404 protein-coding genes, 5 tRNA genes, 1 other RNA gene, 5 pseudogenes and 1 riboswitch (1 of these 416 only partly in view) are annotated in these 461373 nt (G+C 38.8%); of the genes and pseudogenes, 165 read left to right on the top strand and 250 right to left on the bottom strand.

What is annotated here, in order from left to right; translation table 11 throughout:
• Both I6F44_RS02065 and I6F44_RS02060 read left to right on the top strand, forming a co-directional pair.
• Positions 1-607: the 3' portion of a CPBP family intramembrane glutamic endopeptidase gene (locus tag I6F44_RS02065; RefSeq protein ID WP_121954701.1), read on the top strand. Its footprint begins 263 nt before the window's first position; only the last 607 of its 870 coding nucleotides appear in the window; the start codon falls outside the window, past its left edge; its stop codon occupies positions 605-607.
• Positions 608-716: 109 nt separating this feature from the next.
• Entirely contained in the window at positions 717-1112 is a 396-nt protein-coding gene (locus I6F44_RS02060) for a hypothetical protein (RefSeq protein WP_121954706.1), read from the top strand.
• 4 nt (positions 1113-1116) lie between these two features.
• Here the strand turns inward: I6F44_RS02060 and I6F44_RS02055 are convergent, their stop codons facing one another.
• From I6F44_RS02055 to proB, 4 genes are all read right to left on the bottom strand, one after another.
• Positions 1117-1416: a hypothetical protein gene (locus tag I6F44_RS02055; RefSeq protein ID WP_021032137.1), complete on the bottom strand. Its 300-nt coding sequence runs from the start codon at positions 1414-1416 to the stop codon at positions 1117-1119.
• A gap of 157 nt (positions 1417-1573) precedes the next feature.
• Positions 1574-3058 carry a glutamate--tRNA ligase gene (gltX, locus tag I6F44_RS02050; RefSeq protein ID WP_007581594.1) on the bottom strand — a complete coding sequence of 495 codons (1485 nt, stop codon included), beginning with the start codon at positions 3056-3058 and terminating at the stop codon, positions 1574-1576.
• A 39-nt stretch (positions 3059-3097) separates the two neighbouring features.
• Complete coding sequence (locus I6F44_RS02045) at positions 3098-3457, bottom strand: glutaredoxin family protein (protein WP_007581591.1); 360 nt, start codon at positions 3455-3457, stop codon at positions 3098-3100.
• Between the two features lie 116 nt (positions 3458-3573).
• A complete protein-coding gene (proB, locus tag I6F44_RS02040; RefSeq protein WP_197173212.1) occupies positions 3574-4677 on the bottom strand; it encodes a glutamate 5-kinase in 1104 nt (367 codons plus the stop codon).
• 119 nt (positions 4678-4796) lie between these two features.
• Here proB and I6F44_RS02035 point away from each other — a divergent pair, with 119 nt between their 5' ends.
• Positions 4797-5756: a DMT family transporter gene (locus I6F44_RS02035; RefSeq protein WP_197173254.1), complete on the top strand. Its 960-nt coding sequence runs from the start codon at positions 4797-4799 to the stop codon at positions 5754-5756.
• Here the strand turns inward: I6F44_RS02035 and I6F44_RS02030 are convergent.
• From I6F44_RS02030 to pdsO, 3 genes are read right to left on the bottom strand one after another with little or no spacing between them, the layout of a single operon-like run.
• A complete protein-coding gene (locus tag I6F44_RS02030; protein WP_197173211.1) occupies positions 5651-6256 on the bottom strand; it encodes a class GN sortase in 606 nt (201 codons plus the stop codon). The genes I6F44_RS02035 and I6F44_RS02030 overlap by 106 nt on opposite strands.
• A 17-nt stretch (positions 6257-6273) precedes the next feature.
• Positions 6274-8289 carry a marine proteobacterial sortase target protein gene (locus I6F44_RS02025; protein ID WP_197173210.1) on the bottom strand — a complete coding sequence of 672 codons (2016 nt, stop codon included), beginning with the start codon at positions 8287-8289 and terminating at the stop codon, positions 6274-6276.
• Between the two features lie 46 nt (positions 8290-8335).
• Positions 8336-9067, bottom strand: coding sequence for a sortase-associated OmpA-like protein PdsO (pdsO, locus tag I6F44_RS02020; protein ID WP_197173209.1), 732 nt, complete (start codon positions 9065-9067; stop codon positions 8336-8338).
• A gap of 204 nt (positions 9068-9271) precedes the next feature.
• Here pdsO and pdsR point away from each other — a divergent pair, with 204 nt between their 5' ends.
• The 3 genes from pdsR to I6F44_RS02005 all read left to right on the top strand — a co-directional run bounded on the left by pdsR (position 9272) and on the right by I6F44_RS02005 (position 12531).
• On the top strand, positions 9272-9961 hold the full coding sequence (pdsR, locus tag I6F44_RS02015; protein ID WP_197173208.1) for a proteobacterial dedicated sortase system response regulator: 690 nt from the start codon (positions 9272-9274) through the stop codon (positions 9959-9961).
• Positions 9961-12099: a proteobacterial dedicated sortase system histidine kinase gene (gene pdsS, locus I6F44_RS02010; protein WP_197173207.1), complete on the top strand. Its 2139-nt coding sequence runs from the start codon at positions 9961-9963 to the stop codon at positions 12097-12099. Before pdsR ends, pdsS begins: the two co-directional genes overlap by 1 nt.
• Before the next feature lie 267 nt (positions 12100-12366).
• On the top strand, positions 12367-12531 hold the full coding sequence (locus I6F44_RS02005) for a hypothetical protein (protein WP_007581574.1): 165 nt from the start codon (positions 12367-12369) through the stop codon (positions 12529-12531).
• 5 nt (positions 12532-12536) lie between these two features.
• On the opposite strand, the gene I6F44_RS02000 is transcribed toward I6F44_RS02005, so the two are convergent.
• A complete protein-coding gene (locus I6F44_RS02000) occupies positions 12537-13787 on the bottom strand; it encodes a multifunctional CCA addition/repair protein (RefSeq protein ID WP_197173206.1) in 1251 nt (416 codons plus the stop codon).
• A 132-nt stretch (positions 13788-13919) separates the two neighbouring features.
• On the opposite strand from I6F44_RS02000, the gene I6F44_RS01995 reads away from it, so the two are divergent.
• Positions 13920-14147 carry a hypothetical protein gene (locus tag I6F44_RS01995; RefSeq protein WP_007581571.1) on the top strand — a complete coding sequence of 76 codons (228 nt, stop codon included), beginning with the start codon at positions 13920-13922 and terminating at the stop codon, positions 14145-14147.
• Between the two features lie 30 nt (positions 14148-14177).
• On the opposite strand, the gene I6F44_RS01990 is transcribed toward I6F44_RS01995, so the two are convergent.
• Genes I6F44_RS01990 through I6F44_RS01975 form a run of 4 tightly spaced genes read right to left on the bottom strand, consistent with a single transcriptional unit; the run spans position 14178 to position 18043 of the window.
• Positions 14178-14678, bottom strand: a complete 501-nt coding sequence (locus tag I6F44_RS01990) for a DUF1543 domain-containing protein (protein WP_197173205.1) — start codon at positions 14676-14678, stop codon at positions 14178-14180.
• Between the two features lie 8 nt (positions 14679-14686).
• On the bottom strand, positions 14687-16036 hold the full coding sequence (locus tag I6F44_RS01985) for a sigma 54-interacting transcriptional regulator (RefSeq protein ID WP_010553151.1): 1350 nt from the start codon (positions 16034-16036) through the stop codon (positions 14687-14689).
• 2 nt (positions 16037-16038) lie between these two features.
• Positions 16039-16584 (bottom strand): hypothetical protein, encoded by a 546-nt coding sequence (locus tag I6F44_RS01980; RefSeq protein ID WP_197173204.1) that lies wholly within the window; start codon positions 16582-16584, stop codon positions 16039-16041.
• 1 nt (position 16585) lies between these two features.
• Positions 16586-18043 (bottom strand): sensor histidine kinase, encoded by a 1458-nt coding sequence (locus I6F44_RS01975; RefSeq protein WP_197173203.1) that lies wholly within the window; start codon positions 18041-18043, stop codon positions 16586-16588.
• A 330-nt stretch (positions 18044-18373) separates the two neighbouring features.
• Here I6F44_RS01975 and I6F44_RS01970 point away from each other — a divergent pair, with 330 nt between their 5' ends.
• The 6 genes from I6F44_RS01970 (at position 18374) to I6F44_RS01945 (ending at position 22120) form a co-directional block, all read left to right on the top strand.
• Positions 18374-18607: a cag pathogenicity island protein Cag25 gene (locus I6F44_RS01970; protein ID WP_007581561.1), complete on the top strand. Its 234-nt coding sequence runs from the start codon at positions 18374-18376 to the stop codon at positions 18605-18607.
• A gap of 24 nt (positions 18608-18631) precedes the next feature.
• On the top strand, positions 18632-18859 hold the full coding sequence (locus I6F44_RS01965; RefSeq protein ID WP_169044215.1) for a hypothetical protein: 228 nt from the start codon (positions 18632-18634) through the stop codon (positions 18857-18859).
• Between the two features lie 187 nt (positions 18860-19046).
• Positions 19047-19283, top strand: coding sequence for a hypothetical protein (locus tag I6F44_RS01960; RefSeq protein ID WP_007581558.1), 237 nt, complete (start codon positions 19047-19049; stop codon positions 19281-19283).
• A 9-nt stretch (positions 19284-19292) separates the two neighbouring features.
• On the top strand, positions 19293-19529 hold the full coding sequence (locus I6F44_RS01955) for an EF-hand domain-containing protein (RefSeq protein WP_197173202.1): 237 nt from the start codon (positions 19293-19295) through the stop codon (positions 19527-19529).
• A gap of 133 nt (positions 19530-19662) precedes the next feature.
• Positions 19663-21339, top strand: a complete 1677-nt coding sequence (locus I6F44_RS01950; RefSeq protein ID WP_197173201.1) for an amidohydrolase — start codon at positions 19663-19665, stop codon at positions 21337-21339.
• Between the two features lie 103 nt (positions 21340-21442).
• On the top strand, positions 21443-22120 hold the full coding sequence (locus I6F44_RS01945) for a FlgO family outer membrane protein (protein ID WP_121953929.1): 678 nt from the start codon (positions 21443-21445) through the stop codon (positions 22118-22120).
• 54 nt (positions 22121-22174) lie between these two features.
• Here the strand turns inward: I6F44_RS01945 and I6F44_RS01940 are convergent, their stop codons facing one another.
• Complete coding sequence (locus I6F44_RS01940; RefSeq protein ID WP_024590070.1) at positions 22175-23014, bottom strand: HDOD domain-containing protein; 840 nt, start codon at positions 23012-23014, stop codon at positions 22175-22177.
• A gap of 297 nt (positions 23015-23311) precedes the next feature.
• On the opposite strand from I6F44_RS01940, the gene I6F44_RS01935 reads away from it, so the two are divergent.
• Positions 23312-25012, top strand: a complete 1701-nt coding sequence (locus tag I6F44_RS01935) for a dipeptidyl-peptidase 3 family protein (protein WP_197173200.1) — start codon at positions 23312-23314, stop codon at positions 25010-25012.
• Between the two features lie 41 nt (positions 25013-25053).
• Here the strand turns inward: I6F44_RS01935 and I6F44_RS01930 are convergent, their stop codons facing one another.
• Positions 25054-25458, bottom strand: coding sequence for an HIT domain-containing protein (locus I6F44_RS01930; RefSeq protein ID WP_197101171.1), 405 nt, complete (start codon positions 25456-25458; stop codon positions 25054-25056).
• A 111-nt stretch (positions 25459-25569) separates the two neighbouring features.
• Between I6F44_RS01930 and I6F44_RS01925 the strand changes: the two genes are divergently transcribed.
• Positions 25570-27795 (top strand): S9 family peptidase, encoded by a 2226-nt coding sequence (locus I6F44_RS01925; RefSeq protein ID WP_197173199.1) that lies wholly within the window; start codon positions 25570-25572, stop codon positions 27793-27795.
• Positions 27796-27937: 142 nt separating this feature from the next.
• A complete protein-coding gene (locus I6F44_RS01920) occupies positions 27938-29575 on the top strand; it encodes a methyl-accepting chemotaxis protein (protein ID WP_197101175.1) in 1638 nt (545 codons plus the stop codon).
• Positions 29576-29647: 72 nt separating this feature from the next.
• On the opposite strand, the gene I6F44_RS01915 is transcribed toward I6F44_RS01920, so the two are convergent.
• Positions 29648-31168 (bottom strand): M17 family metallopeptidase, encoded by a 1521-nt coding sequence (locus tag I6F44_RS01915; protein ID WP_197112398.1) that lies wholly within the window; start codon positions 31166-31168, stop codon positions 29648-29650.
• A 129-nt stretch (positions 31169-31297) separates the two neighbouring features.
• A complete protein-coding gene (gene dinB, locus I6F44_RS01910; protein WP_024590076.1) occupies positions 31298-32350 on the bottom strand; it encodes a DNA polymerase IV in 1053 nt (350 codons plus the stop codon).
• Between the two features lie 679 nt (positions 32351-33029).
• Here dinB and I6F44_RS01905 point away from each other — a divergent pair.
• The 3 genes from I6F44_RS01905 (at position 33030) to I6F44_RS01895 (ending at position 35566) form a co-directional block, all read left to right on the top strand.
• The gene (locus I6F44_RS01905) at positions 33030-33464 is read left to right on the top strand and encodes an acyl-CoA thioesterase (protein WP_010553137.1); all 435 of its coding nucleotides are present in this window, start codon (positions 33030-33032) and stop codon (positions 33462-33464) included.
• A gap of 9 nt (positions 33465-33473) precedes the next feature.
• Positions 33474-34526, top strand: coding sequence for an aldo/keto reductase (locus I6F44_RS01900; protein WP_197173198.1), 1053 nt, complete (start codon positions 33474-33476; stop codon positions 34524-34526).
• 116 nt (positions 34527-34642) lie between these two features.
• Positions 34643-35566: an ABC transporter substrate-binding protein gene (locus I6F44_RS01895; RefSeq protein ID WP_197173197.1), complete on the top strand. Its 924-nt coding sequence runs from the start codon at positions 34643-34645 to the stop codon at positions 35564-35566.
• Here the strand turns inward: I6F44_RS01895 and I6F44_RS01890 are convergent.
• The 6 genes from I6F44_RS01890 to I6F44_RS01865 form a co-directional block, all read right to left on the bottom strand.
• The gene (locus I6F44_RS01890; protein ID WP_197173196.1) at positions 35517-36137 is read right to left on the bottom strand and encodes a fumarylacetoacetate hydrolase family protein; all 621 of its coding nucleotides are present in this window, start codon (positions 36135-36137) and stop codon (positions 35517-35519) included. The two genes, I6F44_RS01895 and I6F44_RS01890, sit on opposite strands and share 50 nt — an antisense overlap.
• A gap of 332 nt (positions 36138-36469) precedes the next feature.
• Entirely contained in the window at positions 36470-38437 is a 1968-nt protein-coding gene (locus I6F44_RS01885) for a hybrid sensor histidine kinase/response regulator (protein ID WP_121953936.1), read from the bottom strand.
• Between the two features lie 10 nt (positions 38438-38447).
• Complete coding sequence (locus I6F44_RS01880; RefSeq protein WP_002958089.1) at positions 38448-38909, bottom strand: response regulator; 462 nt, start codon at positions 38907-38909, stop codon at positions 38448-38450.
• Positions 38910-40394 (bottom strand): sensor histidine kinase, encoded by a 1485-nt coding sequence (locus tag I6F44_RS01875; protein ID WP_197173195.1) that lies wholly within the window; start codon positions 40392-40394, stop codon positions 38910-38912. It abuts the gene before it with no gap.
• A 38-nt stretch (positions 40395-40432) separates the two neighbouring features.
• Positions 40433-40642: a histidine kinase dimerization/phospho-acceptor domain-containing protein gene (locus I6F44_RS01870; protein WP_007581523.1), complete on the bottom strand. Its 210-nt coding sequence runs from the start codon at positions 40640-40642 to the stop codon at positions 40433-40435.
• Between the two features lie 14 nt (positions 40643-40656).
• Positions 40657-41997 carry a sigma-54-dependent transcriptional regulator gene (locus I6F44_RS01865; protein ID WP_165721092.1) on the bottom strand — a complete coding sequence of 447 codons (1341 nt, stop codon included), beginning with the start codon at positions 41995-41997 and terminating at the stop codon, positions 40657-40659.
• A gap of 231 nt (positions 41998-42228) precedes the next feature.
• Between I6F44_RS01865 and I6F44_RS01860 the strand changes: the two genes are divergently transcribed.
• Positions 42229-42744, top strand: coding sequence for an NUDIX hydrolase (locus I6F44_RS01860; RefSeq protein WP_165721093.1), 516 nt, complete (start codon positions 42229-42231; stop codon positions 42742-42744).
• 218 nt (positions 42745-42962) lie between these two features.
• Positions 42963-44339, top strand: a complete 1377-nt coding sequence (locus I6F44_RS01855) for an NAD-dependent succinate-semialdehyde dehydrogenase (RefSeq protein ID WP_197173194.1) — start codon at positions 42963-42965, stop codon at positions 44337-44339.
• A gap of 367 nt (positions 44340-44706) precedes the next feature.
• On the opposite strand, the gene I6F44_RS01850 is transcribed toward I6F44_RS01855, so the two are convergent.
• Complete coding sequence (locus I6F44_RS01850) at positions 44707-44844, bottom strand: hypothetical protein (RefSeq protein WP_197173193.1); 138 nt, start codon at positions 44842-44844, stop codon at positions 44707-44709.
• A gap of 818 nt (positions 44845-45662) precedes the next feature.
• On the opposite strand from I6F44_RS01850, the gene I6F44_RS01845 reads away from it, so the two are divergent.
• A complete protein-coding gene (locus I6F44_RS01845; protein ID WP_197173192.1) occupies positions 45663-46043 on the top strand; it encodes a VOC family protein in 381 nt (126 codons plus the stop codon).
• Between the two features lie 148 nt (positions 46044-46191).
• Here I6F44_RS01845 and I6F44_RS01840 read toward each other — a convergent pair whose 3' ends face one another.
• From I6F44_RS01840 to I6F44_RS01830, 3 genes are all read right to left on the bottom strand, one after another.
• Positions 46192-47274, bottom strand: a complete 1083-nt coding sequence (locus I6F44_RS01840; protein ID WP_197173191.1) for an endonuclease/exonuclease/phosphatase family protein — start codon at positions 47272-47274, stop codon at positions 46192-46194.
• A 23-nt stretch (positions 47275-47297) separates the two neighbouring features.
• Positions 47298-47660 carry a hypothetical protein gene (locus I6F44_RS01835; RefSeq protein WP_197173190.1) on the bottom strand — a complete coding sequence of 121 codons (363 nt, stop codon included), beginning with the start codon at positions 47658-47660 and terminating at the stop codon, positions 47298-47300.
• Between the two features lie 76 nt (positions 47661-47736).
• A complete protein-coding gene (locus tag I6F44_RS01830) occupies positions 47737-47985 on the bottom strand; it encodes a TIGR03643 family protein (RefSeq protein ID WP_007581511.1) in 249 nt (82 codons plus the stop codon).
• A gap of 123 nt (positions 47986-48108) precedes the next feature.
• Between I6F44_RS01830 and I6F44_RS01825 the strand changes: the two genes are divergently transcribed.
• The 3 genes from I6F44_RS01825 (at position 48109) to I6F44_RS01815 (ending at position 51619) form a co-directional block, all read left to right on the top strand.
• On the top strand, positions 48109-48798 hold the full coding sequence (locus I6F44_RS01825) for a substrate-binding periplasmic protein (RefSeq protein ID WP_197173189.1): 690 nt from the start codon (positions 48109-48111) through the stop codon (positions 48796-48798).
• Positions 48799-48827: 29 nt separating this feature from the next.
• Positions 48828-49484, top strand: coding sequence for a YoaK family protein (locus I6F44_RS01820; protein WP_197173188.1), 657 nt, complete (start codon positions 48828-48830; stop codon positions 49482-49484).
• 74 nt (positions 49485-49558) lie between these two features.
• The gene (locus tag I6F44_RS01815) at positions 49559-51619 is read left to right on the top strand and encodes a TonB-dependent receptor (RefSeq protein ID WP_197173187.1); all 2061 of its coding nucleotides are present in this window, start codon (positions 49559-49561) and stop codon (positions 51617-51619) included.
• 36 nt (positions 51620-51655) lie between these two features.
• On the opposite strand, the gene I6F44_RS01810 is transcribed toward I6F44_RS01815, so the two are convergent.
• Positions 51656-52447, bottom strand: a complete 792-nt coding sequence (locus tag I6F44_RS01810) for an AraC family transcriptional regulator (RefSeq protein WP_007581507.1) — start codon at positions 52445-52447, stop codon at positions 51656-51658.
• Between the two features lie 106 nt (positions 52448-52553).
• On the opposite strand from I6F44_RS01810, the gene I6F44_RS01805 reads away from it, so the two are divergent.
• Complete coding sequence (locus I6F44_RS01805) at positions 52554-53750, top strand: MFS transporter (RefSeq protein WP_165734592.1); 1197 nt, start codon at positions 52554-52556, stop codon at positions 53748-53750.
• Here the strand turns inward: I6F44_RS01805 and I6F44_RS01800 are convergent.
• From I6F44_RS01800 to I6F44_RS01790, 3 genes are all read right to left on the bottom strand, one after another.
• Complete coding sequence (locus tag I6F44_RS01800) at positions 53739-53960, bottom strand: hypothetical protein (protein WP_007581505.1); 222 nt, start codon at positions 53958-53960, stop codon at positions 53739-53741. The genes I6F44_RS01805 and I6F44_RS01800 overlap by 12 nt on opposite strands.
• Positions 53961-54054: 94 nt before the next feature.
• Positions 54055-54468: a GFA family protein gene (locus I6F44_RS01795; RefSeq protein WP_197101205.1), complete on the bottom strand. Its 414-nt coding sequence runs from the start codon at positions 54466-54468 to the stop codon at positions 54055-54057.
• A 305-nt stretch (positions 54469-54773) separates the two neighbouring features.
• Positions 54774-55763, bottom strand: coding sequence for a fatty acid desaturase (locus tag I6F44_RS01790; RefSeq protein ID WP_197173186.1), 990 nt, complete (start codon positions 55761-55763; stop codon positions 54774-54776).
• Between the two features lie 392 nt (positions 55764-56155).
• Between I6F44_RS01790 and I6F44_RS01785 the strand changes: the two genes are divergently transcribed.
• A tRNA-Leu gene (locus I6F44_RS01785) sits at positions 56156-56240 on the top strand.
• 217 nt (positions 56241-56457) lie between these two features.
• On the opposite strand, the gene I6F44_RS01780 is transcribed toward I6F44_RS01785, so the two are convergent.
• The 3 genes from I6F44_RS01780 to I6F44_RS01770 all read right to left on the bottom strand — a co-directional run bounded on the left by I6F44_RS01780 (position 56458) and on the right by I6F44_RS01770 (position 60221).
• Positions 56458-56931, bottom strand: coding sequence for a VOC family protein (locus tag I6F44_RS01780; protein WP_101163910.1), 474 nt, complete (start codon positions 56929-56931; stop codon positions 56458-56460).
• Between the two features lie 140 nt (positions 56932-57071).
• The gene (locus I6F44_RS01775; protein WP_197173185.1) at positions 57072-59144 is read right to left on the bottom strand and encodes a catalase; all 2073 of its coding nucleotides are present in this window, start codon (positions 59142-59144) and stop codon (positions 57072-57074) included.
• A gap of 243 nt (positions 59145-59387) precedes the next feature.
• The gene (locus I6F44_RS01770) at positions 59388-60221 is read right to left on the bottom strand and encodes a mechanosensitive ion channel family protein (RefSeq protein WP_010553100.1); all 834 of its coding nucleotides are present in this window, start codon (positions 60219-60221) and stop codon (positions 59388-59390) included.
• A 378-nt stretch (positions 60222-60599) separates the two neighbouring features.
• Here I6F44_RS01770 and I6F44_RS01765 point away from each other — a divergent pair, with 378 nt between their 5' ends.
• From I6F44_RS01765 to I6F44_RS01730, 8 genes are all read left to right on the top strand, one after another.
• Entirely contained in the window at positions 60600-60986 is a 387-nt protein-coding gene (locus I6F44_RS01765; protein ID WP_197173184.1) for a hypothetical protein, read from the top strand.
• A gap of 332 nt (positions 60987-61318) precedes the next feature.
• Positions 61319-63187, top strand: a complete 1869-nt coding sequence (gene gss, locus I6F44_RS01760) for a bifunctional glutathionylspermidine amidase/synthase (RefSeq protein ID WP_197173183.1) — start codon at positions 61319-61321, stop codon at positions 63185-63187.
• 136 nt (positions 63188-63323) lie between these two features.
• Entirely contained in the window at positions 63324-63692 is a 369-nt protein-coding gene (locus I6F44_RS01755; RefSeq protein WP_121953954.1) for a DUF2237 family protein, read from the top strand.
• Positions 63693-63927: 235 nt separating this feature from the next.
• The gene (gene dps / locus I6F44_RS01750) at positions 63928-64452 is read left to right on the top strand and encodes a DNA starvation/stationary phase protection protein Dps (RefSeq protein WP_010553097.1); all 525 of its coding nucleotides are present in this window, start codon (positions 63928-63930) and stop codon (positions 64450-64452) included.
• A gap of 624 nt (positions 64453-65076) precedes the next feature.
• Positions 65077-68016 carry a TonB-dependent receptor gene (locus I6F44_RS01745; RefSeq protein ID WP_197173182.1) on the top strand — a complete coding sequence of 980 codons (2940 nt, stop codon included), beginning with the start codon at positions 65077-65079 and terminating at the stop codon, positions 68014-68016.
• Positions 68017-68212: 196 nt separating this feature from the next.
• Complete coding sequence (locus I6F44_RS19770; RefSeq protein WP_121955396.1) at positions 68213-68605, top strand: replication initiation protein; 393 nt, start codon at positions 68213-68215, stop codon at positions 68603-68605.
• Positions 68554-69015, top strand: a complete 462-nt coding sequence (locus I6F44_RS19765) for a replication initiation protein (protein ID WP_197173253.1) — start codon at positions 68554-68556, stop codon at positions 69013-69015. The genes I6F44_RS19770 and I6F44_RS19765 overlap by 52 nt, the downstream gene beginning before the upstream one ends.
• Positions 69016-69200: 185 nt before the next feature.
• Positions 69201-70381, top strand: a protein-coding gene (locus I6F44_RS01730) for an IS3 family transposase (protein WP_197173181.1) whose coding sequence is annotated in 2 segments (ribosomal slippage) — positions 69201-69459 and positions 69459-70381 — 1182 coding nt in all. Because the reading frame shifts where the segments join, the coding sequence is not laid out codon by codon here.
• On the opposite strand, the gene I6F44_RS01725 is transcribed toward I6F44_RS01730, so the two are convergent.
• Complete coding sequence (locus I6F44_RS01725; protein WP_442960261.1) at positions 70375-70569, bottom strand: type II toxin-antitoxin system RelE family toxin; 195 nt, start codon at positions 70567-70569, stop codon at positions 70375-70377. The two genes, I6F44_RS01730 and I6F44_RS01725, sit on opposite strands and share 7 nt — an antisense overlap.
• Entirely contained in the window at positions 70559-70801 is a 243-nt protein-coding gene (locus tag I6F44_RS01720; RefSeq protein WP_024605722.1) for a type II toxin-antitoxin system RelB/DinJ family antitoxin, read from the bottom strand. Before I6F44_RS01720 ends, I6F44_RS01725 begins: the two co-directional genes overlap by 11 nt.
• Positions 70802-71077: 276 nt before the next feature.
• On the opposite strand from I6F44_RS01720, the gene I6F44_RS01715 reads away from it, so the two are divergent.
• Positions 71078-71455 (top strand): hypothetical protein, encoded by a 378-nt coding sequence (locus tag I6F44_RS01715; RefSeq protein WP_197173180.1) that lies wholly within the window; start codon positions 71078-71080, stop codon positions 71453-71455.
• 104 nt (positions 71456-71559) lie between these two features.
• Entirely contained in the window at positions 71560-71970 is a 411-nt protein-coding gene (locus tag I6F44_RS01710) for a hypothetical protein (RefSeq protein ID WP_197173179.1), read from the top strand.
• Between the two features lie 24 nt (positions 71971-71994).
• Here the strand turns inward: I6F44_RS01710 and I6F44_RS01705 are convergent, their stop codons facing one another.
• Positions 71995-72501, bottom strand: coding sequence for a DUF4879 domain-containing protein (locus tag I6F44_RS01705; protein ID WP_331459040.1), 507 nt, complete (start codon positions 72499-72501; stop codon positions 71995-71997).
• A gap of 690 nt (positions 72502-73191) precedes the next feature.
• Between I6F44_RS01705 and I6F44_RS01700 the strand changes: the two genes are divergently transcribed.
• Positions 73192-74931: a SulP family inorganic anion transporter gene (locus I6F44_RS01700; protein WP_197173178.1), complete on the top strand. Its 1740-nt coding sequence runs from the start codon at positions 73192-73194 to the stop codon at positions 74929-74931.
• A 53-nt stretch (positions 74932-74984) separates the two neighbouring features.
• On the opposite strand, the gene I6F44_RS01695 is transcribed toward I6F44_RS01700, so the two are convergent.
• Positions 74985-75662 carry a glutathione S-transferase family protein gene (locus I6F44_RS01695; RefSeq protein WP_007581448.1) on the bottom strand — a complete coding sequence of 226 codons (678 nt, stop codon included), beginning with the start codon at positions 75660-75662 and terminating at the stop codon, positions 74985-74987.
• Between the two features lie 177 nt (positions 75663-75839).
• Here I6F44_RS01695 and I6F44_RS01690 point away from each other — a divergent pair, with 177 nt between their 5' ends.
• The 4 genes from I6F44_RS01690 to I6F44_RS01675 all read left to right on the top strand — a co-directional run bounded on the left by I6F44_RS01690 (position 75840) and on the right by I6F44_RS01675 (position 78623).
• Complete coding sequence (locus tag I6F44_RS01690; RefSeq protein ID WP_121955132.1) at positions 75840-76610, top strand: DUF1223 domain-containing protein; 771 nt, start codon at positions 75840-75842, stop codon at positions 76608-76610.
• 306 nt (positions 76611-76916) lie between these two features.
• Complete coding sequence (locus I6F44_RS01685) at positions 76917-77597, top strand: CsgG/HfaB family protein (protein ID WP_007378468.1); 681 nt, start codon at positions 76917-76919, stop codon at positions 77595-77597.
• Entirely contained in the window at positions 77597-77944 is a 348-nt protein-coding gene (locus I6F44_RS01680; protein WP_008165258.1) for a DUF4810 domain-containing protein, read from the top strand. Before I6F44_RS01685 ends, I6F44_RS01680 begins: the two co-directional genes overlap by 1 nt.
• 1 nt (position 77945) lies before the next feature.
• Positions 77946-78623, top strand: coding sequence for a DUF799 domain-containing protein (locus I6F44_RS01675; protein ID WP_008165257.1), 678 nt, complete (start codon positions 77946-77948; stop codon positions 78621-78623).
• A 124-nt stretch (positions 78624-78747) separates the two neighbouring features.
• Here the strand turns inward: I6F44_RS01675 and I6F44_RS01670 are convergent, their stop codons facing one another.
• Positions 78748-79020 carry a hypothetical protein gene (locus I6F44_RS01670; RefSeq protein ID WP_231612769.1) on the bottom strand — a complete coding sequence of 91 codons (273 nt, stop codon included), beginning with the start codon at positions 79018-79020 and terminating at the stop codon, positions 78748-78750.
• A 216-nt stretch (positions 79021-79236) separates the two neighbouring features.
• On the opposite strand from I6F44_RS01670, the gene I6F44_RS01665 reads away from it, so the two are divergent.
• Positions 79237-80595, top strand: a complete 1359-nt coding sequence (locus tag I6F44_RS01665; protein ID WP_197173177.1) for a serine hydrolase domain-containing protein — start codon at positions 79237-79239, stop codon at positions 80593-80595.
• A gap of 205 nt (positions 80596-80800) precedes the next feature.
• On the top strand, positions 80801-82093 hold the full coding sequence (locus tag I6F44_RS01660; protein ID WP_197173176.1) for an alpha/beta hydrolase: 1293 nt from the start codon (positions 80801-80803) through the stop codon (positions 82091-82093).
• Between the two features lie 4 nt (positions 82094-82097).
• On the opposite strand, the gene I6F44_RS01655 is transcribed toward I6F44_RS01660, so the two are convergent.
• Positions 82098-82919 carry an AraC family transcriptional regulator gene (locus tag I6F44_RS01655; protein WP_197101235.1) on the bottom strand — a complete coding sequence of 274 codons (822 nt, stop codon included), beginning with the start codon at positions 82917-82919 and terminating at the stop codon, positions 82098-82100.
• A gap of 126 nt (positions 82920-83045) precedes the next feature.
• Here I6F44_RS01655 and I6F44_RS01650 point away from each other — a divergent pair, with 126 nt between their 5' ends.
• Both I6F44_RS01650 and I6F44_RS01645 read left to right on the top strand, forming a co-directional pair.
• Positions 83046-83516, top strand: coding sequence for a YHS domain-containing (seleno)protein (locus I6F44_RS01650; protein WP_165734603.1), 471 nt, complete (start codon positions 83046-83048; stop codon positions 83514-83516).
• Positions 83517-83617: 101 nt separating this feature from the next.
• A complete protein-coding gene (locus tag I6F44_RS01645) occupies positions 83618-84052 on the top strand; it encodes a nuclear transport factor 2 family protein (protein ID WP_197173175.1) in 435 nt (144 codons plus the stop codon).
• A gap of 68 nt (positions 84053-84120) precedes the next feature.
• Here I6F44_RS01645 and I6F44_RS01640 read toward each other — a convergent pair whose 3' ends face one another.
• The 4 genes from I6F44_RS01640 to I6F44_RS01625 form a co-directional block, all read right to left on the bottom strand.
• Positions 84121-84462 (bottom strand): YajD family HNH nuclease, encoded by a 342-nt coding sequence (locus I6F44_RS01640; RefSeq protein WP_197112360.1) that lies wholly within the window; start codon positions 84460-84462, stop codon positions 84121-84123.
• 37 nt (positions 84463-84499) lie between these two features.
• Positions 84500-85435, bottom strand: coding sequence for a hypothetical protein (locus I6F44_RS01635; RefSeq protein WP_197112359.1), 936 nt, complete (start codon positions 85433-85435; stop codon positions 84500-84502).
• A gap of 85 nt (positions 85436-85520) precedes the next feature.
• A complete protein-coding gene (locus I6F44_RS01630) occupies positions 85521-86135 on the bottom strand; it encodes an acyl carrier protein phosphodiesterase (protein WP_024590241.1) in 615 nt (204 codons plus the stop codon).
• 154 nt (positions 86136-86289) lie between these two features.
• The gene (locus I6F44_RS01625) at positions 86290-86784 is read right to left on the bottom strand and encodes a hypothetical protein (protein ID WP_007378461.1); all 495 of its coding nucleotides are present in this window, start codon (positions 86782-86784) and stop codon (positions 86290-86292) included.
• Between the two features lie 467 nt (positions 86785-87251).
• Between I6F44_RS01625 and I6F44_RS01620 the strand changes: the two genes are divergently transcribed.
• The 4 genes from I6F44_RS01620 to I6F44_RS01605 all read left to right on the top strand — a co-directional run bounded on the left by I6F44_RS01620 (position 87252) and on the right by I6F44_RS01605 (position 90276).
• Positions 87252-87635 carry a hypothetical protein gene (locus I6F44_RS01620; protein WP_197173174.1) on the top strand — a complete coding sequence of 128 codons (384 nt, stop codon included), beginning with the start codon at positions 87252-87254 and terminating at the stop codon, positions 87633-87635.
• 228 nt (positions 87636-87863) lie between these two features.
• Positions 87864-88109 carry a DUF4235 domain-containing protein gene (locus I6F44_RS01615; RefSeq protein ID WP_002958040.1) on the top strand — a complete coding sequence of 82 codons (246 nt, stop codon included), beginning with the start codon at positions 87864-87866 and terminating at the stop codon, positions 88107-88109.
• A 406-nt stretch (positions 88110-88515) separates the two neighbouring features.
• Positions 88516-88824 carry a hypothetical protein gene (locus I6F44_RS01610; RefSeq protein WP_007579961.1) on the top strand — a complete coding sequence of 103 codons (309 nt, stop codon included), beginning with the start codon at positions 88516-88518 and terminating at the stop codon, positions 88822-88824.
• 303 nt (positions 88825-89127) lie between these two features.
• Entirely contained in the window at positions 89128-90276 is a 1149-nt protein-coding gene (locus I6F44_RS01605) for a hypothetical protein (protein WP_197173173.1), read from the top strand.
• A 709-nt stretch (positions 90277-90985) separates the two neighbouring features.
• Here the strand turns inward: I6F44_RS01605 and I6F44_RS01600 are convergent.
• From I6F44_RS01600 to I6F44_RS01580, 5 genes are all read right to left on the bottom strand, one after another.
• The gene (locus I6F44_RS01600) at positions 90986-92296 is read right to left on the bottom strand and encodes a hypothetical protein (RefSeq protein ID WP_121955111.1); all 1311 of its coding nucleotides are present in this window, start codon (positions 92294-92296) and stop codon (positions 90986-90988) included.
• A gap of 711 nt (positions 92297-93007) precedes the next feature.
• On the bottom strand, positions 93008-95899 hold the full coding sequence (gene gcvP, locus I6F44_RS01595) for an aminomethyl-transferring glycine dehydrogenase (protein WP_197173172.1): 2892 nt from the start codon (positions 95897-95899) through the stop codon (positions 93008-93010).
• Positions 95900-96060: 161 nt separating this feature from the next.
• Positions 96061-96450 carry a glycine cleavage system protein GcvH gene (gcvH, locus tag I6F44_RS01590; protein WP_024590231.1) on the bottom strand — a complete coding sequence of 130 codons (390 nt, stop codon included), beginning with the start codon at positions 96448-96450 and terminating at the stop codon, positions 96061-96063.
• A 73-nt stretch (positions 96451-96523) separates the two neighbouring features.
• Complete coding sequence (gene gcvT / locus I6F44_RS01585; RefSeq protein WP_121955113.1) at positions 96524-97606, bottom strand: glycine cleavage system aminomethyltransferase GcvT; 1083 nt, start codon at positions 97604-97606, stop codon at positions 96524-96526.
• Between the two features lie 117 nt (positions 97607-97723).
• Positions 97724-98323, bottom strand: a complete 600-nt coding sequence (locus I6F44_RS01580; protein WP_002958026.1) for a hypothetical protein — start codon at positions 98321-98323, stop codon at positions 97724-97726.
• A gap of 126 nt (positions 98324-98449) precedes the next feature.
• Here I6F44_RS01580 and I6F44_RS01575 point away from each other — a divergent pair, with 126 nt between their 5' ends.
• Together I6F44_RS01575 and I6F44_RS01570 are read left to right on the top strand one after the other, a co-directional pair.
• On the top strand, positions 98450-99301 hold the full coding sequence (locus I6F44_RS01575) for a LysR family transcriptional regulator (RefSeq protein ID WP_024607170.1): 852 nt from the start codon (positions 98450-98452) through the stop codon (positions 99299-99301).
• 188 nt (positions 99302-99489) lie between these two features.
• Entirely contained in the window at positions 99490-101646 is a 2157-nt protein-coding gene (locus tag I6F44_RS01570) for a TonB-dependent receptor family protein (protein WP_197173171.1), read from the top strand.
• A 531-nt stretch (positions 101647-102177) separates the two neighbouring features.
• Here I6F44_RS01570 and rlmB read toward each other — a convergent pair.
• From rlmB to I6F44_RS01545, 5 genes are all read right to left on the bottom strand, one after another.
• The gene (gene rlmB, locus I6F44_RS01565; RefSeq protein WP_007378377.1) at positions 102178-102921 is read right to left on the bottom strand and encodes a 23S rRNA (guanosine(2251)-2'-O)-methyltransferase RlmB; all 744 of its coding nucleotides are present in this window, start codon (positions 102919-102921) and stop codon (positions 102178-102180) included.
• Entirely contained in the window at positions 102918-105413 is a 2496-nt protein-coding gene (rnr, locus tag I6F44_RS01560) for a ribonuclease R (RefSeq protein WP_197173170.1), read from the bottom strand. The genes rlmB and rnr overlap by 4 nt, the downstream gene beginning before the upstream one ends.
• A 409-nt stretch (positions 105414-105822) precedes the next feature.
• Positions 105823-106557, bottom strand: a complete 735-nt coding sequence (locus I6F44_RS01555) for an enoyl-CoA hydratase/isomerase family protein (protein WP_197173169.1) — start codon at positions 106555-106557, stop codon at positions 105823-105825.
• Positions 106558-106657: 100 nt separating this feature from the next.
• On the bottom strand, positions 106658-107272 hold the full coding sequence (locus I6F44_RS01550) for a response regulator transcription factor (RefSeq protein ID WP_058154167.1): 615 nt from the start codon (positions 107270-107272) through the stop codon (positions 106658-106660).
• Positions 107269-108372 (bottom strand): sensor histidine kinase, encoded by a 1104-nt coding sequence (locus I6F44_RS01545; RefSeq protein WP_197112339.1) that lies wholly within the window; start codon positions 108370-108372, stop codon positions 107269-107271. The genes I6F44_RS01550 and I6F44_RS01545 overlap by 4 nt, the downstream gene beginning before the upstream one ends.
• A gap of 326 nt (positions 108373-108698) precedes the next feature.
• Here I6F44_RS01545 and I6F44_RS01540 point away from each other — a divergent pair, with 326 nt between their 5' ends.
• From I6F44_RS01540 to queG, 4 genes are all read left to right on the top strand, one after another.
• Positions 108699-109565, top strand: coding sequence for a DMT family transporter (locus tag I6F44_RS01540; RefSeq protein WP_010554316.1), 867 nt, complete (start codon positions 108699-108701; stop codon positions 109563-109565).
• A complete protein-coding gene (locus I6F44_RS01535) occupies positions 109562-110266 on the top strand; it encodes a glycerophosphodiester phosphodiesterase (RefSeq protein WP_197173168.1) in 705 nt (234 codons plus the stop codon). The genes I6F44_RS01540 and I6F44_RS01535 overlap by 4 nt, the downstream gene beginning before the upstream one ends.
• 45 nt (positions 110267-110311) lie before the next feature.
• Positions 110312-111532: a methyl-accepting chemotaxis protein gene (locus I6F44_RS01530; protein WP_197173167.1), complete on the top strand. Its 1221-nt coding sequence runs from the start codon at positions 110312-110314 to the stop codon at positions 111530-111532.
• 66 nt (positions 111533-111598) lie between these two features.
• Positions 111599-112732, top strand: a complete 1134-nt coding sequence (queG, locus tag I6F44_RS01525; protein WP_197173166.1) for a tRNA epoxyqueuosine(34) reductase QueG — start codon at positions 111599-111601, stop codon at positions 112730-112732.
• A gap of 46 nt (positions 112733-112778) precedes the next feature.
• Here the strand turns inward: queG and I6F44_RS01520 are convergent, their stop codons facing one another.
• The 3 genes from I6F44_RS01520 to I6F44_RS01510 form a co-directional block, all read right to left on the bottom strand.
• Positions 112779-113906: a response regulator gene (locus I6F44_RS01520; protein ID WP_121955308.1), complete on the bottom strand. Its 1128-nt coding sequence runs from the start codon at positions 113904-113906 to the stop codon at positions 112779-112781.
• Between the two features lie 53 nt (positions 113907-113959).
• Positions 113960-115954 (bottom strand): hybrid sensor histidine kinase/response regulator, encoded by a 1995-nt coding sequence (locus I6F44_RS01515; protein WP_024590221.1) that lies wholly within the window; start codon positions 115952-115954, stop codon positions 113960-113962.
• Between the two features lie 118 nt (positions 115955-116072).
• Positions 116073-116561 (bottom strand): GNAT family N-acetyltransferase, encoded by a 489-nt coding sequence (locus tag I6F44_RS01510; RefSeq protein ID WP_007579917.1) that lies wholly within the window; start codon positions 116559-116561, stop codon positions 116073-116075.
• An 81-nt stretch (positions 116562-116642) separates the two neighbouring features.
• Here I6F44_RS01510 and I6F44_RS01505 point away from each other — a divergent pair, with 81 nt between their 5' ends.
• The 6 genes from I6F44_RS01505 (at position 116643) to I6F44_RS01480 (ending at position 122099) form a co-directional block, all read left to right on the top strand.
• The gene (locus I6F44_RS01505) at positions 116643-117218 is read left to right on the top strand and encodes a glutathione peroxidase (protein WP_024590220.1); all 576 of its coding nucleotides are present in this window, start codon (positions 116643-116645) and stop codon (positions 117216-117218) included.
• Positions 117219-117304: 86 nt separating this feature from the next.
• On the top strand, positions 117305-117586 hold the full coding sequence (locus tag I6F44_RS01500; RefSeq protein WP_002958009.1) for a peptidylprolyl isomerase: 282 nt from the start codon (positions 117305-117307) through the stop codon (positions 117584-117586).
• Positions 117587-117650: 64 nt separating this feature from the next.
• Positions 117651-118229 (top strand): glutathione S-transferase family protein, encoded by a 579-nt coding sequence (locus I6F44_RS01495; protein WP_007579913.1) that lies wholly within the window; start codon positions 117651-117653, stop codon positions 118227-118229.
• Between the two features lie 17 nt (positions 118230-118246).
• Positions 118247-118597, top strand: coding sequence for a DUF2750 domain-containing protein (locus I6F44_RS01490; protein WP_165740589.1), 351 nt, complete (start codon positions 118247-118249; stop codon positions 118595-118597).
• Between the two features lie 99 nt (positions 118598-118696).
• Positions 118697-119377: a hypothetical protein gene (locus I6F44_RS01485; RefSeq protein WP_101216878.1), complete on the top strand. Its 681-nt coding sequence runs from the start codon at positions 118697-118699 to the stop codon at positions 119375-119377.
• A gap of 148 nt (positions 119378-119525) precedes the next feature.
• Entirely contained in the window at positions 119526-122099 is a 2574-nt protein-coding gene (locus I6F44_RS01480) for a M1 family metallopeptidase (RefSeq protein WP_101164453.1), read from the top strand.
• Between the two features lie 100 nt (positions 122100-122199).
• Here I6F44_RS01480 and I6F44_RS01475 read toward each other — a convergent pair whose 3' ends face one another.
• Entirely contained in the window at positions 122200-122565 is a 366-nt protein-coding gene (locus I6F44_RS01475) for a hypothetical protein (RefSeq protein ID WP_007579906.1), read from the bottom strand.
• Between the two features lie 75 nt (positions 122566-122640).
• Complete coding sequence (locus I6F44_RS01470; protein ID WP_197173165.1) at positions 122641-123516, bottom strand: hypothetical protein; 876 nt, start codon at positions 123514-123516, stop codon at positions 122641-122643.
• A 157-nt stretch (positions 123517-123673) separates the two neighbouring features.
• Here I6F44_RS01470 and I6F44_RS01465 point away from each other — a divergent pair, with 157 nt between their 5' ends.
• The 3 genes from I6F44_RS01465 to yjjG all read left to right on the top strand — a co-directional run bounded on the left by I6F44_RS01465 (position 123674) and on the right by yjjG (position 125873).
• On the top strand, positions 123674-124573 hold the full coding sequence (locus I6F44_RS01465) for a phosphoribulokinase (RefSeq protein ID WP_007579904.1): 900 nt from the start codon (positions 123674-123676) through the stop codon (positions 124571-124573).
• Between the two features lie 66 nt (positions 124574-124639).
• On the top strand, positions 124640-125185 hold the full coding sequence (yjjX, locus tag I6F44_RS01460) for an inosine/xanthosine triphosphatase (protein WP_197173164.1): 546 nt from the start codon (positions 124640-124642) through the stop codon (positions 125183-125185).
• Between the two features lie 13 nt (positions 125186-125198).
• A complete protein-coding gene (yjjG, locus tag I6F44_RS01455; protein WP_197173163.1) occupies positions 125199-125873 on the top strand; it encodes a pyrimidine 5'-nucleotidase in 675 nt (224 codons plus the stop codon).
• 93 nt (positions 125874-125966) lie between these two features.
• On the opposite strand, the gene lpxC is transcribed toward yjjG, so the two are convergent.
• The 16 genes from lpxC to mraZ form a co-directional block, all read right to left on the bottom strand.
• Positions 125967-126878, bottom strand: coding sequence for a UDP-3-O-acyl-N-acetylglucosamine deacetylase (gene lpxC / locus I6F44_RS01450; RefSeq protein WP_007582940.1), 912 nt, complete (start codon positions 126876-126878; stop codon positions 125967-125969).
• A gap of 106 nt (positions 126879-126984) precedes the next feature.
• Entirely contained in the window at positions 126985-128226 is a 1242-nt protein-coding gene (ftsZ, locus tag I6F44_RS01445; RefSeq protein WP_121954450.1) for a cell division protein FtsZ, read from the bottom strand.
• A gap of 21 nt (positions 128227-128247) precedes the next feature.
• Complete coding sequence (gene ftsA / locus I6F44_RS01440) at positions 128248-129480, bottom strand: cell division protein FtsA (RefSeq protein WP_007582937.1); 1233 nt, start codon at positions 129478-129480, stop codon at positions 128248-128250.
• A complete protein-coding gene (locus I6F44_RS01435) occupies positions 129477-130256 on the bottom strand; it encodes a cell division protein FtsQ/DivIB (RefSeq protein ID WP_007582934.1) in 780 nt (259 codons plus the stop codon). Before I6F44_RS01435 ends, ftsA begins: the two co-directional genes overlap by 4 nt.
• Position 130257: 1 nt before the next feature.
• Positions 130258-131178: a D-alanine--D-alanine ligase gene (locus I6F44_RS01430; RefSeq protein WP_024592944.1), complete on the bottom strand. Its 921-nt coding sequence runs from the start codon at positions 131176-131178 to the stop codon at positions 130258-130260.
• Positions 131175-132626 carry a UDP-N-acetylmuramate--L-alanine ligase gene (gene murC, locus I6F44_RS01425; RefSeq protein ID WP_002957994.1) on the bottom strand — a complete coding sequence of 484 codons (1452 nt, stop codon included), beginning with the start codon at positions 132624-132626 and terminating at the stop codon, positions 131175-131177. Before murC ends, I6F44_RS01430 begins: the two co-directional genes overlap by 4 nt.
• On the bottom strand, positions 132627-133703 hold the full coding sequence (murG, locus tag I6F44_RS01420) for an undecaprenyldiphospho-muramoylpentapeptide beta-N-acetylglucosaminyltransferase (protein WP_007582929.1): 1077 nt from the start codon (positions 133701-133703) through the stop codon (positions 132627-132629). It abuts the gene before it with no gap.
• Positions 133700-134875 (bottom strand): cell division protein FtsW, encoded by a 1176-nt coding sequence (ftsW, locus tag I6F44_RS01415; protein ID WP_197173162.1) that lies wholly within the window; start codon positions 134873-134875, stop codon positions 133700-133702. The genes murG and ftsW overlap by 4 nt, the downstream gene beginning before the upstream one ends.
• Positions 134872-136206 carry a UDP-N-acetylmuramoyl-L-alanine--D-glutamate ligase gene (gene murD, locus I6F44_RS01410; protein WP_197173161.1) on the bottom strand — a complete coding sequence of 445 codons (1335 nt, stop codon included), beginning with the start codon at positions 136204-136206 and terminating at the stop codon, positions 134872-134874. Before murD ends, ftsW begins: the two co-directional genes overlap by 4 nt.
• On the bottom strand, positions 136207-137289 hold the full coding sequence (gene mraY / locus I6F44_RS01405) for a phospho-N-acetylmuramoyl-pentapeptide-transferase (RefSeq protein WP_197173160.1): 1083 nt from the start codon (positions 137287-137289) through the stop codon (positions 136207-136209).
• On the bottom strand, positions 137289-138671 hold the full coding sequence (locus tag I6F44_RS01400; RefSeq protein ID WP_197173159.1) for a UDP-N-acetylmuramoyl-tripeptide--D-alanyl-D-alanine ligase: 1383 nt from the start codon (positions 138669-138671) through the stop codon (positions 137289-137291). Before I6F44_RS01400 ends, mraY begins: the two co-directional genes overlap by 1 nt.
• The gene (gene murE / locus I6F44_RS01395) at positions 138668-140146 is read right to left on the bottom strand and encodes a UDP-N-acetylmuramoyl-L-alanyl-D-glutamate--2,6-diaminopimelate ligase (protein WP_197173158.1); all 1479 of its coding nucleotides are present in this window, start codon (positions 140144-140146) and stop codon (positions 138668-138670) included. The genes I6F44_RS01400 and murE overlap by 4 nt, the downstream gene beginning before the upstream one ends.
• Positions 140139-141956: a peptidoglycan glycosyltransferase FtsI gene (locus tag I6F44_RS01390; protein WP_010554293.1), complete on the bottom strand. Its 1818-nt coding sequence runs from the start codon at positions 141954-141956 to the stop codon at positions 140139-140141. Before I6F44_RS01390 ends, murE begins: the two co-directional genes overlap by 8 nt.
• Positions 141953-142279 (bottom strand): cell division protein FtsL, encoded by a 327-nt coding sequence (gene ftsL, locus I6F44_RS01385; protein WP_007582915.1) that lies wholly within the window; start codon positions 142277-142279, stop codon positions 141953-141955. The genes I6F44_RS01390 and ftsL overlap by 4 nt, the downstream gene beginning before the upstream one ends.
• Positions 142276-143214 carry a 16S rRNA (cytosine(1402)-N(4))-methyltransferase RsmH gene (gene rsmH / locus I6F44_RS01380; RefSeq protein WP_008167099.1) on the bottom strand — a complete coding sequence of 313 codons (939 nt, stop codon included), beginning with the start codon at positions 143212-143214 and terminating at the stop codon, positions 142276-142278. The genes ftsL and rsmH overlap by 4 nt, the downstream gene beginning before the upstream one ends.
• A gap of 28 nt (positions 143215-143242) precedes the next feature.
• Complete coding sequence (mraZ, locus tag I6F44_RS01375) at positions 143243-143701, bottom strand: division/cell wall cluster transcriptional repressor MraZ (protein WP_007582904.1); 459 nt, start codon at positions 143699-143701, stop codon at positions 143243-143245.
• A gap of 496 nt (positions 143702-144197) precedes the next feature.
• On the opposite strand from mraZ, the gene I6F44_RS01370 reads away from it, so the two are divergent.
• From I6F44_RS01370 to I6F44_RS01360, 3 genes are read left to right on the top strand one after another with little or no spacing between them, the layout of a single operon-like run.
• On the top strand, positions 144198-144536 hold the full coding sequence (locus I6F44_RS01370; RefSeq protein ID WP_007582901.1) for a hypothetical protein: 339 nt from the start codon (positions 144198-144200) through the stop codon (positions 144534-144536).
• A gap of 6 nt (positions 144537-144542) precedes the next feature.
• Positions 144543-144989 carry a hypothetical protein gene (locus I6F44_RS01365; RefSeq protein ID WP_007582900.1) on the top strand — a complete coding sequence of 149 codons (447 nt, stop codon included), beginning with the start codon at positions 144543-144545 and terminating at the stop codon, positions 144987-144989.
• 10 nt (positions 144990-144999) lie between these two features.
• The gene (locus tag I6F44_RS01360; RefSeq protein WP_007582895.1) at positions 145000-145242 is read left to right on the top strand and encodes a hypothetical protein; all 243 of its coding nucleotides are present in this window, start codon (positions 145000-145002) and stop codon (positions 145240-145242) included.
• Positions 145243-145245: 3 nt separating this feature from the next.
• Here I6F44_RS01360 and I6F44_RS01355 read toward each other — a convergent pair whose 3' ends face one another.
• A complete protein-coding gene (locus I6F44_RS01355; RefSeq protein WP_197173157.1) occupies positions 145246-146220 on the bottom strand; it encodes a glutathione S-transferase family protein in 975 nt (324 codons plus the stop codon).
• A 21-nt stretch (positions 146221-146241) separates the two neighbouring features.
• Positions 146242-147084 carry a pirin family protein gene (locus I6F44_RS01350; RefSeq protein WP_010554288.1) on the bottom strand — a complete coding sequence of 281 codons (843 nt, stop codon included), beginning with the start codon at positions 147082-147084 and terminating at the stop codon, positions 146242-146244.
• Positions 147085-147285: 201 nt separating this feature from the next.
• Between I6F44_RS01350 and I6F44_RS01345 the strand changes: the two genes are divergently transcribed.
• Both I6F44_RS01345 and I6F44_RS01340 read left to right on the top strand, forming a co-directional pair.
• Complete coding sequence (locus tag I6F44_RS01345; protein ID WP_197173156.1) at positions 147286-150390, top strand: bifunctional diguanylate cyclase/phosphodiesterase; 3105 nt, start codon at positions 147286-147288, stop codon at positions 150388-150390.
• Between the two features lie 89 nt (positions 150391-150479).
• Positions 150480-151367, top strand: coding sequence for a LysR family transcriptional regulator (locus I6F44_RS01340; RefSeq protein WP_010554286.1), 888 nt, complete (start codon positions 150480-150482; stop codon positions 151365-151367).
• Positions 151368-151370: 3 nt separating this feature from the next.
• Here the strand turns inward: I6F44_RS01340 and I6F44_RS01335 are convergent, their stop codons facing one another.
• On the bottom strand, positions 151371-152324 hold the full coding sequence (locus tag I6F44_RS01335) for a YihY/virulence factor BrkB family protein (RefSeq protein ID WP_007582878.1): 954 nt from the start codon (positions 152322-152324) through the stop codon (positions 151371-151373).
• Positions 152325-152441: 117 nt separating this feature from the next.
• Between I6F44_RS01335 and I6F44_RS01330 the strand changes: the two genes are divergently transcribed.
• Entirely contained in the window at positions 152442-153521 is a 1080-nt protein-coding gene (locus I6F44_RS01330; RefSeq protein WP_121954462.1) for a mechanosensitive ion channel family protein, read from the top strand.
• Between the two features lie 75 nt (positions 153522-153596).
• Here the strand turns inward: I6F44_RS01330 and rnpB are convergent.
• Both rnpB and rsmI read right to left on the bottom strand, forming a co-directional pair.
• Positions 153597-153961, bottom strand: an RNA gene (rnpB, locus tag I6F44_RS01325) — RNase P RNA component class A.
• A 42-nt stretch (positions 153962-154003) separates the two neighbouring features.
• Entirely contained in the window at positions 154004-154861 is an 858-nt protein-coding gene (gene rsmI, locus I6F44_RS01320; RefSeq protein WP_010554279.1) for a 16S rRNA (cytidine(1402)-2'-O)-methyltransferase, read from the bottom strand.
• A 61-nt stretch (positions 154862-154922) separates the two neighbouring features.
• Here rsmI and I6F44_RS01315 point away from each other — a divergent pair, with 61 nt between their 5' ends.
• From I6F44_RS01315 to dolP, 4 genes are read left to right on the top strand one after another with little or no spacing between them, the layout of a single operon-like run.
• Positions 154923-156800 (top strand): penicillin-binding protein activator, encoded by a 1878-nt coding sequence (locus I6F44_RS01315; protein ID WP_007582872.1) that lies wholly within the window; start codon positions 154923-154925, stop codon positions 156798-156800.
• Positions 156801-156819: 19 nt separating this feature from the next.
• On the top strand, positions 156820-157191 hold the full coding sequence (locus tag I6F44_RS01310) for a YraN family protein (protein WP_010554278.1): 372 nt from the start codon (positions 156820-156822) through the stop codon (positions 157189-157191).
• A 32-nt stretch (positions 157192-157223) separates the two neighbouring features.
• A complete protein-coding gene (locus I6F44_RS01305) occupies positions 157224-157817 on the top strand; it encodes an SIS domain-containing protein (RefSeq protein ID WP_002957968.1) in 594 nt (197 codons plus the stop codon).
• Positions 157810-158376: a division/outer membrane stress-associated lipid-binding lipoprotein gene (gene dolP / locus I6F44_RS01300; RefSeq protein ID WP_121953723.1), complete on the top strand. Its 567-nt coding sequence runs from the start codon at positions 157810-157812 to the stop codon at positions 158374-158376. Before I6F44_RS01305 ends, dolP begins: the two co-directional genes overlap by 8 nt.
• A 58-nt stretch (positions 158377-158434) precedes the next feature.
• Here dolP and I6F44_RS01295 read toward each other — a convergent pair whose 3' ends face one another.
• The 8 genes from I6F44_RS01295 to zapE (I6F44_RS01260) form a co-directional block, all read right to left on the bottom strand.
• Positions 158435-158872, bottom strand: coding sequence for a ClpXP protease specificity-enhancing factor (locus tag I6F44_RS01295; RefSeq protein ID WP_007580339.1), 438 nt, complete (start codon positions 158870-158872; stop codon positions 158435-158437).
• On the bottom strand, positions 158872-159498 hold the full coding sequence (sspA, locus tag I6F44_RS01290; RefSeq protein WP_002957965.1) for a stringent starvation protein SspA: 627 nt from the start codon (positions 159496-159498) through the stop codon (positions 158872-158874). Before sspA ends, I6F44_RS01295 begins: the two co-directional genes overlap by 1 nt.
• Before the next feature lie 80 nt (positions 159499-159578).
• Positions 159579-160328 carry a cytochrome c1 gene (locus I6F44_RS01285; protein ID WP_007580337.1) on the bottom strand — a complete coding sequence of 250 codons (750 nt, stop codon included), beginning with the start codon at positions 160326-160328 and terminating at the stop codon, positions 159579-159581.
• Positions 160325-161590 (bottom strand): cytochrome b, encoded by a 1266-nt coding sequence (locus tag I6F44_RS01280; protein ID WP_007580335.1) that lies wholly within the window; start codon positions 161588-161590, stop codon positions 160325-160327. Before I6F44_RS01280 ends, I6F44_RS01285 begins: the two co-directional genes overlap by 4 nt.
• Positions 161590-162180: a ubiquinol-cytochrome c reductase iron-sulfur subunit gene (gene petA / locus I6F44_RS01275; RefSeq protein ID WP_007580333.1), complete on the bottom strand. Its 591-nt coding sequence runs from the start codon at positions 162178-162180 to the stop codon at positions 161590-161592. Before petA ends, I6F44_RS01280 begins: the two co-directional genes overlap by 1 nt.
• 580 nt (positions 162181-162760) lie before the next feature.
• Positions 162761-163153 (bottom strand): 30S ribosomal protein S9, encoded by a 393-nt coding sequence (gene rpsI / locus I6F44_RS01270; RefSeq protein WP_024590200.1) that lies wholly within the window; start codon positions 163151-163153, stop codon positions 162761-162763.
• Between the two features lie 8 nt (positions 163154-163161).
• Complete coding sequence (gene rplM, locus I6F44_RS01265) at positions 163162-163590, bottom strand: 50S ribosomal protein L13 (RefSeq protein WP_007378318.1); 429 nt, start codon at positions 163588-163590, stop codon at positions 163162-163164.
• Positions 163591-163875: 285 nt separating this feature from the next.
• On the bottom strand, positions 163876-164964 hold the full coding sequence (gene zapE / locus I6F44_RS01260) for a cell division protein ZapE (protein WP_010554277.1): 1089 nt from the start codon (positions 164962-164964) through the stop codon (positions 163876-163878).
• 134 nt (positions 164965-165098) lie between these two features.
• On the opposite strand from zapE (I6F44_RS01260), the gene I6F44_RS01255 reads away from it, so the two are divergent.
• From I6F44_RS01255 to I6F44_RS01245, 3 genes are all read left to right on the top strand, one after another.
• On the top strand, positions 165099-165542 hold the full coding sequence (locus I6F44_RS01255) for a YhcB family protein (RefSeq protein ID WP_007580324.1): 444 nt from the start codon (positions 165099-165101) through the stop codon (positions 165540-165542).
• Between the two features lie 131 nt (positions 165543-165673).
• Entirely contained in the window at positions 165674-167026 is a 1353-nt protein-coding gene (locus tag I6F44_RS01250) for a Do family serine endopeptidase (RefSeq protein WP_010554276.1), read from the top strand.
• Between the two features lie 102 nt (positions 167027-167128).
• Positions 167129-168211, top strand: coding sequence for a trypsin-like peptidase domain-containing protein (locus I6F44_RS01245; RefSeq protein WP_007580320.1), 1083 nt, complete (start codon positions 167129-167131; stop codon positions 168209-168211).
• Positions 168212-168311: 100 nt separating this feature from the next.
• Here I6F44_RS01245 and murA read toward each other — a convergent pair whose 3' ends face one another.
• From murA to I6F44_RS01210, 7 genes are read right to left on the bottom strand one after another with little or no spacing between them, the layout of a single operon-like run.
• Positions 168312-169571, bottom strand: coding sequence for a UDP-N-acetylglucosamine 1-carboxyvinyltransferase (gene murA / locus I6F44_RS01240; protein WP_007580318.1), 1260 nt, complete (start codon positions 169569-169571; stop codon positions 168312-168314).
• 13 nt (positions 169572-169584) lie between these two features.
• Positions 169585-169842 carry a BolA family protein gene (locus I6F44_RS01235; protein WP_002957953.1) on the bottom strand — a complete coding sequence of 86 codons (258 nt, stop codon included), beginning with the start codon at positions 169840-169842 and terminating at the stop codon, positions 169585-169587.
• Positions 169843-169847: 5 nt separating this feature from the next.
• Positions 169848-170141: an STAS domain-containing protein gene (locus I6F44_RS01230; RefSeq protein ID WP_010554274.1), complete on the bottom strand. Its 294-nt coding sequence runs from the start codon at positions 170139-170141 to the stop codon at positions 169848-169850.
• Positions 170134-170814, bottom strand: a complete 681-nt coding sequence (locus tag I6F44_RS01225) for an MlaC/ttg2D family ABC transporter substrate-binding protein (protein WP_101163629.1) — start codon at positions 170812-170814, stop codon at positions 170134-170136. The genes I6F44_RS01230 and I6F44_RS01225 overlap by 8 nt, the downstream gene beginning before the upstream one ends.
• 5 nt (positions 170815-170819) lie before the next feature.
• The gene (gene mlaD / locus I6F44_RS01220) at positions 170820-171368 is read right to left on the bottom strand and encodes an outer membrane lipid asymmetry maintenance protein MlaD (protein WP_002957950.1); all 549 of its coding nucleotides are present in this window, start codon (positions 171366-171368) and stop codon (positions 170820-170822) included.
• Positions 171369-171381: 13 nt separating this feature from the next.
• Positions 171382-172161: a lipid asymmetry maintenance ABC transporter permease subunit MlaE gene (gene mlaE, locus I6F44_RS01215; protein ID WP_002957949.1), complete on the bottom strand. Its 780-nt coding sequence runs from the start codon at positions 172159-172161 to the stop codon at positions 171382-171384.
• On the bottom strand, positions 172161-172976 hold the full coding sequence (locus tag I6F44_RS01210) for an ATP-binding cassette domain-containing protein (protein WP_076916424.1): 816 nt from the start codon (positions 172974-172976) through the stop codon (positions 172161-172163). Before I6F44_RS01210 ends, mlaE begins: the two co-directional genes overlap by 1 nt.
• A gap of 255 nt (positions 172977-173231) precedes the next feature.
• On the opposite strand from I6F44_RS01210, the gene I6F44_RS01205 reads away from it, so the two are divergent.
• The 13 genes from I6F44_RS01205 (at position 173232) to I6F44_RS01145 (ending at position 183150) form a co-directional block, all read left to right on the top strand.
• On the top strand, positions 173232-174200 hold the full coding sequence (locus I6F44_RS01205; protein ID WP_024607453.1) for a calcium/sodium antiporter: 969 nt from the start codon (positions 173232-173234) through the stop codon (positions 174198-174200).
• Positions 174201-174203: 3 nt separating this feature from the next.
• Positions 174204-175175 (top strand): KpsF/GutQ family sugar-phosphate isomerase, encoded by a 972-nt coding sequence (locus tag I6F44_RS01200; protein WP_197101340.1) that lies wholly within the window; start codon positions 174204-174206, stop codon positions 175173-175175.
• Complete coding sequence (gene kdsC, locus I6F44_RS01195; protein WP_007580311.1) at positions 175176-175727, top strand: 3-deoxy-manno-octulosonate-8-phosphatase KdsC; 552 nt, start codon at positions 175176-175178, stop codon at positions 175725-175727.
• Positions 175724-176278: an LPS export ABC transporter periplasmic protein LptC gene (gene lptC, locus I6F44_RS01190; protein ID WP_007580308.1), complete on the top strand. Its 555-nt coding sequence runs from the start codon at positions 175724-175726 to the stop codon at positions 176276-176278. The genes kdsC and lptC overlap by 4 nt, the downstream gene beginning before the upstream one ends.
• A complete protein-coding gene (lptA, locus tag I6F44_RS01185; RefSeq protein WP_007580307.1) occupies positions 176268-176813 on the top strand; it encodes a lipopolysaccharide transport periplasmic protein LptA in 546 nt (181 codons plus the stop codon). Before lptC ends, lptA begins: the two co-directional genes overlap by 11 nt.
• Positions 176810-177535 (top strand): LPS export ABC transporter ATP-binding protein, encoded by a 726-nt coding sequence (lptB, locus tag I6F44_RS01180; protein ID WP_007580304.1) that lies wholly within the window; start codon positions 176810-176812, stop codon positions 177533-177535. Before lptA ends, lptB begins: the two co-directional genes overlap by 4 nt.
• Before the next feature lie 69 nt (positions 177536-177604).
• Positions 177605-179104, top strand: a complete 1500-nt coding sequence (locus tag I6F44_RS01175; protein ID WP_197173155.1) for an RNA polymerase factor sigma-54 — start codon at positions 177605-177607, stop codon at positions 179102-179104.
• A gap of 25 nt (positions 179105-179129) precedes the next feature.
• Positions 179130-179417, top strand: a complete 288-nt coding sequence (gene hpf / locus I6F44_RS01170) for a ribosome hibernation promoting factor (protein ID WP_197173251.1) — start codon at positions 179130-179132, stop codon at positions 179415-179417.
• 4 nt (positions 179418-179421) lie between these two features.
• Positions 179422-179874 (top strand): PTS IIA-like nitrogen regulatory protein PtsN, encoded by a 453-nt coding sequence (gene ptsN, locus I6F44_RS01165; RefSeq protein WP_024590190.1) that lies wholly within the window; start codon positions 179422-179424, stop codon positions 179872-179874.
• 18 nt (positions 179875-179892) lie between these two features.
• Positions 179893-180738: an RNase adapter RapZ gene (rapZ, locus tag I6F44_RS01160; protein WP_010554269.1), complete on the top strand. Its 846-nt coding sequence runs from the start codon at positions 179893-179895 to the stop codon at positions 180736-180738.
• 42 nt (positions 180739-180780) lie between these two features.
• Positions 180781-181053 (top strand): HPr family phosphocarrier protein, encoded by a 273-nt coding sequence (locus tag I6F44_RS01155; RefSeq protein ID WP_002957937.1) that lies wholly within the window; start codon positions 180781-180783, stop codon positions 181051-181053.
• Positions 181054-181183: 130 nt separating this feature from the next.
• On the top strand, positions 181184-182542 hold the full coding sequence (gene mgtE, locus I6F44_RS01150; RefSeq protein ID WP_010554268.1) for a magnesium transporter: 1359 nt from the start codon (positions 181184-181186) through the stop codon (positions 182540-182542).
• A 56-nt stretch (positions 182543-182598) separates the two neighbouring features.
• Positions 182599-183150: a protein disulfide oxidoreductase gene (locus I6F44_RS01145; protein WP_165721143.1), complete on the top strand. Its 552-nt coding sequence runs from the start codon at positions 182599-182601 to the stop codon at positions 183148-183150.
• Positions 183151-183607: 457 nt separating this feature from the next.
• On the opposite strand, the gene I6F44_RS01140 is transcribed toward I6F44_RS01145, so the two are convergent.
• The gene (locus I6F44_RS01140; RefSeq protein ID WP_007580292.1) at positions 183608-185785 is read right to left on the bottom strand and encodes a YgiQ family radical SAM protein; all 2178 of its coding nucleotides are present in this window, start codon (positions 185783-185785) and stop codon (positions 183608-183610) included.
• A gap of 130 nt (positions 185786-185915) precedes the next feature.
• Positions 185916-188105, bottom strand: coding sequence for a bifunctional diguanylate cyclase/phosphodiesterase (locus I6F44_RS01135; RefSeq protein WP_197173154.1), 2190 nt, complete (start codon positions 188103-188105; stop codon positions 185916-185918).
• A gap of 111 nt (positions 188106-188216) precedes the next feature.
• Between I6F44_RS01135 and I6F44_RS01130 the strand changes: the two genes are divergently transcribed.
• Entirely contained in the window at positions 188217-188798 is a 582-nt protein-coding gene (locus tag I6F44_RS01130) for an SRPBCC family protein (protein WP_007580289.1), read from the top strand.
• Positions 188767-189654, top strand: a complete 888-nt coding sequence (locus tag I6F44_RS01125) for a TIGR03899 family protein (RefSeq protein WP_024594005.1) — start codon at positions 188767-188769, stop codon at positions 189652-189654. The genes I6F44_RS01130 and I6F44_RS01125 overlap by 32 nt, the downstream gene beginning before the upstream one ends.
• Before the next feature lie 33 nt (positions 189655-189687).
• Here I6F44_RS01125 and I6F44_RS01120 read toward each other — a convergent pair whose 3' ends face one another.
• The 8 genes from I6F44_RS01120 to I6F44_RS01085 form a co-directional block, all read right to left on the bottom strand.
• A complete protein-coding gene (locus I6F44_RS01120) occupies positions 189688-190458 on the bottom strand; it encodes a TIGR04219 family outer membrane beta-barrel protein (protein WP_197173153.1) in 771 nt (256 codons plus the stop codon).
• Between the two features lie 3 nt (positions 190459-190461).
• A complete protein-coding gene (locus tag I6F44_RS01115; protein WP_010554262.1) occupies positions 190462-191448 on the bottom strand; it encodes a DUF2333 family protein in 987 nt (328 codons plus the stop codon).
• Positions 191449-191456: 8 nt separating this feature from the next.
• The gene (locus I6F44_RS01110) at positions 191457-191966 is read right to left on the bottom strand and encodes a copper chaperone PCu(A)C (protein WP_442960262.1); all 510 of its coding nucleotides are present in this window, start codon (positions 191964-191966) and stop codon (positions 191457-191459) included.
• A gap of 79 nt (positions 191967-192045) precedes the next feature.
• A complete protein-coding gene (locus I6F44_RS01105; protein ID WP_010554260.1) occupies positions 192046-192372 on the bottom strand; it encodes a hypothetical protein in 327 nt (108 codons plus the stop codon).
• A gap of 171 nt (positions 192373-192543) precedes the next feature.
• Positions 192544-192750: a PspC domain-containing protein gene (locus I6F44_RS01100; protein ID WP_010554259.1), complete on the bottom strand. Its 207-nt coding sequence runs from the start codon at positions 192748-192750 to the stop codon at positions 192544-192546.
• A 9-nt stretch (positions 192751-192759) separates the two neighbouring features.
• Positions 192760-193440: a PspA/IM30 family protein gene (locus I6F44_RS01095; RefSeq protein WP_197173151.1), complete on the bottom strand. Its 681-nt coding sequence runs from the start codon at positions 193438-193440 to the stop codon at positions 192760-192762.
• Positions 193441-193684: 244 nt separating this feature from the next.
• Positions 193685-194617 carry a tRNA dihydrouridine(20/20a) synthase DusA gene (gene dusA / locus I6F44_RS01090; protein WP_231612776.1) on the bottom strand — a complete coding sequence of 311 codons (933 nt, stop codon included), beginning with the start codon at positions 194615-194617 and terminating at the stop codon, positions 193685-193687.
• Positions 194618-194740: 123 nt separating this feature from the next.
• Positions 194741-195361 (bottom strand): MarC family protein, encoded by a 621-nt coding sequence (locus tag I6F44_RS01085; RefSeq protein WP_024589771.1) that lies wholly within the window; start codon positions 195359-195361, stop codon positions 194741-194743.
• Between the two features lie 95 nt (positions 195362-195456).
• Between I6F44_RS01085 and I6F44_RS01080 the strand changes: the two genes are divergently transcribed.
• The 3 genes from I6F44_RS01080 to I6F44_RS01070 all read left to right on the top strand — a co-directional run bounded on the left by I6F44_RS01080 (position 195457) and on the right by I6F44_RS01070 (position 196862).
• Positions 195457-195894 (top strand): transcriptional repressor, encoded by a 438-nt coding sequence (locus tag I6F44_RS01080; RefSeq protein WP_024599240.1) that lies wholly within the window; start codon positions 195457-195459, stop codon positions 195892-195894.
• Between the two features lie 75 nt (positions 195895-195969).
• Complete coding sequence (locus tag I6F44_RS01075) at positions 195970-196437, top strand: chemotaxis protein CheX (protein ID WP_197173150.1); 468 nt, start codon at positions 195970-195972, stop codon at positions 196435-196437.
• Complete coding sequence (locus tag I6F44_RS01070) at positions 196434-196862, top strand: secondary thiamine-phosphate synthase enzyme YjbQ (RefSeq protein ID WP_197173149.1); 429 nt, start codon at positions 196434-196436, stop codon at positions 196860-196862. Before I6F44_RS01075 ends, I6F44_RS01070 begins: the two co-directional genes overlap by 4 nt.
• A gap of 223 nt (positions 196863-197085) precedes the next feature.
• Here the strand turns inward: I6F44_RS01070 and I6F44_RS01065 are convergent.
• The 4 genes from I6F44_RS01065 to orn all read right to left on the bottom strand — a co-directional run bounded on the left by I6F44_RS01065 (position 197086) and on the right by orn (position 198143).
• Positions 197086-197161: transfer RNA gene (locus I6F44_RS01065), tRNA-Gly, on the bottom strand.
• Positions 197162-197204: 43 nt separating this feature from the next.
• Positions 197205-197280 (bottom strand) — tRNA-Gly (locus I6F44_RS01060).
• A 43-nt stretch (positions 197281-197323) separates the two neighbouring features.
• Positions 197324-197399, bottom strand: a tRNA-Gly gene (locus I6F44_RS01055).
• A gap of 198 nt (positions 197400-197597) precedes the next feature.
• Positions 197598-198143, bottom strand: a complete 546-nt coding sequence (orn, locus tag I6F44_RS01050) for an oligoribonuclease (protein WP_004336052.1) — start codon at positions 198141-198143, stop codon at positions 197598-197600.
• A 121-nt stretch (positions 198144-198264) separates the two neighbouring features.
• Between orn and rsgA the strand changes: the two genes are divergently transcribed.
• Positions 198265-199323: a small ribosomal subunit biogenesis GTPase RsgA gene (gene rsgA, locus I6F44_RS01045; protein ID WP_024606370.1), complete on the top strand. Its 1059-nt coding sequence runs from the start codon at positions 198265-198267 to the stop codon at positions 199321-199323.
• Positions 199324-199338: 15 nt separating this feature from the next.
• Positions 199339-200205: an archaetidylserine decarboxylase gene (asd, locus tag I6F44_RS01040; RefSeq protein WP_024606371.1), complete on the top strand. Its 867-nt coding sequence runs from the start codon at positions 199339-199341 to the stop codon at positions 200203-200205.
• Positions 200206-200609: 404 nt separating this feature from the next.
• Here asd and I6F44_RS01035 read toward each other — a convergent pair whose 3' ends face one another.
• The 8 genes from I6F44_RS01035 to I6F44_RS01000 all read right to left on the bottom strand — a co-directional run bounded on the left by I6F44_RS01035 (position 200610) and on the right by I6F44_RS01000 (position 208297).
• Positions 200610-201359, bottom strand: a complete 750-nt coding sequence (locus tag I6F44_RS01035; protein WP_197173148.1) for a HesA/MoeB/ThiF family protein — start codon at positions 201357-201359, stop codon at positions 200610-200612.
• A 35-nt stretch (positions 201360-201394) separates the two neighbouring features.
• A complete protein-coding gene (thiE, locus tag I6F44_RS01030; protein ID WP_197173147.1) occupies positions 201395-202930 on the bottom strand; it encodes a thiamine phosphate synthase in 1536 nt (511 codons plus the stop codon).
• 10 nt (positions 202931-202940) lie between these two features.
• The gene (locus I6F44_RS01025; RefSeq protein WP_197173146.1) at positions 202941-203732 is read right to left on the bottom strand and encodes a thiazole synthase; all 792 of its coding nucleotides are present in this window, start codon (positions 203730-203732) and stop codon (positions 202941-202943) included.
• Positions 203733-203737: 5 nt separating this feature from the next.
• Complete coding sequence (gene thiS, locus I6F44_RS01020) at positions 203738-203932, bottom strand: sulfur carrier protein ThiS (protein ID WP_197173145.1); 195 nt, start codon at positions 203930-203932, stop codon at positions 203738-203740.
• 7 nt (positions 203933-203939) lie between these two features.
• Positions 203940-204953, bottom strand: a complete 1014-nt coding sequence (locus I6F44_RS01015; RefSeq protein ID WP_197173144.1) for an FAD-dependent oxidoreductase — start codon at positions 204951-204953, stop codon at positions 203940-203942.
• Positions 204954-205058: 105 nt separating this feature from the next.
• Entirely contained in the window at positions 205059-207011 is a 1953-nt protein-coding gene (thiC, locus tag I6F44_RS01010; RefSeq protein ID WP_121953670.1) for a phosphomethylpyrimidine synthase ThiC, read from the bottom strand.
• 140 nt (positions 207012-207151) lie between these two features.
• A riboswitch (TPP riboswitch) is annotated at positions 207152-207266 on the bottom strand.
• 107 nt (positions 207267-207373) lie between these two features.
• Entirely contained in the window at positions 207374-207772 is a 399-nt protein-coding gene (locus I6F44_RS01005) for an META domain-containing protein (RefSeq protein WP_306344991.1), read from the bottom strand.
• A 126-nt stretch (positions 207773-207898) separates the two neighbouring features.
• A complete protein-coding gene (locus I6F44_RS01000; protein WP_010555268.1) occupies positions 207899-208297 on the bottom strand; it encodes an acyl-CoA thioesterase in 399 nt (132 codons plus the stop codon).
• An 84-nt stretch (positions 208298-208381) separates the two neighbouring features.
• Here I6F44_RS01000 and I6F44_RS00995 point away from each other — a divergent pair, with 84 nt between their 5' ends.
• The gene (locus I6F44_RS00995; RefSeq protein WP_197173143.1) at positions 208382-210499 is read left to right on the top strand and encodes a TonB-dependent receptor; all 2118 of its coding nucleotides are present in this window, start codon (positions 208382-208384) and stop codon (positions 210497-210499) included.
• Between the two features lie 183 nt (positions 210500-210682).
• Here the strand turns inward: I6F44_RS00995 and epmA are convergent, their stop codons facing one another.
• Both epmA and efp read right to left on the bottom strand, forming a co-directional pair.
• A complete protein-coding gene (gene epmA, locus I6F44_RS00990; RefSeq protein ID WP_197101324.1) occupies positions 210683-211657 on the bottom strand; it encodes an elongation factor P--(R)-beta-lysine ligase in 975 nt (324 codons plus the stop codon).
• 57 nt (positions 211658-211714) lie between these two features.
• On the bottom strand, positions 211715-212281 hold the full coding sequence (gene efp, locus I6F44_RS00985) for an elongation factor P (protein WP_010555265.1): 567 nt from the start codon (positions 212279-212281) through the stop codon (positions 211715-211717).
• Between the two features lie 41 nt (positions 212282-212322).
• Between efp and epmB the strand changes: the two genes are divergently transcribed.
• Complete coding sequence (gene epmB, locus I6F44_RS00980; RefSeq protein WP_197173250.1) at positions 212323-213336, top strand: EF-P beta-lysylation protein EpmB; 1014 nt, start codon at positions 212323-212325, stop codon at positions 213334-213336.
• 8 nt (positions 213337-213344) lie between these two features.
• On the opposite strand, the gene I6F44_RS00975 is transcribed toward epmB, so the two are convergent.
• Positions 213345-213554, bottom strand: coding sequence for a hypothetical protein (locus tag I6F44_RS00975; protein ID WP_002960797.1), 210 nt, complete (start codon positions 213552-213554; stop codon positions 213345-213347).
• A gap of 71 nt (positions 213555-213625) precedes the next feature.
• Between I6F44_RS00975 and I6F44_RS00970 the strand changes: the two genes are divergently transcribed.
• Positions 213626-213916, top strand: coding sequence for a hypothetical protein (locus I6F44_RS00970; protein WP_007585044.1), 291 nt, complete (start codon positions 213626-213628; stop codon positions 213914-213916).
• Between the two features lie 47 nt (positions 213917-213963).
• Here I6F44_RS00970 and I6F44_RS00965 read toward each other — a convergent pair whose 3' ends face one another.
• Positions 213964-214455: a DUF3016 domain-containing protein gene (locus I6F44_RS00965; RefSeq protein ID WP_010555263.1), complete on the bottom strand. Its 492-nt coding sequence runs from the start codon at positions 214453-214455 to the stop codon at positions 213964-213966.
• A 279-nt stretch (positions 214456-214734) separates the two neighbouring features.
• Here I6F44_RS00965 and galE point away from each other — a divergent pair, with 279 nt between their 5' ends.
• Positions 214735-215751: a UDP-glucose 4-epimerase GalE gene (galE, locus tag I6F44_RS00960; protein WP_007585049.1), complete on the top strand. Its 1017-nt coding sequence runs from the start codon at positions 214735-214737 to the stop codon at positions 215749-215751.
• Between the two features lie 176 nt (positions 215752-215927).
• Here the strand turns inward: galE and I6F44_RS00955 are convergent, their stop codons facing one another.
• Positions 215928-216608 (bottom strand): Fe2+-dependent dioxygenase, encoded by a 681-nt coding sequence (locus tag I6F44_RS00955; protein ID WP_007585050.1) that lies wholly within the window; start codon positions 216606-216608, stop codon positions 215928-215930.
• A gap of 77 nt (positions 216609-216685) precedes the next feature.
• Positions 216686-218866, bottom strand: a complete 2181-nt coding sequence (locus I6F44_RS00950) for a TonB-dependent receptor (protein WP_121953668.1) — start codon at positions 218864-218866, stop codon at positions 216686-216688.
• A gap of 217 nt (positions 218867-219083) precedes the next feature.
• Between I6F44_RS00950 and I6F44_RS00945 the strand changes: the two genes are divergently transcribed.
• Genes I6F44_RS00945 through I6F44_RS00920 form a run of 6 tightly spaced genes read left to right on the top strand, consistent with a single transcriptional unit; the run spans position 219084 to position 224078 of the window.
• On the top strand, positions 219084-219857 hold the full coding sequence (locus I6F44_RS00945) for a DUF3450 family protein (RefSeq protein WP_197173142.1): 774 nt from the start codon (positions 219084-219086) through the stop codon (positions 219855-219857).
• Positions 219857-221206 carry a MotA/TolQ/ExbB proton channel family protein gene (locus I6F44_RS00940; RefSeq protein WP_121953666.1) on the top strand — a complete coding sequence of 450 codons (1350 nt, stop codon included), beginning with the start codon at positions 219857-219859 and terminating at the stop codon, positions 221204-221206. The genes I6F44_RS00945 and I6F44_RS00940 overlap by 1 nt, the downstream gene beginning before the upstream one ends.
• Positions 221199-221579 carry a MotA/TolQ/ExbB proton channel family protein gene (locus tag I6F44_RS00935; protein WP_002960812.1) on the top strand — a complete coding sequence of 127 codons (381 nt, stop codon included), beginning with the start codon at positions 221199-221201 and terminating at the stop codon, positions 221577-221579. Before I6F44_RS00940 ends, I6F44_RS00935 begins: the two co-directional genes overlap by 8 nt.
• A 4-nt stretch (positions 221580-221583) precedes the next feature.
• The gene (locus tag I6F44_RS00930) at positions 221584-221988 is read left to right on the top strand and encodes an ExbD/TolR family protein (RefSeq protein WP_036981164.1); all 405 of its coding nucleotides are present in this window, start codon (positions 221584-221586) and stop codon (positions 221986-221988) included.
• Between the two features lies 1 nt (position 221989).
• Entirely contained in the window at positions 221990-222646 is a 657-nt protein-coding gene (locus I6F44_RS00925; RefSeq protein WP_121953665.1) for an energy transducer TonB, read from the top strand.
• Between the two features lie 19 nt (positions 222647-222665).
• Entirely contained in the window at positions 222666-224078 is a 1413-nt protein-coding gene (locus I6F44_RS00920; protein ID WP_121953724.1) for a tetratricopeptide repeat protein, read from the top strand.
• Positions 224079-224322: 244 nt separating this feature from the next.
• Here I6F44_RS00920 and zapE (I6F44_RS00915) read toward each other — a convergent pair whose 3' ends face one another.
• On the bottom strand, positions 224323-225432 hold the full coding sequence (gene zapE, locus I6F44_RS00915) for a cell division protein ZapE (RefSeq protein WP_197173141.1): 1110 nt from the start codon (positions 225430-225432) through the stop codon (positions 224323-224325).
• 59 nt (positions 225433-225491) lie between these two features.
• Here zapE (I6F44_RS00915) and rsuA point away from each other — a divergent pair, with 59 nt between their 5' ends.
• The 3 genes from rsuA to I6F44_RS00900 all read left to right on the top strand — a co-directional run bounded on the left by rsuA (position 225492) and on the right by I6F44_RS00900 (position 228006).
• Positions 225492-226190, top strand: coding sequence for a 16S rRNA pseudouridine(516) synthase RsuA (gene rsuA, locus I6F44_RS00910; RefSeq protein ID WP_121953663.1), 699 nt, complete (start codon positions 225492-225494; stop codon positions 226188-226190).
• Positions 226191-226309: 119 nt separating this feature from the next.
• Positions 226310-226963, top strand: a complete 654-nt coding sequence (gene rluA / locus I6F44_RS00905) for a bifunctional tRNA pseudouridine(32) synthase/23S rRNA pseudouridine(746) synthase RluA (protein ID WP_024589793.1) — start codon at positions 226310-226312, stop codon at positions 226961-226963.
• 92 nt (positions 226964-227055) lie between these two features.
• Positions 227056-228006 (top strand): DUF3530 family protein, encoded by a 951-nt coding sequence (locus I6F44_RS00900; protein ID WP_197173140.1) that lies wholly within the window; start codon positions 227056-227058, stop codon positions 228004-228006.
• On the opposite strand, the gene djlA is transcribed toward I6F44_RS00900, so the two are convergent.
• The 3 genes from djlA to I6F44_RS00885 are packed head-to-tail and all read right to left on the bottom strand — an operon-like array spanning position 227989 to position 230541.
• A complete protein-coding gene (gene djlA / locus I6F44_RS00895) occupies positions 227989-228855 on the bottom strand; it encodes a co-chaperone DjlA (RefSeq protein WP_007585079.1) in 867 nt (288 codons plus the stop codon). The two genes, I6F44_RS00900 and djlA, sit on opposite strands and share 18 nt — an antisense overlap.
• A gap of 31 nt (positions 228856-228886) precedes the next feature.
• The gene (murU, locus tag I6F44_RS00890; protein WP_197173139.1) at positions 228887-229543 is read right to left on the bottom strand and encodes an N-acetylmuramate alpha-1-phosphate uridylyltransferase MurU; all 657 of its coding nucleotides are present in this window, start codon (positions 229541-229543) and stop codon (positions 228887-228889) included.
• Positions 229540-230541 (bottom strand): aminoglycoside phosphotransferase family protein, encoded by a 1002-nt coding sequence (locus I6F44_RS00885; protein WP_197173138.1) that lies wholly within the window; start codon positions 230539-230541, stop codon positions 229540-229542. Before I6F44_RS00885 ends, murU begins: the two co-directional genes overlap by 4 nt.
• A gap of 111 nt (positions 230542-230652) precedes the next feature.
• On the opposite strand from I6F44_RS00885, the gene lptD reads away from it, so the two are divergent.
• The 7 genes from lptD to I6F44_RS00850 all read left to right on the top strand — a co-directional run bounded on the left by lptD (position 230653) and on the right by I6F44_RS00850 (position 239390).
• Positions 230653-232905 carry an LPS assembly protein LptD gene (gene lptD / locus I6F44_RS00880; RefSeq protein ID WP_197173137.1) on the top strand — a complete coding sequence of 751 codons (2253 nt, stop codon included), beginning with the start codon at positions 230653-230655 and terminating at the stop codon, positions 232903-232905.
• Between the two features lie 39 nt (positions 232906-232944).
• On the top strand, positions 232945-234240 hold the full coding sequence (surA, locus tag I6F44_RS00875) for a peptidylprolyl isomerase SurA (protein WP_197173136.1): 1296 nt from the start codon (positions 232945-232947) through the stop codon (positions 234238-234240).
• Between the two features lie 2 nt (positions 234241-234242).
• Entirely contained in the window at positions 234243-235235 is a 993-nt protein-coding gene (gene pdxA, locus I6F44_RS00870; RefSeq protein WP_007585088.1) for a 4-hydroxythreonine-4-phosphate dehydrogenase PdxA, read from the top strand.
• A complete protein-coding gene (gene rsmA, locus I6F44_RS00865; protein WP_007585090.1) occupies positions 235232-236038 on the top strand; it encodes a 16S rRNA (adenine(1518)-N(6)/adenine(1519)-N(6))-dimethyltransferase RsmA in 807 nt (268 codons plus the stop codon). The genes pdxA and rsmA overlap by 4 nt, the downstream gene beginning before the upstream one ends.
• Positions 236022-236411, top strand: coding sequence for a Co2+/Mg2+ efflux protein ApaG (gene apaG / locus I6F44_RS00860; RefSeq protein ID WP_007585091.1), 390 nt, complete (start codon positions 236022-236024; stop codon positions 236409-236411). Before rsmA ends, apaG begins: the two co-directional genes overlap by 17 nt.
• An 8-nt stretch (positions 236412-236419) precedes the next feature.
• Positions 236420-237238: a symmetrical bis(5'-nucleosyl)-tetraphosphatase gene (locus tag I6F44_RS00855; RefSeq protein ID WP_121953656.1), complete on the top strand. Its 819-nt coding sequence runs from the start codon at positions 236420-236422 to the stop codon at positions 237236-237238.
• 136 nt (positions 237239-237374) lie between these two features.
• A complete protein-coding gene (locus tag I6F44_RS00850) occupies positions 237375-239390 on the top strand; it encodes a methyl-accepting chemotaxis protein (protein ID WP_121953655.1) in 2016 nt (671 codons plus the stop codon).
• A gap of 194 nt (positions 239391-239584) precedes the next feature.
• Here I6F44_RS00850 and I6F44_RS00845 read toward each other — a convergent pair whose 3' ends face one another.
• From I6F44_RS00845 to I6F44_RS19570, 9 genes and pseudogenes are all read right to left on the bottom strand, one after another.
• Entirely contained in the window at positions 239585-240751 is a 1167-nt protein-coding gene (locus tag I6F44_RS00845) for a nucleotide sugar dehydrogenase (RefSeq protein WP_121953654.1), read from the bottom strand.
• Positions 240752-241000: 249 nt separating this feature from the next.
• Positions 241001-242590: a hypothetical protein gene (locus I6F44_RS00840; protein ID WP_197173135.1), complete on the bottom strand. Its 1590-nt coding sequence runs from the start codon at positions 242588-242590 to the stop codon at positions 241001-241003.
• Positions 242591-243648: 1058 nt separating this feature from the next.
• Complete coding sequence (locus tag I6F44_RS00835) at positions 243649-245829, bottom strand: YjbH domain-containing protein (RefSeq protein WP_197173134.1); 2181 nt, start codon at positions 245827-245829, stop codon at positions 243649-243651.
• A gap of 876 nt (positions 245830-246705) precedes the next feature.
• Entirely contained in the window at positions 246706-247077 is a 372-nt protein-coding gene (locus I6F44_RS00830) for a hypothetical protein (RefSeq protein WP_197173133.1), read from the bottom strand.
• A 205-nt stretch (positions 247078-247282) separates the two neighbouring features.
• Positions 247283-247660: a hypothetical protein gene (locus tag I6F44_RS00825; protein ID WP_197173132.1), complete on the bottom strand. Its 378-nt coding sequence runs from the start codon at positions 247658-247660 to the stop codon at positions 247283-247285.
• A 175-nt stretch (positions 247661-247835) separates the two neighbouring features.
• Positions 247836-250793 carry an immunoglobulin-like domain-containing protein gene (locus I6F44_RS00820; protein ID WP_197173131.1) on the bottom strand — a complete coding sequence of 986 codons (2958 nt, stop codon included), beginning with the start codon at positions 250791-250793 and terminating at the stop codon, positions 247836-247838.
• A 1452-nt stretch (positions 250794-252245) separates the two neighbouring features.
• A complete protein-coding gene (locus I6F44_RS19715) occupies positions 252246-254525 on the bottom strand; it encodes a bifunctional diguanylate cyclase/phosphodiesterase (RefSeq protein WP_121953648.1) in 2280 nt (759 codons plus the stop codon).
• Between the two features lie 222 nt (positions 254526-254747).
• Positions 254748-254882, bottom strand: coding sequence for a hypothetical protein (locus I6F44_RS19675; RefSeq protein WP_257983176.1), 135 nt, complete (start codon positions 254880-254882; stop codon positions 254748-254750).
• Positions 254883-255167: 285 nt separating this feature from the next.
• A pseudogene (locus tag I6F44_RS19570) lies at positions 255168-255547 on the bottom strand (transposase); the annotation flags it as partial.
• Positions 255548-256099: 552 nt separating this feature from the next.
• Between I6F44_RS19570 and I6F44_RS00805 the strand changes: the two are divergent.
• Complete coding sequence (locus I6F44_RS00805; protein WP_121953647.1) at positions 256100-257299, top strand: RDD family protein; 1200 nt, start codon at positions 256100-256102, stop codon at positions 257297-257299.
• Between the two features lie 4 nt (positions 257300-257303).
• Positions 257304-258575 carry a PrsW family intramembrane metalloprotease gene (locus I6F44_RS00800; protein ID WP_197173130.1) on the top strand — a complete coding sequence of 424 codons (1272 nt, stop codon included), beginning with the start codon at positions 257304-257306 and terminating at the stop codon, positions 258573-258575.
• Between the two features lie 124 nt (positions 258576-258699).
• Here I6F44_RS00800 and I6F44_RS00795 read toward each other — a convergent pair whose 3' ends face one another.
• Positions 258700-260112, bottom strand: coding sequence for a hypothetical protein (locus I6F44_RS00795; protein WP_197173129.1), 1413 nt, complete (start codon positions 260110-260112; stop codon positions 258700-258702).
• A complete protein-coding gene (locus I6F44_RS00790; protein WP_121953644.1) occupies positions 260112-261215 on the bottom strand; it encodes a hypothetical protein in 1104 nt (367 codons plus the stop codon). Before I6F44_RS00790 ends, I6F44_RS00795 begins: the two co-directional genes overlap by 1 nt.
• A 555-nt stretch (positions 261216-261770) precedes the next feature.
• Between I6F44_RS00790 and I6F44_RS00785 the strand changes: the two genes are divergently transcribed.
• The 4 genes and pseudogenes from I6F44_RS00785 to I6F44_RS00770 all read left to right on the top strand — a co-directional run bounded on the left by I6F44_RS00785 (position 261771) and on the right by I6F44_RS00770 (position 268083).
• Positions 261771-265601 (top strand): AAA family ATPase, encoded by a 3831-nt coding sequence (locus tag I6F44_RS00785; RefSeq protein ID WP_197173128.1) that lies wholly within the window; start codon positions 261771-261773, stop codon positions 265599-265601.
• The gene (locus I6F44_RS00780; protein ID WP_121955392.1) at positions 265601-266152 is read left to right on the top strand and encodes a hypothetical protein; all 552 of its coding nucleotides are present in this window, start codon (positions 265601-265603) and stop codon (positions 266150-266152) included. The genes I6F44_RS00785 and I6F44_RS00780 overlap by 1 nt, the downstream gene beginning before the upstream one ends.
• Positions 266153-266191: 39 nt before the next feature.
• A pseudogene (locus tag I6F44_RS00775) lies at positions 266192-266527 on the top strand (MFS transporter); the annotation flags it as partial.
• Between the two features lie 425 nt (positions 266528-266952).
• Positions 266953-268083, top strand: coding sequence for a hypothetical protein (locus tag I6F44_RS00770; RefSeq protein WP_197173127.1), 1131 nt, complete (start codon positions 266953-266955; stop codon positions 268081-268083).
• Between the two features lie 98 nt (positions 268084-268181).
• Here I6F44_RS00770 and I6F44_RS00765 read toward each other — a convergent pair whose 3' ends face one another.
• Positions 268182-269579 (bottom strand): IS4 family transposase, encoded by a 1398-nt coding sequence (locus I6F44_RS00765; RefSeq protein ID WP_197173126.1) that lies wholly within the window; start codon positions 269577-269579, stop codon positions 268182-268184.
• Between the two features lie 401 nt (positions 269580-269980).
• On the opposite strand from I6F44_RS00765, the gene I6F44_RS00760 reads away from it, so the two are divergent.
• Positions 269981-271594, top strand: a complete 1614-nt coding sequence (locus I6F44_RS00760; protein WP_331459036.1) for a sensor domain-containing diguanylate cyclase — start codon at positions 269981-269983, stop codon at positions 271592-271594.
• A 450-nt stretch (positions 271595-272044) separates the two neighbouring features.
• Here the strand turns inward: I6F44_RS00760 and I6F44_RS00755 are convergent, their stop codons facing one another.
• The 4 genes from I6F44_RS00755 to I6F44_RS00740 form a co-directional block, all read right to left on the bottom strand.
• Positions 272045-276214: an AAA family ATPase gene (locus I6F44_RS00755; protein WP_197173124.1), complete on the bottom strand. Its 4170-nt coding sequence runs from the start codon at positions 276212-276214 to the stop codon at positions 272045-272047.
• A gap of 799 nt (positions 276215-277013) precedes the next feature.
• Positions 277014-277256, bottom strand: a complete 243-nt coding sequence (locus tag I6F44_RS00750) for a hypothetical protein (protein WP_197173123.1) — start codon at positions 277254-277256, stop codon at positions 277014-277016.
• Positions 277257-277420: 164 nt separating this feature from the next.
• On the bottom strand, positions 277421-278095 hold the full coding sequence (locus I6F44_RS00745; protein WP_197173122.1) for a cold-shock protein: 675 nt from the start codon (positions 278093-278095) through the stop codon (positions 277421-277423).
• A 550-nt stretch (positions 278096-278645) separates the two neighbouring features.
• Positions 278646-279743, bottom strand: coding sequence for a hypothetical protein (locus I6F44_RS00740; protein WP_197173121.1), 1098 nt, complete (start codon positions 279741-279743; stop codon positions 278646-278648).
• A gap of 578 nt (positions 279744-280321) precedes the next feature.
• Here I6F44_RS00740 and I6F44_RS00735 point away from each other — a divergent pair.
• From I6F44_RS00735 to I6F44_RS00710, 6 genes are all read left to right on the top strand, one after another.
• Positions 280322-280789 carry a hypothetical protein gene (locus I6F44_RS00735; protein WP_197173120.1) on the top strand — a complete coding sequence of 156 codons (468 nt, stop codon included), beginning with the start codon at positions 280322-280324 and terminating at the stop codon, positions 280787-280789.
• Between the two features lie 360 nt (positions 280790-281149).
• Positions 281150-281623, top strand: a complete 474-nt coding sequence (locus tag I6F44_RS00730; RefSeq protein ID WP_197173119.1) for a hypothetical protein — start codon at positions 281150-281152, stop codon at positions 281621-281623.
• A 13-nt stretch (positions 281624-281636) separates the two neighbouring features.
• Positions 281637-283217 carry a hypothetical protein gene (locus I6F44_RS00725; protein ID WP_197173118.1) on the top strand — a complete coding sequence of 527 codons (1581 nt, stop codon included), beginning with the start codon at positions 281637-281639 and terminating at the stop codon, positions 283215-283217.
• Entirely contained in the window at positions 283210-286005 is a 2796-nt protein-coding gene (locus I6F44_RS00720) for a site-specific integrase (protein WP_197173117.1), read from the top strand. The genes I6F44_RS00725 and I6F44_RS00720 overlap by 8 nt, the downstream gene beginning before the upstream one ends.
• Entirely contained in the window at positions 286002-287279 is a 1278-nt protein-coding gene (locus I6F44_RS00715; protein WP_197173116.1) for a hypothetical protein, read from the top strand. Before I6F44_RS00720 ends, I6F44_RS00715 begins: the two co-directional genes overlap by 4 nt.
• 265 nt (positions 287280-287544) lie before the next feature.
• A complete protein-coding gene (locus I6F44_RS00710) occupies positions 287545-288699 on the top strand; it encodes an Arm DNA-binding domain-containing protein (RefSeq protein ID WP_197173115.1) in 1155 nt (384 codons plus the stop codon).
• A 148-nt stretch (positions 288700-288847) separates the two neighbouring features.
• On the opposite strand, the pseudogene glmM reads toward I6F44_RS00710, so the two are convergent.
• From glmM to I6F44_RS00505, 42 genes and pseudogenes are all read right to left on the bottom strand, one after another.
• Positions 288848-290203, bottom strand: a pseudogene (gene glmM, locus I6F44_RS00705) (phosphoglucosamine mutase).
• 383 nt (positions 290204-290586) lie between these two features.
• On the bottom strand, positions 290587-291753 hold the full coding sequence (locus I6F44_RS00700) for a nucleotide sugar dehydrogenase (protein WP_197173114.1): 1167 nt from the start codon (positions 291751-291753) through the stop codon (positions 290587-290589).
• 112 nt (positions 291754-291865) lie between these two features.
• On the bottom strand, positions 291866-293812 hold the full coding sequence (locus I6F44_RS00695; RefSeq protein ID WP_197173113.1) for a polysaccharide biosynthesis protein: 1947 nt from the start codon (positions 293810-293812) through the stop codon (positions 291866-291868).
• Positions 293813-294037: 225 nt separating this feature from the next.
• On the bottom strand, positions 294038-294586 hold the full coding sequence (locus I6F44_RS00690) for a sugar transferase (RefSeq protein WP_197173112.1): 549 nt from the start codon (positions 294584-294586) through the stop codon (positions 294038-294040).
• A gap of 11 nt (positions 294587-294597) precedes the next feature.
• The gene (locus tag I6F44_RS00685) at positions 294598-295554 is read right to left on the bottom strand and encodes a UDP-glucose 4-epimerase family protein (protein WP_231612768.1); all 957 of its coding nucleotides are present in this window, start codon (positions 295552-295554) and stop codon (positions 294598-294600) included.
• Positions 295544-296311, bottom strand: coding sequence for a glycosyltransferase family 2 protein (locus I6F44_RS00680; protein ID WP_197173111.1), 768 nt, complete (start codon positions 296309-296311; stop codon positions 295544-295546). Before I6F44_RS00680 ends, I6F44_RS00685 begins: the two co-directional genes overlap by 11 nt.
• 103 nt (positions 296312-296414) lie before the next feature.
• Positions 296415-297320 (bottom strand): glycosyltransferase family 2 protein, encoded by a 906-nt coding sequence (locus tag I6F44_RS00675; protein ID WP_197173110.1) that lies wholly within the window; start codon positions 297318-297320, stop codon positions 296415-296417.
• Complete coding sequence (locus tag I6F44_RS00670) at positions 297313-298440, bottom strand: EpsG family protein (RefSeq protein ID WP_197173109.1); 1128 nt, start codon at positions 298438-298440, stop codon at positions 297313-297315. The genes I6F44_RS00675 and I6F44_RS00670 overlap by 8 nt, the downstream gene beginning before the upstream one ends.
• On the bottom strand, positions 298440-299261 hold the full coding sequence (locus tag I6F44_RS00665) for a glycosyltransferase family 2 protein (protein WP_197173108.1): 822 nt from the start codon (positions 299259-299261) through the stop codon (positions 298440-298442). Before I6F44_RS00665 ends, I6F44_RS00670 begins: the two co-directional genes overlap by 1 nt.
• Before the next feature lie 21 nt (positions 299262-299282).
• On the bottom strand, positions 299283-300134 hold the full coding sequence (locus tag I6F44_RS00660) for a hypothetical protein (RefSeq protein ID WP_197173107.1): 852 nt from the start codon (positions 300132-300134) through the stop codon (positions 299283-299285).
• 127 nt (positions 300135-300261) lie between these two features.
• A complete protein-coding gene (gene rfbC, locus I6F44_RS00655) occupies positions 300262-300813 on the bottom strand; it encodes a dTDP-4-dehydrorhamnose 3,5-epimerase (protein ID WP_197173106.1) in 552 nt (183 codons plus the stop codon).
• A 13-nt stretch (positions 300814-300826) separates the two neighbouring features.
• The gene (rfbD, locus tag I6F44_RS00650; protein WP_197173105.1) at positions 300827-301702 is read right to left on the bottom strand and encodes a dTDP-4-dehydrorhamnose reductase; all 876 of its coding nucleotides are present in this window, start codon (positions 301700-301702) and stop codon (positions 300827-300829) included.
• A 2-nt stretch (positions 301703-301704) separates the two neighbouring features.
• Positions 301705-302574 carry a glucose-1-phosphate thymidylyltransferase RfbA gene (rfbA, locus tag I6F44_RS00645; protein ID WP_197173104.1) on the bottom strand — a complete coding sequence of 290 codons (870 nt, stop codon included), beginning with the start codon at positions 302572-302574 and terminating at the stop codon, positions 301705-301707.
• Positions 302575-302589: 15 nt separating this feature from the next.
• Positions 302590-303663 (bottom strand): dTDP-glucose 4,6-dehydratase, encoded by a 1074-nt coding sequence (gene rfbB, locus I6F44_RS00640; protein ID WP_197173103.1) that lies wholly within the window; start codon positions 303661-303663, stop codon positions 302590-302592.
• Positions 303664-304393: 730 nt separating this feature from the next.
• Positions 304394-305437, bottom strand: coding sequence for a glycosyltransferase (locus I6F44_RS00635; RefSeq protein WP_197173102.1), 1044 nt, complete (start codon positions 305435-305437; stop codon positions 304394-304396).
• Between the two features lie 185 nt (positions 305438-305622).
• Complete coding sequence (locus tag I6F44_RS00630; protein WP_197173101.1) at positions 305623-307053, bottom strand: lipopolysaccharide biosynthesis protein; 1431 nt, start codon at positions 307051-307053, stop codon at positions 305623-305625.
• 159 nt (positions 307054-307212) lie between these two features.
• The gene (locus I6F44_RS00625) at positions 307213-307836 is read right to left on the bottom strand and encodes a NeuD/PglB/VioB family sugar acetyltransferase (protein ID WP_197173100.1); all 624 of its coding nucleotides are present in this window, start codon (positions 307834-307836) and stop codon (positions 307213-307215) included.
• A gap of 66 nt (positions 307837-307902) precedes the next feature.
• A complete protein-coding gene (locus I6F44_RS00620) occupies positions 307903-308985 on the bottom strand; it encodes a DegT/DnrJ/EryC1/StrS family aminotransferase (protein WP_231612767.1) in 1083 nt (360 codons plus the stop codon).
• Positions 308986-309255: 270 nt separating this feature from the next.
• Positions 309256-311511, bottom strand: coding sequence for a polysaccharide biosynthesis tyrosine autokinase (locus I6F44_RS00615; RefSeq protein WP_121955640.1), 2256 nt, complete (start codon positions 311509-311511; stop codon positions 309256-309258).
• Positions 311512-311526: 15 nt separating this feature from the next.
• Positions 311527-311961 (bottom strand): low molecular weight protein-tyrosine-phosphatase, encoded by a 435-nt coding sequence (locus I6F44_RS00610; protein WP_121955641.1) that lies wholly within the window; start codon positions 311959-311961, stop codon positions 311527-311529.
• An 11-nt stretch (positions 311962-311972) separates the two neighbouring features.
• The gene (locus I6F44_RS00605) at positions 311973-313085 is read right to left on the bottom strand and encodes a polysaccharide export protein (RefSeq protein WP_121955642.1); all 1113 of its coding nucleotides are present in this window, start codon (positions 313083-313085) and stop codon (positions 311973-311975) included.
• A 518-nt stretch (positions 313086-313603) separates the two neighbouring features.
• Positions 313604-314104, bottom strand: a complete 501-nt coding sequence (rfaH, locus tag I6F44_RS00600) for a transcription/translation regulatory transformer protein RfaH (RefSeq protein WP_121955643.1) — start codon at positions 314102-314104, stop codon at positions 313604-313606.
• 317 nt (positions 314105-314421) lie between these two features.
• On the bottom strand, positions 314422-315396 hold the full coding sequence (locus I6F44_RS00595; RefSeq protein ID WP_180961418.1) for an O-antigen ligase family protein: 975 nt from the start codon (positions 315394-315396) through the stop codon (positions 314422-314424).
• Between the two features lie 249 nt (positions 315397-315645).
• Positions 315646-316137 (bottom strand): acyltransferase, encoded by a 492-nt coding sequence (locus tag I6F44_RS00590; RefSeq protein WP_231612766.1) that lies wholly within the window; start codon positions 316135-316137, stop codon positions 315646-315648.
• Positions 316128-317099 carry a hypothetical protein gene (locus tag I6F44_RS00585; RefSeq protein WP_219621672.1) on the bottom strand — a complete coding sequence of 324 codons (972 nt, stop codon included), beginning with the start codon at positions 317097-317099 and terminating at the stop codon, positions 316128-316130. Before I6F44_RS00585 ends, I6F44_RS00590 begins: the two co-directional genes overlap by 10 nt.
• Before the next feature lie 259 nt (positions 317100-317358).
• Positions 317359-318318: a hypothetical protein gene (locus I6F44_RS00580; protein ID WP_121955244.1), complete on the bottom strand. Its 960-nt coding sequence runs from the start codon at positions 318316-318318 to the stop codon at positions 317359-317361.
• Complete coding sequence (locus tag I6F44_RS00575) at positions 318311-319249, bottom strand: gfo/Idh/MocA family oxidoreductase (RefSeq protein ID WP_121955243.1); 939 nt, start codon at positions 319247-319249, stop codon at positions 318311-318313. The genes I6F44_RS00580 and I6F44_RS00575 overlap by 8 nt, the downstream gene beginning before the upstream one ends.
• Positions 319250-319262: 13 nt before the next feature.
• A complete protein-coding gene (locus tag I6F44_RS00570; RefSeq protein WP_197173099.1) occupies positions 319263-320225 on the bottom strand; it encodes a Gfo/Idh/MocA family oxidoreductase in 963 nt (320 codons plus the stop codon).
• The gene (locus tag I6F44_RS00565) at positions 320218-320925 is read right to left on the bottom strand and encodes an acylneuraminate cytidylyltransferase family protein (protein WP_121955241.1); all 708 of its coding nucleotides are present in this window, start codon (positions 320923-320925) and stop codon (positions 320218-320220) included. Before I6F44_RS00565 ends, I6F44_RS00570 begins: the two co-directional genes overlap by 8 nt.
• A complete protein-coding gene (locus tag I6F44_RS00560; protein WP_121955240.1) occupies positions 320925-321983 on the bottom strand; it encodes a nucleotidyltransferase family protein in 1059 nt (352 codons plus the stop codon). The genes I6F44_RS00565 and I6F44_RS00560 overlap by 1 nt, the downstream gene beginning before the upstream one ends.
• Positions 321980-322630, bottom strand: coding sequence for an acetyltransferase (locus I6F44_RS00555; RefSeq protein ID WP_231612765.1), 651 nt, complete (start codon positions 322628-322630; stop codon positions 321980-321982). Before I6F44_RS00555 ends, I6F44_RS00560 begins: the two co-directional genes overlap by 4 nt.
• Complete coding sequence (gene neuB / locus I6F44_RS00550) at positions 322620-323693, bottom strand: N-acetylneuraminate synthase (RefSeq protein WP_197173098.1); 1074 nt, start codon at positions 323691-323693, stop codon at positions 322620-322622. Before neuB ends, I6F44_RS00555 begins: the two co-directional genes overlap by 11 nt.
• Before the next feature lie 8 nt (positions 323694-323701).
• The gene (neuC, locus tag I6F44_RS00545) at positions 323702-324856 is read right to left on the bottom strand and encodes a UDP-N-acetylglucosamine 2-epimerase (protein ID WP_121955238.1); all 1155 of its coding nucleotides are present in this window, start codon (positions 324854-324856) and stop codon (positions 323702-323704) included.
• Positions 324856-326010: a LegC family aminotransferase gene (locus tag I6F44_RS00540; RefSeq protein ID WP_197173097.1), complete on the bottom strand. Its 1155-nt coding sequence runs from the start codon at positions 326008-326010 to the stop codon at positions 324856-324858. The genes neuC and I6F44_RS00540 overlap by 1 nt, the downstream gene beginning before the upstream one ends.
• Before the next feature lie 15 nt (positions 326011-326025).
• Positions 326026-327216, bottom strand: a complete 1191-nt coding sequence (locus I6F44_RS00535; protein WP_121955236.1) for a UDP-N-acetylglucosamine 4,6-dehydratase — start codon at positions 327214-327216, stop codon at positions 326026-326028.
• A gap of 10 nt (positions 327217-327226) precedes the next feature.
• Positions 327227-327973, bottom strand: a complete 747-nt coding sequence (locus I6F44_RS00530) for a glycosyltransferase family 2 protein (protein WP_121955235.1) — start codon at positions 327971-327973, stop codon at positions 327227-327229.
• Positions 327974-328903, bottom strand: coding sequence for an exopolysaccharide biosynthesis polyprenyl glycosylphosphotransferase (locus I6F44_RS00525; protein ID WP_197173096.1), 930 nt, complete (start codon positions 328901-328903; stop codon positions 327974-327976). It abuts the gene before it with no gap.
• Positions 328904-328913: 10 nt separating this feature from the next.
• Complete coding sequence (locus tag I6F44_RS00520) at positions 328914-329897, bottom strand: Wzz/FepE/Etk N-terminal domain-containing protein (protein WP_231612764.1); 984 nt, start codon at positions 329895-329897, stop codon at positions 328914-328916.
• A gap of 90 nt (positions 329898-329987) precedes the next feature.
• Positions 329988-331064: pseudogene (locus I6F44_RS19760) on the bottom strand (SLBB domain-containing protein); the annotation flags it as partial.
• Positions 331065-331159: 95 nt separating this feature from the next.
• A pseudogene (locus I6F44_RS19755) lies at positions 331160-332642 on the bottom strand (SLBB domain-containing protein); the annotation flags it as partial.
• A 122-nt stretch (positions 332643-332764) separates the two neighbouring features.
• Positions 332765-333547 carry a DUF481 domain-containing protein gene (locus I6F44_RS00510; protein ID WP_024593750.1) on the bottom strand — a complete coding sequence of 261 codons (783 nt, stop codon included), beginning with the start codon at positions 333545-333547 and terminating at the stop codon, positions 332765-332767.
• A gap of 184 nt (positions 333548-333731) precedes the next feature.
• Positions 333732-334550 (bottom strand): mechanosensitive ion channel family protein, encoded by an 819-nt coding sequence (locus I6F44_RS00505; protein ID WP_007582322.1) that lies wholly within the window; start codon positions 334548-334550, stop codon positions 333732-333734.
• 284 nt (positions 334551-334834) lie between these two features.
• Between I6F44_RS00505 and I6F44_RS00500 the strand changes: the two genes are divergently transcribed.
• The 7 genes from I6F44_RS00500 to I6F44_RS00470 all read left to right on the top strand — a co-directional run bounded on the left by I6F44_RS00500 (position 334835) and on the right by I6F44_RS00470 (position 348736).
• Positions 334835-334910 (top strand) — tRNA-His (locus tag I6F44_RS00500).
• A gap of 482 nt (positions 334911-335392) precedes the next feature.
• Positions 335393-336718 (top strand): surface lipoprotein assembly modifier, encoded by a 1326-nt coding sequence (locus tag I6F44_RS00495; protein ID WP_197173094.1) that lies wholly within the window; start codon positions 335393-335395, stop codon positions 336716-336718.
• Positions 336719-336730: 12 nt separating this feature from the next.
• Positions 336731-337852: a FecR family protein gene (locus I6F44_RS00490; protein WP_197173093.1), complete on the top strand. Its 1122-nt coding sequence runs from the start codon at positions 336731-336733 to the stop codon at positions 337850-337852.
• A 39-nt stretch (positions 337853-337891) separates the two neighbouring features.
• Positions 337892-344020: an Ig-like domain-containing protein gene (locus I6F44_RS00485; RefSeq protein ID WP_197173092.1), complete on the top strand. Its 6129-nt coding sequence runs from the start codon at positions 337892-337894 to the stop codon at positions 344018-344020.
• A gap of 9 nt (positions 344021-344029) precedes the next feature.
• Positions 344030-344863 (top strand): MBL fold metallo-hydrolase, encoded by an 834-nt coding sequence (locus I6F44_RS00480; RefSeq protein WP_121953546.1) that lies wholly within the window; start codon positions 344030-344032, stop codon positions 344861-344863.
• A 128-nt stretch (positions 344864-344991) separates the two neighbouring features.
• On the top strand, positions 344992-347103 hold the full coding sequence (locus I6F44_RS19710; RefSeq protein ID WP_331459034.1) for a CHASE2 domain-containing protein: 2112 nt from the start codon (positions 344992-344994) through the stop codon (positions 347101-347103).
• Positions 347075-348736, top strand: a complete 1662-nt coding sequence (locus I6F44_RS00470; RefSeq protein ID WP_121953548.1) for an HD domain-containing phosphohydrolase — start codon at positions 347075-347077, stop codon at positions 348734-348736. Before I6F44_RS19710 ends, I6F44_RS00470 begins: the two co-directional genes overlap by 29 nt.
• A 288-nt stretch (positions 348737-349024) precedes the next feature.
• Here I6F44_RS00470 and I6F44_RS00465 read toward each other — a convergent pair whose 3' ends face one another.
• The 13 genes from I6F44_RS00465 to I6F44_RS00405 all read right to left on the bottom strand — a co-directional run bounded on the left by I6F44_RS00465 (position 349025) and on the right by I6F44_RS00405 (position 362110).
• Positions 349025-350452: an NAD-dependent succinate-semialdehyde dehydrogenase gene (locus I6F44_RS00465; protein WP_197173091.1), complete on the bottom strand. Its 1428-nt coding sequence runs from the start codon at positions 350450-350452 to the stop codon at positions 349025-349027.
• 248 nt (positions 350453-350700) lie between these two features.
• A complete protein-coding gene (fdx, locus tag I6F44_RS00460) occupies positions 350701-351039 on the bottom strand; it encodes an ISC system 2Fe-2S type ferredoxin (protein ID WP_007586379.1) in 339 nt (112 codons plus the stop codon).
• 11 nt (positions 351040-351050) lie between these two features.
• Positions 351051-352913: a Fe-S protein assembly chaperone HscA gene (gene hscA, locus I6F44_RS00455; RefSeq protein ID WP_121953550.1), complete on the bottom strand. Its 1863-nt coding sequence runs from the start codon at positions 352911-352913 to the stop codon at positions 351051-351053.
• A 41-nt stretch (positions 352914-352954) separates the two neighbouring features.
• Positions 352955-353482, bottom strand: a complete 528-nt coding sequence (gene hscB, locus I6F44_RS00450) for a co-chaperone HscB (protein WP_007586374.1) — start codon at positions 353480-353482, stop codon at positions 352955-352957.
• Positions 353483-353564: 82 nt separating this feature from the next.
• On the bottom strand, positions 353565-353888 hold the full coding sequence (gene iscA / locus I6F44_RS00445; RefSeq protein ID WP_007377674.1) for an iron-sulfur cluster assembly protein IscA: 324 nt from the start codon (positions 353886-353888) through the stop codon (positions 353565-353567).
• Between the two features lie 12 nt (positions 353889-353900).
• Positions 353901-354284, bottom strand: coding sequence for a Fe-S cluster assembly scaffold IscU (iscU, locus tag I6F44_RS00440; protein ID WP_002958426.1), 384 nt, complete (start codon positions 354282-354284; stop codon positions 353901-353903).
• A gap of 41 nt (positions 354285-354325) precedes the next feature.
• Entirely contained in the window at positions 354326-355543 is a 1218-nt protein-coding gene (locus tag I6F44_RS00435; protein ID WP_002958425.1) for an IscS subfamily cysteine desulfurase, read from the bottom strand.
• Positions 355544-355567: 24 nt separating this feature from the next.
• Positions 355568-356059, bottom strand: coding sequence for a Fe-S cluster assembly transcriptional regulator IscR (gene iscR / locus I6F44_RS00430; protein WP_007586371.1), 492 nt, complete (start codon positions 356057-356059; stop codon positions 355568-355570).
• 236 nt (positions 356060-356295) lie between these two features.
• Complete coding sequence (trmJ, locus tag I6F44_RS00425; protein WP_121953551.1) at positions 356296-357021, bottom strand: tRNA (cytosine(32)/uridine(32)-2'-O)-methyltransferase TrmJ; 726 nt, start codon at positions 357019-357021, stop codon at positions 356296-356298.
• A gap of 157 nt (positions 357022-357178) precedes the next feature.
• A complete protein-coding gene (locus I6F44_RS00420; protein ID WP_010554084.1) occupies positions 357179-357934 on the bottom strand; it encodes a class I SAM-dependent methyltransferase in 756 nt (251 codons plus the stop codon).
• Positions 357935-357991: 57 nt separating this feature from the next.
• On the bottom strand, positions 357992-359170 hold the full coding sequence (locus I6F44_RS00415) for a response regulator transcription factor (protein WP_007586368.1): 1179 nt from the start codon (positions 359168-359170) through the stop codon (positions 357992-357994).
• Positions 359171-359309: 139 nt separating this feature from the next.
• Positions 359310-361349 carry an oligopeptidase A gene (gene prlC / locus I6F44_RS00410; RefSeq protein ID WP_197173090.1) on the bottom strand — a complete coding sequence of 680 codons (2040 nt, stop codon included), beginning with the start codon at positions 361347-361349 and terminating at the stop codon, positions 359310-359312.
• A gap of 86 nt (positions 361350-361435) precedes the next feature.
• Positions 361436-362110 (bottom strand): DUF2461 domain-containing protein, encoded by a 675-nt coding sequence (locus I6F44_RS00405; RefSeq protein ID WP_197173089.1) that lies wholly within the window; start codon positions 362108-362110, stop codon positions 361436-361438.
• Between the two features lie 78 nt (positions 362111-362188).
• On the opposite strand from I6F44_RS00405, the gene gorA reads away from it, so the two are divergent.
• The 3 genes from gorA to I6F44_RS00390 all read left to right on the top strand — a co-directional run bounded on the left by gorA (position 362189) and on the right by I6F44_RS00390 (position 365391).
• Positions 362189-363550: a glutathione-disulfide reductase gene (gorA, locus tag I6F44_RS00400; RefSeq protein WP_024594474.1), complete on the top strand. Its 1362-nt coding sequence runs from the start codon at positions 362189-362191 to the stop codon at positions 363548-363550.
• 264 nt (positions 363551-363814) lie between these two features.
• Complete coding sequence (locus I6F44_RS00395; protein WP_024594473.1) at positions 363815-364447, top strand: hypothetical protein; 633 nt, start codon at positions 363815-363817, stop codon at positions 364445-364447.
• Positions 364448-364554: 107 nt separating this feature from the next.
• The gene (locus tag I6F44_RS00390) at positions 364555-365391 is read left to right on the top strand and encodes a mechanosensitive ion channel family protein (protein ID WP_197173088.1); all 837 of its coding nucleotides are present in this window, start codon (positions 364555-364557) and stop codon (positions 365389-365391) included.
• Between the two features lie 57 nt (positions 365392-365448).
• Here the strand turns inward: I6F44_RS00390 and tldD are convergent, their stop codons facing one another.
• The 25 genes from tldD to I6F44_RS00265 form a co-directional block, all read right to left on the bottom strand.
• Positions 365449-366888 carry a metalloprotease TldD gene (tldD, locus tag I6F44_RS00385; RefSeq protein WP_101163214.1) on the bottom strand — a complete coding sequence of 480 codons (1440 nt, stop codon included), beginning with the start codon at positions 366886-366888 and terminating at the stop codon, positions 365449-365451.
• Positions 366885-367724: a carbon-nitrogen hydrolase family protein gene (locus tag I6F44_RS00380; protein WP_197173087.1), complete on the bottom strand. Its 840-nt coding sequence runs from the start codon at positions 367722-367724 to the stop codon at positions 366885-366887. The genes tldD and I6F44_RS00380 overlap by 4 nt, the downstream gene beginning before the upstream one ends.
• Positions 367721-371578: a YhdP family protein gene (locus tag I6F44_RS00375; protein WP_197173086.1), complete on the bottom strand. Its 3858-nt coding sequence runs from the start codon at positions 371576-371578 to the stop codon at positions 367721-367723. Before I6F44_RS00375 ends, I6F44_RS00380 begins: the two co-directional genes overlap by 4 nt.
• Positions 371578-373050 carry a ribonuclease G gene (gene rng / locus I6F44_RS00370; RefSeq protein WP_007586345.1) on the bottom strand — a complete coding sequence of 491 codons (1473 nt, stop codon included), beginning with the start codon at positions 373048-373050 and terminating at the stop codon, positions 371578-371580. Before rng ends, I6F44_RS00375 begins: the two co-directional genes overlap by 1 nt.
• Position 373051: 1 nt before the next feature.
• Positions 373052-373621 carry a Maf family protein gene (locus I6F44_RS00365; RefSeq protein ID WP_121953558.1) on the bottom strand — a complete coding sequence of 190 codons (570 nt, stop codon included), beginning with the start codon at positions 373619-373621 and terminating at the stop codon, positions 373052-373054.
• Positions 373621-374100, bottom strand: coding sequence for a rod shape-determining protein MreD (mreD, locus tag I6F44_RS00360; RefSeq protein ID WP_007586341.1), 480 nt, complete (start codon positions 374098-374100; stop codon positions 373621-373623). Before mreD ends, I6F44_RS00365 begins: the two co-directional genes overlap by 1 nt.
• Complete coding sequence (gene mreC / locus I6F44_RS00355; protein ID WP_180961366.1) at positions 374093-374935, bottom strand: rod shape-determining protein MreC; 843 nt, start codon at positions 374933-374935, stop codon at positions 374093-374095. The genes mreD and mreC overlap by 8 nt, the downstream gene beginning before the upstream one ends.
• On the bottom strand, positions 374935-375978 hold the full coding sequence (locus I6F44_RS00350) for a rod shape-determining protein (protein ID WP_007586338.1): 1044 nt from the start codon (positions 375976-375978) through the stop codon (positions 374935-374937). The genes mreC and I6F44_RS00350 overlap by 1 nt, the downstream gene beginning before the upstream one ends.
• 134 nt (positions 375979-376112) lie before the next feature.
• On the bottom strand, positions 376113-378161 hold the full coding sequence (locus I6F44_RS00345; RefSeq protein WP_024598044.1) for an SUMF1/EgtB/PvdO family nonheme iron enzyme: 2049 nt from the start codon (positions 378159-378161) through the stop codon (positions 376113-376115).
• Between the two features lie 121 nt (positions 378162-378282).
• Positions 378283-382023, bottom strand: coding sequence for an H-type lectin domain-containing protein (locus I6F44_RS00340; RefSeq protein WP_197173085.1), 3741 nt, complete (start codon positions 382021-382023; stop codon positions 378283-378285).
• Complete coding sequence (locus I6F44_RS00335; protein ID WP_121953560.1) at positions 382020-382511, bottom strand: agglutinin biogenesis protein MshP; 492 nt, start codon at positions 382509-382511, stop codon at positions 382020-382022. The genes I6F44_RS00340 and I6F44_RS00335 overlap by 4 nt, the downstream gene beginning before the upstream one ends.
• Positions 382501-383340: a PulJ/GspJ family protein gene (locus tag I6F44_RS00330; RefSeq protein ID WP_121953561.1), complete on the bottom strand. Its 840-nt coding sequence runs from the start codon at positions 383338-383340 to the stop codon at positions 382501-382503. The genes I6F44_RS00335 and I6F44_RS00330 overlap by 11 nt, the downstream gene beginning before the upstream one ends.
• On the bottom strand, positions 383340-383879 hold the full coding sequence (locus tag I6F44_RS00325; RefSeq protein ID WP_121953562.1) for a type IV pilus modification PilV family protein: 540 nt from the start codon (positions 383877-383879) through the stop codon (positions 383340-383342). Before I6F44_RS00325 ends, I6F44_RS00330 begins: the two co-directional genes overlap by 1 nt.
• Positions 383866-384357 carry a type II secretion system protein gene (locus I6F44_RS00320; protein ID WP_121953563.1) on the bottom strand — a complete coding sequence of 164 codons (492 nt, stop codon included), beginning with the start codon at positions 384355-384357 and terminating at the stop codon, positions 383866-383868. Before I6F44_RS00320 ends, I6F44_RS00325 begins: the two co-directional genes overlap by 14 nt.
• An 8-nt stretch (positions 384358-384365) precedes the next feature.
• Positions 384366-384926: a prepilin-type N-terminal cleavage/methylation domain-containing protein gene (locus I6F44_RS00315; protein WP_121953564.1), complete on the bottom strand. Its 561-nt coding sequence runs from the start codon at positions 384924-384926 to the stop codon at positions 384366-384368.
• 22 nt (positions 384927-384948) lie between these two features.
• Positions 384949-385533 carry a pilus assembly FimT family protein gene (locus I6F44_RS00310; protein WP_121953565.1) on the bottom strand — a complete coding sequence of 195 codons (585 nt, stop codon included), beginning with the start codon at positions 385531-385533 and terminating at the stop codon, positions 384949-384951.
• A gap of 4 nt (positions 385534-385537) precedes the next feature.
• Positions 385538-386758: a type II secretion system F family protein gene (locus I6F44_RS00305; RefSeq protein ID WP_121953566.1), complete on the bottom strand. Its 1221-nt coding sequence runs from the start codon at positions 386756-386758 to the stop codon at positions 385538-385540.
• On the bottom strand, positions 386745-388472 hold the full coding sequence (locus I6F44_RS00300; RefSeq protein WP_197173084.1) for a GspE/PulE family protein: 1728 nt from the start codon (positions 388470-388472) through the stop codon (positions 386745-386747). Before I6F44_RS00300 ends, I6F44_RS00305 begins: the two co-directional genes overlap by 14 nt.
• A complete protein-coding gene (locus tag I6F44_RS00295) occupies positions 388469-389611 on the bottom strand; it encodes a tetratricopeptide repeat protein (RefSeq protein WP_121953568.1) in 1143 nt (380 codons plus the stop codon). The genes I6F44_RS00300 and I6F44_RS00295 overlap by 4 nt, the downstream gene beginning before the upstream one ends.
• Complete coding sequence (locus I6F44_RS00290; RefSeq protein WP_121953569.1) at positions 389608-390510, bottom strand: ExeA family protein; 903 nt, start codon at positions 390508-390510, stop codon at positions 389608-389610. The genes I6F44_RS00295 and I6F44_RS00290 overlap by 4 nt, the downstream gene beginning before the upstream one ends.
• A 2-nt stretch (positions 390511-390512) precedes the next feature.
• Positions 390513-392171: a pilus (MSHA type) biogenesis protein MshL gene (gene mshL / locus I6F44_RS00285; protein WP_121953575.1), complete on the bottom strand. Its 1659-nt coding sequence runs from the start codon at positions 392169-392171 to the stop codon at positions 390513-390515.
• Complete coding sequence (locus I6F44_RS00280) at positions 392155-392481, bottom strand: agglutinin biogenesis protein MshK (protein ID WP_024594540.1); 327 nt, start codon at positions 392479-392481, stop codon at positions 392155-392157. The genes mshL and I6F44_RS00280 overlap by 17 nt, the downstream gene beginning before the upstream one ends.
• Positions 392459-393136, bottom strand: a complete 678-nt coding sequence (locus I6F44_RS00275; protein ID WP_121953570.1) for an agglutinin biogenesis protein MshJ — start codon at positions 393134-393136, stop codon at positions 392459-392461. The genes I6F44_RS00280 and I6F44_RS00275 overlap by 23 nt, the downstream gene beginning before the upstream one ends.
• Positions 393133-393732 carry a PilN domain-containing protein gene (locus tag I6F44_RS00270; RefSeq protein WP_231612761.1) on the bottom strand — a complete coding sequence of 200 codons (600 nt, stop codon included), beginning with the start codon at positions 393730-393732 and terminating at the stop codon, positions 393133-393135. The genes I6F44_RS00275 and I6F44_RS00270 overlap by 4 nt, the downstream gene beginning before the upstream one ends.
• Positions 393729-394652 carry an MSHA biogenesis protein MshI gene (locus I6F44_RS00265; RefSeq protein ID WP_121953571.1) on the bottom strand — a complete coding sequence of 308 codons (924 nt, stop codon included), beginning with the start codon at positions 394650-394652 and terminating at the stop codon, positions 393729-393731. Before I6F44_RS00265 ends, I6F44_RS00270 begins: the two co-directional genes overlap by 4 nt.
• Positions 394653-394729: 77 nt before the next feature.
• Here I6F44_RS00265 and I6F44_RS00260 point away from each other — a divergent pair, with 77 nt between their 5' ends.
• Positions 394730-395638: a 1-aminocyclopropane-1-carboxylate deaminase/D-cysteine desulfhydrase gene (locus I6F44_RS00260; protein ID WP_121953572.1), complete on the top strand. Its 909-nt coding sequence runs from the start codon at positions 394730-394732 to the stop codon at positions 395636-395638.
• On the opposite strand, the gene I6F44_RS00255 is transcribed toward I6F44_RS00260, so the two are convergent.
• The 3 genes from I6F44_RS00255 to I6F44_RS00245 form a co-directional block, all read right to left on the bottom strand.
• The gene (locus tag I6F44_RS00255; protein WP_231612760.1) at positions 395635-397317 is read right to left on the bottom strand and encodes an EAL domain-containing protein; all 1683 of its coding nucleotides are present in this window, start codon (positions 397315-397317) and stop codon (positions 395635-395637) included. The genes I6F44_RS00260 and I6F44_RS00255 overlap by 4 nt on opposite strands.
• A gap of 221 nt (positions 397318-397538) precedes the next feature.
• Positions 397539-398153, bottom strand: a complete 615-nt coding sequence (locus I6F44_RS00250) for a response regulator transcription factor (RefSeq protein ID WP_024589873.1) — start codon at positions 398151-398153, stop codon at positions 397539-397541.
• The gene (locus I6F44_RS00245; protein WP_197173083.1) at positions 398143-400539 is read right to left on the bottom strand and encodes a PAS domain S-box protein; all 2397 of its coding nucleotides are present in this window, start codon (positions 400537-400539) and stop codon (positions 398143-398145) included. Before I6F44_RS00245 ends, I6F44_RS00250 begins: the two co-directional genes overlap by 11 nt.
• Positions 400540-400829: 290 nt before the next feature.
• Here I6F44_RS00245 and I6F44_RS00240 point away from each other — a divergent pair, with 290 nt between their 5' ends.
• The 4 genes from I6F44_RS00240 (at position 400830) to pntB (ending at position 406361) form a co-directional block, all read left to right on the top strand.
• The gene (locus I6F44_RS00240) at positions 400830-402221 is read left to right on the top strand and encodes an NAD-dependent succinate-semialdehyde dehydrogenase (RefSeq protein ID WP_101163341.1); all 1392 of its coding nucleotides are present in this window, start codon (positions 400830-400832) and stop codon (positions 402219-402221) included.
• Positions 402222-402279: 58 nt separating this feature from the next.
• Positions 402280-403299 carry an alcohol dehydrogenase AdhP gene (adhP, locus tag I6F44_RS00235; protein ID WP_197173245.1) on the top strand — a complete coding sequence of 340 codons (1020 nt, stop codon included), beginning with the start codon at positions 402280-402282 and terminating at the stop codon, positions 403297-403299.
• A gap of 118 nt (positions 403300-403417) precedes the next feature.
• Complete coding sequence (locus I6F44_RS00230; RefSeq protein ID WP_121954964.1) at positions 403418-404956, top strand: Re/Si-specific NAD(P)(+) transhydrogenase subunit alpha; 1539 nt, start codon at positions 403418-403420, stop codon at positions 404954-404956.
• A gap of 10 nt (positions 404957-404966) precedes the next feature.
• Positions 404967-406361, top strand: coding sequence for a Re/Si-specific NAD(P)(+) transhydrogenase subunit beta (gene pntB / locus I6F44_RS00225; RefSeq protein ID WP_197173244.1), 1395 nt, complete (start codon positions 404967-404969; stop codon positions 406359-406361).
• 228 nt (positions 406362-406589) lie between these two features.
• On the opposite strand, the gene I6F44_RS00220 is transcribed toward pntB, so the two are convergent.
• The 3 genes from I6F44_RS00220 to I6F44_RS00210 all read right to left on the bottom strand — a co-directional run bounded on the left by I6F44_RS00220 (position 406590) and on the right by I6F44_RS00210 (position 411632).
• Positions 406590-409319, bottom strand: coding sequence for a response regulator (locus I6F44_RS00220; protein ID WP_197173082.1), 2730 nt, complete (start codon positions 409317-409319; stop codon positions 406590-406592).
• A 244-nt stretch (positions 409320-409563) separates the two neighbouring features.
• Entirely contained in the window at positions 409564-410244 is a 681-nt protein-coding gene (gene ssb / locus I6F44_RS00215; RefSeq protein WP_165724866.1) for a single-stranded DNA-binding protein, read from the bottom strand.
• 20 nt (positions 410245-410264) lie between these two features.
• Positions 410265-411632 (bottom strand): MFS transporter, encoded by a 1368-nt coding sequence (locus I6F44_RS00210; RefSeq protein WP_010553785.1) that lies wholly within the window; start codon positions 411630-411632, stop codon positions 410265-410267.
• A 162-nt stretch (positions 411633-411794) separates the two neighbouring features.
• Between I6F44_RS00210 and uvrA the strand changes: the two genes are divergently transcribed.
• The gene (uvrA, locus tag I6F44_RS00205; RefSeq protein WP_121954967.1) at positions 411795-414620 is read left to right on the top strand and encodes an excinuclease ABC subunit UvrA; all 2826 of its coding nucleotides are present in this window, start codon (positions 411795-411797) and stop codon (positions 414618-414620) included.
• Positions 414621-414783: 163 nt separating this feature from the next.
• Here the strand turns inward: uvrA and trpS are convergent, their stop codons facing one another.
• From trpS to rpe, 3 genes are read right to left on the bottom strand one after another with little or no spacing between them, the layout of a single operon-like run.
• A complete protein-coding gene (trpS, locus tag I6F44_RS00200) occupies positions 414784-415788 on the bottom strand; it encodes a tryptophan--tRNA ligase (RefSeq protein WP_024589884.1) in 1005 nt (334 codons plus the stop codon).
• Between the two features lie 32 nt (positions 415789-415820).
• Positions 415821-416486, bottom strand: coding sequence for a phosphoglycolate phosphatase (locus I6F44_RS00195; protein ID WP_024594436.1), 666 nt, complete (start codon positions 416484-416486; stop codon positions 415821-415823).
• Positions 416486-417169 carry a ribulose-phosphate 3-epimerase gene (gene rpe, locus I6F44_RS00190; protein WP_121955548.1) on the bottom strand — a complete coding sequence of 228 codons (684 nt, stop codon included), beginning with the start codon at positions 417167-417169 and terminating at the stop codon, positions 416486-416488. Before rpe ends, I6F44_RS00195 begins: the two co-directional genes overlap by 1 nt.
• A gap of 161 nt (positions 417170-417330) precedes the next feature.
• Between rpe and I6F44_RS00185 the strand changes: the two genes are divergently transcribed.
• Both I6F44_RS00185 and I6F44_RS00180 read left to right on the top strand, forming a co-directional pair.
• A complete protein-coding gene (locus I6F44_RS00185; protein ID WP_197173081.1) occupies positions 417331-417633 on the top strand; it encodes a hypothetical protein in 303 nt (100 codons plus the stop codon).
• A gap of 3 nt (positions 417634-417636) precedes the next feature.
• Positions 417637-417822, top strand: a complete 186-nt coding sequence (locus I6F44_RS00180; protein ID WP_121955549.1) for a DUF2970 domain-containing protein — start codon at positions 417637-417639, stop codon at positions 417820-417822.
• Here I6F44_RS00180 and I6F44_RS00175 read toward each other — a convergent pair.
• The 9 genes from I6F44_RS00175 to I6F44_RS00135 form a co-directional block, all read right to left on the bottom strand.
• On the bottom strand, positions 417779-418636 hold the full coding sequence (locus I6F44_RS00175) for a Dam family site-specific DNA-(adenine-N6)-methyltransferase (protein ID WP_024589888.1): 858 nt from the start codon (positions 418634-418636) through the stop codon (positions 417779-417781). The genes I6F44_RS00180 and I6F44_RS00175 overlap by 44 nt on opposite strands.
• 53 nt (positions 418637-418689) lie before the next feature.
• The gene (locus tag I6F44_RS00170; protein ID WP_024594435.1) at positions 418690-420033 is read right to left on the bottom strand and encodes an AAA family ATPase; all 1344 of its coding nucleotides are present in this window, start codon (positions 420031-420033) and stop codon (positions 418690-418692) included.
• A complete protein-coding gene (gene aroB, locus I6F44_RS00165) occupies positions 420034-421104 on the bottom strand; it encodes a 3-dehydroquinate synthase (RefSeq protein ID WP_010553793.1) in 1071 nt (356 codons plus the stop codon). It abuts the gene before it with no gap.
• Positions 421105-421131: 27 nt separating this feature from the next.
• Entirely contained in the window at positions 421132-421650 is a 519-nt protein-coding gene (aroK, locus tag I6F44_RS00160) for a shikimate kinase AroK (RefSeq protein WP_004589350.1), read from the bottom strand.
• A gap of 184 nt (positions 421651-421834) precedes the next feature.
• Positions 421835-423940, bottom strand: a complete 2106-nt coding sequence (locus I6F44_RS00155; protein WP_101217493.1) for a type IV pilus secretin PilQ — start codon at positions 423938-423940, stop codon at positions 421835-421837.
• Positions 423927-424466: a pilus assembly protein PilP gene (locus tag I6F44_RS00150; protein WP_007586272.1), complete on the bottom strand. Its 540-nt coding sequence runs from the start codon at positions 424464-424466 to the stop codon at positions 423927-423929. Before I6F44_RS00150 ends, I6F44_RS00155 begins: the two co-directional genes overlap by 14 nt.
• Complete coding sequence (locus I6F44_RS00145) at positions 424463-425068, bottom strand: type 4a pilus biogenesis protein PilO (protein ID WP_121955550.1); 606 nt, start codon at positions 425066-425068, stop codon at positions 424463-424465. The genes I6F44_RS00150 and I6F44_RS00145 overlap by 4 nt, the downstream gene beginning before the upstream one ends.
• Positions 425058-425630 (bottom strand): PilN domain-containing protein, encoded by a 573-nt coding sequence (locus tag I6F44_RS00140; protein WP_121955551.1) that lies wholly within the window; start codon positions 425628-425630, stop codon positions 425058-425060. Before I6F44_RS00140 ends, I6F44_RS00145 begins: the two co-directional genes overlap by 11 nt.
• The gene (locus tag I6F44_RS00135) at positions 425618-426697 is read right to left on the bottom strand and encodes a pilus assembly protein PilM (RefSeq protein WP_197173080.1); all 1080 of its coding nucleotides are present in this window, start codon (positions 426695-426697) and stop codon (positions 425618-425620) included. The genes I6F44_RS00140 and I6F44_RS00135 overlap by 13 nt, the downstream gene beginning before the upstream one ends.
• A 130-nt stretch (positions 426698-426827) precedes the next feature.
• On the opposite strand from I6F44_RS00135, the gene I6F44_RS00130 reads away from it, so the two are divergent.
• On the top strand, positions 426828-429320 hold the full coding sequence (locus tag I6F44_RS00130; RefSeq protein ID WP_197173079.1) for a penicillin-binding protein 1A: 2493 nt from the start codon (positions 426828-426830) through the stop codon (positions 429318-429320).
• A gap of 64 nt (positions 429321-429384) precedes the next feature.
• Here I6F44_RS00130 and metL read toward each other — a convergent pair whose 3' ends face one another.
• Complete coding sequence (gene metL / locus I6F44_RS00125) at positions 429385-431730, bottom strand: bifunctional aspartate kinase/homoserine dehydrogenase II (protein WP_121954135.1); 2346 nt, start codon at positions 431728-431730, stop codon at positions 429385-429387.
• 5 nt (positions 431731-431735) lie between these two features.
• Positions 431736-432983, bottom strand: a complete 1248-nt coding sequence (metB, locus tag I6F44_RS00120) for a cystathionine gamma-synthase (protein WP_197173078.1) — start codon at positions 432981-432983, stop codon at positions 431736-431738.
• Positions 432984-433272: 289 nt separating this feature from the next.
• Here metB and metJ point away from each other — a divergent pair, with 289 nt between their 5' ends.
• Positions 433273-433593 carry a met regulon transcriptional regulator MetJ gene (gene metJ, locus I6F44_RS00115; RefSeq protein WP_007586263.1) on the top strand — a complete coding sequence of 107 codons (321 nt, stop codon included), beginning with the start codon at positions 433273-433275 and terminating at the stop codon, positions 433591-433593.
• An 83-nt stretch (positions 433594-433676) separates the two neighbouring features.
• On the opposite strand, the gene I6F44_RS00110 is transcribed toward metJ, so the two are convergent.
• Together I6F44_RS00110 and rpmE are read right to left on the bottom strand one after the other, a co-directional pair.
• Positions 433677-434918, bottom strand: coding sequence for a malic enzyme-like NAD(P)-binding protein (locus I6F44_RS00110; protein ID WP_007582028.1), 1242 nt, complete (start codon positions 434916-434918; stop codon positions 433677-433679).
• 688 nt (positions 434919-435606) lie between these two features.
• Positions 435607-435822 carry a 50S ribosomal protein L31 gene (gene rpmE / locus I6F44_RS00105; protein WP_007582029.1) on the bottom strand — a complete coding sequence of 72 codons (216 nt, stop codon included), beginning with the start codon at positions 435820-435822 and terminating at the stop codon, positions 435607-435609.
• Between the two features lie 230 nt (positions 435823-436052).
• On the opposite strand from rpmE, the gene priA reads away from it, so the two are divergent.
• From priA to I6F44_RS00080, 5 genes are all read left to right on the top strand, one after another.
• Complete coding sequence (gene priA / locus I6F44_RS00100; RefSeq protein ID WP_197173077.1) at positions 436053-438239, top strand: primosomal protein N'; 2187 nt, start codon at positions 436053-436055, stop codon at positions 438237-438239.
• A 20-nt stretch (positions 438240-438259) separates the two neighbouring features.
• Complete coding sequence (locus tag I6F44_RS00095) at positions 438260-438787, top strand: SPOR domain-containing protein (RefSeq protein ID WP_007582031.1); 528 nt, start codon at positions 438260-438262, stop codon at positions 438785-438787.
• Between the two features lie 79 nt (positions 438788-438866).
• Complete coding sequence (hslV, locus tag I6F44_RS00090; protein WP_002958366.1) at positions 438867-439385, top strand: ATP-dependent protease subunit HslV; 519 nt, start codon at positions 438867-438869, stop codon at positions 439383-439385.
• 11 nt (positions 439386-439396) lie between these two features.
• Entirely contained in the window at positions 439397-440725 is a 1329-nt protein-coding gene (gene hslU, locus I6F44_RS00085) for an HslU--HslV peptidase ATPase subunit (RefSeq protein ID WP_197173076.1), read from the top strand.
• Between the two features lie 62 nt (positions 440726-440787).
• Positions 440788-441162: a gamma-butyrobetaine hydroxylase-like domain-containing protein gene (locus I6F44_RS00080; protein ID WP_010553804.1), complete on the top strand. Its 375-nt coding sequence runs from the start codon at positions 440788-440790 to the stop codon at positions 441160-441162.
• Between the two features lie 86 nt (positions 441163-441248).
• Here I6F44_RS00080 and I6F44_RS00075 read toward each other — a convergent pair whose 3' ends face one another.
• The 3 genes from I6F44_RS00075 to I6F44_RS00065 form a co-directional block, all read right to left on the bottom strand.
• Positions 441249-443129 (bottom strand): methyl-accepting chemotaxis protein, encoded by a 1881-nt coding sequence (locus tag I6F44_RS00075; protein ID WP_197173075.1) that lies wholly within the window; start codon positions 443127-443129, stop codon positions 441249-441251.
• A gap of 109 nt (positions 443130-443238) precedes the next feature.
• Complete coding sequence (locus tag I6F44_RS00070) at positions 443239-444270, bottom strand: MJ1255/VC2487 family glycosyltransferase (RefSeq protein ID WP_197173074.1); 1032 nt, start codon at positions 444268-444270, stop codon at positions 443239-443241.
• Positions 444267-444806, bottom strand: a complete 540-nt coding sequence (locus tag I6F44_RS00065) for a phosphatase PAP2 family protein (RefSeq protein ID WP_197173073.1) — start codon at positions 444804-444806, stop codon at positions 444267-444269. Before I6F44_RS00065 ends, I6F44_RS00070 begins: the two co-directional genes overlap by 4 nt.
• 205 nt (positions 444807-445011) lie before the next feature.
• On the opposite strand from I6F44_RS00065, the gene rraA reads away from it, so the two are divergent.
• Both rraA and I6F44_RS00055 read left to right on the top strand, forming a co-directional pair.
• Complete coding sequence (gene rraA, locus I6F44_RS00060; RefSeq protein WP_002959955.1) at positions 445012-445509, top strand: ribonuclease E activity regulator RraA; 498 nt, start codon at positions 445012-445014, stop codon at positions 445507-445509.
• Between the two features lies 1 nt (position 445510).
• Entirely contained in the window at positions 445511-446560 is a 1050-nt protein-coding gene (locus I6F44_RS00055) for a formimidoylglutamase (RefSeq protein WP_197173072.1), read from the top strand.
• On the opposite strand, the gene I6F44_RS00050 is transcribed toward I6F44_RS00055, so the two are convergent.
• Positions 446557-448221 carry a bifunctional diguanylate cyclase/phosphodiesterase gene (locus I6F44_RS00050; RefSeq protein WP_197173243.1) on the bottom strand — a complete coding sequence of 555 codons (1665 nt, stop codon included), beginning with the start codon at positions 448219-448221 and terminating at the stop codon, positions 446557-446559. The two genes, I6F44_RS00055 and I6F44_RS00050, sit on opposite strands and share 4 nt — an antisense overlap.
• Positions 448222-448341: 120 nt before the next feature.
• Entirely contained in the window at positions 448342-449589 is a 1248-nt protein-coding gene (hutI, locus tag I6F44_RS00045; protein ID WP_197173071.1) for an imidazolonepropionase, read from the bottom strand.
• Between the two features lie 119 nt (positions 449590-449708).
• Here hutI and hutC point away from each other — a divergent pair, with 119 nt between their 5' ends.
• The 3 genes from hutC to hutH all read left to right on the top strand — a co-directional run bounded on the left by hutC (position 449709) and on the right by hutH (position 453694).
• Positions 449709-450416, top strand: a complete 708-nt coding sequence (gene hutC / locus I6F44_RS00040) for a histidine utilization repressor (protein WP_007582045.1) — start codon at positions 449709-449711, stop codon at positions 450414-450416.
• A 66-nt stretch (positions 450417-450482) separates the two neighbouring features.
• Positions 450483-452156 carry a urocanate hydratase gene (gene hutU / locus I6F44_RS00035; RefSeq protein WP_197173070.1) on the top strand — a complete coding sequence of 558 codons (1674 nt, stop codon included), beginning with the start codon at positions 450483-450485 and terminating at the stop codon, positions 452154-452156.
• 2 nt (positions 452157-452158) lie between these two features.
• Positions 452159-453694 carry a histidine ammonia-lyase gene (hutH, locus tag I6F44_RS00030; RefSeq protein WP_024589901.1) on the top strand — a complete coding sequence of 512 codons (1536 nt, stop codon included), beginning with the start codon at positions 452159-452161 and terminating at the stop codon, positions 453692-453694.
• Here the strand turns inward: hutH and I6F44_RS00025 are convergent.
• The gene (locus I6F44_RS00025) at positions 453691-454461 is read right to left on the bottom strand and encodes an NADP-binding protein (protein WP_008137681.1); all 771 of its coding nucleotides are present in this window, start codon (positions 454459-454461) and stop codon (positions 453691-453693) included. The two genes, hutH and I6F44_RS00025, sit on opposite strands and share 4 nt — an antisense overlap.
• A 116-nt stretch (positions 454462-454577) precedes the next feature.
• On the opposite strand from I6F44_RS00025, the gene I6F44_RS00020 reads away from it, so the two are divergent.
• The 4 genes from I6F44_RS00020 to I6F44_RS00005 all read left to right on the top strand — a co-directional run bounded on the left by I6F44_RS00020 (position 454578) and on the right by I6F44_RS00005 (position 461249).
• A complete protein-coding gene (locus tag I6F44_RS00020; protein ID WP_197173069.1) occupies positions 454578-456605 on the top strand; it encodes a methyl-accepting chemotaxis protein in 2028 nt (675 codons plus the stop codon).
• A 371-nt stretch (positions 456606-456976) separates the two neighbouring features.
• Entirely contained in the window at positions 456977-459691 is a 2715-nt protein-coding gene (gene secA / locus I6F44_RS00015) for a preprotein translocase subunit SecA (RefSeq protein ID WP_007582061.1), read from the top strand.
• Positions 459692-459759: 68 nt separating this feature from the next.
• Positions 459760-460158 (top strand): 8-oxo-dGTP diphosphatase MutT, encoded by a 399-nt coding sequence (gene mutT / locus I6F44_RS00010; protein WP_010553815.1) that lies wholly within the window; start codon positions 459760-459762, stop codon positions 460156-460158.
• A 23-nt stretch (positions 460159-460181) separates the two neighbouring features.
• A complete protein-coding gene (locus I6F44_RS00005) occupies positions 460182-461249 on the top strand; it encodes a phosphotransferase enzyme family protein (protein WP_197173068.1) in 1068 nt (355 codons plus the stop codon).
• Positions 461250-461373: the final 124 nt, after the last annotated feature.

Genomic DNA, 461373 nt, shown 5'->3' with positions numbered 1-461373 from the left:
TTGGGTACCTGGTTTTAATAACCTCCCCATTGTTATAAACGAGCGTATTTCAAGCGATGCGATTACTTTTACTCTTTATGCTAATTTTGATAAAGCTATGGCGGGGTTATTTCTTTGTGCTTACTTTTATTCGAATAAAAAAACTTTAAAAGCAGACTCTAATAAAGCGGGCCCATTAAACGTTAAACAAGCCAGTTTAATAATTATTGCTACTGTTTTAGCTACGCTCACTGCGGCTTTAATACTTGGACTTGTAAGCTTTAACCCTAAGGTTCCTGGCTTTTGGTTAGCCTTTATTGCTATTAATCTTTTATTTACCTGTGTTGCCGAGGAAGCTTTATTTAGAGGTTTACTACAAACTAAGCTTAACAAAATAATTACACCGACCCGTTTAGCAATACTTGCTCCTGTAATTACTGCAGGTATTTTTGCTTTGGCACATTTTGCTGGAGGAATTAACTATGTATTGGTTTCATTTATTGCAGGCTTGGGGTATGGCTATGTTTTTTATAAAACGCAGCGCTTAGAGTGGGCTATTTTATGCCATTGGTTGGTTAATATTTGCCACTTCTTTTTGTTTACTTACCCTATGCTCAGTAGTATTTAAGTCACTTACAAATACAAACAATTTATTAACCTATTAGCCTTGCATGTATTAAATTAAATGGGTATCTTTATTTCCTAACGAAATTAATAAATTGATGGATCAATTAGATATGCTAAGAGTCACAGCAACCTTAAGTTTACTCATTATTTTAGCTGGTTGTTCTGGAGCTCGCTTCCATACCAATATAACTAAAGATATTTTAGCAGAGCAGGTCAGTACTCGTGTTGCTAGAGGAGATCTTCAACAGTTTTATAGTGATCAAGAGGCGCACGAAAGCGGTGCTAAACTTTTAGGTCGAGTTGAAGGGCAGTTCTGTGTTAGCAACAATCGTGATGCTAAGCCTAATATTAGCTATAACCGCGCTAAGTCTCACGCCATTGACGCACTTAAGAATGATACTATGAATAGAGGCGGAAATGCTTTTACTATCAATTCTTGTGGTGAAACGTCTGTATCGTACTGCGACCTATCTGTTTTATGCACCGGACAGGCCTACGACTATTAATAAATTATATATTAAGCGCAAAGCTCAGTAGTACACGCTTTCCAGACTCGATTTTAGATACGCTGTGTTCGTACTTATCGGGTCTGAATAAATACACGCGATTAAATAAATTTATAATGCATTTTGAGCATTTAAATACCCCACCCGCTTTAGGTTTTTCTAATACAAAGTTGAGCTTGTAATAGCGCCCTTGCTGCACAGGGTCAATATGGTTCATTACGCTATGATTGGTTGGGTAAGTAACAAGGTTTATCGAAAATGTATTACTACTAAAAATAGCTTTGTTTTTAACGGTTGCAATCATACTGCCTCCTATGAGTTTATATGCCGCATTGTAGCATTTAGTAAATTGTGAATGCTTAGGCTAAACAATATCAAAATACGATGTCATATAGCTAAACAGCCTGAAACAAAAAAGCCGAGCTTAATAAAGCTCGGCTTTTAAAAGTACATTTTAGCAATTATGCACTTGGGTATTCGCGGTACGCACGCTCTATATTTTTAGCCTGCTTTTTAGAAATACCTAAATGAGCAAGTGCAACACGTAAACGAGCACGTGATAAGTCAGACCCCAATATTTCCATTGCATCAAGCACTGACGTACTTGACGTTTTGCCAGTAATTGCGACAAATATTGGCTCTAAAAAGTCTTTAATCTTAAGCTCGTGGAATGTTGCAACTTCTTTTGCTATTGCAAAAATAGCGGGCTTTTCAAAGCTACGTAAACCTTCAAGCTGCCATACAAAAAATTGTAGCGCTTGGCGAATCACGTTTTCGTCTGCTTTGCCGGCTGTTAATAGCGCAGGATCGTAAGTTGGAATACCACCTACAAAGTGCCCTGCAAGCTCAACCATATCCGACAGCGTATTAATACGTGTTTTAACTTCTGGTAATATTTTAGCGAGCATTTCGCCATTAAACTTCCAATCAACAAAGCGCTGAATTAACTGCTCGTCGGTTAGATTTTCACGGATCCACATGCCGTTTAACCAGCTTAATTTATCTACGTCGAATACTGGACCACCAAGCGATACGCGCTTCATGTCGAAGTTTTCAATCATCTCGTTTAACGTGAACTTTTCACGCTCATCTGGCATTGACCAACCCATACGGCCTAAGTAGTTAAGCACGGCTTCTGGCAGGTAGCCCATTTCTTTATAGTAATTAATAGACGTTGGGTTTTTACGCTTAGACAGCTTTGATTTATCTGGGTTACGTAGTAATGGTAAGTGACCAAGTACTGGTGCTTCCCAACCAAAATCTTCATACAGTTTTAATAACTTAGGTGCTGAGTTAATCCACTCTTCACCACGGAAAATATGACTAATTTCCATATGGTGGTCGTCAACTACGTTCGCTAAAAAGTACGTTGGAAAGCCATCCGCTTTTAAAAGCACTTGCATGTCTACGTTTTCCCACGGGATCTCAATTTCATCACGTAAGTAGTCGTTAAACTTAAATGTGCCTTCGCTTGGGATTTTCATACGTATAACGTAAGGTTTGCCTTCAGCTAAGTTTGCTTTAATTTCTTCATCTGTATGGTTTAAACCACGACCGTCATATTTAGGGCGTAGGCCTTCTGCCATTTGCTCTTCACGCATTTGATCAAGCTCTTCGCTTGTTGCAAAGCAGTAAAACGCTTTACCATCATCAACTAACTGATGCGCGTATTTTTTATATAAATCGCTACGCTCAGATTGACGGTAAGGACCAAATTCGCCACCCACATCAGGACCATGATCCCACTCAAGCCCTAACCAACGTAGGCTATCCATAATCGCAAGTTCAGACTCTGGCGTGCTACGTACTTGGTCTGTATCTTCTATACGAAGTACAAATTCACCGCCTTGTTGTTTAGCAAAACAGTAGTTAAATAAGGCGATATAAGCGGTGCCAAGATGCGGGTCACCAGTTGGCGACGGGGCAACACGGGTGCGAATTGTCATGGTATATTCTCTTTAAATAAGTGAGATAATAAAAGTGGTCTATGCAGCTACTTTGTTTAAGTAAGCAATAATATCATTTGATTCGTACAGCCATTGTACTTGGCCGTTTTGCTCTATACGCAGGCAAGGCACTTTAACTTTGCCGCCTTGTTCTAGTAGCTCTTGACGATATTGCTCATTGTCTTTTGCATCACGCGTTTCTATGTTTAAGCCTTCGCGTTTAATGGCGCGACGTACTTTTACACAAAACGGGCATGCTTTAAATTGATACAGTTTAAATTGTGAGGTTTGCTGATCAAGCTGTGCTTGCTCGTCGCTTGCACGCTTTTTACTGCGAGGAGTAAATACAAAATTAAAGAATAAGATTATACAACCTAAAAACCAACGAACTAATTTCATGTTCTGTGCTCTGCTTACAACAATTTAAGGAGCCAGATTTTAGCACAAATTTACAATCAAAAAAGTGTAATACTGCGAGAATTACACTCAAGTAATTTAATTTACTAAAAGTGCTTCTATAGCAAGACCATATCATCCCTATGAAGTACTTCTGCGCCACTATCGTAATCGAGTAATTGGCCTATTTGACTAGAGTGCGCACCCTTTATTTTATTTACCTCAACGCTACTAAATCGCGTTAAGCCCCGTGCAATCACTTGATTTTTTGCATCTATTAAATCAATTAAATCACCGCGTTCAAAACGTCCAAATGCATTAGTAACGCCTTTAGCGAGTAAACTTGCGCCTTTATTTTGAAGGGCACCAATAGCACCTGTATCAATAACAATTTGACCGGTACTTTTAGGCCCGGCTAGTAGCCATTTTTTACGGCCATCTTTTGGGGCGGTGAGTTTTAAAAAACGCGTGCCTGGTAACTCGTCACTCATACATTTTAAAATAACGTTTTTACCTGCACCTTTAGCAATAATAACTTCAACGCCTGCGCGCCTTGCAATATCGGCGGCTTGCAGTTTAGTTGCCATACCGCCGGTGCCTAAATTTGTGCCACTGCCACCAGCAAGTTGGCGCAGTTCATCGTTTATATGTGTTACCTCGCCAATGAGGGTGGCATCGGCGTTTGTGCGCGGATCGCTGGTAAATAACCCTTCTTGATCGGTAAGTAGCAGTAACTTATTAGCATTAGCCAAAATAGCGACAAGCGCCGATAAATTATCGTTGTCGCCTACTTTTATTTCACTGGTAGCGACTGCGTCATTTTCGTTAATGATGGGTACAACGTCGTAATTTAATAATGCATTGAGTGTATCGCGGGCATTAAGGTAGCGCTCTCTGTCGTCTACATCAGCGCGAGTAAGCAGCATTTGCCCCACATTTACCCCATATAAAGCAAACAAGCTCTGCCAAATATGAATAAGTTGACCTTGTCCAATTGCAGCAAGCATTTGTTTATCAATTAAGCTTCTGCCACAGGGTTTTAATAGTTGTTCACGCCCAGCAGCTACCGCGCCGCTCGATACTAAAATAACGTGATGCCCCAGCTTTTTAAGCTCGCAGCATTGGCGTACTAATTCAACCATATGCGCTTTATCTAGTTTATCGGTGCCGCCAGTAAGTACGCTTGTACCAAGCTTTACAACTATTACCTGTTCCCTTTGCATGTGCTTTTTACTACTGATTAATTAAAGATGAATTAATTTATACCAGCTCGGTATTTTTGAACAAGTTAAAAATATTCATGCTAGGATCTGATTTTATTAAATTATGTAAATTACTCTCTATGCCTGCCAGTTTATGTTTAATTATTGCCACCTTTTTATGGGGCAGCTCTTTTATAGCGCTTAAATACGCCATTGCCATTTACGACCCTGCATTGGTAATATTTTTACGCATGCTCACTACGTTAGTTTTGTCGCTTTGTTTATGGCGCTACGTTATTCGGTTTGAGTATTTAAAAGGTGACTGGAAGTATTTAGTGGGTATGTCGCTTGCTGAGCCTTGCTTGTACTTTTTATTTGAAGGCCATGCAATGGAATACACGTCAGCCTCGCAGGCCGGTGTTATTGTGTCGTGCTTGCCTATTATTATTGCGCTGCTTGCCTTTTTATTGCTTAAAGAATACATAAGTAAATCCATCGTGGTCGGTTTTACTTTGTGTATTGGCGGCAGTATTTTACTTACGCTTCTTTCACCCAGTTCTGAGCAGGCACCTAATCCGTTGTTGGGTAACTTTTTAGAGCTTATGGCTATGGTGTGCGCTGCATTTTATACCGTAAGTATTAAACATTTAGCTAATCGCTACTCGCCCCTGACTTTAATTGCGTTGCAAGGTATTAGCGGCAGCTTGTTTTTTGCGCCATTTTTGTTTTTTATCGACCTACCAAGCGAAAACCAACACGACTTAACCGCGCTTATGAGCATTTTGTATTTAGGCTCGTGTGTAACTCTTGGCGGGTATGGCATGTACAACTATGCAATTAGTAAAGTATCGGTATTAACCGCTGCTGCGTACTCTAATTTAATTCCTATTTTTACACTTATTTTGTCAGCTATTATTTTGGGCGAAGTGCTCAACGTTTGGCAATGGCTGAGCATATTTGTGGTATTTATTGGTGTAATGGTAAGCCAGCGCCATCAAGAACTTGTGGTTGATATACCGCTTAGTGAATCGGGCGAAGACATTTGCGCAGATACAAGCAATCTTAAATCAGTACCCGAGGCAAGGGAATCAAAAGGGTAACAGGTAAGCAAATACAGCCCAGGTGTTTGTAAAAATGTATTTTGGGATTGATGAATAACCTCAATCCCCGTTACTTTATAATTTTGTATCACCCCACTTTGCAGTTGCAAAGTAAACGCCTCCCCCACTTTGGCGTGTTGTAAAAATGCAAAATGGGTGTCGTTATGCCCTGCTATTAGCGCGCCTTTTTCGTTTCCAAATTCTTTTCCGCCAAGCTCCCCTGCGGGTAAAAATTGGCTCGGCGCAAATGCTAAATTACGACCACTCGCTCCAGCCAATACACTTAATGTTTTATTATGACTTGGCCAATCAAGCTTTGCAGTAACGTAGCTGTCGGCGTAATACCACGGCTTTACTTTAGTACCAGGTGATTTAAGCGCCTCTTGCCATGCTTGTTCAATTAATACTTGAGCAAGCCACGCTTTTGCCTGCATATAAGTACCGTGACCAAATAATCCAAGCCCAGCGATTAGTAAGCCCGCGCTTAGCCACTTTTTCATTTTAAGTCTCTTTTCATTTAGGGATTCGCTCTGTGTTTAAATTTAAGAGCACCAAATCCCAATAATAAAATACAGCCTAATACTATGTGCAGCCTACTTTGCCCATCGGTTTGTGGTAAACGCATTGCCATACCTTGTGGTACTGCATTACTAGCTTGCGCCATTTGCTCTGCCACTTCTTTTATTTGAGTTTGTTCAATTGCTATAAAAGCAGTAAACGGGCTAAGTAATTGATGAGTAAGTGCAAGCTCCTGTACTTCATCTTCAACTGTATTTTGCTCGTTGTATAAAAGTAATGACTTAATTTTTTGGCGCGCCCACAGTTTTGCTATACCTTGAGCGCTTGAGCTATTTTGTGTACTTAATTTAATACTTAAAGGCCCTTGTGCTGTTTGCCCAGCAAGTACCACACTTTTAGCATTATTAAGTTTTATAGCGACCATAATAGGCTCGCCAAAATATAAATCAGGTAGTGGTGATGGCCAAAAATCTAAGTTGTTACCGCTTTCATCGCTTAGTGCCAAATTAGTAATAGCCGGATGTGCAAGCTTATCAAACAACTGCTGCATTTTAGGTTGCACCTCACTTGTGCTGCCTATAAACGTAAATGAGCCCTTACCGACATCTGCCGCTCGACGCATAAAAAAGCTGTTAGGTGCGCTGCCAATACCCACTGTAAATAAGCGGCTATCACCTAATTTACTTTGAATATTTTTAAACAATGCATCCTCATTACTAACGCTACCATCAGTTAAAAATACAACTTGGCGTACAAAACCATCAAACTCGCTGCCATCAAGTACGGCATTAAGGGCACCTTGTATTTCAGTGCCGCCATCGGCTTCGAGGCTATAAATAAATCGCTCTGCACGGCGTAAATTAAAGTCGCTGGCTATAAGTGGTTTATCGCTCATTGGAGTCACTATGTTATCAAAAGCAATAATGTTAAAACTGTCGTCGCTATCGAGTAATGACAGCGCATAAAACAAGGCTTTTTTAGCTTGCTCCATAGATTGCCCGTGCATAGAGCCTGACGTATCAACTACAAATACCATTTCGCGAGGTAAGCGCTGAGTTTGTGTAAAGTGATCCCCCGGTGGCATTAGCATAGCAAGCCCGTATCGGTCACCATTTTCAAACTGCTGAGTAAAAAATGCGGCTTGAGCTTGCTCTTTTTGTAGCGGTTTAAACTCAAGTACAAAGTCGCGATTAACTGCATTTGTCTCATTTAACGCTATTTTATATTGCCCAAATGCTGTGTTTTGTACATCAACATTATGAAATTTAGAATTGATATCCACCAGCTCTAAGCCTACGTCTATATCAATGTTTAAGCTAAATTGGCTGCTTGGTACGTTATCAGTTTGAGTACTATTTTGAGTGATGTTTTGAATGCTGTAAACAGGGCTTAACCATCCCGTTGGGAGCGGATTAACATGCGCTTTATTTTGAGTACTAACCTCAACCTCACCACTAATCGCGTGATAACGCGGTGTAATGGTAGTCGGAAATCTAATAGCAAATGTACCGCTGCTATAATCAATTATTTCTTGATACTCAAGCTCAATTATTACTTGCTCACCAGGGCCAATATTTGCCACATTCGTAATAAACATATTGGCGCGTTGCTGGCGTACAAGGGCCGCTTGCTTACCTGCTTTTTTAGCCTCTTCGTATTTTTTTTCAGCTTCCACTTTTTTATCAATTTGGCCTTTAATGACTCGCTCACCTATACGCATCGTCATGGCATGTACGGCGCTTTCATCTGGCAATGGAAAAACGTAGCGCGCATTAACCGCAAACGGGTTTTTGTTTTGATAGGTTTGCGTTACTACAACATGATTAATTAGGCCGGTTAAGGTCATATTGGCGTCGCTTTTTAATATTATTGCTGGTCCTGCTGGCGCACCATTGCTATCAAAAAGTTCTAACTTGGGTGATTGCGCATGGCTTTTAAAGCTCGCTAACAGCACAATCGCTATGAATATAAAAATGCTTACTTTAGTAAGCATTTTGGTTGGTTTACTCAACATAAAATCACTCCATCGAACGCTTAGCTTTACTTAGATTCAGTTAGTTTTAGTTACTCGCCGTTTGGCCATTTGCTGGGCTCATTGAGCGAGTGGTAAGCGTTACGCGTCTATCAAAAAAGTTATCTTCCACCGTGTTGCTGTTAGCCAATGTTTGCTGCTCGCCAAATGCCTGCGTGCTTAAGCGTTTATGGCTCACACCGTGTTTTATTAAATAGCTTTGCACGGCATTTACACGCGCTTTAGAAAGTAAAAGGTTAGCTTGCTCATCGCCGCGTTGATCGGCAAAGCCACTTAAATCAAGTGCGAGTTGTGATTGGTTGTTTAACAAGGTAACGAGTTGATCTAACTGCAGCGCAAAATGCGGGGCAATAACACTTGAACCTGTTTTAAATTGCACCGTCATCGCCAATAAGTTATTAATTTGAACTTGAGTTAACTGCTCATTTTGATTGGCAAGCACTTCTAGCTGTTGCTCTAACATATTATTGTGGTTAAGCACGTGTTGGTAATCGCTGGTTTTTTCTTTCATAACCGTAATGGCACGCTCTTGCTCTGCAATTTTGTTATCTGCTACTTTTGAATCACCTATTAAACCACCGGCAAATGCCCCAATAAACGCACCTATTGGCCCGCCTACTACGCCGCCAATAATAGCGCCTGCACCTAGCCCAATAGCCGTTTCTTTATGGGCTTCTTTTGATGGCGTGTTAGATGTTGAGGCAATTGCTGGAGTACAAAAACTAGCAATCAGTGTTAACGCAATTAATGTCTTCTTCATGATTTGATCCTTAAACTTACTTTTTAATTTGTGATGTTTTGTTTTGATGGGTGTATTAAAACAAGTTCAAGTGGCAATAAAGGGGAGCAAAAATGGCAAACTGCTGAGCAATTGTGGCAAAAAAATGGCAATTGCCTTTTTAACCTTACTTAGGTTAAGAACTTCGTTATAGTGCACAACAGAGGCAATAGGATAATGATTAGAATGAAAAAAATAGCCATCATTGAAGATGAACCCGCAATCCGCGAAAACTACATAGAAATGCTGAGCTTACAGGGCTACCAAGTGAGTGGCTTTGCAGATCGCGCCAGCGCTGAAGCTGCATTTAAAAATGCCCTGCCCGATTTAGCCATTGTTGATATTGGCCTAGGCCATGAAATAGATGGCGGTTTTTTACTGTGCCAAACATTGCGATCGCTTTCTAAAACACTGCCTATTATTTTTTTAACCGCTCGCGATAGCGAAATAGATACCGTATGCGGCCTGCGCATGGGCGCCGACGACTACCTAACAAAAGACATTAGCTTGACTCACTTGGCTGCACGTATTGGTGCGCTATTTCGCCGAATGGAAGCACTTGAACAACCCGCTGATGCAAATGCACTCATAACACGCGGGCAGTTAACACTCGACACGCAACGTATGCAGGTTTTTTGGCAACAACAATTAGTTGATTTAACCGTAACCGAATTTTGGATGCTGCATTCACTTGCCCAGCGACCAGGCCATGTTAAAAGCCGTAACGAATTAATGAGCGATGCAAAAATTTATGTAGACGACAGCACCATTACTTCACACGTAAAACGTATTCGTAAAAAATTTATAGCACTCGATAGCACCTTTGATTGCATAGATACCGTGTATGGCATGGGCTATCGGTGGGAACAACACTAATGCTACGATTTGGTCTGCGCAGTAAATTTATATTACTTTCATGTTTTTTGTTTTTGCTGCCGTGGCTTGGCTACGAGTACGTATGGGAAATGGAAAAGTTTTTACGCCAAGGCCAAGAAAAAACCCTCGTAGGCACCACTCGTGCTCTTGCTACTGCATTACATGAGCGCCCCGCATTATTTGACGAGCAAACCAACTTTTTAGACCAAGTAGTAAAAGGCCGCGATTTATACGCTTATAATCTTAAAAACCCTATTCAGCTCGACGGTAAACTTAACGATTGGGACAGCTACCAGCCGTTATTTTGGCATTACGACAAACGCTACTTACAAAAAACAGATAACAAACATCAAGCCAGTGACTTATCGTTTGATCATATGGTGGGAAAATTTGATAACTACTTATACGCCGCATTTAAAGTCACCGACAATACCCTTCTTTATCGCGCTAAAAATAGCTTAAGCATTACCAATAACGATTATTTACAAATTGGCCTAAAAACGCCAGACGGTCAGTTTAATACTTACATTATTGCGCCGCGCCAAGATGGTTGGGTTAATGCGTTTGATGCAAATACCAAAGCCCCTTTTACAAAAATTCAGGGCTATTTTGAAAGTACCAAATCAGGATATAACGTAGAGCTGCGCTTTCCTATTAACATGCTGGGCAACAAACTTGGCTTTGCCATTGTTGACATTGATAGTAAAGAGGCATTGTTAGAGCCTAAAATAATGTCCACTTCAAACTTAAATAACCCAAACGATTTAGGCTCGGTATTAGTCCCTTCTCCAGAAATTAGCCGTATTTTAAAAGGCATGGGCCACAGTGGTAGCCGCATTTGGGTGGTTGATAACCATCATCGTGTACTTGCACAATCGGGTACTATTCAAAATGCAGATGGCGTTTGGGCTGATGGACTTGCTAACCAAGCTCCCGAGACGTGGTGGCAGCGCTTTGAGCAAAATTACTTGCACCCAATTTACTATAAAATATTAACGCGCCCCGAAAATGAGTTTTTAGATACCCTGCACGATGTAGCTTCTATGCAGGGCACACATTTAGCGAAAGCATTAAAAGGACAACCAGCATCGTCTTGGCGATTAACACCCGACAGTAAAGCCGTTATTTTATCGGCCGCTTACCCTATTTGGATTCAAGACCAAGTAATTGGCGCAGTAATAGCAGAGGAAACCACAAACGGCGTACGTACGCTGCGTAATAAGTCACTCGAAAAACTCTTTAACGTTATTTTAGCTGTGATGCTAATTGGTACTGTGACTTTATTCTTTTTTGCCTCACGTATATCGAACCGAATTAGGCGGCTGCGCGATACAGCTGAACAAGCAATTGATGCACAAGGGCGTGTTACCGGCAGTATTAATTACAGCGATGCTAACGATGAAATTGGCGATCTGTCTCGTAGTTTTTCAAACATTGTTAGTAGACTTGGTGGCTATACCGATTACTTAGAAAATATGTCGTCGCGGTTGTCACATGAGCTGCGCACGCCTGTTGCCGTAGTGCGCTCGTCACTCGAGAACTTACAAAGCTTGCCACAGAACGAGCTGAGTCAAAAATACCTCGATCGCGCCAGCGAAGGCGTTGAACGCTTAGGTAAAATAATAACCACCATGAGCGAAGCCACTCGCCTTGAGCAAAGCATTCAAAGCAACGAACCTGAACCTTTTGATTTACAAAAAGTAATAAATGGTTGCATGCAAGGCTATCAGCTTACTTACCCAAACCAGTTATTTACGCTTGATGTATGCCAAAACAAATTACCTATGCAAGGTGCTCCGGAGTTTATAGCTCAGCTACTTGATAAGCTTATTAATAACGCGCTGGAGTTTAGTGAAGCCAATACGGCTATTAATGTAGGCCTTAAGCAGAGCGAAAATAAAGCAATATTAACAGTGAGTAACACAGGCCCCGCGTTACCCGAAGGATTAACTGAGCATATTTTTGACTCTATGGTGTCGGTACGTAGCCAGCAAATGCAGCAACAGCCACATTTGGGGTTAGGTCTTTATATTGTAAGGCTGGTGTGCGACTACCATAAAGGCAGTGTAACAGCGCAAAACAACGAACAAGGTGATGGTGTCGTATTTACCGTAACACTGCCGTTAGTTACTGGCTAAGTCTGTATTTTTACCATTATATTTATAGCTACAGCATTATATGTAAATAGTAAGTACGCAATAAATTAAATTCAGCCGTATATTCTTTGTTAAAATAATTTATTTTTATTTACCTTAAATCCATATAAATTAACAATCATATTCTGCTCGTCCCTCAAAACCTGCCGATTACAATTTAGTACAACTTCAAATGTAACTATTCACTTTTAATTCAGTCGAATGACCATACCCTACATCATATTAAAGTATTAAATTGAAGGAATACTCATGAAACCATCACTAGAGCGTGAAGAACTAGACTTTATTTTTGACTTATACAGGCCCTCTAAAAAACCTGAGTCTGAAAATGTAAAACCAAAAAGTACAAACTACAAAGAGCTAAGAAAGCACGACGCGACTAAAAACCAAGGCGTATCGCACTACTTAGTCTAATTTTATTACGCTTGGGACTTCTCATGTTCTAAAAATGCTTTAATGCAGTTTATTTCTGCAAGTTTTACTTCTTCGCCTATTTCAGGGCCTTTTTTGCCATTTTTAAGTGCATCTTGCACTACTTGTTTCTTATCCAATTTTTGCAGTTCAGTATGAATTGCTCGCAGTTTAGCTGCTTGCGGGTATGGCTTATCTACCAGTGTTTCACCACGCCCTTGTGCATCGCATTGGCATGCTTGGGTAAACGCTATAAAACGTTCTGGGTGTACCAACGCATTTAAGTTAGTCACTATTAGCTTGTGAATGGTTTGCGGCCTTAACTGATCAATCGTGTGGCAAAGGGTGTGATTATCACTGGTGAGTACACCAACATCGCGAAAACGGTTAGGCACTTTTAAGCGCTCACAAAACGCCTCAATAACTGCAACACCTTCGCGTTCGTGCCCACGTAGGTTTCCATATTTTTTAAAACTAAGCGCTTTTCCAAAATCATGGGTAAGTGCAGCAAAACGTGCTTCCAAGTTAAAATTTAAATCGGCTGCACGCCTAAGTACCAGCATAGTATGTACAAATACATCACCTTCAGGATGATGGTTTGCCGGTTGCGGTACATTAACCATGCGCTCAAGTTCTGGAAAAATACCTAAGTCTTGCAGTGCTTCAAAATAAAGCTCAGGGTGCTTTTCACCCAGTGCTTTTTCAGTTTCAAGCCACACGCGCTCAGGTACTAAATGATTTAGCTCACCTTTATTTTTAAGCTCGCGCATTAATGCATACGTACTTGGGTGAATACGCCAATCACTGCCATAGCGCGCTAAAAAACGGGCAATACGCAGTACTCGAACAGGGTCTTCTACAAATGCCTCAGTGGTGTGGCGCAGTGTTTTATTTTGTAAGTCAGTTTGGCCATTAAACGGATCAATAATATTACCGTGTTCATCAAGCGCCATTGAATTTATGGTTAAATCACGCCTTGCTAAATCTTCTTCTAGCGTCACTGTTGGGCTGGCATCAACCACAAAGCCAGTATAGCCTTTGCCGCTTTTACGCTCTGTGCGCCCAAGTGCATATTCTTCTTTTGTTTTTGGGTGCAAGTAAACCGGAAAGTCGCTACCTATTGGTACAAAACCGAGCGACTGCATTGTGTCTGGCGTTTCACCAATCACTACATAATCGTTATCTTTTGATTTTATATTTAGCAGTTTGTCGCGCACTGCACCACCAACGAGGTAAACTTTTTTTAAGTTACTTTTCACTTTATTCCCATAAACATTAATAAAATTGTTTGATACTAATCATAACATTAATTAAAAAATTCTGCGGTGTTTGCCAAGCTTAAGTAAGCTCATTACAATGGCGCATTATTTTCAGCTATAGCCTCACAATTAATGAAAAACCATTCATCAAAAAAAGAACTTATGTTACTACCCATTTTATTAGTGGTTATTTTAATGTGTGTGGCGGGTCACTTTTTACTACAAGCAAATTTTCAAGACAGTAATGTGGTTGAATACATGTTAGCAGCACTGCCGTTTGCTATGTTTGGATTGGTTATTGTGGCGTTTAAAATGGCGGCTAAAAGCGAAAAGGATGAACAAAACGAGCAGGACTCTTAATCCTACTCAGTTTTAGCTACTTATTATAATTTAAAGTATGTGATAGCCAAACCAGTCTGGCTTTATAGGCTGCGATATACCGCTGGGCGTGAGCTTAATGTTTAGCTGGCTGTCGAGTAAATCAATGGCAAAGCAATCGTCTACGTCATGTAAATCATCTTTATGAATATGGCTAAGCCCTGCGAGTAAATCGCTTTTAGCTCGCTCTTTAGCTTCATGGCTACTGCTTGCAACATACAGTGCAAAGTCGTGTTGCTCAGCCATAGAATCACTTCTGTAAGCGCCTAAATTTACAAAATATAGTTGTTTATTTTGTTCAACGTACGTATCAACAATCTCTACTTTAAAGCCATCAATATGGTTAATTGCCATGTAACTATCCATGTGAACACTACTTCTGTCGCCTACCCATTGGCTTTTTAACTTTGAATAAGTTTGCTCAATGTTTTGCCCTACAACAAAACGAATATCATGCATTTCAATGTGGCAACCTTGAATCCGGCCACCTAAATACACCATAAATAACTGCATGCTTTTCCTTAACCTAAATTATCAACATCAATATTATGCTTTTTAATCAACTTATAAAAATCTGAGCGATTGCGCTTGGCGAGCTTAGCGCCTTCGGCTACGTTACCACCTGCCATTTTTAAAGTGTTAATTACATAGTCGCGCTCAAACTCTTTTTTAGCGTCGTTTAGTGATAATGGTTCTACGTTTGTTTCGTTACTATTTAGCGCAGCTAATACTAAGTGCTCTGAAATAACATCGCTTGGCGTTAATGCTACAACCTGCTCTACTACGTTTTGTAACTGGCGAATATTACCTGGCCAGTCGTAACGCACAAGCGCATGCATAGCATCGCTTGCAAAGTGTTTTTCAGTTTGCTTCATGCGCTTAGCAATACTTGCACTAAAGTGCTGTGCTAATAAACTTATATCTTCGCGGCGTTCACACAGTGGCGGTAATTTTAAATTAACTACGTTTAAGCGATAGTATAAATCTTCTCTAAATTGCTGGTTTAAAATAGCTTCAGGAAGATTTTTATGTGTTGCCGATACAATACGTACATCAATTGCTATTTCTTCTTGAAAGCCTACGGGGCGAATTGTTTTTTCTTGTAATACGCGCAGTAACTTAACCTGCAAGTTAAGTGGCATATCGCCTATTTCATCTAAAAATAGCGTGCCGCCCTCAGCTTGTTGAAACAAGCCTTGGTGATCTTTAATTGCGCCCGTAAAAGAGCCCTTTTTATGACCAAATAATTCGGACTCTAAAAGCTCCCCTGGTACAGCGCCGCAGTTAATTGCAACGAAAGGGCCACCGCTTACATGACTATGCTGATGAATCGCTTGTGCGAGTAGCTCTTTACCTGTACCACTAGCCCCCGAAATCAATACATTAACTTGCGTTGGCCCAAGTAGTTTTACTTGCTCTAACAAGTGCAGCATTGCACCACTGCGCGTAACTATATTACTTTTAGGTGCTGCTTCATCTGCATTAACACCATGTATTTCTATCGCTTTAGCAAGGCTGTCAAATAGCTCATCTTTATCTACAGGTTTAGTTATAAATGCAAAAATGCCCTGCTTAGTTGCCTCTACGGCATCAGGAATTGAGCCATGCGCTGTCATCATAATGACAGGTAATGCAGGGTAGCGGCTTTGCAACTGACGATGCAGTGCCATGCCATCCATTTCATCCATACGTAGGTCGGTTATTACGGCGTCAAACACTTGGCTTTTAAGTATTTGTAGTGCGGTTAAGCCGCTTTCACAGGTCGTTACTTCGTATCCTTTTGATTCGATACGAATAGCGAGCAGTTTTAATAAGCTAGCGTCGTCGTCAACGAGTAATACTTTTGCACCTTGCACTTTAGTTGCTGCCATAGTTACTGCTCCTTAGTTTCTTCTCGTAGTAAAAGCTGCTGCTCAATAGTTGCTAACGATGAGAGGGTTTCTTGCATTTTATTGTTAAGTGCTTGCTGCTCTTTTTTAGCATTTATTTGCATAGTCACTTGCTGCTTTTGAAGCCATAAATATTGCTTTATATCATCTGGCCAAAAGTAAGCAAGATCGAGTTTTAGCAACTTAGTCATTACCGTATTTGGATCATCATTTATGTTTAAGCACATAAATTTAAAAAAACGTTTAAGATCGTTTTCACCTGTAAAAATATCTTTTTTTGGCACCAATTTAAATCCGCCACACTGATTAGCGTGCCATGCTATAACTTGCTCTGCAGGCGGATAGCTTGGTTCAATTTTTGGTCTGGGTTTTGGACTAGGTTTACTGTTTTTGTCGTTTGCTATTTTGGTATCGACCACAGGTGCAGGTGTAATTGACACACGCTCTTCTTGCCCATTATTAATTTCACAACCTGATATAACCATGCTGCTACTGAGCACACATAAAATAGCGATTAAACGCAAGCGCATGTTAATTAACTCCTAGATTTTTTGTTATGGGAATTTTAATTGAAAACCGGCAACCATGCGGCTCGTTATGCTCAACAGTAAGTGTACCTCTTAGCTGTTCAACAGATTCTTTCACAATAGTTAAGCCAAGCCCACTGCCTTGCAGCGTAACATTTTTACTGTGTTTACCTTGATAAAATGCGCTGAAAATTTGAGTTTTTTCTTGCTCTTTAATACCGCACCCTTTATCAAGCACAGCAATGCAAAGTTGGTTTTGCTCAAGTGCTAAATTAATAGTAACGCTTTGCTTATCTTGTGAAAATTTTAAGCCATTTGAAATAAGCTGAATTAAAATCATCTCAATAAGCTCACTAGGTAAAGCAAGCTGTTTATTAGGTAAGTTATTTTGCCATTGTAGAGCTTGCTGACGCGCACTTAAGCGATGTTCAAAATGGCTATAAATTTTATTAATAAGATAGCTAAACTCAACTTCGCTTAGGCTGTCTTTACTGGTGCGAATAGCATTATAACTCAGCAGGCTGTCAATCATTGTACGAAGGCGCACCATAGATTGGCTAATAAGCTCAAGCACTGCTTTTTGCTCAGCAGTAATTGGGCCTACTATTTCATCAGTTAGTAAATCAGTGCCTTCGACCATTGAAGCAAGCGGCGTTTTCAGCTCATGGGTAACATGTCGTAAAAAGGTATCTTTTTGCTGCTCAAGCATATGAAGTTGCTCTTGCACCCATTGGAGTTTTTCTCCTAGCTCAACTAGCTCAGCGGAGCCTTTCACAGATATTTTTTGCTGCCAATGCCCCTGCCCTAGCTTATCAATAACCGTAGTTAACCCTTTTAGTCGCCCACTTATACGCCATAAAAAACCACCACCAACAATTAAAGTAAGCGGAATGAGTGCCACCAGCCAGTTTATAAATGAAGTTTGTAGGCTTGTAAGCTCATTTTGGTTATTGGTAATTTGCGCTTCATTTTTATCACGTAACCATAAAGTAAGCTCAGCAACTAAATCGCTCACTGGCACAAATAGCTCCGCTTGCTGTTGTTTTTGCTCAACAAGCTCTACATGCGCTGTTTGTAAGGTGACATATAAGCGTTGCCATTGGTGGGTGTAATCTTTATCCGTGTTTACAAATTTAAGTTCATCAATACTTTGCAGGGATGATTGCCATTTATCGACAATGAGCTTATCTAACGATTCGCTTTTTAATACCCAGTTTTGCCTAGTGGCGCGCTCAAGGCTGTTGAGTTCTTGTTTTAGAGTATTAAACGATTTGGTAACTTGGTAGTTGTTACTCACGATACTTTGAGTCACTGCTAATTGCTTGTTAAGCGCATTTAAAAATACAATCACCACTATAGAAAGCGGGAGTAACGAAAGCAGCATACTCATTGCAAATTGCCCAATTAAATTAGGCCGCCAGTTAAGCATTGCATGGTATTTTTTAGCTATGGTTGCTGGCATTTCGTTTAGTCCTTTTAAGTTAAGCGCTCTATTATTAAGTGCTTACCTTATACACTAGCTGAACCAGCAATTATATTTAATACGATTAACAGCCAGCGCTACAAAAACAATGTGTCGCCAAATAGAGACAACGTAAACCATTGATTTTTAAAACCTACCTTTAATCTCACTATATAGTGTTGCAAAAGGCATACAAAAATTACATTAAACCCCGTAAAAACTTCCCACCCCTTTCAAGTTAAAAATATAAACACCTGAAAATTAACAACAATTATTTTTGGCATCATTTTTGTATTAGCAGTAATAACTTTAATCAATAAGGAAATAATTATGAACAAACGCATTTTAGTAATTTCATCATTACTGGCTTTAGGCTTTTTAGGCGCTAACGCACACGCAATGGACGTTCACGCGACTTTTAACGAGCTTGATAAAGACAGTAATGGCACATTAAGTGAAGCCGAAGCAGGTGAAGATGCCGTTCTACACGAGAATTTTTTACAAATTGATACTAATCAAGATGGGCAATTGTCGCTAGATGAATTCAAAAAATTTATTCAATAAACTCATTTAATAAGGAACGTGATTATGAAACAACTTATAGCCGCTTTTTCATTAATGTTTTTAGCAATTAGTGCCACCGTAATTGCATCGCCAACAAGCGTGCGCTTTGCCCATTTAGATAAAGATATGGATGGACAAATATCAATTGTAGAAGCAAAGGAAGACAAAGAAGTAATGAGACAATTTGCCGACTTAGATGAAGACGGTGATGAAAAAGTCTCAAAAAAAGAATTTGAAAGCTTTAAGCCTTAATGAGTAATTACTGATTAAGCTTTACTTAAGCTTGTTACAAGTAAACTGAATTTAAAAGCATTTGCCATAATCCCTGAGGGAGTGTGTAAAAGGATTTAATGTTGGGAGTTAAATTACGGCAAGTGCTTTTTTCCTTTTTACTTTATTTTAGCCACGAACTTTTAATACATCTTTTGGAAGGAAGACCATGAAGATACTTTCCCTTGTTATAAGCATTTTAATGCTATTAAGTTTTGATGCCGCGGCACTTGATGTAAAGCAACGCTTTGATCACCTAGATAGCGACAAAAGTGGCTATTTAACACACGACGAACTTGATCCCCAACCACAACTTTTAAACACCTTTGTAAAATGGGACAAAAACCAAGATAACCAAATTTCGCTAGTCGAATTTAAAAGTTATCTAACTAACAACCTTTACTAAGTGATTTGTATGAAAAGTATTAGCTATATAACGCTGCTGGCGTTTAGTATTTTTAGCACATTTAGTTTTGCCGCAAGTAACGACATTGCAAAGCAATTTAAAAAGCTAGATAGGAATAAAGACGGTTTTTTATCACGTCCAGAAACCGCTATAGACCCGGCTTTGTGGTCACGGTTTTCAAGCTACGATCAAGACAAAGACGGTAAGCTAACGCTAAGTGAATACAGTTTATACACTAGTAAATAAACCTTTTCAAAAGCTAGATATTTTTATGTTCTAGCTTTACTGCTTTTTTCTTCATCATAATTCGTCTCACATATTGGTATTATAAAATTGGGTTTGCTAATGTTAACGCACTAACAATAAAAAATAATGCCTTATGTTGCTCAAAAAAATAATCAAACCTCTCATCCTAGCAAGTCTTTGTGCAAGCTCTAGTTACACTCTCGCACAAACTAAAGTAATTTATAACGCCAATGGTTATACCCCTTTATACCAAGGTGAAGTACAGCAGTTTACTACCCTCGTTATTAAAAATGGCAAGGTAGTAAAACTAGGTAGCGATACACTTAAAGATAGCTACCCGGATGCCAAGCTAATTGACGCGCACGGTAATACCTTATTACCAGGCTTAATTGATGCTCATGGGCACGTTATTGGCCTTGGCGATAATTTATCGCAACTTGATGTACGCGGTGCAAAATCGGTTGATGAAGTAAAAAATAAACTAAAAATATTTGCTGGCAACAAACAAGGTTGGATTATAGGGCGAGGTTGGAACCAAGAGCTTTGGGCTGATACACGATTTCCTACAGCTAAAGATCTAGACAAAGTAGTGAGCGATCAACCTGTGGTGCTTTCGCGGGTTGATAGCCACGCCATTTGGGTTAATTCAAAAGCACTCGAACTTGCTGGTATTACTGCTCAAACAAAAGCGCCTGAAGGCGGTGAAATAATTAAAGACGAATTTGGCAATCCTACAGGTATTTTTGTAGATAAAGCAGAAGCGCTAATTACCCAGCATATGCCAGCCCCTTCAAAGCAAGATATAAGTGACTCGCTAGATGCAGCAGGTAAGCATTTATTAAGTTTAGGCATTACCTCTACTCACGATGCAGGTATTGATAAAACCACATGGGAGGTTTACAAAGAGCGCGGCGACCTCGGTAATTTACCGCTACGTATTGTGGCAATGTTAAGCGGTGCAAGCCCTGATTTAGACACGATGTTAAAGGCAGGCCGATACCACGACAAAAATGATTTTATGGAAATTCGCAGTGTTAAAGTTTACGCCGATGGCGCACTTGGCTCTCGCGGAGCCGCTCTGATTGAAGAATATGCAGACAGACCTGGTCACCATGGTTTAATGCTTGAAACACAAAGAAAACTCGAAGCGCTCTTTACACAAAGCTTTAAAAGCGGCTTTAGCGCAAATACTCACGCAATTGGCGATAAAGCAAATAAAGTAGTACTTGATGCCTATCAAAATGTGTTTAAAAAAACGGGCGGTATATTACTACGTAACCGAATAGAGCACGCACAAATTGTAACGCCTGAGGATATCCCTCGCTTTAAAGCGTTAAAAATAATCCCTTCAATGCAGCCAGTACATGCCACTTCTGATATGCATATGGCAGAGCAACGCTTAACTGAAAAACAATTAACCGGTGCCTACGCTTGGCAAACATTTTTAAAGCAAGGATCGGTTGTTGCAGCAGGCTCTGATTACCCGGTAGAGCTTGCAAATCCATTTGATGGTTTGTATTCAGCCATTACACGCATGGATCATAACAAACTACCTGAAAACGGCTGGCGCGCAAGTGAAGTACTAAGCCGCGAAGATGCATTACGTGCATTTACTCTCGGTGGCGCTTATTCAGCTCATCAAGAATTTAAGGTGGGTAGTTTAGAAAAAGGTAAATGGGCCGACTTTATTTTAATTGATAAAGACTACTTTAAAGTACCTGTTGACGAGATATACAAAACAAACGTACTGCAAACATGGGTAGCAGGTAAGCTTCGCTATAAAAAAGAAGAGGTTACAAAAGCACCATAATCAAAAATAAACAAATTAATTATTAAATTTAATTAAAGTAATCAAAAAGTGTGTCGATAAGGAGGGGTATTTATAAAATCCCCTTATGTTTCAGGAAGAAAACATGTTATCAAAAAAAATAACTCTTACTTTATCGGCACTTTTTACACTATCACTCTCAGCTTGCTCTACCCATCCTGTTTACAATGGACATGCACCACATAACAATATTGGCTATAATAATGCCCATAATCGCTATGCTGAAAATAACCAGCCGCGCGTGAGTAATTGGCAATTTCCAGAAAATAACTACCGCCCAATTAACAGCAGTAAGTTACTAAGTAATTACACAGAGCAATTAGCAATGAAACTAATTGAGAATATGAATTACATAAATAGTAGCACGCCTATCGCTATAACTTCGTTTGTAAATTTAGACGACAACCTGCAAACTACTAATATTTTTGGCAATCATTTAGCTGAAAGCTTTATTACTGAATTACAAGAGTTTGGTTTGTCTGTTGTTGATTATAAGCACACAGGCACAGTGCACGTGACACCGATGGGTGATTTCTCATTTAGCCGTAATGGCAAAGATATTAAAGGCTACCCACATATTGAATACACTTTAACTGGCACGCTTACATACACCAACCGCGGTGTTGTTGTTAATGCTCGTATTATTGGCGCTAAATCTAAAGTAGTGGTGTCATCAGCTAAAGGGTTTATTCCCAGCTTTGTGGTTGAATCGCTATACCCTACTCGCAGAACAGATGGAATAGTACTAGACGCTATTCAATAAAACTAAAAAGGGTTAACGCAAGTTAACCCTTTTTATTTGTGTAATAAAACATGTTTAGCTAAACATGTTTTTCACATCTTTTAGCATATCGTTGTATTCATCACTTGTGAATAATTGCATAGACGGTATTACACCTTTATCTATGTACGTTTGCAGCGCTGCTGACTTATCAGAAACCTGTAATGTTCCCTCTAAAATAGCGCCTACTCGAATAAAGTCTACGTAACTAACTTTATCAGGTTTGTAACTTGGATCTGCCCAGCTTAGAGCTACATCAACAAACTCTTTAGGAAATTCCCACGCTTGCATAATCGACGAGCCAATTTTTCCACTCAGCTTTTGAATTGCGTGCGCTAAAAAGCTTGGGTTGGCAAACACTTCAGGGTGGCGCTCAGCTTCTGTTAAAATTGGTAATACACCAATATTATAAACAAGCGCAGCTAATGTAATTGAATCACGATTTAATGAAGTGTGTTTATTGTTTTTTAAGTAAAACTCCATGAGTGTTATTGAATGGCTAGCAACGGTTAATGTTTTTTGCCAAGCCTTGCCCATGTAGCCTTTAATTAGCTCATTGTTTGATACAAATAATTGCTCCATAGCCATAGCCGTTGCAATATTTTTAATTTGGCGCAACCCAATGCGAGTCACTGCTTGTTGTAAATTAGATACTTTTACAGAACGTCCCATAATCGCACTATTAGCTACTTTTATCATACGAGCTGAAAGCGCTGGGTCTTGTGAGATTACATCTGACATTTGCATTAAATTCACATCAGGGTTATCTGCAGCTTGGCGAACCTTAATCGCTACTTCAGGTAGCGTTGGTAAAACCAACGTATCGTTATTTATTCTATCGACTAGAATCGTTAATAAAGCGTTTTCTGTAGACATAAAGCTGCCGTCCTTTTGTGTTCAGCCTGTAAAGTAACTGCAAACTCAGGCAGTTAATTTTCGTATTAGTAATATAATTAGTATTGTCTAACTTACCGATAAAGTTAAGAAAATTATAGAAGTTTATTTTTATTTATAATGCTTTATCGCTCATGCTTGCCTTACAACGCCAAATACTTGCTATTTACTATTTAGTTTTGCTTTAATGCACTCACAATTAAGGAAGCGTTTGTACATATTTAGTTTTTTAACTAAAGCAGTACAAATTATTAAACTTACTTTTTAACAGGTAATATAATGATCTTAAATAAAATTAGCCAAGCAATTATGCTCTCTGGTGTCGTTTTTCTTAGTGCATGTTCTGAACAAGCGCCGTCTTCTACCGACAACACAGCCACAGAGCTTGCTCAAAAAAGCAGTGCACAATCAGGCCCTGAGCTTATTAATGCAAATAACCAACGTTTAGATATTTACACCGACTTTAGCTTACAAAGTGATTTATCGCACTTAAGCGATAACCAACGAGCAATGGTTGCAAAGCTTATTGATGCTTCAAAAATAATGGACGAGTTATTTTGGAAGCAATCTTTTGGTGAAAATAAAGATGCGTTTTTAGCAAAGTTAGGTGATGAAAAAGTACGTAAATTTGCCGATATTAACTACGGTCCATGGGATCGTTTAAATGGCGATGAAGCGTTTTTATCCAGCTATAAAGAAAAACCTCTTGGCGCACAGTTTTACCCTGCCGATATAACCAAAGAAGAGTTAAACAATGCAGATGTTGAAGACAAAACAGGCCTTTACTCTGTAATTAAGCGTGATGAGCAAGGTAAGCTTTACAGCGTGCCATATTCAAAAGAATACGCTAATGAGCTTGCAAAAGCCGCTGACCTTTTACGCGAAGCAAGTAAACTTGCTGACGATAAAGAGTTTGCTAACTATCTAAACTTGCGTGCTGATGCCCTACAAAAAGATGACTTCCAAGTATCTGACTTTGCTTGGATGGATATGAAAAACAACCCAGTAGATGTGGTTATTGGTCCAATTGAGACTTATGAAGATCAATTATTTGGTTACCGCGCAGCTTATGAATCTTACGTACTTATTAAAGATTTAAAATGGAGCGAACGCTTAGCTAAGTTTGCCGCATTTTTACCAGAGCTTCAAAAAGGCTTACCCGTTGATGCTAAGTATAAACAGGAAGTACCGGGCTCTGACGCCGACTTAAACGCTTATGATGTTGTTTATTACGCAGGTCACTCTAACGCGGGGAGTAAAACAATTGCAATTAACTTACCAAACGATGAGCAAGTACAGCTAGAAAAAGGAACTCGTCGCCTGCAACTTAAAAATGCGATGCGTGCTAAATTTGATAAAATTTTAGTACCAATTTCAAAGCAGTTAATTGTACCTGAGCAGCGTAAACACATTACTTTTGATGCATTTTTTGCCAATACGATGTTCCATGAAGTCGCTCACGGTTTAGGTATTAAAAATACAATCACAGATAAAGGTACTGTTCGTCAATCATTACAAGAACACGCAAGTGCGCTTGAAGAAGGTAAAGCCGACATTTTAGGCCTGTACATGATTGAGCAATTACTTAAAAAGGGCGAAATTACAGAAGGAACTATTGAAGATTATTACACGACCTTCATGGCGGGTATATTCCGCTCAGTTCGTTTTGGAGCATCAAGTGCGCATGGTAAAGCAAATATGATTCGCTTTAACTTTTTTGCTCAAGAAGGCGCTTTTTCTAAAAATGAAGAAGGCCTGTACCGCGTTAATATGGAAAAAATGAGCATTGCAATGGCCAAGCTTTCTCGCTTAATTTTAACCTTACAAGGTGATGGCGATTACGAAAAAGTAGATCAACTAATTGCAACGCATGGCGATATAAAAGAAGAACTTGCTGAAGACTTAGAAAAACTAAGTAAAGCAAATATCCCTGTAGATGTAACGTTTAAACAGGGTAAAGAAGTACTAGGGCTTAAATAAGTTTAGTTAAACTTAGCTAAACCCTAAAAAAGCGTTGCAGCTTAAAACTGCAGCGCTTTTTTTAACGCTGTAATTTGTACATCTGTATACGGCACAGCTGGATACTTACCCCAAATTGGCGCAGGCCAAGCAGCATCAGTAGTAAAGCGTGCAATATGGTGAATATGTAATTGCGGCACCATATTACCCAAAGCCGCTATATTTAACTTATCAGGGCTAAACACATCCATTAATAATTTACTTAGCTTGGCTGACTCTTTTAAATACACAACTTGATCATCCTCAGATAAATCAATTATCTCTTTTAAGTTAGCCTGCCTAGGCACTAATACAAACCACGGATATTGGCTGTCGTTCAATAAAAGTACTTTACACAGTGGCCAATCGGCAAGCTCTATACAGTCGCGTTTAAGTTCTGGCGCTAGTTTAAATTCAGGGTTAGTCATTGTTATGTCCTACTTTGTCTTTAATAATCGCCACTTTATAGCATTTAGTTGCAGTTGCACACGCTTGGCTTTACCATCAAAGCAATATTTATAATAAGCTAAGGCAACCTTGTGCTAAAAAAAATAAAACACCTCTCACTAGCCCTCCCATTAATGGTTGGCGCTATTAGTGTTCAAGCAAAACCTTTATCGTTGGAGCGTATTTTTGACGATCCGAGCCTTTCAGGTAAATCACCTGTACAACTTAAATTTTCGCCTGACGGCAGCCGTGTAACTTATTTACAAGGCAAAAGCGATGACTACAACCGCTACGATTTATGGGAATACAATCTAAAAGATAACACCAACCGTGTGCTAGTTGATTCGGCAAAGTTATTTTCAGGCCCAGAAAACCTATCTGATGAAGAAAAAGCACGCCGCGAACGCCAACGTACTTTTGGTAAAGGCATATTAGAATACAAATGGTCTAAAGACGGTAAAGCACTTTTATTCCCACTTAACGGCGACCTTTACTATTACGATTTAGCCTCTGCTAAAAGTAAAAAACTAACCGACACTGAAACATTTGAAACCGATGCACGCTTTTCACCTAAAGGTAACTACGTATCGTTTATTCGAGAGCAAAACCTATTCGCTTTAGAGCTTGAATCAGGTAAAGAAATTCAGCTTAGTAAAGATGGCGGCGGCGTAATTAAAAACGGCATGGCCGAATTTGTTGCTCAAGAAGAAATGAGCCGCATGACAGGTTACTGGTGGTCAGGTGATGAAACTAAAATTGCCTATACCCGCGTTGACGAAACCCCAGTAAAAGAAGCTATCCGTAACGAAATTTACGCTGATGAAGTTAAATTATTTAACCAACGCTACCCGTTTACAGGTACTGATAACGTAAAAATTCAACTCGGTGTGGTTAAGCTAAATGATCAAAAAGTAGATTGGATTGATTTAGGTAAAAATGAAGACATTTATATCGCGCGTGCTAAGTGGCTAAAAGACGGCAATACACTGTCTTACCAATGGCAAAATCGCTCGCAACATAAATTAGAGCTTCGTTTTTATAACAGCGAAACTAAAGTCCAAAAAGTAGCATTAACCGAAGACAGCGAAACGTGGATTAACTTACATTTTGATCTTGAGTTTTTAAAAGACAAAAAACATTTTGTATGGGCATCTGAGCGCGACGGTTTTAAACACTTATATCTGTATCGCACAAACGGTCAACTTGTACGTCAAATCACCTCTGGTGATTGGGCTGTTGATAGCTTAAAAGGTATTGATGAGAAAAAAGGCATTGTTTACTTTGCCGGTCGAAAAGATACACCGCTTGAAAGCCATTTATACAGCGCGCCTTTATTTAAAAAAGGCGATGCCAAACGTATCACCGAAAAAGGTCAGTACCATAATGTTGTGCTAGCAAAAGACAGCAAAACCTTTATCGATAATAGCTCGTCTGATAATAAACCAAACTCAGCAGCGCTTCGTAAAGTAAACGGCGAATTTATTACATGGCTTGAAGAAAATAAGCTTGATAGTAACCATCCGCTTACTCCTTATTTAAGCGACTTAACAAAACCAGAATACGGCACAATTAAAGCCGAAGATGGCCAAGTTATGCATTACCGTTTATTTAAGCCTAGCAACATTACTGATGGCAAAAAGCACCCTGTTATTGTTAACGTATACGGCGGCCCGCATGCTCAACGAGTGACAAATAGCTGGCGCAGTAAAAACTTGTACTTTCAGTACATGGCACAACAAGGTTACGTCATTTTTCAACTAGATAACCGTGGTTCGTACAACCGTGGTAAAAAGTTTGAAGATGCTATTTATAAAAACCTAGGCGTGGTTGAAGTTGCCGATCAAATTAAAGGCGTAGAGTTTTTACGTACACTTGATTACGTAGACCCACAACGCATCGGTGTTTATGGCCACAGCTACGGCGGCTACATGGCACTTATGACTATGTTTAAAGCAGGCGATTACTTTCAAGCCGGCGTATCGGGTGCTCCTGTAACCGATTGGGCTCTATACGATACGCATTACACAGAGCGTTATTTAGGTCACCCTGATACGAATGCTAAAGGGTATGAAGACAGCGCAGTATTTCCATATGCTGATGGCTTAAAAGGCCCATTAATGATTTATCATGGAATGGCTGACGACAACGTGCTGTTTACTCATTCAACTAAATTGTTTAAACAACTGCAAGATAACGAAAAACAGTTTGAAATGATGACCTACCCAGGCTCTAAGCACAGCCTACGTGGTAAACAAGTGCAAACACACTTACATCAAACAATTACAAACTTCTTTAATCGTCATTTTGATGTTAAATAAGCAAGTAAAGTAATAACAGACTAAAGGCTGATTGATAAATCAGCCTTTTTTTTGCATTAATGGGCGTTAAGCCTAGATTAAACTCTTTTTTTAGCTACGCTTATTCTATGCGCTAAAGCGCACACTTTTTGAGGATAAATGTATGCCTAGTCTACGTAGTTTTAGTATATTCCAACGTTTCTCGCTGCTCATAGCTATTGTTGTATTTGGGCTTATAGCGCTTAGTGTAGCCAGCCTAACTCACCAATATAGCTCTCTTAAAAACGAGCAGTACCTTAAAACACAAAATGTAGTAGAAACTGCGTACAGTATAATCGAGCACTTTTATGACCTTGAGCAAAGTAATTCACTTACTCAACAACAAGCTCAATCGCAAGCACTTAATGCAATAAGAGCTCTGCGCTACGACAAAACCAATTACTTTTGGATTAACAATTACCAGCCAAAAATGGTTATGCATCCTATAAAACCTGCTCTTGAAGGAAAAGATTTAACCAATAATAAAGACCCTGACGGCAAAGCATTGTTTGTTGATATGGTTAATATAGTTAAACGCTCTGGCGAGGGATTTATTCCTTATAAATGGCCAAAACCAGGTAAAGAAAAACCAGTTGAAAAAATCGCATTTGTTAAAGGTTTTAATCAATGGCAATGGATTATTGGCTCAGGTGTTTATCTTGATTCAATTGACGAAGCATTTAGCGAGCAACGTAATCTAATAGTCGTCAGTGCAACAATTATGATTATTGCTGTTATTTTACTTAGCTACTTTATAGGCAAGAGCATTTTAATACCTACTCGTTTAGCAGCCGATATGATGAAAGATATTTCACAAGGTGAAGGCGATTTAACTCGTACATTAAATGAATCCGGTAACGATGAAATATCTGAACTATCACACTCATTTAATTTATTTGTTTTAAAAATGCGAGAGTCTCTTGTTCATGTATCACAAAGTGCAAACGATGTAAGCGAACATGCGCATACAGTTGATGATTCAAGTAGAACAAGCCACTCGTTTATTGAGCTTCAAAACGATAGCTCAACCCAAGTTGCAGCTGCCATGGAGCAAATGACTCACCAAATACATGATGTAAGCCGTAACGCCGAAGCCGCAGAGCAAGCAGCTAAAGATGCAGCACAAAACGCATCAACGGGTAAAAATGTGGTTGCGCAAACAATTACAGCAATAGAAACACTCTCAAGCAACATAGAAACAGTCAGTCGTGTAACAGAAGATTTAGCCAACGAGAGCCATAATATAGGCTCTGTACTTGATGTAATAAGAAGCATCTCGGAGCAAACAAACTTACTGGCATTAAATGCTGCCATTGAGGCTGCTCGCGCAGGAGAGCATGGCCGAGGATTTGCTGTTGTTGCAGATGAAGTAAGAACACTGGCCAGTCGTACAGGCCAAAGTACCGACGAAATTCAAACCATGATCACTAAACTTCAAGAAGGTGCAAAAGCAGCAGTAGAAGCAGTTAAATCAAGCCAAGCACTTTCAGTTTCTACCGTAGATCAGGCGTCATCAGCCAATACTTCACTTAATGAAATAGAACGACTTGTTTCAATTATTACCGAAATGAACAGCCAAATCGCACGCGCCACAGAGCAGCAAACTCAAGCTGCCGACGAGGTTAATTTGCGTATTAATGAGCTATCTCAATCAACTGAGCAATCATTAAATAATACTAAACAGCTTACCGATGCCAGCGATAATCTTAAACAAAGTAGCCAAGAGCTTTCGAGCGTAGTTAATCGTTTTAAATTAGATTAATCGATACCGTTCTCATAAAATGCAAAAAGCCCTGAATTAACAGGGCTTTTTTATTGCATGTAAGTTTTTAGCTTACAAACAGTAACGTGCAAACAAGCTCGTTACTGATGCAGCCGTTGGCTTGCCATGCTGCCAATCACCGCCTTCAACACCGCTTCCTGCAATGTCCATATGCACATAAGGCAAAGGTTGCGCAGAGTCGTTACCGTGCTTATCAAGCCCACCAACAATAGCCATAAACGCCATAGGGAACTGATGTCCACGAGCAGTAACTGCAGATGCCGCATTATTACTAGAGAGTACATCGTCTGCTAGCGTGCGTGGTTTAATAAAGTCGTAATCTTCACGGCGAGAGCGCGATACTTCTGCGCCATCGGCCCACAAATCTCCAAGGTCAGCTATTTGACGTGAAACACCAGCGCTACGAGCTGGACCGTTTTCAACATACGCACCGTAAGGACCCATTGCACGTGCCGCGTGACCCGTTAATGTAGCAACAGTAAACAACGTTGGGTTTATTTCGCCTTTAGCTAAATCTTTCATTTCGCTAAGCAGGTCGCCCATTGCTAAGCGCCCTTCTGCATCGGTATTACCAATGCGTACACGGATACCTTCGCGGCTAGTAATAATTTCATCTGGCACAAAACAATCCGAGCCAATAGAGTTACGAACAACAGCCAAGTACGATACTACTTTAACGCCTTTAGGCTGATAATCCGCAACGGCTTTCATAAAGCCCGCAACAGAAGCTGCGCCACCTTTATCGCGACTCATGCCTGCCATATGACCACCTACTTTTAAATCTGCACCGCCTGTATCGTATACAAGACCCTTACCTACAAACATAAGTGTACGAGTAATTTCGCCCTCTGGTACATATTCAAGCTTAACAACACGTGGGTGATGGCGCTCAACTGCATACGATGCACGAGCAACAGTGCTTAGCATTGGGTAGTTTTTATCAATAGCTGCAATATCATCAATTACGTCAACTGCAATGCTTGAGCCTTTAAATAAATCAACGCAGTAATCAGCAAAACGTGGTGGAGCCATACGCTCAGGTTCGGTGCCACATAAGTCACGCGCGGCATATTGGCCCGCAGCAATTGCATTAACAGCTTTAATTGTTTGCTCGCTTGCGCCAACTAAACCAATTTGAGTAATAGGTTCAATACTTTCACCGTGATATTCACGCGCTTCTAATGGCTGCCATAAGGCTTGGCAAGCGCCTAAATAAGCAACTTCTAAAGCATGCTGATAACGGCTATCGCCATTTAAATTTGGTAAAAATAATGCAGGGTTAACACTACCCGACGCTTTTGCTTCGTTAATTGCTAATTTAGCAGCATCAAAATAACGGCGTACATCGTCGTAATCTCTGTTTAACGGACCTGTTGGCGCAAGTACAACGCGTTTGTTTTCAATCACTAATAAAGTAACTTGTTTACCAATACGAGAATCAACTTTTGCTTGGTCTAAAATAGCATCACGTAATGAGTTATTTGGTAATAGAGAAAAGTCATCACTAATAATAATAAGCGCATCATGAGATGTGCATTCAAGGCTTGCACTAACCGCTTGAGGGTATGCCATAAATAAAGTCCTGTTAGAAAACATAAGCCCCTATTATCGTCGATTTAAATATTGAAGACCAGCAAGGTGCGATGAGCTAATTATACAACTTGCCAATAAATGGCAACTTGGGGTTACAGGCTTTACAGCTTAATCGAGAATACTCAGTTGGAAGTTTTGTTCTGGCTCGCTTTTAATGCCAACGCCTATGCCAAGTAACCTTACAGGTTGTTGTAGCCCTCGTTGATAGGCCTTAGTAAGGAGTTGAATAAATATTTCTGTGTTTAGCTCGTGGTATGCCTGATCGGCTGAGGTCACTACAAAATTTGCAAACTTCACTTTAACACTCAGCTTATTAATACGGTTTTGTAATTGCTGTTTATTAAGCCTTAAAACTAATTCGTCTAACAATTTTGGCAGCTCATCTAAGCACTCTTGCAAACTTGTTTTATTGTATTCGTAGGTATGCTCAACACTCAGCGACTTTCTGATGCGATCTGTTGATACTTTACCAACATATTCACCTGCACATTTTTGATAAAGCGACACACCAAAATTACCCACATGTTGCTGCATCCAGTTAACGCCTTTTTCACGTACATCCTTGCCGGTATATAAGCCTTTTAAATTTAGCTTTTCGAGCGTTACTTTACCCACCCCCGGAATTTTCCCCAGCGGTAATTGCGCTAAAAAGTCATCGACCTCATGAGGCAAAACGACAAATTGACCATTCGGTTTTTTTTCGTCGCTGGCTATTTTGGCAATAAATTTAATCGGTGCAATGCCTGCTGATGCAGTGAGCCCGGTGGCATTGTAAATATCGGCTCTTATTTGCTGTGCAATAAGTGTGGCACTGCCTTTACAAGCGGTGCTGTCTGTTACATCTAGGTAGGCTTCGTCTAAAGAAAGAGGTTCAACTAAATCTGTGTAGCGGCTAAATACTTCACGTATTTGATTTGAAGCTTCTTTGTATACAGCCATGCGCCCAGGGACAATAACTAAATCGGGGCATAATTGTTTAGCATGATAGTTCGACATAGCCGATCGCACGCCATATTCTCTAGCTATATAGTTAGCGGTTGAGAGCACGCCTCGTCGGCTATTGCCTCCAATAGCAAGCGGTACACATGCAAGTTTTGGATTATCTCGCATTTCTACTGCTGCATAAAAGCAATCCATGTCTATGTGAATAAACTTCTTCATCACCACAACAATAACTGGTTATTTATACAGTCATTATTATAGAATCAAATGTGATAAGCAAGCCTAGGGCCTGTTTATCTTTCGAGGTTAAATTTGCAGCAGTATGTTTGGTATTTAGGCAAGGCAGAGCCTATGTAGTGTGGTTATTCCCCATAAATAGGCGATAACGTAGCACAAATGCCAAACATACGCTGCCCGAAGGGTTCTGCCTAGGGGCAATTTACTCTTTGTTGCTCGGTTTTTACTTAGCCCACTAGGTCACAAACCTCGCGCCGCGATTAAATAGCCCCTAGATTGAACAAATTTTAATCCTGAAAGGTCAACAGGCCCTAGTTAGCGATTAAAAAAATCGCTTATTATCTTTTGATTCTTTATAACCGCGCAACCAAAACATAACCTCGAAAAAAAACCCCGCTAACATTAAAATAATAGCGCCTGATTCGTTACCCATTGCGTAACAGGTAAAAGAGGCTATAAATACCAAACAAGCTAAAAACCAATTAATTATATTCTGCATATTTCTACCTCTGTGTGTTTTTGTGTTTGTCTGTGCAATTTAACTGTAGACCTAAAATTAAATAGGTACAATCATCTTATAAAAAAACATGCCATTAATTACCTTGAGCTCGTAACCCCATGTTGATAATCTAAGTACTTTAAAATTAAGGGCCAATAAATAATGCAAACGTTTAAAGATCAGCACCCTATCCATACCGACATCACCGTAGCGTGGGCTGATATGGATGCACTACAACACGTAAATAATGTAGTGTATTTACGTTACTTTGAAATAGCCCGAATCGACTTCTTAAATAAAATAAATCTGTTCGATACAATAAGCCCTAATGGCGTGGGCCCGGTAATAAGCGAAAATAACATTCGTTATAAACGCCCAGTTACATTCCCAGATACGCTTACAGTCGGTGTTACTATTTCTGATATAAAAACAGACCGATTTGTTATGAATTACACCGTATTTAGTCACGCACAAAACGCTATAACAACCACAGGCACTTCAAAAGTGGTTATGTTTGATTTTGAAACAGGCCAAAAAGCCCTCATTGCAGAGCCTCTTTTATCGGCGTTAGTTAGCTACTCTCAAGACGAGCAATAAGGAATTCTCATGCAATACAGCCCACTTGGCAGCAGTGGTATTAACGTTTCAAGAGTATGTTTAGGCAGTATGACTTGGGGTAAACAAAATACTCAAAGCGATGCTGATGAACAAATAGCCTACGCGCTAGAGCAAGGCGTAAACTTTATTGATACAGCCGAAATGTATGCAGTACCGCCCTCTCCAGAGACCTATGGAAAAACTGAGGAAATTATTGGCGATTGGCTATCGCGTAATCAGCAAAAGCGCAGCGATGTGGTACTTGCTACAAAAATTGCAGGCAATGGATTATCGTGGGTACGTGATGGTGGCAATATTACGCGCCAAACGGTAATAGAAGCCGTAGACGATTCACTTAAGCGCCTTAAAACCGACTATATTGATTTATATCAGCTGCATTGGCCAAACCGCTCTACCCCGCACTTTGGCAGACAGTGGCCCGGCACTCTTAAATTTACCGACGTAAATACACAAGAGCAGCAAGCTAGTATGCTTGATATTCTAGAGGGCCTTAATAAATGTGTTAAAGCAGGTAAAATTAAGCACTGCGGTTTATCTGACGATACGCCATGGGGTATAAGCCAGTTTTTAAGTTTGGCCAAAGAGCATAACTTACCGCGTATGGTATCTATTCAAAATGAGTTTAGCTTAGCGCACGCTAAAGACTGGCCGTATTTAATAGAACAATGTGTACACGAAGATATTGCCTACTTACCGTGGTCGCCTTTAGCGGCTGGTTTATTAACGGGTAAATACCTAAACGGTGCTCGCCCAGAAGGATCACGTTGGACCTTCATGCAGCGCAACGGTATTTTTAGAGATACACCCAATGCAGAGCAAGCCACTAAGCAGTATGTTGATCTGGCTCATGCAAACAATATTACTCCAGCACAACTAGCACTCGCATGGTGTAACCAAGTAGATGGCGTAACCTCTTCAATTATTGGTGCAACAAGCATAGCCCAATTAAAAGAAGATATTGATGCATTTAACATCACGTTAAGCGACGAAATTCTTAGTGAGATTAACACTATATTTAGAAACCATCCGATGCCTTATTAAGCATGTATGAGTTAAAGCAGCCTTGAATGAGGTTGCTTTTTAACTAAAATATTTGACCCTACTACAACCAACACTATACTTTTATTAAGTTTTCTTAATTCAACGAACACTTATCAATGCTGAAAAACGGATACTATGCATTTTGCTTATTAATTGTATTTAACGCGCACGCCGTTGAGCAAAGAGTACAGCCTCTAGAAGAAATTATTTGGCTGCAAAGTTACACGCCCCCTTTTCATATAGCTAAAAGCGAAAGTGCACCACAAGGCGGTATTTGCGACAACCTAACCGAGCAACTCATTAGAACCATAACAGATGTAAAACATACCCGCTTAATTGTCCCTCAGCAGCGTATAAATAAATATTTAAGTGAAGGAAAAAACGTATGCTTCCCGTGTGTTATTTATAAAAAGCATAATAACCAACTACTTAACTACTCAAATCCAACAACGGTATATCCCCCATTTTCAATTATCACGACTAAAGAGCTAAAGCCCAAATTAGAAGAAAAGCACGGCTCGCCTATTCACCTTATTAATTTATTAACCGACCCGCAATACGTATACGGGCAAGCTGCTGCACGTAAATTTACAACTAAAATTAATACAATTATTGAAAATACAAAACGAGATAAAGAGTCGTCGTTAAGTTGGAGTAGCGAAAATGAAAGTCAGGCTGTTATAGCACGCTTGAGTCACGGCTTTTTAGACTACTCAATTGATTACCCGTTTATGGCCGATTACTTTAATAAACAAGGAGAATATACGAATATAGAGAGTGTACCAATTGCAGAAAATGACATTCAATTTATACGAGGAGCAATAGGTTGTGCGGCTAACGCACCTAATAATTTTGCACAGCAAGCGCTTAAAAAAATTAACCGCGCACTAAAAAACAATGTACTACAATCGCCTGAGTATCAACAAAGTCAGCATAATTGGCTTAAAACTACCTTTGCCGACTTTGATCAACACTACCAACAGCAAGTTATTAATTTTTACTTACTTTCCACTGATGCTCAAGTAAACACTGATCGTTAGCATAAAGTGCCACAGCAAAAATACTTTTAGCCGTTACCTCACCTACGCCCGAAGGTGTGCCTGTCATTACTACATCACCGTCCTCGAGGCTCATAAATTCACTAACCTCTTGTAAAATCGAGTCAGGATTATGTAGCATAAAATGAGTATCACCTCGCTGAATCACTTCATTATTAATTTTAAGTTCAAACGTAAAGTGTTTCATTGCATCAGTTAGTTCGACAAAGTCACTTAAAATAACAGAGCCATCAAACGCTTTAGCGCGCTCCCATGGAAGTCCTTTATTTTTTAATTTACTTTGCACAGTACGCTTAGTTAAATCAAGGCCGAGTCCAACCCCTACAAATTTTTTATTTTTAACTACAAAACATAGCTCGGTTTCATAATGCAGTGTATCGCCGTTATGAGCCGCAAATAACGTATTTGTAATCGCGCTATTTGGTTTGTTAAATAAAACCATTTGATCTGGTGTTTCGTTGTTTAGCTCTGCAATATGTGCGGTATAGTTTCGACCAACACAGACTACTTTTGATGGTGTTAATTCTTCAGATACTAACTTTATTGAATGCATATAAATAATGTCTCAGTTATTGGACCTGTTGACCTTTCAGGATTAAAATTCGTTCAATCTAGGGGCTATTTAATCGCGGCGCGAGGTTTGTAACCTAGTGGGCTCGATAACTGCTCCTGCGTTATTCTACTGACTTACATCCATGTAAGAATAAGTAAAAACCGAGCAACAAAGAGTAAATAGCCCCTGGGCAGAACCCTTCGGGCAGCGCATGTTTGGCATTTGTGCTACGTTATCGCCTATTTATGGGGAATAACCACACTACACAGGCTCTGCCTTGCCTAAATACCAAACATACTGCTGCAAATTCAACCTCGAAAGATAAACAGGCCCTAGCTAATAAGCGTTTCAAGTAAGCTCAAATTAATAGGTTTAAGTAAAACTCGGTCAATATTTAAATCTTTTATTTCTCTAGGGTCTGGCTCTGCGCCACTTACAATCACCAAGCGTAGCTCTGGATATCGCTCATTAATTTGCTGGCCTAAATCAATGCCACGCCCATCGGGTAAATGCATATCTAGCAATACCTTATTAAATTGCTGGTCGTGATTAAGTATTTGCAAACATTGTGCGCAGCTAGACGCAATGACCGTTTCAACACCTAAGCTTTCTAAAAGTAGCTGCGTAATTTGCGCTGCATCGTGATCGTCCTCAACAAGTAAAAAGCGCTGCTTTTTCTCGGTTAAGCCATTGCTACAATTTATATCTTTAGCTTGCGGTGCATGCTCTGGCGCTACCAAATAATCTTGCAAACTTTGGTATAAAGCCGCGCTATCAACAGGTTTTGGTATTACATCGTTAAAGCCTAGTGCAGCAAGCTCCTCATGTATGCCTTTCATAGTAGCGGCAGTGAGCGCGATTATTGGGCCTTTGTAACCCATTTTTCTAAGCTCTATGGTAGCTTCCTTGCCGCCCATTACAGGCATATGAATATCAATAAAAATAATATCGTAAGGCGCTTTATACGCATCTGCAATACGCACTTTTTCAAGCGCTTGTTGGCCATGTTCGGCATAATCGACGCGCGCACCACAAGTACTGATCATATGACCAACTAGCATGCGTAAATCACGTAAATCATCAACTACTAATACTCGCCCATGCACTTTGCATGGAGCCGATTTACTTTGTAGTTGCGGCGCACTACTAAAATTAAGTACCTGTCGTTCTACTTCGCTAATATCACCTGGGTAAACCGAAATAGTAAACGTAGAGCCTTTGCCAATTTCAGAATGCAAACTAATATCACCGTGCATACGTGCTAACAATTCAGCACATATTGCCAAGCCTAAGCCTGCGCCGCCTACAGAGCGTGATTCTACATCAGCTATTTGTTCAAATGGCTTAAATATCAGTTCTTGTTTTTCAGGGGCAATGCCCATGCCTGAGTCTTTAATGCTAAAAAACAGCATTTCGGTATCATCAACCCATTGCGTCCACGCATTAACAACAATTTCGCCTTTATCGGTAAATTTAACTGCATTGTTTATTAGGTTTATTAAAATTTGGCGAACTCTTGTTGCATCCAGTCGTGCAACCAAAGGCAATGGCTGATGAGATTCAAAGCGCAGCGTAAGGCCCTTATCTAGCACCGATACGCGCATTAGCGTGTATACATCGGCAAGCATGCTATCAAGGTTAACTTCGCTTAGGGTCAGCTCCAGTTTATCGGCTGCTATTTTTGACAAATCGAGCACATCGTTTAACAGGCTCAATAAATGTTTACCGTTTCGATAAATAACACCTAGTTCATTTTCTGCTTGCTGACTGAAGTCGCTCTGCATTAACAGTTCGGTGTAACCTAAAATAGACGATAGAGGAGTACGTAATTCGTGGCTTAGATGAGCTAGAAAGCGGTCTTTTGAGCGATTTTCGGCTTCGGCTTTTAAACGCTCTACTCGCTCACCTTCAACATCTTTACGAGCAAGTGCATAGCGAATAGCGCGCGCAAAGCGGCTCGAACTCATTTCTGTTTTTATTAAATAATCTACTGCACCGGCATCAAGCGCCGCCGAGTCTAACTCGTCGTTTGACTGCCCGGTAAGCATAATAATTGGGCCGCTAAAGCCATTAGCAATGGCTTCTTTTAGTACATCTAAACCATTAGATGCACCCAAGCGGTAATCAAGCAGGCAAATGTCGTGCTCATTTTTGCTAAGCGTTGCAATTGCCTGCTCTGGGGAACTTATCCATTGAATGTTAAACGTGTGTGAATCCAATTGGTCCAGATAGTCGCAGGTGAGTATGTAATCATCTTCATCATCTTCTACAAGCAGCAACTGAGTCACTTTATCTAACATACAATCTCCATTAATCGTTAAATGTTGTCGGTAGCTCTACAAACTCTACCCAGTATTTTCCTAGCGTTTTCATCAAATCAACTAAACCATCAAACGTCACAGGCTTTGTAATATAAGATGCAGCACCTAAGTTATACCCTTTAACCATGTCTTCTTCTTGCTTAGACGTAGTTAAAATAACAACCGGAATTCCCTTTAAGTTAGGGTTCCCTTTTATAGCTTCAAGCGCTTCACGACCATCCATTCTTGGCATGTTTAAATCAAGTAATATCAATCCTGGTCGTGGCGACACTGTTTTGTCTTCAAACTTACCTTTACGTTCTAAATATTCAAGTAACTCAACGCCATCTTCAACAAAATGAAGCTCGTTAAGTACACGGCTTTCGGCAAGGGCATCTTGTGTTAACAAACGATCATCTTCATCATCGTCTGCCATTAAAATAGTAATAGGTTTTACTTTTGAATAGGGCATTTAAGCCTCTCCTTGCAATGTGAAAAGCGCAGCTTCCACAGGTAGTTTTATAATGAAGGTTGCACCTTCACCGTCTTTACTTATTGCTGTAATTGTTCCGCCGTGGCGCTCCACAATACGCCTACATACAGAAAGACCAATACCTGTGCCTTTATATTGTGAGCGACCGTGCAAACGTTGAAACGGTACAAATATTTTATCGGCATAGTCCTGTGAAAAACCAATACCGTTATCTTCTATAGTAATAACTTGAAAGCTCAAATTGGTATTATGATCCTCACTAAAAATATCTTTATCTTGGTAGCTGATTTTTATATGTGGACTTACACCTGGGCGCCTAAATTTAACAGCGTTCGACAACAAGTTTAAAAACAGCTGCTGCATTTGGCTTTTATCAGCCTGAATAACCGGTAAGTCTTCTACATCAATTTGTGCATCTGACTCTTTTATCGCAATTTCTAAATCACTTAATATATCGGTTACTACTTCGTTTAAATTTGTATCATCGAAGTCTTTACCGCGTGTTGTAATACGCGAGAACTCTAATAGGTCATTAATTAAGTTAGACATGCGTTGCGCTGCATTTTTCATGCGGCCAATGTAATCAATCCCTTTTTCACCCAGCTCATCTTTAAACATTGTTTCTAGGCGGTCACTAAAGGCTTGAATTTTTCTAAGCGGTTCTTGTAAGTCATGACTTGCTACAAAAGCAAATTCTTCAAGCTCTCGGTTACTTCGGCTCAGTTCGTCAGAATACAACGTTAATTCTTGCGTACGCTCAGACACTTTAGTTGCTAAAGTCTCGTTTTGTTTCTCAAGCTCAAAACGATACTTAGCTGCATTTCTCAAATTAAGACGTGTCATTACAAACATACCAATAATAAGTAATAAGCTTGTGATTGCTGTAATAGCAAACGTGATTTTAGCTTCATTCTTAATTTGCGCTAACTTTGAAAAATGGCTCACTTTAAAGAGTAATTCACGGTCTTGAATTTCATTAACATACTCTCTAATTTGCTTATAAAGCTCCCGACCTTTATGTGTATTTAACACATAAATTGCACGTCGCTCTTTGTCATCTAAAGCAAGATTAACCGTTTGTTTTAGCTCTTTAATTTTGCTATCAACTAGTACTAACAACTGAGCAATACGCTCAGCTTGGCCGTCAATCTCAGAGTGTAGTGACTTAACATGATCTGTTTGAGCTTCAATTTGTCCAATAGCATCGTAATAAGGCGTTAAATAATCAGTCTCTTCTGTTAATAAATAACCGCGCTGACCCGACTCAGCCTGAACTACTGATAAATGCAGTTGCTCAATTCCCGTTGTCAGCATATTAGTATTGTCTAAACTCTTTTGGGTTTGCGTTAAACCTTGAATCGTATTCAATGCTAAAACTGCGTTACCTACAATAATACTTAACACAACAACTATAAAAGCTGCCCAAGTAACATTCGCTTTACCTTGCTGTTTTTGCTTGCTCATTTAGCTTCCCGAATTAGAGTTTGTACAACACTTACTATTTATTGAGAGTCAGTTATTTTTTGTAAACTTTCACTACACTGTTGGCAATTGTTGATAATTTTATCAAGTGCATCTAGCGCTTTTTCTTTTGGCATATCGTTTTCGAGTACCAACTTAATAAGCTCTGCATTCATCGATATACGATTAAGCGGCGCTCTTGCATCGTGTACTAATTTGTTTAGTTGCTCTGTTTGGTTATCGGATGTCATGCCCTTCCTCAAATCTATTTATATTCGCCAATACCGCCATATGCATTAAGGCGGTTATAAAGTGTTTTGGTGCTAATACCCAGCATTTGTGCAGCAAGCGTTTTATTACCTTGCACCTTATCAAGCGTTGCATGAATAAGTTCTTTTTCAACTTCTTCAATGGTTTGTCCTGCTGATACTGGCTTTTCGGCCGCTTGGTTATTAACGCGCGAAAAAGGCGACTCTAAATTATCAGGTAGAGTAATGTCGCTGGTTTGCGGATCGCTCATAATAAATGCACGGTGTATAGCGTGGCGAAGCTCTCGCACATTACCGGGCCATTCATAGCTTTGCAGTTCTTTGAGCTGCGTTGGCGTCCAACTAAATGGGGTACCGTTTTCATCATTAAGTTGATCTAAAAATGCTTTAGCTAATAAAGGAATATCTTCTTTTCTATCGCGAAGTGGCGGTATATCAATAGGAAAAACAGCCAACCTAAAGTAAATATCTTCACGAATAATATTATTTTGCGCTAAATCGGTAAGCGAGCGGTTAGTGGCTGAAATAACACGACAATTGGTTGGTATTTCTCTGTTACCACCTACGCGTGTTACTTTTTTAGTTTCAAGTACTCGCAGTAAATTTGGCTGCATATCAATTGGCATTTCGGTTACTTCATCTAAAAACAAAGTACCGTTATTTGATTGCTCAAACACACCTTCTTTACGTGCTATTGCGCCTGTAAATGCGCCTTTTTCGTGGCCAAATAACTCACTACCAATTAACTCTTTTGAAAGTGCGCCACAGTTGCTAGCAACTAATGGGCCTTCGCACTGGCTTGCGTTATGAATAGCTTGAGCCACTACTTCTTTACCTGCACCACTTTCACCCATAAGCATCACGTTAGCGTTTGTTTTAGCTACGCGTTCAATCATGTTGTATAGTTTTTGCATTGGCTCAGACTCACCAATTAACCCACCAAAGTGACGTGTAATACCGCTCGACTTGGCTTTTTTAACTGTTTTTTTAGGGCCATTTAAAACGAGTTCTAAATCTTCGCGTTGTAATGGTTTTAATAAATGCCCTACATTTGGCTCACACATTTCAGCTAAAATGCCTTTAACTGAAGGATGACCCGATATAAGTGTAATTTTTGGAGATTGCCCAATCGTTTTTAAATGATCAAGTAAGTGCAAACCGCTACCATCAGGTAACATAAAATCAAGTAGCACATGGTCAAAGGTATTATTTTCAAACCATTGATGTGCTTCTTTTAAACTGGTGGCGGTACTTATATTGTGGCCGAGGAATTCGACTATGTGGCAAACAACGTCACTAAATTCAACGTCATCGTCTACTAAAAGTATGTCTAACATGATAAATCCCTATGCTTTTTTCTTATTCTACGCATCCTAAATATTAATTTAAAGGCACGCCTAGAATCTAATTACTTAAATAGCTAATTAATCCAATGCTATTTATTTTAACAACCTTATATTTACGTATGCTTAAAAAAATCGATCATAAAATATAAAGATAATTAAAATCGTTTCTATTTATAGAATGGTAGCAACTGTTATTATCAAAAACCTAAAAAAGGAGACGAAATGCAGCAATTAAAAACCTTAATTCATTCAGGTATTAATATTGACCACGGTAGTCAGTTTACGCGCTTAACAGCTCGCGCCATTGTTATTAAAAATAATAAAATACTTTTAATGTATACAAACCGCTATGAAGATTACAGCTTACCTGGTGGCGGAGTAGATGAAGGCGAAAGTATTGAACAAGGCTTAATTCGCGAACTAAGCGAAGAAACCGGTGCACAACAAATAAGTGTAGTTAAAGCCTTTGGACTCTATGAAGAGTATCGCCCTTGGTATAAAGAAGACTTTGATATTATTCATATCAAATCGTATTGCTTTGTATGTAATATTGCCGACGAGTTTGGCAAAGCACAGTTAGAGCATTATGAGCAGCAAAATGGCATGACTGCTAAATGGGTTGATATTAACGATGCAATTGCTCATAACGAGCGCACACTTGCTAACAGTGAAAAACAAGGACTCTCCATTTTACGAGAAACCTACCTACTAAAGCGCATTGCTAAAGAACTTCTATAAGTTGAATAAGCATGAGCAGTCAATCTTGTAAATTTTGCATCAATCAGAACTTTTTACTGCTTTGGATAATATATTCATAGTAGTAAAAAGTTATTAGCAGAATAAAAAACCCAAAATAGATACTACATTTCAATAGCTTGAGATTAATTAATACTGTTTTTTTGATATTGGCTTTCGTTTTGCACCCTTATAGATAATTAATTTGTAAGGAGATAGAAATGAGTAACACAGTTAAAACGATTAATCCGGCAACTGAGCAAACCATTAAAACCTATACGCTACTTTCTCAAAAAGAAGCAGAACAGGTAATCGAAAAATCTCACGAAACATATTTAAAATGGCGCTTAACGTCGTTCACTGAACGTGCGAGATATCTTAATAAGTTAGCCTCACTTTTCGAAGAGCAAAAAGAATCTATCGCAAAACTCATGACCGAAGAAATGGGTAAAGTATACGAGCAAGGCTTTCAAGAAGTTGAACTATGTGCAGGAATTTGTCGTTACACAGCCGAACAAGGCCCACAAGTACTTGCTGACGAAGAACGCGATATGGACGGCGGCCGTGCAATTATCAGCTACCAACCAACAGGTGTACTGTTAGGTATTCAACCTTGGAACTTCCCGCTTTATCAGGTAATTCGCTACAGTGCTGCCAACATAATGGCGGGTAACACAACCGTATTAAAACATGCTGGTAACGTATTTGGCATGGCTGAAAAAATTGAAGAGCTATTTAAACAAGCCGGTTTCCCAGAGTACTGTTTCAGCAACTTACTCATCGACGGTAAAACCGCCAGCTCACTCATTGCGCACAAAGCAATTAGCGGCGTAACCTTTACGGGTAGTGATGCCACAGGTAAAAAAGTAGCTGCAGAAGCGGGTAAACACGCTAAAAAAACAGTGTTAGAACTGGGTAGCAACGATGCATACTTAGTACTCGATGACGCTGATTTAGAGCTTGCAGTTAAAACCTGTGTAACAGGTCGCATGATCAATAACGGCGAAACGTGTGTTTCAGCTAAACGTTACGTAGTGGTTGAGTCACTTTACGATGACTTTAAAGCACAAATTAAAGAGCAGTTCGAAGCCATGAAAATGGGCGACCCAATGGCAGATGGCACAGACTTAGGCCCAATGGCTCGTGAAGATTTACGCGACGGCATTCACGACCAAGTAATGGAATCAGTTAAAGCAGGTGCAAACATAGTAACGGGTGGCGAAATACCATCGCAAACAGGTTACTACTACCCACCAACGCTACTTGATAACCTATCACCTGGCATGCCGGCCTACGATGACGAATTATTTGGCCCTGTCGCTTCGCTTATTAAAGCGAAAGATAACGACGATGCTATGCGCATTGCCAACGATTCTCGCTACGGTTTAGGCGGTGGTATTTTCTCAAAAGATGAGAAAAAAGCCATTGAGCTTGCTAAAAAGTACTTCGACACCGGCATGATCAACATTAACGGCTACGGTTTAGCACAACCTAACCTACCATTTGGTGGCGTTAAAGGCAGTGGCTACGGCAGAGAACACGGCGGCTTTGGTATGCGCGAATTCGTAAATGTTAAAAGCATTATGATCGCCAGCTAATTTAGCTTTAAATACTAATACATTAGAAAACCTAAAAGTGGGTAACCGCTTTTAGGTTTTTTTAACTTTAAAATTAGATTATAGAAGAGCTTAGTCTCTACTAAGTTCAAACCGCAAAGCAACTACACAGTAATAACTGTAAATGAGCAGTTTGCTTTTTAATCATTATCAACATAAAAGAATAATATAATAAATTCAGAGGCACTAATTGCAGCTAGCTGCATTATCAGCAAAAACATAATACCTATTCCAGCTTGAGGGTCAGGTTCAATGCCAAAAATGAGAACTGGCGCTAAAATAATAGCAAATAATGCAGCTATGATTCTAATAAGAAAAAGCCGTTTATTTCGGTAGTTATTAGCATTCGCTAAAAAAATAGAAGCAAATAAGGCAACAGCATAAACGCAAAGCCAACCTCAGTTGGCATCCAGTACTTAATAGCAACTGCAACTAAAGATATAACAGCAAGCGCCTTAACTGGGTAGTACATTTTTTTATAATTCACATGCTTTCCTTTGCACGCAGTGCTTTATTAGCACCAAATAAAATATCGCCGAACAACATAAAAACTTTAACTATGCAATGCAATCTATTTCACTAAACTTAACCTGACAGGCAACAATGAGTGATAAGCGGTCATTGAGATGGTAGTCACTAATTTAGTAAGAATAAGAGGAAACTTTCCTCTTTTTTACATGTTCATATAGGCTACAGAAAGTATAATATTTATATCTGGCAATAGTTTACACTATTTGCTATTAATATAAGTACATAAAAAAAAGACGTTTTCGCGCTAAAATAGGAAAGTGTCCTCTGATAAAAGTGTTATACATTTAGAATGAGGTGTAGTGATCCGTGCTCTTAAAATTTTAATTTTTGGACTATTTAGTGGACCAATTCTAGCCGAATTAATCGGTTTCATATCCCCTTTTGTCATGTTACGAAATGAAGAATTAGGTTATCAATTCCAAGATTCAGCTTATTACATCGGAGCATTTTCAAGTGTGTTTTTTTCAGTAGCATTGCTGTTCGCAGCTTTTAACACGTCAAAGATTTCCTATAAAATTGGGAGCTCTGTTATAGCTTTACTTTACATAATTTCCTCGTGTTATGTTTTTCTCGACAGTGAGAGCCGAATGGAAACGATAATCTATAACTTAAATTATTTGTGTAGTGTGGCTAGTTTAACTTTAGGGGCCTTTATCGCCTTACACTGTTTTAAAAACACAACTCACTCTGTATATAAACATGCATAACAACTCAATAAATTCGCTCACTACGTGCCTGCGCCCGTTATTGAAAAGTTATACGCTAGGAGTTTAAATGGAACTTAACCAGGTTACTTTACCAGTAAAAGATATGGATGTTGCTGTTAAATTTTATCTAAAACTCGGCTTCACTCAAATTGTCGATACGCCCCATTACACAAGGTTTTCTTGCCCAGATGGGAATTCTACTTTTTCCTTATCACTCGAATCCAGTGAATTTGAAAACAGTTCTGTGATTTACTTCGAGCATGAAAAACTTGATGAACTGTGTGCTGAGTTGACCAAAGAAGGTTTTCAGTTTGAACAACAGCCGACAGAGCAACGGTACTTGTGGAAAGAAGCAATACTTAAAGATCCGTCTGGTAATAAAATCAAACTTTACTGGGCAGGTGAAAACCGCTTAAATCCTCCTTGGAAAGTTGAGAAACGCGTATAACAAGTGACTAAGGTTATGAGCATCCGCTCTTGGCACTTTCTAGCCACTCGACAACATAAACACGGTAAGTCGGGTTGTTTCTAGCCAATTCATCATTTTTGTCGGATGGCGTGGCTTCGCCACTTATCCGACCTACACTGCCTAATAACTATAACTCTTCCTCAAACCTCGGCACTTTTCGCTTGTCGGCCTTACTCATAGCAAGCTCTTGGATTTCTTCATGCTTTAGATCTTCGGGTTTATCTTCTAGTGACTCCTGATTAGCGTTTTCGTAAGAAAGCTCAGTGAGCAACGCAAAGTGATCTGAGCCATATTTAGCTAAGCGCTTAATACGCTTTACTTTAAAGCCTTTGCTGTGAAATAAATGATCGAGCGGCCAGCGCATAAAAAAGTAGCCTGCATGAAAGGTGTTATAAAAACCACGGCCTTTTCGAGGGTCTAAAAAGCCACTTATTTGCATAAACAAACGGGTGCTGCGCGACCATGCTACGTCGTTTAAATCTCCGGCAACTATGGTAGGTCGTGTAGGGTTTTTAAGTGCTTTAGCCACCATTATTAGCTCTGAGTCACGCGGACGTGATGAATCTTCTTCGGTCGGGCTTGGTGGTGCGGGGTGAATAAAGTGCCCTTGCATTTGTAGGCCTTCATCGTTTTCAAACAAAATATGAATTGAGGGAATATCTTCTTCTATAAGCTCACATATTTGTGCATCGAGTATTTTAAACTTGCTGTATAAGTGCATGCCATAACGATTGTCTTTAGGGCATTCTATGTAATACGGGTAATTTTTTTTAATGACTGATAATTTATTTTCCCACCAGCTATCGCTCTCAAGCGTAATAAGTAGATCGGGTTGATGCTCATCAACAAGACTAATTAACTGCTCACTTTTATGGTTCGACATAAGTACATTTGCCGACATAATTCTTATACTATGATCTATATGCTTAGGTGCGCTTTGCACTTCTTTTTTAGCAAGCCACGTATACGGGTAAATCCATTTACCTTGTAAAATCATTATAAGTAATGAGGTTAAGGCTATAAATACATAGCCTATTGCGCTACTTTGCCATAATAAAAACAACGAAGTAACAGCTACAAAACTGGCAATATAAAATACCTGCAAACGAACAAAGTCGCAGCTACGCACTAAATAATGCTGGCTGTACGACATAGGTAATAAGGTAACCAGTAAAAAAAAGCCAATAATTATAGCCAGCGCAATAAGCATTTTAATATCCTTATAAAGTTAATTTAGCGACTTAAAATTGAAAGTATTTCTCGAGTATCGTGCACCATATGAATAACTGTACGGTCTATTTCTATACTCACTGTACCATTATCTCTAGAGCGTTCAATCACTCTACCTCGTTTGTATAAATCGCGTTCTAAAAAGTCGCCTCGATGATAGCTTTTACTTAGCCCTGGTGGCGTCCAACCTGCGCGAATTAACTGCTTTGCCTCTTTTTTAGAAAGGTAGTCATTGTCATTATGCTTATGTGAATGATGCTTTTTATGGCCGTGTTTATGACCATGCTTATCTTTATGCGGTTTTGCGTCTGCGCTTATTGAACATAAAGCCAATGCTATTAGTGCTGTGTATGTTAGTACTCTCATAAATAATCTCTAGCATAATTAATAGCTAAAGATTAACAAACACGGATGAACATCATATGAAACAACTAACACCTATTTAACGTTGTTTATATTGTGTTTTACAGTGGCTTCGCATAATAGCGGGATCGCGTAATTTTAAATGTTTTGTTTTACGACCTGCATGGCGCTTACGCCACACTTTAAAACTGCCTTTTGAAACATTGTCTCGCATAAAAACCACCAGCTGCGGATACTTTAATCCGTATAGCTGCTCTATAGCCTCGTAGGGGGTTCTATCTTCCCACGCCATTTCGATAATGCGTGACTGCTGCTCTGCGTTAAACATGGTATATCTCACAAAATTTAACTTATACGCTAGGTAAAAATACTTAGATCAATGCAATTAAGCTCAGTAACTGTATAATTGGCGTTCAAGTTATGTACTTTAAAAGATATCGAATTTATATTTATGCGCGCAATATTCCTGTTTTTAGCTTTAACTTTACCTTCGTTATTACTTGCAGCGCCAAGTAAAACCCTGCGCTGCGTAACAACCCACTATCCGCCTTTTACTATATTTGATGAGAAAAGCGATACGTTCACGGGTTTAGATATTGAATATTTAACGTTTATTGAGCGTAATTTAAATCTTAAAATTGACGTAATTCATCTGCCATGGGCGCGCGTTAAAAAAGAAATGGCGCTGGGTTACTACGACTGCTATTTCTCTTTGGCCAATACAGAGGAACGTGCAAAGTATTTAGATTTTACAAGCGTGCCCTTGCATACTACTAAGTATGGTTTATTTACTTTAAACAAAGATAAACTGCTCACAAACAATTTATCAAATACCCCAATAGCGATGCTGCGCGGCGTTGCCTTGCCTGAGGTTATTGCTAAAAAGTATAACCTTGATGAGAATAATCTGCTTCGCTCACTTTCAACTAAAGACACTTTTGAGCTACTAGAAAAAAAACGTGTTGAATACGCAATAACTAACTATCAAGCAGGTTTGTGGTACTCAAAAGAATATAAAAACATTTATGCTCGGCAATTAAATGAGTTTACGTTTCCTACTTACATTGCTTTTAAGCGTGGCGTAATAGATACAAAATTAGTTGATGAGCAAATAAAACGTTTTAAAGCACAAACTCAATAATTAACACTGCACATATTAAGAGATAACCAATGTTTACAAAACTACCAAAATGGGTTGAATATGGCGCGTTTACGCTCGCATTTATAGCGGGCGTAGTAAACGCTGTAGGCTTATTAGGATTTGAGCACCAGGCTATTTCGCATGTATCTGGCTCTGTTACTTTACTTGGTATTAAAGTAATAACTAACCCCAGCACTGCCTTATTGCTACTTTCAATAATTATTAGCTTTATGTTGGGTTCTGCACTGTCGGGATTTTTACTCTCTGGTGGCTCATTAAAACTTGGTCGTCATTACGACACTTTGCTTTTTATTGAAGGGTTGCTACTACTTGCGAGTGCTTATTTACTCAAAAACACATTCGTTTACGGCATTGTTTTAACGTCTGCTGCTTGTGGATTACAAAACGCGCTAGCCACTAATTACAGTGGTGCTGTTATACGTACCACACATTTAACCGGTATTTTTACTGACCTTGGTTTAATGATAGGTAAAGCCCTTAAGGGTGAGCAATTTGATACCCGTAAAGGCGTTATGTTTTTACTCATTGTTGCAGGCTTTTTATTGGGTGGTATAACCGGTTTTGTTTTATTTGAGCATTACTTAGTGCTGGCTTTAGTGTTTCCTGCTGTAGCTTGTTTTGTTTTATCAATTACGTATCGGGTTTATAGGTTACGTACGCTTTAACGCAACGAGTTTAAAAGCACATTAAAACCGCATATTATAGAGGTAATGCAATATAGATTACTTTCAAGGAATGTATGAAACCTTATTTTTTGCCGCTGATATTACCCTTTAGCCACACTGCGTTTGCCGATAATCAAAACAACGATGCAATAGAAACCATAACAACTACGGCATCACGTATTGAAGCGCTATCTACAACACTCCCTTTATCAATAAGCACACTAACGCAAGCGCAGCTAAATAGCATAGCGCCTACCCATATTGAAGAAGCCCTGCAACGTGTAGCAGGTGCTAATATTCAACGCGGAAATGGCCAAGAGTATTTACCCGCGCTGCGCTCACAAGTACTTTCGGGCGCAGGCGCTTGTGGTGGCATATTGACTCTAGAAGATGGTATACCACTGAGAGCCGCTGGGTTTTGTAATATAAACGAGCTATTTGAGGCGCACAGCGAAATGGCGCAGCGCATTGAAGTGCTAAAAGGCCCTGGCTCTGCACTTTATGGCTCAAATGCTGTGCATGGTGTTATTAATGTAATAACGCCCGACACTACTCAAGGCGGTGGTTTAGTTGGTTTAGATTATGGCTCGTACGGTTATACTCGCTACAAATTACGTGCAGGACAAGATTACGGCAACAGCGGCATAGGCATTAACGCAAGTGTTACCGACGATAGCGGTTACCGCGACGACGAAAGCGTAGAGCAACAAAAAGTAAATATTCGCCATCGCTATTCAAATAATAATTTATTACTTACCTCTGGGCTTACTTACACAAATCTTGATCAGCAAACGGCTGGATTTATTACAGGCTTTGAAAGCTATAAAAACGAAGACCTCTCGCAAAAAAACTTTGACCCAGACGCATTTAGAAAAGCACGTGCATTTAGAGCATGGAGCAATGCAACATGGCAATTAAATAACGATGATGTGCTCTCTACTACGTTATATTTTCGCGACCAAAGCATGGACTTTTTTAAGCACTTTTTACCCGGCACACCGCTTGAAAAAAACAGTCAAACTGGTTTTGGCATACAATCGCTTTATCAATATAATTTACAACGTAATATAAAAATAAACCTAGGGCTTGACGGCGAATACACGCAAGCCGACTTTACTCAAAGCCAAAACGAGCCCACTCAAGGTTCTGCTTTTTTAGTTGCTACAGTGCCACAAGGTAAGCATTACGATTACGATGTAAACGCCACGCTTTATGCCCCTTTTGCATCGCTTGATTGGCAATTAAATAAATGGTTACTTACCGCAGGTGTGCGCTACGAGCATATGCAGTACGACTACACCAATAATATGCTAGCAGGTAGAACAAAAGACGACGGCACAGAATGCGGCTTTGGTGGTTGCCGATATAGCCGCCCAGCGAGTGCTAAAAATAGTTTTAGTAATCTATCGCCAAAGCTTGGGGTTAGTTATCAGTACAATACAAATAACACGCTTTATGCAAACTTTTCTCGCGGTTACAGAGCGCCACAAGCGGCTGAGCTATACCAATTGCAACGCGAGCAAACCACTGCAAATTTAAGCGCCGAAATAGCCAATAACGCAGAACTAGGTATTAAAGGGATTTACGAAAAACTACGTTATGGCGTGTCACTTTACGCTATGAGTAAACACAATACGATTTACCGCGATAGCGACTTTTTTACGGTAAATAATGGCAGCTCTCGCCATCGTGGTATTGAGCTTGAACTTGACTACCAGCTCACTAAGTTGCTTGCGCTTAATTTTGCTGGCACATATGCGAAGCATACTTATACTAACAACCAAATACTTAACGGTTTAAATATAAACGGCAACGACATAGATACCGCGCCGCGTAATATTGCTAATCTCGATTTAACATGGCAAGCACTCAGTAATACACAATTTGCTTTGCAGTGGCATCGCGTTGGTAACTACTACACCGACCCAGAAAACTTAAATAAATACCAAGGGCATGATGTTTTAAGCCTGCGCGCTCAGTGGCAAGTTACTAATAACCTTGAAGTGCTTGCCCGCATTATTAATTTAACTAATGAGGCTTATGCGGAGCGCGCCGATTACACCAGTTTTACCGGCGACAGGTACTTTCCTGGCAAACCACGTAATGCCATGCTTTCGGCAACTTATACGTGGTAGTGCTTATTTAAGGACTAAGCTTATTTAAAGACTAAGCTAATTTAACTGATTTAAGTCGCTCATGTATTTCATGGGCGACTTTTTCATTACCTTTTTAAACATAGTAATAAATGCACTCACCGACTCATACCCTAATAACTCCGACACCTGCTGCACACTTTGCTTATCAGAAAGCGCTTTTAAGGCTGTAATTATATGCAATTGCGTACGCCATTTTCCAAATGTCATACCGGTTTCTTTTTTAATTAACCGCGCTAATGTGCGCTCAGTTAATGCAAACTGCTTAGCCCATTGTGGTAATGTTTTTCGATTGTTTGGCATGTTTATAAGCTGATCGCTCATGGTTTGAATTACCTCGTTTTTAGATAATACAAAATCAAGTGGCTGTACAGGCATTTCAATAAGTTGATCAAATAACACCTGCGCCAAACGTGCTGTTTTACTATTTAAAGTATAGTGCTGATTATGCCCAGCCAACTCGCACATTAGCTCTTTAACCAGTGGCGTAATGGCTAATGTACACGTATTTAGCGGCATACCGTTTTTACTACTATCAATAAATAAATGACAGAGCTGCGCGTTATCAGACGCCCTATTACTATGCACTTTTTGTGCGGGGATCCAAATTGCACTGTGCGTAGGCACCATCCACATTTTTGCCGACACTTCACAGGTTACATAACCATGCAGGGCTAAAATTAATTGCCCTTTAGGGTGGGTATGCAGTGGTATTTCGTGACTTGCATGGGCGTGCTCTATTTTGGCTATTATGGGCTGCGCCATAGTTTCAAAATTTTTAATGTCGTCCCAGCCAATTGCATCAAACATAGTTTTGTCTGTTTTTAGTTATTTAATGTCATTATCTCTAAATTATAGTTTTTGCTAAGCCTTTATACTAGCGCCCATTAAGTATTAGCTTTAATGGTCTTCCCTTTTGTTAAATAACACACCTAAATCACGCTTTGCTGGCATATTACTTGTGCTTGGCATATTACTTATTGCCGCAAATTTACGCGCCACATTTACAGGTATTGCACCTGTGCTTGAACAAATTATTAATCACTTTGGGCTTAGCGCATCGCAAGCTGGGTTTTTAACAACATTGCCACTCATTGCCTTTGCGGTTGTATCGCCAATGGCCGCAACTCTTGCTAAAAAGCAGGGGCTAGAGCGCACCTTGTTTGTGGCTTTGTTATTTATACTTGCAGGGGTTGCAGCGCGGGTAATAAATACCTCAGCCATGCTTTTTGTAGGCACCGCTATTATTGGTGTAGGTATTGCCATCGCAAACGTATTATTACCAAGTTTAATTAAGCGCGACTTTCCTGCAAAGGTTGCGTTAATGACCTCAGCCTACGTGCTTACTATGGGCGTGGTATCGGGTGGGTTTTCCACTTTGGTATTTCCGCTTAGTCAGTTAAACGGATTAGGATGGCAACTTGCGCTGGGCTCATCAGCTCTTATTACTCTGGCGAGTATTATTGTATGGATGTCACAATTAAGTAAGCACACAAAACCCGCGAGTATTGCTCAACACGCTGACACGTCAAAAAGTGTATGGCGCTATTTACTAGCATGGCAAATTACCCTACTGCTGGGCTTAAACTCATTCTTAAATTATATAATTATCACGTGGTTACCTAGCATATTAATCGAAACAGGCCAAAGTGCCACGCAAGCAGGTGCTTATCATGGTGCTTTTCAAATAGCGACTGCATTACCGGGTTTAATATTAATTCCGTTACTTGCCAAATTAAAAGATCAAAGCGCGCTTAGCTTTATTTTAGCCATGTTGAGTGCACTCAGTGCTTTGGGGCTGCTTTACATGCCTAGCTTTGCTTTTGTTTGGACCCTAATGCTGGGCTTTTGCTCTGGAGCGTGTTTTATATTGGGGCTGTCGTTTATTAGTTTACGAACCGATGATTCGCAACAAGCAGCGTCGCTTTCAGGTATGTCGCAAAGTGTAGGGTATTTACTCGCGGCGATTGGTCCTATGCTCGCTGGTGCATTACACACGACTACGGGAAGTTGGAGTGCGCCATTATGGCTGTGCGCTATTGCCGGAGTACTGTGTGCATTATGTGGTTTGGGCAGTGGTAAAAACACCACTTTAGCTAAATCAGCTAACTAGCTGCTGTAACCACGAAAATAAACCAGACGAAGTTTTGTTGCTCGTGTGTTTTTGCTCATAGCGTTTATTAGTTGCTTCACGCTGTTCACGGCGCTCTTGTGCTAAATTAGCTTTTGCAGCAAAACGCAAGCGCTGCTCTTGAGTAAGCTCATCATTAAAACTAATGGCTGTTTTTTTAACTGCTCGGCTGCTTTTAGGTGAACTACACATGTTATTCTCCAAATGACTGACTTATAAGTAGACAGTCATTTGGTAAAATAAATTTCAAACCGCTTACTAAAAAAGTGATTTTTTATCAGTATTACTAATTTTGTGGGGTTGTATCAAACGCAGGTACTTCATGTAAGCCGCTCAACCAGCTCAATGTTGATTTAGACCAAATTTGTGCTGTTGGCGTAAACTGATCACGCTGATCAACCGCACCAATACGCAAGCCATATACACGGTCAGCTTTAGCTTCGTTAGTTGCATATAGTGTTGTACCACATGTGCCACAAAAACCTTGCGCACGCTTGTTACCGCTTTGCGCTGTTTTAACAAACTCTTTTGGCTCACCTTGGGTAAACACGACCGAATTTGGCTCTGCAATTATAACGGCTCTAAATGGGCCGCTCGACATACGTTGGCAATCACTACAATGGCAAACAAGTGCGTTGTTATTTTGAGACTTTGCTTGGTATTTAATTTCACCACAGTAACAGCTTCCAGTAATTTCCATTATTTAAATCCTTAATGCTTATGAAGATTGAATCGAGATATAAGACCGGCAGTATCGATTCATTATTTTTAAAATATAAAAAATTGCTCACCGGTTCATTTGTATGCTCGGCTAGATGTTTAATTCTTTAGAGTGATTTTTTCAAAGTTGAGCAAGTGCTACAAACATGATGCGATGTTTTAAATAAAACAGCAATACCACGTTAAGCTAATAGCGTAACGTGGTGCGTCTAAATTATTTTTTATATGTGTTTAGATCATAAAATAAGAATAGCAATGTAGAACCTCCCCTTATGTTGGGGGTAATTATTTAAATGCGTTAGCATTTTTTATGCTGTCAAAATCGTTAAAGCGCACGTTGTGTTGCGCCATTACTTTAAGTATTTTTTCACTTAGCATTTGACGTAAATAAAACGGCTGATTTGGCACAAAATGGTGGATAGTATGCGTTTTACCAAAGTTAAAACAAAACAAGTGAAACGGCATAAATAAACGGCTCGTTAGTACATGAGTTTGCTCAAGCATGTTATTAACGCCGCCATAGTAATGCATGCTTGAGGTAACAAAATTAAGCGAGCTTGAGCGAATAATATTAGGAACAATGAGCACAACCATTAAAAATTCGAACACATTCATTGTACTTAACAACCAGCTAGGCGAATTTAGCGAAAGTGGTATAAATAAATCAACAATATGAAATACAATAACGCTGTATAAAACAGCAAAATACGCAGTCGCTATCGGAAATCCCGCATTAAAAACACTCGAAAAACTAAAGCCATTAATTTCTTTTCTAAAACGTTTAGTAGAAATAACTAACCCTAATAACCCATCTACAATAACTAGCGCACGTAAAAGTGGGTTTTTAATACCATTACCCACCAAGCGTTCTTCTAGGTCTTGTTGTGTGCCTGAGGTTTTGTGATGGTGTAAATGCATTTTACGTCGGTACCATGGGCTAATAGTATTTGGTCGCATTAACCATACTGTTAGCATCATAAAATTATGCATGAACGGCTGATTACTAAAATATTGTTTATGTATAAGGTCGTGTTCTAACTCATGGGAAATAGATGCAGCAATAGCCGCAAGTACTATGCATACCCAAGCAGGTATGATGGCTAAATAATATAAAACACCAACACCAATTAATGCGCTAAGCGATAGCAATAAAATAATTAACCCTAAGGTATTTTGATGTGCAAGTAACGGGTGCTTTTGACGAAGTGATGCTTCCTCTGCCTTAATTGCTTTCACAATCGATTGAATGTTCTGTTTGGCACTTAATTGAGTCATATATAATGTCTTAAAAACCTTGTTGTACAAATAATACCTGAATTGATCGCAACATCGGGATAAAGCAGGAATAATTATTGTAATACGATTAACTATTATCAATAGTTCAATTGCTTATTTATTCAATCGCATAACAAATTTAATAGCACTCATAACCCAAAATATTCGCTTTATATATCAGCCCAAAAAGACTTAAAAAATTTACCTGTGGAGTATCCTTGCTATAAACGATTAATTATCAACCAGTTGTTTATGCAAATAAAAGAAAAGGCTTGCCGCTCCCTCTTTTGTTTGTATAATGCGGATACAGAATAAGAGGTATATAAGTATCCTTTTTATTTTAAGTGGTTTTTCTTTATCTTTTTATACCTAAAAGATTAAAGAAAAATTATGCCAGCGTGATGAAATTGGTAGACATGGGGGATTCAAAATCCCCTTCCGAAAGGAGTGCCGGTTCGAGTCCGGCCGCTGGTACCACTTTTTGAACCTCAGCTAATTATTGGCTGAGGTTTTTTTATGCCTAAAATTTAACTAGTAATTTATACTAATTCGCTTTACTAAGTGAGCTACGTTTAAGTAAGAAAACCATGTCGATAACAAGGTAAAACCTAGTTAAGCTGAAGCAAAAGCTACAAGCCTTTCATTAAAGCCGTCAACGTAATTAGGAAGGGACAAAATCTAATGAGCACGCTAGTTATGCGTCTTGCTCTTGATTTGTTATATCTCCTATTCGATTATTTAACTCTTCGTCACTAACATCTTCTTTGTGTGTACCAATGATCCATATATGACCAAATGGATCCTGTAGCGTGCCGGTCCTATCACCATAAAATTGGTCATGTACGGGTCTTATTTCTGTTGCACCAAGCTCAATTGCTTTTTTAAATACGGTATCAACATCTTCAACATAAAGCATAAGGCTTAGCGCTGTACCACCTAGTTCTTTTGGGCTTTTTAAATGTTCTTCAGAACCAATATCTGAAAGCATAATATGCGAATCACCAATTATTATTTCTGCATGGGCTATTCCACCATCAGGTAAAGGCATTTGCATTACGTGTTCAGCACTAAATGCATCACAATAAAAATCTATCGCTTTTTGTGCGTCATTCATAATTAAATAAGGTGTAACTGAATGAAACCCTTTTGGTATTGCCGAAACTGACATAGTGATCACCTCGCTGTTGAATCCATGTTATTAAAACTGATTTAAATGCTGTCTGTAATAAGCACTAAAGTTTTTAAATAAAGGTCAGATTGACTGACCTTAAAACAATATATAAATTAAATAATAGCTCTAATAAATACTTAGCGCTGCCAAAAACGTAAATTACGTAATGACTCTATAAATGCCTCGCCCGATACGGTAGCTAAATCAATCCAGCCATCATCAGCTTTGTCATCGAGCCCTGCGGCTTTAAATAATGGCTTAGCCTCACTTGTAAAGCCTATGTATTTCAGATGTGCATACGCATCACTTACAAAGTCTTTAGCTTCTGCAATAGCAGCTAATTTTTCGGCTCCATCTTCGGTGGTGAGTACAAGTACCGCATCGTATAAAACCGATGGACCACCATTAATAACCTGATCAGCTTTAAAGTGCTTACCTTTACTGCATTTAGCACCGCCAACTTGTGGGGCAATAATTTCAAAGTTTGCACCTTCACTTTTAAGTGCATTGGTAACCGATTCAAAGATGTCTGCATTAAAGCCATCACTTACTAAAATACCTAATTTACGGCCTTTGAAGGTGTTGGGCGCATTTTTCAAAATACTTAACGCATCAGATACAGGTAAGCCTTTACGTGTTGGCATAGCAGCTTCAGCTGGGTCTGGCATTTCTTGCAAGCCAAGTCCTTCGGCAACTTTATTTGCGAGGGTTTCGTCAATATTTAACAAGTGCGATACCAAACGTTCTCGTATTGGTAAATGCTCAACTTTAGACAGCTCAAACACGTACGCAGATTGTATATGCGCCTGCTCTACCTCTGTTTGGCTTAAGTAAAATTGACGAGCTTGACTGTAGTGATCGCTGAATGTTTCTGAGCGATAACGCAGTTTATCACCGCCGCTTACTTCAGGCTCGCTTGAGCTTTTAAAGCCATGTACCGGGCATTCGCGCGGGTTGTTTTCGCCTGCGCTCCATGAGTTTGGTTCGTAATTAATACGCCCTTTTGGATTGTGCATTGCCATGTGGCCATCTTGCTGAAAATGACGCATTGGACATTTAGGCGCATTGACCGGAATATGCGTAAAGTTAGGACCACCTAAACGCTTAGTTTGAGTATCTAAGTATGAAAAGTTACGACCTTGCAGTAGCGGGTCGGGTGTAAAGTCGAGCCCCGGTACAATGTTTTGAGTACAAAATGCTACTTGCTCTGTTTCTGCAAAAAAGTTGTCTACAACACGGTCAAGCACCATACGGCCAACAATTTGCACTGGTACTTGCTCTTCAGGTATAAGCTTAGTGGCATCAAAAACATCAAATTCAAATTCATCAGCAAATTGCTGATCAAACACCTGTACACCTAGCTCCCACTCAGGGAAGTCGCCGTTGCCAATAGATTCCCACATATCTCTGCGATGAAAATCAGGGTCTGCGCCATTTAGCTTAAGTGCCTCGTTCCACACAACTGATTGCATACCGCCTTTTGGTTTCCAATGAAATTTAACGAATTTCTCTTCACCTTTGGCATTAATGAATTTAAAGGTATGAACGCCAAAACCTTCCATAAAGCGTAAAGAGCGCGGAATAGCTCTATCAGACATTGCCCACATAACCATATGCATTGACTCAGGCGACAAGCTTACAAAATCCCAAAAGTTATCGTGTGCGGTTTGCGCTTGCGGAAAACCTCGGTCGGGCTCTGCTTTAGCCGAATGAACTAAGTCTGGAAACTTCATTGCATCCTGAATAAAGAATACTGGTATATTGTTACCCACTAAATCCCAGTTTCCCTCTTGGGTATAAAACTTAACCGCAAAACCGCGTACATCACGTGCTAAATCTGGTGATCCTTTATTACCTGCAACCGTAGAGAAGCGAGTAAACACAGGCGTTTTTTCACCTTTTCTCTGAAAAATATCTGCACAGGTTAAATCTTCAAGCGTGTCGTAAGTTTCAAAATATCCGTGTGCACCATAACCTCTAGCGTGCACTACTCGCTCAGGAATGCGTTCGTGATCAAAATGAAAGATCTTCTCGCGCATTATATGATCTTCTAATAATCCTGGGCCACGCTTGCCTGCACGTAATGAGTTTTGATCGTCGCTTACAGGGCATCCCTGCGCGGTGGTCATGGTAGGGTGTTCGTCCGACGCCTTTTGATGCAATTCGCCGCCATGCCCTTTATTACCTGAGTATTTAAATGATTCAGCCATGTTTAGTCCTTCATACAGTTTGATTTAATGGGTCAATAGTTTTTATGAGCTTTAAAGCTAAAAGCGACTATGCAAATGCAAAATAAAGACCAGCCATCCAACCTAGTAAAAAAGGGCTGTACAGATAACAATGTAGTATTTGAGGTGGTTTATAAAAGAAAAAGTTACACAGGTATGTAACTTTTTCAGACAAAAAAAGAGCACTTAAAAAGTGCTCTTAGGTTTAAATCGTTTTAAATTTAGTTAATCTTTGCTTTCGTTAACTAAAATAACTTTACGATGTGGGAAAGGTATTTCGATGTTGTTTTCATCCAGTGCTTTTTTAATTAACTCTGGCACCGTGTAAAGAATATCGAAGTAATGCTCGCCCTTACAAAAAGGTCTTACTAAAAAGTCTACTGAGCTGTTGTTAAGAGTTTCTACTTCAACAAAAGGAGCTGGATCTTTTAGTATGTGTGGGTGCGCTGCAAGTACGGCATCTATAACTTTACGTACAGCCGTTGTATCTTCACCGTAAGCAACACCAAAATGCATATCCACACCACGAATTGGATGATGCGAATGGTTTATAATTTGCGCGCCCCAAATTTGACTATTTGGAATAATAACCTGTTGGTTATCGAACGTTTGTAAAATAGTAGTAAACATATCTACTTCTGTTACTTTACCAAAACGCCCTGCTGCCTCAATAAAGTCATTCACTTTATAAGGTCTGAAAACTAGTAGCATAACGCCCGCGGCAAGGTTCGACATTGCACCTTGTAACGCCAAGCCTATAGCAAGCCCCGCAGCACCTAGCAAAGCAATAATAGAGGCTGTTTGTACACCAAAGCGATTTAACACAGCAATAATAACGAACGCTAATATGATGTATCGAGCCATGCTGCCTAAAAAGCGAAAAAGCGTGTCATCAAGATGAGTGTATTTATGGCATAAGCCAATAATTAAATTGCGTACTTTGCCCGCTAACCATAAGCCCGCAAGCAAAATTGCAATCGCTAGTAATATGTTGGTTGCCCACGTAATTGCAGCGGGTAAATATTGATTAATATCAATGTTGTTTATTATGTCTTCCATTGTTTTTCCTGTTTTAAAAACTTTTAGCTAGTTTTAGCTAGTTTTACTATACCAAGCGCAATAGTTTAACAAAAAATTAACTAAAGTACGGCTATAGGAGTAATTTAAAACATAAAGAAAGAGCGTTCCCTCAAAACATGTCATCGCTCACGTAAATCTTTCAACACATAATTTTGCTTTAACCCTTGGTCTACAGCTTAAATAATTCAACTTTAACTTGTTCATAAATAAAGCTAATACCCGAGATAAATCTCGGTTAACTCTCTTAATTTTCTAATTACTGCTGGCACTCATCTATAAATTTACCGATAATCTCACCTAAGCGCGCATATATTGGCGAGACAACACAATTGGATGAAATTAAAACAAAGGATTATTATGAAAAAGTACTCAATTTTACTTACAGCGGCAGCACTTACTGTACTTGCTGGTTGTTCAACATCTGTTGCAGTAAGAGACTTTGAACAAAACCCTATTCCACAAACATCAACAATTACCAACAGTGAAGCTGACGTAGAAAAAGGTATTCTAAAGGCATGTATTCAGCTTGGTTGGAAGTGTACGCCTATGAGTGAAGGTAAAATAAAAGGTGTACTGGATATTCGCACACACCAATTAACTATCGATATTGCGTACGACAAAACGGCATACTCAATCAACTATAAAGACTCTATTAACTTAAACTACAACGGCAAAAAAATTCACCGCCAATATGTTAATTGGGTATCAAACCTAATACGCCATATAGATGCTGAAATGATTTAGCGGCGCGTTAACCTGCTTTACATATTATAAAAATCACTAAATATGAATAATAAAAGTGGAGAAGTTACCTATAGTTTCTCCATTTTTTAGTTGAGATTTAAACAACAACAATCACTTCAAAAAATATTAATAATTTTCAACCAGTTACAAATCAAAAAAGCACCAAACCTAACACTATTAGTAAAAGTACTCTCCCGTATTTTCACTCTTTAATGAATGAGTGATTTTTTACTTATCCCCCTTCGTAAAAACATATTTTATATCTTGCTATAACGCAGTTTCGCTCATATAGTCAGCAAATTATCACACCTTTATTTTGAACATCTTTGTTTATGAAATCTTCTGCTCCTGCTAGTGATTTTGGTACCTTATTAGGTTATGCACCTGGTAATGTTGCTGTGTATTCATCTGATTATGATACGGCTGACGAAAGCATTTATCCTAATCGTAGCGCCTACCGTAGTTACCTTGATGGCATTTACATGGGCTATAAATGGCAATGTGTTGAGTTTGCACGGCGATGGATGTATCTCAACCATAGTTATATTTTTGATGATATTGCTATGGCTTACGATATTTTTGAGCTGCGTTCTGTGCGCGATGTAAATAGCCAAAACAGACTGCCACTAAACGCGTTTAAAAATGGTGCTAAACATCATCCGCAAGTAGGTAGTTTACTTATTTGGGAGGAAGGCGGCGAGTTTGAAGAAACAGGCCATGTTGCTGTCGTTGTTGAAGTGCACGAAGATAAAATACGCCTTGCTGAGCAAAATGTAGGACATCAAATATGGCCAAAAGATCAAAGCTGGTGCCGTGAACTAAAAGCAAAAGTAACTAAAGATGGCGACTATTGGATTGAGTGCTCTTACAGCGACGCCACTATTTTAGGCTGGATGACACAAACTGATGAAACAGAATATGCTGAGCCAACGTCTGAGCTAAACACTGATTTATTTATTATAGAAGCCCATAAAGCAGTAGATACAGGGCAAGCAAACAAGTCATGGTTAAATATTGCGAATGACGATGAAGCTGCCTACGTAGAAATGATGCAAGGCCATAAACTTACATCAGTAGCTGAGGATCAACATAATTACTTTGCGATATCTCAAACGGCGCAGCAAAGCATTGAGCATGCAACAAATGAGCTGCATGGCTTATTTATGCATGCAACCGACTATGTACTGCAGCACCCTGAGTTATTAAAAAAGTTTAATTTACCCGATGTTGTGATTAATAAAATTCGCCAATCGTGGGATAACCGCTTAAACCAATTAATTACCAGTCGGTTTGACTTTGCTTTAACAGCAGCAGGTTTAAAAGTTTACGAATATAATTGCGATTCGGCATCGTGTTACATGGAAAGCGGCAAAGTTCAGGGTAAATGGGCAAAACACTTTGGTGTTAAAACAGGTGTAGATGCAGGCCAAAATTTATTTAAAGATCTCGTAAAAGCATGGCGTAAAAGTGAAGTAAAAGGTCTTGTTCATATTCTGCAAGATGATGAACCAGAAGAGCATTACCACGCATTATTTATGAAAGAAGCCATTGAAGCCGCGGGCTTTGAGTGTAAGTTAGTAATTGGCTTAAGCACACTTCGCTGGAATGAATCAGGCAACATAGTAGATGCAGATGGCGCACAACTGAGTTACGTGTGGAAAACGTGGTCGTGGGAAACCGCACTTGATCAAATTCGTGAAGAATGTGAAGCCGACCAATCATTAGGTGATAACTTTGAACCACAATTCAAAATTGGTGAAACGCCACGCTTAGTCGATGTACTGCTGCGTAAAAACGTGATGGTATTTGAACCACTGTGGACATTAATTCCTAGTAACAAGGCTATTTTACCAATACTGTGGAGTTTATTCCCTAATCATAAATATTTACTTAATACCGCGTTTGAGCTTAACGACGAGTTATTACAAACCGGTTATGTAGTTAAACCAATAGTAGGACGTTGTGGTGCTAATATTCAACTTGTTGATGAACAGCAGCAAGTTATAGAAAAAACAATGGGGCACTTTGCCGAGCAAGACCAAATATACCAACAACTATTTGCACTGCCTAAAGTAGATGACTACTTTGTACAAATATGTAGTTTTACAGCCGCCGGAAAATACTCTGGTGGTGGCGTACGTGTTGATAAAAGCATGATCATAAACGGCCATAGCGATTGTATGGCACTGCGTATTAAATAAATAATACTAAGCCCGCAATTTTGCTGCGGGCTTAAGTTTGTGTAGACCCCCTTCCCTCTTTTAAGTTTTATAGCTATCTCAAGCGAGTTACTCCTGATAGAGTAAATTTATTAAACACCACAAACTAAGGTATTTCATGGCGAATCAATTTAATGTACTTGGCACACGTTTAAAACTATGTTGCGGTAATGGTGGCTACACACGTGAAGGATTTTGTTATGTACCAGAATCAGATCTTGGCAATCACAGTGTGTGTGCAATTATGACTGACGAGTTTTTACAATTTTCAAAATCACAAGGTAACGACTTAATAAGCCCAAACCCTCTTTACGATTTTGAAGGTTTAAAAGCCGGTGATAAATGGTGCTTGTGTGCGCTAAGATGGCTTCATGCTATTTCAGCTAACGTTGCGCCACCAGTGGTACTTGAAGCTACAAATAAAAAATCATTAGAAATAGTGCCGCTCGATGTTTTGAAAGCGCACGAATATATAGCCAAAGTTTAAATACACTTAAGCGTTATTAAATTAAAGTCTGCAGATTTTACAAATGTATGCAGGCTTTTCAAAAATTCAATCACCCCTCCAGCCTCTAAAATCTTAAATAAAAACATAACCACATGTTTTTAAATAACTTTTAAAAACAATCAGCTTACGGCATAACAGTTGCTTCATTAAGTTTAAGTCATGCTCATAACGCAACATATTATATGAGCAACACATTACTTAAGTAGGAGAAATTATGAGTAACAATAACGAATCAAACAAAACAACTAAATTTACCGCGCCAGGTATGAGTGACGAATCAGCTCAAAAAACAATAGCTACGCTAGATAACCGCATGGTTGCATTGATAGATTTACAGCTTACTTTAAAGCATATTCACTGGAACGTAGTGGGACCTAACTTTATTGGCGTACACGAAATGATAGACCCACAAGTAGACATTGTGCGCGAAATGACAGATACAATTGCAGAGCGAATTGCGACTCTTGGTGGAGTGCCCGTTGGTACGCCTAAATCAATTGTAGATCGTCGTACATGGAACGAATACTCAGTAGGTAAAGGTTTAGTAACCGAGCATTTAGCCGCACTTGATAAAGTATACAACGGCGTTAATGGCGATCACCGCAAAGCAATTGAGACTCTTTCTGAATTAGATCCGGTGTCTGAAGATATGATCACCAGCCAACTAGCTGACCTAGAGCAATTTCAGTGGTTTATTAGAGCCCATTTAGAATCATCTACAGGCGAGTTAAAAAGCTAATACATTTAATCTAAGAAAGCCCAGCATTAATATGCTGGGCTTTTTTTTGCGTAAAAATCACTCTATTTATAATCATATATAGATATGTATCAGTAAGCTCTAATACAAAATTCATATAAAAACAATAGAAAATTGGTATTACCAAAATAAATAACCAAAATAAAATTTAATGATTTTATACTCCTTACTATTTCGCAAATTTATAAGCCATACCCAACCTTTAATGAACATCTCATTATTTTAACATCACTTAAAAAACAAACTAAATACGTATAAAAGTACGGCATAAAATTTAAAAACAGCACTAAAAAGTGTATTTAATAGTACAAATAATATAAAAAAACGTCTTTGGTAAACATACTTCAATAAAATTCATTCAAAATATAAAAAATAAAAACACATCATAAGCCATTAAATTTATTAAATATAAGCAAAATAAAAGAACGCTTTGTAATACATATTGTGAATTTTTGGTAAACAAAGGTTGTAATAAAAGCTGAATTGGACTAATTTCAACCACACCACCTGTATGACACGCTACAGGGAAACAGCAGTTAAATTGGTTAACCAAACCAAGTAACAACACACACAATGACGTAAGTCGTACCCAAACGGGAGAGATACATGAAACTCAATCAAATTACTTCAACATTAATTAATAAACATCAAAGAAGTAGCTCTACAACAATCGGTGCAGCAGCCCTTTTACTAATGGCTTCTTCAAATATTGCAGCGCAAGAGGCTCCGGCAGCTTCAGAAACGGCAGCTGCAGATATTGAAGTTATTGAAGTAAAAGGCATGCTAGGTAGTATGAAAGCCGCCGCTATGCTTAAGCGTACTGACGGACGTATTGTAGATGCGATTGTTGCTGAAGACATTGGTAAGTTACCTGATAATAATATTGCAGAAGCACTGCAACGTATTACTGGTGTATCTATTAATACCGATTTTGGTGTGGGTGACAGTGTTTCGATTCGTGGCTTACCTCAAAACCGTGTTGAATTAAACGGTCGCTCTACTATTGGTGACTCTCGTGACGGTATTAGCTTACAAGATTACCCATCAAGTTTCTTAAAAACGGTAGAAGTCGTTAAGTCTCCTACTGCCGATATGATTGAAGGTGCATTAGGCGGAACAGTTAGTCTAAAAACGGTTCGCCCATTAGAGCTAGATAAACTAACTGGTGCTGTTTCATTAGATGGTGAGTACGCTGATAAAACAGAAAAAGTAGCGCCTATTTTTAGCGGTTCACTTGGTAACAATTGGGATTTTGATGAAATGGGTACCTTTGGTGCCATTGCTATGTTTTCGTTTCAAGATCGCGAAATTCGTCAAGATGAAACGTCTAGCCGTGTTAAACCTCAAGACATCGAAATTAATGGCCAAGAAGGTAATACATCAAGTGGCAACGCTATCGTACGAGACGAGCACAGTGTTGAACAATACGTAGAACAACGTAAACGTACTGCTGTAAATTTATCACTTCAGTGGGCACCGCAATCTGGTAATGGCATGGTGTATCTAGATTTAAGTGGCACTAAACGCTCTGGTGAGCAAAGTGGCAACTCTATATTGGGTGTTGCAGGTTCACTATCAACAGATGCAAATACAACTCAAGATGCTAACGGCGTAAATAATTACACGTTAACCAACGAATTTGGTATTCCTAAAACATACAGTGACTTTCGTGAAACCGACTCGTTTTCAAATGCACTTGGTGCAGAGTGGAACCTTACTGACAGTATAAAAATCTCTGGTGAAATTGCGGTAGCATCATCAGAAAGTGTAAGACCAGATTCTGAATTTACACTTCGCCCAATCGAAAAATCAACATTTGAAGCAAGCGGCGGTGTTGATTTAGTAAACCATTTATATGATGGTGCATTTTCTCAAAACGGTAATAAATTACCAAGCATCATTCATTCAGATCCAAATGCATTTACTGACCCACAAAACTTAGCACTACGTACGTTTAAAAGTGAAGATAGAAGAACAGATAATGACGAAACAGCTATTCGTTTTGACGTTGAAATGTTTGAACCTCTCAGCAGCTTGAGCTGGGTGTCTAAAGTAAAAGCAGGTGTACGTGTTACTAACCGTGATTACGAATACGAGCAATACAAAGTAGAAATTAAAGACATTTACAAAAATGCATTTAACGACTCAGATGGTTCATTAGCTACTTTATGGGTTGATGACTACAACGCCGCTTTTTCAAATAGCTTCACAACAGTTAGCCACGACAACTCTTTTGACCAATTAGGTCATTCAGGGCAAAACGACCTACTAACGTTTTTAAGCTACAACGGTTTATCTAACCCTGCAAATACTTACGCTCAACTTCAGCAGTTACTTGCAGGTACTAACCTAGCGTCAACAGGTAGTCTTTCAGATAACCAAGAGTTTCAGGAAAGCGCATACCGTAACGTAGTTGAAGATACAGCTGCCGTGTATATATCAGCGTACTTAGACTTTGATAACATTACTGCGATTGTGGGCGGTCGTTATGTGACTACAGATTTAGAATCAAGCGTGTTTCTTAACGGCGAAAAAGTAACTGGCGACAATGACTATAGCGACTTTTTACCAAGCTTAAACGTTACGTATAACTACTCAGACGAAACATTATTTCGCTTTGCTGCTGCAAAAGTTATGCGACGCGCTGACTTTAGCGAGCTAAGCCCTGCGTTTGACGTTAATAACGACATTACAGGTGCAACGCAAGGCTCTATTGATTTAGAACCATACCGCGCAACACAATACGACTTATCTGTAGAGCATTACTTTGATGAAGGTAACGTACTATCTTTCGCAGTATTTTATAAAGATGTTGAGTCTTTCTTAAGTAACGAAAGCAGCTGTCAGGCTTCTTCAAGTACTTCAACTGGTCAAAACGTAACTCAATGGAACCAAGTATGTCAGCTTGACGTTGCAGGTGTTTCACAAGACAACCTAGTTTACTCTGATGCGACTGACTACCCAGTAGATGCAGATGGCTTTAACCATGTTGCAGGTCTGCGTGATGCAGGACTAACGGGTATCGATACAGTTAAAAATGTAAATGGTGAAAACGGCTCAGTACAAGGTTTTGAAGTGGGCTACCAACAGTTCTTCACAAGTTTACCTGGTGCATTTTCTGGCTTAGGTGTTAATGCAAACTACACGTATGCAGACAGCGAACAACCAAACGGCAACCCACTATTAGACATTTCTAAAAATACATATAACTTACAAGTATTTTGGGAATACGAAGGGTTCTCTACTCGTATCGCTTATAACTACCGTGACAGTTTCTTAGATACTGAAAACGAAAAACGTGTAGAAAATATTAACTCAGACGGCAGCATTTCAGCAGAAGGCACTGTTTACGGTAATAACTACCGTGACGACAGAGGCCAGTTAGATTTCTCTGCAAGCTGGGATATTAACGAAAACGTGACCTTAGTAGGTAATGCGACCAACTTAACGGGTGAGCCTTCAATCTACCTATCTGAACTAGGTGGTACTTGGAAGTACACTGAAGCGGATCGCCGTTACAGCTTTGGTATTCGCGCTAAATTTTAATTTTCCCTAGACACTAAAGCCTGCTTTTATGCAGGCTTTTTTACGCCTATAAAAAAGTAGCTTTATATTATACAAACCTTATTAAAAACATGATTATTCTACCGAGTCTTGTGGATAAAAATATAAAGGTGGTATTAACTAAAAGTAAACCATCCCTTAACTTGTAGGAGGTCGCAAAAAATAAAGAAAATCCCTTATGGAATTAGTAAACACATCTAGTAAAACGAAAGTTCGGCATAAGACCGATATCAACAAAACACTATCTAAGATGCCCTTGTCATCTAGGCGCGTTTTATTTATGGCCATAGCTCAACTGGACTCTAAAAAAATAGTAAAGCAAGGCCAAGTATTCCGAATTTATGCTAGTGAATACGCGAAAATAGCCAAGCTAGAAATGAACACAGCCTATGAGCAACTAAAATCCGCGACTCTGGACTTACAAAAACAAATAATAGGGATTCCGAAAGATCAGCTTTTACCACCCATACCACGCTCTGGAGATAACCCTTGGAGGAAACCTAGCGGCAAAGGTATCGTATACTTAACGTCACTGAATACTGCGACTATGAGGACGGTGGCGGTTACGTAGACATTAACTTTAGCCGTCAAATGAAGCCGTATATTTGCATGATAGAGGGCAAATATACCACCCAAGTTTTAATATCGAGCACACGGCTAAAAGACACAAACGCAAGTAACTTATATCAACTCCTACGCCAGAAAATAAGCGAAAAGAAAGACCGCTATTTTGAAATAGGTGTCGATGAGCTAAAAGACGAACTAGGACTATACACAACAAAAAACAAGGAAAAATTTTACTCATACACTCTATTTAAAGACTTGAATAAACTTGTCATAAAGCGAAGTATAGAGACGATTAAAGACACTACCGAAATAAAGAATACAAGCGTTGAAATCATCGAGAGGAAGCAACGTAAAGCAACTAAGCTAAGGTTCTCTTATCGAGTAGATGACCAAATGAAATTTGAGGGATTTTAGCTAAACTCGTTTCTCTGCATCGTTGTAAGCTTCTGACTTGTTTCTTTTCCCTATAGCCAAAACAAGAATCAAAACCTTTTCATCCTGTACTTGATATATCAAGCGATATGTAGTGGTACAGTGATTTTGGCCACCCATTAAGAAAGAAATGTTATGCTGATAAGCATACAAATTTGGGTGAAAAAATGACGAAATTAAAACGCGCAACGTATTCTGCAGCAATAAAATTAGAAACAGCTCAGCTTGTAGTTGACCAAAGTTATACGCAAGAAGAAGCAGCCAAAGCGATGGGTGTGGGTAAATCAACCGTTAGTAAGTGGGTTACTCAATTAAAGCAAGAGCGTAATGGCCAGCCACCATCGGCTTCGCCAATGACGCCCGAACAAATTGAAATCCGCGAACTTAAAAAGCAAATCCAACGCATCGAATTAGAAAAGGATATATTAAAAAAGGCTACCGCTCTCTTGATGTCCGACTCCCTGAACAATTCTCGTTAATTGAGAAACTAAATCAACGAGAGCGTTACCCAATTAGCGTGCTGTGTAACGTATTCAATGTGCATCGTAGCAGCTATAAATATTGGGCTATAAGGGATACAACGCCGACACCAGAACAAGTAAGGCTAGAGGCTGAAGTTAGAGCAATACATGCAATGAGCGGCGGCTCAGCTGGGGCGCGGACAATCGCGGCAATAGCAACGAACAATGATTTTGAATTGAGTCGTTATCGTGCTGCTAAGCTAATGGTTAAATTAAAGCTTGAAAGCTGCCAAGTACCTCAACATTCATATAAACGCGGCGGTAATGAACACCTTGAAATTCCAAATCTGCTTGATAGACAGTTTGATGTTGTTGAGCCAGATACCGTGTGGTGCGGTGATGTGACGTATATTTGGGTAGGTAATCGCTGGGCTTATTTAGCCGTTGTTATTGATTTATTTGCACGTAAAGTAGTTGGCTGGGCCATGTCGTTGTCGCCAGATACTAATTTAACGCTAAAAGCGCTTGAACTCGCGTATGAAAGCAGAGGAAAACCGACAGGACTGATGTTTCATTCAGACCAGGGTAGTCACTATACCAGTTTAAAATATCGTCAACGTTTATGGCGCTATAAAATCAAACAAAGTATGAGTAGGCGTGGAAACTGTTGGGATAATGCACCAATGGAGCGATTTTTTAGAAGCTTTAAAACGGAATGGATGCCAAAGGTTGGATATGGAAATTTTATAGATGCTAAATATAGCGTTAGTGATTATATCAACGGATATTACAACAACGTTAGGCCGCATCATTATAATGCCGGTTTAGCGCCAAATGAATCTGAGGTTAGATATCAAGATTCTAAAACTGTGGCCAAATTTTATTGACCACTACAATACCCTGCTTTACGCAGCTTAATTTTGTAGCAATCTGGCAGCTCTCTTAGTCGGTTAGCTTCAATCCGAGGGTGCTTTAAGACTTCTGACAACTTATTTTTGAATTGATCACGTACGGTTGCACCTAATTTATGCCACTCCTTGAGCGCTCGAGGGTCAAATTCTAACTCATAGGTCATTTAGCGAAACCTTTACCCCTGTTTTTGGTTCAGCTAAACGGGCTTTTGCAACAGCAATTAGCGCCTCGTCGTCACTAGTTAATAGCACAGATTTGAATGGTAAAGCCTCTCTTTGTGCAACATATTCTAATGTTTGTCTTAATAGTTCAGAGGGAGTTATACCTAACTTTTCTAATGCTGCATAAGAACGCGCTTTCAAATCATCATCAACACGAATATTAATAGTACCCATAGCACACCTGTAATTACAATTGTATATACATTAATTATATTCAACTGAGATAAAAGTGCAAGAGCTATTATTTTTATTCTAATGCTTAAAAGGGGTTGAAGGGGTATCCCCTTTGCACGCGACTGTATTAAGATTACGAAGTAATTGTATACATTCGACAGCGTGCCTACTATCTCATTTTGTCATACACTGTTTTCATCTGAAATAAGCTATTGTGCCTTTAAAAATAGGCGTATACGCTTTGTTTACACCCGTATACAACAGAGGCATTTTAGAATGGCCATTCTAAGCATCCGAATTGACGATAGATTAAAAGAGTCTTTAAATAATGAGGCGCAAAAGCAAGATGTTTCTTTATCTGAATATGTGAAGAAATCACTGGAAAGTAAGAACGTTGATACCCACATACTAGCAACAGAGAGAAATTTAAAAAGCTCTGTTGATAGTATTGAAAGTTTAGCGCACGTCGCTCAGGAAACTGTACGCGAAGTTGAACTAGATATTCAGCGGCTAAATGAATCGTTTAAAAATGCCAATCACCTAAAAGAACTCAAAAAATTAAAATGGATATTAATTTCTATATCTCTCATCTTTGTATCAATCTCGATACCTATATTTCATTTTGATATTACTTATTTAAAAGCCTTATTTTAACTTCAGATCATAAGTTAGAACACTCTAATGTACCTCTTCCCTTTGTAAAGCGGCATATTTATTACTTACTTTATACACTTAAAACTAGCAAAGGGATGTTCATTATGATTATCGGCAATCAAACAGCTATTTACAGTCAATATCAGTCAGTTCAACAACCTAAAGAAAATCAAAAAGACGGCAATGAATTGCCAGCAAATCTTAGTGATAACAAAGCTACGATAGAAGAACCTAAAGGTCTTGATATGAGAAATATATCAAGCGGAGACATTAGGGATTTAGCTAAAGCTACAGGTGATGATCGTGTTTGGCAGTTCATACCTTTTGAAAAGTTTGAATTTGATGGTAGCACTTTAAAAGGTGTTGAAAATAAAGATTATTTGGGTTTTTTAGAAAGAAGAATTGAGTATAAGAAAAGCATGCATGAATCAACAAAAGACTACGAAGAAGTTCTCTCCGCTCTTAAAAGTTACCAAGGATATGTATTACCACCAAAAATAGATATAAAGGCATAGTTTATACTATGCCTTTATACTTTTTTATAAGATGTTTATAGAGTCACTCCAATATCCAAAAGGGGAGGCCACAGAATCTGAAGAAACTGTAAATTGCCCACTTTGAGGGCCATAAAAATCAAAGTAATAAAGGAATCCAGTTACAATTTCACCTGCAGTACATGTGTGCACATCAACACCTAATGTACCGCAAAGCTTTTCCGTTGTTGTAGGTGCCTTGCTTTGGCCTCCAAATGTAGCGTTGTTTACATTGCCGTATCCATACTGAAGAACTGCAACCCTGACTTGGCTACCACCGTGATCATTTGTGGTGCTTACTTGATTATCCGATGGATATTCAAATCCCCCGTAACTAGAAGAACCAACACCAAAGACTTCAAAATATTGAATACCAGTTGCAGGAGATCTTGCAGAAACATTTGTCGATATAGGCTTGCTATAGACTTCCTTTTTTGAATTTATTTGATTGTTCATTAATGAATAATCAATAGGATAATCCGCAGTAAATGAATTATACTCACTAATGTTCACTACACTTTTAACTACACCGGCTTCAACATCAGCGGCTAAAGCGAGACCTTAAAAGGTAGACGTAGATAAAAGAATGGTTGAAAGAAGTGTTGTTTTTAAAGTCATTTAATTTCCCTTTTAATATCAATTGAAAAGCATTTATAGCTCAACACTTTAGAATTATCGAAAAACGAAAGTGTAGTGATAAATAATTAATATTTATTAACTGATAGCAGAAAATAGAACACAAGACCTTCATCCAGCGACTGAGTTTCACCGGTGAAACTTTATTTTAGTCGCTAAAGTTTATTGTTTCCTATTAGGGTGTATCACAGTTACGGTGCAAGCCCCTATCCTGCAATACTCCCCTACCTTAACTCATTAAACTTATAATCAATTGGGTTACAGCAATTAGGGAAGTTAAATTAATAGAAAACTTTCCTTCTACTTTTACCTTTAAAGACTTTATGTATAACTTAAAAGACTTAGGATGTTAGTTAAGCAATTGTAAATTATAAATAATAAATTTGAAAGGTGGTCGCCTACCGAGTTAAAGGTGGTCGTCTACCGAGTTAAATAACCTTCCATCGCTATAGTAAATAACTAATTCAATACAGTGGGTATTACGTAAAAAACACTCCCACCTAGCTATACTTATTTGAATATTAAATTTACTATCAAAACGTTGTAACTATTAGCAAGGATACTGAAGTGCTGTCGCGTTTATATAATTTTATGCCGGGTTTAGATACATTGCTGCACTACGAGCGACAATGGTTTGCTGATGATGTAAGAGCAGCGCTATCGGTAGCTGCCGTAGCTTTACCTGTTGCCATAGCCTATGCGCAACTAACCGGTGTTAACGCCGCCGTCGGGTTATACTCTTGCATACTGCCAATGATGCTATATGCACTTTTTGGCACTTCAAAACAGTTAATAGTCGGTCCTGATGCTGCTACCTGCGCCGTTATTGCCGCCGTAGTAACACCTCTTGCTGCAGGCGACAGCTTTAAGCATTGGCAACTTGTTGTCACCATGACCGCTATGACCGGCTTTTGGTGCTTTATAGCCAGTAAATTTAAGCTAGGTGTATTAGCCGACTTTTTATCTAAACCTATTTTAATGGGGTTACTAAACGGCGTAGCCATCACTATTATTGTGGGTCAGTTTTCTAAAGTATTTGGCTTTACTTTTGACGAGCGCTACTTACTTGAACGCCTAGGTGGTGTGCCCACATATCTAGCGCAAACACATGTTCCCACCTTACTAATGGCTTTGTTTACACTGGCGGTCTATTTTGCCATGAAACGCATAAAACCCACGTGGCCGGCATCAATGTTTGCCATTGCATTTGGTGCGATTTTGGTATGGATTTTTGATTTAAAACAACTTGATATAAAAACTATTGGCACCGTAACTGGCGGGCTTCCCGTTTTTAATACTCCTGTTTTTGATTTAGGAATTATTCGTGAGCTAGTGGTACCCGCACTTAACTTAGCCATCGTGAGCTTTGTAAGTATGATGCTAACTGCCCGCAGCTTTGCTGCTAAAAATGGCTACGACATAGACGCCGATAAGGAATTTAGAGCGCTAGGTATTGCCAATATAGCGTCAGCTCTTTCGCAAGGTTTTGCAGTTAGTGGCGCCGACTCACGCACCGCAGTTAACGATGCCACAGGCGGAAAAACGCAGTTAGTATCAATAATTGCAGCAGCTATTATTGCGGTCATAGCCGTTTTTTTAACAGCCCCGCTTGAGTTTATTCCAAGTGCAGCGCTGGGTGTTGTACTTATTATTGCTTCTGTTCATTTACTCGATTTAAAAGCTGTTTGGCAATTAAAACGAAAAGATAAACAGGCATTTTATCTCGCCTCAGCCACCTTACTTGCGGTGTTATTTATTGGCGTTATACCAGGGATCACACTTGCTGTATTATTGGGGTTATTTCAATTTATTCGCACTGTTATGCGCCCAACCGACAATGTACTCGGCGTAGATGTTAACGGTGTAGTAAGAAGTTTAGACGCCACAGATAAAGCAAAAGCAGTGCAAGGCGTGTTTATCTATCGCTTTAATTCACCTTTAACTTACTTTAATGCCAGCTACTTTAAACGCAGATTACTTGAGCAATACGCAAGGCAAAAAGACGACACCCACTGTGTAATAATTGACGCTGTGCCCTGCTTTACTCACTTAGATTTAAGTGTAATGGCAATGCTTGCCGATCTAGATGTTATATTTAAAAAGCGCGATATAAGGCTTGAACTTGCAGGTAGAAAACGCCAACTACTTTCGTGGTTTGAAATTGCAGGAATGAAGTCGGGAAAAGAAGGTATATATATTCACTCAGACCTATATATCGCCCTAAAAAGAAATAGCGTAAGCCAGCACACAGAGGAAGTTAATTTATTCGTGGCAGATGAAAATAAAGAGGTGCTAACACAGCCATGAAATACTAAACAGCAGATCAGCTAGCTGATCTGCTGTTTAGTATTAAGTACTCTTTATACTTTAGGGTAATTTGAAGGGAAAAACGCTTTTTTAGCGTCTTCATCAAACTCTTTTTTAAAGGCTACATCAGTACCAATTACGCGTGCACGTGCAACCGCTGGGCGGCTATCAATGCTTTCAAACCAACGCTTAAGATTTGGATACGGTGCTAAGCCCTCTTCACCTAATACAACCGGTGCTTTATCAATCCAGCCCCATGCAGATACATCAGCAATGGTATACGTATCACCCACAATAAAGTCACGACCTTCAAGGTGAGTATCAAGTACTTCGTAATGGCGCTGCGCTTCACGTAAATAGCGATTAACCGCGTAATCAAGCCCTTCTGGCGCCATGTGTCTAAAGTGTACACTCTGCCCTGAATACGGACCTAAACCAGATGCGATAAACATTAACCACGACAGCATTTCAGCGCGGTCATCGCCCTTGCCTTCTAGCTTTCCATATTTTTCAGAAAGGTACATTAAAATAGCATTCGAATCGAACACACGAGTTTCACCATCAACAATTGCTGGCGCCTTAGCGTTTGGATTAATTGCTTTAAATTCAGGTGTATGTTGCTCACCTTTTAAAGTATCAAGAGGAACAAGTTCAAACGGTAAGCCTGTTTCTTCTAAAAAGAGTGCAACCTTCATTGGGTTAGGAGTATGGTGAAAATAAAATTTAATCATGTAAAGTTCCTCAATAATTGAGCAACGATTAAAGCACAACTTGAGCGGGTGTTCAAATTAAGTTTTAACTAAGTAAAGTATACAGCGAAAACGTGATTTAATTGTGAGTATTTCGTGATACTTCAATCTTAAAAGTCACTTATGCTAAGGTGAATATCAGCCTTTGTGAGCCACAGCATGCTTTCTAAAACATTATATCGTCCATTCCTTATCGTATTTTTTGGGTTAATAATTTTTTGCTTTCAAAGCCAAGCTGCTGAGCAAGTAACTATTTCCAGTACAGCTAATCCGACTACCTTTTTAGAGCTTTACACATCGCAAGGTTGCAGTAGTTGCCCACCCGCAGAGCGCTGGATTTCAACGTTTACAGATGATGAAAAACTATGGACTGATTTAATCCCTATTAATTTTCATGTTACTTATTGGGATTATTTAGGATGGAAAGACCCGTTTGCCTCTGCTGTTTTTAGTAAAAGACAACGTACTTATAAAGCACTCGGTAAAAGTAGGATTGTAGCAACCCCAGGATTTATGGTTAACGGCAGCGGGTGGCAAGGTTGGTTTTATAAGCAAGCTATTCCTGTAGCTAAAGCCCCTTATTTAGGTAATTTAAAAGCGACTATAAACAACAGTAAAATTAATCTCGAATACGATACTGTTAATACCAAAGATGATACTAACCAAAACTTAATAGCCCATGTAGCTCTGTTAGGCTTTGGCATAGAAACACAAATACACAGCGGCGAAAACGCAGGCCATAAGTTAAAACACGACTTTGTTGTTATTGGTTACGAGCAAAGTAACATGCAAACTAAGCAGCAATTATCATTAACTGATTTAACCCTGCCTAGCGCTAAAAAAATATCGCCAACAAAGCAAGCCTTAGTATTTTGGGTATCTAAAAAAGGCGACCCTACCCCACTACAAGTTGCAGCCGATTGGTTTTAAAAGTTAAGGTTAATTGGAATTAAATTATTAATTAACAACTCAGCGCGTAATAAATGCTCTTTATATAAACTATAGAAAAAAGCTTCTAATAATTTAAAAACTAATGAATTAGCATTATTCCTGTAAAGAATTTATTCTTTTTTATTGTGTGTATCTGTGTAAAACATAAATAACATTGTATTTACATCAACTTTTGTTTATAAAGTAAGTTGAATGGACTCTTGAAATAAGTAATTGACTTATAAGTATAAAAATCAAGCGCCTATCAATAAAAACTTCTGCAATTATCTATATGGACAAAAATTTATGCGAATTAACCAAAGCCACATTAAAACAATTGTAATCGCTGCAATTACAGCTTCGTCTTTAGCTGGGTGTGCTACAACATCATCAAAAGTAATAGAAACACCAACTGTTGCTAGCTATAACACAACCTACTCAGGTACAAAAAGCAAACTAGTCGTAGGTCAGTTTGTAAACCGTTCGAGCTTTCAAAATGGTATATTTTCATCAGGCCAAGACCGTTTAGGCAGCCAAGCAAAAACAACACTAATGAGCCACTTACAACAAACAAATCGCTTTAGTGTGCTTGATCGCGACAATATGGCAGCCCTTGCAGAAGAAGCAAAGTTAACAGGTACAAAACAAGTTCTTAGCGGTGCTAAATTTGTTGTAACTGGTGATGTAACAGAGTTTGGCCGTAAAGCTATTGGCGATCGCCAACTTTTTGGTTTATTGGGTAAAGGTAAATCGCAAATTGCTTACGCTAAAGTAACGCTTAATGTTGTTGATGTTACTACATCAGAAGTTATTTATTCAGTGCAAGGTGCTGGTGAATACAGCTTATCAGAACGTGAAGTTATTGGTTTTGGTAGCACAGCTTCATACGATGCCACATTAAATGGCAAAGTACTTGACCTAGCTATTCGCGAAGTCGTTAACAAGTTAGTTACTGGTCTTGAAGCTGGCCAATGGGGCAATAAATAATGAAAAAGCTAATTACCTTAGCATTTGTTTGTATAGCCCTAACAGGTTGTAACTCAACGAAAGAACCTATTTACTATTACGGTGACTATAGCACTGCCGTATACGCCTATTTAAAAGCAGATGACGTAACAGCTGAAGAGCAAATTAGTATGCTTGAGCAAATTATTGCCGATGCTGCAAACAAAAGTAAGAATGTTGCGCCTGGGCTACATGCTCACCTAGGTATGCTGTACTTTGAAACGGGTAATCCTTCATTAGGCACTACTCACTTCGAAACTGAGAAATCACTTTTCCCAGAATCAGTTCATTACATCGACTTCCTTCTAAAATCTGCGAAAGGCGCTTAATATGCTTAATTTAAAATCATACACAGCGATCGCATTAGTCGCATTACTCGCTGGTTGTGTTTCACCTCCACCAGCACATGACTACACGGCGTTTAAACAAGCAGACCCTCACTCAGTTATTATTTTACCTCCGCTAAATAATACACCTGAAGTAATTGCACCATACAGTGTGATGACTCAAATGGTCGCGCCTATAGCTGAGTCGGGTTTTTATGTTTTTCCTGTTGCTTTAGTTGATCAAACCTTTAAAGGTAATGGCCTCACTGTTGCAAGCGACGTGCACCAAGTACCGGTAAATAAATTACATGAGATTTTTGGTGCAGACTCTGCGCTTTACATCACTATTGAAGAATACGGTACTAGCTATGTTGTAATTTCTAGCGAAACAGCTGTAACTGTGTCAGCCTCATTAGTTGATTTACGCACTGGCGAGCAATTATGGCAAGGCAAAGCTAGAGCCTCTTCAGCTGAACAACAAAGTAATGGCGGTGGTGGCCTTGTAGGCATGCTTGTTATTGCAGCAATTAATCAAATTGCTGAAACAGTCACTGATAAAGGCTTTGAAATCGCAGCAATGACTTCAACACGCTTACTTTCTTCAGATGTTTACAACGGCTTATTATATGGACCTCGTTCACCTAATTATGGCCAACCAGCACCAAGCGAAAAGAAAAAATAACTCTTATTGTTATTAACCTAAAGCTTGAAAAGGCCGAACCATTAAATGGGATTCGGCCTTTTTAATAACAGCTTACTTAGCTAAAAAGCTTAGCAAAGTTACTTTTAAGTATTTAGAGCAGATTTTAAAAACTAAAATTAATAGCAACAGAAAAAATAGTTTTTATAAAAATACTAACTAAAAAAGCCACCATAAAAAACATAGCAAATGCTGAAACAGCCCCTCCACCGGTATACCCTGCTTTAGCTTTTTCCACCATCAATACATAAATTCCCAACCCTACACTCACCTTAAACCATAGCCAGTAATCGTTGCTAAAAAGAGGAATTACAGCAAAACCAATTATGGGCACTAATATTTTGTCCTCTTCGTTTTTGTGTAATAAATAAAAAGCCATAATCGCAATATAAAATAGAGCCGTTACATCAGGCATATAAATAACTTCCTTGTAAAAATAATAAAACCAATAAACGCAGCGATTATACCTATTACTGAACCCCTATAAAATTCAATAATTGTGTTTACTTTTTAGCTGTGCAATATTAATTCACTAATAAGCACAAGGATTGCTAAGCCTATTAACCGGTTTGGTATAAAAACTAAAAGGATGAATATGATTAAGCCATTTTACGCTAGCTGTTTGTTAGCCTTCTTGCTATTGACACCCAGCCTTGTAAAAGCAAACCCGACAGCCTCGCAGTTTCAGGAAATTCTTAACGAGAACCTAGTTGAAAATGAGCCTGGAGTATCGGTAATTATAAGTAAAAATGGCAAAGTCCTTTTTAAAGAAGCGCGAGGGCTTGCCAACCTTGAACATAACATCGCACTTAATGAGCAAAGCGTTTTACGTTTAGGTTCTATTTCAAAACAATTTACTGCAGCTGCAATTATGATGTTGCAAGAGCAAGGTAAGCTAGCGGTTACCGATGATATTCATAAGTATGTTGCAAGCTTTCCAACAGAGGGCAACCTCGTCACAATCGAAAACTTATTAACCCACACCTCAGGCATCGCCAACTACACAGATGACGACGATCTCTTTGATAAAGAAATACAAGTCCCCACCAGCGTTGACGATGCGTTAGCGAGATTTGCCAAACACCCAATGGTGTTTAAACCCGGCGAAACAATGGCTTATTCAAATACCGGTTATTCACTGCTTGGGAAAATAATTGAAGTAGCAAGTGGCCAGTCTTACAAAGACTTTATTGAACAACACATATTTAAAAAACTAAAAATGAATCAGAGTAGTTATGAAGGGCAAGAACTTGTTACCCATCGCGCATCTGGCTATGAGCAAACAGAGCAAGGATTTATCAACACTAGCTACATTAATATGGATTGGCCATATGCCGCAGGTGCGCTTATATCTACCCCAACTGACCTAAGTATTTGGTTTAGTGCGTTATCGTCTGGCAAGCTTATTAGTAAAGCAGGTTATGAAAAGATGGTAAGCCCTTTTAAACTAAATGACGGCAGCTTTTCATCCTATGGTTACGGATTAATTATTAAGCCTTTGAATGAATACACCGTAATTAAACACACTGGCGGAATAAATGGTTTTTTAGCGCATGCACGCTATATTCCAGAGCAAAAGCTATATGTAGCCGTACTGGCTAATTCAAACCACATAAACCCTATTTTTATCAACGAAAAACTCACAGCCAAAGCACTGGGTATTGCACTCCCCGAGTTTAAAAAAGCAGAGGTAACAGAGCTGCAATTAGCGCCCGTATTGGGTGATTACCGTATTGATGAAAACACCTTACGCAGCCTAATTTTTGAAAATGACGTTTTGTATTCAAAGCGCACTGGTGGCGATAAAACAAAACTTATTACCATGTCTAAAAATAGCTTTTACTACCCTAATTCAAACAATTACTTAGTAATAGAAAAAAACAGCCAAGGCCAATTAGTAATGAAGTATTTTAGTGGATTATCAACAACGCCTACTGAGGCGATTAAGATTTAGCTTTATAAGCCTCCCAAAAAACAATGCCCGCAGCTTTCTCTACTTATAAGCTCGGGTATTTTTATTTTGAATCCTCGTTAACGCAACAATAAATTATAAAATTAGTATGTGATGTGTAAAAGGTAATAAATATGTTACTTTTTATATGCTAATTTTATACTTAACCTCTTTAAAATAATTTACAAACCGAAAATAAGGAATAAGCATGCTTTTTCACCCTCACGGTAAATCCTATATTTTCGCCCCTTTGCTCATTATTTTGCTATCTGCTTGTACTTCAAACCCAGCTTTAATGCCTACACCCAATTTATATGTAAGTACGCCTTATTCAGAAGCCCAAGTACCTAAAAACCTACATACTACAAGTATGGAATTACTCTATGTTACAGACCGAGCAGTTTCTGAAAAAGAGGGGGTTATGTATAACGCAAGTCGCTCGCCATCAATTGCATACGGTGTAGCAAAAGTAAATTTTGGCGATAAATCTTTGCAGTGGAGTGAGTTATTAAAGCAAAGTAGTCTTAAAAATCGCTCCGCAAATTTGACTTACGTAATGGAGAAAGCGGATGAATTAGGTCGCTTTCCTTTATCGCCTTATAAATTTAGACGCGTAAAAAACAAACTCCAAATTGACGAAGATATTTTAGAACGAAAGATTTTTCACGAAACCCAGTTAAACAAAAACATTAATCAGCGTTTAAAAAACAGTAATAATAAAGACGTTATTTTGTTTGTGCATGGCTTTAATAATACCTTTAACGAATCAGTATTTACCCTTGCCGGTATATGGCATTTTTTGAACCGACAAGGCGTACCTATTGTTTACTCTTGGCCTGCTGCCGCCACAGGATTAACCGGCTATTTTGAAGATAAAGAGTCTGGTCAATTTACTATTTTTCATTTAAAAGAAACTTTGCGACTGCTTTTCAAAAATCCTGAAATAGAAAACATTCATATTATTGCGCATAGCCGTGGCACAGATGTAGTAACCACAACACTTAGAGAGCTTATAATTGAAAACAGAGCCAGTGGTGGAAATCCCCGCGAAGACCTGCGTATTGAAAACTTAATTTTAGCAGCCCCTGATCTCGATTTTGGTATTATTAAACAAAGGCTAATGGCAGAGCAATTTGGGCCTGCATTTGGACAAATTACCATTTACACCTCTCAAGAAGATAGCGCATTGGGTATTTCACAGTGGCTAACAAACAGCTTAAGTTTTGGTCGATTAAACACCAAAGATGTAAACATAAACGAGCAAGACATATTTACCTCGGTAGGTAACGTAAGCCTAATTAAAGTACCTAAATCTGGCAGCCTAATAGGCCATGACTACTTTCATAGTGATCCGGCAGTAAGTTCTGATCTTATTAATTTGATACTGCATAAGGCATCGCCTGGTTCTAGAAAGCGACCTTTGCAAAAACTCGAAAATAATTTTTGGTCACTCGATTCAAACTACCTAATTACAACGGATGCAGCTAACTTACAAAATTGAACGTTTACTGCTGGCTCAATAACCACTCTTTTGGCGCTTGCCCTGTTTTTTTTCTAAATACACGGGCAAGTGCAGAGCCATTTTCGTAACCAACCTGATTAGCCACTAAATCCATATTTTGATTTTTTAAAATAAGCTTTTTAGCAACCGATAAGCGCCAATCTGCTAAATAATCAGCCGGTGTTTGCTCAATTACACGCTTAAACGTATCGGCAAATTTAGAGCGCGACATACCACATTCCTCAGCCATAGTGCTGAGCGACCAGCTTTGTTCTGGGGTTTGGTGTATTTTTATTAATACCTTAGCCAACTGAGGATGGGCAAGCCCTGCCATCATCCCGCTTTTAATTGTGCCTTCTTCTAGTACTTTACGAAGCACACTAATTAAAAATACATCGCATAAGCGATCTATAATTAAATGCTTACCGCTGGCGTCTTTAAATGCCTCTTCAAAAATCCAAAAAGCACTCTGCGCTAATAATCCATCACCCGTTAATTCGTAATTTAAGCAAAAAGGCAGCGCCTGCAATAAAGGGCTATGCCCTCCACTTTGATAGCTAATTTGTGCACACACTAAATCAGCACCGTCACCCTTATCCGAAAATAAACAGTGCCCTGTAGAGTGAGGAAAAAAAATAACCGAAGGCGTAGACAAAACCACTTCAAAACCACTATTACTGCGCACTTTTAACGTACCAGAACGTAATAAATGTAAATGCCCAACACCTTGATCGTCACTAAAGTCACTCGTACCGCACATGTTCCCACTAAAAAACACATTGGCATTAAGTGAAAAATGACTCAGTACACTCGAAAGTACGTCCATAAACGCCTCTTTGGATTATTGGTATGAAAATACAGACTAATAGACGCATATTAACCAAAAAATAACGATAAAGTACAGTTGAGTTTTAAACAAACACACTAATTAAATTACCCTTTGGAGATACACATGAAATTTTCGACACTGACTAAATCAGCTTTTTTTGCAGCATCAGTCCTTGCAAGTTCACTAAGCTTTGCAGCAGACATAGACGCAAATGCCGACGTTAACGACATTGCAATTAGTGGTTACGATACCGTTGCTTACTTTACCCAAAACAAAGCAGTAACAGGCAGCTCTGAATATACTGCAACACATAAAAATGCCATTTATAAATTCACCTCAGCTAAGCACCGCGACTTATTTAGAGCGAATCCAGAAAAGTACGCACCACAATTTGGTGGCTTTTGTGCGTTTGGTGTATCAATGGAGAAAAAATTTGACGTAGATCCAGAAGCGTTCAAAATTGTTGATAACAAACTTTATTTAAATCTTGATAAATCAGTTCAAAAACAATGGCTAAAAGACGTACCTGGCTTTATTAATTCAGCCGACTCAAACTGGTTTGACATAAAAGACAAAACAGCAAAAGAGCTTTAATAAACAAAGTTTCATTTAAATATAATATTGTGAGGCTGCTTTAGCTTACACCAGCAGCCTTAAATTTAGTGCGTTGTTCATTATTAGCAGTAGAGAGTTTTATGTTGAAATCGTTGTTAGTTATTATAAGTGTTACCTTTTTATCGTTTAGTACATTGGCTGATCGAGCCTCTGATAAAGTAGCGATAAAAGCCGCAGTAAACGACTACTTTCAGGGTCAGGGTGAGGCGAGTAAAGTGCGTTTATTTCGCGCATTTGCAGCAGATCACGCAACAATGGTTGGCGTCGTAAAAAACGACGACGGTAAAGAAGTTATTAAGTCGTATAAAGACATGACCAGTGTACTTAACCAATGGGCATCAAACAAAAATCCAGCAGGTGGAAACCTCGATGGTGAAGTTATCAGTATGAACATTGTTGACGACCGTTTAGCTGTTGTTTTATTTCGCTCTACTAACCGCTTTTACGATGCACTAACATTAGCTAAACTAGATAATGAATGGAAAATAGTCGCTAAAGCTTATATTTTGCAATAACTATTAAACCAATAATCGCTGTTATAAAATTTTAACCTGTTTATTTGACCATTAACGTGGCTCAAATATTACTTTGATTTATTTAACAGCGCTTTTAAATCGGCAAACGGAGAATGCGTTGCAGCCTCTATCTTTCGCTCTGTAGTCGACCCGCCATACATAATATGTTCGTGGTATTTATTGTGCTCATTATCGTGGCAATAAATACACAATAGCTCCCAGTTACTGCCATCTTCAGGATTATTACTGTGGTTGTGATCAACATGATGCACCGTTAACTCACGCAAATTAGAGTACTCAAACTCACGAGCACAACGCCCGCATACCCAAGGGTATAACCTTAAGGCTTTTATTCTATAACCTTCCTCTTGCTTCACATAAGCCTGAGGTACTGCGTTATTATTACTCATAGTATTCCTGGTAAATTCACTATTTCGGTGCTCAATACTAAAAAAACTTAATTACTGACAAATCACCAAAAGAAGTATCTATATGCCGGCCTGTTTGCTCCCACGCACGTAGTACAACCATAAGTTTTTTATTGTCAGAAGTCCAAGAAATTCCACCGCCGTATGCTTCAACTTTTTCACCGCCCGAATCTTTTAACCCCAGCCCAGGGTCTGTATTTCGAATATTTCCCTTACCTACTTTGTACTCAGCAAATACGTGAACATTATGCGGTAACGAAAATGATAAAAGCGAGCCAATACTCGCCCCATACGAATTAGAAATTAACTTAGTGACCTGTGGTGCAGATGAATTTAAAAAATCAGCCTGAAACACAATATTATCTTTATTCTCAAGAGATACATGCTTAAAAGACCACGCGCCAACAATACTTAACGACAAATCAAATTTGCTGCTTAGCTTTGGCCTATTAAGAAAAAAATGCTCAAACAAAGACTCTTTATTATTGAAGGTATAGAAGTTGTGTTGGCCAGATAGCTCAAACTTGGTTGAACGTGTATTTTGCGAGAAAATTTGATCCGTTTGATTGCCGCTTAAATTGCTAGCCGTGCTTTGCAGCCCTTCAAGCGTTTGATAGTTAAATGTGATTTTAGAATTTTTAAATTTTCTATAAGAAAGCAGTATATCTTGTGTTTTTGTTTCAACATCATCTTCGAAAATATCGGCTGAATAACCAATTTCAATGTCGTTAATATCAAAAAACACACCCACACGTTGATTGTTTATGGGCTCTAACGAAAACAGTGTTTTTTGATTACTCCCAGCCAAGTCGTCGTATATTAACGCGTGACTAGTGTTAGGGTTTGAAATAGTGGTTCGTACCGACTTTAAGTCAAAGTCGAAAGCCAATACAGCACCAGATTGAAATGCCGCTAAAACAGCAAAGCTCACAATAACCAAGTAATTGCGATTCATTAAAAACACTCAAAAATTAATTTGTATTAGAGTAGCGTTTTTTTCACCTTAAATTATCACAAAAGGTTAACAATTGATGAAAACTTTAAATAATGCGCTTTATGTCATTTTTTGGGGTGCTTTCAAGGTCAAACTCACTTACATGCTTAATTAGCTCCGGGAAGAACGCTAAAAACACGGCTTCTAATTCGTCGTAGTTACGCGTTATATCATCAGCCGCCCCCGCAAAGTTATTAGTAAAACGGATGCGGTTAGCAATATTATCAAGTGCTACTCCTATTCCCTCAACGGTTTCGTACTCTTTAAACCAATCGTTTTTAGTCATACTTGTTACAACATGCTGCATGCGCGGCGGCATAACAGGTATGCGATTATTCAAAAGCTGATAGCTGGTGTACTTAAAATCACTTAAAGGTTGCTTGCTAAATCGCTGCCAATGCACAATTAAAAAATGATCAAACACCACATCAATAGCCACACCAGCAAAACGTTTACGCTCAGGTGAAAAGTACTGTTTAGCGTGTTTAACTGCGCGGTGGGAGTCGGTAAATTTATCGACTAAATAGTGGTTATCGAGCCCGTTTTTAACCGTATTTGGTAAGTACTCTACATGCCTTTTACCACCAAAGTCGCCCAACAAGTTCCCAAAGTGAGAATCGGCTGTAGGCTGTGCTAAATAAAGGTGAGCTAAATAATTCAAAGTGTTCTCGGGCTTGGTATTAATACAGTTAAAATAATAACTTAATTGTAAGCGCTACTTAAAGTTAGATTTTATGCCTAATCAAAAAAATAGCATAAAAAAGGTGAAACTAAGTTTCACCTTTCATATTAATTTTGAAACTAATTAGCTGGCATTACGCTGTAGAAACGTTACTTGCGCCTGCATTGTTAAGTATTTCTTCAATAGCGTTTTTGTTGTCACTATCGTACTTAATACCAATTAATATAGAGCCTTTTTCAATGGCGTCTTCGTAATACTTAATTTCGTGCTCGGGGATAAACGCACCTACTGCGGCACCTAAAGTACCACCCACTGCAGCGCCTGCGCCACCAGCGGCAAATGCAGCGACTAATGGACCGGCAACTAATAAGCCTGTACCACCTGTTGCTACAGTCCCTACAGCAGTAAATCCACCAATAATTGCAGCAAGAATACCACCTGAAGCCGCGCCTATAATGCCGCCTTCGGCAGCTTTAGTACCTTCGTCTACAGCAAAATCTTCCTTTGCGTATGAGTCGTTGGCTACAATACTAATATCAGCTTCATTAATACCTAAAGCTTCTAATCTATAAATTGCGAGTGTTGCTTGTGATGCACTTTCGAATAACCCAGTAATAACGGTACTCATAATAACTCCTTTATTTATTTAAGAAAATACACTTACTACCAAGCAAAACTCAAACCAAGTAAATTATCATTTAAAATCAACAGCATAAAACAAAACTCCGTACTAACACTCTTATTATTAGAGTAAAAATTGCTAAATTTTGTAAAAAACTCCTATCTACATAAACAAAATTTCTTGCGAAATAAAGAGTGGTTTTTATCACTCTCTTGTTTATGGTTATTACCGTGCTTACCAATAAATTAAAAACACCAACCGAGAATTATTTTTCATGCGATTTGAAGGTTAAAACAAAGACGCTTATCCTCTTCAATTCCCCTACCCAGTTACAATTGTGTTTTATTAATTCAGTAAAGAGTCAGTCTAATTTTGTTATCACTGTGGTTCATTTTTCGGTGCGCATGAATCGTAAAATACTGTGCTAAATCTTCTTTTTATATTGCCCTGCTATCAGCAGATATAGGCCACCCATGGATTACGAAAACAACTTCTTAAGTCAATCAGAACAAGCTGCACTGCAACAAGCGATGGTCAATACCAAGCTTTTAAACAGCTCTTCAATAAATACTAACAACATGCCAACACCTGAACAGCAAGCTTATGGTGTTATTGCTGTCGCGCTTTACCGCTTTAATTTACAAAAAATAAAATGGTCATTATTTTTAAAAACAGCAATAAAATTAACTACTAATGTTTGCCAATGGCTGGCCACCGAACTCACAAGATGCCAGCAAGAATACAAAGCCCAACCTAATGACGCTGTAATAATTGAGCAAAACGCTCTTTTGAATGGTATTTTTAGCGAAGAACTCGCCTATATCTGTGCCTTACTAGGAACTGAAGCACAAGCTTAATAAACCTCCTAAGCGTGAGTAAAATAACCTTTCAGTTAAACGCTCTTACTTTTGTCGTAATCTCACTCAAAGCTCTACGCTTAAATTTGTAAAACTTTGAGTGAGTTTTTTATATAACTGTGCTTATTACCCAGGCGTATATCGGTACGTAAATTGCTGTTATTAATATTCTTACTTAAAGAGTTATACATAAATAACGCTGCCGTTATTTATAAAAAGGAGAACATTATGAGTAATAAACAACTAATTACGACTATCGGTATAGGTCTCGCCGCTGCATCTGCAGGTATGTTAACAAGGAAAACTTTACAAAAATCGTGGGAAAAGGTTACCAACGAACCAGCCCCAAAAGATAGACCAAGCGAAGAAACAGATCTTAAAGAGGCCGTTACATGGGCAGTAGTCTCAGGTATTGGTGCGGGTGTTGCAAGAATGGCCGTACGTTATGTGCTAGACAAGCGCCGATCTAAATAAACCGACCCGATTGATACCTCTTATAAGTATTAAGCGTAATGCGGTGAGGCTCTAAGAGCGGCTTGCGACAGCTACTCCTTAGTTGTTGCAAGCAACCTGGCAAACACCTTGAATAAGGTTTTTTATCATTGAGTTAAAACACGCGTTAAAATTAATATCTAAAAAAGGGTTCTGTGGTGAAATTTAAAATGTCGGATGGCACGGCTGCGCCGCTTATCCAACCTACGTAGGTTGAAAAAGCCAAAGGCGCCTTCCAACAAGACCCCTAGATTTTAAACAGATACACTCTATTGAACATTAACCTATTAAACATTAACTCTCTTTCAAAGTTGTTACCTGCCTACAAGCTTGCGTATAATGCACGCATTCCGGCTGCATTCTTTAGCCGCTAACTTGGATTTTAATAATGAAAAAACTCTCTGCAGTGCAAATAAAACAGCAAGCACTTGTACTTAATACTGCTGAAAAATTAGAAGAACAAGGCCGCGCTGAGCTCCCAGGCATGCTGCAATGCTGGTTTGATGTGGAATATCACTTATTTCCAAGTACACTACTGCTGTGCTTTCAATTTGAAAACGAGCAAGCCTTAGCGGCCGCAGAGCCTGACTTATTAAAGTGGCAAAAACGCTTAAGCGGCGCAATGCTTAAAAAAGGCGTTATTTTAAAAGATATGCGTAAACACTTAGTGTTTACCTTAAAAGGGCCAGATGATTAAAGCGAGGTTTTTAAAGGGGTATAAAGCCTTTTGCTCGTATTGCCAAAGCACATAAAACTATAATGAAAAGCCGCTGCATTACTGCAACGGCTTTTTACTATTATGAGAGCTTAAAGTAGAGCCCATAAAGATCAATTTTGACTCAAGGATTTTTATTAGCCGATGATGCTAATTGGCCAGTTAAACAATACCAATGCTCGGAAAAAGCAAATATCAGTCGATTCAACGTTAATTGGTTGCCCTAAGTTAGCAATAGTAGGATAGTAAATTACACATAAAAAATAGCCTTATATTAGGAATATTATGATCAAAGTATTATTAGCGACCAGCTTAATTGCCTCTTCATTCGCTGCTTTAAGTAATCCTTTAACTGTTGAAGAACAGCGTATCAACAAAGCCCAATCGGCAATGCCAAGTGTTTTAAATGCATTTACCCCACAAGTATCAAGTTTTGAGCAACAATTTAAAGAATTAAACGACTTTAAAAGTGCAAAAACATTAGTACAAAGCTTTAGTTTTGAACTATGGGAAAACGCAAAACAACGCATAGTAAAAACCAATAATTACGACGACCGAGAGCTTTACTGGGCACGCCTGCTTTCAAGCAAAGTAATACGCACAACTTCACCTAAATTTTCAATTACGCAGGCTCAACTAAATACTTTACTAACCCTACTTGAGGAAGGCAGTAGAGGCCGTACCGACCTTGCTTTTTCATCAGGTAGCACTAAAAAAATATTACTTACAGGCTTTGACCCATTTTTACTTGATAGAAATATAAACCAAAGTAACCCCTCAGGTGTTGCGGCGTTATTACTCGACGGGCAAGTTATTAATTACAACGGCGTGAGTGCAGAAATTAACACCGTTATGGTGCCTGTACGCTACGAAGACTTCGATCAAGGTATAATAGAATCACTACTTGCCCCCTACTACGCACTTAATAATGTAGACATGGTAGTAACCGTAAGTATGGGCAGAACAGAATTTGACTTAGAACACTTCCCGGGTAAACGCCGCAGTGTAACCGCCCCAGATAATGCCAATATTGTGTATGGTGGCACGCAAACAAGCCCAGTAATACCAAAGCTTAATGGCAGACCACTCCCGGGCAACGAGTTTGTAAAATTTAGCTTGCCTGTAACTTACATGCAACAAGCCAAAGGGCCTTATAAAGTTATCGACAATCATGAAGTCACCACGCTTGAAAAAACCTATAAAGCGGGTTCGTACGGCGAGCTTAAAAATAGTATTGCGGTAAATGGCGGCGGCGGTGGTTACCTGTCTAACGAAATATCGTACCGAAGTATTCGCATGCGCGATGCGCTTAATTCAAGCATACCTACAGGGCATATTCATACCCCACGTATACAACAATTCGAACCTGAAACAGAAGCTAAAATAGTAAAACAAATAAAAGCAATGCTAGAGCAAAGCTTAGTAGCGCTATAGTTTAGAACAACAGATTTAAGCGCATAAAAAAGGGCAATAACATTGCCCTTTATTTTCTCATGCACTCTCCCACGGTTAATCACATGGTAAACGCATTTTCATATTCTATTCACAGTGGTCTAGACAGAGTAATTAACTCGATGAGCAATAAACTAAAAAGCTAGGTATTTGATGTCTAGTCAAAATTTAGTGCCTTTGGTTCCACTAGAAAGTCGACTTGCTGCACAGTTGTTATGGGGCTTTGGGGATCTGCATGAAAGCTAAATCCTTTTACCATACTATAGAAATAATTAACCCCTCGCAGGGCGCTGAGCTTACGGGTAGCGGGAGGGGTGTTGTTACGGGTAATTATAGGGCTTAAAAGTATAACTTCAAGATATTTGTAGCTTGGCTGATATTGGCACTAAACGATGACTGAGCCGCAAACCAATAGCCTTAATTAAACATCAATGATGCTCAATTAAAACGCTTAAACTCATATGGCGTTCTTTATTCAAGCCATGGTGCATATTCACACTAATCGACGTCATTACTAGGTGCGTAGTCATATTTAAATTGAGTTTAAAAAGTAAGAAAACTTGGTTTTTGAATAAAAAGATCAATAAAACACAGCTACCTGCTTGACCGGAGCTTTCTAATGGGTGACACCTTTGATTTTAATGTATAAGGCCAAAAATGTGGCCTTGTACTACAAAATAAAACGTGACAACTAATACAACTCAGCACCTATGAATATATATACGTAATTACTAAATTCAGGCTTAGTTAAATGCCCGCCTTCAGAAATCGTATCTAATAATTGTGCATAACTGTTTGCATCGGTTGCATTACCAGCATAGCCATAAAGTAATAACGTTAGCTCTTCTAAAATAACTTCATCGGTAGGTTCAGGAAAAATACTACCGAAAGATAAATCAGGAATTTGACCGCTTATGCCACCTCTTATTGTCCAATCGAACCTGCTTTCTGCAGCATCATCAACTAAAAAACTATAACCCCATGTTGTTCGAGCAAACCGGTTATCTACATTGCTAAAGTCAAAGCTTGCATCATTGTTTTCAGTAATCTGAAGTAAACTAAACCCTAAATCATCAGTAATCGTGGGAAGCTCTGTCAGCTGATAATCACCATCAGTTTCTATTGCGCTTCGAGCATAACTGTGGATATCAACTTCAACACCATCTACGTTCATCGGGTCGGACATAAAATCAAACTGCACATAAGAATTGTGCTCAGTTACTGTGGGGAATATAAAAAGAGTGTCTGATATTCCTGAAAAACTATATTGAACAAACTGATAAGTATTTTCAGCTTCAATATAACCTCTAGTACTAGAATAATCAGCATTAAAATCTAATTGAACAGGAACTTCAACACCGTCATGAATAAAATCTTCATCAGTTAGCGTAATAACTGACGAGTTTACCGGTACATCAATAACTGCTGCTTTTGCATCAACTGAATACCTAGACAGCGCTGTTAAATAGAGCTTATTGTCACTAGGACAAATATTTACAGAACCTGAAACCTCATTACCTTGAGATTGGTATATCGTGTAATCAGATGCAATCGTACTTAGCGCTGTTGTATCAACATTATATTCAGTACACCCACAACCTTCGCTAAAGTTATTAAAATAAAACTTGCCTAAATTAGCTCTATTTTCAATATCAAGCTCAGTGAAAATTTGCTTATAACCACCGTCGGTCTCATCAACCACATCGCCCAGTAATGATACATGTCTTGTACCAGAAGGTAGTTCACCTGAGAAATTACCTTGGGCGTCGGTTTTAACAGAGCCTATAGCATCACCATCGTCGTTATGAAAAACAACATCAGTTTGATACGCAGAATCGGTCCCGCACTGGCGAGTTAATGCTTGTAATGAAATAGTTTGAAGCTGAGCAGTACTGCCGCCATTTGATGAGCTTGCAGAATTCCCATCTGATGAAGAGCCACCACATGCGCTGAGCGTTAAAGAAAGTGCAATAGCGAGTGGGGTAAGTATAAATTTATTCATTTTTATTAGTCCATTAAGTTTATTCCGTTTCATTATCTCAACTTAAATAGAGCAACAACAAGTTATTTAGAAACTAAATTGCAATAATTTGTAAACAAAAAACATACAACTCACAAATAAAGCCAACAAATAGCCATACCTGCAAAGTTAAGCATTTATTAAAGCTAAAGTTACTCGCTAAAGTCTAGAATACAGAAAAATGCAAAGGGTCAGGTCTTGTTTCTTGCCAAGGCCAAAACAATTATCACGTTTAACACCTTCCCCCGTCACCACGCCATTAAAATGAGCAATTGATTAGTAATATCGCGTATGGATGCGCGATAAGACGAAGATAGACCAGAGAGGGACCAGCGGCAGCCCCTCTTTGGCTGCTATCGCCAGCGCGACAAAACCTTGAATAAGGTTTCTAATCTTAAAAAAATGCGAAACGTATTCGCGTTATCGGTGATGGTGACCTCAAACACCTATTCAAATACTTATTCAGGCTGCCGCCCGCGCGTCAGCAAGCTTACCGCCTACAATAAATAACACATACTCTTGGCTTTTGAGCGAATAAGTATATTTGGGATTTGCTGGGTTTCGTTTCACTCTTCCCAACCTACGTTCATATGATTAATGGCGAATCACCACACACAAAAAAGCCGCTGCATTGCTGCAACGGCTTTTATAATTTCGATAAATTCCTCTCTACAGTGGAATTTTTTTCAAAAATTAATCGCGATATGTCTCAACCGCTGGGCATGAACATACTAAGTTACGGTCGCCGTATACGTCGTCTATACGTGTAACGGTTGGCCAGAACTTGTTTTTAGCTACTGCAGGCACTGGGAATGCAGCGTAAAAACGGTCGTATGCGCGGTCCCATTCGTTACCTAACACATCGCCTTGTGTATGCGGTGCAAACACTAGCGGGTTGTTTTCGATTGACCATTCGCCAGAAATTACTTTTTCAATTTCGCCTTTAATTGACACCATTGCTTCGATAAAGCGGTCAATCTCACCTTTTGATTCAGACTCTGTTGGCTCAATCATTAATGTGCCAGCTACTGGGAACGACATAGTTGGTGAATGGAAGCCGTAATCTTGCAAGCGCTTAGCTACGTCCATTTCAGTAATGCCTGATAGCTCTTTAAGCGGGCGTAAGTCAACAATACATTCGTGAGCAACACGGTTGTTACGACCACGGTATAAAATTGGGAAGTGCTTGCTTAGCTCATGCGTTAAGTAGTTAGCATTAACAATTGCCATTTCAGTAGCTTGTTTTAAGCCCTCGCTGCCCATCATGGTGATGTAAGCCCATGAAATAGGTAAAATAGCGGCTGAGCCGTAAGGCGCTGCCGATACCGCACCGTTACCGATGTTAGTACCTGGTACGTTAATTACGCTGTGGTTTGGCATAAATGGCGCAAGGTGCGATTTAACACCAATTGGGCCAACACCTGGACCACCGCCACCGTGTGGAATACAAAACGTTTTATGCAAGTTTAAGTGCGATACGTCAGAGCCAATAAAACCTGGGCTTGTTACGCCAACTTGCGCGTTCATGTTTGCGCCGTCCATGTAAACTTGGCCGCCGTGCTCATGAATAATGTCACAAATTTCGCGAATTGTTTCTTCGTATACGCCATGCGTAGACGGGTATGTGATCATGATACACGATAGGTTTTCAGACACTTCCTCAGCTTTCGCTTTTAAATCGGCCATGTCTACGTTACCGTTTTTGTCGCAGTTAACTACCACAATTTTCATGCTCGCCATTTGCGCTGATGCAGGGTTAGTACCGTGCGCAGAGCTTGGGATTAAACATACATTGCGGTGTGCATCGCCGCGTGATTCGTGGTATTTACGAATCGCGATTAAGCCTGCGTATTCACCTTGCGCGCCAGAGTTTGGCTGTAGTGATACTGCATCGTAACCGGTAATGTTTACTAGCCAGTCGTGTAACTCGCCAATCATTATTTGGTAACCCTCTGCTTGATCTAGCGGGCAGAACGGGTGAAGGTTTGCAAACTCAGGCCACGTAATTGGGATCATCTCAGCAGTCGCGTTTAGTTTCATGGTACATGAGCCTAACGAGATCATTGAGTGATTAAGCGATAAGTCTTTGCTTTCTAGTCGCTTAATGTAGCGAAGCATGTCTGTTTCGCTGTGGTAACTGTTAAAGTTTGGATGCGTTAGTACTTCGTCGTCACGTACTAAACTTGCCGGAATTGACTCGCTGCCATTTGCCTCAACGTCGGCTGCAATAGCGTCAACACTTAGGCCATGGCCTTCGCCTAAAATAATATCGAATAACTCAGCGATATCGGCACGTGTTGTTGTCTCTGATACCGAAATTGAGTACTCACCTTCGTGGTTTGTTGCAAAGTTTACGCCTTTTGCAATTGCACATGCTGTTACGTCGTTTTTGCTGTCATCTGCAATTGTTAGCGTATCAAACCACGTGCTGTGCTTAAGTGCGATGCCTTTAGCTTTTAGGCCAGTTGCTAAAATATCAGCAAAGCGATGTATACGCTGCGCGATAGTTTTTAAGCCTTGTGGGCCGTGGTACACCGCGTAAAACGCTGCCATGTTGGCAAGTAATACTTGCGCTGTACAAATGTTTGAGTTGGCTTTGTCGCGGCGAATGTGTTGTTCGCGCGTTTGCATTGCCATACGTAGTGCGTCGTTACCTAAACGGTCTTTAGATACACCAATAATACGACCTGGTAATGAACGTTTGTATGCGTCACGTGTTGCAAAAAATGCAGCATGAGGACCGCCGTAACCCATAGGTACGCCAAAACGTTGAGCCGAACCAAGTACTACGTCTGCGCCTAGTTTACCCGGTGCTTTTAATAGTAATAAGCTCATTATGTCGGCAGCAACACAGGCAATCGCCTTTTTGCTTTGTACGCCAGCAATTAGGTCAGTTATGTCTACCACTTCGCCTGATGTAGTTGGGTATTGGAACAATGCGCCAAAAATGTCGTGGTTTACGGCATCTTCTGCTTTACCTACAATTATTTCAAAACCAAACTGCTCGGCACGCGTTGTTACTACGTCGATTGTTTGTGTGTGTACGTCGTCTGCGATAAAAAAGGCATTGGCTTTTTTAGCTTTTGATACGCGTTTTGCAAGGCCCATAGCCTCTGCAGCGGCTGTTGATTCGTCAAGTAGTGACGCGCTTGCTAAATCAAGACCGGTTAAATCTAGGGTCATAGTTTGGAAGTTTAATAATGATTCTAAACGCCCTTGTGCAATCTCTGGCTGATACGGTGTGTACGCTGTATACCAACCTGGATTTTCTAGTACGTTACGTAAAATTACGTGCGGTACGTTAGTTGGGTGGTAGCCTTGGCCAATGTACGATTTGAAAACTTTATTTTTGCTTGCTACTGATTTTAGGTAGCTTAGTGTTTCAACTTCAGTACGGCTTTCGCCAACTGTTAATGGCTGCTCTAAGCGAATGCTAGCCGGTACAGTTTGGTCAATGAGCTCTTGCACACTCGATACTTCTAAAGCACTTAGCATATCGCTTACTTGTGCTGGGCTTGGCCCAATATGGCGGCGAATAAAATCTTGCTTTTGCTCTAGTTCTTCAAGAGATTTGGCGTTTGACATGAATCCAGATTCCTATGATCCTAAATGCTAATGGGTAACTAGCATTAATTAAAATATTTGACGATTTAACAGCTCACTCAGTATGGGGTTGTGCGCTGTAAAATCATAAAAGCCCCATTTTTATACATTAAACGGGGCTTTTAGTTATCTTCAAAAAATGATTATTCTTCGTCGATAGTGTGCGAGTAACCTTCAGCGTCTAATAAGTTGTCTAGCTCAGACTCGTCAGATGCTTTAATACGGAATAACCAACCGTCGCCGTAAGCGTCGTTGTTTACTGTTTCAGGTGAGTCTTCAAGCTCTTCGTTAATAGCAACAATTTCGCCACTGATAGGTGCGTAAATGTCTGATGCTGCTTTAACTGACTCTGCTACTGCACAGTCTTCGCCAGCGTCTACTTCGTCGCCAACTTCTGGTAATTCAACAAATACCATGTCGCCAAGAAGTTCTTGTGCATGCTCAGAAATACCAACAGTAAATGTACCGTCGCCTTCACTGCGAACCCACTCGTGTGAAGGTGCGTATTTTAACTCGCTAGGAATGTTGCTCATTTTATTTGTCCTTTGGTTTATATTGGGAGGATACCAATCGCAATAATTATTGTGATTGGTATAACCAAATTATTTAAATTATTGATTTACCGTTACGTACAAAGCTAGGCTTTACTACTTTAACGTTTACTAATTTTTTACGCATTTCTACTTGAGCTGTATCCCCTGTTGAACGTGGTACACGTGCAAGGGCTACACTAAAACCAAGTGTTGGTGAAAAAGTACCTGATGTAATGATACCTATCCCACCATCAACAATTACTTTTGAACCGCTACGCAAAACGCCTTTTTCTTCAAACACTAAGCCAACTAGTTTGTCAGTGCTTTTTTCTGCGCGTTGCTTAACAAGTACGTCACGGCCAATAAAGTCGCGATCTTCTGGTTCCCATGCAATGGTCCATGCCATGTTAGCTGCAAGTGGTGATACGCTTTCGTCCATATCTAGGCCGTAAAGGTTCATACCTGCTTCTAAACGTAGCGTGTCGCGTGCACCTAAACCAGCAGGCTTAACACCTGCGTCTAGCAGTTGTTGCCATAAATCGGCTGCTTGGTCGTTCGGTACTACTATTTCGTAACCGTCTTCGCCAGTATAACCCGTTGTGGCAATAAATAAATCACCTACTTGAACACCAAAAAACGGCTTCATACCTTCAACAGCTGCTTGTTGCTCAGCATTTAAAAGAGTGGCTGTTTTTGCTTTAGCGTTAGGGCCTTGTACTGCAATCATTGCAAACTCAGGGCGCTCTGTAACCGTTACGTCAAAGTCGCTCGATACGTTAGCTAAATGCGCTAGGTCTTTTTCGCGTGTTGCTGAGTTAACAACTAGGCGGTAAAACGTTTCGCTAAAGAAATAAATAATTAAGTCGTCTATTACACCGCCTTGCTCGTTAAGCATGCCTGTGTAAAGCGCTTTGCCTGGTACGGTTAATTTTGCAACGTCGTTAGCTACTAGCTTACGTAAAAATGCTTGTGCTTGAGGCCCTTCAATATCAACAATGGTCATGTGTGATACGTCAAACATGCCTGCGTCGGTACGCACGCTATTGTGTTCTTCTATTTGTGAGCCGTAGTTGATTGGCATTTCCCAGCCATGAAAATCAACCATTTTAGCGCCCGCTTCTAGGTGCTTAGCATGTAGTACAGTTTTAGAAGTCATAACATTCCTTCACGTTTAAATTAACCCTGTTTAGGGCGTGGCTTAAATAGACTTTAATTGCTTAATCGCAATTAAAAACAGGCAAACATTGTTATGTTCACCTGTTGTTTGTATTCGTTATGCGGCTTCACTATGCATAAGTGCAAAACCTTGCGCTTGCATGTAGCTTTGCCATTTTTGTAATTCTTGTTGTTTAGCGACTAATACAAAGTGTTGTTCGTCGTTTTTATCAATGGCGGTAATAAATACATCACCACTTTGCGCACCGTAGCATAGTTGCGCGTCAGAAAGGCGCAAACCTGGTGTTAATTTAAAAGCATTTACTAGAGTATCAAACGCGTTGTCGCCACTTAAAATAAAGCTTGCTAGGTCGGTGCGTACTACATAATCAATATCAAAACGTAGTTGTTGCTCGTTTATAAGTGCTTGTAGTTGAAGGCTTGCGTTGTGTGGCAGTACGAATCTAAAGGCGGTTTCGCTAAAGTAATAAACAGCAAAGCTGTAGTCAGAATTATAGTCGCCATCAAGCGTGCCTTTTAAGCCTAAACCGCTGGCGGTAAGCTTAGTTAAATCAAGGCCTAAAATAGTGCTTAAAAATACACTGGTTTCGGTGCCGCTAAAATCCATTACAACGTGATTGTTGTTAGTTTGCAAAGCGTTAGTAACCGCACTACTTGCGTTGCTGTGGCGGGCAAACATTATTGGGTTAAAAGTCATAACAAACACCTGTGTATTTTCGATTACAAAAGTATATTGCCCACGCCTACCAACAACAAATTGTAATTTTTTATCAATTGATAAATAATACTTATATATATAGCTATATAAATTGTAATTTTAAATATGAAAAACATATCAACAGACGGTTTACGTACTTTTGTAATGGTAGTTGAAATAGGTGGCTTTGCTAAAGCAGGCGATTTACTTGGCCTGTCGCAACCTGCTGTTAGTTTGCAAATAAAGCGCCTAGAAGACGTGCTTGGCTATAAACTATTTAAAAAACAAGGACAGCGCCAAGTATTAAACCAGTACGGCGAGCTATTATTGCCTATGGCAAAACAAATGATGCAACACAACGATGCTATTTTGCAGCAGTTCACATCAGAAAACATTGCAGGTAAAGTGCGCTTGGGTATTCCGAGCGAATTTGCAGCGCGTATTTTACCTTCTATTATTGGCGACTTTGTGGCGCTCTACCCTGAGGTGTCGTTAGAAGTTAAGTCGCGTTTAAGTAAACATTTACTTTCGGCTTCTCGCCAAGATCAGTTCGATTTAGTACTGGCGCTAAATGAGCGACTTAACTCTGATAAGTTTCCTATTTTTATGCAAGACGAGTTAGTGTGGGTGGGCGACCTGTCACTTGCGCAAAACGACGTGGTTACGCTAGTTACCGCACCAGAGGGGTGTATTTATCGTCGTCGTGCAATTGATGCATTAAAAAATGCAGGCATAAAATACCGAATTGTATATAGCAACGCCGATTTAACCGGCCTTATTGCTGCATTAAAAGAAGGCTTAGGTATTACGGTACTTGCTAAAAGCACAGTACCGAGTGAGCTTAACTATCAAGTTCAAACCAAACATTTACCCACTCTTGGTAATATTGGTATTAGTTTAATTAAAAGTTCGGGTGAATCGGATCATGCAGTAGATAAGCTCGCGGAGTTTATAGCGCTACGTTTAGGTTATAGCTAATCAAAACTTTATAACGAGTAAAGCAATTACAAACTAATACAAAAGAAACAATTTAGTTAACAAAGTTGCATAAGTAGGTGCTTTTAGTTCTATTAAACTGAATAATTAAATACTTAATAACATTGATTCGTATTCGTTAACGTGTTCAAATTACGCCAATTAAGATAATTGACATGATTAGGAACACAATGAACCCTAAGTTTTTAGTATCTACTTTGGCAACTGCGGTTGCTTTGTCTTTTAGTGCTACTGCAATAGCAAAAGACACCAGCAATAAAGAACAACGCTTTGAACAAATTACCGTTATTGGCTCAGAACAAGCAATTAACGATATTCCTGGTTCGGCTACGTTTATTTCTGATGAAGAACTTCAAAAATTCAAATTTACTGATATTTCTCGCGTTTTAGCGTCTGTTCCGGGCGTTTACGTGCAAGAAGAAGACGGCTACGGCCTTCGTCCTAATATTGGTATGCGCGGCACAGGTACTGGTCGTAACGATAAAATATCAGTAATGGAAGACGGTGTATTAGTTGCACCAGCACCATACTCTGCACCTTCTGCTTACTACTTCCCTACTATGGGTCGTATGGAGTCTATTGAAGTATTAAAAGGCGCGGCATCAGTTAAGTATGGCCCGCGTACTACGGGTGGTGTTTTAAACTTACTTTCGCGCAGCTTACCTACTGAGCCAAATAGCTCAAAAGGTATGGTAGATGCAGCCCTTGGTGGTGATGGTTACTACAAAGGTCACGCTTACTTCGGTAAAGAAAAAAACAACACAGCAGGCTTAATTGAAGTATTTACTTACGGCGCAGACGGTTTTAAAGAGCTGCCAGTAGGCGATGACAACACCGGCTTTGAAAAAACAGATTTACTATTAAAGTTTGGCCATACGTTTGGTCAAAACGATGCGCATAATTTAGAGCTAAAAATTAAGTACTCTGACGAAACATCAGACGAAACATATATGGGCTTAACAGACGAAGACTACCAAAAAAGCCCTTACCGTCGTTATGCAGCATCGCAAAACGATGAAATGAATACTCGCCACAACGCATACCAACTTAACTACGCGTACCGTTTTGGTGATGGCTATGAGTTTTTAGCTACGGCTTACTTAAACGATTTTCATCGTAACTGGTATAAAGCCAGCAAAGTAAGCGAAAGCTACCTTGAGCAATACAGTGAATTTGAAGCAAACCCTACAAGCGAAGGTATTGAAGGTATTGGTATTAAAGCTAATAACCGCGATTACCAAGCTAAAGGTATTCAGTCTGAATTACATATTCCTGCAGGCGATCACTATGTAACTGTTGGCGTACGTTACCACGAAGACGAAATGGATCGTTTTCAATGGGAAGACAAATACACACTTAATCAAGACCTAAGCTTAACGCTTACAGAGCAAGGCGTTCCGGGCTCTGACAGCAACCGTGTAGATAGCGCAGAAGCAAGTACCTTGTTTATTCAAGACGAGTGGACAATTGATGCATTAGTAGTAAGTGCAGGCCTTCGTTATGAAGACATTACTATTACGCGTGAAGAGTGGTCTAAATCAGATCCAACACGCAGCAACGGTTTAACTAAAGATGTGTCGAACGACACTGAAATTTTAGTGCCGTCACTAGGTGCTACTTACACGCTTAACGAAAACGTAACGCTACTTGCGGGCATTCAAAAAGGTTATGCACCAGCAGCACCTGGTAATGCTGACCAAGAAGAAGAAGAAAGTGTAAACATTGAGTTTGGCTCTCGCTTTAATATGGATGGCTTTAGCGGTGAAGTAATTGCGTTTTACTCTGACTACAGCAACATGCACGGTAACTGTACTGCAGCGGTTGGTTGTAGCGACGACAACATTGGCGACCAATACAACTACGGTGAAGTAGAAGTAGCGGGCTTTGAATTTAGTGCAGCACGTACGTTTGCAACTGATACAGCTATGTTCCCAGTTAAATTAACGTATACCTACACAGACTCTGAGTTTAAAAACGATTTTGATTCAGAAATTTGGGGCACGGTAGAAAAAGGTGATGCAATGCCTTACGTACCAGAAAACCAAGTAGCATTATCGTTAGGTGCTGAGTTTTCTGCGTTTGTAGTTAACAGCCAAATACGTTATGTGTCTGATGCGCATGCTAACTTAACGCAGTCGGGCTTAAACGCAATTGATAGCCGCGTAGTATGGGATTTAGCTGCTAAATACTTAATCGATGAAAATCAAAAAGTATACCTAAGCGTTGATAATTTGTTTGATAAAACATACGTTGCTAACCGTTCAAACGGTGGCATTCAACCAGGTAAGCCGCGTACTGTACAGATGGGCTACACTTACTCATTCTAAATTGAAAGCTGGTTAAACGGTTCACTAACAGCGTTGATAATTTTTTATGTAAGAACACTACACATCTAAATTATTGCCTTGTTATTAAACCGTTTACCTGCGCTTTGTATGAGATAAACGGTTCACTAACAGCGTTAATAATTTTTTATGTAAGAACACTACACATCTAAATTATTGCCTTGTTATTAAACCGTTTACCTGCGCTTTGTATAGGAGAAATGGTTCACTAACAGCGTTAATAATTTTTTATGTAAGAACACTACACATCTAAATTATTGCCTTGTTATTAAACCGTTTACCTGCGCTTTGTATAGGAGAAATGGTTCACTAGCTGCGTTAAAAACAACTCATATAAGAACAACTATATTTCGTTATTTTTGCCTTGCTATAGGGTTATTTTCCTATCGCTATGATAGATCATCAATTCAGTACAATTGGTGCAAAGTTAAAAGCGTAAATTACAGACATAAAAAAGCCGAGATTGAATTTCAATCTCGGCTTTTTAATACATAAAACTTATCGTTTTATATATTAGTTATTTGCGTTACGTTGGCGCAATACTTCAAACAAACAAATACCCGTGGCTACCGATACGTTTAAGCTTGAAACAGTACCCGCCATTGGGATTTTAACGAGCATATCGCAATGCTCACGCGTTAAGCGTCGCATGCCCTCGCCTTCTGCGCCCATAACAATCGCCATAGGCCCCGTTAAGCTTGCATCAAATACGTGGTTATCAGTTTCGCCAGCAGTGCCTACAACCCATACGCCTGCATCTTTAATTTCGCGAAGCGTACGTGCAAGGTTAGTCACTTGAATAAGCGGTACTGTTTCGGCTGCGCCACAAGCAACTTTACGTGCTGTGCCGTTAAGCTTGGCAGAGCGATCTTTAGGTACAATTATAGCGTGAACACCTGCAGCGTCTGCACTACGTAGACATGCGCCTAAGTTATGCGGATCGGTAATACCATCAAGTACAAGTAAAAACGGGGTGTCTTCACGAGCGATTATCGCATCAAGATCTTTTTCGTTAAACGTTGGCGCTGCTTTTACGTTGGCAATAATACCTTGATGCTGCTCACCCTTTGATTTGCTATCAAGGGCTTTACGCTGCATAAACTGTACTGAAATACCAAATTTACGTGCTTCATCAATAATCGGAGTTGAGCGTTTGTCGTCACGACCTTTAAGGGCGTAAATTTCTACAAAGCGCTCTGGCTCGCTTTCTAAAATTGCTTCAACAGAGTGAAAGCCAAAAATTAATTCATTACTCACGTATTATCTGCTCCTGGGCTAGTACTTTTACGGGCATTTTTGCCAGCTCTTTTAGGCTTTTTAACTGCCTTCTTCTTCGGCTTTTTCTTTACGGCAGTGTCTGCTGCTTTTTTATCTGCGGGTTTAGTTGCAGACTTATTTGCAGGCTTGCCTTTATCTTTATTTGCTGGCTTTTTTTTACCTTTTGGTTTGTCATCACTGTGCGACTTTTTACCCGGTACTTTGCCTACTTTTAATTGCGAACGCACACTTGCTGGCGCATGCTCAGATTTACCTGAACCTTTTTTTGGCGCACGACGACGTGAGTATCTGTCTTGTGCAACATCGCCTTTAAGCGTTAAGTTGATACGGCGATCGTCTAAACTAACCGACGCAACTTTTACTGTTACTTTATCGCCAAGGCGATAAACTTTGTGAGAGTGCTCACCTATTAAGGTGTGTTTTGCAGCATCATGCGCAAAAAACTCGTCGCCTAAATTAGTAACATGAATAAGCCCATCAATTTGTAAATCGTCTAAACGAATAAACAAACCAAAGTTAGTGACCGATGAAATAACACCGTCAAACTCGTCACCTACGTGATCTTGCATAAACTCACATTTAAGCCAATCTGCAACTTCGCGAGTTGCATCATCGGCGCGGCGCTCTGTGGTAGAACACTGCTCACCAAGTTGATCAACTTCGTCGTCGGTATAAGCGTATTCGCCAGACGTTTGCTGACCTTGTGCTTTTATAACTGCTTTAATAGCACGATGTACTACTAAATCTGGGTAACGACGTATTGGCGATGTAAAGTGCGCGTAAGCCGATAACGCTAAACCAAAGTGACCAATGTTATCTGGCTGATATACAGCTTGTTTCATTGAACGCAGTAGCATAGTTTGAATAAGCTCGGCTTCTGGGCGGTCACCTAGTCGCGCTAATACTTGGGTTATTTCTTTTGGCGTTGGCTCGTCGCTTAATGTACTTTCGATACCTAACTCGCCTAAAAACTTAGTAAAGTTACCTAGTTTTTCGCTGTCTGGTTCGTCATGCACACGATAAAGCGCGCTTGCTTCGTGCTTTTCAAGAATTTTAGCCGCCGATACGTTGGCTAAAATCATACATTCTTCAATCAGTTTGTGCGCGTCGTTACGAATAACAGGCACTATTGATTCTATTTTACGCTGAGCGTTAAATACAAAACGTGTTTCTAGGGTTTCAAACTCAATGGCACCACGGTCTTGGCGTGCAGCTTTAAGTGCCATATACATTTGCTGTAAGTCAGTTAAATGTGGCACTACGGCTGAGTATTCTTCGCGTAGTTTTTCGTCGTTTTGTAAAATGGCATTTACTTTGGTGTAAGTTAAACGTGCATGCGAGTTCATTATCGCTTCGTAAAACTTATAGCCCGAAAGTTTACCCGCGCTCGATACGGTCATTTCGGCAACCATACATAAGCGATCTACTTTTGGATTAAGCGAACATAATCCGTTAGAAAGCACTTTTGGTAGCATCGGAATTACTTGCTCAGGAAAATACACTGAGTTACCACGCAAAATTGCTTCTTTGTTAAGCGGCGTGTTCATTCCTACGTAATGCGACACATCAGCAATGGCAACCCATAAGCGCCAGCCACCCGATTTTTTAGGTTCACAGTATACGGCGTCATCAAAGTCGCGAGCGTCTTCGCCATCAATGGTTACAAGTGGTAAGTCACGTAAATCTACGCGGCCTTTTTTGTCAGCGTCTTCAACAAACTCACCTAGGTGAGCAACTTGTGCTTCAACTTCTTCTGGCCATACATGCGGAATATCGTGATTGCGCAGTGCGACTTCAATTTCCATACCTGGGGCTAAATGCTCACCAAGTACATCAATAATTTTACCTACCGCGTTCATGTTGCGGCTTGGATTTTGAGTGATTTTAACCTGCACCATTTGGTTATGGCGGGCACCGTTTTCGTTGCCTGGTAAAATCATTATATCTTGCGTTATGCGCGGGTCTTCAGCTACCACAACGGCAACACCATGCTCTACAAAGTAACGGCCAACAATTGGCGCGCGCTCGTTAGTAAGCACTTTTATAATACGTGCATCGCATTTTGAGCCAGAGCCACGTTTAGTGCCTTTAGCTAGTACAATGTCGCCATGTAACACCATATTCATTTGGTGCTTAGCAATAAACCAATCTTTACTCTCGCCTTCAACTTCTAAAAAGCCAAAACCGTCTCTGTGGCCTATTACTTTGCCTTTGGTTAAACCGGCTTCGTCAATTAGGGCATAGCATTTAAATTTATTAAAATACAGCTGTCCGTCACGCTCCATAGCGCGAAGGCGGCGTTTAAATGCTATTTGGCGTTCGTCATCGTTTACTGCTAGTTCTTCACATAATTGCGCGTAGTTAGCAGGTTTTGAACGCTCTTGAAGGTGAGTAAGTATAAACTCACGACTAGGGACTGGGTTTTCGTACTTTTCTTGTTCTCGACTGAGATTTGGATCTTGGTTTGACATTCACTATCTTGTTAGTTGGTTATGTAGGTATTTTAACCCATATAGTTATAATGAGACAGGTAAAAGCGATTAAACTTTTAAGAAAGCACTTTTACCTTGCTGTTTATCTTTCTGTATAGTTTAAAAATCTAGCGCAATGGGGCTTAACGACCCCTTAACTGCAAAGTATTTAGTCATATCGTAGCAATGCTAAAACCCTTTCGCGCTATTATAACCTGAGCTCTGGATAATAAATCTATCTCGAGCAGCTATTTTCAGCGCTAACAGCGTTGAATATACTTGCAATAGGCCAGCTATTGACGCGTAAATTCGCCTTGTTTTCACTGAAAATCTCTGGCTAGAGAAAATAAATTTAAATATCACCATGATTCAATCCGTTAGTAAATCTCTTAACCAGAGTTCAGGTTATTTATTTTTTTTGTAGGTTTTTCCAGAGCAGTTTGCTTATATTATCAATAAAGCTTGGGTCTTCTTCTTTCATTGTAAGCAAAATTTGCTTATTCATTTGTGATTTATTTTGAGCGTAAATCCAGCGGTTTTTATTAAACTGCTGGGCAAACTCAAGTACACCTGTTTGTAGTTCATCGTTATTTGCAAACACAGCTTCAACCACTTTATTGTCTAGCAACTGCTGTGCACCAACACGCTCTCCTGACATAGCTAAACGATTAAAGAAGGTTTGCGAAATAGCTTTATTAATTATAGGAAACATCGACGGTACAAACGGCACCATTACGTCCACTTCAGGAAAACAAAAGAAGCCTTTATCTGACTTCATAAATCTAAAATCGCACGCACACGCAAGCACCGAACCATTGCCATAGGTATGCCCGTTTAACGCAGCAATAATAGGCATAGGAAAAGTAACTATGCGCTTAAATAAGTCACTTATTTGAATCATAAAGTCAGAAATTGCAGCAGGTAAAATACTTGGATTGGACATCCATTGAAGGTCGATGCCTAATGACCAGTTTTTGTCACTCGCAGACGTTAAAATAACTGACTTAATATTTTGATCTGCTTCAATGTGGTCAAGATGTAAATTAAACTCAGCCAAAAACGCTGGATTGTGGCGGTTTTCAGCGGTATTCATGGTGAGTATAGCGGTGTTATTTTTAGTTATTAGTTCTATTAGATTTGCCATTAAACCCTCTTTTAATGCTTTTTAAGCTAACTTTAAGCGCTGTTCGTTACTTTTATAAGTAATATAGTAATACTTTGCTTATAATTTATAAACCCACTATTTAAAGCCATCCTTTTTGTTTAGCTATACGTGCAGCATCTATACGGTTAGTGGCGTTTAGCTTAGCAATAGCGTCTGATAAATAATTACGTGTAGTACCTTCGCTTATAAATAACTGCTTGGCTATGTCGCTTGTTTTAAGCCCGTCGCTTGCAAGTTTAAGTGCTTTGCGTTCTTTATCGGTAAGTGGATCTGCGTCGTCTAATGCATTAATAGCAAGCTCTGGGTCTATCACTTTTTGTCCCTGCATTACTTTTTTAAGCGCATTTATTAGCTCTTCACTGGGTGCTTCTTTTAAAATAAAACCTTTAACGCCTGCCGTAAGCGCTCGCCTAATATAACCCGCACGAGAAAATGTAGTCATAATAACCATTTTTATAGCGGGGAACTTAGCGGCTATTTTTTCGCTAAGCTCTATACCATTCATGGTTGGCATTTCTATATCGGTTAAAATTATATCGGGATGTAAATCACTATCAAGCGCCTCAATTGCATTAAGTGCATCTTGCCCGTTACTTGCTTGCCCAATAATCTCAATATTAAAATCGAGCCCTAACAATGCTGCTACTGCGTCGCGCACAAGCGCTTGATCTTCCACTAAATACACTCTGATCATTGTAAATCCTTAGCTGAAATTGGTAGCATTACATTTAAAGTAAAAATATCGCCACAGGTAAATGTTGCACTACCATTGAGTTGTTCTGCTCGCTCTTTAATACCATTTAGGCCATTGCCCGAATTTAATGTGGAGCACGGTGCACGATCAATAACGGTAATGAGTAGCTGCAGCGCTGTTTGTTCTATATTTATTTCGCAATTTTTTGTGCTGCTATGACGTAGCAAATTGGTAACGGCTTCTTTAATTATAAGGCCTGCGATGCCCTCTACTTTAGCGGGTAGAGTATTTAAAACTACATTAAATGAAACGTTAAAGTCTTGTTCTATTAATCTTTGTTTTAACTGTGCTACTTGGCTAACAAGGTTAAGCTGTTTTAAATCACTAACGGCGCTTCTTACATCACTAAGTAACTGCCTTGCAAGATCGGCCACTTGTGCAATTTCGTTATTTGCTTGAGCGTAACGCTCACCTTGGTTTAATTTATTTGCAAGCTCAGCTTTTAAAGCAATTGATGACAGTGAATGGCCTAAAATATCATGCAAGTCGCGGGCTATCCGTTCACGCTCAGCAATTGCTGCTAATTGCTCTAATTGGTTAGCGCTTTCTTGCTCACGTTTTTTGTACAGGCTCTCTCTTTTAGCTGCAATACCGTAACTAAATAAGGCTGCACATAAAATCAAAGCAACGGCTAAAAAGTATTGAACCTTCCCTATATCACCAATATATGCGCTTAATAAAACCGTAGATATAATCGCGAGTGCAGCATAAATTCTTTGATGGTAGTTGTATGCATAGCCTGCTACGTAAGCTGCAAAGCCAAATAAAGTAGGAGTACCTGTGGTGTAAAAAGTGGCGCAAAAACAAATTAATAGCATGGCTACAAACAACTTGGTCACCCCTGCACTTTTGCAGTTTATTGCTTTTACATATAAAAGAATAAAAGCAACATAAAAGGCTAAAGACATCGTTATTTGGTTAGCAGTAAAGCTCGCAAAATTAATTATTAGTGGGAGTAAATAAAAGCCTGTAAAAATTAAATGCCCATATTTCCAAAAACCTTTATCACTTTGTTGAGAAAAGGAGTTAAGCGAGCTCATACTAATACCTCAGGCATATTATTTTTACTTATAGGACTATTTTTATTAATAAATATAAATAACATAAAAATGCATGCCAGCATAAAGCAATCTGCGTACGTAATCGTAAAACTTAACGCCTCTAGCACTTCATTAATAGTTAAGCTGATTAAAATTAAAGAATTCATAATTATCCCCTGTTGAGTAAGGTAACTATGCCAGCGTATAAAAATAATAAGAGTGTGAAGTGTCATCAACTTTTATGACATTTGTCATGCGATAAAAAATTCATCTTAAGAATTTTTAAGCAATGTTAATATGTTCAAAAAGTACAACAAGGAAATTAAATGCAATCTCAGCAGCAAAGTTTAATTTATTTGCACATAGCGGTATTACTTTTTGGCGGAACCGCTCTATTTGCCAAGCTTATTGGTTTAAATGCTTTAGATATTACCGTTTACAGAACTGCAATTGCAGGAATGGCTATTTTAGCCATGCTGTATTTTCAAAAAAAACAAATTAAACTCAATAAACCTAAAGACTACCTTATTGCGTTATTTTTAGGTGTTGCGGTGGGTATTCACTGGGTTACCTATTTTGCTGGTATGCAAATGGCCGGTATAACTATTGGAATGCTGGCATTTTTTAGCTATCCCGTAATGACGGTGTTTTTAGAACCCTTATTTAATAAAAGCAGGCCAAAAGCAAAAGATATAATAAGTGCGGCGGTGGTTGTTTTAGGTATTTACCTGTTAGTACCAAGTGCAAATTTAGGCGACGATGTGACCTTAGGTGTAATAACAGGTGTTATATCGGCATTGTTTTTTTCAATCAGAAACATTACCCATAAGCGCTACTTTAGCCAATATGGTGGCCCGCAAACTATGTTTTATCAAACCTTAGTGGCAAGCATTATGCTGTGCGCATTTATAGAAGTGCCGGTATATGAGGTTAGTCATCACGACCTAATTTTAATTGCCATAGCGGGTGTTATTTTTACAGCTACACCGCACTCGTTATTTGCAGCAAGTTTAAAGCATTTATCAGCGGCAACTGCGGGGTTAATTTCTTGCTTACAACCACTTTATGGCACCATACTGGCTATAGTAATTATTCATGAACGTCCTACTGTTATGACGTTAGTTGGTGGAGCACTTATTGTTAGTGCCGCTTGTTTTGAAACGTGGTCAATCACTAAAAAGGCTCGACAATGAAAGTATTTGCACACCGTGGTGCCAGTGGGGATTTTCCTGAAAACACCAAAAGCGCTATTTTAGAAGCGTTAAAAGTAGGTGTTGATGGTATTGAAGTAGATATTCAAAGTTCCATCGATGATTACATGTTAATACACGACTCATGGCTCGATAGAACCACCAGCGGTAAAGGTAGGGTGAGTAACTTTACGGCACATGAACTCTCTAAACTTGATGCTGGAAATGGTGAAAAAATTCCCACTCTTCAGCAGCTGTTTGATTGGAATAATAATAAATCTTTATTAAATATTGAGCTTAAACATACGTTTGAACTAGAAAGGTTTGTGTCTCAACTAGAACAAAACATTGAAGCTAACAAAATATCGAAAGCGAATATTTTAGTATCATCGTTTGATCATCATCAACTACAGTGGCTTAAAAGCAAGCTACCATGGCTTAAAATAGGCGCCCTTACTTCTTCTATTCCAATTAACTATGCAAAGTTTGCAAGTGATTTAAATGCTTATAGCGTACATGCAGATAAAACCTTTATAAATAAGGCTTTTGCCGATGATGCAAAAAAAAGAGGCTTAAAGATTTATGCTTATACGGTCGATAGAGAACAAGATATAGCGCTAATGCTTGAGTATGGCATAGACGGAATTTTTACAAATTACCCAGCGCGAACCAAAGCTTACTTGTTATCGTTACAAAAAAGCTAACTTACACCTCCCTAACTAAAATAAGAATCGTAGGGCTTAAGCATAATGAGTAGTTTTATGAAAATTTATAACTATATAGAGCAAACATTCTTTTTTACGTTAACGCGTAAAATAGTCGGTAATTTGAGTTTTGTATTATTGTTCCAAGCAATTACGTTATTTTGGCTGCATCAGAGCTTAAGCGAACAACAGCAAAGTACAGGGCTATTTTGGCTACTTACGCTTGTTATTATATCTGGTTTTATTTTTACTCTTTTTTATATGCGTTTTTTAATTGTTCGCCCTGTTACTGCTATGCGCGATACTTTGATAAAAATAAACCAACAAGATGCAAATTTAGCAGCAAAACTTCCCCACTTTTCGTATGACGAATTTAAAGATTTAAGTTCACAATATAATATATTTACTGCCCATTTAAGTGAGTTACTCAGCACAACATATAACAGTGCTCAAGCTAGTGCACACAGTAATATACAAGTCACTGAATCGATGAAAAATACTGAGCAATCAAGTGAGCAACAAATACAGTTAAGCCACAGTATTATTAATGCCAGTATGCAAATAACCCAAAGCTTACAAAACATAGTAAATAATACAGATAGCGTGCATAACGTTAATAATGAACACCTTAACTTTGTAAAACTATCTGCATCAGAGCTCGCTGCTTTAGTAAAGCAGGTTAAACTTATTACTAATATGCTAGGTAGCTTTTCAAATACAATTGCGGGACTGAAAGAGAACAGTGAAAACATTCGTAGTATTTTAAAAATGGTTGAAGAGTTTTCTGATCAAACTAATTTGTTAGCCCTTAACGCCGCAATAGAAGCAGCTAGAGCGGGTGAAGCTGGCAGAGGGTTTGCCGTAGTTGCAGACGAAGTACGCACACTTTCAATAAAGGTAAGTGGCGCAACTAGGCAAATAAGCGACTTTATTACTCAAATGAATGAGCTAGTAAATGAAACAAATAAAGAGTCAGAGCAATTAATGATTCACTCCAATAATGCACAAAGCTCAATTAGTGCAACCTGTGAGGGTTTTACAAAAATGCTTAGTGAGTTTGAGCACAACCAACAGCAACTACAACAAATAGCCAGTGCTGTACATATGCTTGAGGGCACTCAAACTAATACTCACCAATCGGTAGAGCAAATAGTAGCCTTAGGTGAGCAAGCTAAACAGCAAATAGATACGGCATTAGCCGATAGCGAGCAATCTCAACAGTTAAGCTTACAGACCCAACAACAGTTAAAGCGCTTCGTGCGCTAAGAAGCGTTTTCGGGCTCAGAGAAATATGGTAAATTACGCAGCTATTAATTTAAGTGTGTGAAGTGTGTGAGCAACCCTACCCCAGACTATGAAAAATTAGCCCTACAAATAAAAACCTGGGGGCAAGAGCTTGGTTTTAGCGAAGTAGGTATTACTGATATTGACCTATCTAAGCACGAAGCCCAATTGCAACGCTGGCTTGATGCTGGCTACCACGGCTCGATGGATTATATGGCTGCTCACGGCATGAAACGCGCTCGCCCTGCTGAATTAGTACCAGGTACACAGCGTGTTATATCCGTAAAAATGAATTATCTCCCTCCCGATGCTGGCTTTGCAAAAACCTTAAAAAATAAAGAAAAAGCCTATATAAGTCGTTATGCACTGGGTCGTGATTACCATAAATTAATGCGTAATCGTTTAAAAAAACTTGGCCAAAAAATAGAGCAAGAAATTGGCGAATATGGCTTTAGGCCATTTGTAGATTCAGCCCCGGTACTTGAGCGTCAACTTGCAGAAAAAGCCGGTTTAGGGTGGCGTGGTAAGCATTCGTTATTGATTAATCAAGAAGCAGGATCGTGGTTTTTTTTAGGCGAGCTATTTATTGATTTACCTCTACCAATAGATGCAGAGAATACGTTTGAAGGCTGCGGAAAATGTGTTGCTTGTATCACTCTTTGCCCAACAGGTGCAATTGTAGAGCCTTACGTTGTTGATGCACGTAAATGCATATCGTACTTAACGATAGAACACCAAGGCCCCATACCCGAACAATACCGAACTTTATTAGGCAACCGTATATATGGTTGTGATGATTGCCAGTTGGTATGCCCTTGGAATCGTTATGGACAAATAACGGATGAAAATGACTTTCATCCCCGTACTCAATTAAAAAATAAAGATTTACTTGAGCTATTTGCTTGGGATGAGCCTACATTTTTAAAAAATACCGAAGGCAGCCCTATTCGCCGCATAGGTCACGAACGTTGGTTACGTAATATAGCGGTCGGTTTAGGTAATGCAGAGTTTAGCCCGGCTATTATTCATGCCTTACAAGATAAAAGCCAAATATGCAGCGAGCTTGTTTTAGAACATATTGAATGGGCGCTTGCTCAACAAAACGATAAACAACGATTACAAATTAGTAAAACGGCTAGGTTAATCAGAATCGTAGAAAAAGGCTTACCCAGAGATGCATAATGCAGTTGGAGTAAGCCTTAAAGTAACATTATTTGATTAAGTATATTTAGCTCTTTAAAAGCAATGACAGGTCTTGCTCAATTTCAGCAAAAGCTGCTTTTACCTTTTTAACAGACTCCTCTCTGGCCACTGAGTTTTGGATAGTTTCATCTACTTTTTTATAAATAAACACCTCCTGATCTTCATCTAATCCCATTGATGGGATACGTTCTTCGAGCTCTTCTTGTAACTGTTTAAACACTTTTTCGTTGTTTTGACGGTTGTCATTCAATAAGCTAATTAAGCCATGAAACTTACTGTGAACTGTACTTGCTACGGCATTAAGTTTTGCTTGTTGTGATTCAAGCATTTTCTTAGTCATGATGGCGCGTAGCTGCTGCTCGGTAACACTGACAATAAAACATACGTGGTCGCGTATACGCCCGTGCTTATCTGGATCGTGATCAGGCATATTTAAAATAAGTAAGCTAATCAATTCATAGTTAACTAAAATTCGATGCGAAAATTCATGTAAACGCCCTTTGTTTTTAAGCATTTCAAATAGCTCCACCACAATAGGTGAACACACGCCACTTAATGCAAAGTGACTAATTTCATCGTTCTCTCTAAACTCAACATTACTTTGCAAATCAAAAGATTGTAGGCAATCTATAAGCGCTTTACCTAGCTCTTGAGGGTCGTTAATAAAGCCTATGTTTTCAACGTAGTTAACTATCTGCCCCATTTCACTGCTGTTAGCCATGGCATTAAATGCAGTTGATGTAGCATCTTCAACTTGCTTTTCAAGGCTTTGTTTTTCAACAAGTACTTGGTTTAAATTTTTAAGCTTTGACTTAAGTTCATCATGGCCAAAGGGTTTTACAATATAGTCTTCTGCACCAACCGAGTAGCCTTCCATGCGCTCTTCAACTGTGCCTCGAGCAGACACAAACATAACAATAATGTGTGCTGTATTTGGGTTTGCTTTAAGTGCCTTACATACTTCATAGCCGTTCATTTGCGGCATACTTACGTCGAGCAATATAACCTGAGGCATATAGCCCTCAACCATGTTTAAACACTCAGGACCATTCGTTGCTACTTGTAATTCAAAATCAAGATCCTCTAAAATTTCCTCAATAATTTCAAGGTTAAAGGGTTCGTCATCAACGGCAAGTATTTTAGTTAAGGCCATAATTTATCATCCATTCAAATTCTCAAAAAGTTACTTGGCTTGCCAAAAAACAATTAATTACTGTGTTGTATTAATTGATCTTCAGCCAAATGATCATCTAGATTTATTTCTAATGGCACCTGTATAGATATAGTTGCACCACCATTTTCGTTGTTACGTGCAGTGATCTCACCTTGATGTAAAGACACAAACTCTCTACACAATGCAAGGCCCAATCCGGTACCACCGGCACCGCTATTTGTTTTGCTGCTTTGTACAAACTTAGTAAAAATATGTTCCAGCTCATCTTCTGGTATACCGACCCCACTATCGGTAACCTCTATGGTAGCAAATCGACTATCTGACTCTAAATTTATCTGTATTTTACTTTTTGGTTCACTAAATTTGAGTGCATTACCTAATACGTTTCGAAGTAATTGGTTTATTTGCTCTTCATCACACTGCGAAATTACAGGTAGCGGCTGCGCGGTGAATACAACCTCAATTTCTTTTTCCATTGCCGTACCAGATACATCATCAATACTTGTTTTTATAATGTTCGCTAAATTATATGGACGAGGATTAAATGGAAACTTACCCACATCTAGCTTAGATAGGTCGAGTAAATTATTTAGTAACGACAGTAAACGCTCACCACTACTCTCTATTCGCGATAGGTATTTAATTAGTTTCTCTTTTGCAAAATCTCCAGTTTCTAATTTGCTTAAACCAAAACGTGAAAAACTTAAAATCGAATGCATTGGTGTGCGAAGTTCATGCGACATATTTGCTAAAAATTCTGATTTACTTAAATTTGCAGCTTCAGCAATATTTTTTGCATGTTCAAGCTGTGAAGTACGCGCTCTTACTTGCTCTTCAAGGATATCTTTTGCTTCAAGTAGTAAATCTTCTTTTTGCTTAAGGTGGGTTACATTTTTAAATATTACGGCAAGTGCTATTTCGCCATGGTGATCTATCTCATTAAAAGATCCCACTAACGGTATATAGCCCCCTGCAGTTTTAGATAAACGTAAGTCGCAGCTAAATTGGCGATTACTATTTAATGTCGAAATTTTATTTTTAATACCTAACGTTGAATCATCATCTAAAAAGCTAAATACTGATTTACCTTCTAGTTCGTTAAACGGTAAGTTAAATAGTTTTAAACAAGCATCATTAGCTTCTATCACTCTACCGCATTTCTCAAACAACATAATTGCATCGGGCGTATGCTTATAAATAACCTGAAGTAGGCTGTCTTTTTCAATCAGGGCATCAACTGTATCTTGTAGCCTTTCGACAAGTTCTGCGTTATGGCGTTTTAATAGCTCTGTTTGCCACAGTTTATGTATTGATTGTAATAATGAGCTGTCGTTCAATGGCTTAATAAGTACGTCTTCTACACCTTGACGAATAGCTTCAATCATTGAAACTTGATCGGGACGTGAGGTAAATAATAAGCAACGGCAATGTGGTTGCATTATTTTTAAGTTTGAAAAAATTTCTAAACCGGTTCCGTCATCTAAAACAAAATCACTTATTAGTATATCGATTTGCTTTTCTTTCGTAATTTCTAAAGCTTCTGCAGAGGTGGTTGCTGTATGGGTCTCGATATGAGCACCGATCAAGCTGCTTTTCATTTTTTCGAGGCGCTCAGGAACATGATCGACGAGTAAAATAGCGGGTAATTGCAAAATATGATTAGAGCCTAATTCTAGTAGGCTCTCTAAAAGAGAAGTAATTTCTTTATTAGAAAAAAATGGATATATCACGGTTGCGTCAGGCGCAACATGATTTAGCTCACTAAACGCAGTTAGTTGCTCACCACTTTGTGCTTTTGGAGCAAGCAGCATAAAACGCTCTTGCGCTACTTGGCTAACAAGCGGTTTTATAGAATCAACAGGCACACCATGGGCAACAACAACTAAGTCGTAGTCGCCTATATTGGTATACATGTCTAGCATGCTGAAATGAATTAATTCGACTTCACATCCTATTAATTCTAAAAGCACTTTCACACGCATTGCGATGACACTGCTACTATCAACAATTAATATTTTTCGAATCATCAAGCTACACTTCAAATTAATAAACTTAATATGTTAATAGCGTAGACTATTTTTATTTAATTGGCATAAACCCTTCGTCTTATTTTGTAAAAAATATTACAACATTATGAAAAATAATTTATTCCAGATGTTTTCCAAAAATAGTAAGGCTATACGCCTTATCATCCATTATGGCAACGCTTGGCAACTCACCCCATATTGCAAAATCAAAATGCTTAAACAATTTAACACTCGGTAAGTTATGACTAAAAATAAAGCCGAGTAATACTTTAATATTTAATTGCTTAGCTTGTGTTTGAGCAAATATCATTAGCTTTTTACCAAGCCCTTTACCTTGCGCTTTACTGGTAATGTAAATGCTCATTTCTACTGTGCCGTCGTAAGCTGGGCGCCCATAAAACGATTTATAACTTACCCAAGCAAGTACTTGGTTATTTTCGCAGTAAACGTAAATAGGCCTTTTATCGTTGTGGCTATTAAACCAGTCACGCTTTTCGTCAACGCTCACTTCTTGCGTATCTGCAGTTACCATTCGCCCTGCAATAGTTTCGTTGTAAATGGCTACAATTTCATTAAGATCATTAATAGTTGCTAAACGGATTGTCATAGGTCATTAGAGGGTTGATCAATTTGTTCCATATTAGCGTATGATTATCCAATCAAACAATCGTAAAGTTTAGGTAATGTAATGCTTAAAATAATTATAATAGGTTTAACGGCTTTACTTATTAATGCTCCCCTTCAAGCTCAAACACCATCAATCATAAATAAAACCTCTACACAGGACTGCCAAGATTTTACCAATGTAGATATACGAAAGCTTCGCTCAAAAGAATCTATTAACTTGTGCCAATTTAAAAATAAACCTTTGTTAATAGTAAACACGGCAAGTAATTGTGGTTTTACATATCAATTTAAAGGCCTTGAAGCGCTATATCAACAATACAAAGAGCAAGGTTTAGTCGTATTAGGGTTCCCCTCTGATGACTTTTTTCAAGAAGAAGACAATGAAAAAGAAACAGCGAAAGTATGCTTTGTAAATTATGGTGTAACTTTTCCCATGTTTGCCACCAGCAAAGTTCGTGGTAGCGAAGCAAATCCAATTTTTAAATATTTGAATGAGCAAACTAGCTCTCCAAATTGGAACTTTTATAAATACTTAGTGTCTGCTGATCGTAAAACAGTTTTACGATTTAACAGCAAAGTGGCACCTAATTCAGAGCAAATGATTACTGCAATTGAAACTGCGTTTTCTGATAAATAAGTTTATACTGGTACAATTAGTTGAAACTAACTAGAATGATATTTCAATTCGGTTAAAAAAACACCACACTATACTCGGGAGATTTTATGACAGTAGCAAGCGCACGACATATACTTGTAGACAGTGAAGCACAATGCTTAGACTTAAAAACAAAAATTGAGCAAGGCGAAGACTTTGCTGAACTAGCAAAAGCACATTCTAATTGTCCTTCAGGTCAGGATGGCGGTGCTCTTGGTGAGTTTGGCCCTGGTATGATGGTTCCAGAGTTTGATAAAGTTGTGTTTTCTGCGCCAATTAATCAAGTACAAGGCCCTGTGCAAACTCAATTTGGTTATCATTTACTTGAAGTTACTAGCCGTTCAGAATAAATTTAACTGTACTGTAAGTAACATTTGATAAAAGCCGCTTATGCGGCTTTTTTATGGAGTAATTATGCAATTAATTGGTTCTGTACCTTCACCTTACGTGCGCCGCATTAGAATTTGGGCACAACAAAACAGCTGCAAACTAGAGCTTGTAAGTCTCGATATATTTTCTGAGCAAGATCGCCCTACTATGGCCAGTAAAAATCCAGCTCGAAAAATCCCAATCCTGGTAGATGGCGACTTAACACTTAGTGACTCTAATTCTATATTGCGTTATTTACTTGAAAAAACAGGTCAGCCAAAACTAACGTGGCCTCAAGAGCATTTACTTACGACTATAAATGCCTGTAACGATTCGCTAGTAGAAATGGTGTTATGTAAACGCTCTGGATTTGACACTAAAAGTGATAAATTATTTTTTAACCTGCAAAACGAACGTATTGAACAAACATTAAGCTTTTTAAATACCCATTTAAGCGATGAAGAATTTAAAAGCTGTGAATACCTCAACATCAGTTTATACTGCCTGCTTGATTGGATTTGCTTTCGTGAATTAGCTGACTTTAGTCAGCATTCAGCGCTTGTTGCTTTTCATAAGCAATATGACGAGCGCCAAGCAGCAATAGATACCAATCCTCGTCACTAATTTAAAAGGGTAAATACATGAGCGATATCGAAATTGAATCACAACTAGTTAACTTCGTAGAAAAAGTACGTATTAGCGAAGTAATTTGGGCACTTGGTGCAGAAGATAATGGCTTTGTAGTGTGCGATTCTAACCAATTTGATGAAACTGACGTATTACTGCTTTGGGAAAGTGAAGCAGCAGCTAAAGCACAATGTAAAGAAGAATGGAAAGACTACAGCCCAGTAGAAATCAATCTTGATGAGTTTTTAGATGCATGGGTTGAAGACTTAAACGAAGACAACGCACTTGTTGGCATTAACTGGAATGATGACCAAGTATGCACAGAAATTGAACCTACAGGTTTAGCTCGCGCATTGAGTGAATAATACTTTATACGCTTTACTCTAAAAGCGGATAAAACCCGACTAGCATCTACTGCTAGTTGGGTATAAAATAAAACACATCATTATTTTCAAGGTATTACGTTGAAAACCCATCTTGGTCGCCGGCCCTTTTCAGCCATGGAACTGCACACTCTTTATAATGGATATATATACGGTGATTTTAAAGTTGCACGAGAGCAACCAAAACACTGGCATTTTTGGCTCCCTTTAATTGCATATTATAGTGGTGCTTATAGCGATGAGATTGGTTATTTAACGCTTGACGATCTGTCCCTTGAAAAAAACGTCTTATGCTTTAATTTTCATACCCACGGTAAAATAAAACCTCGCTTAGTTCCTGTACATCAAGCACTTATAAATGCTGGATTTAATGAATATATAACGTTCATCAAATCGCAAAACCAACACCGATTAATGTTCGACTTACCCGCTAAAACTGGCAGGTACAGTGAAAAAGTCCGCATTTGGTTTTCAGGCGAAGGTGAGCGAGCCGGTTATCTGCAAAAATGTGATATACCAAACGTAGATCAACTCGGTATGAAAACAGCAATAAGCAGTCTTCGTCTTAACTTTGAGCAACAAGTGCGTATATACGCCCTACAAGCTAATTCTAAAGACGCTTTTAATTACTTGATGGGTTTTAACGAGTATCCATACGATGTGTTTAGCGATACCCACTTATTAAATACCGTTGTCCAACAAATACGTATTATTAACTCACACCTGCATTGGCAGCGTTTTATAACACGCGAAAGCCACTGACAAACTTTGTTACTATTTCCCCTTAAAGTCACCGTTATAATCAATTACTCTATTTAAAAAAACTGTTAGGATATCTAACCCCCTAATTATATGAGCATAAAAAAGCCTATTTAGGGTAGTTTCTAACAACAACAATCTAGGGATCACTATGTTTCTTAAAAGCCTCTTAACAGTGAGCGTTGCTTTAGCAATGGGTGCTGCAAACGCTAACGAATTCGTTATTGAAAAACTCGCAAAACCAAGTTCACAACAGGTGTCGTTAACACTCGACCCGAGCCAAGATACATTCACAGGGATGACTGAGATTTCCCTAGAAGTACTAAAACCAACAAAATACATTGAGTTAAATGGCGTAGCTTACGCTGTTAAAATGGCGCAACTGCTTGGTGATGAAAACTGTGATTTAAACAATGAAATGCTTAAAACAGGTAAAGTAAAATTTAGCTGTGATGAGCAAATTCAACCAGGTAAATACACACTTAAAGTTGATTTTTCAGCGCCATATAACCGTCAAAGTGTTGGTTTATACAAAACATTAGACCAAGGCACTCCTTACTTATTTACTCAATTTGAAATGAGTGATGCACGCCGTGCATTTCCTGTTTTTGACGAGCCAAGTTACAAAATTCCATTTCAGTTAACGATTACTGCGCCTACATCACAAAAAGTATATTCAAATACGCCAGAGTTAAAAACAACAGTTAATGGCGATATGACCACACACTTTTTTGATAAAACACCGCCAATCCCTTCATACCTAGTAGCGATGGCTGTTGGCCCGTTTGAAGAATTAGAAATTAAAGGCATGCCAATTCCTGGTCGTGTAATTACCCCTCAAGGTAAAATTCACTTAGCCCAATACGCAAAAGAAAACATGCCAAAAGTACTGGGTGCACTTGAGGCGTATTTTGGTATCCCTTACGTTTACAAAAAATTAGACTCAGTAGCGGTACCAGAGTTTCCATTTGGCGCAATGGAAAACTCAGGCTTAGTGACCTACAGAGAAGATATTTTATTGGTTGATTTAGCTGCCGCAACACGCAGCAAAAAACAACGTAATGTATCAATTATTGCTCACGAACTTGCTCACCAATGGTACGGTAACTTAGTAACCATGAAATGGTGGAACGACTTATGGTTAAACGAAGCGTTTGCTAGCTGGATGGCAGCTAAAATTACTAAGCAGCTTAACCCTGAGTTTGAATCGCACTTAGACTTACCACAAAACAACGTAATGGCACTTGATGCACGCCTAAGCACCAAGCCTATTCGTAAGCCAATTAAAACCGAAGCCGACATTATGGATGGTTTAGGTCTTGCTTACAGTAAAGGCAGCTCAGTACTTGCTATGGTTGAAAACTGGATTGGCGAAGATGCATTCCAAAAAGGTATTCAAAGCTACTTAAAAGAGTTTTCATATAAAAATGCTGAAGCGGCAGATTTATGGGAAGCACTTGGTAAAGCATCAAATAAAGACGTAGCGAGTGTTTTAAAATCGTTTATTGAACAGTCTTCTTTCCCACTAGTTAAAGTAACTCAACAAGGTAGCAAAGTAACTATTTCACAAAGCCGCTTTGTAAATGCAGGCGTTGATGCGCCAGAGCAGTTATGGAATGTACCGGTTGCAATTAAATATGGTGCTGGCGATAAAGTAAAAACAGCAAATGTATTACTTAATAAACAAAGCCAAACGCTAGACTTAGACTTTGAGCCAGAATGGATTTATCCAGATCAGGGTGCACTAGGCTACTACCGCTGGGTAATGGATGACGCACAATTTAGCGCACTTGTTAAAAAGGCGCCAAGCGTACTGAGTGACCGTGAACGCTTAGCGTTGTTATCGGCTACTGATGCACTACTTGACGCTGGTGTTATATCTGCTGCTAAGTTAATGCAAACACTTGAAGTGTTCGTAAGCGATAGCCATCCTCGCGTAGCAAATACCGCACTAGGTTACTTAGTATCGCAACAACGTACTTTTAAAGACGATAGCAATAAAGACCTATGGCCTGAATTTATTCGCGGTGCAGTAACGCCTGCAGCTAAAAAATATGGTTTAGAAGCTAAAGCGGGAGAAGACGGAGCTATTGCACAACTTCGTGCGGCCGTTGTATCACGCTTAGGTTTTGATGGTGAAGATCAAAACGTAATCAGTAAAGCGAAAGAACAAACACAAGTTTATTTAAATGATCCACAAAAAGTAGACCCTTACTTAGCGGGTACGTACTTAACTCTTGCTGCTTTTCATGGTGACAAAGCGCTGCTTGATCAATTCATGACAACGTTTAAAACAACGAAAGATCCACAAGTACGCACTAACATGCTTGCTGCAATGGGCTTTTTTGGCAAACCTGAATTACAAAAAGCGGTATTAGCTTATAGCTTAACGGATGAAGTAACTGCCTCTGACATGCGTACTATTTTGTCAGGTCAAAGTTATACAGATGAGCGCCAAGCGTTATTTATTGACTGGGTTTACAGTAACTACGATAAAGTAACAGCAAGCTTACCGCCTTTCTTTATTCCTAACTTGCCGTACTTTACAACGGCGAGTTGTAATGCAGAAAGCTTAGCTAAAACAAAGACCTTTTTTAACGAAAAAGTAGCCGATGTAGCCGGTTACGCTCGTACATTAAGTAAGCTTGAAGAAAGCACAAACGATTGTATCGCGCTTAAAACACGTGAACTTGAATCGGTTAATAGCTTCTTAAAAAGTAAGTAACCCTTAGGTTTATTAAGCTATAAAAACACAAAAGCCGCTGAATATAAATTCAGCGGCTTTTTACGTTTATGTTTACGTTTACGTTTACGTTTGTATTTTATTAGTTACCAATAATCATAGTTAGCTTGGCTATAAAGTCTTTTGCTGCTTGCTCAGAGTTTATTTTAAATGCCACACCGTAGTGAATAGGCTGAGCACTTTTAAAAATACGTGTAGGAAAGCGTGTCATCTCGCTGCTATGAAAGTAGCCTTGCGCACGAGTTACGCCATCAATATCACTAAAGTCATCGCTAAACACCTCAAATGCTGGGCGAATTACTATTTTACCCTTGCCGCTTTCGCTGTGGGTATAAAATGCTTCTTTAGAGTTTACTAACATGTACTCTGCAATATTTTTAATCTTAAAATTACTTCTACACTGTAATTTAATGAGCTGTTCTGTCAGCTCGTCTGCACTATAAGCCACGTGTAATCCCTATTAGTTAATTTGCGTATTAGATTAACGCATACACACAATAAAATCTGAATTTATTTGTCTGCTTTACTGCGTTATATCACATACAAAAGCGAGTTTTTCATTGTTGTAACTCATTCTTGTTATATTTGTTTCGCAGTAGGTGCTTAAATTAAGCCATTGCGATACTTCATCACTTCCATCAAGTTTACGCTGATAAACGCGGTTTTTAATAGCATAAGCGATAGTTTCATCATCTTTCAAAATAAAATCTTGAACTTGAGCAGGTAACCTTAGTAGGTCTTCAACTTGTTTATCCTGTGGATTAAAACTCGCTAAAATATGTTGCTCGTTTTTAGTGTAACTAAATAAAAATGCAGCCGTAGAGTTGTTATAAATAAGCGTTCGGCCAATATTACTGGCAGCTATTTTCCCCTTCGCTTGTGCAACAGAAGTATATTGAAGAGTATGAGGTTCACCTAAAATAAACATTACTAAATCATTTTGAACACCCCATGCATGGTACCCAACAGGTTCAATCCAATCAAAAATACGACTTGGCGCATCTTCGCTTTTGAGTGGGTATTGCCACAGTTTTTGCTTACCATCTGCCTCTACAACAATCGCTGATACTGCATCACCACTTGGCATAACCGTTGGTGAATATTCGCTTACGGGAGAGTTACTGATATTAATAACTTTTTTTGATGTTAAATCGTAATAAGCAATATCGGTTTGGCTTTGCTCACCTGCAATCACCTCATGAGTAAAGTATAAACCTGTACTTGTTAAGTGCGGTTGGTTGTTATAACTGTTTTTATCACTCACTATACTAACTTGCACCCCATAAGGCGTATTTAAATCAGCAAGTAATACTTGGCTTTTTGGCATGCTAGCCTGCGCCATAATTGGGCTAATCGCTGCTATAGAAAATATCCCAAGTAATGGTTTAATAAGTTTCATGCTTTCTCTCGTTTTAATTTTAAGCACCTCATGATAACGTTATTTGCTGATGACGTCACTTGAGCTAAGTCAGTCAACTCTTAAGATACCCAAACGGCTTAAAATAATGTTAAGTTTAGTCTGGTTATAAAACCTGGTCCTAAAAAAGAGAATTAACATGTCAGCTAAAAATCCTATTATTGCGATTACGGGTTCGTCTGGTGCGGGTACAACCACCACAACCAATGCAATTAAACATATTTTCCGTAGCCTTAATATTGAAGCGGCTTTTATCGAAGGAGATAGCTTTCATCGTTACACTCGCCCTGAAATGGATAAAAAAGTACGTGAAGCACAACAAGAAAATAAACACATTAGTTACTTTGGCCGAGAAGCAAATGACTTTGGTGCTTTAGAAGCGTTGTTTGAAAACTATAGTGAAACAGGCCAAGGTAAGTTACGCCGATACTTACACACCTTTGATGAAGCCGTCCCATATAATCAATTACCGGGTACATTTACTCCTTGGCAAGACCTTGATAGTAATACTGATATATTGTTTTATGAAGGGTTACACGGCGGCGTAGTTGATCAAGATGTAGACGTTGCAAAGCATGTCGATTTATTAATAGGCATGGTTCCAATTATTAACCTTGAGTGGATTCAAAAATTAATACGCGATACATCCGAACGAGGCCATTCTCGCGAAGCGGTTATGGGCTCTATTGTGCGCAGTATGGATGACTATATAAATCATATTACCCCGCAGTTTTCTCGTACCCATATTAATTTTCAACGAGTGCCTACTGTTGATACATCAAACCCATTTAGCGCCAAAGATATTCCATCTCTTGATGAAAGCTTTGTAGTTATTCGCTTTAGGGGTATTGATGATGTTGATTTTCCTTATTATTTACGCATGATCGAAGGCAGTTTTATGTCTCGTATTAATACGCTTGTAGTACCAGGCGGCAAAATGGGCTTGGCTATGGAGCTTGTGCTTACCCCATTAATTAAAGATATTATTTTGAAAAAGCGTGCACTGGAAAACCTAGCACCACTCGATTTACCTATTTGATTACCGACTCTTTTTTGTTAAAGCTAACTCACGTACACTGCTGATTTTGCTCAAGGTGAGATCAGCATGTCACAACAATTAAAAATTATTGTCGGTTCTAAAAATCCTGTAAAAATAAATGCCGCTAAACATATTTTTACTATGTATTTTCCAGAATGTATCATTGACTGTGAAGGTGTGAATGCTCCCTCAGACGTGCCCGATCAGCCTATTGGCGAAGACGAAACACGTATTGGCGCGCAAAACCGTGTTAATTATTGTAAAGAGCACCACCAAGCTCACTATTACGTTGCAATGGAAGGCGGTGCAGAGCAATTTAGCTATGGTGCAGCAACCTTTGCTTACGTTGTTATTGATAATGCCTTAAATCAAGTTGTAGGGCGTAGCAGCAACCTTCCTCTACCCCAAGTACTTTATAATGCATTACTTAAAGGTGAAGAACTTGGCGATGTAATGGACAAAGCATTTAATACCATCAACGTTAAACAAAAAGGTGGCGCTATTGGTCTACTTACCAACAATCATGCCACGCGCGAAAGTACCTATACACAAGCACTCACTTTAGCTATGGCGCCTTTTTTACACCCTGAGCTATACGGCCAAACAAATTAATTTAGGAAGTTTAATGAAGTACAACTATGTATTGTTTGATGCAGACGAAACCTTATTTAGGTTTGATATTTTAGCGGGCATGACTCGCATGTTTAAAGCTTACAACGTAGATTTTAGCCAAGACGATTATATTCATTATCAAAAAACCAATAAGCAGCTGTGGGTTGATTATCAAAATGGCACTATTAGCGCAGATTACTTACAAGTAACACGCTTTAATGAGTGGGCTTCAAAACTTAATGTGCCAGCAAAAAAGCTAAACGATGCTTTTTTAGATTCTATGGCGCAAATTTGCGAGCCATTACCTGGTGCTATTGAGCTTTTAAATAAACTTAAGCCAAATGCTAGATTAGGTATTATTACTAACGGATTTGCCCGTTTACAAACCGTACGCCTTGAGCATACTGGCTTAAAAGATATGTTTGAATGGTTAGTTATATCTGAACTTGTAGGTATAGCAAAACCGAATAAAGCGATTTTCGAGCACACATTTGAGCTAATGGGTAACCCAGATAAAAGCGAGATACTTATGGTGGGTGATACTGCTGCAAGTGACATACTTGGCGGCAACAATGCTGGTATTGATACTTGCTGGTTACAGCACCCTGGTGAGCAATTAGCCGACGGAATAAAGCCAACCTATACCGTAGCTAGTTTAAATCAGTTACAAGCTCTTTTGGAGTTATAATAAAGTATAGAGCTATTAAATTTCACGCAAAAAAAATGACGCTAATTAGCGTCATTTTTTATAACTGTTTTTCGAGCTGCTCTTTTACTGCTTTTAGGCTGGAGCTAACTCAAGACCGGGTGCAGGCATCGTCACAGGCGTTTCAAATGTTGCCCACTCCCATGCTGACTCTGTAGCCATAATTTTACGAAGTAATTTATTATTTAAATCATGACCCGATTTAAATGCAGTTACTTTACCTAAAAGGTTATGGCCTGTCATAAACATGTCACCAACACAGTCTAATATCTTGTGCTTAACAAACTCGTCGCTATAACGTAAACCGTTAGGATTTAAAACTTTGAACTCATCAAGTACCACAGCACTATCCATGCTACCACCTAGCGCTAGGTTGTTTGCATGCATGTATTCAATATCTTTCATAAATCCAAAAGTACGCGCACGGCTAATTTCTTCAATAAAGCTTTGCGTTGTTATATCCAACCCAATACGTTGGCGACTTTCATTGATAGCTGGGTGGTTAAATGCAATCTCAAAGTCGATATGAAAACCATCATATGGTTCAACTTCAGCCCACTTATCACCTTCTTCAATGCGTACTTTTTCTTTAATACGGATAAAGCGTTTAGCAACGTTTTGCTCTTCAATTCCGCCTTTTTGTAACAGATATATGAATGGTAATGCACTACCATCCATAATCGGCACTTCTGAGCTATCTAATTCTACAATTAGATTATCAATTCCCATTGCAGCAACGGCTGCAATAAGATGCTCAGTAGTCGATAAGCGAACACCATCTTTGTTAATTAAACAGGTACACAACTGCGTATCACCAACGGCTTCAGGTGTTGTTTCAAAATCAACAACCGGATCAAGGTCGACACGACGAAATACAATCCCAGTATTTGCGCTCGCAGGTCGGAGAGTTATTGTGACCTTCTCACCTTTATGAAGTCCAATTCCTATGGCTTTGACTACTTCTGCAATCGTACGCTGTTTAATCATAGGTATGCTCACTTTTAAATCAGTTACAGTTATATGGCGGATTTTAACATAAATCCTTTTGCCTTTCAATATTTGTACATATTTCAAACAAAAGTATTATTAAATGTTAATCAGCCTGCTTACGTAAAAAAGCGGGGATATCAAAATAATCACCACCTTCTGATTTATCCGCTTTTTTACTGTTTTGTGCTGAAGAGCTCGATGCACTGCTTGAACTAGTTGTAGGCGCTTTTTCTTTGCTTTGCGTTTTAGCAGTGTTTTCTTCAGTGTTTGTATCTTGGCTTGCAAAGCTTGGTACGTACATACTGCTCGTTTGGTTTGATGTGCTTGCAACATCAGAACCTGATGCTTTTTTAAAGCCGTTATCAACAATACCAAACTGTGGACGACGATCGCCGCCTAAGCCAGTTGCAACAACCGTCACACGTAGCTCATCAGTCATTTCTGGGTCGATTACCGCACCAACAACAACCGTTGCGTTTTCTGACGCAAGTGCTTTAACGTGATTACCAACAATTTCAAATTCTTCAATCGCAATGTCCATACCTGCGGTGATATTAACTAAGATACCTTTAGCACCTGTTAAATCAACGTCTTCTAGTAGTGGGCTTGAGATAGCGGCTTCTGCTGCTTCTTGTGCACGATCAGGACCTGACGCAGACGCCGTTCCCATCATTGCAGTACCCATTGCAGACATTACAGTTCTAACATCGGCGAAATCCACGTTAATTAAACCAGAACGTGTAATTAGCTCTGCTATACCTTGTACCGCACCAAATAATACGTCATTAGCTTTAGCGAAGGCATCTAGAAGTGTAGTCCCTTTTCCTAAAACTTTAAGCAATTTATTGTTCGGAATTGTAATAAGTGAATCTACAATTTCTGACAATTCGTTAATGCCTTGTTCAGCGGCTGCTGCACGTTTTTTACCTTCAAAATCAAAAGGACGTGTTACAACTGCAACGGTTAAAATACCGAGTTCTTTAGCAATTTTAGCAACTACCGGTGCTGCACCAGTACCTGTACCACCGCCCATACCGGCTGCAATAAATACCATATCGGCGCCTTCAAGACTGGCACGAATTGTATCTGCATCTTCTTCAGCCGACTTACGGCCTACTTCAGGGTTTGCGCCCGCACCCAACCCAGAGGTTATTTGCGTGCCTAGCTGAACTGTAATATCGGCAGCAGAGTTACGTAATGCTTGCGCATCCGTATTGGCGGCTATAAAACGCACGCCTTCTATTTGTTGTTTAACCATGTGCTCAACAGCGTTACCGCCACCACCGCCCACGCCGATTACTTTTATTACAGCTTCTTCGCTGTGTTGTTCCATTATATCAAACATGTTTACTCTCCGACTTGAGTCTTAAAACTCGCCTTGGAACCATTTAGTAATGCGGTTCCACCAATTATTGTTATCCTCTGCTTTCGACTTTTGTGCATTCATCGATTGCATGGTACGCCCGTATTGTAACAAACCAACAGCGGTTGCGTACGAAGGATCATCTACATAGTCTGTCAAACCAACCATCCCGATTGGTTTGCCTATTCTTACTGGCATTTGGAAGATGTCTTCTGCCACTTCCATCGCGCCAGTCATTTTAGCAGTTCCGCCTGTAATAACGAGACCTGCCGCAATTTGGTCTTCTAAGCCTGAACGACGAATTTCTTCCATCGCAAGCTCAAATAATTCTCTAAAACGAGGCTCTACCACCTCAGATAATGTATGGCGCGACATTAACCTTGCTGGTCGTCCGCCTACACTTGGTACTTCAATTGTGTCTTCGCTACTTGCCATTTGGCTACTAGCACATGCATATTGTACTTTGAGTGACTCGGCATGTGATATAGGTGTGCGAAATATTTTTGCAATATCACCAGTAACTTGGTTACCCGCCACTGGAATAACCGCAGAGTGACGAAGTGCGCCATTAATATAAATGGTGATATCCATAGTGCCGCCACCAATATCAAGTACTGCAACACCTAGCTCTTTTTCGTCATCTGTTAGTACAGAATAACATGACGCTAATGCAGTAAAGATAAGTTGATCGACTTCAAGACCACAGCGCTCTACGCATTTCTCGATATTTTTTGCCATATCGTTTGAACACGTAATAATGTGTGCACGCGCTTCCATACGAACACCACTCATACCAAGTGGGTTTTTAATGCCCTCTTGCATGTCGATACTGTATTCTTGCGGCAATGCATGCAGCATTTTACGTTCTGCCGAAATAGGCACAGAACGCGCAATATGAATTACATTTTCAATGTCTTCGTCAGTGACTTCAGTGTTATTAATTGCCACCACGCCACTTTCATTTTGACACTGTATATGTTTGCCAGAAATACCCAAGTACACAGAGCTAATACGACAATCAGCCATTAACTCGGCTTCGTCTATTGCTCGGCGAATAGACTCAGACACTAAGTTTAAATCGTTAACGCCGCCTTTATCCATACCATGAGATACTTGGCTGCCCACACCAACAATGCTGAGCTTGTTATCTGCGGTGATTTCACCTACCGTGGCAACCACTTTCGAGGTGCCAACGTCTAACCCTATTACTAGGTTTCTTTCTGCTGACTTAGTCATGCCTTACTCTTATTTTGTAATTGTTCTTCTTGCACTGGCTTAAAGCTGACTGCAAGGCCGGTATCATACCGTAAATCTATTGTATCTACTTGTGCATCTGCACGTTGTTCCATTCGTGGATAAACGTCTATAAAACGTTGTACACGCTTGGCTTTATCTTTACGTCCTAAATTTAAACGTATTCCGTTATCTAGCCATAGTTGCCACGAAAAACGCTCCGACAATGCCAAACTTGTTAACGTTAAGCCGTTAACTTTTAGCATTTCATCAAATTGCTTAAAAGCAATCCACGCTTCTTCTTCGCTGCCTTCTGGGCCGTATAACTGCGGTAAGTCATCATCTAACTTATCGCTGCTGGCTTGAAATGCTTGACCACTTTGGTTGAGCAATAAGTCGCTATTCCAATGTGCTACTACTTCATGTTCAACAACATATACTTGTATAGTATCAGGCCATTGTTTACGCACCGAAGCGGTAGCAACCCAGGGTAAGTCTTGAACTAGCTGCTGCACATGCTTAACATCAAGTTCAAAAAAACTACTTAAATCGGCTTTTTTAATCGCTTTTATAATTGCCGTTTCATCTGTGTATTTAGGCTGCCCTTGCACTGTAAGGTGCTTAATTTGAGCATCTTTGTTTTCAACTAACCAATCCGATACACCTGTCGTAATTTGCACTAAGCCAATTACAACTATCAGAAAAAAGCTCACACCAAAAATCAGAGACCAATTAAGCTTTAGTTTGATTTCTTGAGCTTTTTCTAAAAGGGGATGCATATTAAAGCGTTTGCTCTAAAATGCGAACAACTAATTGTTCAAAAGTTGCCCCATTCGCTTTTGCCGCCATTGGCACTAACGACTTTTCAGTCATGCCTGGTACTGTATTTACTTCAAGGAGATAAAAGTTACCTTGCTCGTCTTGCATCGCATCAACACGGCCCCAACCACTTGCGCCCACTAAATCAAATGCATCTAGCGATATAGCTTGTAAGTACTTAGTATCTTGCTCTGATAAATCGGCAGGGCAATGATACTGCGTTGTATTTGATTGATACTTAGCTTGGTAATCGTAAAAACCATTAGGTGTCGTCATCTCAATGACTGGTTGTACTTCATCGCCAAGCACTGTAACTGTGAATTCACGTCCCGTGATCCACTGCTCTACAAGCACTTGATTATCAAACTTAAATGCATTAGCTAGTGCGTCTTCAAGTTCTTGTGCTGTACTTGCTTGCGCCATACCGATGCTTGAGCCTTCGTGCGATGGCTTAACCATTACCTTTTTAAACTCACCCATAATAGCTGCAGCATCAAAGCCTTTTTTAGCGTCAACTACGGTATAAGGTGCAGTGCTTAAACCCGCTGATTTAAATAAGTGCTTACAACGTACTTTATCCATAGCAAGTGCTGAACCCAGTACATTACTGCCCGTGTAAGGCAGGTTCATAAATTCAAGCGCACCTTGTACAGTTCCGTCTTCGCCACCACGACCATGCAAAGCAATAAAAACGCGCTCTACATTTAATTCTTTTAACTCCCACAAAGAACGACTTTGCGGGTCAAATGCAATTGCATCAATGCCACTATTTTGCAGCGCATTTAAAACAGCCTGACCCGATCGTAAAGACACTTCACGTTCTGCTGAGTTACCACCTAGCAGTACCGCTACTTTACCAAATTGTGTGTTTACCTGAGTCATACTTCACCTTGCTTAAGTTTTTCTATCGACATACCCGTCGCAGCTAATGTTTTAACTAACTGACCTATATTACCAGCGCCTTGGGTTAATACTAAATCATTATTTTGTAAATTTGCGGCCAAAACGCCTGCAAGCTCTGCATTTGTTGCTACATGCAGCGGCTCTTTGCCACGTTGACGAAGGCTACGGCATAAGCTTTTGCTGTCTGCGCCCACAATAGGATCTTCACCAGCGCTATACACATCAAGCAGTAGCAACTGATCTACATCAGCAAGTACTTTTACAAAATCTTCGTATAAGTCGCGTGTACGGGAAAATCTATGAGGTTGATATACCATTACTAAACGCTTATCAGGCCAACCTTCACGTACTGCTGCAATTGTTGCTGCAACTTCTGAAGGATGATGCCCGTAATCATCAACTAACATCACATTGCCACGCTCGTTTTCAAATTCACCATAGTGTTGAAAACGACGACCAATACCTTCAAACTTCTGCAGCGCTTCTAAAATTGCATGGTTCGCAATGTTTTGATCTTTTGCCACAGCAATTGCAGCGGTTGCATTAAGTGCGTTATGTCTACCTGGCATATTCAACGTGGCAGTTAAACACTCACCTTGCTTGTTAGTTACTGTAAATGTGCATGTATTAGCTGATTGGCTAAAATCGCTCATGCGATAATCAGCATCCTTCGATTCGCCATACGTGATAACTGGGCGACCAAAACGCGGGATAAGTTCAGCAGCAACTTCAGAATCAATACATACAACAGCTAAGCCATAAAACGGCAAGTTATGAATGAAATCGACATACGTGTCTTTCATTTTTTCAAGACTGCCGCCATAAGTATCCATGTGATCTTCTTCAATATTTGTGATCACCGATACCATTGGCTGTAAGTGTAAAAACGACGCATCGCTTTCATCAGCTTCTGCAATTAAAAAATCACTTTTGCCTACTTTTGCGTTACTACCTGCGCTATTTAACAAGCCACCAATAATAAAGGTTGGATCAAGCCCTGCTTGTCCATAAATACTCGCAATTAAGCTTGTTGTCGTTGTTTTACCATGCGTCCCCGCAATGGCTATACCGTGGCGAAAACGCATTAATTCAGCCAACATTTCTGCGCGGCGCACAACGGGGACTCTTGCGGCTTTAGCTGCAATAATTTCAGGATTTGTTTCATCAATCGCACTTGAAACAACGACTACATTGGCATCTTTCACGTTATTTTCATGATGGCCAATAAATACTTCTGCACCGGCTTTAATTAAACGATCTGTCATAGCGCTGTGGGCAATGTCAGAACCCGTAATACGGTAGCCTTCAAAAGCGAGTACTTCAGCAATACCACCCATACCGGCTCCACCAATACCAATAAAGTGGATGGTTTCTATTCGGCGCATTGCGGGGCGTGTGTGTTTTTCTTGTACTGACGTTTCTTTCACTTATTTTCTCTTATTTGTTACTTGCTCACAGTGCGTTGCTACGCTTGCTGTGGCATCTAAAATGGCTTGTTTTTTTGCATTTGTAGCCATTTCAGTAATTAATGAAGGTTGGGCTAAATACGGGCTTAATAGTTCAACAATTGATTGTTTATTAAACTGCCCTTGTGGCATTAATAATGCGCCATTAGCCATCACTAAATATTGTGCGTTCGCTGTTTGATGGTCGTCCACGGCATGTGGAAACGGAACAAAAACGGCCATTTTACCTGCCGCTGCAATTTCGCTAACAGTTAACGCACCAGCACGGCAAACAACAATGTCAGCCCAGCTATACGCTGCGTCCATATCATCAATAAATTCAGCTATTTTTGTATTACTGCCTGTAAAAGCATGCATTTTATAAGCGGCTTCTACGGTAGTTAAATGACCCTTACCTGTTTGATGCCATATACTTATTGGAGCTGTATTATTTAGTACTTTAAATGCTTCTGGTAATGTTTGATTAAGCACTTGTGCACCAAGCGAGCCGCCCACTACTAAAATATTAATAGGGCTTGATACATCGCGTTTGGCTATATTCATAACGCTTTGGCGAACTGGGTTACCTACTAGCTCGGCTTGACCCTGTGCAAAAGCACTTGGAAATGCAGCTAATACTCGTGTAGCCACCTTAGCTAGCAGTTTATTGCTCATACCCGCTACAGCGTTTTGCTCGTGAATAACCAGCGGGATACCTAAACTTTTTGCGGCAATTCCCGTTGGACCCGTAACATAACCGCCCATTGCAAGTACTACATCAGGACGCTGTTCTTTCAATACCTTACGCGCCTGCAATACTGCATTAATTACCATGAATGGGGCTTTAATAAGACGCTTTAATCCGTTACCACGAACACCTTTAACGTTAATAAAATCAATATCTATATTGTGCTTAGGTACAACGCTCGCTTCCATTCGATCTGGTGTGCCGATCCAGCTAACTTGCCAGCCCTGCTGTTTTAAATAATCGGCTACTGCAATACCGGGAAAAATGTGTCCGCCAGTTCCACCAGCCACAACTACTAATTTTTTACTCATCGCTTACCTCCGCGTGAGGTGGCTTGTTTGGTTGCCATTTTGGTTTCAAAATCTACGCGTAATAAAATACCCGTGGCAATCGTCATAATTAATAAGCTTGAGCCGCCATAAGAAATAAACGGCAGGGTTAAACCCTTCGTCGGTAAAATACCCGCGCTCGCACCTACATTCACCATGGTTTGAAATGCAAACCAAATACCAATGGCAAATGAAAAGTAGCCTTCGTATTCCTTGCCGCACTTAAGCGCTTGTTGGCCTATTAATAAGGCTCTAAATACTAAAGTAGCTAATACAGTTAAAATACTTACAACGCCTATTAAGCCAAGTTCTTCACCTATAACGGCAAAAATAAAATCGTTATGTGCTTCAGGTAAATATTGTAGCTTTTGTACACTGTTACCTAAGCCTTGGCCAAACCAACCCCCCTGGCTATATGCCATTAGCGATTGCACCAACTGATAACCCTTTCCAAAAGGATCATCCCAAGGGTCTAAAAAGCCTACAACACGCGCCATACGATATGGTTCAACAATAATAAGTAATACAACCAGACCAACGCCCGTTAAAATAAGTACAAAAAACTGCCATAACTTAGCACCAGCTAAAAACAATAAACCAACCGTTGTTACAAACATAACAACCACTGTGCCTAAATCTGGCTGCAGCAGAATAAGCAGTGCATACACTGCAAATACAGCAATTGGCTTTGCAAAGCCTTTAATATTTTCTTGTACTTCTTCGCGTTTTCTTACCAAATAACCCGCAATATAACTAAAAAAGTACAACTTAGCGGCCTCAGCCACCTGAAAACCAACAGGTCCAATAGGTATCCATCGTTTAGCGCCGTTTACTTCACGCCCAATAATCAATACCGCTATTAATAGCACCATACCTAGTATTAATAGATAAGGGTTTGATCGTTTCCACCACTCCATTGGCACACAAACACTTATCCAAAAAAGCACAAAAGCCATTGCCAAAAACATGCTGTGGCGAATGGTAATATGGTACGGGTCATCAAATAACCGCTCTGCGGTAGGCATTGATGCGCTGGTCACCATGATAAAACCAACACCAATGAGCATTATTACGCAGTACAATAGCGGTACATCGTATAACTGCGCCGAAGGCTTAGGTGTTAATGCGTCTCTTAAATCGGCAAAAGCAATCATAACGCCCCTGTCATTACACACTGAACAAAGTCATCACCGCGTTGCATATAGTTGTTATACATATCAATGCTGGCACATGCGGGTGCTAATAAAACAATATTGCCTGTACTACTAAGTACTTTGGCCAAAGTAACGGCTTCTTCCATATTGTTAGTTAAATAACTCTTATTGGTAATCGCAGCTAAGTCACTTGCATCTTTACCAAAACAAATTAATGCTTTTACATGCTGTTCTATGTAGGGTTTAAGCGCATTTAAATCAGCGCCTTTGGCATCGCCACCAGCAATAACAACCAGATTTTCACCGTCACTAGCTAAACTATCTATTGCAGCTATAGTTGCTCCAACATTGGTAGCCTTTGAATCGTTAAAATACTTTACACCGTTAAGCTCAGCTATAAATTGGCAACGATGAGCTAACCCATTAAATTGACCTAACGCATTTTTATATTGCTCTTTACTTACTTCAAACGGACTTAAGAGCGCCATTACTGCAAGCGTATTTAAATAATTGTGCTTACCCACTACCGCAAGCGTATCAACAGGTAAAAAGGCATCGCCTTTAACCATAAAGTGAGTTTCGCCATTGTGCTGCGCTAAATGGTAATCACCTTGTTGAGCACCAAAGCTAATTAAAGGGGTTGTACCGCGCTCAACTGGATGTGTTTGACTATCGTCTGCATTGACAACAATAAGCTCTGCAAAATTATAAATACTTAGCTTTGAGTCTATATAAGCTTGGTAACTGTCGTAGCGGTCAAGATGATCTTCAGACACATTTAATACCGTTGCACTTACTGGTTTTAAACTCGTTGTGGTATCTAACTGAAAACTCGATAACTCAAGCACATACACATCAAAATCATCATTGAGTAAATCAAGTACCGCTGTGCCAATATTCCCACCTAAAGCAACTTTATAGCCGGCTTCTTTTAACACTTCATAAGCGAGCGTAACCACGGTTGATTTACCGTTAGAGCCCGTTACTGCAACAACAGGTTTTGAATTAATACGTGCAAATAACTCAACGTCGCCAATCACTTCAACACCTACGTTAATTGCACCTGCAACAGCTGGTATTTTTAAGCTAAGCCCAGGGCTTATAATAATCATATCGCTTGAACAAAGCTCTACGTCATCCAAATTACCGAAGTGGGTATCTAGAGTTGGCGCGTGCTCTTTTAACCAATCAATCCCCGGCGGGGTTACTCGGCTATCAACGATCTTTGGTGTTAGGCCATGAGATAATAGAAAACGCACAATGCCCAGACCGGTTACACCGAGTCCGAGCACTGTTATTTGTTTGTTTTTTATCTCGTTTAAATACTGCATTTATCGAATCTTTAAAGTAGCTAAGCCGGCAAGCACTAGCACAACAGAAATAATCCAAAAGCGCACAATAACGCGAGGCTCTGGCCAACCTTTTAATTCATAATGATGATGAATCGGCGCCATTCTAAAAATGCGTTGTCCGCGTAATTTATACGACCCCACTTGTAATATGACCGATAGCGCTTCCATTACAAATACACCGCCCATAATAATAAGCAGTAACTCTTGGCGTACTAAAACAGCAATAATACCTAATGCACCACCAAGTGCTAATGAGCCAACATCGCCCATAAATACTTGTGCTGGGTAAGTGTTAAACCATAAAAAGCCAAGCCCTGCGCCCACAATGGCAGTACATACAACCACAAGCTCACTCGCCAGCGGTAAATGTGGAATATGTAAGTAAGCCGAAAAGTTAATATTACCTGTTAAGTAAGCAATAATTGCCAGTGCTGAAGCCACTAAAATAATTGGCACAATCGCCAAGCCATCTAAACCATCGGTCAGGTTTACCGCGTTTGATGTACCTACTATGGCAAAATACGTAAGCACGATATAAAACAAACCTAATTGCGGTAACACGTCTTTAAAAAATGGAACAACAAGTGATATTTCAGATGCTTGTGCACTGGTAAAGTACAAAGCAGTAGCTACAACTAATGCAATGACCGACTGCCAAAAGTACTTCCACTTAGCAATTAAGCCTTTTGGATCTTTACGAATAACTTTACGGTAATCATCAACAAAGCCAACAATACCTAAAGAGCCAATTACAAACAGTGTTGCCCATACGTATTTATTTGATAAATCGGCCCAAAGTAGCGTGCTGGTAAAAATAGCCGCTAAAATAAGTAAGCCACCCATAGTCGGCGTACCCGACTTAGATAAATGCGATTGCGGACCGTCGTCTCGAACTGTTTGGCCTATTTGCATACGTTGCAAACCACGAATTAACTTAGGCCCTAAATAAAGAGACATAATTAGCGCAGTTAAAATACCTAAAATGGCACGTAGCGTTAAATACGAAAAAACATGAAAACCACTAAAATACTGTGTTAAATACTCTGCCAGCCAAACTAACATTATGATACTCCATTGATGGCTTGTTGCTGGCCATTAACTAAATCGGTTACTAGTAATTCCATGCGAGAACTGCGCGATCCTTTCACTACTATTGTTGTTTTAGTATTCACTTTATTAATACTTTCTTGAATTTTTTGCTGCATCTGTTCGCGGCTCGAAAAGTGGCGATTAGGTAGTTCAAACACATCACTTGCGTATTTACTTAATACACCTAATGTAAATAACTCATCAATACCTTGCTCAAGTGCATACTCGCCAACTTCTTGATGGTACTTACGTGCATCTTCACCTAGCTCACCCATATCTCCGAGTGCTAAAATGCGGTGACCTTGCATATCACTTAACAAGTCAATCGCAGCCTTTACAGACTTAACATTGGCATTATAGGTATCATCAACCACGGTGAGTAAATCAGACACTTCAATTAAATTAACGCGCCCTTTTACATCAGCCATTGTGGCAAGTGCATTGGCTATTTCTTCAAGGGTTACATCAAATTCACTGGTCAGTGCAGCAGCGATAAGTGCATTACTAATATTGTGCTTACCCGGAAGTGCCAAAGTAACAGGTACTTGCTTGTTTTTAGTGCAAAGCGTAAAGCTTGCACGCGCATTGGCATCAAGCGTGATGTTCTCTGCCCAAATATCTAGTTTTTCAGTTGTAGAAAAACGTTTAACATTACGCCCTTCAAGCTTATCTAACCAATATTGACTAAATTCACTATCGCAGTTAACAATCGCAACGCCGTCATCTTTAAGGCCATCAAAAATCTCACCTTTAGCTTTTGCGACGCCCATTAAACTACCAAAACCTTCTAAGTGGGCTGCTGCAACATTACATACAACGGCTACATCTGGTTTTGTCATTGCAGTGGTGTAGGCAATTTCACCTAAGTGATTTGCACCCAGTTCAATAACCGCAAAACGATGTTGAGGCTCTAAGCGCAATAACGTAAGTGGGACGCCAATATCATTATTAAAATTACCTCTAGTAGCTAATACATCACCGTGGACCGACAAAATAGCGGCGCACATTTCTTTTACCGTGGTTTTACCCACACTGCCTGTAATAGCAATTGTTTTAGGCGCCACTTGCGCCATAACAGCAGTACCAATTGCACCTAGTGCAATACGTGTATCGCTTACTATAAATTGTGGAATATCTACATCAACTTTGTGCTGAACAATAACGCCAATAGCGCCTTTTTGTTTAGCCTCAGCTATAAATTTATGCCCATCAAAATTTGGCCCTTTCAGTGCTAAAAACACTTCACCATCGCACACTGTACGAGTATCAGTATTTATATTAAGCACGTGTTGATTATCACCTTGATAATCGGTTGTTAGCACATTAGCTAACCAATCAAAATCCATTGGGATCATTGTGTTATCCCTCTTACTGCTTTTTTTAGTTGTTCTTGTACATATCGGCGATCGCAAAAGTCGATGCGCTTATCGCCTATAATTTGGTAATCTTCGTGGCCTTTACCTGCAATCAAAATAACCTCATCAGCTGTAGCATTTTCTATAGCAAAACGAATTGCAGTTGCTCTATCAGCCTCTAAATGTGCATTTTGAGGATGGGTTAAACCGCCTGCTACATCTGCAATAATGTCATCAGGGTTTTCTGAGCGAGGGTTATCACTGGTAATAATAACTTTATTAGCGTTTTGCTCAGCAGCTTGCGCCATCAATGCACGTTTTCCTTTGTCTCTGTCACCACCACAACCAAATACACAACTTACACCACCTGGCACATGCAGCTGCAATGCTCGTAATGCAAGTGCAAGTGCATCGGGCGTATGTGCGTAATCAACAACACATGTCGGCATGCCTGCTTGGCTAAATGCTTGCATTCGCCCAGCTACTGGCTGTAATTGCGCGCAACCAGAAATTAATTGCTCAAGCGGATAACCTAGCCCTAGTAATGTAGCGAGCGCTGCCGTTAAGTTATATAAGTTGAATTCGCCAAACAGAGGGGATTTAATCGATATATCACCCCAACTAGTCGATAACTGCGCCGAAATACCTTCACTTGAATATTCAACATCAGAAAAATAAACGTACTGAGCATTCTTAGGAGCTAAGTTTTTGCGGCCATAACAGATTAGGTTATTAAAATCATACTTTTCAAGCCATTGCTCAGCTTGAAAATCATCTTGATTAAGCACTACAACTTTCGGCTCAAAATCACGGAAAAGCATTAGTTTCGCATCACCGTAACTTGCCATATCACCATGGTAATCTAAGTGATCGCGCGAAAGATTAGTAAACACAGCCGCTTTAAACGCGCATTTAGCAACACGCTGCTGCACTAATCCATGAGATGACACTTCCATGGCTACCAGCTTTTTATGCCGCGAATTTAAATCGCTCAAAATATGCTGTAAATCGACCGTTGAAGGTGTGGTATTAATCAGTGGAATTAAGTTATCAGGATGACCATAACCTAAAGTGCCAATAATAGCCGAATCAGTACTGCAAAATTGCGCTAAGTGGGCAATCATTGCTGTGGTTGTCGATTTACCGTTTGTACCTGTCACACCAATTAAATCAAGAGCCTGACTTGGCTGGCTATAAAAGCGACTTGCTAATTCTGGAAGCTTTTTATCAAGCTCCGAAACTAAATATAGTGGCTCAAAACTTGTTTCAAATTCACATAATCTGTCAGCAATAATAGCTGTTGCGCCATTTTCAATTGCTTTATTAATAAATTGACCGCCATCAAGTGCATGGCCTTTAATAGCAACAAATACATCACCTGGCGTTACTTCACGGCTATCAAGGCGTAAATGTTTTACCAGTTGCGAGGGCGCATCTATTTCGATGTATTTTAAAATATCCTTTAAATCACGCATCGTTATCTTTACCTTGTACGTACGCAACCTCTTCCTTGTCAGGCGCTACGTTTAATATTCTCAATGCGTTAGAGATGATTTCTGCAAATGCAGGGCCAGCGGTGGCACCTCCATAGTACACATCACCACCTGGTTCATTAATCATAACTACCACGGCTAAACGAGGATTACTTGCCGGCGCTACACCTGCAAAATAACCTACATATTCATCACCATAACCACCTGCTACGGCTTTTTTAGATGTACCTGTTTTACCAGCTGCACGATACCCATCAACTTTTATGTTGCGAGCAGTACCGTCTTTTTCAAATACACTTTCCATCATGTGCACTACGGCTTCTACGTCTTTTTGTTTAAAAATACGTTCGCCTTCAGGTATATTGTCTTGCTTTAAAATAGTCAGTGGTCGATTAACTCCACCAGCGCCTAACATGGTATAAAAGCGCGCCATTTGCGCAGTACTTACCGAAATCGCATAACCAAATGATAAAGTGGCAATTTCAAAGTCAGACCAACGACGATTTGGATAAAACAAACCGCTGCTTTCACCTACCATTCCAGTACCAGTATCACTACCAAAGCCTACTTTTTGGTATAAACCAACAAGGTAATCTTTAGGCACTAACTGAGTAACCTTCGCAACTCCCATGTTTGAGGAGTACTTTAGTATTTCGCGCAGTGTTAGTTCGCCGTGATTACGAGTATCTCTAACTAAACTACCACCTAAACGCATCCAACCTGGGTAGGTATCAATCGTGTCATCTGCCTGAATGGCGCCGTAGTCTAGCCCAGCCAAAATGGCTAGAGGCTTAACAGTTGAGCCTGGTTCAAACAAATCTGTAATTGCGCGGTTACGACGCTTATGAGGTGCAGCATCGCTTAAGTTGTTTGGATTAAATGAAGGGCTATTTACCATTGCCAGTACTTCACCGGTTTTAACATCAACTACCATAGCTGAGCCCGATGTGGCTTTATAAGTCAGTACAGCTGATTTTACGGCCTTGTACGCAATGGCTTGAATTCGTTGATCAATACTTAGTTCTATACTTTCTGGCTCTACACGTTCACGTTCGTCAAGTACTTCTACCTCACGCCCTTGTGCGTCTTTACGAATGGTACGGCGGCCTTCCTCGCCCGTTAAAGCGTTTTCGTATAGCTTTTCAATGCCTTCAATGCCTTTGCCATCGATATTGGTAAAACCAATAACATGCGCGGTAACCTCACCGGCGGGGTAATAGCGTTTAGATTCATCTAGTAAATGGATACCAGGGAGGCGTAAATCACCAATATAATTTGCTACAGCAGGAGTAACTTGGCGCTTTAAATACACAAAGCGACGCGAAGGATCGTTTAAAAGTCGAGAATTAATCTTTTTAGGATCAATACGCAGCACATCTGCAAGCTCGCGCCAGCGTAAATCGTTTTTATAATAAAGTGCAGTACGCTTATCAAGCTCAACAGTGTTTTCAGTTAAAGATAAGTGATCTTCGCCGCTTTTGCGGGCTTGTTTGATTACTTTAGATACAAGCGATTTATGTAATGCTTTAGGATCAGCATATACACTTACCACAGGCACACTTACCGCTAATTCTTTACCATTGCGGTCAAAAATCATTCCGCGTTGCACATGCAGTTTTTCAACACGCACCGTGCGTTTATCACTTTCTGAACGTGCTTTATCGGGTTCTATCACTTGTAAATAAGCAGCGCGAGATACGAGTGTTACAAACACCATAAACACAACTGTACACACCAGCATAAAGCGCCATGTGATTAAATTAGTGACTGGTTTTTTGCCTCTATTTCTCATTGTACTATTATTACCTGCTCATCTTGACTCGTAGGTCGTTTCATTTTTAATTGTGATATAGCAACTTCTTCAATGCGTGCATGTTGCGAATAAAATTCTTCTTCAACAAGTAAGTAGCGCCACTCTAAATCGAGTTCATCACGTTCTTGTAATAATTGATCTTGCTTTATAAGTTGCCCACGAGCTAAATGTGTTGTTTGCACAACAGCTAAACTAGAAGCGAATATCACAACCAACAAGGCCGAGGTTAGCTTGTTAGCACCTAGGCCTTTTAATATTTCAAAGAATAAATTGGGTTGACGATAGCTCGCTTTTTTACTCATCCCAACCTCTGTGCAATCCTAAGTACAGAACTACGAGAACGTGGATTACGTTCTACTTCAACAGTACTTGGCTTAATAGCCTTACCCACTGCTTTTAACGTCAGGTTTTTATTTATTTGTGCATCAGTTAAAGGCAGACCTCTGGGTAACACTTCTCCCCTACTCTGTTTTCTAATAAACTGTTTTACAATACGATCCTCTAGTGAGTGAAACGAAATCACCACTAAACGCCCGCCTGGCTTTAGCACTTTAACTGCAGACTGTAGCGCTGTTTGAATCTCTTCAAGCTCGCTATTGATATAAATACGAATCGCCTGAAAAGTACGTGTTGCAGGGTGCTTAAACTTATCTTTTACCGGTACTGCTTCATCAACAAGGTCAGCAAGTTGCTTGGTTGTTGTGATTGGCGTGTGCTCACGAACTTCGAGTACTTTGTGTGCAATGCGTTTACCAAACTTTTCTTCGCCCAGTTTTTTAATTACGTGGGTAATATCATCTAACTCGGCTTCTGCTAACCACTGTGCAGCACTGCGACCTGTTGTTGGGTCCATGCGCATATCAAGTGGCCCATCTTTCATGAAACTAAAACCACGCGCAGCGTCATCAAGTTGTGGCGACGAGACACCAATGTCTAATAAAATGCCATCCACTTTACCAATGAGATCGTTCTGCTCTGCTACTTCGTATAAATTTGAAAAACGAGTATGTGCAATCGCAAAACGTGGATCATCAGCAAATTTTTCGGCTGATTGTATCGCTTGTGGATCTTGGTCAATTGCTTGCAGGCGACCTTCATCACCAAGGCGTGCTAAAATTTGTCCAGAGTGGCCGCCACGTCCAAACGTACCATCCATGTATATACCGTCTGGCTTAATTGCGAGGGCATCGATGGTTTCGTCCATTAATACGGATACGTGTTCAAATTGCGCTGTCATTAGCTATTATTTGCCTTTTTTTGTGCTGTTAGAGTGTAAAATTATCTAAATCTTGGTTAGGTTCAAAATCGCCAAGCCTTTCAAGCTCAGTATCTTGCTGCATTTGCTCGTGCCAACGCGCCTCATCCCAAATTTCAAATTTATTCATCAAACCAACTAGCATGATTTTTTTGCCAAGTGATGCATGAGCCCTCAGTGACGGCGCAAGCAAAATTCGACCATTTTTATCAAGTTGATATTCAGTAGCATTCCCGAGCAACATACGCTGCATTCGACGGGCTCGTGGGTTCATATTGGAGATTTTAGCTAAACGGCTTTCTATTTCTAGCCACTCAGCCAGCGGATACAACCATAAACACGGCTCATTTAATGCGACGGTACAAATAACCGTTCCCTGATCTTCAGACAATAGAGATTCTCGGTACTTAGTCGGTACCGCAAAACGCCCCTTATCATCCAAACTCAGTGAACTCGCGCCACGAAACATAAAAAACCTACTTTAAAATTGTTTTATTCAACTTTTGTTTATTTTTATCCAGTGTGATCCACTAAAAACCACTTTTTACCACAGTGCTCCAGTTTAGGGCTTGACAAGCCATTTTGTCAAGTAAGCTGACCAGCTTTAGTAAGTCCCAAAGCTAGAAAAAATAAGGGCTCAAGCGAAGCGTTTGAATTACGTGGGAAAAAGTGGGATTGTGATGAAAAAAATATCTATTCTGTTTTTTATAACTTTCTGTTTACACGCTTTGCTTACTGAATAACCAATGAATATTTACAACTTTTTAAGCATTTTTACTCCCTTTGTAAAATTTACCTAACCGTGTAGTAATAGTTACTGTTTGCTTTAAATTACCAAATACGAAAAGTTATATACAAACAACAAAAACAAACAAAATCAATAACTTAAAATAAATAACAGTTTTGGTTTAATCATTGCATCATCTTAATCACTATTTAAATTTTTAACTTATTAAGGATTGATTATGGCTACTGCAACAAATACGAAACCAAACACAACTTCAGATGTTAAGCCTGACGTTAAACTAACAAATACTGAATCACCTCTTACAGAGAAAGCAACATCAGCGGCGCACGATGCGGTAGATGCACTTTCTAGCAAAGCTGCAACAGCTGAAAGCAGTGTGCGTAAAGGAGCTTCTAGCTCAGCAGATGCATTAAGCGAAAAACAACTTATTGCACGTGAAAAGTTAAGTGAATGTACAGCTAAAACCCGTGCATTTGCTTCTGAAAATCCATTAGCAACCGCGGGTATTGCTTTTGCTGCGGGTATGCTGATTACATCACTATTTCGTCGTAAGTAATCAGTGATGAATAACCCACAAACAAGCGCAGCCAAGGATGGTGAAGCGCAAAACCAAACTACTGAGCAGCAGAGCCAAAAGGACGATTGGCAAGATCATATTGCAAAGCTTTTAGAGTACTCTAAGCAGCTCAAGGACGATTACCAAACTCAAGGAAAGATCACCCATCAGCTTGCTAAAGCTGAATGGCGGTTATCGCTTAGATCGCTTGCATTGATCACTATATTTTTAGGCTGTTTTGCCAGTGGTTTGGTTTTGTTGTGGGCAGGATTTCTAGGTGCTGTTGGATACGGTGTATACGATGTTTTTGGGTCAGTATGGCTGAGTATTGCAACAGCTGCTTTGCTGCAAGTTGCTTGTTTAGCATGGCTTTGGAAAAATACAGTTTACCTAAGCAATAAAATTGGCTTTAGTAAAACGCTCAAAAGCTTAAAACAACTGTTTAACTTATAAGGAAATTATCATGTTAGTTAACTACTTAATCAAAGCACCTAATGAAAACGTTGATGCTCTTAGTAAGCAAATGGACACGCGCAGTGAGTTAAAACGCCAACATCATGCAGCGTTTCAATATAGACTAAAGCGTTTTGCCGCAACTAAAGTGGGACTAACAAGTGCCTTTTTAGCCGGCGCAGCTGTACAAGCAGGGAAAGGCGAAACCAGCTTGGTAAGAAAATACGGCTGGCTTGTTAGGCTATTTGCTTAAACGTTAAACATTTCTACCGTGATCAGATAAGTAATCAACACTTGGGCCATTTGGCACAACTTGTGTTGGATTGATCATTGTATGGCTAAAATAGTAATGACGTTTAATATGATAAAAATCAACTGTCTGTGCTACTCCCTTAACCTGATATAGCTCTCTAAGGTATCCGCTCAGTGCAGGATAGCTTTCAATTGTGCGTAAATTACATTTAAAGTGGCCAACATACACACTATCAAACCGAATGAGCGTGGTGAATAATCGCCAATCAGCCTCTGTGAGGTTATCCCCTGTTAAATACCGCTGTTTGCTCAGTATCCCCTCTACTGTATCGAGTGCTTTAAATACATCATTAAATGCCTCTTCATACGCATCTTGAGTTGTAGCAAAGCCCGTACGATAAACACCATTATTTATATTTGGATAAATCAACGCGTTTAATTCGTCAATTTTTGGTTGCAGTGCCTCAGGATAGTAATCATCTTTATTACCTGTTAATTCATTAAACGCACTATTGAACATACGTATAATATCGACAGACTCATTACTAACAATTTTATTGAGCTTTTTATCCCACAATACGGGAACCGTTACTCGCCCGGAGTACTTTGGATTATTTTTTGTATACACTTGATGTAAGTAATTACTATTAAATAATGCATCGCCAGTACTGTGGTTTTGCGTATCAAACTCCCAACCACTATCAAGCATGTCAGGGCTAACAACCGACACCGTAATTAAATCTTGTAACCCTTTTAGCCCTCTAAATATAAGCGTTCGATGCGCCCAAGGACACGCAAGTGACACATATAAATGATACCTGTTCGCTTGAGCTTTAAAACCGGCCTCGCCCGTTATTCCAGCGCTACCATCTGCAGTGATCCAGTGACGTAACTGCGCTGTTTCGCGTTCAAACTTACCGTTACTTGAATCGGTGTCGTACCATTTATCTTGCCATTGGCCGTTAACTAATAATCCCATAAAACTCTCCTAAAAATACCGTTAAATTTTGCCAAACTCGCCGTTTTGATAATCACGCACTGCTTGCTGTACTTCTGCTTGCGTCGTCATTACAAACGGCCCCATATGAGCAATCGGTTGATTAAGTGGATCGCCTGCTAAAACCAAAACACCAGCGCCGTGCTCAGAGCTAATATTGATGTCACTGCCTGGTTCCAAAATAAGTAACTTGCCCGCTGGTATTGTTTGATTGTCGCTCATTATTAGTGAGCCGCTATGAATATAAAGCATTACTTTTTGTTGGCTAAGAGGCTCTAAATAGATGTTTTTACCAGCGGGTAATGTAATATCAGCGAGCGCCGCATTAGCCGCTAAACTTTGCAGAGCGCTTGTAAGCGTTTCACTTTCGAACTGCCACGATCCCGCAAGTGATTTTAACGTCACACCTTGCGTATTTGTAAAACTCGGAGCTGGGTTTTTAGTAGTATCTTGATAACGTGAATCACGCATTTTTTCTGCGCTTGGCATGTTGATCCAAATTTGAAAGCCATGCAGTCCATCTACAGCATCCGCGAGTGGCATTTCACTGTGCATGACGCCGCGCCCTGTACTCATCCATTGCACATCGCCTGCTTTAATTGCTTCTCTGTTACCCATTTGGTCGCGATGTTCAAAGCCACCTTTTAGAATATAAGTAAACGTTTCAATACCTCGGTGCGGATGCTCAGGAAAGCCTCCCATATAATCTTTTTTGTCGTCTGACTTAAGTTCATCAATCATTAAAAAGGGATCTAAATATTTACCATCAAACCCAGGTATACGGCTAATACTAACACCATCGCCATCTTGAGTTGCATAAGCTGTAAGTATTTTTGATATTTTCATTTTTTAATTCACTCTAAAGAATAAGTTGATGAGGTTATTAAATCATTCATTAAACAAAACAACTATGTCTTTAAATCGACCTTAACATTCCAAGAAATAGAACTATAATGATTCATTGGTTACATTTTCAACCTTATAATTACTATGGTTATTTGGAGTGAATTTGGCTACAATTGTTATTGCAAAATACAAAACTAAGGAATGGTTATTTTTACTTATTCTCTCAAACATCAGCTTTATCGTTTACTTATATTGCTAAGTATTCCGGGCACCGCTGTAATTATTTTTACACTGCTGCTTGAACGCGATCACTCTATTGAGCAAAGCGAAAAAAAAGTAGAAAATATTGCTAAGCAATTAATTTTACAGCAAAAGCACTTAGTCGATGATATTGACCGTTTAGCGCGTTATTTGGCTAAAGAGGAAAGTAAGAAAGAAAATCTAGCAACGACCTGCCCTAATTATTTTAATCAATTTAGATCTATTTACGCACATGTTGCCAATATCGGGATTATAGATCCAAATGGCATTGTTATATGTACAACAAGCGGGTTAGCCAAAACAATTAATATTGCCGATCGGGCGTATTTCCAAAACGCCTTAAAAAGTAACCAATTGTCGGTAGGTTATTTTCAGCACGACCGAAGCCTGCAAAAAAACACCCTTAATTTTGCGTTACCTATTATTAATAAAAAAAATGTAATTCAGGGCGTTGTAGTTATCGTTGTTGCGCTTGACTGGTGGAACAATGCTTTTAATGACATTGAACTTCCGCCAGGCTCTATTGCTGCAATTGCTGATTCTAACGGAAAAATTTTAGCGCGTTATCCTTCTACAACGGCCGCGCTTGGCGATAATATTGCACAGACTTTATTAGCAACTGATTCTTCGATTGATAATGAGGCATCAACAAAAATAAAGTCTATTGAAGGTGAAGCCCGAATGCTTCATCACTCTGTTATTTACAGCGATCCAAGTAATAACAGCTTAAATATACATATCGCACTTCCTGTCACGCATGCTTTAAAGCAAATAAATAATAATTTTTTTATAGCGATTGGTGTGTTTATTTTATCGCTGCTGATACTGTCTTTAATTGCACGTAAACTACTTAAAACCAGCATTATTGACCCAATTAATAATCTAACAAATGCAACAAACGTATTGGCTAAGGGCGAGATGCCCGCACAAAAAATACAACCCAATAATCCAGAGCTAAATACCCTCTATCAGCGTTTTAAATCAATGGCGCAAACTCGGTTAACAGCTGAGGCTAATTTAAAAAACAAGCATGATGAGCTTACTAGCTTGCTTAATACTCTGCCCGATAGCTACGTTAGAATTAATATCCATGGCGACATTCTCAACATAACAGGGCAATTTAAGCCTCGAGTAAACCCAAACAGCACTGCAGTACCTCATTTATCATCAATACTTTCACACAGCAATGTTCAGCTTTTGTTATCGCAGTTATCTAAACTTGATGTTTCGAGCAATTTAGAATTCACACTCGAAAAATCAGATCCTAAACGCAGCTTTGAAGCACGTATTAGCGCAATGCAAAGTAAAAATGAATACGTTGTTGTGCTACGAGATATAACACAACGAAAAGTAAATGAAGAAGCACTCCACCTAGCCTCACTAGTGTATAACAACAGTAGTGAAGGCATGGCAATCACCGATCCAACGGGTATCATTTTTGATGTAAATCCTGCATTTTGCAAAACGACTTTATATAGTAAAGAAGAAGTAATTGGCCGGTCCTCTTCAATTCTTTCATCAGGAAAACATGATAAGAATTTTTACAATAAAATGTGGTCTGAATTACAGCAAACAGGCCGCTGGCAAGGCGAGGTTATTAACCGTAAAAAAAACGGGCAGCTTTATTCTGAGTGGCTCACAATCGATACTATTTATGATACAAACAACGCACCTATTCGTCGTATCGCGATATTCACAGACCTCACAGAAAAAAAACAAGCTGATGAAACCATTTGGCGACAAGCTCATTTTGATCACCTAACTGACTTACCAAATCGTTTAGAGTTAAAGGAGCGATTAAATCAACGATTTTCAAATGTTGTTACTCCAGATAATCAATTGGTTGTCATGCTTTTAGATATTGATCACTTTAAAGATATTAATGACACATTAGGCCATCACTATGGCGATAACTTATTAAAACTCGTATCTCAGCGTATAGTCCAGTCGGCAAAAAACGCTGAGTTTGTGGCACGAATTGGGGGAGATGAGTTTGTTATTGTATTTAGTCACATTAAAAGTACGCGCCATATTAATCAAATTGCGAGTAATATTTTACTTAGTCTATCGTCAGCTTTGCATCTTGAAAACGAAGAGTTATTTATTAGTGCAAGCATAGGCATTGCTTGCGCTCCTAATGATGGTGAAACTACTGAACAGCTTTTAAAGGCAGCCGATCAGGCTATGTATAAAGCAAAAAGTAATGGTCGTAACTGTTTTGAGTTTTTCTCTGCTGACATGCGCGAATATGCACACGCGCGCATGGTGCTATTAAAAGACTTACGAAGTGCCATAGAACTTGAACAGTTTGAGTTATTTTATCAGCCCATAGTTGCTTTAAATGATTTACATATTCATAAAGCTGAAGCGCTTATTCGTTGGCAACATCCCGAAAAAGGCCTAATTAGCCCTATCGCATTTATCCCACTTGCTGAAGAAACCAGGCAAATAAATGCAATTGGTCAATTTGTATTTGCCCAAGCTTTGCAAACACTTAACGATATAAAAACACTAACCGATGATACTTTTCAAATAAGTGTAAACGTATCGCCAGTGCAATTATCCACGCCAGAGAGTGGCATAGATGAATGGTACGATATGCTAAAAGCAGCAAAGCTGCCTGCTTCGTCAATTGTCGCAGAAATAACTGAAGGCTTAATGGTTAACCCTGAAGCACTTACGCAAAGACGCCTAAAAGAAATAGTAAAATCAGGTATGCAGCTTGCTCTTGATGATTTTGGTACCGGGTATTCGTCGCTCGCTTACTTACAAGAAATGGACACCGACTATTTAAAAATAGATAAACGTTTTGTTGATAATATTCAAGTAGGCAGCCAAGAACTTGCACTGTGTGAAGCCATCATTGTTATGGCGCATCAGTTGGGCTTAAAAGTAATCGCCGAAGGAATTGAAACTAAATTACAAATGCAGCTACTACTTGAAGCAGGATGCGATTACGGTCAAGGTTATTTATTTTCAAGACCTTTAAATAAAAGCAGTTTTATAGCACTTCTAGCTGATAAAAAAGTAGCTTTGTTAAAATAAATAGACAAAAAATCACTGTTACGCAATAAATAATGCGTCTGTGCGGTCAAGTTAAGCAATCAGATATAAAGTAGTAACAGGATTTTAAAATGGCAAAAGCAACATTAGAGCAATGGCGAATGTTTAAAGCGGTTGTGGATCATGGCGGGTTTGCAGGCGCAAGCGCAGCTGTACATAAAAGTCAGTCAACCGTACACCATGCTGTGCAAAAACTTGAAGCCGCCTTGCAAATTAAGTTGCTTGAAGTAAAAGGCCGTAAAGCATTTTTAACCGATAGCGGTAAGCTGATTTTACGCAGAGCCGAGTTTTTAATTGAGGAAGCGACTAAAATAGAATCGGTAGCAAGTACACTAAGCGAAGGCGTGGAAAGCACATTAAAAATAGCTGTTGATGAAGTTTTTCCACACGCTATTTTATATCAAGCACTTGCTAAAACGAGTGAGCTTTACCCTCTTTTAAAAATTGATTTAGTAGAAAGCGTGCTAACAGGTGCAAACGAATTATTACATAACTCAGTGGTTGATTTAGCTATTTCGTCAATTCCTATCTATGGAATTAGTTGCAGTACGTTATGCGATATAGAGTTTATAGCGGTTGCGCATAAAGACCATGTATTACACCAACATACTGAACAACTCAACTTTCGCGATTTAAAGCTACATAGACAAATAGTAGTGCGCGATTCAGCAACCCACACCAGTCACAATGAAGGCTGGCTAGGTGCAGATATGCGCTGGACAGTAAGCCACTTACGTAACTCTATTGATATGGTTAGTCAAAATTTAGGTTACGCTTGGCTGCCAAAAACACAAATTGCACATTTAATTGAAGATCAAACCCTCATTGCACTTAATTTAGACCAAGGTACAACCCGCACTCTTAATTTATATTTAATGTGCAACGACAACGACAGGCTTGGTCCTGCAGCACAAGAGTTTAAAGAGCAAATTACTGCACTTACTAATTTAGCTAATTAATAGCTATTCATTTTTTACATCGAGGTGATCTGCTACATAGGCGCCTCGCTGCCCACGCTCTTTAGCCGGCCCTACAGTGCTATCTTTACCTGTTTGCTGCTCAGTAGCTGCATTAATTACAGCACCTAATGTGATTATATAAGCGCTGATATACAACCACATCAGCATGATCACTACACCACCTAGTGAGCCATACGTTTCGTTATAACTAGAAAAACGCGACACATAAAAAGAAAAACCTATAGATGCCAAAATCCAAAGCACGGTAGCAATAGACGACCCCATTGTGATCCAACGCCATTTAGCCGGTTTACGATGTGGGGCATAACGATATAAAAGTACCAATGCGAAATTAAAGGTAAAAGCCAATAATGGCCAAGAAATGAGTTTAATTAATAAATCTATACTTTCTTTTAGTCCCACTAAATTAAGTACAATAGGTAAAATACCAATAATTAATAGCGCAAAAATTGCGACTACAATCGCTCCTACCGAAAATAAAAAGCGCACTAGTTGAGCCTGAAAAAATGAGCGTTTTTCATACTCACGATAACTAATATTACATGCAGTAATAAGTGCTTGGCTGCCCTTTGAGCTACTCCAAATAGTAAGTATGAGCGTACCAATTGCACTTAAGCTCAAGCTTGCACTTGATGTTTTAGCTAGGCTAGAAACCTGAGATAAAATCAGTTCACTAGTGCTTGGTGGAAGCAAAGTAACTATTTTACTTAAGTGCTCACTAATATCTGTTGGGGATGAAAAGTACGCATACACTGATACCATCGCCGCAATGGCTGGAAAAATAGCAAGTAACGCATAAAATGCCACACCGGCTGCCACTATAGATAAGTTATCTTCACTCATTTGCTTAAAAATACGTTTAACAATATCCCACCAACCTATAAAAGGGATATGTGCAGGCTGCTCTGCTTGCTGTCCTCGTTTAGCTTCTTTCATTCTAAACCTCAATATTTGTATTACGTTACTACAGCAAAATATTTGCCAAGTTATAAGTGTTTGGTACCAAACTTGCTAATATTTATCTATAAATGACTCTAACACGGAAGATAAGCCATGCTCGGTACCCTAAAAAGCAGTGTAGCGCTAAATAATACAACACCAATAACTGAAGTGATCAAAGTTGATACACTTTCGTGGAATTTCTTTTATGAGCAAGGCGTGCAATTACTTCACGTAACAGCGCAAATATTACCCACTATTTTACTCGGCATAATGCTTTTAGTACTCAGTTACTTAATTTCAGGACCACTTTCTAGATTACTAATCAAACCCATTGACTATATGACTGACAGCAAGCTTGTTCACCTAGTTATAAGGCGCAGCATAAGCACCCTAATAATTTTATTTGGGGTATATTTATTTTTACGTTTAGCAGGGCTTACTCAGTTTGCTGTTGCTATTATGAGTGGGACTGGGTTGATAGGTTTAATACTCGGCTTTGCTTTTAGAGACATAGCAGAGAACTTTATTGCTAGTTTATTACTGAGCGTACAAAGACCCTTTAAAATTGACGATGTAATTGAAGTGGATGGCCGATTAGGTATTGTTAAAAAAGTAACAGCAAGAGCAACCACACTTGTTGATTACGATGGCAATCATATTCAAATACCTAATGCGACTGTATATAAAAATACCATTAAAAACCTGACTGCCAATCCAAAAATGCGCGGCAAAGTAGAAATTGGTATTGGCTATGATAACGATATACGCAGCGCACAAACCCTCGCCCTAGATATTGCCAATCAACAAAATGCGGTACTTAGCGACCCACCCGCGCAAGTTTTAATAAAAAACTTAGGCTCATCTACTATTAACTTCGTTTTGTATTTTTGGCTTAATAGCGAGCAGCACAGTCCATTAAAAGTAGCCTCCCAGCTTATGCGCGAATTAGTCAATGAGTTCACAAAACAAAACATCAGCATGCCTGATGACGCACGAGAGAGAATTATACTCACCGACCCTAATGAAAATGCTTCTAGCTTAGAGGAAAAACAACCATCGCAAATACAAAGCAAAAAAAGTGAAACTGTTGAGCAAACTAAAACGCTTGATGATGTAAGTAGTGATACTGACGAAATACGTGAACAAGCAGAGCAATCTCGCGATCCAGAACAAGGGAAAAATATTATTTAATAATACTTAAATTGTATTAACTAAAACTTAGACACAAAAAAGCCCGCAGCGTTAACTGCGGGCTTTTTATTGAATGAGTGAGTCAGCCGTATAAGCCGGGTTTTGTCCTTTCCGAAGAAAGTGATAATCATTCGTCTAGGCCATAAATCGCTCTATGGCTCAAGCAACCTACCCGGTTCCAACGTGGGCCACGCCATAAGGAACCCTATTTGGTCTTGCTCCGAGTGGAGTTTACCTTGCAACCGACTATTACTAGCGGCCCGGTGCGCTCTTACCGCACCCTTTCACCCTTACCAATCCGAAAATTGGCGGTCTCCTCTCTGCTGCACTTGTCGTGGGCTCACGCCCCCCAGCCGTTAGCTGGCACTCTGCCCTATGGAGCCCGGACTTTCCTCCCCCTGATCATTTTCGTCACAGGCAGCGATCATCTTGGCTGACTCGGCGCGCAGTATACATGAGGCTAATACCAAGCGCAGTAAAATTTACTCTTTTTCTTCAATAATTGTTTTGTATAAAGCGTTTTTCTTCATACCAAAGTATTCTGCAACCACACCACAGGCCTTTTTCATTGGCATTTCACTTTCAAGCAGTGCCAGCATTTTGCGCGCTTCAGGCGGAACATCGTCTATTTGCTTTGGTTTGCCCGGAAGCATAAGCACTATTTCGCCGCGCTGCTTGGTAGGATCATCAGTTAAAAACTGTTTAAGCTCACTTACACTACCATTAAAAAATGTTTCAAAGGTTTTGGTTAGCTCTTTAGCAAACACAACTTGCTGCTCATCACCAAGGGCTAGTGCTAAATCATCAAGGCTTGCCATAATACGGTGCGTACTTTCGTACATTATGCTGGTAATGCCTGAGTTAACAGCTTCGGTAAAAAAGTCTTGGCGAGCTTTGCTTTTAGCTGGCGTAAAACCAATAAACTGAAAGCGGTCAGTTGGTAAGCCTGAACAACATACGGCTGTAATTGCAGCACATGCACCTGGAACAGGTGTAACATGAGCACCTTGTTCACGACACAGATTTACAACAGCGTAGCCTGGATCACTAATTAGTGGTGTACCAGCGTCAGATACTAAAGCAATATTTAAACCTTGATTAAGTTGATCAATAATTTGTTGTGCTTTTTGCTTTTCGTTGTGGTCGTGTAATGCAAACGTTTTTGCCTTAATTCCAAAGTGGCTAAGTAGCTTGCCGGTATGGCGAGTGTCTTCAGCAGCTATTAAGTCAACTTGCGATAATGTCGCAATGGCACGGTGACTTAAGTCGTCATAATTGCCAATTGGGGTGGCAACAATGTAAAGAGTGCCAATTTTCTGTGAATTCTCCTCATTTAACATTGAGGTCTCCTGCGTCAGTCAGTAATATAAGCAAATCGCGTTAACGTATTGGGAAATCATTGTGCGACTTAAACTAGTTAGTCTATTAATTATATTGTCAGGGTTATCGGCGTGTAGCACAACCGAAAAACCAACTAAAAACAGCGATAACGTAAGTAACCGCACTAATGCACTGCAAAATCAGGCAACCAGTGCGCAATCTATCTACCAATTGGCGCAAAACCGCCAAGGTGCCGATAAAATACAGTTATTGTATAGCGCCCGTGATGCCGCAATTAGTGAGCAAAACTGGCCTTTATTAGAGATAATTGGGAATGAGCTTGAATTAACCGCAAGTGTTGATCAAATCCAAAACCGTCTTTATATTGCATTTGCACAAAAACAACAGAATAAAAATGATCAAGCTTTGGTTATTTTACAGTCGCTAGACGGACAACTGACTCAACCTGAGCATTTTGCTTGGCATCAGTTTTTAACGGCCAGCATTTACGCATCGCAAAATTTTCCTAAAAAAGCTGCACCCTACTTTTTTAGAGCCTCTGAAACAGCAACAAAAAATAATATAGAAATCCCTCAACTTAATCAAAATTTGTGGGATAACTTAAAGCAACTCTCTTCTTACGCGCTTGAACGTTTTAACCGTGGTTCGGTTATTCAGCAAGGGTGGGCTAACCTAGCGTTATATCATCAAGTATATGCAAGTAGTGGCGTAGAGTTAGATCAAGCGATCAACAATTGGCGCAGACGCTATATTGGGCATCCGGCTTTTACTGTATTACCTGAACAAGATGAAATGCTTACTGAACTTGCTCCTATCAATATAGAGCGCTTAGTTGTGCTGTTTCCACAATCGGGCCCTAACGAACGTTTAGGTGATGCTCTTAAAGCTGGCGTATTAGCTGCACTTGATACGCAAAATATCAACGACACTATTTTTATTGATGAAAACCTAAGTACAGAAGAAATTGCAGCGCAACTTGAAGAAATAAAGCCTGACTTTGTAATTGGTCCTCTACTTAAAGCAAATATTGATAAACTAGCTAATGCGCAAACTCTTATTGATACTCCGGTACTGCATTTAAACACCTTTGATGGTGAGCGAATTTCGCTTCAGCATTATTACTTTGCACTAAACCCTGAGCACGAAGTACAACAAGCCTTAGAACACTTTTTAACTAAGGGCTATCAAAAACCTATGTTGCTTGCACCAAATAACGCAAATGGCCAACGCTTGGTTGATTACTTTAACTTACAGTGGCAACGCTATAGCGAAACCAAGCCGCAAATAGGTTTTTATAACGATAAAAAAGATATGCCTAATACAATTACCAGCTTGTTAGAAGTTGATAAATCAAAAGAGCGCATAAAAACGATTAAAGCACTATTTAAACAGGAAGTAGAAAACGAAACCCGTTCGCGTAGTGATATAGACGTTATTTATATTTTGGGTGATGCAATAGAAACACGCTTAATTAAACCTTACCTTGATGTAAACGTAAGTACATTTGCAGATCGTATTCCACTTTATGCCAGCTCTAAAAGTCATAGTAAACAAATTGACAGTACTGACAAAGGCGACTTAGACGGCCTATACTTCACTGAATTGCCGTGGATGCTCGATTCGCAAATTAAACAACATAACTTACGCCAGCAGTATGATTCGTTATGGCCAGAGCAAGTAGATATTAGCCAACGCTTATTTGCAATGGCGTACGATGCTGTATCAATATTACATGACATCAGGCAGTTAAGCGTAATGCCAGGCAATCAATATAGTGGTTTAAGCGGTAAGTTATCTGTTAATACCAGCGGCCATATAGAACGCACGCTCGACTGGGCTCAATATACAAACCGTCGCATTAAGCCTGTGCAATTAGAAACACAACGTCCTGTACCATTGTTTATGCAATCAGCGGGTGACATACAAACTATCAATTAAACTTAATTAAGGGGTAGGCATGTCGTGGTTTAAAGAGCTGTGGCACAATAGTCGCGAAAAAGGCCAGTATTATGAGCTTGAAGCGCAAAAATACTTAGTTACTCAAGGGCTAACCCCCATTGAACGTAATTATTACTGCCCCTTTGGTGAGCTTGATGTCATTATGAAAGAAGGCGATACCCTTGTATTCGTTGAGGTTAAGTTTCGCAAAAATAATGCTCGTGGCGGTGCCAACTATGCGCTTAGTCCACAAAAACAAGCTCGATTAAAACGTAGTATTTATCATTACTTAGCAGCTAAAAATTTAACTAACCAAGCTCTAAGAATTGATTATGTAGCCATTACAGGAGAAGCATCTCCTAATATTAATTGGCTTAAAAATGTATTTTAAACGCAAATACAAAGATAAATTATTGGTAGGCTATGCAAGACACAATTAAAGAAATTTTTACAGAAAGCATTCAAGTTCAAATCGCTGCTGGTGAAGTGCTACCTAGTGCGCTTGAGTCAGCTGCATTTACTATTGCACAAAGTCTGATCAACGGAAATAAACTCATTTGCTGCGGTACTGCAAATTGCCACATGCTCGCTCAGCATATGGCGGGTGTGTTGGTTAATCATTATGAAACCGAACGTCCCTGCTTACCTGCAATTGCTCTATCGCAAGAAAACGTTAATCTGGGGCAAAGTACTCAAGTGGACGATCACGATACATTTGCTCGCCAAGTCCGCGCTTTTGCCCAACAAGGTGATTTATTGCTTGTACTGGCTATAAACGGCAACGAAAAACATGTTATTTCTGCCGTTGAAGCTGCACTAACTAAAGATATGAAGGTCATAGTTATGGTTGGTGATGATGGTGGCGAGTTGGTAGGCCTACTTGGACCTAACGATGTTGAAATTAGATCGCCATCTAAACGCCCTAGCCGCATTATCGAATCCCATTTAGTTAACTTACATTGTTTAAGCGAACTTGTTGATTTAACGCTTTTCCCTCAGGATGAAAATTATGTTTAAACGCTCTCTTATTGTTTTAGGTACTGTTGTATTACTGCAAGGCTGCGCCGCCGCTGTTGTTGCAGGTACAGCCAGTGCAGTAACTGCAGCGAACGACCGCCGTACTATTGGCTCTCAAATTGACGATAACAATATTGAAATAAAAGCCAGTATTGCACTTAGCGAAGTAGAACGTCTTGAAAAGTTTGCCAATATAAGCGCTGTAAGCGTTAACGGTATTGTTTTACTTGTTGGCCAAGTTGCTAACGAAGAAATGAGAAACGAAGCGCAGCGCACTATTGAGGGCGTTTCAGGTATTCGTAAAATACATAACCAAATTCGTATTGGCTCAAATACTGGCATTACTACACAAACTCACGACTCTTGGCTAACTTCTAAAGTAAAAGCCCAGCTACTAACAGCAAAAGACATTAGCAGTAATAACATTAAAGTAGTGACAGAAAATGCTGAAGTTTTTTTAATGGGCTTAGTATCTGACTCTGAGTCAACTCAAGCTGTAAATATTGCCCGCAATGTTTCTGGCGTAGAGCGTGTAATTAAAGTATTTGAATATATGTAAAGCAAAATACAGACATAAAAAAACCGCTTATTCAGCGGTTTTTTTTGGCATTTACTTATTATTTAATAACGCGTAAATGAGAGCCTTTTTTCTTCTCAGGCTTTTCTGGTGGTGTTTCATCAATAAACTCAGCTGATGAATCAACACTTTCAAGCTCTGGCACAAAATCGTCTTCGTCCTCTAAAAACTCATCTGCGGTAAAGACTGTTCCTTCGCCATTTTCACGCGCGTATATTGCAAGCACAGCACCTAGAGGTACATACACTTGCATTGGCTGACCACCAAAGCGCGCACTGAAGCTAAGTTGGGTTAAGTCTAACGAAAACTGTGTGACCGCTGATGGACTTATGTTTAAAACAATTTGTCCGTCTTGAACAAATTGTGTTGGCACTTGTACATTTGCAAATCCAGCGTCTACCACTAAATGCGGTGTACACTCGTTATCGACTATCCAATCAAAAAAAGCACGTAATAAATAAGGACGATTAGGCGTCATTATAAACGGATCTCACGCTCAGCTTCAGTTAAAGAGGCTTGGAATGACTCACGTTCAAATAAACGGATCATGTACTCTTTAAGCTCTTTAGAACCTGCACCATTAAGCTCAATACCAAACTCTGGTAAACGCCATAATAGTGGAGCTAAATAACAGTCTACTAAGCTAAACTCTTCACTCATAAAGTAAGGTGCTTCGCTAAAAATAGGTGCTACAGCAAGCAATGCTTCTGTTAGCTCTTTACGAGCTTGAGCAGCGTCTGACGTGTTGTTACTGATTTTGTCAGCTAGGCTGTACCAATCAGTATCAATACGATGCATCATTAAGCGGCTACGACCACGCATTACCGGGTAAACAGGCATTAGTGGAGGATGAGGAAAACGTTCATCAAGGTATTCCATGATGATGTTTGCCTGGTATAAACCAAGCTCACGGTCAATCAGTGTTGGCACTGTACCGTAAGGGTTAATTTCGTGAAGTGCTTCTGGCAAGTTATCTTTTTCAGCCAAATGAATATCTACACTTACACCTTTTTCCGCAAGTACAATACGTACTTGGTGGCTATACATACAGTTAGCACCAGAAAAAAGGGTCATTACAGGGCGCTTATTGGCAGCTACGGCCATGCCTATACCTCCATTAAATAACTAAAACAGCAAAAGGGGCTTAAGCCCCTATTGCAAAATTACCTTTAAAAATGTTCAACCTAATGAACATCTCTCCAGTATTCTTTCTTAAGCATAAATGCCAAGATAAACAGGATAATTAAAAATCCTATTACCTTAATACCTAGCGCTTCCGATTCAAGACGTGAAGGTTCACCCACGTACTCAAGGAAGTTTGTTAAATCACGAGCCGCTTGGTCGTATTCATCTATGCTTAATTCGCCCGTACCATCTGTTTCAGTAGCAATAACTTTAGTCACAGTGTGACCATGCTCTTGTACTTCTTTAGTGATAGGTGTTGGTAAACCTTGTAGTTCTTGAAGAACGTGAGGCATACCTACCGATGGGAAAACAATGTTGTTAACCCCAAACGGACGAGATTCATCTTTATAAAACGATTTTAAGTACGTGTAAATATAATCTGGTGATTTTACACGAGCAATTAGAGTTAAATCCGGCGGAGCCGCACCAAACCATTTTGCTGCATCGTCTTTTGTAATCGCGTTAGTAATATGACTACCTACTTTAGAGCCGTCAAAAATCAACTGCTCTAAACCAACCTCTGTTGGGATACCGATATCACGAAAAGTACGTTCATAACGTTGATACTGCATTTGGTGACAACCAAGACAGTAGTTCATGAACAACTTTGCACCGCGTTGTAAAGATGGTTGATCAGTAAGGTCGTTGTTCGCTTCCATTAAAGGAACCGATGGACCCGCTGCCATAACCATGTTCGGCAACAAGTTTACTGATAAAGCAAATAAACCAATAATAAGCTTCTTCATCATTTCGTTAACCTCTCTGGCAATGGCTTAGTTTTTTCGTTCTTACTGTATACAAACAACAGTACGAAGAACATAAAGTAAGTCACAGTACAGATTTGAGAAATAATCGTTTTCATATCAGTTTGTGGAGTTGCACCCACCCAACCTAGAAGAACGAAAGTTACAACAAAACCTGCAATGTTCCATTTATGGAAACCACAACGGTAACGAACCGATTTAACTCTACCACGGTCTACCCAAGGTAGTAACGCAAGTACCACAATCGATGCACCCATCGCCGCAACACCGATTAACTTATCAGGGATTGCACGTAAGATTGCATAGAATGGCGTAAAGTACCAAACCGGGAAAATATGCTCAGGTGTTTTAAGTGGGTTAGCTGCCTCGAAGTTTGGACCTTCTAAAAAGAAGCCATTCATCGCTGGCATAAAGAACACAACCCAACAGAACAATATTAAGAAACCAACCACACCCACAATATCTTTAACTGTGTAGTAAGGGTGGAACGGTATCGCATCAACAATATCTTTCTTGTCAGTGTAATACTCATGAAATTTAAATTTAGGCTTATCTTCTTCAGCTACTGAGCCTTTCTTACGTTTAATCTCAATACCTTCAGGGTTATTTGAACCCACTTCGTGTAGAGCAACAATGTGTAAGAAAACTAAGATTACGATAACCAATGGTAGTGCAATTACATGTAATGCAAAGAAGCGGTTAAGCGTTGCACCTGATATTACATAGTCACCACGGATCCAAAGTGTTAAGTCATCACCAATAACCGGAATAGCCCCGAATAAGGAAATGATTACCTGTGCACCCCAGAACGACATTTGCCCCCATGGTAATAAATACCCCATGAATGCTTCAGCCATTAGCGCTAAGAAAATAAACATACCAAATAACCACAGTAACTCACGTGGTTTTTGATAAGAACCGTAGATCATGCCACGGAACATATGCATATATACAACGATGAAAAACGCTGATGCACCAGTTGAGTGCAAGTAACGTAATAACCAGCCATATTCTACATCACGCATGATGTATTCTACTGAAGCGAATGCGCCTTCAGAAGACGGAACAAAGTTCATCGTTAACCAAATACCTGTTAGGATTTGGTTTACTAGTACCAACATGGCTAATGAGCCAAAAAAGTACCAGAAGTTAAAGTTTTTAGGTGCTGGATACTGTGCAATATGCATGTTCCAAACACGTGTCATTGGGATACGGTCGTCTATCCAACCAATAATCTTACCAAACATTAGGCTGCCCCTTTTTCTTCGCCCACTAAAATAGTGGTCTCATCAAGAAAAGTATAAGGTGGTATCTCTAAGTTTAATGGAGCAGGTACCGATTGAAATACACGGCCAGCCATATCAAATTTAGAACCATGACATGGGCAATAGAAGCCATCATCGGTTCCTTCAACTTTCTCACTAAAGTTACCTTGGAAAAAGCCAGGTGAACACCCTAAATGCGTACAAATACCTACAGCCAGAAAGATTTCTGGACGTAATGAACGGTAATCATTTGTTGATGATTCTAATTGTTGTGGCTCTTGCGAATGCGGATCACGAAGTTGACCTTCATGTTCTTTCATTTGCTCAAGCATTTTTGGGGTCCGTGATACAACCCATACAGGTTTACCACGCCACTCGACACGTATTAATTGTCCCGGTTCAAGTTTGCTGATATCTACTTCTACAGGCGCACCCGCAGATTTAGCTCGCTCACTTGGATTCCAAGACGCAATAAAAGGAACAGCAGCCCCAGCCGCACCAACACCACCTACAACAGAGGTAGCTATGGTTAAAAAGCGACGTCGGCCATTGTCTACAGGCGCATTGCTCATCCACTTATCTCCACTATGATTCTCAACACTTGCTATATTGAGAACATCAGTTACAGCAGGTTAATTATTCGAATTTTTAAAATAGAAGCGATCATAATTAAAACCCTTGATTAAAACAAGGTTATTCAAAGCCCTATGCTCGAATAAAACTAACTTGATCAAAATTTGATTAAGTAAGCTCGAGAATAAAGCCGAACGACTATAATAACGCTTCTGTAAAAACAATATACTGACCAAGATCAACACCACTAAGAGGAAACAGTAAAAACTGTACATAGTGCGGTTAAACTCACTCATTTTACTTCAATGCCAATTGTAGCAAAAAATTCCACCAATTAACTGATGGATTTAAACTAATTACGATAATTATTTAACTTTTTTGCAGCTATCTGAGTGTTTTTTAACTTTCGTTTGATTAATACGCAGTTATTAATCAATTTGATCATCATTAATTACTGCAATCACCCAGTATCACCGTCGATATAAATAACTTTATATTAAGTTGCAAATGTAAACATTTTGATTTGAAAACAAAAAACCCAGCATAAGCTGGGTTTTTGAATTCTTGATAACGTATAGATTAACGTTTTGAGAACTGTGGACGCTTACGCGCTTTCTTAAGACCCACTTTCTTACGTTCAACTTTACGTGCATCACGTGTAACAAAACCTGCTTTACGAAGTTGTGAACGTAATGATTCGTCAAACTCCATAAGTGCACGAGTGATACCATGACGGATAGCACCAGCTTGACCAGTTGTACCACCACCAGAAACGGTGATGTAAAGGTCAAATTTTTCAGTCATATCAACTAGCTCAAGAGCTTGATGAACAACCATGCGTGCTGTTTCGCGACCAAAATACTCTTCTAGAGAGCGTTTGTTGATTACGATGTTACCAGTGCCTGGGCGTAAGAATACGCGAGCACTTGAACTTTTACGACGACCTGTACCGTAGTATTGATTTGCCATGATGGTGCTCCTTAAATGTCTAGAACCTGAGGCTGTTGTGCAGCATGGTTGTGCTCAGTACCTGTGTAAACTTTAAGTTTACGGTACATAGCGCGGCCTAAAGGACCACGTGGCAACATGCCCTTAACAGCCTTCTCGATGATCATTTCAGGCTTTGCAGCTTGAAGTTTATCAAAAGTAGTAGACTTAAGACCACCTGGAAAACCAGAGTGTGAATAGTACACTTTGTTTTTGAATTTGTTACCAGTTACAGTAACTTTTTCAGCGTTGATAACGATGATATAATCACCAGTATCTACGTGCGGTGTATATTCAACTTTATGCTTACCGCGTAGGCGATGAGCGATTTCAGTAGCGATGCGACCTAAAGTTTTACCTTCAGCGTCAACTACGTACCAGTCACGTTTTACTGTTTCTGGTTTAGCAACAAACGTTTTCATTTATAAAAATCCAATGTTTTTCAATTAAAACCACAAGTAGTTAATATTAACTACTGCTCTAAGTTTGCTATAACCCCTTCGAGTTTTAGACTTTTGCGCCGCTCACAAGTGGCTAGACTATATGAGGGCATAGAACGCAACGTGGCAGACGCGGGAGTATACCAGCACTTAAAACACATTGCTACTCGCCGGTTGTTTTTTCCACAAGAAATTTTAGAAATAAGAAGTACTATATATGCACCTCTTATTTTTAATGGCTAACCTATTACACTTTTACCTACTAATTTAAACCAAATGCTCTCTAGCTAAATACTCTAGAGACTGCATTTCTTGCAAACGGCTTATACAGCGCTTAAATTCAAAGTTTAAATTACCTTGGGTATAAAGTTCGGTAATAGGTTTTTCAGCCGATATAATTAAAGTTACATGGCGCTCGTAAAATTCATCTACTAAAGCAATAAAGCGTCTAGCGGCATCATCATTAGTTTGCCCAAGCTGTTTTACGTTAGAAATAATCACCGTATTATATAAGCGACTAATCTCCATGTAATCAACCTGACTACGCGCTGTTTCGCATAATTCACTAAACTCAAACATCACCACGCATTTAGCTACTTTTCGCGTTTTGATTAAACGACCTTCTATCTCTATCGGCTCATCTAATTGTCCAGGCTCTGACGATAGCTTATCGAAGTATTCAAATAAGTTTTTATCCGCTTCTTTATCTAACGGACTATGAAAAATTTCGGCTTGCTCTAGAGTACGCAACCGATAATCAATACCTGAGTCTACATTAACTATTTCTGTATTGAGCTTAACCAGTTCTATAGCAGGGACAAAGCGGGCACGCTGCAAGCCATTTCTGTAAAGCTCATCAGGCACTATATTAGATGTAGCAACAAGTACTATACCCCGTGCAAATAGCGCTTCCATTAAGCCACCTAGCAACATAGCATCGGTAATGTCTTGAACAAAAAACTCATCAAAACAAATTATGTCTGTTTCAGCTTTGAAAGTGTCGGCTATTTTTTCTAATGGATTAGCCGTATTGTTTAGTTTTTTAAGCTCATTATGCACTCGGTGCATAAATCGATGAAAGTGCACGCGCATTTTACGTGTGCCTGGTAGTGATTCGTAAAAAGTGTCAACTAAATAAGTTTTACCACGCCCTACTCCACCCCAAAAGTACAAACCTTTTATAGGCGCAGGTTCATCTTTACTAAATAACTTAGCAAAAAAACCTTTTTGTTTTGGCTTTGCCTGAGTTAGGTCATCGTATAGACGTTGTAAATGGCGCACAGCATTTTCTTGTGCTGCGTCGTGTACAAAGTCATCTCGCTTTAAGTCTTGTTGGTATGTTTGCCAAGGAGTCATATCTATTTACAGTTAAAACACAGTTTAATTTGCAAAGCATATTAACACGCATCATAACTCGGGGTATATTACACTTAGTATGATTTATAATTGAATCGGCATTCGTTAGTTATTTTCCCAAAGGGGTAGTTTTTATGGGCACAGTTATGTGGGTAGGTTTAATTGTTATTGCTGCTGTTGTAGCATTTTTTATTGGCGCATTTGTTACTAAAAAACAATTCAAACAAGATGAATTAAAAGAGCAGGCAGAGCAAGCTGAAAATGCGTTAGAGCAGTATCGTCAAGATGTAGCTGATCATTTAGCGAATACTGGCAAGCTCGTAAATAAAATGAAAGAAAACTATGATCAACTGCTTAGTCACGTTGAAGAAACAAACCAACTTCTTCTAGAAGATAGAAATAAAGCACCAGCAGAACCTTATTTTTCTAAAGAAACAACAGAACAACTACAAGCGTCTTTAAAAGAGCGTCGTTCAGATCGTTCTTCAGCCGCAGCGCAACCAGCTGATTATGTATCGGGTGAATCTGGTTTATTTGCTGGTCAAAATAAAGTTTCAGAACATTCTAAAGTATCTTGATGAACTTTTTTTAGACCCCATAGTCTTTAGATATAACAGCTTTGTTGTTTTATCTTAATAAACCAAAAAGGGCTGCTTTTAAAGTAGCCCTTTTTGTTTTTGCTTTATCTTAAGTGGAGTTACCCCTGACTATGAAAATGAAATTATCACTTATCAGCGCAGCTATTTTATCTACAAGCTTATTAATGAGCCCTGTAGCGTCTTATGCAAAAATGCCAATTGCAGTAAATGGTCAACAACTACCCACTCTTGCCCCCATGCTAGAGAAAATATCTCCTGGTGTTGTAAGTATCCAAGTTTCAGGCTCTAAAGAAGTACGCCGCCGTGCAGATCCTCTCGAATACTTTTTTGGACAGCAACAGCCTCGCAGTCAAAAACGCCAATTTAGTGGATTAGGTTCTGGGGTCATTATTGATGCTGATGAGGGCTATGTAGTGACTAATAACCACGTAATACAAGACGCCGAAAAAATGGTAGTTACTCTCGAAGATGGCCGTGAATTTGAAGCAACTAAAATTGGTACTGACACAGAATCAGACATCGCTCTTTTACAAATAGACGCTGATGACTTAACTGAAATCAAACTCGCAAACTCAGATAATTTACGAGTGGGTGACTTTGCTGTCGCTATTGGTAACCCATTTGGCCTTAGCCACACAGTTACATCAGGTATTGTTAGTGCCCTTGGTCGAAGTGGTTTAAACATTGAGGGCTACGAAGATTTCATTCAAACCGACGCAGCTATTAACCAAGGTAATTCTGGCGGTGCCTTAGTTAACCTCAATGGTGAGTTGATTGGTATTAATACCGCTATTTTAGGTGCTTCTGGCGGCAACGTGGGTATTGGTTTTGCGATTCCATCTAATATGATGAAAAATCTAGTCGATCAAATTATTGAACATGGTGAAGTGCGTCGAGGCTCGTTAGGCATTTCTGGTCGTCCACTTGATGCTGGACTTGCAAAAGCACAGCAACTTGATGTCAAACAAGGTGCTTATGTAATGCAAGTAATGGACGACACTGCCGCAAGTAAGGCTGGAATTGAAGCTGGTGACGTTATTGTTAGCATAAACGGTGGCGACATTAGTGGCTTCCATGAACTACGTAGCAAAATTGCTACGCTAGGTGAAGGCCGTGAGATAAAACTAGGCATTTACCGCGATGGTAAAATTAAAACAGTGAAAGTAACTCTTGATGGTGCATCAGGTGTTACAGCGACCGGTGAAGAGCTCCATCCCGCATTCCAAGGCGCGACACTTGAAAATGTACAAAAAAACAGTAATAAAGGTGTTGAGGTTACTTCTGTAGATCCTCGTTCACCTTCTGCCCGTGTTGGCCTTGAAGAAGGCGATATTATTATGCAAGTGAATCGTCAACGAGTAGAAACAATTCGCGACATGAATAAAATCATCGATAGTACAAAAGGTAATATAGTACTTGGCGTGCAACGTGGTCGTGAGTCTATATTTATTTTAATTCAGTAATAAATAGCACTATTAATGTAATAAAAATAACAGTGGCACTTGCCGCTGTTATTTTTTTTATGTCATCATAAAGAGATTGCTCACTTACATAATAAGAAAATCGTGCTGAAACTAATAAAATTTATTCTTCCCCCTTTATTTGCAGGCCTAAGTATTGCTTTTTTAGTGGTTTTTTTCAGCCCTAATATGCGAGCGGCCTTACTTCCAAATGTTCCCCTACCAAGCGCAATGAGTTCGAGTCACCTGAGTTTTTCTGATGCAGTTAAACGAGCAGCTCCTTCTGTGGTTACTATTTTTTCAGAAAGTATTTCCAAAGAACCTCGTTATAAAAGAAAAAACACGGTACAAGAGCTAGGCTCTGGCGTCATCATGTCGCAAGACGGTTACATTCTTACCAACTACCATGTTGTTAATAATGCAGATCAAATTATGGTTATTCTAACCGATGGCAGACGCTTTTTTGATGTACAGCTAATTGGTTTTGATACTATTACTGATTTAGCCTTACTTAAAATAAATGCAGATCACCTTCCGGTAATTCCTGTAAATGATAGCTATGTATCCAGTGTAGGCGATGTTGTACTTGCCATAGGTAACCCGCTTAATTTAGGCCAAACAATCACGCAAGGCATTATTAGCGCAACGGGTAAGCAAAAAATTACAGACAGTCCGTATAATAACTTATTGCAAATGGATGCGGCTATTAATGTGGGCAACTCTGGCGGCGCATTAGTTAACTCCAATGGTGATTTAGTCGGCATTACTTCTGCGCAGTTTAAAACGCGTGAGAACTTGAATATTCAAGGAATATTCTTTGCGGTTCCTTACTCACTTGCTAAAAAAGTAATGGGTAAGCTCATTCGTCATGGTCGCGTTGTGCGCGGCTATTTAGGCTTTGAAGGCACAGCAGTAGATAGTACCGGCAAGGAAGTGAACGACAGCCTAACCCCAGTTACTGGCATGCGTATTACTAATTTAGACCCTTTGGGACCAGCATGGCAAGCTGGCATTGAAGAGCAAGATATTGTTATTAAAATTGCAGGGCTTTCGGTAGCAAATCCACAAAAAGTGCTGGAAGAAATAGGTAATACAGAACCCGGTAAAGAAATAGAATTTGAGCTTTACCGGAATGGTAAAATAGAAAAAATCATGGTGGTGGTAGCTGAGCTTGAAACAAAGCTTTAATAAAAAATAATACCAACTTTCATACATCGTCAATAAAAAGGTCGGATAGCAATTTGCGTATCCGACCTTTTTAAAATAGCTTAGCTAGTTAAATATCTACTTAACTACTTCGACGTTTAATATTTGCACCCAACGCACTTAGCTTATCTTCAATGCGCTGATAGCCTCTATCAACGTGATAAATACGGTCAACAACCGTTTCACCCTGTGCCACTATACCCGTTAAGATTAAGCTAGCTGAAGCCCGTAGGTCGGTTGCCATCACTTGCGCGCCCGTTAAGCTCTCAGTCTCACCACAAATTGCGGTATGCCCCTCTAAACGAATATTAGCACCCATACGCTGTAACTCTGGTACATGCATAAAACGGTTTTCAAAAATCGTTTCTGTAATAGTCGCACTACCATTCGCTACTACATTTAATGCTGTAAACTGAGCTTGCATATCCGTAGGGAAACCTGGGTGTGGAGCTGTTTTAATATTCACGGCTCTCAGTTCTCGGCCGCGCATATCAAGATAAATACTGTCGTTATGCACTTCTAGATGTGCATTTGTTGCGCGTAACTTTTCAATCACAGGCTCAAGAGAATGAAAGTCAGTGTTTTTACAAAGTACTTCACCGCCTGCCATTGCTGCAGCGACTAAAAATGTACCTGTTTCTATTCTGTCTGGTAAAATGCTGTGCTCGCATCCTGCTAAACGCTCAACGCCTTCAACTTCAATGCGGCTAGTGCCTGCACCCGTAATTTTAGCGCCCATAGCAATTAAGCAGTTAGCTAAATCAATTATTTCGGGCTCGCGTGCAGCATTATCAAGTATGGTTTTACCATCAGCGAGGGCTGCTGCCATCAATAGATTTTCGGTAGCGCCTACGCTTACCATTTCCATAAAGATTTCAGCGCCTTTTAAGCGACCGTTTACCTTGGCATTAATATAACCATTTTCAACGTTTATTTGTGCGCCCATGCGCTCCAAACCTTGAATATGTATATCAACAGGGCGAGCACCAATAGCACACCCACCAGGTAAAGACACTTGAGCTTCACCAAAACGAGCAACTAAAGGGCCTAATGCAAGTACAGAGGCACGCATTTGCTTAACTAAGTCGTATGGCGCTAATGTTTTATTAACCGTTGCGCCGTCAATCACTAGCGTATCGCCGTGCCAATTAACATCAGCGCCTAGAGTTTTTAATAAGGCTTCAGTGGTCACTATATCGCGAAGGCGCGGTACATTAGTAAATGTACTTTTTCCATCAGCTAATAATGAAGCAAACAAAATAGGAAGTGCGGCATTTTTAGCGCCAGAAATAGTCACTTCACCAGCAAGTGAAGTACCACCTTGAATTACAAATTGATCCATTAAGAGGCCCTATTTATTGCGGTAAAATAAATTTTTGTTCACGCTTCCACTCTACAGGAGTAAATGCACGAATAGATACTGCGTGAATTGTGCCATCTGAAATTGTATTCATTAATGGGCCATAAACTAGCTGCTGCTTTTTAACTCGGCTTAAACCGTCAAAGCATTCACCTACTGCAACAACTTCATAATGACTACCATTGGCTTTTACATGTACTTCAGCTAATTGAAGTTCTTCGCGTAATAATGTTTCGACTTGGCTAGTTTCCATAACTCTCACTCAAATAGGGTTGTAACCTGACCCAATTGCATTAAATTTTGCAATTGCTCAGGTAGGTTTTGCAATTCAAGGCGAATGCCTTGCTGCTTTAATTCTGCAAAAGAGTGAATTAACCAAGCTAAGCCCGCTGTGTCAACCCTAGATACACCACTTAGGTCGAAATAGATGATTTTATGCTTGGTTAATAGCTTGTTGTTCAGAAGCTGTTCATCGCCAATTGAATTTCGAGTAAGCTCACCGTTTACTCGAAAATGTTGTCCATCAACTTGGCTTATTGCCAATTTAGTCATTCGAGTTACTGCCTCTAAACTGAACTGGTAGCTGACTCTTTTGCTCTAAAAGGTTACTTACATTATCAATACCTTGCTGACGCAAAATACCTTGTAGCTCACTTTGTTTTGCGTCTAGTAAACTAATACCTTCAGCAATCATATCGTACGCGCGCCATTCACCGTCACGGTCTTCGCGTACTTTAAAATCGATTCTGATATCAGGTTTACCATCTTCAATAATTTTAGTTTTAACGACAACGACATCTTTGCCTTTAAATGCTTGTTCTGCACCAAACTCAACTTTCTGGTTTGTATATTGAGTGAATACACCTGCATAAGTAGCAACTAAATACTCTCTAAACACACCAATAAAGCGTTGAATTTCTTTAATTGCTTTGGCTTTTTCAGCTTCGTCGGTAATTGCACGTACTTTAGATACTTCACTACCTAGTACGCGAAGTGCTGCATATTTGTAGTCGATATAAGGCATTAATTCTTCTTCAACGATTACGCGAAGATGCTCTTGATTTTTAACAATTAATGGCTGATCTTTTTTAATACGTGCAAATGTATTATCGGCAACTTGGCGTACCATTTTATTTGGATCAACCAATTTAACATCTGCTGCACTTACGCTTTGAGTTAGCGTCATTGTGCCAATTGCTACAATAGCTAAAAACTTTTTCAACATAATAATTACTCACTACCTTGGTTGAATAAAAACTGCCCGATTAATTCTTCAAGTACAATGGCAGACTTAGTATCAGTAATTGAATCGCCATCACCTAGTGCTTTACTTTCCACACCAAACAAATCGTCAATTGCTTCATCTTGCTTGTTTTCAGTCACTGTTTCGCCTAAACAACGTTGTTTAGCCGAATCTGGAGAAATGACAGGGTGAATACCTAAGTACTGCTCACCTAAAATACCCGACGTTAAAATAGAGATTGAGCTTGTGTCTGAAAAACGACATAAATACTGTGCATCAATGGTCATGTTTACCACTGGTAAAAACTCTTGTGGGTGTACATAAATTGATTCAACACGACCAATTACAACACCACCTACTTTTACCGGCGCACGCGCTTTTAATGAGCCAATGTTTTCAAACTTGGCATTAAGCGTATATGTTTCGCCAGAGCCACTAATACCTGAATTGGCAACTTTAAGTGCGAGCATCGCAAAAGCTAAAATGCCAAGTGCTACAAAAAAACCAACTAAAATTTCTAATTTCCGTGAATTCATTATCTATACCCTATTAGCTGGTAAACATTACCGCTGTCAAAATAAAGTCAAAACCTAAAACTGCTAATGACGAATGAACAACCGTTTCGGTGGTTGCTTTGCTGATCCCTTCTGAGGTCGGCACACAGTCATATCCTTTATAAAGCGCAATCCAGGTCACCACTATGGCGAATACAAAACTCTTAATAATACCGTTTAGTATGTCTTGCTGAAACGACACTTGTGATTGCATGATTGACCAAAAACTACCTGTATCAACCCCCAGCCAATCTACGCCCACTAAATGAGCGCCTATGATTGCTACGGCTGAAAATATCAATGCAAGCAATGGCATGCTTATAAAACCCGCCCAAAAGCGCGGTGCAATAATACGTTTTAGCGGATCGATTGCCATCATCTCAAGTGATGAAAGTTGCTCTGTTGCTTTCATTAAGCCAATTTCAGCAGTCAATGCGCTACCTGCGCGTCCTGCAAATAGTAATGCAGTAACAACCGGGCCCAGTTCTCGCAATAAACTCAGAGCCACTAACGGCCCTAAACTATCCTCAGCGCCATAACCAACTAATACTGTGTAACCTTGTAGAGCCAACACCATGCCGATAAACAAACCCGACACCATAATAATCAGTAACGATTGCGAACCCACCATATAAAGTTGGCGAACAAGTAACGGTGTGCCTTTTTTAAAATTAGGAACATGCGCAAGCGCACTAAACAGCATATAAGCCGAACGGCCAAGAGCCGCAAAACGTCCTAGCGTTTTATGCCCTAGCTTTTGAAATAAATCCAACATTATGCTTTTTCTCCAAGTAGTTCGTCTGCATAAGCTTGAGCCGGAAAATGAAATGGTACTGGACCATCCGACAAGCCTTTTAAAAACTGTTGAACTAAAGGAGATTCATGATTGCGCATTTCATCAGGAGTACCACAACCAATTACACCTTGATCGGCGATAATTATAACGTGATCGGCAATACTCATTACCTCTGTCACATCGTGTGTCACAATTAAAGACGATAAACTCAATACTTCGTTAAGCGACTTAATTAGCTTAACCAATACGCCCATCGAAATAGGATCTTGTCCTGCAAATGGCTCATCGTACATGATTAGCTCAGGATCAAGTGCTATAGCCCGCGCAAGTGCAGCACGCCTTGCCATACCGCCGGACAACTCAGAGGGCATTAAATCTTTAGCGCCACGTAGCCCAACCGCTTGCAATTTCATTAATACAACTAATCGAATAAGGTCTTCACTTAGCTTTGTGTGCTCTCTTATAGGAAATGCAATATTGTCAAATACCGACATATCAGTAAACAGCGCACCACTTTGAAAAAGCATGCTCATTTTAGTACGTGCTTCGTATAACTCTTTACGAGACATTTTAGGAATGCTGCCACCTTCAAATAAAATATCACCTGAATCTGGTTTAAGCTGACCACCAATTAAACGCAACATAGTGGTTTTGCCAATTCCGCTTGGCCCCATGATCGCAGTAATTTTACCTTTAGGAACGCTAAAACTCATATTTTTATATATAGTTCTATTGCCTCTCGAAAAGCTAACATCCTTGACTTCTACTATTGATTGCGACAAGTCGCTCTCCATAAAAATGTTCACTAGTGCACCTATTTTAAAGCTTTTTTGTCAAAGATGGAAAAAACAATTCGTAAGATTTTGTAATACACCCATGAAAAGGATTATAAGACTCGCTCAAAACAGCTTAACCCCGGCTTAAATTTTTAAATTAGCTGTTTAAAAGCAGCATTGTTACCTAGTTGACCTTACTCTTTTATTTATACTTTCATCTTGGCTTTTGTTACTATTCGCGCCATCCGTATTTTGTATAACTGGCTTAACACAATGGTTACCTCGTTTGTTATTTTAATTCTTGGTTTTGCAGCTCTTGTTTGGAGTGCAGACAGGTTTGTTTATGGCGCTGCGGCTCTTGCTAAAAACTTTGGTGTACCTACACTTATTGTTGGTTTAACCGTGGTAGCTATGGGCTCTTCAGCACCCGAAATGATGGTTTCAGCCTCTGCCGCTCTGGCTAACAAAACCGACACAGCGGTTGGCAATGCTGTTGGCTCTAATATTACAAACATTTTACTTGTGTTAGGTATCACTGCTCTATTTCGCCCTCTTTCAGTTTCATCAAGTACATTAAAACGTGAAATGCCATTAGTGATGCTCGTATCTTTAGCTACTTGGTATGTGTTCTCAGATAACTACTTTTCATTTAATGAAGGTGTTGCACTTTTGGTTGGCTTTATCGTATTCATCGGTGGGTTAATTATTGTATCTATGCGTGCAAAAAACCAAGATGACCCATTTGTCTCAGAAGCCTGCGACGATGTACCAAACGATGTACCTACGAAAAAAGCGGTATTTTGGTTAGTTGTCGGCATGATACTCCTACCTGTTAGTTCTCATTTTTTAATAGGTTCGGCTGTCGATATTGCTAAATACTTCGGCTTAAGCGACCTAGTCATTGGCTTAACAATTATTGCCATCGGTACTAGTTTGCCTGAACTTGCCGCTTCGGTTGCAGGTGTACTTAAAAATGAAGATGATTTAGCACTAGGTAATATTGTTGGCTCAAACATATTTAATATTCTAGCGGTATTACCACTTGCCGGTATTATTAACCCTTCTGCCATTGACCCATCATTAGTAAGCCGAGACGTATTAATTATGATTGGCGCAACACTTGCTCTTATTATTATGTCATTGAACTTTAGAGGCACCCAACGTATCAATAGAGTAGAAGGCGGCTTATTGCTAATAGCGTTTTTGGGTTACCAAGGGTATATTTTTAGTCAAGTAGGGTAAATGATGGCAACGCTAAATTTTATTGAACAAGGCCTGCGCGTTTTAGATGTTGAGCGCCAAGCACTTAGTGATATTGCACAATATGTAGATGAAAATTTTCATAACGCGTGCCAATTAATGTACGACTGCGAAGGCCGTATTATTGTCATTGGTATGGGTAAATCAGGTCATATTGGCAATAAAATAGCGGCAACCCTTGCAAGTACTGGCAGTCCAGCATTTTTTGTTCACCCTGGTGAAGCAAGTCATGGTGATTTAGGTATGATCACTAAAAATGACGTGGTTATGCTTATTTCTAATTCAGGGGAGACCAGCGAAGTTTTAAATATCATTCCGGTTTTAAAACGACTTGGTGCCAAAATGATATCGATGACTGGCAATACGCAATCAACCATGGCGACCCTTGCTAATGTACATGTGTGTATTAAAGTAGAAAAAGAAGCCTGTTCATTGGGTCTAGCTCCTACATCAAGTACCACTGCAACGCTTGCGATGGGCGATGCCATGGCAGTTGCATTATTAGAAGCTCGCGGGTTTACAGCTGATGACTTCGCGCTATCTCACCCAGGTGGTAGTTTAGGCAAGCGTTTATTACTTACTTTAAAAGATGTTATGCACAGCGGCGCAAATACACCTATTATTAGCGTTTCACAAACAGTTAAAGACGCCCTCATTGAAATGTCTGCTAAAGGTTTAGGTATGACAGCCATTGTTGATGAAAATCAGCAGCTCGTGGGATTATTTACCGATGGCGATTTGCGTCGTATTTTAGAGCAAAGAATTGATATTCATACAACACAAATAGATGTTGTTATGACTAAGTCATGCACTACGGCTACACAAGATATTTTGGCTGCTGAAGCGCTTAATATTATGGAACACAAACGTATAAATGGCTTAATCGTCGTCAATGATAAAAACCAACCTATTGGCGCATTAAACATGCAAGACCTATTAAAAGCAGGAGTGTTATAAATGCAATTTGAAGAACTCTATCAACCGCTGAGCGATGATGCAAAAGCACGCGCTAAAAAAGTAAAGCTACTTATATGCGATATTGATGGTGTATTTTCTGATGGCCGTATTTATCTTGGTAATCAAGGTGAAGAGCTAAAAGCATTTAATACAAAAGATGGTTTTGGCATTAAAGCGCTTATAAACAGTGGCTTTGAAGTGGCTGTAATTACTGGTCGTCATTCACAAATAGTGCAACAACGTATGAGCAGCTTAACCGTACAGCATATTTATCAAGGCCAAGAAAATAAGCTCATTGCCTATCAAGAATTAAAAGACAAACTCAACCTTAGCGATGAACAAATTGCTTATATCGGTGATGATGGTCCTGACATGCCCGTTATGGAATTAGTCGGCTTTGCTGTTGCAGTAAATGATGCCCATCCACTTATTAAACGTTTATCACACTATGTAACGCAAATGCCTGGCGGCTTTGGTGCAGTAAGAGAGCTCACCGACTTACTTATGCTTGAAAATGGTAAAGCATTGACTACACAAGGCACTAGTTCATGAATGCAGCGCGCATAATATTAAGCGTTTTATTCATTAGCTGTATGGTTTGGCTTTGGTACCCTTATTTTACACAAACAAATATTGTACCTCAGACTGAGCCTGAAGTTATTGCCAAGCCTGATTACATAGCCATAGAACTCAAACAAACAGCCTATGACGAACAAGGTAAAATTAGCCACAAAGTCACTGCGGCTAAAATGGAGCTATATCAACAATTAGGTTTTACGTTTTTTGAAAAACCTATTTTTACTTTATATAACGAAAAGCAAACGTGGCAAATAAATGCAGACGAAGCAACATTATACGAAGACAAACAATTAATTTTAGAAGGCAATGTGGTTGCCAAAAATTTAACCGATAACGCCATGATAGACAAAATCAATGCTGATAATATTCAGGTAGATATAAAGCTATTAACAATGCGTTCGGAGCAACCCGTTATCATCACTGGACCCAATTTAAAAATCACTGGTAAAGGCCTAGAAGCCGACTTAAAAACCGAAGTGATAAAACTAATTAACCATACGCGAACCATATATTATGACCAATAAAATATTAAAATCACTTATTATTCCTACACTTATACTAGCGTTTAATAGTAGTGCTGCAGAACAAAACACGCAACCGACTGCAAATCAAATTTCAATAAGCGCCGATAAGCAAGAAGGTCAATTAAAAGCTAATGTCGGGATTTTTGAGAAAAACGTTGAGATTATTCACGGTAATCGCCGTATCACAGCCGACCGCTTAGAAGTACATAAACGCGATGAACTTGGCGATAATAAACAATTATTAATTGCTACAGGTAGCCCTGCGCACTTTGAAGAAAAGCAATCAGATGGCACGACTATGAGCGCCAGTGCTGACGAAGTACGTTATGATGTATCTAAGCGTTTTTTAACGCTTGTTGGTAATGCACAAGTATCGCAAGCGGGACAAAAAATAAATGCTAAAAGCATTACCTACGATATAGAGCAGCAGCTAATCAGTGCCGAAAAAGATGAAAACTCAACTGACCGCGTTCACACAATTTTAGTGCCAATCGAGACTAAAAAAAGTAAAAAAAGCGACAAAGGTCAACCATGAGTACATTAAAAGCAGAGCTATTAGCAAAGAGCTATAAAGGCCGTGAAGTTGTAAAAAACGTCGGCCTTGAAGTCAAAGCTGGCAGTATTGTTGGCTTACTTGGCCCTAACGGCGCAGGTAAAACCACCACGTTTTATATGATAGTAGGACTTGTACCTAGCGACAAAGGTAAAATATCGATAGACGATAACGATATTACTCTTTTACCTATGCATAGTCGTGCTAGATTAGGCATTGGCTACTTACCGCAAGAGTCTTCAATATTCAGAAAGCTGACTGTTTATCAAAACTTAATGGCCATTTTAGAAACGCGCAAAGAGTTAAATAAACAAGCTAGAGAAGACACTCTCGATAAATTATTAGATGAATTTAGCATACAACACATTCGTGATAGCCAAGGTATGGCATTGTCAGGTGGCGAACGTCGTCGTGTTGAAATAGCACGTGCGCTGGCAGCAGATCCTAAATTTATATTACTGGATGAACCATTTGCAGGTGTTGACCCGATTTCGGTATTAGACATAAAGAAAATAATAGAACATCTTAAAAATCGTGGGATTGGTGTATTAATTACCGATCATAACGTAAGAGAAACCCTTGATGTTTGTGAAAAAGCCTACATTGTTTCTCATGGGGAGCTGATTGCATCAGGTACTCCAGAACACGTATTAAATGATAAAACAGTACGCGATGTTTACTTAGGCGAGCAATTTAGGCTGTAACATTTACGCCATGTCTTTAAGCATCTGCTAGTATTAATTATAACAACATAAAAGGATTGTTAGAGATACATGAGGCAATCACTACAGCTGCGCATGGGCCAGCAACTTACAATGACTCCACAGCTGCAACAAGCTATTCGTTTGTTGCAACTCAGTACATTGGATCTCCAGCAAGAAATACAAGAAGCTCTCGACAGCAACCCGCTATTAGAGGTTGAAGAAGCAGACTATTCAGAAGACGCTGCAGGTAAAAACGAGCAAAAAGCAGATACAGATGACATAACTGTTAGCGCATCTGCCGATGATGTTCCAAGCGAATACGAACAAGATAGTGGTGAAGCACTTGCAAAAGACACGCTAAGTGACGACATGGCTATGGATGTTAGTTGGGATGAGTACATGAGTGCCGCCCCAGCAGCATCATCGGGTCCGATGCCTGAAGACGAATCAATATACCAAGGCGCCTCTACTGAAACGCTCCATGAGTATTTAATGTGGCAGTTACAACTAACGCCATTTAGCCCTACAGACGAAGCTATTGCTATTGCTATTGTAGAAGCCGTCGATGATTCAGGTATTTTAACACTAAGCTGCGAAGAGATTTTAGAAAGCTTTAATCAAGAAAACGAAGATGATAACGAAGTCGAACTTGATGAAATTGAAGCTGTATTAAAACGCATCCAACTGTTTGATCCTGTTGGTATTGCTGCACGTAGTTTACAAGAGTGTTTATGTATTCAGCTTAACCAGTTTGATAAAGAAACACCTTACATTAATGAAACAAAAATGATTTTAACCGAGCATATTGATTTATTAGCTGCTCGTGACTATCGTACATTAATGAAGAAAACCAAGCTCAAAGAAGAAGAGCTTAAAGAAGTAATGACATTAATACATACTCTTAGCCCTAAACCTGCAGATACTATTGTAAGAGAAGAATCTGAGTATGTTATTCCAGACGTGTCAGTTAAAAAAATTAAAGGCCGCTGGGTTGTTGAATTAAACCCAGATAGCATGCCTAAAATTCGTGTTAATAGCCAATACGCTGCAATGTCTCGCACTGTAAAATCCAGTGGTGACAGCCAGTTTATTCGCTCGCATTTACAAGAAGCTAAATGGTTTATTAAAAGCTTAGAAAGTAGAAACGACACGCTATTAAAAGTAACAAATTGTATTGTTAAACAACAACAAGGCTTTTTTGAACACGGTCCTGAAGCCATGAAACCAATGGTTTTAAATGATGTTGCTGAAATGGTAGAAATGCACGAATCAACAATTTCGCGCGTAACAACCCAAAAGTATATGCATACACCCCGTGGTATATTTGAGCTTAAATACTTTTTCTCAAGCCATGTAAGCACCGAAAACGGTGGTGAATGTTCATCTACAGCAATCCGTGCGCTTATCCGAAAATTAATCGCAGCAGAAAACTCAGCAAAACCATTGAGTGATAGCAAAATAGCGGATATATTGGCTGAGCAAGGAATTAAAGTAGCGAGACGTACAATCGCAAAATACCGCGAATCTCTGGCTATTCCACCGTCAAATCAACGTAAAAGTTTGATTTAAGACGCAAAAAAAGAGGGTAATGCTTATGCAACTAAACTTAACTGGTCGTCACGTAGAATTAACCGATTCACTAAGAGACTATATTAATACCAAATTTGCGAAGCTAGAAAGACACTCTGATCATATTAATAATGTTCATGTCATTCTCGATGTAGAAAGATTAAATCAAAAAGCAGAAGCCACCATACACGTAAGCGGTGCTGAGTTATTTGCCTCTACAGAACATCAAGATATGTATGCCGCCATTGACTCGTTGATCGACAAGCTCGATCGACAAGTAATTAAACACAAAGAGAAGCTTGCTCGACACTAATATGATGAAATTAAGCTCACTTATATGCCAGGACTGCAGCAAAGCTGCGGTCCTTTTTAATAGCAAAAAAAGAATTTTAGAGTTCATTAGCGAACTTGCTCACGACAAACTTCCGTATTTACCGCAACAAGATATTCTTAATGCTTTAATGAGCAGAGAAAAATTGGGTAGTACAGGTATAGGGCGTGGCATTGCCATTCCTCATGGAAGAATGAGCGGTGCAGAAGAGCCTTTGGCTTTAGTACTCGTTAGCGAAACTCCAATAAATTTTGATGCAATCGATAATCGCCCTGTTGATATTTTCGTCGCACTCATCGTACCAGATGGCGATAACCAGCAGCACTTAAAGACTCTAGCAACCATTGCTGATAAACTAAACAATAAAGATTTTTGTAAACAGTTACGCAGTGCAAAATCAGATACTGAGCTTTACCAAGTTATTGTCAATCAATCATAGTTTTATAAAGGGTGTTAAATGGAGTTAATTATCATAAGCGGCCGTTCTGGTTCTGGAAAGTCGGTTGCTTTACGCGTTGTAGAAGATTTAGGTTATTATTGCGTAGATAATATTCCAGTTAACTTGCTTCCTTCATTAGTTCGCAGTGTGTCTGATAGCTATGATAAAATTGCTGTTAGCATTGATGTGCGGAACATCCCTAAACAACAAGATGAATTTAACGATATTCTTGAATACTTGCCTGGCTTTGCAAAACCTACGTTATTTTATTTAGATAGCGACGATCAAACATTGATCAAACGTTTTTCTGAAACTCGTAGATTACACCCACTATCAATTGACTCGTTGCCTCTTGATTTAGCCATCAAAAAAGAAAAAGAATTACTTGATGTATTAATCACCCGCGCCGACTTTATGATAGATACAACTGATTTAAGCGTTCATCAACTTGCTGAATCTATTCGTGAAAAGATTTTAGGTAAAAAAGATAAGCAACTGATTGTCACGTTTGAATCGTTTGGTTTTAAATACGGTATACCAAAAGAAGCAGATTACGTATTTGATGCACGCTTTTTACCCAATCCACATTGGGAACCTGAATTAAAACCTTTAAATGGGTTAGATCAACCTGTTAAAGATTATTTGGCCAATCACAGCATAGTGCAAAAATTCACATGGCAAATTCAAACATTTGTACAAACATGGTTACCGCACTTAGAGCGAAATAACCGCAGTTATTTAACCATTGCCATTGGGTGTACAGGCGGACAACATCGCTCTGTATATTTAGCGCAAACTATCGGTGAAAGTTTTGCAATGACACATCCCAATGTGAAAATTCGCCATCGCGAACAAGAAAAATAATATAGCTGAATAATCACCTGTTCAGCTTAGGTAGAGTAAGTTATGCATTGTGAAGACACTTTTTTAATAAAAAACAAATTAGGATTGCACGCTAGAGCAGCCACCGTGCTTGCCCAATTGGCAGTGCAGTTTGATGCGACAATTACATTATTTCAAGATGACAAAGAAGCTGCAGGCGATAGCGTACTTGCATTAATGTTACTTGAAAGTAGCCAAGGCAAAGAAGTAAAAGTTGTATGTAAAGGCCCCGATTCTGAGCAAGCTTTACATGCTGTTGGAGAATTAATAGCACAACGTTTTAATGAACAAGAATAAACAGTTATAAAAATAATGCTCGCATTACTAATGCCCCAACTAAAACAGATATATAAAATAAATACGGTTAGTGACGCCAGTTAACTCACCTCTCCCCATAAAGTAATATAAAAATTTATAAAGGACGCCAATGCCTGAAGCTTTTGAACAAGATTACCCACTACAGCAACTAAAACAGGTGACTAAGTCACTCAATAGTGGTCAATTTGTTCAAGTTAGGCGCATGCTCGCAAAAACAGCTCCTTGTGATACCGCATTATTATTAGAATCATCACCGCATAAAATTCGCCGACTCCTTTGGCAGTTGGTTGATCCTGATGTGCAAGGTGATGTTCTTGAAGAACTATCAGAAGATGTTCGTTTAGGCATTATTGCCCAAATGGAACCTAAGCACATTGCAGCCGCAACCGAAGATATGGGCCACGATGACTTAGGTGAAGTATTACGTAGTCTGCCAGACACCGTTTATAAAGACGTTGTTAGCGCGATGGACATTCAAGACCGTGAACGTGCAACACAAGCACTTTCGTATCAAGAGCGTTCTGCTGGCGCGCTAATGAACACCGATACGGTGACCATTCGCCCTGACGTTACGCTTGATGTTGTACTTAGGTATATTAGGCTACGTGGCGAGTTACCAGAAGGTACCGATGACTTGTACGTTGTTGATAAGCATAACTGCTTTATAGGCGCTTTATCGCTGAGTACATTATTAACTAACCCGCCAGAAAAGATTGTTCGCGATTTAATGGATGAAGATTGTGAATCCATTCCAATCTCAATGGATGAAAGTGAAGTCGCGCAATTATTTGAACGTCATAATTGGATATCGGCCCCCGTAGTCGATGATAACGATCAGCTCCTTGGCCGTGTCACTATCGATGACATCGTTGACGTAATCCGCGAAGATGCTGAGCATAGTTTATTGGGCTTAGCCGGCCTTGATGATGAAGAAGATACCTTTGCACCAGTACTAAAAAGCTCTAAAAAACGCTCAGTTTGGTTAGGTGTCAACTTACTAACTGCACTTGCAGCTGCTTTTGTAGCTAGCTTTTTTGAAGGCACTTTAGATGTTTTACCTATTTTAGCTGTACTTAACGGTATTGTCCCTTCTATGGGCGGTGTTGCAGGTAGCCAATCATTAACGCTTGTTATTCGTGGTATTGCGGTAGGTCATATAAATCAAACAAACCAACGTTTCTTGATGATGAAAGAGCTTGCTATTGGCGCGTTAAACGGTGTTTTGTGGTCGTTGTTAATAGCAGGTGTTATTGCCCTATGGCAGTGGGACTTTATGCTTGGTGGCGTACTCGCCTTCGCTATGTTTATGAACTTAGTGGTGGCAGGTGTTGCTGGTGCGAGTATCCCTATTATTCTTAAAAGAATGAATATAGACCCAGCACTTGCAGGGAGTGTGGTGCTAACCACGGTGACAGATATTGTGGGTATATTCGCCTTTTTAGGTACTGCTACTTGGTTGCTGGTTTAAATTAGAAACTTTTGCAAATAACTAAAGTAAAAAACACTTAGGGTAAAGCTGCAACTATGACAACGGGTACCAAAAATAAAAAAGACACACCTAAAAAAACGCCAAAACAAAAAGGCCTATCAATATTAAAAAGTGTGTTGATATATGGTTTCATATTTTTCGTAATTTATAACGCTGTCAATTGGTGGCGACAACCTGTTATGCCAGCAAATCCTCAATTACAATTAATAGATTATAAAGGGCAAAACATTGATTTGTCAGCAATGAGCCAAGATAAACCAACACTTGTCTATTTTTGGGGAACTTGGTGCCCTATTTGTAGTATTACCTCCCCTGCCATAAACGAACTCGCAAACGAGAATAACTACCCTGTCGTGAGTATCGCAATAAAATCAGGCTCGGATCAAAAACTACATGAGTATCTAAATGATCATGGCTACAGTTTTACCACTGTCAACGATCAACACGGTGAGATATTTGCCGATTGGCAAGGGCAAGTCACGCCATCTTATATAATCTTAAAAGATAATAAAATGACGCAAGGGCTAACAGGCATTCAGCCGTTATGGTCACTAAAATTACGTTTGTGGTTATCATCAACGTTTTAAGAAAAAACTAACTGCAAGTATATAGGCACTAAATACGTGCTATCTCAAGAGGGGTTTCTAAAAGCTCGCTCTTTATCACCTACAATAATATAGATAATAAAGAGCAAGGTTTACTTAATTTACGCATGAAAAGGGTTTAAAAACCCTTAGCGTAATTAAACTAATCTACTAGGGCGTGTTGATCTTTGTGGATTGAAATTTGTTCAATCTAGGGGCGATTAAATCGCGGCGCGAGGTTTGTAACCTAGTGGGCTAAGTAAAAACCGAGCAACAAAGAGTTAATCGTCCCTAGAAAGAACCCAAAGGGCAGCGCATGTTTGGTATTTATGCTGCGTTATCGCCTATTCATGGGGAATAACCACACTACATAGGCTCCGCCTTGCCTAAAAACCAAACATACTGCTGCAAATTCACCCACCAAAGATCAACACGCCCTAGTTATTAATAGATTGAATCACTAACGTGTACTTTGACGATTACCGCCTACTTTTGGTTTAGTGTTTGCCTTTTTAAATTGGCTAAAACCGGTATGTCGCGTTAGTGCAGGACGTCCGCCTTTACTGCCACCTTTACCTGCTTTTTCATCACGCCCTTCTTCAGGCACTAAACAGTTAGGCCCTTTACCAATTAAATTAGCTTTACCCATTTTACGCAGTGCTTCACGTATCATCGGCCAACCTGCTGCATCATGGTAGCGTAAAATAGCTTTATGTAATCTACGTTGGCGAGCACCTTTAGGTACTGGAACAACTTCTGTATTGTTTTTTATATTACGTAAAGAGTTCATTTCTGTGTGGTAAATAGTCGTCGCATTAGCCATCGGTGACGGGTAAAAATTTTGTACCTGATCAAGCTTAAAGTCGTTTGATTTAAGCCATAAAGCCATGTTTACCATGTCTTCATCTTTTGTCCCTGGGTGAGCAGATATAAAGTAAGGAATTAAATACTGCTTTTTACCGGCTTCTTTAGAGTACTTATCAAATAATTCTTTAAATTGATCGTACGCACCCATACCTGGTTTCATCATTTTTGATAATGGACCATCTTCTGTATGCTCTGGCGCTATTTTTAAGTAGCCACCTACATGATGCGTTACTAATTCTTTAACGTAACGCGGGTCGCGTACAGCTAAGTCGTAACGAACACCAGAAGCAATCAATACCTTTTTGATACCCTTAACTTCACGTGCTTTTTTATATAAGTCTATTGTTGGCGTATGATCTGTATCCATATGCTTACAAATTTCAGGATACACACATGATAAACGTCTACAGGTACTTTCTGCCTTTTTGCTAGTACAACGCAGTTTATACATATTTGCCGTTGGGCCACCTAAGTCAGAGATAACACCAGTAAAACCGGGTACCTTATCTCTAATCTGTTCAATTTCTTCAATAATTGATTCTTGCGAACGGCTTTGAATAATACGCCCTTCATGCTCCGTAATTGAGCAAAACGAACAACCTCCAAAACAGCCGCGCATAATATTAACTGACGTTTTTATCATGTCGTAAGCAGGAATTTTAGAGTCGCCGTAACTTGGGTGAGGAATACGCTGGTACGGTAAACCAAACACAGCATCCATCTCATGTGTTTCTAATGGGTATGCTGGCGGGTTTACCCAAATAGAACGATCGCCATGTCGCTGAAACAGTGCTCTTGCACAACCAGGATTTGTTTCTTGATGTAGAATACGCGAAGCGTGGGCGTATAAAGGTTTGTTAACACTTACTTGCTCATAAGCAGGTAACTTAACGTAAGTTTTTTCCCATGGCTTAGGTCGCGCAGGCTGAACCATAATTGGTTTTGCAGCTTCTGCCTTTAAGTCTATACCCGCTTGTTTAAATTCAGATTTACTACAGCCAACATCATCAGCGCCGTATGGATTTGGAATAGGGTCGATTTTACCAATTTTATCTATAGCGGTGGAGTCACTTCCACGCCAACCTGGTAAAGGTTCTTTTCTGATAACAGCCGTGCCGCGAATATCTTGAATAGTATCCATTGTTTCGCCTGCGGCAATACGGTGTGCAACTTCAACTAACGGACGCTCTGCGTTACCGTAAATTAAAATATCAGCTTTTGCATCAAACAAAATACTACGACGTACTTTTTCTTGCCAGTAATCATAATGAGCTATACGACGAAGACTCGCTTCAATACCGCCAATAACAATTGGGATACCTTTGTATGCTTCACGGCATTTTTGCGAGTAAATCATTACGGCGCGATCTGGACGTTTACCACCTACGTTATCTGGCGTGTAAGCATCATCGTGGCGCATACGCTTTTCAGCTGTATAGCGATTGATCATCGAATCCATGTTGCCAGCTGTTACACCAAAAAATAAATTCGGTCTGCCTAGTTCCATAAATGCATCTTTAGAGTCCCATGCTGGCTGGGCAATAATACCCACTCTAAAGCCTTGCGCTTCAAGTACACGGCCAATTACCGCCATACCAAAACTAGGATGATCGACGTACGCGTCACCACTAATTATTATTATGTCGCAGCTATCCCAGCCAAGTGCATCCATTTCTTCACGTGTAGTTGGTAAAAATGGCGCGGTGCCATAACATTCAGCCCAGTATTTAGGGTATGAAAATAAGGCGCGCTTAGCTTTGAGTGTGCTCATAATTGTGGCCGTAGAATAACAAAAGGCGCGAATTATACCCTACTAAATTGTTTATATATACAAAGTAGTCAAAGCATATCGCGCCTTAAATTCTAAATCGTTCATTAGCTTAAATAATAAGTTAATCTTTTTAGCGTTTATTTATAAATTCTATTAATTCATTTTCAGGCATGGGTTTAGCATACATAAAACCTTGTACTTCATCGCATCCTAAATCTTTTAAGAACTGGGCTTGCTCTTGTGTTTCGACCCCTTCAGCAATTGTTTTTAAGCCCAATTTAGCACCAAGAGATATAACTAAGGCAGCAATAGCGCCAGTGTCGTCATTTGGTAAATCTTTAATAAATGCACGATCTATTTTCAACCGATCCAAAGGTAAACTTTGAATGTAACTCAGCGACGAAAAACCAGTACCAAAGTCATCAATAGCAACTTCCATTCCGAGTTCTTTTAGCTCGCTTAGCGTACTAATAACCGTTTCCAGCTCATCCATTACTACGCTCTCGGTGATTTCTAATTCTATGTTTTTTGGCTTAACACCATATTTTAACAATGTATTTTTAACAGTTTGCGCATAACCTTTTACTTTAAACTGTGGGACAGACACATTAACTGCAATACAAATTTCTGTGCCCATATTTTCTAGGCGCTTTTGCTGTTGGCAAGCTTGTTCTAATACCCACTGCCCTATATCAACAATTAAGCCCGCATCCTCTGCAAGTGGCACAAACACAGCCGGCGATATATACACGCCATCACTTGCCGGCCAGCGTAATAATGCCTCACATCCAATTAGCGATAAGTCATCTAGTGCAAGTTGAGGTTGGTACCATACCTCTAATTTATTTCGAGCAAAGTCATGACGTAACTGCCTAATAATCCCTATCCGCCAAGCCATCTTATCTTGCATATCAATATTGTAATAAACGCCTTCTTTATGCTTTGCTTTTTTAGCTTGGTCAAGTGCAATATAAGCAACTTTCAGTGTATCAATACCGCTACTTTGAAAGTCTTGTTGTTGGCATAAGCCCACTCTAAAATCGATAGGGAGTAAATGTTCTTCTGCGTAAAATGAAATACCTAATTGCTCATTCAACTTTTTCAAGTCAAATTCGTCTTGGCGAATAATAAAACCAAAAACATCAGCGCCAATACGTGATAGTAATTTAGCTGTTGGGTAATTTTCTCTTAACCTTTGCACAATGCCAATTAATACTTTATTGCCGACCTCTTGCCCTAAGCCGTTATTAATATCTGCAAAATTAACTACATCAAGTAATACAAATACATGATCGTTCACGTGTGGCTTTTGATAACTCACCACACGCTCAATAAAGTTAGTACGATTTGAAATACCAGTAAGCACATCTTTATAAGCAGCATCTCTTAACTTTACAAATAACCTTATGTTATCAAGTGCTACACTTACATTAGTTAAGAAAATTTCAGCAAATTGTAGCTGTGCTTGTAAGGGAATGTGGTCGCACTCTATATATAAAGCCGCTTTTCGATGCTTACTTTTTAATATAAATGTTGAACTTGAGTCTATGTGTTGGTGCTTTGACAAACCAAAACACGACTCAACTTGTTCAAATACTTTGCTATCAACATTAATTAATTTTTTACCAAAATAGCTTTCGTAATGCCCGCAACCACCTAAGACCTGAATAAAATCATCGCCATCTAACTTACTGCAAACAAGCCCTCTAGGTGAACATTTTAAAATAATACTCATGTGCTTGATGATTTCTTTGCATAATTGCTTAACATCAGTAAGTCCTAAAATAGACTTTGATGCTGAAACAATCGTGTTCATTGCATCACTTTGATATTCAAGCTGACATACCTGCTCGTATGAGCGAATAGCGGTTATAAGCGAAGTTACTAACTTAGAACGAGTCAGCTCTGTTTTCGTTTTATAGTCATTTATGTCGTATTCTCGTATTACTTTTTCTTCTGGTGTAATACCTGCTTGCCCTGTTCTTAAAATAATTCTTACATGTTGATTATTTAATTCGTCACGCACCCTTTTTACAACCTGCAAACCGGCATCGTCAGTTTCCATAACAACGTCTAAAAAAATAACCGAAATATTTTTATTTTTAGCTAGCACTTCTATTGCTTCTGCACCCGAATAAGCATCGTGAAATCGCAAGCCAGCCCCTAAAAACTCAACTCCAGACAAAGCTAATTTTGTTACAGAATGAATCTCAGGTTCGTCATCAACAATTAAAATATCCCAAAACTTAGTCTGCTCAACAACAGCATCGTCTTCAAAATCTTGTTCAAAAAATAAAAAATCGTTTTGATCTGACGACATTCGCTCTCCTAAGTAGCAATCAATAAATTATTTTTGGTTTATAATCTAATTCATACTATAGTCGATTAATAAAAAGTTGTTGTATTTCAACTTGAAAAACTAATAAAAGGTGTGCTTATTAAACCATTAAAAATATTAATCAAATGCGTACTGTTATTACTATTAGTATTGGCACTGGTAGGGCTAATACTGCCTCAAAGTTATAGTGTAAATAAAACAATCGAAATTAATGCCAATCTTAAAGTAATAAAGCCGCTTATCACCGACTTTAGCCAATGGCAAAAATGGTCTCCATGGGAAAAAGTAGACCCCAGCATACGTTTTACTTTGGGCGAACCCAGTTCTGGCCTAGGGGCTCATCAGTCTTGGAAAGGAAAATGGGGGTATGGTGAAATGATCATAACTTCGGTAAGCCAAAATAAAGTCAGCTTCAACATACTTTTAAATGCTGAACATATTATTAGAGGTACATTTAACCTTAGCGAGCAAAACGGTATAGTTACGTTAATATGTAATATTAAAGGTCAAACAACTGCTCCTTTAATATCTGGTTACACTGCAATTTTAAGCGAGTACGTACTCAGTAATACAGTTTCACTGGGGTTAAATAACCTTCAAACTGTTGCACAGCTTAGTGATCCACAAAGGATAATGCACAGTCATGACAGTCAAAACAGCACAGGCGAGAATTAATCTTGCCAACATCATCGAATCCTTACTTGGTTATCCTATAACAAAAGTAGGTAGTAACGGTGTACTACCTACTAACGAGCAAAGTTACGATATTAAGGGCCAAATTAAGCCGCTTTATCATATTAACAGTGAAAACTCTGTTTTAGCTCGCGCTCAAAAACGCCAAGATTTATTACTTATTAAACAACAACAAAATATAGAATCAATTTTAGCAATGGCTATGGGGTTTTGCCCTGATGTAGCAAGTAGTAAACAGCCCGATGTTGATTGGGTAGAGCATTTTATAGCTCTGTGTGAAGATACTTCTAATGAATCAATGCAAATTTTATGGGCAAAAATTTTAACAGGAGAAACACTCAATCCTGGTACGTTTTCAATTAAAAGCCTACAAACTTTAAAGCATATGACACAGCGAGAAGCAGACTCTTTGCAAAAATGTGTGTCGCTCTCAGGCTATAACGAAAAAGACGACAGCCACTTTATATTACTCGGCTTTTACAAAAAACCGTCCTTGTTTGATTTGCTACGAAAAGGCAATAAAGTATCTCTAAATTTAGGAAAAACAGGTATTAGCTTTCCTGATATTTTAACGCTCATGGATCTTAATTTACTGTATAGAAAAGAAATTGAATCTGCAGTGCTTAAAGCGGGGCAAGAGCTTACCCTTTCATTTTTATCGCAAAAAGTAACGTTAAAAGCAAAGAGTAGTGATTTGGTATTAAGCTATTACAAATTTACTCAAACAGGTGATGAGCTATCTAAACTCATTAATTTCCCTGTCAATAAGGTCTATAAGCAGTTGATTAATAATGCGCTAGAGGGTGAGTTTGATTTAGCGTGGCACGCAATAAAATAATATGCCACGCTTTGTTTAATTAGAAAATACTAATTAAAAATGAACCTGAATACCCGCAAATGGGCCAGATGCATCAATATCAGTAGTAATATCATCTACATCATCAAGTTCTAATATCATAGAGCGGTAACCGGCTTTAACAGCAACATCTACTGCCAAGTTATCAATAAGTTCCCACGCCACGCCTACTTGGTAATCTTGTACTTTGCTGTCGTCAATAGCCAAAAAGCTACCTTCAAAAAATACACTTAAGCCAGTAAAAGGTAAGCCTGCTTCAGCACGGCCATACGCAAGAGGAACAAAACCAGAGAAGTCTACAGTTTCAGTTTGAGAAATATCTTCTTCTTGATCATCATACGCTACTGTAATTTCACCATCGAACTGCTTAGCGTTTAAACCCAAGTCAATTGAGATTAAATCGTTATCAAAAATCTCATAATAAAAAATATAATCGGTATGTGATAAATCACTAACCGTATTTACTTTTCTACCTTTAGCAAAGTTACTTCCATTAAAGCTAAACGTATCATCAATAACCGCATAACCATTGAGTTCAAGTTCTGTATACTTTAATTTAATATTTGGAACTAGTGGCACTGGGTGCTCAAGCGCCGCGTAGTAACTTACAAAAGTCTCATCTTCAAAATCAAAATCTTGAGATGCATTATTTTTGTAAGAAAATTGGCCATCGTTATCTGACTTCCATCCATCAACACCTACGTATAAACCTAGTAAAGTGTCAGCTTGCGCTGCTGGTGCTAAACATGCCATTGAAAGGGCTGCTGCTAAACAATACTTTTTCATTTTTTATCCTTGAGCTAGTAGTTCGCTAAGTTCGATTAAAGCCGCATTGGCTCTAGAAATATAATTTGCCATAACTAAAGAGTGGTTAGCAACATAGCCAAAACCATTCCCGTTTAAAATAAGTGGGCTCCATACTGTTTCTTGAGTTGCCTCAAGTTCACGTATGATTTGTTGAACGCTTACACGTGCATTTTTCTTTTCAAGTACATCATTAAAGTCATACTCTATCGCTTGTAAAAAGTGTAGTAACGCCCAAGTAGCACCGCGCGACTCGTAAAACACGTCGTCAATTTCTAACCACGGCGTTCTTACTTGTTGCTGCAGTGGAGCAAGGGTTGCTTGTTTATTAGATGAATTACCTGCTAAATCGGTATTCACTTTTTCTTGGCCTACACTGGCGCTTAAACGCTGGCTTAAACTACCTAAACGTTTTTCAGCTTCTTTAAGCCAACTACGTAAGTTATCTGCTCGTGCATAAAATTGACTATCACGCTCATGCTCGTTAGCAATTTGTCCACGATATACCATTAAGTAGTCAATACCTTTTTGGTACTCACCTTCAGCACTTGGCCATGCCCATGCTTCAGAGCTTATATTAAACTGTGGCTGCGCCTTTTTAAGTGCTTCATGTTCCGTAGACTGTGATTGCGAACGGCTAAAATCTTTTCGCATAGAAAGCGATAAATCACGCACCATTTCTAGCGCGCCATATTCCCACGCCGGCATATCATCCATAATAATACTTGGTGGTATTACATCATTTGATAAGTAGCCACCGGGTTTATCTAGTAAGGTATTTGCTACTGTAATTAATGTAGAAGTAGTTACGTAACCCGTAACTATTTTTTCATTACGAAGCTGCGCTTGCTCTTTGGCGTTTGCAACAACATCAAAACGTGAAGGCTCAGTGCTCCAATAAACAGCAATTGCGTAAAATATGATAAGCAGTAAAACAACTATTCCTGCTATTTTTCCTTTGTGTTGCGACATGTGTACTCCTAATGGTGAGCGTGTTGAGTAGATGGTTTTGACTGCGTAGCTTGCGCTTCAAGCGACACGACTTGAGCATTAGTGAACAAGCGATTACCGTCACTAAAATATAGCGTGAGTTTGCGTTCTTGCCCTACTTTTAATGGCTCTTGTGGTTCAAATACCATTAAATGATAACCGCCAGGTTGAAAACTGACACTTTCGTGCGCTTTAATTTCAACTGATTCAACTTGTTGCATTTTCATCATGCCGTCTACATGTGAATGCTCGTGTATTTCAACACGCCCTAAGCCATCAATAGTTGCCTTAGTTAAAGTTGCTGCGGCTCCACTGTGATTTATTAGCGTTAAATAACCTACAGTTGAAGTACTGCCAGGTAAAAACTCTCTAACTTGCGCGTTAGTTATTTCGAGCACAGCCACATCAGAACCATGATCGTGCCCTGAGTGCGCCGCCAACGATGACGAAAAAAAACTAAATATTAATGCAGAAGCCATCGAAAAACATAGTTTCGTCATCATTCTTATCCTTATGAGAACTTTAAATTACAGGCTAAATTTAACATAGTTAACCTATAATAGTCAGTCAAATTAAGGATTAAGAGGCTACTTTTTTGTTATCGGCAACAAGCCAGCACAACACTGCAACAAATAGTAACGGCCATGCAATCATTATAGATCCGAATAAAAGCGCTAAAACAGTCCCTGCTAATGCCACTACACCCGCACCAACTAATCCCATAGTAATTAAAGCCACTACAGCAACTACAGCAACAATTGCGGCCAAAGCACCTACAAGCTCGAGCCCAGCCCAGCTAATATCAGCAATCCATAACGGCAACTGCCAAGAATCAATCTGCACAAACGTTATTAAATCAGTAAACAGTAATAAATAGATAATTACACATACTGCCAAAGCTTTCATAGTAATTCTCCTTATACCAACCGGCTTATATATGAGGTCTCTTTAACGATAAGAAAATTGCGCTATAACTAGGCAAAAATTTTTATATCTAGTTGTTCTACATAAAATTTTCAACAACGTTATAAAGTAATTTAATTTGTTAAATTGTTCAAATATTTATGCCTGTTGGTATTAATACTCTTTATTTTCAAGGCAGCAATGCGCTATAAAATAACCAAGTGCAATTGCAAACGGAAAACTCAAAAACAACAAAATAGTAACTACGCGTGTTGCCCATACAGGAAAGTCCAATCTACGAGCTAAACCACTACAAACACCTGATATTTTTTTATTTAGAGTATCTTTATACCAACCTCGTTGACGATTAAAGCTGTTCATAGCAATCTCCTAAGCAGTGTGTTTTAAATTAGTATTTAAGTTCGCTTTTAAGCGAGCCAGTTCAGCATCAATTTTTTCATTTTTAACTAACGACTCAATTTGGGCACTCGTAGAGCTTGCTGTATCAGTCAGCTCATAAGCCTCTACTTGAGCTTCAATACCTTCAACACGCTGCTCTATTTGTTCAAAACGAGACAACGCATGAGCTACTTTATCGCTTTGTAGTTGCGTACTGATTCGCCCTCTAGCAATAGCAACATTATGACGCTGCATTAACTGAGCTTGCTTAGTTTTGGCCATAGCCATTTTTTGCTGCAGACGCTCACAATCAACCTTAATTTTTGCAATAGACTCTTGTAGTGTTTCTAGTTGAGTTTGCTTATTCTCAATGCTTTCGTTAACGCGCTGCTTTTCAAGTAAGGCAGACTTAGCAAGGTCATCACTGCCCTTCTCAACCGCATGTTCAGCCTTAACTTGCCAAGCTGCTAATTCTGTTTTTTTAGTATCAATTTGACGATTAATTATTTTTTCTTCACACAATAAAGCAGCAGCTGTACTACGACACTCATTCAACGCATCTTGCATGTCGTTAAGCATTAGGTTTAAAAGTTTTTCAGGGTCTTCTGCTTTATCAAGCATAGCCACAATGTTTGATTGAATAACGTCATTTACGCGGTTAAATATTCCCATGGTATTCTCCTGTTGATTTTTAATTAATTTCAACAAGAAGATTCCAAGAGTTGTGCCAAGTCCATCAAAACAAAAATAAAACACTTAAAATCAAGGTGATAAATAATAAGCCATCTAAATTTTAGTGACTTCAAGCTGAACAATATAGAGTGTAATTGGCCAATAAATTATGATTTTGACTAATTTTTAGGATCAAAAAAGCCACTCGAAAGTGGCTTAAATTTAGAATTTTTAAAGCTTAGCTTTATTCTGGTACAAAGCTTAATGCTTTATCCATTACCGATAAATCAGCTTGCTTCCCGTGACCACTTTCAGAAAGGTGGCGCCTAAAGCCTCGTGCACCAGGCTGCCCCTGAAAAATACCGAGCATGTGACGTGCAATATGCCAAAAATTAGCACCCAAACGCATTTCTTCTTCAATGTAGCTGTACATTGAGCGCACTACGTCGTGGCGTGATTGTGTGTTTGCAGCATCACCATAAATTTTCTCATCAACGTCATTGAGCATAAATGGGTTACTGTAAGCTTCACGCCCAATCATTACACCATCGATATGTTGTAAATGTTCTAGGCTCTGCTCAATTGTTTTAACACCGCCATTTAAGCTTAAATCGAGTTGCGGATAATCTTTTTTAAGTTGATAAACACGTAGGTAATCAAGCGGTGGAACTTCACGATTTTCTTTTGGGCTTAAACCATTGAGCCATGCTTTACGAGCATGAATAATAAAGTCATCACACCCTACTTTATGGGACGCTTCAATTAGCGCACATAAAAACTCATACGAATCTTGCTCATCAATGCCAATGCGCGTTTTAACGGTAACAGGAATGTTTACTTCGTTTTTCATTGCTGCAACACAGTCCGCAACTAATTGAGGTTCAGCCATTAAACATGCGCCAAATCGACCATTTTGAACTCTGTCTGACGGGCAACCTACATTTAAATTTATTTCGTCATAACCACGCTCACCGGCTAATTTTGCACATTGCGCAAGCGCTTTAGGATCAGAGCCACCAAGCTGCAACGCCACTGGGCCTTCGTGTTTATTAAAATGTAAGTAGTCGCCTCGACCAAATAAGATAGCTCCTGTGGTTATCATTTCAGTATAAAGCACAGTATGTTTAGTCATTTTGCGATGAAAAGTACGACAATGGCGATCAGTCCAATCAAGCATTGGTGCCACAGAAAAGCGTCTATCCAAAGTACATTTATTCAAAGCAAACCTCAGGGTATTAAAGTTATTAAGCACAGCTTAAAAGGCGCTGCATTTTACACAAAAGCCTAACGGGCATCAATGTTAAGAGAACACCTGCAAGCCAAAATAATGGGCTATGCCATTTAAAATATTGGTAACCGCAACCGAACTTAAAATAAGCCCCATAATTCTACTTATTATACTTGCACCACTGTCACCAATTAATTTATGTACATGCGTTGCAAGCAATAACAAAACCAGTACAACCGCTAATACAGCAAGCATCATTGAAGACGTTAGTAACTGCTCAACCCAGGTATACTCTTCATTACGAGTCATTAATACGGCGCCTAACATAGCGCCCGGGCTCGCAATAGATGGAATCGCTAACGGAAAAATAGCGGTTTCAGTACTATCGCGCACACTTTTAATTTCGGCTTCAGGTTTACTTTCACCAAATATCATTGAAAGCGCAAAAATAAGTAATATGATTCCGCCGGCTATTTGAAAAGCCGAAAGTGGGATTTCAATTGCGTTAAGTAATTGCTCACCTGCAAGTACAAAAAATAAGAGCACTAATGCAGATACGCCTACCGCTTTAAATATAACTTTACGTTTAAATTTCTCATCATCACCACGTGTGACTGCAATAAATACAGGGACAGTGCCAATGGGGTCAATAACCGCAAAAAAGAAAATAAATATAGCCAATAGTTCGTGCATTACTGGGTTTCCTAGGTAAAAAGCGCTTAATAAAAACGCTGCAACTACAACACAGTATGTTAGTATACCACGGTAGCATAAGGATAAGAGTAATGATGAATATAGAATCACTCGTAAGTAAAGCAAAACAAGTTTGTGACAACCGTGGTGCGCGTTTTACGCCTATCCGCGAGAAAGTATTTCGTCTATTAGCCAGTGCACAAGGTGGTGTTGGTGCATACGATTTGCTTGAGCAATTAAAAGTAACTGAAACAGGTGCTAAACCTGCAACTATTTATCGTGCATTAGACTTTTTAGCTGAACTAGGTTTTATTCATAAAATTGAAAGCACAAATGCATTTATGCTGTGCCATCATTTTGATCATATTCATCCTGTACAGTTATTAATTTGCGATACCTGTGGATTTGTTAAAGAGTTGCACTCGACCGTTATCTCTCATGAGTTGAATAATTTAGCCGCTGAAGGTGGCTTCGTTGTTTCTGGACAAACAATCGAAGCACATGGCAAATGTGAGTCTTGTAGAGCATCATAATCCCCCAAAATTATCCTTAGTGGCTATACTCATACTATATAGCCATTTATTAGCCCCAATTTAAGAGTACCCACTATGAATGTAGAGTTCATCAATCCGTTTTTATCATCTTTAATTAATGTTTTGAGCACTATGGCTCAAACTCAATTAAAACCGGGTAAACCTCGCATTAAAACTGATGAGATTGCCTGTGGTGATGTATCAGGTTTGATTGGTATGGTTGGCCCGCAAACTCGCGGATCATTTTCAATTACGTTTGATGAAGGGCTAGCATTAACCATTATGGAACGTATGCTTGGGGAAAGGCCAGATAGTATAGATGAAGAAGTAACAGACATGGTTGGCGAGATAACCAACATGGTAACCGGCGGTGCTAAAAACTTACTAGGCGAGAAAGGCTTCGACTTTGATATGGCAACGCCTATTGTGGTGTCGGGTAAGGGTCATACTATTACTCATAAAAGCCAAGGTAAAAAGATTATCATGCCATTTAGCTGTGACGCTGGTAATGCAAACATTGAAGTTAGCTTCGATAAACTATGAGTTGGCAGCAAAAGCAAATTACATTAAAACCTCGCCCGCGAGGTTTTCATATAATTGATGACGAAATATTGTCTCAACTTCCTGAACTGGCAAATTACAAAATAGGCTTGTTACATTTATTTATTCAGCATACCTCAGCAAGTCTTACCATAAACGAGAATGCAGACCCCACTGTTCGTATGGACATGGAAAGCCATTTCAATAAATTTGTTCCTGAACGTCAACCTTATTATCGTCACGATTATGAAGGTGATGACGACATGCCCGCACATATTAAAACCAGTACGTTAGGCTGTGAGTTAAGTATTCCTATTTCAAATGGTTATTTAGCGTTAGGTACATGGCAAGGTGTTTACTTGGGGGAGCATCGTGATTCTGGTGGCTCAAGGCAAATTATAGCGACTATTCAAGGGGAGCTGTTTTAACACAAGCTTCTCGGTTTAAAATGTTAACCTCTGTTTTTCTTCAGTCATACCCTCATAGATTCCAAATACGCCACTCTATAGACGTAAATCTTAGGCGCGCGAAGTAATAATTTCTAATAATCAAAACTTCAATGCTGAATATTACACATAGAATAAAGTAGATGAGAGATATTTTAAATTATGATTTTTTAATACAGAAAATTTTGAAAGGATATAAAATGATTGGAGCGGTACACGAGGCTCGAACTCGTGACCTCGACCTTGGCAAGGTCGCGCTCTACCAACTGAGCTAGTACCGCATTACTTAATTTACTATCACTACAATTTCTTTTGGTTAGAAATTGGAGCGGTACACGAGGCTCGAACTCGTGACCTCGACCTTGGCAAGGTCGCGCTCTACCAACTGAGCTAGTACCGCATTTTACTTCTTTTAATCACTACAATTTCTTTTGGTTAGAAATTGGAGCGGTACACGAGGCTCGAACTCGTGACCTCGACCTTGGCAAGGTCGCGCTCTACCAACTGAGCTAGTACCGCATTTTCACTTCTTCAGTTATTTTACGTTGGTGCGCGACGAGTCGCGTTCAACACTCTAGCAACTGAGCTAGTACCGCATTTTAATTATGGATATAAAATGACCACAATAAAAACAACTCAAACACACTAACCCCGCGTGGGTTATCGTCTTGAGCGGGGCAGGATTCTACAATAATCCGATGTGTTTGCAAGTGTTTTTTACAAATTAAAGAAATTTTCTCTATAGACTTTTAATTCCATAATCGAATCTTTAATATCATCCAGAGCAAGATGCGAGCCTTTTTTGTTCACTTTTGCAAGAACTTCTGGTTTCCAGCGACGTGCTAATTCTTTAATAGTACTTACGTCAAGATTTCGGTAATGGAAAAAATCTTCAAGCTCGCGCATATATTTATTCATAAAGCGGCGATCTTGCCCAATTGAATTACCACACATTGGTGATACACCCGCAGGCACCCACTGTTTTAAAAAATCTAAAGTTTGTGCAACGGCATACTCTTCATCGAAAGTACTTGCTTTACAGCGCGCTGTTAAACCTGACTTTCCATGCTGAGTAGTACACCACTCGTCCATACCATTTAGTAATTCATCACTTTGATGAATAGCGATAGTTGGCCCTTCGGCTAATATATTCAAGTCTGCGTCAGTGACAACCGTCGCAATTTCGAGTATTTTATCGGTCTCTGGTTCGAGCCCTGTCATTTCAAGATCGAGCCAAATTAAATTTGATTTATTAATAGTCATAATTACCTAAGCGGTGCTTTCCTTTAGATCCAACGCATTTCGATATATCATATTAGCATCAACCGTCGAGCTAAAGCTTTTTTTAGGAAAAGCGACATTTAACTAAGGTTATAGGCCTCCAGTGGCAAAACAAAAAAAATTAAGTAAAGGCCAATCGCGTCAGATCAAGGCCAATCACCAAAAGCGCATTAATAGCGCAGACTCAAGACCGGCTAAAAAAGGGGCGCAAGAATGGCAAACCGATAACTTAGGTCAGGTCGAGAGCGCAATTGTGATCAGTCGTTTTGGCCAGCACGCCGATGTAGAAACTGAAAATGGCGATGTACTGCGCTGTAATATACGCCGTACCGTGTCTAATTTAGTGTGTGGTGATGAAGTATTGTTTCGCCGTGCCAAAGTAAGTGAAGGCGATTTAGCCGGTGTAATTGAAGCCACGCAAGAGCGTCGTTCGCAACTTACCCGCCCTGACTTTTACGACGGTGTAAAAGTTATTGCTGCCAACATTGACCAAATACTGATGGTATCAGCTGTATTACCCGAGTTTACCCCTAGTATTATCGACCGTTATTTAATAGCCTGTGAAGATATGGGTATTGAGCCAATTTTAGTACTCAATAAAACCGATTTAATTGACGAAGCAGGCCTTAGCGAAATACAAAAAGTTCTCGATATCTATCGTAAACTTGATTACCAAGTACTCCTTGTTAGTAATATATCAGGCGATGGTATTGATAAATTAAAAGAAGTACTTGTTGATAAAAATAATATTTTTGTTGGCCAAAGTGGTGTGGGTAAATCAACCCTCGTTAATACTGTATTGCCTAACGCTGAAATATTAACTAAAGAAGTATCTGAAAACAGCGGCTTAGGCCAGCACACAACAACAGTTTCACGACTACACCATTTACCAAGTGGCGGTAACCTAATCGACTCGCCAGGAATTCGTGAATTTGGATTATGGCATTTAGATGTTGAGCGTGTAACGTGGTGTTTTAAAGAGTTTAGAGAATTTATAGGCGGCTGCCGCTTTAGAGACTGTAAACATTTAAACGATCCGGGTTGCATAGTTAAAGAAGCTGTAGCCGATGGCAGAATTTCTCAATTGCGCTTTGACAGCTACCACCGAATTTTAGAAACAATGGCCGATGGCCGTGCAGGCGCCCGTGCGCCTCGCGTATAATTTAGGATAAATACTGTGAGTTTAGACAAATTTAAAATCGCAATGCAGTACGCAATGCCAAAACATTTTATTTCACGCGTAGTAGGTAAATTAGCTGCTGCAAAAGCGGGCGCTTTAACAACTACTTTAATTAAACTATTTATTAAGCAATACAAAGTAGACATGAGCGAAGCGCAATACCCAGATCCGGCTCATTATAAAAGCTTTAATGAATTTTTTACTCGTCCTTTAAAAGACGGCATGCGCCCAATGGTAGAAGATAGCAATATCATCACTCAGCCAGTGGATGGCGCAATCAGCCAGCTAGGCGATATTGTTGACGGACAGCTAATACAAGCTAAAGGTCACGATTACAGCTTACAAGCGCTACTAGGCGGCTCACAAGATGACACAACACCATTTTTAGGCGGTAAGTTTGCCACTATTTATTTAGCGCCTAAAGATTACCACCGTATTCATATGCCAATTGATGGCACACTAAGCAAAATGGTTTACGTGCCAGGTGACTTATTTTCAGTAAATCCACTTACAGCGCAAAACGTGCCTAACTTGTTTGCACGTAACGAACGTGTGGTAGCAATTTTTGAAACTGAAATTGGTCCGCTTGCAATGGTACTTGTTGGCGCAACGATTGTAGCCAGCATAGAAACTATTTGGGCAGGTACTGTCACGCCACCAGCAGGTAGCGATGTATTTAGTTGGAAATACCCAACCACTGGCGATAATGCCATCACGCTTAAAAAAGGTGAAGAAATGGGCCGCTTTAAATTAGGCTCTACTGTGGTACTTGCATGGGGTGCTGATAAAGCGGAAATACTGGACGATCAATTACCTGAAGTGGTTACTCGCTTAGGTACTGCGTTTGCAAAAATTAACGACTAAAATCAATCGTTAATTAGAAATCAAAAAACCGCGTTTATTTAAACGCGGTTTTTTGGTTTTGTAGGTGTGAAGCTTGCCCAGGCGGGAAGTGCCGCTTTTAATATTTATAACTGATAGCTTACCTATTCACTAGCTTCTCTAAAGCGCAGCGCTCTCTTAACCTCTTTGTGAATAAATCACTTAAGATCTTATTGCACAAGGAGAAGCAAAAGAGATGTAAATGAGAAGACATCGGGCGTAGAAATTACGAGCTTTACTCGTCACGCCAGCAAGCTGCCCGTCTACAAACAAATTTAACCACAGCGTCAAACTTTACCGGTAGGCGTGAAGCTTGCTCACGCGAAAAGCGCCGTTTTTAATTTTTTAACGCCACATGTAATAACAGACACAAGCCCCTCAAAAACCTATTTACCACACTCTTTACACTCTAAATCTTTAATCACTTTAAAGTGTTGTTGTTTTAAAGTAAGCGCATCAAAGGTTATAAACACACACCCCTCTGCATGCCCCAGCAATAAATTGAGCGTAAGTTGCGCCTGCATAGAACCAATCACACCCAGTAGCGGGCTGATAACCCCTGCGTTACTGCAATTTATAACGGGTGTAGCTTCGCTTTGTGGAAAAACACAGCCATAACACGGGCTATCACTTTGCCTAAAATCAAAGCCCATTAACTGCCCTTTAGCTGCCAATGCAGCACCAGAAATTAACGGTGTTTTATTAGCAATACAATAACGATTAACACTATAGCGAGTACTAAAGTTATCAGAGCAATCAAGTACTATGTCAGCCCCTTTTAGCATGTAGGCTGCATTACTCTCATCTAACTTTTGGCAATGCGTTACTATTTCTATTTGATTATTCAGGCTCGCTAATACTTTACCCGCTGCGGCGACCTTGTTTTGCCCCAAGTGGTTTATTTTATAAAGCACTTGGCGCTGTAAATTTGAAAGTTCTACCTCATCATCGTCAATTAAAATAAGCGTTCCAATACCCGCCGCAGCTAAATACAAAAGTACTGGGCTACCTAACCCGCCTGCCCCAACAACCGCAACCGTTGAAGTTTTAAGCGTTAATTGCCCTTCAAGCCCTACTTCTTCAAGCAATAAATGGCGGCTGTATCGTAGGGTTTCTTTATCGCTTAGCTCATTCACTTTTACTGACCATATTAAGATTAGCCTTGTTAGTATTAATCGGTGCTGCTTATAGCTACTTGCAGAGCGTTTATAGCCTCTACGTAATTATCAGCCTCGGTTATAGCACGCACTACGGCAACACTGCCTACGCCGGTTTTAGCTACCTGCTCAGCACGGCTTAAATCTATACCGCCTATTGCTACTGTTGGGTAACTTTGCATAAGTGGTACAAACTTAATGAGCTTTTCAAGACCTTGTATTTGACCTGTCATGTCTTTTGTTGTGGTTGGGTAAATAGCGCCAAATGCCATGTAACTAGGGCGATAATTATGCGCACGCAGCATTTCATAAAAACCATGAGTCGAAAGCCCAAGCCTTAACCCAGCCTCTTTAATAGCGGCTAAATTAGCAATGTCTAAATCCTCTTGCCCTAAATGCACACCATATGCACCGTGCTTAATAGCTAACTGCCAGTAGTCGTTTATAAATACCTGTGCGTTGTATTGCTTGCCCAGCTCAACAGCTTGCTTAATGAGCCCATCAAGCTCGTCTTGCGTTTTATTTTTAACACGTAACTGCGCTGTTTTAATGCCTTGTTGTAAGCACTTTTCTAACCAATCGGTGCTATCAACAACCGCATATAAGCCCAGCGATTGTGTTTCACAAGGTGCAAAATCAGCAGCCATATTAAAATCAAGCGGCACATCAAAATCTAGTTCATCACCCAGCCAGCTACCTGGCTCAATTACTTGTGGGTAGTCAGCTAAATTAGTGGGAAACGAGGTCTGAGCAACCGGTCCAATCCCCTCGCCGTATCGAACAGACTGTTTTAGCCCTTGGTTTATATATGCCTTAGCTAAAATAAAGGCATCTTTTAATGGGTAGTCTTTAGCTAAACATGCAGCAATTACCGAAGCCATGCTACACCCGGTGCCGTGGTTATGCGGTGTTTGTATTTTTTGATTGCCTAACCAATATTCTTCACCACTTTGCGTATTACTATCAATACAATAATCAATGCAGTAGCCACTTGGGTAATCCCAATGTCCGCCTTTAATAACAACGGCTTTTGCGCCCCAGCTTAACAGCTTATTAGCCGCTTCTTTTATTGCAGCCGGGCCAATTAAATACACACCGGTTAATAACTGTGTTTCGTGTGTATTTGGAGTTATTACATCCACCAGCGGCAGTAAACATTCTTTTATTGCGCTTACCGTGTCTTCTTCTGTTAGTAAGTCACCGCTTGAGGCAATAGCGACAGGGTCATATACAATAACGGGAGGCACAGGCCATTTAGCTTTATAATGACTTATATGTTCGCTGATCAACTGAATTTGCTGCACATTGGCTAACATGCCAATTTTTATCACTTTGGCTTTCATGTCTTTTTCAAGCGCTAGTAACTGCGATTCAATAATATCGGTAGACACTGCATTAATAGCCTCTACGCCTAAACTATTTTGTGCAGTAAGCGCCGTAATTGCCGTGCAGCCATGTACACCAAAACTTTGCATTGCTTTTATATCAGCTTGAATACCAGCACCGCCGCCAGAATCAGAACCGGCAATTGTCCATACTACGTTATTCATATTCTTTCCTTCACTGCTGATGCCAAAATGGCATACCCATTGTTGGGGTTGATGGGGCTGCAACGTCTTTTTCCGGCATCGCTTTTGCTTTGAATGCAAAGCGCCCCGCTTCAACTGCGGCTTTAAATGCGCGGCTCATAGTAATTGGGCAACCCGCCCCTGCAATGGCTGAATTTAATAATACCGCATCATACCCCATTTCGAGTGCTTGGCAGGCATGCGATGGCAAACCTAAACCTGCATCTACTATTAGTGTGGTATCAGGTAAGCGCTCTCGAATAGTTTTTAAATTATAGCTATTTAACAAGCCTTTGCCTGTACCTATTGGCGCCCCCCACGGCATAAGCACCTCACACCCCAGCTCATTTAAGCGCTGGCAAAGTACTAAGTCATCGGTGCAATAAGGCAGTACTTTAAAGCCATCATTAATTAATATTTTTGTGGCTTCAAGTAGCGCAAAAGGGTCAGGCTGTAAATTGTAATCATCGCCAATCAGCTCTAGCTTTATCCAATCGGTGGCAAATACCTCTCGGCACATTTTTGCAAGCGTTATCGCTTCTTTAACACTGTGGCACCCTGCAGTATTAGGGAGTATTTTTAAACCTGTATTTTTTATTAACTGCCAAAAGTCATCACCGGCTGCAGCACTTTGCTGGCGCCTAAGCGACACAGTTACTATTTCAGCCCCAGAGGCAACTATCGATTGGGTCATAATGTCGGGCGACGGATAAAGCGCAGAGCCTATTAATAAGCGACTCTTTATTTGCTCTCCATAAATAGTTAAACAGTCTTTAGTTTGCATAAGCCTTATCCGCCTTGAATAGGCGACAATAGCTCTATATTGTCGCCTTCATTTAATACATAGTTACTGTGCTGACTTTGTGGAATAAATTCGCCATTAATGGCAACCGCATAAGGTGGTGTGGCACCAAAATTATGCAAACAGCTAATTAACTTATTACTTTTTATTGTGAGCACATTGCCATTAATTGTAATGTTCATTTTACTCTCACTCTATTCGTGAAACTGCTTGCGCCACTAATGCCGGCGCCAACATATAACCATGTCGATACAAACCGTTAATGCTAATTACATTACCAACTTGTGATACTTCTGGGCGGTTATCGCTAAATGCGGGGCGTAATCCGGTTTGAATACTAAGTAGTCGTGCTTCGGCAAACCCGCTGTGTACGGTATAAGCCGCTGAAAGTAACTCAAGAGTTGAGCGCACTGTTGCGGCGCCATTGTCTTGTGACTCTATTTCAGTCGCACCAATTACATATTCACTGTTAGGTTTAGGCGCTATATAAATTGGATAACGCGGGTGCATTAAACGCACTGGTCGCGTTAAACTTACCTCTGGTGCGTATAACCTTGCTACTTCGCCGCGCACACCTCTAAGCGGTTTATCAACTTGAGTATTTTTAGCACCAAGCCCACGGCAATCAATAATGTAATCGAATGGTCGATTATTTATTTTGTTGTCGCTAATGGTTACGCGCTGATTAAATACAAACTTTACTTTGCGTTTGTTGAGCTGTGCAAAGCTGGCTTTATAAAATGCTTGGTTATCTATTTGCCCCTCGCAGGGTAAAAATAAACCTTGATTAAAGCGCCCTGCTGCAAGTTCAGGTTCAAGCATTGTAATTTGCTGAGCATTTATATGCTCGGCAGTATGATCAGCTAGCGGTTTTATACGCTGTGCAAAGCTTTGTAAATCGCCTTTGTCCTGTTGGTGCGCAATGACCAAAGTGCCTTGCTGCTGAAAAAAAACGTCACTTTCAAGTTCAGCAATAATACCCGGCCAGCGCTTCATTGAATCAAGACCCATTAAAGCTAAATCAGCCTCGCACAATACCGACTCAGCCAAGGGCGCAAGCATTGCTGCAGCCACTTTACCGGCGCTATTTGGGGTTTGCTCATCGTCAGCTTCAAACACCGTTACATGATGCAACTTACTTAGCTCAAGGGCAGCTAAGCGCCCTGCTAAACCAAAACCCACCACAGCAATGTTATAAAACATAAAACCTCCAAAGCAGTTATTAGTAGGTGCGAATTCACTCGCACTTCTTCAACTTTTAAAGAAGCGAGGTATAAAACCTCACCTACGTCTGCATCTAACTTTTAGCTATACCGCTTTGTGGTAAATCTCTGAGCCTGTTTGCTTAAACTCAGCTGATTTAGCTTTCATTTCGGCTTCTACATCAACCATTTTGATTTCAATAGCCTCGCCAGCATCATTTGGATCAATACCGCGTGTTTCTAAACCTTTAGCGTAATCGCGTACTTCTTGGCTAATTTTCATAGAGCAAAATTTAGGACCACACATAGAGCAAAAGTGAGCTACTTTGCCTGATTCTTGCGGCAAGGTTTCATCGTGATATTCACGAGCACGGTCAGGGTCTAAACCAATATTAAATTGGTCATGCCATCTAAACTCAAAGCGTGCTTTTGATAAGGCGTTATCGCGCTCTTGCGCGCCTGGGTGCCCTTTTGCTAAATCAGCGGCATGCGCTGCAATTTTGTAGGTAATTAATCCTTCTTTAACATCTTCTTTATTTGGCAGACCTAAATGCTCTTTAGGTGTTACATAACACAGCATTGCACAGCCGTACCATGCTATTTGAGCCGCCCCAATACCCGAGGTAATATGGTCGTATCCTGGTGCAATATCGGTGGTTAACGGGCCTAATGTATAAAATGGCGCTTCGTCGCAATGCTTTAATTGCTCATCCATATTGGCTTTAATCATGTGCATTGGTACATGACCAGGGCCTTCAATAAATACCTGTACATCGTGCTTCCACGCAATTTTAGTCAGTTCTCCTAATGTGCGTAGCTCACTAAACTGCGCTTCATCGTTAGCATCAGCAATCGAACCTGGACGAAGGCCATCACCTAATGAAAAACACACATCGTATTGTTTTAAAATTTCACAAATGTCTTCAAAGTGTGTGTATAAAAAGTTCTCTTTGTGATGCGCTAAACACCATTTAGCCATAATTGAGCCACCGCGCGACACAATACCGGTTACACGTTTAGCCGTCATTGGTACATAACGAAGTAATACACCGGCGTGAATAGTAAAGTAATCAACGCCCTGCTCGGCTTGCTCTATAAGCGTATCGCGGAAAATTTCCCACGTTAAATCCTCAGCCACACCATTTACTTTTTCAAGTGCTTGATAAATCGGTACTGTGCCAATAGGTACAGGCGAGTTACGTACAACCCATTCACGCGTTTCGTGAATGTAACGTCCCGTTGATAAGTCCATCACGGTGTCTGCGCCCCAGCGGGTAGACCACACCATTTTTTCTACTTCTTCTTCAATAGATGAGCTAACCGATGAATTACCAATATTGGCATTAACTTTTACTAAAAAGTTACGGCCTACAATCATAGGTTCTGTTTCTGGATGGTTTATATTATTTGGTAAAATAGCGCGACCACGGGCTATTTCATCGCGTACAAATTCTGGGGTAATAAATTCAGGAATACTCGCGCCAAACGACTCGCCTTTATGCTGCGCTGCTAATAATTCTTTACGAATTTCTGCACGTCCCATATTTTCGCGAACGGCTACGTATTCCATTTCAGGAGTAATAATCCCTTGGCGTGCGTAGTGCATTTGCGTTACGTTTTTGCCTGTTTTACCACGGCGAATTTTTGGAAGGTGATCAAAGCGAATATGATCCAGCCCTTCATCCGCCATACGTTGCTGCGAAAATTGCGACGTCACTGATTCTAAAACCTCGGTGTCGCCACGGCTTTCAATCCATTGTTCACGAAATTTTGGTAAGCCTTTGCGTACGTCTAGTTCAAAATTAGGATCGGTATACGGGCCCGACGTATCGTAAACACGTAGCGGATCGTTTGACTCATAAACAGGGTTTTCATCTGTGCCGCCAATAAACGTATCACTTAACGTAATTTCACGCATACCAACGCGCACGCCAGGTTGAGTGCCTTCAACGTATACTTTATGAGAATTTGGAAACGGTTGACCCGTTAAGTTATAAATATATTCAGACGCGGCAGCACGAGTTTCTCGGCGTGACGCTTTATTTGTAGTATTTGACATGACTTGCCTCATTGCTTAAGGGTTGTCTTGTCAGATATTCCGAGGAATAGAGAAAGATCGTAAAGTAGCGTACATGCTACTTTGCAGCCTAAAAAATAAATCACTTTATTGTGCGCATAAAAAAAGACGCACAAGCGTCCCATTTTAGGCAGCTTGTTCCCTACGCAGGTATTAACCTGATCAGGTTCACGGATCCCGCTTTCGCGATCTCAGCCAAAAACTAATTACTTAGCTTTGGCACTCCGACAAGTATTGATATATAAATTCTGTTCGTTAATTTGAAGGTGTTATCCATCAAATCTGCGCTGAGTGTACGTCAGTTAAAAACTGCCCGCAAGGGGCTGTTTTTCAAAAACTTAAAATTATTTAGGGATAAACACAAATGTTTGCTCGCCTTGCATGACTAATTGCTGGCCTTGCATTTTAAGCTCGGCACCTTGCTTTAAGGCTTGTAATAACTGCTGCTCAAACTCATCAAGGTCTTCGCCGCACGACTTGCGCGTCATTCCTAATTTACTTACGGTAAGGTTACTTTCTTCAAGCGAGCCTTCACCAAAAAATTTGTTACAGCCAGCAAAACCGTTTACTTGCAGTGCTTCAATAAAGCTCATTGATGCATTAAACGAAGGTGGAATTGCTAAACCATCAACACGTGATAATTGCCATTGGGTGTATTTAAGCTGCTCACTGGTAACCGTCCCTGTTGATGCGCAACCAACACATAAACCGACTATAAGCATCGGTATTGCTGCTAATTTCATGCTACTACTAACTAATTGTCTAATTAATGTAATTGTAACAATATTTATGCCCTTTATCCGTTAAAAATGCATGTTTTAAATGTAAATTTTTGTTCTATGATAGTTCAAAAGTTATGCGATTAAGTACTAAGTTGTAGTTTTAAATACGTTATCTATTTGCTCAGGTAAAAACGGTCTACCTTTTTCATTAACAGACGTTCCTATAACCAGTGCATTGAGCATTACTTTTTCATCGCTTTTACGTATAACCGTTTGCTTAAACGCAAATTTTAAACGACTAATACGCTGCGGCTCCACAGCCACATAAAATTCATCACCTGGTAATAGTGAATGTTTATAGTCCATTTCGCTGCGCATCACGACTAGGTTAATTTTATCTTTCGCTAATTGAGCAAAATCAATACCGTGTGCGTACAAGAATTCATGGCGAGCATGCTCTAAATAATTAAAATAAACACTGTTATTTACGATACCTTGTAAGTCACATTCGTAATCACGTACTTTGAAGTCAACTTTAAAGGTCATATTAGTAATCCTGATTATTTAACGTATAATTGCCGCGTTTATAGCACATGTGTTTAAATAATTGCTACCATACGAGTCCCTAAAATGGAGTTAAGTAACCCAATGAACTTACGTTTGTCTTTAATTACTGCCGCACTTTTACCGCTGCTTGGTGCACCAATTGCAGCTAACGCTGATGATAGCGACCTAGAAAGAATTGTTGTAACCGGCGATTTTCAGCGCGAAAGCATTCAAACTTTAAGCGCGAGTGCGAGCTTATTCAGCGAAGATGAAATTAATCAACGTGGTGCAAGTTACTTAGACGAAATGTTAGGCAGTACCGCCAATGTAAATTTTGCATCTGGTGCGTCGCGTGGTCGTTATATTCAAATTCGTGGCGTGGGACTTCGCTCACAATTTGTAGACCCTATTAATCCATCTGTAGGCTTAGTTATTGATGGTATTAACTATTCTGGTCTTGGTGGCAGCTCATTATTATTTGATATAGACCAAGTAGAAATTTATCGTGGCCCACAAGGTACACGCTTTGGCGCAGACGGTATGGCCGGTATGATCCAAATGGGTTCAGCTAAAGCCACGAGCGATCCAAGTTTAAAATTACAAGTAGGTGCTGGCACGTATAACACCCGCGAAGCAGGTATTGCAGCAAGTACAGGCTTAACAGATGACACTAGCGCACGCGTTAGCTACTTTCGCAGAAAGTCAGACGGTTACGTAGATAACTTGTACTTAAATGACGAAACACAAAATCAAGACGAACAAGTAGCCCGCTTTAAAATAAACAGCCAGCTTACAAAGCATTTAAATACTGAGCTAAACCTGCATTATATCGATATTAATAACGGATACGATGCGTTTACGCTTGATAACAGCCGCAATAGTGTTGCCGATGAACCAGGCCAAGATAATCAAGAAAGCTACGCTATAGGTGTCAAGAATACTTACACGGGTTTTGACGCTTTTGATGTAAATCTAAACCTGTCGGCTATTGATACCGAATTACTTTACAGCTTTGACGAAGACTGGGTATGTAACGATACAAGTGAGCCAAAGTTATGTGCTGCTGGCTTACATCCAGATGGATACAGCTCAACTGATTTATACAGCCGCGATCGCGACGATCAGTCTGTAGATTTACAGTTTAATTCTAAAACGGGTAACTGGGTTGCGGGTATTTATTACCAAAACCGTGACGTTGATTTAGAGCGCCAATACACATGGTTAGCAAGCCCGTTTTCTTCAACTTACGAAACGAGCAACGTTGCAGTATATGGTCAAGTAGCGACTCCAATTGGCCCTAAAACCACATTAATTACAGGTTTACGTGTAGAGCAATACAAAGGTGACTACACCGATAGCAATGGCTTTATAGAAGATACTGACGATGTAATGGTTGGCGGTAAAATAGCACTTGAATATCAAGTAATTGACCGTACGATGATCTACGCAAGCATTACCCGTGGCTACAAAGCTGGCGGTATTAACTCAGAAGCGCTGGCTAAAGCAAAAGATGAAGGCTTAAACCTAAGCGCTGATTTTTTCCAGCAACACACCAGTTTCGACCCTGAATATTTATGGAGCGGCGAATTTGGTGTTAAAGGCTCATCGCTTGATGACAAATTTACGCTTCGCTTAGCTGCATTTTACATGCACCGCGACGATATTCAGTTAAAAGCATGGCAAGTAGAAGGTCAGCAATTTACCGGTTATGTTGATAACGCAAGTTCTGGTAGCAACTACGGATTAGAAGTTGAAGGTAGTTACCAACTAACTGATAATCTATTTTTAACGGGTAGTGCTGGTTACTTAAACACTGAAATAGATGACTTTGTAACGCAGTCTGGCTTAAACCAAGACGGTCGTGAGCAAGCACAGTCACCTAAATACCAGTATGCGTTTACTGCTCGCTATAACTTTACAAGTGAGCTTTACGGTATGATTGGTGTTGAAGGTAAGGACGACTACTACTTCTCAGATAGTCATAACTCACAGGCACCAAGCAGCAACTTAGTTAACTTAAGCTTTGGCTACGAAGCAGACATGTGGGCAGTTCGCGCGTGGGCTCGTAACGTGTTTGACGAGACAGTCCCTACACGTGGTTTTGAGTTTGGTAACGATCCACAAGATGGTTACGCAACGCATACCTACACACAATTAGGTGAGCCTCGTGTTGCAGGTGTTACGTTTACGCTTAATCTGTAAAGCACAGCCGTTGGCTTTCAAATGAAAGCTACAGCAAGCAAATAAAAACACCGCGTTTAAATTAAACGCGGTGTTTTTATTTGTAGGTGAGGTTTTATACCTCGCTTTTTATAAAGTTAAATTACATGAGCGCGAAATAAATTCGCACCTACAAATATTCCACCTACGCCTACAGGCTAAGCATTATGCTCTTTGCACATCAAATGCTATTACGTCTTTAATTTTCTCTTTATTTGTTGCGAGCATTACAAGCCTATCTATACCCAAAGCAACCCCTGCGCATTGTGGTAATCCATGTTCTAGCGCTTTAATTAAACGTGTATCCATTGGTACTTGCTTTAAACCGTTGTTAGCGCGGTATGCGTTATCTTCGTTAAATCGTTTAGCTTGCTCACTAGCATTTGTTAATTCGTTAAAGCCGTTAGCCAATTCCATATTTTTGTAATAAAGCTCAAAGCGCCCTGCTACGCGTGCATCATGTTCACAAATTTGTGCAAGGGCCGCTTGAGAAGCTGGAAAATGATAAACAAAACACGGTTTTTCTTGTCCTATTGTTGGCTCCACTTTCATACAAAACAATAATTGCAGTAATGTATCTTTATGCGTTTCGTTTTGGGCTATATCAGCAAACCCCTGCTTACACGCTAATTGCTTTAATTGCTCTATGCTTGCTGTTAAAGGATCGAGGCCGAGTGCTTGTTCAAACGCTTGCTGATAAGTAAGTCTAGTTGCAGGCTCGACACCTAAAACAAGTTGCATTAGCTCATCCATTTCATCCATAAGTGTAAATTCATCAAAGCCTGGGCGATACCATTCCAGCATAGTAAATTCAGGATTATGATGGCTACCCGCTTCTTCATTTCTAAATGCTTTACAAAGCTGAAAAATAGCGCCTGAGCCTGCTGCTAACAAGCGTTTCATGGCAAACTCTGGAGATGTTTGTAAAAACAGAGGAAGCCCACCAGCATGCCCTGGACCTACAAATTTGGTATTAAAACTAGCTAAGTGCACATCGGTTACACTGGCAGCACTTAAGCTTGGCGTTTCTACTTCTAAAACATCACGTACATAAAAAAATTCACGGATGCTACGTAATATCGATGCGCGTTGTTTTAGTGTTTCAATGCTTGCGCTTGGGGCCCAAAGATCTGCTGACATATTTTCTCCAAAAAAAAATCCCAGCGTAAGCTGGGATTTTATAAACAATGTTAAAGCTTACTTAACACGGCTTACGTATTCACCGTTACGAGTGTCTACTTTAATTACTTCGCCAATTTGTACGAATAATGGAACTCGTACCACAGCGCCTGTGCTAAGCGTTGCTGGTTTACCACCAGTACCCGCTGTATCGCCTTTAAGGCCAGGATCTGTTTCAGTGATCTCAAGCTCAACAAAGTTAGGTGGTGTAACAGCAATAGGGCTGCCGTTCCATAATGTAATTGTGCATAAATCATTTTCAACTAACCATTTTACTGAATCGCCTAGTGCTTTTTCGTCAGCAGCAATTTGCTCAAATGTTTCGTTGTTCATGAAATGCCAAAATTCGCCGTCTGTGTATAGATACGCTAAATCAGTATCCATTACATCAGCACCTTCAACTGATTCACCCGATTTAAAGGTTTTTTCAAGCACCTTACCAGAGATAAGTTTACGGATACGAACACGGTTAAACGCCTGGCCTTTACCAGGTTTTACCATTTCATTTTCTAAGATACTGCAAGGCTCGCCGTCCATCATAATTTTTAGGCCGCCCTTGAACTCGTTGGTGCTATAATTCGCCATCGTTTCCTCTATTTATATTTTTTCGAGTAATCTACATGCCAATGATACAAAGAAATGAAGCAAATTTGCATAAAAACTGGCAAAAAGAATTAGCAAATGTAGTTACCTGCCCAAAAACCTTGCTTGAAATGGTCGGTTTATCGAGCCAAGTCCATGAAAACGACCTAAAAGCCCGTAGTTTATTTCCGGTACGCGTGCCTATCCCTTTTATAAAAAAAATACGCAAAGGCGATCCAAACGATCCTCTTTTGCTACAAGTTATGCCACGCCATCAAGAATTTTTGACTAAATCGGGTTTTAATAAAGATCCCCTACTTGAGCAAGATAACGACCAACCAGGCGTTTTACATAAATACAAATCGCGTGTTTTAGTGATGTTTAAAACCGGCTGTGCTGTCAATTGTCGTTACTGCTTTAGAAGGCATTTTCCGTATCAAGAAAACCAACTCAATAAAAAAAGTCTGCTAGAAACACTGAGCTATATAAAATCAGATAGCAATATAAACGAAGTGATTTTAAGTGGTGGCGATCCACTGATGGCCAAAGACGATGCAATAAGCTGGTTTTTGGATGAGCTTGAGCAATTACCACAAATAAAACGAATGCGAATTCATAGCCGTTTGCCAGTAGTTATACCGGCGCGAGTTACCGATGAGTTATGTGAACGATTAGCAAAGTCGTCATTAAAAATTATTTTTATTAATCACATAAACCACGCAAACGAAATAGACGCTGATTTTAAAGCTGCCATGCAAAAGCTTAAACAAGCAAACGTAACGCTTCTAAACCAAGCTGTAATTTTAAAAGATGTGAACGATACGGTTGATGCGCAAATAAATTTAAGCGAAGCGTTATTTGACGCAGACGTATTGCCGTATTATTTGTATTTGCTAGATAAAGTTGAAGGGGCGAGCCACTTTGATATTAATGAAGCGCAAGCAATTGAAATAATGGCAGAGCTATTAAAAGCTCTGCCTGGATTTTTAGTGCCTAAATTAGTAAGAGAAATCGGTGGTCAAAAAAGCAAAACACCTATCGATCTTAAGCTAATTTAAAACAGCATTTAAACGTATATATTTACGTTGTTACCCAATGATGCTGTTACCGATTTAGCCGGTGTTTGCGCACTTGACGATTGTGCAGCACCTTCAATAAGTGCAAGAGCCGCCGCGCCATCTGCTAACTGCTGCTTTTTAGATAAAGCAGCGCTGTAAAGCTCACTGCCTTGGCCTGAGCCAGAAACAGCGGGTAAACTTGTGCCTGATATATTCATATAACAAACCTGACTTTTAAATGTAATCCAAGTATTATGTCGGCAATGCAGTGCAAAGCTTTAGGAAAACCATGGATTCTATTATTGAACAACTCAATGCCAACTTAAAAATTGTTTACCGTCAGGCACTTGATGCTGACAAAAAACTCGACGAGCTTCAACAGCAAGGTCACGGTAAGTTTAAAGCCTTATTTACTGCCGATTCAGGCTTTAGCTTTGAAGCTAAACGTTTTAAGCCTTACGTACTCGACGTAGCTGCTGATGTTGAAAGCTTATCTAACGATGGTTTTGAAGAAGAAAAACTGAAAACAACCGTTATTAAGTTACAACAAATACTCACGTTGTTAGCTACTTTTAAGTAAAGCTTAAAAATAAAAATGCCGCTATTTAGCGGCATTTTTATTTTCAGTTAATCTAAACTTGGTAATATTTGTTCACCAAACCACTCTGTTAGTAAGCGTTTTTCGTAATAAAATGATTCGTCGCGGCCCATTTTAATTTTATCCATAAAGCCCATATCTTTAAGCTCCACATCAGTATCTTTACTTAGCACTGTACCGTCGTTATCGGTTAACGAATAATTTAACTTAATGCGTGGAAAGTAAATTGGTTTTACTACACGAATTTCGTCCATACCGCCATAACGCACATCACCTGCTAAATCTAAATCTGTAAACTCTACGTTTAATTTATAATCTTTTGGCAATTGCTCGGCTAGTTTAGCCATATGCTTTTCGAAACTTGCTGCCACACTTTTGTGATATGAGCTCTTTGTTTGGTTTGACGCTCGCACATCACGATAATCATTAAAGTCATGCCATTTAACAACAGACTCACCAGCATGGGCAAGCGCAGGTAATGCAATACACATTGTTGTTGCTATTTTTTTAACTAAATTCATATCTTTCTCCAAAGAGGTAGACCAATCACAAAAGTGTAGATTGGAGTAAACCTAGCATTAGCTATTACTAGACTCATTTTAGCACTTGTTTATTAACTATAACTTAATCTTACGTATAAAGTGTTACTTCTACTGAGTGAAATGTAATCAAAAGTGATTAATTTACCGTTATTAAAAAAAGATGTTATTTAAACTATAGAAATTACAGATAAAGCATGTAAATCACCTCTATTTATGGTGAAATTAACTCAATTGATAAAAGGTACCCACGGAGCTTTCATGACTATTTTAGTAACCGGTGGCGCTGGCTATATTGGCTCGCACACTGTTTTAGAACTTTTACAGCAAGGTAACGATGTTGTTGTTATTGATAATTTAAGTAACTCATCACAAGAATCACTTGCGCGCGTAAAGAATATTACAGGCAAAGAGGCCACTTTTTACCAAGGCGATATTCTCGATAAATTCTTTTTAGATTCAGTATTTGCAAAACACACGGTTGATAGTGTTATACATTTTGCGGGCTTAAAATCAGTAGGCGAGTCGGTAGCAAAGCCCATTGAGTACTATCAAAACAATGTACAAGGTACGCTTACGCTTGTTGATGCAATGCGCGATGCTGGTGTATTTAAATTAGTATTTAGCTCGTCAGCCACAGTATACGGCGACCCTGCAAGCTTACCAATTAAAGAAGACTTTCCTGTAGGCGGTACTACTAACCCGTACGGCACATCTAAGCTGATGGTTGAGATGATGCTACAAGATATCGCCAAATCAGATGAGCGCTTTGCGTTTGCTATTTTGCGTTACTTTAACCCAGTGGGTGCACATGAGTCGGGCTTAATTGGTGAAGATCCTAATGGTATTCCAAACAACCTTTTACCGTTTATCGCACAAGTAGCGGTAGGTAAATTAAAGCAACTCGCTGTATTTGGTGATGACTACGACACAGTTGATGGCACAGGTGTACGCGACTATATACACGTTGTAGATTTAGCTATTGGTCATTTAAAAGCGCTTGATAAAATTGCCAGCAGTACGGGTGCATTAGTTTATAACCTAGGTACTGGTAATGGTTACTCTGTACTACAAATGGTTAATGCATTTATTAAAGCAAGTGATCAAGCTGTACCTTATCAGGTTTCACCTCGCCGCCCGGGTGATATTGCAGCGTGTTATGCAGCGCCAGAAAAAGCACTTAATGAACTTGGCTGGGAAGCTGTGCGCGGTATTGATGAAATGATGCAAGATACCTGGCGCTGGCAGTCAAATAACCCTAACGGTTATAAGGGTTAAGTAAAACAAGCTTTGCGCTTACAATAAGTGCGCGGCATCAAGCCGCGCATACCGAGCATTTTAAACACCGAATTCAATTTTATGGCTGCGTCGTAGGCGTAGAGCTTACTCACGCGAAAAGCACAGCTTTTAATTACTTATATCTAATATCCAATATTTAATAACGAGTATCTTCGTTATGTCTGCGCCCACTGCCTTAGCAAGTTATGATAAACCCCTGTTAATTGAATAATCTCTGGGCTATCTTCTACTTTGCTGCGCAAACTTTGAATCGACATATCTAAATCAAAGAGTAAACCACGTTTTTCGTCGCTGTTTACCATGCTCTGTAACCAAAAGAATGAGGCTAATCTGCGCCCACTCGTTACTGGCATTACACGATGTAAACTCGTTGAAGGGTACAACACCATACTGCCTGCTGGCAGCTTTACGCTGTGTGAGCCATAAGTGTCTTCAATAACAAGTTCACCGCCCTCATAGTCTTCGGGGTCATTAATAAATAACGTCATTGATACATCTGTACGAATTTTTACTGGCGTACCCGGCACTTGTCTAATCGCATTATCTACATGCACACCAAACGATTGCCCACCTTGATAACAGTTAAAAAGCGGAGGAAAAATTTTTGCGGGGAGCGCTGCCGACATAAACAAATTACTACGCGCAAGTGCTGCCATAATAATGTCGCCAAGCTCTTGGCATTCAGGGCTATTTTCAGGTAGCTGTAAGTTATTTTTTGCTTTGGTTGATTGATGCCCTGCGGTAATACTGCCATCGGCCCACTGCGCTTTAAGCAAAACCTCATGACAATACGCCACTTCTTCTTTCGTTAGTAGCTCTGGAATTTTAACTAGCATGTGCGCCCTCTCACATTTTCATCAAATAATTAAGGGCAGAGTTAACTCTGCCCTTTTATGCCGTACTTATTTTACTCTTAGAAAGAGTAGCTCGCTGTTAAGCTAAACTTACGACCATCACCTGGTACAAAGTGTCCACCACCTAACTGATCAACGTAATCTTTATCACCTAGGTTTTCACCATTAAACTGCAGACTCAAATCTTTTGATATGTCATACGCAACCATCAGGTCAAAAATAGTATAACCTGGCGCACGAGAGCGTGTTGACGTAGTCCCGTTGTAACGCTCACCTACATATTGCGCACCTAAACCAAACGATAATTTATCCGACATATCGTACGTAGTCCAAACACTCGCGCTATTTTTAGGCGTACGTGCAAGCTCGTTACCAATTTGAGTTGCGTCGTCGCCTAATGCTTTAGTTACTTCGCTATCTTGGTAAGTGTATGAAGCAATTACAGTCCACTCTTTAGTAATTAGCCCAGTTGCTGAAAGCTCTAAACCTTGTACGCGCTGTTCACCACCGAGTATTTCATCACTTGAGCTATCTGCAAATGGGTCATCAGTACGGGCATTGGTTTTTTCAGTACGGAAAAGTGCAGCATTAGTTTGCAGGCGACCATCCATTAGGCTCCATTTAGTTCCTAATTCATAACTACGGCTTTCTTCTGCATCTAAATCAGCTGCATTTGAACGCGTAGATACCGTTAGGCTTTCAGCCGATGGGTTAAATGAATTACCTGCGCCTAAATATACACTGCCATTTTCTGTAGGTTTATAAACTACAGCTGCATTCCAGCTAAATAAGTCGTCACTTGTAGAAATTAAAGCGCTTGGGTCATTGTAATCGTTGTGATAATCCGTAGTGAAGCTATCAAAGCGAATTCCGCCTGTAACTTCCCATTGCTTGTTAAGTGTCACTGTATCAAATGCATAAATAGCTTGGTTTTTAGCTTTAGCCTCAATGCTTGTACCGTCACGGCCGTACACACCCGTAAATGCAATTGTTGCATCAGGGTTGTATAAGTCGTTGCGTATTCCATCTTCAATTAGGTTATCAGGCGTAGTGGCAACAAAGTTATGGCGTGTAAACGTTTCATTTGCAAGCTCAACACCCACTACAACATCGTGAGTAAAGCCAGCAAATTCATAGTTACCAATTAAATCAACTTGAAGTGCAGCAAGTGAATTTTCTGTATCACGTGTTTTTTCATCTGCAAAGGTAATGTCAGTGTCTGTTGTAACAGAGAAGTAACGCGGTGCAGTTGTTACTGATTCACGTTTTACTTTACCTAAACGACCTTGAACACGTAACGTAGTATTTTGAGAAAAATCATACTCATAACGAGCTGTTGTTGAGTAGGCTTCAATATCTTCGTAATCACGATAAATATTACCGTAAAAATTATCAAAATCGACAGGAGAAGGTGAGCGCGCGCTATCTGCAAGTTCAGCTACTGGCGTATCACTGTAAACCCACGGAATGCCGTAATCTGGTAAATTGTCTTGGCGTTGATACTCTAGGTTTAAATCAAAACGGCTGTTTGTACCAAGCCCTGTTGCAAATGCAAACGCAACAGCATTTGTTTCATTTTCAATATGGTCACGACCTGCAACATCACCTTTATCAGTAAGAAGGTTTATACGTAGTGCGCTTGTGTCGTTTACTTGAATGTTAGTATCAAAACGACCACGGTAATCGTTTTCTGTGCCTAAACGTAGCGAAACGTCGTTAAAGCTGTCTAACTTCGCCTTTTTACTTTCTAAATTAACACTACCACCTGTTGCGCCACGACCAGAAACTGCTGAGCCTGGGCCTTTTGCAACTTCAACGGCTTCAATGTTGTAAATATCACGTGTATAACCTGCAACATCACGAATACCATCTACAAAAATATCATTTGTAGCACTAAAACCACGAATCGACATGCTATCGCCAGTAGGTGAACCACCCTCACCTGCTGCTAAAGAAATACCTGAAACATTACGCAAAGCATCACGTAAGCTATCTACGTTTCTATCTTTCATTACCGCTTGGTTAATTACTGTTACAGTTTTAGCTGTATCAAGTAGCGGTTGAGTGTATTTATGCGACGTTGATTTTTCAACAACATAGCTAGACTCAGTTACCGTTTGTGCTTTTACTACAGCCAGCTCTTGAACATCTTGTGCACTTGCCCAAGTTGAAAGCGTTGCTGTAACAACCGCTGCAATTGGCTTCACGTAGGTATTTACTTTATTCGATGGCTTACTCATGGTTACTCCGTAATTTTTATTAAGCACTTAACTATTGTTAATTTAAGGTACATATTTAATTTCGGCGAAATCCTACCACTCAAACAACGCAATGTAAACGATAACTGTTATCAATTGCATTGTTATGTGAATTCCTATATTGTATACACACTCAAAAATTAACAGTAATTACGTCCCTGTAATTGCTTGTCGTAACTTTCAGGATTGTTGTTAAGTAATGCGAAGCTTAATTAAACCAATTAGCGTAGTTATCGCGCTTTGTAGCACCATGGCAGTAAAGGCCGACACTGTTAGTGAGCTAGAACAACTCGTTAATAAATGGCTACAAATAGAAAATCAAAACACAGAATTAAATACTCATTGGCTTGAACGAAAAAGCAGCATGGAGCAAACCTTAACGCTTCTAAATGCTGAGCAGCAGCAACTTAGCGAGCTTAATCAGCGTAGAAAAAAAAGCACCAGTGAGCTTGCCCAAAAACGCGAACAGCTTGTTACTAAGCAATCAGAACTTGAAAATGATCAACAGCAATTAAATGATCAACTAGCACGTATTTCTGGGCAATTACTTTCATTACAAGTGCAATTACCCCCGCCACTTTTAAGTAGTTGGAAAAACACTGGTGATTTAAGCGACTCACAGCTCAGTACAACTGACAAATTACAAACAGCGCTAAAAATGCTGACTCTACTTAATGATTTTCAACAACGTATTTCAATTCACGAAATGGCTATTAAGCATCCTGACGGGCAAGAAGTGTGGGTAAAGCAGCTTTATTTAGGTGCAGCACAAGCATGGTTTGTAAGCGAAGATTTAAGTTACGTAGGTATTGGTTTTCCAAGTGACTTAGGTTGGCAGTGGGAATTTGACCCAAGCATTAATGCTGAGCAAGTTGCACTGGGTATTGCTGTACAGCAAAAAAAGCGCGCTGCTGATTGGGTAACACTCCCAATATTAAGTTATGTAAATAAAAACCAGCAAGGGGCTAAATAATGGCTACTAACAGCATAATTAAAGTATTTAGCGCCACAGTGTTACTTTTAAGTGCAAACATTTCTTTTGCAGCTAGCAGTGATGATGCTAAACAAAGTATTTTAACTGATATTAAAACAGCGCAACGTACTCTAAGTAAAACTCAAAATAGTATTTCAAAAGAGCAAGCGACCCTTGCAAAGCAAATTTTTACCAAGCAGCAATCGCTCAGTAAATTACGCGAACAAGCCGCAGTTAATCGCCGCCTAGCTGACGAAAATACATTAAGCCTCGATCAGTTACAAACCCGATTAGACACTTGGCAACAGCAACAGCAATATCAATTAAACTTACTTAGCCGTTTTGTGCGCCAAAATACCAGCAATAGTACCGGTAATAATGCAGGCAATGGTTCAGGTAATAACAACGCGACTAATAATCAAAATGAGTTATTAAGCCGCGTTATATCGCAAATTAATAATCAAGAACAGGCACTTTATCCGCAGTTTAAAAAACAATCGATTGTGCTAAGTAATGGCGAATTAAGCCAAGCTAATACCCTTCAAGTAGGGCCTGTTGCATGGTTTAGTACGCAAAAACCTAAACTTATGGGTTTATTAAATTTGGATGATGAATCTAATGCATTAAAAGTAGCGTTAGTACAATCTACAAGTGACGATAACCCACTCGATAATACTTTAAAGCAAAACGGTGTAGGCTCAACATTACTTACTTTTGATCCTAGTTTAACGCACTTAGTAACTAGCCAAGCCCAACAAGAAAGTCCGCTTGAACACCTAGAGAAAGGCGGTTTATGGGCTATCCCTATTATTTTATTTGCCTGCTTTGCACTAACCATTGCGCTATTAAAAGCCGCGCAACTACTGCGTTTAAGTAAAATTAAAATGCACTCTCAAATGCAATTACAGCAACTTTTTAAAGCTGAAAATAGCAGTGAATTTGCAGGTATGCAGCAGCAGCTATTTAACTTAACGCTGCAAAGCGAAAAAGGCCAAGTACGAGACGATCAATTATTTAATCAGTTAATTCACGATAAGCATAAACTCGATAACTTTATTGGCGCTATTGCCGTTACAGCTGCAGTAGCTCCACTACTTGGCTTGTTAGGTACTGTTAGCGGCATGATTGAAACATTTAAAATGATGACCTTGTTTGGCTCAGGTGACCCAGAAGTTGTATCGGGCGGTATTGCACAAGCACTTATAACAACCGAATTGGGTTTAGTCGTTGCCATCCCTGCATTGGTATTAAATGCATTGCTATCACGTAAAGCAAAAGCGTACTACAGCCAACTAGAAGGCTTTGCATTACAGCTAAGTCAACTAGAAAAAGGAGAAACCAATGTTTGAAAAAATCGTTAGTAACCCTATTTGCTGGTGTATTCTTTTACTCGCTTTATTTGTATACCAGCTGATTTTTCATGACTTACTGCACCTTAAACAATACCAAGCGCAGCGCAAAGGCTACTGGCAAGAGGTAAGCTCTATTTTAACTGCCGCTCTTCCGCTACTTGGTTTATTAGGCACCATTGTTGGTTTGCTTGATACATTTAAAGTAATGGCGCTGGGCCATAACGAGTTAATGAGTGACGCCATTGGTGATGCATTGCTAACAACTCAATTGGGCCTTGTGTGCGCTATTCCCGCGTGGTTAATGCAAGCTTACTTAGCGTATTCGCAGCGTAATCCTAAATTACATACGTTAAGTAAACAGTTAGGGTAACACTATGCAATCACGATTAAAGCACAAGCTAGAGCAAGAAGCGGGGCAACATATCGATATGTCGCCACTACTTGATGTGGTATTTATATTGCTAATATTTTTTATTGTTACAACCGTATTTGTACGCGAAAGCGGTGTTGAGGTTGATAAACCACAAGCCGTATCGGCCAGCCGTCTTGAGCAGCAAGTTATATTTTTAGCAATAACCGACAACCAACAAGTATTTTTTGATGGTAGCCAAATTGGTGTTGCTGGCGTGCGTAGTAGTGTCGAGCAAATGTTAAAACAGCAACAACGCCCTGTGGTTATTCAAGCTGATAAAACAGTACCTACTGAATTACTTGTTCAAGTAATTGACGAAGCAAAGCTGGCAGGCGCGGCGCAAGTTAACTTAGCTACGAAGCAATAATATGCACACGATTAACTCGCTTCAAAAAACAAAAAACAATCGCCATCCACTGTTTGCATTTGGCCTTAGCCTCATTGTACTTAGTGCTGCATTACTGCTTTTATGGCTTGGGCAACTTGCCGAACATCATATACAAGACAAAGTGGTTGTACGTGAGGTTGCCATGGTGGCACTGCCACCGCCCCCTCCTCCATCAATATCGCAACAGCAAACAAGTGAGCCAATGCAAAGCTTGGCGGTAGAAGGTGCAGGCGCGTCTATTCAAGCCGTAAAAATTAAGATCAACAGCAATTTAAGTATTGTAAAACCCGATACACCTAACGTAAAAGTAAGCGCGCCACAATGGCAATCAATGAGTGTAAATTGGGATGCATTTAGCCTAAGCGACCTTGATAGGCCGCCCGTACCACTCACACCTGTAAAAGCGGTAATACCAAAAAGTTTAACCCGCCAAGGTGTCGATGTATTTATTGTAAAGCTCGATGTTTTTATAGATGAAAACGGTAAAGTTACTTTAATCGAAGTATTACAAAACCCATACCCTGAAATTAAACCCGTTGTCGACAGCATCATAAAAAAAATCCGCTTTAGTGTACCAAAAAAAGAAGGTAAAGCGGTTCGTACTCGCTTCACTTTACCAATCGAATTTAAACCTTAAGCCTATTAAAATGAAAAACATGAACGTAATTAAAACGCTAAAACCATTAACTCGCGCAGTTATCACTACTTTAATGTACTCATTCCCTTTATTAGGTGTAACTAGCATGCATGCTAGCGCCATAAGTACGCCACTAAAAGTAACGTTATCGCCTAGCGATCCAACATGGCAATTAGCTATAAATAATAAATTACTGGGTCCTACAGAAGTTCTTATTGAACCGACCGAGCGCGGTTTTGCTCGCCAAGTGCAACCACTTTTACAAGCAGGTAATTACAGTGAAGTCGCTGCGCTATTTAAAGGCCGTGATATAAGCCAAGATAGCACTGCTTTAAACTTATTACGTGCACAAGTACTGCTTTCAACAAAAGACTTTAATAACGCTGAACTAGCTTACTTGGCGTGTTTAAAAGCTTCACCTGATTTAGTAAAAGCACACCAAGGTTTGAGCCTTTTATACATGCAACAAGCAAAGTATGATAAAGCGCAAACACACTTAGTTCATAGTATTGAGCTTGGCCAAGCTGACGCACAAAGTTATGCGCAACTTGCTTATATACACGTGCAGCACAGCCAGCCTTGGAGCGCAGTAGCGGCGTACCGCCAGGCGCTCATGCTAGCGCCAGAAACAAGCCAATATCAACAAGGGCTATTGTTTGCGTTAATTGAATCGGGTGATTTAAGCCAGGCAAATGCATTATTAAAAGAGTTACTCAATAAAACCCCTGATAAAGCTGAGCTTTGGTTGCAACGTGCACAAACAGCGTTACAACTTGATCAAAAAAAGCAAGCGCTTGCTGCTATTGAAGTGGCCTTAAAACTCAACCCTAAAGATACCAGCAACCAGCTTTTAGCAGCTCAGTTGCACTTAAGTGAAGGTAGCAGTGAACGCGCTGTTAGTTTATTAAAGCAAGGTTTAAAACACGCCACTAAACAGCAGCAAGTTGAGGTTATTAATACCACGGTGCAAACTTTAGGCTGGCTTGTATCTCAACAAAAATGGGATTTAGCTAAAGATCTAATAGGCAGCGCAAAAAGATTAACTAAGCAACTACCCCGTGATGAACAAGCCCAGTTTTCTGTATACAGCGCACAAATTGCTATGCAACAAGGTAATACTAAACGTGCTCTTAAAAGCTTAAATAACGCACTTAAAATAAACCCGAATTTAGGTGATGCCCTACTTAGTTTAGCGAGTATTTATCGTGATAAAAATCAGCTTACGCAAGCTAGATTAATGTATGTACGCGCACAGGCTCTGCCTGACTATCAACTATCTGCATGGCTTGGGTTATCGCAAATAGCGATTGATTCTAAAGACTACTCAAGCGCGCTAAAGCATCTTAGAAAAGCATTACAAGCAAACCCACAACGCCAGGATTTAATTACTAATATTCGCGCCCTTGAGAATATAGTGCGCCAAGAAGGGTAAGTTTAACACCGTGGTTAAACTTTCCTGTAGACACAGCTTGCTGGCGTGACAAGCAAAGCTCGTAATTTCTATGCTTTAATGTTTTCTCATTTACTCCTCTTTGTGCAATAAGATCTTAAGTGATTTATTCACAAAGAGGTTTAGAGGGTGCTTCGCTTTAGAGAAACCAATAAGTAATCAGTTATAAATATTAAAAGCTGCGCTTCTCACGTGAGCAAGCTCGTTTACAATATATATTAAAGCGTTACCAATTTTGCATTTCGACTATGCGTGATTGTGTGCGTGCATATTCAAAGCTCAACTTTTTACCTTTATACAAATGTTCAATGTCGGTTTGCGCATTTATTACCAGCAACTTATGGCAATCGTAAAACTCATCTACTAAGGCAATAAAGCGCCGTGCTTCGTCGTCAAAAGTATGCTCATCAAGCGTTTGTTTTTCGCGTTGGTAGCTATCTTCTATACCGTGAACAATAACTTTACCCGTTGCTTTAGCCCCCATTTGCGGCACGTTCGATACATATAACACATCAAATTGTGTTGCTAACAACATATAATCGTTAGCACTACGAGGGCCTGAGCATAACGCCATAAAATCAATCATCAAGGCGTTATCTGCTTTTAATAAATAAGGTAAATCGCGGCCATGCACAGTAATTGTATTGCTACATGTTACAACCGGATACGAAGCTAAAAACTCATTTTTAAAATCGTGATTTGATAAATTAATAAAATAGTGACGACTGTTTTTACCATATCTAAAGCGGTGATCATCCTCCCCTGCCACGTTAATTATATGGCAATGGTTATTAATTAAATCGATAGTAGGTAAAAATCGCGCCCGTTGCAGGCCGTTGTAATAAAGTTGCTCTGGCTTTGCGTTCGATGTGGCCACCAGCACAACACCTTGTTCAAACAATGCATTGAACAATCTGGACATAATCATGGCATCGCCAATGTCGCTCACAAAAAACTCGTCAAAACACAATACACGAATATTTTTAGCCCACTGTTTTGCAATTAGAATGAGTGGATTTTTTTGACCTTGTAGCTGCGAAAGTTGGGCATGCACTTGTGCTATAAAATGATGAAAATGCAGCCGCTGCTTTTGCTCAATAGGTAGGTTTTTATAAAATAAATCCATTAACATGGATTTACCACGCCCTACGGGTCCGTATAAATAAACACCTTTTATTAAAGTCGCTTTTTGCCACCATGATGTGTGAGCTTGAAGTTGCTCGCTTAGCGTATTTAAAGCTTCCACTGCATTTTTCTGCGCAGCATCAAAACACAGTTCACCTGTGTCTATTTTTGCTTGGTAAAGGCTTAAAATTTGTGTGCTGTGCACTGTCATGGTATTTCACTATCGGCTATAATCGCGCCCATTGTAGCCGACTAAAAATGTGAACCAAAATGAAATTCCCTTGCCGCTTAGATAAATTTATTAGCCACTTAGCTGAAATACCGCGTACCCAAGCTCGCGCGAGTATTAAGCGAAAAGAAGTAAGCGTTAATGGCGAAGTAATCACATCACATAATTTTCAGCTAGCCCAGCAAGATGAAGTACTGCACCAAGGTGCGCCTTTGGTATTTTTAGGTAAGCGCTATTACATGCTAAATAAACCTGTTGGCTATGTATGTGCTAACAGTGACGAGCTACATAAAACTGTTTTTGACTTACTTGATGAGCCAAATATGAGCGACTTTCATGTAGCAGGTCGTCTTGATATAGATACCACAGGGTTAGTTATTATTACTAATGATGGCGATTGGTCACATAAAATTACGTCGCCTAAAAGCAATAAATTTAAAACCTACCTAGTCGAAACCCAAGAGCCTATTACCGATGAAGCACTTGAGCAATTACGAACAGGTGTCATGCTGCATAACGAAAAAGATTTAACCCGCCCAGCTATAGCAGAGAGACTTGCTAATTACGGCCTGCGTTTATCAATAAGTGAAGGTAAATATCATCAAGTTAAGCGTATGCTTTACGCGGTAGATAACAAAGTAGTTGAGCTGCATCGCGAGCAAATTGCGGAAATTACCCTAGATGAAAACTTGGCTAGTGGTGAATATCGATTATTAACAGCGCAAGAAATTAAGCTATAAAAGTGCTTTAAAGGAGCTAAGGCTTGGATTACTAGTTAAAACAATATAGCCAAACTTTTACTTGAGCCTGTTGGCCTGCTCTACTAAAATAGCGACCTTCAAAATTACTAAGGTCGGCCGTGTTAGTTAATTACAATCCCCCTATGAGTCCGTATTTAACGATACTTTTTCAGGATGACGACTTACTGATAGTTAATAAACCAAGTGAGTTATTAACTGTCCCAGGTAAAGATCCTAAACATGCCGACAGCTTAATTAATCGTGTTAATCGTGTTTTTCCAACAGCGAGAATAGTGCACCGCTTAGATATGGCGACTTCTGGCATACTGTGCCTTGCCATGAATAAAGCAGCGCACAGACATTTAAGTATGCAGTTTCAAGAGCGCGAAACAGCTAAACGTTACATAGCACGTGTATACGGACAACTTGAAGCTGAAACAGGATCAGTAGATTTACCCCTTATTTGTGATTGGCCTAATCGCCCAAAACAAATGGTTGATCACGACAGAGGTAAACCTTCGCTTACGCATTTCAAAATACTTGAGCGTGAAGAAAATGCAACCCGTGTAGAGCTAACTCCCATCACTGGTCGCTCGCATCAACTACGTGTGCATATGTTAAGCCTTGGTCATCCTATTTTAGGTGATAGACTTTACGCCCACAAAGAGGCACTTGCTGCCGCTCCTCGCTTACAATTACATGCACAAATGCTGCAATTAAAGCACCCCGTAACTGAGCAAGTACTTACTTTTGAAGCCGAATTAGAGTTTTAACAGGTTCAAATTCACTAGCTAATTCGCTCTATCTATTAAACTTTTAGATAACCTTGCCGATACCTAACTAATTGTCATTAGTTAGGTGCGTTATGCTATTTCCACGGTTTTTAAAAAGGGCTTTTTATATACAGCTCAGCTGTGCCCTACTTTTAGCTAACCCCATCAGCGCGGCTGAACATATTGCCCCACCTAATCTATCAAGCATTGAAAATAGCGACATTGAGCGACTACTTCCAAGCGATGAAATAAAGCCTATATTGGCGGGTGAAACAGAATTTTTAAGCCTTTACAGCGAGTATATGAGTAGTAATTTTAGAGGTATAGTAATACTTATACCCGACTGGCATTCTTCACCTACCAATAATTCAGGTATGAGCTACTTGCGCAAAGAGCTTAATAATTTAGGTTACAGCACCTACGCAATGACAGTACCCGACATTGGTTGGCAAGCAAGTAAAATGGCCGAAGCAATGCCCAGCGAAACCGAAGCTGCTCCTAGTAAAGCCGAGGAACTTGCATCACCCGACACAGCAAAAAACGCCCAATCGCAGCCTGCAAAAATAAAAGAAGAACCTCATTACGTTAATGCAATTGAAAAAGTAACTGACGACATACTTGATAACTATAAAATAAATCTCATTTCTCGATTTAATGCGCTGTATCAAACCGCTATGGAAGATTCGAGTAATATAGTAGTTATAGCACAAGGCACGAGTGCAGGTGTGTTATTGGAGTACTATGCAGATTTTCCGGACGAGAGAGTTGAGGCATTTATCAGTTTAAGTAGTTACTTACCTAATACAAAGCGTAACGAAAGCTTGAGCCAAACAGCATCACTTGTTACACCCGCCTTACTTGATATTTACTATGCAAATGACAGCACAGACATTTTAATGAGCCTTAAAAATCGTCAGCGCTGGGTTGACCGAAATGCAAAATTTGATTACCGCCAACGCCAGTTGTTTGGCCTGCGCGATCAACCCGATCAACACGCACGCCTAACAAAAGAAATAGACGGCTTTTTACGCCGACTTTTTTAAATACTCATAAGCAGCTTGAATATCTTGGCTCTTTTTAACAGCCAGTTCCATCATGTGTTTTGGTAAACCTTGCGATACTAATTTATCTGGATGATGTTGCGACATAAGTTTACGGTACGCTACTTTTATATCACGCTGCGTTGCATCGCTACTTAAGCCTAATAACGCCAATGCTTGCGCACGGTTCATATTATTATTTGGCGGTACATGGTGGCCAGAACCCTCACGGTAACTACTACTTTGACCTTGGTTTTGTTGCTGCTGATTAAAGCGCTGTTGTTGCTTTCTAAAGTTAAACTCTGCTTGGTAGCGCTTTAATACAAATGCAAAGTGTGTTTTAGAAATGCCTAGCTGTTTACTTACTTCTGCTAATAATTGCTTTTCTTGTTCGGCTAGCACTCCATCAGAAAACGCCATTTGAATTTGTATTTCTAAAAATAACTGTATTAGATCGTTTCGTTTAGCAAAGCGTTCTTTAAAATCGTGTACTGTTTCTTTAAGTGAAAAGTCGCTCTCTTTACCTGACTGAAATGCATGTTGTGCTTCGCGGCGTTCTTCGCCCTTTAAGCCCATTTCATCCATAAACAAGTTAGCCGCTTTTATATGTACTTCGCTGACTCGGCCGTTCGACTTGGCAATGTGCCCCATGACAGCAAAGCAGCTTGAAAAGAATAAAGCTTGGCGCTCGTGAACATCGTCACCACTAAATAAGCTAGAAAAGCCGCCTGCTTTATCAAAGTTATTTTTTAAGCTTTTATCAAATAAATGACCTAGGTATAAACCTAAAATGGCACCAAATATTTTGCCAAACATAAAGCCAAAACAAAAACCGAGAATTTTTCCCCACATCTATAATACTGCCTTCTTAAAAATTGAGTTGTTACGCCTCAAGGCGCGTGTTTAATTGGTTTAAACGCTCTGGTGTACCAATGTCATCCCACTGCCCTATATAGAGCTCAGTAGAGACTAAATGTTCATTTAGCTTTTCACGTAAAATAGGCCCTAAAGGGCGAATACCTTGCGTTAATCCTTTAAAAAAATCAGCCTGATAGCGGCCAATCCCCGAAAATGTATATTTTTGACTCTCGGCCGATAAATGGCTCAATGCAAAGTCGCCATCTGGATTGTGTGGCGGGTTTTCTATAAGCACTATGTGCGCCTCACCGGGTTGTAAATGAAGTTGCATTAGCGCACTTACATCATAATCGGTGTATACATCGCCATTTACTACAATGAACGAGTCACCCAACAGCGGTAACGCTTCAATAATACCGCCGGCCGTTTCAAGGCCACCTTCAACTTCTTGGCTATAAAGTATATTTACGCCAAATTGACTGCCATCTTTAAAATAGTCTTTTATTTTATCACCCTGCCACGCAAGGTTTATTACAATATCGGTAATGCCGGCCGCTTTAAGGTTATTTATATGGTGCTCAATAAGTGGTTTTTGTGCCACTTTTAACATTGGCTTTGGCATATTTTGCGTAAGCGGCATCATACGCTGTCCGCGCCCTGCAGCTAAAATCATCGCTTTCATGAGCGCTCCTTTGCCAACTTTTCAGTCACTTTTGGCACTATGGTATTTTTTGTCCACTCACTCAATGCTTTAAGCTCTGGGTAATTTGCCGCTACTTCAATAATGTAATCAAGAGTCGGTAGAATATTATCTAAATAACCTGTTTTACCATCGCGTAAATACAATCGACAAAATATACCCGCAGCTTTTAAGTGGCGCTGTAATCCAGTTAAATCAAACCAATATTTAAACTCATCAAATGAAGTGTTAGCCAGTAAATTTTGAGCCGTAAATTCTTGATAAGCAAAATCAAGCAAGCTTGTTAACTCTTTTTGAGGCAGTTTAAAATAGCAATCGCGTAGTAGCGATACTAAATCGTAGCAAAGCGGCCCGCGTACAGCATCTTGATAATCTATAATTGCCCACTGGCCGTTACTGTTCATAATATTACGGCTATGGTAATCGCGATGAACGGTAACAGTGGGCTGCTCAAGCATGGCCTTTATTAATAGCGCTGAACTTGTTTGCCACATTACGTTTTGCTCTGCGCTTAGTGGCTCATTAATAAAGTCATTCACTAACCACTGGCTAAATATATCAAGTTCTAGTGTTATAAAATCTTCGTTATACGCTTGCATAGCAGAAGCTGCCGGCGTTTTAGCCCATTGAGCACTTAAACTAATTAGCGCTTGATAGTGCTCGATGCGGTTTGCATCATCAAGCATATCGGCTAGGTGCGTACTCCCTAAATCACTAAGAACAAAAAAGCCTTGTTTCTCATCACTTGCAATAATAGTAGGAAGTAAAAAACCTTGCTCAACAAACACCTGATTTAGCGAAATGTAAGGTTCGTTATTTACTTTTTTTGGATCTGAGTCCATCACTATTAAATGCTTATTATCGTGATTTAAACGGTAATAACGGCGAAAGCTAGCATCACCTGTGATCGCGTTTAAAGTATGCGACTTGGCATTAAGGTGTATGTTTATAAATTGTTGTAAATTCTCAAAGCGTGTCATTTTATAAGATATCTATTTTTCACTAAGTTAATTAGGTCAATTACTGTAATTGCCATTATTTTCCTTTATTATGTGTATATTATATTAAACACACAGTATTAAGGTCGATAAATGAGCAAAACCTGGGGCATATTGATGCTAAGCGTAGTTAGCGCACCATCGCTTGCCGAAACTGAACTGGCACACAACCTTTGTGGCATTTCAATGCAAACCAGAGCTTGGCAACCACTTGAAGGCCTTAACCTTGGTGAAGTTGATATTCAAGCTGATGATGTTGAGCTACTTGGCACTCAAAGCGCTGAATTTACCGGCAATGTTGATATTAACACCCTTAAGATGAGTTTGTCCGCACAAACTGCGTTGATAGACAAACAGCGTGGTTTATTAAATGCAACGGGGCCAATTACTTATCAAGATTACGTAAGTAAAGTAAACAGCACCGGATTAAATGCCGATTTAAATAATTCAGAAGTCAGTTTGTTAGGCGCCGACTACAGCCTAACCGAACAACAAGGTAAAGGCGGCGCTGAAAAGCTCACTGTTAATCAGTCTGGCCTATTACTCATGAATGCAAGCTTTACTACTTGCCCTAGTGACACCCCAGTGTGGGAAATTGAAGCTGACGAAATAAACCTTTCACGCGAAGAAGGCTGGGGCGAAACATATAACGCCGTATTACGCATTCTCGATACACCGGTTTTATATCTACCTTATTTTACATTCCCACTGGATGAGCGCCGTAAATCAGGTTTGCTTACCCCGACTATTTCAAGCTCTGACAAATACGGCCTTGAAACAATTACGCCGTACTATTTAAATATTGCACCTAATTTTGATGCCACTATTACGCCTCGTTATATGTCTAATAAAGGGCTGCAATTACAAACAGAGTTTAGATACCTAACAGAGCAACATGAAGGCTTAGTAGGAATTGAATACTTAGATAGTGATGATTCTGAGCCAGACTTGAATGAACGCTACATGTTTCATTGGCAACAGCAAAGTTATTTAGGTGAAAACTGGCGCGCAAACGTTGATGTAACCAATGTAAGCGATGATAACTACATCACCGATTTAAGCTCAAATTACGCCAGTAAAACCGATACACAGCTTTATCGTACTGGTTCACTTACTCATTTAGGTGAAACATGGCGCACCGATATTAAAGTACAAAACTTTGAAGTACTGGGCGATCACTTAGAGTCATACACTGCTATACCGCAAGTTAATTTTACGCAAACTGCCCCTTGGCGTTTTGATAATTTTGACTTTAGTGTGTCTGGGGAGATTAGCCATTTTACTAATGACTCATCAGAAGTGGCCATAGACAGCGCAACTCGTGTACACGTAGAGCCAAAAGCCCGCTACAACTACGCAACGCATGCGTGGTCATTTTTATCTGAAGTGAGCTTGTTACAAACTAATTATAAGCAAAGCGGAAACTTAACAGGCACGCAATACAGCGATACCGTATCGCGTACTATTCCTAAAGTACGTTTGTATTCTCAGCTTAATTTTGAGCGTGACGCATCTTACTTTTTTGAAGATGCTATACAAACACTAGAGCCGCAAATTCAATATTTATATACACCTAATAAAGACCAGTCAGACATTGGCTTGTTTGATACAACTAAGCTACAAGACGATTATTATGGTTTATTTAGAGACGTGCGCTTTTCAGGTGTTGACCGCATAGCAGCAGCGAATCAGTTTACTTTAGGTGCTACAACGCGCCTATTTGATAGAAAACAGGAAGAAGTATTTAATTTTAGTGCCGGCCAAATATTTTATTTAAGTGACGATGCCAAGCCAACAGAGCAAGGCTTGAACTCAGACACTAATTATAATGCACTATTTGCAGCTCAAACCATGTTACATTGGCACCGCCGTTGGTACCTCGCTGGAGGTATTCAATACGATACAGATGGCAAGCAAATGGTACAGTCAAATGTAACACTTGATTATAAAGGTGATAATAATCAGCTAGTACAATTGAACCATCGCTATGCAAATGATGTCTCAGGAAATACAATCGAGCAAGCAGGTGTATTTACAAGTATTCCTATTAGCGACGAATGGCAATTTATTGCAAGCTATCATCGAGATCTTGAAAACAACAGAAGTATCGAAGTATTGAGCGGATTACAGTATGAATCATGCTGTTGGGCTATCCAAATTACTGGGCACCGCCAAATTGAAACAGATTTAAATCAATCAATAGGCCAAGAACAAGCAACTTTTGATTCAGGTATTAGTTTGAATTTTGTATTAAAAGGACTTGGCAGTAAAAGCCGTTATGATGCACAAAAATTATTACAACAAGGTATTTTTGGCTATCGTAGACCGTATTTTCTTAGTAACTAGTATCACAACAGTACTATCAGCAAGAGTAGTAAAAAGAATATGAATTTAAAAAAATTATTAACATCAGCAGTTTTAAGTGCCAGCCTTTGTCAAAGTGCAATGGCCGCACCAGTAGAAATAGATAAAGTTATTGGCGTTGTAAACCAAGGCGTAATTTTAAAAAGCGAAGTAGACACCATTATTAATCGTGTTAAAAAGCAAGCCGAAGAACAAAACCAGCAATTACCAAAAGATGAAACTCTTCGTGTACAAGCTGTTGAGCGTTTAGTTAATCAAGCCCTTATGATACAAATGGCTGAACGTATGGGATTACAAATCTCAGACAGCCAACTCGATCAAACTCTTGCTGGCATGGCACAAGAGCAAGGCGGCACAATTGCAGATTTACGCCGTACTATTGAAGATTCGGGCGAAAGCTTTCAAGTTTACCGTGAAGAAATTCGTAAAGAAATTACAACGCAACAAGTAACACGTGCAAATGTCGATCGCCGTATTTATATTAGCGAACAAGAAGTTGATAACCTTTTAAAAATTATGGAAACCCAAGGTCAAAGTGCTGAAGAGTACGACATTGGTCATATTTTAATAGATATCCCTAACGATGCGAACGCTGACGAAATTGCTGGCGCAAAAACACGCGCAGATAAAGTTATTGAGTTATTAAACGATGGCCAAGAATTTAAGCGTATTGCTATTTCATCATCAAGCGGCTCTAAAGCACTTGAAGGTGGACAGCTTGGTTACATGGGTATTAACGAAATGCCATCGCTTTTTGCTGAAGCAGTAAAAAGCCAAAAGAAAGGCGCTATTGTTGGCCCTCTTCGCTCTGGTGCTGGTTTTCATATCATTAAAGTACAAGATGTTCGTGGCCTACAAGTTGTAGAAACAACTGAAGTGCGTTCACGTCATATACTAATTAAACCTTCAATTATTTTAAGTGAAGAAAAAGCACGCTCTATGCTTGCTGGCTTTGCAAAAGACTTACGCGCAGGAACGGCCGACTTTGGAAAGTTAGCTAAAGAGTACTCAGAAGATCCTGGTTCTGCACTTAAAGGTGGCGAGTACGATTGGACAGATCCAACTACCTACGTACCTGCGTTTAAAGATACATTGCTTTCTCTTAAGCAAGACGAAATAAGCGAACCGTTTAGAACACAGTTTGGTTGGCATATTGTGCAGTTACTTGGTAAACGTGTAGCTGATAAAACTGAGCTAGCCAAACGTAACCGTGCTCACGGTATGTTGTTTAACCGTAAATTTAAGGAAGAAAGTTTTAACTGGCAGCAAGAAATGCGCGAGCAAGCTCACGTTGAAATTTTCCCTATAGACCAATAAATATGACCTTAAGAATTGCTATTACACCGGGTGAACCCGCTGGTATTGGCCCAGATTTGCTACTCACGCTTGCTCAGCAAGCGTGGGATGTTCAACTTATAGCGATTGCCGATGGCAAACTATTAAAAGAGCGTGCAAAACATTTAGGCTTAACAATAAACTTAATTAAATTTGATGATAATGCCCCCGCCATCGCAGCACCTGCTGGCAGCTTGTATATTCATCAGGTTGATTTAGGGGTTGATGTAGAACTAGGCGTACTAAACGACGGTAACGGACAATACGTGTTAGATACCTTGCGTATAGCAAGCGAAAAAAACATGGATGGCACCTTCGATGCAGTCGTTACGGGCCCGGTTCACAAAGGTATAATTAACAAAGCAGGTATTTCGTTTAGTGGGCACACTGAGTATTTTGCGCAGCAATCAAATACTGCTGATGTAGTTATGATGCTTGCAACAGAGGGCTTACGCGTTGCACTTGTAACCACGCATATTCCACTAGCGTATGTATCGCGTGCCATTACACCTGAGCGTTTAACTAAAGTAGCGGGTATTTTAAATCACGACTTACAAACTAAGTTTGGTATAGAAAAACCACGTATTTTAGTGTGTGGCTTAAACCCGCATGCAGGTGAAGATGGCCATTTAGGTCGTGAAGAAATAGAAACAATCACGCCAACGCTTGAGATACTTAGAAGCGAAGGTATGAATTTAATTGGCCCACTACCGGCCGATACCTTATTTCAAGATAAATACCTATCTGAAGCAGATGCAGTGCTTGCTATGTATCACGATCAGGGATTACCTGTGCTAAAATACAAGGGATTTGGTAAATCGGTAAATATTACCCTTGGCTTACCATTTATCCGCACTTCAGTTGACCACGGTACTGCACTCGATTTAGCAGGGACTGGTACAGCTGACGTTGGCAGTTTTGAATTAGCGATCCGCGAAGCAATTAAGCTCGCCCAAGAAAAAGCACAAAATCAATGACCGATAAAGTACATTTAGGACACCGCGCTCGTAAGCGTTTTGGGCAAAACTTTTTATTTGATGAATCTATCATCGATAAAATAGTCTCTGCGATCGATCCTAAACCAGAAGACAACCTAGTAGAAATTGGCCCCGGCCTTGGCGCAATTACTGAGCCAGTAGCTGAATTAAGCGGTCATTTAACGGTTGTTGAATTAGATAAAGATTTAGCGCAACGATTAATTGAACACCCATTTTTGGGTCCTAAATTAACCGTTAACCAAGGCGATGCAATGACGTTTGACTTTGCAAGCTTGGTTCGCGATGACAAAAAATTAAAAGTGTTTGGTAATCTACCTTACAACATTTCGACACCGTTATTGTTTCATCTTTTTGAATTTTCAGATCATATTGAGCACATGCACTTTATGCTTCAAAAAGAAGTAGTAAAACGCATGGTAGCTGGCCCAGGTAGTAAAACATTTGGCCGCTTAAGCGTAATGACTCAATACTACTGTAATGCAATGCCGGTTGTTGAAGTACCACCTGAGTGCTTTAAACCAGCGCCAAAAGTTGACTCTGCTGTTATACGTTTAATACCTAAGAAGCCAGAGCAACGTACAGCAAAAAGCGTTAAAATATTAAACACAGTGTGTTTAGAAGCCTTTAATCAACGCCGTAAAACACTGCGTAACAGTTTAGGTAATTTACTAACTGCAGAAGAGCTTACTAGCATTGGCATTGATATAACGCTGCGTGCTGAGCGCTTATCTTTACAACAATTTATTGATATAGCTAATTGGATTTATGACAACAAGCAGTAATATTGGATCGCCTGTAAAGGTGTCTGTAGAAACATTTTACGTAGAAGGTCAATCTCAACCTGAGCTTGAAAAATACGTATTTGCTTACTCAGTAACGATTAAAAACCATAGTTTATGTAGTGCAAAATTACTGAGCCGCTATTGGTTAATTACCGATGCAAATGGCAAAGAAGTAGTAGTAGAAGGTGAAGGCGTTGTTGGCGAAATGCCAGACATTGGCCCAGGCGAAAGCTATAAATACACCAGCGGTGCAATTTTAGATACACCTGTAGGCACAATGCAAGGCCATTACACGTTACGCAACGAATTTGGCTCTGAGTTTCAGGCGCCTATTAATGTGTTTCGTTTGGCTTGTCCTAACATTTTGCATTAAGCATTTAGATGGCAGATTATGCGATAGGTGATTTACAAGGGTGTTTTAGTGAATTTAACACCCTTTTGCAACGAGTTGATTTTAACCCAAGCAAAGATCACCTTTATTTAGTTGGCGACATAGTTGCCCGCGGGCCAGACTCCCTAGCCTGCTTAGACTACATTTACCAACATCAAAATAGCATGACCATCACTTTAGGCAATCACGACCTTCACATGGTTGCCTGCTACTTTCTTAACAAACCTACCAATCCAAAAGATAAACTAAACCCAATATTTGAAAGCCCAAAATTAGCGCGTTACATCGCCTTTTTACAAACCCAACCATTGGCCTTAGAGCTTATAAAACATAACTGCTTTATTTCTCATGCCGGATTAAACCCCGATTGGTCTATTGAAGATGCGCTAAAACACGCACAATTTGCACAAAGCTGTTATCAATCAAACAATGCTAAAGCGTTTTTTGAACACATGTATCAGCCTCATCCTATTGAGTGGTCAAGCAATCTTGATGACTTTGCAAAATTTAGATACATAGTTAACTATTTTACCCGCATGCGCTTTTTAACAAGTGATAACACACTCGAGCTTAATGAAAAGGGTGCAATAACCGATAGCCAAACACTAATCCCTTGGTTTAACCATCCGAATATAGCTAAAACGAAACACGATATTATTTTTGGCCACTGGGCAGCACTTGAAGGTAGGACAGGTAATCCACGAGTTCACGCCTTAGATACAGGCTGTGTGTGGGGTAACACCATGACCCTAATGGAGCTAAGTACTAAAAAAGTAATTGTAGAAAAATCCTACCTTTCGTCTAAATAAACTGAAAAAAAACAATACATCTGTTAGATTTATCAATTAATAGTTAAAATTAGTTAAAGTAATTGATTTTAATTACTTAACTTATTGGTACAAACGCCGATAAGTCTTAATTGAAGTACTTTTGAGTGGAAATCTTATGAACCTGACAGTAAGCCAGCGTATTTGGGGTGGTTTTATATTTATCACACTATTATTATTAATAATTGGTGGTAATTCCTTAATAAAAATTGCAAATATTGACCGTTCCACTCAAAAAGTGAATCAACTATCACTTCCAGCACTCAATAAAAGCTCAGAACTACAAGCCGAATTTATTTTAATGAGTAAAGCCGCTCAAGCGAGCTTTTACACTACATCAGCCAATGAACTTGCACCAATAAAAGCACATGTTCTTGAGCAAAAACAGTTATTCAATACCCTTCATCGTGAACTTCAAGACGTAGTAAAAGACGATGTTGCACTTAATCAAAGCAGCCAAAATGTAGAAAAAACCTATTTGAGCTTTTTAAGTACGGTTGAAAATTTATTAGAAGATAAAAGCAAACAACTCGCATTAAACAAAACATTAAAAGCACAATTAGAAAATATAGAGCTAAGTGCAGAAGATGCTAACTCTGTTGTACTCGATATTATCGACATTGACGGGTTTGAACAAAACCACCCTCGTGCTTATCAAGCTGCAAACAATTTAGAAAACAACTTTATGTCGGTAGTTAATAATAGTACTGACATGCTCACTGTTAAAACCCTTAATACACTCGATATAGTGAAAAATGAGCAAACTTATTACCTTGAAGAGGTTACACGTACCGTTGATTTAATTAAGCCAGCAATAGAGCAAACTCATAGCGACTTATATTCAAGTCTAAAAGAGTATGTTGATATTTTAGAAAGCAATATCAAGGGGAGTAATGGCTTAGCTGCAAACAAAAAGCGTTTAATTGATTCGATTACCCTAACAGAATCAGAGCTTGCCCAATCAGAGCAAGCCACTAAAATGGCACTTAACCAAATTGATGAGTTAGTTAATCAAGCAAGTGACGTTGCGTTCAAATTACAGCAAGGCGTGCGCAGCGACGTAGACTCTGCAAATTTATGGACGTGGGTTGGTATGATTATAGCCACCCTTTTAGCTGTAGCTATTGCTATTATTACTGTTAGTCGTATTACTAAACCACTTGCTGAAGTTAACCGAATTTTAGATATTGTTGCCAGTGGTGACATGACACAACGCTTAGACGACAGCGCTAAAGACGAATTTGGCGAACTATCTAAAAGTTGTAACACCTTAATTGATAACTTACGCAGCCTAATTAAAGGCATTATTTCACGCTCAACTCAGCTAGCTGCAGCATCAGAGCAAACATCTGCCATTACCGCAGAATCAAGCCAAGCAATTCGTAACCAGCAAGCACAAGTTGAACAAGCAGCCACTGCAACGACCGAAATGAGCAGTACATCACAAACGGTTAGCAACAGCGCTCAACAAGCACTTAACGAAATTAAAAATGCTGATAAAGAAGCTGAGCGTGTTAAAGGTATTTCGAATAACAATAAAGCCACGATTGAACAGTTAGCACGTGAAGTAGACGACGCCTCACAAGTAATCAATAAACTACATCAAGATAGCGCATCAATAGGCAGCATTTTAGATGTAATACGCGGCATAGCTGACCAAACCAACCTACTTGCACTAAATGCCGCAATTGAAGCTGCACGCGCTGGTGAATATGGTCGAGGCTTTGCTGTTGTAGCAGACGAAGTACGCTCTCTAGCGAGTAAAACTCAAGAGTCGACCCAAGAGATACAATCAATGATTGAATCGCTTCAAACAGGTGCAGAAGCTGCAGTAACTGCTATGAGTAAAGGTAAGCAACGTGCGGTATCGTGTGTTGAGCAAACCGACCTAGCAAGTAGCGCACTTGATTCAATTACATTTGCGGTTTCGCAAGCTCACGATGTAAGTGAAGAGATTTCGACCGCAGCACTTGAGCAACAACAAGTAGCGCAAGAAATTAGCGAACGTCTTGAGTCGATTGTAGCCATCGCAGAGCAAACAGCCGAAGGCGCAAACCAAACTAATATCTCAAGCTCAGAAGTAGCAAAACTTGCCGAAGAGCTTCGCTTGTCGGTAGACGAATTTAAAGTTTAGGTTTAATAGAATACAAAAAACCCTATGATACGGTGTATCATAGGGTTTTATTTATATATTAGAAATAACAATTACTAGCGTACAAAGTAAAACGGCTTTAGTGACTGAGAAGCAACTTATCTAAAGCATAAACTTCCCATAATCATTTTTAATCTTAATTAAAAAAGCCTCTAACAGCTTTCTCTTTTATTCGACTAATCACTACCAAACAAATCACGTGTATACACTTTATCAGCAATATCACTCAGCTCTTCAACCATACGGTTTGATACAACAACGTCAGATATTTCTTTGAACTCGTTGAGATCTTTAATTACGCGTGAATGATAAAACTCACTTTCTTCAAGTACAGGTTCGTAAACCACAACCTCAATACCTTTCGCTTTAATACGCTTCATAATACCTTGAATCGCTGATGCCCTAAAGTTATCAGATCCAGTTTTCATCACTAAACGGTACACACCAACCACTTTTGGATTGCGCTTAATTATTGAATTTGCAATAAAATCTTTACGTGTCGTATTTGCATCAACTATCGCACCAATAATATTATTGGGTACATTTGCATAGTTTGCGAGTAATTGCTTAGTATCTTTAGGTAAACAGTAGCCTCCATAGCCAAACGATGGATTATTGTAATGATTGCCTATGCGTGGATCTAAACTAACACCTTGTATAACTTGCTTGCTGTTTAAGCCATGTGATTCTGCGTAACTATCTAACTCGTTGAAGTAGGCGACTCGCATTGCAAGGTAAGTATTAGAGAACAACTTAATAGCTTCCGCTTCAGTTGAATCGGTAAATAATACTTCAATATCTTTTTTGATAGCACCTTGCTTGAGTAAGTTAGCAAATATAGCTGCTCGCTCACTTTGCTCACCAACGACAATTCGCGACGGATATAAGTTATCGTGGAGTGCTTTACCTTCACGTAAAAACTCTGGTGAAAAAATTAAATTATCTATGCCTAGCTGCTCTTTAATGCTTTGTGTAAAACCAACTGGAATAGTTGATTTAATTATCATTACGGCCATTGGGCTATGCGAGATAGCATCTTTAATAACAGCTTCTACAGAGTCTGTATTAAAGTAGTTATTTTCTACATCATAATCAGTAGGTGTTGCAATAATTATAAAATCAGCATTTTTATAAGCAGCTATTTTATCCGTTGTTGCAGTGAAATTTAAATCACTGCGTGTTAAAAATTCACTTATTTCGGTATCAACAATCGGGGACTGTTTATTATTTAAAAGCGCAATTTTATGCTCGTCAATATCAAGCGCTACAACTTCATTATTTTGTGCAAGCAACATTGCATTAGAAAGACCAACATATCCGGTGCCGACAATAGTGATTTTCATATCATTCCTTTTAAAACTCGGTACTTATCTGGCTAATTTTAACAGAGCCTCACGCGAAAGCGAAGACGTGCTAATGATTTATTATAGAGTGTCGTAACACGATTTATGGATTGTATAGTGCAACAAAGTGAGGAGATTAAGCCTTAAAAGTGGAATTATATATGAGTAAAGAAGCGTAAAATTAATGCAAAAAAAAAGCCGCATAAAATGCGGCTTTCATCAGGGTATTAACCCGATATTACTAACAAATTAGTTCCCACCAGTAGCGCCAGTAGCGCCAGTCGTAGTATCACAAGTTAATGCTTCAGTTTGTGGCTCATCAGTGCCATCAGCAGTGATAGTGTACGTTTTAGTACCAATAGCCGCTAAAGTACCTTGGAATTTAACTGATACTTCGTAGCTTGCACCTTCGATTAAATCGGTAAGTGCATAACTTCCGTCAGCGCCTTTAGCTACTCGCTTAGCTTTACCTGTACGACCATATTTAACTAGAGCACCAGAACCTGGAGTTGTTAAAGCTGTATCATTGCTACACTGAGCGGTTAAAGCTAACGCTTCAGAAACATAGCTAATATCTGCTGGTGCAGTAAGCGCAACGTTCACATCGCCACATAAAGCAACTTCGCCAGTTGATGCAAACCATGAGTTACCATCACTATCTTTTACAGCTACACTAGCACTTGCGTCGTCAGCAAGGCCATAAGCAGCAACTTTAGCTGCTGAAATTGTGTAGTTTTCTTTAACAGTTAAACCACCAAAGCTGAAATCTGAAGAACTAGCAGATAATTTTAAACCTGCAGCTGGGATAGCATCGCCAGTAAATAAGAAACGCACTGGTGAAGCACATACAGCTGATTCAGTTGTTGCAGCAAAGAATGTTAAATGGTCAGTCATGAAGCTAGCATTGTAGTAACTGCTATCTGCAGATAAATCACCGATTGTTACGTCTTGAGTCTCTGACGTCCAAACACCCGTTTCTTCGTTTTGTGAAGAAAGGCTAAGCGTCTCACCTGTAGCAAAACCTTTATCTGCAGGTACTGCCATGTTTACTGTGATTGGGCTTGAGAACTTCTTAATCGAAGTACCTGTCTCATCAGACATGTTAACACTTGCTACTGCAACTGCTTTTTTAACAACTGTAGTACTGCCAGCATTTAAGCCTTCAGGTGTAATTAAAGCGCCTGCAGTTCCACTTGTATCAGCAGCTGTAAGTGCAATTTTAACAGTACTACCAGTAATTACATTACCATCAGCATCTTGAAAAGTAGTACCCGCTGGTACATTAACTGATGCAGCTGCTTTACCTTGTGCTACTGCAGCTGTAACTACTTCAGCTGAGCTACCACCAGATACTGTAACGTCTGTAGATTCAGCGGCAACGCCATCAGCAGTTAACGATGTTAAGCCTAGTTGCACTTCAACTGAATCATCACCTAAATCGCTAAGGTCAATAATAAACGTTTTTGTTGCATAACCGTCAGCCACTACAACTGCAGTTACTTGAGTAATACTAGCACCATCTTTAAGCTGGAAAGTAAAGCTACCATCTTCAGAGTCAATAGAAGATGTAACGTTACCATCAACATCTACTACATTAGTAGATGCAGTACCACTTTCAAAAAATGATACTTTAGCTGCAACAACGTCAAATGAAGTGCCATCTACAACGTTACCAGCCACAACACCCGAAAGCTCGATAGGCGCTTCTGGTGCAACAACTACAGCAACTGGTTCTTCAACCGGCGGTACTGGATCGTTGTTATCATTGTCGCTACAACCACTTAATACAAGTGCTGACGCAACTGATAAAGCTAGTAGAGTTTTTTTGTTAGTAAACATAGGGAGTCCTTTTTTTCCATTTCAATAAACATTTTAAGTAGATAACACATACCTACTAGATAAAGTGTAACAGCTCAATTATAACGCACAAACACAAGGTTAAATTATAACCAACACATGTGCATTTAAACAATACATTATTAATATATTATTAAAGTTTTACATAAATTTCATTGCAGTAAAATATAAGTAAAATAGCAGTGTTACGCTTATGAAAATCTTAATTTCAAATATAAGGAGCAACGCTACAATCCAGTACTTTATGCTTTGATTAAACACCTTTAATAAAGCTATACCAAAAAATTGGTTTTAGTTAACGGTAATATAACATTAATTCGGAAACTTAGTTAGCACATAATATGCACACCAAGAATAAATATAAGTCAAAAATGAATTTATGCTACATAACTCTCTAAAAATATAAAAAAGAAAGTAGCGACGCTATACGCTTATCATTTAACGATGAAGTTTTAACTTGAAACTTCATCGTTCAACCACACTAAAAAGCAACGCGTGAACACTCTTTGAAAACTGCTCAATAGGAGCCGGTTAAAAAATCAAATCAGCCTTTCATTATTCTAAAGCCCTGCAACTACCTATCTTTATTGCTGAAACAATTACTATTAAAAAGATTAAGATTTTGTCTAGACGCGGATAAGTCGTTTATTTTTGCCTAAACACTAAAAAGAGTAGCTACTCCCCCTTAAACTCTTAATTTTCCTGCGTTGCGCGCATGATCGTTAATATTTACGTGTAGTTTGAAGCTAAAAAATTGTATCAAAATAACTTCCAATTGTTTTTTAAGCGACCCATCCTCAAACAATATCTGTGATCACCTTGATTACACGCTCATTTATTCTGTATTTAATAAGGGTTTATTGGCTATTTTCACATTTAAAGAGATAGCTTCTTATCTATTATTATCAATGTAATAACATTAACCTAACATTTTAAAAATAAATGCCTGCTGAATAAAACTTAATGTTAAATAATATGAACATTATAAAAAAGGCATATCATATAATATGCCTTAAAATCAAAAGGTTGAACGGTGAACTTTATTTATATTCTAAATAAACTTCTTTAAGTCTCGATAAGTTACCATAAACATAATCACTAGACATACGGCCTTGGTTTAAAAAGGTTTTATCTAAACTTACAGCACTACTAGGTGTATAACCTTGGTTGAAAACCAATCTATTATGTGACTCACCTATTTGTGTACTGATTGAGTGACGCCAAGCCTGTGTGCCCTTAATTTGTCCATAAGAACTTACATTCATATCTTTACGTGGTGTTAAAGGAATACTGATCGCGACACCCGCTTTACGGGTAGCAGTATCTTCTGCGAATATTGATATATAACTGTCGCCAAACCAAAAACGACTTTCAACTTTTACACCTGTATCTTTACTCCAGAACTCCCCAGCTGTTGCATGCAATGTTATATCTTGCTCAACCCAGTTATATTGATAAGAAAGCGTTTTATAGTCACGATTACCATTATAATTTTGATATTCAAAGTAGCCTAAATTGGCTGTTACTTTATGACGTCCAGCCTCACTTAACCAAGCTGTTTCATTCGTGATAGCAGTGTAGTCATACGTTTCTTTAAAATAACCAATTTGTGTTTGGTTATAAAAACCAAATGGTAATTCGAATGTTTGATAAAACAACGCACGATCAAACCCTGTTGGCTCACGTAAACGTCTAAATGACCCATCCTTTTCGAAATCATCACTATTCGCTACATGTACTTGACCACCTACTAGCACACCAGCACCTTGCCATAGTGGCACTTCAACATCAGCACGTATTGCAAGCGAAAAGTCGTATACACCAAGCTCACTCGCATAGCTATTTGTTAAGGCAGGTCCAAAAGTAACGCGCGGTTTAAAGTAGGGACTATTAGCACGAGTTAAACCTACCCAAGTAAGTGCTTTAGGCATAGGTTGAGGGGATTTAGTAATATTTAAATCAGGCGTGGTATTACCGTTGATAAACTCACGATAGTTACTCACTAAACCTGTGACACTCATAAGCGGGATATCGTACTTAGAAAGTACAACATTAAACTGTGCATTACTTGGAGTAACATACTCAGCGATTCGCCCGAGTACTAAGCCAAGCGCATCAATATCATTACGATTAAATATCGAGTTTTCGAACTTAACAACTATTTGGTTTTGCTTGTTATAGCCTACAAGTAAATTTTCAAAACCATCATTAGCTAATTCAGCTTTAAGTGCAGCCACTTGGACATTAATACGCTTTGAAGTGTGACTTTTAGTAGATGAATGACTACTCGCATTGCTCTTTTGAGACGTTTCTATATAGCTAATATTTGGCTCTGAAGCACTTGTATAAGACGCCTGTTGATCACCCCCATCCGCTGTTGAGCGATTTATAATTAGGGGTGCCTGCTCTGGTGATGCGTTAACATTTACAGTATTGCTCTTTATATAAGCGGCAGGAGCCGCTTTAGTTAAGTTTTGATCAACACTACTCGTAAAAGGTAGACTAAAGTTAATACCCCAATATGTGCTTTCTTCATCAAAATCACTATTACTGTAGAAACGGCTTGTTAATGTAAGTGTACCTACATCGTATAGCCACTCTTTAGGCACGGTAATACGCGCGGCTGCATTTTCAGCCTCGCCATCATGCTCTGCTTGCAAAGTGAACCAATCAAATAATTGCCACTCAATACCCGCAAAAGCCCCATCCATCTCACCAGTTAAGCGATCACTTTTAGCCATGCCCGCGCTAAATCTAAAATCGCCGACTTCTTTAGAGGCAACCACATAGTACGTTTCATAATTGTTAGCAGCACCACCAATATCTTTACCGCCGACTGCTACGCTAAACCAATTTTTTGGAATGTATGGCAGTTGATACTTCGCATTAAATGATAAATCTCGTAGCTGGCCTGCACCCTCTTTATAAAAGAGGTTGTCATTCATTGATTCTGTTGCGATCAAGCCACTCACTTCAAAGTTTTGAAATAATCCACCTGAAAAAACAAAGTTATGACCATCAATATATTTTGTACCACGTAAATCAAGCTGGTTATTATGGCCTATATCAACCATGCCTGTACGAAGTACCTCAGCGGTAGGTGTGTTGATCAACCCAGTATAACCAGTAAATGACTGAAAGTTATTTAGTTCATCGGCTGCAAAGGCTGGTAAACAAAGTGTTGCCAAACCACCTACAAATAAAGGTTTAATCCGGTGCATAATACAGGTCCATTTATTAAAATTTAAACATTTAAGAATTAACGCTAATATAACATACCCATAACTCAAAGCTGTAAATTTACGCTATCATTGTATGAGTTTAATTTCTAACTAAGTATCAAACGTCGACAGTGAGCGGCTCTTCGACATCGTTTCGCTCTGATCACCGCGGTTTCTGGGCAGTATTTGAAAGTTCCACTTAACCATGCATCCACTTACACATGGTTCGACACGCTTCCAATATTGCTCTCAATAAGAGACACGTAGATCAACAAAAAAATAAGCCTAAATACTATTATAGAGTGAGCAATTTCATCACGAATAATCAATCGTGTTTAGCGCCAATAGTGACAAGCTCATACCCACGTGAGCGCGCCTTGTCAATTAACCATCAATTGTGCACATTCTCTAAATTTGAGTATACTTAATTATAATGATAATTTAGGAGTGGGCTTATGAACCTAATACAAATTGCGACGCTATGCGTTTTAATTTTATCAGTAATCGTTCTCGTCAGCGGGTTATACATTTTATACAGGACCACGGTCAAAGCACAGAATTAACTGTGTAACATTGAAGTCAGTGCGCTATTTCATACTATTGTCCTGATTGTTCGGCACCGGGTGTAAAGTCGCATACGGCTTTACTGGTAAAGTTTTCACCTTGGTGTTGTTGTATTCGCGCTGCTGTAAAATGTCATGCTCTTTGGGTATTTAAGCCTATCTATTAGTAAGTTTACTCGTTGGTTTTAGCGCGAAAATTTCTTTATGTAAGCGAGATAGCAAGCGATGAGAGATAGTCTTCGGCGTTCTAGATGCTCACCACGTATTAAGACGCAGATATCTCATACCTCAAAATAAAAGTATACTTTTTACCTTATCGTCTTTCCCTATACATATCATTTAGCTTTCTTTCTTCGATAACCCAGCCGTAAAAAAAATGAGATTTATTGTTGTGTAAAGTCACTTTTAAGTACGTAATTCCGATGTTTTTTTTAAGTTCTATACTTTGGATATCATCTTTGTGTATATATTTTTTCATTCCAGCACGAGAATGAATTATACCTAACCTAGAAATATCTAACGTCCCTGATTTAAGTAGATATATAAAACACAAAATAATGACTGGGGTAATTTTAAATGCTATCGAAAAACTTTCAATTTTTAATATAAAAAACGATATTACAGAGATTATTGAAAGTACAAAAGTATGTATCTTATAGTTTTTTTTAGTTTCTATAGAAGCCATGAAGGTATTCTTTTATTTATTTTTAGAGCATTCTAATGAATTAACTAAATAAAACCTTCTGATAACCTTCTGAATTCAAGTGATTGATAAATAGAGATTTAAACTATAACACCTATTAGCTTTTCAATTATTTAGCTAGTTGGTATAGTCGCGCGTAATTAGACGACATATTCCCTTGATACCAAAGGAATCACACGAGTAAATTTCAAACCCTATGCAGCGTTTCATCACTCACTAAAGGGACGTTTATATAGCGTGCGATTAAAGTTGCGATTGTTTTCATTTGCGCGCTATTAGCTCCTTCGACAAGTAGATAGCGTGCTCCTTGGTTAGTTAAAATCCTTATTTCACCACTTTGAAATGGCTCGTCCTGACTTTTTGCATTTACAATTTTTTTTAATAACTCTACTTTGACGATCTCTTTAAAAGGGATTGTCTTCTCTAAACCCATTAATTTTTTTTCAGACAGTATGAATCTGTATTCTTTACTGCTTTTTTTAACTAACCTTCCTAAACCAATTAATGTGCCCCCCCCTATAAATAAAGCAAATGCAGCAAAAACATCAGCAACGGCAAAAAGCATATATATACTGGCAATTAGAATAACCGCCCCAAAAAATAAACAACCGATATAAGCTAGTTTATTTGATTTTGACGCTTTGAGTATTAAGTGTACACCTGACTCATGCGCTGAGTGTGTAACATGAAGTGTTCCACCCGTATTAAGGGGCTCTAATGAGCCCCTTTGGGTAGACTTATTAGTATCCAAGTCCACCAATTGTTTCTCCTACTGTATTATTTTGAATAGAGCGAACCTCTGGCATATTCGTCGGTGCCTGCTCTTTACTTGAAACGAATCGTATCACTGCATCACACCCAGTCACTAATGTCTGGTTCATTGCAACATCGCCTGTATCACCGGTAGATAAATCGACTATAAACTCATCTTTTCTGAGGCTATTTGTATTATCAAAAGACCAGTTTATTTCACCGTTAAGGTTACCTGAAGTATCTGTGTACACACCAAACAAACTATAGTTCATTTGTGCGCCACCGTAATCTTGAGCTTCACCAAATACAAAAACCTCTGACGTTAAGTTTTGGTCTAAATCAAACTGCTCCTCAACAACATACTCTCTGCCAGTACAAGCAATATACATGCTCCATTCAGACTCTTCTTTCGTGTTTGTTGTTGCACAAGATGATTGTGACAGCTCAGAGCTATTTCCTCGCGCATCAAAAGCAGCTATTGAATAACAATATTCAGTATCAGGTGATAATTGAAGAATAGTCGCAGTCGACTCTACTGACACTTCCTTAGCATAAGGCGTATTACTATCATATGCATAGACTGTATACCCTTCAACGCCTGTATCATCAGTTGCCCCACTCCAGGTTAATTTAATCGCTGTAGATGACAGTGGCTCTGCTGATAACTGCGTTGGCGCGGTTGGAGCAGTGACATCTGGCGCTTCAACAATAGCGCATACTTCACTAGACGCTGGTGATTCATTGCCTAAATCATCTTCTGCAATAATAAAATAACAATGTTGTGTGTCAGCAGTCACATTTGAATCTTCGTATTGTGATTCATAAATGCCATTTTCTAAAAACACGCTATCTTTATAAATTTTATAACTGATATCAGCATCACTATCAATGAAGTCCCAATCAACTATAAAGCTTTCATTTCCTGTTGTCGTAACCGTTAATTCCGTTGGCGCACTCAGCACCGAGGCCCCACATGAGCGGCTGAGGCTATCTATCTGTTTTTTAAACTTAAATAAACTCGATGTGTAATCAAACCTTTTTGTGATCAGTCTAAAAGAACCTTTAAAGCTTATATCTAGTTCAAGAAAAGTATTAACATCAAAAACACAGTTATTATTATTTACTAATGGGATTGCTTCGATGCCTAGCTTTAATGAGTTTCCAACACCAGGCCCTGCAATACCATATAAGCGACTAAAGTAGGCAATCTCTGGGCCTGCTTTCGCCTCTGCTTTAAACTCAACAGTGGTAAATGGATCATTTGCATCCACATTAAAGTCAAGCCCTTTGATCCCTTCAAACCCTTTACTTTCTGTATATTGTGCCCCAGCGACGATGTCCAATTTAGCCACTAAACGCGGTTTTATTGTTACGCCAACGGATGCATCAGCAACCAAAGACAATTGCACTTCAGGCTGAATGACAATAATACCTAGTGTAATAGGTGCGAATCTGATTGGCAGTGTCACATTCTTTTTCAAGGCGGCAACACTAACAGGTCCACCAATATCTAAGCCGAGCTCACTGTCCACATCAATGTGTGCTACGCTTCTAAAGTGGCTTATAGTCGCTGGAAAGTCTATTTTTAATGAGAAGTCAGGATTTACAGTTAACTTTATTGCACCTGTAGCACTGATTTGATCATTCTTAGTACCTATATCACCGTCGGCATCATGAAGTATGAGGTTTGTAACCACGAATTCAATAGGAGTCGCACTCGCTACTTGGTTTTGTGCTTGCGGTGACTGTTGTGTTGTCAGTACTTTCATTCCTTGCGGTAACGATGACTGCTGCACATTTTCAGCTGTTAATGCTTGTTGATAAACAATTGCACCTTCTGTGATTAATTGATCTAGCGTCGCTTCTTCTGTTTTTATGACCCTTAGTGAGCCTTGATTACCCAATACTTCAACAACTCTTTTTAAGAAGAAGTTCTCTAACCCATCCCCTTCATCTATTCCGTTTGATACAAGAATACTACCAATAACCACTTTACTTAAATCAGTACTCCCATCAAACGTAATAACACCTGTTGTTTCATTGTAATCTCTAATTGATGATTTTTGCTGTTCATCAAGTACAACCACGTTATCAGCTAAGGTTAAATCTACACCTGATTCATTTGGAGAGAAGGTTAAAGATAGAGAAACGTCGCCTTGCGGTGTTAGTTGACAGACATTAGCATCTTGCGCAGTTTCACATCCACGCCAGCTTAAAAACTGCCAATCATTCGTTGGGGTTGCTTTTAGTGATAGTGCAGTCCCTAGCTCAACATCAACTGAACAAATATTACTACTTGAGCAGATTAAGGGACTCGCATTGTCTAATAGCTCAACTATGCCATCGCCAAACGAATCTATCGTTACTGTGATTTTCGAAGGTGAAACTGTTACTTGTTTTTCAGTTGTTGCGGTATTGTTAGAACTATCAGTGGCTGAATATACAATTGTATAATTACCAGGCTGTGTCAAATCAATGCTATTTGAAATTATGACTTCAACTTCATCATCGTAATTATCGACAGCCTGTGCACCATATTCGCGGTACTCTGTTCCTTGCTCAAGCGTAAGCGGTTCTGAGTTTAATAGAGTTATAACTGGGGCTGTTGTATCAACGACTATAACCGTTCTTATTACTTCAGCGCTATTTCCCGCTTTATCTGTTGCTGAATAGGTAATGGTATAGCTACCAAGAACATTACTATCAACATTACTATCAATGGATACTGATACGTCGTCATCAGTGTCATCTGATACAGAATAACCTGGCTCAACAAAGTCTGTATTCACTTCAACTTCAATTTCAGCACCATTTGTAAGTGTAATAATAGGGGACGTGGTATCTTGGACGGTATCTACTTTGGTGGCTGGTTTATCATCCGAACCTCCACAACCTGCCAATGCTAAACTACACAATGGCAATATAAGTAACTGCTTCAACTTCATACATATCTTCCTTTATATGAACGCAAGAAAGTCGTAATTTGAAAATAATTATTCAAAAACCTTCAACTAACGCAGTCCCTTGCATTCAGTTAACATTAAGCTGCAATATTAATTTATAAAACTTAACAAATCAATGCTATCCACTTGTTATTACTAACTTAAACGCTAATAGATTAGAGAGTACAATAGAAAAAGTGCTAACACATTGACAAAAATAGTTTGTTTTTTTCACATATTAGACGCTAATTTATATAACTATAATTTGGTTATTTGGGTAAGACTCACAAGGTTTTTATCCGTATCAACGTCAATTATTACATCGTTAAATAGGATGTAATATGACAAAAAGCCGCTCATAGCTCCCCTTCACATACTTGATTTAAAATACGTTGAGCAGTAAATTTAATTAATATATTTCTCTCGATACACTTATTAATACTATTTTTAAGTTGATTACTGCTTAACGAAACGTTTTTAACAGTCAATAGAATACGACCAGTGTTTTGAGTAGTCATGGAATGGATAAAAATACCAATGCGCCCTCCCCACTTAAAAAAATTTTAATTAATATCACACCCTGAATATTTATCTAATTACTATAGTGATTTGCTTTGCTCTCAAAAAACGCCACTACTCATTGAGCTAACGGCAAACGAAATACACCAACAGCCTAAGTAACTTAGCCGAAAATTATAGCGACAATAACCAGTTAACAGCAGTCATTGAACTTAGTGAAAAGTAATTAACTATTAGGACTGAATTATATAAAGCTAACCACGCTTCTAGCTTACAAGGATACATAAATGCGTATGACGGACAAGCTCAATGATCGCATGATGAGGGTGAAACATGATTTGAAGGTGCGCCTGCACAGTCATTCATAGCCAAAGGAGAGTAAGCGCTTATTTGGGTCGATTTAGATTCAGTACACCAACGGAGATAGCGGGTGAGCAGGCATGGTCAGAAGCTCGTTACTATGCGCGTCCAGTATCCCAAAGGCCAGTGATGGAGCAGATACGTGCACCTCATCTCGTTGAAGTGGGCACGACTATATATGCGAAGGACAAGTGTTAAACCTCAACGGTCGCGTAGATTTACNAATGGCCAAATGAAAACGACGTCTCGTTTCAATACACGCCTACTGAAAGTGATCTTGACAACAACAACAACAACAACAACAACAACAACAACAACAACCGGTTGAAGTTTGTGTTAAAGGCGTGGATAGATAGTTACAAAGAGGCTACTTATCGTGAAACTCAACGCGACTGGATCGTTTAATTAGTAGTGGTCTCATAAAAAATCACGAGGAAATCCCTTGATCTTTACGACGTGAGATTAATACCAAAAAATCGATATTGAGCGTATTTATTAATGTTGTTATGGGGTGAGCCAGGTCTTCAGCCATATCCCTTATCAGTAAAGAACTACACGAATGATTCGTGTAGTTCTTTACTGTGAATTGTAAGATAATTGATTGGATACCTCTTTACTCTCGGAAGTATATTCATACAAATCGACTAATAATAACGGTTTCGAATAATGGAAGCCCTGAAATAAATCGCAACCATACTCTATAAGACACTGTTTCTGTTCAACAGTTTCGATGCCCTCTGCAAGTAACGTCAAGTTTAGATTTTTACCAATTGAAATAATATTTTGCACCATTTTCAACGATTGAACATCATGCATAATATCATCCACAAAGCTCTTATCAATTTTCAACTCGTCTATGGGTAATGTGCGAAGCAAATTTAAAGACGAATAACCCGTACCAAAATCATCAAGTGAAATACAAATGCCTTCATCACGAAGCTGGTTAAGTATCGGGAGCACTTTATTAATATCATCGATAAAAAGACTTTCAGTGATCTCAATAGTAATTCGCTTTGGGTCAATATTGTGGCGGTTAATGGACTGTTTAAGCATCGTAATAAAATCAATGTGGGAAAATTGTTGAGCCGAAATATTGATTGCTATTTGAAAAGTTAAATTTAAGCTTTTTTGCAATGCACTCATTTCTTTCAATGTCGTTTCAATAATATAGTTACCAATTTTTGGCATTAGGCCACAATATTCAGCAATGGCGATAAATTTATCAGGGGGTACAAAGCCCAACTTCTCATCTTCCCATCTTACGAGAGCTTCAACGCCGTATAGGGTGTTATTTACATCTACTTGCGGTTGATACACCATGTAAAAGCACTCAAGCTCAGCAGCTACACGTAAGCGCTCTTCTATTTCCAAACGACCCATGTAAGTTTGCGCCATGCTGAAAGTGAAGACATTAAACGTATTCCCTTCTTTTTTTGAGTTATACATCGCAATATTTGCAGAACGTAAAAGCAGCGTTAATGTTTTTCCATGCTCGGGTGCTTTAGCAATGCCTAAGCTACAGCCAAGACGCAACTCACTTTCCCCAATCTTAAAGGGTAACGCTATTGCCTTAATGATGATTGATGCTTTACGGTGCAGCTCGGACGTATGTGTAACGCTCGTTAAAATGATAAATTCATCACCGGCATAGCGAATAAGGAGTTCATTAGTGCATTCTAACTTTTTGAGTCGAGCCGTTACCTCTTGTAGAACGCGATCGCCCGACAAGTTGCCATATCTATCGTTGATTAATTTAAAGTGGTCGACATTAATTAAAATCATCGCAAATGGTTTCTGACTTGTCTTGAACCAGTCACTCATGTGTTTTGTGAAGTATTGTCGATTAGGCAGTGTCGTTAATTCGTCATGGTGAGCTTGGTAGAAAAAGTCATTGTCTCTTTGTCGTTGTTTAGCGGCCATTAAACGAATAATGTAAAGTGCGGCTAAATTAATGAAGATAAAAAGTGAAAACTGAATTAAAAAAGGCGTAATTAAGAGGGATATAATGTCACTTTTAAATATTATGGACTTGATCCATAAACCATAGGTATCAAGCCGAGCGATAACAACTTGAGCACGCTTGTTGTAAAAAAGATACGGTTCAAAAGACTCTTTCTTGTATGGGTATTGGCTAACAACAGCATCCACTAGCGGAACGGATTTTCCTATTTTCTCAGAAAAAACGAATGGCTTATTTGTGTAAGCACTGGGGTAATCAAAGTGGGAAGAAATGAATTGGCGATAACCATCATCGCGTAACACAGTCAGCGTATTATAGGCGGCATAATGCTGATGGTTGTTAAACAGCCTTGCATCCGTAACTCTAAGCCCGATGGCAATCATAGCGACAGGCTCACCGGACTCTGACCGTAATGTTTTACGTAAGGGGATAATAAGCTGCCCATCTACACGATACGTGCGCCCAAGCACCATATGGTCACTATTTAAAGCGTTTAAAAAGCTATCGCGTGTTTCGTCATAATCCAATAAATTAAAGCGAGGGTCTATCTCAATGTGCGGTCTCACTAATTGAGGTTCACCTTTCAGATTTGAAATTCCCACCATAGCTATATCAGGATTCGCGTTAAGAAGTTCCTCAAATTTAGCTCCAATTTTTTCGCTATCAATAAGCCCATGGCCATTAACAATAGACTGCTCAAGTAACAACATCATTATTTCTTGCGAACTAAGTAACGAGTCCACACTACTTGCAAACCTAGTTACGGTGGATAATTGCCGTTCAGCATGAATATTTTTTAAATTATTCCACTGAGACCAAATAGCAGCAGAAAAAATGAGAGAAGTCGCCCCGAATATAAATAAGAACCCGATGGGTAAGCGTTTAATTATTGTCACTATGGTTCCTCAAGAACTCTAAATACAGTGGAAATACAGACTTAAAAGGCGCTAAAAATAAATAGTAATGATTTAAATTCGTGCGGAATATAGCACACCCCAACAAAATCACTCCATAAGTGGTACAAGCTACACGATAATCCATGATTAAGTATCAATTATAGACATGTAACTACCTGTAAATGAGCCCCCATAGTGTGGGGTTTAAAGGGCCGAGTGCCATTAGTAGCTTAAATGAAAAGTACGCGCGTATGGTTTTAAGTGGCTATTAGCTTTAGACACAGAGCCCACTTTAATTTGAAACTGCAAAACGCCGCGCTCGAGTAAATACGTTTCAATAAATGTAGCATGTGACATTCCAAGCTTAAAATTATAATTAGACGAGCCGGTATCATCACCAATTATTCCAAGTGGATTGTCTTGGCATTACCGCAGAGCTATAGGAAATTATCTTAACCAAATATTCTCAAGAGACACACTATATGCCTGATTATCTTATTGACGATCTAAAATAAGGCATTGTAGGCAGTATATTTATAAAATTAGGTATAAAGCACTTAAACTACATTATTTATCAAATTGTAACGCCGCTTTTTTTGTATTTTTATCAGACAGTTTAGGCGTATAGCGGTAACATGTTTAGCTGATCATAAACGCATGACAGGCTAATGATATACTCATTTTATTCGCGTAAATGACTTCGTGTGCAAAGTAGTTTTCGCTCAGAAACCTTTACCACTTTTTTTGCCATTGCTTCCTGAATAACCTCAGCTTTGAGACGCTCTTCAGCTTACATCTTTTTTAAACGTCGATTTTCATCTTCAAGCCCTTTCATTCGCGCCATTAATGAGGCGCCCATACCATCATATTTGGTGCGCCATTTATAAAATGGTTGAATTACTCATGCCATGTTCGCGACACAGCTCAGGAATAGGCACGCCGCTTTATGCTTGTTTTAAAATGGCAAGGATTTGGCTGTCCGTAAAATGTGCTTTTTCATAGTTTTCCCCGGTATTTACAATAAGAGAAAATTCTACATTTGGCTTCTATTATTTTTAGGGGGGATTACCTATGCACTATAAATTTTTATTTGAAATACACGGTAGGAATGTATACTATTTCTCGGTTAGTCAGTTGTAGTACTTATCAAATTGGACGATGAGTTGACATGGAAGTAAAACATATTCATTTCCCATTATCCCTATCCAATATGTACCCGCTGTTTTAAAAAGTATCAAACGCTAGAGCGTTATCAAATTTAAAGACACAACTAGCGCGCTATCACATTTGTTAACAGACCGGTTGTTATGCTTCGCCGTGCACGCCAATAAAGATAGGAACAAGTGAAATAAGCTTAACTCTGCTGTTTGAGTTTCATCTAAAACTAAATGCGATAAATAGCGCTCTACTATGATTGCTATTGATGCGAGAAAAGCAAACCACTTAAGAACTCAAGTGACTTCACCTTAGCGTAACTGTTGATTGAAGATACCCGTTTGTGAGCGCCTGTTCATAAGCCAAATAAAGCTAATAAAACTCTATTGCGAACTAAAATATTAAAGGGACTGAAATATATGATGAAGTGTGATGTTATCTACAGAGGGATCAGTAATAAAAATAATATCGCTAGCCTTGCAGGTGTAATTAAGCGTTGTTTCCCAGGCGCATCTAAAGCAGATGTCATCGGCTATTTAAAGCAAGATGATCTCGTTCTTTTTACGGATTTGGACGAAGAAAAAGCCAATAAAATTGAACAGGCTATTATAAAATTTGGGGGAAAAGTTGAGCTTCAATTTAAACATAATAATGAAGACCTTTTTAATCTTGAAGACATTGAAGAAGTAGATGACTTAGCCGCAGAGGAAGAAATTGAAACTGTTGCCGTCGTTGAAGACATTTCAACCATAGAAGCGGATGCAGCCCAAGAATCAGCCAATGAAAATGACACAATAAAAGTAGACACCTTTCTAATAGCAAAACCGTGGAAACGTGTCGCGGCCTTGTGCGTTGATCAACTAATAACGATGGTCTTTACGTTTATCATTACGTATTTGATACTGACCTTTTTTCCAGCCACACTTGAAAGCGTAAAATACCTTGGATTTGTGTTAAGTCTTGTTTATTTCACGCTGATGACTGGCAATTTATCAGGCGGAAAAACAATTGGTGCAAGGTTATTAAAAATAAAAGTAATAGATGAACACTCGGCTCCATTAAACTTACTTAACGCCTTCATAAGATCCATTGTATTCTTAGTCGGTTTCGCCTTTTTCTTGATATCAGCGATAAGCATTTTCTTCAACCCTAAGCGTCGAGGGTTCCATGATTTAATGTCGGGGGCTTATGTTGTTCAAGAGGAAACAAGTAGCTTTATTAGCTCTAATGCTTTTACTGTAAAAGCACAAAAAATGGCATTTGAGCAACTCAAAAGAGCGCAAACAATTGGTATGGTAAAACTACAAGAATCTGTAGTACAAATAAATTCATCAATACCTTATCTAGAGAATGCGGGCTACATTATTGAAGATCTTGAGATGGAAGTCGGTGTATCACCGAAGGTTAATGTCATTATTAAAATGAACAGTGAAACGACGCTATCAATGGAAGAACTAGAAGAGAAAGTTAAAGATAAACCTGTCGTGGCAATGTTAGTTCGCGCAATCAAAATGAGTGCTGATTTACAGAGAAAAGTTAACATCAGAAGTATGAAAAGCGTAGGTATGGAAATTAGTCTCGCCGTAACACCATCTGTAAAACTATTATTTACGAGATAGGTCGATGGCATATACTTATAAACTCGTTTTTAAAGGTGGTATTGCCCCTGATAAAAATCTAGAAAAAACTATTAATGAGTTTGCATCACTCTTTAATATTTCAGTCACTAAGGCTGAGCAATATTTTAATGGCAGGAGCTATGTATTAAAGAAGGATCTAACTCATGAAAAAGCCCAGTACATGTCTGAGACGATGTTAGAAGCAGGCATTATCTGCTATGTAATGGATAATGAGGATGCAAGTAATCGTTTTGCATCAAAAGGAGATGTAACAGCTAAAAAAACGTTGTTCAAAAACCGAGCGACATTAAGTCAGCATGTTACCTCCTTTGCGGGCACTAAAGATCTGGCGGACTTCAACATCAAACTACTTTTCTCTGATGTGTTTAAGAAAAGAAATGATGAAGAGCTTGAAGAGTATTATTCAGTTGGAACGGTGACAACAACACCTGATATCAATGAAATAACATCCGAATTCCCAAGACCTTGGTTATTTATTCGGCTTTTTGGATTGATGCTACTAACCTACTTTGGCTTTATTTACTCATTTGAATATTGGGAAAATATTAAACTATTGCCCGGCTTAATTTTTGTTGGCACGTTTGCAATGCCTTTAAGTGTACTCGTTTTCTTTTTCGAGACAAACGTGCCAAGGAATGTCTCATTAATAAAAGTGTTTAAACTCGTTCTACAAGGCGGGATACTGTCGCTTATTTTTTCTTTACTTATGTTCCAATTAACTTCTGACTTAAACTGGCTAGGCCCACCTGTTGCAGGTTTAGCTGAAGAGCCAGGGAAATTAATCGCACTTCTATTAATAGCAAATGCAGTCAGGTATCCCTATATTTTAAACGGTTTATTATTTGGAGCTGCTGTTGGGTGTGGTTTTGGTTCATTTGAAAGTGCTGGATATGCGTTTGAAATCCTTTTAAGTCAGAATTATACCTCAATGATAGACAATATTAATTTACGAGGAGTCTTGTCACCTTTTGGGCATATAATTTGGACCGGTATGATAGGCGCTGCATTATGGAAGGTTAAGGAGGGCAGACCGTTTATGGTAAGTATGTTATTTAATTATACTTTTGTGAGGGTTTTTCTAATAGCAACACTTTCACATATGTTATGGAATAGTGGAGACTGGCTCTTACCTTGGATCATTAAAGCGTCTTTTATTTCAGTCGTTGGTTGGATCGTTATATTTTCTTACATTAACGAAGGCGTATTAGAGCTGAAATTTTTAAAAAATAACACCGCGACTGAAGAAATACAGTGATCACCATCCACTAGCCGAAATTGAAGTAAACACATATGGGCTTGCCATAGTTTGCTAAACACCACTAAATTCAGAGCGGCCATATCGAACCGCCCACTATTTTATTTTAGTGGGCGTTGATGAATTAATCTCCGCTTTTTTTATCTTTACTCATACCAGTTAACATAGCTTTTTCATTCTTTACAGGTTGATTCTGTCTACTATCTAAATGACTATCTGGAGATTCTATAGCATCTCTATTATTTTTAGCATCTCTATCATCTTCAACTGATTCAGCCTCTAAACTTATCCCAGTGTTTTTAGTTAATACATCTAGATAACCCAAATTGTCATTACACATCTTTATCAATTTAACAATATCTGATAACTCCTTACCTTTGACAAAAAACATGCGCTTAGCTAACTCATCGACTTCTCTTTCCATAAAAGCTCGTCCCGCTGAGGAATAGTCGTTCACAACTTCAGGTTTTTTAGTATCTAAATAAGTTTTTATTGATTTTTCTGTCGGCAAAGAACCCAGCATTAAAGCCATTAATATAAACCCATCATTATTACTCTCTCTGCCACCATCAATTTTACTTCTAGATATCAGCAAACCAAGAAAAAGCCAAGCTGCATCCGCAATTTCGATAGGCTCTTTGCCGGATTCGCTATCCACTTGTTGAAAAGATGTTATGCGCATAAGGTCTTTATAAAAGTGTTCAAATAATAGCGTTGAGCGCAACTCCATTAATCCAATACCAAAGTTCCTCGTCCCTAAACTACCAATGACTTTTAGAATATTAAAAAAAACATTATCTTCCTCAACAATTGCTATAAGGTTTTTTCGTGTTTCTGTAGAGTTAAAATATTTCTTCGTGAAATCTTCATCTGAAAATACGATTGCCTTTTCAGTATATTCACTTGAAACAATCTGCAATACAGAGCGATAAACCGAATCCTTAAATGCTTCGTCAATCGTATCAATTAGTATTTCAAGTTTTTCCTCAAGTTTCGTCTGAAGTTTTTCCTGCTGTTGCCGATGACGTTGCTCGTTTACTTCCACCATGCCCTTATCTGTTCTATTTTTATCTATTGAGTTCATTAAGTGAGATACTTTACTCAATTTGTTTAAATCATTTAAATTTTTAGCATGAAGCAACACAGCTGCACACGCTCTTTTTGCATCCACAGTAGAACGCGTCAATTTTGAGTTAAGTTCAGACACACGTTCAACATGCTTACCTAAAAGGTTTACATGTTCTCTAATAGAGTCATTCTCTTGAATTTTTTTTGCGACCCCCGCTATACGGATCGCAACTAATGCCCCTGCAAAACCTAATGCCCATCCACCTAGCGCATCAAAAAGCCCTGTATTTTCCTGTGTTAAATAAGGCTTTACTAGAGAAGCGGGTAATAGTTCCCACTTAATTGTTAACCAAAAGAAAGCTAATGTAATAGTCCCAAAAAAAAGAGTCAGATATATCAACTCACCAACAGGGCTATAAATAGCTCGCTTAAATTGATACGACATACTATTTTCAGCTTTAGCGCTCATTATATTCCACCCATTTCAGTGGCCGCTTTATCCTGATTTTCTTCTAGAATCGCTTCAATTGCTCTTCTTTGTTCCTCACTTAATCCAATCATTTTTTCCTTGGTCTTGCTTATCCAGGCAGCACTCTCTCTCTTTTTATTATAATTTGTAATGAGTTTATTCAGTTTTTCTTCTGCAGCCTCGCTATCCGTCAACACTAAAGAAAAGAGCTCTTTGTAAGTTTCTTCTACAAACGACTGAATAAAAGTGACTATACGATGAATTTGAGTGATGTGTATTTCCCCTTTTTCAATAGGAATATCAATAGATATTCTTAATTCGCCATCGCTAGGGTCAAGTGACATTGCTAAAAATTTATATTCAAACTGATACCACGCTATAATCGAAGCAATAAAATGATATGATGCTTTACTAAAGTCAATCTTATATAGCCAAGGTGTGCTAAAACGCAATAAACTGTCATCAGAATAGCTGATAATAATGCGAAAATTAGGATAACTTTCTTCATTCATATAAACGCTTGTTTCAAAACCAAATATATATCGTTTATTTTCTTTATCATGTTTGTTCGCATAACCATGGTGTTCAAAATACTTGTCAAGAACCTCCACCACGGTTAGCTTTCCTGTCACAGGCCCTATAATACTATTCGCTGAAGAAGAGCTTGAATTCCCGAACTCCTCAAGTTCTTTGTGGGCTAATTTTATTGCATTGATGAGGGTTTTTTCTGCTTTTTGAATAAGTACTTCAAACTGAGAAGTAAAATCCTCATGAGGTGTTTCAACCGCACTATACACAGCAGCGAAACCATCAGAATCGATCATAAGAATAAAGTCAGAATCGCTCTCTTTATTACGAATATCGCTTTCATTTTTAAGTTCTAAATACCTGTGAGCTAAATTTTTTAATATTTCATCATCATATACATGAAAAAGTAAGTGCGCTTTTTCCTCATTGCCATGTACAGCGATTGATAAAGGAAGGGTCCCTTCACTTTCAACTCGAGTAATAGTGCAAGGTGCTTCTTCAGACGTCACACTCCACGTATCATGTTGCTCTGCGATATGAACTAATAGGCTTGAATAGATTTCGATTAAACTCATAAATGATTCCCTTCAAAGAAATAAGAAATGTCGACTAATGACAAAAAATTAATATTTATAAATCGCAATACAATATTTGATGTTGCGCATTATTTGATAAACGATTACAAATATTAATATATCAGATACGCATTACAATCAAAGCATTAACTTAAAATGAATATAATTATAAAACTAATTTTGTAATGTATTTTTGCTCAAATAGGCATTTAACAGAGGTTGTCAATTTTGAGAACGCAGCTGCCTTTTCAAAGTATATCGCCCTCAACGAAAATTGAACCATCAGACAAGCAGACCTGATTTAATCCCATCATCATTTTTTAAAGACAATGTTTTTTTAAAGGATTGTTACCACTAAACTGTTTAGAAATTAAATGAAAATTGAGCTTCTCATATTTTTATTCCTCGTTCAGATGATTATATTTTTCAGCTTGAATCTAATTTATAAAAACACTGAAATTAATGGTTTCATTATATTTTTCATTCCGTTATAAATATACAGTAGAAGTAAGTTACCTTTTACTCACTTCAAATTAACTAAAATGGAATGTGGTTATGTCTTTTAATAATGTAGTAGGCGATTTCTTTCACGGTAAAAAAGTAACGTATAACGAACAGGTTTTAGACTATGCTCATTTGTCTGGCGCAGACAGTTTAATACCTTTTATTCTAACCATATTGAACTGGTCATTGAAAGACACCGTTCTCGACAATAAACTTGTAACGTTTGAGCTCACTTTACAGGAAGATTCATTATTTGGATTCGAAGCTAAAAACATCACTTTCCACCATCCTAATTGTGTCAACTTACTACTAACTAGCTTTCCTATGTATGAAGTTATGGGGTCACTACTACCAAATGATAGTTTATGTATAACTAAGTTTGTTACTACTCATCGATATGAAAGCAAACACGCCGCTGAAGAGGGAGACACTATATCTGTTGAACAGGTGGTGAGCTACTTGTTCTCTGAGGATTACGATGGAAAAGCCCCTCTTCCCGCTCTTTATAAAACAATTCGGTTATTTGACAAAGAGACACACATTTCGAGCTCTGTTGACACAATCAAGCACACTCCCCCGCCACCTTTTGATATAAAAAAGCATTACTCTTCGCTATCAAAACAGACTAGGGAATTATTTGATGAAATAACCATTGTTTCAACGGCGAACTACCTCTTAAAAAACTCAGATATGAGCATTTCAAATAATGAATATGCCCGATTAAAGCTAGATAGCGTCTCGCCAGATATCTTTTTTTCAGCCATATTAAGCGTCCCTTTCATGCTCGAAACCTTAGCGGCTGAGCTCAATTGTTTTCATTATCAAGTTATTTTTCCACAGCCAGTCTATGATTACCGTGAGAACATCGAGGACGTAGTCGATGTGCGTACTTTCGATTCTGAAAAGGGCAATACGACAAACTGGTATGGCGAAGCTAAACGCCCTGTATTTAACCTTAGATTCAATCCTTTGATTGAATCATCTTTAAATAAAGCGTTTGATGGTAATGTCCTCGATACTAACCTGTTAATTAAATCGATACTTGAAATAGACAATGAGTTTATTAACGAGCTTAAAGCAATTAATAACAGTAAAAATCGCTCAGTAAAATCATTAAAAACATCACAAATAATACAAGAAGCGTTGAGTAATCGCATCATTGGTCAAAAAAAGGCAATGGAAGGTATCGCACAGGGGTATTTATCATCATGCTTACATCGTAGTGAAGGCCCTCGAATGATTTATACATTCGCTGGTCCCTCTGGGGTTGGTAAAACATATTCTGCCACTCGTTTTGCTGAATTACTCAATGATGTTGAGAGTTCAGGTTATGGATTCAATGTGTTTAATATGGAACATTTTACCCATGAGCACGATACAAAGAAATTAGTTGGCTCGGGTAACCAATATACTGATGCCTCGCTTGGTTTACTTACCAACTTAGTAAGGATAAATCCTCGCCAAGTATTACTTTTTGATGAAGTTGAAAAAGCACACCCGAATGTAATTCAATCGCTGTTAACCATTCTAGACTCTGGATATACAGAAGATGCAACCAGCTTAGAAGAAATTGACTTTACGCAATCCATTATTATTTTTACGACAAATTTAGGGCAAGAGTTATTCAATAAAAACAACCAACATCATCAAGTAAACGTATTTGATGTACTTCGTACATCTAAGAATGGTCAGACAGGACAAAGCCTTGCTCCTGAATTTGTAAACCGGCTATCAAAAGGTTATTCGGCTTTATTTTCTGGTTTAAAAGTAAATCACTTTATTAAGGCTGTCGAAAAAGTACTGATTCACGACACCCTCGGTATGGGTGGCATAACATTTAAATGGCCAGAGAGTTTTTCACGTTTCTTACTTAAAAGTTTAGCGCCTGAAATTACCATGCGACAAATAGAGCACTCACTCCCTGAAATACAAGCAAACATATTACAAAAATCAATTTCACACTTAGACGAAGAACAAAGTAATATTTTTATTAATGTGAATGTCAGTGATAATTTAGCCCACCCGCGTCAAAATGTATTTTTAGTATTAGATGATGATAAGCGTGTTTGTGACGCTATAAACCAATCATTAAGCAATGAAAGCATTACCCTGTGCGCTAATAAAAGCGACATCCCCCCCCTTCTTGAAAAGCTAAGACCTCAGAGCCTATTAATTGATGTTGATTCACTGGATGCAAATAGATTTGCTGAACTAGTTGATGAGATGTCTAGTAAAAACCCTGAACTAATTTTATTTTCTTATCAATTAATAAGTGATTCGAAAAAAAGATACAGTGCTAATCACGAAGAAGTCAGAGAGCACTTTAGTTTAGATGCGGTATCTGTCACACACGCGTTGGTAGGTATGTTTAAACGGATTAATTTCTACATTGATACTGAATATTCGCTCACTCGCATGTGTAATCAAAATCAAATGCTCAAATATAACATCTCTGTTGAGAAGTCGTCAGGTGATATTGAAGTAACCTTTCATGACTTGAATACCCAACAACTTATTTATTCCAATGATCTACGTGAAAGTGATTTTTTCTCTCAATCAGCTCCCACTGACAAACTATCCGACGTCATTGGACTCGAGCGTGCTAAAAATCGCCTTAATGATGTTATTGGATGGTTAAAACAACCATCCAAATTGAATAACTTTGGTATATCAGTACCCGCAGGTTACTTATTTGCAGGCCCTCCTGGAACAGGTAAAACACTTCTAGCAAGGGCTGTTGCCGGTGAATGTGATTTACCTTTTTTCAGTGTATCAGCCGCTGAACTTTCAGCTTCACACCATGGTGGAACAACACAAAATATTAAAAAATTATTCTCCACCGCAAGGAAATATGCACCCGCTATTGTTTTTATTGATGAGATAGATGCTATTGCTGCAGCGAGAACCGCAGGCACTTCAGGAGCCGCTCAAGATGCAAACCAAACAGTCAATGCATTATTAACCGAAATGGATGGTTTTGATGATAAATGCCAGATTTTTGTATTAGCTGCAACAAATCACCCTGAAAAACTCGACCGTGCAATTACCCGCCCTGGGCGGTTTGACGAGACTATCTATTGTGATTTACCCAATAAAGAAGCACGTACTCTCTTTTTCACTCAATACGCCTCACAACATAATTTGTACTGGACTGATGCTGAACTACTTAACCTGGTTGCACTTTCTCAAAGGATGTCTCCTGCTGAAATTCAGCAGGTACTAAAAGAAGCGATACAGTTTGCGGTATCAAATGATGTTCAACTATCTAAAGAGATTATTGAAAAAACAATGATCAGAGTGAGGTATGGCTCTCCTTCTGAACATTTGTTTTTAAGCGGAGACGAAAAGCGTAAAACAGCCTATCACGAAGCCGGTCATTTAGTCGCGCACCACCTTTTATTCCCTAAACAACATATTGACTTCATTACTATAGAGCCTCGTAATCAAGCCCTTGGATTTGTCGCCACACGACAGCCAGATGAATATGAGAGCTACTCAAAAATTACTATAATGCGCAAACTACAAATGCTCCTTGCCGGAAGAGTTGCAGAAAAACTGTGCACAGGCTCTGCTGATGAAATAAGCACTGGTGCAAGTAACGATATTGAAAAAGCCACACAGTTGGCGATGCATGCAGTTTATCAAGGGGGAATTGAGCCATCCGTAGGGCCATTAAATGTTGGCCTACTCACACGTTTTGAAGAGAGTGACTTACTTGCGAATGCGCAAAACGCAGTAAAAAGATGGATTGAAACGGCAGAAAAAGAAGTTGAAGAGTTACTTATTGAACACTATTCATTACTAGAAGTCGTTGCTGAAAAGTTGATTGATGAAGAGTCATTGATGGGCCACCAAATTTTAACACTATTAGGGGATGCGTAATGGCAATGACGCACGATGAGCTTACTCAATATCTCAAAATGAATTACTTATCTTACATATACTCTGAGGAAGACGATGTATTCATAAGTCCTGAAAAAAGCAACGTCTATACGATCAGTATATACCGAGAGAAAGGCGGCACAATTTTACATGTCGTCGCGGATTATAAATGTGACTTTTTTGAATATACGGGTGTTACTTATCAAGAGCTCAACATCGTCACCCTATTAAAGTATATGTTACAAGAAAATGAGGCCTATTCTTCAGGGTATTGGTGTTTAACTAAAGAGCATTCGCGCATCCAATTTCGTCAAACTTTATATTTAGGTGACACTAAACTAACGAGTATTACGCCAATTATAGACATGATAGCCGTTATATCCAGTGAAGAGCAGCGTGACAAGCTTCATAAAATGTGGCTATTACTTAACCCTGATAACGGCAAAGTTGGTGATACTAAAAGTTTTTTGGCTAGTGCAAAAAAGGCACAAAAACAATATTCTCAAGAGACACACGATATGCTTGATTATCTCATCGGCGATCTAGAATAAAGGCGTTGTAGGCAGTATATTTATAAAATTAGGTATAAAGCAATTAGTTCAAGCACAGTTTACATTAGCGGCTCGTTGTTATTATTAGGGGTTGGGTTTGGCTTATTTTCGACCCCAAACAATAATGCCATTATGGGTGCTGTAGATAAAAGTGAGCTAGGCGTCGCATCTTCCTCAATGAACTTCTCGCGCACTATTGGTAATTTATTTGGTATGAGCTTAATCAACTTAATTGTACATTATTACCTTGGTGACAGCACCTTTTCAGCACAAAATGGCCACGCATTAATGAGTACGATTTCATTGGCGTTTACAGTGTCACTAGGGTTTGTAATTCTTGCCAGTTGTATTTCTGCGCTGCGAGGACGCGCTTAAAAGGATAGATTAATTATTTACTGCGTACCTACCTTAAAATACAAGGCAAGAACATGAAAAAAGTCTATTAGTTCAATACCTTTTCAAGGTAGGCTGTACTATGCATAGCTTTTTAATGCTCTTGCCCTGAGTTCTAAAGAATCATTATCAGAAGAATTTAAAAGGTGCATATTAGGCAAACCGTTAATATACTTTAATTTTAAATTCTAAATATTTCCTTAATTAATTAAAGAACACTATATTTTCAATAACACATTAAACAAGTAAAAAAACAAAAAATAGCATTATGTCTAAAAGCGATGAAAAACCATATAAATAAATGGTACTTTTCCTTGAGGATCTTTATTTTTTTAAGAAAAACAATTATCAATTAAACCTTTTTAAAATAAAAACACATTCAAAATCAATCTTTACTAGGAGCTATAATGAAAGAAGAAAAAATCACTGAAGAACAGGATTTTTCAGAAGACACCTATTCCAAATGGTATATATTTTTTACGATACCTATACTTTCTTCTTTGTATTTTTTTTGGTTTGTTATGAAACTTTTAATGTCTTTTATTTTTTCTCTTGGGGAGGAAGATAGAAGAGATAAAACATATGTTAGGTATTCTGAAAATGGCATACATAAAACAGGACTTTCAAGTACATATAAATCAGGTAATTTGATACGTATTCTTATAGTAGGAGCGGGTATATATTTTACATATAAAGGTATAGAAGCCTGTATTAAAGTATTTCATGCTAGTTTAGAAACAGGTGTTATTTTTCTTCTACCACTTTGTATTGCTGGCACAGCATCATTATTATTTAGTGAAAGCTTTAAAAAACATTTAAACAACGACAAATCATCACTGCCATTTATTATTGTATCATTTGTTGGTTTAGCCATTTCTATAGCTATAACGGTATATTTATACAAAATTGATTTCTTAGAAATGGGAGATAGTAAAAATATTAAAGATGGTATTTTTTCATTGTTTTTTGTTCCTTTATTTATCTTTTCTGGTTACATATTACCTATAATGGTTTCTTTAATATCTATTTTGTTAACATTAAAAGATAAAAATAGTTATTCTATATTTGCTGTTATTTTTGCTTTTTTATTAGGTTCTATTCCTCCTTATATGCAATATCAAGAAGTTCAAAAAAACATTGAAAATAAAAAAGAGGAAATTAGAAAAGAAAAAGAAAAAATTATACAAAATAAAAAAAGAAATAAATTAAGAGAAGAACGGTATAAAGAGATGAGTATGAACGAAAAAGGTTTTACTTATTATTCTCCAGAAATAATTTCAGCTCGTTATGACCCAACAAAAAAGAAAGAAGAAGATGATAAAAGATTAACTGGCACAGGGAAAGGTAGTTTACTTATACTGCCTAGTTATAAATTCAGAGTTAAGGTTAGTGTTGAAGGTTTCGAAAATTATACTTATGGTATGGAAGTGCCAGTAGGGAAGTATAAAATAACATTAGAGCATGAAAAATATAGAAAACATAAGGAAATATACGAAGTAAAAGAAGGTGGTAATATCATTTATATAAAAATGATATGATAATTCCTTAAAAATATATGACCTAAGTTTTAATAATATTAGGTCATTTTTAATATAGAAAGGGGGTTTTCACCCCTGTGTCAGGATCTGTCTCTTGATCACATCTCCTGTTGTTGCGCTTGTATGAATCGAGCGCCTTCTAGCAGTTGGCTCAGTGAAAACCAACCTTTCCATAAAGCTTCCCAACCAACAACATCTGTTTGCTTGCTGTTGTGCCACCCGCCTAATTTGGCAAGTGCATAATAAGCCCAATGTAATGAAGGTGTTGTGTTAGGTGCTTTTTTAGTTTCAGTCTTTGACCACAACAGTTTCCATTCAAGAAGATTGAAAAAATTGTCGCAACTAATTGATTTTGCATTATCTTTATCGACAATAAGCTCGCGTAACTGGAGAAGTCTCACCGCAATAAATGCTGTTATTACAATGATCTTTTCTAGATTATTTCGCGTTTGCATGCGAAACGACTCAACTTGAGTGCCCGCTGACTTCCACGCTTTATGGAACTCTTCAACTCGCCATCTTAGTTCATAAAATCTAACTATCTTTAGTGCATCAGAAGCACTATTTATCGGTTCGCCTGTATACAATTTCCACGACAAAGGACTTGTTCCACTTGGTGGATCAATCTCGTTGCAACTTATTACTGTTAAATTCATACCACCAAGTTTCTTGTGTTTTTTAGGCGGATAAATAGTAATGCAAGCATAACGTACAGCTACTTTCGCAATACGTGCTTTTCGGCCTCCTTTTTGCTGTATCTTAACCGAATATGAAGCTTCGCTAGATTGATTTTCAATGTAGGGACTTAGTTTATCGCCGTCTGCATTCACGACCCGCTCATGCTTGGCCCTCACTACAAACCGTTGATTATTTATTGTTTTATAATCAATATACTCAAACATATCAGATTCTCGATCACAAACGCTTATGATATTGTCCATGACATCTGCAAATCGGGTACTCATTTCTTCCGACGAGCGTTGCCATTTATAACTTTCTTTCGTTTCGTACTTGCGGCGTTTTCTGTCGTTAGCGGTACCAAAGTTTTCATCTTTTCTGCACCAACGATGTTGTGCACCCAAGCCAATAGTACGCTCTGTTTCTGCATCGACCATAAGGACGGTGTGCGCCAACATCCCTTTAGAAGAGCTTTGTTTATATGCGCCAGTATGTCCGAGCTCTTTAGTCACATTGTGTCGGTAACACAATGTTGATGTATCTTCTAGCGCAAGGATTGTGTTTGACAGCGTTATTGCAGGTAACAGCGAATTCAAACCGGCGGTAGCGATGTTATCTGCGTCAACTTTATCATTGCGAAGAAAGCGATATGCGCCTTCAATAGAGGCCTGTGAGCCAGATGCTTTCACAATAGAACTTCCTGTGTTGCTCGCCATTTGATGACTTATTTTTACCAGGCGTTTAGTGCGTCGTTCATCACCTAATTCAGCATGTTTAAACAAATGATTAGCCCATTTTTCAGTATCTTTTATCAGCATAATAATTAAACTCGACCGGTTTTTTCGTTATAACTGATCTGATCGACTGATATAAATAAAGTTCAATTGAAGCCTAATTTATTTGTGTATAAGAGTCAGGTGTCAGGATAGTTGTCACTTCTAACTTTTAATAAAGGCAGAACGAACTTTCTCATACTATAAATAAGTACGGGTCAAAATTTCAATCGCCTAACCGCCAACACACACTGTTGGTTGAGCAGCTCGAGTAGTTTCATAAATTATAAAAATGGAGAGCGCAAGCAGTTACTTCTTTCATTGAAAAAAAGTAATCTTGCCTAAATATAATGAATAACGACGGTTCTAGCTTTCTTCTGTATACCTTCGCCCTTTTATGCTGTTGTTTATTTCACTCAACAGCACTGGCTACGACCTCGATACCTGTGCAAAAAATCCAAGGAAACGACGTAATTATTGAACAGTTTAAAATGGGTTACTTTACTGATGTAACAGAAAAAATGCAGTTAAATGAAATACAAAAACAACCGTTTCGCATTTCTTCCAATAGTATTTCACTCGGCACAGCCGCTAAAGTCACGTGGGCAAAAATAGAACTGGAAAATTTAGATAAAAAAATACAAAAAATCTATCTCCACCACCCTTATGCATACCATAATCATAAAGTAGAGCTTTATGAAGTTATCGATAACACATTAGTCCGTGAACGCATTCTTGATATGGATAACCCTGCAACATTACAATGGATGTACCGTGGTAGCGCCGTTTTTGATATAGAATTACAAAATAAAAAAACGTTATATATAAAAAGTATTTCCTTCTCTCACCAATGGTTTAGCCTTAACCTTTACAATGAAGACCAGTCTAAAAGAGCCTTGTTGGGCCAATATACCGATATCGCGCTGCTTGTAGGGATGATACTTGCACTTATTATTTATAATTTTTTACTTTTTATCTCATCTCGTTTAAAAGAGCACTTCTATTATTCATGCTATCTCGTTTGTGGTGGTTTTTGGATTGCACTTTCCTATGGGATGTTTGCCGATTTCTTCAATATCTTTGGCTCCATTACTTTGAAATGGCATCTATCTTTAGTCGCAATGCCAATATTTTTAATATTGTTTATGATCAATATTTTCGAGACTAAAAGTAAATACCCAGTTGAACATTGGGCACTTATATCAATTATAGTTTTATTAACTATCAACTTTATTTATGGTTTATTTGATATTGTAACAGCCCTTAAGTACTCAAGCTCACTCGCTGCTGTAATGATGGCTGTTAGTCTCTCTGTCAGTTTTTCTATGTTGTTTCGAAAACACCCCATCGCACTATTCTTTTTAATAGGTCATGGGTTATTTGTCATCTTTAGTATTTTAGCTGTCTTCTTTTACAAAGGAAAAGCGGAATTTAACTACATCAACAGTCACGGTGTAGGCATTGGTATTATGTTAGAAGCCCTCGTTCTATCGCTTATTATCGCCTATAGAATTCGAATATTAGAGAACCTAAAAATAAAACAAGCGGATCTTCAATTATTAGCATCAACAGATCCTTTAACACAGTTATTTAATCGCCGTCATTTTAGCCTTGCTGCAACAGAGTTATTAAACAAAGCAAAGCAAATGCATCGCCCTATCTCTGCTATTATTATCGATATAGATCATTTTAAACGTGTTAATGATACGTATGGGCACGTCGCTGGCGATAAGTCGTTGAGGTGTGTCGCGGATATTATTAGACAACAGTGTCGTAAACACGATTTATTAGCCCGCTATGGAGGCGAGGAGTTTGTTATTCTCATGCCGGACACACGCTCAAGTAAAGCCTATGCGCTAGTAGAGGAAATGAGACAAACATTAGAGCGCACTGAAGTAAGTATAAATAAGACCTTATCGATTCGTTTAACAATGAGTAGTGGTATCACAGAGGTTAAACCTGAGAACATAAACCTAGATGATGTGATTAATCAGGCAGATAAAGCGCTGTATACAGCAAAAAATAATGGCAGGAACCAAACCCAGCTATCGACTTTTTAATCAGGGTAACTATCTGGTATAGACGCTCACTTTAATGATAATACTTCGTATTCAAACCCGATAGTTCCCGCTATTAGAAGAAAACACTCCCCTCCCCGACAGCCCTTTTACCGCTTAGCGTTGCACCCGCCCCACTTTACCCATGAGACGCAAATACGCGCCGACGTGGGCATTTGAGACAGAATTAACCAACTAAAACCTGAGATAAAAAACGTGTATACATGCACGTTTATCGGCGCGACCACATGCGTGTGCACGGCGATAAACCGTTATGATAGGACTTTTTAAGGACTATTTATTTTCGTTTACACTGGGGATATGAAACAACACAGATCTGGCACTTTAGTGATTTTATTAACCCCACACGCGTAAAAACACCTTAAACACGTCACCCAGCTCTCCCCACCTTTTTGCAGATGAGCAGAGCACGTGATTAACTGAGGCCCTTCGTTAGTGATTGTGAGTAGGCTCTTCCTTGTCTGCTAACGCATAAGCAATGTTAAATATCTCTTCCCATATATCCTTTTCTGTCGCGCTGTAAAAAAAATGAGATAACTTCATCACGGTTGCCCAGAATAAACGCTCACCAATATGAATACTGGCCAACCTATCCTGATTATCATGCATATATGTTGCTATCACCGCTTGAAATAAAGCATCCATCTCAAGCAGGTAAGGGTGCAAATCAAAGTCTGTATCAATAAGCCTTTTCAGGGCCTGAATGAGAGTCTCATTCAGCGTGTCGTCTTTACTCATGGGGTCTTGGCTGAGCCTATGCCAGGCACTCAATGTCAGTAACGTGAGCTCACTTCGCTGTGTGCTATCATAACGCCTTATCAGCCAATCTATATGCTCTATGACCGTTTCCACTTCGAGACTAAGCGAATAAGTCAGCACCATATTACCTAGAGACAAAGAATCTAAATTTCTTTTGTTAAAGTAAAAATTTTCGTGACTCTCTTTAAGAAAATGACCGACATTAGCAACCGCTTTAAAGTTCTTAAACCTGTCTAAATTTGATTCATACACTGCTGGTTTATTTTCTTTTAAGCCAAGAAAAGCGTGTGTAATGTCTTTCTCTGACGGAAGTTGTGGGAACTCTCCTTCATAGTGTGGTTTAAAAGTAAACAATCTAAATACACAAGGAAAGTAATATTCATCAAAACACCCCGGTAACCGCTTTCTGTATTCAGACATTATTTTATAGATGTCTATACAGAATAAAATAGCTTCGTCTAATGCATCGACATGCGTATTTCCGGTATTTAGCACATATGTCACGAACTTAGACTTCGTTTCTAACACCTTATCTACTGCCTGCTCACCGTAGTCGGTGTAATTCTCAGTCGCAAATTGACATGCTTTTAATAATAATTGCTCTTTTTCATCGGGCGAGCTTGAAGTCAGCGCAATATTTAATACTAAGCTCACGATCAAATCCCTGACGCCAAACGAATCATCTTTAAATCCATTATCAAATTCTTCAAAGACATTAAGGTAATCATGATGTGCTTGTTCGATTGATATTTTTTTGTTGTCTAATTTCGCGGTGATACCACTCATTTCTCGCGCATATGCCCTGTAATTATCTGGGCTATTTTTTTTATATTTAGATGACAGTTGATTAAGCTCGTCAAAGGCTGCGACCGATTTTTCATTTAAGTCGGGAGCTGCCTGTCGGCTATAGATATGAGCCCGAGACAGACTTAACTCTTCACGTTGCTCTTGCATAGTAAATATGATCTGAAGATATGGTTCAGCTTTTATCTTATGCTCAAAGCGAAGCAGCTCTTCCATCGCTTTTTGGTTTTCATTAAGATTGATGAGTAATCTGAGGACGAGAAGCGCTTCATCGCAATAGGCGCAAGCCATGAATGTCTGAGTGCAATCCATGGTATAAAAAAATTCAGCTATATCACGCTTTAATATCGTCAAAGGCAGCGCTGCAAAATAGCCAGCGACCCCTTTATCTATATACTTTTGATCTTCACCCAATTCAGCATCTATTACCTTATATATTAGCTGCAACATGCGCCAATTGAGCGAGTTTTCATTCTTTTTTTCATTCCCTTCTATAGTGTTAATAATAAAGCTTAGCTGTTGCTTAAAGAACGTTGCGAGCAAACCATGTTTGTAATTATACTGTTCGGCATAATTAGGCAAGCGCCTTAGTATCTCGTATATTTCGTCCATGATCGTATAGTGTTCAGCCGTCAAAGATAGGTAATCACACTCAGTCGGAAGTAACGCCTGAAGAGGGGCTAATAACTCATCGTCTGAATAAATAATGCCTTCAATGACGTCACGGACAACCTTTGAAGAGAAAGGAGCCCCCAGCAAAGAAGAGAACAATAAGCTATATACAGCGCAATCACCGAACTGACCAAAATAAATCCTTATCAGATTTAAGCGCTCCTCCATTACTGCATAGGCCATTAAACTAAATCCTGAATGTAGATCAGTGCTATTATAATGACTTAGTGATATCTGGTATTTTTCGATTAATTGTTTAAATGTCTCATCAAGCACTGATGAGAAGTCAATGATCTCAGGGTTAATTTCATAAGGCTTTTCATTATTTGCTATAAGCGCTCGTTGCAATATTAATGGTAACGTTGTCTTATCATTATAAAAGTTGCTATCACACAGCATGTTAATTGTTTCAATCGCAAAAAGTGTATTTACTCTCTCTGACTCTTTGAGTGTAGTGCCCTCCCCTTTTAAAGCTGAAATTATCCCTTTTGATAGCTGTGCTAATTGAGCGTCACTTGAATAAAGAATACGACCTAATATCGTTTGGATCATTAACTGATCGAGCCCGTTCAAATAGAGTGTATGCGGCACAACGTCTATAGCTTGCAGCTCAACTAGATCAGCCTCAATATTTAGATCTGCGCTTGCAACCCCAGCAATACCTAGTTTTGCGAACAGGTAGTTAACATGTTGATAAAAAGCCCTATCTTGTGAATTAATTCTATTAGAAAACAGGGTGGCAGCATCGCTGGGCCTTACTGAAGTAACTATGTAAATATTCTTATTAAGCAAATGTTTGAGAAGGTACTCAACTGCAACATCATCGATCCATTGAATATCATCAATGAAGACTGTAACGGGCTGGTTATTACCTACCAGTGATTTAAGCACGTCGATCGCTTTATTTATTTTTTCAAATTGTTGCGTTTTTGTTTCACTATTTTGCCTATTAAGCGCCTGCTGTCCTTGTTTTTTCAGGTGCGCTATGGAGCTGCTCACACCTATCCGTCCTGTTACCTTATCAATCGTGCTCGCCAGCTTATCGACTCCAGATACTGATACGCCAAAAATAGCTCCAATAGCCTTTACCGCATTTTCTATATTCATCTGACTTTTGAAAAAATCTTTCCCTTTGTTAGAAAGTCCCTTCAATGCATCAAGGCGGTGTGCTTCCTCAATAATACTCTGCTCTAGTGCGCTCAGCCCCGTATTCGTCGATGTACTCCCCGCTTCATTGATGAGTGTCAGACGAATATTACGTTCATGCTTTTGAAGTCGTCTTATATGGTGGTTGATCAAAGTCGTCTTGCCTATCCCTGGCTCACCAGAGACGATTGATATAGATCCTTGTTTCCTATTATCAAAATACGTAACTAAATCTTGAAGTTCGACTTCACGACCGACAAAGCTAGCAGCCTTCACTGCCACTTTAGGCATATCATGTGTTGGCCTTTCAAGCATTCCATAACGCTGTGCAAAACTTCGCTGGTTATTTAGTAGAGTTTGTTTATTCTCAAATTCAGTGGGAAATGGAGAATATGGCTGAAACTGTTCGTCGCTATACTGAAACACGATTGATATACCAGTACTTTTCCCAAGCTCTTTTTGGTATTTATTTTGCGCAAGCACCAAAGAAATTAGTTCTAGTGAGTTTATATCAAGATACTGCGGATTGTTTATCCACAATAACCGAGGTGAACTATGGCTAAGGATCATCAATAATTTAAACGCGAGCTGAAATACATCTGCATTACTACTTTTATTAAATTTAGTCGATAATTTATCCAGCTTCGCTTTAGCTTCATCACAAAGATAGATATCAGCTGTTTTTATTAGTTCAGCCTTCGCAGCTAACTTATTACCCGACGTATCAACGAGGCTGTCTTGTAGAAAATTTGTTAGCTTGCCACTAATATCGATACTTTCTTTAGTCGCACCAATAATCGTATCATTCACATAATCACTTAGTTCACTGAATATGATTTCCAAACCTTTGTCTAAATAGTCCCCAACTAACGAATCCACCCATCCACCGGTTGTTACTGATATAACACCTTGTAGTGATTTCTTAAGCGCTTCAATACTTTTTATATCTTTAAGTTGTTCTTCCAATAATTGCAATATTGTTTCTAAAATAACAAAACAACTTGAAGATGGCGTTGGACTCCCTTCTATGCACAGAAGATTACTTTGATTATCTTTAAGCTCATTATTATAGACTTCCGCTGCTAATGTTAACGGCAAGTTTTTAGTTAGGTTTAATTCATAGCCCGGCAAAAACAGCGCCATATCTTTTCGGTTTATCTCTATAAATAGGGGGGTGTAGAGTGATTTTTTTATGTCTTTAACGTAGTTTTCTGTAAGCATCTATTTACATCCTTTTAATTTAAACGCTCTAAGTAATTTACTAATTTATATACTTTTTTGTTATGGTCAACTAATTACAATCAATGTAAATTCATGCAGTCTTTAAAATAGAGGACACGCGCTTTAGAACATACTCAATACCGGATCCAAGCGCAGTGCTCTCTCGTGCTGTTTTTAAAGAAGCCGATTATTTGAAAGTAGCATGAACGTTATTTGTCGAGCTAACTGCCAATTCAATTTTTTAACCCACACAATATTATTATAGTTACAGTGAATAACCATGGGCTAAGCATTGTGGATTTCTCATAGCATTGAATCAAAACTCAACGATAAAACACTAAAGCCAAAGTATGAACCTAGCCTATTATCGATAAACTGCATAACTACTTAAAGTAAATCATGCACGTTTAGTCGATAAAGCCTAATTTCCGAATTAGGTAACCTACCTCACTAATTAATTTGTTAAACTATTTATTTTTAAAATGGTCAACTGAACATCGGAAAAGGCGCACATAGCGTGTGCCATCACCTTATTTTTTACCTTAAAATATCAATGACGGTTGTTACAGTATCTAAGGTATCTCAGTACAAAAGACACCAATATATGGGTTAACAGCCCTGATTATGAATGTATATTTACGGTGGGTAACATAATAAAGAATTAAATCAGGTAGCCAATAGAAAGACCGACACACTAAGAACCGATCTTTTTTATTATTATGCGGGTGCTTAATGAATGCTTTCTGTGTCACGCAAGTAGCGCATTTTTAATTAAGGGATTAACTTTTTAAAAAGCATGCTATATGAATTTATCTTTTTCAGCAGCGTAGCGCATAGTCGCTCGGTGATATTTTAATTCAATGTTCCATAGCTTAACATCTTTGAGCTGGTGTATAGCGTCGACTATTAGCCATGCCATAGCATCCTCTTCAGTCACCCCAAAATTTCTAAATTCATAGCCATGATACTCTTCTCTATATGAAAATATTATTGGGTACCCTATAAGTTTAGGATGACTAGCACGAATTATGCTTACTGACATGTCTTGCATATTAGATGAATGCCTGGCAACTTTAGTCGATAATAGAGGCACATATACAAAAACATCATGCCAATCACGACCTATGACAAGTTTGGTAATTTTTTCTCCATTAAGATGCCACGGTTTTTTAATAAAACATTGATATTTTTGATCTCAAGTACTTATTACGCAGTGAGCAATAAGCCAACAACAACTAGAATCATAAATATAAATATGCCCCCAGAAAGATCTACTGGGCCTGGCCCCTCTAGTTGCTTTCTTCTTTTCTCACTCTCCTGTTCACATACAGCCTGAAACTGACTTGTAAAGGCTTCAATTAATTCCTTAATTAGTTTAACACTTTCAGCCGCTTCTTCTTTTATATCACACGGTATAAGCTGAGTAACGATTGCAAAGTCACCCTTAAAAGCATGTACAGAATATTGGTAGTTTCCGGATGAAAATGTGTCTTTCTCATATTTTAAGTTAAGTATTGCATTACAACCGGCTTCAACAGCAAGCTTTTTTATATGCTCCCTCCCTTCATCAGGGTTTTCGAAAAATTGAGTGCTTAGGGGCAACCTTTTTTCCACGTGACCATGTTTAGGGTTAGGGTATTTGCTCATAAAAAAATTAACGGGCTCACTTTTAAAATAAACACGAGGGACTATGATTTTTTTTGCAGCTAACCCTTTAGGGGTAGGTATAGGAGTGAACTCAACTACAACGCCCTTAACAAGCTTAGCTTCATCTGCGCTATTGAGTAAATTTGTAAAGTGAAGAAAATAGCTTTCATCATCATCCCCATTAATAAATCCATATTTTTTACTTTTTATATATGATACAACTTTACCTTTCACTACTATTCCCTATATTTATGTTTAAATAATGGTTGTTTCTGCATTCCCGTAAAGCAGAGGCGATTAGCGCTAGCTCCAAACGCTTTTGAAAGAAAATTAAGACTTGCTTGATCTGATAATCCCCCTTTAACATCTATCGAAAATCAAGGCTATATTTGCTCTTAACTAGTTGAACAATTATAAAGTAAAACTAAGCCCTCTCTTTTATTATCAATAAGAGATATTTCAGAAATGGCTTTTATAATACAGACTTCGATGTAGTATTTTTGTAGTTAAAAATGTTCGGCTCAGATGCAGAGTTTTTCAAGTTAGTTGTCGTAGCAAATCTTATGTACTTCATATATTATTAATCCTTTGTAGAGGAATATAGACCTACCAGTAAGCTACACTTTTCGCCTATAGACCTTTGAACACTTAACTTTGCTCAGAAACACAAAACTTTTTTACTAGGGTATTTCAGACAATAGGACATTGTAATATTAATGACTATTTCGTCTAGACTAGGGAGAAATTCGTCCCTATTTAAAAAGACTTACTATTTAATGTACCCTTAAGGTCGCTCACCTAAAGATAAGCCACTTTTTTCTTCATACTCAAGCATTGTTTTTTCACTGTTTAGACCTGTTATCCTGTATTTAACAGCAGCACCTAACCTATACTTTTTCATTAAGTCATCTTTTGTAACTGTATAGAGGCTCATGTTTTTTCTAAAATTTTCAAATCTATGAAGTGATCTTACGGATCGATAAGTATGAGGGGAAAGTTGCATATTTATATTACTATAAGTAGATACATCGTTATTTATATAAATTGATAGTGACATCAAATCTATAAAGCTATCAGATTTATTCTCTATATATAGCGTTTGATCACCGCCTGACGTGTAGAGCACTATATCTTCATTGTGGTAACGGGGAGTGAAATTGAGTAACCTTTTATTTTGACTCTCGATTGAATACACCACTTGGTGCTTTGCTATTTTTTGATCCAACCTCCACGTTTTGGTGCAATTATCAATTTTTGTCTGCCAATTATTGATTGAATAGCACGTCAGTGAAAATTTTATATCGTTTCCTAATTGCGTAATATACGCATTAAATAATGCATCCATTTCTCCAGTACTTACCCATGCTTTACTTATGCCCGAACTCGGATTCTCTGGTTTATTTTGAATGCTAACGCGTACTTTTTCTTCACCCACACTCTGTGTATAGATCTTACTATTATCAACCGTCTTTATGCTTACGTTTTCTCTAATAACAGATGTAGTTTTATCTAATTTTTCAATTAAGTGCGTATATGCAGATCCTGCTCTCTTATTATGTGTCGACAGTGCTAAAAACATATTTTCAAGATCGACTTTTTTCACGGCTTCACGAGCAGCTAAAGCATAAGCGCTCTCATCGAACTCAGTGCCATATATCCCTCGCGCTATGGGTGACAACAATCCTAGACTAAATGCAGTGCCAATAACCCCCATCGCACTTGCTACACCTTCTTCAAGGGATACTGTCATCGTTCTAAATAAGGGGCCGTCTGTATCACACAATCCGGTGTTATTTCCTTTTGAGCCCGTTAAGCTATCTGTAGAGCAGTAGTTTTCTTTGGGGCTAACATTAAACGCCGGCGACATATCATTTAACTTCACCCATGGCCCCGAAGTTGGTTGCAACCTGAACTTAGAAAATACGTAGCCCTCATCTATTTTCTCAAGGTAACCATACATAGTGGGAAAGGCTGAGTAATTTGATGAATGTGTTTCAAATGACAAGGGGTCTGGCGCTGTATGCATTGTAGTGTTACAAGCAATGAGGGTGCACGAAAACATTATTACTGAACATTTATTGAACATTAAAATTCCATATAATTTAGATTCCTATCTCGTATATATTTTACTTTTTACATTCTAGATTTCAATGCTTTTGCAGTAATAAACAACTAATATTTATTTAAAGAGTAAGCATTTATAATTGCAACTTTATCCTATTTGGCACAAGTCAGACTTAGATGAATTCATGAATAGTTAAGTTACCTACTTCACCACTGAAGTTATGTATGGGGTATCCGTGCGTTCAAAAAGGGCTGTAATTAACAGGAGTTAATAAATCTCTCAATTGGTTTATACCATCAAAAATTTAGGGGCTGGAAGGATAAAATAAAAACACCCAATGCTCTTCTAGAGCGCTACAATAAGGTTTATATAATGGGCTTATATAGGGGATTAAAATGACGTGTAAATATGAAAGGTTTTTTATCGACGTTCTAAATTTAAAAAGCGTAAACGAGGCACCAACAAAACAACATGAAATTTATTTTAATGAGATAAATAAATTTACAAAACACTTATTAATACTTACACCGCAACAAGTCATAGACTACCTATCACTAGACAAACTATACACTCAGAGTGATCTTGAGCTTATGGAAGAAAATAAAATCCTTTTTTCTGTCACACAAACAAGCGAAAAATCCAATCCTGGCTACCCTGCCTTTCAATTCGATGCAGGTGTTGTAAGACCTGTTATAGCCCGTATTTTAAAAATACTCGATGGCGATTATAAAAACTGGGATTTAGCGTTTTGGTTCAATTCCTTCAACTACGATCTAGATATGAGTCTTATCGACGCTTTAGATACAATTCCTCTCGAGCAAATATTAAAAGAAGTCGATAAAGAAAAGAACCCGTATCAATAGGATTACCAATACAGCTACGCTTTTTTAGCCGTTGAGTCATTTTAGATCACTATTTCTCTATGTTCGTGTCTAAAATAAGGTTACAAGTCACGTTTTCTCGCAGCCACTGCTTATAATTATTATGACCTCTTTTAGAGTAACCCCTATTGCTAATTAATACGCTCAATCCATTAAGCCTTAATTTTTACCTTTCGAATTTTCCCTTGCACCATTTAAAAGCAACTATCACTTAATATTTAAGCTATTTAAAATAAATGTACCAAAAATAGACAGCGTATAAATCAACAATATAATCAAAAAGTATAGAAAACTTCCTGAAGCTACATCAAATGTGATGAGCTTAAAAAAAAGGTGAATACTATGCTATATAAACAGAAATCAATTCCATTATTCAAAGCGAAGTTAAAGGCGGACCCATTACTTAATAAGCTTATAGAAAATGATGTACTAAAATTAAGTCCCTCACTGTGTATTAATAAGTTACCAATTCAAGAAATACAGACATTATTAGATTTACATCCACTGCCAGTGAGCCAAACTGCTAATGATGATACCTACTTCGCACTCGCGCCCATTGGAGTGCTTGAACGCTTTAAAGCTCATCCATTACACACCGAGCTTAACTTAAAGTTATTGGTTTATCCAAGTGACGCTGTTGAGCTTGTTTTGAGATCGACCTTACTTTGTGATCCCGCATTTACATATTCTTTAAAAGCAAATTTTAATAAAAATTTACGCAATCGCCTCACATGCTTTGATGTGCAAGGGATCTCGCGCCCTAAAAAATCATTATTGGCAAACTTAGCTAATACGTCGCCTTCAACTTTTAGATAGTACAGGAGTTCCTATGAGTTCATTTGAACATGTGGCAAGAAGCAACCGTTTAAAAAATGCAGGCGGCTGCTATCCAGATGCAGTTGGCCACGCTGTAACATTGGCTATTTTATTAAAAAAATTGGCGAAGGTTGATAAGAAAGAGCGAACGGCAATGAGCATTGTTGCCCTGTTTATATGGCTAACTCAAGATTGGGGGAGTATTGATGATCCCAGAGATATACCTGACTTTATTAAAATTTCAGGCTCAACACCTTGCCAAGAGCACGCTTTTAGAACCTATTTTGATGGTACGGAATCTTGGGCTGAGTATGCAAGGCGATGTAAAGACAAAAATAATACAGTGTACTTATGGCAGCCACTTCCGCCTCATCTGAATAAATTTTTTCAAAGCTTTATTGCGGCTCAAAGTTACGATACCCCCTTTTTAACAGAAAAAGAAAAAATAACATTATTCGAGTTGATGCATGCGACATGGAAAACGCCACGGGCTTTAGCCGCAGAGCCTCGAGTCAGAAAAAATAGCTTTTTTCGTTACTTTACTCAATGTGTCCAAATAGATAATACTCTTGGTTCTATCACTACAGTACAGCTCATTGAAGCTCAGCAAGCACACCACAAGAGTGCAATGCACTATCAAACGCTTGATAGTGATCGTATTCGTTATAAAATATTTGAGGCACAAGATCGCTACCTATCTCGCCTTATTGATGCAACACGTCGAGCCAAATTATACAGCTATTATCACCTGTTTCAAAAAGACCACTCAGTAAACCTTATAGACTCCCCCACCAAAAAAGCGGAATACTTGTTATCGCAGCAAGGCAGTATAAGTCAGTTTCAACTTGATAACACAAACCACAGTCGCGATAAAGTCTGTAGCAAAGCAATTAAATTTGGAAGCAGACGCTCGATAGAAGATACCTACGTTAGTGAGTTTTTTTCAAAATTAGATAAATTAGTTAGGCACCCAAACACACTGCCCATACTGAATAACGATATTGTTAAACACTCTCTTATGTATAGATCTGACTTATACGAGTACTATAAAAATGCAACTTATCGTATTGCGTTTTTATTTATTTTGCTTACAGGCGCCAGACCCACCCATAGTATAAGTATACTATCTGACTATTACTCAGGCGGTGATATTACCTTTATTAAAGATAAAGGGCGTTATAGGCAACTCATACTTTGCGACTATTTGCAGAATGAGATCAAACAGTATTTAGTATTCCAATCGGCTGTTCGTATCCAACTTAATTCACACTTCGACATGGATGAATTGTGGTATGAAATTGATATTGGTGGCACTCAAGAAGCACTCACCAGCCGCAAGTTACGCTTATTCATGCATCAACTTTGGCCGAATGTGGTGCCTTATCAATTACGTCACTATTTTTGCTATTGCGCTAATAGTCATACAGCCTCAGAAAAGTTATTTGATCAAGATATTGATCGCCTCATGGGCCATGAAAAGCTAGGTGAGCACCTCGGTAGTGACTTCCTTTCTCCTGCTAAATTTAACGAATTAAAGACCTACCTAAATACACTTCCAAAACGCTTAAAACTAAAGGTAATGACTTATGTGTAAGCAACTAATACCTGATTATGCTGAAACTATTGACACTTTTTTAACTCAGTCCTGGCCTTTAAGTACTTCACGAGATGACATCATCTGGGTGTTACAAAATAGCTCATTTATAGAAAAGCAAGCGCGTACAGTAGGGGCCCAAGACCTTCGACTTATAAAAAAGTTGATCAATACCATACCCACAGGAAAAAAAAGAGCTTATCGGCTTGCACTTGATGGTGTCCTCTTTTACTTAGGGAGTGCATGCCAATGGCAAGTACCCGAGAAAATTGAATCAGCAATAAATGATGCAAATAATAAGTGGTTTGAAGATATCGCAAAAGGATCAGCACAGGCACAGCGCATTTTTTCCCACTACACAGATGAAAAACAACACTTCATTAAAACAAGAACACCGTTAACGCCATGTTTTATGGCCTTGGTGTTAGGATATGACGTTGCTCCATTGTCACTCACACATATCACTGCAATTTTGAATAACCCAGATTCGATTACTAATGAAGCTCCTTACCCTCGCCTTCGCGTTAACCATATAACCTCTGGCTCAGATGAACAACGCGTAACACACTATCACTTACCACTCATGACCTATCGCATACTTAAAGATTATTATGCACAATCGCTTGAGCTAATAAGCACTAAAGCACTCTGTACAAGCTTAACTCAATACTTACACTCACATGGCTTACTCTATACGAATGAATTTTTATGGCCAAAACTTTTTCAGATAAGTTGGTACCTTCGCTTTAAACTTCCCCCCATTTTTATTAAGGATTTGGCTTACCCTGAGCGGCATGTAGGCCTGTCTAACAGCATGACTGCATCAAATATAAAAGAAGCAGATATTTATGCTATCAATTGGAATACCAATTGGTTTGATTCATTAACTAAATTACAAAAAAGAATATACTGGACGCATGAAATTTTACTTAAAGACTCAGAGAACTGGGATTCTGTCGAAACACCTCTTTGGGATGCCAATAATATTCTACCGCGCTTACTGTTTGATTACACAAAACAACTGCTTTTGAATGGGGGAGTTAAAAAATTCCCCCTCGCACTAGGATCTATTAAAAACTACACCTCACTTAAAAGTAAACTTGAGCCCTATCCGCTATGTTACGCAGATGCGATTAGCGAAAATGCAGTTAATACGTGGGCTAAAAAAGTTTATGACTCTATAGATTCTAATAATGTTAAGGCAACTTTTTATAGATTTTTGCGCTTTTTAAGCTACCAAGAGCAAACAGATACGCTTGATTTAGAACTTTTTAGCCCTCCCTTTGTGCCGCCTTCGGTGAGCCCTGCACGCTTAGATGTTGATGAATGTGATCTGCTAATTAAGTCACTTATAGATAACCAAACAAACCACCCTTTGCGTAGTTTATTTTGTGCAATTGCTGCTCTATTGGGCTTTTACGCTATGCTCCGCCGCGGTGAAGTGCTGAGACTACGCCGTAAAGATACTCAGTTTACCGTTAAGTCAGGGCTGTTAACCGTAACTGTTACTAACACCGCTGAAGGAACAACTAAAAGTAAAAAATCTCGAAAGGTATATACCGTCGTCCCTCAGCAATATCGTCCCTTATTTATATACCTTTTTGAGATAAAAAAAGGCTCACCGCGTAATCACCCACTTTTAGGGTTTGAAGGTGAAAAGTACCAGTCACGGCAACTCTATTACCTATTACCTGTGTCACGTGCGTTGCGTTTTTTCTTTGGTACACACCTTAATTTTCACCATCTTCGCCACAGTGGCGTGCATATATTTATGCTGCAAACTCTACATTGTGTGAGTGATACACCTGATGAACAACGTGGACAAACCCCACTTGAGCGTGAAGTCCTATCAAGTGAATCTGTCGCTAGAAGGTTTAATTATTGGCTTGAAGACAGAGAAGTGCGCGAAGTAAATGACGCCGTTTTTTTAGATCAAATGGGCCTACAAATTGGTCACATTCATTATAGCACCACACGTTGGTCGTATTTACACGACATCGATTGGCTACTACCTATTATCAGTCGTGCTCATACATCGTATACACAGCGAAACTATACGCACAGTGAGCTGCGCTATTTATTAGGGCTAAAATCTGACTCTAACGACCTACCTCGTAAATTAATCAAGCTTAGCCGTCATTACGATAAAAATACACTCGATCCAAAACATAATGAACCCATTTTACCATGTGAAAACGATCTTAGAAAAGAGGTGTTCATCAAAGAGGTACAAGCGAACATAACGCGCCCAACCGTTGATCACGCTTCAGCTTGGATGAAATCAGTTAACACCAGCAATAACACATTATTAGGCTTTATTTTAATAAGCATGCACAAAAGTAAAGCATTTGACCTGAGCGCGCTGAGCTTCATTTGGGATAAAGGAAGCCGACACCACGACCTATCAATTACGAAAGAACAATGCACCGCTTTAAAAAACTTACCTCCCTTTGCTCTGTCTAAAGATGGCCAAGCACTGCAAGTAGCGCTTGCCTGTAATAGCAAAAACGCAGATGCATTTTCTACAGTATTTAGGGAGGCAACGTGGAAATGGTTAAATGTTGAGTTTTCGTTGTCAGTGAATAGAAAAACTAACAATGAACAAAAACTAGCACTGCTTAAAAGGGTATTCGCTCAAAAGAACGAAACAATTACGCTTAGTAAACACCCTATCGGCAAAACAAAATTAACGATTTTGCTAAGCCCTAAAACACAACTTCCCCCCAACGTACTCGAATTTACATTGTTATTTATACAATCTATTCAATCTCAAAAGGATAAAACATGAAAATTATCATCTCTCATAGTAACCATGCTCAACTTAAAGAGCTTGCTAGCAAAATCGATACGCGTATTCCACAGAATAAGGTCACCGTTATAGTAAGTAAAAAAGAGCAAAAGATAGTATTTATTGAAGGTAAAAAACCACTGTGCAATCAGTTCAATTTTAAGCTTAGCAATCAATCAACGGGGATAAAGGATAAAAAGTATGCTATTGACGCAAGCTTTGTAAAACAACTTCCCGATTATTTTACGACCAAAGCCGATATAGAATTAAATATACGTACAGATCCCAAGCAAATCCTTTATATGGAACTACAACATATAAATACAAAACATAATGCAGTCGCACTGCGTCGTTGTACATGCAGTGCTGCAGAACCTGAGCATTTAGAATACCTTAAAGATAATAAAAAAATGAAGCCCTCAAAAGTGTCCAAAACGCTTATTACCAAAGTGGTTGAAGAGGCAACAAAAAACCTGCCCTTTGAGCTGCTTGAATTCAGAAAAGATTGCATACGAATACAACGCGATGGTGAAGTAAGGGATAAGCCTTTGCCCGATACTCTAGACCTTACTACACCGCTGATAATTACAGAAAAAATTACTAAGCACCTCGCGGCTTTGTGTGAGACCACAAACAGTAGTGATATAGAAATAGATCAGGTAGGTGAGGTACTCACGTTTAAAACAGACGAGTGCACGGTCACACATTCATTGGCTGGTATTGAAGAATTTCGGGCAAAAACACCTACAAAAATGAAGACCCTACTTCATTTTGTATTAGATTTTTATACATTTAAAGAAGAACTCAGACACTGTTTAAAGGCATATAAAATTATCAAAAAAGAAAACCGTGCAATGCTATACCTCAATAAAGAACAAGCGGCGGTAGCATTTTTTACAGAGCCTTATGAGTTTGTTCTCCCAATTGAAGTATCCGAAATAATCGGTGAAAACACTGAAATAGACTCGGTGTATCACTTCTCACCTAAAGATTTAATTAACATCAAAATTAAAGATTTAGTAGGCGCGAAAACAGCGCAATTCGATATTATACAAGAGGCAGGTAGAAAACTTAAACTGGGCGTGTATTACGCAAAAGATGACATACTGCCATCCCATACCATTTCAATTGAAAGAGATGATAGCCAATATAAAAAAGTAGCATCACTGCTAGCGAGCCTCAATAAAAATGACAAAAATAAAGGGTCTAGTGAGCCAGAAGAACTAATAGAAAAGAATGGTTTTTTTAACAGTGACTTTGAAGATGAGTATTAAAAACAGAAAGTACTGGACAAATAAACAGCAGTCATTATATTTGTTAGTAAGATTAAAAGAATGTGGCATTTTACTACTTATAACACAGTGGTATAAAACACAACCCAGAAATAAAATAAGCAGTTGGGGTAAAGAGGCGGCAACCTCCCTACCCCGTACCGGCTGCGAGCTGTTTAAACCTAACCCAGCCGATGGCTTAATTCTAACGAATTCCATTGGTGAGGGATAGATCTATTTATAGATCGACTAACTAATGGAGGCCATTATGGCTCACATTCGCATTCGTCCAAATGGACGTATTCAATTTGATTTACATCTTTATGGGCAACGCTTTCGTGAAGGCACTAAACTCATGGCTACTCCGGCTAACTTAAAAAAAGCCCATGCTATCCTCAAAAAGATGAATGCAGAAATTGATTTAGAAACATTTCAGTATCGTGATTATTTTCCTGAGAGTAAAAAACTCGCTAAGTTTGAGACACTGCAACGCGCCAAAGATCCCGATCGTCTTTATCCGTTTTTCAATGACTACGCGAATGAATGGTTCGATCGTCAAAAAGCGAAATGGAAAAGCAGTTATCAAAGTGTGATGCGCAATACACTTGATACCTATTTGATACCTGAGTTTGGCAATATACTCGTAAATGATATCAAATTGGCTAATTTAGACTATTTTCGTGAAAGCCTGACGATGATAAAAAAGAATGGTCGACGAAAGCTCACCAATAAGCGCATTAATGGCATTTTATGGCCACTGATTGCTATTTTAAGTTTGGCGGCCGAAGAGCACGACTTTCCTTACACAATGCGTCGCTATAAAACACTTAAAGAAGAACGCGCTGATTCGAACCCGCTAACAGCTGATGAAGTGCAATGCTTTTTAGAGGCTGCACCTATTGAGTGGAAAGATTACTTTAAAGTGCGCTTTTGGACTGGGATGCGTAGCTGTGAGGTTCACGGCCTGCGCTGGGGAGATATAGATTTTAATCACCGACTTATTCGTATTCGCCATAACTGGGTTAATGGTGAGTTGTGCGATGTAAAAACCCCTAAGTCTCGCCGCGAATTAAAAATGTGCGATACGCTTTATACGCTATTCAACCGCTTAAAAGAGCAAACGAGTAGTGACTTTGTATTTACGCATAAAGATAACCCACTCAATAACCACTTTGTGAGTAAACAGTTGTGGTACCCCACACTAAAAAAAGCAGGATTAGCACGTAGGCGCCCTTACGAAACACGCCACACCGCAGCTGTGTTACATATTGCCGCGCACGAAAATCCGTTATATATCTCACATATGCTTGGGCACAGTGATACGCGTTTATTATTTGAGGTTTATGCGCCTTATGTTGCTAATGCGTCAAGGCAGGATGGGTTTGCATTTAATGAAATGATGATTGAACGAGGAATTGCTTAATAGGATTAAGTAGGGATATGTGTACATCTATCCATTAATGCATTTTCTAATAAGAGAATTGGTAATAACGCATAGATGACGCTCAAAACAGAGCGTATCTAGAGATAGCATAGAGAGTGAGTGCACACTCACTCTCTCTAAGTACGTTTTACAATAACGCTTTTATAGCCGCGGCTATATGCTCAGCCTGCGCTTGCGAGGCCACCGAATCTGTAGACTCAACCATAACGCGGATGAGTAGCTCAGTGCCTGATTTTCGTAGTAAAACACGGCCTGTATCTGCCAAAAGTGTTTCAGCTTCTACTACTACTTGCTTCACTGAATCAGTATTTAAAATCTCATTCGCATTATTTTGTGATAAACGCACATTTAAGAGTACTTGAGATAATTTTTGCATACCGGCCACATAGTCTTTTAATGATTGCTTTTGCTTAATTAGCGCAGTTAATACCAGTAAAGAAGCAACAATACCATCACCGGTGGTTGCATAATCAAAGTGTAGAATATGGCCTGAACCTTCACCACCAAGTCTCCACCCCGTATTCTTAAGCTGCTCAACAACATAGCGATCACCTACTTTAGCGCGCTTGAACGGTATATCCATTTCCTTAAGCGCTAGCTCTAACCAGAGGTTAGACATCAGTGTACCAACAACACCACCCTGCATTTTACCTTGCAGCTTCGCGGCCTTAGCTAAAATATAAAGAATTTGGTCACCGTCAATCACAGCGCCACTATCATCAACAAGCATTAGTCTGTCAGCATCACCATCAAGCGCAATACCTAAGTCTGCTTTATGTTCAAGTACAGCGGCTTGAAGGCTATCTAGATGCGTGGCACCACATTGCTCATTTATGTTTAAACCGTTTGGTTTATCGTTAATGCTAATAACATCAGCATCCAGCTCTGCATAAACATTAGGTGCTATATGATACGCCCCCCCATCTGCACTATCGACAACAATTTTTAAACCTTCTAGTGTTAAATCTTTAGCAAATATGCCTTTGCAAAACTCAATGTATCGTCCTGCAGCATCGTTAATGCGTCTTGCTTTACCCAAGTGTTCTGAGCTTACACACTGCATTGCGTTGTTATTTAATGCTTGCTCAAGTGAGGCTTCAATTTCAAGCTCTTGCTCATCGTTCAACTTCGTACCAGAATTATTGAAAAATTTAATACCATCATCGTAATATGGATTATGCGATGTACTAATAACAACACCTTCATCGGCTCTAAAAGTTGATGCTAAATAAGCTACTGCAGGCGTTGGCATTGGGCCAACAAATGCTACATTAACACCCGCAGTAGAAAACCCAGCTTCAATAGCAGACTCAAACATATAACCACTGTTACGTGTATCTTTACCTATTAAAATTTATTTTGTGCCACTCGATGCCAAAACTGTGCCCGCGGCCCAGCCTAACTTCATTGCAAAATCAGGTGTAATAGGAAAAGTACCGACCTTACCTCTTACTCCATCGGTATCAAAATATTTACGTGGCATAATTATTCCCTTATGTATTTAGTTTTTTCAATTTTCTTAAAGCAAAGCTGATTTTCAAATGAAAAAGCGCAGCTTAAAGCTGCGCCTAAATAATTTTTATAATGTACTATCTAACTTAGTAAACTCTAATTAAAAAGATTTAGACGAGCATATTTATAAATTATCGACATTGCAGTTTGTGAAGGAACTTATTTATTCACAATCGTATTTAAGTAATGAACAAATTCAGTACCGAGCTTAGCGTCGTGCGTACCGTATTCTACAATTTCTTTTAGGTAGCCTAGCTTGTCACCGCAATCGTGTGCCAAGGCCAGCAACAGGAATTACAGCTTTCATGAATAGTCATTTATTTGAAATATATACAGAAAATTTTTAGCTATATTTTAATCGTTGCCAAATAAATCTCGTGTATAGACTTTATCTGCTATATCACTAAGCTCTTCAACCATACGATTAGATACTATTACATCAGATATTTTCTTAAACTCATTTAAGTCTTTAATGACACGAGAGTGATAAAACTCTTTTTCTTCAAGCACTGGCTCATAAACGACTACTTCAATACCTTTAGCTTTAACACGCTTCATAATACCTTGAATTGACGAAGCTCTAAAATTATCAGAACCGGCCTTCATTACTAAGCGATAAATACCCACAACTTTAGGGTTGCGTTTTATAATTGAATCCGCAATAAAGTCTTTACGTGTAGTATTCGCGTCAACAATAGCGCCAATAATATTATTAGGCACATCAGCATAATTAGCGCGTAGCTGTTTAGTATCTTTTGGTAAGCAGTAACCGCCATAACCGAACGAAGGGTTATTATAATGCTTACCTATACGAGGGTCTAAACTAACACCTTCTATAATTTGTTTACTGTTTACACCATGCGCTTCAGCGTAGCTATCAAGCTCATTGAAGTAAGCAACACGCATTGCTAAATAAGTATTTGAAAATAACTTAATAGCTTCAGCTTCTGTTGAGTCGGTGAACAGTATTTCAATATCGTCTTTGATTGCGCCTTGCTTTAATAAATTAGCAAATACAATCGCTCTCTCACTCTGTTCGCCCACAACAATACGTGAAGGATACAAGTTATCGTGCAGTGCTTTACCTTCACGTAAGAACTCTGGTGAAAATATTAAATTATCAATACGGAGTCGTTCTTTAATCTCTTTTGTAAAGCCTACAGGAATAGTCGATTTAATTATCATGACAGCGTTTGGATTATGTGCGACTGCATCTTTAATAACAGACTCTACCGAGCTTGTATTAAAATAATTATTTTCTACATCGTAATCAGTTGGCGTGGCTATAATTATAAAGTCGGCGTTGGTATAAGCCACCATCTTATCTGTAGTAGCTGTGAAATTTAAATCACTACGCGTTAAAAAGTCACTAATTTCAATATCAACAATGGGCGAATGCTTATTTTTTAGCAGCTCTATTTTTATCTCATCAATATCAAGCGCTACAACTTCATTATGTTGTGCCAATAACATAGCGTTAGAAAGTCCTACATAACCGGTACCAACCACTGCAATTTTCATTTAATTTCCTATAAATTTAAATTTTCAATAAATACTATTTAATAGTTTTTATAAATTAATATATGCGAATACTACGGCTTAAAACTCAAATAAAATCCTATGTTATTGGTTTCTAATTAAAACTAATAACATTCCCTGAATCGTCTAAAGTATTAACTTTTTTGGCATTCCATACCAAATCGCATATACCGTCTGTTGGATTAAAACCGGTTGGTGCGTCTAACAGCAATTGACGTATTGTTTCGTGATCAAAATTATGACATGCAATATCTAGCGCTTCTATAAACACATTAAGCTCGGCCAAAGGCAACATTAGCTCATTGGCTGTCATTATTCGCTCATGACAGGTCTCGTCAACATTATTGCCAATTAACAGTTCTTCATAGAGCTTTTCACCTGGGCGTAAACCCGTACACTTAATCTCGATATCACCGTGTGGATTAGTATCGCTTTTGACTTCAAACCCAGAAAGACGAACCATTTTAGTCGCCAGATCTTTAATTTTAACTGGATCACCCATATCAAGTACAAATACGTCGCCTCCCTTGCCCATAGCTCCTGCTTGTATAACTAATTGCGCGGCTTCAGGGATCGTCATAAAAAAGCGTGTTATGTCGGGATGTGTTAACGTTATCGGGCCACCTTCTTTTATTTGTCTCCGAAATAGCGGTACTACAGAGCCACTAGAACCCAATACATTACCAAAGCGGACCATACAAAAACGTGTTCTATGTTTAATACCTTGCTCTTGCGCTAAACCTTGCAGAGCTAATTCAGCCATACGCTTAGTTGCGCCCATTACATTCGTTGGACGTACAGCTTTATCCGTTGATATAAGTACAAAAGTTTCTACTTTAGCATTGACCGCTGCTTTTGCTGTGTAATAAGTACCAAACACATTATTACGAACACCTTCTACGACATTATGTTCAACTAATGGAACATGCTTATAAGCTGCTGCGTGATAAACAGTTTGCACACAAAATGTAGTCATTACAGTTTCGATTCGGTTTATTCGCTGTACCGAGCCCATTATAGGCACTAGTTCTATATCTAGATTGTTATTAGTAATGTATTCGCAAAGCTCCTTTTCTATTGAATATAGAGCAAATTCGCTTAGTTCGAATAAAATGAGTTTTATCGGTTTTTGTTTCACTATTTGTCTACACAGTTCGGAGCCAATAGAGCCACCTGCTCCTGTCACCATAACCACTTTACTCTTAATGTTAGCTGACATTAAATCAGCGTTAGGCTCTACTGGATCACGACCTAGTAAATCTTCAACACCTACTTCAGCTATTTCTGCAAGCTTTGCTTTCCCCTCAACTACATCTGCCATGCCGGGTATTGAAAGTACATTAATTGTTAAAGGTTCTAGTTGAGCGAGTATTTCTTTGCGACGTGAGCGAGTTGTGCTTGGGAGTGCTAACAAAACTTTACTTACTTGGCGCTTATTTATTAGCTCGTAAATGTCTTTAAAACATACGACAGGTATACCTTGAACGATTGAGTCGTGTTTAGTTATATCATCGTCTATAAAGGCTCTTACATAATACTCTGGCCCAGCACCCAATGCAGTCGCTAATTGTCGCCCTGCAGAGCCGGCCCCATAGATAATCACAGACTCTTTATTACTTGTCGTCATTCTACCAATCATGGCGCGTACCAATACGCGAGAACCACCTACAGTTAATAAACATAACCAAGCAAATATAAATGGCATAGTACGTGGTATGTCTATACCGATAAAAAAAGCAATTAAAACCAAACACACTGTTGTTATTACCGTGCCAAGTACGATTGCCCAAATAGCCTGCGAGTTCATATATCTAAGCACTGCGCGATATAAACCTAAACTTATAAATGTGTATAAACTCACAGGTATTAACATTGCTAACAAAAGCCAATTATCTAAACGCAGAAGTGGCTCTAAGCTATCAAGCCTTACAATAAGCGCCAACCAAAAAGCCAGCACAATAAATAACGAATCAATACACAATGTAATGATGCGTTTATTGGCACGCGATGCGTTTAAAATAGAGCGAATGAAACTATCCAAGGCACGTTCCTTTGCGGTTTAAGTACAGGATAAACCCTGTATCATACTAGAAATTAACAATGTGGTAATTATAACAAAAAATAGGCTAATGTAATTAGCTTTTAATGGTGTTTATCCGCTGAGCGTATAGAAAGTAATTGCTATGAGAAGGCTAAATTAGGCGATTAAATTGAACTAATAGCTAAGCATAAAGCGCGCTCCATTTACAGATATGAGTAGTAACCTTTATTTGACCCTATCACCACTACCACTACCACTAACCGTCATTAATATATATTTAAAGTAGTTACCTATAGTTAATGTATCAATCATTTCACGGTCTGTTTTAGCAAGTAACTCAGGAGTAGACATATCTATTTCGTTAACTTGAGCTAAACCAGTAATACCTGGGCGAACTATAAATACATTCTTTTTTTCACGTTCTCGAGTTAAATCTGCTTGGTTAAACAAACCTGGGCGAGGGCCAACTAAGCTCATTTCACCTTTAAGTACATTCCAGAGTTGTGGTAATTCGTCTAATTTTGTTTTGCGCATAAAACCACCAAACGGAGTTATAGATGCTGTGCTTGCTAAGTGGCTAGCTACCGATGCAGTATCTACAGTCATGGTTCTAAATTTTACCAAAGTGAATGGTTTTTTATTTCGACCGACTCTCTCTTGCATAAAAATAGGTGAGCCAGTATCAAATAAACCAATGATGTATAAAATTACTAGGAATGGTAAGGCAAACAGCAAACCAAATAGTGAAAACAAAAAGTCAAGTAAACGTATCATTCATAAATCCATTAATTATTTTTTGAAGGTTTATTAGCAGCTAGTTTAAAGCCATGTTCAACTGAATAAGGCGGAGCCCAATCAAGGGTATTTCTTGTATGAGTAATATCTAATTGAAGTGAGCCGGTTAGCCTATCAATTACATCGCTTTTATTGAGTAATTTACCCGCTAACTTAAAACACCAAACAGGCATAGGTACAGCAAAGTTCCTTTTATTTTGCACTTTCGCCATTAATGCTACTATCTCTGCTGTTGACAAGTCATGATCATCACTGGCTAAAAATACTTGATTTGGTGCTTTAGGGTGTTCAATACATACTTTAATTAAATCAACCAAATTATAAACAGATACTAAGCTGCGTTTATTATTTTTAATCGCTCTAAAAGGCAAAGGCAGACCTTTCCCAACAAACCGCATAAGTGATGCAAAGTTTGCTTTCACGCCTTCACCATACACAAGTGGCGAACGGATAATCACAATTTCCATACCTGTTTTTTCGCCCAGTTCAAATAATTGCTGCTCAGCTTCAGCTTTAGAAACACCATAAGGGTCTTCTGGAGCTGCTATATCAAAAGCAGTGTATGGCGGTTTACCTGAAGTACTTTCACCATTTACTTTTATTGAACTTAAAAATATAAAGCGCTTTACACCAGCTTTTGCTGCTTGCTTAGCTAAATTAAGTGTTCCCTGAGTGTTTACTACCCTAAATTCGTATAGAGAATCATTAGCTGTGTCATCCATAATATGGACTCTGGCGGCACAGTGAATTACTACATCAACATGCTCTACTGCATCGTTATAAAGTGAACTTTCGTCCAAATTATACTTGAAAACAGTTCCGTAACTTGATTGTTTACGTCCAAGTAAATGCAATTGACATTTGCTGTTTTGTAGCTGCTCTACTAAGTAATTACCAACAAAACCTGAATAACCTGTGAGCATTAATTTATGGGTGCTAGTGTCCATTGTGGCTCTGCATTTTTAAAAATTTAAACAAACTATTTAAATACCAACGAAAATGCCTAGAAAAAATACTTCTATTTTTATACTCACCCTTATGAACTGCTTTAACATTTTTCAAAAACCTAAGCTTAATGCCTTTTTGGTTTAACCTATAACAAAGATCTACATCTTCATAATACATAAAGTATTTTTCATCGAAGCCAGCTACAGATTCAAATGCTGCGAAGGTAACACACAAAAAAGCACCTGATGCCCACTCAACAACATCAAGATCAGTGAGGTCATTTTTATCGTAAGGTTTATTTATAGGCTGTAGTTTAAAAGGATTAAATAAATCGAGGTAGCTAGCAAATTTACGTATTGAGTTTTCTGTTGTTTTAAATTCAGAATCTTTAAACAAATTCGGAGCAAAAAACTGGCCTGACTGGAGCTTTAATTGATCTATGAGTTTGTTAAACTCAAATAATGACATTTCAACATCAGGATTTAAAATAATAAACCAGTCACCTTTACTTACTTCGAGGTTTTCTAAAGCAAAATTAGCAATGAAATTATTATTTTCACCAAACCCCATATTGTCATTAGTTGTAATGTAAGTATACCCTACCTCATCAGCATACAATTTTAGCCTATAGTCTTTAATGTTATCTTTAATAACAACACTTACATTATCCAACTGAGCGATTTCAACTAAGGCCAAATTGCTATGAATATAGCCCAAATGACCATGTGAAACTATTCCAACAATGATTTTTGCCATAAAACTCTCGCGGTAAAACTTCAAATAAGCAAATAAAAATACGATTACTATAATAATTAGATATCGTATTAAAAACTAACTACCTATGTAATGATTACGAAGGCTATTGCTTAAAAGCACGAGAGCATTTACCTTTTTTGGATACAACACCATCATACACACCTAAAAATAAAGCTTTAAGCTTTTCTTTTCTGTTACTTTCGAATAAGAGAACACCTAAAAATTCATAAACATTTCTTAAAAAAAGAAGCCACACAAGAGCCGGAAAATCTCTTCCCCAAAGATTAATCATAAATATACCATTTCGTACAGCATAATACCTTCTCGTAGGGTTATGATTATTAGGCTTAAATTTCACCCCCAGGAAAGTTCTTAACTGCCTAGCACCTATAGAATGATTAAACACCACTTCAGGATTTATGAGAATTTTGAAATTATGATGTTTCATGCGTATACAGAATTCAGAATCTACGTGGTCAATGAAAAAACTTTCATCCATCAAACCTACCTTTTTGAAAACGTCTAAAGAATATAATGTTCCAGAAGTTATCGCAAAGGTTGTATATGTAGGCTTACTCAAAAATTCACCCATAATATTTTTAATAGTAAATTTACTCAGTATAGTGTAATTTCCATAAGTCTTAGAGTTAACATCATAGTACCTAGGGGCAACACAACATTCATTATTATCGATAATAAACTTTGATTGATTAGCTACAAACCCATCAGGCAAAGAAGAATCCTGATCAAACAAGAAAACAAAACCACCGTTTTTTTCAAGAAGGTCCACGATACCTAAATTCAATGCACCAGCTATACCATTCTTATTTTTATTACTCAGAACACTTATATTATTTAAACTATCCAAACATTCAAAACCCTTTAAGCCCTCCGAATTATCAACAATAATTAAATGGCTTAATTCACTAGCCATCATCTTAATGTTTTCAAAATGTTCTACTGTCGGCTCAAATGTAACTACTATACCGTAAAACTTATGATTACCCATTAAATCCCTCAATTAATAACATTGCTTGTTTAGTATTCCATAAAAAAACGAAAGAAAACACCATAGAAATCACAATAGACAAAGTTAATTTCACATTTAAATTAAACATTTTAAGGCTTGAAAATAATAAAATTAAAATTGAATATTGAATATAAAAATTCATCAAATACAAATATCTAAATGAATAAGCCTGTTGAGCAAATAAAAAATAAATAGCTAGAATATAAGAGCACAACAAAAAGAATACCCTATCATTGGGAACAACTCTTGTTTTGAAATACATGAGGTTCAATATAATAAGAGGAGCCAATAGTTGTAACTTACCTAGTAAATTAAGATTATTTATGGACCCCTTATCCAACTCAGAATAGACAGACAATGCATTGATAACTTTGCGAAAAACAAAGTTGGAATTAAGAAATGAGACATTTCTTATAATATTTACAAATGAGGAAACTAGATCAACTCCTAGCAGACATAATACGAACAGAAATATATTTAATAAAAGGATTACTTTTAAAGCTTTATCACTATTCCTAAAAAAAATCGCTAACAAAAACGCTAACAACAATATGGCAATAGAATAATGAACCAAAATAGCTAAAGCTGAAAGTAGTAAAAAAAACAAAAAGCTCTTCTTATTTTTATCAACTAAAAAAAATGTTGCAGCAAAAAAAAACAATGATAAACCCAACCCTTGTCGTATAGCATTTATATATAAATCAAAAGTAGCAAAAGAAGTAAATACAAACAAAATAAAAAGCGGAAGTTTAACATTATCACTATTATGAGTTAATTTTAGAGCTCCAAGAAAAAAGAATAAAGCAGAAGCAAATGTAGCAGAAAATAGAAAAACGGATCCATCAGTAGTGAAAAAGCGAACTAATTTAATAAATATTGAGAATCCAGGTTCAATAAATACATCGTCTATACTATTAAATACATGAAAGTAATATGCAGTGTCACTTCCAACCGTCTCCCCTCTCATTCCATAAAATAAAACAAAAAACAGAGTTACATATACAGCTAAAAATTTACATATATATTTATTGTTGTACCCGTTTATTAAAAGAGGAATAAAAAGATATGGGGTCAATAGGGCAAAAATAGTATTAACCATTATTTTAAACGACTCAATATAATTTCTTTCAATAATATTTTAAACTCAATTTTACTTTTCGCTCTAATCAAATCACTAAGAGTGATAGCTTTTGAATTATCAGCAAGCTTAACACCTAAACCACCACGTAACAGTTTATAAATATGTAGATTCTCTTTAACAAAAACTTTATATGCTTCCCTTGACTTCTGGTTATTACTAATTCTGTCTATTTGATCATGGTACATCATATAAGTGCACCAGTTAAATCTTTTAGCCGTCCCATACCTATGAGATAGGCGTAACCAACAGTCCCAATCTTGTAAGCGTTTTAACTTTAAATTAAAGCCACCAACTTCCCTTAACCGCTCAGATAAAGTAAACACCTGATTTGAAGCCAAGTTTTCAAATAGCAAATTTTCGCATGAAAATAAAATGTCTTTTTCCATATAATGTGCATCTTCTCTATCTTTGAATGAATCGATAAAGTTATCACAAATAAATGCATATTTATCATCCCAATTACTGACAAACAACTGAATTCTATCCTCTTTAAACTCATCGTCGTCATCTAAACCAGTTATAAACACACCTCTAGCCAATTCTAAAGCTCTGTTTCTCGCATGGTTAGCTCCCATTGGGATTTCATTTCTTACATATCTAATATTACTAAATTCAGATGTAAGTGACTCGACTATTTCAGGGGTATTATCCTGAGAGCCATCATCAGAAATAATTATTTCAATATTTTTATATGTTTGGTTTAAAACAGAGTTTACAGCTGTAATTAAACGCCTTCCACGATTATGTGTTGTTATATATACAGTAACTAACGGTGGCATTGCTTATCCTTTAGTTAAAAATCATAATGCTTTATAGTGCTTACCGGTTATGTAAGCTCTAAATAGGAATAGTATTGAAAATACTCTTTTTTTACTAAGGAGTATACATTTTAAAACATGTAGCGTAATACGAGCTAAAATATACAATGCTCGCGGGAATGAATAATAATACCGAAGTGTCATTCCAAAGTCATAGCTACGCTCTTTTTGTCTGAACTTAGTCACCCTTTCACTTTCAGTTTCTAAACGAGATAATGAATGCTCAAAGCCAACTATTATTCTTATACTAGCAACAAGTCTGCTCAGTGTAAGGCGGTGACAAAATGTAGTATCTACACCATACAAATAAAATCGCTCATCGAAAACTGAATTAAAGCTTCTTAGTAGCTCATGCACTACACCTTTACCCACTACAAGGCCGCTTCCTATGGTAATGACTTTATCATTGGCTGTAATATTTTGACCTTTACTATAAACAATTGAATTTATAACGGGGTTTTTAACTTTGCCACCAGAGCTAATCATTGGCATTGAAACTACAGAGGCTGCACTACGACAAGCAGCTTTTATATAATTAGCATTTAATGTCGAATCATCGTCTAAAAAAATATATTTTTCAGCTTGGTTGTTGTTTATAAAAAAATTATATATCACAGCTAATGACTCGTTATGTAACGTTTCTTCTATTTGTACTTTATAACCTAAGTTAGTTAAAAATGAAACATCACAACTTGTTAATTCGTTGGGTCCATTATTCCATATAACTAACTTTGCATTACTAAATTGAGTACCTGACGAAATTAATGAAGATAGCGTCGTACTATCACTAATCTCTTTATTGTAAAGCAGAACTATAATAGCGGTATCAAACAAAACACACTCTTTTTTAAACTTAAATACCTGAATTTCACAATTTAAATTAAAAATTACAAATAGTTAATTACATAAAACCAGATAGGAGCTAATAATTTTATTTGCAACACTTTATGTTCAAAAGTTTTCAGATTGTTAAAGGGTTTATAGCAGCAAGTGCTAATCCATTTTTATCTTTCTCTGATAATAGAGGTTCTTCTTTACATGGCCAATCTATTGAGATGTCTTCATCATTCCATGCAAGTGAGACTTCAGAACTTGGATGATAATAATTAGTGCATTTATAAACAAACTCTGCAGTTTCACTAGTCACATAGAAACCATGAGCGAAACCTTCTGGAACCCATAGCTGTCGTTTGTTCTCAGCAGATAAATATACTCCAACCCATTGCCCGTAAGTTTCAGAGTTTTTCCGTATATCTACAGCCACATCAAATACTTCACCAGAAGTCACACGTACTAATTTGCCTTGTGTGTTTTCAGTTTGATAATGCAAGCCTCGTAAAATACCTTGCTTAGATTTTGAATGGTTATCCTGAACAAACTGTATTGGCTTTTTAGCTACTAACTCTTCGAACTTTTGTTGACTCCATGTTTCCATAAAAAAACCACGTTCATCACCAAAAACTGCTGGTTCAATTATTTTTACATCTTGAATTTTGGTGTCTATTACTTTCATGCTTACAACCTATTTATTGATACTGCTGAATATTATTTAATGCGCATTGCCAATCACTTGGAGCGATACTAAAGTCAGTAGTTATTTTTGAACAATCTAACTTTGAATTAGCTGGACGCTTTGCAGGTGTTGGATAATCGGCAGTTGTGATTGCGTTAACCATAATTGGCGCAGTAATTAAACTCTGCTTCAGTGCACTTTCAAAAATACATTTTGCGAATTCTTGCCAATTAACATGTGGATAGCCAGAGTAGTTATAGATACCGAATTTAGCACTCCCTTGTTCAATATGCTGTGCCATTTTAATTATTGCCTTAGCAATATCACCTGCGTATGTAGGGCCGCCAAACTGGTCACTAACTACACCTAGTGTATCGCGTGTTTTGGCTAAACGTAGCATAGTTTTTACAAAGTTATTACCAAACTCACTAAATACCCATGCTGTACGTAAAATAATATGGGCAGAACACTCATTAATAACGGCCTGCTCCCCTGCTAGTTTAGTCTGCCCGTAGACCCCTTGAGGATTTACTTCGTCAACTTCATTATACAAGCCTAACTTATCACCAGAAAAAACGTAATCAGTTGATATATGGATAATAGTTGCATTAACAGCCGTAGCTGCTTTAGCCAAATTTTTAGGGCCTAAGCAATTAATAGCAAATGCTGACTCATAATCTGATTCAGCATTATCTACCGCAGTATAAGCCGCAGCATTAATTATGATACTAGGTTTGTGTTCATTAACTATCTTATAAACTTCTTCTGCATTAGTTATATCAAGCTGATCACGACTTAATGCCAGGAAACTAATAGTTGACATATTTTGCAGTTGAGATACCAAGCAATTACCAACTTGACCATTTTTACCGGTAATAAGTACTTTCATTATTAGGCCTCAGTAACTAGACGAGTTAAATATTGACCATATTCGTTTTTCATCATTGGCTTAGCAATTTTAAGTAGCTGCTCTGAACTTAACCAGTTATTGCGCCACGCAATCTCTTCTAAACAGGCCACTTTTAACCCTTGTACATTCTCTATTGTTTGTACAAATGATGATGCTTCATGAAGGCTTTCATGTGTACCTGTATCAAGCCAGGCAAAACCACGGCCCAGTAGTTCAACATTTAAGGTTCCATCATTTAGATACATTTCATTAAGTGTAGTGATTTCAAGCTCACCACGGTGTGAAGGTTTAACTTGCTTTGCAAGTTTAACAACTCGATTATCATAAAAATATAGACCAGTAACCGCATAGTTTGATTTAGGTTTAGTAGGCTTTTCTTCAATTGAAATTGCTTTCATATTCTCATCAAACTCAACGACCCCAAAACGCTCAGGATCTTTAACTTGGTAGCCAAAAACAGTTGCCCCCACATCTCTCGAGGCTGCACTTTTTAAAATTTTACTGAATGATTGACCATAGTAAATATTATCACCAAGCACTAAGCATACATTATCGTCACCGATGAAATCTTCACCTATAATAAATGCTTGAGCCAAACCATCTGGCGAGGGTTGTATCGCGTAACTTAAATTAATACCGTAATCAGCACCATCACCTAATAATCGCTTAAAGCTTTCGTTATCTTCAGGTGTAGTAATGATTAGTATATCTCTTATACCCGCTAACATTAATGTAGAAAGTGGATAATAAACCATCGGCTTATCATATACAGGTAGTAGTTGCTTTGATACACCGCGAGTAAGGGGATAAAGGCGAGTACCTGAACCTCCAGCTAATATAATTCCTTTCATAAAATACTCCTTAAATTATGAGTTTATTTCGCCAAGACGTTCACGTTGATACGAACCGTCTTGAACATTTTTACACCACTGTTGGTTATCTAAATACCATTGGATTGTTTTACGCAAACCAGTTTCGAAGGTTTCAACTGGTATCCAGTCAAGCTCTTTACTCATTTTTGTTGAGTCTATAGCGTAACGCCTATCATGACCAGGACGATCTGTAACATATGTAATTTGCTCTGCATATTTTGATTCTTTAGGCACTAAAATATCTAAAATACTGCAAATAGTTTGTACAACTTCTATATTTTGTTTTTCATTATGGCCACCTATATTGTAGGTTTCACCAACTTTACCTTCTGTTACTACTTTATATAAAGCACGAGCGTGATCTTCAACATAAAGCCAATCACGAATTTGATCACCCTTGCCGTAAATAGGTAAATCTTTACCTTCAAGCGCATTTAAAATCACTAAAGGAATTAGTTTTTCTGGAAAGTGATAAGGTCCATAATTATTTGAGCAATTCGTAACTAAAGTTGGAAAGCCGTATGTGCGTAACCATGCCCGCACTAAATGGTCGCTAGAAGCTTTACTTGCAGAATAAGGACTACTTGGTTCATACGAAGTTTGCTCAGTAAATAGTGGTAGTTCACCACTTTGCTCATCAGGATGCGGTAAATCACCATACACTTCATCTGTGGATATATGATGGAAGCGGAAAGCACTTTGGGCAGCATTATCTAATGTATTCCAATACTCACGAGCAGCCTCCAACAAGTTATAAGTCCCAACAATATTTGTTTGGATGAACTCCGATGGCCCTGTAATAGAACGATCAACATGGCTCTCGGCCGCTAAATGCATAACAGCATCTGGTTTATGAGATGAAAAAACGCGGTCAAGCTCTGCTCGATCACAAATATCCACCTGCTCGAAAGAATAGCGCTCGCTTTTATCAATGCCCTTTAATGACTCTAAATTACCTGCATATGTTAATTTATCAAGATTTACTACTAAATCTTTCGAGTTTTCAATAATATGGCGAACAACTGCTGAACCGATAAAACCGGCTCCACCTGTAACAAGTATTTTCACAATCAATCCTTTTTTAATTTAATTAGTGAAATTAAAACATACCGGGATATAGTATGTTATCAAGTGAGAACATTTTGACTTACCTAATACCAGTTTAAATATTAAGTTGAGCGTCTATTCTACTAACTTATTTGCCACATTTAAATTGCAGCGTTTTAAATCTAAGTATAATTAATTAAAGACTATTTAACCTTTTTTATTCAATTTTATCTATACAAAAAACTTCAGTAAAAATGCTTTTAATAAAACTGATAAAGATATTACGTGTTAATCACCCAAACTTTCAAAATGAAGCACAAGAACAGGGGGGTTGTCAACTTCCTGCTAGGATATTCTGGTAAAATCTGTATCAACACTATCTAAATATAATTTCATCTAAAGCAGAACTGGGGTACGACTAAGTTTCTTACAATATTAATTCGGTTAATAAAAACTAATAATTAAATTCATTGGTTAACACCTTTTTAACTATGCCAATTACATTCAAAAAATTTCATGACTACTCAGAGTTCACCTGCTCACTATAGTTATTTAATTTTTAATGTCGTAACTTACACTTCATTGCTTTCGTTTAAGTAACAAAATAAGTTTATGTTTTTATTTAGGTCCTAACATTTACTTTTATATATAGTTATTTACATATAGTTAATAGTACCACTTACGCCATACAACGTTTAAATTTCATATTAAGAGACAGTCATTTCTAGGATTTTAATATATATTTTATTTATCAACTGGCTTTAAACAGTAAAAAGTATCGCTTTAGAAAATTATATATCTTCAATTTAAATTTTAATAAGCGTTTAGAAAGAAGCTTAGTGTACCTAAATTGAAAAAGAAGAATTAAAATCCTATTATCAAATCTTGCATGTTTAATTAAAAAACTCTCAACTTTATAATCATACATAATTGCTGTATATATATGCCTATTAGCAAGTTCATTTAGGGCTTTCGATTTTTGTAACTTATTATAATATTTTTTAGCCATGTGAACACGAATATCCATACCGTGCTTAGCAAATAATTGCATTTTTTCTTCTGACCTTGAATGAGAAGCAGATTCAGTTAAAACTCTATAAACTGCTGTATTACGATCTAAGAGGACAATTTCCCCAAGTGTACTTAAATATATCCATAGAGGAAGATCACCAAAGCCCCAAGTATTAATATTTTCACTAAAAACTTCTGTAAATTTTATAAAATAGGAGCGTCTAAACATCGTTGTTAATGTATGAATATTATTACTAAGAAGTAAACTTTCAATATTATTCATAACCTTAGGGACATGGCTAACTTCACACGTACGATTAGAAACATTATAGTCATAACATTTGGTGTGAATTAAGCTTACTTCACCTCGATTAATTAAGACTTCAGCTTCATATTGTATTTTATACTTATCTATCCAAAAATCATCGCCTTCACACAAAGCAATAAAGACCCCTTCTGCATAACTTAAAGCAATAGGCCAAATCCTCTTACCTTTAGAATATTGATTTTCTGTTTGGATAACTAGCTTAATTAAAGTTGGATAAGCGTTTTTATACTCTTCTATAATTTTTTTTGTACCATCATTGGAACAATCATCATGTATTATAATTTCAAATCTATATTTCGTTTCTTGTCCTAAAAAGCCGTTTATTGTATCTCGTATGTAACCACATTGTTGAAAAGTAGTACAAACACAAGAAATATAAACTTTATCTGTATAAACCCAATGTGATTTTACAACTTCTTCTGATAACGGTTTTTCCAATTTAAACAAATCATTCATTTTTAATCAAACTTCATTTTAATAACTGCTAGAGTATATGTATTTCAATAATTATTAATGTCATTAGAAATCCTTATTGAACGCTCTAAAAATTCAATATAAAACTACAAATTTCTCGACATTTAAGCATATGTAATCTAATAAAAACTCCAATGATTTCAATCATTGCATTCTCATCATTCTATTTAAGTAAGTCTTTTACCAAACACAGTCGTTGTAATTATCAGATATAAATCTGGTTGCATCCATCTTATAAAAGCTATATATAAAAGTGGCATAACACTTAAATTTATAGCCAACTCTATGTATGCATTAGTGTCAATAAAAAGATAGGTACAATGAGTTAAAATCGCGCATATAAAAACACCTAGCCAAATGGGGGTTAATATTTTTAGCTGTTTTGCTGTATTTAACTTACAGAATTTACCTGTGTAAAAAGAGTTAATAAAGAAAGCGATATATGCTTGTATCACCATGCCAATACACATAGCTTTAATACCCAGTGGCGTTGTTATAAAGAGGATGCAAACCAATAAAAATTTCTTAATAACTTCGAGCTTTAAAAAAATATCTGACCTACCTTTCACCTGTAATAAGTTTAAATTTATTGCATGTACTGGATAGAGCATGAATGCCAAGCTTATAATTTGTAACAATTCTGCTGCTGGCAGCCACTCCTCACCTAATATCAGGGTAATTAATGGTGTTGCACTAAGACTCAAACCAACCATTAATGGGAAAATAAATAATGCCGTCATACGTAATGTTAGTAAGTATGTTTCATCAAATTTTGTAGTGTCGTTCTGTATATTACTCAACATAGGGTATGTAACACGCTGTATTACAGAAGTAAAGGTCATTGCTGGCACACTCGCTAGCTGATTAGCTTGTGTGAAGAAACCAACTTGATTTGCGAAGAACTGTTTACCTATTATTATTTGGTATATATTTTTGAAAATTGTATCTAGTAACCCTGCTATCAATAATTTTGAACCAAAGCTAAATAAATAATTAAATGAGTTTTTACTAAAACCAGTTGTTGGAAACCATCGAAGGTAAATATTAAGGAAAACAACATTGCACAAAGTATTTATTACTGTTTGCCCGACCAATGCCCATACCCCATACCCCATATTCGCTAAATAAATTACAGTTCCACAACTAATAAAAACACTAATAAGTGAAGCCTTTGCTTGCGTTTTAAAGTCCATTTCTATGATAAGTTTTGTACGTTGCACAATAGCAAAGCTGTTAATAATTACAGTCAGACCTAACACTCTCAATAAATTAATTAATTCAGACTGCTCAAAGAATGATGCGACATACGGTGCTATGGCAAATAAAACAAAATAGCAAGTTATCCCTACACCTATACTAAAATAAAATGTAGTTGAAAAATCTTTTTCTGTTCGCTCTGTGTGCCTGATCAACGCAGAAGAGAATCCACTATCTACAAACACTTGGCTGATCGCGATAAATACCACTAGCATACCGACCAAACCAAATACATGAGGACCTAGTAACCTAGCTAAATACAGCGTCACTATTAGTTGTATTATTTGGGTAGATAAACGTTCAATAATACTCCATTTAAACCCATTTGCTGTAGATCTCATTTATTTATAAATATGTTCATAAAAAAACTATCAACAATATAATTAGACATCAAAATATTACTCTTTTAATTATACGGTAAAACCATTACCCAATAGATCTATGTATTTCTTAGCACACTTAAACCTAGGTATTGTATTATTCTAAACAATAATTTTATTTTATCTAACTTTTGCTGGGACACCAACTACAGTGGTGTTATCAGGAACGTCTTTAGTTACAACAGATCCTGCACCAATGACACAATTAACTCCAACTGTAATTTTAGGTAAGATTATTGCTCCAGTTCCTATCGATGTGTAACTACCAATCTTAACATTCCCTAATATCTTAACGTCGGGAGATATTTCAACATAATCACCAATTTTAACATCATGTGATAAAATACAGTTTTTATTTATTAGACTGCCGCAACCTATGGATACACTAGCAGTAATTGTAGCTCCTGAAAGTATAGTTGAACCCTTCGCTATTTCAGTGCCAAACTGACCTACTAAGGTATTAGAAGAAATCAAGCAATACGCCTTTCCTCCATTACGCATTGCTAGTTGAGACAGCTTTTGCCTATTTCTTGGGTTACCAACACCAATGCAATAAGCATTATCAATTTTTTGAAAATATCCCTTTAATTGTGACTCACTTGTAAGCACCTTAAATTTACTTACTATATTTGAGTCAATAACTTTAGATATATTGTCAAAAAAAACAATGTCTTTTTCATAATTATCCCATAGCAACACTGTTGCTACCTCTTTAGCTAGACCTCCAGCTCCGAGAATCACCATTTAAACAATTCCTTTTTTAATTAGTAATATTAACGATACTTTTCGATATAAAAATAATTCACTGCGCTAACTTAAATTACTCTTTATTAATGATGTAATTTTTAATACAGCTTCAATATTCATGTGGTAATGTAGGGGCAAACAAATCACTCCACCCGCAATACTATGGCTATTAAAACAACCATAGCTTTTTTGCTTGTTGTACGCTAAATCAAGTGAAGGAGTGAAATATCGTCGACTTTGGATACCCTCTTCGGCTAAAGCATCTATTACTCTTTGCTGCAATGTCTCATCTTCTATATATATAGGCATATAAGCCCCATTAATATTAGCTTCTGGGTGCCATTGTGGTAATTCGACTACATTTTTTAATTCATTACGGTATAAATTAAATAATGATTCTCGATGTGATATAACTTGTTCTATTCCATCAAGTAACGTTAAGCCAACCGCACATTGATATTCATTTAGCTTGGCATTAATTCCGGGCTCACCAAGCTCCCCCCCGCTTTTAATTCCAAAATTAATCAACTGCTTCGCTTTTTCATAGTCTTTTTTGTGTTTAAAAACAATAGCACCACCCTCAACAGTATGGAATACCTTTGTTGCATGAAAGCTCAGAGTGCTCGCATCACCGAAGTCTAATACTGACTTATCGCCTACTTTGATTCCAAAGGCGTGTGCAGCATCATAAATTACTTTTTTATTATGCTTAATTGCTACTTTTTTAATGCCTTGAACATCACATGGATTACCATACACGTGGGTAGCCACGACCCCATCATATCGATTATCTTCAGTGAGAGCTTTATCAAGTGATATCGGGCATAAGTTATAACTTCTAGCATCAATATCACTAAAAGCAGTTTCAATTCCCTGCCATAATAAAGAGCTAGTTGTTGCAACAAAACTAAAAGGTGTAGTAATAGCTGATTTAATATTTAATGCCTTACAAGCAACTTGGATAGCTAAAGTACCATTAGACACTAATAATAAATTTTTTACACCCAGATATTTCTCTAATCGTTCAGTTAATAATTCATGTAAGGGGCCAAAATTAGTATACCAACCTTTATCATTAACTTGAGTAATATACTTTGTCAGTGTTTGTAAATCTGGTGTTAGTGGCTTATTGAGGGGAATCATCATTGCTTCTTTTATTAATTGATTTAAATATTACCCAAACGGTTTCATAAACGAATTCGTTAATATTTTGACAATAAATACTTTACATGTCTAGTTAGGGCTATTCGGGTTGAATTATTATACAGCTTTAAATATGATTTATTTCAATGAATTAACTCAGCTATGTTTCAGCTAACTGAGACAATTTTTCCCAATTTGAGACAGTCAATTTAGACTATCTCATTGTAATACCTTGTTTTTATACTTTTATTAAAAAGTGCCCAATAGGCCCCCTTATTTTTTATCACTTGTATATTCGTAGTTGTAATAACCATAATATCCATATGCATTACTTGCTTTTTTAACTACGCCATTAAACACGACACCTTTTACATCTATGCCATTTTGCTCAAAGCGATTGCGAGTAAGTTCTATCTCACGTACGTGATTCTGACCAAAGCGGGTTACAAGTAATGTAGTGCCGCTGTGCGCACTAACAAGTACCGGATCTGTTACCGCTAAAATTGGTGGTGTATCTATCAATATTATGTCGTAATTAGCAGTTACTTCTTCAACTAATTTGCTAAAATTACTGTGCATTAATAACTCAGAAGGATTTGGAGGTATTTGCCCGCGAGTAATTACACTAAGCCCATCAACCTTGGTCTTTTTTGTAACTTGTTCCAAGTTTAAACGCCCCGATAAGTAATCGCTTAGGCCATCTGCTGCCTCTAGCCCAAATTGTGTTTGCAAGTAACCCTTGCGCATATCTGCATCTATAATAAGAACCTTCTTACCGCTTTGAGCAAGAACACTTGCTAAATTAACCGATATAAATGATTTACCTACACTTGGGCTTGGACCTGATATAGCTATAATATTATTTTTAGCCTCCATCATCGCAAAGTGTAAGCTAGTTCGCAGGCTGCGCAGTGCTTCAATAGCGAGATCGGCTGGGTTATCAAGCGCTAATATACTTTTGGGTTTATTCGTTTTATTTTTACGCGCACGTTCAGCAAAGCCGCTTAGCTTATCTTGATAATCGGAGTGCGGTACACTTGCGTATACCGGCAAGCCTAGCGCTTCAATTTCTGCTGGGTCTTCAACCCCTTTATGCATTGCTTTTTGTATAAGTACAACTGCCACCGCTAACATACCACCCAGCATAGTAGCCATAACCACTATTAATGCTTTTTTAGGCTTAACTGGCTTACTTGTATTGACTTCGGCGAAGTCAATAATACGTACATTACCCACAGTGCCCGCGCGTACGATGTCTAGCTCTTGTGTTTTGCTTAATAACAATGTGTAAATTTGGTTGCTAACTTCAACATCACGCTTTAGACGTAATAACTCTTGTTGAGTTTCTGGTAGGTTACCTACCTCACCAACAAGCTCTTGTTTTTGGCTTTCAACCGCCTCTATTTGTTCCAATATACCTTGATATGAAGGATGATCTTTTTTGAATTTTCGACCAAGTTCTAAGCGTTTCAAATTTAGTTCTTGCAGCTTTGTCTCTAGCTTTACGACTTGCTCAAGCACACCTTGCGTCTCAAGAGTTATGTTTATTGACTGACGCTTTATTTGGTAGTCATTAAAGCGTTGCTCTGCGTATTCAAGCTGTTTCTTAATTTCAGGTAATTGTACTTCTAAAAATTCAAGCGACTTTTGCGCCTCTGCGCTATTACGCTCAACATTGCGACGTACATAAATAGCAGCCACTTTATCAAGTACTTTTTCGGCATAGCTCGGTTTAGTACTTTGTAAGCTTAAATTTATTATGCCAGAGTCTTTGCCTTTTTCGCTTGCGCCAATTGCAGTTTGTAAATCTAATATAGTATTAAGGCGATCTTTACGGCTAATAATAAACTCGGTACCTGGACGTGCGTTTAAAGTGCGAACTGTTAAGTTAAATTTACCACTTGCAAGCTCTTCACCTACTTTTCCCGCTAATACTTGCTCACCATCACTATCTAAAAGAGCAAGGCTATTATTATTTTTCGCTACTAAGGTAAAACTTTGATTAACTGCAAAATGCGGAACATTAAACCTAAATATGTTTATACTTTCACCACCCCATGCGTAACTTTTGGCTCCGAAGCTTGGCTCAGCTAAGTCTCCATCTTTCATTGGAGTAAATTTACGGTAACTACGACTGCCAATAAACGGGAATAATTTAGGCTCTGCAATTACATCAAGCTTTAGCGTATCAACTGCTTCACCTATTATGCTTCGCGATTTTAGTAGTTCTATTTCAGTTACTGCAGCTGATGTACTTTCAAACATGCCAGCCATATCATCGAAACCAGGAACTGATGCACTGCCATCTTCCACCTGTATCATAGCTGTTGCTTGGTAAACAGGTGTGCTTAATACGGCATATACAACACCTATAAACATAAACACTGCAGTTACACCCACTATAAAATATTTGCGATCGAGCAATGCACCTAATAATGCCATTAAATCGATTTCTTGCGTCGGTTGTGTGGTGTTATTTGTGCTTTTATTCTTCGCGCTACTAGAGCTATTGTTCGGCTGGGTATTCATTAAATTAGCCATTCCTTATAAATACTTTTGCCAAGCGCTACAGGCGCTATCGATTAGAGTGTATACGTGCTCAAAAGCCTCTTGGCTTTGCCTATACGGGTCGGGTATTTCGGCGTTATTAATCCATTTACCAAGTAAAAATGTTTTACCTCGTGCCTCTGGGTAACGTGCGTGTACATCGTTTAAATGACGTTCTTCCATTACCAGTATTACACTATTTTGAGCTACTAAACTTGAACTAAGCTGCTGACCTTGGTGGGCGTCCATATTAATACCATGCGCTTGTGCTATTTGCTGAGCTTTTGCATCTGCTGGTTTGCCTTCAAGCGCGGTTAACCCTGCTGACGACACTTTAATATTTTTGCCTTTAAGCTTTTGCTTTAATACATATTCGCCAGTTGGGCTTCGACATATATTACCGGCACAAACCACTAAAACAGAATCAAACATATTTATAACCCTTAATTGTTAATATCGTTAAGGTTATCGACTGTCGATATTGAAGGCAGTAATAAGCTTATTACGCGATTCCAACGAGCTAGTGGTGCTGATGTTACATAAACTATATCATGCGGTTGCAGCTCAAATTGTTCTGCAAGCACAAGTGCTGCGATACTTTTAGCATGTAATTGATATACGTCGGCCAAAACACCTGTTTGTTCGTAGTTACGTTTGCGCAATACAAACACGCCATTGGCGTCAGCTGTATTTTCATTTAAGCCACCAGTGTCGCTCAATGCTTCAGCTAAATTCAAGCCATACCGTGTTAATGTAACCGAACCTGCTTTTTTTACATCCCCCAGTACAAATACTTTTTGTTTATCATTGCGGTTTACGTGCACTATATCACCATTTTGCAATAGACGGTTTTGAGATATATCACCATGGGCGTAAAAGTCTTCTAACTGAATAATTTCGGTTTTATTGCCACGGGTAAAGGTTACTGTACGCCAATCCGCAGCTTCGGTTAACCCACCAGCTTGATTTAGCGCGTCAATTAGCGTGAGAGGAATTTCGGTTACCGGATAAACACCTGGTTTACTTACTTCACCTGTTACATAGGCTTTTTGGCTTCTAAAACCCACTACTTTTACATCTACTTGAGGATCTTCAATCACTCGGGCTAAGCGGTTTACTAGTTCATTATGTACTTGACTTACCGTTTTACCTTCGGCCTGAATGTTAGGCGCATATGCGTAAGTAATAGTGCCATTTTTTTGAACTCTAAATCCATCAAACTCGGCAGTACGTTGTACAGCGGCTGGTATTGTTAGCTCTGGGTGATCCCATACACCAATTGTAAGTACGTCACCTATACCTAGTTTATATTCGTAATCATTCACGTTTAAACCGGCGGTGCTCAAAGATGGCTTAGCAGCTTCACGCCCACGTTTTTGCTCATTGATTAATGACGAGTCAATTATTTGAATGTTTACTTTTTCTAGATCTTTATCAAGATTTTGAGTTTGCTCGCCTGGGTCAATACCCTCAAAGTGGCTACCGGGTATTATAGTACAGCCAGCTATTGATAATAATGCGAGTGAAGTAACGAGTGATTTACAGCTTAACGCCATAGTAGAATCCCAAAATTTATTTAAATATTGCACTTGCCCACCAACCTTGGCGAGTACTTGTATTTTTAACTGGCTAATTAAAGCATGACAATAAAGCCTAAGCAAGAAACAGGGTGTTAGTAAACGCTTAAGTGGTTAAAAAAATGTAAAGAAGAGGCGTCACTAATTCTTTAGTATTGTACAAAATGATAACTTTAGTGCGGTTATTAATTTTTTACCTATTTAGCCGTATCATCTCATAATCACATACTTTATAGACTACTTTTCACTATGTGAAATGAAGTAAATAAAAGTAAACAAAAAACTCACTAAAACAATTCAATTTAGCCTGCACTTTTTCTATGGCCCAGCACCTTTGTAGATGCGATGTATTAATAGAAATTAGGTGAGCTAATTAGAAGTACTAGCCTTTAAGGCACACTTCCGTCCCTAGGTTACAGTTCCTACATACTGATTTATTCTTTAATGCTATTTTGATCTTAGATGTAACCTTAACCGTATATAAAACTTGTTGAAATTTACGTGATACTTGTGTTTTTAGTTGCTATTTCTTTGTTATCTACGCTCATTTCTACTTGTTGATTAAGCAAGTTTATTAACAATATACTACGCATGTCTCCATCAGGTTCTTTATATATTGCTTGGATATTGTTAAATGACTCATTATTAACACTTACTACATCACCTATTTTTGGGACTTTTGATTCTATAGTGTTCGAACGTTCACTTTTTAGTTGGTTTATTATTTGCGTAGAAACCACTTGATAGCTTGCCCCATAAGAAACAAAGCCTCCTATTCCACGCGTGTTTTTTACAGAAAAAAAGTTCCCATTTTTTGACTCAAGGCATACAAATAAATAATTAGGGAATAAAGCGGTTTGTTTGACGGTACGACGACCTTTAACTAGCCTTTCAGTAGTTAACTTGGGGTAAAACGCTTCAATCCCTTGATTTTGCAAATTATTTTTAGCTCGTTCTTCTTGCTTAGACTTGCATAAGACTAAGTACCAACGTCCCATAGTAGTCCTTAATCCATAACTATGATTGTAATAAATACAAAATTAAACTAGTCTATAATAATGCATAATTATAACCTGTATGGAGTATCCATGTAAATAAGTCTTAGCAATTTATACCAGCCCTCTTGAGTAATTATTTTTATTCCGCTTAAAAGCCGTAAAGTATTTAGTAAAAATTTAATGCTTATAAATAAAAGCTAGGTGAGCTTTTATTCGACCATCTACCCGCTTTATTTTTTCTTACATTATCAAATATATGAATTATCAATAGCTGTATGGAGCGAATTTTTACGTTAAGTGAAGACCTCTAGTTAATATTATTTCGATACGACTAATGTTGTTTTGTTACCGATATAAACTTCAACTAGCCTGCAATAAAATATAAGGGCAAATAAATTCAGAACCATTAACTCAACATATACCATCATGTTAGCCATCGAAATAAGAAACAAGCCACCTATATAACTTAATAGGATTAATTTTATATAAACAGGAACTTTACTAGAGACCATTTTTAAAACTAGCATAATCCAGCACAAGATAAATAAAAGTAAAGCGAGTACACCACCTTCAAAAAACACTTCTAAAAAGGAGTTATGTGCACTTTGTAAGTCTCGGCCATGAAAGCCAACCAAAAACTCACGCACTTGCGCTAAGCCAAAGCCAAAAAATGGCTGTTTGCTAATTAATTGCAGTATGTATGCAAAAAGATCTGAACGACCACTACCACTACTCACTCTATCAGCTCGGGCATTAATTATTTGTTGTAACCATTCAAATTGAAAATAAGAAAAAGCGAGTACAACCATCAATAAAGTTAATACTGTAATTAAACCCAGTAAGTACTTAACTTTTCTTAAGCTAATAGTGGCGATCAGTAATGCATAAGCAACATAGCCTGTTACTGAAATCGTTAACAGTAAGCACAAAGCTGAAGCTAGCATTATAATTGAGCTTACTTTTTTATTAAGCGTACTTGCACTCACTAAGTAGCCTACATTTAATAGTAACAGTAACAATACAAAATTATTAGGGCTGTCGGCTCCTCCTCTTAACCTTGGCAGTACTCCTTCCATATATAAACCAAATAGCTTTCTGTCGCCATCTAGCTCCATGCCGAATAGCAATAACCCAGCAACGCCAATAAAATAATAACCAAGGCTAAAGGCTAAATAAATGTAGGAAAATTTCTTAATGAAAATATAAAATGATTCTAATGTGATGTGCTTAGATGAAATAACTAAAATTAAGTAGGCAACAATTAATAGTGTAATTCCGATAAATCGAACCATTACTAAATTAAAATTTGTAGCTTGGTAAAAGCTAAAAAGCATATATACAAAAAACAAAAAGGGTAATACAAGCAGCTTAGGCGAATAAATTTTAATTTTGGGGAGCAAAAATAAAACCGGCGCAATTAAGATCACTAGTAGCATATATGGCTTTAGTGGCGTACCGATATTTACTAACCAAAATTGCTGGAAGAAAAATGACACAAAAAAGACAAAAAACACCTTATTAAGTAATTTACTTCTTACCATTTAATGGAACTTCCCTTGCGCTTTTAGTCGCTGGTAATGTTCTACATCTCTAGAAGAAAATACTCGGCATGGGTTACCTCCAGCAATTGCATATTTAGGAATATCGCTCACAACTACTGAGCCAGCCTGAATAATTGCGCCCTCACCTATAACACAGCTTGATAGTACCGATACATTCATACCAAACCACACGTTATCTTCTATAGTGACTGTTTTGTATAAATAGGTACTGTCGTAAGGAATACTTTCGCCTTGATAGTTGTGAACTTGCGTTATAATGAAACACCCTGAACCACTGTGAAAGTTATCTCCAATTGTAACCTCCCCATTACCATACACTCTAAAACCATTAAAATTGACGTTAGTGCCTATATAAGTTTTTTTTGTCAGTAAGGTAAAACCATTTACTCTAGGTTTTGTTTTATACGAACCGATTCTAGCCCGTGCAATAAACTGGTATATAACCCTAAGTAAGCTTTTTATTATGAACATACACTTTCCAAATTAATTACACGCTTTAACTCTTTGTAACCTACAAAATAAGCACTTAAAGCATATAAAAACCAAATTAAAATACAATTATATATCACACCATATATACCAAAAAAGTTATAAGCACTTATTCCAAAAACGATACTAATACCGCCAAGCAAAAGAGTAATTTTAAATAGCTTTTCAGATAAATTAAAATACATTAATAATGATGATGCAAAAAAGTACATCCCCTGAATAAGTGAAGCGAATGCTAATATTCTAGAAAACTCAACAGCTCCCGCATATTCCTTAGGGAAAAATATATCAACAATATAGCTAATTAAACCTTGATACAGGCCAAATGCCACAACAAGAATGGCTGAATACGCTAAGAGATACTGGTAAAACACCTTCCTTTTATTGTTTGTCATTTTCATTTTTGAGTAAAAGTCGGGCGCTATATTTTGATTGATAATAGTAAAAAACAAACTAAGGGCTGATGCGAGGGTTGCTGCCAGCGCATAAAGTGCGAATACTTGTTTTTCTATAAATCCAATTAGAATAAATCTATCCATAATGGTTATTAACGCTGCGGCTAATGAATGCAACGCTGCAAACAAACCAAACCTAAAAAATGTAATTTTTAAAGGGTTAATTAAAGTAAACTTTAAAAGGCCCGCATTGTATAAAACCCCAAAACCAACACATGCCGCTGCTAATAATATAAATGACATAACAGCAATAAAGTCTATCCCTGAGAACTCTTCAATTAATTCACTGCATATTAAAGGCACTAAAAAAGAGGCCGTCAAAGTAATTATTTGATAGCAAGCAAATTTAGATGTGTTTTTATTAACTCTAAAATAATGTGAGGTAACCTGAAAAACACTTCTTCCAGAGATTAAAAGAGGCAGTGCCAACAATGCCCAAGAAATATTAAAGCCAATTATCGCTATTAACGTGGCTAAAAAAGCAAACACGGTTAAAAATACATTTACAGTATAAAACATCTGTACTGAATCAGATGCGTATGTATCATTTTTTTCTGCTGCGGCTAGTGAATAACTTGCAGTGGTGCCAAATATATAAACACCTGACAACACCGCACTTAAAGAGTACAGTAAAGAATAATCAGCAAAAGACGCCATTGACAGACTGGCTGAAATATAAGGTAAAAATAAGAATGCGACACTAGAAGAAATAAGTGTAACTAGGCTCAATGTAAAAAGCTTTTTCATTTCAGGCTTCTAATTCATAAATACTAGAAAAGGTCGAAAAATAGTCATATATATAATTTAATGATGGCGTATTAATTAGCTCGTTAGGTATTTTAAACGAGGTGACCTGTGTATTTGGTGAGATTACACTTGTTGTAAACAAAGACGCAGTAAAAAAGCCAGCGACTACAGCCGGTTTATGCTCAGTTAATACCAGCTCTAACTCAGACGGAAAACTAGGCTCATATATTTTAAATCCGATTGATTTGTATCTGTTTAATCGTCCTCTATCTTCACCTCTATGAGGAAGGTAATATACGTCTTGTCCTTCATATGCCTGTATAACTTGTGTTAATAGGTTTTCGTAGGATTTTTCACTAAGAATCGATGCTTCTATATACTTAGCCCCAAAAAAATACACTTTTGATGAGTCGTCGCTATCGGTAATTAAACTTTTTAAAAAGCTAAAGTTATGTTTTTCGACAGTTGCTTTTCCTACATCAAAACTAGATAAATCTAGTGCTGTAAATAAATCCATAGGGTTAAGCGTAGAAAAAAACCGTTGGATAAAGCTTCTTTTTTCGTTTTTAAGCCGATTTAAATAAGCTAATGTGGCCACGCCATCATCCATTAAAATCATTGGTGTTCTTAATAAATGAAACGGTTTTAAAAATTTACTTTTATGGCAGCCAACATATTTTTTAGCTTTACCATTCAATAATAAAACACTCATAAATGTGGTTACAAAACGAATGAAAGAGTAAACTTTTACGACTTCGCCACTTGTAAATACAGGCTCACTTTTGCTCATATAAAAGTTAAGCACTTTTTCTATTTGCTGATCATTTATGGCATCACCATTATAGCGAATAAGTAACTTCCATTTACTTTGAAATTTATATATTGCCTCCATGGCATTTATTAACTGCCCTGGAGACTCTACATAAAAAACATTTAAATCGTGATCTTGATGCTTACTCATAACCTGCCATTTTATTATAAAAGCTACACATATGGCGCTGTTCATCTAACGAGCAAAGGTTTGTTACATCGCCTTGTAAAAATGCGTCTAACTGTTTATATAAGCCGGGCTTGAACTCTTTATCTAGCGAGTCATCTATTTCGACACTAAGTTGAGGAATAGTGCCTCTTTTTTGCACTAGCAACGATTCCATTGGCTTTAATATGTATCTATTTTCGTTAGTAAGTACTTCTACAGCCCAGCGTCCGGCCGACTCCCAGTTAGCTGCATAATTAAATAATGCGCCAGATTCACTCACACCAGCCCCTGAGAAGATTGAAGAGGTAGGGTGCCAATTTAGTTCACCAGTAACAAAGCTAGCCATTTCTTTAGGTTGACCGCCTAAATAAAATGCTAGATCGGCTACATGAGTAGAATTAGCTAAAAACCATTTACTGAGCACGTCTTTAGGCTTGTCTATTTTTTCTATAACATGAGCCCACTCTGTTAGTTCAAAGTTGAACGATGTTACGCCACCTTCAGCCTTAAGCCTTTCTTTTAATGCGATAACTGAAGCAAAGAAACGTCTATTATAAGCAATAAAAACATCGCAGCCACTTGCCGTACTTTGCTCATATAAAGTATTAAGCTCGGTTAATGTTGTTCCGCCTGGCTTTTCAACCAATATGCGCTTTACACCGTTTTGAATTAACTGTTGAGTGGTTGCGTATAACTGTGCAACGCCTACACTCACAATTGCCGCTTCAGGGCATTCAGGGGCCGCTTCTAAAAAGGCTTCAAGTCCGCCTTGAATAACCTCTTTACCTGTTTTGTTGGTAAATTCATCTGCAGATACTTTACCACGGCCAATAACGATATAATCACGATTTTGAGCATCTAAAATTTTTGCATAATCAACCGACATAGGGCCTGAGCCAACTAACCAAATCATTTTGTTCTCCTTTTTATGTTATTGGACACGTTAATAAGTTTTTATTTAGCACGTTATTTATATGCTCAAGGTATAGCTCAATCATAGGGGTATGTAGCTGGCACGACTCATTAAAAGGAGTTAATGATGAAGTATTGGTATTTAGTATTTCATCAATATTTAAACCGGTTAGCTCGCTTTGGTATTTTACTTGGTGCTTAAATTGTTGCTCAGCTGAAACATTGGCTGTAATAATAGTACCTGTAATTTCGTCGATTGATATAGTGTTAGAATCAGATGAAAGCGATACTTGTATTGCTACTTCGTCAGCCGTTGTACACTCAAGCTCTAATGAATGCTGGCCAAGCATAAACTTTGCTTTACCGGTTAGCTCGTAAAAACCCACTCTTTTGCTTTCCAATAATTGTGTATCTAGATTATTTTCGGTAGCTTGTAAGTTTGCTTCGTTACATAAATACGAAAACAAATCAATAAAGTGAATGCTATTACATGCCATTCCCCAGCCGCTACCAGACACTTTCATTGCAAGTACTTCGTTCGGGTTTAAAAGTTCTTTAATTTGCTGATAAGAAGGGTAAAGTCTTCGAGGGCAATTAACCCATGCAGTTACATTATGCTGTTCAAGTAATGCTGCAACTTCTGTATATTCACGCAGCGCTTGGAATAGTACCTTTTCAAAAATAATATAACGAACTTTATTTTCAGCAAGTAAGTTGGCTGTTACTTTAGCGCGTACTGGTGCTGAGGTTGCAATAATACATACGTCGAATGACTCTGCCTTTGGTAAGCTTTGCGAGTATTGCACTGTGCTTTTTACATTTTCGATAGAGACTTGCTCAGCTCTTAGCTGTGCAATATTTAACGAATCGATGGATGGGTCTACAACCGTAATATTCAGTGGTAAAGCACTTTGTAAAGCACCTTGTAAGTGTCTGCTTCCTAGTTGCCCAGCACCTATTATAAGTATTTTATTCATGTATTTTGTCTCGCAGGATTGTTTCAGCAATTATAAAGTCTAGTTTTGTATCGATGTCTACAGAGCTATGGCTATCCATTTTATAAGCTACACTATTGCCAGACATCAAAACCCCTTCTTGCAGAAACTGTTCAACTTTAGTTAAATAAATTGCACCATTTAATCTGTAATATTGTGGTAGATCTTGGCTACGCATATTTTTTACATTTTTAGGGATGAAGTTTTCTAAAGATAATGAATCATCTAATGTATTACTCCACAGTGGAGAATGCTCACACTCACAAACTGATATTACTGAATCAGCATTTTTAACATTTAATAAATCAAGCGCACCTTGTATATCAGCAGCGGAGCGTAAAGGCGATGTTGGTTGGAGTAGTAATACATAATCAAAACATTCGCCTATACCTTTAAAATACTCAAGCGTATGGCGTACTACATCGACACTACTGCTTGTATCTGATGATAGGCTAGCAGGCCTTAAAAAAGGGACTTCTCCGCCAGCGGCCTTTGCCGTATTGGCAATGGTTTCGCAATCTGTACTTACCATTACTCGCGCTATTGATGGTACATTTTTTGCAGCTTCGATTGACCAATTAATCATTGGTTTACCTGCTAGTGGTAGAATATTTTTCCCTGGAAGGCGTTTGCTTCCCCCCCTAGCAGGTATAATCGCTAAAATAGTTTTTTCATTATTCATTAAAGCACCCCAAGATCATGAATATCAACTTGTGCACGATTAAAGTCATCATGGCGGCCAACATCTAGCCAATATTCATGTATCGGGAATTTTAATGTTTTTTCATCGTTCGCTTTTAAGTTTTCAAATAATGTTGTCATGTCTAAGTACTCATTACTTGATAGTGACTCAATTACTTTATTTGAAATAACATATATACCGGCATTTACAAAGTAGCGATAAGTTGGTTTTTCGACGATATTTGAAATTTCATTTCCTTTACCTTCAATAACACCAAAGGGAACCTTAATTTCATAGTCACGAACACACATAGTAGCATCCGCTTGATTTTTAATATGAAAATCAAGGACCTTTCCAAAATCTACGTTAGTAAGGATATCTCCATTAATCATAATAAGAGGTAGCTTAGGAATGCCCTTTGGTAATAACGAAAGTGCGCCACCTGTGCCTAAAGGGGCATCTTCATGAACGTATGTGATTTCTATATCGTGCTGACTACCATCACCAAAGTGACTCATGATCACTTCAGGTAAATAGTGCGTAGAAATATAGAACTTATAAAAACCATGACTTTTAAAATGATTGATTAATATTTCTAACATTGGCTTACCACCCACTTTGAGCATGGGCTTTGGGCAGTTATCTGTTAGTGGGCGTAATCTAGTGCCGAAGCCGCCCGCCATTAAAAAAACGGGATTATCACGTTTTTCAATCTCAAGTGTTTCATGTAATGTCTTTACATTAACAAGTCGGCCATTTTCATTAAGTATAGGTAAAAGCAAAATTTTCTTTTTTTGCATCATTACTTTTAAGGACTCATTAGACATCGACGTTGTTGCACTGGTTGGTGATATATTCATTATTTCGGTCACAGGATCATCAAGACCAATGCCGTTAATTAATCCTCGACGAATATCACCATCGGTTACTAAGCCGATTAACTTATTACACTCGAGAACAACTAAAGCAGCGTGCATGGCTTCTTTGTCTATTACTTTTAGCGCGTCTCGTATTTTGACATCTGGAGAGATCAAAATATTTTCAAAATTAGTGGTCATAACTTACCTTCCAGTTTTATGTATGGTCTGGCTCCATAAACGATAGCGGAGTCTGGGAGTGTTTTTGAAATATTAGCGCCAACACCAATTATTGTATTTTTGCCTATTTGAATGCCATTGATAATTTTTGCACCAGTGCCTATATGTACGGACTTTTTTACATAAACTTGGCCGCTCATTATAACGCCAGGTGCTATATGACAAAACGCGTCTATTTCACAATCGTGATCAATGCTAGCTGAAGTATTTACTATGGTTCCAAAACCAATTTTACTTCCTATACAAATTGTGGCATTTGATAAAACTTGCGCTCCCTGTGCAATGGTTGCGTATGCAGACACATTAGCTGAGCTTGCGATCACTGTGGCAAATTCATAAAACTTGCTTTTAAATTCAATATGGATCTTAGTTCGTAAACCAGAATAAGGCATTGCCCCTATGCCGTTTATAAGTTCAACTTCCTCAGGAGAAAAGTTTAGAATAGCGTCGTCATTTTTAAAATGCTTAATATCTTTAAATAACTCCTGGCCTGCTGTTATTTCGGGTGCAACAACAGCAATAATATCTCTTCCTTGTAGTAAAAGAATTTCTAATAAGGTTGCTGCATGGCCTCCGCCACCAATCATTACAAGAGGTTTATTTTTCATCGAGTAATTGACCAACTGAGTAATCTTTAGTGGCTGGGGTATCTAATAATTTCCAAAAATTAATTGGTGCAATGCCGTCCCCAGGTCGTTTTACTGAAATATGCTTTTCCGTCAATATGTCTCCTTGTTTAATTGCTTGTGCTGCAACTAAACTTTTACGCGCAACGGCTTTATTTTTAACTTCAGAAGGCCTTGGCCCTTTAATGCCATCACCTAATATTTTTTCTACAATACGAATGCCATCAACCATTTCTTTTAATTCTATTGGATCAAGTGATGCTTTGTGATCTGGCCCTGGCAATGCTTTATCAACAGTAAAATGCTTTTCAATTAACACTGCACCTTTAGCTACCGCAGCAATAGGCACTACTATTCCCGCACTATGATCGGAGTACCCTACTTTGAGCTTGAACGCGTCTTTCATGGTGTCCATGGCATTTAAATTTATATCATAAAATGGCGCTGGGTATTCGGTTGTGCAATGTAAAAGTGTTACTTTATCTTTTAATAATTGCTTACCTTGCTCTGAAAAATACGCTGTTTGTAATGCTTCTTCTGTTGGAGTGCCTTCTGGGTTTATATAACCAAAAGCAATTACTGATAATACCTGCTCTATTTCCGAAAGCGTTGCCATACCTGTTGATACGATTAGATCACAACCTGTTCTTGCGTGCTCAAGTACCAATGGCGCATTTGTGATTTCACCAGATGGTAACTTTAATCGCGTTATTCCTAAATCATCAACTAAAAATGAAAGACTTTCTGAGTCAAATGCAGTAGATAAAAACTCAATGCCTAAATTATTACAATATTTAACTAACTTATGATGCGTTTCGTAGCTTAATTCTAATCGCTTGAGCATTAAGTACTGAGACTCTTTTTGACCACTATTAGTAATTTGATACTCAGCTTGTTGTGCATCTTCAGTGACCAAGTTTTTAGCTTTGAATGTTTGGAACTTAACTATATTAGCTCCTGCTTGATGCGCAGCATCAACAAGAGAAAACGCTAAGTCGTCACTGCCATTATGGTTAACACCAGCTTCAGCTATAATTAATGTCATAGAGGTTCTCACTTTAAATCGTAAAAAGATTTGCTCGGCTCAAACTCTAAAGATTTGAGCATTTGAATTGCTTGAGCACTTGCATTGCCGGCGCCGTATGGGTTTATTATTATTTCGTCAGGGGCTTTATAGCGGCCTGTAACAGCCGATTCTAATGCGGCTGAAATTGCTTCTTTCGTCGCTATACAATTTAGTACACTTATAGCTGCTAAACGGCCTTTTTGTCGTACGCCTATATTGACTGTAGGCACGTTAAATGCAGGGACCTCAATAATACCACTCGATGAATTACCAATAACAACAGCGGCATTTTTTACCGTGCTCAAATAGCGCCTTTGTCCCAATGAAGGTATTGCACATACTCTATTTGGATGCTGTTTAGCATAGTCTTCAAGTATTGGGATTATACGGCGTCCACCATCGTCTGCATTGGGGTAAGTTAAAATAACTTGATAATCTTTAAACTCATCTAATGCATTGAGTAATGCCGTAAAGCTTTGCTCTGGAGGCTCTTCACCTAACGTTACTGGATGATAGGTAACAAGAAAGTAAGGCGGCTTCAAATTAAAGTTTAAAGAGTTGCCAATTTCATTGACACTCATAAAGTCACTACGTGCTAAATGATCAAGACCAATTGCACCAATATTTTTAACCCGCTCAGGCATCTCACCTAACTGAATAACACGTTGGCGATATTCTTCAGTGGACGTTCCGTGTAAATAGCTAAGCTTAGTAATGGCGTGGCGAATAGCGTCATCATATGCCCCTTCGGTGATTTCACCTCCGTGCAGGTGCAAAATAGGTATACGTAATATCATTGCGGTTTGAGCGGCTGCAAGTGCTTCAAAGCGGTCACCTAAAATAACCAGCGCATCTGGCTTTAATCTACTTAACGCGTCAGTAAAACCAAGCACACCAAGCCCCATACTTTTAGCTGTACCGACGGCAGTATCTGATGAAAGTAGAATTTCTATTTTTTCATCTATGCTAAAACCATCTTGCTCTATTTGTTTGTAGGTTTCACCAAACTCAGATGATAAATGCATGCCTGAAACTAATAGCTGTAATGTAAGCTCTGGATCACTTTGAATATCTTTTATAAGCCAGTACAGCAGTCCATACTCTGCACGAGTCCCTGTAAATACAGCTATTTTCTTTGTCATTATAACTTGCCTAAACTTTTAACTGGAGAGCTTGGTATGTTAACTAAGTGAGCTTCAATAAACTCTGAATGGTTTAAATCGCCTCGCATTGCATTTTCGAACATAGGTAGTCGATGCATTAATTGCCATATTGGTCGAGTCATTACACCATCAGCATTAGTCTGCTTTAGTAGCTTTTCTCGCTCACTGGGGTTTGGGCAAATAATTGCATTTAACCAATAGTTTGATTTTGCATAACTAGGCTCAGTTACAAATTGAAAGTCAGAGCCTTTAAAAAAGTCTAAGTATAGGCTGGCGAGATGACGTTTATTGTCGATAAATGCGGCAAGGCTTTCCATTTGCGCACAACCAAGTGCTGCATTTAGATTAGGCATACGATAATTAAAGCCCGCTTCATCATGGAAGAACTCATACGGATGAGGAACCTTAGCTGTAGTGGTTATATGCTTTGTATGCTGTCCCGTGGCTAAGGTTTTGCATAAAACCATGCCGCCGCCGCCGGTGGTAATAATTTTATTACCGTTAAAGCTAATTGCGCCAAAATCACCTAGCGTACCTGTATGCTTACCTTTATAAAATGAGCCAAGGCTTTCTGCTGCATCTTCGACTAAAGCAATCTGCCACTCATTGCACACACTGATTAGTTCATCAAGCTCAACAGGATGCCCAAATGTATGCATTGGCACTACTGCCTGAAAGCGCTGTTTTGTTTTTTTATGTATCGGTCCCGATTCGGTTAATACGGCATGTTGCTCTAAAAATGTAGACAATGCTTTAGGGCATAAACCTAAGCTGACGGGTGATACATCAACAAACGCAGGCTCAGCCCCCATATGATGTACTGCATTACATGTTGCTACAAAAGTTAGAGCTTGAGTAATAACGATATCGTTACTTTTAACACCTGCCATATATAATGCTGCATGTAATGCTGCAGTACCATTTACAGTAGCAACTGCTTTTGGCACTCCGGTATAAATTTCAATATGTTTTTCAAAGTCATCTACAAACTTACCAACACTTGAAACAAACGTACTGCTAATTGTTTCAGATACATACTTTTGTTCATTTCCTGAAAAAGTTGGTGCGTGTAGAGGAATAAACTCATTAGTTTGGTAAAGATCTTTTACAAATGAAACAAGCTGTTTAGTCATAATATATCTACCTAATTACATTTTACCATCAAGGTATTTGCCTGTTTCTTTATGCCCAAAATCAGGAATCATTTTAAAGAAAAGCGAGACAATTTCGTTTTTTGTCCAAGACTTATCCGCTTTCATTTGCGCAATAGCTTCTTCAAACTTAGCTAATAAAGTTTGCTCAAATATAGCGTCATTTTTAATAATGCCTAAATTTTCGAAGCGTTCCATGTCTAATGTTTCACTGTCAGTAAAAAATTCTTCAAAGTCTTTCTCACCTGTAGTGTCACTTTCAGTAAACAAACATGGCCACTTCCCTTGAGCTGGTAGAGTTTTTACTAGTTCACGTGCTTCGTCTTCCGTTTTACATAAAACAGGCTCAAAACCACGTTCTTGAAGGTATTTAATAGCAATATCAGCGAAGGTAATTAAGTGCAAAGCTTCACTTAACTTCGGAAAGAAAATGTCTCTATTTTCACCAAAGATACACGACATTAAACATAGCTCACCTGATTCTTGTGGTGTAACAAAGTAACGTTTTATATCACTAGGAGCGACAATTGGTTGTTGTTTTTGTATACGCTGGTTAAAGCCATGTAATAATGAACCGTCAGAAAAAGCAACGTTTGCAAATCGAGCTGTAGAAATAGCAATGTCTTTGCTTTTACGCATTAAAAACATTTCCATAATACGTTTTGATGCACCCATCATATTGACTGGGTTAGCTGCTTTATCAGTAGAGACACAAAAATATTTTTTTGCACCACAATCAATTGATTGCTGAATTGTTTTATCAGTGTTGAATACATTTACGTCGATCATACGCATTAATGTAAATGGGTCTTTTTCACTACGAACATGTTTAAGTGCAGACAAGTTCAATACATAATCATATTGGCCATCTGCTTTTATAAATGCATCATACTCAACTGAGCCAATATCAAGTGCGAATGTTTGAAAGTCACCCTCTATATAACCAAACGAGCTACGAACATCGCGAACCAACTCAACCATGTTATTTTCACTAATATCAATAACATGAAGCTTTTTTGGATTACGTTTGAAAATTTCTTTTGTTACGGCTTGGCCTATTGAGCCTGCTCCACCTAGTACAAGAAATTTTGAATTTGAGACTATTTCAGATAATTTCAGCTCGTTAATTGCTATGTCACTTTTAAATAAAAGTTCTGTTCGTCCAATTAGCTTAAGTATGTTTTCCATCATGGTTCGCTTATTTCTTGTATTTTAGGTAGCCCTTTAAGGCATAGATCACAAAATGTTTTAAAGACTTGATAACGCTTAACTGCTCTACTTCTCTATATAAACGCCATTGCCACTTTAACATTTCAGCTTTATTACTACTCATACCTACATCAACTCGGTAGTGAGCTAGTGACTCTTGTAGACCAACAGCTTTAGGAGTTAATTTAAGAATATGTAGCCACAGGGCCATATCTTGTCGCTTTCGAATTGTAGGCATGTATTGCTTACCTATCGCTTGGCAATCATAAATAGCTGTTAGGCAACCAATTACATTACTATTGAGTAGCTCGTTATATGTTATTTCAGCTGGAGGAATAATCTCGCCTAGTAGCTTTTTATCACCAGTAAATTTTTGGTAGCCCGTGTATGAAAAAGGCACGTTGTTATTCTGCATAAAGCTTATTTGCTTGCTTAGCTTTTCGTGCACCCATAAGTCATCAGAATCCAGAAAAGCAATATACCGACCTTTAGCTCTTAATATTGAATCATTTCTAGCTACGCCTGCACCACCATTATTACTTTTTTCAACTAGTCGAATACGCGGTTCATTTATAGCGTATTGTTTAACAATAGCAACCGTATTATCTTTAGAGACATCATCAGTAATTAACAACTCCCAGTTTTGGTATGTTTGTGATAGTACTGAATTAATGCTTTCCTCTATAAACCTCTCTGCGTTATATGAAGGCATTATTATAGAAACTAATTCTTGCATTTAACGCCCCATACCAAAAATGACCACTTTGATAGTCTTAATCATAATTTTTAAATCAACAAAAGTACTATGGTGCTTAATGTAGTGAATGTCATATTTGTGTTTCCAAACAGCATCCTCAACTGAAGCCCCGTAAGGGTAGCTTATTTGTGCTAGACCAGTAATACCTGGTTTTACAGCATGTCTAAAGCGATAATATTTTATAACTTTTTCTAAATCACTTATAAAGACTTCACGCTCAGGTCTAGGTCCCACCATCGACATTTCACCTCTCAGTACATTAATAAACTGAGGCAGTTCATCTATTCTTGTTTTTCTGATGAACCTTCCAATTTTAGTTATTCTATTATCATTCTTTTTAGCCCATTGAGCCCCGCTTGCTTCTGCATCAGAGTACATCGAGCGAAATTTTATTACTTTGAACTCTTCGTTGTATTGACCTGTTCTTTTTTGTTTATAAACAACAGGTCCTTTGCTTTCTATTTTTATTAAGATAGCTGTTATTAAAATTATAGGTAGGGTAATAATCAGTAAAAAAATTGCACTGATTATATCAATTACTCTTTTAGCTATTTGTGTTCTTTTCGTAGATAAAATAGTAAATGCTTTTTGATGCAAAAAATAACTGCTTTGAAGTAATTGAACTTCGGTAAAGCCCATTCTTCTATCTAAATAACTAACTAAAGGCTCAACCCAGGCACCTAATTCGGTTGCTTTAACAAGGTAATCTTTTTCCCACTTTTCAAAGCTAGCACTTTCAAAATGACAAATAACTTTTAGACTAAAATTTTTAACAGAATAATCATTTAATATTGCTTCAAAGCCATATTTATTAATAATGCTTTTGATTTCGCCCTCTCTATATTGAGGACAATAAACATAAATGCGCTGCTGTTTTAAAACTTGTTTATTGGATTTGAATCTTTTCACGAAAAATTACCTATGAATTTGAACTTCTCTTTTCAGAGCCTTTGACTAAATACCTAAGAGAAACAATAAACACTCCAATTATTCCACCTAATAAAGCACCTAAGATACATATAAGAGCACGACTAGGCTCGGCTTTTTTTTCAGGAACTATGGCAGCATCGACTGTTTTAAATACATATTCGTCTCTAACATTAGCGAACATTATAGTTTTTGCCTGCTCTTCAATAAGTCTGTACAAAACTGATTTCATATCTGAGATGTTAGTTTCTTTTAACTGCTCAACTAAAAATGCAGTACTTTTTTCAGCCTCAGATACATCACGTACTTTCATGACTTTATTGATGTCTTCAACCAGCCAGTCTGCCCATTGTTTAGCTATATAAGGGGATATATGCTTTACTGATAATATAAGCATTCCAGTCACTTCATTTTCACTAATATTTACTATATCTTTAAATATTTCATGAGCTTCTAATGGAGAAGGTCTTGCCTTGAAAGGTAAGCTTACCTCTCGAATCCAAGTGTCTGTGTCATGATCATAAATATCAGAATCATAAGTAATTTTATTACTCGCTAAGTTCCATGATTTAGCAGCCATCAGATCTGCTAATATATTATGGTTTTGAATAAATTCAGCACTAAACTGCCTAGATTTAAGAATTTCAATAGCTAGTAACTTACTATTAGAGCCAGCGTTATCTCCTAACTTAACGCCTGGTAAGCTAGCTATACCGCCTAGTTGGCCAACAATTGAAGATAAGCCACCACCACTATCTTGCTCTGCAGAAGTTAATAAAACCTCCGACTTGTAAATATTAGGTAGGCTTAAGGAGTACACAACTGAAAAAGTGGTAAATATTATAGAAATAAAAATAATTTTAAATTTCTCTTTCCACAATGTTATGAATAACTCCCTCAAGTCAATCTCATCATCAAGTGATGCTTTTGTCTCTACCAAAGTGCTTTGCTCATCTAAAGCCATTTTGTTACGCATTTAAATCTCTTTATAAATACTTTTATCTTACTCATACACAATGTCCTTATAAAACAATCTGTATTAACTTTTTAGTTAAAATTAGTACAACTAAAGACTACCAATCGCTGCGACTGCTACGCCTAGCTGGTAAAGTATCTGCGTTGCAGTACTCCAAAGCGTTAGCTTATCCATATGACCTGTATCCATTGGTATTACTATTGTGTCGCCTGGTTCTAATTGGTCTGTATTATTTGCTGCAAACCACCCACCCTTATTAGGAATTGTAACCGAGCCATTTGCTTTTATGATGTAAATTCGGTCTTCGTCAGCTCGCTCTTTTAAGCCACCGCTGAGCTCAAGGTAGTCATTTACATTTACCCCTGCTTTAAATAAATGTGTTGTTGCGTAATTAACTTCGCCTACTACGCTAATTGAGTCGCGCTTGCTTGGGACATAAAGTGCATCGCCATCTTGCAGTACTAAGTTTTGGTGGTTTTTAACAATTAATGGTAGATCGATAACTAAACGCCCTACTGCTTCTGCACTGGCGAGATCGCTAAGTAGCTTATTCATTTCGTCGTATGAAAGTGCATTACTACCTACAGAATCCTGAAAACTTTTTGCAGCTACATCACGGCGCAGCTCGTTAGCTAAACGTGCTAATTGCTTTTGCTCTTGTTGTTTTACTGACTGGCGAATAAACACTGCAGCCTTTTGCTCAGCAAAGTTGCTAAAACCACCTGCACGCTCTAATAAGTTACTCAAAGTTTCGCCTCGGCGAATGGTATAAGTACCTGGGAACTTAAACTCTCCCTTTAAGGTTACTTTTACGTTTTCTTGCCAATTTGGAATTGTAAATACATTCAGGCTGTCTTTACTTTGTAGTTTAATACGGTTTTTTGTATTACCGCTCATTGCTTGGGCAAAGTTTATTTTTAAATGTTCAACCTTTGAAGAATCACCATCAATCATGCGAGTAATTTCGGCTTGTTTGGTATAAGCCGATTCAAGTAGGCCGCCCGCGGCGGTCACAAGGTCTGCCACATCCCCACCAATGGTTAGTGGGTAAACACCTGGGTAAGTAACACTACCGTTAACTTCTACTAGCTGGATGGCTTGTTCAGTAGAAGCTTGGCGTTTAAGTTTTTCAATTATAGGTGTTAGTATGTTGTGACGACTAAAAAATGTATAACGTTTAAGATCTAGCTTATTAATTTTACCTTCGGTTATCTGTTCAATGGAGTTGCCTTGGCCGCTTTTGAGCTTGGAGTTATTCACTACACCAACGTATTTTTCAAATTCTTTTTGCTCAAACTTATGCCACTGTTCTGCTTTTTGTTGCTGCTCTTGCTGATCCTGGCTAAGAGCCATATTTGCTAATGCAGAAAGCTCGGCTTCTTTTTCTTCAAAACGGCTAAATACAACAATTTTGTCATTGCTTTGAAGCTGTAAGTCATTCTCTGAATTTTTGATAATAGCTTGGGCTACATCGAACTGATGAGCTTCTATGTCACCATTTATATTGATTTCACGAATTACGAGTCCGTAGCTTAAATCTGCTTGTGGTAGTAAGTCACCACGCACTGATTTAAGTACATCTGAAATATGTTTACCTTGGTGCCATTGATAATTACCAGGACGCGAAACTGCACCGATTAAGCTTATTGAATTTTGATATTGAGAACTAACTGAATTGAAGCGAATACTGTCGCCATCTTGTGGAATATAATTAATTTGAGATTTTGAAAAGTCTACTGACAATACTTCTTTACGATCGAAGTTGAAGCGTTCTACAATTACGCTTTTGGCGTATGCCTTTGGTTTAAGACCTCCTGCCATAGCTAACAATTGCTTAGCTGACTCACCTTTTTTAAGTTCAAATATAGCAGGGCGTTTAACTGCACCTTCAACTGTTACTTGAGCGCCAACTGAAGGTATAAATACAGCATCGCCCGGTTTTAATACGATGTCGTTGCTGCTATCGCCATTAATAAGTAAATCGTAAAGGTCAAAATTTGCTACAACCTTGCCTGCGCGTTTAACTTGAATATTACGAAGAGAAGCAATATCAGACACGCCACCGCTTACAAATAATGCGTGCGAAACGGTTGTTAATGATGAAACACTGTAGCTACCTGGCTTGTAAGCCTCTCCTAGCACTAAAATACGCATGCTACGAAGCTGACCAAGCGATACAAACGCTTTTACACCTATTACCTCTTGCTCTACTTTTACTTTTACTAATTCTTTAATTTCAGCAAAGGTCAAACCGGCCACTTCTACAGGGCTTAAATCTGGAATACTAATACGTCCTTCACGGTCAACTATGACTTCAAAACTGTCACTTTCTTTGCCATAAAAGTTTATTTTTAATTCATCGCCAGGGCCCACAATATATGTATCTGGTACTGCGGCATTTTCGCTTGGCATAAATGTAGTTGGTTCACCTGCAAACAATTCGTAACCGTACGGCTTTAATTCGTCTGTTTTTGGTTTAAAACGCTCTTCATCTGTAAGCTTTTCTTTTTCGGGTTCTGCGCGCTCACCAATACTATTTTGCTGCTGTGTATTATTTTGATTATTAGATTGGTTTGTACCAGTGATCGTTGCTATATCAACACCGTACTGTTTTGCGAGGGCTTCTTGTTGAGCTTTAGGTAACTTTTTAAATTGCTCAATTTGAGACGCTGTTGGCGTAAAAGCCAAAGTACTAAAACTACAAAGTAGAATAAAAGCACTAATAAATTGTGTAAAAACTTTCACGAGTAGGTATATCCCTAGGTCTACAACCAAAATTGGTGGCTATAATACCTTAATTTTAGGCAAATAAAAAAGGGACTTTCGTCCCTTTTGTCACTTTAGTGTCATTAACTTAGTTACATTGGTTAAAAACTGTAAACCAGAGTAAATGATGTTTCTGTGTCAGTGCTTTCTTTGTCGTCAGCAACATCTGAGTTGTTAGTGACATTAAAAGCGACTTTCATTTGTAATGAGCCGTTTATTTTTGCAAGCAATGCAGTTTCTGAACGAGTTTTAGTGTTTGTATCACCATACTCTACAGCAACTAATTGAGTAAAACGTGCACTCTCAGAAATTTGCCAGTTGTAATCTAATTTACCTAAGGCAATTACTTCGCCTTCAAACTCGCCAGCAAGAGAGTTACCGTTATCATCAATTTCAGAGCTGTCATCTGGGTATTCAAAATATTTATAACCAGGACCAACTTCGGCACTTAACCACATTGTTTTTTCGTTTAATAAACGTAAACCGTAACCTGCAGAAATTACTGACTCACTTCTATATGCTCCAAAATAATCTGAAACGTGTGAACCATAAATGAATAGATGAGAATGATCTTCATTTAATTTGTAATTACCTTGCGCTGAAATCGAGTACTTTTCATTAGTGCGCTGCTTATTTTTGTCGCCATTAGCATCTTCAACTTCATCTTCTTTATAGATGCCGTCTAGTTTGTATTCGTTGTTCCAGTTTTCAAGGTTGTGCTGTACTTTAATACCACCTTTGAGTGTGGTCGTTTCTGTATTACCACTTGTGATAATAGCACCAAGTTCACTGGTAACTTCCCACGTTTTTTGATCTGCGTCTGCAGCGAATGCATTTGTTGCAGCAGATGCTGCAACTAAAACTGATAAAAGCTTTAATTTCATTAAAAATAACCTTTGTATAAATGTATATCTATTTTATTAAAGCGTTACTTGTTAGAGCAAGCAAAACAGCTAAGTAATAATGTAAAAAATTTCATGCAGCAAATACTGCATGAAATTTTATTTCTAATAGCCGCTTTATCACTACAACAATTAAAGATAACTTTAATTAAATAACTATTTAAAATTAGTCTTGCTTGTGTAAATGAACATCCATTTGTGGAAATGGGATTGCAATATTTGCATCATCTAATGCAATTTTAATATTTTCCATTAATGACCAGTAAGTAGGCCAGTAATCAGCAGCGTTAACCCAAGGGCGAACAACAAAGTTTACGCTAGAATCACCTAGCTCAGATACAGCTACTGTATAAGCTGGGTCTTTAAGTATGCGTGTTTCTGCATCTAATACAGATTTTAATACTTCTTTTGCTTGACGTAAATCAGCATCGTAACTAACACCAATAACTAAATCGATACGGCGAGTAGACTCACGCGAGAAGTTAGTAATAGCGCCTGACATTATTTGAGAGTTTGGTACGATGATTACTTTATTATCTGGAGTACGAAGTTCAGTTGAAAATATTTCGATTTTCTTAACAGTACCCATTTTATTACCGGCTTCAACAAAGTCACCAGACTTGAATGGGCGAAGTAAAATAATAAGTACGCCTGATGCGAAGTTAGATAATGAACCTTGTAATGCTAAGCCAACAGCTAAGCCTGCAGCACCTAAAATAGCAATGAACGAAGTTGTTTCAATACCAATTTGCGAAAGTGCCATTAAAATAGTAACAGCAAATACAAGTGTGTACACAATGCTTGAAACAAACGACCCTACAGCTTTATCTACTTTCTTTTTAGCAAAACCTTTTTCAGTTAAGTTAGAACAAAACTTAGCGATACGACTACCAAGTAAAAAGATAACAAGCGCAACAACAGCTTGTATACCGTAGTGTAAGATTAGGCCTGAGTTATCGTTAAGCCAATTAAGTACTGAATCCATATTTACTCCAAATGTTTTTTATTAAGCGTTTTCCGAGCATTATTATACATTAATTTACAATTTATTCTCATAGAATAATGAATTAATACTATTAAAGTCGCCTGTATTCGATTTTTCGCGAAGGTTATGAGACAAATATGTTACCTAATCCCCGTAAATACTAGCTGTCCAACACTGATTAAATTTGTTTATTTAAATTATTTTAATTTATTTCACTTTTAGACTTCACAACATTTATTATTTTATGTATTATGCGCGCCACACCAAACAAGGTGTGTGTAGTGGCGGTTGTAGCTCAGTTGGTAGAGCCCCGGATTGTGATTCCGGTTGTCGCGGGTTCAAGCCCCGTCAATCGCCCCACTTTTTCTCCTAGTAATACCCTTATTATATTTTAATAATTCCCCTAAATTATATTTTTTAATATTCTATACAGCATACCTAAGCTTTGTTACCCAAATTAATTAATATTTTAAGCTAAATTAGTTTATCAGCAACCTCTCCCTTTTTAATGAGTTTAACTTGAAGATTTATTAAGCAAGTATTTAGCCTGCAATTAAATAACATTTATTTAACTAATGTGATTGCATTGGCTGTACTTAAGTACAAAAAGTGCTAGATTTCTAGTACTAATACCAACCTGCATAAATATTTGAGCAACTTAACGAATTAAATTTCACTAAAACGTTGTTAAAATTTTTTTATTTAGAACAACTAGATACAAAAATTTTCGCCTAGTTCTAGCGTGATTTTCTTAACGTTAAATAGACCTCACATATAAGCAGATTGGTATAACATCACTTTATTACAAAACATCAAACTTCCTATGGGATATAAAATTAAGCATGATTAAACAGCTTTTAAGAAATTTACTATGTAGTTATTTGGCCTTAATAAGTTTTAGCTTATTGGCTCAAAGCAATGATGAATATGATAATCTATTGATTGAACTGCAAAAATTAGTTTCTGAAAAGAAATATACTCAGGCTTACGAAAAAAGTAACAGTGAATTTCAATACTTAGGTGAGCCTGTTTATGATTTTTTACTTGGGGTTTCTGCGCTTAAAACAGGAAATGCGGCACGTGCTGTATTTGCTTTTGAACGCGTGGTTGAAAACAACCCTAGATGGTATGAAGCTCGCTTGTACTTAGTTCGTGCTTATTTAACCGTTAATAATTTACCTGCTGCCGATACCCAAGCTTTAATACTGATTAACTCACCTAATACACCTAATAACATAAAGTCTTCGGCACAGTCGTTACTTGATACAACCACACTTAAAAAGCAAGAAGCTGGACGTTCTTATAAGCAAAATATTGAGCTTGCCCTTGGCGTTGATGGCAACGTAAATGCGGGTACGGCAGAAAATACGATTATAATCCCTAATATTGGTGAATTTTTATTATCGCCAGAAAGTAAAAGTACGCAAGACAACTATGCGCGACTAAATTACAGAGGAAAGTACTCTCACCCTATAGATCAGAAAAGTTTAATCACTTTGAGTGTTAATACCGGGTGGTACAAGTTTGCAGAACTCAGCCAATACGATCGTATAAATGCGCATATTAATGCTGCCTATCAATATAAACAAAATGACATAAGTTGGTTTGCACAAGTATCGACGACTCCATTAATGCTTGATGGCGATCTTTATCGTACTGAATCAGCTTTAACAGCAGGTGCTAGTTATAAGCTGAATAAACAAGTTAATTTATTTAGCTCTGCGACTGCGGGTGTTTTAAATAATAGATTTGATGAAAAGCTCAATAATTCGTTTTATGCAATAAACGCAGGAGCTAGCTATGCAACTAAGCAATGGTTTCAAAGTTTAAGTGTTAACGCTAAAAATGAAGAAGCCGATATTACTGAAGGTGAATTTAATAGCCGTAATATTACGAGTTTGTACTACCAAGTGAACACTCAACTAGCTCAACATTGGCAGTTGTTATCTCTTGCTGGATACCAATGGATTAATTATAAAGATGATCACCCTTTATTTTTACAAGAACGTGCCGATAACCTCTTTATGCTCTCAACCACTGTTCGCTATTTAGTTAATCGTGATTTAGCAATACAGTTGGCTGCCAACTATCAAGATAAATCCAGTAATATTTCTTTATTCGAATATGACCGTTTAGATATCAATTTAAGCGCTTCTTACTCATTTTAATTTAAGGTATTTATGAAACATTTACTCCCTGTAATTACCACTTTACTTTGTGTAAGTTTTTATACACAAGCAAATGATCCTGCTGGTAAAACTATTTTAGCGCGAGGCTCTGTACTAGCGGTTGATGGAAGCTCTGAACAACGACGGCAGTTGCAGCGCAGAGATACCGTTTTTGGTGTAGATCGCATTACGACCGGAGAGAAAAGCAAAGCGCAATTTTCAATGTCGGATGGTGGTTTAATCGCTTTAAAAGAAAATTCAGAACTAAATATTGCTAACTACGAATTTGATGATAATACCCAACAAGGTTCTGCTTCTATTGAGTTACTTAAAGGTGGTTTACGCTCTATTTCGGGTGTGATTAAAAAAAATGGCGGCTCTTATAATGTAAAAACCCCCGTTGGCTCTATTGGTATACGTGGAACACATTTTGAAGTTCAGCTCGTTGAAGGCAATGTGTTTTTAGCTGTATGGGATGGCGCAATAGATTTAACTTTAGAAAATAATAGCGTGGTTTCTTTGGGTGATAACGAGGCATTTTCGTTTGCACAAATTACAGCCTCTGGTGAAGTATTAAAAACGACGCGTGCAGCACGTGTGTTTGATCAAAATATAGTAACGATCGACCCTAAAGATGACAACGAAGAAGAGACTGAACAAGCATCTGTAACTGAAGTTGAAGTAAATGCTTTTGAAGCAGATACAGATACTATGGATATATATTCTGAACAACAATTTCAAACAGTTAGCAGCGCATCTTTAGTCGATCAAATAGCTCAGCGCCAAGGTGTATTTAACTATGAAGCATCAAGCTTTAATGTAAATTCGAGTGTGGGTGCTGTTACTGACTTTGCTATGACTATGGCCGTTGATTTTGATAATGGCACAGTGCCTGATGGCGAAATTAGTTTTAATGACGCGGGCGGAAATTGGTATGCGGCTTACAGCGGTTTAATAAATTTAAGCGAACTTGACTTAGCCGTTACATTTGCATCCCATGGCAACAATAAAGCCGAGGGCGATGTTGATGCAATATTTTTGAATGACTTAGACAACATTACTGGCAACTTTAATCTTAACGAAATAAATAATCCTGATGTAAATGCTAGCGGTTCTTTTAAATTAGAACCATAAACACATTGGATACAAAGCTTTTATTATGGAGTATTTAAAATGACAGCAAAAAATATATTTTTGCTTGGTTCTATGGTGTTTTTGTTAAGTGCCTGTGGAGGCTCAGAAGAAAGCCCTGCTCAAGAGACAATACAATCACCTACGGCTGAAGTAGTAACGCCAACGGTGACTAGCTATATAAATTTAGCTGGTGTTATAGCGAGTAATCAAACCAAGAATACAAAAGTTTTAGGTGCTGTCACTTCAAGTAGAGGAGTAGTTGGATCAAGCATAGCTAATACACGCGCTAATATTGTTTTTTCACAAACAAACGAAACTGTGCAAGGCAACGTTTCTTTTTTACTTGAAGCTTCGGATACTGATGGCATTGCTGAAGTTAATTTAGTGCTCCCTAGTGTCAATAAAAGCATATCACTGTGTTCTTCTGATTGTGGTTTTGACTACGAAAAATCAATTATAGGCCTCAGCCCTGCACTTTATGGTGTAACTCCAGGAGAGATACGCCTAGAAATATGGATAACTGACACTTTAAATAATCAAGTCCTTGCTGATGCAATTACTTTTAACTGGCAACCATATCAAATTGAAGGTGTTACAGCTCAGCGAGACGAAGATAATATTAATCTTTCGTGGCAAGCTAACCCCGAACTTAATCGTTATAACGTTTATATTGCAACTCAAGCTGGAGTTTCATCTACTAATATTAATGAATTAGAAAACGGGCAACAATTTTTAAGTATTCAAGATACTGCATTAAGCATTACCGAGTCACTTACAGATAAAAGTTATCAAGTACTTATTACCGGTATTGATGGCAGTGGTGAAAGTGGCTTTGCTAATATAATAAACATAGCACCAGTGGGTGGAGAGCTTGCATTTGCACCAGAAGCTAATACCGATCAATTTCAGATAAATGAAGATCAAACCCTGCAAGGCAACGTTCTAACAAATGATACGAATCAATACAGTGGCGATTTACGTGTAAATGCAGATGCATTAATTCTACCGCAGCATGGCACCATTAATATAAATGAAAATGGGGATTTTACTTATATCCCTATTGCAAACTTTAATGGTGAAGATGCCTTTAGCTATCAAGTTGCTAACGAGCTAGGTATGACAGATACCGCAGTTGTAGAGATAACTATTTTAGCTGTTAACGACGCCCCTATTGCGCTTGATAATACTTATAACATTACAAACAATGGAACCTTAGTTGTCCTATCGCCTGGCTTACTTATTAACGATAGCGATATTGATTTAGATAACTTAACTGTTGATACAACGCCTGTTAGCGAACCGACAAGAGGACAATTAACCCTTTTTGATAATGGTAGCTTTGAATACCAAGGCGAGCAGAACATGCAAGGCCAAGACAGCTTTCAGTATAGAGTTGTTGATGCACAAGGTGCTCAGGCTATTGCAAATGTAACTATTGTAAGCTCAAACACTAACGTAGCCCCTGTAACAAAAAATGATAGCTATAGTTTAAGCGAAGATGAAACACTTGTGGTTACAGCAGCCAATGGTGTGCTTAGTAACGATACTGACCCAAATAATGACAGTTTTTCAGTCGATGAAACATTTATTGTGGCACCAACACATGGCCAACTATTATTAGCAATTGATGGCAGCTTTAGTTATGTGCCGGATGCTAATTTTAATGGTGTTGATCAATTTCAATATCAAGCTATCGACTCATTAGGTGCAACCTCTACAGCCACAGTAACTTTAGTAATAAACAGCGAACCCGATAGCCCTGTCGCACAAAATGATACCTATCAATTTAGTAAAAATAAACTATTTGAAGTAACAGTACAAAATGGCTTATTAATTAACGATTTTAATATTGAGGCTGGCGATTTATCAGTTAACACCACGGCAATCAATGCAACTCAAAATGGCGAGCTTACATTAAAAGTTGATGGTTCATTTACCTACCAACCAGACTTAGGTTTTATTGGTGTAGATAGCTTTACTTATTCAATTTCAAATGAGCAAGGCTTAACTGCAACAGCTCAAGTAACATTAAGTGAAAGCGGCGTTAATACTTTTCCAGAAGCCAATAACGATCAATTTACGTTAGACGAAGACAGCTCTGCATCTTTATTAGACGTGCTAGCTAACGACACTGATGCAGATGGCGATACGATTAGTATTTCGAACATAGAAAATATTGCTGGAGAAGCGACTATTGTCGCCGGGAAAATACAGTTTACTCCACCAGCAAACTTTTCAGGTGAGATAGTACTAACTTACACCATTACGGATGGCTATAGCACTGATAATGAAGGTATAAACGACAGAACAGCAAGTGTGACGATTACCGTGACACCCGTCAATGATGCCCCTACTGCAAATACTGATTCAGCAACGATGAACGAAGATGCTCCTGCGTTATTAGTTAACGTACTAGCTAACGACTCCGACATTGATGGCGATACTCTTACAATAACAGCTGCTACTGCAGATGTAGGTTCTGCATCTGTTGTTGATAATAAAATCCAATACACGCCTGCCGCTAATACAAATGGAACAGCAATTATTAGCTACACAATAAGTGATGGTAATGGTGGTACTGCAACTACAAACTTATCAATAATTATTACTCCTGTAAACGATACTCCTATTGCAAACGCAGACTCAGCGACAGTAGATGAAGATGCAGCGCCAATACTAATAAACGTATTGGCAAATGACTCTGACGTGGATGGTGATAGCCTCACTATCAGTGCAGCCTCGGCAGATACGGGTTCGGTCTTAGTAGTTGGCAATCAAATTCAATATACACCGGCAGCCGACGACAATGGCGTAGCAACAGTTACTTATACTGTAAGCGATAGCAGCGGTGGTGACAGTACAACAACGTTAACTATCACTATTACCCCCGTAAACGATGATCCAATAGCAAACGCCGATTCGGCTACCATGGCTGAAGATGCAGCGCCGATACTAATAAACGTATTGGCAAATGACTCAGACGTGGATGGCGATAGCCTCACTATCAGTGCAACCTCAGCTGATATTGGTTCGGTCTCAGTAGTTGGCAATCAAATTCAATATACACCGGAGGCTAACTCAAATGGACTCGCAACTGTTGTTTATACGGCAATTGATAGCAACGGTGGTGCCAGTACAGCAACACTATCTATTACTATTACTCCCGTAAACGATGAACCCATTGCAAATGCCGACACGGCGACTATGGATGAAGATGCTGCGCCGCTACTCATTGATGTGCTGATTAATGATACAGACGCTGATAGTGATAGCCTAAGCATAACAGCAGCGTCAGTCGATAGCGGTTCAGTATTCGTTGTCGATAACAAACTACAGTACACACCGGCTGCAAATAACAACGGTATTGTTGTTGTCAGTTATACTGTAAATGATGGGAATAACGCTACAGATACTGGTAGTTTATCAATTACGATTACTCCTATTAACGATGCTCCAGTTGCGTCAAACCAAGGTTTTAATATTAGCGAAAACGCAACCGATGGTGACACTATTGGGACTGTTAGTGCCTCAGACATTGAGAACCAAAATTTAAGTTACACCCTACTCAGTGGTGCTCCCATATTCGAAATAAATAATGATTCTGGCTTATTAACTGTAAAAGGTGAAAGCCCGTTTGATTTTGAAACAACTCCTCAGTACATATTGAGCCTAGCTATTACTGACGACGGTACGCCTAACGAAACAACTACTATTAATATAATAATTGATGTCACTGATGATGCGGAGTCTCTAGTTCCTGTTGAAGATGAAACATTTGGTCGTCCTATAACAGGTGAACTTGAGCTTTCGGGTGTTTTTTCAAGTGGTGAATTTAATGACAGTATTGAGCTAAATAATAACCTTTACTTTGTAGGTTTTAGTAATAACAGCGACAAAGATATTGTTATTGCTTCCTATACAACGAGTGGTGTAATAAATACAGCATTTAACAGTGATGGCGTTAAAGTATTAGATTTAGAAAATGATGAAGAAGCAACTGCTATTATCTCTGATGGTGCAAGCCTCTTTGTTGCTTACACTAGTTTTGATGGCACAAATACCGAAGCATGTTTGTTGAAAATGAATACCGCTGGCGTATTAAGTAATAACTCTGGAGATAATAATTCAGGTATTCACTGTACCGCATTAGCAAGCACTCTCGTTATTAATGACCTTGAGTTTAGCGACAATAAAATTCAAGCTGTTGGTAAGTCATTTAATGGTAACGACGACGATAGCTTATGGATAAAATACGATATATCTACACTCGCTTATGAAGCCGGAAGCCCTAAAATTGTCGATGTGAGCGGTGCTAATAGAGATGACGAAGCGTTTGCTATTAAAAACTTTAATAGCTCTGATCTTATGGTTGCCGGCAGTGTAACAAGTGCAACTGGCGATAAAGACGTACTTATTCGTTATTTAATTTCTGATGGTGAAAACAACGGAAGTTTTAATGGTAGCGCAGCATTATCGTTCGACTTGTCTGAGAATAATAAAGATGACGAATTATTTGCAATTGGCGGTGCTAAAAACACCGACTTTACAGCTTTTGCAGGTGGTTACATAACTCGTAACAGTGGTGAAAAAGAAGCCGTGGTTTTGGCTATTGATAAAACGGGTACTCTTATAACGAGTTTTGGTGATGCAGGTACTGCTATTTACGATATTGATGGTAACGGTGGTGCAGGTAATGGTGGCGCGAACGTAACAGGCGTAAAATACGAGCCAATTAAAAATGGAATTACTTTATCTGGCACTACCGGTGTTTCAGCTAACGAAAAGTTATTTTCTGCCCGTATTTTAACTTCAGACGGCTCACTTGATAGTACTTATGGTGCATCAGGTATTAATATCATTTCAGATATCAATGGAAAACAATTTGCCAAATCAGCAACTATAGATGCTAATGATACTGTATGGATATCGGGTGTTGTTGACGACTCAACCACCAAACCATTTGTTGCTGCAGTTGACGAGCAAGCCACATTATTTACCAACTTTGCAGACGTTGGTTATCTTGCTTTTGATACTATAAGCGCAGAATCTGACGATCAATCAATGCACGTTTTACAACTTAGCAATGACCCTCATGCCGGTAAGTATATTCTTGCATCAACGGCTAAATCGGACTCAATTACTAAGTTAGTATTAACACGCTTTACGAGTGCGGGTGCTATCGATACTAGCTTTAGCGAAAGTGGCCATAAAGAAATTGCCATAGATTTAAGCGCATCTAATATAGCGTTGGTTGAACACAATAGCGGAAGCTTATTTATTGCGGGATCTAAAAGTAAAACTGACGGTGAAGAGGGCTTTATAGCTAAAGTTGATCAAAATGGTGATTTAGATACCTCATTCGCCAGTGATGGTATTTACTATACTACTATTTCAGGTGCTGAAAAGCTTAACTTAACTGATTTAGCACTTCATGATGGCGACATTGTTGCAGTTGGCTCTGTAGTTATAGCTGATACTCCTAGCTCGTTTATCATGATGCTAGATTCTGACGGTACACTTGACGATAACTTTGGTAGTAATGGAACAATTATAGGAATACCTTTTGAATATTATGAAAGTGTTTTTATTAATGATGATAATATTTTTATTGGTGGTAAATCTGTATCAGGTGCCAGTTCAGAATTAGTAGCATTAAAGCTCGACTCCGACGGCGAGCAAACCTACAAATACACAGGTGAAACAACCACTGATACCGAGAATAAAATGGTAAAAGTTTTAGTCGACGAATCAAATAAATTATATTTAATTGCAAACATTGTAGATACGCCTAATAAAGCCAGTATTACGCGATTACTTGCATCCGGAGTAATTGATGACAGCTATCCGTTAGGCCAATACGCGTTAACTTCAACGGGGGATACCGAAGTAAAAAGTGCCGTTTTTGATAGCAACAACAATATCGTTTTAGTTGGTATGGGCAATAATAAAGGTATGTTGGCACGTATTTTAGCTGATGGCACAATTGACGATACGTTTGGGGCGAATAGCAGTGGATTTTATGAAGCAAACCAATGTACCAGTACACATGTATTTACTTCAATCATCTTACAAAATGACACCCAAGTTGTTGTAAGCAGCACCTGTAATGACACTAACTCTAACAATGTTAGTATTTCTAAATTCAATTTTGTAGAAGATGGAGCTTAGCCTTAAATTATGAAAGTTGAATTTTTTGGTGTTAGAGGCTCAATGGCTTCAGCAGGAAGTAATACACACATTTTTGGAGGAAATACCTCATGTGTGTACATCGAACAAAATAATGGCAAAGATCTCATTTTAGACTCTGGTACCGGTATTGTAGAGCTCGGTACACGTTTACTAGAAACACAAAGTCCTATCAATATTTTGCTAACGCATAACCATTGGGACCATATTCAAGGGTTTCCTTTTTTTAAACCTATTTACCAACCCAACCGCGATATAACTATTACTGTGGGTAACGTTGATGATAAAAAAAGCCAAGATGCCATATTAAAGCAAATGAGTGGTTCGTACTTTCCGGTGTGTTATCAAGATTTACCTGCCAGCATTACGCTTAATACTGATTTATCGTCTCAAAAGCAATTTACACTTAATGGTTTTTTGGTTTCGACTGCTCCACTAAATCACCCTGGCGGTGGGACTGCTTATTGTATTAAAGCGGATGATAAAAAGGTGGCTTACGTTACCGACAATGAGCTAAATCCGCCAGAAAAAGCAAACACAAGTATTAGCGAATGGGTCAATTTTATTGAAGGCGCTGATTTACTAATTCATGATGCTCAATTTATAGATGCAGACTTGCCTCTTAAACATGGTTGGGGGCATAGCACCATAGATCAGGTGGCTGAGCTTGCTATAAAAGCGAGTATTAAAAATGTGGTTATTATTAGCCACGATCCATCAAGAACCGATGAACAGTTATTAGCTATAGAAAAATATTTACACACGCAGTACGCTCAACAGGTAAAAATAGAATGCGGCCGAGAAGGACGAGTTTTTGATTTTTAGTCTATCAAGGAGCGTTACTCATTAGCTCCTTAAAACCAATTACTTCAAAGCACTTTTTCATTGGCGCTGTTATTACATTATTAATTGCATCAATAGAGCTATTTTCAACTGGGTCGCTTGCAAAGTTAGTGAACCGCGTAGAAGGTATAATATACGACTCTCGGTTGTTACTAACACTTTCAGAGACGCCTAGGCGTATTGATGAAACCGTTGTAATAATTGATATCGATGAAAAGAGCATGCAAGAACAAGGACGCTTTCCTTGGAGTCGCTCAAAAGTAGCTGACCTTGTTACAAAGCTTACTGATGCAGGTGTTATTGTTATTGCATTCGATATATTTTTTTCTGAACAGGAAGAAAACCCTGTTACAAAAATTATGTCTGAAATTCCTGATTTATCAAAAAAGTACACCATCCCCTTTGCTGAAATTACTAAACAAGTCGATGCAGACACAAAACTAGCAAGCGCATTATCTAAAAATGATACTGTTCTTGGTTTTTTATTAATTGATGAACAACTCACTAATCAAAACTTGCCAGCTAAAAGCAGTGTTGTATGGGCAAATGCGGATCATACTAATTCACAGATAAACCAGTTTCCTGGTGCTATTGTAAATATTCCTCAGTTACAAAATGCTACAACGGGTACCGGTTTTATCAATGCACATAGCGATGAAGATGGCTTTATACGTAAAGCAGCTCTTATAAATCGAGTTGGCAATAAGCTCTACCCTTCTTTAGCACTTGAAGTTGCTCGACTTTATACCCTTGCTGAAAACATAGAAACTCGTTCCAATATATTAGATGGTATAACGTTATTCGAAGGTATAAAGTTTCAAGATAAGTGGATTCAAACTGATGAATATGGGCAAATATTAATTCCTTACAAAGGGCGTGCACATAGCTTCCCTTATTATTCGGCTACCGATATTTTGACCAAAAAAATTGGTTTAGAGGAATTAGAAGGCACAGTAGCCTTTATTGGCACATCGGCAATTGGACTCGCTGATTTAAGATCAACACCTGTTGGTTTACAGTATCCCGGTGTTGAGGTACATGCCAATATATTTGAAGGGTTAATGCACCCAGAGCTACTGCCATCTAAACCTAATTGGTCACTGGGAGCAAGCTTGCTCATCATTGCATTAACGGGTAGCGTACTGTCGTTTTTTAGCCACGGTAAGAGCGCACGTTTTATTATTGTTTTGTCTCTTACAGTCACAAGTGTCGTTATATTTTTAAACGTTTATTTATGGTCAGTGCAAAAAATTAGTTTACCTTTATTAATGCCCCTTTTACTCATCATTATATTAGCGGGTTATTACATCATTGTTGGTTCTATCGCTGAAATGAAACATAGCCGAAAAATAAAATCTATGTTTGACCAATATATGCCTCCTGAGCGTATAAATCAGATGATATTACAGGGTAAAAGTTTATCTCAAAAAAGTGAGCGAAAAAATATGACGGTGTTGTTTGCCGACATTCGTAGTTTCACTTCACTATCAGAAAGTATGTCGCCCCATCAGTTAAGTGAATACTTAAACGAATATCTTACGGCTATTACCAAAATCATATTTGATCATAACGGGACTATTGATAAGTACGTAGGCGATATGGTGATGGCATTTTGGAATGCTCCACTAAAAGACGAAAACCACGCTCGCCATGGTGTTGAAGCTGCTATGGGTATGATAAACGGGTTAACGCAAATAAATCAGTTATTTGCAGAAAACAATCAGCCTGCAATAAAAATTGGTATCGGTTTAAGTACTGGCGATATGAATGTAGGTGATATGGGTTCGGTTTACCGTAAAGCCTATACAGTTCTTGGTGATACTGTTAATTTAGGTGCTAGAGTAGAAAGCTTGACCAAATTTTATGGCGTAGCTATTCTTGTTACAGAAGAAACGATGAACGAATGCCCTCATATTTCATTTCGTTTAATAGATAAAGTACAAGTTGTCGGAAAAACAACGGCTATACAGTTGTTTGAGCCTATAAATTTTACAGATAAGCTCGATGAAGAACAGTTAAATGAAGTTAAAAAATCACAGCAGGCCATGACGCTTTTTTATAATAAAAACTGGCCACAAGCGCTTAGCTTATTTAAAGAACTACACAGCACGACCGTATTTAGCTCTGACGTTTATACCATTTTTATCGAACGTATTAAGGGCACTGATTTGCAAACACTAGCTAAGGATTGGAATGGTGCCTTCAAACATACTAAAAAGTAGTAAACATATGCGACAGCACATTAAAGACAAAACAAACCTTCAGCATTTTATCGATATTAGTATTAGGCTAACAACAGAAAAAAACTCGTCTAAGTTACTTGATGAAATACTGCAAGTTGTGATGTCGATAGCAAATTCTGATGCTGGCAGCATTTACTCTATTACCCCAAACAAACAACTCAAGTTTGAAACGGTAATAAATAAGTCATTAAATCTTTATTTAGGTGGCACTTTAGGGAGCCCTGTAGATTTTCCTAATATAGATCTTTTTATTGATGGCAAACCAAACGAAACAGCTATTGTTGCCCACTCTGCAAATTCTGGCGAAGTGATTAACATTCCTGACGTGTATGATGCCCTGCCCTTTGATATGAGCGCAGCTCGCAAAATGGACGCACGCACGGGTTATCGTTCTGAGTCCATGCTAACAATTCCTTTAAAAGATCACGAAGATGACATTATTGGTGTAATCCAGCTTATAAATGTAAAAGATGCGCAAAATAAAAACATTCCTTTTAGTGAAGAGCTTGTCACTCTAATTCGATCTTTTGCCTCTTTAGGCGCTATTTCACTAACTAACTCAACACTAATTAAGGGAATGGAAGATCTTTTTTCGACCTTTGCTGAAACAATTGCGATGGCAATAGATGAAAAATCTCCTCATACCGGTGGCCATTGTAAACGAGTGCCAGCACTCACGTTAATGCTAGCTGATGCCGTGCATGATATAAATAAAGGCCCTTTGGCTTCATTTTCGATGAGTGAGGCCGACCGGCATGAACTTGATATAGCAGGCTGGTTACATGACTGTGGGAAAATCGCGACTCCCGATCACATTATGGAAAAGTCGACAAAACTAGAAACTATTTTTGATCGAATAAAATATGTAGATGCTAAATTTGAAATAATTAGCCGAGATTTAAAAATAGCGTATCAGCAAAAAATCATCTGTGCGATGAAGCTGCAAAAACCTATCGAGGTTCAACAATTTGAACGCCTACTTGATACCGAGCTTAAACAGTTGGCATTAGACCGTGCATTGTTACAGCGTGTGAATGTAGGGGGCGAGTTTTTAGGTGATGCAGAACTTGAGCACATTGAACGCATTGCAAACAAATACCAACTCGTTATAAATGATATTAATACACCATTGCTCTCAGCTGATGAAGTTGAAAACTTAACAATACGAAGAGGCACGTTAACCGAAGCCGAACGTGAAGTAATGAAACGTCATATGGATGTAACTAAAAATATTTTAGATGCCCTGCCGTTCCCTAAACACTTAAGCAATGTGACTGAATATGCTTTAGGTCATCATGAAAAACTTGACGGTACTGGTTACCCAAGAGGTTTAACCAAAGAGCAAATGTCGGTGCCTGCAAGGTTAATGGCTATTACGGATATTTTTGAAGCGCTATCTGCGGTAGACAGGCCCTACAAAAAAGCAAAACCGGTCAGTGAGTGTTTATTTATTTTAGGGTCAATGGTTGCTAAAAACCATCTTGATGCTGACATTTTTGCTATTTTTATTGAGTCACAAGTCTATAAAAATTATATCAACGAGTATGCTAACCCTGAGCAGCTAGATGAGATAGATTTTGATAACTTACCCGGTTATACACCTATAAGTTAGCACCTATAAGCCATGCCTTTATTCAAAATGCGCTTATTACAGCCTATACCTATCCAAACAAAAAAATGCCACCTTACGGTGGCATTTACACACGGGGTTATTTCTACTTATAGAAATCCTTTTACTTTTTATTTGTTTTTTTATGTTGTTTTATTAACAAAAAATATGTTCCCAAAGGTAGCATTTAGCGCTTTGGGTAGCAACAGTAAAAGGTAAAGTTCATATATCTGCCATATTAACGTCATAAAAAAGCGCGAAGTAAATTCGCGCTTGTATACTTAACTGCCGTTATATTTTAATACAAACGTATTTTTCTTCTAGGTACTCATCCAGCCCTTGATGCCCACCTTCTCGGCCCAAACCAGATTGTTTAACGCCACCGAAAGGCGCTACTGGGTTTGATATAACACCTTCATTTACACCTACCATACCAAATTCAAGCCCTTCACTAATTCGGTAAATTTGCTTAATATTTTGGCTATAAAAATAGGCTGCTAGACCAAATGGTACATCGTTAGCAAGTGCAAGCACTTCACTTTCTTCATCAAAAGGAATAACCGTTAATACTGGACCAAATACTTCTTCGTGGTAAATATCCATGTCAGTAGTTACGTTGTTTACTATTAATGGGTTTTGAAAGCTGCCACCTAAGTCACTACTATCGCCAATCAACGTAGCACCTTTATCGAGTGCGTCTTGTACTAACTGTTGTACTTTCTCTTTGGCTTTAGGGTAAATAAGCGGACCAATATCAACATCGTCTTCAAAACCATTTGCCACTTTTAACGCTGCAACCTTAGGCGTGATTTTTGACAGTACTTTGTCGAGAATATTACGCTGTATAAAGATACGGTTTGCAGCAACACATGCCTGCCCACTATTTCTAAATTTAGCCGCCATTAGCCCTTCTACAGCTTCATCTAAATCTGCATTATCAAAAATGATAAAAGGCGCATTGCCGCCAAGCTCCATCGAGGTACGTTTAATTGTGTCTGCACATTGCGATAGCAACTGCTTACCTACACCGGTAGAGCCGGTAAATGTAAACTTACGCACGACTTCTGAGTCAGTCAGCATTTTACCTACTGTTTTGGCATCTTGTGAAACCAGTACATTAAATGCACCTTTAACAAAACCAGCTTGATCGGCCAAATAAGCAAGTGCGATAGCACATAGTGGCGTATGTTCAGAAGGTTTAAGTATAAAGCTACAGCCCGCAGCGTAAGCTGGAGCTACTTTACGAGTAACCATAGCAACAGGGAAGTTCCATGGCGTAATACCAGCAACAACACCTACAGGCTGCTTAAAGCTAGTTAAACGATGCGAGTTATCTGTTGGCGGAATTACATCTCCGTAACTACGTTTGGCTTCTTCTGCAAACCATTTGATAAAACCTGCACCGTAGTTAATTTCGCCAAGCGATTCTTTGAGCGGCTTGCCTTGCTCTTTGGTCATTAGATCTGCAAGTGTTTGTTTGTGTTTTATAACTAGCTCATACCAGCGCATCAGCGTTTCGCTTCGCTCGGTGGCATTTGTCGCTTTTAATTTAACAAAAGCCCCTTGAGCTGAGGTTATTGCGCTATTTACACCCTGCTCGTCAATATCGCTTACTTCAACAATACTTTTTTCGGTAGCGGGATCGTTAACGCTAAAGTGCGTATCAGTCTTATAAAATTCGCCGTTAATAAATGAGTCTGAGAAAATAAGATTACTCAAAATAAACCTCCGAAATAGATTTTAGGGATTGGGTTGAACTCTTAGCAGCGGGTTTACCCCGCGTTTATATAATCTGAAAAATACGTGATCATTTTGATGTTCAAGTTTGAGATTAGAAAAATTTAACTTAAAACGTTTGAGATTTAAAAACGCGACATAAAGTCGCTGCTACGTGTTTATAAATGCTTTTTTGAAACAAAAAAGCCGCTGTATCAAACAGCGGCTTTTAATATATACATCGTTAAAAACTAGTGCTCTTCATTAACGATATTGAGATTGTACTTAGGTATTTCAACCACTAAGTCTTCATCTCTTATAATTGCTTGGCAACCAAGGCGTGACTCAGGCTCTAAACCCCATGCTTTATCTAGCATGTCATCTTCTAGCTCATCACTCTCTTGTAGTGAATCAAATCCTTCACGAATCACTAAATGACACGTAGTACATGCACACGACTTTTCGCAAGCATGCGCAATGCTAATACCATTTTTAAGTGCAGCGTCGAGTACCGTTTGGCCTGTAGGAGCTTCAATTGCAGCGCCGTCAGGACATAATTCAGGATGTGGAAGAAAAACAATTTGTGGCATTCTAATCTCTCTTAAATGTTGTCTACTGACTGCCCTGTAAGGGCCTTTTTAATTGATGCATCCATTCTACGCGATGCAAAGTCGCTACTCGCATTATCGACTTTTTCGATAGCTGCTTTAATTTCGCCAGGCTCTTGTGCATTTTCGCGCACTTTTACCAGTTCTGCAATTTCAGCGCGTAAGTTAGCAAGTTGCATATCGTCAAGTAATGCAGCATCGGCTGCAAGTGACGCATTAAGCGCTTCTATTACGCGTAACGCTTCTACTTGTTGCTCTTTAAGCATACGTGCTTGCATGTCGCCTTTAGCGTTGCTCATTGACTCTTTTAGCATGTTAGCTACTTGGTCATCAGATAAACCAAACGAAGGTTTAACTTGAATTTCAGCTTGTACGCCTGTTGATTTTTCCATTGCTGAAACACTTAATAAGCCATCTGCATCAACTTTAAAGGTTACACGAATATGTGCAGCGCCTGCCGCCATTGGTGGAATACCTTTTAAGCTAAACTTAGCAAGCGAACGACAATCATCAACAAGCTCACGCTCACCTTGCAGCACATGTAATGACATGGCTGTTTGGCCGTCTTTAAACGTCGTAAATTCTTGCGCGCGTGCTACCGGAATCGTCGTATTGCGCGGAATGATTTTTTCAACCAAACCACCCATAGTTTCAAGACCTAGCGATAACGGTAATACATCAAGTAATAACATGTCAGAATCGGGCTTATTGCCAATTAACACGTCGGCTTGAAGCGCAGCACCTAAAGCGACAACACGATCAGGGTCGATTGAAGTTAGCGGCTCTTTATCAAAAAAGCTTTGTACTTGGCTACGTACCAGTGGCATACGGGTTGAACCGCCTACCATAATAACTTGCAGTACTTCGTCGTTTTCTATGCCAGCATCTTTTACAGCACGACGACACGAACGCAGTGTTTTTTTAACGAGAGGCATAGCCATTTCGTCAAACGTTTCGCGTGTTACTTCTACTGTGTATTTTTGATCGTCAAACTCAAGACCCACGTTTACTTTAGCGTATTGGCTTAATGCTTCTTTACACGCTTTTGCTTTATTGATGAATAAACGTAAAACTGAAGGTGACAACGCTGACACACCAGTTTGCTGCTTAAAGTAATCAACAAGTAATGAGTCAAAGTCATCACCACCGAGACTTGAGTCGCCGCCAGTTGCCATTACTTCAAACACACCTTGGTGTAATCTAAGTACTGATATATCAAATGTACCACCGCCTAAATCGTAAACAGCGATAATACCTTCTTGGCCAGAATCTAAACCATAAGCAACGGCTGCTGCTGTTGGCTCATTTAATAAACGTAGTACGTTAATACCAGCCAGTTCTGCGGCATCTTTAGTACTTTGGCGTTGTGCGTCATCAAAGTACGCTGGTACTGTGATTACAGCCCCTAAAATTTCTTGGTTGCCAAAACTTTGCTCAGCTCGTGCTTTTAATGCAGCTAAAATATGGCTTGATGCTTTAATTGGACTGATTTTACCTGCCGCAGTTTCTATTGCTAGCGCACCATTGTGCTCACAGAACTCATACGGTAGTTGCCCATAACTTTGCTCTATTTCAGCCTGAGTTTTACCTAAAAAACGCTTAACCGAAATAAGTGTATTAGCAGGGTCTTGCGTTGCTGCTTGTGCAGCTTCTGCGCCAACAGTAATACCGCCTGCTTGATAACGAACAACCGACGGTAACATAGCCGCGCCAAGATCATCAGTTAACGTGCGGGCTTCGCCACTTTGTACTGTTGCAACTAATGAGTTAGTTGTACCAAGATCAATACCAATAGCTAGTTTATGTTCGTGTGGTGCCGCGCTCTGCCCCGGCTCAGCAATTTGCAATAATGCCATAATGCTCTTTAAACTCGTGTTGCTCGCTTTGCAGCAAGTAATTAATCGTCAAATAAACTGTCTTCAATACGCTCTAGTTCGTCACGTAACTTATAAACAAACTTCAGTTTACGAATATTATCTGCGGCAAGTTGATATTGCTGCTCATCGTTACTTGCGAGTTGCTCGGCAAGTTGTGCACTGTACTGCGTGTTTAGTTGCTTAATTTGTTTTTCAAAATTTGCAATGGCGGTATCAGGATCGCGCGACGATGTTAGCTCTTCAAGCTCTTCGCGAAGTTCCATTTGCTGCATTAAAAACATTGGATCTTGCAAGGTTTGCTGCTCTGCACGAATATCAACGCCTAGCTCGCTCAGCATATATTCAGCACGTTTTACTGGGTGCTTTAATGTTTGTAGCGCATCGTTAATTTCGGCGGCGCTTTGCACTGCCATTAACTTATCGCGGCTACTCGCATTCGCGTGGCGATCTGGATGTACAGTACGCTGTAATTCCAAGTAGTGCTTGTTAACCGTTGCTAAATCAATATTGTAATCAACGGGGACTGCAAATAATTCAAAGTAACGCATAACTTCAACCAATAATATTCAGAAATAACAAAGCCCTACATTAACTGGCAGGGCTTATTTATACTACAAAGATATTTTAAGCTTAAACGGTAAAGCTTTCGCCACAACCACACTCATCTGCTTGATTAGGGTTTCTAAATTTAAACCCTTCATTTAAGCCTTCTTTAGTGTAGTCGAGCTCTGTGCCATCGATGTAAACTAAGCTTTTAGCGTCAACAATTAATGTGACACCTTTAGCCGCAAAAGTTTCATCGTCTTCGTTTAAATCGTCAACAAACTCAAGTACATAAGCAAGACCTGAACAGCCCGTCGTTTTAATGCCAACGCGCAGGCCTAAACCTTTACCGCGGTTTGCTAAAAATGATTGTACGCGGTTTGCTGCCGCATCTGTCAATGTCACTGCCATGAGTTTCTCTTCTTACTTCGCTTGTTTGCTTTTGTAGTCTGCAATTGCTGCTTGAATTGCGTCTTCGGCTAAAATTGAACAGTGAATTTTCACTGGTGGTAATTCAAGCTCTGCACTGATATCAGTGTTTTTGATTGTCGCTGCTTCGTCTAGCGTTTTGCCTTTAACCCACTCTGTTACAAGTGAAGATGAAGCAATTGCGCTACCACAACCGTAGGTTTTGAATTTTGCATCTTCAATAACGCCAGTGGCAGATACTTTAATTTGCAATTTCATTACGTCACCACATGCTGGTGCGCCTACCATACCCGTTGCCACTGACGGATCGTTCTTATCTAGAGTACCTACGTTACGTGGGTTTTCTACGTGGTCGATTACTTTATCACTATAAGCCATTATTCTATCCTCATTACCTGCTAGGGTATGTGCTCACACTATTAGTGGTGAGCCCATTCAACTGAATCTAAATCAATACCTTCTTGATGCATCTCCCAAAGTGGAGACATCTCACGTAGGCGACCGATAGAGTTTTTCATTAATTCGACGGTGTAATCAATCTCTTCTTCGGTAGTAAAGCGACCAATACTAAAACGAATTGAGCTATGTGCTAATTCGTCGTTACGGCCAAGTGCACGTAATACATAAGAAGGCTCTAAGCTTGCAGATGTACAGGCTGAACCTGACGATACTGCAATGTCTTTTACTGCCATAAGTAACGACTCACCTTCAACAAAGTTAAAGCTGATGTTTACAATGCCAGGTACTGATTGGTCTTGTGTGCCGTTAAAGTATACTTCGTCCATATCAGCCATAATGCCGTCGATTAAACGATTACGTAAGGCGCTGATGTGTGCGTGATCTTTTTCGAAATCTTGCTTAGCGATTTTAAACGCAGTACCCATACCCACTAATTGGTGAGTAGCTAGTGTACCGGAACGCATACCACGTTCATGTCCGCCACCGTGCATTTGCGCTTCAAGGCGAGCACGTGGTTTACGACGAACGTAAAGTGCGCCAACACCTTTAGGGCCATACACTTTATGTGCAGAGAACGACATAAAATCAACTTTAAGCTGTTGCACGTCAATTAATACTTTACCCGCGCTTTGCGCTGCATCTACGTGGAACATAATTTTACGTTCGCGACACATTTCGCCAATAGTCGCGATATCTTGAATTACACCTAGCTCGTTATTAACGTGCATGATGCTTACAAGTACTGTGTCGTCACGCATTGTGTCGGCAAGTTTTTGTAAATCAAGTAGGCCGTTTTCTTCAACGTCCATGTAAGTTACTTCAAAACCTTGGCGCTCAAGCTCACGACATGTGTCGATTACAGCTTTATGCTCAGTTTTAGCGGTAATAACGTGCTTACCTTTTTTCTTGTAAAACTGTGCTGCACCTTTAATAGCAAGGTTATTTGATTCTGTTGCACCCGATGTGAAAACAATTTCACGTGGGTCTGCATTAATTAAATCAGCAATATCTGTACGCGCTTGGTCAACAGCTTCTTCTGCTTGCCAACCAAAACGGTGTGAGCGTGACGCAGGATTACCAAACTTACCGTCCATTGTCAGGCATTGCATCATTTCTTTAGCAACACGTTCGTCAACAGGCGTGGTCGCTGCGTAATCTAAATAAATCGGTAACTTCATTTCTCTCTCCGCTGCAGGTCAACCTTAAAGTTGACAGCTTACTTGAATGTTTTCCAACTGCTTAATTGCATTATTGATACTGTTATCTTGGCGCGATGCTATTTCTTTCACATCTGATTTTTCCACCAATTCAGCAAGGGTAATATTATTCAAAAATTCTTCTATGCGTGCGCTTAAGTCTGACCACAAATTATGTGTTAAACAGCGCATACCACTCTGACAGCCGGTATCGGCACCTTGGCAACGTGTTGCATCGACCGATTCGTCTACGGCGCTAATAATATCGCCAACAGAGATAACGCTCGCTTCACGTCCTAGTAAATAACCACCACCAGGTCCACGAACAGAACTTACTAGGCCATTTTTACGTAAACGAGCAAATAATTGTTCAAGGTAAGACAAAGAAATTTCTTGTCTTTGTGAAATATCAGCAAGGGCTACAGGACCTACACCTGTGTGTAGTGCAACATCCAGCATAGCTGTAACGGCATATCTGCCTTTTGATGTTAACTTCATAACGCCCCCTGCACAAAAGAGTGCAAATTTTAATTACCAGAGTAAATTAGTCAAGTATTATCACTTGATAAAAATTTGATTTAGAAACTCATACTTTTAAATTGTAGAGTTAACAAATTTTCAATACTTGACCTCTTTGGTCAAGTATTACAGCCATTGTAATTACCTGAGTAATTTAGTCAAGTATTAGCGCGTTAATTAGTCTAGGTCTTTTATAACTAATAGCTATACCTAAGTTACTTAGGGATAGCCTTATTAATTGAGGTGAGAATACCGCGTAAAATATTCATTTCAGCATCTTCAGGGTGAGCTCGGTTGAACAAACGGCGCAATTTAGTCATAACTAAACCAGGGTGTTGCTTGATGATAAAACCTGTTTTAAACAACGTGTCTTCAAGGTGATCATAAAACAGCTCAGTTTGCTTTGAGCTTGGATAAACTGCATCGTCTTCTTCAACCTTTTTAGGTTGTTGATTTAAAAATGCCATGCGAGTTTCGTAGCTAAGTGTTTGTACGGCCATAGCTAAATTAAGCGAGCTGTACTCTGGATTAGCAGGAATACACACATGGTAATTACAAAGCTGTAATTCTTCATTAGTTAAACCACTGTTTTCACGACCAAATACTAGCGCTACAGGACCATTTACGGCTTCAGCAACGAGCTTTTCACCACATTCACGTGGTTCAACCATTGGCCACGAAAGCGTACGAGAGCGCGCACTTGTGCCAATCGTTAATGTACAGTCAGCGATAGCTTCTTCAACGGTACCTACAATAACTGCATTGCCTAAAACATCAGTTGCGCCTGCAGCTAATGCACTTGCTTGGCTGTCTATTTCGCAAGCAGGATCAACTAAATAAAGTTTTGATAAACCCATGGTTTTCATGGCGCGAGCCGCCGAACCAATATTGCCGGAATGTGACGTGTTAACTAAAACAATGCGAATATCATTTAAGATCATTACTGTGCTACTTTGCTATGCCAAAAAATTGCGCAAATTCTAACATGAAAATGTAATAAGATCCTAGATTCAAAAGGCTAGATCCTATGATCAAACCCAATATTACGATTCTTACATGGGTAAATTCTAGGGATATAACGCCGATTTGTTTTGATGCTTAAACCATTGCCGCTTTTACATAGACATCAAAACGGTTCTTTTTGGTTTTGATCTGCATACTTGGAGTTTTTTCGTTTAAGAATGGAGCGTAATCGGGGCGCTTTACAACAACACGCTTACTGGCAAGTGGATAGGCAAAATCAAGTAGGTCGTCAGCGTCGTTGTCTGCACCAACAAGCTCTTGGAATACGCGCATTTCTTTTTTAACTAATGCTGATTTTTCGCGATGCGGGAACATGGGATCTAAATAAACAACATCAGGCATGCTTTCGCATTGAGAGAGCAAAGTATGGCTTGAGCCAAATATTAGGCTCATGTTTTCTTTCATCCACAAACCAATTTCAATATCGCTATAGGCTCGCTTTAAACCATCGTATAAAAGTGCAGCTACAACCGGGTGACGTTCATGTAATATAACTTTGCACCCTAGCGAGGCAAGTACAAAACCATCTCGCCCTAAACCAGCGGTAGCATCAAGTACAACAGGCGTTGCACCTTTATTTAAACCCACCGCTTTGGCAATTGCTTGCCCTTTACCACCGCCAAACTTACGCCTATGGGCGGCAGCACCGGTTACAAAATCAACGTTAATTGCACCTAGCTTAGGCTCGTCGGTTTTAAATAGACTTAACCCTTTATCATCGTAATGTAAGCTAAAGCCACTGCAATTTTGCGCCCATTGGGCTAAACCAAAGCGTGTTTCTAATTCATTTAAATAAGGGCGTAACTCTTTAAAAGCACACTGAATAACCACAATAAACTCCGACGATAAAATACGCCTGTAGTATATCAACCGCTTTACTTTAAAGCACTAAAATAGCTCTATATCACTATGATGATTCGTATTGACCTTTGCGGCTTCCGCTTTAGTACGTAAATTGGATATAAGTTCATTGCGGCTTTCGGCAACTTGTTTAAGCTGATATTTGATAAAGGCTAAATCACTATTAGCCGATACAAATAACTGCATTGTTTGATCCAATTGAGATATATATAAAGTGAGATCCGCAGGATTTGCTTGTGTTTGTTGTAGCTTAATAGCGCAGTCAAGTTCATGTAGCTGCTCTATAAACTCTTTAGTACTTTTGTTTTGCTCTACATTTTGAGTAGTTAACTGCTTAACAATATCTTGAAGGGCTGTACTTATTTGAGCTGCCTGCTCATAACTGCTTTCGCTTCTTTCCATGGTAACAACCTTCTCGTTGGTTACTTCTAATATATGCGGGAACAGATCTTTGTAGCGCCCATACAAAGCATCGTTATCAACTGGCATATTTTTTATCAAAAGGGACACTTTGGGGTAATTAATAATAGTGCTGCTACCAATATCAACAAATCGTTGAGCATTTCGATGTTGCTCAAGCAGCTCTTGCTCTAACGGGCAAACACCACTTTGCTGGCTGTAAAAAATACCTTTTCCTTGATACCAAAACACCACCACAACATCTAAATTTAAAGGAGCAAAAAAGGTAAAAAAGTATTCACTCAACGATTGAAAGTTATTAGCGTGATAACTTTGTCCAACGTAGCGCATTATACGCCCCATATCGCCTGACTCTGTCATTGCCATTTCAGCTGTTTTATTCGCTTTTACTATATCCAATTTTAGTTTTGCGCATTTTTGCCTATATTCGTAAAGTACCTTTATTCGCGCTATTAACTCTTCTGCATTAAAAGGTTTTGTAATGTAATCGGATGCGCCGACGCTATAACCTTTTACCCGGTCGCTTAGCTCTATTTTAGATGAGAGAAACATAACGGGAATATCCTGAGTATTTTGACTTTGCTTTATTGTTTTACATACGTCATAACCTGACATACCTGGCATTTCAATATCGAGTAAAATAATATCTGGGTTGTATTTATTGGTTAGCCTTAATCCTTCATCGCCATCTTTTGCATGAATTATTTTACAAAACCCTGCTAAAGACTCTTCAATTATATGATGAACATACTTGTCGTCATCAATTGCCAATACCAACTTTGCCATGCCTTAGTCCATTTTATTAGGTGTGCTAAAAGCATAGTACGGTAGGATGAAATTACTAAAAATTATTAGATAATAATTTTAAAATAATAAAAAAGCGCCATATAGGCGCTTTAATTTGGTTTGTGCTAAATATTAATTTTTAAACAGCAATACCGCTATGGCGTAGTAACGCGTCGACATTTGGCTCACGACCACGGAACTTTTTAAATAATTCCATTGGCTCTTCACTGCCGCCTTTTTCTAAAATATTTTGCATGAAGGCTTGCCCTGTTTCAGCGTTAAAAATACCTTCTTCTTCAAATTTAGAAAATGCATCAGCAGAAAGTACTTCAGCCCATTTATACGAGTAGTAACCTGCACTATAACCACCGGCAAAAATATGGCTAAAACCATTTTGAAAACGGTTAAACTCAGGCGGTTTAACGATTGATGTGCGGCTACGCACATCGTTTAGTACTGCTTGAATTTGGCATTGCTCACCCGCTTTGTAATCGTTATGGATTTTAAAATCGAATAACGAAAACTCAATTTGACGTAGCATTTGTACGCCTGAGTTATAGTTTTTAGCCGCTAGTAATTTATCAAGTAGCTCTTTAGGTAACGGCTCACCCGTTTCATAATGACCTGAAATAAAGCTCAGGGCTTCTTCGTCATAACACCAATTTTCTAAAAACTGACTAGGAAGCTCTACCGCATCCCATGCAACACCATTAATACCCGCAACAGGAGCAGCATCAACTTGTGTCAACATGTGGTGAATACCATGACCAAACTCATGAAATAAAGTAGTTACTTCGTCATGAGTAAACAGCGCCGGTTTATCGCCAACCGCCTTATTAAAGTTACACACTAAATAAGCCACTGGAGTTTGTAGTTCGCCGTTAGCACGTACTTTACGACCCATACAGTCATCCATCCACGCACCACCACGTTTGTGGTCGCGTGCATATAAATCTAGATAAAAGCGTCCACGAAGCGTATTGCTACTATCTACAATTTCAAAAAAGCGTACATCTTTATGATAAGTATCAAAATCAGTAACTTCTTTTACGCTAATACCAAATAAGCGATTAACGGTTTCGAATAAGCCGCTAAGCACTTTATTTGCTGGGAAGTAAGGACGTAGTACTTCGTCTGAAATTGCATACTTTTCTTGCTTAAGCTTTTCGCTGTAGTAACCAAAATCCCATGCTTCTAATTCAGAAATACCGTGTTTTTGCTCAGCATACGCTTTTAGCTCGGCCACTTCTTGCTCTGCTTGTGGTTTTGATTTAGCCGCTAGGTCTTCTAAAAATGAGAATACTTGTTCTGGTGTTTCGGCCATTTTAGTTGCCAGTGACTTTTCAGCGTAGCTGTTAAACCCTAGTAACTGTGCAAGTTCATGGCGAAGCGCAAGCTCCTCACTCATAATGTCAGAGTTATCAAACTCACCGGCGTTAGGGCCTTGATCTGATGCGCGCGTAGAAAACGCGGTGTAAGTTTCTTTGCGTAATTCGCGGTTATCTGCGTAAGCCATTATTGGTAAATATGATGGAAAATCGAGTGTAAATAACCAACCCTCTAATTCTTTACTTTTTGCTGTATCAGCTGCAAGTGCTAAAGCAGATTCTGGCAAGCCTGCTAAATCGCTTTCATCAGTAATATGCTTGTGCCAAGCAAGTGTGGCATCCATTACGTTGTTACCAAATTTTGAGGCAAGCTCTGATAAACGCGCGCTAATTTCGCCGTAGCGTGTTTGCTGCTCTGCCGCCAGAGCAATACCCGATAATTTAAAATCGCGTAGCGCATTAGTAATTGTTTTTTGTTGTGCTGTAGTCAGCGTTTTAAATTCGTCACTGTTATAAAGCGTATTATACGCGTTGTATAAACCTTGGTGCTGACCTACAAATGTTGAATATTCAGATATTAACGGTAAGCACTGCTCGTAAGCTTCACGTAATTCGTCGTTATTCATTACTGAATTTAAATGCGATACAGGGGAGAACATGCGCGATAATTTATCGTCAGCTTCTTCAAGGGGTAATACTAAGTCATCCCACGTATACGAGCCTTTAGCTAACACGTCATCAATGGCTTTACGACAAAGCTCGATACCGTCTTTTAGTGCTGGTACTACGTACTCAGGCTTTATTTTTGAAAATGGTGGTAAGCCTTCAAGGCCAATTAATGGGTTGCTCATAAATACTCTCTTTGCGTTAATGCATTACGTTTTAAATTGGGTCTAAAAGTAAAAAAACAACTCAGCCGCTTTTAAGTTGTTTAATTTTAATAAGGTTGCTCCAGAGCAAAACACAAATAACCCATTAATGAGTCGGCCACTTTATAACGTTCTAGTACCGTATCAACTAAATTATTGCTACATACTTGTTTTTGATTAAGCGAGCTAATGGCTATAAAGTCTTTTCGTTTGAGCTCATCTATTAAGGGATGCTCTTTTTCAAAACCTCTTGGCGGGCGTTTTAGCGATTCTCCTGACATTTCAAATATAGATTTAAATTGCTCATCATAAATTGCTTTTTTATAGCTATTTGGGTTTTCATCTATGCAGGTTCTAATTGCGTTAAGCGCCTTTGATTCTGGTCGCCAAATACCAGCACCTACAAAACATTCGTCATTTGCTAAGTGAAAGTAAAAACCCGGGGCATGTACGTCTTTTCCCATAAAATGGCGAAATTGAATCCCTACATTAATTTTATACGGGGTTTTATCTTTACTAAAACGCGCGTCTTTATGGATTCTCATTAAACTACCGCCCACTTTTTTATCTGATGCGACAAAATGGCTAGAAACCTCAGCAAGTGGTGCTTGCATTTGCCTAATGAAATCTAAAGCGGGCTCTCTTACGTATTCCTCATACTGTGATTTATGGTCGTTAAACCAGTCTCTATTATTGTTTTTATCAAGCTGAGCAAGAAATTCGAATGTTTTTTTACTAAACATAGGTCACCTAAACACTCTTTATTTTTAAAACTTAATGTTATGCTAATGCGCATAAAACTCAACGCCTAAGGACATAAAATGACACAACACTTTGATTATATTGCAATCGGTGGTGGCAGTGGTGGTATTGCCTCTGCAAATAGAGCGGCAATGCGTGGCGCTAAAGTAGCACTTATAGAAGCAAAACACATGGGCGGCACGTGTGTAAACGTAGGCTGCGTACCTAAAAAAGTAATGTGGCACGGTGCTCAGGTTGCTGAAGCAATTAATTTATATGCCCCAGATTACGGCTTTAATGTTGAAGTAAAAGGCTTTGATTGGAGCAAACTAGTAGAAAGCCGTGAAGCCTACATAGGCCGAATTCATAAAGGTTACGACAGTGGCCTTGCTAGCAATGGCGTTACTGTAATTAAAGGCTTTGCTAAATTTGTAGATAATAAAACAGTTGAAGTAAACGGCGAGCACTACACAGCCGACCATATATTAATTGCAGTAGGCGGCCGCCCAAGCATTCCGCATATTGAAGGTGCTGAGCACGGCATTGATTCAAATGGCTTTTTTGAGCTTAAAGAGCAACCTAAGCGCGTTGCCGTTATTGGCGCAGGCTACATAGCCGTTGAGCTTGCTGGTGTATTACATGGTTTAGGTACTGAGACACATTTATTTGTACGTAAGCATGCCCCTCTTCGTAGTTTTGACCCATATATTGTAGATACGCTTGTTGAAGTAATGGCTGCCGAAGGCCCTACTTTACATACTCACTCTGTACCAAATAAATTGGTAAAAGAAGATGATGGCTCTGTAACACTGCATTTAGATAACGGCAAAACTCATAACGTTGATCAAGTTATTTGGGCCATTGGCCGCCAGCCAACAACAGATGCAATTAATGTAGCTGCTGCCGGCGTAGAAGTTAACAGCGATGGTTTTGTAAAAGTTGATGAGTATCAAAATACCACAGCTAAAAATGTATACGCGGTTGGCGATATCATCGAAAATGGTATTGAACTTACACCGGTAGCAGTAAAAGCAGGCCGTACTTTATCTGAGCGTTTATTTAATAAAGAACTACCAGATGATTTAAAAATGGATTACAGCTTAGTTCCTACTGTTGTATTTAGTCATCCACCTATTGGTACTATTGGTTTAACTGAGCAAGAAGCTATTTCTCAGTACGGCGAAGAAAACGTTAAAATTTACCAATCTGGTTTTACGGCTATGTACACAGCGGTAACTAAACATCGCCAGCCTTGTAAAATGAAACTTGTATGTGCCGGCCCTGACGAAAAAGTAGTTGGCCTACATGGTATTGGTTTTGCGGTTGATGAAATGATTCAAGGTTTTGCCGTTGCCATGAAAATGGGCGCTACTAAAGCTGATTTTGATGCCGTTGTTGCGATTCACCCGACAGGCTCGGAAGAATTTGTAACGATGCGCTAGGCGCTAAACTCTAAGTTCTCAATTATAAAAAGCCCTTGCTAAGTAAATAGTAAGGGCTTTTTAATGCTTGTTATATTTTGCACAACAAACCACTTAAAACGTCACATTAAAAACATCCATTCAACATTAAATAAATATCTAAGCCATTATTTTAACAGTAAAAATATTAGACCGATAAAAAGATTAAAAGTTTAAATTTTGTTTTGGCTTTAAGGCATTTTTACAATTAGAATCTCGCGCATTTATAGTTTCTCTTGGTTATTTATGTTTTTACTGCGATCTTTTATTTATTTATTATGCCTAGCGGGTGTTGCTCATTTAATTCAACTTGAAGGGTTTGAATTAAAACAGTATGCACTTTACAGTGAAGAAACTCTTACTGAACATATGCAAGATGTTTTAACTTTTTTAAGCTGTATTTTGTTTTTCTATGCTTCGCGAATTAACTTTCAACTCAAAATACCGGCAGTATTACTTGCTGCGTTATCGGCAATGATGTTTGTAAGAGAGTTTGATACCTACCTCGACTTATACTTTTTTGATGGCGCTTGGCAAAGTATCGTCTATTCAATTTTAGCTGGTGTGTTTGTTTATTTAATAACAAACAAAGGAAGTATTTTTAACGCTTTAAAAGCCTATAGCTTCACTCCTAGTTATGGAATTTGCTTATCAGGCATGGTTACTTTACTCGCATTTTCGCGAATGATGGGCAAAGGCGCATTTTGGCATTCAGTAATGGGCGATGACTACGTACGTGCAGTAAAAAACATTGTTGAAGAGGGTATAGAAACGCTTGGCTATACTCTAATCTTTATTTCAGCCATTGAGCTTGTACTCATATGCCGAAAAAGAATGGCTAAAAATCACAAACATTGCACTGATGAAGTAACTCAATAGCGTTTCTCCATTTTTATTGGTTACTTTTTTTGCACTAAATTTGCTAATTGGTTTAATAAATCAATATACTGAGCCTGTTTTTATCAACTCGCGTTTAATTGGATATTATGACTAAAGATATATTGCTGCATCCGTTTCTTCTTTCAATTGTAATGATCACAATTGCATTTGTACTAAAAGTACTTGTTGATAAGTTGGCTAAAAATCGCGCAGAAAAAAAAGAAAAAGATATTCGTTACATCGCACACAATATTAAGCATTTTATTAATTTTGTAATGATGATATCGCTGCTATTTGTGTGGTCTACCGAAATTCAAAACTTTGCACTTTCTATTGCTGCTTTTGCTGTAGCGATTGTGCTTGCAACGCGTGAGTTTATTCAGTGTGTAATAGGCTTTTTTTACCTCGTAACAACCCGCCCGTTTAGAGTCGGTGATTGGATACAAGTTGGTGATTATTTTGGTGAAGTAGCTGAAACGGATTGGATAAAAACAACCATGCATGAAATTGATATACATACTTATCAATTTTCTAGAAAAACCATATACATACCTAATAATAAGCTGATTACCAGCTCTATTAAAAACTTAAACTTTGTAAAACGCTTTGTTACACATCATTTTATTATTGTCCGAAGAGAGAGCTTTAATCCGTACCCTATTCACGACACATTAACTGAGCAAGCTAAGCTGTATTGCGAAGAGTTTCAAGAAGTAGCAAGCCGTTATAATTCGATGATTGAGCGTAAACTTGATGCAAAAATATCTGGCCCAGAACCAGTAATTCACTTTGGTACAACCGATTTAGGTGAATTTAAAGCAAGCTTTACCTTGTTTTGCCCAACAGAAAAAGCGCTTGAGATAGAGCATAAATTAACAGAGTGCTTTTTTGCATTATGGTATAAAGAGGCTGAAAAAAATAAAGAGGATGAAGGAGACGCCTAAACAACCTCGCCTTCATTAAAACAAAAAGCGCGAATTCACTTCGCGCTTGAGTAATATTTAAGCTGTACCACCGACTGTTAACCGATCAATTTTAAGGCTTGGTTGGCCTACGCCTACCGGTACGCTTTGACCATCTTTACCACAAACACCAACACCTTTATCAAGCGCTAAGTCGTTACCAACCATCGATATTTGCTGCATTACTTCTGGGCCATTACCAATAAGCGTTGCGCCTTTAATTGGTTGGGTAATTTTACCATTTTCGATTAAATACGCTTCTGATGCGCTAAATACAAACTTACCAGACGTTATATCAACTTGTCCGCCGCCAAAGTTAGGCGCGAATACCCCTTTTTTAACTGAGCTTATAATATCGGCTTGGCTGTGCTCACCACCTAACATGTAGGTGTTAGTCATGCGAGGCATTGGTAAATGTGCATACGACTCACGACGAGCGTTACCGGTAGGGCTTACACCCATTAAACGCGCGTTTAGCTTATCTTGCATATAACCTTTTAAAATACCGTTTTCGATGAGTACGTTGTATGCGGCTGGTGTGCCTTCGTCATCTACATTAAGTGAGCCACGGCGATCGGCCATGGTGCCATCATCAACAACAGTACACAGCTCAGATGCTACTTTTTGGCCCACTTTACCACTAAACGCAGACGCGCCTTTGCGATTAAAGTCGCCTTCAAGCCCATGCCCTACCGCTTCGTGTAAAAGCACGCCAGGCCAACCATTACCAAGTACAACTTCCATCGTGCCTGCAGGTGCATCAATAGCCTCAAGATTCACTTTAGCTTGGCGTACTGCTTCTTCGGCAAATTCCATCCAACGCGGTTTACCGTCAACAAGTTCTTTAAAGTAACCATAATCTAAACGTGCACCACCGCCTGCGCCACCGCGTTCACGGCGACCATTTTTTTCAAGCAGTACTGAGCAGTTTAAACGAATAAGCGGGCGAATATCGGTGGCAAACGTACCATCACTTGCTGCGATTAATACTTCTTCGTAAACCGCTGACATTGAACTAATTACTTGCTCTGCATCGGGTGCTAGTTCGCGAATATAGTTTTCAAGTTCGCGTAATAAGCTCACCTTGTCGGTGTCGCTCATACTCGAAATTGGCTGATGCGGTGCAAATTGCTCTTTAGCTTTAACATCACTAAATACTTTAATCGCTCTATCTTCGCCGGCATCTGCAATACTACGTGCTGCTGTTGCCGCTTTATTAAGCGCTTCGAGGTTGATTGCATCAGAGTAAGAAAAACCTGTTTTTTCGCCGCTTACAGCACGTACACCAACGCCACGTTCAACGTTATAAGAGCCTTCTTTAACTAAGCCGTCTTCAAGCACCCATGATTCGTGGTGGCTTGATTGAAAATATAAATCGGCGTAATCCACTTTATGCTGATGTATGTAAGCGAGCGTTTTTTCGAGCTCTTCTCTATTTAGCTGGCTGTCGTGTAGTAAATGCTGTTCAACCGAATTCATAATAAATGCTCTCTAAATCGTTGATGAGACTGCACGGGCATATCTCGTCTAATTTTTTGTAACTGGTCTAAATCTGCGTTGCAGTTTATAAAACCGGTGCCTGTTGGCAATTCACTCAGGATATTTCCCCAAGGTGAAATAATAATACTGTGGCCATATGTTTGTCGGCCATTTTCATGTGTACCGTACTGAGCTGCTGCAACTACATAACATTGTGTTTCTATTGCGCGAGCTGCTAATAATGGCTGCCAATGCGCTTGTCCTGTGACGACTGTAAATGCACTTGGTACTAAAATAATATCGGCGCCTTGGCGTACTAGTTCATTGAATAAGCCACTAAAGCGCAGATCATAACATACTGTTAAGCCTATTTTACCAAAGGGAGAATCAACAACAACCACATCGCTACCTGCTTGGGTAAAATCTGACTCTCGATAGCTACCTGTTTGATCATCTACGTTTACATCAAATAAATGTATTTTGTTATACGTTGCAACCAGCTCGCCTTGATTATTATATAAGTGCGATGCTGCATAATATTTATGTTCGTTACATGGCTCAGGCATTGTCCCTGCATTTAACCAAATATTATGGTGTTGGCACAATTCACTAAGTTGTAGTTTGTATCGCTCAACTTGCTTAGCAACACGTAACGTATCGTTACCACTTTTACTAAACACTAAAAAAGCCTCAGGCAAACAAACAAGTAATGGTCTTGTTGCTGGAAGTGTTTTAAGTGCACGCTTTAAGCTTGCTATGTTGTCATCAGGGCTTAGCCCTGAACACATTTGCAGGGCAACTATTGTGGGAGTGCTTATGCTTGCTGTTTTGTTCATTGCGTTACTGTTACTTGTGCATCTTTAAGTTTTAAATCGACTGATGCTTGTGGCTGATTTTGCGCAGCTTGAGGAAGCGTAACTTCACGACTTTTTCTGTCGAGTTCTTGAACAATGGGATCGTTCATTTTACCCGTCACTTTAAAGTTGATCTCTGAGATGACGCGCGCAGAATGAATAACTTTATCAATTGCTAAGGCAGCAAGCCCTGTTACTGGGTTTACCATCCATGCAACTATAACCGGAATACTCGAGGTTACCTGCGGCGCTACAGCAAGATCATAATCTATATCAAACGTGTTTAAATTTGCATAACCTTTAATGGTTAAATCGGCGGGTACGCCGTCCATTTTGGTATCTTTAGTGTAAGCAATACCGTTTTCTAACTGCATAGTGCCTTGCATGCTGTTATAAAAAAAGCCCTTTGAAAACACATCTCTAAAATCAAGTTTCAGCTTGCGTACTAATGAATCAAGGCTCAGTAACGAAAATACGCGTGCCCCGCCATCGCTAACTTCAGTTAAGTGACCTTCTCCTAAATCCCAAGCTATCTCGCCACTTAAACTTTTCACATCAAAATCATAAGGTGCTGCTTGCCAAGTAAGATCATAATTTAGATCGGCTTTTGAGTCTTTAATCGCGGAGGTTATATCAAACTCACCAAACAGTGCGCCTATGTCATCACTTTTAAGCTCGCCACTTAGCGTTGTTAATCCATTTTGCCACTGCCCTTTAGTGCGCAGTACATGATCGCCTTTATCGACTACAAGTTCTGATATTGATAAGCGCTCACCATCACCCAATAATGACGCACTCACTTTATCAAGTTGGTAGCGGTCAATTTTGCAATCACTACATTCAAACTCAATAGCAGGTATTTTAGTAAGCCAGCTCAAGTCTTTCTCAGGAAGTACATCTGTTATTTCAAGTACTTGCTCATTGTGCGGTGCAAAATTAAGCCTTAAGTAATCGGCATTAATTCGTATGGGCTGGCTAGGCTGTGATGTAGGAATAAAAACCCCAGCTCTAAGTTCTTTAGCATTTAGCTTTAGGTATAAATCGTCTTTTGATGGTGCTAAACGCATTTCAAAATCATTAAAAATGATGTTACTCGCATCAAGTAAACCTATATTTGCGACCACCTCATTAAGCGGTGGCATAATCCCTTTTGATTCTTGATCTGGGTTTGCTTTACCAGCTTTAATTATTTGATCAATCAGATCAAACCAAGGCACTAGTTCACTCTGTTCAAGATTTATATTTACGCTTAAGTCTTTTTGGTTTAATCCTAAATCTTGTTTTCCGAGCACAAAATGGACATTACTAAACTGTGATTTTCCATTTTCTAAAATAGCATTAAAGTAAAACTGTTGATTAGCGTTTGCGGTAATGAGATTAGAAATATCATCACCTTGTACTACTGCATCAAGCGCCCACACTTGTTCACTATTTTTATTATAAGGTGCAGGTAGATTACTTGTTAGACCAAGTAGCTCCGAAGTAACTTGGGCGCGGTAATTAAAACCTTGTTCTTCAAAATTAAGTACTAAGCCAATATCAACATCACTTTGCCCGCTTAAATAATTTTTCAATATGCCTTGTCCACTATCTATTAGTGTATCGGCATCAATTTTGGCGTTTATATCTATGTTTGCTTGGTAATTTTTTGCATCACTTTTACTGCTGTAATCAATAGTTAGCGGCATGCCCAGCCACTTCGCAGTCGCATTTTTAAGTGTGATATTGTCGTTTTTAAAATTAAGCTCGCCAGTTAAGTTTTTAAGCTCAATCCCTGGCGTTGCTATAAATACTGGCAAGTCATTTAAATTAACCTTGCCGCTAACACTGGCTCCGCCTTTAAACTTTGAGCCTACTAAAAGCTCAATACTGGCATCGGCTTCGCCTTTGCCCTGCACAACTTTAAAAATTTCAGCAAGAGGTTTGGCAATAGGTGTCGCTGCAAAAAAGTCATGTAACTTTTCCATTTGTGCTTTTTTATCAATTTGCACAATAAGTTCATCAGCATGCATTAAATCTGCAATGCTTACCTGTACACTATTACCAATATCTAAATTAACCAACTTACCTTGCTGGCTATATATGTCCATACGCTCATTATCAAAATGTAGCTGTACGTCGGCATTGGTGACCAAAGGCCAATCAGGATCAAACTCATAGGTTGCGTTATCTATTTGCGCTAATACACCAAACTGGCCACTGCCATCGGTGAATGGAAAACCAGATAAAGGTCCTGCAAATAAGACTTGTGCTTTAGATATTTCTCCGCCTTTAATTGCGCCATTTAAATAGCTAACGAGCTCAGGGCTCATTGCTTTTAATGGGAAATAATGACCTGCAATTTTGGCATCTGGGGCGAACGCTTCAGCATAAAGATCTAATCGAGGATCATCTGTTAGACTAATTTTTAATTCTGCAGCAAGAGTGACTTCATCATTATCAAACCATATATTGTCACTACTTATATGCCAGCCATCATCTCGCTTAGCTAAATCTAGCTCTACATTTAGCTGATTATAATTTATGTCGTTACTAAAGCTTTCGCCTGTAACTAATGTGCCATTTTCGCCAAATAAATTTATTCGACCACTACTTTGATTAAGTAAACCATTTACTCTAAGTCCTTGTGCTGCAGGTACCGATCTTAATTCTTGCCAACCAATATTGTCAGCCTCAAACCATAATTGCCATTGCTGTGCATTGGAAAAATTTAAATAAGCTTGATCTATTTGCCCGCTAGGTTGGCGCTCTAAAAATGGTTCAAGTGCATTAAAATTACTTAGCCCTGCTAGGTTACTCAGTAATTCAAAATCAACTTGATGGAGCCACACTTCATTTGTCGCCCCTAGTTGAGCTTCAAACTCTAAACTTGGCCATGCTTTATCGTTACTATTAAATGTTAAACCGGTGCTTTTTAAGTGCCAGCTATTTTGCTCGGGATATAGATGGAATCCACCTTCACTCAAGCTAACTTGTTGGCTTTGCTCTTCTCGCTGCCAACGCACAAAGCTTGGTAGCCACTGCATTTTTATATCGCTTACAAAACCTTTATCTAGTTTTAGCCACGCTTGTAAATTAATATCGCTATGCAGTTGTTGCTTTTGCGTATTTATATATTGCGCTAACCAGTTAGATACATCGACTTTGTTAGCCTGCACATAAATGTCGCCCGCAACTTGCTCTAGGGTATCGCCAGTAAGTGCTATGCGCGCATCAAAATCACCGACCGAAATACCCGGCAGTGCTAAGCTCCCACTACCAAGATGCTGCTCATCTTCATTTTGCCAAACAATATTTTTGAGGAGTAATTTACGTTCTTTACCGTCTTCTAGAACAAAGTTAATACTGGAATTTTCTATTGCAAAATGACCCGTTTTACCCAAAAACAGCTCTTCAATTAGCTCTTTTTGCTCAAAAGAGACTTCGTCGTTGTCACCGGTTTTAAATAAGTTGGTAATATTTACACTGGTATGAAAACCATTAATAACAAAATAATTAGATCTAAGTTGTAGCGCTTTTAAGCTTTCCCATAAGTTTAGCTCTAAGCTGGTTTTAGCAATGGTGAGTGATATTGGTGCAGTTTCGTTATCTTTAAACGATAAATTCTCTAGTACTAATGCAGGACCACTGCCCTGCCAACTTGCTGATATTTCACCAATAGATAAGCTTATTTCAAATTTTTCGTGTAAATAGCTTTCTATATTACCTTTGTATTCGTTTGCATACGGGAGGGTATATTTTAAAATTGAAACAATAACGGCCAGTAATACCAAAATTATGGCACAGGTCTGCCATAACTTTCTAAAACAAAAAAAACAGACCGCTTTTGCTTTCATTACATCATTACCACATCAAACTGTTCTTGGCTGTATAAGCTCTCTGTTTGAATATTGACTTGCTTACCAATAAATAGTTCAAGCTCGGCAAGGTTATGGTACTCATCGTTTAGTAAGGCTTCACTTACAGCAGGCGCTGCATATACCATAAACTTATCGGCAGCGTATGCTCTATTAACGCGTACTATTTCACGTAGTATTTCGTAGCACACTGTTTCAACTGTTTTTTGTGAACCACGACCAGAACACGCAGGACATACATCACATAAAATATGTTCTAAGCTTTCGCGTGTACGTTTACGTGTCATTTCAACAAGCCCAAGTGCTGAAAGCCCATTGATATTTGTTTTAGTGCGATCTTTTGCGAGTGCTGATTCAAGTGAATGTAATACTCGGCGCTTATGATCCTCACTTACCATATCGATAAAGTCGATAATGATAATACCGCCTAAATTACGCAGCCTAAGCTGGCGAGCAATTGCAGAGGTTGCTTCTACGTTGGTATTAAAAATTGTTTCTTCTAAATTACGATGTCCTACAAATGCACCAGTATTAACATCAACAGTCGTCATTGCTTCTGTTTGGTCAATAATTATATAACCACCAGATTTTAGCGTGACTTTACGATGTAGTGCTTTTTGAATTTCGTTTTCAACGTCAAACAAATCAAATATAGGTCGCTCACCTGGGTAGTATTCTAGTACTTGAGAAAGCTGTGGAACAAACTCTTCAGTAAATAACTTTAGCTCTTCATGAGTAAGTTTAGAGTCAACGCGAATGCGTTCCATATCTTCGCCTACGTAATCACGTAAGGTTCTGAAGGCAAGCGTTAAATCTTCGTGAAGGATGCTGGCCTTACTGGTTTTTTTGCGACGAGCTGTAATTTTTTCCCACAGTTTTCTTAAAAAACCGGCATCGTGTCGTAATTCTGCTTCGCTAGCGCCTTCGGCTGCTGTACGCACAATAAAGCTGCCATTTTCATCGCCATATTCTGCGACTATTTTTTTAAGGCGTGAACGCTCTTCTTCAGTTTCAATACGCTGACTAACCCCTACATGGGTCGCATCTGGCATAAACACTAAATAGCGAGAAGGAATAGTTATATCAGTGGTGAGTCTTGCGCCTTTAGTGCCTAGCGGATCTTTTACCACTTGCACCATAATGTATTGGCCTTGACGAACTAACTCTCTAATATCTTGTACTTTTTTTATTGGTACATCGTCTACGCCTTCAACAATAGAGGCACTATTTACAATGTCGGATGCATGCAAAAATGCCGCCTTTTCAAGGCCGATATCAACAAAAGCAGCCTGCATACCCGGAAGTACACGGCTTATTTTTCCTAGGTAAATATTGCCTACAATACCTAGATTACCAATTCGCTCTAGCTGTATTTCTTGCAGTACACCGTTTTCTATTAGGGCAACACGGCTTTCGCTCGGTGTGACATTGATCAGTAATTCTGTACTCATGTTACCTTCTTAAGAATGTTTTTAATAATTGTTCGGTTTCATATAAAGGTAAGCCTACAACAGAAAAATAGCTACCCGCAATGTGAGTTACAAAGCGGCCGCCTAAACCTTGGATACCGTAGCCACCGGCTTTATCTTGTGGCTCATTAGAATCCCAGTAGGTATTTATTTCTTCATCAGTTAAAGTTTTAAAGGTGACATCTGTGCTTACAATACAGCTAAGCACATCATTTTGCGTCGCAAATGCAACTGCGGTAAGTACTTGATGTGTGTTACCTGATAAACGTTTTAATGTGTGTATAAAATCGTTTTTATCACGAGGTTTACCCAGTGATTCGTTATCGATAACAACCACGGTATCACTACCAAGTACAGGGCGATCGGTATATCCAAGCTCTACACCGCTTTGGGCTTTCAAGCGTGCTAAACGCTCAACAAGTGCTCTAGGTTGCTCGTTTGGAAGTGGGCTTTCATCTGCATCAACACTAAATTGTGTAAATTCGACACCTAATTGGCTTAATAACTCTTTACGACGGGGAGAGGCTGATGCCAAATATACTGCGGTAGTCATTACCTGATCCTAAAATGTCTGCGATATTTACGAAGTAGTAAAAACACCCAAAACCAACTAACCATTCCGGTTGCTACTGGCCATAAATACTGTGGATTAAAGTAAACCCCTAACAAAAAGTGATTTAGCCAAAACTGCATTAAATGATACAGCGTTAAAAACAAACCAATTAATAAGCTTTGTTGCCAAAGCGAAAAGTTACGAATTTTTTGAAAGTTGCTCGCGGTTACAAATATACATATTGAAAATGTAAGCGAGTTCACACCTAGCGGTGAGCCAGATGCTAAATCTATTAATAAACCAACAACCCAAGCAGTACCAATATTTAAACGATGCGGTACTGCCAACGACCAATACATAAGTACAAGTAAAACCCAGTCAGGTCTAAATGGTTCAAACGAAAAAGGGAGCGGCATTAATGCCATTATTAACGCAAAAAAGATGCTTAGCGCAATTAACAATGAATAACGGTTAATCATCGCTGATTTGCTCCTGTTGATTACGCCATAAAATAACCAGCAAACGAATGCGATCTAATTGCGCAATAGGTTCTGCAAAAACTTGTGCAAACGGGCGGCCTTCATCACGGTTTATTTCGGTTACTACAGCCACCGGGTATCCCTCAGGGAATGTGCCACCTAATCCTGATGTAACAAGTACATCGCCAATTCGCACATCTAAGCTGTGCGGAACGTGAGAGAGCTTAACGACGTTAATTTTACCTATGCCCTCAACAACAGTTCGCACATCGTTACGCAGTATACGCACAGGTGTGGCATGCGTAGTGTCGGTCATGAGTAATACGCGTGACGTAGTTGACCCTACTTTAGTTAATTGCCCTACTACACCCATCTCATCAATTACGGCTTGGCTTTCACTGAGCCCATCAGTAGTACCACGATTAATAACAACCTGATGACTATATGGATTTGAATGTACAGAAAGTACTTGAGCAATAATTTTACGATTTGGTTGCTTTGCTGATGAGCCTAATAAGGCGCGTAGTTTTTGATTTTCTCTGGCTAGAAATTGATACTGCTGAAGTTGCTCGCTTTGTAGCATTTGCTTTTTTTTCAGCGCTTCGTTTTCGGTAAGAAGTTGATCCCGCGTATGTAGACTTTTAGCACTTAAGCTAAATAGTTCGTAGGGTAAATTAGCAACATAAATGAGTGGGCTAACTAAAGTATTTAGGCTGGTACGAACAACGGTACCACCTTGCGTATATCTGTCTCCAACTATGAGTACGATACTCAAAAGCACTGCGACAAAAAGTCGCAGTTGCAAAGAGACTGTGCGTCCAAACATTAATTTCATTAGTCGTAACTAAAAACGTCACCACCATGAACATCGATCATTTCAAGTGCCTTACCACCACCACGTGCAACACATGTAAGTGGATCATCGGCAACAACAACCGGAATACCCGTTTCTTCCATTAATAAACGGTCTAAATCTTTTAACAATGCGCCACCGCCAGTAAGTACCATACCGTGCGCAGAAATATCTGATGCCAGCTCTGGTGGTGATTGCTCAAGCGCAACCATTACTGCACTCACAATACCCATTAGCGGCTCTTGTAGAGCTTCTAAGATTTCGTGTGAGTTCAGTGTAAATGAACGCGGAACACCTTCTGCAAGGTTACGACCGCGTACTTCAATTTCGATTGGCTCATCAGTTTTAAACGCAGAGCCAATTTGATGCTTAATATTTTCTGCTGTCGCTTCACCGATTAAGCTACCAAAGTTACGGCGTACATAATTAATAATAGCTTCGTCAAATTTATCACCACCAATACGAACAGATGATGAGTAAACAACACCATTAAGTGAAATAATAGCAACTTCAGTTGTACCACCACCAATATCAACAACCATAGAGCCTGTTGCTTCTGATACTGGTAAGCCTGCACCAATAGCCGCTGCCATTGGTTCTTCAATTAAGTAAACTTCACGAGCGCCTGCACCCATTGCAGATTCACGTATTGCACGTTTTTCTACTTGAGTAGCCCCACATGGTACACAAATTAGTACACGCGGACTTGGGCGCATAAAGTTATTGTTGTGAACCTGTTTAATAAAGTGTTGTAACATTTTTTCTGTTACAAAAAAGTCGGCTATAACACCGTCTTTCATTGGACGAATCGCTTTTATATTACCCGGTGTACGACCTAACATAAGCTTTGCTTCTGTACCTACAGATGCAACACTTTTAGGCCCACCAGCACGTTCTTGGCGGATAGCAACTACTGAAGGTTCATTTAATACAATGCCTTCGTCTTTTACATAAATTAGGGTATTGGCTGTACCCAAGTCGATCGATAGATCGTTAGAAAAAATACCACGGAGTTTTTTAAACATGAGGCTGGATGACCTTTGAAATACGTTCTTATATTAGCTGCCTCACTTTAACATGCTCAACTGTATGAGCAATATAAAGCGCAGCGCCTTTGTGAATTTATGAAAAAAGGAAGCAAAGCTTCCTTAATTGAATTTTATCGTTCGCGAACTAAGCGAAAACCAATGTAGTTAGATCTAAAATCAGGCGCTAAAATTAAACGCGTAGATGCGCGAGCAAGGCTTGGTGCAAAGTTCCACGCTCCGCCTCTTACTGCTACATCAGACTCACCTGATTCTTTATCGGTCCATTCCCATACATTGCCTACGGTATCGTATAATCCAAATGCATTTGGAGAAAAAGAACCTACTGGTGATGCACGTCTGTTTGACCATTCACTACCACACCAACCACAGTTAGCTAGGTTTTTACCAATTTCGTTACCCCAAGGGTATTCTGTTTCGGTTCCTGCGCGTGCTGCGTATTCCCACTCAACTTCGTTAGGTAAACGAAATTGCTGTCCTGTTTGACCCGATAACCACTCAGCGTAAGCTTTTGCATCGTTATAAGTTAAACATACAGCAGGAAAGTCACTACCTTGCTCAAAACCAGGATTACGCCAATTTAAATTTGCTTCCCATACTGGTTCGCCATTTAAATAATACGCACACCCTTTATTTTTTTCCGCTTGAGTTTTATAACCTGTATTTGCTACAAACTTTTCGTAGGCACCCACGGTTACTTCTTTACTTTGCATAGCGAAAGAATTCGCTATTACTTTTTCAATTACTGGACGTTCATTAGCTAAACCATTGCCGTTGATATCGCCCATTTTAAATTTGCCTGCAGGAATAACGACAACCGGCGTTTCAACGTTTGCATTTAATACATTAACGTTTTCACTAACCTGGCGTGTTGTTACTTCTGGTTGCTCTCGAGTATAGGTCGGTGCAGCAATCGACTTAGGCTTTTTTACTAAATTTGCATTAATTGTTTGCGCTTTATTCAAATCAACACGTGCTTGATAAGGTTTATAACCAAGTTTACGTATTTCAATGTTATGAATGCCCGGCGGTAAACGTGTAATCAAGCGTGTTGAGCCAAAGCTTACACCATCGATAAACACTTCATCGTCGTATACGTTTGATCGTAATGTCAGCTCTACTGATTGATCCTTCTTCTTATTAAGGATAGAAGGGTAATCTTTTTTTACCGATGCAGGTTTAACTGAATAATCACGTATTGGCTGCTCATTTAAACGAGAAACCGAAACCGTGTTGCTATTATCCGCGCTATTACTGAATGTTAACTGACTATCAGTAAATGTATTGTTATACGCTGGTTGATAAGCAGCCGTAAGCGGCGTGCCATACTCAGAACAATAGCGGTTATCTATGCTTAATAAGCTACATAAACGGCTGCTATTAACTTCGCCACGCATAGTTACGCTTAAGTTCACGTTGTAATTACCTTGGCCGCTAAATGCACTGTTAACTACATGGCTACTTAATATTTGTACTTGAGCGCCCGCCAAATTACGTTTTGGCTCAACAATGCGCTCTTCTGTTAGATTTGCAAAAATTTGATCAACAAAGCGTTTAGTTGCTTTTTGTAGACCCATTTGCTGACCGCGTTGCTCACATGCTGCTAGCGTTTCTGTTCGCTTACAGTTAATAGTGTGGTTAACCTCAAGCGTACCTTCACGTGTAAACTCGTTACGTAAACGCTCTACGCGGGCTGTAGTTAACTGCTCTTTTAAACTTTCTAATGTATTTAAAAGCGTATGCTTAGCAACACGAATTTGTTCTATATCTTTACGGTGGGATGCAATTGCCGCCAACTGCATAGAAATGTCATCTTTATTTTGCTTATGATCAATCACCGCTTTTTGATAGCGTGATTGAGCCGCACTAATATTAATAGTGGGATCATCAATTAAACGACGGTACATTTCGTTCATCGCATCGAGCGCTTGGTTTTTTTCTTTATCTAGCTCTGTAGAACGAGAACGAAGTAGCTCTAATTGATTTTGTAACTGACTTTCTTCTTTAAGATGTTTTTCAAGTATTCTTGTCGAGTTATCGTATTCTGTCTGTTTAACACTAATCTCTGAGTCAATTCCAGTCACTGTAGCTGTGTCTTGTGCAAATGCACTACTAGCTAACAAACTAGCTGAAATTAACAGAGATAAAGGAGTAATTCGCATATATTCCAGTCCCAAAAAGCGGCAATTATTTGGTCGTTATTATTTTTTATAATTAAAGCCTTATGCTATGTACTTGCAGCACAAAACACAAGCTTTGTTCAATTATTATATTAGTTTACAACTATTCGCGTGTTTCACGCCAGTAAATAACCCGATCATTTCCTCTAAAGCGTCCAAATTGTAAAATAGTACGAGGATCAAGCTGTGTTCCATCGTCCTGCCAATCCCACTTTAACCAATCATAAGTATTATATTCTAAGGTAAATTCACCCAAACCATTTGGCTGTGCATAAATACCGTTATCTGCCGGATACACACCCGCCTCTAGCTGGCCAGATGCATCATTTCCGTATTTATAGGTTAATTGTGGGCTGCTAGGTGCTATTTGAGTGATTTGGGTATGATCAAATACACTACAATTATCTTCAGCGTTATTTACAAATCCACTGCCGTTGTAATACTGAGCCTGAATAGGAATAAGTAAAGGGTCGAGATCGGAGCCTGCGTTATTACCAAGTACTAAGCGTCCAAATCTAAACTCTATTGGTAATGCATTTAGTCGTACGCTATTACAACCACCCGAGCATGCTGTTTGTGTATTAGGTTTATCATTTGCATCAATGAGTGTTGCCCCTTCTATGTCAGAAAGCGTTGCCATTAAGCTCACCATAGCGAACGGTCCGTCTGCTTGTCCTACACCTAACCTTTTAAGTGTGGTATTTATTTGACTCATTTGCCATTGGCCATCGTTTGTATCTCCCCAGTTATTATTTCCTAGGTTTACTAAGCGGCTAGCAAAATTAGTTGCAGGTACATAGTTACCTACTTCATTATTTTCGGCATTAACGTCTACACTCGATTTATCAAAGCCCTCTTTATAATTAGTCATTAGCACACCATTTTGATTTTGTGCTTGTACTGTAAAGCCAAGTTCAAAAGGTTGATCAAGATAAGTTAAATTACTCCCGTATTGCGTGCATTGCGCAGCAGCTTGAACCCCCACTACCTGAAACTGCGAAGGTGCAAAACGACCAACGTTGTACAGCTCACCTTTTACATCTCCGGCGCCAAAGTAATCGGCATCTTGCAGACCTGCTGTTAAATCAATGATGCCAACTTGGTCGTAATTATACTGCGATATAGATTCACTCAAACTGCCTGTGTCACTAAAGGCAACAGTGCTCATCGCTTCAAGCGTACCTTGAACGCCTGGCGTAGGCGCTTTAAGTAATGCCTCTACAAGTGGTTGCTCTGTAATAAAGTGCTTGGCAATGGTGTTATTTATTATATTGCTGTAGTTATCTGGGTAACCATCGTTGTTAGTGTCTTGCCCTGTTTGCCATCGCACCGCATTCATCTTTAAATCAAATGCTTCGCCAGTTAATCTAAATAAACTTCCATCAGCGTCTGCTGCATAACCATCACTTGCAATTTCCATCGCTAATCCGAATGGCTTTACAACATACTCATTTGAACTACCCGTTAAATTTACTGATAAATTAGTGACTGGGTCTAAAATTAAATTGGTGTTTACATTTAAACTCAACTTTCCTGCATCGGGATAATTTATAACAATCGGTGCTTTAGACTCACTATCAAAGTTTAGCGTGAACGATTTAGCTGCTTGCTCGACCGCAAAGGTATTATTGTTGTTACTAAGTGAAACCGTATCAGAACAACTTGCACCAGCACTGCATGTATACGATAAATCTAAGCTTACATCACCACCAGCGGGAAATGCAGCTTCGCATACGCCCGTAGTGGTATTTGTTTTTACCGCTTGAATAGATAGCGCTTTTGCATTAAATCCAGTATTTGAAGGCTTTGCTGATAACTGAGTAGGAATTGTAGTATTTCCATCTGTATCATTATTAAAAATAAATCCAGCATCAGAAAACGTAACTTTACAGCCACTCAAACCAACATTATTACCACCGATATAACAACGAAGAGGTGCAGAAGGATCAGCAGTGTTATATCCAAATGTAACGCTACCAGTTGTACGTTTAGCAAACTCAACAGTTGTTGAGCCTGTAAAATTAATATTCTCCCCTGTAACCCAACTTTGCTGACCACTATTATCTGGAGAAAGGTTTAAACTAGAGGGTTCCGCAAATAATAAGTCGCAGGCATCATTAGCGCAGGCTGTTAGTGTCATTTCTTTAGCTTCACACGTTAGACCTTTGTTATCGCTTATTGTTAAACGATAATGATCCAGTGTTTCTGGTGTATAAATACCACAAAAACCAGGGATACTTTCGGGTACTGGTAGAGCGTCAAACGTTGAGCTCCCTTCGGTAATAATTTGAGTAGCCGATGTAATTGATCCCTGATACGTCACATTTTGAGCGATTCTTACCTCACCAGTGGCAACAATATAGCCCGCAATATTTGCATCGGCTGCAATAGCAACCGCACCATCGACATAAATAGCCAAGTACGCGCCAGTTTCTACTACTATATTTGTTTTACCTATATTCAAAAATGAAGTTGATAGAAGTGAGGTTGTGTCTTTTAAAAAAATACGTGTAGGCGCTGTTACTCTGTATTGTGTTTCCAGCATACTTAACTGCAACTCATCGTAATAATAGTCGCCAGCTAAAGAAGTAGGTACGGGCCCTGTTGAGCTACCATCATTTGTAACCGTTGGCACCTGCGCCGCTTGATTCGGTTCTAAAGAGTTATAACCACCAGCAACACACGCCTGACCATTACACAAAGGAGGGCTCGTCAGCGCTGTAGAAATTAAATTTGTGGTGGTGACAAACTGCGCATTACCATCGGTTATTTCTACCCCCTGCACCAGCTGTACTTCACCGTTGTTATAAGTAGAAATAGCGCCTGGGAATAACGTATCACAATCTAAAATATCACCATTAAATACAAAGGTACTGGTCATGGCGAGTATTGATGCTTCCTCGTTTACGTGACGGCGCTCGTTATCGCCATCACGGTCTTCGTCAACAACAAGCCCTAGCCTGTCAGTTCTTAGGTTACAGCTGCGTAGCCACCCGCCATCATCTTCTTGGCGTGAGTTTTTACTTGCAACCACCAAAGGAGCCACACTAAAGTTATTAGTAAAACTAAAGTAATTACAGCCATCGCTCCAACCGTCAATTTCAAAGCCTGTGAAAAAAGTTTCCCACGATACCTCAACGCCATTATCGTCAGTAAATGTGCGGTTACTTCCTGGCTCCACTGCCATGTAAGCAACAGTTTCGTTTTTTATGAGCCCAAGTGCTGTTTCAGATGCCTCTAAAGCAATATTAACGCCGCTGGCAGATAGCGAATTACTTTCTACTGCAACTGTTAAAAACGGAATTAATGCCTCAGAAGGTGGATTGCTGTCTATGCTATTGAGTGTTTGTAACGAATGGAAAAAGTTTGGCCTTTGAGTAAACGGTTCAGCAAATGTTAAAGACTTATAGCCTTTAGGTGTCAGTGGAGCAAAGCCAGACTTAGAGCCATACTGTAATTCGAGTAATAAGTCTGTACTGCCCACTTCCATAATTGTGCCGTCTGGAAATTGATGCACACCATACTCAACAGCTAAATAGTGCGCCCCCATACTAATATGTCCACCATCTTCTCCTGAAGGTTCAAGCGGTAAGGCCTCAAAGCTAGTTGTGGTTATATTACGTATTCTTATTATTGCAGGGTTTCCACCTTGGTTTGTTGAGAGCATAAATACAGCAGGAGGCGTTATATATTGCTGTTGAAAATTTACTTTTGTCCAAACAGGCGATGTGTATGTATCTTGCAGCTCTATATAACGGCCCTCGATTTTTGGAGGCACTGCATTTGCGTGATTACAAAGTAACACGCAGCTAAAAAATATAATGACTAATGCACTTTTTATCATGGTAAAGTTTTAGCCTCCACACTGAGTGTTCTTTGTGTTTCCCAATAATCCTTTCTGCAATCATTTCCTGCAGGGCAATCAATTGCGGCGCACGTTGCACTACTTTGTAAGTAATAAATATTAACAAGCCCGTTTGTTGTGCTGCTGTCGGGTAGGTCTATATATTCATCGCAACTCACCAGCACGTTACAATTAGCTAAATATGCAGTTTGAAAGGTTAAATTAGTTGTAACTGATGCACAGTTTTGCACTGAGCTATTTATTGGAAAGAGTTGCGTTAAACCACTTTCTAATCCACTTTGTGCTGCCATAAAAGCGCGAGCCCCATAATACTCAATCGTATTTTGTTGTGATGCACCAGAAAGCACTTTAACTAATGCTAACCCTAGTGCTAATAAAGCAACAATAATTACCAAAGAAACAATTATTAAGTTCCCTTTTTGTTTACTGGGTAAGGCTTTTCCGTGATGATTTTTTTTAAGGTACATTAGGAATATGCACCTCATGGTTAAAATTCATTACTTCAGTATCGTTAAATTGCATTTGCGCATTCACATTAAGCACAGCGTTTCTTTGTAGGGAGAGCGCATCAAGAGTAAAAAATAAATCGCTCGCTAAATTATTGGCAATGTAAATACCTAATAAATCACGTTTAACACCACTGCTTATTTGTAAGCTCACGGCATCTAATTGATTAACAATAAAACCGTAATTGGTATATCTATATAAATACTGCCCTTCAACGCAAAAACTTACAGGTTGAGAGAGTAAATAAAGGCGTTTACTCGGCGACTCTTGGGCAAATGCTTTACTAAATTGCCACTCATCAATTTCGCTCGCTGAACTATTAAATGCTGATACTTGCAAGCGCTTACTATTATTTTCATCATATATATCAGCACTGCTTAATGGGTAAATAGTTGCCCAATCTCCAGCTTGCGGCTGCGTTAAATTATTAAGTTCAAAATCAACAGCGCTAACATTAAAAGGCGCTACGGTAGGTAGGTAATTTGTATAGTGAGTCGCCGATAAAAACGGCGTAAATTCTAAGCACTGCTGAGCACTGCACGCTCCGCTAGTGCTGTTATCGCAAGAAAGCCTTAACGAATTTGGCGTAGCGTGGCGAAGCTCTTTACTAAGTCGCGTTATTAAAAAGCGGGCCTGAGCTACTGCTTCTTGGCGCTCAACCCCTTGTGAGTAAATACTGACTCCAGCACCAATAAATGAAAATGCACTTACGGCTAAAATACCAATAATAACCATGACAAGTAATAGTTCTATAAGGGTAAATGCATTTTGGTATTTAGCTCTTTGCATTAGTAATTCCCTTTATATGCACTAAATCCGTAAACTTCGCCTAAGGGTGATGTTACTTCAATAGTAATACGCTTAAAGGTTGTGCCATCGTTGGTGGTCGATTCGTTAAAGTCGCTATCGTACTCAACAGTAACAACTAAATTAAAGTCGCTGTACTCCCTTAACACCTCACCTAAGCTATTAGTAATAGGCTGGTTAGACAGTGCAATATAGTCATCTACATCGTTATAACTGGTTCTGGTTTCTGAGTTATCTACTCCGAAGTCAGCAGGTGCGGTACAAGCCTCAGCACCTATAGATATTTCGCCACACCGCTTAAAAGGAGAGCTTCTGTCGCTGTGTTCATCAAATGATTTACTTTGAATTTCGTTCATTAGTGATTGGCCAAATTCAGAGGCTCTTAAAGCCACAATAGGCTCTGCACTTTTTTTGGCTTGTGGGGCAATTAAAGCTGTAATAATGCTCAATGCAATCGCAAACATAACTATGCCAATAATAAGCTCAATTAAGGTAAAACCTTTTACTTTAAGGGCACGCATATATAAGCCCTTCACCACTTATGCATACGCCAGCTAATCCAACATCTATTCGACACTGCGTAGTACAGGTTTGATTTGATTTACCTAAAGGATCAAAACTAATTTGGGTAAATATATTCGCGTTACTATCTAAAGCGCTAAATGTTATATCACTTCTTTGCGTGTTTATTTGTACCACTAAATGATCGGTGTTATTGGTATCTGCTCCACCGGTACATGTATCGGGTGTGGAGGGAGCAATAAGTGTGGAGGTAATATAAAGGGTATGACAACTTGAAATGGCTGTATTTTGCATTGCACGTAGCTGCACTGTTCTCAGTGCATTTAAAGTACGATCTCTATACGAATAGGCATCTTCTGTTGAGCTGCCCAGAAATTTGGGAACTGCCGTTACCGACAGTATTCCCAATATTACTAGAGTAATAATTAACTCAATGAGTGTGAAGCCACGCAATCGTTGCTTACTACTGCTTATCATTTATGTAATTAACAGCCCGTTAAATAAATATCAATAGTAGGTTTTTCTACTGAAACTGGGGGGGTACCTGCATTCGCATCACTAGCTTCTGTATATTCGATGCGACATAGGTCTGTCTGTACATAGCTATTTGGGAAAATTATTACTTTCTTATCAGCTGCAACCTGTACAAGATTAAAATCACCAGTATCCACGGTTGTTCCTGTAGCAGTGCCTTCCGCAAAATCTACATCTAAAAATGCATTAAATGCAATGAGTGAAGCTGCTGGATAACCAAAAACAATAGGAACATTTTCACCATTATCTCCTGTTATCTCAGCGTTTTCAGCGGCGGTTTTTTTATGTAAACTTGCAATAATAGCCTTACCATTTACGATATTCATCCCACTGCGAATCGACCCTTGTAAACCTTCAAGTGTTGAAGCATTGGCATCACCTTGCAAGTTTAAAAAACGAGGTGCTGCAGTAACAGCTAAAATACCTAAAATAACAATTACGATGATCAATTCAACAAGTGTAAAACCTGCTTGTTTATTCATTGGTAAACTTTTTAACGATTGCGTTTTCATAAGTAAGCCTCTTTTAAATTACTTAATTTTTAAATATTTTTACTTTGCCTGTTTTAGCAAAATATGAAAAACCTGTTAACCCTAATATTTTACCCGTATTGCTAGGTATACTTTTAATATCAATGGTATGAGTTAAATAATAGACGCATTGCGAACTTTCTGCATTGTACCTAACTAAAAAACTTACACTTTTTATTCTTGATATTTCATTACTTAACGTACTACTGGGTGCATCTTGTAAAATTACATTTAATACTTGGCGGCATTTATTAGCATTTACAGCTTTTACCCGAGTATCTTTTTTTTCTGTTTCATCACTTGTTGGTGTACCTAACATTCCATCAACACCAACTATTACTCCTCCATAATTAACAAATGTTTTATTTGACCTACTATTTGGCCTCCCCTCTAATTCCCATTGACCCCTAACCATGCCAACGGCTGATGAAAAGCCACCTGCAATAGCATCTACGCTTGCATTATGCGCTTGATTTTTAATACCTATATATTGAGGTATAGCAAAGCTCAAAATTACTGCCAGTAAAATAACAACAATAACTAACTCAAATAATGAGAAACCTTTTGAGTAAGCCTTTGACGCAATCACTTGGTTAATTACCTTTAATCGCTGACATCATGTTCCACATAGGCATAAAAATACCCAACGCTAAAATCAGCACCATAATGGCAACAAACACAGTTAAAATAGGTTCGATTTTTGCAGTTAAACTACGTAGATCGTAATCAACTTCACGCTCATAATAATCAGCAGCCTCTTGTAATAGCTCATCAACCCGGCCCGTTTCTTCACCTACCGCTACCATCTGTAATACAAGCTGAGAAAACAGCTGAGAACTTTTTGAGGCCCTAAGCAAACTATCGCCCTTTTCTATATCTTGGCGCATAGTAATAATCGCTTTTTCCATATAGCTGTTATCTACGGCATGCGCTGTTAGTGATAAACCAGTGGTCATAGGCACACCGGAGCGCAATACCATAGCTAAACTTTGACTGTAGCGCGCAAGCAATGTCCGTTTTAAAATATCCCCAATAAATGGAATTTTTAATTTATATTGATCCCACTTAAAGCGTCCAGGCTCTGTATTTAAATAACGCCTCCAAGCGAATACCGCGCCAATCCCCATGATCAACAACAACCACCAGAAATTAACAAAAAAACTACTAGTACCAATTAGTATTTGTGTCATTAACGGTAATTCGGCATCAAACTTGGCAAACATGCTCGCAAAGGTAGGTATTACAAAAATATTTAAAATAACCATAGCTGCTACAAGAGCCAAAATAACAAAAGTGGGGTAGCGCATTGCTGCTTTTATTCGTTTGCGGGTTTCCTGTTCTTTTTCAAAATAAATAGCGAGTTGATAAAAAGCATCCTCTAATCGACCAGAACCTTCACCAACCATCACCATTGACACGGTTAAACGGCTAAACACCAAGTTATGCATAGCCATTGCACTGGATAAGTCGCGACCTTGTTCGAGCTGCTTGGTAACTTCTATTAGTACATTTTTAAATTTTTTATTTTGTGTTGTTTCTGCCAACCCAACCATTGCTCGTATAATTGGTATACCTGCTTTTAATAGCGAATACATTTGCCTAGAAAACATAATCATGTCGTCTAGCGTTATTTTTTCGACAAATAAATTATCAAAAATTTTGATGTTATTTTTTGTTTCAACTAAAGAGATTGATATTGGTATAAATTGACGCTTCATTAAACTATCAGCTACGCCAGCTTGGTTACTCGCTTCTAATTGGCCTTTAACCAACATACCTTTGCTGTCTTTAGCTTTGTAGCTATATAGTTGCATCAATATCCCCTACTATTTCTGGGATATATTCAGCCACTTTAAATACTTCATCTAAAGAGGTAACACCTTGCTTGGCGTATTTTAATGCCATTGTTGAGAGCGGCGAAAAATTCGCGCTATTTTTAGCGGCTTTTGCAAAACCTTGCGTGTCGTTAACTCGTAATGCATCCATCATTGCATCATCCATTTCGAGCAACTCAAAAATACCTACACGCCCTTTATAACCACTATGGTTACATGCTGTGCAACCTTGCCCTTTAGAGAATTGAGCTTCAGTAACATCTTCGCCTAAATATTTTAGCCAGCTTATTTCTTGATGATCTGGCAAGTACGGTACTCTGCAGTCATTACATACTCGTCTTACTAATCGCTGGGCAATAATCGCGCGCAGTGAACTTGCAACTAAATAGGCTGGTGCGCCCATGTCGATTAAGCGCATAGCACTGGTAATTGCATCATTGGTATGTAACGTTGATAGTACGAGGTGGCCTGTTAAAGCGGCCCTTAATCCAATATCCACGGTTTCTTGGTCACGCATTTCGCCCACCATTATAATGTCAGGGTCTTGCCTTAGAGTGGTCCGTAAAATACTTGCAAAGCTCAGCCCTATTTTATTATTTATTTGTACCTGGTTAATACGGCCAATACGATACTCAACGGGATCCTCTACTGTAATAATTTTACTTTCTTGTTGGTTTAACTCACTTAATGCACCGTATAGCGTGGTTGTTTTACCCGAGCCTGTTGGCCCAGTAACTAAAACCATGCCATGAGGACGTTTTATAATGCTGCGTACACGTTTTAATATGTGTACTGGCATGCCTGTTTCATCTAACGATAATAATCCTGCTGATTGATCAAGCAAACGCATTACAACTGATTCACCATGCTGAACGGGCATGGTAGATAGGCGCACATCAATACTATGGCTGCGCACTTTTATATTAAAGCGACCATCCTGAGGGAGGCGTTTTTCAGATATATCTAATCCCGACATAAGCTTTAAACGTAGCACTAGTGCCGATGCTATTTTTACTTGGTTAAGAGTGTGCTCTTGTAATATGCCATCTACACGTTGACGAATGCGAAGCAAACCTTCATCTGGCTCAATGTGAATATCGGATGCGCGAACTTGCACAGCATCTTCAAATATTGATTGCAGTAGCTTTACAACGGTTGCATCAGATGTTTCATCACCTAAAGAGTTTAAATCAAACTCTTCTACGTCTTGATATTCTTCATGGAGTTGTGCTGCAAAGTTAGTAATTTCATCTGTACGACGATATACGTTGTCAAACGCAGCCATTATTTGACTTTCTTGTACAACAGCTAAATCTATTCGTTTAGGAGCAAGCATAGTTGCAAGTTGATCAAGCCCCCTTAGATCAGCAGGATCGCTCATCCCGACTAAAACAGAGTCACCATTGTCTTCAATTACTAATGCTCTGTAGCGACGTGCATAAACCTCAGATAAAAGCTTAGATACATCAGCTGATATTTTTCGCTGTGATATATCTAAAAAAGGTACTTGTAATTGCTGCGCTAAAAAACGTAATAGTTGTGGTTCACTAATAAACTCAAGTGTAATAAGCGTCGAACCTAATTTACGACACGTCGCAGCTTGAACGTTTAGCGCTTCGCTTAGTTGCGCTTCGGTGATCATGTGCTCATGAACCAGTAAGTCCCCTAAGCGCATTTTTAAACTAGGTCTCATACGGCCTCCTTTAGCGCAACTAAACGCTGTAATGCATGCTGCGTCATAGCTGTATTTAATCCACCTAAATCTAGAGCCACTTTGTAAAGCTGTTTAGCATCGAGGTACTCTCCTAATGCATCTTTTGAAGTTGCAAGTGCCAGCCACCACTTAGCTTGACTAGGCTGTAGTTGTGTAAGATGTTTAAAGCTTTCAAGTGCTTTATGGTGCTTACTCGCACTTTGTGCTGCAGTACCTTGCAACACCCAAAAATCAAGATTCGCTTGAGTCTCAAATTCATCACTTAAAAGCAGCAATACTCCTTCATACTGCTGTTGCATAATGAGTATTTTGCTTAGCATTACACGCCATTCAAGTACGTTAGGGTTTTGGCGAATACCTGATTGCAAAACCTGTTGTGCTGAATTTATATCTTGTTGTTTAAAGTAGGTTGCAGCGAGTAAATTTCGAGCCTCTACGTGTAAAGGCGATTGCGCTAAAATAATATTTAAATCACTAATGGCTTCGTTGTATAAGCCAAACTGTATTGCTTGTTTAGCTGTGGCTAATTGCTCAATCAATAAAGCCTGTGGCGACTTAGCTTCTGCCACGCTTTTAGTCATAGTATTTTGAGACTTAGTTTTAGTCACTGAAGTAATTTTTGGCTTGATGACAATAACTTCGCTAGCTACCAACACATTATCTTTAGCTAGTGCAGGCCTTTGTTTAACCTCAGCAATTACAACTGGCTCAGCCGTTGGTTGAGAAACCAGTAATGTTGCTTCACTCAACTTGGATTCAGCTAAATCATTCACTTCTGGTTTTATCTGCTCAACTTGCACAACCGTTTTCACAGCATCTTGCTCAACTAAAGGTTCTACATTACTTTTTTCATCTTGATAATCAGATAAATTAGAGCTTAGAACCGCGACCATTTTTTGCTGTGGTAACACAGACTCACGTTGAGTCTCTTTTTTGTCGGCGGTCGGTAAGTATAGGTATGCTAAAAAAATGACACTTAGCATAATAAGTAAAATTACGGCTTTAAATGCAATATTTTTTACATCATATATCGGCTTTAAGCTTATACCTTCTTGAGTACTTACTTGTTTAGCTTCTCGTTGCTCAATATTTTTAAGCATATTATTTATAACGCTCATAACCACTGCCTCCATGCCCATATGGCAGCAATAGCTAAAACACTAAACATTAAAGCACTGTAGCTCCAATATTGTCCGGTTCGATACTTTGCGCAGTCTTCGGTATCTTTTATGGCAAGTTGAATATGGCGATTTGTTATTGTATTTAACCCTTCACCGTAAGCTTGTAATAGTGCTTTGTGGCATAAAACATTAACTAATCTAGGAATTCCACGGCTAGCTCTAGCAATTTTGAGCCCTATACTATTATTAAATAAAGGAGGCCTATTAAACCCTGCAACTTGTAAGCGGTGATTAATATAATAAACAACCTCAGCGCCAGTCATCGCCCGTAATTTATACGAAAAACTGATACGTTGGCGTAATTGCCTTACTTTATTGTTTGCCAGCTTTTCATCAAGTTCAGGTTGCCCAAATAACACAACTTGAATTAGCTTTTCGCTTTCTGTTTCTAAGTTTGTAAATAATCTCAACGCTTCTAGAGTCTCCCAACTCAAGCATTGCGCCTCATCTATCAAAAGCACTACACGCTCATTATCTTCTTGTAAGTCAAGTAGGTGATGATTTATAAGCTGCCCTAGTGCTTGCTGATCTAATGCTTTATCTACATCCATGCCCAGCTCAATTGCAATCGCCCATCTAAGTTCTTCAGGGCTTAAATAGGAATTAGGCAAATAAGCCACAATGTAATCTGGCTCAAGTTGGTTTAATAGCTTTCTACACAGTAGCGTTTTACCAGTGCCAACTTCACCAGTGACTTTAATAAACCCTTCACCCATTTCAATAGCTGTTGTTAACACTTGCATCGCTTCGTGGTGCGGTTCAAGTGCACAAAAAAACTCTGTGTTAGGGGTTAACGTGAAAGGCATTTCACTTAAATTAAAAAAGCTTAAATACATGGTTAGTTTTCATACCATGTTTTTAAAAGCTGACGGCTTTCACCTTGTTGTTTTTTCCACGTATCTGGCATAACAACCGTTGGTTTGATTAAAATAATCAGTTCTTTTTTCTCTTGGCGTTTACGAATACTTTTAAATAAATTGCCAAATAGTGGGATATCACCCAACACCGGGGTTTTTGATTCTTCATCCTGTGTTGATGTTTGCATCAAACCACCAATAACCACTATTTCGCCACTTTGAGCGCGAATAACAGTATCTGATTCTCGAATGTTACTTTGTGCTAGAGGCAACTCAAAACGTTGATCGTCTAATGTAATTACTTTTAGCTGCTCTTCTGTTTCAGTTACTGAAGGGTGAACATGTAAAATTACTGAGCCATACTTGTCAATCTGCGGTGTCACATCAAGGGCAATACCAGAAAAGAACGGCGTTAAATCAATTTCAGGCGAGGTCGTTGTAGCAGTACCCGTTACCGTCGTACTTGATACATTAGTAACAAAATATTCGTCTTGCCCTACTTTTATAACTGCTTTTTGATTGTTTGTAGCGGTAACTCGAGGGTTAGATAGCATTTGCACATCACCTTGCGTTTCAAGCAAATTAATAACCCCGTTAAAGTCTCCTTTTTGAATGGTTAGCGATGACGCTCCACCAATTGCGGCTGAAATACTATTACTAATAGTAGAACCCGCTGTTGTAGCAAACGAAATACCGCCTTCTAAACCACTCGCTATACGCTCCCAGTTAACCCCCTGTTGGTACTCATCTTTTAAAGTTACTTCTATTATTTTTGCTTCTAGAATAACTTGGCGTTGCAGGTTTTCTTGGCTTTGACGCAAAAACTCTTTTAGCTGACTAATTTCGCTTGGTAGTGCATTTACGGTTACCAAACTAGCTTGTGGGCTTGCAACAACATAGCGCCCATCGCTTGCGCCAATTAAAGACTTAAGGGCGACTTCTAATTCTTTCCAAAAATCATTTTTATTAATTGTTTGGATTCGAGAACCGTTTAAATCTAAGCTTTGATTATCGCCGCCAAACTCATTATTTTGCTGGTTACTACTACCTGAACTTGAACCACTCGAACTACTGCCACTTTGTGCAAATTGACTAACCCCACCAGCAACCACACTCACTGTAGACTGACCATGGCGCTGCATCATTAAATAATTTACAGGTATTGTTTCTGTGCGCATTTTGGCTGGCAGTACTTGTACTATTCGTCCTTCATTAACAATGTCTAAAGGATACATACGCTTAATAACTGCAATGACTTCATTAAAAGTAACGCTTTTAAGATTTAAACTAATTGTGCCATTTACCTCGGGATGCACAGCAACACTAAAAGGCGTATCGTCCGTTAAGCCTGCAAAAAAGGCACCTATTTCAACGTCATTAGCGGCTACATCAAAACGCTTTATAGATAAATCATCACTTATAGTTTGCTCATTATTTATTGATGATAGTAGGCTTTGGGTAAGCTCACTCGGCATCTGTAAAGGCGCAATCGCTTTAGCTTCTACAGGTTCTTCAGCCAGCTCTTGTTCTATATGAGTTTTAACTTCTTTACCAGGCTTAAAGCTATGGCAAGCCGTTAAAAATGTAGGCAATAATAGGAGAACAAGCCACGGGTAAGATAAATTATTTTTTAATTTCATAGTCATATAATTCTAATTTTATTTGTTTATCGTCATTTGCTAGCACAACCTGTTTTGAGTTTATGCTTAGCACCCGAAAATCGTCTACAGCATCACCCACTCGATAAATATGGCCAGAAATAATAGCCTTAAATGCTGTACTGTTTTTAATAATAGATTGCAATTTAAGTTCTGTGTTTTGAGTTACACTCTTGTTGTTATTTACATACATATTTGGTTGAGTAGGATCGCGTAATTGCGCTAATGCACTGGGTGCGAAAGTGAACAAAAGTAATAAAAAACATAAATTATAATGCGATAAATTTTTCATTAGCGCTCACTGTAGCAATTTGTAAAGTTAATTCAGCTTGAGGGTACTCTAGTACCTGATAACTAAACTCCTGTATTAATAACTTATCTTGATTATTTTTTAATGCGGCTAAATATTTTTGTAAGCTAAAGTAGCTACCTTCTAAAGTAACGACCATCTGATGCTCAAAAAATAATGTTTGCGTATCATGTTCACCTAGTTTTTCTACATCGATAGCCTGTGCTGGTTTGACATTAAAGCTACTCACTTTTACGGCGCTACTATCTACGAGCAAATCTTTTAAAACGGCAGGTACATTTTTAGCCGCTACAAAGCCTTGACTAAAACTATTAAGTTGATTATTTATTTCAGCTAATTCATCTCTGGTTTGTGCAATTTGACTGCGTAAAACCTTAGTGTAGTCGTAGTTTAGTGCTTGATTTAACATGGAGAGTTGCGCATTTATCTGCTGTAACTCCTGCAATGCTGCATTTTGTTCAGAGCGAATATGAGCAACTTCATCTTGCTGTGGAAAAATAACAAACCACAGACCGAGGTAAATCACCATGAATAAGCCTACAAATACAGTTGAATACTTCTCACGCTTTTGCAGCGATGCAAATTGAGCTCGATACTTTGCCCAAATAGGCCAACCTTTGTCTTTCTTGTTGTTCATGGTTTAGCGCCTTTATCAGCAAGGTCGGTCGCCACATTAAATTCACTCAGACCATCTTTTGTTGACAGTTCTAAAACTGAAAATTCTTTATCAATAAAAAAAGGTGACTGCTTTAAATTATTAAACCACATAGGTAAAAATTTTGACTGCGATACTTGCCCTTTAAACGTGACACTTTGCCCTACAAATTTAATATGGGTAAGCCAGATATTAGGCTCGTGATACTTGGCTAAATCTTGCATAACCTGCGCATAGTCGGTTGCGGATTGATCTGAGCTTTGCTCTAAATAACTAAATATTTGCTGCTTATGCAAAACCTCTTGCTGAAGTGTTTTTAGCTCATTAATAAAAATTGTTTTATTTTGCTTCTCTGCTAGCTGCTGTTTTACAACTTCTAACTGAGCTTTTCCTTGTTTGAGATATTCCTTTTTTTGTTCTAAATCAAGCTCACTTGAATAAGTTTTATAACTGTAAAAAGCCCACGTGATTACAATAATTAATAGCGCACCTAACCACAACGTAATCATTCCAGACAAAGGGACTGGGTCTCGGCGTACTCGTAAGGTTTTTTGATAAAAATTAATCCGGGTTTTCATAGCACAGACTCCGGATCTGTTAATTGATAGGCTGCCCCGAGCGCATAATAAAAGTTTGGCTCTAATTGCTGCGCTAATTCTAAGTTAGGCGCAAAATCTACAACTTTTACTTGTAAAAACTCTGCAAGACCGGCTCTAAGAGTTGATGAAGATAAATCATCGCACTGTAGCTGTATGCTGCGAATTGGCGGTTGCTTGAGCTGGCTTTCAAAAAAGTCCATTGAACGCTGAATTTCTAACCCTAACGCCTCTACTAGTCCTTGGTTTTGATCCTTATCAGAAATACCTAAAAAACCATTTAATCGCCTAGCTAATACTAATTGTCCATCACGAATAATTAAGATTCGAGGTTCATGATTAGCATGCTGCACAATCAGCATATGCGCCTCTTTATATGAGCCAAACAAGGTAACCAGAATCATTTCTTCAGAGGTCATTGCACGCAAAACAGGTTTGGTTTGTTCAAAACTGTCTATAAACGGAAGTAGTTGCAGCTTATTAGTAATAAACACATTCATTTTGCTGCTTTGCATCGGTAGCGTTATTGGATAATCGATAAAATCAGCAACAATATTTTCAGGGGCTATATCAACTAAATCTTTTGTAGTCCAAGGGAGTGATTGGATGATTTCTTCATCACTAAGATTTGGTTTATCCATTTGCACTATTTGATAAAAGTAATGCGGTATAACTAAATTAACCGCACAAATGTCTGTAGAAACTTGATTTGTGCAAGCAACAATAGCAGCGGTATAATCGGCTTGTTCAGATACGTTGACACTATGTGAGCTGTGAACTATCCATTGGTCTCGTTGTTTTTTTAAACATACCGCGTTAACAGTATCTGCATAAGCAGCAACACCTATAGCTGTATTAGGATCCAAACTACGATTCAACCAAGAAAACAGCTTTTCTTTCATATAGCTACTATTGTTAATGATGTATTAACCAAGTGTCGTACATTTTATTTACTTTGCCAAGTTGAAAACTAATAAATATGCATAAATCATTTGAAACTAAAGAAAATAACTATATTCAGCAAATAGATACAACGTTTCTAAAAAAGAGAAATATTTGTTTAGGTATAAAACGTGACGATCTACTACATCCGCTAATAAGTGGTAACAAATGGCGTAAATTAAAATACAATTTAGCGCATATGCAAAAGATAAATAAAACAGAGCTTCTGACTTTTGGTGGTGCGTTTTCAAACCATATTCACGCCTGCGCAGCCGCAGGAAAAGAATTTAATATAAAAACTCACGCGATTATTCGCGGACCAGAACTGGATAACAACAACCCAACAATCCAATTTGCAAAACATTGTGGTATGAACCTACATGTTGTTAATCGTATAGAGTATCGAAAACGCCAAGACACCGATTACCTTAATGCTTTGCAAGAGCGCTTTCCAAATGCTTATATCATTCCTGAAGGTGGTACAAACGAGCACGCCTTATTAGGATGTAAAGAGTTAGTACAAAGCTTACCCGAACATAACTACTTAGCTTGTCCTACAGGTAGCGGTGGCACGCTTGCTGGATTAATAGAAGGCAGTGCTTCAACTACACAAATTATTGGTATAGCGGTATTAAAACAAGCTGATTATTTAAATGAAGAAATAAAAAAGCTGAGCGCTAAAGCTAATAATCAAACTAACTGGCAGTTACTCACAGAGTTTCATGGTGGTGGTTATGGAAAATTTTCACCTGAGTTATGGCAGTTCTGCCAAGATATAGGCCGCACACACAACCTACCGCTTGAGCCTATTTATAGCGGAAAAATGATGTATGCATTGTGGCAACTTATTGAGCAAGATTATTTCCCATCTGGGAGTAAGATTATTGCGGTCCATACCGGCGGACTTCAGGGGCTAAATGGTCTTAAATATAGAGGCTTAATTTAATGAAATACCGCTTGCGTAAACTCTTGAAGTGGCTCTGAAAAGTAAAACCCTTGAGCTCCAACCACTCCCAACTTGGCAAGCGTAAACAACTCTTTTTGAGTCTCTACGCCAACGGCATATACGGGTAAATTTAAAAGGTTTGCGGCTTCGACTATCTTTTTTATTTGCCTTTGATTTTGAGTTTTTTCATTTAACAAATGAATTAATTCGTATGATAATTTAAGCCCACATACTTGGTTATAATCAGCTAATACAGCTACTTTCTCACTACTTTTTACATTATCAATCACAACTTGTGAACGGCTTTTTTTAATTATATTTAGTGCATTAGTTATCGATTTTCTATGAGTAAAAAATTCTGTCTCACTTATTTCAAATTGTAATTTAGCACTTAATTTAAGTTCAGCTATTTGACTAGGTAACCACTCCCAAAATACATCGTTAAACCAATTTTTAGGGTGTAGATTTACACTAACTGTTTGAGCCGAAGATTCACTCAGCATTAGCTTTTTAACTTGTGTTATTACGGCTTTATCTAATATTAAAGCGTCTTGATTACTATAAACCTGATTAATAAAATAACGAGCAGCTAGTAATCCAAGTTGGCTATGCCTAACCCTAATAAGCGCTTCATGTTGTAAAATCTCCCCACTAGAGAGCTCAAATAAAGGCTGGAAGAATAATATAAACTTATTCTTTTTAATATTTTCGATAACCTGTTTACTCGAGAGTGGTTTTTCTTGGTAATAATTTAACGCTAAGCGGTGATAGTGCTGTACTGAGCTGCTTTGCGATAGCATAAGTGCTGATTTTGCTAACTGATAAACCGCAATTTTATCTGCGCCTACTCGATAGTCGCACGCACCTATTTTAATGTTTTTATGAGTCATACTTTTTTGATAATTTTGGCATAGTAAAAACACGCTCTGATGAAGCTTTTCAACGTAGCTGTCTAACTCGGGAGTAGATATATGTGGCAAGGTGATGGCTAAGTAATTGGAATTTAGTATTTTTACCGACACATCTTTAAATCCAGTCAATTTTCTAGTGATTAACACTTTAAAAATAGCTTCTTTATCGGTTTTCTTATCAAAGTCACATTCAATGAGTAAAAATAAGCTATGTGATGCTCTATTAACCCCATACAAAGAACTTAATTCGCATTTTTTTACTTGTTTAATTAATCGTATTTTATTTTGTTTTTGTTTAATAATTTTAGTAGGTTGTATCATTGTATTTTTGGGCGTAATTTTACGACTTACATTCAATAACCCCCACCAGCGATAAGACCAGCCAGCGGCGCCTAATATGATCAAGTTTAGCAATATAAATAAGTAACTTTGTGTTACCCAAGCAGGATAGTGATAGAGGCTCAAACTTAATGTTTTGTAAGAAAAAACTTCGCGCTCTATATTCACTAAATGCCTAAAATGCTCTGCAGGCTTTGGCCATTCCAACACAAAACCTTCACTTTTAGCTAATGCGGCCAACACTTCATTGTTTATAGAAGGAGATAAATTCAGCTCGTAAACGTGTTTAACGAACTGCTGCCCAGAAGCATGAACTTTTTGATGTAATGCATCATTTAAAACGAAATTAAAACTAATAAGCATCATTAAAAATAAGACAAAAGAGATACCTTTGAAGTACTTGAAAAGCCAGAGTTTACTCTTTTGCATAGCCTGCCACCCGTTAAATTATTAACTAAAGTGTTGTTCAATATCTATAGAAGTACAAGGTCGTAAAGCAAGTTTAAACATTTATTAATAGCGCTAAACAAAAAACACTCTGATAAACGAGACATAATAGTTTAAATTAGTTAGATATTAAATAAAGGCCCACATGGGGGCTGTTTAAAAGTCTGTGTCATTTCAGCATTATTAAATAGATGGACTGATAATTAATTTAATTGCTCATACATAATTTTACTTCGCACTAATTGAGCGAGTGTTTTAGCACCTAATTTTTCCATTACATGAGAGCGATGAACTTCAACGGTGCGTTCACTAATACTAAGATCGCACGCGATTACTTTATTCATTGCCCCATCAGTCACTCGTTCAAACACTTCACGTTCTCGACTCGACAACGATTCAACATTAATCTTATTTTTATGCTTATCGAGTGATTTTTCATGTTGTTTTTCATCAAGTACCAATGCCTCATTAATACGGTCAATCAAGTGCTGTTCATTAAATGGTTTTCTAATAAAATCAATTGCTCCTAAACGCATCGCTTCTACAGCCATCGGGATATCACCATGCCCGGTAATAAATATTATTGGTAATGAGCAATTTAAATCTTTAAGTTTTTGTTGTAGCTCTAAACCACTCATTTTAGGCATACGTATATCCAATACTAAGCAACCAGCCATGGTTTCATTATATACATCCAAAAACGCAGCGCCTGAACTAAAGCTCTGAGCGTCAATATCAATAGAGTCTAGTAGTATTTCAAGCCCTTCACGAATACCTTCATCGTCATCAATTATAAAAACGCTTTGCTTATCGCTCATAAACGACTCCTCTATTATGTGTTGGCAAAGTAAACATAAAAATAGCTCCTGTTGGCTTATTGTCATAAAAGTGAATATGCCCACCATGTTCTTCAACAATGCTTTTAGATATAGATAGACCGATGCCTGTGCCATTTTCTTTGGTTGATGAAAAGGGTTTAAATAACTTCTCTCTCATTTCTTCAGGTAACCCTGCACCGGTATCAGCCACTGATATCTCAACATATTTATCTTCATTCAATTTTATTTCGAGCTCTATTTTTGAATCATTTTTATAAGCATTTAACTGCATAGCTTCCATACCATTGCGTAATAAATTAAGAATAACCTGCTCTATTTGCACCCGATCAACAAACACATCAATTTGTTCATCACATGTAATTATTCTGACCGTAATATTGCGAAGTCGCGCTTCTGATTCTGCTAGGTTTGTTACTTCTTTTATTAAAAATATACAATCAATGACTTCTTTTGATCGTTGCCCTTTTTTGGTCATTAACTGCATACGCTCAATAACGGCTCCCGCTCGACGAGAGTGTAAACTTAGTTTTTCAAATATTAAGGGGAGTTTGTCAAACCTCCCTTTCTCACAAAAGTTTTTTGCCGTCTGAGAGAAAAGAGAAATAGCCGTCAGAGGTTGATTTATTTCATGTGCAATTCCTGCTGCCATTTCACCCAATGCATTGACCCTTTCGGTATGCGCTAATTGTTCAGTATGAAGCCGAGCTTGGTCTTCTGACGCACGTTGCTTGGTAATATCTCGAATCAAACCTACAAACATTGTACTTTCATGATTCTGTATTTCACTTACAGATAAGTGAATTGGAAATGTTGTGCCATCTTTATGCTTAGCTACAAGCTCACGACCCACACCAATAATATGCGTCTGCTTCGTTTTTAAATATTGAGCTAAATGCTGGTCATGGTGTTTACTAAATGATGTAGGCATTAATATTGTTACGTTTTTATCTTTTACTTCATCTGAGGTATAACCAAACATAGCTTGCGCAGCAAAATTAAAACTTTGTATAAGCCCGTATTGATCAATGGTAATAACGGCTTCAACAACTGAATTTACTACCGCATCAGAGAAAGCATAACTACTAATTAGGTCAGCTTCAGCCTGCTTAATAGAGGTAATATCATTAATAAATCCTTCAATAATAACTTCACCATTAAAAATAGAACTAACCGGTCCTCCTTTTTCCCACACTAATTTGATCCCACTATTTTTGGTATTAATTCTATATTCAAGTTCAAAGGAGCGTTTTTCTTTGACAGCCTCTGTAAGTGACGCCTGTACCCGCTCATAATCATCTGAATGTATTATTTCCCTCCACAGCATTCTATTTTTTTTAAACTCAGCTCGAGAATAACCAGTTAAACTTTCGCACCCATCACTAACCAGTATCATAGGCCAGCTCATAGTATTAAAAGACTGATATGCCATGCCGGGAAGATTTTTTAATAAATATTCAATCTTATAACGCCCGTCTTTTATTTTACTGCGTGCAAATAAATAAGTATAAGCAGCCAACACAATTAAAAAAGCAATAAAAATACCAAGTGAAATTAAAATTCTCATGATTTTATAGTGAGCAATATACAAAAACTCATCACTGGGCGATATGCTTATCTCCCACTTATGACCTTGTAAATCATAGGATGCTTTTTTATCCCAAATGCTTGTAACAGGAAATGAATTTGTTTGATCTGAATATACTTTTTGCCCATCAATAAACAGCGTAAAATGATATTCCTTAAGTAAAAATGCAGGTACAACTGTCTTAATGTAAGGTTCAAAAATCAACGCACTTGCAATAAAACCCTCTAGTTTTTTATTCTTTTTATTGGTGTTAAAAATAGGAATATATATTCCGATACCCTCTCCACCATAAATAGATTGCAAAGGTGTTGTGACGACTGCTTGTTCTGTATTTTGTGCTTTTATTGCGGCTAACAATGCAGGCGGATTTAATGCCAAATTAAAATCGATGGCGATCTCATTACCTTGCTTTGGTGTTATTCTTCGCACATGTAATGATCTATCAATCCAACCTATGGCTTGATAGCCATGTTGCGAATCGTACAATGTTTTACTGATTACTTCCCAATCACCTTGTGGCATATCGCTTGATATAGAAGACAACTTAGATAACTCTGACAGTGATGTTATTCGCCCTTCCAAATCATCTTTAAGCAGTGCTTTAATACCTTGGGCAGTATTTTGCGTTACTCGTTCAATATGGATTCGCTCTTGGGAATCTATATGAAATACTATAAAAATCATTAAACACGTAACCAGTATTCCTACCATTATTGCGTACAATAAAATAGCTAATTGGGATGAGGAAAATACTTTCGATTTTTTATCACTGTAATTCATGATGAATTTAAACTAGCGCCTCGTTGATTAATAACTAGTGCGTTTACCCACTACGCACTGCATTATTTTATAATCCGTTATCACTCCCATCCGCGTCAAGGATTAACTGAGTGATTAAAAATAAATAAATCAAACAGTTATACTTTCAAGATGTGGATTCCCACATGTATTTACGTAACACCACGAATAGCCTCACTTTAGTACTTGTTTTACCATAATTATACACGCAGCTTCTAAGCGTTATTAATTTTAAAATAAGAGTCTTATTTAATTTAACTGAGGATATTATCATGAGCTATGCAACAACAAATCCATATACAGGTGAGGTTATAAAAACTTTTCCTGATGCTACTGATGCTGAAATTACTCAAGCAATAGAAAATGCCGATTCTGCATTTCAATCATGGAAAAAAACACCTTTCTCTTCTCGCGCTAAAATAATGCAAAAAGCGGCTGACTTATTACGTAAAGATGTAGTTAGTTACGCCAACTTATTAACTTTAGAAATGGGTAAAATAACATCAGAAGCAAAGGCTGAAGTTGAATTATCCGCAGCTATTTTAGAGTACTACGCGAATAATGCTGAGAGACTTCTCGCATCAGAAAAATTACCCGTTGCAGATCCAGCTGAGGGCGAGGCAATTATTATCCATGAACCACTTGGTGTATTGCTTGCCATTGAGCCATGGAATTTTCCGTATTATCAAGTTGCTCGTATTATTGCGCCGCAATTGTCAGCGGGTAACACTATGCTACTAAAACATGCGGGTATTGTTCCACAATGTGCAGCAGCATTTGAAGCACTTATGCTCGAAGCTGGTCTGCCAAAAGGCGCTTTTAAAAACCTATACGCCGCACATTCCCAAACAGAAATGATCATTTCTCATCCATTAGTTCGTGGTGTTGCACTTACCGGTTCTGAAAGCGCTGGTGCAATCGTTGCTTCTACCGCTGGTAAAGCACTTAAAAAGTCTACATTAGAGCTTGGTGGTGCAGACGCATTTGTTGTACTTGCTGATGCTGAAATGGAAAAAACGGTTAATTGGGCTGTATTTGGTCGTCATTGGAACGGTGGACAAGTATGCGTATCGTCTAAACGAATGATCATCGAAGATGAAGTTTATGATGAGTTTGTTGAACTTTATACTGCTGGTGTTGCTAAGTTGCAAGCAGGCGATCCACTAGATCCAACGACTACTTTGGCACCATTGTCATCACAAGGTGCAGCTGATGAACTAAAAGTTAAAATTAACGAAGCGATCAAGCTTGGTGCAACTGCCACTGAAGTGGGCCCTAAAGTACCTAGTCAAGGCGCCTTTGTACAACCCACTATTTTAACGAATATTAGTGAAGATAATCCGGCTCGCAACTGGGAATTCTTTGGTCCTGTGTCTATGTTATTTCGTGCAAAAAATGAAGATGACGCAATTAGAATTGCGAACGACTCTCCATTTGGCTTAGGTGGCTCTGTATTTACGTCAAACCCTGATCATGGCTTAGAAGTTGCCAAAAAAATATCTACCGGCATGGTGTTTGTAAACCATCCAACGATGGTAAAAGCCGACTTACCATTTGGTGGTGTTCGCCGTTCTGGTTATGGTCGTGAACTAATTGGCTTGGGTATTAAAGAGTTTGTTAACCACAAACTAATCGACGTTGTTGACATTGATGCGCCATTTTAAATAGCGCAGTTTAATAAAAACCCCTTAAATATTAATAGGAACGATTATGAATAACAAAATGAAAGCAGCCGTTGTTGAGCAATTTGGCAAACCTTTAGTTCTACGCGATTTAGATATTCCATCACCTAATGCAGGGCAAATATTAGTTAAAACAGAAGCCTGCGGTGTATGCCACACAGATTTACATGCAGCAAACGGTGATTGGCCATTAAAACCAACTCCACCATTTACTCCTGGCCATGAAGGCATTGGGCTAGTTACCAAAATTGGCGAAGGTGTTACAAGCGTAAAAGTAGGCGATAGAGTCGGTGTTCCGTGGCTATATTCAGCTTGTGGACACTGTGAATTTTGCTTAAGTGCTTATGAACCAGTATGTCCTGATGCTGAGTTTGGTGGCTACACTAAAGATGGTGGTTTTGCCGAGTATATTATTGCCGATCCTAATTACGTTGCACTTATTCCTGATGGCTTATCAGCAGTACAAGCGGCCCCTATAATTTGTGCTGGTATTACAACTTACAAAGGTATTAAAGAAACCGATGCTAAACCAGGTGAGTGGGTAGCAATTTCAGGTTGTGGTGGACTTGGTCATTTAGCGATTCAATATGCCAAGGCGATGGGTCTTAAAGTGTGTGCGATAGATATTGATGACGGTAAGCTTGAACACGCAACCTTACTTGGCGCCGATGCAGTCGTAAATGCTAAAACAGATAATGCAGCAGACACCGTCAAAGAAATAACGCAAGGTGGCGCCCATGGCGTACTGATTACGGCTCCTTCCCTACCAGCATTTGAGCAAGGGGTTAATATGACCCGTAAACACGGTACATGTGTTTTAGTTGGCTTACCGCCTGGTGAGTTTCCGACGCCATTATTTGATGTAGTAGCAAATTGCATCACTATTAAAGGATCATTTGTTGGGAACCGCAAAGATATGGCCGAAGCGCTCGCTTTTGCGGCGCAAGGCAAAGTTAAGGCGGATATTGAATTACAGCCTTTAAGCGCTATTAATGAAATATTTGAAAGACTCGAACATGGCAAAGTACCATCTCGTGTAGTTATTGATTTTACACTTTAAACAGTAATAAATACGGTGGATTCATGTTAGTAAATAACATATTTCATCGTATCGCTAATTCCATAACGCCTAGATACATATTAATTCCTCTTCATAGCATTTAAATCGAGGTTCGACAATGAAAATTGGTGTTCCAAAAGAAATCCACACTGGCGAGCGACGAGTCGCAACGACCCCTGATGTAGTAAGTAAATTAACAAAGCTTGGTTTTGATGTTGTCATTGAAACTGGTGCAGGAATGGCGGCTAATTACGCCGATGATGCGTATGGTGAAGCTGGTTGTAAAATAGTTAACTCAGCACAAGATGTATGGGCACAGTCTGATATTATACTAAAAGTACAAGCACCTGAAGGTGATGAAAATACATTACTAAAAAGCGGACAAACATTAATCTGTTTTTTATGGCCGGCACAAAACCCAGTGATGCTAAAAGATTTAACTCAGCGTGGTATCACCGCCATTGCAATTGATAGCATTCCTCGTATTTCTCGGGCACAAAAAATGGATGCCCGCAGCTCAATGGCCAACATATCAGGCTATCGTGCAATTGTAGAAGCAGCTCAACATTTTGGCCGGTTTTTTACCGGACAAATTACAGCAGCAGGAAGAGTTGCTCCCGCCAAGGTACTTGTAATTGGTGCCGGTGTTGCTGGTTTAGCCGCTATTGGGGCTGCAAAAAGTATGGGCGCAATTGTTCGCTCATTTGATACGCGTGCTGAAGTAAAAGAGCAAATTGAAAGCATGGACGCCGAGTTTTTAATGCTCGACTTTAAAGATGAAGACGGCTCAGGCGAAGGCGGTTACGCTAAAGTAATGAGCGATGAATTTATCGAAGCCGAAATGGCATTGTTTGCAGCGCAAGCTAAAGACGTTGATATAATTGTTACTACCGCACTCATACCCGGAAAACCAGCGCCTAAGTTAATCACCAGCGAGATGGTTGCATCAATGAAGAGCGGCAGCGTAATAGTCGATCTTGCAGCCGAACAAGGTGGAAACTGTGAATTAACAGTTCCGGGTAAGGTTGCCGTATGCCATGGTGTATCGATTATTGGTTACACCGATTTACCAAGTCGCCTTGCTGCACAATCGAGCCAATTATACAGTAATAACTTACACAACCTGTTAGCCGAAATGACCCCGGAAAAAGATGGCAAACTCTTTGTTGATATGACAAACGACGTTGTTTTAGGTGCAACTATATGTACTGAAGGAAAAACAACTTGGCCGCCACCAGCGCCCACACTATCAGCCCCCCCTAAAAAGGTTGCGGCTACACCTAAACCTAAACCCACTATTGTTGAGAAAAAGAAATCGGTATTTGGACCTATTATTGGCGCCGCTATCGGTGCATTAGCATTGCTTGGGCTTGGTGGCGTTGCACCCGCTGATTTTATGTCTCATTTTACCGTTTTTGTCTTAGCCTGCTTTGTAGGTTATATGGTTATTTGGAGTGTATCGCCTGCACTACATACGCCTTTAATGAGTGTAACCAATGCCATTTCAAGCATTATTGTTATCGGTGCTTTAATTCAAATAAGCTCAACAGACGACACTATTAAATGGTTTGCCGTTTTTACCGTGTTAATTGCGAGTATTAATATTGTTGGCGGCTTTGCTGTAACACATCGCATGCTCAAAATGTTCCGTAAGTGAGGTTGTCATGATCAGTACTGGTATTGTAACCGTGGCATACATTGCTGCGATGGTTCTTTTTATTTTGGCTTTAAACGGCCTATCCAATCAAGAAACTGCCCGTAAAGGTAATTGGTATGGTATTTCAGGCATGGTTATTGCTCTTTTTGCGACTGTTTTAGGTGTTGTTACCAATAACTATATTGAGTTGATGATTGCATTATTAGTGGGTGGCAGTATTGGTTTACTTGTAGCAAAACGAGTGCAAATGACTGCAATTCCAGAACTGATTGCTATTTTACACAGTCTAGTCGGGCTCGCGGCTATAATGGTTGGGTATGCTAACTTTGCGGATGCTTCTAGTCATTTTACAGGAATTGACTTAACCATTCACGATATTGAAACCTATGTAGGTGTTTTGATTGGTGCTATTACACTTTCAGGTTCAATTACCGCTTTTGGTAAATTATCTGGTCGAATAGGCAGTAAGCCTTTAACACTACCAGGGCGACATATATTTAATCTTGTTTTATTAGTTGCTGTAGCGTGGCTTGGACAGCAATTCGTTGTGCAGTCTGCTGTTGGTAATGGCATGTTGCCACTGGTTATTATGATAGCTCTTGCTTTAGTTTTTGGTATTCATATGGTGATGGCAATTGGCGGTGCCGATATGCCGGTTGTTATATCTATGCTTAATAGTTATTCAGGCTGGGCCGCTGCCGCGACAGGCTTTATGCTAAATAACGATTTACTCATTGTAATTGGTGCATTAGTTGGTTCAAGCGGAGCTATTTTGAGCTATATAATGTGCAAAGCTATGAACCGAAATTTTTTATCCGTCATTGCCGGTGGATTCGGTAGTAGCAATGTAAAAGCTTTACCTGCAGGGGATCAAGAACAAGGTGAAGTACTAACAATCAGTGCAACCGAAACAGCAGAGCTGCTCATGAGCGCAAAAGAAGTAATGATTATTCCTGGATACGGAATGGCCGTTGCAAAAGCGCAGCAAATAGTCTCTGAACTCACAAGTAAATTACGTGAAAAAGACATTAACGTGCGCTTTGCAATACACCCTGTTGCAGGACGAATGCCTGGACAAATGAATGTATTATTAGCTGAAGCTAAAGTTCCTTACGACATTGTTTTTGAAATGGATGAAGTAAACGACGATTTTCCACAAGTTGATGTTTCACTTGTGATTGGTGCAAACGATATTGTAAACCCGTCAGCACTTGATGAACCAAATAGCCCTATCGCCGGCATGCCAGTACTTGAATGCTGGCATGGTAAAGCGTCTATCGTTTTAAAACGCAGTATGGCAACTGGTTATGCTGGGGTACAAAATCCATTGTTTTTTAAAGATAATACACAAATGCTCTTTGGAGATGCCAAAGACACGTTAGTCGAAGTTGTTGCTGCACTATAAAAGTAACGTTGCAAAGCCATGGAGGATTCCATGGCTTTGTTATTTTTGCATTGCTTAGATTTTATATTTTTGAGATCCGCTTAATTGCCGTGATTATAACTAGTTAAACTACCTATTAAACCTTTGAGTCAAATTCTATTTTAAGTTATTCAAAACAGGCTCAAGCAACGGGAGATATTACGACAGGCATTTGATATATATAATTATTAAATCACTTTAATGGCTCAGCTATTTATTTAAACAGTGGATTATAGTTTCACGTAGATTTTGCGCTTTAATAGGCTTTGCAACATGGGCGTTCATGCCAATGGATAAGTATCGTATAATATCATCTTTCATAACATTAGCTGTTAAAGCAATTATTGGAATATTTGCGATTGCTTTGTCACTATCGCTACGAATAATTTTACTCGCCTCAACCCCATCCATAATAGGCATATGAATATCCATCAAAATAATATCGTACGATTGTGATTTCACGGCTTGAATACATTCTAATCCATTGCCGACCAAATAAATTTGAGCATCAGCCTTCTCTAGTATGTTTGTAACGATTAGTCTGTTGATCGAGTTATCTTCCGCAACCAATATTTTTATACCTGCCAGCGACTGTTCACTCACAGTATTTACTTTAGGCACCTCATTAAGAGGGGCTACTACTTTACTTTCAATCGCCTCATACAAAACACTCGTGTATACAGGTTTCTGCAAAATAGTTTTTATACTTACTTTTTTGGCTGCATTATTAAGTAAACTTTCGTCACTCATTATAAGCACAATCGTGTTGTTATAAAGTTGAGGGTTAATATTGAAAATGCGTATTAAAAAAGTTTCGCTACTCATTGATGGCATTGCCCAGTCGACAATAACAACTTTAAATTTCTCTTTATTGTGTTCAATAATATCAATAGCTTGTTTAGCAGATTGACAGGCCGTACATACTAGCCCCATAGCCGTTAGCTGATTTTCAATTACCTTAAGATCATCTTCATTATCATCTACAATTAATACCTCGAACGAATCAGTAAAAGTTAGGTCGGGAGTATTATCAATCAATGCTTGGTTATTCAATTTCACCTTAATCGAAGCTATAAATTCACTACCTACACCTTGAGTACTTTTTACCGTTATATCCCCACCCATCGATTGGCATAAACGCTTACTTATAGTTAAACCTAAACCTGTACCGCCAAACTTCCTGGTTGTAGAGCTGTCAGCTTGAGTAAAAGATTCAAATAAATCGGCAAGGCTTTGCTCAGCAATCCCAATACCGGAATCCTTAACAATGAAATACAAACAAACGCTCTTAGGATCAGCTAACGATCTTTTTGATTCTATTAATACCGATACAAAGCCGTGTGTAGTAAATTTAATTGCGTTAGAGCATAAATTTAGCAGTACTTGGTTTATTCGAACTACATCACCTATTAAATCGAGTTTAACCTCTTTACCAATGACAATATCAAATGTGATCCCTTTGCGTTGAGCTAGCTCATCAAAAGTTGCTTTGATGTAGTCAACAACCGAATTTACAGAAAAAGGAAATTCCTCAAGGTTAATATTTCCAGACTCAATTTTTGAAAAGTCTAAAATATCGTTAATAACTACAAGAAGTTGATCTGAAGAATATTTAATTTTATTTAAATAATGCTCATATTCTCCAGGCAAACCTTTTTCGAGCAAAATGTTGGTTAAGCCAATAATCCCACTCATAGGAGTTCTAATTTCATGACTCATATTTGCTAAAAATTCAGACTTAGCAGATGTCAGCTTTTCGGCCTCTTCTTTGGCTTGCAACAGTTCTTCAGTACGCTGTTCAACGCGAGACTCTAATCTTTGCTTTTCTTCATCAAGCTCTTTTAAAAGTTGAATGCGGCGTTGATTTAAAAACAATACGAAAACTAAAAAGCTGCTAAGAATAAAAATAATCGCAGTAGCGCTGTAAATTAATGTTTTATTTTGCTCAAAATAGGTTGGCTCGTAATAAGATATAATCGACTTTTCCGTCAAGCTTTGTGGAGCTATATCGAACTTGTTTAATTGACGCCAGTCGTAAGCGTAAACACTTAGCCCTTCACCACTGATTGCACTTAAGCTTTTATTTTCATTGTATAAAATTATCGAATCGGCAATACGTTCACCTATTTTTTCACCCGACAACACATACCCACCAACAACACCTGAGCCTAATAGTACCTCCCAATAACTAAAAATGGGCGCTGAACTTGCTTTAGCTAATCGCTCTACTAGCTGATAAGGGCTAAGGGATTTATTATCGTAATACCTGAAAATGGGTGTAAACAATATAATTGAATCATCTGGCGCATTTTTTACTCTAGTGAGTAGCTCTGGCATTGAAAGATCAAACCACTTCTCTACGTCTAAATACGAAAAGTCACGGTTAATAACCGAAAAGAGCCCTCGATAAAAGCTCATCCCAATATCGTTTTTTGTATCTAATATAACGATTAATTTTTTAGGCTTCATTAAATTAACAGCGCTTGCTGTTGCTTGCGCGTAATCTAATTTAGCTTGGATCACTGCTCCGTTAGTATTTTTAGGCAAACTGAATTGAGCGCCTGGTTCCAAATATATTCTTGGAGCATTTATAAAAAAGTCATCTAATTGCGATAAAAGTACTGCTGCAGAAGGAGACTGAGTAACAATGATATCGATGTGCTTATTTTTATATTTTTGTTTGAGGTAGTCCTTCATTAACTGTTTTTGATTTGCTTCATCGAATCGGTTTACATCCATATTTTCAACGAAGAGTTCATAACTAAAAGAACGTCCTATAAGTTTTTTACGCAGTCCAGAATCAACACTTTTGTGCCAAGGCATATCTTGGTTTGTTGAATTTATAAATAAAACATGAGTAACATTTGAAGAAGGTTGAGCGTTTGAAATTGGACTCACAAATTGAAAAACAAGAAATAAAAATAAGATATTAGTTTTCATGTTTCTCATTGTGTAATCAAGGTGAAAGTCCTTTAATGGTAAGTGTTAACGATATATATATCAATTAAATAAAATGTAAATACCACCATAATTTAACATGTTTACTAATACTATTTCATTTTATTGCTTAATGACGATATTCATTGATAGTTCTGGGTTGCCCTCACTACACAACTCGTATAAAAAAGCCCCGTTCATACGGGGCTTTTCTATAATAAATCTTTACACTGTAAAAGTTGGAAAACTAGAACGGGATATCGTCGTCAAAATCAATGGTTGGTTCCATTGGGTTTGATGCGCCACCTTGCGGAGCACTTTGTGGTTTAGGAGCGAAACCACCTTGCTGTTGTGGTGCACTTTTTTGCTGTGGTGCATAACCACCTTGCGGCTGATATTGATTACTTTGCTGCTGTGGTGCTGGAGCCGGTTTTGGTTGTGCTGCTGGTGCAGCTTGTTGCTGCGGATTATAGCCACTTTGCTGTGCGGCTTGGCCTTGGTTATTTTGACCGTAACCACCGCTTTGTTGACCACCTTGCGGCTGATTACCTTGGTAACCACCACTTTGCTGATCGCCACCACGTGCGCCTAACATTTGCATTTGACCAGTAAAGCCATCTACAACTATTTCTGTAGTGTATTTTTCTTGGCCTTGTTGATCGGTCCACTTACGTGTTTGAAGCTTACCTTCAACATAAATTTGTGAACCTTTACGACAATATTCACCAACAATTTCAGCTAATTTGCCAAAGAACACAACACGATGCCACTCAGTTTTATCAACCATTTGGCCAGTGTTTTTATCTTTATAGCTATCCGAAGTTGCTAAGGTAATATTTGCTACACCATTGCCGTTAGGCATATAACGAACTTCAGGATCTTGCCCTAAATTACCAACCAAAATTACTTTGTTCACACCGCGTGCCATGGAACCATCTCCTATAAATGTTAGATTAAACCAGCTACTTTACGTGCTTGGTCTAGGTCAAATTCTTTATCATTAATCTTTAAATAGCTGCGACTTTCATCGCGAACCACAGTTGCTTCTATTACGCCTGGTAAAGCAACTAACTGAGAAGCAAGTGTTTGAGCATGCTCTTCAGAATCTAATTTGGTCATTAAACTAATAACTTTACTTTTGGGTGGGACTTGCATTTTCCACGCAATAATAAGCCATATTAACCCAACAAGTGCCGCTGCCGCAAACACAGCTTGCGTCGTTGTAGTTTGTGCTACATAACCACCTAACATACCGCCTAAAAAGGCGCCTAAAAACTGACTAGATGAGTAGCCACCCATTGCTGAACCTTTTTGGCTTGCAGGTGCTATTCGCGATACAAGCGCAGGCATAGTGGCTTCTAAAAAGTTAAACGCCACAAAATAAAGCAGCATACACACAGCAATGCCTACTACACTATTAACCCATACCGACATTGCTAGCATACTAATAGTTAACAAGGCTACTGAGCCAATAAATGCTTGTTTTTCTTTTTCTTTTTTAATGGCCACAATCATTATTGGTACCATTAATAAAAATGCTAAAAACAACACCGGAATATACAAATACCAGTGATGGTCGGCAACTAAGCCATCTTTAATTAATTGACTCGGCAGTACGACAAATATTGTGGTTAGCGTTAAGTGTAATAGCAATACACCTGCATTTAATCGTGCTAACTGAGGGTGCTTAATTAGTTTTTTAATGTCGCTAAAGCTTGCTAATGTATCACCTTTGGGTGCTTTATTTACCGCATTTGGCACTAGCATCGTCACTATAAATATACCAAAAACAGCTAAAATAGCAGTCAACCAAAATACACCAGCAATACCCCACGAAGCAGCAACAATTGGCCCAAGTAACATAGCAAAGGCAAAGCTCATTCCTATGCTCATACCAATAACAGCCATTACTTTTGGTCGTTGCTCATCGCGGCTTAAATCTGAAGCAAACGCGAGTAGTGCACTGGCTATTGCGCCCATACCTTGTAGAGCGCGGCCTACGGTAACCATTTGAATAGAATCAGCTAATGCAGCAACTACAGAGCCAATGGCAAATACGACTAAACCACCAACAATAACTTTTTTACGACCAATTTTATCGGATAATCGACCCATAGGTATTTGCAATACGGCTTGCGTTAAACCATACGCACCAATGGCAAAACCAATCCAAATAGGCGAAAAACCTTCAAGCGATTGTCCATAAATAGCCAATACAGGCATCAGCATAAACAAGCCGAGCATTCTAAATGCAAACACACTCGCCAGCGATACTGCGGCGCGTTTTTCTCGTGAATTAAGTGAAGATGCGGTCATTATCTGCGTGATCTTACTCTATGAAAAATTGAGGTTGGGATTCTACCATAAGCTTGGCAATAATTAATCGCCTATAAGTAAGGATTTTTCATTGATCAAGGATTAATATTGCTTCGTATTATGCGATACTGAGTAAATAATTTTGGTAATAAACGAGATAGCATGGAAAACATTGAAGTCCGAGGCGCCCGTACGCATAATTTAAAAGACATCAGCCTAACCATCCCACGTGATAAATTAATAGTTATTACTGGTCTATCTGGTTCGGGGAAGTCATCACTTGCATTTGATACACTTTATGCAGAAGGACAACGCCGGTATGTTGAATCACTTTCTGCGTATGCAAGACAATTTTTATCGCTTATGGAAAAGCCTGATGTAGATCACATCGAAGGCCTCTCTCCTGCAATTTCTATTGAGCAAAAGTCAACGTCTCATAACCCGCGTTCAACTGTGGGTACTATTACCGAAATTTACGATTATTTACGACTTATGTTTGCCCGCGTTGGCGAACCACGATGCCCTACACATGATTTACCACTTGCTGCGCAGACAGTTAGTCAAATGGTAGATACTGTTTTGGCACTGCCTGAAGGCAGTAAATTAATGCTGCTTGCGCCAATAGTAAAAGAGCGTAAAGGTGAGCATGTTAAGTTATTAGAGCAGCTATCAAGCCAAGGTTATATTCGCGCCCGTATAGACGGTGAAGTATGTGACTTGTCTGATCCACCAACACTTGAGCTTCATAAAAAACATACAATAGAAGTTGTTGTAGACAGATTTAAAGTAAAAGATGGCTTACAACAACGCTTAGCAGAATCGTTTGAAACCGCGCTTGAAATGTCTAATGGCGTTGCACATGTAGCATACATGGATGATAGCAGCGCTGAAGAAATTCTATTCTCAGCAAACTTTGCCTGCCCTACTTGTGGCTATGCAATGACTGAGCTAGAACCGCGTTTGTTTTCGTTTAATAACCCTGCTGGTGCGTGCCAAACCTGTGATGGTTTAGGTATACGTCAATATTTTGATCCTAATCGCGTAGTGCATAACCCAGAGTTAAGCCTTGCTGGCGGTGCAATTAAAGGCTGGGATAAACGCAGCTTTTATTACTATCAAATGCTACAAGCTGTTGCTGAGCATTATAGTTTTGATTTAGATGTGCCTTATCAAGATTTAGACAGCGACTCGAAAAAAATTATTTTAGATGGCTCTGGTAGCACTAAAATTGCGTTTAATTACCGTAACGACCGTGGCGATTTAATTACGCGTAATCATGAGTTTGAAGGCGTGTTAAACAACATGAATCGCCGCTACCGCGAGACCGAGTCAAACTCAGTACGCGAAGAGCTTGCTAAATACCAAACAAGCCAAGCATGTCCTAGCTGTAATGGCTCGCGTTTACGCGAAGAATCTCGAAATGTATTTATTGGAAAAACCAACTTACCTGCAATCACGTGCATGAGTATTGGTGAAGCTATGGAATTTTTTGAAGGGTTAACGCTAACCGGACAAAAAGGCCAAATAGCTGAAAAAATATTAAAAGAAATTCGCGACCGTTTATCGTTTTTAATTAACGTTGGCCTAAATTACTTATCACTTGAGCGCAGCGCCGACACACTATCAGGTGGTGAAGCTCAGCGTATTCGCTTAGCAAGCCAAATTGGTGCAGGCCTTGTAGGTGTAATGTACGTACTAGATGAGCCATCTATTGGGCTGCATCAACGCGATAACGACCGTTTATTACAAACACTGGTCCATTTGCGCGACTTAGGTAACACCGTTATTGTGGTAGAGCACGATGAAGATGCTATTCGTGCCGCTGACCATATTATTGATATTGGCCCAGGCGCGGGTGTTCATGGTGGGCATATTATTGCTCAAGGAACACGCGACGATATTTTAGCAAGCAAAGAGTCTGTTACGGGCCAGTTTTTATCTGGCGTACGTAGAATAGAAATACCAAAAGAACGTCACCCAACAAACGACAAATGGCTAGAGCTATTTGGCGCAACGGGTAATAATCTTAAAAATGTGGATTTAAAAATCCCATTTGGTTTAATGACCTGTGTGACAGGTGTATCGGGCTCAGGTAAATCAACGCTAATAAACGACACTTTGTTTAAACTTGCTCATACAGAGCTAAATGGCGCAACCACTGCCGAAGCTGCTCCATATAAATCAATTAGCGGTTTAGATCATTTTGATAAAGTGATCGATATTGATCAAAGCCCGATTGGTCGTACTCCGCGTTCAAATCCGGCAACCTACACAGGTATATTTACCGGCATTCGTGAGTTATTTGCAGGTACACAAGAAGCGCGCTCACGTGGCTACAAAGTAGGTCGCTTTAGCTTTAACGTTAAAGGCGGACGCTGTGAAGCTTGCCAAGGTGACGGCTTAATTAAAGTTGAAATGCACTTTTTACCTGATGTGTATGTACCGTGTGATGTATGTAAGAGTAAACGCTATAACCGCGAAACCCTCGAAGTACAATACAAAGGTAAAAACATACACCAAGTGCTTGAGATGACTGTTGAAGACGCTCATGATTACTTTGATAAAATACCGGCTATTGCCCGTAAGCTTAAAACGCTGATGGACGTTGGTTTGTCGTACGTGCGTTTAGGTCAAGCCGCTACTACTCTCTCTGGTGGTGAGGCGCAACGTGTAAAATTAGCGCGCGAGCTATCAAAGCGTGATACTGGTAAAACGCTCTACATATTAGATGAGCCAACAACAGGCTTACACTTTGCTGATATTGAACAGCTGCTTGTTGTACTTCATCGTCTGCGCGATCACGGCAATACAATTGTTGTTATTGAGCACAACCTCGATGTAATTAAAACAGCAGATTGGGTTATCGATTTAGGACCTGAAGGCGGAGCTGGCGGTGGTGAAATACTCATTGCAGGCACGCCAGAAGAAGTAGCTGAATGTGAGCGTTCACATACTGGGCATTACCTAAAACCTCTATTAAGTAAATAGAGGTTTTGCTTACCCACCATAAGGAAAGTCGGTGTTAAGTACTTTAGAGTTATAAAGTGGCGGGCAAATAAGCTTCTATATAAAATATAACTCAATTAATCAGTATTATATAAAAAATGCCGCTTAGTAAAGCGGCATATTTGTTTTTAAATTTATTTATAATTTAACCGCGAGGAATAAAACCAAGCGCATCGTATACCGATTTCAATGTTTTCTCAGCACGTACACTTGCTTTTTCAGCACCTGATTTCATTATGCTATTAAGTAGGTTTTGATCTTCTCTGATCTCTTTAAAGCGAGCTTGAATTGGCTCAATCATGTTTACAACTGCATCTGCTGTATCTTTCTTTAAATGGCCATACATTTTATCTTCATACTCAGGAACTAGGTCTTCTATTGAGCGCTTAGTTGCAACACTCAATAAAGTAAGCAAGTTTGATACGCCAGGCTTTTCTGTGCGATCAAAATAGATGCGCGCTTGCTCATCTGAATCTGTTACTGCTTTTTTAAGCTTTTTCACAATTTGTTTAGGCTCATCTAATAACATGATGTAACCATTTGGGTTTTCGTCAGACTTAGACATCTTTTTAAGTGGGTCTTGCAAGCTCATTACGCGTGCACCAAACTCAGGAATGTACGGCTCTGGTAATTTAAATACGTCGCCGTATAAATTATTAAAGCGTGTGGCTATATCGCGAGTCAGCTCTAAGTGTTGCTTTTGATCTTCACCAACGGGTACTTGATCAGCTTGGTATAATAAAATATCCGCAGCTTGCAATACCGGATATGAAAATAAGCCCACGTTTACGTTATTTGCATGCTTAGATGACTTGTCTTTAAACTGAGTCATTCGATTAAGCTCACCCATTTGCGCGTAACAATTTAATACCCACGCTAACTGTGCGTGCTCAGGTACTTGTGACTGTACAAATAAAGCAGATTTTTCAGGATCAATGCCACATGCCGCGTAAAGAGCAATACCATCCAACACTCGAGAGCGCAGTAATTCAGGCTCTTGGCGAACCGTAATAGCGTGTAAGTCTACTAACATAAAGAAACTTTCGTGGTCTTCCTGTAACTTTAGCCACTGGTTAATAGCGCCAACATAGTTGCCTATTGTCATACCACCGGTTGGCTGAATGCCGCTTAAAACTACTGGTTTACTCATGATTTTCCTTTATTTTGCTTAATTAATAATATTTAACGCTGCGTTAGAACAGGTATTATATCTAAGAAGTGATCGCATAGGTACTGTGGATTATAATCCTTAAGATTTTCACCTTGGTTATAGCCATAACTAAGTGCAATTACGTCTATATTAGCGGCTTTAGCTGCAAGTATATCGTTTTTAGAATCCCCTATCATTATTGCTTTATTAGGCTCTGCATTTAGTTTTTTGCAGGCAAATAGCAATGGCTCTGGCGATGGTTTTTTTGCCATATCGTCACCGCATACAATCACATCAAAATGACTCGTTAGTGCCAGTTTATCAAGTAGTTTTTCTGTAAATACTCGAGACTTATTAGTGATTAGTGCTTTAGACATACCACGAAGTGCTGCAAGCCCGGTTTCTACATGTTGGTACAAAACACTATACTCACCAACTTGTTGTTCATAGTGCTTATAAAACTGTAATATTGCTTTACTACTAAGTGACTCATCTAGATGCTCACTCACTTGCATATCACCACTCAAAGCGCGTTTAACGAGGACTTCAACCCCATTACCGACCCAGCTTTCGACCAAGCGTTGGCTAACAATAGGAAAAGCGAGATCACTCAAGGTTAGGTTAATAGCAATATACAAGTCGTAAACGCTATCAACTAAGGTACCATCTAAATCAAATAAGGCTATATCGTATTTCATTACTTAACACTTCCAAGCTGCTCACGCATTTGATCAATCACAACTTTGTAATCTGGTTGGTTAAAAATAGCTGAGCCTGCAACAAACATATCAGCACCCGCTTGTGCTGCTGCTGCAATGTTATCGACTTTAATGCCACCATCAACCTCTAAGCGAATATCTCGACCCGATTCAATAATGCGTTGCTTAGCTTGGCGTAATTTTTCAAGCGTATGAGGGATAAAGCTTTGCCCGCCAAAACCTGGGTTAACCGACATAAGTAAAATGGTATCTAGCTTATCAATAACATGATCTAAATAACTTAAGCTTGTAGCAGGGTTAAACACTAAGCCTGCTTTACAGCCGCGATCTTTTATTAACTGTATTGTACGATCGACGTGCTCACTGGCTTCTGGATGAAAAGTAATAATTGATGCGCCAGCCTCTGCAAACAATGGAATAAGACTATCTACAGGCTTAACCATTAAATGTACGTCGATAGGTGCTGTAATGCCGTAATCTCTGAGTGCTTTACACACCATAGGACCAATTGTGAGATTAGGTACATAGTGATTATCCATTACATCAAAGTGAACCACGTCAGCGCCCGCTTCGAGTACTTTATCAACATCTTCGCCTAGTTTTGCAAAATCAGCAGACAAGATAGAAGGGGCTATTAAATATTTTTGCTCTGGGTTAAACATGATTAACTCCATCAATAAATAGTGTATTGCGTTAATGTAACTTAATTGAAGATGTTACCCAAGTAATATGGCGTAATAGCCCCTATTTCAGGTAACTTTAAGTTTGATATTTAATCAATATTTGCTATGATTAAAAAAGTAACAAATTATTGGATTTCATCATGCGTGCTTTTAAAACTGGGATATTAATTGCGTCGGCATTACTGCTTATCGGGGCGTTTAGCTTTGATTCAAGCTCTGAGCAAGAATTAAGCTCAGTGGGTAATTGTCATAATACACAAGTGGTAAGTGCTCAAAACACATTAACTACAATCACGTGTATTAAAGCTGAAGAAGAGTCATCGTGGTTTTCGTGGTTAGCTGGCGATAGCCGTAGTGCTCAGTTTCATTACCTCGATTTACTAGAGCTACTTACTAGCTCTGATGATTCTAAAAACACTCCATCTTTAAAACCTTTATTTTAAATAATGCTGCAATTTTTTAGTGCGTTGCAAAGTGTGCTAGCAGCATTTTTTGGTGTTCAATCTGAAAATAAACGCCAAGTCGATTTTAAACAACACTCTCCTGTCTCTATCATCCTAATTGCGGTTGTTCTATTTATTACTTTTGTTATCGCAATTTACGCAGTGGTTGCTTGGGTGCTAAATACATAGCCATCAACTCGTCAACTTTATTTCTAGAGCCACCTTTGGGGCTAATAGTGCGCTTTACTTGAATTTGGTCAAGTGATGCTTGGCTATAAATTTTTCGAGTCCATACGGTATCGTGATTAGAGATAAGCACTGGTGTATCATTTTCAAAGGCAGCCTTCTCAGCCAGATTAGCCAAATTAGCCTGATCATCTAAATTAAACCCCCCTTTAGCGTAAGACGTAAAAGAAGCGGTTTTACTTAATGGTACATAAGGTGGGTCGCAATAAATAACTGCATTGTTAGGCACTAACTTAAAAACGTCATCGTAATCTAAACAGGTAAAGGTTGCTTTTTGTGCTTTTTCAGCAAAAAAATACATTTCTTTTTCAGGAAAGTAAGGCTTTTTATATTTACCAAAAGGCACATTAAAAATACCTTTTAAATTATACCTACAGAGTCCGTTGTAACCATGGCGGTTCATGTATAAAAACAATATTGAACGTTCATATACATCACGACTTTGATTAAACTGCACACGATATTCGTAATAAGCATCTGCGTGATTATTCAAATCTACAAATAACTTTTTAGCGTCACTAATCAGCTCATCTGGAGAGCTTTTCAGCTCTTTGTATAAGTTAATTAAGTCTGCATTTATATCGTTGAGAATATAGTGTTTAAAGTCACTATTTAAAAACACAGAGCCTGCACCAACAAAAGGTTCAACCAACGTATCAGCATGCTTGCTAGCTTGGTTTAATCGCGCATTAATATTTTCAACTAGGCTGTATTTTCCGCCGGCCCATTTAAGGAAGGCTCTACTCTTTTGCTGCATTGGCTCTTTACTTCAATCTGGTGTTGCGCGATTTTACACTAAAGCAGTGTGTTTTACTGATCAACGAGTGCTATTTCTTGCTTTATTTTACTAATTTTTTTATAGAAAGGTTTATTTTTTCTAACCTCAGCAGATAAAGTATCCATTGCTGATTTTGCTTCGTTTATACTTTCAAAACTGCCAAATGTAACAACCCACCATATTTTATTATTTCGCTTTGTTTGGTAAGTATGAGTTTGCTGCTGTAGATTGAATTGAGCAATAAAATTATCGCTAACTTCCTGCTGAGTTACGGCTAATAATTGAATAACACTATTTGTATCTATTTGCTGCATGTACCATATATTATCTTGGCTGATCTGAGTTTGCTCTGCTGTATTTACTTTTAGAGCTTCAGATTTAACGTCACTTGATACACTGCTTTTATTATTAGTACTATCATCAACATCATTGTCTAATACGTTAACTGTGTTGCCAGGTTCGGTAAGGCTTTGCATTATGGCAGGCACATCATTAATGTGTACACGCTCTGCCTTAATATCTGGCTCAACTACTTCAAGTTCATTTAAGTTAATTATTGAGTCATTTTTCTTTATAGCCGGCTCACTTACTTGCTCTATAGATATTGCTGTATTTACTACTTGTGTTTCTTCTTGCTGATAATACTGTTGCCACCACTGCGTCATATCCGACTTATAAAGCAGACCAATAATTAAAAGCATAATCAGCAACATCAAAATCAATAAGTGTAATCGCCAAGACACTTTGTCTTTAACAATAATATCGGCTATGTGCTCACTAGGTTGCCAAGCAAGCAATAAACTGGGATTACCATGAGCCTCAGCTAAAAAAGTACTAAATACAGGGTCTTCATCATAGGGTAAGTCTGTAAAGTACCACTGCAATAACATCTTGCTTTCTCGAAGCGTTAGCGGCTCCAGATAAATTTCAACAGCGTTATTTAAAGCCAGTTTAGACTGTGAAGCTATTATAATATATAGCGTATTTGGGCTATTTTTAGAAAGTAACTCAAGCTCAATTAACATCTCATCAGATAATTGCCTACCGCCATCAAGTACCCATAAACATGGCCCGCATGGTTGCTGCTGCAGTAATTGGTAATAGTTTTCAGGTAAACTTAAGTTATGATCAATCAGGGGAGAGTTAAAGCTTTGCTCTAATAACTCACTCATTAGCTGAGCATCAGTCATTTGTGCACTTACTTGCACGAAGGCTTTATTAAAGTCGTTGTATTTATCTGTAATGAAGGTTTCGAGCATATAACTTTTACCTAGCCCAGAAGTGCCAAGTAAAACAATTAAATTTTGCCCGTACTCAAATTGCAGTGCGATTCTATCCACCAAAGCCGCACGGCTTGGTAAAATTTGTGACTGCATTTACTGCTCGATTAAGTCTCTAACTTGATCATCAGATACATTATCAACTAATGCACACTGGCCAAATTGGGTAGGTAGAATAAAGCGGATAGTGCCTTTTTTATTCTTTTTGTCTTTACGCATATGCGTTAAAAACTGCTCGCTAGTCATTTGCTTTGGAATTTCTGTTGGTAAATTATATAGCTCAAGCAGCTTAATAATTCGATCAACTTCATCTGCGCTTAAATCTTGGCGTGTCTTGGCAAGTTTAGCTGCTAATACCATTCCTGTTGCAACAGCTTCGCCGTGTAACCAAACGCCATAACCCATCTGTGCCTCAATTGCATGGGCAAATGTATGGCCTAAGTTTAACAAAGCTCGTAAGCCATGTTCTTTTTCATCTTGAGCAACTATAAGCGCTTTTATTTCACAACATCTAAAAATGATATGCTGTAAGCATGCTTCATCTAGTTGCTGTAAATTAGTCACATTTCGCTCTAAATAGGCAAATAATTCGGTATCGTAAATCAGACCATACTTAATTACCTCAGCCATACCTGCTGCAAACTCTCGTGCAGGTAGAGTGTGTAATGTTTGCGTATCAATAAAAACCGCTTGAGGCTGATAAAATGCCCCTATCATATTTTTACCTAACGGATGATTTACTGCCGTTTTTCCACCTACCGATGAATCAACCTGTGAAAGCACTGTCGTTGGTATTTGAATAAACGGTACGCCGCGCTGATAACAAGCCGCTACAAAACCAGTTAGGTCACCTACAACACCGCCACCTAACGCAATTAAACACGTATCTCGGCCACAGTTATTTTGTAGTAAAAATGCTGATATTTTTTCAAACCATTCCAGTGATTTATATTGCTCACCGTCAGGAATAATAAAAGATAGCGGATTTAGATCAGCTAATGAATCAAGTAACCTTTGCAAATATAAAGGCGCTATTGTGTCATTAGTAATGATGATAGGCCGACAATCACCAATGTGGTGAACCAGGCGGCCATTATCTTGAAGTGCAGATTGCCCAATATAAATAGGATAACTTCGCTCGTCCAAATTAACAGTTAATTTAAGCATGCTTGGCTATTCCTTTATTATTGGTTTTTAAAAATCTAATTTCTCGATGATTTGGTTAGCAACAACTTTAGCGCTTTGCTCATCGGTACGTACAACAAAATCAGCAACTTCTTTGTATAGTGGCTCGCGTTCTTCTGCTAAGCGCTCTAGTACGTTACGAGGTGCTTCTTCAGTTTGCAGTAATGGGCGACGCTTGTCGCGTTGCGTGCGTGCAACTTGCTTCTCTATAGGTGTCTCTAGGTATACAACGATACCTCGAGCCGAAAGCTTGTTTCGAACTTCTTTGCTCATTACTGAACCACCACCGGTAGCAAGTACAATACCTTGCATCTCGGTTAAATCGCCAATAACAGACTCTTCTCGAAGTCTAAAGCCTTCTTCACCTTCAAGATCGAATACCCATGCAATATCTGCACCTGTGCGGCGTTCGATTTCTTGATCAGAATCAACAAATTCAAGGTGTAATTGGTCAGCGATGTGACGACCAATCGTGCTTTTGCCAGCCCCCATGGGGCCAACTAGAAATATATTACGTTTCTCAGCCATATCTTTTAGTACAAACAAACTCTAAAATTTGAAATAAAACCCCGCCTAACGACCTGGCCCCAAAATTAAGGAGGGGATTATCTCAGTAATTGCGGGGGTATTTCAAGTCAATTAGCATAAAAAGCCATATAACGAGCAATTAATCTAAATAATCACCCGTTGGTTAACATAAAACCACTGTATTTTAATCAATTTGTATTTTTGGTGTCACAAAAATAAGTAATTCACGCTTTTCATTAAACTCACTTGTGGTTTTAAATAGTCTTCCTACGTAAGGAATGTCACCTAAAATTGGCACTTTACTCGTAGTATTAATGATCTGCTGCTGGAAAATACCACCGAGTACTACGGTTTGTCCATTCTCAACTAACACTTGAGTTTGAATCTCTTGGGTATCAATAGACACTGCTTCACCTGTTCCAGTTTGTACAGTGTCACCACGTGTGTCTTGAGTAATAATTAAGTCTAGAATTACTTTATTATCAGGTGTGATATGAGGTGTTACTTCTAAGCTTAGTACCGCTTTTTTAAAGCTTACAGTAGTAGCACCACTTGAAGCTGACTCAGTGTAAGGGATTTCAGTACCTTGCTCTATTCGCGCTTTTTGCTGATTAGCCGCTATGATACGCGGACTAGCAATAATTTCGCCTTTATTCTCTTCTTCAAGAGCACTTAGCTCTAAATCAATTAATGTACCGTTAGCCAACTTTGCTATGTGCAAACCAATACTGGCCGCAGGATTAGAAATTGGTAAATTTACATTTAATCGATCTGAAATACTTGGCGCATTTGAAGTTGATGTCGCGTTATAAATACCTTCTGCGCCTTCAAGGGAGCCAGAAATACCAACACTACTACCTTGATCACTAAACCCCCAGCGTACGCCTAAGTCTTCAGTAACGTTATCGCGCACAGTTACCATTCGAGATTCGATTACAACCTGCTGTACCGGAATATCGAGTGTTTCTATCATCCGGCGAATGTTTTCTATACTCTTTACAGTATCTTTTACCAATAAAGTATTTGTACGCTGATCAACCGATACACTACCGCGGGCAGTTATAATACTGTTCCTATCTGTTTTTAATAAGTCAGCAAAATTTTCGGCTTTAGCATAGTTTAATCGAATGTATTCACTATAGAGTGGTTCTAAATCTTCAACTTGCTGTTTAGCTTTTAAATCTTTAGCTTCACGTGCCGCAAGCTCCTCTGCAGGCGCTACCATTAAAATAGAGCCATCCATGCGTTTGTCTAGCCCTTTAATACGCAATACTACGTCAAGCGCTTGATCCCACGGTACGCCATCTAAGCGCAGTGTTATATTACCTGTCACTGAATCACTGGTTACTAAGTTAAAATCGTTATAACCCGCAATAATTTGTAGTGCTGCTCGCACAGAGATATCTTGAAAATTTAAGGTCATAGGGCGACCTTGATACTCAACGCCACCATCTAAATAGGCGTTTTGCGTTTCATCTTTTTCTACCGTCAGCGTTAAAATATTATCTATTTGCTGGTACGTAAATGTAAACTGGGCGTTTGGCTCAATAACGACACGACTTAATCCGTCTTCTTTAAAAGTCTCGATATTACTTACAACAGTACCAAAATCTAATACATCTAATTCATAAAGTAGGTCATCTAAAATATCGGTGTGATGAAAGTCAGCGTAAATTTTACCGCCACTTTCATGGACTTCAATTGCAGCTTGAGTGTCTTGTAAAAATACGAGTACTTTCGCTTCGCCCTTTTCACCACGTCTAAAATCAATTGATTGGATACGGTTGATGTAATTTCCACTTACATCACCTGAGTCCATCGCTACATCTTCATTTTCAGATTCTGTAAGAGGATTATCAGACACGCGTATTGATACTAAGTTGTTATGAACTTCAGTTTCATAAATTTTTAATCTATCTAAGTTTACCGTTACCTTTAAACCACTGTTAGTTAAAACATTAGTAACGCTGCTAATTCCAGCTTGATTAACTTCAACATCATTTAAACCAACCTCTAACTCTGCGGTATCAAAAAACATTTCGATTCGGGCTGGGCTATTAAACACCTGAACTTTTGGCTCAAGCGTTAACTCTTCATCAAAAACAAGCTGTAACTCAGTTTCGCCTTTAAGTAATGGATTATAACGAACATCATAAAGTAACGGCCCTGCAACGGCTGAATTTACAGTGACTAAAGCAACAGCAGCCAGTAATGTTCGTGAAATACGATGAAGCCAAAGTACATCCTTATGCATGCTATTTTTACCTTTTTTATTATTAATTTGCGCCATCTGTTGCCGCCTCTAACATTTCTAATTTAGTCAAGCGCTCTTTCCAACAGCCAGACCCATCAGGGATTAATTCCACTAACTCTATATAGTCGTTACTTACTGTTTTTACCTTGCCATCATAACTACCAAGGTAATTCCCTACCGTTACACGATGCAAAGTAGCGTCAGCTGCTGTTATTAATGCCCATATTTGTCCACTAGAACCAATTGTGCCTTTCATTGCTAAGTTATCTAGCGGGTATTTTTCTAACGGTTCGCGGCGACGCTCTTGATCTGGGTGCAAACAGTTTTTTACTTGCGTTAATTTATTTTGGATTATCTCAGGCTGAGGCGCTACAAACGGGCTACGTAGCTGACCAGCACTGTACTCAAATATTTCAAACTTTGTCAGCTCAGGAATTGATTCAACCTTTGGTGTTGTGCTTGCTTTTACCTGATCAATAAATTCTTTTTGCTCAGACGTATCATCATTACAACCACTCAAAACAAACACCATTACTACAGGTACTACGCGAAGGAGCTTCATTTTTTAACTCCTTCTTCATAACGATATGTTTTTGCAACAACACTAAATGTTAACTGTTTATCGCCCGATGATAAAATAGAAAAGTCATGTAAGCTTACAATTCGTGGTAACTGAGCTACTTTACCCACAAACTCTCCAAATTCATGGTAGGTCCCTATCACTTCTATTTTAATCGGTAATTCAGTATAAAATTCTTTCTCGACTTCTGGTAACCAACCTATTTTTAAAAAAGTCAAACCACTTGTTGTACCAACATACGACAAATCATCAAGTAAACCAGGGGTTTCGTTAGAGGTAGGTAAACGTTTTAATAATTGTGAAAACTTACCTTCCATTTCAATCATTTGTTGACGATAAACATCTATTCTACTAGCGACTGCGTATTTAGTACGATAAGTTGTGCGTAACTCGACCTCTTTCGCAACTGCACTGTGGTAACTATCAATTTCATCAGAAACTAACAGGCTATAACTAAAAAACAATACAAGTCCGGCAACAAACGTACAGCAAATTGCTTTAACTGCAATAGGCCAATCGCCAATGTTATCGAGCTCTATTTCATTCCAATCAATTTCACTCAGTGCTTTAAAATCAAGGCGCATCGCTAACCTCACCAATTTTATCAAATGGTTTTACATAAAATTCCATATTAAAATCACTAAGTAAACGCGAAGATTGATCGCCTGCAACAATGCCTTGCATTGAAGGATTCTCTAGTAAATATGAGCTTTGTACTTGGCGCAGCATTGTTGATAAACGGTTATTAGACTCACTGCGTCCCAATACATGTATTTGGCTGCCTCTGCGCTCGAGTTTTGTTAAATAGACCCCACCCGGCACTATTTTGGCAACTTCATCCATTATTTGCGTACCCAAATTACGGCTGCTTTGTAATTCTTCAATGAGCCTCATACGCTGTTGTAAGTTTTCTTTTCTTTTATCTAAACTTCTAATTTCACTTATTTTTTTATCTAGCATGCTAATTTCTGAGCTTAAATAGTTATTCTTTAAGTTTTGACCGTCTTTTAATGCACTATAAAAAGAGCTTAATAAGTACATACTCGCAAAACAAAGTATGACGACACCAATAAGTATAGTTACAAATTTCTTTTTCGATTCTTCGCGCTGCGATTCACGCCAAGGAAGTAGATTTATATGTGGCATGTTGAAAAGCTCCTTAATGCCAACCCTGTCGCAATTGCAAACTGCGTTTTGTGACGCTGCATTACATTACGATCTACTTTTGGAGAAATTTCCATATTTTCAAAAGGCTCAGCAACGACAGAGTGAATACCTAGTTCTTCAATGAGTAATCGGTCAATACCTTTAATCATCGATGTACCACCCGTTAATACAATATAGTCGATTTGCTCTTTGCCACTGGTTGTTAAAAACATTTGCACCGCGCGTCGCACCTGTTGAAGTAACGAGGTTTGAAAAGGGGCTAATACTTCAAAGGTGTAGTTTGGCGGTAAATCACCTGATGTTTTACCAATTTCAGCTTCATCAAATCCTTTATTATAATAAGCAACAATACTATTTGTATATTGGTCGCCACCAAAAACTTGGTCTCGTGTATAAATTGTTTCCCCAGCTTGAACAATGCTCACGAGCATTAAAACCGCACCAATATCAACCACAGCCACACATTTATTAAATGCGTCGCTAGGTAATTGTTGGTAATACACATCCATTGCACGACTTAATGCATAGCTTTCTACATCAACTATTTTAGCTTCTAAATTTGCAGCTTCTAAAGCGCCAACACGCGCTTCTACACTCTCAGTACGAGCAGCTGAAAGCAAAACATTCATTTTACTAGGATCGGCCTCATTCGTCGAAAGCTTCTCAAAGTCGAGGCTCACTTCATCAAGAGGATATGGAATTAAACTATCGGCTTCAATTTCAATTTGCGACTCAAGTTCAGCATCAGTTAACGATACATCCATGAAGATCACTTTTGTAATGACTGTTTGGCCAGAAACAGCCACTGCTGCAGATTTTAACGACTTTGGTAATTTTTTTCTTAATTTTGTAATTACGTTACCAATCGCTTCAATATCTTGAATTGTGCGCTCACTCATTGCACCTTTTGGCATCGGCTCAATTGCAAGTGCTTCGAGTCGAAATCCAGTTTCAATTTCACGTAAAAGCACAGCCTTAATAGAGTGTGATCCAATATCAATTCCTACCATCATTTGGGACGGTTTTTGAAATAGTTGACTTAGCATGTTTCAACTTGGCCTTTGTTTTAATAATAAACAAGTTATAATTTTTATATGAAAAAATATTATTCATTTTTTAATCAATATATACTAGCAGTCAAAACTCGCAATTGGGAGTCCATTTAGGGAAATATAAGTGATTTTATTAAAACGAACTTTACAATTTTTTATCATTTGTGTGTTAATTGGTCTGATTACTTTGATCAGTCTTTATTACTACGTTAAACCTGATATCCCCAGTGTGCAAGTTTTAAAAGACGTGCAATTACAAACTCCTATGCAAGTATTCACTAAAGATGGGCTTTTAATCAATCAATTTGGTGAAAAACGTCGTATTCCAGTGACTATTGATGAAATTCCTCAAACACTCATTAATGCATTTTTAGCGACAGAAGATAATCGATTTTACGATCATATAGGCATAGACCCTATTGGTATAGTACGTTCGGCTGTTGTTCTTATATCTACTGGCGAGAAAAAACAAGGTGCAAGTACTATTACTATGCAGCTTGCTCGTAATTTCTTTTTAACACGCGAAAAAGCGTATATCCGTAAAGTTAAAGAAATATTTATAGCGCTTCATATTGAAGGAGTGTTAACAAAAGACGAAATTTTAGAGCTTTACCTTAATAAAATAGAATTAGGTAATCGTGCTTTCGGTATTGGTGCAGCAGCGCAAGTTTATTACGGTAAAGAGCTAAAAGATTTAACACTTGCGCAAATGGCGATGATTGCAGGTTTACCTAAAGCACCTTCAGCTTTAAACCCAATTCGTAACCCAACGCGTGCAAAAGCACGCCGAAATGTAGTTTTAGGCCGTTTACTGACCGAAGACTATATAACACAAGAGCAATATAGCGAAGCAACTAGCCAACCTATTACAGCTTATTTTCACGGTGCAGAAATAAACTTATACGCACCGTATATCTCTGAAATGGTGCGCGCTGAAATGGTTTCGCGCTATGGGGTAGATAAAGCCTACAACTCTGGTTTTAAAATTTTTACCTCAGTAGAGTCAAAGGTTCAAAAAGCAGCGCAAAACGCACTTGTAAATAACTTACACAGTTACGATATGCGTCATGGTTTTAGAGGTCCAACTGATGTTTTATGGAATCCTGAAACACAACCAGCTTTAACTGAGCAACAAATACTCAATAAATTACAGAGCGTAAATGAGTTAGGCACTTTAAAAGTTGCAGCAGTACTCAGTGTTAATAATAAAACAGCTACAGTACTACTTAAAAACGGTGAGCAAACAACTCTCAGTTGGGATAGTTTAAAATGGGCGCGTAAGTATATTACTCGCTACCGCCAAAGCTTTGCTCCAAAAGCAGCTACTGATATTTTAACGCCAGGTATGCAAATATGGGTACGTCAAAACGAAGATAACAGCTACTTATTAAGCCAAATACCAGAAGCATCAAGCGCTATTGTATCCCTCGATCCACAAGACGGTAGAATAAAAGCTATTGTAGGGGGTTACAGCTTTGAGCAAAGTCAATACAACCGAGCGATACAAGCTAAGCGTCAAGTGGGTTCTAATATAAAACCTTTTATATATTCAGCAGCACTTGAAAAAGGTTACACGCTTGCGTCTATATTAAATGATGCACCTATAAACCAGTGGGATAAGAGCCAAGGCGTAGCATGGCGCCCTAAAAACAGCCCTGCTGTTTACAATGGTCCTATTCGAATTCGCCGTGCTTTAGCACAGTCTAAAAACGTTATTTCGGTGCGCTTACTACGTGGTGTTGGATTGCAACGTACAGCTGATCACTTACTAAAATTTGGTTTTAAAGACGCTGACATTAATCGTAGTGAATCATTAGCACTTGGTAGTGCTTCTATTACTCCGCTTGAACTTGCAAGAGGCATGAGCACATTTGCCAACGGTGGTCACTTAATTGAACCTTACTTTATCTCAGAAATTCAAGATGCTTACGGCAATGTATTGTTTAAAGCAAACCCTGCTCTTGCCTGTGACGAAGAGCCTTTGCCAACACACAATGTACTCTCGATGCATAATAGTGATGATGAAATGGAGCAAACGAAAAAATGTGCGCCGAGAATTATTTCTAAGCAAAATGCATTTTTAATTGCTGATGCTATGAATAGTGCAATTTGGGGGGGTGGTAGCTGGGCTCATAAAACAGGTTGGAGTGGAACCGGTTGGCGAGCACAAGCGCTAGATCGTCGCGATATTTCAGGTAAAACAGGCACAACTAATGACTCAGTAGATACCTGGTTTAGCGGTTTTAATAGTAATGTGATGACCTCAGTTTGGGTTGGCTTTGATAATCCGGGCAACGCTCTTGGTCGCTCTACATATAATAACAACCTAGATAGCAGCCAAATATCAGGTGCGGAATCTGGCGCTAAAACCGCGCAGCCAGCATGGGTTGAATTTATGAAAGCGGCACTTGAAGGCAAGCCTGAAGCCCCAATTGAGCCGCCTGAGGGACTTGTTTCTATTCGTATTGATTTAGCTACAGGCTTACTTAGCCATAAAAATGACTACACAAGTCGATTTGAATATTTTGAAAAAGGCACCGCACCTACAAAGTATGTGCTATCTCAGCCTAACGATATATTTGAAGAAGACACTAAAACAGAAGAAGAGCTATTTTAGTAATATGTATGTAATACAAAAACGGCAGCTTATTTAAGCTGCCGTTTTTGTTTAAACCAAAGGTTTATTTTAAGTTTTGAACAAGCCAATATAAATCAGAGTGCACACCCGCAGCGGTCACTTCTCTACCCGCTCCAGGCCCCTGAATCACTAATGCGTTATCGCTATACCATTTGCTATTAATTACAAAAATATTATCGCCAGGTGTAAGGTTTGCTAACGCATCGCCATTAGGCACATACGCTATTCCCACTTTAGCAATTACTTCACCTTGTGTGATTTCTAACAAGCCCGTATATCTAAGTACTAAATTTTTAGACTTTGCTGTCACTGCATGCTCTTCGATGAACGCGTCTAGCTGTGCTTTTTTATTTAAAAAGTCATCCCAACTTCCCAGCGCAAGTTCATCTGGCATCAATGCCGATAAACCAATATCGTCAAGTTCAAGCTCAACACCTAGCTCTCGAGCTAAAATAAGTAGCTTACGCTGCATATCTCGCCCAGATAAATCTTCGCGAGGGTCTGGCTCTGTGAATCCCATTTTCTGAGCTTCCAGTAGCAACTCAGAAAATGGCCTTGTTCCATCATATTTACTGCATAACCACGAAAGCGTGCCTGAGAAAACACCTTCTATACGTGTTATTTTATCGCCACTATTTTGCAAATCAGCCAAAGCAAAGTTAATAGGTAAGCCAGCGCCTACACTGGTGTTATATCGCCAATGTAAATTACGTTCTGTAATATTACTACGAAGTGCTTTATACCAAGTAGTCGGTGCTGTTCCAGCGTATTTATTAGCACTAATTAAATGACAGTTTCTATCTACAAAGTCTGGATATAACAAGCTAAATTGTTCACTTGCGGTAATATCAATTACAATTTTATGCTCGTAATCGAGCTCATTTATAGCATTCAGTAAATCTGCAGATTGATAGCTATTTGCCTCATGCTGCCATTGAGTTTTCCATTGCTGTGTATTAATACCACTTGCATTAAACAGCATTTTTTTAGAGCGAATTAGACCGACTAATTTAATACTAAAGTCATCCGATAAACGCTCAAATTGTGCCGATAACTGTTTAATAAAAGCGTCGCCAACGTTACCAAGCCCCGCAACTATAATTGCGATTTCTTGGCCTTTATTAATTAACTTATCGTGTAAGGCACTTTGTATATCACTATCTATAAATTGATCGGTAAGCAATAAAGCATAGCCAGTATCTTGATGGACAAAACGAGGTTTTATGCTGTGGATTTTTAATAAATCTAATGCTTGTAAGCTTAATGTATTAACGTCTTGCTCAGGCGCTACAATTGCACAACCGTTTAAATTTGACTCACTAATATTTGCCCTACCCGCAAAATAATTAATAACCAGATAAGTTTGTGCTGCAGGTACTACTAAATACACTTCACCATTATGGTTAAAGTGATGAAGGCTATGCTGAATAAGCTGACTAACGCTTGAGACCTCACCTTCACTTAATCCTTCAACCATTAATAGGTCAACATTTTGCAACGTGGTTATAAAACGTTTTTTCTTCGCTGAACCTTCTTTTACTATATCTGTTGGACTTGCTTGTACGTCAAAACTACTGCGAACAGCTAACTTAATATCTGTGTTTTTAAGTGGCGATAGTGTTTTTGCATGTAATACAGGGTTACCCAAACGAGCTAATAAATTAGCCTGCCCACGGCAAATTTTGCCGTACTTAATCGCTTTTTGTACCTTGCGAGGATCAGTGCTATACACTCCCTGTGTATCAGTCCAAATACATACTTGCTTAGCATTGCAATAATTTGCAAGTAGTGTTGCGCTGTAGTCACTGCCATTTCGGCCAAGCGTTACTGTCTCGCCTTTGATATCTGCGGCAATAAACCCAGTAACAACATTTATTTTATTAGGCAAAATTAACTGCCCACATTGCTGCGCATTTTGCGCATGCATTAATTCGCCATCATTTAAGGTAAAAAGAGTACGTGCATCTTGAGCGCATGCCTCAATATTTAGCTGCTGTAAATAAGTAGCGAGTAAACGTGCTGACCACAGTTCGCCATGTGCAAGTAATGCAGCCTCTTTTAGCTGCTCAGCTTGAGCAAGTTCTGCAATATAGCTAAGTTCGATACTTAGTGTTTTAAGTGCACTTCGTTTTAAATCAGCTTCTAATAACTGCTCTATTAAATCACTTTGATGGTTATTTAACTGCAGTAAAATATCAGCTACTGCTTGAGTATCTTGTTTTTGATAGCTTTGCCAAAGTAATACTAGCGTATCGGTTGTCTTACCCGCAGCCGATACCACCACACAATCACCCGGCTGAGTATGTGTAATTATTATTTTTGCTACGCTTTGGTATCGCTCACTTGAGCTTAAACTCGAGCCACCAAATTTATGTATACAATTAACCATATTAATCACCAAAGCGCCGGACGAGCTGCACTTAATTTAACGTTACCACCAGGAGTGCCTGCTCCTTTGCCTACACGGCCAACATTTTTATTTTGCCCTGGTTTTACAAGTTCAAACACTCGTTCAAAATCAGCGACTAAATCGTGTATATCTTCAATACCTACCGAAATACGAATAAGCGTATCGCCCACACCCGCCTCTAAACGTGCTGTTGCCTCCATACCTGCGTGCGTCATAGTTGCAGGGTGACAAATTAAGCTCTCTACGCCACCTAATGACTCAGCTAAACTAAACGTTTTAAGGCTAGTTAAAAATGCCGCAGCGTCGTTTATATCGCCTTTAATATCAAAACTAACCATGCCACCAAAACCAAGTTGCTGTGCTTTAGCCAGCTCATGTTGAGGATGTGACTCAAGACCTGGGTAGTAAACTTGGCTTACATATTCAGAGCTTTCAAGGTACTTAGCTATTGCCAGTGCATTTTCTTGATGCTGCCTTAGGCGCACATTTAAAGTACGTAAACCACGAAGCGTTAAATAGCTATCAAAAGGCGCACCCGTAATACCAATGTTATTAGCCCACCAAGCAAGCTCATCGCCTAACTCTTGTGTTGCGGCAATAACAGCGCCGCCTACTACATCTGAGTGTCCGTTAATGTATTTAGTGGTTGAATGCACCACAATATCTACACAAAACTTAAGAGGATTTTGTAAAGCAGGCGACAAAAACGTGTTATCTGCAGCCACCAATGCACCGCATTGCTTAGCCACATCGGTAACCGCTTTAATATCTGTTAAACGAAGTACTGGGTTACTTGGGGTTTCTATCCAAATAAGCTTTGGTTTAATTACTAAAATTTGTTGAAGACTTTCTTCTTTTGTTAAATCTAATATTTCGAGCTTTAGTAGTCCGCGTTTTTGTAAAGATGTAAATAAACGATAGCTGCCACCATAACAATCATGTGGAATTACTAACGTATCGTCACTATTAAGTAGCTGAGTAGCTAAATGCACGGCAGCCATGCCTGTAGCTGTAATTATGCCACGAGCGCCACCTTCAAGCTTAGCAAGCGTCTCAGCTAAAATATCACGATTAGGATTACCGCTACGACCATAATCATACTCACGCTTAGTATCAAAGTCGGCAAACGAATAAGTAGTCGATAAATAAATTGGCGGTACCACCGCACCATGATGTTTATCAGCATCAACGCCGTTACGTACAGCAATGGTCGCTTTGTTTTTTTCGCTCATATTCGTCACCTGATTAATTTGGATGTTTAGACGTCTAAAAGAGTAAGTTATCCGTTTTGATAAGTCAAAGTATTTTAAAGCTCTAGATGGCTAAAAGTAGAAGGGGCCTTTGCGAATAACACATTTTAGCTCACAAAAGTGTGCTTATCTTTACACCTACAATAGGCTTATTAAGATAGATCGGTATCTATTATTTGACTATCTTTTTTAAATCGATAGAATTTCACGCATATTTACACGCTTTTTATACCGTGTGAGAAATTAATAATCTGAGGCAACGATACATCTTATGGCTAAATGGAATGGTGAGTATATTCACCCATACGCAGAACACGGTAAAAAATCAGAGCAAGTTAAAAAGATCACCGTTTCGATCCCGCTAAATGTATTAAAGGTATTAACTGACGAACGTACACGTCGTCAAATCAATAACCTTCGCCATGCTACAAATAGTGAATTGCTATGTGAGGCATTTTTGCATGCTTTTACTGGCCAACCTTTACCAAATGACGATGACTTACGTAAAGATAACGCCGAAAAAGTGCCAGAAGAAGTTAAAAAAATAATGCAAGAAATGGGTCTAGAAGTACCCGTTTTAAACGAAGAATAAATATTACAAAGACAAAAAAAACCTCAGTAATTACTGAGGTTTTTTTATATCTAAATTTTATTGCATAGCTCTACTGTATAGATTTACTGCATATAGTTTTCAGGTAGCTCAATTTGTGCAACACCTGACTCAATAGCAGCAAGTGCAACAGCTCTTGCTATACGCGGCAGTAAACGTGGATCCATTGGTTTTGGAATAATATACTGCGCACCAAATTCTAGTTTATCTACACCAGCGGCTTTTAAAACTTCTGCAGGTACTGGCTCTTTGGCAATACTTCGAATAGCATCTACTGCAGCAATTTTCATTTCATCGTTAATAGCGCTTGCACGTACATCAAGTGCACCACGGAAAATAAACGGGAAACATAAAACATTATTAACTTGGTTAGGGTAATCAGAGCGTCCTGTTGCCATGATTAAATCGTTGCGTGCGCCGTGCGCAAGTGCAGGATCAATCTCAGGATCTGGATTTGAACATGCAAACACAACTGGTTTTGCAGCCATTAGCTTTAAATCTTCAGCCGCTAATAAGTTAGGGCCAGAAACACCCACAAATACATCTGCATCTGCAATTACATCTTGCAATGTACGCTTATCGGTATTGTTAGCAAAAAGCTGTTTATATTCATTTAAGTCATCGCGGCGGGTATGAATAACACCTTTGCGGTCAAGCATATAAATGTGTTCACGCAGTGCACCACACTTAATTAACAGCTCCATACACGCAACAGCGGCAGCGCCTGCACCTAAACATACAATAATTGCATCTTCAATTGACTTACCTTGTACTTCTAGCGCATTTAACATACCAGCAGCCGTTACAATGGCAGTACCGTGTTGATCGTCATGAAAAACAGGAATGCTACAACGCTCTATTAATGCTTTTTCTATTTCAAAACACTCTGGTGCTTTAATATCTTCAAGGTTAATACCACCGAATGTGTCGGCAATATTGGCAACCGTATTAATAAAGTCTTCTGTTGTTTTGTGCTTAACTTCAATATCGATAGAATCAAGCCCTGCAAAACGTTTAAACAATAACGCTTTACCTTCCATTACGGGCTTAGACGCTAAAGGACCTAAATTACCAAGGCCTAGAATTGCAGTACCATTAGTAATAACCGCAACCATGTTACCTTTACCAGTATATTTATAAGCATTTGCAGGATCTGCAGCTATTTCACGTACAGGTTCGGCAACACCTGGGCTATACGCAAGTGCAAGATCATGAGCCGTTTCAGCTGGTTTTGTAAGCTCAATGCTAATTTTACCTGGTACGGGATGTGAGTGGTAATGTAGTGCTTGTTCACGAAAGTCAGACATAACGCGATGGTATCCTGCAATTTAAGTTAAAGTGAGAGATGGAGTCTTGGGGTACGATACCCTTATTATTTTTAAATTCCAAGCAATATCAGGTCTATCCTGTTATATGCTATATCCTTTAATTTTAAGAGGTTTTTCAGTAACTTTGCAGGATTATATCGACATTTAATAAATAAAAATTCACCTAAAAAGTAAGTTTTAAGGTGCTTTTATGTCTATCAAAATCTTATAAAACGTATACTTAAAGTATCAGCATAAACTTAGAATAACAGCCTACTACCTTACTTTAAAAACAGATAAGCCCACGTTAGCTACTTTTATCAACCTAGTTAAAAATTGTACTATTTAAAATATAGAGAATATCTATCGATTTGTCTGTAAAGGATTATGCATACTCAGAATAAGAATAGGAAATAGTTATGCAAAAGGAGGGGATAGTTAAAATCAACGAAATAATACCAATCTGCTTATATATGGGGTCTATTTAAAGTTAAGAAAATTACGCTAGAACTAGGCAAAAATTTTTGTATCTAGTTGTTCTAAATAAAAAATTTTTAACGACGTTATAGTGCAATTTAATTCGTTAAATTGCTTAAAGATTTATGTAGGTTAGTTTAAGATAATAAATAACAAATTTTAGGCACAAAAAAAGCACCCTAAGGTGCTTTTTTTAACTAAACAGCAATAATTACTTCTTGCTGGCAAGTGCACCGAAGCGCTTGTTGAAGCGATCAACACGTCCGCCAGTGTCTAAAACTTTTTGCTTACCAGTGTAAAACGGGTGACACGCAGAACATACGTCTAAGTGAATGTCTTTACAAAGAGTTGAGCTAGTTTCGAATTTATTTCCACATGAACATGTTGCAGAAATTACTTCGTACTTAGGGTGAATACCTTCTTTCATAGGAACCTCTAGTTAAGGCCGCATCGCTCTCCAAACCCGGAGTTTGGCACCATACGTCGTTAAAACAAATTTGTTGGTGGCGGATTTTATCCAACAACCTCCCCCCACACAAGTATTTATTTATATTTTTGCCAAAAAAGTGAACAATCTCTGTCTCAAGCGCTATTGCTAGTAGGTTTTTAGCGTTATTTTTAGTACATTACAGCATTAATTTTACGGGTTGAGTTGTTATGAGTTTTGTTGAAGTTGCTATTAAAGTCCCACTTCCACGCACCTTTGATTATAAAATAGAAGAACAGCTCAGTGGCTTATCAACTCCTTTACTACCTGGCATGCGGGTTTTGGTACCTTTTGGTAATCAAAAAAAAGTAGCGGTTGTTTTGGGTATTAAAAGCAGTACCGACGTCCCTTTAAATAAAATTAAAAATATTATAGAGGTAATAGACGACGCCCCTATTTTAAGTGCCCAGCATTTAGAACTCCTTAGCTTTACTGCCCGCTATTATTGCTACCCATTAGGCGAAACTATTCATATAGCGCTACCTGGTGCACTTCGCCAAGGTGAATCGCCTGATAAAACCAGTATTAATATGGTTGCCCTGACAGAAAAAGGTGCAAAAGTACCGTCATTAAAAGCTAAAACACAGCTCAACCTATTAAAGCAGTTATCACAATCAGGTAAGTCATCATTAACTGAGTTAAAAGCACTGGGCTTTAGTAAAAAAACAATAGATAGCTTAATAGATAAAGAACTCATTACACAAACTATTGAACACGATAACCAATGGCAAAGCGTTGCGCCAACCGTCGGTAGTAAACCAGTACTTAATAAAGAACAAGCGGTTGCTTGCACGGCTATAAATCAAAGTACTGGCTTTAGCAGCTTCTTATTAGAAGGCGTAACGGGCAGCGGTAAAACCGAAGTGTATTTACAGTGCCTAGAAGAAGTACTCAAACGTGGCGAGCAAGCCCTCGTACTCGTGCCCGAAATCGGCCTAACACCACAAACCGTAAACCGTTTTCGCCGCCGCTTTCCTGATACACCCATTATGCTTTGGCATTCAGCACTTACCGACAACGAACGTTTACAAACATGGCGTTTTTGCGAAAAAGGCAGTTGCGCGATAGTTATTGGCACGCGTTCGAGTATTTTTCTGCCATTTTTAAAACTCGGTATGATTGTTGTTGATGAAGAACACGACTCGTCATTTAAACAACAAGATACCCTTCGTTACCATGCTCGTGATTTAGCCGCTTACAGGGCTTTTCAGCATAAAATTCCGCTTATATTAGGCAGCGCAACGCCCGCGCTTGAAACACTTCATAAAGCAATTAATAACAAGTATCAGCTATTAAGTTTAACCGAGCGTGCGCAAACAGCGACTGACAACCAGTTTAAGTTACTCGATATGAAAGGTCAGCCCGACCAAGCAGGTATTGCACATGCAATCCTTGCTACTATGCGTCAGCACTTAAATCGCGGTAAACAGGTTATGGTATTTTTAAATCGCCGAGGTTTCTCACCCACCCTTATTTGCCATGAGTGCGGTTGGTTGAGCGAGTGTAAACGATGCAGTACCAGCGCTACATTTCATAAAGCGATTGGGCAAATGATCTGTCATCACTGTGGCGACCAGTACCCTGTCCCTCACCAATGCCCTGACTGTGGAAGTACGCAAATATTTCCTAACGGTAAAGGCACAGAGCAAATTGAAGAGTTTTTATCGACCGAATTCCCTGATACACCCGTTACTCGTATAGACCGCGATTCAACTCGCCGTAAAGGTAGCCTTGAAAAAGCACTTGATGAAATAAATCTAGGCGGCGCACGCATTTTAGTGGGCACACAAATGCTTGCCAAAGGCCATCACTTTGCAGATGTGAGCCTTGTTATAATTTTAGATGTAGATAGCGGCTTATACTCATGCGACTTTAGAGCAACAGAACATTTAGCGCAATTAGTCACCCAAGTAGCGGGGCGTGCTGGACGTTCAGGTGAGCCTGGCCAAGTGTTATTACAAACACACTTTCCAGAACACCCTCTTTTGCAAGACTTAGTTAATAATGGTTACCAAGACTTTGCCCGCTTTGCTCTTAGTGAGCGCGATGATGCTGACTTACCGCCCATTACAAATATGGCCATTGTGCGTGCACAAGGGCATAGTATTAAACTAGTCGTCGATTTTTTGACGGATTTGGTTCCTGTGAATGGGGTATCTGGTATACAATTGCTCGGTCCGATCCCTGCCCCACTTGAAAGAGTCGCAGGTATGTATCGTTTTCAATTGCATATTCAAGCGCAAGATCGTCGCATATTACATCAGTACCTTGCGCAAATGGTTGATTATTTAAGTACCAGTAAACTTGCACAAAAAGTACGCTGGAGCTTAGACGTAGACCCTATAGACATGATTTAGGTTAAGGCCAAAATAACACCATGGCACAGCACGATTATATTAATAAAAAGCCTGCAGGCAGAAACAGTAAAAAAAACGCACCCGCTAAGAAACCATTTCCTATTCTTTTAGCCGTTATAGCCATCTTACTTGTAGGTGGTTTTGCCTACACACTATGGTTTATAAAAAGTAATGCCGATCCAAAACTTGTCGAAAAACAAGCTAACCCAACTGCACCCGCAAAAGTAGAAGTTGTTATTCCACGTACACCGGAATTTATTAAAGAAATTAGAAACCACGAGATTCAAGTTGAAGTAAAAGAACTTGAGCAAAAAGGTCCTTATGTTATGCAATGCGGTTCGTTCAGAACTCATGCACAAGCTGAATCATTAAAAGCTAAAATCGCATTTGCAGGGCTCATTTCTGAGATAAAACAGGCTGAAGGCAGCAATGGTACTTGGTATAAAGTACGTTTAGGCCCTTATAAAACAAAACGCCAAGCCGAAAGCGATAAAAACAAACTTAAACGTGTAAAAATAGTCGGCTGCGGAATTTGGGGCTGGACTTGAAAATAAACCATTCACCCATATAACCTCATCATAATCGTTTTTTACGAGTTGCCTCTGCAGCTCGATGATGAGGAATAACATGACTACTATCGTAAGTGTTCGCCGCGGCGACAAAGTTGTAATTGGCGGCGATGGCCAAGTTTCACTTGGTAACACCGTAATGAAGGGCAACGCCCGTAAAGTTCGACGTCTTTATAATGGCAAAGTAATCGCTGGTTTTGCCGGCGGTACTGCTGATGCCTTCACTCTTTTCGAACGTTTTGAAAGCAAATTAGAAATGCACCAAGGTAACCTAACTAAAGCCGCAGTAGAAATGGCTAAAGATTGGCGAAGTGACCGTGCACTTCGAAAACTCGAAGCGCTGCTCGCTGTAGCAGACGAAACAGCCTCTTTAATTATTACCGGTAATGGCGATGTAGTTCAGCCAGAAAACGATTTAATTGCAATTGGTAGTGGTGGTAACTTTGCGCAATCAGCTGCAACCGCCCTTTTAGAAAATACAGATTTAAGCGCTCGTGAAATAGTAGAGAAAAGCTTAACTATTGCAGGCAACATCTGCGTATTTACTAATAACTTCCAAACAATCGAAGAATTATAATAGGAACTATTATGTCTGATATGACCCCAAGAGAAATTGTTCACGAGCTAGATCAGCACATTATAGGTCAGGCTAAAGCTAAAAAAGCGGTCGCTATTGCGCTTCGTAATCGCTGGCGCCGTATGCAATTAAATGAAGATTTACGCAGTGAAGTAACACCAAAAAATATATTAATGATTGGTCCAACAGGTGTAGGTAAAACAGAAATTGCCCGCCGTTTAGCAAAACTTGCTAACGCACCATTCATTAAAGTAGAAGCGACTAAATTTACTGAAGTTGGTTATGTTGGTAAAGAAGTAGATACGATCATACGTGACCTCGTTGATGTTTCAATTAAAATGACTCGCGAACAGCAAACTAAAAAGTTTAAACATCGCGCCGAAGAAGCAGCAGAAGAGCGTATTTTAGATGCACTTTTACCACCGGTTAAAGATCAATATGGCGAAAGCCAACGCGACGATACTTCATCTACTCGCCAAACATTTCGTAAAAAATTACGTGAAGGTCAATTAGATGATAAAGAAATCGAGATTGAATTAGCGCAAGCTCAATCAAACGTAGAAATTATGGCGCCTCCTGGTATGGAAGATATGACCAACCAGTTACAAAGCATGTTTCAAAACATGGGCGGCGATAAACGCACTAAACGTAAGTTAAAAATTAAAGAGGCCTTCAAACTATTAACGGAAGAAGAAGCCGCTAAATTAGTAAACCCTGAAGAGCTAAAAGAACAAGCTATTTTTGCAGTAGAGCAAAACGGTATTGTGTTTATTGATGAAATAGACAAAATTTGTAAACGTGGTGATTCTTCAGGCCCTGATGTGAGCCGAGAAGGTGTTCAGCGCGACTTACTACCGCTAATTGAAGGCTCAACAATAAACACTAAGCACGGTATGGTTAAAACTGACCATATGTTGTTTATTGCCTCAGGTGCGTTCCAAATGTCTAAACCATCAGACATGATACCTGAGCTACAAGGTCGCTTACCGATTCGAGTAGAACTTGAGCCACTAACTGCAAATGACTTTAAACGTATCCTGACAGAGCCACATGCATCGCTTACTGAGCAACAACGAGAGCTCCTTAAAACTGAGCAAGTAACGATTGAGTTTAGTGATGATGCTATTGAGCGTATTGCTAAGGCAGCGTGGCAAGTTAACGAAAAAACCGAAAACATCGGTGCTCGTCGCTTGCATACTGTGATGGAAAGATTGATGGAAGAAATTTCATACGATGCTTCTGAAAAAGCAGGTTCATCACTTGTTATTGACGCCGCTTACGTTGAAAAACATCTAGGCGCACTTGTTGAAGATGAAGACTTAAGCCGCTTCATTCTATAAAACGAATATAAACGTTATACTAAAAGCCTCCAGATTGGGGGCTTTTTAATGGGATATATAAAATGAAACACGTTACAAAAGTGCATTACCACAGCGTGAGTAAAAATTTAGATGTTTATTTTGACGACGATAGCCAAGCAGTCTTTAGCTGTGAATTTTTACGCGTTCACTCTCCCTCTGCTGAAGTGCAAGGCCATGGCTCTGGTCCAATGAAGCTAGTACTTAATAAACAATCTGTAGGTATAAAAAACATAGTACCTGTCGGGCATTATGCACTGCGTTTAGATTTCGATGATGGTCACAATAGCGGACTGTTCAGTTGGAGTTACTTTGAAAAACTACAAGCGCAGCAACAAACGTTGAGCGATGAATATTCGGCACGCGTAGCCGAGCACGAACAAAACAAAAACAGTGTACCAATAAAGTTTATTCCTTAAACCTTATTGGTAACTTTAGGTGGGTATTTTTAGATTAGTTAACCTAAACCCTGGTTAAGATATTTACTACCCAGGGTTCAGGTTAGTTACACTTTAAACTTATCAATAGCGCTAAATAACACTCTAGCTTGCTCAGATACTTCTTCGCTAGTTTGGGCGTTTTTAGCAGCATGTTCAGTTGCATCTTGCGCAATATCGCGAATTCTTACTACATTTTTATTAACCTCTGATGCCACTTGGCTTTGCTCGTCAATAGCAACCGCTATTTGAGAGCTCATTTCCATTATTGTTTGTACATCTTCAGTAATTGCGCCTAATAACTCACCTGCTTTAATTGCTTGCGAGGCACTTTCATCGCCTTGAGAACGACATTTGTGCATAATACTCACCACTTCTTGAGTACGCTGCTGTAAGGTACTTATAATACCTTCAATCTCACTCGTGGACTCTTGAGTACGCTTCGCTAATGAACGAACCTCATCTGCAACAACAGCAAAACCACGACCATACTCACCAGCACGTGCCGCTTCTATTGCCGCATTAAGTGCGAGTAAATTTGTTTGATCTGCAATCCCCCGAATTACATCAAGCACTGAACCAATTGTTTCGCCATCTTTTTCAAGTTGCGATACTACATTTGATGCATTCCCTAACGAATCAGATAGGGCTCTAATGTGCTTAACGGTAGAGTCAACTTCACTGCGCCCTTGTTGAGCACTTAAGTTTGTTGACTCTGCTTTTTTAGCAGCCGCTTCAGTATTATGTGAAATATCCTGAATCGTCGCCTGCATTTCGGTGGCTGCAGTTGCAACCATGTCGGCTTCATGTAATTGCTCTTGCATACCGGAGCTTGTTGCTGCGGTACTTTCTGATAAATGCTCTGTTGCTATGTTAAGCGTATTTAAAGCACCATTAACTTCGTTAATTAAGTTTTTAAAATCGCCTATTAAACTATTAAAGTCGACCGTCATGGTGGTAATTTCGTCTTTACCTGTTTGCTCTATCATCACGCTTAAATCATTATTACGACGAATATCGTTAATGGTGTGATAAACCCGCTCTATAGGCACAATAATCGAGCGGCTCGTGAAATAAACCAACATTAAAACAATAATGCCAGCAATCACAAAAATAAGAATGGCTAAAAATTGTGCCTGTCCAACGCTTTTATCTACCTGCTGCTTAGTGCTTAATAGTATCTGCGCAACGATTGCATCACTTTGTTCAACACTTTTACGCATTTTTCCAAGTGCACCTGAATTTAAATCTAAGCCCAATTCAACCTGTGCCTGGACCAATGCTTGAAATTGCGTTTGGTAGGAATTTAAAAAGCCATTTAATTGAGCTGTATACCCCGTATCAAATTGAGCCTGAGCGATTTGCCGCTTTAAAGTATCAACCCCTTCATCAAATCGAGTTAAATACTTAAGATCAAAACGTAGCATAAAATCTTTTTCAGCCCGTCTTAATTGTAATATAGAAGATAAGAGTTTGTAATTATCTTGCTCTTTGAGCAAGCTTTCGACCTCGTGTACTGCACTTCTTAGTTCGCCATACAGCCCATCTTTTGGGTGTAATCCTATGCGTTTTTGTAGCACAACAACACTCATAAAGTCATTGTTATAAGCACTTACCAAATTATCGAGATTACTTATTTTTTGGGTTTCGATACCCTGCTCTTGCATAATTACATTCAACTTAGCAATTTTACTTTTAAGCTGGTTATAATCTTGTTCAAATAAGTCTAATGCTTCTTCTTGTTTATAAAAAAGAAAGTTTTTTTCATGTTTACGCAGTTCTAATTCATGGATATTAAGCTCTTCAGCAAGCTGAATTGTTTTATTTAAGCTTAACGTTGTTCTCGCTTCATAAATTATTACGCATAAAAGGACCACCATTGCTAAACCAACAACGACTGCGTTTAACTGTAAACGTCGTTTGATTGTTAAGTTTTGTAAAAAATTCATCGCTAACGCCTTTTTTAAATATGCATTTGTATTATAGCTGATAGCTCAGAAGCGACTCATTAATTTAACTTTTTATTATTGGTTATTCTAAGCTACTTAATTATGATGGCTATAAAGCGACACTATCCCACAAACCTTTGTGTAACGATTGTGTGTTATTCCACTGTTGTTTAACCAACCAATCAATTAAAGGCGCGGGATCGCTAGGGTAATTTATTTGCTTATTTTGCGGGGCGCTATTCCAGTCATCAAGGGCTTGCGGGTTTAAATAGTTCATAACATGCGCCATGCCCATGGCAAACAAAGTTTGTGCATTTGCGGTTTGCTCAAACTGCCCATCTAAAGGCTTTAATAGTAACTTCTTACCTAACTTAAGCGCTTCACTGGCAAGCTCAAACCCCGCATTACCAATAACGCCACTCGTGTTTGCTAAGTCGTTTAAAAAACTCAAACGCGATGGGGAGCGTAAATGTATATGTCCAAAAGATTCATTGCGGGCATTTGGGTGATAGCAATAAAATTCTTTTTCGGGAAAGTCTTTTAAGTAATCAACAATGCTATCTAAGTTTTCAAAAGGTAAATATACCAATACCTTGTTCATCACCGCGACAGGGTTTTCATGGTTATGATGAGCAATAAAAGGCGGGATTATATTATTTGCAAATGGCTTCCAGTGTACGCCTAAGTAGGTAGATGCTGGTGCATAATGCTTGATGAGCGATTTTCTAAGTACACCACGACCAAATATAGGTACGTTTTCTGACAAAAATGCGGCTTGGTGACTAATACCGATAATGGGTATATCGGCCCGTTTTGCAGCCCATGCTGTGACTGGCTCAAAGTCATTAAGTACAAAATCGTACTGTTTTATATCAAGCGATTTTATATCACTCACCAGCTTACAAACTCGCATGTTTTTAAGTGTTTTTAAATTTTTGACTTGCCCATTTTCAGTATCAAACGATAAGCCCCGATACGCTTTATAATCTGAGAATTCGTGCATATCAAAGTAATCTTTATTTGCTCGCCCTGAAAACACATAATCAACATCAATACCAAGTTTATTAAAGCAGCTTGCCATAACCCTAGCCCGCGTTATATGACCATTACCGGTACCCTGCACTCCATACAATATTTTCATACAGGTACCACAAGCGCTAATGCGAATAAGCCACAAACACTGCCAATAATCGCACCTATAATAATATCAGCAGGAAAATGTACGCCTAATACAACACGAGAAATAGCCACACCAGCAGCCCAACTAAGTAGTAGCCATATATATTCAGGGAAAAAGTGACTTAGTATAATCGCAACTAAGAACGCTGCAGCGCTGTGGCCCGAGGGCAAACTAAATTTATCACTTGGTACTATGTAAGCATTTGTTACTAAGCAGTCGCATGGACGGATGCGGGCAAATCTATTTTTGGCCAGTAAGTAAATGGGCCTTTCTAAAGCAAAACCAACTAATATCGTTACAGGTAATAATTGTTGCTGCTCATTATTACTAAGCCACCACACCGCTAAACACACAAGTATGTAAAGCCCTCCATCACCGCTTTTTGATAATCCAAACGCCATTGTTTTAAACCACTTCGGTGAGTTGCAATTAAACAGAGTTAAAAATAATTGCTCATCTAGCAGAGCTGCCCTTTTAAACATATTATTGTTATCCATCACTTCCCCCTCATTGCATAATATATGAACACCGATTTAGCTTATGTGTTGTAAATAACAATTGAGTGACGCTTTTAAGACACTATTATTGCGATTAATGATTTAGCGCTTGTTTTGTCTAAATTTACTGCGATTAAGTCGTTGTTATTGCTTATAAGGAGGGTATACTGAGGTATAAATTAATGTACCTTTTGAGGATAAAATAATGGATTACAGCACTTCTGATTTATGTGACCACTTTGCTGATGTGGTTGACGTGCTAGAGCCAATGTTCATCAACTTTGGTGGTCGACACAGCTTTGGTGGCCGCATTAAAACGGTTAAATGTTTTGAAAATAATGAACTGATCCGCGAATTACTTTCTCAAGACGGTACAGACTTAGTGCTTCTTATTGACGGTGGTGGCTCAACTCGCCGTGCACTTATTGATATTGAATTGGCCGAACTTGCACTTGAAAACAACTGGAATGGTATTGTTGTTTACGGCGCAGTACGCCACGTTGATGAGCTTGAAGAACTTGATTTAGGCATTCAAGCAATTGCTTCCATTCCTGTTGCAGCTGACAGTGAAGGTGCTGGCGAGGATGCTATAGGCGTTAACTTTGCCGGTGTATCATTTTTTGATGATGACTTTATTTATGCCGATAGTACTGGCATTGTTTTATCTGCAGAAGAATTAGAATTGGAAGTTGTAGAAGTATAACGTGACCTCCCATTTAAAAGTATATGATGAAAGCGCGGTTAGAGCACTTTGCTCTAGCCGCGTAAATGAAAAAAAAGCATGGCAATCAATGGCCTTGCTAGACACTCAAGTAAACCTGCAACAAGCACTTATTGACGCAGCTCAATTTGGCATTCGCTACGTACTTCTTGGTATTTGCGAAGATATTGGCCCAAAAGCAAATTTAGGAAATGGCGGTGCAAACGAAGCATGGTCTGCTTTTTTAAAACGTTTTTTAAACCAACCTCATAATCAATTTATTGCCACTCAAAAAGTACTTTTATTGGGTGAAGTAAATACTGATGATTTAATGGCGCAAAGCAACCAACTTAATAATCAGCAAGCCCAGCAGTTAACTCAATTACGAGATTTATGCCAACAACTTGATGAACGCGTAGAGTCAGTATTAAGCCTTATTTTTAAAGCAGGGCTTGAGCCAATCGTCATTGGCGGAGGTCACAATAATTGCTTAGGTATTATTCGCGCGCTAAGTAAGTCAAAAAACACGCCTGTTAATGCTATCAATTTTGACCCTCATGCCGATTTTAGAGAATGTGAAGGTCGCCATAGTGGTAATGGTTTTCGCTACGCGTATAACGAGCAACATCTAAGTAATTACCATGTTATTGGCTTACATGAATTAAAAAATAATCAAGCAATTATAGATGCAATGAGTGAAGCTAACTTTAAGTTTGATAGCTATCAATCTATACAAGTTAAGCGAAAAATCACACTAACGCAGGCAATTGAAAATGCACTAAGTAATTTTAATGATTTACCACTGGGTGTTGAAGTTGATTTAGATAGTATTACTTATATGCCAGTTAGTGCGTATACATATTGCGGATTTAGCGTGAATGACACTGAGCACTTTGTGCATTTAGCTGCAAGCCATCGCTACTCTAAGTACTTACACTTATGTGAAGCAGCGCCTAGCCAGCATCCTAACGGGTTAGATGCCGGTGCTGCCCATGTAGGGCAAGTGATTAGTGCACTTGTAAATAGCTACCTACAAGCCAAAGAAAACACTTAACGTTGTTGAACCGATCGCCACTCTTTTAGCCAGCTCATTAAACCGATACTACTTAGCGGATGACCAAAGTAATAACCTTGTGCAGCATAACCTTTTAAGCTTTTTACAAACTTAAGTTGTTCAAGTGTTTCTACTCCTTCAAAAATTACTTTTGTTTTTTGTTGGCTATGCATATCAACCATTCCACCAACTAAACTGCGTATATTGTTTTGATTACTAAAGTCAGCGGTAAGTGAAGGTGAAACCTTAATATACTCAACCGCTAAACTTGGTAACTTAGAAAGTAGTACTGGGTTATCACCAAGTCCATCCACACATACTTTTAAGCCTATGTTATTAAGCCTTGCGATCATGCCTCGACCTTTGTCATCTAAACCAGCAAAAATATGTAAAGGGCATTCAACAATTAAGTCTCCCGCCTCTAAGTGATGTTCATTTATAACAACATCAACAAATTCAACAAACTCTTCATTTAGCATTTCAGGGCCAAATACGTTAATGCTAAGCGGTATAGAAATACCTTCTACTCTAAGCGCCATTGCAAGCTCAGCGGCTCTCTCCATTACAAATTTAGCAAGCGGGTAACCAAGCCCTGCTATTTTTATGTCGTCAATAAAACGATTAGCAGATAAAATTCCTTGCTTAGGATGTTGCCAACGCAGTAGTAATTCTAAAAACTCAATTTGACCGTTTTCGTTACAAATTATAGGTTGAAAATAGAGTTCTAATTCGCTCGAAAAATCAATATTTGCCAATTCTTTTAGTCGCGCTTGTTGCTCTCGCAGTTCAATCATCATTTGTTGATGATAAGGCACAACCTTGCGATTTGGATGGCTATCGAGTGCTAGGTATGCATACGATATTAAATTATCAAAGTTATTGTCTTGCTCATTACAATCAACATAGCTCGCCCTCGCTTTTACCTCTACAGTGCAGTTAGCAACATTAAATGGCTTAAGCGTTGCACCCAGTATTTGTTCAATAACCAACTCATGCAAATGTTTTTGATTCGCAAAACTACAAATAAATGCAAAGTTAAGGCCCCCTAAGTGGGCTAGCTTTTCTTGCCCAACTAAAGTCACTATTTCGTCACTTGAAAGCAGTTCTTTTATTCGATTAGCCGATTGTGCTAAAAGTATATCGCCAAAGTCACGTCCAATGTGCTGGTTAACTTGTTCAAATCCTTCAAGACGAATAACGATTAACGCTGCACTTACTTGCTTATTGTCGCACCATGCATAGTAACCTTGACGTAACTGTTTTCTATCTGCAAAAACCGAAAGCGGAGACTCTTCAATAAATGCATCACCTGTAGGTTCTGGCTCTATCACTACTTCTATTTCAGCGCTTTCATCATTTAAAAAGCCAACAATAGCTAATAATAATATTGCTAACACAACCCAAAATAACGGAACTTCCAATAATAAATGAGCTGAAAATAGAACAACAAATAAAAGACCAGCCATTGAGCTGGTAATAATCATGCTCCAATTATTTCGCTCGAAGGCTTGCCATAAATGAAAACAAAATCCAAAGGCAAGCAAAATGGCTAGCCAAGCTGCGCCCGTACTCAAAATAGCCAAGCCAACAGCTGCTGTGCATAAATAGCTAAATTTAATACTGGCATTTTTAACGGCAAATAAAGTGGCAATCATCGCCATCAATAGTGCACCACTAAAAAATATTGGGAAGTTACTGTCGGTTAGTATGTTCAAATTAACGGCATCCGTATTCGCTAAAAAAGTTTAAACCAGATTATATGCGGGCAAAAATAATACAAACTAGTTAATTCTACCCAAAATCCATAAATTTAACAGTTTATTTACGCCAAATTGGTAACTTAATTGTGATGGATGACTTATTTGCCAATGCGCAATATCAGCTCTTGCACCAACCTTTAAAATACCACGGTCGTCTAACCCGAGTGCTTTAGCAGCATTGCGAGTAACACCTGTCAATGCTTGCTCGGGTGTTAATCTAAACAATGTGCATGCCATGTTCATCATCAAGTGCACTGAGCACAGCGGTGAAGTGCCAGGATTAAAATCACTCGCAATAGCTATAGGTACTTTATATTGATTAAGTAACTCAATAGGTGGGAATTTAGTTTCTCTTAAAAAATAAAATGCACCGGGCAGTAACACCGCGACCGTCCCAGCGTTTGCCATGGCTTTTACACCCTCTTCATCAAGATGCTCAATATGATCTGCCGAAAGGCCATTAAACTGCGCTACCAGCTCAGCACCATGTTGATTAGATAACTGCTCAGCATGGCATTTTACTGGGAGGTTATGCTTTTTAGCCGCCTGGAAAACACGTTTGGTTTGCGAATAACTAAAGCCTACATTTTCACAAAATACATCGACTGCATCAGCAAGATTATTAGCCACTACCTGATCAAGCATATCAGTACATACCAAATCAATATATTCATCAGCACGTCCTTTGTATTCAGAAGGTAGAGCATGCGCCCCTAAAAAAGTGGTTTTTATATCAATAGGGTGATGTTCACCTAATAAACGAGCTACTTCTAATATTTTTATCTCGTTTTCAGTATCTAGCCCATAGCCTGACTTTATTTCAACAGTGGTTACACCTTCTTTTAACAACGTATTTAAGCGATCTTTTGCATCAACAAATAATTGCTCTCGATCGGCTGCTCTCGTCGCTTTAACCGTACTTGCTATGCCACCGCCTTGTGCCGCAATTTGCTCATAACTTACACCCTGCAAGCGCTGCTCAAACTCTTGCGACCTTGAACCTGCAAACACTAGATGCGTATGACAATCTATTAAGCCCGGCGTTAACCACTGCCCTTTTATACTCAATGTCGGCGTTGCAAATACATCAAAACTGGGCAACGTTGCTTGCTCTCCAATCCACGCAATTTTACCATTTTTAATAGCTATAGCAGCATTTTCGATTGCGCCATAAGGGGCATTTATATTGCTATCCATAGTGGCAATATTGGCATCAGTTAAAAGTAAGTCGATTTCTTCTAACTCATAATTTTTTGTTGTGCTTTGCATTTTGCAACCCTTTTTACGCCCAGAGTGATGAAAATATAGTCTAACAACCCATCTTGTATATACAAGGTAATTGTGTCATCTTATTTATATAGTTTATTTTTAATGTAACCATAAATTTAATGACGACACCTAAATTTGCGCAAATAAAACAATTCATTGTTGATAAAATTCGCAGCGGTACGTGGCAAGAAAACCAACGTGTTCCCTCTGAAAACGAACTAAGTAGTCAATTTAGTGTCAGCAGAATGACAGCCCGCCGAGCACTAAGCGAGTTAACCGAGGCAGGTATTTTAACCCGCAGCCAAGGGTTAGGTACATTTGTAGCCACATTTAAATCGCAATCATCGTTACTCGAAATAAAAAACATTGCTGATGAAGTAAAGGAACGTAACGGCAACTACACCTGTAGTGTACTTATACTTGAATCAATAAATGCAGTCGCACCTATTGCCATTGCACTTGGTGTTGAGATTGACAGTGTTGTATATCGAAGTGTACTCGTGCATAACGAAAACGACAGCCCCTTGCAGCTAGAAGAGCGTTTTGTAAACCCTGCACTTGCGGCTGGTTACTTACAACAAGACTTTAGCACGCTTACACCTCATGAATATCTATCTAGTGTTGCACCACTTACCCAAGCGAGGCATACCGTAGAGGCTATTATGCCAAACAGCGAAATGTGCCAATGGTTAAACTTATATAACGAAGAGCCATGCTTACAAGTTATTCGACGCACATGGTCTATTAACGGCATTGTAAGCTTTGCGCGCCTTGTATCACCAGGCAGTAAATATCGCTTAGGTGGTCACTTAACATTTAAAAAATAACAAACAATAGCGCTTACTGCGCTTTTTTTATAACAAATCACCTTGTATATACAACAGGAGCAAAACATGAACAACCGACTCGACACAAGTCGCGTAATACGTGCACCTCATGGCGATAAAATAAGTGCTAAAAGCTGGCAAACTGAAGCTGCTAAGCGCATGCTAATGAATAATTTAGACCCTGAAGTAGCAGAACATCCTCATGCACTTGTTGTATATGGTGGTATTGGCCGAGCAGCTCGTGATTGGCCAAGTTATGACAAAATTATAGAAACCCTCGATAGACTCGAAAACGACGAAACTCTGCTTGTACAATCAGGAAAACCCGTTGGTGTATTTAAAACCCACAGTAATGCACCTCGTGTACTTATTGCCAACTCAAACCTTGTTCCACACTGGGCAAATTGGGAGCACTTTAACGAGCTCGATAAAAAAGGCTTGATGATGTACGGACAAATGACAGCGGGTTCTTGGATTTATATTGGCTCGCAAGGGATTGTACAAGGCACTTACGAGACCTTTATAGCCATGGCAAAGCAACATTTTTTAGGCAGTGCTAAAGGTAAGTGGGTATTAACGGGTGGCCTTGGTGGTATGGGCGGTGCGCAACCACTTGCCGCTACAATGGCAGGGTTTAGTGCGCTAGTTGTTGAATGTGATGAAAGCCGTATCGATTTTCGTATAAAAACAGGCTACGTTGATGTAAAAGCAACGAACCTTGAACACGCACTGCAATTAATAACCGACGCGTGCATAAAAGGTGAAGCCCTATCAGTTGGCCTACTTGGTAACGCTGCCGATGTATTTAGTACACTGGTTAAAACAGGTATTACACCTGATGTAGTCACAGATCAAACATCAGCTCACGATCCATTAAATGGTTACTTACCACAAAACTGGACAATGGAGCACGCAGCAAAAATGCGTGAGCAAGATCCAAAAGCGGTGGTAAAAGCTGCTAAACAATCAATGGCAGTCCAAGTTAGAGCCATGCTGGAGCTGCAAAAAGCGGGTGCCGCCACTACTGATTACGGAAATAATATTCGTCAAATGGCGTTTGATGAAGGTGTTACCAACGCGTTTGATTTTCCTGGATTTGTACCCGCCTATATTCGCCCTTTATTTTGTGAAGGTATTGGCCCATTTAGATGGGTAGCATTATCAGGCGATCCAGAAGATATTTATAAAACCGATGCAAAAGTAAAAGAGCTTATTCCTGATGATGCACATTTGCATAACTGGCTTGATATGGCCCGTGAACGTATTCAATTTCAAGGGCTACCTGCACGTATTTGTTGGGTAGGTTTAAAAGATAGAGCACGCCTTGCATTGGCCTTTAACGAAATGGTTAAAAATGGCGAACTTAAAGCCCCTATCGTTATTGGTCGCGATCACCTCGACTCTGGCTCAGTTGCCAGCCCTAACCGCGAAACAGAAAGTATGAAAGATGGCTCTGATGCGGTATCGGATTGGCCATTACTCAATGCACTGCTTAATACAGCAAGTGGCGCTACTTGGGTGTCCCTTCATCATGGTGGCGGTGTAGGTATGGGGTTTAGTCAGCACTCTGGTGTGGTTATTGTTGCCGATGGTACAAATGAAGCTAAAGAGTGTATTGCTCGCGTACTTTGGAACGACCCTGCAACGGGTGTAATGCGCCATGCTGATGCTGGATACGACATAGCAAAGAACTGCGCTAAAGAACAAAATTTAGACCTACCAATGTTAGACAAGGAATAATCATGTTCGAACTTACTCTCACTCCAGGCTCACTTAATTTAAACACACTGAGAAAAATTAATAATTCACCAGTAAAGTTAAGCCTTGTACAGCATGCTGAATCGCAAATAGCTGCCAGCGCACAAACCGTTCAAAACGTTATTAATGAGCACCGCACTGTATACGGGATTAACACCGGCTTTGGGTTATTAGCTAATACCAAAATAGCCGACGACGAACTTGAATTATTACAGCGCTCCATTGTGCTTTCACACGCTGCGGGCATTGGCGAATACATGGATGACAGCACAGTAAGGTTAATGATCACCTTAAAAGTAAACTCGCTTTCGCGCGGCTACTCGGGTATTCGCCTGCAAGTAATCCAATTTTTTATGCAGCTGCTTAGTAGCGAAGTATATCCGTGCGTGCCTAAAAAGGGCTCCGTGGGGGCATCGGGGGATTTAGCCCCTCTTGCGCATATGTGCCTACCTTTATTAGCTGAAGGTCAAATGCGACATAAAGGAAAAATAATTAGTGCAGCACAAGGGTTAAAAATAGCGGGGCTTGAACCTCTTACCCTTGCAGCTAAAGAAGGCTTAGCATTATTAAATGGCACACAAGCGTCAACTGCGTTTGCACTACAAGGCCTATTTAGAAGCGAGAACTTATATGCACAAAGCTGCGTTATCGGCTCGATAAGCATAGAAGCTGCAATGGGCAGTCGCGCGCCATTTGATGCACGTATTCATGATATTCGTGGTCAGCGCGGACAAATAGACACCGCTCAAGTATTTAGAGAGCTACTCGATACGCACTCTCAAATTAGTGATTCCCACGTCAATTGTGAAAAAGTACAAGATCCATACTGCCTTCGCTGCCAACCTCAAGTGCTAGGTGCTTGCCTAACTCAGATACGCCAAGCCGCAGAAGTGTTGCTATGCGAGTCAAACGGTGTAACCGATAATCCGCTAGTTTTTGCCGATGTAGGCGACATCATTTCTGGAGGGAATTTTCATGCAGAACCCGTTGCAATGGCTGCCGATAACCTCGCTATTGCGATTGCCGAAATTGGTGCTTTAGCAGAAAGACGAATTGCATTACTTATTGACTCAAACCTATCTAAGTTACCGCCATTTTTGGTTGAAAACGGCGGGGTAAATTCAGGTTTTATGATTGCTCAAGTAACCGCTGCTGCGCTTGCGTCAGAAAACAAATCATTAGCACATCCGGCTTCGGTCGATAGCTTGCCTACATCTGCAAATCAAGAAGATCATGTATCTATGGCAACCTTTGCAGCAAGGCGCTTAGATGAAATGGCCAATAATACCCAAGGTGTTTTGGCAATAGAATGGTTAGCATCGGTTCAAGGGCTAGAATTTAGAAAGCCGCTTGAACCATCAAATAAAGTGCAAAGCGCTAAAGCGTTATTACGCGAGCATGTGAGTTATTATGATAAAGACCGCTACTTTGCTCCCGATATCGAAGCTGCTAATACATTACTAAGTGAAGGTAAGCTATGCGACTTCATAGAGAGCAGTCCCCTGCCTTCAGCATATTAAATACCATATTGGTAAGTAAAGCCTAGCGCTTCAATAGCTGAGCCAATAACTTTGCGCTCAGCTTTATCATCACTGGTAAAGCGTGGTAACTCGCCACCATGTTCTGCACACTTCACTGCGTAGTATTCAGCTTTTGTCGGGTGCGCAGGATTAACAACATTATAAATATTTTGCCCTACTTGCCAGTGCTCTATCACCGCAAAGATAGCATTAATTACATCTTGTTGGTGCACCATATTTACTACTTGCTCACTTGATGTATTAAGCTCTTTGCCTGCCACAAAACGACCAGGTTCTCTATTAGGCCCTAGTAATCCAGCTAAACGCAGCACTTTCCCGTCTTGCTCAAGTACTTGCTCTTCTGCCTCATAGAGCTTTATTTGGCGCTCGTTTGTGCATGAAATATCGCAACTTTCGCTATATACACCAGGCTCTTGATCGTATACCCCGGTTGACGAGCATAATAAAAAGCCCTTTGCGTTTAACTCCTTTGAAAGCTTAAGCGCTGCGGTGAGTGTTTCAGGATAATTACTTTCACTGTGCCTGCTACGTGGTGGAATAGCACATACCCAATAAGCATTTTGTAAATCAACTTGATGTCTTAATTGCCCATCTTCAAGTGTAAACTGACGCTCAAAGTCAAACTCGTGTATATCTGTTCTATGCGTTCCTTGTACTTGCCAATCAGCTTTTTGCGCACTTACGCATAACGCATGTCCTAACCAACCTGCACCTAATACTACTAATTTATTACTTTTATTTGTCATTTTTGTATAAGCCTTTATTTTAAACGCATAATTAGTTCTTTCTATCTAACTTTATAGAGATTTTAAGTAAGATATGATTAGATATAATTTCATAAATAATAAAAATATGCGTACTCATGCTAAATAATTTATCATTACGGAAGAAAATATTATTATTGATTGGTGGAACAATTACCGTTTTACTAATTATTGCCTCAACATTTTTTGTTAAACACATTGCCAACCTCTCTAGAGAAAACATAGAAAATGAAGCGCAAAGTTATCTACAGACCGAGCAACTTTCAATGCAAAGTTACTTTGCGATGTACGGAAAAATGGTATCAACCTTTGTTAATAACCCACATTTAATCAACTTTTTTGAAAATTGGGATACTCGCGATCAAGCACTTGAAAGCGCCCCTGGCTACAACGAAGTAAACCAAGACTTTGTCCGTTTAAGCTCAAATGACGAAAACATTTTATCGGCCTTTTTTGCCTCAGCAACCACCGGTGAATACTTTAAAGAAAATGAACGTACAAGTCACTACAACGGCCAGCCTTATTACGCCTACAAGCGTGGTTGGTGGCAAGAAGCCATGCAAGTTAACAAACTTTACGTAGGTCCAATCTCTGTTGATTTAACCACAGGCGTAGCATCCGCAGTAGTACAACAACCTGTTTATAACGCACAGCGTAAACTCATTGGTATGGGCGGTGTTGATTTACAACTAAACAAAATTAACGACATGGTCGAAAATATTCGCTTTAACGGCCAAGGTTATGGATTTTTACTCGATGGAAATCAAAAAGTAGTTCACTTTTCAAAAGCCACAGGACACAAACTTTCAATTACAGATGAAGGTGCAAACGGTAAAGAAGGACTCGATGCGCTTGAGCAACAGTTTACAGATACAGCAGGCTTTAAAGAATTAAATACACAAATGCGAAATAACCTTAAAGGCAGCCAAATGGTTACTTTTAAAGGTGAGCAGTTTTATGTGGTTTACCATCGTCTGCAGCTAGAGCAGCCTTATATAGATTGGTATGTAGGTCTACTTATTCCTACTAGCATGATTGAAGAGCCCGTAAATGCCGCAGTAACCGCAACAACAACTGCAGTAGTTATTATCTTAATTATTATATTAGCCATGATTTTATGGGCTACCCATATGATTTCAAAACCCATCACAACACTTACGCACATTATGCGTGATATAGCATCGGGCGAAGGCGACCTTACTCAAAAAATTGATATTAATAGTCAAGATGAAGTGGGACAGCTGACCAATCATATGAACACTTTTATTGATAAGTTACGCGCCATGATGCTAGAAACCGCAGCGCAAGCAGAACAGCTAAGTAATGCAGCAGCTCAGCTAAGACATGTTTCTGAGCAAACTAATTCTGAAATTCAGCAAGAGAAGCAGCAAGTTGATAGCGTCAGCGCTGCGGTAACTGAAATGGCGACTACTGTGCTTGAAATATCACGTAATGCACAACATACAAATAACGCAGCTGAAGAAGTTCAGGCAATTACAGCTGAAGGTGCTAGCCGCTCTACACAGGCGCAAAAAGTAATGACTGAACTTGCGCTACATATTGGTGAAGCATCTAAAGTGGTAGCAGGCCTTGAACAAGAAAGTAATAACATTGGTGCGCTAGTCGACGTAATTAATTCAATTGCCGATCAAACCAACTTACTTGCACTGAATGCGGCTATAGAGGCAGCTCGTGCCGGTGAACACGGTCGAGGCTTTGCCGTTGTTGCTGATGAAGTACGCTCACTAGCAAGTCGCACACAAGAATCAACAGACGATATTCGTAATATGATTTCGCGCTTGCAGCAAATAGCTCAACAGGCCTCAGTGATGATGCAACAAGGACAAGATCAAACCGAGGGCTCAGTACTGCAAACTAAAGAAGTACTTAGCTCACTTCACAATATTGCGCAGTCGGTCACTAAAGTACAAGACCAAAGTCATCAAATAGCCACGTCAACTGAGGAGCAAACAGTCGTTGCTGAAGATATTAATACGAGCCTTTCGGCAATTAATAACTTAGTGAACAGTACCGCTGACCATGCGCATACCCTCGCTGACGAAGCTCGTGACTTAAGTGATTTAGCTGCAGCACTTAACAAAACGGTTAACCAATTTAAATTATAAAACACTCATTTAATAGCTGTGTTTAAGCGTCAAACTTAAGCGCAGCTATAACCCTTGTTTTTAATTTATTTAGCACCATATCTTTACAGTTCGCTACTATTTTTACTGTAATTGAGTAATACAAAGTTATTTTTACGAACCAGATCAAATTTTTCGATTTTATACACAGATCTTTTTATTGAGATAGTTTGTTGTTTGGCAGAGTCTGGTATAGTAGCGCACGTAATAAACAGTGCTTTTTGAGCGGTTTAATACAATATTGCTAATTAATATGTTCTAAGTGTTATTTAAAAGCACATATTAATTACCAATTGTTAAAAATGGGTTAGCCGATACTCGGCTGACAAAGAATACATTGTAACGGTTTTATCATGATATCTAATTTATTTACCAAGCTTTTTGGTAGTCGCAATGACCGCACTATTAAAAACTTAAGAAAGACGGTCGCGCTAATCAATGCGCTAGAAACGCAACTTGAAGCGCTTTCTGATGAAGATTTAAGAGCTAAAACAGCTGAGTTTAGAGAACGTTACGATAACGGACAAGGCCTTGACGATATCCTACCTGAAGCTTTTGCTGTGGTACGTGAAGCGTCAAAGCGTGTAAATGGCATGCGTCATTTCGACGTGCAGTTATTAGGTGGTATGGTTTTACATCAAGGTCGCATTGCAGAAATGCGTACCGGTGAAGGTAAAACACTAACAGCTACCCTACCAGCTTATTTAAACGGCTTAACAGGCAAAGGTGTTCACGTAATTACTGTGAATGACTATCTTGCTAAACGTGATGCTGAAACCAACCGTGCGTTATTTGAATTTTTAGGCCTTACTGTAGGCTGTAACGTACCGGGTATGATGCCACAGCAGAAGAAGCTAGCTTATACTGCTGACATTACGTACGGTACAAATAACGAATTTGGTTTTGACTACCTTCGCGATAATATGGCTTTTAGCATTGATGAACGTGTTCAGCGTCCATTATTTTATGCCGTAGTCGATGAAGTGGATTCAATCTTAATTGATGAAGCGCGTACTCCGCTTATTATTTCAGGCCCAGCTGAGGACAGCTCTGAGCTATACACTGAAATAAATACCATCGTTCCTTTACTTGAACTTCAAGAAAAAGAAGACGAAGAAGGTGTTGAAGGCGACGGCGATTACACTATTGATGAAAAGTCTAAGCAAGTTCATTTAACAGAACGTGGTCAAATTAAAGTAGAAGAGCTACTTACTGAACGCGGCTTAATTGAAGAAGGTGATTCGCTTTACTCAGCAGCAAGCATTACGCTACTAAGTCACGTTTATGCGGCCCTTCGTGCTCACAAGCTATACCAAAAAGATGTTGATTACGTAGTAAAAGAAAACGAAGTAATCATTATCGATGAGCATACTGGTCGTTCAATGGAAGGTCGTCGTTGGTCAGAAGGTTTACACCAAGCTGTTGAAGCTAAAGAAGGTGTAAATATTCAGAACGAAAACCAAACACTTGCATCTATTACGTTCCAAAACTACTTCCGTTTATACGAAACACTAGCAGGTATGACAGGTACTGCCGATACTGAAGCTTTTGAGTTTCAATCTATCTACGGCCTAGATACTGTTGTTATGCCAACTAATAAGCCAATGGTTCGTGATGATCGCGCCGACTTAGTTTACCTAACGCAAGAAGAAAAATACGAAGCAATTTTAATTGACATTAAAGACTGCCAAGACCGCGGACAACCGGTACTTGTAGGTACTATTTCAATTGAAAGCTCCGAGTATTTATCACAGTTTTTACGCAAAGAAAAAATTAAGCACAACGTACTTAATGCCAAATTTCATGCGCAAGAAGCAGATATCGTTTCAGATGCTGGCCTACCAGGTACAGTAACAATTGCAACCAACATGGCCGGTCGTGGTACCGATATCGTGTTAGGTGGTAACTGGAACAGTGAAGTTGAAAAACTTGAAAACCCAACTGCTGAGCAAATTGCTGAAATTAAAGCAGCTTGGAAAATTCGCCATGATGCAGTAATTGATGCCGGCGGTTTACATATCATTGGTACTGAACGTCACGAATCTCGTCGTATAGATAACCAATTACGTGGTCGTTCTGGTCGTCAAGGTGACGCCGGTTCTAGCCGTTTCTACCTATCGATGGACGATGCACTAATGCGTATCTTCGCTGGTGAACGCATGACTAACATGATGCGTAAACTAGGTATGCAACGCGGTGAAGCAATTGAACATCCATGGGTAAACCGTGCGATTGAAAATGCACAGCGTAAAGTAGAAGCACGTAACTTTGATGTTCGTAAGCAATTGCTTGAGTACGATGATGTAGCAAACGATCAACGTCGCGTTGTTTACTCTCAACGTAATGAGCTACTTGAAGAAGGCGATATTTCAGAGACTATCACAGCAATTCGTGGTGATGTTCTTGCTAGTGTAATTGATCAGTACATTGCACCGCAAAGCCTTGCTGAAATGTGGGATATTCCTGGCCTTGAAGAGCGTTTAAAACAAGACTTCTTACTTGAGTTGCCAATCACTCAATGGTTAGCAGATGACAATAAACTATACGAAGAAAAACTTCGTGAGCGTATTGAGCAGGCGGTTGAGCAGTCATACAAGCAAAAAGAAGAGCAAGTTGGCGATTCTGTTTTACGTCAATTCGAAAAAGCGATTATGCTACAAAGTCTTGATCAGCATTGGAAAGATCACCTTGCTGCTATGGATCACTTACGTCAAGGTATTCATTTACGTGGTTACGCGCAAAAGAATCCTAAGCAAGAGTATAAGCGTGAATCGTTTGAGCTGTTTTCTGAAATGCTTGAAAACTTGAAAGTAGATGTTGTAAGCATCCTAAGTAAAGTACAAGTACGCGCAGAAGAAGATGTTGAAAAAGTAGAAGAGCAACACCGTAAAAGTGAAAATGCTCCTCGCGAATACCAACATGAAGAAGCTGAGCAAGTAGGTGGCGAAGCGCCAGCACCAGAAACAGCTACTGTAATGGCTCGTACAGAACCAAAAGTAGGTCGTAATGACCCTTGTCCTTGTAAATCAGGTCAAAAATTCAAACAATGTTGCGGTAAATTAAAATAGCCCAGTATTGTTATTAGCTTATTAAAAAGCGGCGCTAGCGTCGCTTTTTTTTATGGAGTTTTAAAGTAATGACTATAGAAATTGTACATGTAGCTGTTGGTGTTATTAAGAAAAATAACGCTATATTCATTTGTAAACGCGCAGATGAACAACATCAAGGCGGTTTATGGGAATTTCCTGGTGGCAAAGTAGAAGCAGGTGAAAGTGTTTTTGTTGCACTTAAACGCGAGCTTACTGAAGAAGTTGGATTAACAATTCACAGCTCTAGTCAACTTATGGTGATTGAACATGACTACGGCGATAAGTGCGTTAAATTAGATGTACACGTAGTAAGTAACTTTAGCGGTGAAGCACATGGCGCTGAAGGGCAACCTAGTGAATGGGTAGCAATTAGTGAATTAGAAAATTATGATTTTCCTGAAGCTAATGCTGAAATTATCGAGAAAATAGTAGCCCGATACGCATAACAAACTAGGTACAAGTGAGCACAATGAACATCTCAATACAAAATAAGCTAAGCGAACAATTAGCATTAAATCCTGAGTTAACTCAAGTTAGTGTGATTGGTAGCGGCCATATAAATAGTACATGGCTACTTACGTGTATTGATAAACAGTTTATTGTGCAAAAACTTAATACTGAGGTATTTAAATACCCTGCTCAGTTAGTAAGTAATGCAAAACTAATTGAGCAGCATTTAAATACCAAACAACTACAAAGCAACTACCCCCTTGAAACAGTTAAGCATATAGCCATACAAAACAACGAACACTTAATAGAAATTGATAGCGCGCATTATCGCGTCCTTAGCTATATTAATGACAGTTACAGCGAAGACGTTGTTAAAAATGCGCAACAGAGCGAGCAAGCGGCTTACGCCTTTGGCGTATTCGCTCATGCATTACAAGATTTTGATACACAACAACTACATACTGTAATTCCTGATTTTCACAACTTAGCGATGCGCTTTGAGCAATTAAATATCGCAATCACAATTAACTCTGTAAATAGAGTAAAGCACTGCGCTGACGAAATAGAATATTGCTTATCGCAGCAACATTTAATCACCGAGCTTAATAGCATAGCTAAGCAGATACCACTTAGAGTGTGTCATAACGATACAAAAATAAATAATATGCTGTTTTGTAGTGCAACTCACAAAGCAAAAGCAGTGATTGATTTAGATACCTGCATGGCGGGATTTAGGCTTTATGATTTTGGCGACATGGTACGCACTTTCTGCTCCCCCGAAGCCGAGGATTCAACAAACTTACACAACGTTATTATTCGAAAAGATATATTTTCAGCCATTGTTAAAGGCTATGTAACGCCATTAAAAAGCAGCATGAGTACAAAAGAACAAGAAAGCCTGCTGTTAGGCGCTAAAATAATGCCGCTCATGTTAAGCGTGCGCTTTTTAACTGATTACTTAAATAACGATGTGTACTTTAAAGTGGCTCATGCAGAGCATAATTTAGAGCGAGCACAAAACCAACTCGCGCTTTATAAAAACATACTCAGTAACGAAAAATGGATGCACCAATGCTTAATGAGCTAAAGCTTATTTAACCTGATGTAATGGTCTCCTCCCTATACGGCATCTATGTGCCATGATTAAAGTGGTTACAATAATCAAAGGGAGAAGACCAAAATGAAGATTACAACAATTGGTTTAGACATAG

Source organism: Pseudoalteromonas sp. NZS11_1 (genome assembly GCF_015864275.1).
GTDB lineage: Bacteria > Pseudomonadota > Gammaproteobacteria > Enterobacterales > Alteromonadaceae > Pseudoalteromonas > Pseudoalteromonas arctica.
This window is presented reverse-complemented; position numbering and strand designations above follow the sequence as displayed.

Coding starts and splice junctions, on each gene's coding strand:
- I6F44_RS00065 (WP_197173073.1), bottom strand. CDS start 444,806: ATGGATAACAATAATATGTTTAAAAGGGCAGCTCTGCTAGATGAGCAA.
- I6F44_RS01745 (WP_197173182.1), top strand. CDS start 65,077: ATGAAACTCAATCAAATTACTTCAACATTAATTAATAAACATCAAAGA.
- rng (WP_007586345.1), bottom strand. CDS start 373,050: ATGAGTACAGAATTACTGATCAATGTCACACCGAGCGAAAGCCGTGTT.
- uvrA (WP_121954967.1), top strand. CDS start 411,795: ATGGAAAACATTGAAGTCCGAGGCGCCCGTACGCATAATTTAAAAGAC.
- I6F44_RS00405 (WP_197173089.1), bottom strand. CDS start 362,110: ATGTTTAGTAAAAAAACATTCGAATTTCTTGCTCAGCTTGATAAAAAC.
- I6F44_RS00735 (WP_197173120.1), top strand. CDS start 280,322: ATGACGTGTAAATATGAAAGGTTTTTTATCGACGTTCTAAATTTAAAA.
- gcvT (WP_121955113.1), bottom strand. CDS start 97,606: ATGACTTCTAAAACTGTACTACATGCTAAGCACCTAGAAGCGGGCGCT.
- neuC (WP_121955238.1), bottom strand. CDS start 324,856: ATGACAAAGAAAATAGCTGTATTTACAGGGACTCGTGCAGAGTATGGA.
- I6F44_RS00730 (WP_197173119.1), top strand. CDS start 281,150: ATGCTATATAAACAGAAATCAATTCCATTATTCAAAGCGAAGTTAAAG.
- I6F44_RS01640 (WP_197112360.1), bottom strand. CDS start 84,462: ATGAGTAATAATAACGCAGTACCTCAGGCTTATGTGAAGCAAGAGGAA.
- I6F44_RS00995 (WP_197173143.1), top strand. CDS start 208,382: ATGGAGTTAAGTAACCCAATGAACTTACGTTTGTCTTTAATTACTGCC.
- I6F44_RS01280 (WP_007580335.1), bottom strand. CDS start 161,590: ATGTTTGGTAAGATTATTGGTTGGATAGACGACCGTATCCCAATGACA.
- I6F44_RS00270 (WP_231612761.1), bottom strand. CDS start 393,732: ATGAAAACCCGGATTAATTTTTATCAAAAAACCTTACGAGTACGCCGA.
- I6F44_RS01140 (WP_007580292.1), bottom strand. CDS start 185,785: ATGAGCACACTCAAAGCTAAGCGCGCCTTATTTTCATACCCTAAATAC.
- I6F44_RS01950 (WP_197173201.1), top strand. CDS start 19,663: ATGTTGCTCAAAAAAATAATCAAACCTCTCATCCTAGCAAGTCTTTGT.
- I6F44_RS01400 (WP_197173159.1), bottom strand. CDS start 138,671: ATGATCCCAATGGATTTTGATTGGTTAGCTAATGTGCTAACAACCGAT.
- I6F44_RS01770 (WP_010553100.1), bottom strand. CDS start 60,221: ATGGAAGACATAATAAACAACATTGATATTAATCAATATTTACCCGCT.
- I6F44_RS01085 (WP_024589771.1), bottom strand. CDS start 195,361: ATGCACGAACTATTGGCTATATTTATTTTCTTTTTTGCGGTTATTGAC.
- I6F44_RS00680 (WP_197173111.1), bottom strand. CDS start 296,311: ATGGCAAAAATCATTGTTGGAATAGTTTCACATGGTCATTTGGGCTAT.
- I6F44_RS01105 (WP_010554260.1), bottom strand. CDS start 192,372: ATGAAAGCTTTGGCAGTATGTGTAATTATCTATTTATTACTGTTTACT.
- I6F44_RS00610 (WP_121955641.1), bottom strand. CDS start 311,961: ATGTTTGATTCTGTTTTAGTGGTTTGTGCCGGTAATATATGTCGAAGC.
- I6F44_RS00755 (WP_197173124.1), bottom strand. CDS start 276,214: ATGCTTACAGAAAACTACGTTAAAGACATAAAAAAATCACTCTACACC.
- murA (WP_007580318.1), bottom strand. CDS start 169,571: ATGGATCAATTTGTAATTCAAGGTGGTACTTCACTTGCTGGTGAAGTG.
- I6F44_RS00590 (WP_231612766.1), bottom strand. CDS start 316,137: ATGTTCATAATAAAAAGCTTACTTAGGGTTATATACCAGTTTATTGCA.
- I6F44_RS01715 (WP_197173180.1), top strand. CDS start 71,078: ATGGCCATTCTAAGCATCCGAATTGACGATAGATTAAAAGAGTCTTTA.
- I6F44_RS01075 (WP_197173150.1), top strand. CDS start 195,970: ATGAATGTAGAGTTCATCAATCCGTTTTTATCATCTTTAATTAATGTT.
- I6F44_RS00470 (WP_121953548.1), top strand. CDS start 347,075: ATGGTGCCTTCAAACATACTAAAAAGTAGTAAACATATGCGACAGCAC.
- I6F44_RS01295 (WP_007580339.1), bottom strand. CDS start 158,872: ATGACGCCTAATCGTCCTTATTTATTACGTGCTTTTTTTGATTGGATA.
- I6F44_RS00070 (WP_197173074.1), bottom strand. CDS start 444,270: ATGAAAATATTGTATGGAGTGCAGGGTACCGGTAATGGTCATATAACG.
- I6F44_RS01145 (WP_165721143.1), top strand. CDS start 182,599: ATGACAACGGGTACCAAAAATAAAAAAGACACACCTAAAAAAACGCCA.
- I6F44_RS01605 (WP_197173173.1), top strand. CDS start 89,128: ATGATCAAAGTATTATTAGCGACCAGCTTAATTGCCTCTTCATTCGCT.
- I6F44_RS19675 (WP_257983176.1), bottom strand. CDS start 254,882: ATGTCACATGCTACATTTATTGAAACGTATTTACTCGAGCGCGGCGTT.
- I6F44_RS01355 (WP_197173157.1), bottom strand. CDS start 146,220: ATGGGATTATTAGTTAACGGCCAATGGCAAGATAAATGGTACGACACC.
- I6F44_RS00185 (WP_197173081.1), top strand. CDS start 417,331: ATGCGTGCTTTTAAAACTGGGATATTAATTGCGTCGGCATTACTGCTT.
- metB (WP_197173078.1), bottom strand. CDS start 432,983: ATGAGCGAAAAAAACAAAGCGACCATTGCTGTACGTAACGGCGTTGAT.
- I6F44_RS00940 (WP_121953666.1), top strand. CDS start 219,857: ATGGCTACTAACAGCATAATTAAAGTATTTAGCGCCACAGTGTTACTT.
- I6F44_RS00480 (WP_121953546.1), top strand. CDS start 344,030: ATGAAAGTTGAATTTTTTGGTGTTAGAGGCTCAATGGCTTCAGCAGGA.
- I6F44_RS01875 (WP_197173195.1), bottom strand. CDS start 40,394: ATGAGCAAGCAAAAACAGCAAGGTAAAGCGAATGTTACTTGGGCAGCT.
- rnr (WP_197173170.1), bottom strand. CDS start 105,413: ATGTCAAACCAAGATCCAAATCTCAGTCGAGAACAAGAAAAGTACGAA.
- gcvP (WP_197173172.1), bottom strand. CDS start 95,899: ATGTCAAACGCCAAATCTCTTGAAGAACTAGAGCAAAAGCAAGATTTT.
- I6F44_RS01725 (WP_442960261.1), bottom strand. CDS start 70,569: ATGACCTATGAGTTAGAATTTGACCCTCGAGCGCTCAAGGAGTGGCAT.
- sspA (WP_002957965.1), bottom strand. CDS start 159,498: ATGGCCGTAGCTGCCAATAAGCGCCCTGTAATGACCCTTTTTTCTGGT.
- murE (WP_197173158.1), bottom strand. CDS start 140,146: ATGCGTGATTTAAAGGATATTTTAAAATACATCGAAATAGATGCGCCC.
- I6F44_RS01685 (WP_007378468.1), top strand. CDS start 76,917: ATGCGAATTAACCAAAGCCACATTAAAACAATTGTAATCGCTGCAATT.
- I6F44_RS00230 (WP_121954964.1), top strand. CDS start 403,418: ATGAAAATTGGTGTTCCAAAAGAAATCCACACTGGCGAGCGACGAGTC.
- I6F44_RS01820 (WP_197173188.1), top strand. CDS start 48,828: ATGTTTACAAAACTACCAAAATGGGTTGAATATGGCGCGTTTACGCTC.
- I6F44_RS00675 (WP_197173110.1), bottom strand. CDS start 297,320: ATGGGTAATCATAAGTTTTACGGTATAGTAGTTACATTTGAGCCGACA.
- I6F44_RS01695 (WP_007581448.1), bottom strand. CDS start 75,662: ATGATTAAATTTTATTTTCACCATACTCCTAACCCAATGAAGGTTGCA.
- I6F44_RS00570 (WP_197173099.1), bottom strand. CDS start 320,225: ATGAATAAAATACTTATAATAGGTGCTGGGCAACTAGGAAGCAGACAC.
- I6F44_RS00965 (WP_010555263.1), bottom strand. CDS start 214,455: ATGAATTTAGTTAAAAAAATAGCAACAACAATGTGTATTGCATTACCT.
- I6F44_RS00770 (WP_197173127.1), top strand. CDS start 266,953: ATGAAAGAAGAAAAAATCACTGAAGAACAGGATTTTTCAGAAGACACC.
- I6F44_RS00580 (WP_121955244.1), bottom strand. CDS start 318,318: ATGAGTAAGCATCAAGATCACGATTTAAATGTTTTTTATGTAGAGTCT.
- I6F44_RS00260 (WP_121953572.1), top strand. CDS start 394,730: ATGCATAAATCATTTGAAACTAAAGAAAATAACTATATTCAGCAAATA.
- fdx (WP_007586379.1), bottom strand. CDS start 351,039: ATGCCACAAATTGTTTTTCTTCCACATCCTGAATTATGTCCTGACGGC.
- mlaE (WP_002957949.1), bottom strand. CDS start 172,161: ATGTTGGATTTATTTCAAAAGCTAGGGCATAAAACGCTAGGACGTTTT.
- I6F44_RS00530 (WP_121955235.1), bottom strand. CDS start 327,973: ATGCAAGAATTAGTTTCTATAATAATGCCTTCATATAACGCAGAGAGG.
- I6F44_RS01070 (WP_197173149.1), top strand. CDS start 196,434: ATGAGTTGGCAGCAAAAGCAAATTACATTAAAACCTCGCCCGCGAGGT.
- I6F44_RS01335 (WP_007582878.1), bottom strand. CDS start 152,324: ATGAAAGAAGCTAAACGAGGACAGCAAGCAGAGCAGCCTGCACATATC.
- I6F44_RS01370 (WP_007582901.1), top strand. CDS start 144,198: ATGGCTACTGCAACAAATACGAAACCAAACACAACTTCAGATGTTAAG.
- I6F44_RS01175 (WP_197173155.1), top strand. CDS start 177,605: ATGAGGCAATCACTACAGCTGCGCATGGGCCAGCAACTTACAATGACT.
- I6F44_RS01895 (WP_197173197.1), top strand. CDS start 34,643: ATGCTGAAAAACGGATACTATGCATTTTGCTTATTAATTGTATTTAAC.
- I6F44_RS01575 (WP_024607170.1), top strand. CDS start 98,450: ATGAAAAACATATCAACAGACGGTTTACGTACTTTTGTAATGGTAGTT.
- I6F44_RS00280 (WP_024594540.1), bottom strand. CDS start 392,481: ATGAAAAATTTATCGCATTATAATTTATGTTTTTTATTACTTTTGTTC.
- I6F44_RS00300 (WP_197173084.1), bottom strand. CDS start 388,472: ATGAGACCTAGTTTAAAAATGCGCTTAGGGGACTTACTGGTTCATGAG.
- hpf (WP_197173251.1), top strand. CDS start 179,130: ATGCAACTAAACTTAACTGGTCGTCACGTAGAATTAACCGATTCACTA.
- I6F44_RS01360 (WP_007582895.1), top strand. CDS start 145,000: ATGTTAGTTAACTACTTAATCAAAGCACCTAATGAAAACGTTGATGCT.
- I6F44_RS01535 (WP_197173168.1), top strand. CDS start 109,562: ATGAAAGTATTTGCACACCGTGGTGCCAGTGGGGATTTTCCTGAAAAC.
- I6F44_RS00615 (WP_121955640.1), bottom strand. CDS start 311,511: ATGAATACCCAGCCGAACAATAGCTCTAGTAGCGCGAAGAATAAAAGC.
- I6F44_RS00290 (WP_121953569.1), bottom strand. CDS start 390,510: ATGTATTTAAGCTTTTTTAATTTAAGTGAAATGCCTTTCACGTTAACC.
- I6F44_RS01635 (WP_197112359.1), bottom strand. CDS start 85,435: ATGAATCGCAATTACTTGGTTATTGTGAGCTTTGCTGTTTTAGCGGCA.
- I6F44_RS00930 (WP_036981164.1), top strand. CDS start 221,584: ATGCAATCACGATTAAAGCACAAGCTAGAGCAAGAAGCGGGGCAACAT.
- I6F44_RS01000 (WP_010555268.1), bottom strand. CDS start 208,297: ATGACCTTTAAAGTTGACTTCAAAGTACGTGATTACGAATGTGACTTA.
- murU (WP_197173139.1), bottom strand. CDS start 229,543: ATGAAAGCGATGATTTTAGCTGCAGGGCGCGGACAGCGTATGATGCCG.
- I6F44_RS00505 (WP_007582322.1), bottom strand. CDS start 334,550: ATGGATTCAGTACTTAATTGGCTTAACGATAACTCAGGCCTAATCTTA.
- rapZ (WP_010554269.1), top strand. CDS start 179,893: ATGGAGTTAATTATCATAAGCGGCCGTTCTGGTTCTGGAAAGTCGGTT.
- I6F44_RS00835 (WP_197173134.1), bottom strand. CDS start 245,829: ATGCACCGGATTAAACCTTTATTTGTAGGTGGTTTGGCAACACTTTGT.
- I6F44_RS00210 (WP_010553785.1), bottom strand. CDS start 411,632: ATGACCGCATCTTCACTTAATTCACGAGAAAAACGCGCCGCAGTATCG.
- I6F44_RS00375 (WP_197173086.1), bottom strand. CDS start 371,578: ATGAAAGCAAAAGCGGTCTGTTTTTTTTGTTTTAGAAAGTTATGGCAG.
- I6F44_RS00110 (WP_007582028.1), bottom strand. CDS start 434,918: ATGTCTGACTTTCGTGAACAAGCACTACATTACCACTCACATCCCGTA.
- rsmH (WP_008167099.1), bottom strand. CDS start 143,214: ATGACAGCGCAATTTGAACACGTATCCGTATTAATGGACGAAACCATC.
- I6F44_RS01615 (WP_002958040.1), top strand. CDS start 87,864: ATGAGTAATAAACAACTAATTACGACTATCGGTATAGGTCTCGCCGCT.
- I6F44_RS00340 (WP_197173085.1), bottom strand. CDS start 382,023: ATGATAAAAAGTGCATTAGTCATTATATTTTTTAGCTGCGTGTTACTT.
- I6F44_RS01905 (WP_010553137.1), top strand. CDS start 33,030: ATGCAAACGTTTAAAGATCAGCACCCTATCCATACCGACATCACCGTA.
- I6F44_RS00685 (WP_231612768.1), bottom strand. CDS start 295,554: ATGGACACTAGCACCCATAAATTAATGCTCACAGGTTATTCAGGTTTT.
- I6F44_RS01515 (WP_024590221.1), bottom strand. CDS start 115,954: ATGATTCGAAAAATATTAATTGTTGATAGTAGCAGTGTCATCGCAATG.
- djlA (WP_007585079.1), bottom strand. CDS start 228,855: ATGTGGGGAAAAATTCTCGGTTTTTGTTTTGGCTTTATGTTTGGCAAA.
- I6F44_RS01960 (WP_007581558.1), top strand. CDS start 19,047: ATGAAGATACTTTCCCTTGTTATAAGCATTTTAATGCTATTAAGTTTT.
- prlC (WP_197173090.1), bottom strand. CDS start 361,349: ATGAGCAACCCATTAATTGGCCTTGAAGGCTTACCACCATTTTCAAAA.
- I6F44_RS00670 (WP_197173109.1), bottom strand. CDS start 298,440: ATGGTTAATACTATTTTTGCCCTATTGACCCCATATCTTTTTATTCCT.
- I6F44_RS00050 (WP_197173243.1), bottom strand. CDS start 448,221: ATGGCGATGATTGCCACTTTATTTGCCGTTAAAAATGCCAGTATTAAA.
- I6F44_RS01550 (WP_058154167.1), bottom strand. CDS start 107,272: ATGATCAGAGTGTATTTAGTGGAAGATCAAGCGCTTGTGCGCGACGCA.
- I6F44_RS00350 (WP_007586338.1), bottom strand. CDS start 375,978: ATGTTTAAAAAACTCCGTGGTATTTTTTCTAACGATCTATCGATCGAC.
- I6F44_RS01235 (WP_002957953.1), bottom strand. CDS start 169,842: ATGGAAACTAGCCAAGTCGAAACATTATTACGCGAAGAACTTCAATTA.
- I6F44_RS00635 (WP_197173102.1), bottom strand. CDS start 305,437: ATGAATGATTTGTTTAAATTGGAAAAACCGTTATCAGAAGAAGTTGTA.
- I6F44_RS01340 (WP_010554286.1), top strand. CDS start 150,480: ATGGCAAAAGCAACATTAGAGCAATGGCGAATGTTTAAAGCGGTTGTG.
- pdsR (WP_197173208.1), top strand. CDS start 9,272: ATGAAAAAAATAGCCATCATTGAAGATGAACCCGCAATCCGCGAAAAC.
- pdxA (WP_007585088.1), top strand. CDS start 234,243: ATGACCTTAAGAATTGCTATTACACCGGGTGAACCCGCTGGTATTGGC.
- I6F44_RS00790 (WP_121953644.1), bottom strand. CDS start 261,215: ATGAGTTTAATCGAAATCTATTCAAGCCTATTAGTTCATATCGCAGAG.
- aroB (WP_010553793.1), bottom strand. CDS start 421,104: ATGCTTAAATTAACTGTTAATTTGGACGAGCGAAGTTATCCTATTTAT.
- I6F44_RS01670 (WP_231612769.1), bottom strand. CDS start 79,020: ATGGCTTTTTATTTATTACACAAAAACGAAGAGGACAAAATATTAGTG.
- I6F44_RS00725 (WP_197173118.1), top strand. CDS start 281,637: ATGAGTTCATTTGAACATGTGGCAAGAAGCAACCGTTTAAAAAATGCA.
- I6F44_RS01825 (WP_197173189.1), top strand. CDS start 48,109: ATGCGCGCAATATTCCTGTTTTTAGCTTTAACTTTACCTTCGTTATTA.
- I6F44_RS01965 (WP_169044215.1), top strand. CDS start 18,632: ATGAAACAACTTATAGCCGCTTTTTCATTAATGTTTTTAGCAATTAGT.
- iscR (WP_007586371.1), bottom strand. CDS start 356,059: ATGAAGTTAACATCAAAAGGCAGATATGCCGTTACAGCTATGCTGGAT.
- I6F44_RS00365 (WP_121953558.1), bottom strand. CDS start 373,621: ATGACTACCGCAGTATATTTGGCATCAGCCTCTCCCCGTCGTAAAGAG.
- I6F44_RS01900 (WP_197173198.1), top strand. CDS start 33,474: ATGCAATACAGCCCACTTGGCAGCAGTGGTATTAACGTTTCAAGAGTA.
- murD (WP_197173161.1), bottom strand. CDS start 136,206: ATGCAGTATTTAAACGAGATAAAAAACAAACAAATAACAGTGCTCGGA.
- I6F44_RS01840 (WP_197173191.1), bottom strand. CDS start 47,274: ATGCTTATTGCGCTGGCTATAATTATTGGCTTTTTTTTACTGGTTACC.
- I6F44_RS01540 (WP_010554316.1), top strand. CDS start 108,699: ATGCAATCTCAGCAGCAAAGTTTAATTTATTTGCACATAGCGGTATTA.
- I6F44_RS01675 (WP_008165257.1), top strand. CDS start 77,946: ATGCTTAATTTAAAATCATACACAGCGATCGCATTAGTCGCATTACTC.
- I6F44_RS01625 (WP_007378461.1), bottom strand. CDS start 86,784: ATGAGTACCGTTATTACTGGGTTATTCGAAAGTGCATCACAAGCAACA.
- I6F44_RS01095 (WP_197173151.1), bottom strand. CDS start 193,440: ATGGGAATATTTAACCGCGTAAATGACGTTATTCAATCAAACATTGTG.
- I6F44_RS00535 (WP_121955236.1), bottom strand. CDS start 327,216: ATGGAAAACATACTTAAGCTAATTGGACGAACAGAACTTTTATTTAAA.
- I6F44_RS00380 (WP_197173087.1), bottom strand. CDS start 367,724: ATGAACAAAACAGCAAGCATAAGCACTCCCACAATAGTTGCCCTGCAA.
- I6F44_RS00140 (WP_121955551.1), bottom strand. CDS start 425,630: ATGCCACATATAAATCTACTTCCTTGGCGTGAATCGCAGCGCGAAGAA.
- I6F44_RS01665 (WP_197173177.1), top strand. CDS start 79,237: ATGATTAAGCCATTTTACGCTAGCTGTTTGTTAGCCTTCTTGCTATTG.
- I6F44_RS01660 (WP_197173176.1), top strand. CDS start 80,801: ATGCTTTTTCACCCTCACGGTAAATCCTATATTTTCGCCCCTTTGCTC.
- I6F44_RS00305 (WP_121953566.1), bottom strand. CDS start 386,758: ATGCAACTATATAGCTACAAAGCTAAAGACAGCAAAGGTATGTTGGTT.
- rfbA (WP_197173104.1), bottom strand. CDS start 302,574: ATGAAAGGAATTATATTAGCTGGAGGTTCAGGTACTCGCCTTTATCCC.
- I6F44_RS00510 (WP_024593750.1), bottom strand. CDS start 333,547: ATGAAATTAAAGCTTTTATCAGTTTTAGTTGCAGCATCTGCTGCAACA.
- I6F44_RS00555 (WP_231612765.1), bottom strand. CDS start 322,630: ATGAAAAATAAACCTCTTGTAATGATTGGTGGCGGAGGCCATGCAGCA.
- trpS (WP_024589884.1), bottom strand. CDS start 415,788: ATGAGTAAACCAGTAGTTTTAAGCGGCATTCAGCCAACCGGTGGTATG.
- metJ (WP_007586263.1), top strand. CDS start 433,273: ATGGCTAAATGGAATGGTGAGTATATTCACCCATACGCAGAACACGGT.
- I6F44_RS00025 (WP_008137681.1), bottom strand. CDS start 454,461: ATGACAAATAAAAGTAATAAATTAGTAGTATTAGGTGCAGGTTGGTTA.
- I6F44_RS01920 (WP_197101175.1), top strand. CDS start 27,938: ATGCCTAGTCTACGTAGTTTTAGTATATTCCAACGTTTCTCGCTGCTC.
- rsmI (WP_010554279.1), bottom strand. CDS start 154,861: ATGTTAAATGAGGAGAATTCACAGAAAATTGGCACTCTTTACATTGTT.
- yjjG (WP_197173163.1), top strand. CDS start 125,199: ATGAAGTACAACTATGTATTGTTTGATGCAGACGAAACCTTATTTAGG.
- I6F44_RS00135 (WP_197173080.1), bottom strand. CDS start 426,697: ATGCTAAGTCAACTATTTCAAAAACCGTCCCAAATGATGGTAGGAATT.
- rsuA (WP_121953663.1), top strand. CDS start 225,492: ATGAAATTCCCTTGCCGCTTAGATAAATTTATTAGCCACTTAGCTGAA.
- I6F44_RS00485 (WP_197173092.1), top strand. CDS start 337,892: ATGACAGCAAAAAATATATTTTTGCTTGGTTCTATGGTGTTTTTGTTA.
- tldD (WP_101163214.1), bottom strand. CDS start 366,888: ATGAATTCGGTTGAACAGCATTTACTACACGACAGCCAGCTAAATAGA.
- apaG (WP_007585091.1), top strand. CDS start 236,022: ATGACAACAAGCAGTAATATTGGATCGCCTGTAAAGGTGTCTGTAGAA.
- rplM (WP_007378318.1), bottom strand. CDS start 163,590: ATGAAAACGTTTGTTGCTAAACCAGAAACAGTAAAACGTGACTGGTAC.
- I6F44_RS00255 (WP_231612760.1), bottom strand. CDS start 397,317: ATGCAAAAGAGTAAACTCTGGCTTTTCAAGTACTTCAAAGGTATCTCT.
- I6F44_RS01865 (WP_165721092.1), bottom strand. CDS start 41,997: ATGTTAGACATACTTTTAGTAGACGATGACGTTGAATTTAGTGACGTT.
- I6F44_RS01815 (WP_197173187.1), top strand. CDS start 49,559: ATGAAACCTTATTTTTTGCCGCTGATATTACCCTTTAGCCACACTGCG.
- I6F44_RS02035 (WP_197173254.1), top strand. CDS start 4,797: ATGCCTGCCAGTTTATGTTTAATTATTGCCACCTTTTTATGGGGCAGC.
- I6F44_RS01650 (WP_165734603.1), top strand. CDS start 83,046: ATGAAATTTTCGACACTGACTAAATCAGCTTTTTTTGCAGCATCAGTC.
- I6F44_RS01710 (WP_197173179.1), top strand. CDS start 71,560: ATGATTATCGGCAATCAAACAGCTATTTACAGTCAATATCAGTCAGTT.
- I6F44_RS00925 (WP_121953665.1), top strand. CDS start 221,990: ATGCACACGATTAACTCGCTTCAAAAAACAAAAAACAATCGCCATCCA.
- I6F44_RS00625 (WP_197173100.1), bottom strand. CDS start 307,836: ATGGTGATTCTCGGAGCTGGAGGTCTAGCTAAAGAGGTAGCAACAGTG.
- galE (WP_007585049.1), top strand. CDS start 214,735: ATGACTATTTTAGTAACCGGTGGCGCTGGCTATATTGGCTCGCACACT.
- priA (WP_197173077.1), top strand. CDS start 436,053: ATGAGTTTTGTTGAAGTTGCTATTAAAGTCCCACTTCCACGCACCTTT.
- I6F44_RS00435 (WP_002958425.1), bottom strand. CDS start 355,543: ATGAAGTTACCGATTTATTTAGATTACGCAGCGACCACGCCTGTTGAC.
- lptC (WP_007580308.1), top strand. CDS start 175,724: ATGAATGCAGCGCGCATAATATTAAGCGTTTTATTCATTAGCTGTATG.
- ftsZ (WP_121954450.1), bottom strand. CDS start 128,226: ATGTTTGATATAATGGAACAACACAGCGAAGAAGCTGTAATAAAAGTA.
- I6F44_RS00975 (WP_002960797.1), bottom strand. CDS start 213,554: ATGAATATATCAGGCACAAGTTTACCCGCTGTTTCTGGCTCAGGCCAA.
- hslU (WP_197173076.1), top strand. CDS start 439,397: ATGTCTGATATGACCCCAAGAGAAATTGTTCACGAGCTAGATCAGCAC.
- I6F44_RS01210 (WP_076916424.1), bottom strand. CDS start 172,976: ATGGAGAGCGACTTGTCGCAATCAATAGTAGAAGTCAAGGATGTTAGC.
- I6F44_RS01025 (WP_197173146.1), bottom strand. CDS start 203,732: ATGCAAACTAAAGACTGTTTAACTATTTATGGAGAGCAAATAAAGAGT.
- proB (WP_197173212.1), bottom strand. CDS start 4,677: ATGCAAAGGGAACAGGTAATAGTTGTAAAGCTTGGTACAAGCGTACTT.
- iscU (WP_002958426.1), bottom strand. CDS start 354,284: ATGGCTTATAGTGATAAAGTAATCGACCACGTAGAAAACCCACGTAAC.
- hutU (WP_197173070.1), top strand. CDS start 450,483: ATGAACAACCGACTCGACACAAGTCGCGTAATACGTGCACCTCATGGC.
- I6F44_RS01480 (WP_101164453.1), top strand. CDS start 119,526: ATGTTTCTTAAAAGCCTCTTAACAGTGAGCGTTGCTTTAGCAATGGGT.
- I6F44_RS01115 (WP_010554262.1), bottom strand. CDS start 191,448: ATGTCGCAACACAAAGGAAAAATAGCAGGAATAGTTGTTTTACTGCTT.
- I6F44_RS00630 (WP_197173101.1), bottom strand. CDS start 307,053: ATGAGATCTACAGCAAATGGGTTTAAATGGAGTATTATTGAACGTTTA.
- I6F44_RS02045 (WP_007581591.1), bottom strand. CDS start 3,457: ATGAAATTAGTTCGTTGGTTTTTAGGTTGTATAATCTTATTCTTTAAT.
- lpxC (WP_007582940.1), bottom strand. CDS start 126,878: ATGATTAAACAGCGTACGATTGCAGAAGTAGTCAAAGCCATAGGAATT.
- I6F44_RS00765 (WP_197173126.1), bottom strand. CDS start 269,579: ATGCTGATAAAAGATACTGAAAAATGGGCTAATCATTTGTTTAAACAT.
- I6F44_RS00295 (WP_121953568.1), bottom strand. CDS start 389,611: ATGAGCGTTATAAATAATATGCTTAAAAATATTGAGCAACGAGAAGCT.
- I6F44_RS01155 (WP_002957937.1), top strand. CDS start 180,781: ATGCATTGTGAAGACACTTTTTTAATAAAAAACAAATTAGGATTGCAC.
- I6F44_RS01610 (WP_007579961.1), top strand. CDS start 88,516: ATGAAAAAACTCTCTGCAGTGCAAATAAAACAGCAAGCACTTGTACTT.
- I6F44_RS00540 (WP_197173097.1), bottom strand. CDS start 326,010: ATGACTAAACAGCTTGTTTCATTTGTAAAAGATCTTTACCAAACTAAT.
- I6F44_RS01830 (WP_007581511.1), bottom strand. CDS start 47,985: ATGTTTAACGCAGAGCAGCAGTCACGCATTATCGAAATGGCGTGGGAA.
- I6F44_RS00170 (WP_024594435.1), bottom strand. CDS start 420,033: ATGCAGTCACAAATTTTACCAAGCCGTGCGGCTTTGGTGGATAGAATC.
- I6F44_RS00805 (WP_121953647.1), top strand. CDS start 256,100: ATGATGAAGTGTGATGTTATCTACAGAGGGATCAGTAATAAAAATAAT.
- I6F44_RS00720 (WP_197173117.1), top strand. CDS start 283,210: ATGTGTAAGCAACTAATACCTGATTATGCTGAAACTATTGACACTTTT.
- I6F44_RS00830 (WP_197173133.1), bottom strand. CDS start 247,077: ATGGCTTCTATAGAAACTAAAAAAAACTATAAGATACATACTTTTGTA.
- I6F44_RS00495 (WP_197173094.1), top strand. CDS start 335,393: ATGATTAAACAGCTTTTAAGAAATTTACTATGTAGTTATTTGGCCTTA.
- I6F44_RS00150 (WP_007586272.1), bottom strand. CDS start 424,466: ATGAAGCTCCTTCGCGTAGTACCTGTAGTAATGGTGTTTGTTTTGAGT.
- yjjX (WP_197173164.1), top strand. CDS start 124,640: ATGTCACAACAATTAAAAATTATTGTCGGTTCTAAAAATCCTGTAAAA.
- I6F44_RS01530 (WP_197173167.1), top strand. CDS start 110,312: ATGAGTAGTTTTATGAAAATTTATAACTATATAGAGCAAACATTCTTT.
- I6F44_RS00315 (WP_121953564.1), bottom strand. CDS start 384,926: ATGAAAACGCAATCGTTAAAAAGTTTACCAATGAATAAACAAGCAGGT.
- ftsW (WP_197173162.1), bottom strand. CDS start 134,875: ATGATTGCTTTTGCCGATTTAAGAGACGCATTAACACCTAAGCCTTCG.
- I6F44_RS00345 (WP_024598044.1), bottom strand. CDS start 378,161: ATGCGAATTACTCCTTTATCTCTGTTAATTTCAGCTAGTTTGTTAGCT.
- mlaD (WP_002957950.1), bottom strand. CDS start 171,368: ATGAATTCACGGAAATTAGAAATTTTAGTTGGTTTTTTTGTAGCACTT.
- I6F44_RS00180 (WP_121955549.1), top strand. CDS start 417,637: ATGCTGCAATTTTTTAGTGCGTTGCAAAGTGTGCTAGCAGCATTTTTT.
- I6F44_RS00955 (WP_007585050.1), bottom strand. CDS start 216,608: ATGCTAGTTAAAATTCCAGAGCTACTAACGAAAGAAGAAGTGGCGTAT.
- mshL (WP_121953575.1), bottom strand. CDS start 392,171: ATGAAATTAAAAAATAATTTATCTTACCCGTGGCTTGTTCTCCTATTA.
- I6F44_RS01305 (WP_002957968.1), top strand. CDS start 157,224: ATGCAAGACACAATTAAAGAAATTTTTACAGAAAGCATTCAAGTTCAA.
- I6F44_RS01110 (WP_442960262.1), bottom strand. CDS start 191,966: ATGACGAAACTATGTTTTTCGATGGCTTCTGCATTAATATTTAGTTTT.
- epmA (WP_197101324.1), bottom strand. CDS start 211,657: ATGTCAGCAGATCTTTGGGCCCCAAGCGCAAGCATTGAAACACTAAAA.
- I6F44_RS01885 (WP_121953936.1), bottom strand. CDS start 38,437: ATGTTAGATAAAGTGACTCAGTTGCTGCTTGTAGAAGATGATGAAGAT.
- I6F44_RS01890 (WP_197173196.1), bottom strand. CDS start 36,137: ATGCATTCAATAAAGTTAGTATCTGAAGAATTAACACCATCAAAAGTA.
- I6F44_RS01005 (WP_306344991.1), bottom strand. CDS start 207,772: ATGAAATTAGCAGCAATACCGATGCTTATAGTCGGTTTATGTGTTGGT.
- ptsN (WP_024590190.1), top strand. CDS start 179,422: ATGAAATTAAGCTCACTTATATGCCAGGACTGCAGCAAAGCTGCGGTC.
- I6F44_RS02060 (WP_121954706.1), top strand. CDS start 717: ATGCTAAGAGTCACAGCAACCTTAAGTTTACTCATTATTTTAGCTGGT.
- gcvH (WP_024590231.1), bottom strand. CDS start 96,450: ATGAGCAACATTCCTAGCGAGTTAAAATACGCACCTTCACACGAGTGG.
- I6F44_RS00850 (WP_121953655.1), top strand. CDS start 237,375: ATGAACCTGACAGTAAGCCAGCGTATTTGGGGTGGTTTTATATTTATC.
- I6F44_RS01995 (WP_007581571.1), top strand. CDS start 13,920: ATGAAAAACCATTCATCAAAAAAAGAACTTATGTTACTACCCATTTTA.
- pdsS (WP_197173207.1), top strand. CDS start 9,961: ATGCTACGATTTGGTCTGCGCAGTAAATTTATATTACTTTCATGTTTT.
- I6F44_RS01285 (WP_007580337.1), bottom strand. CDS start 160,328: ATGATGAAGAAGCTTATTATTGGTTTATTTGCTTTATCAGTAAACTTG.
- I6F44_RS01620 (WP_197173174.1), top strand. CDS start 87,252: ATGGATTACGAAAACAACTTCTTAAGTCAATCAGAACAAGCTGCACTG.
- aroK (WP_004589350.1), bottom strand. CDS start 421,650: ATGGCTGAGAAACGTAATATATTTCTAGTTGGCCCCATGGGGGCTGGC.
- I6F44_RS01790 (WP_197173186.1), bottom strand. CDS start 55,763: ATGACTCAATTAAGTGCCAAACAGAACATTCAATCGATTGTGAAAGCA.
- I6F44_RS01845 (WP_197173192.1), top strand. CDS start 45,663: ATGGAACTTAACCAGGTTACTTTACCAGTAAAAGATATGGATGTTGCT.
- I6F44_RS00175 (WP_024589888.1), bottom strand. CDS start 418,636: ATGCAGCAAAAGAGTAGAGCCTTCCTTAAATGGGCCGGCGGAAAATAC.
- hscB (WP_007586374.1), bottom strand. CDS start 353,482: ATGCGTTACTTTGAATTATTTGCAGTCCCCGTTGATTACAATATTGAT.
- I6F44_RS01390 (WP_010554293.1), bottom strand. CDS start 141,956: ATGAGAAATAGAGGCAAAAAACCAGTCACTAATTTAATCACATGGCGC.
- orn (WP_004336052.1), bottom strand. CDS start 198,143: ATGACTATTAATAAATCAAATTTAATTTGGCTCGATCTTGAAATGACA.
- I6F44_RS01980 (WP_197173204.1), bottom strand. CDS start 16,584: ATGCGCTTGCGTTTAATCGCTATTTTATGTGTGCTCAGTAGCAGCATG.
- I6F44_RS00665 (WP_197173108.1), bottom strand. CDS start 299,261: ATGCCACCGTTAGTTACTGTATATATAACAACACATAATCGTGGAAGG.
- I6F44_RS00250 (WP_024589873.1), bottom strand. CDS start 398,153: ATGAGCGATAAGCAAAGCGTTTTTATAATTGATGACGATGAAGGTATT.
- I6F44_RS01780 (WP_101163910.1), bottom strand. CDS start 56,931: ATGTCAGTTTCGGCAATACCAAAAGGGTTTCATTCAGTTACACCTTAT.
- surA (WP_197173136.1), top strand. CDS start 232,945: ATGAATTTAAAAAAATTATTAACATCAGCAGTTTTAAGTGCCAGCCTT.
- I6F44_RS00700 (WP_197173114.1), bottom strand. CDS start 291,753: ATGAAAATTGCAGTGGTTGGTACCGGTTATGTAGGACTTTCTAACGCT.
- I6F44_RS00155 (WP_101217493.1), bottom strand. CDS start 423,940: ATGGCGCAAATTAATAATAAAAAAGGTAAAAATAGCATGCATAAGGAT.
- I6F44_RS00220 (WP_197173082.1), bottom strand. CDS start 409,319: ATGAAAACTAATATCTTATTTTTATTTCTTGTTTTTCAATTTGTGAGT.
- I6F44_RS01990 (WP_197173205.1), bottom strand. CDS start 14,678: ATGCAGTTATTTATGGTGTATTTAGGTGGCCGGATTCAAGGTTGCCAC.
- ftsL (WP_007582915.1), bottom strand. CDS start 142,279: ATGAGTAAAAAAGCGAGCTATCGTCAACCCAATTTATTCTTTGAAATA.
- I6F44_RS01495 (WP_007579913.1), top strand. CDS start 117,651: ATGCAATTAATTGGTTCTGTACCTTCACCTTACGTGCGCCGCATTAGA.
- I6F44_RS01720 (WP_024605722.1), bottom strand. CDS start 70,801: ATGGGTACTATTAATATTCGTGTTGATGATGATTTGAAAGCGCGTTCT.
- I6F44_RS00935 (WP_002960812.1), top strand. CDS start 221,199: ATGTTTGAAAAAATCGTTAGTAACCCTATTTGCTGGTGTATTCTTTTA.
- I6F44_RS00945 (WP_197173142.1), top strand. CDS start 219,084: ATGCGAAGCTTAATTAAACCAATTAGCGTAGTTATCGCGCTTTGTAGC.
- I6F44_RS01945 (WP_121953929.1), top strand. CDS start 21,443: ATGTTATCAAAAAAAATAACTCTTACTTTATCGGCACTTTTTACACTA.
- I6F44_RS01465 (WP_007579904.1), top strand. CDS start 123,674: ATGTCAGCTAAAAATCCTATTATTGCGATTACGGGTTCGTCTGGTGCG.
- I6F44_RS19770 (WP_121955396.1), top strand. CDS start 68,213: ATGGAATTAGTAAACACATCTAGTAAAACGAAAGTTCGGCATAAGACC.
- murG (WP_007582929.1), bottom strand. CDS start 133,703: ATGAGTAAAAAATTAGTAGTTGTGGCTGGTGGAACTGGCGGACACATT.
- secA (WP_007582061.1), top strand. CDS start 456,977: ATGATATCTAATTTATTTACCAAGCTTTTTGGTAGTCGCAATGACCGC.
- I6F44_RS00195 (WP_024594436.1), bottom strand. CDS start 416,486: ATGAAATACGATATAGCCTTATTTGATTTAGATGGTACCTTAGTTGAT.
- I6F44_RS01225 (WP_101163629.1), bottom strand. CDS start 170,814: ATGTTGAAAAAGTTTTTAGCTATTGTAGCAATTGGCACAATGACGCTA.
- gss (WP_197173183.1), top strand. CDS start 61,319: ATGAAATCTTCTGCTCCTGCTAGTGATTTTGGTACCTTATTAGGTTAT.
- I6F44_RS01570 (WP_197173171.1), top strand. CDS start 99,490: ATGAACCCTAAGTTTTTAGTATCTACTTTGGCAACTGCGGTTGCTTTG.
- adhP (WP_197173245.1), top strand. CDS start 402,280: ATGAAAGCAGCCGTTGTTGAGCAATTTGGCAAACCTTTAGTTCTACGC.
- I6F44_RS00900 (WP_197173140.1), top strand. CDS start 227,056: ATGCTATTTCCACGGTTTTTAAAAAGGGCTTTTTATATACAGCTCAGC.
- thiC (WP_121953670.1), bottom strand. CDS start 207,011: ATGTCAAATACTACAAATAAAGCGTCACGCCGAGAAACTCGTGCTGCC.
- I6F44_RS01365 (WP_007582900.1), top strand. CDS start 144,543: ATGAATAACCCACAAACAAGCGCAGCCAAGGATGGTGAAGCGCAAAAC.
- I6F44_RS00560 (WP_121955240.1), bottom strand. CDS start 321,983: ATGACCACTAATTTTGAAAATATTTTGATCTCTCCAGATGTCAAAATA.
- I6F44_RS00690 (WP_197173112.1), bottom strand. CDS start 294,586: ATGATACGTTTACTTGACTTTTTGTTTTCACTATTTGGTTTGCTGTTT.
- I6F44_RS01795 (WP_197101205.1), bottom strand. CDS start 54,468: ATGGAAATTACTGGAAGCTGTTACTGTGGTGAAATTAAATACCAAGCA.
- I6F44_RS01015 (WP_197173144.1), bottom strand. CDS start 204,953: ATGTTTTATAACATTGCTGTGGTGGGTTTTGGTTTAGCAGGGCGCTTA.
- zapE (WP_197173141.1), bottom strand. CDS start 225,432: ATGACAGTGCACAGCACACAAATTTTAAGCCTTTACCAAGCAAAAATA.
- I6F44_RS01120 (WP_197173153.1), bottom strand. CDS start 190,458: ATGAAAAAGTATTGTTTAGCAGCAGCCCTTTCAATGGCATGTTTAGCA.
- I6F44_RS00005 (WP_197173068.1), top strand. CDS start 460,182: ATGAACATCTCAATACAAAATAAGCTAAGCGAACAATTAGCATTAAAT.
- I6F44_RS01935 (WP_197173200.1), top strand. CDS start 23,312: ATGATCTTAAATAAAATTAGCCAAGCAATTATGCTCTCTGGTGTCGTT.
- mreC (WP_180961366.1), bottom strand. CDS start 374,935: ATGAAATTAATGTTTGGACGCACAGTCTCTTTGCAACTGCGACTTTTT.
- I6F44_RS00520 (WP_231612764.1), bottom strand. CDS start 329,897: ATGCGTAACAAAATGGCTTTAGATGAGCAAAGCACTTTGGTAGAGACA.
- I6F44_RS00080 (WP_010553804.1), top strand. CDS start 440,788: ATGAAACACGTTACAAAAGTGCATTACCACAGCGTGAGTAAAAATTTA.
- I6F44_RS01765 (WP_197173184.1), top strand. CDS start 60,600: ATGAAAAAGTACTCAATTTTACTTACAGCGGCAGCACTTACTGTACTT.
- I6F44_RS00490 (WP_197173093.1), top strand. CDS start 336,731: ATGAAACATTTACTCCCTGTAATTACCACTTTACTTTGTGTAAGTTTT.
- I6F44_RS01330 (WP_121954462.1), top strand. CDS start 152,442: ATGCTCGGTACCCTAAAAAGCAGTGTAGCGCTAAATAATACAACACCA.
- I6F44_RS00325 (WP_121953562.1), bottom strand. CDS start 383,879: ATGCGTGCCCTTAAAGTAAAAGGTTTTACCTTAATTGAGCTTATTATT.
- I6F44_RS01855 (WP_197173194.1), top strand. CDS start 42,963: ATGAGTAACACAGTTAAAACGATTAATCCGGCAACTGAGCAAACCATT.
- I6F44_RS01200 (WP_197101340.1), top strand. CDS start 174,204: ATGGCAACGCTAAATTTTATTGAACAAGGCCTGCGCGTTTTAGATGTT.
- I6F44_RS01680 (WP_008165258.1), top strand. CDS start 77,597: ATGAAAAAGCTAATTACCTTAGCATTTGTTTGTATAGCCCTAACAGGT.
- I6F44_RS01345 (WP_197173156.1), top strand. CDS start 147,286: ATGGTTATTTTTACTTATTCTCTCAAACATCAGCTTTATCGTTTACTT.
- I6F44_RS00620 (WP_231612767.1), bottom strand. CDS start 308,985: ATGATGATTCCCCTCAATAAGCCACTAACACCAGATTTACAAACACTG.
- I6F44_RS01435 (WP_007582934.1), bottom strand. CDS start 130,256: ATGCATCCCCTTTTAGAAAAAGCTCAAGAAATCAAACTAAAGCTTAAT.
- I6F44_RS01915 (WP_197112398.1), bottom strand. CDS start 31,168: ATGGCATACCCTCAAGCGGTTAGTGCAAGCCTTGAATGCACATCTCAT.
- kdsC (WP_007580311.1), top strand. CDS start 175,176: ATGCAATTTGAAGAACTCTATCAACCGCTGAGCGATGATGCAAAAGCA.
- hutH (WP_024589901.1), top strand. CDS start 452,159: ATGTTCGAACTTACTCTCACTCCAGGCTCACTTAATTTAAACACACTG.
- I6F44_RS01985 (WP_010553151.1), bottom strand. CDS start 16,036: ATGGCAGCAACTAAAGTGCAAGGTGCAAAAGTATTACTCGTTGACGAC.
- I6F44_RS01880 (WP_002958089.1), bottom strand. CDS start 38,909: ATGCCCTATTCAAAAGTAAAACCTATTACTATTTTAATGGCAGACGAT.
- I6F44_RS00785 (WP_197173128.1), top strand. CDS start 261,771: ATGTCTTTTAATAATGTAGTAGGCGATTTCTTTCACGGTAAAAAAGTA.
- I6F44_RS00800 (WP_197173130.1), top strand. CDS start 257,304: ATGGCATATACTTATAAACTCGTTTTTAAAGGTGGTATTGCCCCTGAT.
- I6F44_RS00855 (WP_121953656.1), top strand. CDS start 236,420: ATGGCAGATTATGCGATAGGTGATTTACAAGGGTGTTTTAGTGAATTT.
- I6F44_RS01755 (WP_121953954.1), top strand. CDS start 63,324: ATGGCGAATCAATTTAATGTACTTGGCACACGTTTAAAACTATGTTGC.
- I6F44_RS00920 (WP_121953724.1), top strand. CDS start 222,666: ATGAACGTAATTAAAACGCTAAAACCATTAACTCGCGCAGTTATCACT.
- rfbD (WP_197173105.1), bottom strand. CDS start 301,702: ATGAAAGTACTTATTACCGGTAAAAATGGTCAAGTTGGTAATTGCTTG.
- thiS (WP_197173145.1), bottom strand. CDS start 203,932: ATGAACATTACAATTAATGGCAATGTGCTCACAATAAAAAGTAATAAG.
- I6F44_RS01510 (WP_007579917.1), bottom strand. CDS start 116,561: ATGACAATCCGTTTAGCAACTATTAATGATCTTAATGAAATTGTAGCC.
- I6F44_RS01470 (WP_197173165.1), bottom strand. CDS start 123,516: ATGAAACTTATTAAACCATTACTTGGGATATTTTCTATAGCAGCGATT.
- I6F44_RS00415 (WP_007586368.1), bottom strand. CDS start 359,170: ATGGCAAAGTTGGTATTGGCAATTGATGACGACAAGTATGTTCATCAT.
- dolP (WP_121953723.1), top strand. CDS start 157,810: ATGTTTAAACGCTCTCTTATTGTTTTAGGTACTGTTGTATTACTGCAA.
- I6F44_RS00715 (WP_197173116.1), top strand. CDS start 286,002: ATGAAAATTATCATCTCTCATAGTAACCATGCTCAACTTAAAGAGCTT.
- rpmE (WP_007582029.1), bottom strand. CDS start 435,822: ATGAAAGAAGGTATTCACCCTAAGTACGAAGTAATTTCTGCAACATGT.
- rpe (WP_121955548.1), bottom strand. CDS start 417,169: ATGTTTAACCCAGAGCAAAAATATTTAATAGCCCCTTCTATCTTGTCT.
- I6F44_RS00245 (WP_197173083.1), bottom strand. CDS start 400,539: ATGAATTACAGTGATAAAAAATCGAAAGTATTTTCCTCATCCCAATTA.
- I6F44_RS00095 (WP_007582031.1), top strand. CDS start 438,260: ATGGCACAGCACGATTATATTAATAAAAAGCCTGCAGGCAGAAACAGT.
- I6F44_RS01135 (WP_197173154.1), bottom strand. CDS start 188,105: ATGTCGTCAGATCAAAACGATTTTTTATTTTTTGAACAAGATTTTGAA.
- I6F44_RS00595 (WP_180961418.1), bottom strand. CDS start 315,396: ATGGTTCGATTTATCGGAATTACACTATTAATTGTTGCCTACTTAATT.
- I6F44_RS01975 (WP_197173203.1), bottom strand. CDS start 18,043: ATGCCAGCAACCATAGCTAAAAAATACCATGCAATGCTTAACTGGCGG.
- I6F44_RS01860 (WP_165721093.1), top strand. CDS start 42,229: ATGCAGCAATTAAAAACCTTAATTCATTCAGGTATTAATATTGACCAC.
- mreD (WP_007586341.1), bottom strand. CDS start 374,100: ATGATTAACCGTTATTCATTGTTAATTGCGCTAAGCATCTTTTTTGCG.
- dinB (WP_024590076.1), bottom strand. CDS start 32,350: ATGAAGAAGTTTATTCACATAGACATGGATTGCTTTTATGCAGCAGTA.
- I6F44_RS02025 (WP_197173210.1), bottom strand. CDS start 8,289: ATGTTGAGTAAACCAACCAAAATGCTTACTAAAGTAAGCATTTTTATA.
- I6F44_RS01125 (WP_024594005.1), top strand. CDS start 188,767: ATGACAGTCAAAACAGCACAGGCGAGAATTAATCTTGCCAACATCATC.
- I6F44_RS01955 (WP_197173202.1), top strand. CDS start 19,293: ATGAAAAGTATTAGCTATATAACGCTGCTGGCGTTTAGTATTTTTAGC.
- lptA (WP_007580307.1), top strand. CDS start 176,268: ATGACCAATAAAATATTAAAATCACTTATTATTCCTACACTTATACTA.
- I6F44_RS00780 (WP_121955392.1), top strand. CDS start 265,601: ATGGCAATGACGCACGATGAGCTTACTCAATATCTCAAAATGAATTAC.
- I6F44_RS01655 (WP_197101235.1), bottom strand. CDS start 82,919: ATGGACGTACTTTCGAGTGTACTGAGTCATTTTTCACTTAATGCCAAT.
- rraA (WP_002959955.1), top strand. CDS start 445,012: ATGGATTACAGCACTTCTGATTTATGTGACCACTTTGCTGATGTGGTT.
- I6F44_RS00825 (WP_197173132.1), bottom strand. CDS start 247,660: ATGCTTTTTGCCGTTGCTGATGTTTTTGCTGCATTTGCTTTATTTATA.
- I6F44_RS00335 (WP_121953560.1), bottom strand. CDS start 382,511: ATGTACCTTAAAAAAAATCATCACGGAAAAGCCTTACCCAGTAAACAA.
- iscA (WP_007377674.1), bottom strand. CDS start 353,888: ATGGCAGTGACATTGACAGATGCGGCAGCAAACCGCGTACAATCATTT.
- mraY (WP_197173160.1), bottom strand. CDS start 137,289: ATGTTAGTTTGGCTGGCAGAGTATTTAACACAGTATTTTAGTGGTTTT.
- I6F44_RS01350 (WP_010554288.1), bottom strand. CDS start 147,084: ATGAAAATATCAAAAATACTTACAGCTTATGCAACTCAAGATGGCGAT.
- zapE (WP_010554277.1), bottom strand. CDS start 164,964: ATGACTCCTTGGCAAACATACCAACAAGACTTAAAGCGAGATGACTTT.
- rfaH (WP_121955643.1), bottom strand. CDS start 314,104: ATGGGACGTTGGTACTTAGTCTTATGCAAGTCTAAGCAAGAAGAACGA.
- I6F44_RS01775 (WP_197173185.1), bottom strand. CDS start 59,144: ATGGCTGAATCATTTAAATACTCAGGTAATAAAGGGCATGGCGGCGAA.
- lptB (WP_007580304.1), top strand. CDS start 176,810: ATGAGTACATTAAAAGCAGAGCTATTAGCAAAGAGCTATAAAGGCCGT.
- pdsO (WP_197173209.1), bottom strand. CDS start 9,067: ATGAAGAAGACATTAATTGCGTTAACACTGATTGCTAGTTTTTGTACT.
- I6F44_RS01580 (WP_002958026.1), bottom strand. CDS start 98,323: ATGACTTTTAACCCAATAATGTTTGCCCGCCACAGCAACGCAAGTAGT.
- I6F44_RS01250 (WP_010554276.1), top strand. CDS start 165,674: ATGAAAATGAAATTATCACTTATCAGCGCAGCTATTTTATCTACAAGC.
- dusA (WP_231612776.1), bottom strand. CDS start 194,617: ATGCTTGATTGGACTGATCGCCATTGTCGTACTTTTCATCGCAAAATG.
- I6F44_RS00750 (WP_197173123.1), bottom strand. CDS start 277,256: ATGTCAGTAAGCATAATTCGTGCTAGTCATCCTAAACTTATAGGGTAC.
- I6F44_RS01940 (WP_024590070.1), bottom strand. CDS start 23,014: ATGTCTACAGAAAACGCTTTATTAACGATTCTAGTCGATAGAATAAAT.
- I6F44_RS01100 (WP_010554259.1), bottom strand. CDS start 192,750: ATGAACAGCTTTAATCGTCAACGAGGTTGGTATAAAGATACTCTAAAT.
- I6F44_RS01430 (WP_024592944.1), bottom strand. CDS start 131,178: ATGACTCAGGTAAACACACAATTTGGTAAAGTAGCGGTACTGCTAGGT.
- gltX (WP_007581594.1), bottom strand. CDS start 3,058: ATGACAATTCGCACCCGTGTTGCCCCGTCGCCAACTGGTGACCCGCAT.
- I6F44_RS00320 (WP_121953563.1), bottom strand. CDS start 384,357: ATGATAAGCAGTAGTAAGCAACGATTGCGTGGCTTCACACTCATTGAG.
- I6F44_RS01255 (WP_007580324.1), top strand. CDS start 165,099: ATGGGCACAGTTATGTGGGTAGGTTTAATTGTTATTGCTGCTGTTGTA.
- I6F44_RS01600 (WP_121955111.1), bottom strand. CDS start 92,296: ATGAATAAATTTATACTTACCCCACTCGCTATTGCACTTTCTTTAACG.
- epmB (WP_197173250.1), top strand. CDS start 212,323: ATGATACAAAGAAATGAAGCAAATTTGCATAAAAACTGGCAAAAAGAA.
- I6F44_RS01970 (WP_007581561.1), top strand. CDS start 18,374: ATGAACAAACGCATTTTAGTAATTTCATCATTACTGGCTTTAGGCTTT.
- I6F44_RS01230 (WP_010554274.1), bottom strand. CDS start 170,141: ATGACTAAATTGGCAATAAGCCAAGTTGATGGACAACATTTTCGAGTA.
- I6F44_RS01555 (WP_197173169.1), bottom strand. CDS start 106,557: ATGGCAAATCTAATAGAACTAATAACTAAAAATAACACCGCTATACTC.
- I6F44_RS00020 (WP_197173069.1), top strand. CDS start 454,578: ATGCTAAATAATTTATCATTACGGAAGAAAATATTATTATTGATTGGT.
- hslV (WP_002958366.1), top strand. CDS start 438,867: ATGACTACTATCGTAAGTGTTCGCCGCGGCGACAAAGTTGTAATTGGC.
- I6F44_RS01800 (WP_007581505.1), bottom strand. CDS start 53,960: ATGTGTAGTTCACCTAAAAGCAGCCGAGCAGTTAAAAAAACAGCCATT.
- I6F44_RS01490 (WP_165740589.1), top strand. CDS start 118,247: ATGAGCGATATCGAAATTGAATCACAACTAGTTAACTTCGTAGAAAAA.
- I6F44_RS01810 (WP_007581507.1), bottom strand. CDS start 52,447: ATGTTTGATGCAATTGGCTGGGACGACATTAAAAATTTTGAAACTATG.
- neuB (WP_197173098.1), bottom strand. CDS start 323,693: ATGACATTAATTATAGCTGAAGCTGGTGTTAACCATAATGGCAGTGAC.
- mraZ (WP_007582904.1), bottom strand. CDS start 143,701: ATGTTTCGTGGCGCGAGTTCACTGAGTTTGGATGATAAGGGGCGTTTT.
- rfbC (WP_197173106.1), bottom strand. CDS start 300,813: ATGAAAGTAATAGACACCAAAATTCAAGATGTAAAAATAATTGAACCA.
- efp (WP_010555265.1), bottom strand. CDS start 212,281: ATGGCGAATTATAGCACCAACGAGTTCAAGGGCGGCCTAAAAATTATG.
- dps (WP_010553097.1), top strand. CDS start 63,928: ATGAGTAACAATAACGAATCAAACAAAACAACTAAATTTACCGCGCCA.
- I6F44_RS01310 (WP_010554278.1), top strand. CDS start 156,820: ATGTCGTGGTTTAAAGAGCTGTGGCACAATAGTCGCGAAAAAGGCCAG.
- hutI (WP_197173071.1), bottom strand. CDS start 449,589: ATGCAAAGCACAACAAAAAATTATGAGTTAGAAGAAATCGACTTACTT.
- I6F44_RS00795 (WP_197173129.1), bottom strand. CDS start 260,112: ATGAGCGCTAAAGCTGAAAATAGTATGTCGTATCAATTTAAGCGAGCT.
- I6F44_RS01205 (WP_024607453.1), top strand. CDS start 173,232: ATGGTTACCTCGTTTGTTATTTTAATTCTTGGTTTTGCAGCTCTTGTT.
- ssb (WP_165724866.1), bottom strand. CDS start 410,244: ATGGCACGCGGTGTGAACAAAGTAATTTTGGTTGGTAATTTAGGGCAA.
- I6F44_RS01080 (WP_024599240.1), top strand. CDS start 195,457: ATGAATATAGAATCACTCGTAAGTAAAGCAAAACAAGTTTGTGACAAC.
- hscA (WP_121953550.1), bottom strand. CDS start 352,913: ATGGCATTATTGCAAATTGCTGAGCCGGGGCAGAGCGCGGCACCACAC.
- I6F44_RS00145 (WP_121955550.1), bottom strand. CDS start 425,068: ATGCGCCTTGATTTTAAAGCACTGAGTGAAATTGATTGGAATGAAATA.
- I6F44_RS01870 (WP_007581523.1), bottom strand. CDS start 40,642: ATGACATCCGATAACCAAACAGAGCAACTAAACAAATTAGTACACGAT.
- I6F44_RS01545 (WP_197112339.1), bottom strand. CDS start 108,372: ATGAGCTCGCTTAACTCCTTTTCTCAACAAAGTGATAAAGGTTTTTGG.
- I6F44_RS01835 (WP_197173190.1), bottom strand. CDS start 47,660: ATGAGAGTACTAACATACACAGCACTAATAGCATTGGCTTTATGTTCA.
- I6F44_RS00885 (WP_197173138.1), bottom strand. CDS start 230,541: ATGACACGCTTTGAGAATTTACAACAATTTATAAACATACACCTTAAT.
- petA (WP_007580333.1), bottom strand. CDS start 162,180: ATGAGCAATGCGCCTGTAGACAATGGCCGACGTCGCTTTTTAACCATA.
- trmJ (WP_121953551.1), bottom strand. CDS start 357,021: ATGATCTTAAATGATATTCGCATTGTTTTAGTTAACACGTCACATTCC.
- I6F44_RS00710 (WP_197173115.1), top strand. CDS start 287,545: ATGGCTCACATTCGCATTCGTCCAAATGGACGTATTCAATTTGATTTA.
- mutT (WP_010553815.1), top strand. CDS start 459,760: ATGACTATAGAAATTGTACATGTAGCTGTTGGTGTTATTAAGAAAAAT.
- lptD (WP_197173137.1), top strand. CDS start 230,653: ATGAGCAAAACCTGGGGCATATTGATGCTAAGCGTAGTTAGCGCACCA.
- I6F44_RS00840 (WP_197173135.1), bottom strand. CDS start 242,590: ATGTTTACTAACAAAAAAACTCTACTAGCTTTATCAGTTGCGTCAGCA.
- I6F44_RS00950 (WP_121953668.1), bottom strand. CDS start 218,866: ATGAGTAAGCCATCGAATAAAGTAAATACCTACGTGAAGCCAATTGCA.
- I6F44_RS00330 (WP_121953561.1), bottom strand. CDS start 383,340: ATGCAAAGAGCTAAATACCAAAATGCATTTACCCTTATAGAACTATTA.
- I6F44_RS01930 (WP_197101171.1), bottom strand. CDS start 25,458: ATGACTAACCCTGAATTTAAACTAGCGCCAGAACTTAAACGCGACTGT.
- rsmA (WP_007585090.1), top strand. CDS start 235,232: ATGACCGATAAAGTACATTTAGGACACCGCGCTCGTAAGCGTTTTGGG.
- I6F44_RS01520 (WP_121955308.1), bottom strand. CDS start 113,906: ATGGCCTTAACTAAAATACTTGCCGTTGATGACGAACCCTTTAACCTT.
- I6F44_RS01505 (WP_024590220.1), top strand. CDS start 116,643: ATGCTTAAAATAATTATAATAGGTTTAACGGCTTTACTTATTAATGCT.
- I6F44_RS01690 (WP_121955132.1), top strand. CDS start 75,840: ATGCTTTCTAAAACATTATATCGTCCATTCCTTATCGTATTTTTTGGG.
- I6F44_RS00605 (WP_121955642.1), bottom strand. CDS start 313,085: ATGGCGTTAAGCTGTAAATCACTCGTTACTTCACTCGCATTATTATCA.
- gorA (WP_024594474.1), top strand. CDS start 362,189: ATGACACAACACTTTGATTATATTGCAATCGGTGGTGGCAGTGGTGGT.
- thiE (WP_197173147.1), bottom strand. CDS start 202,930: ATGAATAACGTAGTATGGACAATTGCCGGTTCTGATTCTGGCGGCGGT.
- I6F44_RS00820 (WP_197173131.1), bottom strand. CDS start 250,793: ATGAAGTTGAAGCAGTTACTTATATTGCCATTGTGTAGTTTAGCATTG.
- I6F44_RS01500 (WP_002958009.1), top strand. CDS start 117,305: ATGACAGTAGCAAGCGCACGACATATACTTGTAGACAGTGAAGCACAA.
- I6F44_RS00845 (WP_121953654.1), bottom strand. CDS start 240,751: ATGAAAATCACTATTGTCGGCACCGGATATGTTGGTCTTTCTAATGCA.
- mgtE (WP_010554268.1), top strand. CDS start 181,184: ATGCCTGAAGCTTTTGAACAAGATTACCCACTACAGCAACTAAAACAG.
- I6F44_RS00075 (WP_197173075.1), bottom strand. CDS start 443,129: ATGAATTTTTTACAAAACTTAACAATCAAACGACGTTTACAGTTAAAC.
- I6F44_RS00275 (WP_121953570.1), bottom strand. CDS start 393,136: ATGAACAACAAGAAAGACAAAGGTTGGCCTATTTGGGCAAAGTATCGA.
- I6F44_RS00575 (WP_121955243.1), bottom strand. CDS start 319,249: ATGATTTGGTTAGTTGGCTCAGGCCCTATGTCGGTTGATTATGCAAAA.
- I6F44_RS00240 (WP_101163341.1), top strand. CDS start 400,830: ATGAGCTATGCAACAACAAATCCATATACAGGTGAGGTTATAAAAACT.
- metL (WP_121954135.1), bottom strand. CDS start 431,730: ATGGTTAATTGTATACATAAATTTGGTGGCTCGAGTTTAAGCTCAAGT.
- I6F44_RS01645 (WP_197173175.1), top strand. CDS start 83,618: ATGTTGAAATCGTTGTTAGTTATTATAAGTGTTACCTTTTTATCGTTT.
- I6F44_RS02030 (WP_197173211.1), bottom strand. CDS start 6,256: ATGAAAAAGTGGCTAAGCGCGGGCTTACTAATCGCTGGGCTTGGATTA.
- hutC (WP_007582045.1), top strand. CDS start 449,709: ATGACGACACCTAAATTTGCGCAAATAAAACAATTCATTGTTGATAAA.
- I6F44_RS02005 (WP_007581574.1), top strand. CDS start 12,367: ATGAAACCATCACTAGAGCGTGAAGAACTAGACTTTATTTTTGACTTA.
- I6F44_RS00565 (WP_121955241.1), bottom strand. CDS start 320,925: ATGAATAATGAAAAAACTATTTTAGCGATTATACCTGCTAGGGGGGGA.
- I6F44_RS00265 (WP_121953571.1), bottom strand. CDS start 394,652: ATGAAAGAAAAGCTGTTTTCTTGGTTGAATCGTAGTTTGGATCCTAAT.
- I6F44_RS00390 (WP_197173088.1), top strand. CDS start 364,555: ATGACTAAAGATATATTGCTGCATCCGTTTCTTCTTTCAATTGTAATG.
- I6F44_RS00970 (WP_007585044.1), top strand. CDS start 213,626: ATGGATTCTATTATTGAACAACTCAATGCCAACTTAAAAATTGTTTAC.
- I6F44_RS02055 (WP_021032137.1), bottom strand. CDS start 1,416: ATGATTGCAACCGTTAAAAACAAAGCTATTTTTAGTAGTAATACATTT.
- I6F44_RS00395 (WP_024594473.1), top strand. CDS start 363,815: ATGTTTTTACTGCGATCTTTTATTTATTTATTATGCCTAGCGGGTGTT.
- ftsA (WP_007582937.1), bottom strand. CDS start 129,480: ATGACTAAGTCAGCAGAAAGAAACCTAGTAATAGGGTTAGACGTTGGC.